Origin of the sequence: Janthinobacterium sp. SUN211 (assembly GCF_030587315.1) — a bacterium.
Taxonomy (GTDB): Bacteria; Pseudomonadota; Gammaproteobacteria; order Burkholderiales; family Burkholderiaceae_D; genus Janthinobacterium; species Janthinobacterium kumbetense.
Genome location: NZ_JAPWIC010000004.1, coordinates 1 through 461,373, shown reverse-complemented (window position 1 = coordinate 461,373; position 461,373 = coordinate 1). Strand labels below are relative to the sequence as shown.

400 protein-coding genes, 3 tRNA genes and 1 other RNA gene (1 of these 404 only partly in view) are annotated in these 461,373 nt (G+C 62.5%); 256 read left to right on the top strand and 148 right to left on the bottom strand.

Annotated features, from left to right (window positions below):
* Positions 1 to 645, bottom strand: partial view of a 16S rRNA (uracil(1498)-N(3))-methyltransferase gene (locus O3301_RS16840; protein WP_289918069.1) — the 5' portion only. The gene continues 81 nt to the left of window position 1, outside the view; only the first 645 of its 726 coding nucleotides appear in the window; its start codon is at positions 643 to 645; the stop codon falls past the left edge of the window.
* Positions 646 to 1,174: 529 nt separating this feature from the next.
* On the opposite strand from O3301_RS16840, the gene O3301_RS16835 reads away from it, so the two are divergent.
* From O3301_RS16835 to gap, 3 genes are all read left to right on the top strand, one after another.
* Positions 1,175 to 3,919 carry a TonB-dependent receptor gene (locus O3301_RS16835; RefSeq protein ID WP_289913313.1) on the top strand — a complete coding sequence of 915 codons (2,745 nt, stop codon included), beginning with the start codon at positions 1,175 to 1,177 and terminating at the stop codon, positions 3,917 to 3,919.
* A 242-nt stretch (positions 3,920 to 4,161) separates the two neighbouring features.
* Complete coding sequence (gene tkt, locus O3301_RS16830) at positions 4,162 to 6,159, top strand: transketolase (protein WP_289918071.1); 1,998 nt, start codon at positions 4,162 to 4,164, stop codon at positions 6,157 to 6,159.
* 79 nt (positions 6,160 to 6,238) lie between these two features.
* A complete protein-coding gene (gene gap / locus O3301_RS16825; protein WP_010395244.1) occupies positions 6,239 to 7,249 on the top strand; it encodes a type I glyceraldehyde-3-phosphate dehydrogenase in 1,011 nt (336 codons plus the stop codon).
* Positions 7,250 to 7,307: 58 nt separating this feature from the next.
* Here gap and O3301_RS16820 read toward each other — a convergent pair whose 3' ends face one another.
* From O3301_RS16820 to glnE, 3 genes are all read right to left on the bottom strand, one after another.
* Positions 7,308 to 7,496 (bottom strand): hypothetical protein, encoded by a 189-nt coding sequence (locus O3301_RS16820; protein ID WP_152281604.1) that lies wholly within the window; start codon positions 7,494 to 7,496, stop codon positions 7,308 to 7,310.
* A 135-nt stretch (positions 7,497 to 7,631) separates the two neighbouring features.
* Positions 7,632 to 8,411, bottom strand: coding sequence for a YoaK family protein (locus O3301_RS16815; protein ID WP_305056935.1), 780 nt, complete (start codon positions 8,409 to 8,411; stop codon positions 7,632 to 7,634).
* A gap of 13 nt (positions 8,412 to 8,424) precedes the next feature.
* Positions 8,425 to 11,178 carry a bifunctional [glutamate--ammonia ligase]-adenylyl-L-tyrosine phosphorylase/[glutamate--ammonia-ligase] adenylyltransferase gene (gene glnE / locus O3301_RS16810; RefSeq protein WP_369812203.1) on the bottom strand — a complete coding sequence of 918 codons (2,754 nt, stop codon included), beginning with the start codon at positions 11,176 to 11,178 and terminating at the stop codon, positions 8,425 to 8,427.
* A 259-nt stretch (positions 11,179 to 11,437) separates the two neighbouring features.
* Here glnE and O3301_RS16805 point away from each other — a divergent pair, with 259 nt between their 5' ends.
* From O3301_RS16805 to tldD, 3 genes are all read left to right on the top strand, one after another.
* Positions 11,438 to 15,598 (top strand): YhdP family protein, encoded by a 4,161-nt coding sequence (locus O3301_RS16805; protein ID WP_369812202.1) that lies wholly within the window; start codon positions 11,438 to 11,440, stop codon positions 15,596 to 15,598.
* Between the two features lie 30 nt (positions 15,599 to 15,628).
* Positions 15,629 to 16,429: a carbon-nitrogen hydrolase family protein gene (locus tag O3301_RS16800; protein ID WP_285817117.1), complete on the top strand. Its 801-nt coding sequence runs from the start codon at positions 15,629 to 15,631 to the stop codon at positions 16,427 to 16,429.
* Between the two features lie 157 nt (positions 16,430 to 16,586).
* The gene (gene tldD / locus O3301_RS16795; RefSeq protein WP_289899860.1) at positions 16,587 to 18,047 is read left to right on the top strand and encodes a metalloprotease TldD; all 1,461 of its coding nucleotides are present in this window, start codon (positions 16,587 to 16,589) and stop codon (positions 18,045 to 18,047) included.
* A gap of 147 nt (positions 18,048 to 18,194) precedes the next feature.
* Here the strand turns inward: tldD and O3301_RS16790 are convergent, their stop codons facing one another.
* Positions 18,195 to 21,077, bottom strand: coding sequence for a TonB-dependent receptor (locus O3301_RS16790; protein WP_305056933.1), 2,883 nt, complete (start codon positions 21,075 to 21,077; stop codon positions 18,195 to 18,197).
* 473 nt (positions 21,078 to 21,550) lie between these two features.
* Here O3301_RS16790 and aroG point away from each other — a divergent pair, with 473 nt between their 5' ends.
* A complete protein-coding gene (aroG, locus tag O3301_RS16785) occupies positions 21,551 to 22,615 on the top strand; it encodes a 3-deoxy-7-phosphoheptulonate synthase AroG (RefSeq protein WP_305057000.1) in 1,065 nt (354 codons plus the stop codon).
* A gap of 85 nt (positions 22,616 to 22,700) precedes the next feature.
* Here the strand turns inward: aroG and O3301_RS16780 are convergent, their stop codons facing one another.
* The 3 genes from O3301_RS16780 to O3301_RS16770 all read right to left on the bottom strand — a co-directional run bounded on the left by O3301_RS16780 (position 22,701) and on the right by O3301_RS16770 (position 31,535).
* On the bottom strand, positions 22,701 to 25,367 hold the full coding sequence (locus O3301_RS16780; protein WP_305056932.1) for a TonB-dependent receptor: 2,667 nt from the start codon (positions 25,365 to 25,367) through the stop codon (positions 22,701 to 22,703).
* A 357-nt stretch (positions 25,368 to 25,724) separates the two neighbouring features.
* Positions 25,725 to 28,394 (bottom strand): TonB-dependent receptor, encoded by a 2,670-nt coding sequence (locus O3301_RS16775; protein WP_305056931.1) that lies wholly within the window; start codon positions 28,392 to 28,394, stop codon positions 25,725 to 25,727.
* 360 nt (positions 28,395 to 28,754) lie between these two features.
* Positions 28,755 to 31,535 (bottom strand): TonB-dependent receptor, encoded by a 2,781-nt coding sequence (locus O3301_RS16770; protein WP_289918090.1) that lies wholly within the window; start codon positions 31,533 to 31,535, stop codon positions 28,755 to 28,757.
* Positions 31,536 to 32,157: 622 nt separating this feature from the next.
* Between O3301_RS16770 and O3301_RS16765 the strand changes: the two genes are divergently transcribed.
* The 20 genes from O3301_RS16765 (at position 32,158) to O3301_RS16670 (ending at position 57,903) form a co-directional block, all read left to right on the top strand.
* Positions 32,158 to 33,996 carry an ABC transporter substrate-binding protein gene (locus O3301_RS16765; protein ID WP_305056930.1) on the top strand — a complete coding sequence of 613 codons (1,839 nt, stop codon included), beginning with the start codon at positions 32,158 to 32,160 and terminating at the stop codon, positions 33,994 to 33,996.
* Positions 33,997 to 34,024: 28 nt separating this feature from the next.
* The gene (locus O3301_RS16760; protein ID WP_034782513.1) at positions 34,025 to 34,963 is read left to right on the top strand and encodes an ABC transporter permease; all 939 of its coding nucleotides are present in this window, start codon (positions 34,025 to 34,027) and stop codon (positions 34,961 to 34,963) included.
* 9 nt (positions 34,964 to 34,972) lie between these two features.
* Positions 34,973 to 36,082, top strand: a complete 1,110-nt coding sequence (locus O3301_RS16755; protein WP_305056929.1) for an ABC transporter permease — start codon at positions 34,973 to 34,975, stop codon at positions 36,080 to 36,082.
* Positions 36,083 to 36,091: 9 nt separating this feature from the next.
* Positions 36,092 to 37,783: an ABC transporter ATP-binding protein gene (locus tag O3301_RS16750; RefSeq protein ID WP_305056928.1), complete on the top strand. Its 1,692-nt coding sequence runs from the start codon at positions 36,092 to 36,094 to the stop codon at positions 37,781 to 37,783.
* Positions 37,784 to 37,933: 150 nt separating this feature from the next.
* The gene (locus tag O3301_RS16745; protein ID WP_251349817.1) at positions 37,934 to 38,896 is read left to right on the top strand and encodes a VTT domain-containing protein; all 963 of its coding nucleotides are present in this window, start codon (positions 37,934 to 37,936) and stop codon (positions 38,894 to 38,896) included.
* A gap of 389 nt (positions 38,897 to 39,285) precedes the next feature.
* Complete coding sequence (locus O3301_RS16740) at positions 39,286 to 40,305, top strand: glucokinase (RefSeq protein ID WP_305056927.1); 1,020 nt, start codon at positions 39,286 to 39,288, stop codon at positions 40,303 to 40,305.
* A 398-nt stretch (positions 40,306 to 40,703) separates the two neighbouring features.
* Positions 40,704 to 41,498, top strand: a complete 795-nt coding sequence (gene scpB, locus O3301_RS16735) for an SMC-Scp complex subunit ScpB (protein WP_077400306.1) — start codon at positions 40,704 to 40,706, stop codon at positions 41,496 to 41,498.
* Positions 41,491 to 43,560, top strand: a complete 2,070-nt coding sequence (rluB, locus tag O3301_RS16730; protein ID WP_305056926.1) for a 23S rRNA pseudouridine(2605) synthase RluB — start codon at positions 41,491 to 41,493, stop codon at positions 43,558 to 43,560. Before scpB ends, rluB begins: the two co-directional genes overlap by 8 nt.
* A 344-nt stretch (positions 43,561 to 43,904) precedes the next feature.
* Entirely contained in the window at positions 43,905 to 44,393 is a 489-nt protein-coding gene (gene rimP / locus O3301_RS16725; RefSeq protein WP_035828693.1) for a ribosome maturation factor RimP, read from the top strand.
* Complete coding sequence (gene nusA / locus O3301_RS16720; RefSeq protein ID WP_077400312.1) at positions 44,390 to 45,955, top strand: transcription termination factor NusA; 1,566 nt, start codon at positions 44,390 to 44,392, stop codon at positions 45,953 to 45,955. The genes rimP and nusA overlap by 4 nt, the downstream gene beginning before the upstream one ends.
* Positions 45,956 to 46,001: 46 nt before the next feature.
* Entirely contained in the window at positions 46,002 to 48,860 is a 2,859-nt protein-coding gene (gene infB / locus O3301_RS16715) for a translation initiation factor IF-2 (protein WP_099665291.1), read from the top strand.
* A gap of 114 nt (positions 48,861 to 48,974) precedes the next feature.
* Complete coding sequence (gene rbfA / locus O3301_RS16710) at positions 48,975 to 49,391, top strand: 30S ribosome-binding factor RbfA (RefSeq protein ID WP_099665290.1); 417 nt, start codon at positions 48,975 to 48,977, stop codon at positions 49,389 to 49,391.
* Positions 49,392 to 49,393: 2 nt separating this feature from the next.
* Positions 49,394 to 50,329 (top strand): tRNA pseudouridine(55) synthase TruB, encoded by a 936-nt coding sequence (gene truB / locus O3301_RS16705; RefSeq protein ID WP_305056925.1) that lies wholly within the window; start codon positions 49,394 to 49,396, stop codon positions 50,327 to 50,329.
* 207 nt (positions 50,330 to 50,536) lie between these two features.
* Positions 50,537 to 52,369, top strand: a complete 1,833-nt coding sequence (typA, locus tag O3301_RS16700) for a translational GTPase TypA (protein ID WP_076569139.1) — start codon at positions 50,537 to 50,539, stop codon at positions 52,367 to 52,369.
* A 117-nt stretch (positions 52,370 to 52,486) separates the two neighbouring features.
* Positions 52,487 to 53,482: a tRNA dihydrouridine(20/20a) synthase DusA gene (gene dusA, locus O3301_RS16695; protein ID WP_305056924.1), complete on the top strand. Its 996-nt coding sequence runs from the start codon at positions 52,487 to 52,489 to the stop codon at positions 53,480 to 53,482.
* Positions 53,482 to 53,946 (top strand): hypothetical protein, encoded by a 465-nt coding sequence (locus O3301_RS16690; protein WP_305056923.1) that lies wholly within the window; start codon positions 53,482 to 53,484, stop codon positions 53,944 to 53,946. Before dusA ends, O3301_RS16690 begins: the two co-directional genes overlap by 1 nt.
* Before the next feature lie 520 nt (positions 53,947 to 54,466).
* Entirely contained in the window at positions 54,467 to 56,227 is a 1,761-nt protein-coding gene (locus O3301_RS16685; RefSeq protein ID WP_289918106.1) for a methyl-accepting chemotaxis protein, read from the top strand.
* A 60-nt stretch (positions 56,228 to 56,287) separates the two neighbouring features.
* Positions 56,288 to 56,635 (top strand): energy transducer TonB, encoded by a 348-nt coding sequence (locus O3301_RS16680; protein ID WP_077408994.1) that lies wholly within the window; start codon positions 56,288 to 56,290, stop codon positions 56,633 to 56,635.
* A gap of 167 nt (positions 56,636 to 56,802) precedes the next feature.
* Positions 56,803 to 57,375, top strand: coding sequence for a hypothetical protein (locus tag O3301_RS16675; RefSeq protein WP_305056922.1), 573 nt, complete (start codon positions 56,803 to 56,805; stop codon positions 57,373 to 57,375).
* A 162-nt stretch (positions 57,376 to 57,537) separates the two neighbouring features.
* Positions 57,538 to 57,903: a hypothetical protein gene (locus tag O3301_RS16670; RefSeq protein ID WP_289906328.1), complete on the top strand. Its 366-nt coding sequence runs from the start codon at positions 57,538 to 57,540 to the stop codon at positions 57,901 to 57,903.
* 507 nt (positions 57,904 to 58,410) lie between these two features.
* Here the strand turns inward: O3301_RS16670 and O3301_RS16665 are convergent.
* The 3 genes from O3301_RS16665 to O3301_RS16655 all read right to left on the bottom strand — a co-directional run bounded on the left by O3301_RS16665 (position 58,411) and on the right by O3301_RS16655 (position 62,225).
* The gene (locus O3301_RS16665; RefSeq protein WP_035825219.1) at positions 58,411 to 58,860 is read right to left on the bottom strand and encodes a hypothetical protein; all 450 of its coding nucleotides are present in this window, start codon (positions 58,858 to 58,860) and stop codon (positions 58,411 to 58,413) included.
* A gap of 256 nt (positions 58,861 to 59,116) precedes the next feature.
* Positions 59,117 to 59,776 (bottom strand): PEP-CTERM sorting domain-containing protein, encoded by a 660-nt coding sequence (locus tag O3301_RS16660; RefSeq protein ID WP_099665284.1) that lies wholly within the window; start codon positions 59,774 to 59,776, stop codon positions 59,117 to 59,119.
* A gap of 328 nt (positions 59,777 to 60,104) precedes the next feature.
* Positions 60,105 to 62,225 carry a TonB-dependent siderophore receptor gene (locus O3301_RS16655; protein WP_305056921.1) on the bottom strand — a complete coding sequence of 707 codons (2,121 nt, stop codon included), beginning with the start codon at positions 62,223 to 62,225 and terminating at the stop codon, positions 60,105 to 60,107.
* Between the two features lie 289 nt (positions 62,226 to 62,514).
* Here O3301_RS16655 and O3301_RS16650 point away from each other — a divergent pair, with 289 nt between their 5' ends.
* Positions 62,515 to 62,961: a response regulator gene (locus O3301_RS16650; RefSeq protein ID WP_161789566.1), complete on the top strand. Its 447-nt coding sequence runs from the start codon at positions 62,515 to 62,517 to the stop codon at positions 62,959 to 62,961.
* A gap of 53 nt (positions 62,962 to 63,014) precedes the next feature.
* A complete protein-coding gene (locus O3301_RS16645; RefSeq protein WP_305056920.1) occupies positions 63,015 to 63,767 on the top strand; it encodes a hypothetical protein in 753 nt (250 codons plus the stop codon).
* A 45-nt stretch (positions 63,768 to 63,812) separates the two neighbouring features.
* Here the strand turns inward: O3301_RS16645 and O3301_RS16640 are convergent, their stop codons facing one another.
* The 3 genes from O3301_RS16640 to O3301_RS16630 form a co-directional block, all read right to left on the bottom strand.
* On the bottom strand, positions 63,813 to 65,171 hold the full coding sequence (locus O3301_RS16640; protein WP_305056919.1) for a family 43 glycosylhydrolase: 1,359 nt from the start codon (positions 65,169 to 65,171) through the stop codon (positions 63,813 to 63,815).
* Between the two features lie 19 nt (positions 65,172 to 65,190).
* Positions 65,191 to 65,469 carry a hypothetical protein gene (locus O3301_RS16635; protein WP_305056918.1) on the bottom strand — a complete coding sequence of 93 codons (279 nt, stop codon included), beginning with the start codon at positions 65,467 to 65,469 and terminating at the stop codon, positions 65,191 to 65,193.
* Between the two features lie 196 nt (positions 65,470 to 65,665).
* Complete coding sequence (locus O3301_RS16630) at positions 65,666 to 66,343, bottom strand: hypothetical protein (RefSeq protein WP_305056917.1); 678 nt, start codon at positions 66,341 to 66,343, stop codon at positions 65,666 to 65,668.
* A 234-nt stretch (positions 66,344 to 66,577) separates the two neighbouring features.
* Between O3301_RS16630 and O3301_RS16625 the strand changes: the two genes are divergently transcribed.
* Both O3301_RS16625 and O3301_RS16620 read left to right on the top strand, forming a co-directional pair.
* Positions 66,578 to 66,823 carry a hypothetical protein gene (locus O3301_RS16625; RefSeq protein ID WP_289918118.1) on the top strand — a complete coding sequence of 82 codons (246 nt, stop codon included), beginning with the start codon at positions 66,578 to 66,580 and terminating at the stop codon, positions 66,821 to 66,823.
* Positions 66,802 to 66,957: a DUF4113 domain-containing protein gene (locus tag O3301_RS16620; protein ID WP_289918121.1), complete on the top strand. Its 156-nt coding sequence runs from the start codon at positions 66,802 to 66,804 to the stop codon at positions 66,955 to 66,957. Before O3301_RS16625 ends, O3301_RS16620 begins: the two co-directional genes overlap by 22 nt.
* Before the next feature lie 155 nt (positions 66,958 to 67,112).
* Here the strand turns inward: O3301_RS16620 and O3301_RS16615 are convergent.
* The 4 genes from O3301_RS16615 to O3301_RS16600 all read right to left on the bottom strand — a co-directional run bounded on the left by O3301_RS16615 (position 67,113) and on the right by O3301_RS16600 (position 70,580).
* Positions 67,113 to 67,188, bottom strand: a tRNA-His gene (locus O3301_RS16615).
* A 142-nt stretch (positions 67,189 to 67,330) separates the two neighbouring features.
* Positions 67,331 to 68,176, bottom strand: a complete 846-nt coding sequence (gene murI, locus O3301_RS16610; protein ID WP_099665279.1) for a glutamate racemase — start codon at positions 68,174 to 68,176, stop codon at positions 67,331 to 67,333.
* Positions 68,177 to 68,242: 66 nt separating this feature from the next.
* Positions 68,243 to 69,784, bottom strand: a complete 1,542-nt coding sequence (locus O3301_RS16605) for a fumarate hydratase (RefSeq protein ID WP_166449574.1) — start codon at positions 69,782 to 69,784, stop codon at positions 68,243 to 68,245.
* A gap of 181 nt (positions 69,785 to 69,965) precedes the next feature.
* Complete coding sequence (locus O3301_RS16600; protein WP_077400355.1) at positions 69,966 to 70,580, bottom strand: YqhA family protein; 615 nt, start codon at positions 70,578 to 70,580, stop codon at positions 69,966 to 69,968.
* 308 nt (positions 70,581 to 70,888) lie between these two features.
* On the opposite strand from O3301_RS16600, the gene acs reads away from it, so the two are divergent.
* The 6 genes from acs to mcrC all read left to right on the top strand — a co-directional run bounded on the left by acs (position 70,889) and on the right by mcrC (position 78,946).
* Positions 70,889 to 72,895 (top strand): acetate--CoA ligase, encoded by a 2,007-nt coding sequence (gene acs / locus O3301_RS16595; protein ID WP_305056916.1) that lies wholly within the window; start codon positions 70,889 to 70,891, stop codon positions 72,893 to 72,895.
* Positions 72,896 to 73,079: 184 nt separating this feature from the next.
* Positions 73,080 to 73,170 (top strand) — tRNA-Ser (locus O3301_RS16590).
* Between the two features lie 221 nt (positions 73,171 to 73,391).
* The gene (locus O3301_RS16585; protein ID WP_305056915.1) at positions 73,392 to 74,681 is read left to right on the top strand and encodes an integrase arm-type DNA-binding domain-containing protein; all 1,290 of its coding nucleotides are present in this window, start codon (positions 73,392 to 73,394) and stop codon (positions 74,679 to 74,681) included.
* Positions 74,682 to 74,691: 10 nt separating this feature from the next.
* Positions 74,692 to 75,315, top strand: coding sequence for an Arm DNA-binding domain-containing protein (locus O3301_RS16580; RefSeq protein ID WP_305056914.1), 624 nt, complete (start codon positions 74,692 to 74,694; stop codon positions 75,313 to 75,315).
* 585 nt (positions 75,316 to 75,900) lie between these two features.
* Positions 75,901 to 77,880 carry an AAA family ATPase gene (locus O3301_RS16570; protein ID WP_305056913.1) on the top strand — a complete coding sequence of 660 codons (1,980 nt, stop codon included), beginning with the start codon at positions 75,901 to 75,903 and terminating at the stop codon, positions 77,878 to 77,880.
* A 1-nt stretch (position 77,881) separates the two neighbouring features.
* Complete coding sequence (mcrC, locus tag O3301_RS16565; protein ID WP_305056912.1) at positions 77,882 to 78,946, top strand: 5-methylcytosine-specific restriction endonuclease system specificity protein McrC; 1,065 nt, start codon at positions 77,882 to 77,884, stop codon at positions 78,944 to 78,946.
* A gap of 348 nt (positions 78,947 to 79,294) precedes the next feature.
* Here the strand turns inward: mcrC and O3301_RS16560 are convergent, their stop codons facing one another.
* A complete protein-coding gene (locus O3301_RS16560) occupies positions 79,295 to 79,492 on the bottom strand; it encodes a hypothetical protein (RefSeq protein WP_305056911.1) in 198 nt (65 codons plus the stop codon).
* Here O3301_RS16560 and O3301_RS16555 point away from each other — a divergent pair.
* Positions 79,482 to 79,649: a hypothetical protein gene (locus O3301_RS16555; RefSeq protein WP_305056910.1), complete on the top strand. Its 168-nt coding sequence runs from the start codon at positions 79,482 to 79,484 to the stop codon at positions 79,647 to 79,649. The genes O3301_RS16560 and O3301_RS16555 overlap by 11 nt on opposite strands.
* A gap of 38 nt (positions 79,650 to 79,687) precedes the next feature.
* Here the strand turns inward: O3301_RS16555 and O3301_RS16550 are convergent, their stop codons facing one another.
* Positions 79,688 to 80,005, bottom strand: a complete 318-nt coding sequence (locus tag O3301_RS16550; RefSeq protein WP_305056909.1) for an AlpA family transcriptional regulator — start codon at positions 80,003 to 80,005, stop codon at positions 79,688 to 79,690.
* Between the two features lie 1,152 nt (positions 80,006 to 81,157).
* On the opposite strand from O3301_RS16550, the gene O3301_RS16545 reads away from it, so the two are divergent.
* The 6 genes from O3301_RS16545 to O3301_RS16520 all read left to right on the top strand — a co-directional run bounded on the left by O3301_RS16545 (position 81,158) and on the right by O3301_RS16520 (position 90,124).
* Positions 81,158 to 82,195: an ABC-three component system protein gene (locus O3301_RS16545; RefSeq protein WP_305056908.1), complete on the top strand. Its 1,038-nt coding sequence runs from the start codon at positions 81,158 to 81,160 to the stop codon at positions 82,193 to 82,195.
* On the top strand, positions 82,195 to 82,680 hold the full coding sequence (locus O3301_RS16540; protein WP_305056907.1) for an ABC-three component system middle component 2: 486 nt from the start codon (positions 82,195 to 82,197) through the stop codon (positions 82,678 to 82,680). The genes O3301_RS16545 and O3301_RS16540 overlap by 1 nt, the downstream gene beginning before the upstream one ends.
* Positions 82,677 to 84,488, top strand: coding sequence for a hypothetical protein (locus O3301_RS16535; protein ID WP_305056906.1), 1,812 nt, complete (start codon positions 82,677 to 82,679; stop codon positions 84,486 to 84,488). Before O3301_RS16540 ends, O3301_RS16535 begins: the two co-directional genes overlap by 4 nt.
* Before the next feature lie 502 nt (positions 84,489 to 84,990).
* The gene (locus O3301_RS16530) at positions 84,991 to 87,621 is read left to right on the top strand and encodes an AAA family ATPase (RefSeq protein ID WP_305056905.1); all 2,631 of its coding nucleotides are present in this window, start codon (positions 84,991 to 84,993) and stop codon (positions 87,619 to 87,621) included.
* Positions 87,622 to 87,718: 97 nt separating this feature from the next.
* Complete coding sequence (locus tag O3301_RS16525) at positions 87,719 to 89,260, top strand: hypothetical protein (protein ID WP_305056904.1); 1,542 nt, start codon at positions 87,719 to 87,721, stop codon at positions 89,258 to 89,260.
* 117 nt (positions 89,261 to 89,377) lie between these two features.
* Complete coding sequence (locus O3301_RS16520) at positions 89,378 to 90,124, top strand: hypothetical protein (protein ID WP_305056903.1); 747 nt, start codon at positions 89,378 to 89,380, stop codon at positions 90,122 to 90,124.
* A 470-nt stretch (positions 90,125 to 90,594) separates the two neighbouring features.
* Here O3301_RS16520 and O3301_RS16515 read toward each other — a convergent pair whose 3' ends face one another.
* Positions 90,595 to 92,175, bottom strand: coding sequence for an isocitrate lyase (locus O3301_RS16515; protein WP_305056902.1), 1,581 nt, complete (start codon positions 92,173 to 92,175; stop codon positions 90,595 to 90,597).
* Positions 92,176 to 92,560: 385 nt separating this feature from the next.
* Between O3301_RS16515 and O3301_RS16510 the strand changes: the two genes are divergently transcribed.
* Complete coding sequence (locus tag O3301_RS16510; protein WP_305056901.1) at positions 92,561 to 92,974, top strand: SMI1/KNR4 family protein; 414 nt, start codon at positions 92,561 to 92,563, stop codon at positions 92,972 to 92,974.
* Between the two features lie 60 nt (positions 92,975 to 93,034).
* Here O3301_RS16510 and O3301_RS16505 read toward each other — a convergent pair whose 3' ends face one another.
* Positions 93,035 to 94,339: an MFS transporter gene (locus O3301_RS16505; protein WP_305056900.1), complete on the bottom strand. Its 1,305-nt coding sequence runs from the start codon at positions 94,337 to 94,339 to the stop codon at positions 93,035 to 93,037.
* Positions 94,340 to 94,492: 153 nt separating this feature from the next.
* On the opposite strand from O3301_RS16505, the gene O3301_RS16500 reads away from it, so the two are divergent.
* Positions 94,493 to 95,209 (top strand): SDR family oxidoreductase, encoded by a 717-nt coding sequence (locus tag O3301_RS16500; RefSeq protein ID WP_305056899.1) that lies wholly within the window; start codon positions 94,493 to 94,495, stop codon positions 95,207 to 95,209.
* A gap of 3 nt (positions 95,210 to 95,212) precedes the next feature.
* On the opposite strand, the gene O3301_RS16495 is transcribed toward O3301_RS16500, so the two are convergent.
* Both O3301_RS16495 and O3301_RS16490 read right to left on the bottom strand, forming a co-directional pair.
* Positions 95,213 to 95,731, bottom strand: a complete 519-nt coding sequence (locus O3301_RS16495; RefSeq protein WP_099665265.1) for a hypothetical protein — start codon at positions 95,729 to 95,731, stop codon at positions 95,213 to 95,215.
* 40 nt (positions 95,732 to 95,771) lie between these two features.
* On the bottom strand, positions 95,772 to 96,962 hold the full coding sequence (locus O3301_RS16490) for a hypothetical protein (RefSeq protein ID WP_305056898.1): 1,191 nt from the start codon (positions 96,960 to 96,962) through the stop codon (positions 95,772 to 95,774).
* Between the two features lie 331 nt (positions 96,963 to 97,293).
* On the opposite strand from O3301_RS16490, the gene O3301_RS16485 reads away from it, so the two are divergent.
* The 14 genes from O3301_RS16485 to O3301_RS16420 all read left to right on the top strand — a co-directional run bounded on the left by O3301_RS16485 (position 97,294) and on the right by O3301_RS16420 (position 115,429).
* Positions 97,294 to 99,249: a PKD domain-containing protein gene (locus tag O3301_RS16485; RefSeq protein WP_305056897.1), complete on the top strand. Its 1,956-nt coding sequence runs from the start codon at positions 97,294 to 97,296 to the stop codon at positions 99,247 to 99,249.
* Between the two features lie 118 nt (positions 99,250 to 99,367).
* Positions 99,368 to 99,796: a hypothetical protein gene (locus O3301_RS16480; protein ID WP_305056896.1), complete on the top strand. Its 429-nt coding sequence runs from the start codon at positions 99,368 to 99,370 to the stop codon at positions 99,794 to 99,796.
* A gap of 74 nt (positions 99,797 to 99,870) precedes the next feature.
* Complete coding sequence (locus O3301_RS16475; protein WP_305056895.1) at positions 99,871 to 100,827, top strand: bifunctional helix-turn-helix transcriptional regulator/GNAT family N-acetyltransferase; 957 nt, start codon at positions 99,871 to 99,873, stop codon at positions 100,825 to 100,827.
* 107 nt (positions 100,828 to 100,934) lie between these two features.
* A complete protein-coding gene (locus tag O3301_RS16470; protein ID WP_218965280.1) occupies positions 100,935 to 101,573 on the top strand; it encodes a TetR/AcrR family transcriptional regulator in 639 nt (212 codons plus the stop codon).
* Positions 101,574 to 101,689: 116 nt separating this feature from the next.
* Complete coding sequence (locus O3301_RS16465) at positions 101,690 to 102,496, top strand: alpha/beta fold hydrolase (RefSeq protein WP_305056894.1); 807 nt, start codon at positions 101,690 to 101,692, stop codon at positions 102,494 to 102,496.
* 148 nt (positions 102,497 to 102,644) lie between these two features.
* Entirely contained in the window at positions 102,645 to 104,849 is a 2,205-nt protein-coding gene (locus tag O3301_RS16460; protein WP_305056893.1) for a TonB-dependent receptor, read from the top strand.
* 84 nt (positions 104,850 to 104,933) lie between these two features.
* Positions 104,934 to 105,929, top strand: a complete 996-nt coding sequence (locus O3301_RS16455) for a PHB depolymerase family esterase (protein WP_305056892.1) — start codon at positions 104,934 to 104,936, stop codon at positions 105,927 to 105,929.
* A 73-nt stretch (positions 105,930 to 106,002) separates the two neighbouring features.
* Positions 106,003 to 106,866: a hypothetical protein gene (locus tag O3301_RS16450; protein WP_305056891.1), complete on the top strand. Its 864-nt coding sequence runs from the start codon at positions 106,003 to 106,005 to the stop codon at positions 106,864 to 106,866.
* A 242-nt stretch (positions 106,867 to 107,108) separates the two neighbouring features.
* The gene (locus O3301_RS16445) at positions 107,109 to 109,904 is read left to right on the top strand and encodes a type VI secretion system Vgr family protein (RefSeq protein WP_305056890.1); all 2,796 of its coding nucleotides are present in this window, start codon (positions 107,109 to 107,111) and stop codon (positions 109,902 to 109,904) included.
* A gap of 18 nt (positions 109,905 to 109,922) precedes the next feature.
* Entirely contained in the window at positions 109,923 to 112,199 is a 2,277-nt protein-coding gene (locus O3301_RS16440) for a DUF3274 domain-containing protein (RefSeq protein ID WP_305056889.1), read from the top strand.
* A gap of 85 nt (positions 112,200 to 112,284) precedes the next feature.
* Positions 112,285 to 113,916 carry a DUF2875 family protein gene (locus tag O3301_RS16435; protein WP_305056888.1) on the top strand — a complete coding sequence of 544 codons (1,632 nt, stop codon included), beginning with the start codon at positions 112,285 to 112,287 and terminating at the stop codon, positions 113,914 to 113,916.
* 13 nt (positions 113,917 to 113,929) lie between these two features.
* Positions 113,930 to 114,196: a PAAR domain-containing protein gene (locus O3301_RS16430; protein ID WP_099665253.1), complete on the top strand. Its 267-nt coding sequence runs from the start codon at positions 113,930 to 113,932 to the stop codon at positions 114,194 to 114,196.
* Between the two features lie 97 nt (positions 114,197 to 114,293).
* Positions 114,294 to 114,956: a hypothetical protein gene (locus O3301_RS16425; RefSeq protein WP_143451377.1), complete on the top strand. Its 663-nt coding sequence runs from the start codon at positions 114,294 to 114,296 to the stop codon at positions 114,954 to 114,956.
* Positions 114,957 to 114,994: 38 nt separating this feature from the next.
* Positions 114,995 to 115,429 (top strand): DUF695 domain-containing protein, encoded by a 435-nt coding sequence (locus O3301_RS16420; RefSeq protein WP_305056887.1) that lies wholly within the window; start codon positions 114,995 to 114,997, stop codon positions 115,427 to 115,429.
* On the opposite strand, the gene bla is transcribed toward O3301_RS16420, so the two are convergent.
* Positions 115,430 to 116,323, bottom strand: coding sequence for a class A beta-lactamase (gene bla / locus O3301_RS16415; protein WP_305056886.1), 894 nt, complete (start codon positions 116,321 to 116,323; stop codon positions 115,430 to 115,432).
* Entirely contained in the window at positions 116,316 to 118,991 is a 2,676-nt protein-coding gene (locus tag O3301_RS16410) for a PAS domain-containing protein (protein WP_305056885.1), read from the bottom strand. The genes bla and O3301_RS16410 overlap by 8 nt, the downstream gene beginning before the upstream one ends.
* Positions 118,992 to 119,499: 508 nt before the next feature.
* Between O3301_RS16410 and O3301_RS16405 the strand changes: the two genes are divergently transcribed.
* A complete protein-coding gene (locus O3301_RS16405) occupies positions 119,500 to 121,725 on the top strand; it encodes a TonB-dependent receptor (RefSeq protein ID WP_305056884.1) in 2,226 nt (741 codons plus the stop codon).
* A gap of 74 nt (positions 121,726 to 121,799) precedes the next feature.
* On the opposite strand, the gene gluQRS is transcribed toward O3301_RS16405, so the two are convergent.
* The 8 genes from gluQRS to O3301_RS16365 all read right to left on the bottom strand — a co-directional run bounded on the left by gluQRS (position 121,800) and on the right by O3301_RS16365 (position 135,535).
* Positions 121,800 to 122,720 (bottom strand): tRNA glutamyl-Q(34) synthetase GluQRS, encoded by a 921-nt coding sequence (gene gluQRS, locus O3301_RS16400; protein ID WP_305056883.1) that lies wholly within the window; start codon positions 122,718 to 122,720, stop codon positions 121,800 to 121,802.
* A 106-nt stretch (positions 122,721 to 122,826) separates the two neighbouring features.
* Positions 122,827 to 123,267, bottom strand: coding sequence for a hypothetical protein (locus tag O3301_RS16395; protein WP_305056882.1), 441 nt, complete (start codon positions 123,265 to 123,267; stop codon positions 122,827 to 122,829).
* Complete coding sequence (locus O3301_RS16390; RefSeq protein ID WP_305056881.1) at positions 123,267 to 128,258, bottom strand: RHS repeat-associated core domain-containing protein; 4,992 nt, start codon at positions 128,256 to 128,258, stop codon at positions 123,267 to 123,269. Before O3301_RS16390 ends, O3301_RS16395 begins: the two co-directional genes overlap by 1 nt.
* Positions 128,255 to 129,553, bottom strand: a complete 1,299-nt coding sequence (locus O3301_RS16385; protein ID WP_305056880.1) for a DUF2169 domain-containing protein — start codon at positions 129,551 to 129,553, stop codon at positions 128,255 to 128,257. The genes O3301_RS16390 and O3301_RS16385 overlap by 4 nt, the downstream gene beginning before the upstream one ends.
* 2 nt (positions 129,554 to 129,555) lie before the next feature.
* Entirely contained in the window at positions 129,556 to 131,712 is a 2,157-nt protein-coding gene (locus O3301_RS16380; protein ID WP_305056879.1) for a type VI secretion system Vgr family protein, read from the bottom strand.
* Positions 131,713 to 131,774: 62 nt separating this feature from the next.
* Positions 131,775 to 132,815 (bottom strand): type VI secretion system baseplate subunit TssG, encoded by a 1,041-nt coding sequence (gene tssG / locus O3301_RS16375; protein ID WP_305056878.1) that lies wholly within the window; start codon positions 132,813 to 132,815, stop codon positions 131,775 to 131,777.
* Positions 132,779 to 134,644 carry a type VI secretion system baseplate subunit TssF gene (gene tssF / locus O3301_RS16370; RefSeq protein ID WP_305056877.1) on the bottom strand — a complete coding sequence of 622 codons (1,866 nt, stop codon included), beginning with the start codon at positions 134,642 to 134,644 and terminating at the stop codon, positions 132,779 to 132,781. The genes tssG and tssF overlap by 37 nt, the downstream gene beginning before the upstream one ends.
* Positions 134,645 to 134,722: 78 nt before the next feature.
* The gene (locus O3301_RS16365; RefSeq protein ID WP_081922859.1) at positions 134,723 to 135,535 is read right to left on the bottom strand and encodes an outer envelope protein; all 813 of its coding nucleotides are present in this window, start codon (positions 135,533 to 135,535) and stop codon (positions 134,723 to 134,725) included.
* Between the two features lie 440 nt (positions 135,536 to 135,975).
* Between O3301_RS16365 and O3301_RS16360 the strand changes: the two genes are divergently transcribed.
* From O3301_RS16360 to O3301_RS16335, 6 genes are all read left to right on the top strand, one after another.
* Positions 135,976 to 137,490 carry an ABC transporter ATP-binding protein gene (locus O3301_RS16360; RefSeq protein WP_305056876.1) on the top strand — a complete coding sequence of 505 codons (1,515 nt, stop codon included), beginning with the start codon at positions 135,976 to 135,978 and terminating at the stop codon, positions 137,488 to 137,490.
* Positions 137,483 to 138,559, top strand: a complete 1,077-nt coding sequence (locus O3301_RS16355) for an ABC transporter permease (protein WP_305056875.1) — start codon at positions 137,483 to 137,485, stop codon at positions 138,557 to 138,559. The genes O3301_RS16360 and O3301_RS16355 overlap by 8 nt, the downstream gene beginning before the upstream one ends.
* Positions 138,552 to 139,481 (top strand): ABC transporter permease, encoded by a 930-nt coding sequence (locus tag O3301_RS16350; protein ID WP_099665241.1) that lies wholly within the window; start codon positions 138,552 to 138,554, stop codon positions 139,479 to 139,481. The genes O3301_RS16355 and O3301_RS16350 overlap by 8 nt, the downstream gene beginning before the upstream one ends.
* 21 nt (positions 139,482 to 139,502) lie before the next feature.
* Entirely contained in the window at positions 139,503 to 140,579 is a 1,077-nt protein-coding gene (locus O3301_RS16345; RefSeq protein WP_099665240.1) for a BMP family ABC transporter substrate-binding protein, read from the top strand.
* Positions 140,580 to 140,700: 121 nt separating this feature from the next.
* Complete coding sequence (locus tag O3301_RS16340; protein WP_077400451.1) at positions 140,701 to 141,537, top strand: HDOD domain-containing protein; 837 nt, start codon at positions 140,701 to 140,703, stop codon at positions 141,535 to 141,537.
* A 150-nt stretch (positions 141,538 to 141,687) separates the two neighbouring features.
* Positions 141,688 to 143,298 (top strand): M28 family peptidase, encoded by a 1,611-nt coding sequence (locus O3301_RS16335; protein ID WP_305056874.1) that lies wholly within the window; start codon positions 141,688 to 141,690, stop codon positions 143,296 to 143,298.
* A gap of 46 nt (positions 143,299 to 143,344) precedes the next feature.
* Here O3301_RS16335 and O3301_RS16330 read toward each other — a convergent pair whose 3' ends face one another.
* Positions 143,345 to 144,565: an MFS transporter gene (locus O3301_RS16330; RefSeq protein ID WP_305056873.1), complete on the bottom strand. Its 1,221-nt coding sequence runs from the start codon at positions 144,563 to 144,565 to the stop codon at positions 143,345 to 143,347.
* Between the two features lie 210 nt (positions 144,566 to 144,775).
* Positions 144,776 to 145,774 carry an LLM class flavin-dependent oxidoreductase gene (locus tag O3301_RS16325; protein ID WP_305056872.1) on the bottom strand — a complete coding sequence of 333 codons (999 nt, stop codon included), beginning with the start codon at positions 145,772 to 145,774 and terminating at the stop codon, positions 144,776 to 144,778.
* Positions 145,775 to 145,988: 214 nt separating this feature from the next.
* Between O3301_RS16325 and O3301_RS16320 the strand changes: the two genes are divergently transcribed.
* Both O3301_RS16320 and O3301_RS16315 read left to right on the top strand, forming a co-directional pair.
* Entirely contained in the window at positions 145,989 to 147,494 is a 1,506-nt protein-coding gene (locus O3301_RS16320) for a dipeptidase (protein ID WP_305056871.1), read from the top strand.
* Positions 147,495 to 147,688: 194 nt separating this feature from the next.
* A complete protein-coding gene (locus tag O3301_RS16315) occupies positions 147,689 to 148,816 on the top strand; it encodes a M24 family metallopeptidase (RefSeq protein WP_099665235.1) in 1,128 nt (375 codons plus the stop codon).
* A gap of 140 nt (positions 148,817 to 148,956) precedes the next feature.
* On the opposite strand, the gene O3301_RS16310 is transcribed toward O3301_RS16315, so the two are convergent.
* Complete coding sequence (locus O3301_RS16310) at positions 148,957 to 149,445, bottom strand: hypothetical protein (RefSeq protein WP_305056870.1); 489 nt, start codon at positions 149,443 to 149,445, stop codon at positions 148,957 to 148,959.
* Between the two features lie 220 nt (positions 149,446 to 149,665).
* On the opposite strand from O3301_RS16310, the gene O3301_RS16305 reads away from it, so the two are divergent.
* Positions 149,666 to 149,944, top strand: a complete 279-nt coding sequence (locus O3301_RS16305) for a hypothetical protein (protein ID WP_143451371.1) — start codon at positions 149,666 to 149,668, stop codon at positions 149,942 to 149,944.
* 21 nt (positions 149,945 to 149,965) lie between these two features.
* Here O3301_RS16305 and O3301_RS16300 read toward each other — a convergent pair whose 3' ends face one another.
* From O3301_RS16300 to O3301_RS16280, 5 genes are all read right to left on the bottom strand, one after another.
* Entirely contained in the window at positions 149,966 to 150,391 is a 426-nt protein-coding gene (locus O3301_RS16300; protein WP_305056869.1) for a VanZ family protein, read from the bottom strand.
* A gap of 550 nt (positions 150,392 to 150,941) precedes the next feature.
* The gene (locus tag O3301_RS16295) at positions 150,942 to 151,706 is read right to left on the bottom strand and encodes an SDR family NAD(P)-dependent oxidoreductase (RefSeq protein WP_099665232.1); all 765 of its coding nucleotides are present in this window, start codon (positions 151,704 to 151,706) and stop codon (positions 150,942 to 150,944) included.
* 87 nt (positions 151,707 to 151,793) lie between these two features.
* Positions 151,794 to 152,315 (bottom strand): TPM domain-containing protein, encoded by a 522-nt coding sequence (locus tag O3301_RS16290; protein WP_251349873.1) that lies wholly within the window; start codon positions 152,313 to 152,315, stop codon positions 151,794 to 151,796.
* On the bottom strand, positions 152,315 to 153,154 hold the full coding sequence (locus O3301_RS16285; protein ID WP_251349874.1) for a YgcG family protein: 840 nt from the start codon (positions 153,152 to 153,154) through the stop codon (positions 152,315 to 152,317). The genes O3301_RS16290 and O3301_RS16285 overlap by 1 nt, the downstream gene beginning before the upstream one ends.
* A 1-nt stretch (position 153,155) precedes the next feature.
* Positions 153,156 to 153,770, bottom strand: a complete 615-nt coding sequence (locus O3301_RS16280; protein ID WP_034759964.1) for a LemA family protein — start codon at positions 153,768 to 153,770, stop codon at positions 153,156 to 153,158.
* Positions 153,771 to 153,937: 167 nt separating this feature from the next.
* On the opposite strand from O3301_RS16280, the gene pyrF reads away from it, so the two are divergent.
* Positions 153,938 to 154,762 (top strand): orotidine-5'-phosphate decarboxylase, encoded by an 825-nt coding sequence (gene pyrF / locus O3301_RS16275; protein ID WP_077400487.1) that lies wholly within the window; start codon positions 153,938 to 153,940, stop codon positions 154,760 to 154,762.
* Between the two features lie 43 nt (positions 154,763 to 154,805).
* Here pyrF and sbcB read toward each other — a convergent pair whose 3' ends face one another.
* Entirely contained in the window at positions 154,806 to 156,254 is a 1,449-nt protein-coding gene (gene sbcB, locus O3301_RS16270; RefSeq protein ID WP_305056868.1) for an exodeoxyribonuclease I, read from the bottom strand.
* Positions 156,255 to 156,401: 147 nt separating this feature from the next.
* On the opposite strand from sbcB, the gene O3301_RS16265 reads away from it, so the two are divergent.
* Positions 156,402 to 157,016: a DUF5610 domain-containing protein gene (locus tag O3301_RS16265; protein WP_289899920.1), complete on the top strand. Its 615-nt coding sequence runs from the start codon at positions 156,402 to 156,404 to the stop codon at positions 157,014 to 157,016.
* A 106-nt stretch (positions 157,017 to 157,122) separates the two neighbouring features.
* On the opposite strand, the gene O3301_RS16260 is transcribed toward O3301_RS16265, so the two are convergent.
* From O3301_RS16260 to O3301_RS16240, 5 genes are all read right to left on the bottom strand, one after another.
* Positions 157,123 to 158,088 (bottom strand): GGDEF domain-containing protein, encoded by a 966-nt coding sequence (locus O3301_RS16260; RefSeq protein WP_092612043.1) that lies wholly within the window; start codon positions 158,086 to 158,088, stop codon positions 157,123 to 157,125.
* 258 nt (positions 158,089 to 158,346) lie between these two features.
* Positions 158,347 to 158,724: an HPF/RaiA family ribosome-associated protein gene (locus tag O3301_RS16255; RefSeq protein WP_034781728.1), complete on the bottom strand. Its 378-nt coding sequence runs from the start codon at positions 158,722 to 158,724 to the stop codon at positions 158,347 to 158,349.
* A 224-nt stretch (positions 158,725 to 158,948) separates the two neighbouring features.
* The gene (locus tag O3301_RS16250; RefSeq protein ID WP_099665226.1) at positions 158,949 to 159,614 is read right to left on the bottom strand and encodes a DUF1345 domain-containing protein; all 666 of its coding nucleotides are present in this window, start codon (positions 159,612 to 159,614) and stop codon (positions 158,949 to 158,951) included.
* Positions 159,615 to 159,652: 38 nt separating this feature from the next.
* Positions 159,653 to 160,924: an MFS transporter gene (locus tag O3301_RS16245; protein ID WP_289913378.1), complete on the bottom strand. Its 1,272-nt coding sequence runs from the start codon at positions 160,922 to 160,924 to the stop codon at positions 159,653 to 159,655.
* Positions 160,925 to 161,001: 77 nt separating this feature from the next.
* The gene (locus O3301_RS16240) at positions 161,002 to 162,027 is read right to left on the bottom strand and encodes a CDP-6-deoxy-delta-3,4-glucoseen reductase (RefSeq protein ID WP_251349880.1); all 1,026 of its coding nucleotides are present in this window, start codon (positions 162,025 to 162,027) and stop codon (positions 161,002 to 161,004) included.
* 12 nt (positions 162,028 to 162,039) lie between these two features.
* Here O3301_RS16240 and O3301_RS16235 point away from each other — a divergent pair, with 12 nt between their 5' ends.
* The 4 genes from O3301_RS16235 to O3301_RS16220 all read left to right on the top strand — a co-directional run bounded on the left by O3301_RS16235 (position 162,040) and on the right by O3301_RS16220 (position 164,243).
* Positions 162,040 to 162,957: an SDR family oxidoreductase gene (locus tag O3301_RS16235; protein ID WP_099665223.1), complete on the top strand. Its 918-nt coding sequence runs from the start codon at positions 162,040 to 162,042 to the stop codon at positions 162,955 to 162,957.
* Positions 162,958 to 163,040: 83 nt separating this feature from the next.
* Positions 163,041 to 163,301 carry a hypothetical protein gene (locus tag O3301_RS16230; RefSeq protein WP_034759943.1) on the top strand — a complete coding sequence of 87 codons (261 nt, stop codon included), beginning with the start codon at positions 163,041 to 163,043 and terminating at the stop codon, positions 163,299 to 163,301.
* Positions 163,302 to 163,491: 190 nt separating this feature from the next.
* The gene (locus tag O3301_RS16225; RefSeq protein ID WP_305056867.1) at positions 163,492 to 163,761 is read left to right on the top strand and encodes a hypothetical protein; all 270 of its coding nucleotides are present in this window, start codon (positions 163,492 to 163,494) and stop codon (positions 163,759 to 163,761) included.
* Positions 163,762 to 164,003: 242 nt separating this feature from the next.
* A complete protein-coding gene (locus O3301_RS16220; protein WP_029496207.1) occupies positions 164,004 to 164,243 on the top strand; it encodes a hypothetical protein in 240 nt (79 codons plus the stop codon).
* An 87-nt stretch (positions 164,244 to 164,330) separates the two neighbouring features.
* Here O3301_RS16220 and O3301_RS16215 read toward each other — a convergent pair whose 3' ends face one another.
* From O3301_RS16215 to O3301_RS16205, 3 genes are all read right to left on the bottom strand, one after another.
* Positions 164,331 to 165,047 (bottom strand): hypothetical protein, encoded by a 717-nt coding sequence (locus O3301_RS16215; protein WP_099665221.1) that lies wholly within the window; start codon positions 165,045 to 165,047, stop codon positions 164,331 to 164,333.
* Between the two features lie 189 nt (positions 165,048 to 165,236).
* On the bottom strand, positions 165,237 to 167,096 hold the full coding sequence (locus O3301_RS16210; RefSeq protein WP_305056866.1) for a CHASE domain-containing protein: 1,860 nt from the start codon (positions 167,094 to 167,096) through the stop codon (positions 165,237 to 165,239).
* A 201-nt stretch (positions 167,097 to 167,297) separates the two neighbouring features.
* Complete coding sequence (locus O3301_RS16205) at positions 167,298 to 169,064, bottom strand: glutamine--tRNA ligase/YqeY domain fusion protein (protein ID WP_305054377.1); 1,767 nt, start codon at positions 169,062 to 169,064, stop codon at positions 167,298 to 167,300.
* 161 nt (positions 169,065 to 169,225) lie between these two features.
* Between O3301_RS16205 and O3301_RS16200 the strand changes: the two genes are divergently transcribed.
* From O3301_RS16200 to O3301_RS16185, 4 genes are all read left to right on the top strand, one after another.
* Positions 169,226 to 169,519, top strand: coding sequence for a DnaJ domain-containing protein (locus O3301_RS16200; protein WP_010395442.1), 294 nt, complete (start codon positions 169,226 to 169,228; stop codon positions 169,517 to 169,519).
* A 96-nt stretch (positions 169,520 to 169,615) separates the two neighbouring features.
* Positions 169,616 to 170,128: a hypothetical protein gene (locus O3301_RS16195; RefSeq protein ID WP_034781751.1), complete on the top strand. Its 513-nt coding sequence runs from the start codon at positions 169,616 to 169,618 to the stop codon at positions 170,126 to 170,128.
* Positions 170,118 to 170,918, top strand: coding sequence for a hypothetical protein (locus O3301_RS16190; protein WP_034781755.1), 801 nt, complete (start codon positions 170,118 to 170,120; stop codon positions 170,916 to 170,918). Before O3301_RS16195 ends, O3301_RS16190 begins: the two co-directional genes overlap by 11 nt.
* Positions 170,919 to 170,937: 19 nt before the next feature.
* A complete protein-coding gene (locus O3301_RS16185; protein WP_077400518.1) occupies positions 170,938 to 171,810 on the top strand; it encodes a hypothetical protein in 873 nt (290 codons plus the stop codon).
* Between the two features lie 28 nt (positions 171,811 to 171,838).
* On the opposite strand, the gene O3301_RS16180 is transcribed toward O3301_RS16185, so the two are convergent.
* Positions 171,839 to 172,741 (bottom strand): LysR family transcriptional regulator, encoded by a 903-nt coding sequence (locus O3301_RS16180; protein ID WP_305056865.1) that lies wholly within the window; start codon positions 172,739 to 172,741, stop codon positions 171,839 to 171,841.
* A gap of 107 nt (positions 172,742 to 172,848) precedes the next feature.
* Here O3301_RS16180 and O3301_RS16175 point away from each other — a divergent pair, with 107 nt between their 5' ends.
* Entirely contained in the window at positions 172,849 to 174,123 is a 1,275-nt protein-coding gene (locus O3301_RS16175; RefSeq protein ID WP_289906275.1) for an MFS transporter, read from the top strand.
* A 5-nt stretch (positions 174,124 to 174,128) separates the two neighbouring features.
* On the opposite strand, the gene O3301_RS16170 is transcribed toward O3301_RS16175, so the two are convergent.
* Entirely contained in the window at positions 174,129 to 174,773 is a 645-nt protein-coding gene (locus tag O3301_RS16170) for a hypothetical protein (RefSeq protein ID WP_305056864.1), read from the bottom strand.
* 176 nt (positions 174,774 to 174,949) lie between these two features.
* Here O3301_RS16170 and O3301_RS16165 point away from each other — a divergent pair, with 176 nt between their 5' ends.
* A complete protein-coding gene (locus tag O3301_RS16165) occupies positions 174,950 to 175,276 on the top strand; it encodes a hypothetical protein (RefSeq protein WP_070257487.1) in 327 nt (108 codons plus the stop codon).
* Positions 175,277 to 175,281: 5 nt separating this feature from the next.
* Here the strand turns inward: O3301_RS16165 and O3301_RS16160 are convergent, their stop codons facing one another.
* Both O3301_RS16160 and O3301_RS16155 read right to left on the bottom strand, forming a co-directional pair.
* Positions 175,282 to 176,169, bottom strand: a complete 888-nt coding sequence (locus O3301_RS16160) for a LytTR family DNA-binding domain-containing protein (RefSeq protein WP_305056863.1) — start codon at positions 176,167 to 176,169, stop codon at positions 175,282 to 175,284.
* Positions 176,166 to 177,284, bottom strand: coding sequence for a sensor histidine kinase (locus O3301_RS16155; RefSeq protein WP_305056862.1), 1,119 nt, complete (start codon positions 177,282 to 177,284; stop codon positions 176,166 to 176,168). The genes O3301_RS16160 and O3301_RS16155 overlap by 4 nt, the downstream gene beginning before the upstream one ends.
* A 197-nt stretch (positions 177,285 to 177,481) precedes the next feature.
* On the opposite strand from O3301_RS16155, the gene ugpQ reads away from it, so the two are divergent.
* Entirely contained in the window at positions 177,482 to 178,222 is a 741-nt protein-coding gene (gene ugpQ, locus O3301_RS16150; protein ID WP_305056861.1) for a glycerophosphodiester phosphodiesterase, read from the top strand.
* 137 nt (positions 178,223 to 178,359) lie between these two features.
* Here ugpQ and O3301_RS16145 read toward each other — a convergent pair whose 3' ends face one another.
* Positions 178,360 to 180,417, bottom strand: a complete 2,058-nt coding sequence (locus O3301_RS16145) for a TonB-dependent receptor domain-containing protein (protein ID WP_305056860.1) — start codon at positions 180,415 to 180,417, stop codon at positions 178,360 to 178,362.
* 158 nt (positions 180,418 to 180,575) lie between these two features.
* On the opposite strand from O3301_RS16145, the gene O3301_RS16140 reads away from it, so the two are divergent.
* From O3301_RS16140 to O3301_RS16115, 6 genes are all read left to right on the top strand, one after another.
* A complete protein-coding gene (locus O3301_RS16140; protein WP_257218716.1) occupies positions 180,576 to 181,034 on the top strand; it encodes a Fur family transcriptional regulator in 459 nt (152 codons plus the stop codon).
* Positions 181,035 to 181,153: 119 nt separating this feature from the next.
* Positions 181,154 to 183,766: an alanine--tRNA ligase gene (alaS, locus tag O3301_RS16135; protein WP_305056859.1), complete on the top strand. Its 2,613-nt coding sequence runs from the start codon at positions 181,154 to 181,156 to the stop codon at positions 183,764 to 183,766.
* A gap of 235 nt (positions 183,767 to 184,001) precedes the next feature.
* On the top strand, positions 184,002 to 184,229 hold the full coding sequence (locus tag O3301_RS16130; RefSeq protein ID WP_010395510.1) for a sulfurtransferase TusA family protein: 228 nt from the start codon (positions 184,002 to 184,004) through the stop codon (positions 184,227 to 184,229).
* Between the two features lie 256 nt (positions 184,230 to 184,485).
* Positions 184,486 to 185,235 carry an electron transfer flavoprotein subunit beta/FixA family protein gene (locus tag O3301_RS16125; RefSeq protein WP_305056858.1) on the top strand — a complete coding sequence of 250 codons (750 nt, stop codon included), beginning with the start codon at positions 184,486 to 184,488 and terminating at the stop codon, positions 185,233 to 185,235.
* Positions 185,236 to 185,275: 40 nt separating this feature from the next.
* Complete coding sequence (locus O3301_RS16120; protein ID WP_077400542.1) at positions 185,276 to 186,208, top strand: electron transfer flavoprotein subunit alpha/FixB family protein; 933 nt, start codon at positions 185,276 to 185,278, stop codon at positions 186,206 to 186,208.
* A gap of 92 nt (positions 186,209 to 186,300) precedes the next feature.
* On the top strand, positions 186,301 to 188,091 hold the full coding sequence (locus tag O3301_RS16115; protein WP_305056857.1) for an acyl-CoA dehydrogenase: 1,791 nt from the start codon (positions 186,301 to 186,303) through the stop codon (positions 188,089 to 188,091).
* 85 nt (positions 188,092 to 188,176) lie between these two features.
* Here O3301_RS16115 and O3301_RS16110 read toward each other — a convergent pair whose 3' ends face one another.
* Positions 188,177 to 188,803, bottom strand: coding sequence for a glycine zipper 2TM domain-containing protein (locus O3301_RS16110; RefSeq protein ID WP_099665213.1), 627 nt, complete (start codon positions 188,801 to 188,803; stop codon positions 188,177 to 188,179).
* Positions 188,804 to 188,939: 136 nt separating this feature from the next.
* On the bottom strand, positions 188,940 to 189,374 hold the full coding sequence (locus O3301_RS16105) for an NINE protein (RefSeq protein ID WP_305056856.1): 435 nt from the start codon (positions 189,372 to 189,374) through the stop codon (positions 188,940 to 188,942).
* Positions 189,375 to 189,662: 288 nt separating this feature from the next.
* Here O3301_RS16105 and rpsP point away from each other — a divergent pair, with 288 nt between their 5' ends.
* The 10 genes from rpsP (at position 189,663) to O3301_RS16055 (ending at position 197,047) form a co-directional block, all read left to right on the top strand.
* Complete coding sequence (gene rpsP, locus O3301_RS16100; protein ID WP_010395524.1) at positions 189,663 to 189,914, top strand: 30S ribosomal protein S16; 252 nt, start codon at positions 189,663 to 189,665, stop codon at positions 189,912 to 189,914.
* Positions 189,915 to 189,927: 13 nt separating this feature from the next.
* Positions 189,928 to 190,485, top strand: coding sequence for a ribosome maturation factor RimM (gene rimM / locus O3301_RS16095; RefSeq protein WP_289899935.1), 558 nt, complete (start codon positions 189,928 to 189,930; stop codon positions 190,483 to 190,485).
* A 50-nt stretch (positions 190,486 to 190,535) separates the two neighbouring features.
* Positions 190,536 to 191,282: a tRNA (guanosine(37)-N1)-methyltransferase TrmD gene (gene trmD / locus O3301_RS16090; RefSeq protein WP_251349893.1), complete on the top strand. Its 747-nt coding sequence runs from the start codon at positions 190,536 to 190,538 to the stop codon at positions 191,280 to 191,282.
* Positions 191,283 to 191,416: 134 nt separating this feature from the next.
* The gene (gene rplS, locus O3301_RS16085) at positions 191,417 to 191,800 is read left to right on the top strand and encodes a 50S ribosomal protein L19 (protein WP_035825414.1); all 384 of its coding nucleotides are present in this window, start codon (positions 191,417 to 191,419) and stop codon (positions 191,798 to 191,800) included.
* Between the two features lie 78 nt (positions 191,801 to 191,878).
* Positions 191,879 to 192,538 carry a CoA pyrophosphatase gene (locus O3301_RS16080; RefSeq protein ID WP_305056855.1) on the top strand — a complete coding sequence of 220 codons (660 nt, stop codon included), beginning with the start codon at positions 191,879 to 191,881 and terminating at the stop codon, positions 192,536 to 192,538.
* A gap of 97 nt (positions 192,539 to 192,635) precedes the next feature.
* Complete coding sequence (locus O3301_RS16075) at positions 192,636 to 193,595, top strand: CobD/CbiB family protein (protein WP_099665209.1); 960 nt, start codon at positions 192,636 to 192,638, stop codon at positions 193,593 to 193,595.
* Between the two features lie 225 nt (positions 193,596 to 193,820).
* Positions 193,821 to 194,156 carry a DUF3579 domain-containing protein gene (locus O3301_RS16070; protein WP_029496213.1) on the top strand — a complete coding sequence of 112 codons (336 nt, stop codon included), beginning with the start codon at positions 193,821 to 193,823 and terminating at the stop codon, positions 194,154 to 194,156.
* 81 nt (positions 194,157 to 194,237) lie between these two features.
* On the top strand, positions 194,238 to 194,687 hold the full coding sequence (locus O3301_RS16065; protein ID WP_035825422.1) for a CBS domain-containing protein: 450 nt from the start codon (positions 194,238 to 194,240) through the stop codon (positions 194,685 to 194,687).
* A gap of 78 nt (positions 194,688 to 194,765) precedes the next feature.
* Positions 194,766 to 195,584, top strand: coding sequence for an AraC family transcriptional regulator (locus O3301_RS16060; RefSeq protein ID WP_305056854.1), 819 nt, complete (start codon positions 194,766 to 194,768; stop codon positions 195,582 to 195,584).
* 2 nt (positions 195,585 to 195,586) lie between these two features.
* The gene (locus O3301_RS16055; protein WP_305056853.1) at positions 195,587 to 197,047 is read left to right on the top strand and encodes a carbon-nitrogen hydrolase family protein; all 1,461 of its coding nucleotides are present in this window, start codon (positions 195,587 to 195,589) and stop codon (positions 197,045 to 197,047) included.
* Between the two features lie 192 nt (positions 197,048 to 197,239).
* Here the strand turns inward: O3301_RS16055 and O3301_RS16050 are convergent, their stop codons facing one another.
* On the bottom strand, positions 197,240 to 197,980 hold the full coding sequence (locus O3301_RS16050; RefSeq protein WP_034781815.1) for a GntR family transcriptional regulator: 741 nt from the start codon (positions 197,978 to 197,980) through the stop codon (positions 197,240 to 197,242).
* Between the two features lie 388 nt (positions 197,981 to 198,368).
* Here O3301_RS16050 and O3301_RS16045 point away from each other — a divergent pair, with 388 nt between their 5' ends.
* Positions 198,369 to 201,047, top strand: a complete 2,679-nt coding sequence (locus tag O3301_RS16045) for a TonB-dependent receptor (protein WP_251349897.1) — start codon at positions 198,369 to 198,371, stop codon at positions 201,045 to 201,047.
* A gap of 249 nt (positions 201,048 to 201,296) precedes the next feature.
* Positions 201,297 to 202,418 (top strand): acyltransferase family protein, encoded by a 1,122-nt coding sequence (locus O3301_RS16040; RefSeq protein ID WP_305056852.1) that lies wholly within the window; start codon positions 201,297 to 201,299, stop codon positions 202,416 to 202,418.
* Between the two features lie 110 nt (positions 202,419 to 202,528).
* Here the strand turns inward: O3301_RS16040 and O3301_RS16035 are convergent, their stop codons facing one another.
* The 10 genes from O3301_RS16035 to O3301_RS15990 form a co-directional block, all read right to left on the bottom strand.
* Positions 202,529 to 203,845, bottom strand: coding sequence for a M48 family metallopeptidase (locus O3301_RS16035; protein WP_289918238.1), 1,317 nt, complete (start codon positions 203,843 to 203,845; stop codon positions 202,529 to 202,531).
* A 160-nt stretch (positions 203,846 to 204,005) separates the two neighbouring features.
* A complete protein-coding gene (locus tag O3301_RS16030; protein ID WP_305056851.1) occupies positions 204,006 to 205,139 on the bottom strand; it encodes an ABC transporter ATP-binding protein in 1,134 nt (377 codons plus the stop codon).
* A gap of 14 nt (positions 205,140 to 205,153) precedes the next feature.
* Positions 205,154 to 206,476 (bottom strand): MFS transporter, encoded by a 1,323-nt coding sequence (locus tag O3301_RS16025; protein ID WP_077400590.1) that lies wholly within the window; start codon positions 206,474 to 206,476, stop codon positions 205,154 to 205,156.
* A 26-nt stretch (positions 206,477 to 206,502) separates the two neighbouring features.
* Entirely contained in the window at positions 206,503 to 207,339 is an 837-nt protein-coding gene (locus tag O3301_RS16020) for a carbohydrate ABC transporter permease (protein WP_289899941.1), read from the bottom strand.
* A 12-nt stretch (positions 207,340 to 207,351) separates the two neighbouring features.
* Complete coding sequence (locus O3301_RS16015; protein WP_289906254.1) at positions 207,352 to 208,221, bottom strand: carbohydrate ABC transporter permease; 870 nt, start codon at positions 208,219 to 208,221, stop codon at positions 207,352 to 207,354.
* A gap of 7 nt (positions 208,222 to 208,228) precedes the next feature.
* Positions 208,229 to 209,488 (bottom strand): ABC transporter substrate-binding protein, encoded by a 1,260-nt coding sequence (locus O3301_RS16010; RefSeq protein WP_099665201.1) that lies wholly within the window; start codon positions 209,486 to 209,488, stop codon positions 208,229 to 208,231.
* Positions 209,489 to 209,620: 132 nt separating this feature from the next.
* Positions 209,621 to 210,634: an SIS domain-containing protein gene (locus O3301_RS16005; protein WP_071079063.1), complete on the bottom strand. Its 1,014-nt coding sequence runs from the start codon at positions 210,632 to 210,634 to the stop codon at positions 209,621 to 209,623.
* On the bottom strand, positions 210,624 to 211,736 hold the full coding sequence (nagA, locus tag O3301_RS16000) for an N-acetylglucosamine-6-phosphate deacetylase (RefSeq protein ID WP_099665200.1): 1,113 nt from the start codon (positions 211,734 to 211,736) through the stop codon (positions 210,624 to 210,626). Before nagA ends, O3301_RS16005 begins: the two co-directional genes overlap by 11 nt.
* Entirely contained in the window at positions 211,733 to 212,467 is a 735-nt protein-coding gene (locus O3301_RS15995; RefSeq protein WP_070282815.1) for a GntR family transcriptional regulator, read from the bottom strand. The genes nagA and O3301_RS15995 overlap by 4 nt, the downstream gene beginning before the upstream one ends.
* A 2-nt stretch (positions 212,468 to 212,469) precedes the next feature.
* On the bottom strand, positions 212,470 to 213,342 hold the full coding sequence (locus O3301_RS15990) for a BadF/BadG/BcrA/BcrD ATPase family protein (RefSeq protein ID WP_289913405.1): 873 nt from the start codon (positions 213,340 to 213,342) through the stop codon (positions 212,470 to 212,472).
* A 348-nt stretch (positions 213,343 to 213,690) separates the two neighbouring features.
* Here O3301_RS15990 and O3301_RS15985 point away from each other — a divergent pair, with 348 nt between their 5' ends.
* The 9 genes from O3301_RS15985 (at position 213,691) to O3301_RS15945 (ending at position 221,775) form a co-directional block, all read left to right on the top strand.
* Positions 213,691 to 213,978, top strand: a complete 288-nt coding sequence (locus O3301_RS15985) for a hypothetical protein (RefSeq protein ID WP_029496217.1) — start codon at positions 213,691 to 213,693, stop codon at positions 213,976 to 213,978.
* 230 nt (positions 213,979 to 214,208) lie between these two features.
* Positions 214,209 to 214,733: a hypothetical protein gene (locus O3301_RS15980; protein WP_251349906.1), complete on the top strand. Its 525-nt coding sequence runs from the start codon at positions 214,209 to 214,211 to the stop codon at positions 214,731 to 214,733.
* A gap of 51 nt (positions 214,734 to 214,784) precedes the next feature.
* Positions 214,785 to 216,419 carry an AAA family ATPase gene (locus O3301_RS15975; RefSeq protein ID WP_305056850.1) on the top strand — a complete coding sequence of 545 codons (1,635 nt, stop codon included), beginning with the start codon at positions 214,785 to 214,787 and terminating at the stop codon, positions 216,417 to 216,419.
* Position 216,420: 1 nt separating this feature from the next.
* Complete coding sequence (locus O3301_RS15970; protein ID WP_305056849.1) at positions 216,421 to 217,122, top strand: general secretion pathway protein GspB; 702 nt, start codon at positions 216,421 to 216,423, stop codon at positions 217,120 to 217,122.
* 130 nt (positions 217,123 to 217,252) lie between these two features.
* The gene (locus tag O3301_RS15965) at positions 217,253 to 218,686 is read left to right on the top strand and encodes an alkaline phosphatase family protein (protein WP_305056848.1); all 1,434 of its coding nucleotides are present in this window, start codon (positions 217,253 to 217,255) and stop codon (positions 218,684 to 218,686) included.
* Between the two features lie 106 nt (positions 218,687 to 218,792).
* The gene (mobB, locus tag O3301_RS15960) at positions 218,793 to 219,329 is read left to right on the top strand and encodes a molybdopterin-guanine dinucleotide biosynthesis protein B (protein ID WP_077400616.1); all 537 of its coding nucleotides are present in this window, start codon (positions 218,793 to 218,795) and stop codon (positions 219,327 to 219,329) included.
* A gap of 57 nt (positions 219,330 to 219,386) precedes the next feature.
* Positions 219,387 to 219,587 (top strand): YjfB family protein, encoded by a 201-nt coding sequence (locus O3301_RS15955; protein WP_034781856.1) that lies wholly within the window; start codon positions 219,387 to 219,389, stop codon positions 219,585 to 219,587.
* A gap of 245 nt (positions 219,588 to 219,832) precedes the next feature.
* Complete coding sequence (locus tag O3301_RS15950) at positions 219,833 to 220,135, top strand: DUF2282 domain-containing protein (RefSeq protein ID WP_077400619.1); 303 nt, start codon at positions 219,833 to 219,835, stop codon at positions 220,133 to 220,135.
* 17 nt (positions 220,136 to 220,152) lie between these two features.
* Positions 220,153 to 221,775 carry a DUF692 family multinuclear iron-containing protein gene (locus O3301_RS15945; RefSeq protein ID WP_305056847.1) on the top strand — a complete coding sequence of 541 codons (1,623 nt, stop codon included), beginning with the start codon at positions 220,153 to 220,155 and terminating at the stop codon, positions 221,773 to 221,775.
* Positions 221,776 to 221,779: 4 nt separating this feature from the next.
* On the opposite strand, the gene O3301_RS15940 is transcribed toward O3301_RS15945, so the two are convergent.
* From O3301_RS15940 to fumC, 3 genes are all read right to left on the bottom strand, one after another.
* Entirely contained in the window at positions 221,780 to 222,064 is a 285-nt protein-coding gene (locus O3301_RS15940; protein WP_034759786.1) for a hypothetical protein, read from the bottom strand.
* Positions 222,065 to 222,189: 125 nt separating this feature from the next.
* Positions 222,190 to 222,411 carry an RNA-binding S4 domain-containing protein gene (locus tag O3301_RS15935; RefSeq protein ID WP_035825476.1) on the bottom strand — a complete coding sequence of 74 codons (222 nt, stop codon included), beginning with the start codon at positions 222,409 to 222,411 and terminating at the stop codon, positions 222,190 to 222,192.
* Positions 222,412 to 222,507: 96 nt separating this feature from the next.
* Entirely contained in the window at positions 222,508 to 223,902 is a 1,395-nt protein-coding gene (fumC, locus tag O3301_RS15930; protein ID WP_289906246.1) for a class II fumarate hydratase, read from the bottom strand.
* A 171-nt stretch (positions 223,903 to 224,073) separates the two neighbouring features.
* On the opposite strand from fumC, the gene O3301_RS15925 reads away from it, so the two are divergent.
* Positions 224,074 to 225,213, top strand: a complete 1,140-nt coding sequence (locus O3301_RS15925; protein WP_305056846.1) for a FimV family protein — start codon at positions 224,074 to 224,076, stop codon at positions 225,211 to 225,213.
* 431 nt (positions 225,214 to 225,644) lie between these two features.
* Here the strand turns inward: O3301_RS15925 and O3301_RS15920 are convergent, their stop codons facing one another.
* Positions 225,645 to 225,896 carry a flagellar protein FliT gene (locus O3301_RS15920; protein ID WP_257218715.1) on the bottom strand — a complete coding sequence of 84 codons (252 nt, stop codon included), beginning with the start codon at positions 225,894 to 225,896 and terminating at the stop codon, positions 225,645 to 225,647.
* A gap of 223 nt (positions 225,897 to 226,119) precedes the next feature.
* Positions 226,120 to 226,947 carry an HDOD domain-containing protein gene (locus tag O3301_RS15915; protein WP_305056845.1) on the bottom strand — a complete coding sequence of 276 codons (828 nt, stop codon included), beginning with the start codon at positions 226,945 to 226,947 and terminating at the stop codon, positions 226,120 to 226,122.
* Positions 226,948 to 227,085: 138 nt separating this feature from the next.
* Here O3301_RS15915 and O3301_RS15910 point away from each other — a divergent pair, with 138 nt between their 5' ends.
* The 3 genes from O3301_RS15910 to O3301_RS15900 all read left to right on the top strand — a co-directional run bounded on the left by O3301_RS15910 (position 227,086) and on the right by O3301_RS15900 (position 230,227).
* A complete protein-coding gene (locus tag O3301_RS15910; protein WP_305056844.1) occupies positions 227,086 to 229,161 on the top strand; it encodes a M13 family metallopeptidase in 2,076 nt (691 codons plus the stop codon).
* Between the two features lie 70 nt (positions 229,162 to 229,231).
* Positions 229,232 to 229,867 carry a bifunctional 2-polyprenyl-6-hydroxyphenol methylase/3-demethylubiquinol 3-O-methyltransferase UbiG gene (locus O3301_RS15905; protein WP_305056843.1) on the top strand — a complete coding sequence of 212 codons (636 nt, stop codon included), beginning with the start codon at positions 229,232 to 229,234 and terminating at the stop codon, positions 229,865 to 229,867.
* Between the two features lie 174 nt (positions 229,868 to 230,041).
* A complete protein-coding gene (locus O3301_RS15900; protein ID WP_077400637.1) occupies positions 230,042 to 230,227 on the top strand; it encodes a CsbD family protein in 186 nt (61 codons plus the stop codon).
* A 73-nt stretch (positions 230,228 to 230,300) separates the two neighbouring features.
* On the opposite strand, the gene O3301_RS15895 is transcribed toward O3301_RS15900, so the two are convergent.
* Positions 230,301 to 232,511 carry a S9 family peptidase gene (locus O3301_RS15895; protein ID WP_305056842.1) on the bottom strand — a complete coding sequence of 737 codons (2,211 nt, stop codon included), beginning with the start codon at positions 232,509 to 232,511 and terminating at the stop codon, positions 230,301 to 230,303.
* Between the two features lie 214 nt (positions 232,512 to 232,725).
* Positions 232,726 to 234,120 (bottom strand): MATE family efflux transporter, encoded by a 1,395-nt coding sequence (locus O3301_RS15890; protein ID WP_305056841.1) that lies wholly within the window; start codon positions 234,118 to 234,120, stop codon positions 232,726 to 232,728.
* Between the two features lie 189 nt (positions 234,121 to 234,309).
* On the opposite strand from O3301_RS15890, the gene O3301_RS15885 reads away from it, so the two are divergent.
* From O3301_RS15885 to O3301_RS15860, 6 genes are all read left to right on the top strand, one after another.
* Entirely contained in the window at positions 234,310 to 234,975 is a 666-nt protein-coding gene (locus tag O3301_RS15885) for a beta/gamma crystallin family protein (RefSeq protein WP_099665187.1), read from the top strand.
* A gap of 179 nt (positions 234,976 to 235,154) precedes the next feature.
* Positions 235,155 to 236,015: a beta/gamma crystallin-related protein gene (locus O3301_RS15880; protein ID WP_305056840.1), complete on the top strand. Its 861-nt coding sequence runs from the start codon at positions 235,155 to 235,157 to the stop codon at positions 236,013 to 236,015.
* Positions 236,016 to 236,117: 102 nt separating this feature from the next.
* Complete coding sequence (locus tag O3301_RS15875) at positions 236,118 to 237,098, top strand: beta/gamma crystallin-related protein (RefSeq protein WP_305056839.1); 981 nt, start codon at positions 236,118 to 236,120, stop codon at positions 237,096 to 237,098.
* A 159-nt stretch (positions 237,099 to 237,257) separates the two neighbouring features.
* Positions 237,258 to 237,941: a beta/gamma crystallin-related protein gene (locus O3301_RS15870; protein ID WP_289906239.1), complete on the top strand. Its 684-nt coding sequence runs from the start codon at positions 237,258 to 237,260 to the stop codon at positions 237,939 to 237,941.
* Positions 237,942 to 238,071: 130 nt separating this feature from the next.
* Positions 238,072 to 238,998, top strand: coding sequence for a DnaJ C-terminal domain-containing protein (locus O3301_RS15865; RefSeq protein WP_305056838.1), 927 nt, complete (start codon positions 238,072 to 238,074; stop codon positions 238,996 to 238,998).
* A gap of 3 nt (positions 238,999 to 239,001) precedes the next feature.
* Positions 239,002 to 239,313 (top strand): MerR family transcriptional regulator, encoded by a 312-nt coding sequence (locus O3301_RS15860; RefSeq protein WP_099665182.1) that lies wholly within the window; start codon positions 239,002 to 239,004, stop codon positions 239,311 to 239,313.
* A 3-nt stretch (positions 239,314 to 239,316) separates the two neighbouring features.
* Here the strand turns inward: O3301_RS15860 and O3301_RS15855 are convergent, their stop codons facing one another.
* Positions 239,317 to 239,544: a hypothetical protein gene (locus O3301_RS15855; protein ID WP_099665181.1), complete on the bottom strand. Its 228-nt coding sequence runs from the start codon at positions 239,542 to 239,544 to the stop codon at positions 239,317 to 239,319.
* A gap of 58 nt (positions 239,545 to 239,602) precedes the next feature.
* On the bottom strand, positions 239,603 to 240,517 hold the full coding sequence (locus O3301_RS15850; protein WP_305056837.1) for a LysR family transcriptional regulator: 915 nt from the start codon (positions 240,515 to 240,517) through the stop codon (positions 239,603 to 239,605).
* A 134-nt stretch (positions 240,518 to 240,651) separates the two neighbouring features.
* Here O3301_RS15850 and O3301_RS15845 point away from each other — a divergent pair, with 134 nt between their 5' ends.
* On the top strand, positions 240,652 to 241,257 hold the full coding sequence (locus O3301_RS15845; RefSeq protein WP_305056836.1) for an FMN-dependent NADH-azoreductase: 606 nt from the start codon (positions 240,652 to 240,654) through the stop codon (positions 241,255 to 241,257).
* A gap of 153 nt (positions 241,258 to 241,410) precedes the next feature.
* Positions 241,411 to 241,917, top strand: a complete 507-nt coding sequence (locus O3301_RS15840) for a nuclear transport factor 2 family protein (protein ID WP_289906236.1) — start codon at positions 241,411 to 241,413, stop codon at positions 241,915 to 241,917.
* Between the two features lie 18 nt (positions 241,918 to 241,935).
* On the opposite strand, the gene O3301_RS15835 is transcribed toward O3301_RS15840, so the two are convergent.
* The gene (locus O3301_RS15835; RefSeq protein WP_099665177.1) at positions 241,936 to 242,235 is read right to left on the bottom strand and encodes a hypothetical protein; all 300 of its coding nucleotides are present in this window, start codon (positions 242,233 to 242,235) and stop codon (positions 241,936 to 241,938) included.
* Between the two features lie 139 nt (positions 242,236 to 242,374).
* Here O3301_RS15835 and O3301_RS15830 point away from each other — a divergent pair, with 139 nt between their 5' ends.
* The 3 genes from O3301_RS15830 (at position 242,375) to pncB (ending at position 244,884) form a co-directional block, all read left to right on the top strand.
* Complete coding sequence (locus O3301_RS15830; protein ID WP_099665176.1) at positions 242,375 to 242,629, top strand: hypothetical protein; 255 nt, start codon at positions 242,375 to 242,377, stop codon at positions 242,627 to 242,629.
* Between the two features lie 123 nt (positions 242,630 to 242,752).
* The gene (locus O3301_RS15825) at positions 242,753 to 243,616 is read left to right on the top strand and encodes a cysteine hydrolase (RefSeq protein WP_305056835.1); all 864 of its coding nucleotides are present in this window, start codon (positions 242,753 to 242,755) and stop codon (positions 243,614 to 243,616) included.
* A 77-nt stretch (positions 243,617 to 243,693) separates the two neighbouring features.
* Positions 243,694 to 244,884: a nicotinate phosphoribosyltransferase gene (pncB, locus tag O3301_RS15820; protein ID WP_099665174.1), complete on the top strand. Its 1,191-nt coding sequence runs from the start codon at positions 243,694 to 243,696 to the stop codon at positions 244,882 to 244,884.
* 42 nt (positions 244,885 to 244,926) lie between these two features.
* Here the strand turns inward: pncB and O3301_RS15815 are convergent, their stop codons facing one another.
* Together O3301_RS15815 and O3301_RS15810 are read right to left on the bottom strand one after the other, a co-directional pair.
* Positions 244,927 to 245,226, bottom strand: a complete 300-nt coding sequence (locus O3301_RS15815) for an antibiotic biosynthesis monooxygenase (RefSeq protein ID WP_099665173.1) — start codon at positions 245,224 to 245,226, stop codon at positions 244,927 to 244,929.
* A gap of 68 nt (positions 245,227 to 245,294) precedes the next feature.
* On the bottom strand, positions 245,295 to 245,633 hold the full coding sequence (locus O3301_RS15810; RefSeq protein WP_305056834.1) for a hypothetical protein: 339 nt from the start codon (positions 245,631 to 245,633) through the stop codon (positions 245,295 to 245,297).
* A 195-nt stretch (positions 245,634 to 245,828) separates the two neighbouring features.
* Here O3301_RS15810 and O3301_RS15805 point away from each other — a divergent pair, with 195 nt between their 5' ends.
* The 4 genes from O3301_RS15805 (at position 245,829) to O3301_RS15790 (ending at position 249,239) form a co-directional block, all read left to right on the top strand.
* Complete coding sequence (locus O3301_RS15805) at positions 245,829 to 246,410, top strand: DJ-1/PfpI family protein (protein ID WP_230522406.1); 582 nt, start codon at positions 245,829 to 245,831, stop codon at positions 246,408 to 246,410.
* A gap of 64 nt (positions 246,411 to 246,474) precedes the next feature.
* The gene (locus O3301_RS15800; RefSeq protein ID WP_099665170.1) at positions 246,475 to 247,707 is read left to right on the top strand and encodes a GAF domain-containing protein; all 1,233 of its coding nucleotides are present in this window, start codon (positions 246,475 to 246,477) and stop codon (positions 247,705 to 247,707) included.
* 3 nt (positions 247,708 to 247,710) lie between these two features.
* The gene (locus tag O3301_RS15795; protein WP_170846465.1) at positions 247,711 to 248,388 is read left to right on the top strand and encodes a response regulator; all 678 of its coding nucleotides are present in this window, start codon (positions 247,711 to 247,713) and stop codon (positions 248,386 to 248,388) included.
* A gap of 155 nt (positions 248,389 to 248,543) precedes the next feature.
* Positions 248,544 to 249,239: a Crp/Fnr family transcriptional regulator gene (locus O3301_RS15790; protein WP_034781930.1), complete on the top strand. Its 696-nt coding sequence runs from the start codon at positions 248,544 to 248,546 to the stop codon at positions 249,237 to 249,239.
* Here the strand turns inward: O3301_RS15790 and O3301_RS15785 are convergent.
* Positions 249,236 to 250,426 (bottom strand): MFS transporter, encoded by a 1,191-nt coding sequence (locus O3301_RS15785; RefSeq protein WP_305056833.1) that lies wholly within the window; start codon positions 250,424 to 250,426, stop codon positions 249,236 to 249,238. The genes O3301_RS15790 and O3301_RS15785 overlap by 4 nt on opposite strands.
* A gap of 91 nt (positions 250,427 to 250,517) precedes the next feature.
* Between O3301_RS15785 and O3301_RS15780 the strand changes: the two genes are divergently transcribed.
* A complete protein-coding gene (locus tag O3301_RS15780; RefSeq protein WP_305056832.1) occupies positions 250,518 to 250,970 on the top strand; it encodes a helix-turn-helix domain-containing protein in 453 nt (150 codons plus the stop codon).
* Positions 250,967 to 252,184: a D-amino acid dehydrogenase gene (locus tag O3301_RS15775; protein WP_305056831.1), complete on the top strand. Its 1,218-nt coding sequence runs from the start codon at positions 250,967 to 250,969 to the stop codon at positions 252,182 to 252,184. Before O3301_RS15780 ends, O3301_RS15775 begins: the two co-directional genes overlap by 4 nt.
* On the opposite strand, the gene O3301_RS15770 is transcribed toward O3301_RS15775, so the two are convergent.
* The 3 genes from O3301_RS15770 to O3301_RS15760 all read right to left on the bottom strand — a co-directional run bounded on the left by O3301_RS15770 (position 252,159) and on the right by O3301_RS15760 (position 255,351).
* On the bottom strand, positions 252,159 to 253,238 hold the full coding sequence (locus tag O3301_RS15770) for a hypothetical protein (protein WP_305056830.1): 1,080 nt from the start codon (positions 253,236 to 253,238) through the stop codon (positions 252,159 to 252,161). The two genes, O3301_RS15775 and O3301_RS15770, sit on opposite strands and share 26 nt — an antisense overlap.
* Positions 253,239 to 253,305: 67 nt before the next feature.
* On the bottom strand, positions 253,306 to 254,340 hold the full coding sequence (locus tag O3301_RS15765) for a MerR family transcriptional regulator (RefSeq protein ID WP_305056829.1): 1,035 nt from the start codon (positions 254,338 to 254,340) through the stop codon (positions 253,306 to 253,308).
* 96 nt (positions 254,341 to 254,436) lie between these two features.
* The gene (locus tag O3301_RS15760; protein WP_305056828.1) at positions 254,437 to 255,351 is read right to left on the bottom strand and encodes a LysR family transcriptional regulator; all 915 of its coding nucleotides are present in this window, start codon (positions 255,349 to 255,351) and stop codon (positions 254,437 to 254,439) included.
* A gap of 97 nt (positions 255,352 to 255,448) precedes the next feature.
* Here O3301_RS15760 and O3301_RS15755 point away from each other — a divergent pair, with 97 nt between their 5' ends.
* Positions 255,449 to 256,516 (top strand): SDR family oxidoreductase, encoded by a 1,068-nt coding sequence (locus tag O3301_RS15755; RefSeq protein ID WP_305056827.1) that lies wholly within the window; start codon positions 255,449 to 255,451, stop codon positions 256,514 to 256,516.
* Here O3301_RS15755 and O3301_RS15750 read toward each other — a convergent pair.
* The 3 genes from O3301_RS15750 to O3301_RS15740 all read right to left on the bottom strand — a co-directional run bounded on the left by O3301_RS15750 (position 256,503) and on the right by O3301_RS15740 (position 258,584).
* Complete coding sequence (locus O3301_RS15750; RefSeq protein ID WP_305056826.1) at positions 256,503 to 257,510, bottom strand: SMP-30/gluconolactonase/LRE family protein; 1,008 nt, start codon at positions 257,508 to 257,510, stop codon at positions 256,503 to 256,505. The genes O3301_RS15755 and O3301_RS15750 overlap by 14 nt on opposite strands.
* Positions 257,511 to 257,586: 76 nt before the next feature.
* Positions 257,587 to 257,829: a hypothetical protein gene (locus O3301_RS15745; RefSeq protein WP_251349932.1), complete on the bottom strand. Its 243-nt coding sequence runs from the start codon at positions 257,827 to 257,829 to the stop codon at positions 257,587 to 257,589.
* A complete protein-coding gene (locus tag O3301_RS15740; protein WP_099665162.1) occupies positions 257,826 to 258,584 on the bottom strand; it encodes a hypothetical protein in 759 nt (252 codons plus the stop codon). The genes O3301_RS15745 and O3301_RS15740 overlap by 4 nt, the downstream gene beginning before the upstream one ends.
* Before the next feature lie 272 nt (positions 258,585 to 258,856).
* Between O3301_RS15740 and O3301_RS15735 the strand changes: the two genes are divergently transcribed.
* The 6 genes from O3301_RS15735 (at position 258,857) to O3301_RS15710 (ending at position 263,438) form a co-directional block, all read left to right on the top strand.
* Entirely contained in the window at positions 258,857 to 259,099 is a 243-nt protein-coding gene (locus O3301_RS15735; protein ID WP_099665161.1) for a hypothetical protein, read from the top strand.
* 197 nt (positions 259,100 to 259,296) lie between these two features.
* Entirely contained in the window at positions 259,297 to 260,898 is a 1,602-nt protein-coding gene (locus tag O3301_RS15730) for a sensor domain-containing diguanylate cyclase (protein ID WP_289906223.1), read from the top strand.
* A 109-nt stretch (positions 260,899 to 261,007) separates the two neighbouring features.
* Positions 261,008 to 261,844, top strand: a complete 837-nt coding sequence (locus tag O3301_RS15725; RefSeq protein WP_305056825.1) for a hypothetical protein — start codon at positions 261,008 to 261,010, stop codon at positions 261,842 to 261,844.
* A 13-nt stretch (positions 261,845 to 261,857) separates the two neighbouring features.
* Positions 261,858 to 262,310, top strand: a complete 453-nt coding sequence (locus O3301_RS15720; protein WP_289899976.1) for a GTP pyrophosphokinase — start codon at positions 261,858 to 261,860, stop codon at positions 262,308 to 262,310.
* Positions 262,311 to 262,689: 379 nt separating this feature from the next.
* Positions 262,690 to 263,058 (top strand): hypothetical protein, encoded by a 369-nt coding sequence (locus tag O3301_RS15715; protein ID WP_289913444.1) that lies wholly within the window; start codon positions 262,690 to 262,692, stop codon positions 263,056 to 263,058.
* Positions 263,052 to 263,438, top strand: coding sequence for a hypothetical protein (locus O3301_RS15710; protein ID WP_305056824.1), 387 nt, complete (start codon positions 263,052 to 263,054; stop codon positions 263,436 to 263,438). The genes O3301_RS15715 and O3301_RS15710 overlap by 7 nt, the downstream gene beginning before the upstream one ends.
* A gap of 13 nt (positions 263,439 to 263,451) precedes the next feature.
* Here the strand turns inward: O3301_RS15710 and O3301_RS15705 are convergent, their stop codons facing one another.
* The 5 genes from O3301_RS15705 to ompA form a co-directional block, all read right to left on the bottom strand.
* The gene (locus O3301_RS15705; protein ID WP_305056823.1) at positions 263,452 to 263,871 is read right to left on the bottom strand and encodes a hypothetical protein; all 420 of its coding nucleotides are present in this window, start codon (positions 263,869 to 263,871) and stop codon (positions 263,452 to 263,454) included.
* A gap of 443 nt (positions 263,872 to 264,314) precedes the next feature.
* Positions 264,315 to 264,675: a transfer-messenger RNA gene (gene ssrA, locus O3301_RS15700) on the bottom strand.
* 83 nt (positions 264,676 to 264,758) lie between these two features.
* Positions 264,759 to 265,463: an HAD family hydrolase gene (locus tag O3301_RS15695; RefSeq protein WP_305056822.1), complete on the bottom strand. Its 705-nt coding sequence runs from the start codon at positions 265,461 to 265,463 to the stop codon at positions 264,759 to 264,761.
* A gap of 68 nt (positions 265,464 to 265,531) precedes the next feature.
* Positions 265,532 to 266,227: a bifunctional 2-polyprenyl-6-hydroxyphenol methylase/3-demethylubiquinol 3-O-methyltransferase UbiG gene (ubiG, locus tag O3301_RS15690; RefSeq protein WP_077400739.1), complete on the bottom strand. Its 696-nt coding sequence runs from the start codon at positions 266,225 to 266,227 to the stop codon at positions 265,532 to 265,534.
* Between the two features lie 127 nt (positions 266,228 to 266,354).
* Positions 266,355 to 267,065 (bottom strand): outer membrane protein OmpA, encoded by a 711-nt coding sequence (gene ompA, locus O3301_RS15685; RefSeq protein WP_034782001.1) that lies wholly within the window; start codon positions 267,063 to 267,065, stop codon positions 266,355 to 266,357.
* A 656-nt stretch (positions 267,066 to 267,721) separates the two neighbouring features.
* Here ompA and gyrA point away from each other — a divergent pair.
* The 15 genes from gyrA to O3301_RS15610 all read left to right on the top strand — a co-directional run bounded on the left by gyrA (position 267,722) and on the right by O3301_RS15610 (position 284,644).
* Positions 267,722 to 270,406 carry a DNA gyrase subunit A gene (gyrA, locus tag O3301_RS15680; protein ID WP_251349945.1) on the top strand — a complete coding sequence of 895 codons (2,685 nt, stop codon included), beginning with the start codon at positions 267,722 to 267,724 and terminating at the stop codon, positions 270,404 to 270,406.
* 107 nt (positions 270,407 to 270,513) lie between these two features.
* The gene (locus O3301_RS15675; protein WP_289906215.1) at positions 270,514 to 271,098 is read left to right on the top strand and encodes a DUF2059 domain-containing protein; all 585 of its coding nucleotides are present in this window, start codon (positions 270,514 to 270,516) and stop codon (positions 271,096 to 271,098) included.
* A 27-nt stretch (positions 271,099 to 271,125) separates the two neighbouring features.
* Positions 271,126 to 272,217 carry a 3-phosphoserine/phosphohydroxythreonine transaminase gene (gene serC / locus O3301_RS15670; protein ID WP_099665148.1) on the top strand — a complete coding sequence of 364 codons (1,092 nt, stop codon included), beginning with the start codon at positions 271,126 to 271,128 and terminating at the stop codon, positions 272,215 to 272,217.
* An 83-nt stretch (positions 272,218 to 272,300) separates the two neighbouring features.
* A complete protein-coding gene (pheA, locus tag O3301_RS15665; protein ID WP_092612019.1) occupies positions 272,301 to 273,371 on the top strand; it encodes a prephenate dehydratase in 1,071 nt (356 codons plus the stop codon).
* Between the two features lie 44 nt (positions 273,372 to 273,415).
* Positions 273,416 to 274,522, top strand: a complete 1,107-nt coding sequence (gene hisC / locus O3301_RS15660) for a histidinol-phosphate transaminase (RefSeq protein WP_289906213.1) — start codon at positions 273,416 to 273,418, stop codon at positions 274,520 to 274,522.
* A 4-nt stretch (positions 274,523 to 274,526) separates the two neighbouring features.
* Complete coding sequence (locus O3301_RS15655) at positions 274,527 to 275,432, top strand: prephenate dehydrogenase/arogenate dehydrogenase family protein (RefSeq protein ID WP_305056821.1); 906 nt, start codon at positions 274,527 to 274,529, stop codon at positions 275,430 to 275,432.
* A gap of 17 nt (positions 275,433 to 275,449) precedes the next feature.
* Positions 275,450 to 276,805 carry a 3-phosphoshikimate 1-carboxyvinyltransferase gene (gene aroA, locus O3301_RS15650; RefSeq protein ID WP_305056820.1) on the top strand — a complete coding sequence of 452 codons (1,356 nt, stop codon included), beginning with the start codon at positions 275,450 to 275,452 and terminating at the stop codon, positions 276,803 to 276,805.
* Between the two features lie 15 nt (positions 276,806 to 276,820).
* On the top strand, positions 276,821 to 277,489 hold the full coding sequence (gene cmk, locus O3301_RS15645) for a (d)CMP kinase (protein ID WP_099665145.1): 669 nt from the start codon (positions 276,821 to 276,823) through the stop codon (positions 277,487 to 277,489).
* A gap of 141 nt (positions 277,490 to 277,630) precedes the next feature.
* Positions 277,631 to 279,343, top strand: a complete 1,713-nt coding sequence (gene rpsA / locus O3301_RS15640; RefSeq protein WP_071650172.1) for a 30S ribosomal protein S1 — start codon at positions 277,631 to 277,633, stop codon at positions 279,341 to 279,343.
* 17 nt (positions 279,344 to 279,360) lie between these two features.
* On the top strand, positions 279,361 to 279,666 hold the full coding sequence (locus O3301_RS15635; protein ID WP_008446215.1) for an integration host factor subunit beta: 306 nt from the start codon (positions 279,361 to 279,363) through the stop codon (positions 279,664 to 279,666).
* A 124-nt stretch (positions 279,667 to 279,790) separates the two neighbouring features.
* A complete protein-coding gene (locus O3301_RS15630; RefSeq protein ID WP_077400759.1) occupies positions 279,791 to 280,093 on the top strand; it encodes a lipopolysaccharide assembly LapA domain-containing protein in 303 nt (100 codons plus the stop codon).
* A gap of 46 nt (positions 280,094 to 280,139) precedes the next feature.
* A complete protein-coding gene (lapB, locus tag O3301_RS15625) occupies positions 280,140 to 281,315 on the top strand; it encodes a lipopolysaccharide assembly protein LapB (protein WP_077400762.1) in 1,176 nt (391 codons plus the stop codon).
* A gap of 139 nt (positions 281,316 to 281,454) precedes the next feature.
* A complete protein-coding gene (locus O3301_RS15620) occupies positions 281,455 to 282,822 on the top strand; it encodes a UDP-glucose/GDP-mannose dehydrogenase family protein (protein WP_099665144.1) in 1,368 nt (455 codons plus the stop codon).
* Complete coding sequence (gene rfaE1 / locus O3301_RS15615; RefSeq protein ID WP_077400769.1) at positions 282,819 to 283,772, top strand: D-glycero-beta-D-manno-heptose-7-phosphate kinase; 954 nt, start codon at positions 282,819 to 282,821, stop codon at positions 283,770 to 283,772. Before O3301_RS15620 ends, rfaE1 begins: the two co-directional genes overlap by 4 nt.
* A 164-nt stretch (positions 283,773 to 283,936) precedes the next feature.
* The gene (locus tag O3301_RS15610) at positions 283,937 to 284,644 is read left to right on the top strand and encodes a helix-hairpin-helix domain-containing protein (RefSeq protein WP_305056819.1); all 708 of its coding nucleotides are present in this window, start codon (positions 283,937 to 283,939) and stop codon (positions 284,642 to 284,644) included.
* An 86-nt stretch (positions 284,645 to 284,730) separates the two neighbouring features.
* On the opposite strand, the gene O3301_RS15605 is transcribed toward O3301_RS15610, so the two are convergent.
* The 4 genes from O3301_RS15605 to O3301_RS15590 all read right to left on the bottom strand — a co-directional run bounded on the left by O3301_RS15605 (position 284,731) and on the right by O3301_RS15590 (position 290,103).
* The gene (locus tag O3301_RS15605; protein ID WP_305056818.1) at positions 284,731 to 285,576 is read right to left on the bottom strand and encodes a sterol desaturase family protein; all 846 of its coding nucleotides are present in this window, start codon (positions 285,574 to 285,576) and stop codon (positions 284,731 to 284,733) included.
* 77 nt (positions 285,577 to 285,653) lie between these two features.
* Complete coding sequence (locus O3301_RS15600; protein WP_305056817.1) at positions 285,654 to 286,412, bottom strand: PEPxxWA-CTERM sorting domain-containing protein; 759 nt, start codon at positions 286,410 to 286,412, stop codon at positions 285,654 to 285,656.
* 230 nt (positions 286,413 to 286,642) lie between these two features.
* A complete protein-coding gene (locus O3301_RS15595) occupies positions 286,643 to 288,208 on the bottom strand; it encodes a phospholipase D family protein (protein WP_305056816.1) in 1,566 nt (521 codons plus the stop codon).
* Positions 288,209 to 288,333: 125 nt separating this feature from the next.
* Positions 288,334 to 290,103, bottom strand: a complete 1,770-nt coding sequence (locus O3301_RS15590) for an FAD-dependent oxidoreductase (protein ID WP_099665140.1) — start codon at positions 290,101 to 290,103, stop codon at positions 288,334 to 288,336.
* A gap of 252 nt (positions 290,104 to 290,355) precedes the next feature.
* Between O3301_RS15590 and cysM the strand changes: the two genes are divergently transcribed.
* Positions 290,356 to 291,258, top strand: a complete 903-nt coding sequence (gene cysM / locus O3301_RS15585; RefSeq protein WP_035825682.1) for a cysteine synthase CysM — start codon at positions 290,356 to 290,358, stop codon at positions 291,256 to 291,258.
* Between the two features lie 100 nt (positions 291,259 to 291,358).
* Here cysM and O3301_RS15580 read toward each other — a convergent pair whose 3' ends face one another.
* From O3301_RS15580 to O3301_RS15560, 5 genes are all read right to left on the bottom strand, one after another.
* Positions 291,359 to 291,691, bottom strand: a complete 333-nt coding sequence (locus O3301_RS15580; protein WP_034751784.1) for a hypothetical protein — start codon at positions 291,689 to 291,691, stop codon at positions 291,359 to 291,361.
* Positions 291,692 to 292,129: 438 nt separating this feature from the next.
* Positions 292,130 to 293,308, bottom strand: a complete 1,179-nt coding sequence (gene mltB / locus O3301_RS15575; protein WP_369812201.1) for a lytic murein transglycosylase B — start codon at positions 293,306 to 293,308, stop codon at positions 292,130 to 292,132.
* Positions 293,299 to 295,320 carry a DUF3488 and transglutaminase-like domain-containing protein gene (locus O3301_RS15570; RefSeq protein WP_305056815.1) on the bottom strand — a complete coding sequence of 674 codons (2,022 nt, stop codon included), beginning with the start codon at positions 295,318 to 295,320 and terminating at the stop codon, positions 293,299 to 293,301. The genes mltB and O3301_RS15570 overlap by 10 nt, the downstream gene beginning before the upstream one ends.
* Positions 295,317 to 296,315, bottom strand: coding sequence for a DUF58 domain-containing protein (locus tag O3301_RS15565; RefSeq protein WP_305056814.1), 999 nt, complete (start codon positions 296,313 to 296,315; stop codon positions 295,317 to 295,319). The genes O3301_RS15570 and O3301_RS15565 overlap by 4 nt, the downstream gene beginning before the upstream one ends.
* 5 nt (positions 296,316 to 296,320) lie before the next feature.
* Entirely contained in the window at positions 296,321 to 297,229 is a 909-nt protein-coding gene (locus O3301_RS15560) for a MoxR family ATPase (protein ID WP_251349961.1), read from the bottom strand.
* A gap of 244 nt (positions 297,230 to 297,473) precedes the next feature.
* Between O3301_RS15560 and O3301_RS15555 the strand changes: the two genes are divergently transcribed.
* A complete protein-coding gene (locus O3301_RS15555) occupies positions 297,474 to 298,400 on the top strand; it encodes a histone deacetylase family protein (protein WP_305056813.1) in 927 nt (308 codons plus the stop codon).
* A gap of 13 nt (positions 298,401 to 298,413) precedes the next feature.
* On the opposite strand, the gene O3301_RS15550 is transcribed toward O3301_RS15555, so the two are convergent.
* On the bottom strand, positions 298,414 to 298,800 hold the full coding sequence (locus O3301_RS15550; RefSeq protein ID WP_143451364.1) for a hypothetical protein: 387 nt from the start codon (positions 298,798 to 298,800) through the stop codon (positions 298,414 to 298,416).
* A 169-nt stretch (positions 298,801 to 298,969) separates the two neighbouring features.
* Positions 298,970 to 299,767: a hypothetical protein gene (locus tag O3301_RS15545; RefSeq protein WP_305056812.1), complete on the bottom strand. Its 798-nt coding sequence runs from the start codon at positions 299,765 to 299,767 to the stop codon at positions 298,970 to 298,972.
* 227 nt (positions 299,768 to 299,994) lie between these two features.
* Here O3301_RS15545 and ylqF point away from each other — a divergent pair, with 227 nt between their 5' ends.
* The gene (gene ylqF / locus O3301_RS15540) at positions 299,995 to 300,915 is read left to right on the top strand and encodes a ribosome biogenesis GTPase YlqF (protein ID WP_071324898.1); all 921 of its coding nucleotides are present in this window, start codon (positions 299,995 to 299,997) and stop codon (positions 300,913 to 300,915) included.
* 69 nt (positions 300,916 to 300,984) lie between these two features.
* On the opposite strand, the gene O3301_RS15535 is transcribed toward ylqF, so the two are convergent.
* Positions 300,985 to 301,788: a class III extradiol ring-cleavage dioxygenase gene (locus tag O3301_RS15535; RefSeq protein WP_289913465.1), complete on the bottom strand. Its 804-nt coding sequence runs from the start codon at positions 301,786 to 301,788 to the stop codon at positions 300,985 to 300,987.
* Between the two features lie 114 nt (positions 301,789 to 301,902).
* Between O3301_RS15535 and O3301_RS15530 the strand changes: the two genes are divergently transcribed.
* On the top strand, positions 301,903 to 302,793 hold the full coding sequence (locus tag O3301_RS15530) for a LysR family transcriptional regulator (RefSeq protein WP_305056811.1): 891 nt from the start codon (positions 301,903 to 301,905) through the stop codon (positions 302,791 to 302,793).
* Here the strand turns inward: O3301_RS15530 and O3301_RS15525 are convergent, their stop codons facing one another.
* Together O3301_RS15525 and O3301_RS15520 are read right to left on the bottom strand one after the other, a co-directional pair.
* Positions 302,794 to 303,678: a hypothetical protein gene (locus tag O3301_RS15525; protein WP_289899995.1), complete on the bottom strand. Its 885-nt coding sequence runs from the start codon at positions 303,676 to 303,678 to the stop codon at positions 302,794 to 302,796.
* A complete protein-coding gene (locus tag O3301_RS15520) occupies positions 303,675 to 305,963 on the bottom strand; it encodes a M1 family metallopeptidase (protein ID WP_305056810.1) in 2,289 nt (762 codons plus the stop codon). Before O3301_RS15520 ends, O3301_RS15525 begins: the two co-directional genes overlap by 4 nt.
* Before the next feature lie 245 nt (positions 305,964 to 306,208).
* Between O3301_RS15520 and O3301_RS15515 the strand changes: the two genes are divergently transcribed.
* The 5 genes from O3301_RS15515 (at position 306,209) to O3301_RS15495 (ending at position 310,473) form a co-directional block, all read left to right on the top strand.
* Complete coding sequence (locus O3301_RS15515) at positions 306,209 to 307,744, top strand: TonB-dependent receptor (RefSeq protein WP_305056809.1); 1,536 nt, start codon at positions 306,209 to 306,211, stop codon at positions 307,742 to 307,744.
* A gap of 147 nt (positions 307,745 to 307,891) precedes the next feature.
* Positions 307,892 to 308,563 carry a thiol:disulfide interchange protein DsbA/DsbL gene (locus O3301_RS15510; RefSeq protein ID WP_034782052.1) on the top strand — a complete coding sequence of 224 codons (672 nt, stop codon included), beginning with the start codon at positions 307,892 to 307,894 and terminating at the stop codon, positions 308,561 to 308,563.
* Positions 308,564 to 308,577: 14 nt separating this feature from the next.
* On the top strand, positions 308,578 to 308,802 hold the full coding sequence (locus O3301_RS15505; protein ID WP_305056808.1) for a hypothetical protein: 225 nt from the start codon (positions 308,578 to 308,580) through the stop codon (positions 308,800 to 308,802).
* A 241-nt stretch (positions 308,803 to 309,043) separates the two neighbouring features.
* The gene (locus O3301_RS15500; RefSeq protein WP_305056807.1) at positions 309,044 to 309,790 is read left to right on the top strand and encodes an SDR family oxidoreductase; all 747 of its coding nucleotides are present in this window, start codon (positions 309,044 to 309,046) and stop codon (positions 309,788 to 309,790) included.
* A gap of 143 nt (positions 309,791 to 309,933) precedes the next feature.
* Positions 309,934 to 310,473, top strand: a complete 540-nt coding sequence (locus O3301_RS15495) for an ester cyclase (RefSeq protein WP_305056806.1) — start codon at positions 309,934 to 309,936, stop codon at positions 310,471 to 310,473.
* Between the two features lie 10 nt (positions 310,474 to 310,483).
* Here O3301_RS15495 and O3301_RS15490 read toward each other — a convergent pair whose 3' ends face one another.
* From O3301_RS15490 to O3301_RS15460, 7 genes are all read right to left on the bottom strand, one after another.
* Complete coding sequence (locus O3301_RS15490) at positions 310,484 to 311,401, bottom strand: LysR substrate-binding domain-containing protein (protein ID WP_305056805.1); 918 nt, start codon at positions 311,399 to 311,401, stop codon at positions 310,484 to 310,486.
* A complete protein-coding gene (locus O3301_RS15485) occupies positions 311,398 to 312,303 on the bottom strand; it encodes an efflux RND transporter periplasmic adaptor subunit (RefSeq protein WP_289918329.1) in 906 nt (301 codons plus the stop codon). Before O3301_RS15485 ends, O3301_RS15490 begins: the two co-directional genes overlap by 4 nt.
* 38 nt (positions 312,304 to 312,341) lie before the next feature.
* Complete coding sequence (locus O3301_RS15480) at positions 312,342 to 312,542, bottom strand: DUF1656 domain-containing protein (RefSeq protein ID WP_070224633.1); 201 nt, start codon at positions 312,540 to 312,542, stop codon at positions 312,342 to 312,344.
* Complete coding sequence (locus O3301_RS15475; RefSeq protein WP_305056804.1) at positions 312,532 to 314,676, bottom strand: FUSC family protein; 2,145 nt, start codon at positions 314,674 to 314,676, stop codon at positions 312,532 to 312,534. Before O3301_RS15475 ends, O3301_RS15480 begins: the two co-directional genes overlap by 11 nt.
* A 10-nt stretch (positions 314,677 to 314,686) precedes the next feature.
* Positions 314,687 to 315,193, bottom strand: coding sequence for a MarR family winged helix-turn-helix transcriptional regulator (locus tag O3301_RS15470; protein ID WP_034782299.1), 507 nt, complete (start codon positions 315,191 to 315,193; stop codon positions 314,687 to 314,689).
* Between the two features lie 73 nt (positions 315,194 to 315,266).
* Entirely contained in the window at positions 315,267 to 316,679 is a 1,413-nt protein-coding gene (locus tag O3301_RS15465; RefSeq protein ID WP_305056803.1) for an efflux transporter outer membrane subunit, read from the bottom strand.
* Positions 316,680 to 316,806: 127 nt separating this feature from the next.
* The gene (locus O3301_RS15460; protein WP_305056802.1) at positions 316,807 to 317,124 is read right to left on the bottom strand and encodes a DUF4148 domain-containing protein; all 318 of its coding nucleotides are present in this window, start codon (positions 317,122 to 317,124) and stop codon (positions 316,807 to 316,809) included.
* Positions 317,125 to 317,408: 284 nt separating this feature from the next.
* Here O3301_RS15460 and O3301_RS15455 point away from each other — a divergent pair, with 284 nt between their 5' ends.
* From O3301_RS15455 to O3301_RS15445, 3 genes are all read left to right on the top strand, one after another.
* Positions 317,409 to 317,714 (top strand): hypothetical protein, encoded by a 306-nt coding sequence (locus tag O3301_RS15455; protein ID WP_251349976.1) that lies wholly within the window; start codon positions 317,409 to 317,411, stop codon positions 317,712 to 317,714.
* Between the two features lie 96 nt (positions 317,715 to 317,810).
* Entirely contained in the window at positions 317,811 to 318,128 is a 318-nt protein-coding gene (locus tag O3301_RS15450) for a hypothetical protein (protein WP_077400845.1), read from the top strand.
* Positions 318,129 to 318,202: 74 nt separating this feature from the next.
* Positions 318,203 to 318,664: a DUF2244 domain-containing protein gene (locus O3301_RS15445; protein ID WP_305056801.1), complete on the top strand. Its 462-nt coding sequence runs from the start codon at positions 318,203 to 318,205 to the stop codon at positions 318,662 to 318,664.
* A gap of 14 nt (positions 318,665 to 318,678) precedes the next feature.
* Here O3301_RS15445 and mgrA read toward each other — a convergent pair whose 3' ends face one another.
* The gene (mgrA, locus tag O3301_RS15440) at positions 318,679 to 319,719 is read right to left on the bottom strand and encodes an L-glyceraldehyde 3-phosphate reductase (protein WP_305054448.1); all 1,041 of its coding nucleotides are present in this window, start codon (positions 319,717 to 319,719) and stop codon (positions 318,679 to 318,681) included.
* Positions 319,720 to 319,840: 121 nt separating this feature from the next.
* Between mgrA and O3301_RS15435 the strand changes: the two genes are divergently transcribed.
* Positions 319,841 to 321,421 carry a CYTH and CHAD domain-containing protein gene (locus tag O3301_RS15435; RefSeq protein ID WP_305056800.1) on the top strand — a complete coding sequence of 527 codons (1,581 nt, stop codon included), beginning with the start codon at positions 319,841 to 319,843 and terminating at the stop codon, positions 321,419 to 321,421.
* Between the two features lie 48 nt (positions 321,422 to 321,469).
* Here the strand turns inward: O3301_RS15435 and O3301_RS15430 are convergent, their stop codons facing one another.
* The 4 genes from O3301_RS15430 to O3301_RS15415 all read right to left on the bottom strand — a co-directional run bounded on the left by O3301_RS15430 (position 321,470) and on the right by O3301_RS15415 (position 324,953).
* On the bottom strand, positions 321,470 to 322,345 hold the full coding sequence (locus tag O3301_RS15430; protein ID WP_305056799.1) for a Kdo hydroxylase family protein: 876 nt from the start codon (positions 322,343 to 322,345) through the stop codon (positions 321,470 to 321,472).
* Positions 322,346 to 322,423: 78 nt separating this feature from the next.
* Positions 322,424 to 322,795, bottom strand: a complete 372-nt coding sequence (locus O3301_RS15425; protein WP_289913479.1) for a lysozyme inhibitor LprI family protein — start codon at positions 322,793 to 322,795, stop codon at positions 322,424 to 322,426.
* A gap of 230 nt (positions 322,796 to 323,025) precedes the next feature.
* Entirely contained in the window at positions 323,026 to 323,604 is a 579-nt protein-coding gene (locus O3301_RS15420; RefSeq protein WP_099665109.1) for a superoxide dismutase, read from the bottom strand.
* A 329-nt stretch (positions 323,605 to 323,933) separates the two neighbouring features.
* Complete coding sequence (locus O3301_RS15415) at positions 323,934 to 324,953, bottom strand: LacI family DNA-binding transcriptional regulator (protein WP_305056798.1); 1,020 nt, start codon at positions 324,951 to 324,953, stop codon at positions 323,934 to 323,936.
* Between the two features lie 420 nt (positions 324,954 to 325,373).
* On the opposite strand from O3301_RS15415, the gene O3301_RS15410 reads away from it, so the two are divergent.
* The 6 genes from O3301_RS15410 to O3301_RS15385 all read left to right on the top strand — a co-directional run bounded on the left by O3301_RS15410 (position 325,374) and on the right by O3301_RS15385 (position 333,488).
* On the top strand, positions 325,374 to 326,663 hold the full coding sequence (locus O3301_RS15410) for an extracellular solute-binding protein (protein ID WP_305056797.1): 1,290 nt from the start codon (positions 325,374 to 325,376) through the stop codon (positions 326,661 to 326,663).
* A gap of 7 nt (positions 326,664 to 326,670) precedes the next feature.
* Positions 326,671 to 327,660 carry a carbohydrate ABC transporter permease gene (locus O3301_RS15405; protein WP_305056796.1) on the top strand — a complete coding sequence of 330 codons (990 nt, stop codon included), beginning with the start codon at positions 326,671 to 326,673 and terminating at the stop codon, positions 327,658 to 327,660.
* Entirely contained in the window at positions 327,657 to 328,475 is an 819-nt protein-coding gene (locus O3301_RS15400; protein WP_305056795.1) for a carbohydrate ABC transporter permease, read from the top strand. Before O3301_RS15405 ends, O3301_RS15400 begins: the two co-directional genes overlap by 4 nt.
* 27 nt (positions 328,476 to 328,502) lie before the next feature.
* On the top strand, positions 328,503 to 329,876 hold the full coding sequence (locus O3301_RS15395) for a GH1 family beta-glucosidase (RefSeq protein ID WP_305056794.1): 1,374 nt from the start codon (positions 328,503 to 328,505) through the stop codon (positions 329,874 to 329,876).
* A gap of 1 nt (position 329,877) precedes the next feature.
* Positions 329,878 to 330,918, top strand: coding sequence for an ABC transporter ATP-binding protein (locus tag O3301_RS15390; protein WP_305056793.1), 1,041 nt, complete (start codon positions 329,878 to 329,880; stop codon positions 330,916 to 330,918).
* Positions 330,919 to 331,025: 107 nt separating this feature from the next.
* Positions 331,026 to 333,488 (top strand): TonB-dependent receptor, encoded by a 2,463-nt coding sequence (locus tag O3301_RS15385; RefSeq protein ID WP_305056792.1) that lies wholly within the window; start codon positions 331,026 to 331,028, stop codon positions 333,486 to 333,488.
* A gap of 93 nt (positions 333,489 to 333,581) precedes the next feature.
* Here the strand turns inward: O3301_RS15385 and xseA are convergent, their stop codons facing one another.
* Complete coding sequence (gene xseA, locus O3301_RS15380; RefSeq protein WP_305056791.1) at positions 333,582 to 334,940, bottom strand: exodeoxyribonuclease VII large subunit; 1,359 nt, start codon at positions 334,938 to 334,940, stop codon at positions 333,582 to 333,584.
* A gap of 337 nt (positions 334,941 to 335,277) precedes the next feature.
* Between xseA and O3301_RS15375 the strand changes: the two genes are divergently transcribed.
* The 10 genes from O3301_RS15375 (at position 335,278) to O3301_RS15330 (ending at position 343,503) form a co-directional block, all read left to right on the top strand.
* A complete protein-coding gene (locus tag O3301_RS15375; RefSeq protein ID WP_305056790.1) occupies positions 335,278 to 335,751 on the top strand; it encodes a hypothetical protein in 474 nt (157 codons plus the stop codon).
* Positions 335,752 to 336,272: 521 nt separating this feature from the next.
* Entirely contained in the window at positions 336,273 to 336,875 is a 603-nt protein-coding gene (locus O3301_RS15370) for a MotA/TolQ/ExbB proton channel family protein (RefSeq protein ID WP_289906176.1), read from the top strand.
* Complete coding sequence (locus O3301_RS15365) at positions 336,872 to 337,312, top strand: biopolymer transporter ExbD (protein ID WP_035825768.1); 441 nt, start codon at positions 336,872 to 336,874, stop codon at positions 337,310 to 337,312. The genes O3301_RS15370 and O3301_RS15365 overlap by 4 nt, the downstream gene beginning before the upstream one ends.
* 74 nt (positions 337,313 to 337,386) lie before the next feature.
* Complete coding sequence (gene lpxK / locus O3301_RS15360) at positions 337,387 to 338,442, top strand: tetraacyldisaccharide 4'-kinase (protein ID WP_305056789.1); 1,056 nt, start codon at positions 337,387 to 337,389, stop codon at positions 338,440 to 338,442.
* Positions 338,423 to 338,599, top strand: coding sequence for a Trm112 family protein (locus O3301_RS15355; RefSeq protein ID WP_010395789.1), 177 nt, complete (start codon positions 338,423 to 338,425; stop codon positions 338,597 to 338,599). The genes lpxK and O3301_RS15355 overlap by 20 nt, the downstream gene beginning before the upstream one ends.
* Positions 338,600 to 338,601: 2 nt before the next feature.
* Positions 338,602 to 339,357 (top strand): 3-deoxy-manno-octulosonate cytidylyltransferase, encoded by a 756-nt coding sequence (gene kdsB, locus O3301_RS15350; protein ID WP_289918349.1) that lies wholly within the window; start codon positions 338,602 to 338,604, stop codon positions 339,355 to 339,357.
* Positions 339,358 to 339,601: 244 nt separating this feature from the next.
* Entirely contained in the window at positions 339,602 to 340,258 is a 657-nt protein-coding gene (adk, locus tag O3301_RS15345; RefSeq protein ID WP_077400901.1) for an adenylate kinase, read from the top strand.
* 180 nt (positions 340,259 to 340,438) lie between these two features.
* The gene (locus tag O3301_RS15340) at positions 340,439 to 342,562 is read left to right on the top strand and encodes a sodium-translocating pyrophosphatase (RefSeq protein WP_289918351.1); all 2,124 of its coding nucleotides are present in this window, start codon (positions 340,439 to 340,441) and stop codon (positions 342,560 to 342,562) included.
* A 190-nt stretch (positions 342,563 to 342,752) separates the two neighbouring features.
* Positions 342,753 to 343,139, top strand: coding sequence for a hypothetical protein (locus O3301_RS15335; RefSeq protein WP_289900019.1), 387 nt, complete (start codon positions 342,753 to 342,755; stop codon positions 343,137 to 343,139).
* A 13-nt stretch (positions 343,140 to 343,152) separates the two neighbouring features.
* Complete coding sequence (locus O3301_RS15330; RefSeq protein WP_305056788.1) at positions 343,153 to 343,503, top strand: glycine zipper family protein; 351 nt, start codon at positions 343,153 to 343,155, stop codon at positions 343,501 to 343,503.
* Between the two features lie 4 nt (positions 343,504 to 343,507).
* On the opposite strand, the gene O3301_RS15325 is transcribed toward O3301_RS15330, so the two are convergent.
* Positions 343,508 to 345,565: a TonB-dependent receptor domain-containing protein gene (locus O3301_RS15325; RefSeq protein ID WP_305056787.1), complete on the bottom strand. Its 2,058-nt coding sequence runs from the start codon at positions 345,563 to 345,565 to the stop codon at positions 343,508 to 343,510.
* A gap of 278 nt (positions 345,566 to 345,843) precedes the next feature.
* Between O3301_RS15325 and O3301_RS15320 the strand changes: the two genes are divergently transcribed.
* The 31 genes from O3301_RS15320 to O3301_RS15170 all read left to right on the top strand — a co-directional run bounded on the left by O3301_RS15320 (position 345,844) and on the right by O3301_RS15170 (position 385,218).
* Positions 345,844 to 346,281, top strand: coding sequence for a hypothetical protein (locus O3301_RS15320; protein WP_305056786.1), 438 nt, complete (start codon positions 345,844 to 345,846; stop codon positions 346,279 to 346,281).
* A 152-nt stretch (positions 346,282 to 346,433) separates the two neighbouring features.
* Positions 346,434 to 347,192, top strand: coding sequence for a 3-hydroxyacyl-CoA dehydrogenase (locus O3301_RS15315; RefSeq protein WP_099665094.1), 759 nt, complete (start codon positions 346,434 to 346,436; stop codon positions 347,190 to 347,192).
* A 94-nt stretch (positions 347,193 to 347,286) separates the two neighbouring features.
* Positions 347,287 to 349,062 carry a gamma-glutamyltransferase gene (gene ggt / locus O3301_RS15310; protein WP_289906167.1) on the top strand — a complete coding sequence of 592 codons (1,776 nt, stop codon included), beginning with the start codon at positions 347,287 to 347,289 and terminating at the stop codon, positions 349,060 to 349,062.
* Between the two features lie 41 nt (positions 349,063 to 349,103).
* On the top strand, positions 349,104 to 350,273 hold the full coding sequence (locus O3301_RS15305) for a patatin-like phospholipase family protein (protein ID WP_034751717.1): 1,170 nt from the start codon (positions 349,104 to 349,106) through the stop codon (positions 350,271 to 350,273).
* Between the two features lie 54 nt (positions 350,274 to 350,327).
* Positions 350,328 to 354,557, top strand: coding sequence for a two-component regulator propeller domain-containing protein (locus O3301_RS15300; protein WP_305056785.1), 4,230 nt, complete (start codon positions 350,328 to 350,330; stop codon positions 354,555 to 354,557).
* Between the two features lie 86 nt (positions 354,558 to 354,643).
* Positions 354,644 to 355,354 (top strand): response regulator, encoded by a 711-nt coding sequence (locus tag O3301_RS15295; RefSeq protein WP_305056784.1) that lies wholly within the window; start codon positions 354,644 to 354,646, stop codon positions 355,352 to 355,354.
* Between the two features lie 93 nt (positions 355,355 to 355,447).
* Complete coding sequence (locus tag O3301_RS15290) at positions 355,448 to 357,067, top strand: AMP-binding protein (RefSeq protein ID WP_305056783.1); 1,620 nt, start codon at positions 355,448 to 355,450, stop codon at positions 357,065 to 357,067.
* Positions 357,064 to 359,451: a bifunctional salicylyl-CoA 5-hydroxylase/oxidoreductase gene (locus O3301_RS15285; RefSeq protein ID WP_305056782.1), complete on the top strand. Its 2,388-nt coding sequence runs from the start codon at positions 357,064 to 357,066 to the stop codon at positions 359,449 to 359,451. Before O3301_RS15290 ends, O3301_RS15285 begins: the two co-directional genes overlap by 4 nt.
* Position 359,452: 1 nt before the next feature.
* Entirely contained in the window at positions 359,453 to 360,253 is an 801-nt protein-coding gene (locus O3301_RS15280) for an SDR family NAD(P)-dependent oxidoreductase (RefSeq protein WP_305056781.1), read from the top strand.
* Between the two features lie 13 nt (positions 360,254 to 360,266).
* Positions 360,267 to 360,779, top strand: a complete 513-nt coding sequence (locus O3301_RS15275) for a MarR family winged helix-turn-helix transcriptional regulator (protein ID WP_289913501.1) — start codon at positions 360,267 to 360,269, stop codon at positions 360,777 to 360,779.
* Between the two features lie 2 nt (positions 360,780 to 360,781).
* Entirely contained in the window at positions 360,782 to 361,636 is an 855-nt protein-coding gene (locus O3301_RS15270; RefSeq protein WP_305056780.1) for an enoyl-CoA hydratase family protein, read from the top strand.
* Between the two features lies 1 nt (position 361,637).
* A complete protein-coding gene (locus O3301_RS15265; protein ID WP_305056779.1) occupies positions 361,638 to 362,798 on the top strand; it encodes an acyl-CoA dehydrogenase family protein in 1,161 nt (386 codons plus the stop codon).
* A 17-nt stretch (positions 362,799 to 362,815) separates the two neighbouring features.
* Positions 362,816 to 363,208: a RidA family protein gene (locus O3301_RS15260; protein WP_099665086.1), complete on the top strand. Its 393-nt coding sequence runs from the start codon at positions 362,816 to 362,818 to the stop codon at positions 363,206 to 363,208.
* A gap of 119 nt (positions 363,209 to 363,327) precedes the next feature.
* A complete protein-coding gene (locus O3301_RS15255) occupies positions 363,328 to 364,101 on the top strand; it encodes a PEP_CTERM-anchored TLD domain-containing protein (RefSeq protein WP_305056778.1) in 774 nt (257 codons plus the stop codon).
* A gap of 340 nt (positions 364,102 to 364,441) precedes the next feature.
* Positions 364,442 to 365,809, top strand: coding sequence for an MBOAT family protein (locus O3301_RS15250; protein ID WP_369812200.1), 1,368 nt, complete (start codon positions 364,442 to 364,444; stop codon positions 365,807 to 365,809).
* Positions 365,810 to 365,817: 8 nt separating this feature from the next.
* The gene (locus O3301_RS15245) at positions 365,818 to 366,885 is read left to right on the top strand and encodes a hypothetical protein (RefSeq protein WP_305056776.1); all 1,068 of its coding nucleotides are present in this window, start codon (positions 365,818 to 365,820) and stop codon (positions 366,883 to 366,885) included.
* 71 nt (positions 366,886 to 366,956) lie between these two features.
* A tRNA-Arg gene (locus tag O3301_RS15240) sits at positions 366,957 to 367,031 on the top strand.
* Positions 367,032 to 367,203: 172 nt separating this feature from the next.
* Positions 367,204 to 369,096 (top strand): ATP-binding cassette domain-containing protein, encoded by a 1,893-nt coding sequence (locus tag O3301_RS15235; protein ID WP_077400945.1) that lies wholly within the window; start codon positions 367,204 to 367,206, stop codon positions 369,094 to 369,096.
* 176 nt (positions 369,097 to 369,272) lie between these two features.
* Positions 369,273 to 369,935, top strand: a complete 663-nt coding sequence (locus O3301_RS15230) for a CAAX prenyl protease-related protein (RefSeq protein ID WP_305056775.1) — start codon at positions 369,273 to 369,275, stop codon at positions 369,933 to 369,935.
* A gap of 40 nt (positions 369,936 to 369,975) precedes the next feature.
* On the top strand, positions 369,976 to 371,214 hold the full coding sequence (gene epsL / locus O3301_RS15225; RefSeq protein ID WP_305056774.1) for an XrtB/PEP-CTERM-associated polysaccharide biosynthesis outer membrane protein EpsL: 1,239 nt from the start codon (positions 369,976 to 369,978) through the stop codon (positions 371,212 to 371,214).
* Between the two features lie 8 nt (positions 371,215 to 371,222).
* Complete coding sequence (locus O3301_RS15220) at positions 371,223 to 372,605, top strand: undecaprenyl-phosphate glucose phosphotransferase (RefSeq protein WP_099665081.1); 1,383 nt, start codon at positions 371,223 to 371,225, stop codon at positions 372,603 to 372,605.
* A gap of 527 nt (positions 372,606 to 373,132) precedes the next feature.
* Positions 373,133 to 374,071, top strand: a complete 939-nt coding sequence (locus O3301_RS15215; protein ID WP_305056773.1) for an EpsD family peptidyl-prolyl cis-trans isomerase — start codon at positions 373,133 to 373,135, stop codon at positions 374,069 to 374,071.
* 56 nt (positions 374,072 to 374,127) lie between these two features.
* Positions 374,128 to 374,916, top strand: a complete 789-nt coding sequence (gene epsE / locus O3301_RS15210; RefSeq protein WP_077400957.1) for a polysaccharide export protein EpsE — start codon at positions 374,128 to 374,130, stop codon at positions 374,914 to 374,916.
* 41 nt (positions 374,917 to 374,957) lie between these two features.
* Positions 374,958 to 376,355, top strand: coding sequence for a chain length determinant protein EpsF (gene epsF / locus O3301_RS15205; protein WP_077400960.1), 1,398 nt, complete (start codon positions 374,958 to 374,960; stop codon positions 376,353 to 376,355).
* Positions 376,356 to 376,368: 13 nt separating this feature from the next.
* Positions 376,369 to 377,247, top strand: a complete 879-nt coding sequence (gene epsG / locus O3301_RS15200; protein WP_077409017.1) for a chain length determinant protein tyrosine kinase EpsG — start codon at positions 376,369 to 376,371, stop codon at positions 377,245 to 377,247.
* On the top strand, positions 377,247 to 378,155 hold the full coding sequence (gene xrtB, locus O3301_RS15195) for an exosortase B (protein WP_305056772.1): 909 nt from the start codon (positions 377,247 to 377,249) through the stop codon (positions 378,153 to 378,155). The genes epsG and xrtB overlap by 1 nt, the downstream gene beginning before the upstream one ends.
* Positions 378,152 to 378,823 carry an exosortase-associated protein EpsI, B-type gene (gene epsI / locus O3301_RS15190; protein WP_305056771.1) on the top strand — a complete coding sequence of 224 codons (672 nt, stop codon included), beginning with the start codon at positions 378,152 to 378,154 and terminating at the stop codon, positions 378,821 to 378,823. The genes xrtB and epsI overlap by 4 nt, the downstream gene beginning before the upstream one ends.
* Positions 378,824 to 378,887: 64 nt before the next feature.
* Positions 378,888 to 380,426: a lipopolysaccharide biosynthesis protein gene (locus O3301_RS15185; protein ID WP_305056770.1), complete on the top strand. Its 1,539-nt coding sequence runs from the start codon at positions 378,888 to 378,890 to the stop codon at positions 380,424 to 380,426.
* On the top strand, positions 380,419 to 381,837 hold the full coding sequence (locus tag O3301_RS15180) for an O-antigen ligase (protein WP_099665077.1): 1,419 nt from the start codon (positions 380,419 to 380,421) through the stop codon (positions 381,835 to 381,837). The genes O3301_RS15185 and O3301_RS15180 overlap by 8 nt, the downstream gene beginning before the upstream one ends.
* A complete protein-coding gene (locus tag O3301_RS15175; RefSeq protein WP_218965277.1) occupies positions 381,837 to 382,781 on the top strand; it encodes a glycosyltransferase family A protein in 945 nt (314 codons plus the stop codon). Before O3301_RS15180 ends, O3301_RS15175 begins: the two co-directional genes overlap by 1 nt.
* Positions 382,782 to 382,986: 205 nt before the next feature.
* Positions 382,987 to 385,218 carry a heparinase II/III family protein gene (locus O3301_RS15170; protein ID WP_099665076.1) on the top strand — a complete coding sequence of 744 codons (2,232 nt, stop codon included), beginning with the start codon at positions 382,987 to 382,989 and terminating at the stop codon, positions 385,216 to 385,218.
* Between the two features lie 48 nt (positions 385,219 to 385,266).
* Here O3301_RS15170 and O3301_RS15165 read toward each other — a convergent pair whose 3' ends face one another.
* The gene (locus tag O3301_RS15165; protein ID WP_305056769.1) at positions 385,267 to 386,253 is read right to left on the bottom strand and encodes a glycosyltransferase; all 987 of its coding nucleotides are present in this window, start codon (positions 386,251 to 386,253) and stop codon (positions 385,267 to 385,269) included.
* 305 nt (positions 386,254 to 386,558) lie between these two features.
* Between O3301_RS15165 and O3301_RS15160 the strand changes: the two genes are divergently transcribed.
* From O3301_RS15160 to O3301_RS15120, 9 genes are all read left to right on the top strand, one after another.
* The gene (locus O3301_RS15160; protein WP_305056768.1) at positions 386,559 to 387,770 is read left to right on the top strand and encodes a glycosyltransferase; all 1,212 of its coding nucleotides are present in this window, start codon (positions 386,559 to 386,561) and stop codon (positions 387,768 to 387,770) included.
* Between the two features lie 231 nt (positions 387,771 to 388,001).
* Positions 388,002 to 389,036, top strand: a complete 1,035-nt coding sequence (locus O3301_RS15155) for a glycosyltransferase family 4 protein (protein WP_305056767.1) — start codon at positions 388,002 to 388,004, stop codon at positions 389,034 to 389,036.
* Positions 389,037 to 389,062: 26 nt separating this feature from the next.
* The gene (gene asnB, locus O3301_RS15150; protein WP_305056766.1) at positions 389,063 to 390,931 is read left to right on the top strand and encodes an asparagine synthase (glutamine-hydrolyzing); all 1,869 of its coding nucleotides are present in this window, start codon (positions 389,063 to 389,065) and stop codon (positions 390,929 to 390,931) included.
* 7 nt (positions 390,932 to 390,938) lie between these two features.
* The gene (locus O3301_RS15145; RefSeq protein ID WP_305056765.1) at positions 390,939 to 392,954 is read left to right on the top strand and encodes an alginate lyase family protein; all 2,016 of its coding nucleotides are present in this window, start codon (positions 390,939 to 390,941) and stop codon (positions 392,952 to 392,954) included.
* Positions 392,951 to 394,261, top strand: coding sequence for a nucleotide sugar dehydrogenase (locus tag O3301_RS15140; protein WP_077400992.1), 1,311 nt, complete (start codon positions 392,951 to 392,953; stop codon positions 394,259 to 394,261). The genes O3301_RS15145 and O3301_RS15140 overlap by 4 nt, the downstream gene beginning before the upstream one ends.
* Entirely contained in the window at positions 394,242 to 395,504 is a 1,263-nt protein-coding gene (locus O3301_RS15135) for a glycosyltransferase family 4 protein (RefSeq protein WP_305056764.1), read from the top strand. The genes O3301_RS15140 and O3301_RS15135 overlap by 20 nt, the downstream gene beginning before the upstream one ends.
* A gap of 49 nt (positions 395,505 to 395,553) precedes the next feature.
* Positions 395,554 to 396,708: an NDP-sugar synthase gene (locus O3301_RS15130; RefSeq protein ID WP_289906141.1), complete on the top strand. Its 1,155-nt coding sequence runs from the start codon at positions 395,554 to 395,556 to the stop codon at positions 396,706 to 396,708.
* 20 nt (positions 396,709 to 396,728) lie between these two features.
* Complete coding sequence (locus O3301_RS15125; protein ID WP_305056763.1) at positions 396,729 to 398,183, top strand: mannose-1-phosphate guanylyltransferase/mannose-6-phosphate isomerase; 1,455 nt, start codon at positions 396,729 to 396,731, stop codon at positions 398,181 to 398,183.
* A 74-nt stretch (positions 398,184 to 398,257) separates the two neighbouring features.
* The gene (locus tag O3301_RS15120) at positions 398,258 to 399,298 is read left to right on the top strand and encodes a TIGR03790 family protein (protein WP_305056762.1); all 1,041 of its coding nucleotides are present in this window, start codon (positions 398,258 to 398,260) and stop codon (positions 399,296 to 399,298) included.
* A gap of 65 nt (positions 399,299 to 399,363) precedes the next feature.
* On the opposite strand, the gene O3301_RS15115 is transcribed toward O3301_RS15120, so the two are convergent.
* Complete coding sequence (locus O3301_RS15115; protein WP_251350025.1) at positions 399,364 to 400,086, bottom strand: PEP-CTERM sorting domain-containing protein; 723 nt, start codon at positions 400,084 to 400,086, stop codon at positions 399,364 to 399,366.
* Here O3301_RS15115 and O3301_RS15110 point away from each other — a divergent pair.
* The 5 genes from O3301_RS15110 to O3301_RS15090 all read left to right on the top strand — a co-directional run bounded on the left by O3301_RS15110 (position 400,085) and on the right by O3301_RS15090 (position 405,787).
* Complete coding sequence (locus tag O3301_RS15110; protein ID WP_305056761.1) at positions 400,085 to 400,411, top strand: hypothetical protein; 327 nt, start codon at positions 400,085 to 400,087, stop codon at positions 400,409 to 400,411. The two genes, O3301_RS15115 and O3301_RS15110, sit on opposite strands and share 2 nt — an antisense overlap.
* 124 nt (positions 400,412 to 400,535) lie before the next feature.
* Positions 400,536 to 403,550 (top strand): ExeM/NucH family extracellular endonuclease, encoded by a 3,015-nt coding sequence (locus O3301_RS15105; RefSeq protein WP_305056760.1) that lies wholly within the window; start codon positions 400,536 to 400,538, stop codon positions 403,548 to 403,550.
* Between the two features lie 10 nt (positions 403,551 to 403,560).
* Entirely contained in the window at positions 403,561 to 404,199 is a 639-nt protein-coding gene (locus O3301_RS15100; RefSeq protein ID WP_251350027.1) for an NF038129 family PEP-CTERM protein, read from the top strand.
* Positions 404,200 to 404,393: 194 nt separating this feature from the next.
* Positions 404,394 to 405,104: a winged helix-turn-helix domain-containing protein gene (locus tag O3301_RS15095; RefSeq protein WP_077401014.1), complete on the top strand. Its 711-nt coding sequence runs from the start codon at positions 404,394 to 404,396 to the stop codon at positions 405,102 to 405,104.
* Positions 405,104 to 405,787, top strand: a complete 684-nt coding sequence (locus O3301_RS15090) for a LuxR C-terminal-related transcriptional regulator (RefSeq protein WP_305056999.1) — start codon at positions 405,104 to 405,106, stop codon at positions 405,785 to 405,787. Before O3301_RS15095 ends, O3301_RS15090 begins: the two co-directional genes overlap by 1 nt.
* Before the next feature lie 6 nt (positions 405,788 to 405,793).
* On the opposite strand, the gene O3301_RS15085 is transcribed toward O3301_RS15090, so the two are convergent.
* Positions 405,794 to 406,159 (bottom strand): protease inhibitor I9 family protein, encoded by a 366-nt coding sequence (locus O3301_RS15085; protein ID WP_305056759.1) that lies wholly within the window; start codon positions 406,157 to 406,159, stop codon positions 405,794 to 405,796.
* Positions 406,160 to 406,421: 262 nt separating this feature from the next.
* Here O3301_RS15085 and gspG point away from each other — a divergent pair, with 262 nt between their 5' ends.
* The 12 genes from gspG to O3301_RS15025 all read left to right on the top strand — a co-directional run bounded on the left by gspG (position 406,422) and on the right by O3301_RS15025 (position 416,510).
* Positions 406,422 to 406,865: a type II secretion system major pseudopilin GspG gene (gspG, locus tag O3301_RS15080; RefSeq protein ID WP_034782166.1), complete on the top strand. Its 444-nt coding sequence runs from the start codon at positions 406,422 to 406,424 to the stop codon at positions 406,863 to 406,865.
* Positions 406,866 to 406,901: 36 nt separating this feature from the next.
* Positions 406,902 to 408,107, top strand: a complete 1,206-nt coding sequence (locus O3301_RS15075) for a type II secretion system F family protein (RefSeq protein WP_289913521.1) — start codon at positions 406,902 to 406,904, stop codon at positions 408,105 to 408,107.
* Positions 408,104 to 409,810 (top strand): GspE/PulE family protein, encoded by a 1,707-nt coding sequence (locus O3301_RS15070; protein WP_369812199.1) that lies wholly within the window; start codon positions 408,104 to 408,106, stop codon positions 409,808 to 409,810. Before O3301_RS15075 ends, O3301_RS15070 begins: the two co-directional genes overlap by 4 nt.
* Complete coding sequence (locus tag O3301_RS15065) at positions 409,803 to 410,621, top strand: hypothetical protein (protein WP_305056758.1); 819 nt, start codon at positions 409,803 to 409,805, stop codon at positions 410,619 to 410,621. The genes O3301_RS15070 and O3301_RS15065 overlap by 8 nt, the downstream gene beginning before the upstream one ends.
* Positions 410,618 to 411,166 (top strand): hypothetical protein, encoded by a 549-nt coding sequence (locus tag O3301_RS15060; protein WP_305056757.1) that lies wholly within the window; start codon positions 410,618 to 410,620, stop codon positions 411,164 to 411,166. The genes O3301_RS15065 and O3301_RS15060 overlap by 4 nt, the downstream gene beginning before the upstream one ends.
* The gene (locus tag O3301_RS15055) at positions 411,163 to 411,735 is read left to right on the top strand and encodes a hypothetical protein (protein WP_305056756.1); all 573 of its coding nucleotides are present in this window, start codon (positions 411,163 to 411,165) and stop codon (positions 411,733 to 411,735) included. The genes O3301_RS15060 and O3301_RS15055 overlap by 4 nt, the downstream gene beginning before the upstream one ends.
* Positions 411,732 to 412,253 (top strand): hypothetical protein, encoded by a 522-nt coding sequence (locus O3301_RS15050; RefSeq protein WP_305056755.1) that lies wholly within the window; start codon positions 411,732 to 411,734, stop codon positions 412,251 to 412,253. Before O3301_RS15055 ends, O3301_RS15050 begins: the two co-directional genes overlap by 4 nt.
* Positions 412,253 to 414,268 carry a secretin N-terminal domain-containing protein gene (locus O3301_RS15045; protein WP_305056997.1) on the top strand — a complete coding sequence of 672 codons (2,016 nt, stop codon included), beginning with the start codon at positions 412,253 to 412,255 and terminating at the stop codon, positions 414,266 to 414,268. Before O3301_RS15050 ends, O3301_RS15045 begins: the two co-directional genes overlap by 1 nt.
* Positions 414,265 to 414,756 (top strand): type II secretion system protein, encoded by a 492-nt coding sequence (locus O3301_RS15040; protein WP_099665057.1) that lies wholly within the window; start codon positions 414,265 to 414,267, stop codon positions 414,754 to 414,756. The genes O3301_RS15045 and O3301_RS15040 overlap by 4 nt, the downstream gene beginning before the upstream one ends.
* Positions 414,757 to 414,759: 3 nt before the next feature.
* Positions 414,760 to 415,143, top strand: coding sequence for a type II secretion system protein (locus O3301_RS15035; protein WP_077401047.1), 384 nt, complete (start codon positions 414,760 to 414,762; stop codon positions 415,141 to 415,143).
* Positions 415,144 to 415,148: 5 nt separating this feature from the next.
* On the top strand, positions 415,149 to 415,790 hold the full coding sequence (locus O3301_RS15030) for a type II secretion system protein (protein WP_305056754.1): 642 nt from the start codon (positions 415,149 to 415,151) through the stop codon (positions 415,788 to 415,790).
* Positions 415,791 to 416,012: 222 nt separating this feature from the next.
* Positions 416,013 to 416,510, top strand: a complete 498-nt coding sequence (locus O3301_RS15025; RefSeq protein ID WP_077401053.1) for an FxDxF family PEP-CTERM protein — start codon at positions 416,013 to 416,015, stop codon at positions 416,508 to 416,510.
* A gap of 160 nt (positions 416,511 to 416,670) precedes the next feature.
* Here the strand turns inward: O3301_RS15025 and murJ are convergent, their stop codons facing one another.
* A complete protein-coding gene (murJ, locus tag O3301_RS15020) occupies positions 416,671 to 418,218 on the bottom strand; it encodes a murein biosynthesis integral membrane protein MurJ (RefSeq protein WP_289913529.1) in 1,548 nt (515 codons plus the stop codon).
* Positions 418,219 to 418,515: 297 nt separating this feature from the next.
* Here murJ and rpsT point away from each other — a divergent pair, with 297 nt between their 5' ends.
* The gene (gene rpsT, locus O3301_RS15015; protein WP_010395935.1) at positions 418,516 to 418,782 is read left to right on the top strand and encodes a 30S ribosomal protein S20; all 267 of its coding nucleotides are present in this window, start codon (positions 418,516 to 418,518) and stop codon (positions 418,780 to 418,782) included.
* Positions 418,783 to 418,944: 162 nt separating this feature from the next.
* On the opposite strand, the gene O3301_RS15010 is transcribed toward rpsT, so the two are convergent.
* The 3 genes from O3301_RS15010 to O3301_RS15000 all read right to left on the bottom strand — a co-directional run bounded on the left by O3301_RS15010 (position 418,945) and on the right by O3301_RS15000 (position 420,569).
* Positions 418,945 to 419,388 carry a DUF192 domain-containing protein gene (locus tag O3301_RS15010; RefSeq protein ID WP_289900062.1) on the bottom strand — a complete coding sequence of 148 codons (444 nt, stop codon included), beginning with the start codon at positions 419,386 to 419,388 and terminating at the stop codon, positions 418,945 to 418,947.
* A gap of 183 nt (positions 419,389 to 419,571) precedes the next feature.
* A complete protein-coding gene (locus tag O3301_RS15005) occupies positions 419,572 to 419,895 on the bottom strand; it encodes a hypothetical protein (RefSeq protein ID WP_099665052.1) in 324 nt (107 codons plus the stop codon).
* A 110-nt stretch (positions 419,896 to 420,005) separates the two neighbouring features.
* Positions 420,006 to 420,569, bottom strand: coding sequence for a pseudouridine synthase (locus O3301_RS15000; RefSeq protein WP_099665051.1), 564 nt, complete (start codon positions 420,567 to 420,569; stop codon positions 420,006 to 420,008).
* A gap of 292 nt (positions 420,570 to 420,861) precedes the next feature.
* Here O3301_RS15000 and icd point away from each other — a divergent pair, with 292 nt between their 5' ends.
* Entirely contained in the window at positions 420,862 to 422,115 is a 1,254-nt protein-coding gene (gene icd, locus O3301_RS14995; protein ID WP_289906125.1) for an NADP-dependent isocitrate dehydrogenase, read from the top strand.
* 92 nt (positions 422,116 to 422,207) lie between these two features.
* On the opposite strand, the gene O3301_RS14990 is transcribed toward icd, so the two are convergent.
* Entirely contained in the window at positions 422,208 to 422,411 is a 204-nt protein-coding gene (locus O3301_RS14990) for a cold-shock protein (RefSeq protein ID WP_010395943.1), read from the bottom strand.
* Between the two features lie 321 nt (positions 422,412 to 422,732).
* On the opposite strand from O3301_RS14990, the gene clpS reads away from it, so the two are divergent.
* The 3 genes from clpS (at position 422,733) to O3301_RS14975 (ending at position 428,893) form a co-directional block, all read left to right on the top strand.
* Positions 422,733 to 423,035: an ATP-dependent Clp protease adapter ClpS gene (clpS, locus tag O3301_RS14985; protein WP_305056753.1), complete on the top strand. Its 303-nt coding sequence runs from the start codon at positions 422,733 to 422,735 to the stop codon at positions 423,033 to 423,035.
* Positions 423,032 to 425,332 (top strand): ATP-dependent Clp protease ATP-binding subunit ClpA, encoded by a 2,301-nt coding sequence (clpA, locus tag O3301_RS14980; protein ID WP_035825884.1) that lies wholly within the window; start codon positions 423,032 to 423,034, stop codon positions 425,330 to 425,332. Before clpS ends, clpA begins: the two co-directional genes overlap by 4 nt.
* Positions 425,333 to 425,539: 207 nt before the next feature.
* On the top strand, positions 425,540 to 428,893 hold the full coding sequence (locus O3301_RS14975) for a S41 family peptidase (protein WP_305056752.1): 3,354 nt from the start codon (positions 425,540 to 425,542) through the stop codon (positions 428,891 to 428,893).
* Between the two features lie 5 nt (positions 428,894 to 428,898).
* Here O3301_RS14975 and O3301_RS14970 read toward each other — a convergent pair whose 3' ends face one another.
* The 5 genes from O3301_RS14970 to prpR form a co-directional block, all read right to left on the bottom strand.
* On the bottom strand, positions 428,899 to 429,618 hold the full coding sequence (locus tag O3301_RS14970; protein ID WP_305056751.1) for a LytTR family DNA-binding domain-containing protein: 720 nt from the start codon (positions 429,616 to 429,618) through the stop codon (positions 428,899 to 428,901).
* A complete protein-coding gene (locus O3301_RS14965) occupies positions 429,615 to 430,679 on the bottom strand; it encodes a sensor histidine kinase (protein WP_305056750.1) in 1,065 nt (354 codons plus the stop codon). Before O3301_RS14965 ends, O3301_RS14970 begins: the two co-directional genes overlap by 4 nt.
* Positions 430,680 to 430,682: 3 nt before the next feature.
* Entirely contained in the window at positions 430,683 to 431,555 is an 873-nt protein-coding gene (locus tag O3301_RS14960; protein ID WP_305056749.1) for an alpha/beta fold hydrolase, read from the bottom strand.
* A 90-nt stretch (positions 431,556 to 431,645) separates the two neighbouring features.
* Positions 431,646 to 432,572 carry a phytanoyl-CoA dioxygenase family protein gene (locus tag O3301_RS14955; RefSeq protein ID WP_305056748.1) on the bottom strand — a complete coding sequence of 309 codons (927 nt, stop codon included), beginning with the start codon at positions 432,570 to 432,572 and terminating at the stop codon, positions 431,646 to 431,648.
* 25 nt (positions 432,573 to 432,597) lie between these two features.
* A complete protein-coding gene (gene prpR, locus O3301_RS14950) occupies positions 432,598 to 434,223 on the bottom strand; it encodes a propionate catabolism operon regulatory protein PrpR (RefSeq protein WP_305056747.1) in 1,626 nt (541 codons plus the stop codon).
* A 212-nt stretch (positions 434,224 to 434,435) separates the two neighbouring features.
* Between prpR and O3301_RS14945 the strand changes: the two genes are divergently transcribed.
* The gene (locus tag O3301_RS14945) at positions 434,436 to 438,098 is read left to right on the top strand and encodes an EAL domain-containing protein (protein WP_289918437.1); all 3,663 of its coding nucleotides are present in this window, start codon (positions 434,436 to 434,438) and stop codon (positions 438,096 to 438,098) included.
* An 86-nt stretch (positions 438,099 to 438,184) separates the two neighbouring features.
* Here O3301_RS14945 and xth read toward each other — a convergent pair whose 3' ends face one another.
* Complete coding sequence (gene xth / locus O3301_RS14940) at positions 438,185 to 438,949, bottom strand: exodeoxyribonuclease III (protein ID WP_305056746.1); 765 nt, start codon at positions 438,947 to 438,949, stop codon at positions 438,185 to 438,187.
* 569 nt (positions 438,950 to 439,518) lie between these two features.
* Here xth and O3301_RS14935 point away from each other — a divergent pair.
* The 4 genes from O3301_RS14935 to O3301_RS14920 are packed head-to-tail and all read left to right on the top strand — an operon-like array spanning position 439,519 to position 441,131.
* The gene (locus tag O3301_RS14935; protein ID WP_034751548.1) at positions 439,519 to 439,890 is read left to right on the top strand and encodes a hypothetical protein; all 372 of its coding nucleotides are present in this window, start codon (positions 439,519 to 439,521) and stop codon (positions 439,888 to 439,890) included.
* Between the two features lie 10 nt (positions 439,891 to 439,900).
* Positions 439,901 to 440,089 (top strand): DUF1653 domain-containing protein, encoded by a 189-nt coding sequence (locus tag O3301_RS14930; RefSeq protein ID WP_034782199.1) that lies wholly within the window; start codon positions 439,901 to 439,903, stop codon positions 440,087 to 440,089.
* 33 nt (positions 440,090 to 440,122) lie between these two features.
* Positions 440,123 to 440,593 carry a CreA family protein gene (locus tag O3301_RS14925; protein ID WP_289906116.1) on the top strand — a complete coding sequence of 157 codons (471 nt, stop codon included), beginning with the start codon at positions 440,123 to 440,125 and terminating at the stop codon, positions 440,591 to 440,593.
* Between the two features lie 10 nt (positions 440,594 to 440,603).
* Positions 440,604 to 441,131 (top strand): hypothetical protein, encoded by a 528-nt coding sequence (locus tag O3301_RS14920; RefSeq protein ID WP_289900073.1) that lies wholly within the window; start codon positions 440,604 to 440,606, stop codon positions 441,129 to 441,131.
* Positions 441,132 to 441,317: 186 nt separating this feature from the next.
* On the opposite strand, the gene O3301_RS14915 is transcribed toward O3301_RS14920, so the two are convergent.
* Positions 441,318 to 442,811 carry a leucyl aminopeptidase gene (locus O3301_RS14915; RefSeq protein ID WP_289906114.1) on the bottom strand — a complete coding sequence of 498 codons (1,494 nt, stop codon included), beginning with the start codon at positions 442,809 to 442,811 and terminating at the stop codon, positions 441,318 to 441,320.
* Positions 442,812 to 442,878: 67 nt separating this feature from the next.
* Here O3301_RS14915 and lptF point away from each other — a divergent pair, with 67 nt between their 5' ends.
* The 4 genes from lptF to O3301_RS14895 are packed head-to-tail and all read left to right on the top strand — an operon-like array spanning position 442,879 to position 446,562.
* On the top strand, positions 442,879 to 444,024 hold the full coding sequence (gene lptF / locus O3301_RS14910; protein ID WP_077401100.1) for an LPS export ABC transporter permease LptF: 1,146 nt from the start codon (positions 442,879 to 442,881) through the stop codon (positions 444,022 to 444,024).
* Entirely contained in the window at positions 444,021 to 445,190 is a 1,170-nt protein-coding gene (gene lptG / locus O3301_RS14905) for an LPS export ABC transporter permease LptG (protein WP_289900075.1), read from the top strand. The genes lptF and lptG overlap by 4 nt, the downstream gene beginning before the upstream one ends.
* Positions 445,190 to 445,597 carry a sirohydrochlorin chelatase gene (locus tag O3301_RS14900; RefSeq protein ID WP_289918441.1) on the top strand — a complete coding sequence of 136 codons (408 nt, stop codon included), beginning with the start codon at positions 445,190 to 445,192 and terminating at the stop codon, positions 445,595 to 445,597. The genes lptG and O3301_RS14900 overlap by 1 nt, the downstream gene beginning before the upstream one ends.
* On the top strand, positions 445,594 to 446,562 hold the full coding sequence (locus O3301_RS14895; protein WP_305056745.1) for a Stealth CR1 domain-containing protein: 969 nt from the start codon (positions 445,594 to 445,596) through the stop codon (positions 446,560 to 446,562). Before O3301_RS14900 ends, O3301_RS14895 begins: the two co-directional genes overlap by 4 nt.
* Here the strand turns inward: O3301_RS14895 and O3301_RS14890 are convergent.
* The 8 genes from O3301_RS14890 to O3301_RS14855 all read right to left on the bottom strand — a co-directional run bounded on the left by O3301_RS14890 (position 446,559) and on the right by O3301_RS14855 (position 454,342).
* The gene (locus O3301_RS14890; protein WP_305056744.1) at positions 446,559 to 447,209 is read right to left on the bottom strand and encodes a hypothetical protein; all 651 of its coding nucleotides are present in this window, start codon (positions 447,207 to 447,209) and stop codon (positions 446,559 to 446,561) included. The two genes, O3301_RS14895 and O3301_RS14890, sit on opposite strands and share 4 nt — an antisense overlap.
* 248 nt (positions 447,210 to 447,457) lie before the next feature.
* On the bottom strand, positions 447,458 to 448,222 hold the full coding sequence (cobA, locus tag O3301_RS14885; protein ID WP_305056743.1) for a uroporphyrinogen-III C-methyltransferase: 765 nt from the start codon (positions 448,220 to 448,222) through the stop codon (positions 447,458 to 447,460).
* A 28-nt stretch (positions 448,223 to 448,250) separates the two neighbouring features.
* Positions 448,251 to 449,567 carry a sulfate adenylyltransferase subunit 1 gene (locus O3301_RS14880; protein ID WP_305056742.1) on the bottom strand — a complete coding sequence of 439 codons (1,317 nt, stop codon included), beginning with the start codon at positions 449,565 to 449,567 and terminating at the stop codon, positions 448,251 to 448,253.
* Complete coding sequence (gene cysD / locus O3301_RS14875; protein ID WP_034782216.1) at positions 449,567 to 450,478, bottom strand: sulfate adenylyltransferase subunit CysD; 912 nt, start codon at positions 450,476 to 450,478, stop codon at positions 449,567 to 449,569. Before cysD ends, O3301_RS14880 begins: the two co-directional genes overlap by 1 nt.
* Positions 450,479 to 450,518: 40 nt before the next feature.
* Positions 450,519 to 451,235 carry a phosphoadenylyl-sulfate reductase gene (locus O3301_RS14870; protein WP_289918453.1) on the bottom strand — a complete coding sequence of 239 codons (717 nt, stop codon included), beginning with the start codon at positions 451,233 to 451,235 and terminating at the stop codon, positions 450,519 to 450,521.
* 9 nt (positions 451,236 to 451,244) lie between these two features.
* Positions 451,245 to 451,805 carry a DUF934 domain-containing protein gene (locus tag O3301_RS14865; protein ID WP_099665033.1) on the bottom strand — a complete coding sequence of 187 codons (561 nt, stop codon included), beginning with the start codon at positions 451,803 to 451,805 and terminating at the stop codon, positions 451,245 to 451,247.
* Positions 451,798 to 453,486: a nitrite/sulfite reductase gene (locus O3301_RS14860; RefSeq protein WP_305056741.1), complete on the bottom strand. Its 1,689-nt coding sequence runs from the start codon at positions 453,484 to 453,486 to the stop codon at positions 451,798 to 451,800. The genes O3301_RS14865 and O3301_RS14860 overlap by 8 nt, the downstream gene beginning before the upstream one ends.
* Positions 453,487 to 453,568: 82 nt before the next feature.
* Entirely contained in the window at positions 453,569 to 454,342 is a 774-nt protein-coding gene (locus O3301_RS14855; RefSeq protein WP_289906107.1) for a sulfite exporter TauE/SafE family protein, read from the bottom strand.
* A gap of 160 nt (positions 454,343 to 454,502) precedes the next feature.
* On the opposite strand from O3301_RS14855, the gene O3301_RS14850 reads away from it, so the two are divergent.
* From O3301_RS14850 to O3301_RS14840, 3 genes are all read left to right on the top strand, one after another.
* Positions 454,503 to 455,444 carry a CysB family HTH-type transcriptional regulator gene (locus O3301_RS14850; protein WP_034751505.1) on the top strand — a complete coding sequence of 314 codons (942 nt, stop codon included), beginning with the start codon at positions 454,503 to 454,505 and terminating at the stop codon, positions 455,442 to 455,444.
* Positions 455,445 to 455,505: 61 nt separating this feature from the next.
* Positions 455,506 to 456,156 (top strand): class I SAM-dependent methyltransferase, encoded by a 651-nt coding sequence (locus O3301_RS14845; protein ID WP_099665030.1) that lies wholly within the window; start codon positions 455,506 to 455,508, stop codon positions 456,154 to 456,156.
* A gap of 185 nt (positions 456,157 to 456,341) precedes the next feature.
* Positions 456,342 to 457,289 (top strand): porin, encoded by a 948-nt coding sequence (locus tag O3301_RS14840; protein WP_046682561.1) that lies wholly within the window; start codon positions 456,342 to 456,344, stop codon positions 457,287 to 457,289.
* A 47-nt stretch (positions 457,290 to 457,336) separates the two neighbouring features.
* On the opposite strand, the gene O3301_RS14835 is transcribed toward O3301_RS14840, so the two are convergent.
* The 4 genes from O3301_RS14835 to O3301_RS14820 form a co-directional block, all read right to left on the bottom strand.
* Complete coding sequence (locus O3301_RS14835) at positions 457,337 to 458,527, bottom strand: PAS domain-containing sensor histidine kinase (RefSeq protein ID WP_289913543.1); 1,191 nt, start codon at positions 458,525 to 458,527, stop codon at positions 457,337 to 457,339.
* A 161-nt stretch (positions 458,528 to 458,688) separates the two neighbouring features.
* Positions 458,689 to 459,447 (bottom strand): LytTR family DNA-binding domain-containing protein, encoded by a 759-nt coding sequence (locus O3301_RS14830; RefSeq protein ID WP_034751497.1) that lies wholly within the window; start codon positions 459,445 to 459,447, stop codon positions 458,689 to 458,691.
* A 68-nt stretch (positions 459,448 to 459,515) separates the two neighbouring features.
* On the bottom strand, positions 459,516 to 460,808 hold the full coding sequence (locus tag O3301_RS14825; protein ID WP_289906105.1) for a sensor histidine kinase: 1,293 nt from the start codon (positions 460,806 to 460,808) through the stop codon (positions 459,516 to 459,518).
* A 301-nt stretch (positions 460,809 to 461,109) separates the two neighbouring features.
* On the bottom strand, positions 461,110 to 461,373 hold a 264-nt coding region (locus O3301_RS14820), incomplete at its 5' end, for a hypothetical protein (protein WP_305056740.1).

Genomic DNA, 461,373 nt, shown 5'->3' with positions numbered 1-461,373 from the left:
GGCCAGGCCGATGGCGCCGGCGGCCAGCGCCGCCTTTTCTTCCGCGTCCGAAAAGCCCCCTTCCGGCCCCACCATCACGGTGATCGCCTGCGGCGGCTGATGACGCGCCCAGTCGGCCAGCGACTGCTCGGCGCGCGGCGTCAAAATGATGCGGTTATGTAAATCTTGCTGGCTGCTCCAGCTATTAAAATCCTGCAATGGCGCCAGCTGCGCCAGGCGGTTGCGCCCGCATTGTTCCGATGCGGACACGATGATCGCTTGCCAATGCGCGAGCTTTTTCTCGGCCCGCTCGCTGGACAAGCGCACGACGCAGCGCTGCGCCGCCAGCGGCACGATGCCGGCCGCGCCCAGTTCGATGGCTTTTTCGATGATCCAGTCCATTTTCGACGCTTCCGGCAGCGCTTGCGCCAGGGTCACGGCGTACGGCAGTTCCGCCTCGCGCGCCGTGTGGGACTTCAGTTCGGCGCTGGCGCGTTTTTTCTCGACGTTGCACAAGACAGCCGTGTACTCGCCGCCCTCGCCGTTGAAGACGGTGATGGCCTCGCCCGGCACAAGCCGCACCACATGGACGTGGTGGGCGACGGCGTCGGGCAGAGCGATGGTGGCGCCTATGGCGAGTGGCTGGGGACAGAAAAAACGCGGCATGCAACATCCTGCGGAGAGAAACAATGGGAGGTGCCGCGCCGCGCGCGGGTAGGGCGCGCGCGGCTGCGACTCGAGGGTGCAATTTTAGTACCGCTGCGCGCGGCCGGGTGAAATTCTTGCCGCCGGCCTGCGCACGGCGCATCCGGGGCGGGAAATTGCGTGGCTATAACAAGCTGATCAAAAACGAAATGTTGTTTTTTGATTTCATAAACCATTGCATTATTGACAGTGAAGCTTTTGGCGTGGTTTGATGACTATACAAGTTGTGTTGAACGACATCAATTGTTTCCAGCAATGTCGTCCGTGATGTGATTCGGTATGGTATGGGGAGACGCCGCACGTTTCAATGCTTGGGCCTATGGCCCTGGGCGCGTTGCGGCCAGCTTAAATTGGTTGGAAAGCATGACACTGTAACTGTAGCGGGAGGGCCTTGCCGTTTTTCGCAAGACCATGAGAGATTTAAGCGATTATAAAAATACAAACTAATCGCTTATCAAGTGATATCAGGGATCAAGAAAAGGAATCAGTTATGATGTTGATGTTTCGCGAAAAAAAGAGTGTGCAGGTGGTGAGATTGGCGTTGGCCGCGTTCGCCGGCGTCGCAACGATGAGCGTGCACGCGCAGGAAGCGATCGATGCGCCGGTGCCTAAGGTGCAGCGCGTCGAAATCACCGGTTCGAGTATCAAACGTATCGAAGCCGAAGGTATTTCCCCGATCACCGTGATGACGCGCGAATCGATCGCCCGCTCGGGCGCGACGTCGGTGCTGGACCTGATGCGCAACTTGACTGCTGCGGGCGGTAACGGCGGTGAGCTGGCGACGTCGAGTTCCTTCCGCAACGGCGCCACCAGCGTCTCGCTGCGCGGTCTGCCGACCCTCATCCTGTTGAACGGCTATCGCCTGCCGGCGTCCGGTTCGGACGATTACAGCGGCCAGACCTCGGTCGATCTGAACGCCATTCCGCTGGCGGCCATCGAGCGCATCGATGTCCTCAAGGACGGCGCCTCGGCCATCTACGGCACCGATGCCGTCGGCGGCGTCATTAACTTCATCCTGCGCAAGGATTACCAGGGCTTGACCCTGGACGCCAGCACCGGTTCGACCACCTATGGCGACGGACAAAACCATAAGGTGTCCGTGTCCGGCGGTTTCGGTGACCGTGACGCACAGAAATTTAACGTGACTTATTCGGCTTCGTACGAAAAAACCAAGGCCATCCATGGTGTCGACCGCGATTGGGCGAACAGTACCGATTTCACCGGTCACAAGGGCGGCCTGTATCAGGGTAGCACGTACGGCGCCAAGGGCCGCGATCCTGGCACCATTTCGCTGGGCGGTTCGCAGCGCATGGCCGATCCGGAGTGCGACGCGGCCCACCGCAAGCCCTATCCTGACGCGCCGGAATGGGTGGCTGCGCCGAACCGCAACGCCTGCTTGTATTCCACCGCCGAGTCGATAGACCTGGTGCGCCCGTCCACACGCTACGGCGGGGCGGTCACGGCGAACTGGGATTTGACGCCGGATGTGTCGCTGTTCGCCAATCTGTTCTACAACCACTTCGACACCCGCATCCAAGGCTCGCCGGCCTGGATCCAAAACGCCGACCGTTCCAACGTGCTGCGTGTGGCGGCGGACAACCCCTTCAACATCTACGGCGTGCCGGTCAACATCCGCCGCTACTTCCCCGCCGCCGAGGGTGGTACGGGCACCAATGTTGACACCACCTGGCTGGTCGGCGGCGCTACCGGCCGTGCAGCCAACTGGGACTGGACCGTGTCTGTGGGCCACAGCCAAGAGAAGGGCGAAACGCGCGTCTACGGCTCCTTCCTGCACGATAAATTGCAGAGTTACCTGGCGCAGGGCAAGTTTAACCCCTTCGGCGGCAACCACAATTCGGAGCAGGTCATCAACGAACTGACAGCCGACCAGTACACCAAGACCAAGTCCTCGACGGATTTTGCCAAGGTGACTGCTTCCAGCGAATTTGGCCAACTGCCCGGCGGCAAGATCGGTGTGGCCGTCGGTGCCGAGTACAAGCGCGAGAAGCTCAGCTACGATCCGTCGCAGGCTTGGCGCGATGGCGCGATCGGCATCTATTCGACCCTGCGCGGCATCGACGGCTCCGAGTCGCTCGGCGCCGTGTTCGGCGAGTTGGCCCTGCCGCTGCTGAAAAACCTGGAAGCGCAGGCGGCCGTCCGCTATGACCGCTACCAGTTGGCTGGCGGTACCACCAACCCGAAGCTTGGCCTGCGCTGGACCGCCTTGCCGACCTTGATGTTCCGCACCAGCTACAGCACCGGTTTCCGCGCGCCGACGCTGTCGCAGCGCTTTAACGAAGGCCGCGGCGGTTTCGTCGCAACCAAGGATCCGAAGCGTTGCATCGTGGGTGACGCGTATTTTGACACCGCTTGTAGCGGTTCGGCGCTGTCTCTGCTGTCTGGCACGAAGGATTTGAAGCCCGAAAAATCGAAGCAGTTCAACCTGGGCGTGGTTGCCGAGCCGATCAAGAACCTGACGCTGGGTTTAACCTACTGGAATATCAAGTGGAACGATCGGGTCGAGAATCTTGACAACGAAACCGTGTTGGCGGGCGAGGATGGTCAGTACAAGAATGCCGTTACGCGCTACGCCGTGACGGCGGAAGACCAGGAGAAGTATAATGCGCTGAGCGCCGCCCAGCGCGCGACGCTGGGTCCGTTGGTAGGTCGCCTGAAGCAGCTGCAGGTTGGTTTGATCAACCGCAGCAAGGTCACCACCGACGGTTTGGATGTCGAAGCGTCGTACACGCTGCGCACAGCCGAGATGGGGCGTTTCAAGGTGTTCGGCGAGGCGACCTACACACTGTCCTATGACCGCGCGCTGTTGCCTGACGATCCGGCGATCAATTGCGCCAACAACACGGCCTGCGAGGCCGGTGAATACGGCTATCCTAAGCTGCTGGCCAAGCTGGGTGTCAACTGGGATCGCGGTGCTTGGGCGGCGACGACAAGCGCCAACTTCACCTCGCATTACCACGTGGACCGGACACCGTCGGCGACGATCAACCTTTACTACGACGAGTACGCGAACGGTCTGATGATCCCGAGCGCGACCCTGGTTGACGCCTCGCTGTCCTATAGCGGCTTCAAGAACCTGGTGCTGCGCGGTGGCGTCAATAACGTGTTCGATCGTGCGCCAGCGTTCGATCCATCGTCGAACATCGGCTACGACACCGCCTACGGCAATCCGCGTGGCCGTTACATCTATATGTCGGCGTCATACTCCTTCAAATGACGTGAGGGTAGACTGACGGGCGGGGCGGGTCGATTTGCGGCGCGCTCCGCAGCGGCGTAAGTCGCGAAAAACCGGGCCTGGCCCGGTTTTTTTTCGCCCCTGCCGGGCGCAAGGGGCACAACCCGCGGCGGCGGCGTTGCGCGGTTTGATTTTTCCCCTTGTTGGTCTGGTAAAATACACAGCTCTGACTGCGCCCAGCTGCGCAGCAAACGAATTTAAACTCGCGACTGACCCATACCATCATGACAACTACGCTCCCGACTACCAAAATGGCCAATGCGATCCGCGCACTGGCAATGGACGCTGTACAAAAGGCCAATTCCGGCCATCCAGGCATGCCGATGGGCATGGCCGAGATCGCAGTTGCCCTGTGGAGCGGTCACTATCGCCACAATCCAGCGAATCCAAAATGGCAGAACCGCGACCGTTTCCTGTTGTCGAACGGCCACGGCTCGATGCTGCACTACGCGCTGCTGCACCTGACCGGTTACGAGCTGTCGATGGATGACATCAAGGCGTTCCGCCAGATGCATTCGAAAACCCCGGGCCACCCGGAAGTCGATGTCACGCCAGGCGTGGAAACGACCACCGGCCCGCTGGGCCAGGGCATCGCCAACGCCGTCGGCATGGCCCTGTCGGAGCAATTGCTGGCCGCTGAATTCAACAAGCCTGGCTACGATATCGTCAACCACTACACCTACGCGTTTGTGGGCGATGGTTGCCTGATGGAAGGTATTTCGCACGAAGTGTGCGCGCTGGCCGGCACCCTGGGCTTGAACAAACTGATCGCCCTGTACGATGACAACGGCATTTCCATCGACGGCAAAGTCGAAGGCTGGTTCACGGACGACACCCCGGCCCGCTTCGAAGCGTACGGCTGGAACGTCATCCGCGCCGTCGACGGCCACGATGTTGCCGCCGTGGCTGCCGCCATCGCCGCCGCCAAGAAGGCCAGCAAGCCAACCTTGATCTGCTGCAAGACCATCATCGGCAAGGGTTCGCCGAACCTGCAAGGCGGCGACAAGGTCCACGGCGCCGCGCTGGGCGACAAGGAAATCGCCGCCGTGCGCGAATACATCGGCTGGGATGCCGCCCCGTTCGAGATGCCGGCCGACGTGTACGCAGCCTGGGATGCCAAAAAGCAAGGCGCCCTGCTGGAAGCGGACTGGAACGAGCGTTTCGTCGCTTATGGCCGCGAATTCCCGCAGCAAGCCGCTGAACTGAGCCGCCGCATGCAGGGCGACTTGCCAGCCGCGTTTGAAACGGCGCTGTCGGCCGCCATCGCTTCCTGCGTCGAGAAGAAAGAAAACATCGCCACCCGCAAGGCCAGCCAGAACGCCATCCAGGCACTGGCATCGTCCCTGCCGGAATTCCTGGGCGGCTCGGCCGACCTGACCGGTTCGAACCTGACCAACTGGAAAGAGTGCGTGGCCGTGCGTTCGGGCCAGCCTGGCAACCACATCAACTACGGCGTGCGCGAATTCGGCATGAGCGCCATCATGAACGGCATCACCTTGCACGGCGGCTACATCCCGTTCGGCGCCACGTTCCTGACGTTCTCCGACTACAGCCGCAATGCGCTGCGCATGGCTGCCCTGATGAAACTGCGTTCGATCTTCGTGTTCACCCACGATTCGATCGGCCTGGGCGAAGACGGCCCGACGCACCAATCGGTCGAGCACGTCTCGTCGATGCGTTTGATCCCGAACCTGGACAACTGGCGTCCGTGCGACACCGTCGAGTCGGCTGCTGCCTGGGGCGCCGCCGTGCGCCGCAAGGACGGTCCGTCGACCCTGATCTTCTCGCGCCAGAACCTGCCATACCAGGAGCGTAGCGCCGAGCAGATCGAGAACATCTACCGCGGCGGCTATGTGCTGAACGACGTGGCCGACGCCAAGGCGATCCTGATCGCCACCGGTTCCGAAGTGGAACTGGCCGTCGCCGCCGCCAGCGCGCTGGCTGCCGAAGGCATCGCCGTGCGCGTGGTGTCGATGCCGTCGACCGACGTGTACGACCGCCAGGACGCCGCCTACAAGGCCAGCGTGCTGACGAAAGGCGTGCCGCGCGTGGCCATCGAAGCGGGCGTGACCAGCTTCTGGTACAAATACGTGGGCCTGGAAGGCGCCGTGGTCGGTATCGACACGTTTGGCGAATCGGCTCCGGCCGGCGTGCTGTTCAAGCACTTCGGCTTCACGGTCGAGAATGTCGTAGCCAAGGTTAAAGCCGTTATCGCTGGCTAATATTGATTTTGAGCAGACCCTGGCCATGTGCTGGCCGGGGTGCTGTGCTGATACCTTTTTTTTTAATCAGGAGCAGAGTATGACGATCAAAGTTGCAATCAACGGCTACGGCCGCATCGGCCGTAATGTATTGCGCGCTTTCTACGAAGGCGGCAAGAAACAGGATATCCAGATCGTTGCCATCAACGACCTGGGCGATGCCAAATCGAACGCCCACCTGACCCGCTACGACACCGCGCACGGCAAGTTCCCTGGCACGGTTACCGTCGAAGGCGACAACATGATCGTCAATGGCGATCCGATCCGCGTATTCGCACAGCGCAACCCGGCTGAAATCCCATGGGGCGAGCTGGGCGTGGACGTCGTGCTGGAATGCACGGGCTTCTTCACCACCAAAGAGAAAGCTTCGGCTCACTTGAAGGGCGGCGCGAAAAAAGTCATCATTTCGGCACCAGGCGGCAAGGACGTCGATGCGACCGTCGTGTTCGGCGTGAACCACTCCGTGCTGAAATCGACGGACACCGTCATCTCGAACGCTTCGTGCACCACCAACTGCCTGGCACCGCTGGTCAAGCCGCTGAACGACGCCATCGGCATCGAAACGGGCCTGATGACCACCGTGCACGCCTACACCAACGACCAGGTACTGTCCGACGTGATGCATGAAGACCTGCGTCGCGCCCGTTCGGCCACCATGAGCATGATCCCGACCAAGACGGGCGCTGCTGCCGCCGTGGGCCTGGTGCTGCCTGAGCTGAATGGCAAGCTGGACGGTTTCGCCATCCGCGTGCCGACCATCAACGTGTCGCTGGTCGACCTGTCCTTCATCGCCAAGCGCGACACCACCGTGGAAGAAGTCAACGCCCTGATGAAGGCCGCTTCGGAAGGCGCCCTGGAAGGCATCCTGACGTACCAGACCGAACCGCTGGTCTCGATCGACTTCAACCACAACCCGGCGTCGTCGAACTTCGATTCGACCCTGACCAAAGTGTCGGGCCGCCTGGTAAAAGTGTCGTCGTGGTATGACAACGAGTGGGGTTTCTCGAACCGCATGCTCGACACCACCGTTGCACTGATGTCGGCCAAGTAATCTTTTGACCGCATAAGCAAAAACGCCCTTCGGGGCGTTTTTTTCGTCTGTTGCCCGCTTATTCCTTCGGTTCGCACTGATTGCGCCACTGTTCGCACGATGCCTCGACACCCTGGTAGCACATATTGAGGATGTAGTCGCAGTTTTCCGACGGAATCCATGCGCGCACGGCGGCCGTGCTGGAGAACGAAGCGGCGGCGCCGGCGGCGATGGCAAAGACAAACAGGGCTTTTTTAATGGAAATCATTTTTCTCGCTTTCATCATTGGACAACGGTAGGGTGTCGAATCAAAAGACCAGCCAGCCAGGCTTGATCAGCCCGCCGGATGCGGAAAAATATTAGCATTAAAACCAGCTAATAATTGCCATAAAGAAAAATATTTCTACTGACGCAAGGCGCGCAGGCGGCGCCGGTAGAAGCGCCACAGCAGGCGCAAGTCGCGCAGTACGGGCACGCCGGACAGCAGGGTCAGCACGCCGGCGAGGATGATGGTGGCGGCAGGAAAGCCGATGTGCTTGAAGGCCAGTGCGCCGCTGACCCCGCCGATGAAGAAGCAGGCGATCAGCAGGCTGTGCGTCCTGAGCTTGCCCCGGTTCACCTTGACCACGCGGTCCGGCAAGGCGCGCCGGTTGTAATACGCCATCTTGCCCAGTTCGATGCCGATATCGGTCGACAGGCCCGTCACGTGCGTGGTGCGGATGACGGCGCCCGAAATCTTGGTGATGATGGCGTTTTGCAAACCCATGACAAAGCACAGCAGCAAAATGGTGACGGGGCCCAGCACGTCGGGCATGGTGGCCAGGTAATTGCCCGTCAAGCCGAACAGCAGCAATAATGCCGCTTCCAGCAGCAGGCTGGCGGCGAACTGGCTGTGCAGCCGGCGTCGCTTGCCCCAGTTCACCATGATGGCTGTCACGGCCGCGCCGCTGACAAAGGCCAGCCAGGCGCCCAGCGCCGCCAGGGCCAGCGTGATATTGCCCAGCGCCAAGTCGTCCGCCATGCCCGAGACGATGCCCGTCATGTGCGAGGTATAGCCGCCGATGGCGAGAAAACCGCCCGCATTCACGGCGCCGGCCACCAGCGCCAGCACGCAGCCCAGCTGCAGATTGGCTTGCGTATCGCGCGCCGATCCGCTCAGGCGGGACAGGTAATGAAGCGGCATGCCCGGGCCGGCCTCAGGCGGTGGCGCCGAAGATGGCTTGCCACAGAAGCATGACGTTGTCCGCATGCACGCGCACTCTTTCCGGTTCCACGCGGGCCAGGTCTTGCCCCTGCAGGCGCAGCTGGTGCTGCAGCTTGCGCAGTGCGCGGTAGGCGTCGGCCACCCGGGCGGCCAGCTGGGCGTCGACCAACCCCAGTTCGCCGCACAGGCGCAGCAGGGCGATATTGCCCGAGTTGGCCGTCAGCTGCGGGTACTGCGCCGCATGCTGGAGCACCAGGTATTGCACCATGAACTCGATGTCGATCATGCCGCCCGGATCTTGTTTCAAATCAAAGTTGCCGGGGCGGGGCGGGTGGGCGTCCAGCATCTTCTTGCGCATGGCCACCACTTCGCCCTTGAGCGGGCCGTTTTCCGGCCTTTCCTTGCGCAGGATCGTGTCGCGGATGCGCTCGAAGTGCTTGCCGATGCCGACATCACCGGCGCAGAAGCGCGCGCGCGTCAGCGCCTGGTGTTCCCACACCCAGGCCGCGCTGCCCTGGTAGCGCTCGAACGCTTGCACGCTGGAAACCAGCATGCCCGAGGCGCCGTCGGGACGCAGGGCGATGTCGATATCGAACAAAATGCCGGCCGAAGTGTGCGAGGTCATCCAGGTAATGAAGCGCTGCGCCAGCTTGGCGTACAGGCCGGGCGCTTCCTGGTCGTCGTCGTCGAACAGGAAGATGACGTCGAGGTCGGAGACATAGCCCAGCTCCTTGCCGCCCAGCTTGCCGTACGCGATGACGGCGAATTTCGGCACCTCGCGGTGGCGCGTAGGCAAGGTTTGCCAGACGGCTTGCACGGTGGCGGCGACGATGATGTCGGCCAGCTGGGACAGGTAATCGGCCAGCTTCTCCACGCTCAGGTCGCCCGCCAGGTCTTGCGCCAGGCACTGGAACAGCTGCGCGTGGTGCGTTTCGCGCAGGATATCCATCTGCCGCTCCGTGTCGCCGGGGGCGTCGTCGAGCTGGCGTTGCAAGTCCAGCGCCAGCGCGGCCGGGTCGGGCACCGTATTGCGGATGCGTTCATCGAGCAGCTCGTCGAGCAGTATCGGATGCTGCGTGAGGAAGGTGGCGGCCCAGCCGCTGGCGCACACCATGCGCACGACGCGCTCGAGCGTATGCGGGTATTCCGTCAGCAGCGACAGATAGGCCGAGCGGCGCGCGATGGCCTCCAGGAAATCGAGCAGGCGGCCCAGAGTGGCCAGCTGGCTGGCGTTGCCGTTGGACACGGAGCAATCGGTGATCAGGGGCAGGGCGGAATTGACGAGGGCCACCAAACGCGTGCGGCTCGCCTCTGGCAAGGATTGCAAACGGGGCGCCTGCCACGTGGCCAGCAGGCGGCGCGCGCAGGCGGCCGGTTCATGGAAACCCAGGGCGGCGAAGCGCGCTTCGATGGCTTCCTGCTGGTCCGAGGCGGCGCAGTCGTTCGACGTTTGCGGGTCGATGCCCGTGTCGACCGGCGGCGCGCCGCTGCTCTTGTCGCTGAACATTTCGTCAAATTGACCGGCGACAAACACGCGGTGCGCTTCCAGCTGGGCCAGCAGGGTGGGTGTGTCGGGTAAACCCATCATCTGCGCCACGGTGAGGCGGTCGGCCTCGTTCGCGGGCAAGGTATGGGTTTGCGCATCGTCAAGATACTGCAGCCGGTGTTCCAGGTTGCGCAGGAAAGTGTAAGAACCCAGCAATTGTTCCACGATGGCCGGTTCCAATAGCCCCTTGTCCGCCACCGTGCGCAGGGTGGCGCGCGTGGAACGTTCGCGCAGCTCGGCGTCGCGCCCGCCCCGTATCAATTGAAACACTTGCGCGAGGAATTCGATTTCGCGGATGCCGCCACGGCCCAGCTTGACGTTGTTGCTGCGGTCCGGGTGCAGCCGCTCCTGGCGGTTGACCTCGGCGCGGATCTGGCCGTGCATGGTGCGGATGGCATCGATGACGCCGAAATCGAGATAGCGGCGGAAGACGAAGGGGCGCACGATGGCGTCGAGCGAGGCGATGTCTTCCGGCTTGCCCGTCACGGCGCGCGCCTTGACCCAGGCGTAGCGCTCCCATTCGCGCCCTTGCACGATCAGGTACTGTTCCACCATGCCCAGGCTGGCGGCCAGCGGGCCGGAATTGCCGTTCGGACGCAGGGCCATATCCACACGGAAAGTAAAACCGTCTTGCGTGATCTCGGCCAGGGCGGCGATCAGTTTCTTGCCCATGCGAATGAAAAACTCGTGGTTGGACAGGCTGCGCTGGCCCGGCAAGGTCGCTTGCGTATCGCCATCTTCCGGGTAGACAAAGATCAGGTCGATATCCGACGACACATTGAGTTCGCCGCCGCCCTGCTTGCCCATCGCCAGCACCATCAAGGCTTGTTCCTCGCCCGATTCCTCGCCGACGGGCATGCCGTGCAGGGCCACCATCTCGGCCATGATGGCGTCCACATGCGTGCGGATGGCAAAATCGGCAAAACCCGTCATGGCGGTCACGACTTCGTTCAAGTCGGCCTGGCCGCCAAGATCGCGCGCGATCAGGCCGCAGACGAGCAGGTTGCGCAGGCGGCGCATGGCCCGTTCGGGCGGCAGCGGCGGCGTGGCGGCGTTCGCCTGGGCGGCCAGCTCGGCGGCAAAGTCGAGCCCGTCCAGCGGCGCGCGCACCAGTTGCGCCACCTGCGCGGCGCGCTCGGGGGCGGCGTCCAGCCAGCGCTGGTAGAAACGGGAGGCGGAAATCAAAGGCTGTGTGCTCATGGTATCGGTAAGGGTCTCGTGGATGCTGCGTGCATGTTCTAGTTTAACTTGGCTGCGAACGGCGGGGGATGCGGTAAAATTGTGCCGCTGGCCGTATACCGCCGGTAGTGCGTGCTCTTCCGGACGATGGTAAGGGAGGCTTTGCTCAGACGCAAGCGCAAGGATGCAGGCGCGCACCACGAATGCAGACGATTTTTGCCATTATTTGACGCCGGGCCAGTTTATTAGCTTATTGATGCAAAAACCGCCAGAAGCAAGCGTGACAGAACATGTGCCATTGGCCCTGCGCTGGCAGAGGCTGCGTGCCGCCTATCGCATGGCCAACCTGGCCACCCACCATGTATTGGGTTTTACCATCAAACTGGTGCTGCTGGCGTATTTCGCCTTCGCCGTGCTGTTTTTATTCCTGCGCTACGCTATCTTGCCGAATATCGACTATTACAAAGGCGATATCGAGCGGGCGGCCAGCCGCGCGCTGGGCAACCCTGTCAGCATCGCGCGCATTTATGCTTCCTGGCATGGCGTGCGGCCGAATCTCTTCCTCGGCGACGTGACCCTGCGCGACCAGGCGGGGCGCCAGGCGCTGAGCCTGCCGAGCATTTCGGCGACTGTGTCGTGGTGGAGTGTGCTCGGTTCCGTGCGCTTCACTACTCTGGAAATCACGCGGCCCGACCTGGACGTGCGGCGCAGCATGGATGGCAAGCTGTATGTGGCCGGCGTGCTCGTCGACAGCAGCCAGGGCAGCGACGGCAAGGGCGCCGACTGGCTGCTGTCGCAGCATGACATCATCATTCGCGACGGCAAGGTGCGCTGGACGGACGAAGCGCGCGGCACGCCGGAGCTGGCTTTAACCCAGGTCAACTTGCTGCTGCGCAACCGCTGGCGCACCCACCGGCTGGGCTTGCAGGCCACGCCGCCCGCCAGCCTGGCCGCGCCCATCGATGTGCGTGCTCACTTCACGCATCCGCCTTTCAGCACGCGCATCTCGGATGTATCGATGTGGAAGGGCGAGCTGTATGCGGACCTGAAAAACGCCGACTTGACCGCCTGGCGCCGCTACCTCGATTACCCGTTCGAGCTGAGCCAGGGCAAGGGCGCCTTGCGCGCCTGGTTGAGCCTGGATCACGCGCGCCTGGCCGGCTTCACGGCCGACGTGGGCTTGACGGATGTGCAGGCGCAGCTGGGCGAGCATATCGCCCCGCTCGACTTGCTGTCGGTCAGCGGGCGCATTTCGGCAAAAGAAGAGCTGTCGGCGCAGGTGCCGGACGGCAAGCCCACCTTTGGCGCGAATGGCCATCAGGTGGAGTTGACGAATTTCGCGGTGGAAACACGCGACGGCCTCAGCCTGCCGCCCACGACCCTGTCCGAACGTTTCATTGCCGCCACGAAGCGAAAGCCGGCGCGCACGGAAATCACGGCCAAGTCGCTCGATTTGCAAACCCTGGCCGCGCTGGCCGGCAAGCTGCCGCTGGGCGAACAGCAGCGCCAGCGCCTCGACGCCCTGGCGCCGCGCGGGCGTTTGCAGGATTTCTCGGCGCAATGGGAAGGCGAGATGGCGACACCGGCCAGCTACCGTTTGCGCGGCAAGCTCATCGACCTGGGCCTGAATGCGCAGCCGGCGCGCCTGGCCGTGGCGAAGACGGCGAGCAGCCCCGCGCAGGCGGCCGCACCGGCCATTCCCGGCTTCGACAAACTCAGCGGCACCATCGACGCCAGCGACAAGGGCGGCAGCATCGCTATCGATGCGCAGGACCTGGTGCTGCAGTTTCCATCGTACCTGAGCGAACCGGCCATGCCGTTCGAACAATTCGCCATGCAGGCGCGCTGGACGTTCGAAGCGGAGAATATGCTGCAAGTCGAGCTGGACAAGCTCGACTTCAATCAGCAAGGTTTGCGCGTCGCCTTGCAAGGCACGCACCGCATGCCGCTCGACGGCAAGAACCTGGGCCAGGTCGACTTGACGGGCACGATAGACAATTTCCAGATCAACACCATCGGCCGCTACCTGCCGCTGCAAACGCCCGAGCACCTGCGCCACTGGCTGACGGGGGCGCTGGAAGGCGGCGTGGCGCGCGATGTCAGCCTGCGCCTGCGCGGCGAACTCGAGCATTTCCCCTTCAAGGCCGACACGCCGGCCCAGCGCACCCGGGGCGAATTCCGCGTGGCGGGCAAGCTCGAGAATGGCACCCTGAACTACGCGCCCGGCGAATTTGCGGAAAGCGGCCCCCTGGCCGGTAAGGCGCCCCTGTGGCCGCAGGCGGACAAGATCAAGGGCAGTTTCGTGTTTGAACGGGCGCGCATGGAAATCCGCGGCGACACGGCCACCACGGGCGGCGTGGCCTTGACGAATGTCAAAGCCGTGATCCCCGACCTGACCGTGTTCGACACCTTGCTCGACATTGAAGGCAATGCGGCCGGCCCCATGCAGGAATTCCTCAAGTACGTGACGGCCAGCCCCGTGCTGGGCTGGATCGAGCATTTCACGGATGAAACGACGGCGACGGGCAACGCCAGGCTGGCCCTCAAATTGCACTTGCCGATCGAGCGCATGCTCGAATCGACCGTGCAGGGCAGCTTGCAGCTGGCGGGCAACGACGTGGTGCTGTTCCACGATATGCCGCCCGTACTGGGTACGCAGGGCAAGATCGAATTCAACGAAAAGGGCGTCAACCTGAACGGCTTGAACGGCAGCCTGCTGGGCGGGCCGCTGGCCATCTCGGGCGGCACGCAGGCGGACAGTTCCATCCAGGTCAAGATTGCCGGCAACATGACCATCGACGGCTTGCGCAAGACGTATCCGGCGCCCGTGCTGCAGCGCCTGGCGAAACATTTGAACGGCGGCGCGCGCTACAGCGGCTTGATCACGGCGCGCGATCACCAGGTGGTGGTCAATGTCGAATCGCCGTTGACGGGCCTGGGCCTGGATTTCCCCGCTCCCCTGAAGAAGCCGGCCGGCGACAGCCTGCCCGTGAAATTCACCTTGACGGGCAATGCGGCCAACGGCGCGGGCCTGCGCACGGACGATATCCGCATCGTGCTGGGATCCGGCATTGCCGCGCGTTACCAGCGCCAGAAGCAGGGCAAGGACGCCTGGCGCCTGGTGCGCGGCGGCATCGGCGTGAACGTGCCGGCGCCGGAACCGGACAGCGGCATGATGTTCAACGTCAACATGAAAACCCTGGACGTGGACAGCTGGATCGCCGCCGGCAGCGAGATCGCCGGCAGCGGCTCGGCATCCGCCGACAGCGGCGCCGCCGACGATGCCCCCGATATCGCGCAATACGTGGTGCCGGACATGATGGCCGCGCGCGCCAGCGAACTGATGCTGGGCGAGCGCAAGCTGGAAAACGTGGTCGTGGGCGCCACGCACCAGAAGGATGTGTGGCAAGCTAATATTGATGCAAAACAAGTGTCAGGCTATGTGACCTGGCTGGAAACGCCGTCCGGCCTGGGCAAGATGACGGCGCGCCTGTCGTCGCTGATCATTCCGGAGTCGGCCGCCAACGATGTGAAGAATTTGCTGGAGGGAAAGAACGGCGCCCAGTCGATTCCTTCGCTCGATATCGTCGCCGAGCAATTTGAACTGTTCAACAAGAAGATCGGCCGGCTGGAGTTGCAGGCCTATAACACCATGGCGGCGGGCGGGCGCGAGTGGCGCGTGGGCAAGCTGCAACTGTCGAATCCCGATGGCGCCCTGAGCGGCAATGGCAAATGGGTCATCAAGGATGGGCAAAGCACGACCAGCCTGCGTTTCGGCCTCGATATCGTCGATGCGGGCAAGTTGCTCGACCGCTTCGGCTTTGCCGACACGGTGCGCCGCGGCAAGGGGCGCCTGAGCGGCGACATCGCCTGGAACGGCTTGCCGTATTCGCTCGACATCCCCACCTTGTCGGGGCAGATCGAGATGAACGTGGAATCGGGCCAGTTCCTCAAGCAGGATCCGGGCGCGGCCAAGCTGTTGGGCGTGCTCAGCCTGCAAGCCTTGCCCCGCTTGCTGAAACTCGATTTCCACGACGTGTTTTCCGAAGGCCTGGCCTTCGACGGCATCACGGCCAACGCCAGCATCAAGCGCGGCGTGGTGAGCACCGATAACCTCAAGATGCATGGCGTGGCGGCAACCGTGCTGATGGATGGCACGGCCGATATCGCCAATGAAACGACGAATTTGCACGTGGTGGTGATTCCGGAATTCAACCTGGGTACGGGGCCGCTCGTGTACGCGCTGGCCGTCAACCCCGTCATCGGCCTGGGTAGTTTCCTGGCGCAATTGTTCCTGCGCGCGCCCGTGATGAAGGCGCTCACTTACCATATGCAGATCGCCGGGCCGTGGAAAGCGCCCGTCGTGACCAAGCTCGATGGTGGTAAATTGGACCCTGTCGCCGTGCCTGCCGCCGCAGCGGCGGAGGCCGTGGCGAAATAGGCGCGGCGTTCGAATGGAGAAGAGGTGGCAATGATGCATACAGTCGCAGCAGTACAAATGATTTCCTCACCTTCCGTGGAAGACAACCTGGCCACGGCGCGCCGCCTGGTGGCGCAGGCCGCCGCCGGTGGCGCGCAGCTGGTGGTATTGCCCGAGTACTGGGCCATCATGGGCAAGCAGGAAACGGACAAGCTGGCCCATGCGGAACAGCCCGGCAGCGGCCCCATCCAGGATGGCATGGCGCAGATGGCGCGCCAGCACGGCATCTGGCTGATCGGCGGCACCTTGCCCCTGATTTCCGGCGAGGAGGGCAAGGTCCTCAACACCACGCTGGTGTATGACCCGCAAGGCGAACCGGCCGGCCGCTACGACAAGATCCACCTGTTCGGTTTTACGCGCGGCGCCGAGTCGTACAATGAATCGCGCACCATCGTGCCGGGCGCGCAGGTGCGCTCGATCGAGACCCCGTTCGGCCGGGTCGGCCTGTCCATCTGCTATGACTTGCGCTTTCCCGAACTGTACCGCGCCATGGGCGATTGCGCGCTGATCGTCGTGCCGGCCGCGTTTACCCATACGACGGGCAGCGCCCACTGGGAAGTGCTGCTGCGCGCGCGCGCCATCGAAAACCAGTGCTATGTGCTGGCCTCGGCGCAGGGCGGCTTGCATCCGAACGGCCGCCGCACCTGGGGCCACAGCATGCTGATCGACCCGTGGGGCGAAGTGAAAGCCGTGTTGCCCGAAGGCGAGGGCGTGGTGAGCGGCGAGATCGACCTGGTGTTTTTGGCCGGCGTGCGCGAATCCTTACCAGCCCTGGCGCACCGCACTATGTGAGGGTACCTGACATAAGCTACTGCGCGTCGTGCTTTGCGGCCTGCGATGCTCACCGTGCTCAAGTACGGCTGCGCTTCTCGGCCACAAATCACTGCCGCTCGCTACGCTTCTGTCAGGTACTGAGAATGAGTTGAATATAATTAGCGAGTGCAAAGTTATGAAGCCATTTGAACCCAATCTGTCCAGCCTGGCCGTGGCGCGCGAGATTCTGCTCACGCCGTTCGGCCTGGATGAAGACAAGCTGTTGAAAGCCCTGGGCACGATGTTTACGCACAAGGTCGACTATGCCGACCTGTATTTCCAGTCGACCAAGAGCGAAGGCTGGAGCCTGGAAGAGGGCATCGTCAAGACGGGCAGTTTTTCCATCGACCAGGGCGTGGGCGTGCGCGCCGTGTCCGGCGACAAGACGGCGTTTGCGTATTCCGACGACATTTCCGAGCGTGCCCTGCTGGAAGCGGCGGCGGCCACGCGCACGATTGCCCGCGCCGGCGCCGGCAGGATCAAGATCGCGGGCCAGATGCAGCCGCAGGGCGGACGGTCCTTGTACCTGCCCAACGATCCGCTCGCCTCGCTGGATGCCACGGCCAAGGTGCAATTGCTCGAACGCGTGGAAAAGATGGCGCGGGCGAAAGATCCCAGGGTCGTGCAAGTGATGGCGGGCCTGGCCGGCGAATATGACGTGGTGCTGGTGCTGCGCAGCGACGGCGTGCTGGCGGCCGACATCCGCCCGCTGGTGCGCGTCTCGCTGACGGTGATCGCGGAACAGAATGGCCGCCGCGAAACGGGCTCGGCAGGTGGCGGCGGGCGTTACAGCTATGACTATTTCAGCGATGCCGTGCTGGAACAATACGCGGCGGACGCCGTCAATTCGGCCCTGGTGAACCTGGAAGCGCGTCCGGCGCCCGCCGGCCCCATGACCATCGTGCTGGGGCCGGGCTGGCCCGGTATACTGTTGCACGAAGCCATCGGCCATGGCCTGGAAGGCGATTTCAACCGCAAGGGTTCGTCTGCGTTTTCCGGGTGCATCGGCGAGCGCGTGGCCGCCAAGGGCGTCACCGTGGTCGACGACGGCACCCTGGCTGGCCGGCGCGGCTCCCTGAATATCGATGACGAGGGCAACCCCACGCAGTGCACGACCCTGATCGAGGATGGCATCCTGAAGGGTTACATCCAGGACACCATGAATGCGCGCCTGATGAAGATGCCCGTGACGGGCAATGCGCGCCGCGAATCGTTCGCCCACCTGCCCATGCCGCGCATGACGAATACGTACATGCTGGGCGGCGACAAGGACCCTGGCGAGATCCTCGCCTCCGTCAAAAACGGTCTGTATGCCGTCAACTTCGGCGGCGGCCAGGTCGACATCACGAATGGCAAGTTCGTTTTTTCGGCCAGCGAAGCGTACATGATTGAAAATGGCAAACTCAGCTACCCGGTGAAGGGCGCGACTCTGATCGGCAACGGCCCGGACGTGCTCAACCGCGTCTCCATGATCGGCAACGACATGCGCCTGGACTCGGGCGTGGGCGTGTGCGGCAAGGAAGGGCAGAGCGTGCCCGTGGGCGTGGGACAGCCGACCTTGCGCCTGGACGGCATTACCGTCGGCGGCACGGCTTAGATCGCCATTTCAGGAACCTACTGCGCAGCCCACTCTTGAGTTTGCGTTGCTCGCTGTACCTGAAGTACAGCTGCGCTACTCAACCCAATATTGGGCTTGCTCGCTACGGTTCCTGAAACGCCTGATACGTTGAAAATATGATGAAATTCAGAACTTGTACTTCACCCCCGCACTGATGAAGCGTCCCGCCGCGCCCGCGTAGTCGAGCGGGTTGTAGCCCGTGGCGCCATACGTGAGCGGATCGAGCGGGGCGATCTTGTCGAACAGGTTCTGTATTGTCGCAAACACTTCCAGCTTGGGCGTGGCCAGCCAGCGGGCCGTCAGGTCCACCGTGGTGAACGAGGCGATGCGGCAGCCGCGCGGCGCGTCCGTGCCGTCGGCGAAGTGCGTGGCGCAGCCGTCCGGGTCATTCTTGAACAGCAGGTTATCAAGCGGCGCGCGGTAGTTGACGTTGGCCGTGACGCGCCAGTTCTGGCGTTCCCAGGTGGCGCCCAGGTTGATGCGGTCGTCCGGCGTGCCCATGCAGTTGGACACGTCGCAATTGCCATGTGTGCCGGCAAAATCGCGCTGCGTGCCGTCCTGTTCCGTGCGCAGCCATTTATACAGATGCGTCCACTTCAAGTCGAAGGTCAGGTTGCCATAGTCGCTGCCCAGGCTGAAGCGCTGGCGCGCGTCGATATCGATGCCGCGCACCGTCGTTTGCGCCGAATTCACATAATTGGCCAGCACGGCCGTGATGGCGCCCGGATCGCCGGCGATGCCGGTGGCCGTCGACGGGTCGCGCGCCACATGGCCTTCGGCGATGGCCGTATCCGTTTGCTCCTGGTTGATTTCATTCTTGCGGCGGATTTGCCACAGGTCGACGGAAATGCTGGTGCGCGGCAACGGGTCCCACACGGCGCCCACGGAATAGCTGCGCGAACGCTCGGGCGACAGCTTGGGATTGGGCGAGGTGATAACGGCGATGGAAGCCGGATCGCAGGCCGCTTCCACGCCCAGTGCGCAGCGCAGCGGATCGCTGGCGGTGGAGAACGCGGCCAGGCCGCCGACGCCGTTTTCCGCCGCGCTGGGGGCGCGGAAACCCTTGGCGAAGGTGCCGCGCAGGGCCAGTTCGCGCACGGGCGTCCATTTCACGCCCACTTTCGGCGTATAGGAGTTGCCCACGTCGGTAAAATGGTCGGCGCGCAGGGCGCCCGACAGTTCCACGCTCTTCAGCACGGGCGCCAGCATCTCTGCATAGATGGCCGAGGCGTTGCGGCTGCCCTTATAGGCGGAATAGCCGAGACCAATGATATTGCCCCGTTCCGTGCCCGTGGTGGGCTTGAGTTCCGTCGATTCGTGGCGGAATTCCGCGCCCACGGCCACGCCCAGGGCGCCGCCGTCGAGCTTGGCCACCTCGCGGCTGGCCTTGAAGTCGATCTGCGCGATATGCGTCTTGGCGTCGTTCGAGATGCGCGGCGACAGGGCCGCGTACAGCTCGCGCGAATTGAGGCCCGCGTTTTCCGCGATGCGCCACAGGCTGCCAGCCGGCAGGGCCGCATACGCGGGGTTCAGGCTGGCCCGCTCCACATTGGCGGCGCTCGGGTTGAGCAGGGCGAAGGCGACGTCGCGCTGCAGGTAGCCGTCCAGGTCGTTCGACACCTTGTTCTGCGAGTACAGCAGGGCGCTGTCGATATCCCAGCCCGCCACGCTACCCTTGATGCCGGCGACAAAGCGCATGAAGGTGGATGTGACTTCCGACAGGCGCGGCCCCACGTCGGCCGCCAGGTAGCGCAGCCGCGCCGCCGTGCCGAAATACGGATTGTCCGGGTGGGCGGCGCCCAGCGATACGCCCGCATTGCTGACGGGGCCGCCCGGATAGCCGACCGAGCCGCTGACCGTCGAGGGCGTGGTGGCCGAGTGCGATTCGCTGTGATACAGATTCAGCTCGGCATACGTTTGCAGCTCCGGCGTCAATTGCCAGGCGCCGCGGCCGAAGAAATTGATGTTCTTTTGCTTGGGCTGGATCTGGCCATATTGCTGTGCGGCATCGGTCAGGCAGCCGCCGCCCGGATCGCCCTGCGGGTGAGTCGTGAAATTGCCACAGGCGGCGCCGGGGAAGGTGCGCGTAAAGCCCGCGCCAGCGAGGTTGCCGCGGTTGTAGTAGTCGAGCGTGTCGGGATTGCGCACATTGCCGTTGACGGCGCTGCCGGCCGCATTGTTGGTGGTGATGGCGCCCGCGCCGCTGAGGGTTTCCTGCGCGCTGAAGCCCAGGTCGCGCAAGTCGCTGCGGCCGACGGCGCCCCGCCCGGCCCGGTCGCGGTTCCAGATGGCGGCCTTTTCGCTGTATTCGAGGTTCAGCAGCACGTTGTAGCGGTCCGTGTCGATGTCGCCGAAGCCGTGCGTGATGGCGGCGCGCGCGTCGCGCCCGTCCCACTCCTTCGTCTTGCCGTAATTGCCCTTGATGGCCGTGCCCTGGTAGTCGCGCCGCAGGATCACGTTGACGACGCCGGCGATGGCGTCCGATCCATAGATGGCCGAGGCGCCATCCTTGAGGATTTCCACCCGTTCCACGGCTTCCAGGGGAATGATGTTCAGGTCGGCAAACACTTTCTGCCCGTCGTCGGCCAGGCCATATGGCGCGACGCGGCGGCCATTCAGCAGCACCAGGGTCGAGGCCGTGCCCAGGCCCCGCAGCGACACGCCGGAGGCGCCGGCGGCAAAGCCGTTGCCGAAGGTGGTGGGGACGGAGCCCTGGTTGTCGACGGCCAGGGTCTGCAGCAGTTCGGCCACGCTGGACTTGCCCGATTTTTCAATGTCGGCCGCGCTCAGGGTTTGCACGGCTGACGCCGTTTCCGCCTGCGCGCGGCGGATGTTCGAGCCGGTGATTTCCACGCGCGCAATCGGCGCGGCGTCCTGCGCCAGGACGGGTAGGCTCAGCAGTGCACTGGCCAGTGCCAGGCCCAGTCTGGGTGGTGAAAAGGCAGCGGAATGCAAGGATGGTGTAGGGATCATGCGGTTCTCCGGAAAGGTCAGGCAGTCAAAGGTCATCGATACGTCCTTGAGTTTTGTCCGTGCGGCGACGCCGGGACTAGACCTGGATCAAGGAGTGCCATGCTTGTCGTCGATAGAATGGCTGGCGTGGCGTGGTTGCCACGACGGGCACAACGGTGGCGCCGGGGATGCAGAGTCGCGGCGAGATTCACAGCGCGCAACTTTTTATGCTTTTTTGCGGGTTATGCAGTGTAAAACGGCAGCGGCATGCGGCTTTGCCGACAAATATGCTTGCCAACCCTTGCAATTTAGGTTTATAGTCGTTCATCACTTACGGATGACTCGCATGTTCGCTCGCCACTTTTTTACCGCTTATTTTTACTTTAGCAATTCCAACCCAAAGGCGGTGGAGTAGCGGTCGGTTCACGTAGCAGCAAAACGAGATCCCAGCAAATTCTAAAAAACCGCCACCGATGGCGGTTTTTTTTTTACCCAGATGTTTTACCCTTCCTTAAATTTTGGAGAAAATGATGCCCCGCACCGATGATTTGCGCATTCGCGAAATGAAGGAACTGACCCCGCCGTCCCACCTGATCCGCGAATTTGCCTGCTCGGAGCAAGCCGAACAGACTGCCGCCAGCGCCCGCATTGCCCTGCACCGTATCCTGCATGGCCAGGACGACCGCCTGATGGTGGTGATCGGGCCTTGCTCCATCCACGACACCAAGGCGGCGATGGAATATGCGCGCCTGCTGGTCAAGGAGCGCGCGCGTTTCGCGGGCGAACTGGAAATCGTCATGCGCGTCTATTTCGAGAAGCCGCGCACCACGGTGGGCTGGAAGGGCTTGATCAACGACCCGTACATGGACAACAGCTTCCGCATCAACGACGGCTTGCGCATGGCGCGCGAACTGTTGCGCGATATCAATGAGCTGGGCTTGCCGGCCGGCACGGAGTTCCTTGACGTCATCAGCCCGCAATACATCGCCGACCTGATCAGCTGGGGCGCCATCGGCGCGCGCACGACGGAATCGCAGGTGCACCGTGAGCTGGCGTCGGGATTGTCCTGTCCGGTCGGCTTCAAGAATGGCACGGACGGCAATGTGAAAATCGCCGTGGAAGCCATCAAGGCCGCCTCGCAGCCGCACCATTTCCTGTCCGTCACGAAGGGCGGCCACTCGGCCATCGTCTCGACCAACGGCAACGAGGATTGCCACATCATCTTGCGCGGCGGAAAAACCCCGAACTATGACGCGGTCAGCGTGGACGAGGCGTGCAAGGCGATCGCCGCGCAAGGCCTGGCGGCGCGCCTGATGATCGACGCCTCGCATGCGAACAGTTCGAAAAAACCAGAAAACCAGATTCCCGTGTGTGCCGATATCGCCAGCCAGGTGGCCGGCGGCGATGGCCGCATCGTCGGCGTGATGGTGGAATCGCACCTGGTGGCGGGCCGCCAGGATTTGATCCCAGGCAAGGAATTGATCTATGGCCAGTCCGTCACGGATGGCTGCATCGACTGGAGCGCCAGCGTGGCCGTGCTGGAAAACCTGGCGGCGGCCGTCAGGCAGCGCCGCCTGCAGGGCGACGCGGAATAAGGTGGCGCGCAGCATGAAAAAAAGCCCGGAAAGCTAAGCTTTCCGGGCTTTTTCAGTTCTTAGCTGATATCAGTTGCGTCTCAGCTTAGAACTTGTACGTGGCGCGCACGTAGAAAGTGCGGCCCAGCGGATCGGCGTAACGCGGATCGTAGCCGGACTGGAAGGTCTTGTACTGGTTGGTGAACGGTGGATCTTCGTTCAGCAGGTTTTTCACGCCCACGGTCAGTTCCGTGTTCTTGAAGCCCGAATACATGCCCGACAGCGACCAGATCGAGTACGCCTTGACCTTTTGCTTGAACTCGTCGTCGACGTCGTTCATGTCGTGGTAGCCGCTCATGTACTTGTTCGACAAGGTCGCGTTCCACTGACCGAGGTTCCAGTTCAGCGAAGCATTATGTCTCCAGCGGAATACCGGGCCATTTTCGCCATACACGCCGACGTTCTGCACGTATTCGCCGTTGCGCTCGTTCTGATACTCATATTTCTGCACCCAGGTGCCGTCGAAGGCAAAGGTGACGTTGCCATACTGGCTGCGTGGCATTCTCCAGTTCAAGCCCAGATCGATACCCGAGGTATGCATTTCGCCCAGGTTTTCCAGTGGGGACAGCACGTAATCGAGCGAAGTGCCGTTAGCCGAGTATACGAAGTTGTTCTGGTACTTATCGTATTTGTCGAACAGGGTTTGTTCAGCCACGGTGCCGATCTTGTCGCGCAACTTGATCTGGAAGTAGTCGAGCGAAACGGTCAGCGATTTCGTTGGTTCGAGCACGATACCGGCGCTGAACGTTTTCGATTTTTCCGGCTTGATCTCAGGATTGCCGCCCGAGCGGATGTATTGCTGCGTGCTGCAGGCCGAATTTTCATTCGCGCCAGGGATGGCTACGCCGCCTGGACACAGACGTGGATCGCTGTACTTGCCGGCCGTGAAGGTCTTGCTCATCGGGCCATGCAGGTCATACAGGGTCGGGGCGCGGAAGCCCGTGTTGTACGAGCTGCGGAACAGGATCTGGTTGGTCGGCTGCCAGCGCACGCCGACTTTTGGATTGAAGCTGCCACCGACGTCGTTGTAATGGTCGTAACGGGCTGCCAGCGACAGTTCCAGATTTTTCACGACAGGAATGCTCAGTTCAGTGAAGATGGCGGCAATATTGCGGCTGCCCGACTGGTCCTTGGCTTCGGCATAGCCCGAGCTCGACGCTTGCGAAGCGAGCGCCGTGTTGATGTCGTATTCCGCCTTCTCATTGCGGAATTCGGTACCGACGGCAAAGCCGACGGCACCCGCTGGCAGGTCGTAGATTTCACGGCTGATCTTGGCGTCCACCGCAGTGCTGGTCATCTTCGCGCTCAGGTATTCACCTTGCAGCAAGGAATTTTTCATGTAGTCCAGGCCGGCGGCGTTTTGCTGGCCGAACGGGTTGAGCACGCCACTGGCCACGCCGTCGATCATGCGCTTGTCGCCCAGGTAGCCGTTGACGAAGGCGCTGGTGGCCTTGCTCACGGAGTAGCTCAGCCCCACGTTGTAGTCCCAGCCGGCAACGACGCCTTCGGAAGCGGCAACCAGGCGGTCCGAGGTGCTGGTGTCGAAGCCGATGCGCTGGCCCATGTCCATCGGACGCCAGCTCAGGTCGAGGTTTTCACCTGCCAGGCCAGGCACGGCCGGTACGCCGGCGCTGCCGCCCGGGTAGTAGGGCGAATTCTTGTCTATGGTCAGGCCGATACGCGTCAAGGTCGGCGGCGTGATGCGCGACTCATTGGTGCTGCGGGCGTGCAAGTATTCGAGGGTGGCCAGGTGATCCTGATTGATCTTGAAGCTGGCCTTGCCCAGGAACGATTCCTGGTTGGTCTTCGGAATGTCCTGGATATACGGTGCGGCGTCAAACGCGCAGGTCGGACGGCCACTCGGATTCGGGCGCAGGTTTTCGCCCACGCAGCCGCCGGCAAAGGCTGGATTGCCGGAGAACACTTTTTCCGGATCGCTGTTGATGGTGGTGAAGTTGGCGATCGGCGTCGTGCTGCTCAGGTTATTCACGCCCTTGTTCGGCACATAGCCGTTGGCGGAGAAGGCGCGGTCGCTGGCGTTCAGTGCCGACTGGCGGTGCACGTCGACGACGCCGAAGACGTTGAAGCCATCTTTGTTCAGGTCGCCATAGCCGGCGGACAGGTTCAGGCGCGACTCGTCGCCGCCGCCCGATTTTTGTGGCTCGTAATGTTCCACGGTCACAGAACCGCCCTTGACCGAGCGCTTGGTGATGAAGTTGATCACGCCGCCGATGGCGTCGGTGCCGTAGATGGCGGAGGCGCCGTCACGCAGCACTTCCACTCTTTCCAGGGCCGAGACGGGAATGATGTTCAGGTCGACGGACGAGCCGTTGAACGGATGGCTGGCGATGCGGCGGCCATTCAGCAGGACCAGGGTTTTGTCGCCGCCGATGCCGCGCAGGTCGGCGACGGATTGGCCGCCCGTGCCCGCACCCACCGACTGGCTGCTGCCCTGGGTACTTTGATTCATGGAAATGGTGGACAGGACTTCCTGTGCCGTCGTCAAGCCTTGCTTGGCAAAGTCGCTGGCCTTGATCGACGTGATCGGCAAAGCTGTTTCCGACGACAAGCGCTTGATGCTCGAACCCGTGACTTCCACGCGTTGCATGGTGCCATCTGTTGTTTCTTGCGCATACGCGGCGTGCATGCTCAGGGCCATGCCGCCTGCAAACATCAGGCGCAGCGACCGCGATATTACATTTTCTATCATCATCTGAAATTCCTTGTTATTGTGATAAAGATGGCATTTATTTTGAAATAACATGTTGCTTGCTGACAATTTATTTGCTTATTTCAAAATTGACCAACGAAAATTCTGTAAATTTTCTTGGGCCTCATCAAAACATTCACGATTCAGATTGTCAATTTCGTGCGGACTTTTTGGACGAAATGCAACATTTTCCTGTTTTTTTTATAATCCTTCAGCAATAAAATATCGTGAACCCTTGTCAGCCATGCTCAGATGCGTAAAATAAAACGGCGCACATCATCGCTGATGGCGCCGTCTTTGCTTCCGCTGGCAAATGCTTGCCAGCGCTGTCTGTCTGATCGCGTTTCCCGCAATTTCCCCTTAAAACGTATAGCTGCCGCGCAAGTACCAGGCGCGCCCGACCGGGTCCGTGTAGCGCGGGTCATAGCCTTTCTGGAACAGGGTGCCCTGGTTCGAGAACGGCGGTTCCTTGTCCAGCAGGTTTTTCACGCCGGCAGTCAGCAGCAAGCCTTTCCACGCATAGCTGCCCGACAGTCCCAGCAGGCTGTAGGACGGCACATCGTGGCGGTACTGCGGATCCACCTGGTTCTGATCCGTGTAGCCGGACTTGAACGATTGCGACACGGTGGCGCCCCAGTTGCCCATGCGCCAGTTCAGCGCCGCCGTATGCTTCCAGCGGAAGACGGGATTGTTGTCCGCGTAGCGGCCCACGTTGGCGATGAATTCGCCGCCGCGCTCGTTCTGGTAGTCATACTTGTGGGTCCAGGTGCCGTCGACCGACACGCTGAAATCGCCATACGCGCCGCGTCCCAGGCGCGCATTCAGGCTGACGTCGATGCCGTCGGTCTTCACTTCACCGAGGTTGTCGTTCAGGTCGAGGATGGCGTAGGGCGAACCGTCGGGATTGCGCAGGAACAAGGCCTTGTATTTTTCATAGTTGCCGTAGATCGATTGTTCGGGCAGGGATGAAATCTTGTCCTTCAAATGGATGTTCCAGTAATCGACGGCGACGGTGACTTCCTTGATGGGTTCGAGCACCAGGCCAAAGGCGAAGGTGGTGGATTTTTCCGGTTTCAGCTTTTCATTGCCGCCTTGCAGCTTGAATTGCTGCAAGTCGCAATCGCGCAAGGGATTGGCGCCCGGCTGCGGCACGCCTCCGGGGCACAGGATCGGGTCGTCGTAGGAATCGTTGGTATCGTTCTTCGACGGTGGCGCATTCTTTTCAAACAGCGTGGGCGCGCGGAAACCCGTGCTGGCCGAGCCGCGCAGCACCAGCGCGCTGCTGGCCTGGTAGCGCAGGGCCAGCTTCGGATTGGTGGTGCTGCCCACGTCGCTGTAATGGTCGAAGCGGGCGGCCAGCTGCACTTCCAGGTCCTTGATCAGTGGCAAGTTAACTTCGCCGAAGACGGCCTGGATCGTGCGTGAACCGCTCTTCGACAGCGAGCCGGACAGGCCTGAACTGGTGGCTTGGCCGGCGATGTCGCGGTTCACGTTGAAGTCGGCCTTTTCGCGCCGTACTTCGCCGCCCAAAGCGATGGCCAGCGGGCCGCCGGCCAGTTGCATCAGGTCGCGGCTGCCCTTGAGGTCGAAGCCCGTGGTGGTGACCTTGGCGTTCTGCACTTCACCGCGCAGGGCAGTGCTGTCCAGATAAGCCTTGCCGGCCGCATCCTGCACGCCAAACGGGTTCAGGATGCCATTGAGCACGCCGGCGGCGAACGAAGCATCCTGCACATAGCCACCCGTAAATTTCTCCGACGACTTGCTGATCGCGTGGCTCAGCCCCGTCTTGTAATCCCAGCCGGCCAGTTCTCCCTCCAGCGCCAGCACCAGGCGGTCCGCCTTGCCGTCCGAATCGATCTGCCGCTGGCCCGCTTCCACGGGGCGCCAGTTGACGCTCAGGGGCTGGCCCGACAAGCCCGGCTGCGCCGGCACGCCGCCCGCCTTGCCCGGATAATATTTGCTGCTAATGGGCAAGATCAAGCCCGTTTGCGGCGGCGGCGCCGTGCGTGCTTTCACCTTGTTTTCCGAATGCAGATATTCCACCGTGGCCAGGTGGCCGCCACCGAGCTTGAAGGCGCCCTTGCCGAAGAAGGCCACTTGCTCCTGCGCGGGCAGATCGTCGATCTGACGCGTGTAATCCTGGCGGCAAGTGCCGTTGGCGGCCGCCACCGACAGCGGTGGCAGACAGCCGCTGGCCGCGTACGGATTGCCGGCCAGGCCCTTGCCGCCGTTGGCCGCCGCATCGAAGTAGTTGCCGGGGAAGGTGGTGCCGCTGGTGAGCGACAGGCCCCGCTCGGGAATGATGCCGGTCTTGGAAAAATCGCGATCCTGCGACGTGAGTACATTTTGCTTGTGGTAGTCGACCACGCCGAAAATATTGTAGCCGTCCGTGTCGAGCTTGCCGAAACCCGTCGACAGGTTGATGCGGTGCTCGCCTGCGCCCTTGTGTTCTGGCGCGACGACCTCGGCGGTGATATTCGTGACGTTGACGGAGCGCTTCGTGATGAAGTTGATGACGCCGCCGATGGCGTCCGTGCCGTAGATGGCCGAGGCGCCATCGCGCAGCACTTCGACCCGTTCCAGGGCGGCGATGGGAATGATGTTCAGGTCGACGCTGGCGCCGTCATATGGATGGTTGGCGATGCGCCGGCCGTTGAGCAGGACCAGGGTCTTGTCGCCGCCCAGGCCGCGCAAGTCGGCGCTGGCCTGGCCGCCCGTGGGCAAGCCGCTGGTATTGCCGCCGACGGCATTGCCGCTGCCCATGCTGGACGCATTCGAGGGGATCTTGCTGAGCACTTCCTGGGCCGTCGTCAAGCCCTGTTTGGCAAAATCCTCGGCCTTGAAGATGGACAAGGGCGTCGCCGTTTCCGAGACGAGGCGCTTGATGGAGGAACCGGTGACTTCGACGCGTTGCATGCTGCTGGTATCGCTGACTTCTTGCGCCAGCACCTGCTGGCTGAGCAGGCCTGCGGCAAGGCCGCTGGCGCAAATCAAACGGATGGAACGGGACAAGCGTGTTTCTCTGATCATGTTCAAGACTCCTGGAAAAGCGGTTGGCTAGAAGGGCAAGAACGGCCGCGCTGGTTGGCGCACCGAGAACATTGAAAAGTATTTATATCTTTTCAAGAGATTCACTGTAATGAGCTGCAAAAGTTTTTGTCAACGTGGCAAACAGGTTTGTGTGCCTAAACAACGCAGTGCATCAGAGGTACTGATTTAGAACAAAGAAGGTGCATTTTGTGCCGCATTTTTGATGAGGCTGCCATCCCCCTCGTGCGCAAAATAAAAAAACGCTCGCTGCAGTGCAGCGGGCGTTGGTGTGGATGGCATGGCGATAGTGACTTGTGCCTGCCGGATGTTCAGGCTGTGCGTGGCAGCCTGAGCGGACGCTTAGAAGAACTTGTAGCTGGCGCCCAGTTTGAAGTAACGGCCGATGGCGCCGCTGGCGTCCATCGGGTTGTAGCTCATGCCGCCATAGGTCAGCGGGTCGAGCGGCGCGATCTTGTCGGTCACGTTGTTGATCGAAGCAAACAATTGCAACTGTTTGTTGACGTTCCAGCGGGAGGACAGGTCGAGCGTGGTGAACGAGGCGAGCTTGCAACCGTTCGGCGCCGGCGTGCCGTTCGCCAGTTTGGAGGCGCAAGGGTCGCCTTCGAACTTGATATTTTTCATATCCGAACGGTAGTTCAGCACGCCGCTGACGTTCCAGTTGCCCAGGTCCCACGAGCCGGTGAGGTTGATCTTGTCCTTCGGCGTGCCGGCGCAGTTGGACGTATCGCAGTTGCCGTGCGTGCCGGCGAACTGGTAGCGCACGGTGGCCGACTCGGCCCGCACCCACGATGCGATGTGGGTCCAGGTCAGGCCGAACGTGGCGCGGCCGTAGTCGCCCAGGCGCACGCGCTGCTTGATGTCCAGGTCGATACCCTTGATCTCCGTGTAGCTGGAGTTGCGGTACGGCGCCTTGGTGATCAGCAAGGTGCCCGTGTTTGGCGTGACGACGCCGTTGATGGTCAGGTTGTTGTCGGAACGGATGGCCGTCGGCAGGGCGGCCGCTTCGTTGTACGGCAGGGGATTGATCTCGTTTTCACGCTTGATCTTCCAGCCGTCCAGCGACAGGCTGGTATCGTTGAACGGATCCCACACGATGCCCAGGGTGTAGCCCTTGGATTTTTCCGGTTTCAGGTTCGGGTCGCCGATCTTGACGGCCGCCACTTGCAGTTCGCAGTCGCTGGCATTGGCGCCCGGCAATTGCTTGCCTCCGGGGCAGCGCACGGGATCGCTGACGGTCGAGGTGCCCGTCGATTGCGAATTGGCATTGCTTTCGGCCGGGCCCGGTGCGCGGAAGCCTTCCGAATACGTGCCGCGCACGGCGAAGGTCTTGACGGGCGTCCACTTGGCGCCCAGTTTCGGCGTGGTCGACGAGAAACGGTCGTATTTGTCGTAGCGCAAGGCGCCGGACAATTCCACCGTCTTGATCACGGGTGCCAGCACTTCCAGGAAGACGGCCGAGACCTTGCTGTCGCCTTTGGCGGCCACATAGCTGGAGTTGATGGAACCGTTTTCCGTGCCCGACAACGATGGATTGTCGAGCTTGTCGCGACGGTGTTCCGCACCCACGGCCAGGCCCAGGGCGCCGCCCGGCAATTGCATCAGTTCGCGCGATGCCTTGAAGTCGATGATGTCGAGCTTGGTCGTGGAGTCGGACGTGGCGTTGGTCACCATGGCCGCGTACAGCGAGGCCGGATTCTTGTTTGCCTGTGCACCGATGTAGTACGGGAAATATTTGCTGTTCGGATTGCCCAGGGCATCCTTGACGACGGCCATGTTCAGCATGTTGCTGTAGTCGAGGTGCAGCTTCGATTCCGAATGCGTGTAGCCGGCATCGTAATCCCAGCCCATGGCATTGCCCTTGACGCCGAGCACGATGCGGTTGAACTCATTGTTGGCCTGGCGCGTGCTGGCGCCCACGTCGAAGGCCTGGTAGCGCACGCGCACAGGCACGCCATAGGGATTTTGCGGATGGTTGGCGGCCAGCACGATGGTGGTGCCAGCGCCAGAACCGTAGTTGATCACGCCAGTCGGGCTGGTGGCGTTGGGCGGGAACGCGATGGTGGGCGTGACCGATGGCGGTATCAGCGTAAACGCCGTGTCGCGCTTCGAGTAGCCCGCTTCCGCATACACCTGGGTGTCGGCATTGACTTGCCAGGTGCCGCGCGTGTACAGGTTGACCGATTCGATCTTCGGCTGCATCGAGCGGAACTGGTCATGGTGCCACAAACAGCCGCCTTTCGGATCTTGCGGCGAAGATACGGACAAGGAGGAGCAGCCTGGCAGCGACACATAGTTGTTGGTGACGGGATCGCGGATCAGGCCCGTGGGCGAGGCATTCGCATCGTTGGTGCCGTTGATGTAGCCGCCGGCGAACTGGGTGTTGATCGCGTAGCCATACGGACGCAGGTCGGCCTTGCCTATCCATTTGCGGCCGGAGCGCTCATTGTTCATCAGCATGTCCGATTTGGTGTATTCGGCATTGACGACAAAGTTGTATTTATCCGTGTCCAGGTTGCCCTTGCCGAAGGTCAGCGAGGCGCGGTGCTGTTTGGCGTCGCTGTCGCCGGAAATGCCCGTGTCGCCTTTCAGGGTCAGGCCTTCGAAGTCCTTGCGCAGGATGATGTTGACGACGCCGGCGATGGCGTCCGCGCCGTAGGTGGACGAGGCGCCGTCCTTGAGGATCTCGATGCGTTCGACGATCTGCATCGGCACCGTCGACAGGTCGGTGAAGCTTTTCTGGCCGTCATCGGCACGCGCGAACGGCGCCATGCGGCGGCCGTTCAGCAAGACCAGGGTCGAGGTGGCGCCCAGGCCGCGCAGCGAGATGGCCGTGGAACCGGCGGCAAAGCCGTTGCCGAAACCCGTCGGCAAGGAACCCGCGCCATCGGCGGTCAGGGTTTGCAGGTATTCGGCCACGGTGGCCTTGCCCGACTTCATCAGGTCGTCACGGCTGATGACCTGTACCGGTGACGCGGTCTCGGCAGTGGCCCGTTTGATGCTCGATCCGGTAATTTCCACACGTTGTACATTGGCATCTTGCGCCATTGCCGGCACAGCCATCATGCCAAGGCTGACCGCTGCTACGCTACCTGAAAAGATCAGGCGTACGGAGCGGGACATAACTGTTTCCATCATCATTCTCAAAACTCCGAAAGTAAGTTCGGCTGGTCGGTTTGCGACACAACCTCGCTAAGCTAAAAAAGATTGCTGCGTCGGCAATCGCTGTGGGTCAAACGGCAGACTGTGAGTTGCCGTGATTGATAAGACCACTTGCCGAGAAAGCTTGTCAACGTTGGGATGTGACCTTTCAGCATGGAAACAACAGTGTTTTTTCCAATATTGCGATGTTTTTAAAATGGCATTTTTTTTAATGCTGCGCTGCGATATATGCTTTCCGCCGGCGTATTGAAATGGCGCTCATTCGTGGACGTAAGGGTTTCTACCAATACGTTTTTTTGTGGCGCCGATCCGGCTATGTTGCGTTGCGGAAAATGTTCGCAACGCCGCGAGCGGACCTTGCCGCGCGTTGCACGCATGCTGCGGCTTTTTGCCCGGCGAACAGAATATGCGTTATCGTTACGCCTTTTTCCAGCGCGCCTGCATGCGGACGGGGCTGGCGATGAACAAGGCATAGATCTTGCGTGGATGGACTGGTTTTGGCGGTGGAATCCTGTATCCCAGGGGGAAGCCAGTACAAGCGCACCAATACGGTGCGACAGATAATCGAGATGAAGGGTATTACATGAAGTCACCATGGATGCGGCGCGTGGCGCTGCTCGCCTGCCTGGCCACCCTGCCGCTGGCGGCCGTTGCCGCCGATGCCCCCAGCGCCGCGGCCGCGCCGGTCAAAACCTTGCGCTATATCTTGCCGGCCGCCGAGACGGGCTTCGATCCGGCTACCGCGCGCGACCTGTATTCGAACCACATCACGCAGGCCGTCTTCGACACCCTGTACACCTATGATTACCTGGCGCGCCCCGTCAAGGTGGTGCCCGGCGCGGCCGCCGCCATGCCGGAAGTGTCCGCCGACGGCAAGACCTACACCATCCGCCTGAAAAAAGGCATCCTGTTCACGCCGGACGCCGCGTTCGGCGGCAAGCGCCGCGAACTGACGATGGCCGATTACGTGTATTCGTGGAAACGCCTGTTCGACCCGCGCCTCGCTTCGCCGCACAGCTGGCTGTTCGAAGGCAAGGTAGTGGGGCTGGACGACCTGGCCAAGGAAGCTGCCAAGGCGAACAAGCTGGACTTCAACAAGAAGGTGGCCGGCCTGGAAATTCTCGATCCGTACACCTTGCGCATCACGCTGACCAAGACGGATTTCAACTTCCCCATGATCCTCGCCTACGTGCCGACGGCCGCCGTGGCGCGCGAAGTGGTGGACAAGTACGGCGACGTGAAGGGCGAAGTGGGCTCGAATCCCGTCGGCACCGGCTACTACACGCTCGGTGAATGGACGCGCGGCAACCGCATCGTCCTGAACCGCAACCCGCAGCACTTGCCGGAAACGTGGAATTTCATGGCCGGCGATGATCCGGACGACCAGCGCATCGTGCGCCAGATGCAAGGTAAACGCATTCCCGCCATCGACCGCATCGAAATTTCCGTGATGATCGAAGACCAGTCGCGCTGGCTGTCCTTCCAGAGCGGCGGCACGGACGTGTTCTGGCTCGACGGCCCGCTGGCGCCGAAAGCATTGCTGAACGGCAAGCTGCGTCCCGAACTGGCGGAGAAGGGCGTGCAACTGTCGCGCTTGCTGGACCCGGAGATCAGCTATTACTACTGGAACATGGAAGACCCCACCCTCGGCGGCTTCAGCAAGGAAAAGATCGCGCTGCGCCGTGCCATTGCCATGGCGCACAATATCGATGAAGAAATCCGCATCATCTGGAATGGCCAGGCCAAGCGCCTCGACTATCCGATCCCGCCGGGCGTCGTCGGCTACGATCCGCACTACAAGAGCCTGCTGCAATACGATCCCGTGCTGGCCAATAAATTGCTGGATAAATTCGGCTACAAGAAGGGCGCCGACGGCTGGCGCACCTTACCGGACGGCAAGCCGCTCCTGATCCGCTACGCTTCGCGCAATGAAGCCAATGGCGTGCTGCAGGCGGAAATGTGGCGCAAGACCTACAACTCGCTGGGCATCCGCATGGAAAACGACCGCATGATCTTTTCCGACATTTTGAAGACGGAAAAGCAGTGCAAGATGCAGACGCGCACGGCGCCATGGCTGGCCGACTATCCGGACGGCGACAACTTCATGCAGCTGTTCTATGGCCCGAACACGCACCAGAACAACAATGGCTGCTACCAGGACCCCGAGTACGATAAATGGTACGCCGCCAGCCAGGCCATGCCGGCCAGCCCCGAGCGCGACGAGCTGTTCCACAAGATGGCGCGCCGCCTGGAAGTCAATGCGGGCGCCCTGATCGGCTATGCGCGCTACCGCAACATGCTGGCGCAAAAGTCGGTGCAAGGCTACAAGAAGCACCCGATCCTGTTCCAGGAATGGGCGTACATGGATATCGACAGCACGGGCACGCCAGTGGCGCCCGTTGCCGACGCGGTTAAAAAATAAGCGCAGCTTATAACAACAAGGAATCATTATGTTTGCTTATATCCTGCGCCGCTTGTGGCAGATGCTGCCCACCATGCTGGGCGTCGTCCTGCTGGTGTTTATCCTGTTCAACTGGGTGGGCGGCGACCCCGCCTACATCCTGGCCGGCAAGATGTCGAGTGCGGAAAGCATCGCCAACATCCGCCGCCAGCTGGGCGTCGACCAGCCGTATTACGTGCAACTGTGGATCTTCATCAAGCAGATCGTCACGTTCGACTTCGGCCAGAGCTGGGCGACGGGGGAATCCGTGTCGCACATCATCACCTCGCGCCTGGGGCCGTCGATGATGGTGCTGATCCCGCTGACCGTGCTGGAAACGTTTTTTGGCGTGGCGCTGGCGCTGGCCATCGCGTTTGTGCGCGGCTCGCTGACGGACCGCGCCGTTATGATCGCCTGCACGGTGGGCATGTCGATTTCCATCCTCGTCTACATCATCGTCTTCCAGTACGGCTTTGCCTACAAGCTGGGCCTGTTCCCCGTGCAGGGCTGGGGCGACAGCTTCTGGGAAAACCTGCTGCGCTATTCGACCTTGCCCATCCTGATCGGCCTGGCCGTGTCGATTGCGCCGACCCTGCGCCTGTTCCGCACTTTCGTGCTGGACGAGGCCAACCAGGATTACGTGCGCACGGCGCGCGCCAAGGGCTTGAAGGAAGGCCGCATCATGTGGGTGCACGTGCTGCGCAACGCCGGCATCCCCATCATTACCTATGTGATGTCGAACTTGCCGGCCCTGCTGATCGGCGCTTTCCTGCTCGAGCGCTTCTTTGGCATCCCCGGCATCGGGCGTGAAGTGATTCTGGCTGTCGAGCGCAGCGACTTTCCGGTGATCAAGGCGATCACCGTGTATGTCGCCGCCGCCACCATGCTCTTCAACCTGCTCACCGACCTGCTGTACCAGGCGGTCGATCCTCGCGTACAACTGAAGTAGAAAGAGACGATGTCGAAACCTCATACATCGCCCGGCCTGTGGGCCCTGGCGTGGCGCCGTTTGCGCGGCGACAAGATTGCAATGGTATCGCTGGCCGTGGTCGGCGCCTTTTTCCTGCTGGTGCTGGCTTCCGCCAGCGGCCTGGTTGCCTCGAACTGGGAAGACGAAGTGGCCGTCAGCTACGCGCCGCCCACCTTCGTCGGCGCCGACAAGGACGTCACCGCCGATGGCGCCATGCCCGTGACGGACGAGCGCAGCGCGCCGACACCAGTCAATGTGCTCGACCCGCTGGCCGACGATATCGCCGAACTGCGCGCCCAGATGGGCAGCAACCCATCGGCTGGCGTGGAAATGTACGGCGTCACGGACCCGCTGGCCGACGACTTGACGGCCTTGCGCGCTGGCATGGGCAAGGCCAAGAAACTCGTTACGCACAAGGCGGCAACCTTGCCGTTCGGCGCCGACAAGTGGGGCCACGATATCCTGCAGAAAACCGTCAAGGGCGGCGAGACGTCGATCGTCGTGGGCCTGGTGGCCGCCTTGCTGGCCGTCGTGCTGGGCACGCTCTTTGGCGCCGTGTCCGGCTATTTCGGCGGCATCGTCGATGACTTCTTCAACTGGTTCTACAGCATCTTCACGTCGATTCCTTCCATCCTGATGATTTTGACGGTGGCGGCGGTGCTGCAACAGAAGGGCGTGCTGACCATCGTGCTGATCCTGGGCTTGACGGGCTGGACGGGGCCGTACCGCTTGATCCGCGCCGAATACATCAAGCACAAGGCGCGCGAATACGTGATGGCGGCCGACGCCATCGGCGCCTCGCACTGGCGCAAGATGTTTTCCCACATCTTCCCGAACGTCAGCCACGTTGCCTTGGTGCAAATGTCCATCCTCGTGGTGGGCTTCATCAAGGCGGAAGTGATCCTGAGTTTCCTCGGCTTTGGCGTGCCGGTGGGCACCGTCTCGTGGGGCAGCATGCTCAACGAGGCACAAAATGAACTGATCCTGGGCAAATGGTGGCAGTTGACAGCCGCCGCCACGGCGATGGCCGTGCTGGTGACGGCGTTCTCGCTGTTTACCGATGCCTTGCGCGATGCGCTCGACCCCAAAGTGAAATAGGAGTTGCTCATGGACCAGAATAACCTGTTGGAAGTGCGCGACCTGCGCGTCACCTTCCGCCTGGACAAGAAGACCACGTTCGAAGCCGTCAAGGGCATCTCGTTCAACGTGCCGCGCAACAGCACCGTCGCCCTGGTGGGCGAATCGGGCAGCGGCAAGTCCGTCAGCTCCCTGGCCGTGATGGGCTTGTTGCCGCCAGATAACACCATCATCGATCCCGCTTCCAGCATCCATTTCGGCGGGCGCGACTTGCTGCAACTGTCGATCGCCGAGCGGCGCACCATGTGCGGCAAGGATATCTCGATGATCTTCCAGGAACCGATGTCGTCCCTGAACCCCGTCTTCACGGTCGGGTTCCAGATCGCCGAAGTGTTGCGCCAGCACATGGGCATGAACCGCAAGCAGGCGCGGGCGCGCACCCTGGCGCTGCTCGAGGAAGTGGGCATACCCGACCCCGCCACGAAAATCGACGCCTACCCGAGCCAGATGTCAGGCGGCCAGCAGCAGCGCGTGATGATCGCCATGGCCATCGCCTGCGAACCGAAGCTCTTGATCGCGGACGAGCCGACGACGGCGCTGGACGTGACGATCCAGAAGCAGATCATGGACCTCATCGCAGCGCTGCAAAAGAAACACCAGATGTCCGTGCTGTTCATTACCCATGACCTGGGCCTGGTGGGAGAGATCGCCGACCAGGTGATCGTCATGCGCCACGGCGAAGTGCGCGAGACAGGGGACGTGCGCCAGGTATTCGAGGCGCCGCAAGACAGTTATACCAAGGCGCTGCTGCATTGCCGCCCGTCCCTGGACGAGCGCCCTTGGCGCCTGCCCGTCATCGCCGATTATATGGATGGCAAGGCGGGTCCCGGCATTGAGGTGAAGCAGCGCACGCGCGGCTACACGCCGGGCGACGAGCCCGTGCTGGTGGTCAATAACTTGAGTAAAAGTTTTTACACGCGCGAGGGACTGTTCGGCAAGCGCGAATTTCAGGCCGTCAAGGATGTATCGTTCACCTTGCCACGCGGAAAAACGCTGGGCGTGGTGGGCGAGTCCGGTTCCGGCAAGACGACGGTGGGCTTGACCTTGCTGCGCCTGCACCAGGCGACGGGCGGCACGGCCATGTTCCACGGCAAGGACCTGATCGCCATGCCGAACAAGGAGTATTTGCCGTATAAACGCCGCATCCAGATCATCTTCCAGAATCCATATGCCTCGCTGAACCCGCGCTTCACGGTGGGACAGATCCTGCTGGAACCCATGCGCATCCACAAGATCGGCGCGACGGACCAGGAACGCATCGCCAAGGCCTACTGGCTGCTCGATAAAGTCGGCTTGCCGGAACAGGCTTTCCACCGCTATCCGCACGAGTTTTCCGGTGGACAACGTCAGCGCATCGCCATTGCCCGCTGCCTGACCATGCAGCCGGAAATTCTCGTGTGCGACGAATCCGTGTCGGCGCTGGACGTGTCGGTGCAAGCGCAGGTATTGAACTTGCTGCAGGATTTGCAGGATGAATTTGGATTGTCGTACATCTTCATCTCGCACGATTTGTCCGTCGTCAAATACATCGCCGACCAGGTGATGGTGATGCACAAGGGGCAAGTGGTGGAACTGGCTGATTCGGATAAGCTGTACCGCAATCCCGTGCATCCGTACACGCGCACGTTACTAAGCGCCATACCGAAGGGCGTGCAAATATAACGTCTGTCAAAACCTGCTGCGCGTCGCGCTTTGCGGCCTGCGATGCTCGCCGTGCTCAAGCACGGTTGCGCTTCTTAGCCACAAATCACTGCCGCTCGCTACGGTTATGTCCGACGTTTAGGTCGGGCTTTTTACGGTAAGATAGCGGCCATGCCCAACCTCATTTACCTGCTCGAACATTACGGTGTCCTGATTGTCTTTGGCATCGTGCTGGTGGAGCAGCTCGGCCTGCCGATTCCCGCCTTTCCCATCCTCGTGGTGGCGGGGGCGCTGGCCGTCGATGGCGACATGAATGGGGGACTGGTGCTGGCCGCCGCGCTCAGCGCTTGCCTGATCAGCGACTTCACGTGGTTCCGCGCGGGCCGCCATTTCGGCAAGCGCATCTTGCGGCTGCTGTGCCGCATCTCGCTGTCGCCCGATTACTGCGTCAGCCAGACGGAAGACAAATTCAAGCGCTGGGGCCCGAAAGCCCTGATCGTCTCCAAGTTCGTGCCGGGATTCAATACCGTGGCCGCGCCCATGTCGGGCGCGCTGGGCACGCCGCCGGGCCTGTTCTTCCTGTACGCGGGCCTGGGCGCCTTGCTGTGGACCGGCACGGGCATCGTCGTCGGCGTGATTTTCCATGCCAGCGTGCAGCAGGTGCTCGACTTGCTCAGCACCATGGGCAGCACGGCCTTGCTGATGCTGGCCACCTTGCTGGGCTTGTTCCTGCTGTACAAATTCCTCGAACGCCGGCGTTTCCGCCAGGCCTTGCAGATCGAGCGCATCGGCATCGATGAATTGCTCGAACTCATAGAGCAGGGCGAGGAGCCGCTGATGGTCGACGCGCGCAGCGCCACGGCGCAGGCGCTGGAACCGGCCGTGCCGGGCGCCTTGTTCTTCAATGGCAAGGAACCGGTGCCCGCCATGATCGCCATGGACAAGGACCGCCACATCATCGTGTATTGCAGCTGCCCCAACGACGTGACGGCCGCGCAAGTGGCCAAGCTGCTGCACCAGCACGGCTTCCACCGGGCCAAGCCCCTGCATGGCGGCCTCGATGCCTGGAATGCCGCCTACCGCTCGGACCAGCCGGCGCCCGCCAGCCTGCTGGGCGAAGGCTTGCCTTCCTGATCCGGGCTGCCGCCGGCACGCCAGGCTGGCAGTAAAACCCACAGTAAAAACCGGTAGTAATAATACGAAAACACCTTTGCGGCCCGGCCAGGACGGCAGCGCCGCAGCAGCGCCTCCACGTGTCAAGCGGCTTTGCGCAAACTCCGGCATACTCTGTTTTCAAGGTGATTCCTGCTGCTGTGCAGCATGCTTTTCGCGTGCCTGGCGAGTGCAAGTACTTACTATAAATCATTGTTTCTAAGCAATTTTGGCGCTGCCTGTTGCATTTGGAGTGGAACTACCAATAAAGGCTTGTTTTGATGTACTTAAACTACAAACTTTGCTTGCCTCCGGGCGCATTCATCCTTTAAGCTTGGCGTCCCATGCGTCCCACTTCATCATTTAAAATCATGAGCGCTTCGTCTTCTCCCGTACTGCCGACTTCCGCCTTCGCCGATGGACCGCGCCTGCTGGCCGACGTGGGCGGCACTAATGCCCGTTTCGCCCTGGAAGTGGCCGCCGGCCACATCACCCTGGTGGAAGTGTTGCCCTGTGCCGATTACCCGAGCCTGTCCGCCGCCCTGCAAGCCTACCTGGCCCTGCCGCACATTGCCGCGGCCGGCGGGCAAGCCGTGCGCCATGCCGTGATTGCCATCGCCAATCCCGTCGACGGCGATTTCCTCAGCATGACGAACCACCACTGGTCGTTTTCGATCCGCGCCATGCGCGAAGAGTGCGGTTTCACGACCCTGGACGTGGTCAACGATTTCACGGCCCTGGCGCGCGCCTTGCCGCAGTTGTCCAACGAGCAAAAGCACCAGGTGGGCGCGGGCACGGCCCGTCCGAACACGGCCATCGGCCTGATCGGCGCCGGCACGGGCCTGGGCGTATCGGGCCTGATTCCTTCGCACGGCGGCTGGATCGCCCTGCAAAGCGAAGGCGGCCACGTCAGCTTCGCGCCGTTCAATGAAACGGAAGTGAGCATTCTGCAATTCGCCTGGCGCGAATACGAGCATGTCTCGGCCGAGCGCCTGATTTCTGGCGATGGCCTGGAATTGATCTACCGCGCCTTGGCCGACCGCGCGGGCGTGCTGGCGGAAGACTTGCAGGCGGCGGAAATCACGCGCCGCGCGCTGGCTGGCGAATCCCAGTTGTGCGACGACGTCATCGAAGCGTTCTGCTGCATGCTGGGCACCGTGGCGGGCAACGTCGCCGTCACCCTGGGCGCGCTGGGCGGCATTTATATCGGCGGCGGCATCGTGCCGCGCCTGGGCGCGCGTTTCGACCGCTCCGGCTTCCGCGCCCGCTTCGAGCGCAAGGGCCGCTTCGCCAATTATGTCTCGCAAGTGCCGACCTTCGTCATCACGGCGCAGTACCCAGCTTTCCTGGGCGCATCGGCCATTCTCTCGGAGAAACTCGCCTCCCTGTGATGCGGGCAGCGGGCGGGATGTCGCGCCAGAGCCGGGTAAAACGCGTGTTTTACCCGGTTTTGCGCTTTTCCGCTTTTTATCAGGTACAATTGGCATCGTTGGATGAAACGACGACTGTCGCTTTCCCGTCTGGCTGCATCGTCGCCACGGGAAAAGCAGCTGCTCCGGAGTTCGTTTCATTGCTGGTTATTTAAGGCCAGCACCATGGATGGCAGGACTTTCACTGCATCCGCTTTAGTCCCGCTTTGCGCGCATCGGCCAAGGCGTCGGAAAAACAGCCTCAACTAGTAACCCAGCACGGCGTCATCATCGATGTCTGCCCTCTGTTACGTTGAAATGAACGTTTTTGATTTCTTTCTCTGCATACGAATTGCAACACACATCCGCACAGAATTGCTATGAATACAATTGAGGCTAAAAAAGTCCTCGAAACCGCGTTGCTGTGCGCTCGTGAATCGCTGACGATCCACAGCTTGAAGAAGCTGTTCGTCGATGCGGACGAGAATGGTCGCGTGCGTGGCGTCGGCGTCGGCGCCGACACGATCAAGCAATTGCTGGAAGAATTGCGCGATGAGTGGGAAGGGCGCGGCATCGAGATCGTCAGTCTCGCTTCGGGCTGGCGCTTTCAAAGCCGCCCGGAAATGAAGATGTATCTCGATCGCCTGACGCCCGAGCGGCCGCCCAAGTATTCGCGGGCGACCCTGGAAACCTTGGCCATCATCGCCTATCGCCAGCCGGTGACGCGCGGCGATATCGAGGAGATTCGCGGCGTTGCCGTCAATTCGCAGACGATCAAGATGCTGGAAGACCGTGGCTGGGTCGATGCCATCGGTTACCGCGACGTGGTGGGACGGCCGGCCTTGCTGGCCACCACCAAGCAGTTTTTGGATGACCTGGGTTTGCATTCGCTGTCCCAGCTGCCGCCGTTGCAGCAAATCAGTGAAATGCAGGGCAATGGGCTGGAAGCCCTGGAAGCGGCCCTGCAAGAGAATTTTGACAAGGCAAGCAATGAGCTTGTCCCCCAGCTTGGTGCAGGTAGCAATACGGCTGTGACAGATGTAGATGTGACAGCAAGCCTTGATGCCGGCCCCGATGCTTCGCCCACGGACGAAGCCTACACTCACGACCCTGCGCCAGAACTAACGGTTGACGCTGCGCCAGGTCAGCACAGCCAAGAAACGAAGAATGAATAATCCGAACACACCCGAGACAGTAACCGCCAGCGACGAAGCCATCGTTGCCAAGCCCAAGCGCCGCACCAAGGCCCAGATCGAAGCCGATACGGCCGCTGCCGCCGCTGCAGGCGACACCGCCGCTGCCAAGCCGAAGCGCCGCACGAAAGCCGACGTGGCTGCCGATGCGCCCTTCGTCGTCGCCGCTGCTGAAACTGAAGCGGCGCCGGCCGCCAAGAAAACCCGCGCCAAGCCGGCCTTGAAGGCCGTGGCCGACGCCGCCGAAGCGGCTGCCGAGGCGGTTGCCGCCCCGGCGCCGCGTCCGCCGCGCGCCCGCGCCGCCGCCAAGGCCGCTGCCGCCGTCGCTGAAACGGCGCCGGAAGCCGTCGCCGACAAGCCGGCCGAAGCGCGTCCGACGCGCGGTCCGCGCCAGATGCGTGGCGTGCAGGCGGAGCGCGCGCTGCGCCAGCCGCCGCGCGCCGAAGCGCCGCAGGCAGCCGAAGCCGCACCTGCCGCCGAGCAAGCTGCCGCGCCTGTCGCCGATGTGTTCGATGCCGAAGGCAACCTCGTCTCCGGCCCGCGCCTGCCGCGCGGTCCGCGCAACGACGTGCCGGGCGCCGGCAAGAATGCCGGCAAGAGCCGCAAGAAGGGAAAGGGCCGCCAGGCTGCGCCGGGCAAGCTCAGCGACGCTGATGCTGTCTTCTCGTTCGTCACCTCCGACGCGTTCGACAGCGAAGAAGGTGGCACGGGCCGCGTACAGAAAGCCGTCGTGCGCCGCGACCTGACGTCCGACGACGATGCGCCGAAGCTGCACAAGGTGCTGGCTGAAGCCGGTCTCGGTTCGCGCCGCGACATGGAGGACCTGATCATTTCGGGCCGCGTGTCCGTCAATGGCGAGCCAGCCCACATCGGCCAGCGCATCCTGCCGAGCGATCACGTGCGCATCAATGGCAAGTTGATCCAGCGCCGCGTCAGCAAGAAGCCGCCACGCGTATTGGTCTACCACAAGCCGGCCGGCGAAATCGTCAGCCATAATGACCCGGACGGCCGTCCATCCGTATTCGACCGCTTGCCGACCATGAAAGCCGGCAAGTGGCTGGCCGTTGGCCGCCTCGACTTCAATACGGAAGGCTTGCTGCTGTTTACCACCTCCGGTGACCTGGCCAACCGCCTGATGCACCCGCGCTACGGTATCGACCGCGAGTACGCCGTGCGTACCCTGGGCGAGCTGGAAGAGGGCATGCGCCAGAAGCTGCTGGCCGGCGTCGAGCTGGAAGACGGTCTGGCGCAGTTCTCGAAGATCGCCGATGGCGGCGGCGAAGGCATCAACAAGTGGTACCGCGTGGTGATCGGCGAAGGCCGTAACCGCGAAGTGCGCCGCATGTTCGAAGCCATCGGCCTGACCGTTTCGCGCCTGATCCGTACCCGCTACGGCGCCATGACCCTGCCGAGCGGCCTGAAGCGCGGCCGCTGGGAAGAGATGGATGAAAACACCGTGCGCGACCTGCTGACGGCCTACGGCATCGAAAAGAAAATGCCGGCATCGGGCGACCCCCGCGCCGCTGGCGCCGCCAAGGGCCGTGAAGCGCGCAAGGCCAGCCGCGATGACGAGCCGAATGGCAACCGCATCGATGTGAGCAACCGCAACGCCGATCCTTTCCCGGTCGCGCCGCGCCGTGGCCAGCCGCAAGGCCAGTTTGCCCGTCCGCAAGGCCAGGGTCGCCCAGGCGGCGCTGGCCGTCCAGGCGACGCGCGTGGTCCTGGCCGTGGCCAGCCGCAAGGTCCGTTCCAGGGTGGTCAGCCCCGCTCGTCGGCATCGTTCGAAGGCGCGCCGCAAGGCCAGGGTCGTCCGCCGCGTGCGGCAGGCCAGGGTCAAGGCCGTCCGGGTGGCGAAGGCCGCGCGCCGCAGCGCGGTCCGCGCCAGCCCGATCCGCTGCAAACGGCCTTCGGCTTCGCCAACACGGGTCCGCGCCGCAATACGGGTGGCGGTGGTGCTGGTGGGCAACGTTCCGGTGGTCAGCCGCGTGGCGGAATGGATCGTGGCGGCATGGATGGCATGCCGCGCCGCCGTAGCAAAGGTTAATCGGGAAGAGTTTCTTCTTGCGCGCCCGCCGATCTGCCGCGGGTGCGCGCTCTTGTAACTGTTGTAAGCCGGGCCGCTCCGCGTGTGCGGCATTGCGGCGAAGTTAATAAGAGGTTATAATCTGCAGCCTAATAAAAGTTCTCCGCAGGGTTGTTTGGTGGGGAGTGCTTTCATCTGGTTGGGGAAATACAAGAAGATGGGCAGATGCCCATTTTTTTTTTGTTGAACCGTTTGTAATGGCTCCGCAAGGGGCCATATATGACTTGAATGCGTGTTTTTGCATGTTGTAGGCGCCCGATGCGGCGCCGTCATGCCGAAAACGGGCCTTATTTCTGGAGAATTTCTTGCAGCAGTTGGGATTAATTGAAAAGACAGTTACAGGTCTGGGCTATGAGCTCGTTGATGTCGAACGTGCCGAGCGCGGACTGCTGCGCGTCTTTATTGATTTCAGCGCCGCCGATGCCGCTGAAAAAGGTCCGATCACGGTCGAAGACTGTGCCACGGTGAGTCACCAGTTATCGCATGTGTTGACGGTAGAGAACGTTCCTTACGAGCGCCTCGAGATTTCTTCCCCGGGTCTGGATCGTCCGGTGCGCAAGCTGGAAGACTTTGTCCGTTTCGCAGGTCAGGAAATCATCGTCAAGCTGATGGTGGCGATGCCGGGTACGAACAACCGGAAATCGTTCCAGGGGATCTTGCAAGAACCCGTGGGCGATAAATTGTCGTTGGAATTTGAAGGTAAGGATGGTCCGGCGATGTTGGAGTTTACGCTCGCGGATGTGGATAAGGCACGCTTGGTGCCGCAGGTGGTTTTTAAGGGACGCAAAGCATGAGCCGCGAAGTTTTATTATTGGTTGACGCGCTGGCGCGCGAAAAAAACGTCGATAAAGATGTCGTCTTCGGCGCCCTCGAATTCGCGTTGGCGCAAGCCACGAAGAAACGGTATGAGGGTGAGGTAGACATCCGCGTTTCGATCGACCGCGAAACGGGCGAATTCGAATCGTTCCGCCGCTGGCACGTGGTGCCCGATGAAGCGGGCCTGCAATTGCCGGATCAGGAGATCCTGCATTTCGAGGCAAAAGAACAGATTCCGGATATCGAAGTCGATGACCACATCGAAGAACCGATCGAATCCGTCGAATTCGGCCGCCGTTTCGCCCAGGATACCAAACAGGTTGTCCTGCAGCGCGTGCGTGACGCCGAGCGCGAACAGATCCTGGTCGACTTCCTGGAACGCGGCGACTCGCTCGTCACCGGGACCATCAAGCGCATGGAACGCGGCGACGCCATCGTCGAATCGGGCAAGATCGAAGCGCGTCTGCCACGCGACCAGATGATCCCGAAAGAGAATCTGCGTATCGGCGACCGCGTGCGTGCTTTCATCTTGCGCATCGACCGCAATATGCGCGGCCCGCAAGTGATTTTGTCGCGTACCGCGCCAGACTTCATCATGAAGCTGTTTGAACTGGAAGTGCCGGAAATCGAGCAAGGCATGCTGGAAATCAAATCCGCAGCCCGCGATGCCGGCGTCCGCGCCAAGATCGCCGTCTACACGGCCGACAAGCGCATCGACCCGATCGGTACTTGCGTCGGCATGCGCGGTTCGCGCGTGCAGGCTGTGACCGGCGAACTCGGCGGCGAACGTGTCGACATCGTGCTGTGGTCGGAAGATCCGGCGCAGTTCGTCATCGGCGCCCTGGCGCCGGCGAACGTGTCGTCGATCATGGTCGACGAAGAAAAACACGCGATGGATGTCGTCGTGGATGAAGAAAACCTGGCAATCGCGATCGGCCGTTCCGGCCAGAACGTGCGCCTGGCCTCGGACCTGACCGGCTGGAAGATCAACATCATGACGGCCGAAGAATCGGCTGACAAAGCTGCCCAGGAAACGGCTGCCGTGCGCATCCTGTTCATGGAAAAGCTCGATGTCGACCAGGAAGTGGCCGATATTCTGGTGGAAGAAGGTTTCGCCAGTCTGGAAGAAATCGCTTACGTGCCAATTTCCGAAATGCTGGAAATCGAATCGTTTGACGAAGATACCGTCAATGAACTCCGTACCCGTGCGCGTGATGCGCTCGTGACCGAAGCGATTGCTTCGGAAGAGGGTCTGGAAGGCATGGACGAGGCGTTGGTCGGTCTGGAAGGCATGGACCGCATTACCGCCGGCAAGCTGGGTCTGGCTGGTATCAAGACCGTTGAAGCATTTGCAGCACTGGCATACGACGAATTTGGCGCAATCCTGGCCTTGTCTGCGGACCGTGCGCGTGAACTGATTACAAGTGAATTTAAAGATGTGACCGACGATGAGATGAAGTTGGTTGACTCGAAATACGACGATCGTGCCAAGGCGTTGCAAGCCAAGGCATGGAGTCTGGCCGAATCCGCAAAGGCTTAATTTGAGTATCTTTATCATCTCCGCGACACATAGAAAAGAGGACTGAATGGCGAGTAACAACGTAGCCCAATTTGCCACCGAACTGAAGATGCCTGCAGATTTGCTGCTGACGCAGCTGCGTTCTGCCGGCGTCGAGAAAAGTTCGACGTCAGATCCATTGTCGAAAGATGATAAGGACAAGCTTTTGGATCATCTGCGCCGCACACACGGCGCAGCGGCTGACACAGAAAAGAAGAAAATCACCGTGACCCGCAAGGAAACGACTGAAATCAAGCAAGCTGACGCCACCGGCAAATCGCGCACCATCCAGGTGGAAGTGCGCAAGAAACGCACTTTCGTCCAGCGTGACGAAGCTGCGCCGGTCGCAGCAGAACCGGTCGCGCCTGCCGCACCGGTGATCGATCCCGCCGACGTGGCGCGCCGTGAAGAAGAAGCCCGTAAACAGGCTGAACTGATCGCCCGCCAGGAAGCCGATCTGCGCGAAAAGCAAGAACGTCTGGCCAAGCTCGACGCGGAAAAAGAAGCCCAGGCGAAAGCCACGCAACAGGCTGAATTGGCTGCGAAGAAAGAAGCTGAAGCGGAAGCGAAGAAAGCGGCCGCCAAGGCTGCCGCCGCGCCTGCCGCCAGCGCCGCCGCGCCTGTCGTTGACGACGCCGCCGCCGAAGCGAAAAAAGCTGCTGCCGCTGAAGAAGCGAAGAAGAAAGCCGCCGCCGCTGCTGTTGCCGCCAAGGAAGCCGCTGACAAAGCGGAAGCCACCGAGCGTGCACGCAAGGCCGTAGCCGACGAAGTCGCCCAGATCAAGGCCATGATGAACGCGCCACGCCGCGCCATCAAGGCTCCCGAGCCTGCACCGGTACCGGTCAAGCCGAAGGCGCCGGAAGGCACGCTGCACAAGCCTGCTGACAAGAAACCTGGCGACAAGCCGGGCGACAAGAAGCCTGCTGTTGCAGACAAGAAATCCATCAAGTCGGCGAATGTGTCGTCCACCTGGTCCGATGACGCGAAAAAACGCGGCACCACCGGTGGTCCTAAACCACGCGGCAACAGCGGCCCAGGCGGCCGTGACAGCTGGCGCGGTGGCGCGAAGGGCCGTCGCCCGACGCACCATGACGACCGTGAATCGAACTTCCAGGCGCCTACGGAAGCCGTCGTCAAGGACGTGCACGTACCGGAAACGATCACCGTGGCCGAACTGGCGCACAAAATGTCCGTCAAGGCATCCGAAGTCATCAAGCATTTGATGAAATTGGGCCAGATGTGCACGATCAACCAGGTGCTGGACCAGGAAACCGCCATGATTCTGGTGGAAGAAATGGGCCACAAGGCGTTTGCCGCCGAACTGGACGATCCGGAAGCGCTGCTGGCCGACGTGGGCGAACACGCGCACTTCGAAACCAAGCCGCGCGCACCGGTGGTCACCGTCATGGGTCACGTCGACCACGGCAAGACCTCGCTGCTGGACTATATTCGTCGCGCCAAGGTTGCTTCCGGCGAAGCGGGCGGCATTACGCAGCATATCGGCGCTTACCACGTCGATACGCCACGCGGCATGATCACCTTCCTCGACACCCCGGGTCACGAAGCGTTTACCGCAATGCGTGCCCGTGGCGCCAAGGCAACCGACATCGTCATTCTGGTGGTTGCCGCCGACGATGGCGTGATGCCGCAAACGAAAGAAGCGATTGCCCATGCGAAAGCAGCCGGCGTACCGCTGGTGGTGGCGATCAACAAGGTCGACAAACCAGGCGGCAACGTTGACCGCGTGACGCAGGAACTGGTCGCCGAACAAGTCGTGCCGGAAGAATACGGTGGCGAATCGCCATTCGTGCCGGTGTCGGCCAAAACGGGTCAGGGTATCGACGACCTGCTGGAACAAGTGCTGTTGCAAGCCGAAGTGCTGGAACTGACGGCACCGGTCGAAGCGCCTGCGCGCGGCCTGGTAGTCGAGGCGCGTCTGGACAAGGGCCGTGGTCCTGTCGCAACGATCCTGGTGCAGTCCGGTACCTTGCGCCGCGGCGACGTGATCCTGGCTGGCTCTTCGTATGGTCGTGTTCGCGCCATGCTGGACGAGAACGGCAAAGCCATCGCTGAAGCGGGTCCTTCGATTCCGGTCGAAATCCAGGGCCTGACGGAAGTGCCGGTTGCCGGTGAAGAAGTCGTCGTCATGGCTGACGAGCGCAAGGCGCGTGAAATCGGTCTGTTCCGTCAAGGTAAGTTCCGCGACGTGAAACTGGCGAAACAGCAAGCTGCGAAACTGGAAAACATGTTCGACCAGATGGCCGAAGGCGAAGTGAAAAACTTGCCACTGATCATCAAAACCGACGTGCAAGGTTCGCAAGAAGCGCTGGTCGGTTCGCTGCAGAAGCTGTCGACCTCCGAAGTGCGCGTACAAGTGGTCCATGCTGCCGTCGGCGGCATCACGGAATCGGACGTCAACCTGGCAGTCGCCTCGAAAGCGGTCATCATCGGCTTCAACGCCCGTGCTGATGCCCAGGCACGCAAGCTGGCCGAGTCGAATGGCGTGGACATTCGCTACTACAACATCATTTACGATGCGATCGACGAGATCAAATCGGCGTTGTCGGGCATGTTGGCACCAGAGAAACGCGAAACGGTTATCGGCCAGGTCGAGATCCGCCAGGTTATCCTGGTCTCGAAAGTGGGCGCGATTGCCGGTTGCCTGGTCACCGATGGCGTGGTCAAGCGTGCTTCTTCCGTCCGCCTGTTGCGCAACAACATCGTGGTGTGGAGCGGCGAGATCGACTCCCTGAAACGCTTCAAGGACGATGCGAAAGAAGTTCGCGCCGGTCTGGAGTGCGGCCTGTCGCTGAAGAACTACAACGACATTCAGGTTGGCGACACGCTGGAAGTGTTCGAAGTCCAGGAAATCGCTCGTACCCTGTAATCACAGCAGTAATGGCGCGGACATATCTTTGTCCGCGCAAACACGTGGGGCGCATTGGTCAACGGGCAACCGTTTGACCCATGCGCCCTGCGGCACTTAGGACAGCATAAAATCATGGCTAAACATAGCAAAACCATGCCAGCGCGCGGCTTGCGCGTGGCCGACCAGATCCAGCGCGATCTGGCAGAAATCGTCGCCTACGAATTGAAGGACCCACGCGTCGGCACGATGATCACCATCACCGAAGTGCAGATCACGCCCGATTACGCGCACGCCAAGGTGTTTTTCACGATGTTGAAAGACAGCAAGGAAGCCATCAAGAACACCACCGAAGGCTTGATGGCCGCGGCCGGCTTCATCCGTGGCTTGCTGGGCAAGCGCCTGCACATCCACACCTTGCCGATGTTGCATTTCGTGCACGACAGTTCGACCTCGCGCGGCATGGAAATGTCCTTGCTGATCGACAAGGCCAACGCCACGCGCGCGGCCGACGCCGAGCCGGACGCGAAACCCGAGACGGACGAGCAATAACAGTGGCGGGTCCGAAGAAACCACCGGGCATCAAGCGGGTGCGCGACCTGGTCGATGGCGTCTTGCTGCTGGATAAGCCTGTCGGCTGGTCCAGCAACGATGCCCTGATCAAGGCCAAGCGCGTGCTGAACGCGAAGAAGGCGGGCCATACGGGCACGCTGGATCCGTTCGCCACGGGCTTGCTGCCGCTGTGCTTTGGCGAGGCGACGAAGTTCTCGCAGGACTTGCTGGAAGCCGATAAAACCTACGAAACCCTGGTGCACCTGGGGCAGACGACGGATACGGGCGATACCGAGGGCGAAGTGCTGGAAACGCGCGACGTCAACGTCACCGAAGAGCAGATCGAAGCCGTGCTGGCGCAGTTCCGCGGGCCGATCCTGCAGACGCCGCCCATGTACTCGGCCTTGAAAAGGGACGGCAAGCCCTTATATGAGTATGCAAGGGCAGGCATCACCCTGGAGCGCGAAGCGCGCCCGGTGACCATCCACAAGCTCGAGTTCCTCGGCTACGAAGCCCCGTTCCTGAAATTGTCCGTGATGTGCAGCAAGGGCACGTATATCCGCGTGCTGGGCGAAGACATCGGCCATGCCTTGGGTTGCGGCGGCCATCTGAACGCCTTGCGCCGCACGCAGGTGGGCAACCTGACCCTTGACGGCGTCGTCACCTTGGACGAGCTGACGGCACACGCCGAACCGCTGAGCTTGCTGGCGCCCGTCGATGCCTTGTTGTCGAGTTTCCCCGCTGTCCAGCTGACGGAAGAATTGGCCAAGCGTTTCCTGCATGGCCAGCGCATCGCGCTGGGCAAGGAAGACGTCGCCGTGCCGGACGAGCCGGGCAGGGTGCGCGTGTATCACGACAGCAAGCTGCTGGGCACGGGCCAGTTGCAGGAATACAGCATCCTGGCGCCGGAGCGCTTGATTGCCACGGCGCATCAATAAGTCACAGCAACGTCATATTACCCAGCGACACTCGTTAAACAGTGTCGCTTTTTTAAACAAACCGTCCCCGACTGCGGGAGCCGCCAGCATTTTTAGATAGCGTTGCAACGCAACATGCTATACTACGCGGTTCCGGAAATAGATTAGCATTCGGGTATCTCGTACATCTTGTACGCACTCCGCAGTTTTTCAGTAACTACTACGACCATGTCAAATACAAAACGCGCAATTCGTAATATCGCCATTATCGCCCACGTTGACCACGGCAAAACCACGCTGGTGGATCAGCTGCTGCGCCAGTCCGGCACCTTCCGTGAAAACCAAGCGGTCGACACCCGAGTCATGGACTCGAACGACCTGGAAAAGGAGCGCGGCATTACGATTCTGTCGAAGAACTGCGCCGTTGAGTACGAAGGCACCCACATCAACATCGTCGACACCCCAGGCCACGCCGACTTCGGCGGCGAAGTGGAACGTGTTCTGTCGATGGTGGACTCGGTTCTGCTGCTGATCGATGCACAAGAAGGCCCGATGCCGCAAACCCGTTTCGTCACGCGCAAGGCGCTGGCACTGGGTCTGAAGCCTATCGTTATCGTCAACAAGATCGACCGTCCAGGCGCACGTCCGGACTGGGCCATTAACCAGACGTTCGAACTGTTCGACAAGCTGGGCGCTACCGACGAACAACTGGACTTCCCTATCGTTTACGCTTCGGGCTTGAACGGCTATGCCGGCCTGACCGAAGACGTGCGCGGCGGCGACATGAAGCCGATGTTCGACGCCATCCTGGAACACGTTCCAGTACGTGACGACAATCCGGAAGGCCCGCTGCAAATGCAGATCACCTCGCTGGACTACTCGTCGTACGTCGGCAAGATCGGCATTGGCCGCGTCAACCGCGGTACCGTCAAGGTCGGCCAGGACGTGCTGGTCATCAATGGCCCAGGCGCGACCCCGATCAAGGGCCGCATCAACCAGGTGCTGAACTTCAAGGGCCTGGAGCGCGTGCTGGTGGACGAAGCCGTCGCCGGCGACATCTGCCTGATCAACGGTATCGACGAAATCGGCATCGGTTCGACCCTGTGCGCAGTGGACACCCCAGAAGCGCTGCCTATGCTGACCGTCGACGAGCCGACCCTGACCATGAACTTCATGGTCAACAACTCGCCACTGGCTGGCCGTGAAGGCAAGTTCGTTACCTCGCGTCAACTGCGTGACCGTCTGGAAAAAGAATTGAAAGCCAACGTTGCTCTGCGCGTGGCACCAACCGACGACGACACGATCTTCGAAGTATCGGGCCGCGGCGAGCTGCACCTGACGATTCTGATCGAAAACATGCGTCGCGAAGGCTTCGAGCTGGCCGTTTCGCGTCCACGCGTGGTCTTCAAAATGGTCGATGGCGTGCGCCACGAGCCGTTTGAAAACCTGTCGGTCGACGTTGAAGAAGCCAACCAGGGCGGCGTCATGGAAGAGCTGGGCCGTCGTCGTGGCGACCTGCAAAACATGGAATCGGATGGCAAGGGCCGCGTGCGTCTCGAGTACCTGATCCCGGCGCGTGGCCTGATCGGCTTCCAGGGCGAATTCATGACCCTGACCCGCGGCACCGGCCTGATGAGCCACGTATTCCATGAATACGCACCAGTCGACAACACCCGTGGCGAAATGGCTGGCCGTCGTAACGGCGTGCTGATCTCGCAAGACGACGGCGCCGCTGTTGCTTACGCTATCTGGAAACTGCAGGACCGCGGCCGCATGTTCGTGTCGCACAATGACCCGGTCTACGAAGGCATGGTCATCGGTATCCACTCGCGCGACAACGACCTGGTCGTCAACCCGATCAAGGGCAAGCAGCTGACCAACGTGCGTTCGTCGGGTACCGACGAAGCGGTGCGCCTGGTACCACCTATTCAGATGTCGCTGGAATACGCAGTCGAATTCATCGAGGACGACGAACTGGTGGAAATCACGCCTAAATCGATCCGTCTGCGCAAGCGCTTCCTGAAAGAGCACGAGCGTAAAAAAGCGTCGCGTGATTCGTAATCTGTTGTAGAGCATGGCCTGCGGGCCATGCCGCTCCGGCCCGCTGCGCCGCGTCACCGTCACTGGTGAGGCGCGCAGCGGGTTTGTCATTTGCAGCTCCTGTTTTTTGTAGACACCATGACTTCCTCTTCTTTGCCTTCCCGCCGCCTGTCCGTTGCCCCGATGATGGACTGGACCGACCGCCATTGCCGCAAGTTCCACCGAGAAATCACGCGCCACACCTGGCTCTATACCGAGATGGTGACGACGGGCGCGCTCGTGTACGGCGACGTGGAGCGCCATCTGCGCTTCAACGAGGAAGAGCATCCGGTGGCGCTGCAGCTGGGCGGCAGCGATCCGACGGATCTGGCCACCAGCGCCAAGCTGGGCCAGCAGTGGGGCTATGACGAAGTCAACCTGAACTGCGGCTGCCCGTCCGAGCGCGTGCAAAAGGGCGCGTTCGGCGCCTGCCTGATGGCCGAGCCGCAACTGGTGGCCGACTGCGTGAAAGCCATGCGCGACGTGGTCGATATCGACGTCACGGTGAAGCACCGCATCGGCATCGACGACAGCGAATCGTACGACTTCGTGCGCGACTTCGTCGGCACCGTGGCCGACGCCGGCTGCAAGACGTTTATCGTGCATGCGCGTAACGCCATCTTGAAAGGGCTGAGTCCGAAGGAAAACCGTGAAGTGCCGCCCCTCAAGTATGACTATGCCTACCGTTTGAAGCGTGATTTTCCGCAATTCGAGTTCATTATCAACGGCGGCATCAAGACGCTCGAGGAAATCGACCTGCACCTGCAGCACCTCGACGGCGTGATGCTGGGCCGCGAGGCGTATCACAATCCGTACGTGATGGCGCAGTTCGACCAGCGCTATTATGGCGACGACGCCCCCGTCAAGACGCGCGAACAGGTGCTCGAAGCGATGATTCCTTATATTAGTGCGCAGCTGGAGAAAGAAGCGGGGCGCTTGAAACTGAGCAGCGTCACGCGCCACATGCTGGGCCTGATGCAAAACCTGCCCGGCGCGCGCGGCTTCCGCCAGACCTTGTCCGATTCGAAGAAGCTGGCCTCGGGCGACCCGCGTTTGCTGCTGGAAGCGGCGGCGCGCCTGTCGTTGCCTGCCTGATGAGCGGCGATTGCCAAGGCCTTGCGCGCCAGATTGACGGCTACCTGCAAGCCGTCAGCGCGCTGAAGGACGATGGCAGCCTTTTCGCATGCTCCTGTCTGGGTCCCATCGCACCGCAGGCGGCGTTCGACGCGCTGTGCCGCGCGCTGGAGATCGCGCCGGACGGCATGCGCCTGCAGCCGATCGAGAGCGTGGTGTGCAGCGGCGTCCTGTGCACGCCGCGCCAGTGGCTGCTCGAGCGCTTGCACCCGGCGAGCGAGGCCGACCGCCAGCCGCTCGACGCGCGCCTGTTCGATGGTTTCGAGAACGAACTGGCCGAACTGCTGGGCAGTGCGCCCCGCTGGTATCAACTGGTATCGTCTGGCCAGCGCAGCCTGGCCGCTCAATTGGGCGCCATCTGGAGCGTCTTTGTCTTTGGCACAGAGCGTCATGCCTATGTGATGCATTGCAGCTGGGACCGCTGAGCAAACTTGTCTATACCGGTACCCCGGTGCACTGGTATTGTCCGCACCACCCCCTCCTCTGAATACCACTTCCGAAACGATGTCATATGGCTATGCCATGTGTTGTAAATGCGCTGTTTCGGCGCACGGCCGCACTGTCGTGGGGCATTTCTATGGGGCAAGAAACGGCGTTGTTGCCATTTCCCCGAAGAAAGTTAATCAGCCATTTATTCAGGTACTTATTGCTTGCTTTGAGGCAAAATTTACACCTATAATTGATTATAGACAAATATTTCTCATATGAATGTTTGATGTTGATCTCACATCATCGGTGTCAAAAATTCAGTCCGTGGAACAAATTTGCATTCGCAGTCACTGGTGGTTTTCAGGGCTGTTGTAGACCAGGAAGTACCCCAGGCTGCGTGCGGCCGGATACCGCCAGCATACCAATGGGTAAGGGCGGATGCCGGTGTTGCGCAGCCTTCGTCTTGTCATGCCGGGCAAAAATCCTTATCAATAGTTTCATTTACGAAGAGCCGAAATGAATTTAGCAAAAATGAAGGTTGGTACCCGCCTGGGCCTGGGTTTCGCCCTGGTACTGGTTCTGCTGGTGGCCGTGACCGTTCTCGGCATCGCGCGCATGGCGCAAATCCAGGAACGTCTCGATCACGTGATCAATGTCAACAACGTCGTCACCCGCCTGGTGATCGACATGCGTGGCAACGTCAGCGACCGCATCACCTCGCTGCGCATCCTGACCCTGATGACCGACGCGGGCGATATGGAGCCGGAAATGGCGCGTATCAAGACGCAGACCAGCACCTATCAGGAAACGCAGAAGAAGCTCGAAGAGAAATTCGCCGTCGAGTCGACTTCTGAAGAAAAAGCCCTGCTGACCTCGATCAAGGAATACGAAGCCGCCGCCATGCCGGCCATCGCCAAGGCGTCCGCGCTGTGGATGGCCAACGATGCGGAAGGCGCCACGCGCGTGATGATCAAGGAAATCCGCCCGGTACAGAAAAAATGGATGGAAGCGCTGGAGCAACTGGCCGTGCTGGAAGACAAGCTCAATGAGCAGATGCAATCGGACGCCCGCAAGGCCTTCGACAGCGCGCGCCTGTTCATGATCATCCTCGGCGTACTGGCCGTGGCGATGGGCGTGGCGGCGGCACTGGTGATCACCCGCGGCTTGCTGAAACAGCTGGGCGGCGAGCCTGACTACACGGCATCGATCGCCGGCAGCATCGCCAATGGCGACCTGTCGATCGGCATCCACACGCAGCCATCGGACAATTCCAGCCTGCTGGCGGAAATGAAGGAAATGCGCAACAGCCTGGTGGGCATCGTCGGCCAGGTACGTGTCGGTACGGAAACTATCGGCACGGCGTCGCGTGAAATTGCCGACGGCAATATCGACCTGTCGTCGCGCACGGAAATGCAGGCCAGCGCGCTGGAAAAAACGGCGTCGGCCATGGAAGAGCTGACCTCGACCGTGAAACAGAATGCGGACAATGCGCGGGAAGCCAACAAGCTGGCTGCCACGGCGTCGGACGTGGCCCTGAAGGGCGGCTCCGTGGTGTCGCAAGTGGTTGACACCATGAGCTCGATCAATGAATCGGCGAAGAAAATTGTCGACATCATCGGCGTGATCGATGGTATCGCCTTCCAGACCAACATCCTGGCCCTGAACGCGGCCGTGGAAGCGGCACGCGCCGGCGAACAAGGCCGCGGCTTTGCCGTGGTGGCGTCGGAAGTGCGCAACCTGGCCCAGCGTTCCGCTGGCGCCGCGAAAGAAATCAAGATCCTCATCGACGATTCGGCCGAGAAGACGGAACGCGGTACGCGTCTGGTGGGCCAGGCCGGTGTGACGATGGGCGAAGTGGTCGACAGCGTGCGTCGCGTCACCGACATCATGAGCGAGATCGCCAGTGCCAGCCAGGAACAAAGCGCCGGCATCGAACAGGTCAACCTGTCGATCATCGAGATGGATGGCATGACGCAGCAAAATGCGGCCCTGGTGGAGCAGGCAGCCGCCGCGGCGCAAAGCTTGCAAGACCAGGCGGCCGAACTGGCCCACGTGGTCAGCATCTTCAAACTGGTCGAAGGCGAAGAGAAACCGGCAGCGTATGTACCGGCCCCCGTGGCGGCTGTGGCTGCGCCGGTTGCCGCGCGCAAGCCGGCGCCCGCATTACGCCCGGTGAAATCGCTGGCACGCAAGGCGGAAGCGGCAGCTCCCGTGGCTGCTCCGGCGCCGCGCAAGGCGGCAAGCGCTGGCAGCAATGACGAGTGGGAAGAGTTTTAAGCGCGGCCAACAGCGCACAGGAAGTTGTAATTACCGTATCTGATAATCATGGGGAAGCACATGTTTGAGAATAAGCGTTTGATGAGTGTTGCAGCAGCCTTACTGGTGTCCGTTTCTTCCGCAGCCTTCGCTGCCGAGGTACCGGCGTCGTTCGATGCCAAGAATTGCAAGGCCGACTATCCGAAAGCTTCGTTGATGAACGAAGAGCAGGGCACCGTGACGATGTCCTTCCTGGTCAATGCCGATGGTAGCGTTGCCGATTCGAAAGTTGAGAAGAGCAGCGGCTTCAAGAACCTGGACAAGGCCGCCATCAAGGCCCTGTCCGCGTGCAAGTTCAAGCCGGGCACCAAGGATGGCGCCGCAGCGCAGACCTGGACCAAGGTCGACTACGCCTGGAAGCTGGACTGATCCACCTATTGCCGGGAGCCTGGCTCCCGGCATGAGCTCTCCGCTACGGGCGGCGCCTGCAAGGGTGCCGCCCGTAGTGTTATGTGCGCCAGCCAACGGCACTGTCGCCGCCGATTCTGTTACCCTCGAAACATACCTTCGGGATCTCCCACCACAAGAGGCCTACCATGCAGCGCATCCTGACACTTTCCCTTCTCGCCGCCACCGGCATGCTGCTTTCCGCCTGCGCCTCGCTGGGCACGCCCGTGGGCTTGCAGGCGGGGCAGACCGTGGCCGTCGTCAATAGCCTGAGCTGGGACAATCCCCTGACGGGCAAGCGTGACGGCGTGCGCACCAGCTGGCCCATCAAGGATGGCAAGATTGCCCCTGAGTATTTTCCGCTGGCGCAGCTGAAGCAATGCGAGGCGGGCGGCAAGCCGTGCGCCTGGGGCGTGATGCGGGCGCAGCGCGGCGCGCCCGCTTTGCAGTATGCGGACGGCGGCGTCGACCTGGCCGTGAGCGTGGCTATCGACGTGGCGCGGCGCCAGGATGCGCGCCAGGGAGAGACGCAGACGGCGATGGCGATTCCGCAGGATGTGGCCGCGCTGGCTGGCCGGCAACAGGTGCAGCCCAGCTGGAAATTGAAGTATGGAAAGGTCGAGCAGGTTGAGCTCGATTACGGCGTGCGCTACCAGGTGTGCGTGCAGCGCTACGATGCGGCCGGCAAGGCCATCGATACCTGCGCGATACCGTTTATTTGAGGAAACATGCCGCGCGGGCCGTTTGTGGCGGCTTTGCGACACTTCATGTTGCGGCGTGCGTCGGGGTGTAACAATCGGTAAAAGCACAGCAAAGCGCGGCGTAATTTCTTATAGTACTTAATTAAGGTAGTACACCAGTATTGGTACCCGAGGAGAATTGCAATGAAAACCCTGTTGGCAGTAATTTCGCTGGCCGCCCTTGGGGGCTGCGTCGTGGCGCCACCCGGTCCCGCGTATTACGGTTCGCGCGCGCCACAGGGGGCTTACAATCCCTATGAATGGCATACGGTCTCGTCCGAACCGGTGCAGTCATCGCGCGTGGAATACACGAATGAACCCGTGTATGTGCAGCAGCAACCGGTGTACGTGCAGCAGCCCGTGTATGTGCCGGCGCCCGTGTACGCGCCGCAACCGTATTATTACAATCCGCCCGTATCGATCGGGCTGGACTTCATGTTTGGCTTTGGGCGCTACGGTGGACACCGCGGCGGCTGGGGCGGGCACGGACGCTACTACGGCCGCCGCTAGTCGCCGGCAGCATATGGCAGGCCAGTGCGCGCCGTGCTTCGTGACATGCGAAGCACGGCGCGCATTGCTATTGGCGGAACCTAGAACCTGAATCAGTGGAAATACACGGAACTCTGGTGCAGCACGTCCGCCGAGCACAGGATGTACATCGCCGCCGCTGCCAGACCTATTTGCAAGGCGCCAAAGCTGATCGGGATGAGGCGGGACATGTCGTACTCCTGAGTGGTGTGAGGTGTGGTCAGGCTTTCATCATAGGATGACTCGATGCCTTTGGGCATCGGATGAATGTCCGCCACGATGTAGGACAACACCTCGTGCCTGGCGCCCCGCCTCGCTCTCCGACTGCCTGAGTAACCCCCCAATAAATTATTCCGATTTCTGACTTCTATAACCGGCGCTCTGCGGTGTTGCCCACTGCTAGCAGTGCTCGCACTGCGTCGCAGCGGGCGCCTTGCATGGCATCCGGTTCTGTTCGTCATAACTTCACAATAATTCCCTGAGGATTACTTAGCGGTTTTTCCAGCGCACTACAGGCTCTTCCGGCGCCGTGTCCGGCACGTTCGAGATCGCCAGCCAGTGCGTCAGGCGTTCCGGATGCTTGAGATTGATGCCCATGCCATCGATGATGCCGACCTGTTCCAGCATGCGCGCATCGATTTTCGCCTTCGACACCGTGGGCGCGCCCATGACCATGCGGTCATACGCCTTGCGCGCCTTGTGTTCCCACTTGTGCAGATTGCTTTCGTCGAAGCGGTTCGCTTCGAAATACACGGTCAGGGTGCCATCGAGGTTGCCGAAGCCGACAATGCCCGCGCCCTTGCGGATGGTGGTGGTGTTGTCGATGTCAAATTCCGCCGTGGGCACGAAAATGCCGGCGCGGCCATCGATGTCGGGACGTCCCACGGGCGTTTCCTTGCCATAGGAACTCGTTTCGGTAATGGTTTTTTCTGCAGACATAGTGCGTGTGGTGGCCGTGCCGGGAGCGCGATCGGGCCCGGCAGCGCCAGTCATCCTGTTCAAAAAATGCGTGCTGATGATCAGGGCGGGGTAGTGGCCCTGGCGGAGCGATGCTTGGCATTGCTTGATACCCCGCTATTGTAGCGTCAATTTAATTCTTTTTGGCAACATTTCCTGGGAATTATGCTTCCGTTTGGGCCATAAAAAAAGCCGCCCGGCCTGGTGGCGGAGCGGCTGTTGCACGACGACTTCAGACTCAGGCGGCAGTCTTGCGGCGTGCCATGAAACCCAGCAAGCCCAGCCCCAGCAGCATCATGGCGTAGCTTTCCGGTTCCGGCACGGCCGTCGTCACCGACACGTTGTCCAGGTAGGAGCCATAGGTTGGCGCAGAGGCCGGGCCGATCGATTCGAAGCGCAGCAAGGTGGACGAACCGAGCGCGGTGACGTTCTGGCTGTAGGTTTGCCACACGCCGGTGGTGTTGCCGACCAGGGCCGTTGGCGTCAGCAGGGTCGAACCCCAGTAGACGTTCATCAGGCTGCTTGCGCCGCCTGGCGTATTCGGGCGGCCCGAGTAGGCAAACGACAGCGCATACGTGCCGCCGGCCGTGGTGGCGAGCGATTGCGACACGGACGTCAGGCGCTCGGCGTTGAGTTCCAGGTATTGCGTGCCGGCGGCAGCGACGGGGTTGAAGCCGCTTTGGCCGCCTTGCGTGGCGCCCTTCTGGATTTCAAAGGCCGTATTGCCGCTGACGGACGAGGTCCAGCCCGTCACGGCGCTCAATTGTGCGAACGGGGTGGTGATGGCGTTGCTTTCGAAGCTGCCGTTGACGACCAGTTCGGTCGCGGCGTTGGCGCCGCCGGCAGTGATCAGGGAGGCCAGCGCGGCGATCTTGAAGAGGGTAGCAGGCATTTTCATGTGGGTCCGTTCTATTATTTAAAAGTTAATTTCATTTCCTAAATGACATTTAAAGAATATCACTAAAACTCACGAAAAAAACTGCTGCGCGATAAAAATATTTGTAATTGTGAAATCATTCGTGTTTAAAATTGCATTAATTTCCATGATGAACCAATTGCAGTGCTGCCGCAGGGTGAGCGCGGCCCTGAGGCTGCTTGCCCCGGAGTATTTTTGTGACATCGGGGCGAAAAAAAACCTGCATCAAAACAACAACGATGCAGGTTTTTTTGCGTGCCGCCCGCGTGTGCGCCCGGCTATTGATGCCATAGCCGGGACGTGCGCGGGACTAGAACGCCAGCCGTCCTTGCAGGTAAACCATGCGCGGCGCGCCCACCAGCTTGCCCAGGTTACCGTCCGAGGTGCGCGTGAAATAGCGCTTGTCGGCGAGGTTGTTGACGCCGGCGACCAGTTCCAGGCCGTTCTGGCCCGGTACTTTCCATTTCACTTGCGTGTTCCACGTACGGAAGCCGGGAATGACGCCCACGCTGCCGGCCGGATTTTCCGCCACGGTGTTGGCCTCGTCGGCGAACTGGCGGCTCTGGTGGCTGCTCGACAGGTCGAAGCCCCAGGCGCCCAGCTGGTAGTGGGCGCCGACGGTGTCCGTAGTGCGCGAATAGAAGGGCACGTCATTGCCCGCGTTCGCGCCATCCTGCAAGGTGGCCTTGGTGTAGGTGTAGGTGGCGTAGGCGTTCAAGCCGGCCAGCGGGCCGGATTGGTCGAAGTGGTAGTCGACGGCCGATTCCAGGCCCCGGTGATGCGTGGCGCCCACGTTGTAGAAGACGACGTTCTCGCCGCTGCCGACGGACTGGATCTGGTTGTCGAACTTGATGTTGAACAAGGTCGCCTCGGCCGACAGCTGGCCGCTCTTCCAGCGCGCGCCCAGCTCGGCGGTTTTCGCCAGTTCCGGCTGCAGCGGGTTCTTGCTCGACTGTGTATTGAGCTGCGTATTTTGCACGGCGCCAAACGAGCTGTTGTAGTTGCCGAACAGGGTGACGTTGTTGTTGAGCAAGTAGGCCACGTTCAGTGACGGCAGGGCTTTGTTGTTGAGCAACTCGATCTTTTGGTCGGTCGGCAAGTGGTTGAAGCGCACCGTCTTGATGTGCTCGTAGCGTACGCCCGGCGTGATGCGCCAGGCGTCAATGGCGATCTTGTCGTCGATATACACGGCTTGCGCATCGGTGGAGTTGTCGGCGAAGCGCGTCGGCGCCTGCTGCACGCCGCTGGCGATGACGACGTTGTAGATGCTTTCATCGGCCCGTTCGACCAGGTAGCGGTAGCCGACGGTGACGTCCTGCGACACCTTGCCGGTCGTGAAGCGCTGCGTGTAGCGCGGTTCGATGGCCGTCGTTTCATAGTTGCGCGGCTGATGCCCCAGGCCTTTCAGATTGGCGCTGATCAGCGTGCTTTCGCGCGAGCTCTTGTTGTAATAGGCGCGCACCTCGAATTCTTGCGTGCCGGAAATGGCATTCAGGTAGCCGATGTCGAAGGCCTTGCGCTCGCCGCTCCAGAAGTCGGTGGGGCGCGTGTTCTGGAACGGGTCCTGCTTGTATTGCGCGGCAGTCAGGCCGCCCGGCGTGCGCGACGTCACGTCATAGTAGGACAGCTTGCCGTACACCTCGGCCGTCGGGCTCAGGTCGTAGCGGAATTTGAGGGCGAAGTCGTTGACCTTCTCATCGCTGCCCACGCGCCAGTCGCTGCCGCGGATGCCGGAATACAGCACCGCCAGGCCCAGGCCGCTGTCGAGCTGGGTGCCGGCAAACACGCTGGCCTGCGTGTTGTGGCCCACTTCGCTGTACGAGTTGTAGCGCACGGTGGCGTCGCCCGTGATGCCTGGCGTGGTGGGCACGCGGCGCGTCTTGAAGTTGATGATGCCGCCCACGTTTTGCGGGCCGAAGCGCACGGCGCCGCCGCCGCGCACCACGTCGACCGTCTCGACATTGGCCAGGCTGACGGGCGCGAACGACAGTTGCGGCTGGCCATACGGCGCGACCGACATGGGGATGCCATCGAGCAAGACCGTGCTGCGCGGCGAATAGCGTCCGGCCAGGCCACGCACGCCGATATTCAGGGAAATGGCGCTGCCGGCGCTGCCCGAGTTGTCGCTGATCTGCACGCCGGGAATGCGGCGCATCACGTCGCTGAGGCTGGTTGCGCCCGAGTTTTCGATGTCATCCTTTTGCACCACCGTGCGCGCGCCCGCGAAATTCTTCGTGCTGGCAGCCATGCTGGTGCCCAGCAGGTTGCTGCTGACCTGGATGGATTCCAGGATGGGACCGGCGTCATTGGCGGTACTGGCCGTATTGGCGTCCTGTGCCTGCGCGGCAAGCGACGTGCCCAGGCAGGCGAGGGAAATGGCCAGCGCGCACGGGCGCAGCGAAAAGGGCAGGGTGAAAGGTGTGGCAGCCATGCATGGATCTCCGTAATGACAATGTTTGCGCGTTCGGCAAGGCGGCGCGACAACATCGTGGCGTGGGGCATCCGGCGCAAGGGGATAAGAATGATAATGATTCTCATTTTATCCGTCAATTGCGAATATTGCGTAGTGGCGGTATGCCTGCCCGCAGGACGGGGAAGTGTTGCTGGCGCGGTACAGCGGGCGGTCTTGATTGCCGCTTGGCACCAGTGCTCGGGTGCGGCGGCATTGTGCGCGCTTCTTGTATACTCCCGTTTTTGCAGCCGTCAGACGTGAACGTACAATGAGCCAGACAACTGAAACGACACCAGGCAATCCCCCCGTGGAACGCCGCCAGGGCGACCAGCCGGCAAGTGCTGCGCGCAAATTGAATCTGCTGGTGGTCGACGACAACCAGGAAGTGGGCGAATCGCTGGCCATGCTGCTCGAAGCGCTGGGCCACCACGCGGTGGTGGTGCGCAACTGGCAGATGGCCGTCGAGCAAGTCAAGCTGTGCGTGCCCGACGCCGTCTATCTCGACATCGAAATGCCCGGCATCAGCGGCATCGAAATCGGCCGCCGCCTGCACCACAACCCCGAAACGGCCAACGCCGTGCTGATCGCCGTCACCGGCCACAGCCTGCCCATGTACATGGACGACGCGCTGGCGGTGGGCTTCCGCCACTTTCTCGTGAAACCCGTACGCCTGGACGACCTGGCGACGACGGTGCAGTCGGTGCTGGCGGGCTGAAATGTGTGCTATGGTTTGCGGCCCATCCCCGGGCATCCGGACACAGGCACGCAATGACCATGCATTCCCCGCAGCAAGCTGCAAGCACCGACCTGGCCAGCCGCTATCTGGGCGTACTGGCCGATTTTGATACGGCCTTGCTGGACCGCCATGCGCCGCATGCCGATGCGGAAAAGCTCTCGGGTCTCTTTCTCCCCAGCGTGCCGCCCAACTGGCTTGGCGCCCGGCAGCGCATCATGATCGTGGGCTGCGAAACGCGGCAATGGAATGTGTTGCCGGTAGGGGAGCGTTTTAGTTCGCTGGAGTACTATGTCGAGCGGTCGATGGCCGTGCATCAGGATTATTTTGCGCAGCAATTGTCACGCGCGGATATCAAGGGCCGTGCCTTTCATAATTTCACGCGCGCGGTGGCCCGGCGTTCCGGCAGCGATGGCTTGATCTATGCCAATCTGCTGTGCATGGCGTGGAATAAAGGTAGTCCCGTCAAATGTCGGCATTTTGAGGTCATCAAGAAGTACTCCAAACTGCTGCTGGATGTACAAATCGATTTCTTCCAGCCCGAGATCATCATCTTTGCCAATGGCAGCGCCACCGCCGGGCACCGGCGCGATTTCTTTCCGCTGGCCCGCGATGCGCAGGGCAGGGCGCTGGGTTGCGATTACGTCGAGGATGGCATACCGAATGCGCAATTGTGGCAGTTCCCGCTGGACCACAGGGATTGCTACCGCATCCAGCATCCTTCGTCGCGCTCGCCAAGTTCAGCGCGGGCGCGCGAGTTTTTGCTGGGCCTGCTCCCCGCCCGCTGAGAGGACGCCCCGGCAGTGGCATGCCGCCGGGATACCGTTCGTCTGTTAGGGCCGGCTCAGCGACCACTGCTGATTATTCGCATTGGTCAGGTTCCACTGGATGATTTGCGCGTTTTCCAACGTGCTCAGGTTCAGGACGTCCAGCGTCAGGTTGCTGTAGCGGTTGCTGATCGTCTGGTAGCCGGACGCGGGGCTGGCGAAGCGCCATTGCTGGCCCAGTCCGCCCCAGTAGCTCCATTGGGCGATATTCGTGCCGGCCGTGGTCGAGTTGTTGTAGTCGTCCAGGCCCAGCAGGCTGTTCGCATTGATCAGGCTATAGTACCCGTCGCCATGCCCCACCACATACCATTGCTGGTGTTTCCCTCCTGTATAGGTTTGCTGCTGCACCAGCGCGCCATTCGCCGTGCCGGCGCCGGCCACGGCCAGCGCTTTGCCGCTCAGGCGCGAGCGCAGCACCGTGGGGCCGTCCGAGATGCCGCCGCAGCTGGCGACCGTAAAATTGCGCGTCAGGCTGGGCCAGCCATCGCTGTATGTCATCTTTAATATGTCGAGCTTGGCCGCGCCATTGTTGTTGACGTCGTAATAGTGGACCGAGGTGTAGTTGCAGCCATCCTGCTTGAGCACGCCGATATGGCCCGGTCCCTTGTACTTGCCGTCGAGGTTGGGCAGCACCGTGCGCGTGCCGCTGTACGGCCCCGTCACGCTGCTGGCGCGTTGCACTTCCACATAGTATGTGCTGGCGGCGCCCTGGCAGCATTTGCCGCGGTTGACGAACAGATAGTAATACTCGCCGTCGCGCGTGATGTAGGGCGCTTCGATATCCTTGCCGCCGCCACCGAGGATGGTGGTGACGTTGCCGCTCGTCTTGCCTGTCGCCTGGTTGATTTCCGTCACGCCGATGCCGCCGAAAAACGAGCCGTAGGACATGTAGACCTTGCCGTCGTAGTCGCGGAACAGGGCCGGGTCAATGGCATTGATTTCTCCTTCGCCCCCATACGATTGCACGACGATGCCCAGGTCCGTCCAGCTGGGATTTTTCAGCGAAGCCGAGCGGGCCACGCCGATGGCCGACACGGAGGTACCGAAGGTGGACACCGAGTAATACAGATAATAGTAGCCATTCATGTGGATCATGTCCGGCGCCCAGTACGAGCCGCTGAAGTTGGGGATTTTATTGGCGATCCAGGCCGGCGGCGTGCTGAACACGGGCGCAGGGCCGGCCGACCATTTCAGCAGGTCCGTCGAGGTGGAATACCAGATGCCGTCGCCCGTGGTGAAATTGAAATACGTGTCGCCGTCTTTTGTCAGAGTACCGGGGTCGTGCGCATTGGGCACGCCCGTCAGGGTGATCGCCTGTGCATGGGCGCAGAACATCAGGCAGAGTGCTGCCAGGATTTGCTTCATCGTTGTCTCCGTACTGTTTTTATGGGGCGGTCCAGGCCGCACCCCAGAGTAGGGCGATGGTCAAATTTGCACTAATGAATTTTTTGCAGGAAGCGATACCGGGGCCGGTATCGGTGAAGATAGAAAAGCGGCGCCGGAATAGAAAAAGCCCGGTTCGAAAACCGGAATCTGCTTTGTATTTCTCGCTCCTGCTTCCCTTCTTGTCGGCCAAAATATATTCCAGCTCAGATGCCCGTTTACCCGCATCGTCCAACCTGGCCATCAACTGGGAAAGCCCTTGTAATTGAATCGTTGGCATCGAGGTCTCTTGAAATGGAGTCGTTGCATGCTGATACCCTGGAGGCGACGATATGCAGACGTCTGCACAAAACACCCACAAGTAGCGCGGCGCCTTGCGGTTGATGCGTGCGCCTTGAGAGCACCTATAAATAAAAAAGACCGCCCGAAGGCGGTTGGGTGCAGCTCAGTTACAGCACAATGTCAAATGTGCGTTTCTACTTAGTTCTCACGATTGAAGGCTTTGTTTCAGCATTATCCTGCTCTTTGTCCTTGTTACATTTATTAGCGAGCTTATCAAGATTCTCCGGATTAATAACATTTTCTGACATTCCATCGTTCAGAAGTTTCTGCCGCTGGTCCTTGAATTTTTTAGCTGACTCGCACATCTCTGGCAACTGTTCAAAGTAATCTATTGCGGCTTTAGTGGCAGCCTCATTCGCCCGCAGTGCCGACTTAACGGCATACTCGATCGCGTATCCAGATGCGGCACGTACTGCCTTCATCTCCTCATCCGAGCGTTTCTGCGTAGAATTCATAGTCAAACTCTTTTTACTCAATCCAGCTAAACTTCGGGTCAGGACTTGTCCGACCCGGAGATACTCAACAGCTGAAGTTTGCTTTCCTGGAGCGATGGAAGCGTCCAAGCTCTGCAACTCAATAATCTTTTTGTCTATCTCCGACGTGTTCTCGTCCAGCTTTTTAATCGCCTCGCCAAAAGTAATATTCCCGGGATCAACTTCGACCAATATCGAATCGTTGACTCTGATCGACCCATTCTTTACCAGCGGTGCTATAGCAGCCAAGAGCTGTGACTCTCGATATTTAATGGAACCCCAGTAGCCGCCAATAGCAAGACAAACCATTACAAAGCCAACGCCAAGCAACTTTTTCATGCTGAATCCTTAAGTGTTTTTTAAGCATGATACAACACAGCAACTAATGCGTGACCTCCCAAATTCTCAATAGCTTGATTCCGACAATTGCCCTTATACAATCACCAAGTCCAAATCGTCTTTCGTGGCTAAAATTTTGTGCAGGCAGATTAAGGTCTCGCGGCGCATCAACGGCGGCACGAACGGTCTGGCCGAGCGCTTGGATCTGTTCGCGGTGGCGCAGCGGATACTTACGTGAGTGCGCTGGTCAAGCTCGTGCGCAAGGTGCCTGGCTGGCTATATGGCGCCTTGCTGTTGTGCTTGCTGGCCGGCGCCGCACTGCACGGTCTGGCCATGATTTTCCGCGAGGGCTTCAAGGACAAGAAGGCCGGGATCATGCTGATGATCTGCAGCCGGATACCCAGCGCCAGGGCATCTTGTTTGATGCTGGCGGGGACAGGGCTCAATCAGTGCGGTCGATGGCTGCCCTTGATGCGTTAAATGAGCGGTTCGGACGCGATACCGTACACCTTGGATCTGCAGGCTGGGTCAGGTGCTGGGCAATGTTGTCGGAAAATCGGACGCCCCGATACACCCTCAATTGGGCCGAGCTGCCGACAGTGCTGGCGAAGTAGGCGGCTTCCTCTGCCTGAGTAATTTCGCAGTCAATATATCGGGCTCGATGTCCCGGAGGAGACGGTATTCGTTGGAAAGTTTGAAAAAACGTTGGAAAATGAAAAAAAGGGTTACAGCCGAAGCGTGTAACCCTTTTATTTTCCTACTCATTCTGTGGGGTGGCTGATGGGGCTCGAACCCACGACAACAGGAATCACAATCCTGGACTCTACCAACTGAGCTACAGCCACCACTGTCTTACTTACCTGTTTAGCTGTTTTGCTGAACAGGTGCCGAATTATACAAAGAACTCGGCAAAGTGGCAAATCTAAATGCAGTCTTTTTTAAAGAATCGAAAGATTGCATGAAAACGGTCGTTTTTGCTCACCCAGCTCACACGGACAGGTGTTCGACGGGCGGGTGCAAGTCCAGCAAACCGGCGAAGGCTTTCGCCAGGGACTCGACCTTGGCCGTCGTGTAGCCTTGCAGTCGTGGCGCGTCGTTGTTGATGCGGCGCAAGCTTGCCGCATCGAGCAGGCGGGCCAGCTGGCGCGCCACGGCGTCGCCCGTGTCCACCAGGGTGATCTGTTCCTGCGTGTGGGCGCGCACCGTGCGTTCGATGGCGTCCTGCACGAACAGGTAGTGCGTGCAGCCCAGCACCAAGGTGTCGACGCCTTGTTCCAGCATGGGGGCGATGTAGCGTTCCAGCATGGCGCTGGTGGCGTCCAGCGGATCGGTGCCCAGCTCGCATTGCTCGATGCGGTCGGCCAGGCCGATGCAGGGCTGCAAGATGAACGTGGCGCCCGTGGCGGCGCTCACCTGCTCGCGCAAGGCCAGCAGTTTGTCGCCGCGCAAGGCGCGTTCCGTGGCCAGCACGGCGATCTTGCCGTTGCGGCTGATGCCTGCCGCCGGTTTCAAGCCCGGTTCGACGCCCACGATGGGCAGGTCGGGGTAGCGTGCGCGCAGCGCCTTGATGGCGGCGATGGTGGCCGTGTTGCAGGCCACGACCAGCGCCTTCGCGCCTTGCTGCAATAAAAAGGCGGTGATCGCCAGCGAACGGTCGATCACTTGCTGTTCCGTCTTGTCGCCATACGGGGCATAGCCGGAATCGGCAAAGTAAATCAGGTCTTCCTGCGGCAGCTGCGCGCGGATATGGCGCAGTACCGACAGGCCGCCCACGCCGGAGTCAAAAATGCCGATGGGGGCGTCCGGGCGGGCATTGCTTGCAATAGAAGTCATATAAAGCCGAAGAAGATAAAAAAACGCCGCGCTGTGTTGCCGCGCGGCGTTAATGGTAGTGCTTGTTTAAGCGACCGTCACGGGAATCTTGCTGACGCTATTGAGTTGCTCGATCTTTGCCTGCCACTCTTTCGGGCCCGTGTTGTGCACGGAGGTGCCTTTCGAGTCCACGGCCACCGTCACCGGCATGTCGACGACGTCGAATTCGTAGATCGCTTCCATGCCCATGTCGGCAAAGCCCAGCACTTTCGCGCCCTTGATGGCTTTCGACACCAGGTAGGCGGAACCGCCCACGGCCATCAGGTAGGCCGACTGGTGTTTCTGGATCGATTCGATGGCGACCGGACCGCGTTCGGCCTTGCCGATCATGGCGATCAAGCCCGTCTTTTCCAGCATCATGTCGGTGAACTTGTCCATGCGCGTGGCGGTCGTCGGGCCGGCCGGGCCGACCACTTCGTCGCGCACCGGATCGACGGGGCCGACGTAGTAAATCACGCGGTTCTTGAAGTCGACCGGCAACTCTTCGCCCTTGGCCAGCATGTCCTGGATGCGCTTGTGCGCGGCGTCGCGGCCCGTCAGCATCTTGCCGTTCAACAGCAAGGTCTGGCCCGGCGTCCACGAAGCGACTTCTTCCTTCGTCAGGGTGTTCAGGTCGACGCGCTTGGATTTTTCCGTGTCCGGCGTCCAGTGCACTTCCGGCCACGACGACAGCGATGGCGGTTCCATGTAGGCAGGGCCCGAGCCGTCCAGCACGAAGTGGCCGTGGCGCGTGGCGGCGCAGTTCGGGATCATGGCGACAGGCTTCGACGCGGCGTGCGTCGGGTGCATCATGATCTTGACATCGAGCACGGTCGTCAGGCCGCCCAGGCCTTGCGCGCCGATGCCCAGCGAGTTGATTTTGTCGCACAGCTCGATACGCAATTCTTCCAGTTTATTTTGCGGGCCGCGTTGTTTCAGCTCAAACATGTCGATGTCTTCCATCAACACTTCTTTTGCCATCAGCATGGCTTTTTCGGCCGTGCCGCCGATGCCGATGCCCAGCATGCCAGGCGGGCACCAGCCGGCGCCCATGGTCGGCACGGTCTTCATGACCCAGTCCACCAGCGAGTCGGATGGATTCATCATGATCATCTTCGACTTGTTTTCCGAACCGCCGCCCTTGGCAGCCACTTTCACGTCGACGGTATTGCCTTCAACTAATTCCATGTGCACGACGGCTGGCGTGTTGTCCTTGGTGTTCTTGCGGTCGAAATGCGGGTCGGCCACGATGGAGGCGCGCAGCTTGTTGTCGTCGAAGTTGTACGCGCGGCGCACGCCTTCGTTGACGGCGTCGGTAACCGTGCCGCTGAAACCTTCGAAGCGCACACCCATGCCGATTTTCAGGAAGACGTTGACGATACCCGTGTCCTGGCAAATAGGACGCTTGCCTTCCGCGCACATGCGCGAATTGGTCAGGATTTGCGCGATCGCATCTTTTGCCGCCGGGCTTTGCTCGGCCGCATAGGCGCGCGCCAGGTGTTCGATGTAATCAGCAGGGTGGTAGTAGCTAATGTACTGCAACGCTGCGGCGACGGATTCGATCAGGTCTTCTTGCTTTATGACAGTCATGGTGTTCTCGCGGTAGATAAGAAGGGTAAGACTTTGATGCTAGTTACTTGATGCCTGGTGCTGCTTGCTAATTAGTACGGGAGCGCCAGAAAAATGTTCAGGGCTAGGCGCCTTGCCGAAGGCAGTACGAATGTACGGCGAGGCAAGGCAACAACGCCCTGGACTTTTTTATGGATGCTCCTTAATGCGGTCGTGCCTGGTTCTGTGTCACCGTCATGATGCGGTCGGTGTACGCGATCGCCATGGCGGAAATAATGAAGACCATGTGGATCACCGTCTGCGCGATGATCACTTCCATCTTGTAGGAGTTGGCATTGATGAAAGTCTTCAGCAGGTGGATGGACGAGATGCCGATGATGGCCATCGCCAATTTCGTCTTCAGCACGGAAGCATTTACATGCGACAACCATTCCGGCTGGTCTGGGTGGTCATCGAGGTGCATGCGCGAAACGAAGGTTTCGTAGCCGCCAATAATGACCATGATCAACAGGTTCGAAATCATGACCACGTCGATCAGGCCTAATACCACCAGCATGATGGTCGCTTCGTTCAGCTTGGTCGGCAGGGCGCTGCCGGGCACGGCGACGGCCGTCAGTACGTGCTGCAGGGCTGCATCATTGCCGAACACGGCGCCGATCAGGTCGGATAATTCCACCCAGAAATGGAAAACATACACGCATTGTGCGAGGATCAGGCCCAGGTACAGCGGCAACTGCAGCCAGCGCGACATGAAGATGAAGGCGGACAATGGATGCAGCTTGGTATGTTTGGCAGACGGTGGTAGGTGGTCGATCATGTAGGGGTTCCTGGGGGAGTAAATACCAATTTTTGGCATGCCCGACATTTTACACTTGCTGTCGATTACTGCGCATGGCCTTGCTCTGTATTATTGGGTTTGATGAAATACAAAGTGGTATTGAAGCTTCGGCGCGCCAGGCATTTTCCCAGTGAAAATACTGTACGGCGTCCCCTTGACGCCCATCGCCGAAGGCGCTTATGGTTAGCCTTGACGGAGGAAAACGCTGCAGAAAATGCGCAATGTAAGGCGTCCGTAAGACATGGCGCTTATCGTGTTAGCAAACAATTACTACACTGGAGACAAGCATGGCCGCTACAGAAAACCAAGGACAGGGCACGCAGCAGCAAGGACCAGAAGAGTCGCGCGTATTTGAACCATCGGCGGCCTTTGCCGCACAAGCCACCATTTCCGGCATGGCCGCGTACCAGGCCATGGTGAAAGAGGCGGAAACCGATTACGAAGGCTTCTGGGCCAGGCTGGCGCGCGAAAACCTGAGCTGGAAAAAGCCGTTCACCCGCACCCTGAACGAAGACAATGCCCCGTTCTACAAATGGTTCGAAGACGGCCAGCTGAACGTGTCGTACAACTGCCTGGACCGCAACATCGAAAACGGCCTGGGCGACAAGACGGCCATCATCTTCGAAGCGGACGACGGCACCGTTACCAAGGCTACCTATAAAGAACTGCACGAAAAAGTCTGCAAGTTCGCCAACGGCCTGAAATCCAAGGGTATCGTCAAGGGCGACCGCGTCATCATCTATATGTCGATGTCCGTCGAAGGCGTTGCCGCCATGCAAGCCTGCGCGCGCATCGGTGCCACCCACTCCGTCGTGTTCGGCGGCTTTTCCGCAAAATCCCTGCAGGAACGCATCATCGACGCGGGCGCCGTGGCCGTCATCACGGGCGACGAGCAATTGCGCGGCGGCAAGAAACTGCCATTGAAATCCATCGTCGACGAAGCGCTGGCGCTGGGTGGCTGCGATACCGTGAAAAACGTCATCGTGTATAAACGCACGGGCAGCGACTTGCCGATGGTGGCTGGCCGCGACACGTGGCTGCACGACCTGGTCGCAGGCCAGAGCGCGCAATGCGAGCCGGAATGGGTCGATGCCGAGCATCCATTGTTCATCTTGTATACGTCCGGTTCGACGGGCACGCCGAAGGGCGTGCAGCATTCGAGCGGCGGCTACCTGCTGTGGGCCGCGCTGACGATGAAGTGGAGTTTCGACATCAAGCCTGACGACGTCTTCTGGTGCACGGCCGACATCGGCTGGGTGACGGGCCACAGCTACATCGCGTATGGCCCGATGGCCGTGGGTGCCACGCAAGTGGTGTTCGAAGGCATCCCGACCTACCCGAACGCGGGCCGTTTCTGGGAAACCATCAAGAAACACAACGTCAGCATCTTCTACACGGCGCCAACGGCCATCCGTTCGCTGATCAAGGCGGCCGACGTGGACCCGAAAGTCCATCCAGGCAACTACGACCTGACCAGCCTGCGTTTGCTGGGCACGGTCGGCGAGCCGATCAATCCGGAAGCGTGGATGTGGTACTACAAGCATATCGGCGGCGAGAAATGCCCGATCGTCGATACCTTCTGGCAAACGGAAACGGGTGGCCACATGATCACCCCGTTGCCAGGCGCCACGCCGATGGTCCCCGGTTCCTGCACCCTGCCATTGCCGGGCATCATGGCCGCCATCGTCGACGAAGCGGGCCAGGACGTGCCGAACGGCCAGGGCGGCATCCTGGTGGTGAAGCGCCCATGGCCATCGATGATCCGCACGATCTGGAACAATCCCGAGCGTTTCAAGTCCAGCTATTTCCCGGAAGAGCTGGGCGGCAAGATGTACCTGGCAGGCGACGGCGCCATCCGCAACAAGGATACGGGCTACTTCACCATCACGGGCCGCATCGATGACGTGCTGAACGTGTCTGGCCACCGCATGGGCACGATGGAAATCGAATCGGCCCTGGTGGCCAACCCGCTGGTGGCCGAGGCGGCCGTGGTGGGCCGTCCGGACGACACGACCGGCGAATCGATCTGCGCCTTCGTCGTGCTCAAGCAAGCGCGTCCGACGGGCGAGGAAGCGAAGAAGCTGGCCCTGGAGCTGCGCAACTGGGTCGGCAAGGAAATCGGCCCGATCGCGAAGCCGAAGGAAATCCGTTTCGGCGACAACCTGCCGAAAACCCGCTCCGGCAAAATCATGCGCCGCCTGTTGCGCGTGCTGGCCAAGGGCGAGACGATCACGCAAGACGTCTCGACCCTGGAAAACCCGGCCATTCTGGAGCAGTTGAAGGAAGCGTCGTAATGAAAGGTCGGTCCCTGCGGGGGCCGACCACGGCTTCTGTTGGGCTGCTGCTTGTCGCTGTGCGCTTTAACTTTTACCCCACGGTAAATAACTTTGGCAGTCCGTAGAATCTTTGCTATAATCTGCGGCTTCGCGACAAGCGAGAAATAGTACGCAATGCGAGCAAGTAGACGCATTGCCTGCAGGAGAGGTGGATGAGTGGTTGAAGTCGCACGCCTGGAAAGCGTGTATAGGTTCATAGCCTATCGGGGGTTCGAATCCCCCTCTCTCCGCCACAGATACAAATTGGCCAGTTCAAGGAAGTCCAAGAACGTCCACAAAAAACCGTTTTAGCCCGTGCTAAAGCGGTTTTTTTGTATTCTGGCGTCCAGTACTGTCCAGCTGCAGCCAGTAAAAATCGGAGCTAGATACAGATCAGCTTACCCCAAGTCTGGCAACCAAGCCCTCATTCGTCGGTCTAAAGTGATTTCTGACGCATATGCTGAGGAGACCAGCCATGGCCAAGATCATTCCTCCCCTGACCGAGTTCCAGGTCAAAAATGCCAAGCCCAGGCAAAAGTCCTACAAGCTGTTCGATGGCGGCGGCCTGTACGTTGAAGTGATGCCCAGCGGTTCGCGGATCTGGCGTATGAAGTTCCGTCAATCGAACGGCAAGGAAAATACGCTGACCTTCGGACCTTATCCGGAAATTTCGATCATGGTGGCGCGTGAAAAGCGCACGGAGGCGCGCCGCTTGCAGTTGCAGGGGATCGACCCCGGTAAGCACCGCGACGACGCCAGGCGGCTCGCCGCCGAAAAAGCATCCAATACCTTCGAGAAAATCGCCAGAGAGTGGTACGCAAACAAGGTGCCGACCTGGAGCGAACGCACAGCCAAGAACATGCTGCAGCGTCTTGAAGCCGATATTTTTCCACGCATCGGCGACCGGCCGATCACGGAAATCCGGCACCGCGAACTGATTGCCACGCTGCGCAAGATCGAGGAGCGCGGCGCGACCGAGATTGCGCATCGCCTGAAAGCCGTCTGCTCGCAGATATTCAGCTACGCCATCCAGTGCGGCCTGGCCGACCGCAACCTGGTGGTGGACATGAAGGACGTCCTGAAGACCAAGCGCGCCTCGCACTATGCCGCCATCGACGCCGATGAATTGCCCGCCTTCCTGGATGCGCTGGCGCGCAACGAGGCGCGCATGTTCGAGCCGACGCGGATCGCGCTGCGCCTGATGCTGCTGGTCTTCGTGCGCACCAGCGAACTGATAGAGACGCCATGGAGCGAAGTCGATCTGGAGAAGGGCGAGTGGATCATTCCCTGGCCGCGCATGAAGCGCGGCAAGCTGACCGTCAACCCCGATACGACCAATCACCACGTCTGCCTTTCGCGCCAGGCGCTGGCCTTGCTGCGCCAGCTCCACACCATCACGGGCCGCGGCACGTACCTGTTTCCCAACCAGCGCGACCACGACAAGCCGCTGAGCAACAACACGCTGCTGGTGGCACTGGCCCGCATGGGCTACAAGGGCCGCATGACGGGCCACGGCTTCCGGGCGCTGGCCATGAGCACCATCAAGGAGCGCCTGGGCTACCGCCATGAGGTGGTGGACCGCCAGCTGGCGCACGCGCCCAAGGACAAGGTGGCCAGCGCCTACGACCGCGCCCAGTTCCTGGCGGAGCGCCGCAAGATGATGCAGGAGTGGGCCGACTACCTGGAAGCCGTGGAACGCGGTGATACGCCGCAGCCAGGCCATCATGGATCACTTGAACTGGTGTGGCCAGCGCCGCGTCGCTAAGGAGGCAGCCATGCCAAGACGAATTGAACCTCTGACAGAGCAGCAGCTGATACAGGCGGCGCCTGGGGACAAGCCATTCAGGTTATTCGACGGCTACGGGCTGTATGTTGAAGTCATGCCGACTGGAACAAAGGTCTGGCGCATGAAATTTCGCCAGAAGGACGGCAAGGAAAATGCCCTGACATTCGGCCACTACCCGGAGGTATCGCCAACGCTTGCTCGATGCCGCCGCGCAGTCGCACGCCAGATGCTGCATGATGGGCTGGACCCGCGTACAGAGTTCGACGCGGCCCACATGCGTCCACCGAAGCCCGTCAGGCGGCATTGCCTGCTTCCAGTTGCCATGGATGATAGAAAGGTAGAGCGCTGCGTAGGCCAGGTTGGCACGCAAGCGCTGGAGCGGTTGCACGGCCTTGTATTCCCGGCGCTGAGCCGCGTCGTGGCCGACGAAGGCGCGAGAAGCGACATGCAGGTCATGCTGGAGGAAATCCAGAAGGAGCGCAGCGCCGAAGTGATTGATTTGCTGTACGACTACTGCGCCGACATCATCTTTGGCTGCCTTGGATTGGGCATTGATGAAGATGATTTGATCGAGGCCATGAGGGATGCCAGGGTGGCGCAGCGGCGGAGGTGAACGTCTCTCTGCCGCAGGTATCCCGGTATCTCCCGGCTTCATTCGGCTCTGGCCCCTTTGTTGCCGATTGGCCTGGTGCTTGATGAATTGTCGATTATTGTGCATACCGTGTCTGCAGGTCTGCTGGCCTTGATACACGCTCGCATCCAGCGTAGCACCTCGCTCCTGAGCCATGCAGAGGAGCGTCCTTGCAGCTTGACAGGGGCAGGGAGGCCCGTGACTACACGCCGACGGCGGGCATGCGGGAAGGCCACAATGTTATACCTTGTTCCAACCCTTACCGACCTCGTACTGATCTTGCCGGCAACGGTCGTGCGCTGAAGTACATAGGCATTGGAATGAGAATCAAAAAACAGATAATGGCTGCAGGGCCAGCTTACTCACGCGCTGCGCCACACCTTCGCCAGCCACTTTATGTTGAATAGTGGGAACATCTTGGCGCTGCAAAAGGTGCTAGGCCATTCGCATGCAGCCCGGTTGTTGCGGCCATCTCATGTTGACGAACAAGTAACCGAACTCCATACTTGCAAATGTGCATATATTTCCGTTTTTCAACGGTCCATCATTGGTTTTTAAGGTTCAAACGTGACGCAAAACCTCTTCGCATTCACGGCCGCCGATTCTGCGGCGCAAGCCAACCTCGACGTCTCAATCACTCGCCCCATCCCTGCTTCATTGATAATGCAACATGTGGGGGAGAAAGATGCGGTCGCGTTGCAGGCACTTGAGGAAAATATAGGTGGACTGTATGCCTGGGGCGCCGTCCCTGGTTTCATGAACGACAGGTATTACAAGGTGCTCAAGGAAGGCGACCATGTAATCTGCGTCTTCGGTGGCCGCTGCCGATTTGTCGCGACCGTCACCTACAAACTCGACAACGCGGCGCTCGCACGTGCACTTTGGGGGGAGGCGCAGCCAGGCACGACATGGCGATGCATGTTTTTCATGACGAGACCCGCTCCTGTGGATGTCCGGCTGAGCGAACTCGACGGTTTCTTGCCTCCGCAGTTTTTTGGATTCGCCCGAGTGGGCGACAATAAAATTCAACATATCATCGATACCTATGGCACGTTGAGCGCATTCATCGAAGCGAAATTGTTGTTGTCTGCGTCCGCGCAGTCTAGCTCCCCGCCCTCCAACGCCAACACTGGCGCAACTGGCGCAGCCACGGCCTTGTGCCTGCTCGGCACCGAGAAAGACCCAACCGCGATCGATGACCTTGCCGCCCGCGTGCGGGAAAGAGGCGCAGTAGCGGTCTGGTGGAGCTTCAGGGTCCAATCCGACGCAATACAGCAGTTACGTACACCTTTTCATCTCTACCTTAACGCCGGCTCGGGCAGGATCACACATCGACTGCTCTGTGTGGATCTCGCGGTGGCTGATGCTGCTGCGGGTATGCAAACGCCCTGGCCGAAATACACTGCACCGTCGGAATTGGGGCGCACGAACGTCGGTCCCCGACAAAGCGAAATTTTCAAGACCTGGCTCCTCATCGAGGGCGTCGAACAACTCATGCCAGCAGCCAGTCTCAGCGACTTCGAACCGGCCGCCCCTTGGTCGAACCTGACCAATCTGCTGAATCAGAACGCCTTTGGCTACGCCTACCTGATACGCCCCTTCGTCGCCACGCCGTGTGCCGGTTCGATCGCACAAAATAAGGCGCCACTGTCCGTACAGGAGGAGCATGTGCCGTATGGCGTCGACGATGCGATGAGCGACCTGTTCATGGATCTAGGCGACTTTCAAAAGGCATTACGCCTGCTGACATACAAAAAGAACCTGATCCTGCAGGGCTCACCCGGCGTTGGCAAGACATTCGTCGCGAAACGGCTGGCGTATAGCCTCATCGGAATCAAGGCCGATGTAAACGTCGAGACGGTGCAATTTCACCAAGCCTACTCGTACGAAGACTTCATCCAGGGGTTTCGTCCAAAGCACGATGGTTCCGGTTTCGAGATCCGTAACGGCGTGTTCTACCGGTTCTGCGAACGTGCGCGTGCGTATCCGCAACAGAGACACGTGTTCATCATCGACGAGATTAACCGCGGCAATCTATCGAAGATCTTTGGCGAGTTGCTGCTTTTGATCGAGGCCGACAAGCGCAGTGCCGACTGGGGTGTGCGTCTGGCTTACGCCGACGAGAAAGCGGTGCCGTTTTATGTACCCGCCAACGTACACCTGCTTGGCATGATGAACACAGCAGACCGTTCGCTGACCTCGATCGATTACGCTCTGCGCCGCCGCTTCGCATTTATCCACGTCAAACCCGGCTTTATACATCCGAAATTTACGTCTTGGTTGGAACAGCAGGGCTGGACAAGCGCTTACACCACCCATATCCGCGACAAGTTCATCGGCTTGAACGGCATTATCGCGGAGGACGAAGAACTGCGTGAAGGCTTCTGTGTCGGCCACAGTTACTTTTGCGCTGCCAGACCCGCAGGGATGAGTGACTCGGAATACTATTCGGACATTATCGAAACTGAGATCCGTCCCTTGTTGGAAGACTACTGGTTCGATAAGAAGTCGGAACACATCGACGACATCATTGATGACCTGATGTGACATGATTCCGGTCGCAAATCTCTACATGATGCTGGCGTACGCGTGGAACCGTCTGGACCAAGCAAGCGTCGTCGATGTCGCCGCGCTGCATCAGCAGAACCTACCGAGTCTTTTGGCGCATGTTCTCGTCACCGGCGTCTCGCACCTGACGAAGCGCGGCCTGCACAAACAATACCGTGAGCTGGTTGAAGAATCGGGAACGTTACGCGGCAGGGTCGATACCGCCGCGTCCGTCAAGCGCGCCCTATTCCAGCGCGCACGCGCCGTGTGCCAACAGGACGACTACTCGGCCGACGTGATCCACAACCAGATCGTCAAGGCGACGCTGCACCGCCTGGTCAAATGCAGCGACGTCGCACCCCCATTATGCCGCGAAGCCGGCCGACTCGTTCAGCGCCTTCCGGGCGTATCCGACATCGATTTGACCGCGCGCGCTTTTCGTGGCGCGGTAGTGCATCGGCATACGGCCGTGTACGCGTTTCTGCTGGATGTGTGCCAGATGATCTATAACGAAACCCTGCCGAGCGAAGAATCAGGAGGATTCTGCTTCCGCGACTTCACGCGCGACGAAAAAAAGATGTGGAGGCTATTCCAGGATTTTGTCCTTAATTTCTATAGAAAGGAACTCTCGGGATTTTCGGTAAACGCCAGCCATGTCAACTGGAACATCGAGCCTAACGCTGCCGACGGGCACCTTTTGCCATCGATGCGAACTGACGTCTCGTTGAAGTCGACGTCGCGCCACATAATTCTCGACACAAAGTACACGGCGAAGATCTTCCAGCGCCACTACCAAAAAAAATCCTTTCGGTCGGAGCACTTATACCAGTTACTCACCTATGTTCAACAGCAGGCCGCATATAACGCCGCGCAGAGCATGCCAGCGCCAGAGGGTATTCTGCTCTACCCGCTGGCTGCCGAGGCAGCCGAGACCCGCTATGTCATTTCTGGGCACCCGCTCTCCATCGCGACCGTCGATTTAGGGCAGCCTTGGCCCCAAGTGCGGCAGCGGTTGATATCACTCATTCTGGGGGAGGAAACCGCGATGCCGGTGTATACCGCGTAGACGTTCGCGCCGGCGATTTGTGCAACAAAACCACCTGTATATAGTTGCTCACTGCGCAACTGCTCGGCCGCAGGTCTATCAGGCGGTGACGGGAGCACAAATGCCAGCCAATCACACAAGTGATCGAGGGCACCGGCAAGCAGTTGTTGCTCTGCCCGGTCCTTTTCGACCTGGCGTGCTAGTTTGGTGAACGACGTGCTAATCGCTGGTTGGACTTCGCCTAAGTAGTCCTTCTCTTCCTGCTGACGTAGATAGTTGCGTATTTCGGTCATCGTGACCGCGCATTCCGGTGCATCGTGACCGATGCGCATGTGGTGGTGTAACTCGGTTAAATTTTAAAGCCTGCGGTCACGATGGGTCCATGTTTTTCTCCTTTTTCATGGTTTTCGGCTTTTGCATGCGCAGGGAGTCACCGGTCAGCGTAAAGCGGTGATTGCGCTGCATGACACGGTCCAGGATGGCGTCGGCGATGGTGCGGGCGCACGCCTTCCCGGCGCTGAGCCGCGTTTCCGCCGATGAAAGAATCCGAAGCGACATGCTGGCCATGCTGGAGGAAATCCAGAAGGGGCACAGCTTAGAGGTGATTGATTTGCTGTACGACTACTGTGCCGACATCATCTTTGGCTGCCTTGGATTGGGCATTGATGAAGATGATTTGATCGAGGCCATGAGGGATGCCAGGGTGGCGCAGCGGCGGAGGTGAGCGTATCTATGCCGCAGGTATCCCGGTATCTCCCGGCTTCATTCGGCTCTGGCCCCTTTGTTGCCGATTGGCCTGGTGCTTGATGAATTGTCGATTATTGTGCATACCGTGTCTGCAGGTCTGCTGGCCTCGATACACGCTTGCATCCAGCGTAGCACCTCGCTCCTGAGCCATGCAGAGGAGCGTCCTTGCAGCTTGACAGGGGCAGGGAAGGTGCCTTCTCTGATGCCTGCATAAACGCTGCTGCGCGACTTGCCGCAGGTTGCCAGCACTTCGCCCAGGCGGATGAAGCGCTCTTCACCCATGCGAGGTTCCACGCGGCGCTCTTTCAGGAATTCGGCTGTCGCTGCTTTCATGGCGTCCCCCTTCGTGAACCAAAAATGCCAGCGGCAACACCGGGGCGAATGGCATATGCAGCAGGCCTTGCCCTGCGACCAATTCGCCCTTCGTGGAAACGCGCTCGCAATCATTATTCCGAAAACATGGGGCCAGTATCGAATGCCGTAATCGCTGGTGCAACAAGAATCGGCCTGCCATGCCACTTGGATCAAGCCTGCCGCGCACTTTGTGTGAGATAAAGGCTGGACACAGGAGCGGGTTCGTGGAAGCTTTAGCAGCTAAAAATTGGGCAATCGACAGCGCATTCTTCATGCGATAGATACATTGCCATCCACTGGATTTCATTGATCCTGTTGGTGTATCGCCGCCACATGCGCATGCGACTGCTTGTATTCTGCGTCATCAATACCTTCCAGCAATCGTATCGACCCGCCAACCAGGGGAGGTTTTTCTGTCCGTGCAGAAAGGCGCAGCCATCGGAGGGGAAGCGCGCTATTGTCGTGTAGAACTCGTAAAGCAGACGATGAAAATTTGTTGCTGACATTGATCAAGGTCGGCCCAGATGCATGTCAAATGTTCCCACTTGGACGCTGCCTATTGCCGCTAATCAAACGTGCTACTTTCGGCATACATTCCTGCTAAATCTGCTCTCGTACCTGCAAAAAAATGGTTCGACCGAGGTATTACCCGTTGATTTAAGGGTTCAGTCGCTGCACGGGGCGGAACTACCGTGCTAGTTTCGGCATACATTCCTGCTAAATTTGCTCTCGTACCTGCAAAAAAATGGTTTGGTCGAAGTTATGTCCGACGATTTTTGTGGTTTAGTCGCTGTGCGAAGCGGGGCAGGATAGGTGAAGTTAGCTAACCTTCGGTTAGCTAACTTCACACCTGCTTATTCGCACTTCGTGCTCAACGTAACGCTCCAAATTAGACCTTCAAATGAGCATGTATCTACTGCGCCCTTGCGTGAGTCCGTGTCCGAATGACGGATGTGATCCTGGCTCATGACCCTGGCACTACATGGCTTACTGATGAGATTTATGGGAAGTCGTCTTTAATTGTTATCACTATTTCCAAGGCGACATTTCGTGTATATTTGTGTAATTACATTAACTGAAGATGGACAGAATAAATCTTCGCCACAACTGTAGCAGTAAAAGGATTGAAAAATGCCAAAAATCGGGGCAAAAAAAGTGCGTCAGTCCGTTGGTAAGACATCTTTTCCGCCATCACTCTTGGTCCAACTTTTAGAGCCGGGACAGTGGGAAAATTTCATCGAAGATTGTTGCAGAACAGAGTTGAAGTATGTTTTGGTTCAGCGCTTGGGCGGAGCTGGAGATGCTGGTCGGGATGTGGAAGCGAGGTATACACAAACCTTGATGGCAGATCAATGGGATTTGTTTCAAGCGAAACGTTATCAAACGGCGGTTGGAGAAGGGGATCTTTATCCAGAGTTGGCAAAGGTCTTTCACCATTTGGCCCAGAAGACTTACCCAACGCCTAAGAATTATTATATTTGCGCACCGAAAAATACCACGCCAATGCTGCATGATTTGATCGCGAAGCCAATTGAAATGAAGCAGCGATTTCTTAAAGCTTGGACCGATGGAAAGATGGGGATATCTGTTTCGAAATTCCCACTTTCGCCTGCCACAGCGACAGTCGTTAATAATTTTGATTTTGGAAAAATTAAAGAATATCCGGTCAAGGATTTGCTGGAGTTGCATGAACGAGATAAGACGAAGCATGAAAAGTTGTTTGGCGTTGAAGCGACTCGCGATGCTAGCGTGATTCCCAACCTCCCGACCGCAGTAGAACAAAATTACCTTGAGCAAATTCTAAAAGTCTATGCTGAAGATGGTAGCGTTGCGCTCACGATGGCTGAGGCCCTTTTATCCGATTCGTACAGCGAGCATTTGCAAAGCTGCCGCGCTGAGTTTTACAGTGCGGACGGTTTGCAGCGGTTTAGTCGCGACATCTATCCTGGTGAGTTCGATAATTTCAAAGTCGCCGTATACAACGGTGTTCGCAGAGTTGCCTCGAGCCCAACCTACAAGACAGGAATGTCAAGGATGAATTCTGTTCTGGATTTTTCTATGGGCCTGAAAATTGAGGATAGCCCCCTAGCAAAACGACTTTTGCCCGCTGATCTCCCTGGCACCTGCCATCACCTAGTCAACGAGAAAAAAATAAAGTGGGTGAAATAATGAAAATTATGGTGAGTCCGTTTAATTCTCCTTTTGAACTTGGAATTCGGATGGTTTATCTGCTTTCGAGCTTATTCCCCAGGAAAGCTGATCTACAGAAGTTAGTTCTGCTTGACTATGCTGTGGTCTATTCAGCAGATTTTGGTGGGCCAGAAAGTCTTCATACTCCAGTTCCATTCAGAGGCGGTGAACTTTACAGCCGTCGAGAGCTTATCCAGCAGGGACTCTATTTGATGAGTACTAAAGGGCTTGTAAACGCGATTAATGACGAGACTGGTATATTTTTTAGCGCTGGTGAAAACTCAAGAACTATTGTGGATTCTATACACGCATCTTATGCAATAAGCTTGGGACATAGATGTTTGTGGGCGGCAGATAGGTTTGGAGATGTAGATTCGATGCTGTTGACGGATCAATTTAACGAAATGGGTCATCGGTGGGGAGCCGAGGTCGATCCTGGTAATATCGCTAAGGAACTAAAATGAGTATTACGCTGGGTAAGCTAGTGGCTAAAGGAATCACTCGCGACGATGCAATCATAAATTTCAGATCATTTGGAAATTTAATCAGAGGACCGAGTGATACAGGGAAATCACACATTCGAGATTGCCTTTGGTATCTACTAGGCGGTGAAAAGGCACCGAAAGGTATTCCAGAAAATGAAGGGTACGATACCCTACTGCTAGAGTTGCAAACCTCCGATGGTAGTGAATATACGATAAGAAGAGGTCTGGCAGGCGGAGCGGCCGCTGTCTATCCGACCTCAATTGCGGAGATGGAATCCCACGAAGCACTCGCTGAGGACGTAGGTTCACTCATCGTTTCATTAGCAGGCGCAGCTGGGGTATTGATCCTTCGTTCGATGTCAAAGCGCGGAGCCCTAACAGCAGGTGATTTAAGACATTGGTCACTGATTTCGCAGCCAGCAATGATTAGCGAGGCCTCGACTATCGGCGTACCCACGGAAGCTCCACAACGTCGGGCTTCATTTAGCGTCTTTTTGACTGGCAAGGATGATTCCGCAGTAATTTTGGCAGCAACGAAGGATGAGAAGCTCAGAATCAAATCACAAATCGAATCGGCTGAGGCCGATCTCAGGCGCATCTTTGCTGAAATCCCGGATGGAGCCACTAGTCCAGAGACGCGTGACGCATTAGATCGCGTGGACGAAACGCTAGGCGTATTGTCATCTCAGCAAACTCAACGGTCGAGGCAACTGCGGGGACTAAGGGAGGAGCTAGCGATACTGATGAGTACTATAACTGAAGCGGAGCGAAAATTTGTCTATTCCGCTTCCTTGGTGTCGCGATTTGAACTTCTTGACGAGAAATATAAAAGTGATTTCAGTCGCCTTGTTGCTGTCAGTGACGGTCTTGCTGTATTCGATGCGCTTGAGGCTCAGCCGTGCCCGTTATGTCATACCGCCCTTCAGGATCAACGAAGTGAGTTTGTACGTGATCCGGCTGCAGTCAAATTACAACGCGTCGCAATGGCGGCTGAGTCAGCCAAAATTACAGCACTAAGAACTGGGCTGGTCGCCGCGTTGGCGATAGAGAAGAGTGCCAAGCTAGCTTTGGAAGTTAAGATAAGTGAACTGAACGCTCGGTTAACCGTGGTTGAACGTGCCGAACAAGCGGCACTAGTTGCAAACAGCGAGGAGTTTAGCGTTGATCCGAAGGTTCTGGCAATTCGACGAAGCGAGCTTTATTCGCTTCAAAAAAGCTTCGACGAGCAAGCGCGATTAACTGCTGAGCTAGTACGATTAAAAGCAATCATACCAACGAAAAATGCACCTCTGGCACGTCAGACATTGTCTGATTCAATTGTTGTCGCTCGATATGCACTAGAGTTGCTCCATTTATGGGGACTTACTTCCGTTGAGACAATTGAAGTAGACGCATATGAGTGCGATTTGATAATTAATGGCAGAGCGCGCCTAAGCTACGGCGCCGGCATGCGATCCATTTTTCTTACAGCAATGATTATTGCATTGTTGAAGCACTCGATGAAAGCAGGACATCCACATCTAGGTTTGGTAGTCCTTGATTCCCCGATGAAATCGTACTCGGATCCAAAGAATAGAGCGGATGTGACGATTTCCCCTAAAGCTGTTAAGGATTTGTTTTATTTATGGCTAGCATCATGGCAGGGACCAGGCCAAGTAGTGGTGTTAGAAAATGAACTGATTTCGCCACAAACTGCTGCGCTACTAAAGCCAACGGAGTTTACAAAGTCACTTGATGAGGGACGGTACGGTTTCTACCCGCTTTCAGATGTCGATTCAAAGCCGTAGTTAAAATTTATTAATTTTAGATGAATGCAACTGCACAGTTCGGCAACGGGCTAAGTTTGATGTGAGAACTAAAATCGAATGATAAAAAAACATTTGAGTTTAAGATGGAGGCGGGACGCGGGTAACGGAAGAGTGAAGCGTGTTCATAGGAGAGTTCTTCTGCCACCCCTGCGTTCGAACGTTGGGCGTGCTATCGGTCCTCTCCGAATCTACATACTGCTGCAGCGCGCGTTTGTGGTTCTAATTAGATATCGGCTGAGAATGTTTTGATGGCGTCCAATACATCAGTCTGTGTCCGAATGGCGGACCTGACGCTGGCGCGCTGCTGGCGCGCTGCTGGCGCGTTTACGGCTTAGCGCCGAGTGTACGCGAAGTGTGCGTATCAATTGATCTCCCTGTAGGGAAAACCATCTCCAAATTTGAATTTGCACCACGGACTGCTCGGTTGGGGTAATCTGATGAAAATGCAAATAAGTTCCTTGAAATAATGTAAAGGAGGCACATGTCGATATTGCAGGAAATATTCAGGTGGACCCAAGGGTTGCCAGAATGGCAGGGCGACGCAGTCGCACGCTTATTATCCAAGGGTGCGCTGACGACTGGTGACCTAGAGGATCTTTTTGCATTGCTTAAGGTGGCTCATGGCATCCCTGACCCAAATGAACGCAAACCGAAGCCTCTTAGTGCCGAACAAATTCCTGCTCCTGTTAAGGCAACTACGCACGTCGAACTCCGCGCCATCAAGGACATGCGAAATGTCAACGCGATCGCCGAGAACCAGCGTCTGACGTTCGGTTCGACGGGAATCACAGTCATTTACGGTGACAATGGCTCGGGGAAATCTGGATATTCGCGTGTGCTCAAGCGTGCGTGCCGCGCTCGAGATCAATTGGAATCCATTCATCCCAATGCCAATCTGCCGACCGGCAATCTGGGAGATGTCGAAGCCACGTTCGAAATCTCCATCGACGGAATTGCAGCTAATACTCACTGGACTCAGGGTAAGGCTGCACCACCTGAGTTGTCGTCACTGGCTGTCTTTGATTCGCGTTGCGCACGCGCCTATTTGGATAGTGAAGACGATTTTTCCTATGTTCCCTATGGACTTGATGTTTTTGAAAGCTTGGCAAAGGTCTGTAAGCAATTAAAAACTTCGATTGAAACGGAACATGCGCAATATGCTGCTGACCTAACGGTGTTCGTATCACTGCAAGGTGATACGCCAGTGGGCAAACTGGTCGGTAGTCTTTCCGCAAAAACGACGATGGCGCAAATTGATGCGCTTGCCACCTTGACGCCAGAAGAATTGACGCAGCATGCGTCGCTAGACAAGAGCCTCAAAGAGACTAGTCCTAAAGAAAAAGCTGTGCAGTTGCGCCTTCGTGCTCGCCGTATCGCCACTATTGCGACGAATGCAGCCAGCAAAAGCGAATTGGTTTCCCCCGCTGTAGCGCTCAAGTTGCACGACTTAGCTGACAAATATCGCATTGCACAGGCCGCTGCCGCTCTAGCTGCAAAACAGTTTAAGGAAAGCGAAAACCTTCTGCCCGGCACCGGTGGCGAGGCATGGCGCGAGCTGTTCGATGCTGCCCGAAAGTTCTCTGTAGAGTCCCATCCGAACAAGGAATTTCCGAAACTGGACACAGATACGCCTTGCCCGTTGTGTCAGCAACCTCTGGCAGAAGGTGCTGCACGTCTCCAGCGTTTCGAAACATTTATTCAGCAGGAAGCAGAGAAGACTTCTCAATCCCGTCGCCTTGCGCTCTACGCCGAGTACAAGCCATTTGTTGCGCAGGCTTTAACGGTCGGTCTTGACGATGTTACTTTTGTCGAGATCGAGGCCTTAGACCCACAACTTGCAACCGATGCTAAAGCGTTTGAACCATTGTTGGCCGCTCGGCAGGAGTTGATCAAAGCGGCGGTAATTTCTCATAACTGGGATGGTACCGACCAAGCCTTGGTATGTCCGGAAATTCGGCTTAAAACACTAGCAGATAAGCTCAATGTAGAAGCCGAGGCTCTGGAAAAGGCATCGGATGAGACCGCTCGCGCAGTACTGCAAAAGCAGTTTAGTGAACTCGATGCACGTGTGCGGCTGAGTCAAGTAAAAGGTGCGGTGGTCACGACAGTGGCTCGGCTTACTCACCAAGCTCGGCTCGTTAAATGTCTGGCAGCGGTCAAGACAAATGCTATCTCAATAAAGGCATCGGAGCTAGCTGAGAAAGTGGTCTCAAAGGAGTTGGCAGAAGCCCTCAACCGTGAATTCAAAGCGCTTGGCGTTGGTGCTTTGAGTGTCTCTCTCCAAAGTCGATCCGACAAAGGAAAGGCTTTGCACAAGCTAAAACTGGAGCTGCCTCAAAGTCGAAATCCTGTCGACATTCTGAGCGAGGGCGAGCAAAGAGCTGTCGCCATTGCGTCGTTCCTGGCCGAAGTTGGACTGAGCGGGGCAAAAGGTGGTGTTGTGTTCGATGACCCTGTATCGTCGCTCGATCATCGACGCCGCGAGCGCGTGGCGAAACGACTCGCTGCCGAAGCAGCCCAGCGACAAGTCATCGTATTCACTCATGACATTTATTTCTTATGCCTCTTGGTGGAGGAGGCAAAGTTGGTTGGCGTGCAGATTGCCACTCAGAGTCTGACTCGCCGCGCTGAGGGCTTCGGCATTGCAGATCCAGATTTACCGTTTGAGGGCAAAACCGCCAGTAAGCGGATAAGTGCATTGAAGGCTCATCACCAATCGATCGCCAAGCTACACAAGGACGGTGAAGAACAGGCGCGTCGTAAAGAGACCGTCGATGCCTATTTCCGATTACGTATGACTTGGGAGCGTGCTGTGGAGGAGGTGTTGCTGCGCGAAGTCATTCTCCGATTCCGGAAAGGAGTGGAAACGCAGCGGCTAGCAGGCGTCACCGTGGAAGACGAAGATTATGCTCAAGTACATGCAGGCATGACGAAATGTTCGAACTATGCACACGATAAAGCGTTCTTCGGTGGCGTTGCTGTTCCTGAACCCGATGAGCTTCTCGCTGACATAATGGCATTGGAGAGCTGGCGCACGCAAATCGAGGAGCGCAGTGTGAAAACTTCCAAAAAGCGGAAGGCCGGACCTGCTGCTGGAATACCTACGGCATGATTCGTCGTAATCGGGATACATGAAGGCCCACGGACGTCTCTAAATGTAATTCAACTTTATAACTACCAAGAGGCTTTCTCAAGCCCATACACGAACCATGATAATTGCTAGGACTGAAGCTTCAGATGACCTTTACAAACTTCCGTTCGATGATCTCGGCGAGATTTTTTTCAGTGGGATGCTTCTGACAAAGTTGTCGGCCGTCGATCAGCCTGATCCTGTTACTCTTAGATTTGGTCTGTCAGACCTGTTCGTTAGGACGGCTCTAGAAAATCTCACGCGGGAGTCCTCGGTCAGTGTTTATCGCACCAGTCGTCCCGGAAGGGATATTGCTACTTTCATATCATTGATGCTTGGTGAAGAGATTGACGATGCTTTACCTGATGTCGAGGCACGAGAGACTCAGACGTTGGGAACATTTTTTGGGAACAAGTTGAGTAGAGTCCTTGGCTATCTACGTGATGGGGATAGTTGCGGTACACAACCGGCTATTGAATCGTTTGAGCAGGAGGGAGAAGACGATTTTGGTGTCCCGATCTTCCGCGTTACCGTCTATCGGCAAAAGTTCCTTGATGCGCTCAAGGCTAATGTTATTAGCATGGTCGGCTTCCAAGAGGAGGCACATAGTCGACTGAGCTCATTTGCTGAGCTGTCACAGCCTGCTGTAGCTATTGACAAGCAGCTCGATTTCCTTCGCAGTTATTTGGACAAGCGGAAAGGTGTCACTGGCGAGACAGCGTTTAGTTTCATGTTGAGAGATGTAAACTTCCGCCGCATCGTACAACAGATCCAGGGGGCAGGTGGACAAGGCATCATGCCTACGCCATTATCTAGCAACGCAGACATCAAAGCTCTCCTGCCTTTTGTGTTGGCCATGAAGGGGGAGCTCGATATCGATCAAGTTAAGATCACAAGCCCGGTTCAGCAGATAGACTCGATCGAAATTCAGTTCTCTATTCGGCGGCCCGCCGTTAGGAATGTGCTCGGAGCGACCTACTGTGCACTGACACCGGAGCAGCGACTGCGCATGTCCGAAGCTGAGATTAAAGTTTACGAGGACATGGTGCGTCAACTGCAAGCAAGTCTTTGCTTCGCCGGCAAGCCCACGCTGGAAAAGGAATTCGCCCTGTTCGCAAGTTGGGCCGTCAGGCAGGTCGCCTACTGTCTTGAAGAACCAAGCTTTTTGAAGACGCCCGCGCTCAACTGGCTCAAGTTGCAAGATGACGTCGGTTATAAGCGATTGGAAGACGATTTCTTTTTGCCATTTTTATACGATCGTCTCCGGGAAAAATTTGGTTCCATGGTGTCAAAGAAACCGGAACGTTTCGGTGGGAATGTCGATATCCTATTCGGACAGGTTCCGGTTGAGCTAAAAGCTCGCAGAGGCGTAAAGAAGGCACTTGTAGACACGCTAATCGATGAAAAATACAAGCCCACTGGTCAGGCGGCAGCCTATGCAGCGTTGACAGGTCTTGGATGTGTCCTCGTTCTGGATATCCCGACAGCCGCACCGTCTGTCACAAATTTAACTGCATGCGTCAAGGTCGTGGTCCGTCGTTTTTCAGAGGCGCAACAACCGACGTCGGTCGTCGTCTTTATTTTTCAATGTGACACGCCGCGTCCAAGCGATGCGGCTTGATAGGAAGAAAAGTCTGAGTGGTATTAGTCTAGTGGGCATTCAAAAAATTGGAGCCGGGTGTGAATGTGCCTTGATGCCTTCCGCAGTTCCTCATCTAAATCTTTGTTTGGAAGCAGAATGACACAATTATTGGGACGTATTCGTGCAGCCGTGGATAGCGATATCGCTGTCATCGAGGCTTGGCTTAAACGTCAGCGTCAATCCGGGGTCAAAACGCTTGAGATGAACTGGAATTTGACCTTAAAAGTCTACAGAAATGAGGGAATGCTTATCTACGAAGATGCGTCCTCCCAAGAGGCCATCGCGTATTTTTGGGGATCGCTCAGTAGTACCGACAGCATTCTAGAGGTTCGTGCCGATCAACGCGGCCATGGTGTGGGGACTGCATTTGTTGAGTATCTTCTTAAGCAGGCACATGTCGATGGCGAGGGATTGTTGTGCATCGATTGTGGGGCCACGGAATCAGAAGATTTTTGGCGTAAGATGAAATTTGACATAGAGGATGTCGGGCATCAAGTACTGGGAAAACGGATACTGTCGATTCCCCGCGCGCTTCCTGTTTCTGCGGAACCCGTCGAGGTCGTTATCCGCTTTTATCCAGAGTCTGCGTCTTACAAATCGGATGGCGTGCCGCCGCTTGCTGAGTTCCGGCCAAGCGCTGTCCAAGACCAACAGGGTATTGTTTGGCTAGCGGAAAAAATCTCTTGTTTCGATCTTGATCGCGGAGATCTGGTCGTAGAGGCGATTCTAGATGGGACGAGCCTCTGTCGCGGAAAGGCTAAGCATGAACAGGCCCGGACTTTGGGGTTTTTCAGTTGTTGCAATGGATACGCTATTGAAAAAATCACACCTCCGTTGCCATAGATCGCAGCGATGTTGCAAAGCAATGATACTGGCTCCCTGAGTCGGGAGACACTAAATTACAGTAGCGAGAGTGCGCTCCTACTTCACGCAGCGACAAGTAAAATAAAGGGGAGTTGTCAAGCTTTTGGTGCCGTACTTGGGTCGCATTGATGGATCGGAAACCGCGCCCCTAAATGAAATTTAAGGCTGAGTTTGAGCTGATGTAGGTTCGGCAATCAGCATGATGGCATTCAATCGGTGGTTTTTTTTAATGATAGCCACCGATAATTCGGGTCAACGAAGTATTTTAAAAATATTAATTAAGTGATAATTTTTTGGGGTATTAATGAGGGTAAATTGCAAATCGATTTTTTCAGAAAGTTAGTACCGGCGTGGCTTGCTGTCATGATAGGAATCCCCCTCTCGCAACGTTCAGACGCAAAAAAACCCGCCAAAGCGGGTTTTTTTCACTCTACAACCAAACCAAAACCTCAGAACTGGTTCATCGTATTGTCTTTACCTGCCGCCTTCAACGCCGCTTCGCCGCTGAAGTAATCTTTGTGGTCGTCGCCGATGTCCGAGCCGGACATGTTTTGATGTTTCACGCAGGCGATGCCCTGGCGGATTTCCTTGCGCTGCACGCCGGCCACGTAGCCCAGCATGCCCTGGTCGCCGAAGTATTCCTTGGCCAGGTTGTCGGTCGACAAGGCTGCCGTGTGGTAGGTTGGCAGGGTGATCAGGTGGTGGAAGATGCCGGCTTCGCGGGCCGAGTCGGCCTGGAAGGTGCGGATCTTCTCGTCGGCGGCGATCGCCAGTTCCGTCTGGTCGTATTCCACGCTCATCAGCTGGGCGCGGTCGTAGGCGGACACGTCCTTGCCTGCCGCTTTCATGCCGTCGAAGATTTGCTGGCGGAAGTTCAGGGTCCAGTTGAACGATGGGCTGTTGTTGTACACCAGCTTGGCGTTCGGGATGACCTTGCGGATTTCGCTGACCATGCCGCCGATTTGCGCGATATGCGGTTTTTCCGTTTCGATCCACAGCAGGTCGGCGCCGTTTTGCAAGGAGGTGATGCAGTCGAGCACGCAACGCTCTTCACCGGAGCCGGCGCGGAACTGGAACAGGTTGCTTGGCAGGCGTTTCGGACGCAGCAGCTTGCCTTCGCGCTTGATGATGACGTCGCCATTGCCCAGCGCGTCGGCCGACACTTCTTCGCAGTCGAGGAAGGAATTGTATTGGTCGCCCAGGTCGCCTGGTTCATTGGTGACGGCGATCTGCTTGGTCAGGCCGGCGCCCAGCGAGTCCGTGCGGGCGACGATGATGCCGTCGTCCACGCCCAGTTCCAGGAAGGCGTAACGGATGGCGCGGATCTTGGCCAGGAAGTCTTCGTGCGGCACCGTGACTTTACCGTCCTGGTGGCCGCATTGTTTCTCGTCGGATACCTGGTTTTCGATCTGGATGCAGCAGGCGCCCGCTTCGATGAACTGTTTCGCCAGCAAATAGGTGGCTTCGGCATTGCCGAAACCGGCGTCGATGTCGGCGATGATGGGCACGACGTGGGGCACGTGGCCGTCGATCTTCGCCTGGATGGCTTGCTTGGCATCGCCCTGGGCCGCGTCCAGCTGGCGGAACAGGCCGCCCAGTTCGCGGGCATCGGCCTGGCGCAGGAAGGTGTACAGTTCCTTGATCAGGGCGGAGACGGCGGTTTTTTCATGCATCGACTGGTCCGGCAGCGGGCCGAACTCGGAGCGCAGGGCGGCGACCATCCAGCCGGACAGGTAGAGGTAGCGGCGGTCGGTGCTGTTGAAGTGCTTCTTGATCGAGATCATCTTCTGTTGACCGATGAAACCGTGCCAGCAGCCAAGCGACTGGGTGTACTTGGATGGGTCCGCATCGTAGGCGGCCATGTCGTTGCGCATGATCTTCGCCGTGTACTTGGCGATGTCCAGGCCGGTCTTGAACTTGTTCTGGGCGCGCATGCGGGCGGCGGACTCGGGATTGATGGCGTTCCAGGCGCTACCTTGTTGGTCTTTCAAACCAGCAACAGCCTTGATGTCGTCTTGATATTGGGACATGTGAATCTCCTAAAAAGAAAAGCTATGTTTGAGAAAATCGCCGAGTGCGCCACAACGTCTTGTCGAAGCAAACTGCATGACTAAATAGTAGGCCGATTCGCGCCGATCTTCAAGTCTTATATAAGACATATAACTTAAATTTAATCGTTCTTTTTCAACGACTTAATTATGATTTTTCAGGATGTGAAATGAATTTTCAAAAAGTGAGAGCATTAATGGATGAGTCTGCCGTTTGAAATCCCGCGATGTGAAACGCCTTTTCAGATTTTGGTGCAGCGCGACAAATCGGGGCGAAAGGAGCCACCCGAAGGTGGCGTAGCGGTACATTTGTTTTAATATCATGCTCCGCTTGTGAAAGGTAACGTCAGCGATGCAGATTAACGGTATGGATTTACCCGTCGAGTATATTGCTTTTGCGGCAAGATATCGGGATGCGGCAGGATTCTGCAATTTGAGGCTGAAGGAGGAGCTCGATTCTTTCGGTCGCGTCCTGCAGACGGAATTGGCGCACATCTATACGGATGCCGTCGAATTGACTTCCGGGACAGCGCAGCTTGGGGCGTATTTCGTCGGCGATGGCTGCTATGGGGAGCCTGGAAGCGGCAGTGCTGGCCCGGGAGCCATGCCGGACATCGTCGATTTTACAGAAGTCATTTGTTTCGGCATGGCCGGTGACGGGAGTCCATTCTGTCTCGATTTCAGGGGCGCCCGGGGCGCACCATCCGTCATCTTGTGGGACGATGATTACTGGAGGAAGATTTCAAACTCCTTTGAAGACTTTCTATCGCTATTTTCTTGATCGCTTGCCGGGGCAACTGCTGCAGCGCACGAGGCAAGCCCGTGCGCTGCCCGAGGCTAGCTAGCGTCCCACCGTCTGCCGCTGGTCCTTGATGAACAGCGCCGTCAGCATGCCCACCACGCACACGCCGATCACGTAATAGGCGGGACCCAGCACGTTGTTCTTCAGCATCAGGGTCACCACCACGGGTGTCAGGCCGCCGAAAATGGCGTACGACAAGTTGTAGGAAAACGACAGTCCCGAGAAGCGTACCTGGGCCGGAAACGCTTGCACCAGCACGTAGGGCACGGCGCCGACGACGCCGACGAACAGGCCCGTCATGGCGTACAGGGGCAGCAGCAGGTCGGGGCGGGTGCCGACGGTGGTGTAGAAAATGTACGTGGAAATGGCCAGCAGCACGGAACCGACGAAGATCACACGCTTGCCGCCCAGGCGATCGGCCAGCATGCCGGCGATGATGCAGCCGAAGGCCAGGCACAGGGTCGCCACGGTATTGGCCACCAGGGTGGTGCGCGGCGCGATGTGGTGGATCTTTTGCAGCAGGGCAGGCGTCATCAGGATGACGACGACGATGCCGGCCGACAACATCCACGTCAGCAGCATCGACACGACGACGGCGCCGCGGTGGCTGCGCAGCACGGATTTCAAGGGCATTTCCGTCGCCAGCGCCTTGCGCTGCTGCATTTCCGCAAAGACGGGGGTTTCATGCAGCCAGCGGCGCAGATACATGGCGCCGAAGCCGAAGATGCCGCCCAGCAAGAACGGATAGCGCCAGGCGCCATCGGTGATTTCCACCGGCGTGTAGACGGTGTTCAAGCCCGTCGCCACGAGCGAGCCCAGCAGGATGCCCACCGTCAGGCCGGCCGTCAGCACGCCGCAGGCAAAGCCCGTGAAACGGCTGGGCACGTGTTCGGACACAAACACCCAGGCGCCCGGCACTTCGCCGCCCACGGCCGCGCCCTGGAAGATGCGCATCAACAGCAGCAGCAGCGGGGCGGCCAGGCCGATGGTGGCATACGTGGGCAGCAGGCCGATCAGCAGTGTCGGCACAGCCATCATCAGGATGGAGAGCGTGAACATGCGCTTGCGGCCGAGCAAGTCGCCGAAGTGGGCCATGACGATGCCGCCCAGCGGACGCACGACGTAGCCGGCGGCGAAGATGCCGAAGGTTTGCAGCAGGCGCAGCCATTCCGGCATTTCCGGCGGGAAGAACAATTGGCCGATGGCGTTGGCAAAGAAGACGAAGATGATGAAGTCGTAGAACTCCAGCGCGCCGCCCAGGGCGGCCAGCGACAGGGTCTTGTAGTCTTGCTGGGTGAGGGGACGGCTTGCGGCGTTGCTTGCGGCGGTGTCGGAGGTAGGCATGTGTCTCGTTCTTGTGTGTTATGGGAGATTGCCAGACCTAGCATACGCATTTCCGCCGCGTGAGTAAATGCGGGGGGGAGGGGGGAGCCGCCTCAGCTGTGCTTAATACAACGCCGCTATCATCGGCGTTGACTTCATTGCAAAGGACACAGTATGCACATCATGATCGTGGGCGCCAGCCGGGGCCTGGGACGCGCGCTGGTCGACGGTCTGCTCGCTGACGGGCATGCCGTCATCGGCGTATCGCGCCAGCAACCTGCCGACTTGCCCACCGGCCAGGGCACGCAGCTGCAATGGATCGCGGCGGATCTGGCCGCACCCGCCGAGGCCGTCGAACGCATCGCGCGTGCAGCGCCCGCCGCGCTGGACGCGGTGATCTACAACCTGGGCGTGTGGGAAGAAAAGGCCTTCAGCGATGACTACGCTTTTCTCGGCGATGCGGATGACGCCATCGTCGACATGGTCAATACGAATATCACGGCGACGATCTTGCTGCTCAAGCGCCTGGTGCCACGCTTGCTGGCCAGCAACAAGCCGCAGCTGATACTCACGGGGTCGACGTCCGGCCTGCGCCAGAGCGGCCGCCCGGAAGTGACGTTCAGCGCGTCGAAATTCGCCCTGAACGGCATCGCCGACGCCTTGCGCGAAGGTTTCCGCGAACAGGGACTGGCCGTGACGGCGCTGCAACTGGGCTACCTGAATACCTACGATGGCTTGTCCGTGCCGCTGGCGGACGCTAGCGCGCGCGGCGAAGGCGAGCTGATACCCGTGCATGACGTCGTTGCCGTCGTGCGCATGCTGCTGAACCTGTCGAATGCTTCGTTCGTGCGCGAACTGGTGATGCCCGCGCTGCGCGACGAGCGTTTCTGACTCTTATGCGTCCTTGCCGTAAACCTCGGACCAGCCGAGACGCTCTTCCAGCCACTCGTCCACTTCCGAGCTATCCATGTGCATCAGGGCGGCGCCCAGCCGCAGCTTGCCCTTGGCCAGAGCCAGCACGGCGAACACGGATTCCAGCATGACGGGGTCGAGCTGGCCCTGCAGGTCGCGCGCGGCGATGGCGGGCAGTTGCGCCCAGGCATCGCGGTAGCTGTCGGCCAGCCAGTCCGGCAGAGGCGGATTGTGCAGGCGGTGGCGCTCGATTTCAATCAGGGCGATGAGCGCATAGAAATCTTCCTCGCGCGCTTGCGCGCCGCCCAGCATGGCGACGAGCTGGGGCACGGCCGCATACGAGGCGACGCCCACATCGCCCTGGTGGTGCAGCTCTTCCCACAGCTCATGCCACACGTCTTCGCCCGCCTGCATGGCCTTGAGCGCCTCGGCCACGTCGTAAGGCATGCGGTAGCCGCCTTCCAGGGTGGGCCAGAGGGGATCGTCGAGTGATAACAGCATGGTTTTCCTTGATGGGACAGCTCGGCTGAGCAAACGCGCACTATACAAGCACCCGGCGCACGCAGAGCGCGTAGCCGTCGAACTCGCGCAAAGTCTGATAGGCGACGCCCGTGTCAAAGTCCTTGCACCAGGCTTCGTCCTCGATGTCGCCCGGCTCGCTCGACCAGTGCCAGTTTGGCCGGAATGCCTCTTTCAATGTCGCATACAGCAAGGTCTGCTCGCGTCGATCCGGCAAGCTGTGGCCGAGGCTGGCGGCCCAGTCTGACGTGGCTTGCCACGAGTCGTACTCCGGCTCGAGCTTGTCCGGCTGCAATAGCAGATGGTAGTCGGGCGCGCCATCCTTGCCGAGAATCAGGCCGGCATAGCGCTCGCCCTGCCGCAAGGGGACGGGGGCGGCCGCCGATGGCGCCAATTCGACCCGGCGCACGGCGCAGGCGCGGCCGCTGTAGGTCTTGCGAAAGTTGTATTGGGTGCCGTTATCGAAATCGTGGCTCCAGGCCAGGCGGGGCAGGATGGCGTCCGCTTCCGACGACCAGTACCAGGCATCCGGAAAGGCGTCGCGCAAGTTGGCGTGCAGCAAGGCCAGTTCGCTGCGCGTCGGCAGGCAGGCGCCGCGCGCCGCGGCCCAGTCGAGCGCGGCTTGCCAGGGCAGGGCGCCGCCTTCGCCGGGCAGCAGGAACAGCTGGTAGCCGGGGGCGCCAGCGTGGCCAGGCATGATGCCCGCGTAGCGCTCGCCGGCAATGGCGCCCAGCACGCCAGGGCAATGCTCGAACCAGCCATCGTCTTCTTCCTCGGCAATAAAGGCCGCGATCAGCGCCTGAGGCGCGGGCGGCGCGCCGGCCAGCAGGGAGTTGAAGCAGTTGATGGCCGAGGCGTGGGGCGTACCGGCGCCATTGGCGATACCGACGAGAAACTCGCCAGCCCAGTCGGGCAAGGTGGCGATCAGGCGCGGCAGTTCATGCAGCAGTGCCATGCAATACGCCGTCTCGCCGTAGCGCCAGGCGGCGCGGTTGGCTATCTGGTAGGCGCCGTAATCGTGTTCGGCTTGCACGGATTGAAAGATGGCCAGTGCGTATTGCGCGCCTTCCTTGCCCGTCAGCGCATCGAGCATGGCGCAATAGCGCTGGAAGCGCTGATGGGCTTCATCGGGCGGCGTGGCGGTGTCGTCGTCCTGGATGATGTTGCCCAAAATTAAAAGTTCGGCTTTCCAGTGTTCGAATGAGGATGGCATGGCATGAATGAAATGATCGCGATGAGCTGCCATTATGACCTGTGCCGCCCGTGATTTTATTGATGGTGGCAGATTTCTTTTCGATCAAAATGCATCGTCCTTGTTTTCGTGTTTATTAATTCGGCTTCCTGTGGTGACTCATCGTTACAAATGAATTTTATTAGATGGTTGTGGTGCGATATTTTTCTCTGCTTGAAATGGATAATAAGAAGGCGGCGCTGGAATTAATATATTTTTATGCCGTTCAATTCAGCAGTTGCCTATCATATTTTTTACTTATCGTGAATAATTCGGGTCGAGTGAAATATCATTAACCTGATCGGAATATCACGTGAATAGTAGAATTTTATTTTGTGCGTTGGCTTTTGCTGCCTTGTCGGCCTGTGGCGGCGGCAGTAATGACGCGGCGGACAATAGCGGCGTCGTGGCGCCACCCGTAACTCCCCCCGTCACCGTGGTCAATACGCAGCCAGTCGCGCAAGCCGGGCCCGCCCAAAGCGTGGTGGTCGGCAGCGTCGTGACCTTGGACGCGAGCACCAGCTCCGATGCGAATGGCGATGCCTTGACCTACAAATGGGTGATCAGCTCCAAACCTGCATCCAGCGCCGCTGTCCTGGATTCCTTATCTGCCGTGAAACCGACTTTTACCGCTGATGTGGAGGGCGTGTACGTGGCCACGCTGATGGTCAATGATGGCAAGATCAGCAGCGAGCTGTCGTCGGTGACGGTTGCCGCGTCGGTAGCCAATGCCCCGCCTGTCGCCAACGCGGGGCAGTCAATGACCATTGTTGCGGGTATGGGTATCATGTTGGATGGTAGCGCAAGCAGCGATGCGAATGGCGATATCCTCACCTATAAATGGAGCCTGGTATCGAAGCCTGCCGGCAGTACTGTACGGATCGTGGATGCAAACTCCGTGCGTCCGTATGTCGGCGTGGATTTGCCGGGTGCCTATGAACTGAGCCTGGTTGTCAACGATGGCAAGGTCGATAGTGCGCCGGCTTTCGTGACGACGACGGCGGTTGTCGGCAATGCCCGGCCATTGGCCAATGCGGGCGTGGCGCAGAACGTGCTCAAGGGGAACACCGTTATTCTTGATGGCAGCGCAAGTTCCGATGCGAATGGCGATGCCCTGACGTATTACTGGACCCTGACTTACCGTCCTGCGGGGAGTACTGCCACGTTGTCGTCCGCAACGCTGGTGAAACCCTCTTTTATCGCCGACAAGGCTGGCACGTATGTCGCCACGTTGCGTGTGTGGGACGCAACGACATCGAGCGATTCAATGAGCGTCACGATTACGGCGACGTCCACGAATGCCGCTCCGGTGGCGAATGCCGGGGTGGATCAGCGTGTGCTGGCAGGTGCGTATGGTGTGACCCTCGATGGCAGGGGCAGTTCGGATGCGGACGGCGACAATCTCAGCTATAAATGGACGTTCATCTCCGTGCCGCCAAATAGCATGCTGCAACCGTTTCCCGGCGAATTGTACCGCAGCCAGGCAGTCAGCAGATTTTGGGCGAATGTGCCGGGAACCTATGTCGTCAGCCTTGTCGTCAATGACGGTACGGTCGACAGTGCACCATCAACCGCCACCATTATTGCCACTGCAAGCTCGACCAATGCGGAGCCGATGGCCAATGCGGGCATAGATCAGGTTGTCGCACCAGGAACGACCGTGCGTTTGACGGGACTTGGCAGTACGGATGCGGACCGCGATGTCTTGACATACCGCTGGCAGTTGAAGAGCAAGCCTGCTGGCAGTGCGGCCGTGCTGTCGTCGCTGACTGACGCGCAGCCGACATTTGTCGCAGATATGGCCGGTGATTATGTCGCGACATTAATCGTCAACGATGGCTCGGTGAATAGTGGCGAAGATAATGTCACGGTAACGGCGACGCCGAATCTGCTCAATTTATACCAGGTGCAGGACAATGGGGCCGGTCCGGTCGAGACGAAGGCCGGCTTGCCTTACCTCGCCAATGCGACGGTACAGAGGGCGTGCTCGGGATCGTGCGCGGCCAACTTTACGGTCGATACCTTCAAGGTGGCCGCCGCCGGGACGAGCTTCATGATTACCAATGTGACGGCCGTCGACAGTACCGGCAAGGTCGTTCCAGCCATCGTCGGTCTGGTGTCGGGCCAGGTCATTCCTGCCGGCAGCAGCGCCACCTTCTCGCTGGTGTCGCCCAAGACGAATGGCGCAACGGCTAAACTGAGCTACAAGTTCTTTGTGGCGGAAACGGGCCAGTCTTTCGTTTATAACGCCGACTTCACGTCAAACTAAGTGATGTAACTAAGTGATGTAACTAAATGATGTAACTAAATGATGTAACTCAGTGATGTAATATGGCGAATGCTGGGCTTCGGTTCCGCGTTCGCCAGCCCACCTTGCCTCCTACCCCATGCCCACCTGGACTTCCCCGCCCCAACTCGTCGCCCTGGCCGCCTTTTATGCGCAGGCGCAAGCCCATCCGGATGCCATCGGCGACGCGGCCTTCCTCGGCGCCGTCAAAGCCGCCCACTGGCCCACCAACTGCTGGAGTTACGTGGAAGCATCGTTCGCCATCATCGCGCCCGCCTGCCTGCTGCGTCCGCATCTGACCGCCGAGCTGATCGCCTTGCCGATCGACGCCATGATCGCGGGCGGCCTGGACGATGCGGGGCAAGTCATCGCCATCGGCCTGGCCTGCGCCACGCGCGATGCGCCGTATGTGGCGGTGAGCGCAGAGGGCAAGCGCTGGCTGACGCAGGTGTGGCCGGGACTGGAAGAGCTGGTCGAGACCGTGTTTCAGGCCAGGCTGCAGGAGGCGCTGGCGGAAGATGAGGAGTAGGCAAGCCTGCCCTTGACCTGGAAAGCCCGTTTACGTTAGGGTATACGTAACTACTTACATATACCCCGCCCAACATGTCTTCCAACTTGCAAACCTACGGCTCCCTGATGCTGGCCAGCCGCCTGCGCCGTCTTTCCGATCAACTGTATGCGGGCGTCGATACCAGCTATCTGGCCGCCGGCGTCGAGCTGACGTCGCGTTGTTTCCCCTTGTTATTGCTGCTGCGCGACAACGGCCCGACGGCGATCACGGCCCTGGCCGCGCAGATCGGGCAGACGCACCCGGTGGTGGTGCAACTGGGGCGCAAGCTGCTCGATGCCGGCGTGGTGGCGGAGATGCCGGACGCCAAGGATGAGCGGCGGCGCTTGCTGGCGCTGTCCGACGCCGGGCAAGCGTTGCTGCGCAACATGGCGCCCCTGTGGGACGATGTGCGCGCGGCCGTCGATACGGTGTTCGAACACGGTACGCCGCAACTGATGGCCACCCTGGACCGGGCCGAAGCGCGCCTGCAGACGCAAGGTTTCGGCGAAACCATCGCTGCTTGCCGGCGTCAGCGCGAGCGGGCGGCCGTGGAAATCATCGATTACGAGCCGCAATACGCGGCAGACTTCAAGCGGCTGAACATCGCCTGGCTGGAGCGGTATTTCTATGTCGAGGCGCTGGACGACAAGGTGCTGTCCGATCCGCAACGCTCGATCCTGGATGCTGGCGGGCAGATCTTCCTCGCGCGCCTGGATGGCCGCATCGTCGGTACCTGTGCCCTGATCCGCGGCGGCGACGCCAGTATCGAGCTGTCGAAGATGGCCGTCACCCCCGAGTGCCAGGGCTTGGGCATCGCGCGCCGCCTGATCGAACGGGCCTTCGACGCCTTCGAGGCCAGCGGCGCGCAACTGCTGTTCCTGGAATCGAACAGCAAGCTGGCGCCCGCCATCCGCCTGTATGAAAGCAGCGGTTTTACGCACGTGGCGCGGCCGGCCGGCGACGCCCATTACCAGCGCGCCGACGTCTACATGGAGTGGCAGGGCCGCTAGTGCACGCGAGGGCGCCACGCGGCGCTCCCCATCGGCCGTCTCCCGCGTTACAATACGCGCATCCATAACGGAACTTAGGTTCCACTATTTCGAGACGCCGACGCCGCATGCCTTCCTTCCCGATGCCCTTCCCGCAGTTGATCGTTCCACCCGAGCCCACCCAGGCGCGCAGCAAGCTGGCCTTCGAGCGCTTGCTGCTGGTGGGTGAACAGTTGCTGGCGGAAAACCGTTTCGATGAAATCGGCGTGGCCGACCTGGCAAAACTGGCGGAAACCTCGGTGGGCACGTTTTACCGTTTGTTGGGCGACAAGGACACCTTGAGCCGCTTGCTGCTGCAGCGCTTTTTTTCCGACATGGTGGAAAAGGTCGAAACCCTGACGGAGCTGCGCCAGTGGGAAGGGCGCAGCCTGGAAGACTTCATCCGCGCCATGGTGGCCATGTTCGTGGCCGTCAACATGGGCCGGCGCGGCGTGCTGCGCGCCCTGATCACGCGCTGCTCGCAGGATGCGCAGTTCCGCGACAAGGTGCACCAGATCAACCATCTGATCTCGCAGCGCACGGTTGCCGTGCTGGCCAGCAAGTCGGCCAGCATCCGCCATCCGAATCCCACGCAGGCGATGATGGTGGTGCCGCCCGTGCTGCTGGGCATCCTGAACCAGCACGTGTTGTCGGGTTCGCTGTCCTTCCTGTCGGCGGCCGCGCTGGAAGATGAGCTGGTACGTGTTGCTTTAAATTACCTGACTTGAGATATTTACCGATTTAACTTGAAATCGGAATTCGGATTCCGTATTATGTTTTCCAACAGCAGGAAAATATATTCCTGCACCTGAACACAAAGCATGTTCAACAGCAAGGAGACAGAATGCGGCGTCACACGACATCCGATGTTCCATTGCATTATCTCGACCTCGGTCCCGGCACACAGGCAGGGCAGGGCGATCCCGTGTTTTTGTTGCACGGTCTCGGTTCCTGCGCCGAAGACTGGCGCCCGCAAATCGACGCCCTCGGCAGCAGCCATCGCTTGATCGTGCCCGACCTGCGCGGCCATGGCGCCAGTCCGGCGCCCAACGGCGACTGGCAGATCGGCGACTTCGCCAACGACCTCTTCAACCTGATGGACCAGCTCGACGTGGCGCGCGCGCACATCGTCGGCTTTTCGCTGGGCGGCATGGTGGGCCTGGAAATGGCCAACCGCGCCCCCGGCAGGGTCGCCAGTTTGTGCCTGATCAATTCCCAACCGTTCCAGGGCAGCAAACCGGCCGCGCTGCTGTTTGCCTACTGGCTGCGCCGCACGGTGATCGCCACCTTCGGCTTGAAAGCCATGGGCAAGATCATTGGCAAGAAACTGTTTCCCGATCCTGAACAGCAAGCCCTCGTCGAGCGCTTCGCCACGCAGATGGCGGGCATGGACAAGCGCGCCTACCTGGCCGCGCTGGACGCCATTTTCCACTGGGATATCGACATCCATTTCCAGGCCCTGGCCATGCCCATCCTGATCATGGCGGCGGACCAGGATTACACGCCCGTCGCCAGCAAGCGGGCCTTTGCCGCACAGTTTCAGCAGTGCGAGATCGAGATCATCGCGAACTCGCGCCACGCCACGCCCCTGGACCAGGCGCAGCGTGTGAATACCTTGTTGCAGTCCTTCCTTACCATAAATTCAAAATAAACAGGCCACTCGCCGCACGGGCCGAGGGCCGGAACACAGTCATTGCAGGGCAGGTGCACGCTTTTTGCGCGCGGGTACTGTTACGTCTTGCGATTCTGGAATCCGGCCGTTTTCCCTGGCGGTAAGCAAGCCTGACATTGGAGACGCTATGAAACTTGCTTTGAAATTGATGCCCGTCGCCCTCGCCGTTGCCGGCGCGTTTGCCACCCAGGCCCAGGCGCAGGAAGCCAACCCGGCAACTGCCGTCAGCGCCCAGGAAGCCAGCGATGCGAAAGAACGCATGGAAACCGTGACGGTCTCTGCCCGCCGCCGCGAAGAGCGTCTGCAGGACGTGCCGCTGGCCGTCACGGCGTTTTCCGCCAAGGCCCTGGAACGGGCGAATATCCAGAACCTGGCCGATTTGCAGGAGCGCGTGCCGAACCTGACCGTGTACGCTTCGCGCGGCACGAACACCACCCTGACGGCGTTTATCCGCGGCGTCGGCCAGGCCGACCCCGTCTGGGGCGTGGACCCGGGCGTGGGCATTTATTTCGACGACGTCTACATGGCCCGTCCGCAAGGCGCGCTGCTCGATGTGTTCGACGTGCAGCGCATCGAAGTGCTGCGCGGCCCGCAAGGCACCTTGTATGGCAAGAACACCATCGGCGGCGCCATCAAATACATCTCGCGTCCACTGGCGAAGGAAAACGGCGCCTCGGCGGAAGTGGGCCTCGGCAACTACAACCAGCGCAACTTCAAGGCCGCCTTCAACGTGGCCAACGAAAACGGCACGTGGCGCGCGCGCCTGGCGGCTGCCAAGCTGGACCGTGACGGTTTCGGCCGCAACACGTTTAACGGAGAACAGGTCAGCGACCAGGACAGCACGGCCGCGCGCCTGTCCGTTGGTTACTTCCCGCAGGACATCCCCTTGACCGTCGTGCTGAGCCTGGACGCCACGGACGACAAATCGGGCGTGCGCGGTTTCCAGCGCATGGGCGTGAGCGCTTTCGATCCGCTCAAGCGTCCGCCCAGCACGGATGCGTATGACATCCAGAGCGGCATGCCGGGCAACAACTTCACGCACAACCGGGGCGGTTCGCTGGTGGCCAACTACACCTTGTCGAACGACTGGTCCGTGAAAGTGATCGGCGCCAAGCGGCGCAGCACGTCCGAGCAAACCATCGACTTCGACGGCTTGCCGCAGCCCATCGCCGACGTGTTCGGCGACTCGCGCGACGAGCAGAAAAGCCTGGAATTGCAGGCCTCCTACAGCGGCGACTATGGCGCCGGTGTGATCGGCCTGTACCGTTTCGAAGGCACGGCCGGCGGCGGCATCTACAACAATTTCCTGGGACGCCAGTTCCAGGCCGCCGTCAGCACGGTGGAGACGGACAGCACGGCGCTGTACACTGACTGGACCTGGCCCGTGGGCAAGGCGTGGAGCATCAATGCGGGCTTGCGCCACACGCGCGAGGAAAAGCGCGCCATCGTGCTCAACCGTGCTTTTGCCGACGTGAGCTTTACGCGGCCGATCCAGACGGCGGCCGATTTCGACAAGTCTTTGTCGGTCAGCAATACCTCGCCGAAACTGTCCGTGCGCTATGAAGCGTCGAAGACGACGAATTTCTACAGCAACTTGTCGCGCGGCTTCAAGTCGGGCGGCTACAACGTGCGCGCCAACAACCTGGTGGTGCCCGATTCCGCGCGCCCGTACAAGGATGAAAAACTCGATGCGCTGGAAGTGGGCATGAAGTACGCGGCGCCGGATGATACCTTCGACGCCAACGTGGCCCTGTTCTACAACCGCTACAAGGATATTCAGTTGTCCGTCTTCACCAGCTACGTGCAGCCGGGCGGCTTGCCCGGTTTCTATGGCGACTTCACGAATGCGGGCAAGGCCACCGTGAAAGGCGCGGAGTTCGAATTCTCGTGGCGGCCGAACCGCCAGTGGGAAGTCAACGGCTTCCTCGCCTTGCTGAACGCCAGCTATGACGAGTTCATGAGCGGCGGCAAGAACATTGCGGATACGCAAAAGTTCAGCAATACGCCGCGCCGGCAAGTGGGCTTGAACCTGACGCGCACGGACCGCGACGTGTTCGGCGGCGCCCTGCGCAGCATGGTCGGCTACGGCTACCGCAGCAAGGTGTATCCGACCACGGACTTGAGCGAAGTGCTGGCGCAGGGCGGCTACAGCATGTGGACGGCTGGCGTCGTCTGGGAAGCGCCGAAGAACTGGACCTTTAGCTTGCATGGCAGCAATCTGGGCAATAAACGCTATCGCACGGATGGCTACAACATTCCTGCGCTGTTCATCCTCGACGGTTTCTATGGCCCGCCGCGCCAGATCATCGCCAAGGCAGGCTACAAATTTTAAGCGCTTGTAGAAGTGCCGGCTTGATATGCATCAAGCCGGTTTGTTGTCGCTGTTTTCGTCCTTAATAATAATCAGGAGACTGGCATGGCACATCTGAATCAGCAACTGCGTCACTTATTATCTGCACTCATCGCCGCCTGCGGCTTGCTGGCCGCGCTGCCGGCCGCAGCCGGCCAGTGGGACTTCGGCCTGTACGCGAGCCTGTGGGGCTCGCGCGAGTACCAGGTCTGGCTACCGAGCAACTACAATCCGAACACGCCGCTGCCCGTCGTGTTGATGCTGCACGGCTGCGGCTCCGAGCCCAACAGCATGGCCGCCGTCAGCCGCTACAACCAGCTGGCCGACAGCGAAAACTTCATCGTCGTCTATCCGCGCCAGAACGTCACGGCCAACCCGATGCGCTGCTGGAATTTCATGTTGCCGCTGAACCAGGAGCGGGGCACGGGCGAACCGGCCGTGCTGATGGGCATATTGAACAAGGTCAAGAGCAAGTATGCGGTGCAGGACAGCCGCGTGTATGTGACGGGCATCTCGGCCGGCGGCGCCATGGCGTCCATCATGGCCGCCTGCTATTCGGACGTGTTCGCCGCCGTGATGGTGCATTCGGGCGGCATGTACAAGGGCGCCACGGGCATGATCACGGCCGCCGATTCCCTGTTCAACGGCAGTTCCTTCGATCCGAAAGTGCGCGGCAAGGATGCCTGGCGCTGCTCGGGGTCGCCGCGCCGGCTGATGCCGACGATGGTGTTCCACGGCACTTCCGACATCGTCGTCAACCCGATCAATGGCGAGCAAACCATCGAGCAATTCCTGCAAACGAGCGATTACGGCGACGATGGCCTCGACAATGACAGCGTGCGCTACCGTGCCGACAGCATCGTGCGTCAGACGGTGCCGTATGGCCGCAGCTATTCCATCGACACCTACCTGCACAACGGCGCCGTCATCGCGCAAAAGTACACGGTCGAGGGCATGAACCACGCGTGGAGTGGCGGCCCTCCCGGCTGGCCATTCAGCGACGAGCTGGGCCCGGACGCCACCGTGATCAGCTGGAATTTCTTCAAGAATTACCAGCGCTGATGGCGTAGGGAACTGAAGCTTGTAGAATGGGGCGCCGCGATTGCGCCCCATTTTTATTCCTGTGAAGATTCCCATGCCCGCTTGCCGCCTGCTGTCCTGCCTTGCCTTCGCCTTGCTGTCCGCTTGCGCCAGTGGCGGTCCGCCCGCGCCATCGGCCGCCGACGCGCAAGCGTTCGAGCGTGCCGCCCAGCAAGACAGCATGCGCAGCGAATGCGACTGGAATGTGCGCTACGCCCCCGTCGCGCCCAGGGACGCCAGCGTGGCGCAGTTGCAGGCCATCGCCACGGCGCGCCTGGCGGCCTTGCAACTGGCGCCCGCCTGGACCTTGTCCATGCCCGGCAGCGCGGCGCACGCCTTTACGGAGTCGGAGCAGGACCGTGCCGGGCTGCAATTGCTGCTCAGCATCGTCTTGCCGGCCATGGAGCGCTACCCGGCCGGCGTCTTCGCGCGCACGGGCTTGCGCCACGTCGTCCTGGTCAAGGATTTGAGCGTGGACGGCCAGCGCCGCCTGGCCATGCCGGCGCCGGAAATCGACAGCGTCGTCTACGCCGACAACCTGCTGGCCGCGATGTGTCCGTCCGGCATGGAGCTGCGCGTGCACCACGAGTATTACCACTTCATCGAATACCGGCTGTTCAACGATTTCTATTACCGCGACCCAGCCTGGCTGGCCCTGAACCCGCCCGGCACAGCCTACGGCCAGGGCGGCGCCACGGCCTATGGCAAGGGCTTCCAGAACCTGGGCCACCCGCAGCCGGGCCTCGTCAGCCTGTACGCAGCCTACGGCCCCGAGGAAGACAAGGCGGAAGTGTTCGGCTGGATGATGACGCCCGCGTATGCGTTGCGGCTGGAGCAATGGAGCCTGGCGGATGCGGCGCTGGCGGCCAAGCGGCAAAGCTTGACGGAAGTAGTGGGAACCTTGGCGGATTCTTACTAAATATCAAGTATTTCCTTGCCATCTCATGGCATTGTCGGTTCTCCAGCTTGATTAAGAGCATATCCCAGTAGGGAGCGTCTTCTGCTGGCAGCACATCAGGAGCGCGGACAAGGCGTGAGGAGGACGCGTGGCGAGCCACGCAACGACGATCAACGCAGTCCCCGATTCTGAGGCGCGCCAGCGGGAGATGTATTCATCTACTGGGATAGGCTCTAAATGCAAGTGCGAATGAGGAGAACTCCATGGACGGTGACGAGTCGATATCGGGTGCCCAGCGTCCCTTGCGCCTGCGCCTGGGTGTCTCGCCCAAGGTGCCCGCCGGCGTGCTGATACCGCAGCGTATCGCCGGCAGCGAGGCGATCTGTGGCGGTATCGATTACCGTGTGCTGTGTGTCTCGACGCATGCCGACTTGCCGCTCAGTAGTTTGATTGCCTTGCCAGCCGCCATCGATATCGTGACGGATCAGGGCCGGCTGCGCAGTATCTGCGGCCTCGTCACGCAAGCCAGTGCCGGCGACAGCGATGGCGCGCTGGCCAGCTACCAGCTGGTGCTGACGGATGCCTTCGCCATCATGGAGAAGCGCTGCAATACGCGCGTCTTCCGGCGCCTGACGGATATCGAGATCGTCAAGACCCTGCTCGACGAGTGGATACGCAGCAATACCGTGCTGGCGCACGCCTTCCAGTATGCATTTGCCGATTTCTTCGAGGCGCAAACGTATCCGCAGCGTGAATTTGTCATGCAGCACAATGAATCCGATGCAGCCTTCGTGCGCCGCTTGCTCAAGCGTAGCGGCGTCGCCTGGTTTTTTCGTGCGGTGGGCAATACGGATACGCATGCCGAGCCGGCGCATACCCTGGTGCTATTCAACCATGCCGATGGCTTGCGGAAAAACATGGCGGATACCGTGCGCTATCACGCGGACCGCGCGACGGAGCAGCGCGACACCCTGACGTCGTGGAGCGAAGTGCGCAAGCTGCAGGCGGGCAAGGTGACGCGCCATAGCTGGAATGAAGAACACCCGCGCGCGCGGCCGTTCATGACTGCCGATGCCTTGGGGCGTGGACAGCAGGGCATGCATGGCAATGCCGTTGCCGCCACGCTTGATGATTACCGCGTGCTGTCGCCGCGCGCGGGCATCGATCATGAGGCCTTGTGCCAGCTGGGCATGCTGGCCATGCAGCAGCACGATTACGAGAGCCATTGCTTTCACGCCGAAGGCAGTGTGCGCGACCTGTGCCCGGGCGAATACTTCAGCCTGGCCGAGCACCCGGACATTGACGCCTTGCCGGCGGCCGAGCGTGATTTTGTCGTTACATCGCTGCAGGTGGCAGCGCAAAATAACTTACCCAGAGAGCTTGCCGCCAGGGTAGCACGCCTGTTTGCCCGCAACCGCTGGCTGGCCGATGATATAGCGCTGTCGCAGCGCGAACTGGCGGCGGCGGTGGATGATGGCCCCCTGCGCATGCATATTGCACTGACTGCCGTGCGGCGCGGCGTGCCCATCGTCCCATCCTATGACACGCGTATCGACCTGCCGTCAGTCGCCATGCAAAGCGCTGTGGTGGTGGGACCGGCGAATGAGGAAGTTCATTGCGACGCGATGGGCCGGGTCAAGGTTCGTTTTCCCGCCACGCGCAAGCTGGACCACGAGCATGCGGGCGGCACGGGCGCCTCCGACACGGATGCCGATTCGGCCTGGATACGCGTCGCGTCGAACTGGGCGGGGAACGGACCTGGCAGCATGCAGCAATGCGGCTACCTGGGCTTGCCCCGCGTGGGCAGCGAAGTCCTGCTGGCCTTTCTGGGGGGCGATCCGGACCGGCCTATCGTCGTCGGCCAGCTGTACAACCACAACGCGCAGCCGATCGCCCTGAGCAAGGCAGGCGACTTGCCCGGTAACCGTTACTTGTCCGGCATTAAGAGCCGCGAAATCAAGGGCACGCGTGGCAACCAGCTGCGTTTTGATGATGTCCATGGGCAAATCAATGCCCAGCTTGCCAGCGATCATGGTTCCACTCAGCTCAACCTGGGCTGGCTGACGCAGGAAAGGCGCAACGGCCAGGGCACGGCGCGCGGCGAGGGTGCCGAGTTGCGTACCGACGAGCAAATGGCCATGCGGGCGGGCAAGGGCATGCTGATTTCGGCCTGGAAGCGCCTGAATGGCGATGGCAGCCATATGGCGCGCAGCGAATATCTGGGCCTGATGGAAAACTGCCTGGAATTGTTTCGCTCGCTGGGCAGCTATGCGGTGGCGCATCAGGCACTGGAACAGGAAGACCAGGCGCAGCAGGCATTGCAGCAAAGTTTAAAAAATTGGGAAGGCGGCAGCAATACGGAGCCCCGCGCCGAACTGGGCGGTGCGGCGGCGATTGCCGTCACGGCGCCCGCCGGCATCAGCTTTGCCAGTTCGAAGGCCATCGTCAGCTACGCCGCCAGCAATATCGATACGGTGGCGCAGCAGCATCTGCAAACGGTCGCGGGCCAGCGCTATAGCGTGAATGCGGGCAAGGGCATATCGCTGTTTTCCCATGCGGACGGCATCCGCGCCATCGCGCACCATGGCAAGTTCCTGCTGCAAAGCCAGCATGACGACATGGAACTGAATGCGGGGAAAAACCTGAAATTGACGGCCAGCGACGGCAAGCTGACGGGCATGGCCGATGAAATCGTGTTGATCTCCAAGCACGGCGCCTTTATCCGCATCGCCGATGGCATCACCTTCGGCAGCAAGTCGCCGCTGAATTTCAATGCACCCAACTTCGTTTTCAATGATCCGCAGAGCATGGCGGTGCAATTGCCAAACTTTGCCGAGGGCAAGACCGACCAGCAATTCATTTTTCAATACGAGGGCGACGACAGTCCCGTCGATGGCGTGCCGCAAGAACCGCAGCTGGCGCCGCAGGCGCACTTTGCAGTGAAGCTGGGCGATGGTTCAGCGACGGATGGCTGCAGCGATGGGCGCGGCAAGACGGACGTGCTGGAGCGCACGGCGATGCATCTGGCCGCCATCGAAGTGTTCAACAACAAGGATTGATGACGCCAGGAGAGTGCGATGGGCAGTTATCCGACAGTGCCGTATGTCGTGGGCGACGATGTGGCGATCCTGCATTGCGAACGCAGCGTGTGCAAGAAGGTCAAGATACGCCGCAATCTGCCGGGCAATATCATCGTCATTCATGGCGTCAACGATGTGGGCGTCAGCTACAAGGCGGTGGAAGAGGGCTTGTGCGAAGGACTGACGCAAAGGCTGGGTCGCGGCTTTACGGCCGCGTCTTACCGCATGCCCGTGGCGGCGGACAAGGACAGGCTGGAAGACGATCCCGACGCCGTCTTCTTCAAGCGCACGATTGCCAAGGACACCAACAGTCCCGTGATTCCATTTTACTGGGGCTACCGCGAAGTGGGAGTGAAATGCAGCAATATCAACGGCCAGTTCGTCGACCGCTACGGCAACCGCCTCGACAAGGACCTGTCCAAGGAAGGAGGTCCTTTCGGCAACGCCACCAGCAGCTTACCCGACATGTGGCGTCCGGGGATCTATGCACCTGCGGATCCCATGGGCGATGCTTTGCGGCCCCTGAGGACGGCGCCCGGGCGCATGTACATGGTGCTGGCGGCGCAGCGCCTGGCCGCACTCATTTCCATGATCCGCGATTATGACGCGGAAGACACCGTCAGCATCGTTGCACATAGCCAGGGTTGCCTGCTGTCGCTGCTGGCGCAAGCCATGCTGATGGAAAAGGGACTGGCGCCGGCCGATAATCTGATACTCACGCATCCGCCGTACAGCCTGGTGGACAGCCTGCCCCTGTTGATGCGAGGTGCCGCCTGGTTCGACGGCGGCGAGGATGTGGCAATGAAGTCCTATTACCATTTGCTCAGTGGTGCGCAGACCATGGGCGCGCGCCTGAAGACCTTGGTGAATATAGTTGCCGGCGTGGCGAAGGGCAACGGCCAGGCATGCAAGCCGTCGTTTGCCGACCTGAAGAAGGACGAATATCGTGGCATGGTCGGCAGCCGCTGGCAGAGTGCAGACGACCGCGACAATCGCCGCAAAGTCTATCTGTATTTTTGCCCTGAAGATATGACAGTGGCGCTGGACAACATCCAGGGCATAGGGTGGGATGGCGTGCCGGATTATGCAATGGGAAGTGAACTCATAGAGGAAGATGAGACGTCCAGTATCGATGGAAATAGTGTTTTTACTGGACATACCCGCATCGTGGAGCGCGAGCAGGTACGTAATGCGCTGGCGGAACTGGGCAGCAGATTTTATCAACGAATATTCAGCAACAAGACTAGGCTGGATCCTGCCACTGGAAAGTTCACGGTGTCGTTGGTAGGCAAGCCACCGCCTTTTGATTTTCCACTGCGCCTCACGACAGAAAGCGAACAGGCACACGTCGATGTTTCATTACGAAAATACCGTGCACAACACAAGGCGGTGGCCTGGCCTATCAATACCAGGTTGAGCAAGACGGAACAGCGTAACGGCATACGCACCATCACTGGCGAAACATTGAAAAAGCCGGTGCCGGCCGATTTGCGCGGTACCTCGCCAATCGATACGCCCAATATTCCCAAAACTTCCATGATGCGAAACCGTAAAGCGGAAGATCAGGGACCTGTGGAGGAAGTCGATCCCTGCGATGCATCAGTGGCACTTACCAGCGGGAGCGGCCTGCACACAACCGCCGAGGATCGCCCGGATCCGGCCGGTTATCGCCGGTTTCCAGAGCGCGATGAAGCCATACGCGGGGCCGAATTGGGCTTGATGACGACTGCCTATAACAAGGAAAAGAAACTCGATGGCAAAGGGCCGCTCGATCAACGCAAGGTCATTGCCGCTACACGCTACACGGAAGGAAATGTCTTGGCAACCATCCAGGAAAGTCCGAATGAGGCACGGTTGCGCTGGCAGCGGGAGGTTAGCGCCAAGTCTTTTCATAGCTCCATTATCGGTAGCGCGAAGAATCATAGCCAAGTGACCGCATATGACGTGGCGATTGGCAGCGGCAAGGCCAGTTCTGATCCGCAGTTCTATGCATATCTATGTGCGGTGGCGGATTGGCGGGTGAAGATATCGTATGAAGGCGGAAAACGACGGCCAGGAATCCTTTTATGGTCCGAGTTTCTTGAGACTTTTCGTATGTATTTTGATACGGAAAATAGTTGGAGAAAAAATGTAATTAAAGGGAACATATCTTATTACAACTCAGGTGTTTTACCCGCTGATTTACCGTTGCTGACAGGGCCTTTGTGGAAAATCGTCATATCAGAGACTAAAAGCGGGAAAAAAACTTCTGACGTCAAGAAGTCGAAAATTTGAATGATTTTAGATTGCTATACTTTTTTGCTCGCTCTGCGATTAACTGAAGAGCGATACCACTCAATAGTTAGAACAGGAGGTCATCATGACCGTCGTTCGTTGGATTGGTATTCCATTGCTAGTACTGTTTCTTGTCCTATTTGTTAGGTGGGTCAGTGTGTCGGCACAAGCAAATGAGCGAGAGTCAGCATCAAAAAAGAAATCTGCGCAGGTTCAGAAAGAGAGTGTAGATGGTACGACATCACGGGATGAATACGTCTTGGAAGTGATAGGCCTTGGTGTGACCTTTGATAGGTATCGGCAAGCCAAGCTATGGGATGCCTTACAAGAAGGAAGCGCTTTTACTTCTATCAGAGAACAGGATAAGAGCAAGTACGCGTGGAGCGCCTTGGATAAAAACGGGGTGAGCGGAGGGCGTGCATACGATGCGATGGAGAATGGAATCAACTTTACACCGTTGTATTGGGGAGTGCCGTCATTTTATGCTGGCCCACCAATTCGTGATTCTAAGCAACAGCCTGAAGCTGGAGTACCGATGGCGGGATTGATTGCCGGCGCGGGGACTTCCGGCATGGCATGGCATCTGTTTTCGATAGCTCCCTGGAGTCTGGCTGAACATCCTGATCAATTGCTACTGAACATATTTGAGTTTTTTGATACCCATCCTGATGTGCCATACGTGGTTCTGATGGCAGATGATAGTGCAGGGACGAGAGATGGTATTCGCGCGAAAGGGGATGTAAAGATGTTGCAGGACGGATATTACATACCTGATATGCCCGATACCACCGTGGCATTTGTGCTGGCACGGCGCGAACGTGTTGAACTTTTGCGGCCAGCGATATGGGGCGACCCCGGAAATAAGTTTGTACAAGAGCAATTCAGAGCGATGTATTATCAATTGATGGAATCTCTGGCGAAACCAGATAAGGAATTAGGAGCGGATTTTCCTTCCATACCTCGTCAACCCACCGTCGCCGAATGGCTCGCCGCCGCCGCCGCCTTCGCTCAGCGGCCCGATATCCGTGGCGTGGGCTTGCATACCTTCGATAAACTCAACCCATGGGAAAATCGTCCGCCGCGCGACTGGAAACCGACGCCGTGGTTCCCCATTCCATGGAACCGGGAACAGATGGAAACCTTCGACCTCTTGCCCTCGTTCGGTTTCGTGCACCGGCCCGTATTCGTCAAATTTACGGATGAGGAAGGCAAGCCTGTCACGCGGCGTGATGCGCGCCAGAAGATACTCAATGCAGGCTGGAAGCAGGCACTGCAGACCTTGCCGGAAGCGGAGCGCGGCAAGGGGCCGGCGCGCATCGTGGCCGGTACGGGCAAGCAGCCGGAACAGTTGCTGATGCTGGAAGGCATGTTGCACGATTACGCGGCACAGGGCGGCCCGGAAATCGACAGCGGCAAGAGCGCGCAGTTCATCAATACCGATCATCGCCTGGGCAATACCGGTGCGGCCACCTGGTTCGTGCAGATGGCCATCGGCGTGCTGGGCAGCTATCGCGACGGTGGCGCCAGTGCGGCGATCAATCTGCGCGACAATAACGAGGCGAGCATTATCTTCATTACGCCGCCATCGGACGCAACCCGCAAGAAACAGGATGCCGGCGGCGATATCTTCCGCAGCCGTATCACGCCAGCCGTCGACCCCGCAAACTACGCGGCGCCATCGGTGGAAGCCATCCTGGAAAGCCAGGCGGGACAATGATTCTGGAGGCAGCATGCGCAAGGTCATCCGGTTGGGAGACGCCACTTCGCACGGCGGCAAGGTGCTCAGTTGTGCCGCCACGCATTTTACGGTCAATGGGATTCCTGTCGCCTGCGTCGGGGACTTGTGCAGCTGCCCCATCAAGGGACATCAGGGTTGCAAGATTGCCAGCGGCTCATCCCGGCACAGCATCAATGGCATCGCTATCGCCTTCGAAGGCGATAGCACCACCTGTGGCGCCAAGTTGCTCGCTGGCGGCGCCAGCTTCCGCACGTCCTGACGTCCGCTCCTCCTGGTATTTCCTGGTAACTATATAATCTGCGCTTGGGCGATACCCGCCCTTGAACGTCGATTGAAGGAATGCCATGCTTGGATCCATGCCTAGATATATCGTGCGCCCCTTGGCGCTGTGCGTAGTGTCGGCTGTGTGCCTCTCTGCCAGTGCCGCCGAGGCGGTGGCGGTGGATGCGCAGCAGCGCGCGTCCTTGCTGGAATTTTATGCGCAGCAATATCCGGGCGAGCCGGCTGCGCGCACTGTGTTCGAGAGCGTGCCCGTGGTGGGCGGACGCGGCAGCGAAGTGGTGGGCAGCGTGGAAACGGCGCCGTATCGCGGTCATGGCGCGCTGTGCCGCACGCAGCGCACCAAGTTCGTGCTGCACGGCGAGGGCAAGCAGGCGCGCTGGCAGGAGGCGGGCATGGAATATTTTGCCTGGCTCGACCGCGGCACTTGCCGCCCCGTGGCCGAACCCGTGCGCATGCTGCAGCGCGTCCCCGATGCGGAACTGGAAGGCGTGCTGCTGTACCAGAAGCCGCTGCTGGAGCGGGCGCGCTTATTGATGGCGGGCAATACGGCCTGCGCCCCGTTGCGGGCGCTGAAGTTTTCGCTGGCGGCCGTCGACGTGGGCGCCGCCGCACCGCGTGCCGAAGAGCGCTATGCGCTCGTGTTCAAGAGCGATCGCGACAGCTACGCCCGCGTCTGGCTGCGCAAGAGCGGCGCCCAGTATGACGCGTGGAATGTGACTTGCCCGCCAGTGCTGTAAGCTGCGCCCCCTCGATTGTTTTTTTGACTGTTGCAACCATGAACGAAAATTCCACTTCCGCCCGCAGCTGGGGCACCATCGTCACGCATAGCGACGAGATGGCCATCATCTACCGCTATGTCGACACTTTCCATGACGATTGGGACCTGTCGTCGCAGCCGGACCGCATCATCATCGCCTGGCGTTATGAGGACGAGACGGGCATGCCCGCGCCGAACGAGCGCGAGCACATGGAAGAGCTGGAAGCGGTGCTGGCGCCCGTGGTGGAAGAGCAAGGCTTCGCCACGCTGGCGCTGGTGTCGACGGGTGAAAATCTGCGCGAATGGATCTATTACACGCAGTCGGGCGAAGAATTCTTCAATCGCCTGAACACGGCGCTGGCGCCGCGTCCAAAGTTCCCGATTGAAATCCGCAGCGCGGCCGACCCCGCCTGGTCCACGTATGCAGGCTTCATGGCCGCGTTACCGAAGTAATTACGTCAATGCGGCGGCCACGATGCGCGTGGCGGCCGTGATGATGTCCTGGTTCGTGTCCGCTTTTTTCTGTTCGCGCGTGTAGTACACGGCGATGATCAGCGGCGCGCCGCTGGCCGGGTAGGCGACGCCGATGTCGTTGACGCTGCCATACGCGCCCGAACCCGTTTTATCCGCCACCTGCCAGCCGGCAGGCACGCCGGCGCGGATGCGCTTGTCGCCCGTCGTGTTGCCGCGCATCCAGGCATCCAGTTGCTGGCGCTGCGGCGCAGGCAAACTATTTCCCAATAACAATTGCTGTAAGCTGTGCGCCATGGATGCGGGGCTGGCCGTGTCGCGCACTTCGCCGGGGATGGCGCTATTCAATTCCGTTTCCCAGCGTTCCAGCTGGAACACCGTATTGCCGATGCTGCGCGCAAACGCCGTCACGGCTTGCGGTCCGCCCAATATTTTCATCAAGAAATTGGCCGCACTATTGTCGCTGTACTGCAAGGTGGCGGCGCACAGGTCGGCCACGTTCATGCCGTCGGCCAGATGCTTTTCCGTGATGGGCGAATACGTGACCAATTCCTTTTTCTCGTAACGCACGTGCTGGTCCAGCAAACCCGGCTGGCTGACGCTGCGGGCCAGCACGGCGCCCGCCAACATCGCCTTGAAGGTGCTGGCCAGGGGAAAGCGTTCGTCGGCGCGATACGCAACGCGCAGCTCGCTGCCGTGGCGCCAGGCGGCAACGCCGAGGCGTCCGCCTGCGGCCTGTTCCAGCGCGGCCAGCTGCGTCTGGGCAGCGGCGATACCGGTGGCGGGCGCGGCAAACAGCAGCGGTGTTGGGCACAGCAGGGCGGTGCCGCCGGCCAGCAGGAGGTGGCGGCGGACGTGGTTCAGGGATTCAGTCATGGTCGGTCAGTGTTGTTGGAGTGGAAAGGGTGGCCAGCAGTTCGCCGATGGCAAGCAGGTTGGCCGGTTTGGTCAGATGGTGGTCGAAGCCGGCCGCACTCGATTGGCTGCGGTCGTTTTCGGCGCCCCAGCCCGTCAAGGCAACGAGCACGACGTTGGCGCCGGCCGGTATCCGGCGCAACGCGCGCGCCACTTCGTAGCCGTTCATGCCGGGCAAGCCGATGTCGAGGAAGATGACGTCCGGTAAAAATTGCGGCGCCACGGCCAGGGCCTGTGCGCCGTCGTGGGCCACTTGCGTGACATGGCCCATCATGTCGAGCACGGCGGCAAGGGTATCGGCCGCATCGACATTGTCGTCGACCACCAGCACGCGGAAATGCGGACCGCCGGCGGTGCTGGCGGGCGTGGCCACTGTTGCGGGCGCTGCCGCTGCCTCCGCCAGCAGGGGCAGGCGCACGCTGAAGGTGCTGCCCAGGCCGGCGCCGGGACTGGCCGCCGTGGCGCTGCCGCCATGCAACTCGGCCAGGCGCCGCACCAGCGACAGGCCGATGCCCAGCCCGCCCTGCGCGCGGCCCATGTTCTGTCCCACCTGGGTGAACATGTCAAACACGGTCGTGATCGACTCGGCGGGGATGCCGACGCCGCTGTCCTTGACCTCGATCAATGCCTCATTGCCATCGCGCCGCGCGCGCAAGCTGATCTGGCCGCCGGCCGGCGTGTACTTGGCGGCATTGTTGAGCAGATTGCCCAGCACTTGCGCCAGGCGCGTGGGGTCGGCCTCGAGCGGCAGCGCTTGCTCATCGACTTGCACCTGCAATTGATGGCGGCTGGCCTCGATCAGCGGCATGCTCGTTTCCACGGCGCTGGCGATGATGGTTTTCAAGTCCGCGCGTTCCAGCTTGAGTTCGATCTGGCCCCGCGTGATGCGTGCCACGTCCAGCAAATCATTGACCAGATGCACCATCTGATTGACTTGCCGCTCCATCACGTCGCGCACTCTCGCCACGGTGGCGGGCTTGTCGGCGGCCAGGCGCATGATTTGCAAGCCGTTGCGGATGGGCGCCAGCGGGTTGCGCAGTTCATGCGCCAGCGTGGCCAGGAATTCCGTCTTGCGCCGGTCCATTTCGGACAGGTTGTCGGCCAGCTGGCGCAATTGCTGCTCAGAACGCTTGCGCTCGCTGATGTCGCTGAACAACACCGTCAGCAGGCGGCTGCCGGGGCCGCCCAGGCGCGCGGCGAAGACTTCGAACCAGCGCTCCATGGCCACGGCTTCGTTTTCGTAGCGCACGGGCTCGCCGGTCTTGACGACCTGGTCGTACATGTCGAACCAGTGCTGGTCATGGTCGGGCACGAAGCTGCGGATGGTCTTGCCGATGGCATTGTCCAGTCCTGATTGCTTGACGAAGGCGGGGTTGCCTTCCAGGTAGCGGAAATCGATGGGGCGGCCTTGCTCGTCGTACAGCATTTCGATGACGCAAAACGCCTGGTCCATCAGCTCGATCAGGGTGCGGTAGCGTTCCTCGCTGCGGCGCAGCGCATCTTCCACCTGTTTCTGGCGCGTGATGTCGAGCAGGACGCCGGGCAATTGCAGGGGCGTGCCATCGGGCGCGTATTCCGCGCGGCCCCGCGCGATGACCGAGCGGTACTGGCCATCGCCGGCGCCGACGCGGTAGCTGGCCTCGAACGGCGTGTGCGCCTTCAGCGCCTGGGCAATCTGCGCGCTGACTTGCTCGCGGTCATCGGGATGGATGATGTCCAGGTAGCGCGCCAGCGGCGGCGCCGTGGCCGCATCGGCATTGACGGGGAACAAGCGCGCCATATTGCTGTCGGCCGTGACCCGGTCGGCAACGATGTCCCAGTTCCAAGTGGCCACTTCGCCGGCCGCCAGGGTCAGGCGCAGGGTTTCCTCGTTCTGCTTGCTGGTCGTCAAGTCGAGCGAGATGCCGGACAGGGCGATCACGTTGCCGGCGCCATCGCTGGCGCAGGTGCCGCGCATGTGCGCCCAGTGCAGTGAACCGTCGGGCCAGCGCACGCGGATGTCGATTTCGAAATCGCTGGCGCTGGCGATGGCCGCGTGCACCACCGTTTGCCAGTGCTGCAGGTCGCCGTCGAGCATGGCGCCCGTCAGCTGCGCGTAATCGATGCGGCTGTCAGGCGGCAAGCCCAGATTCGCCTTGAAGGCGTCGGAGCCGGCCATGCTGCCGCTGCCCAGGTCGATCTCCCACGTACCCATGCGGCCGCCCTGCATGGCCAGGCGCAGCCGCTGTTCCGTCTGCCGTTGCCGCGTCACGTCGCTATGCGAGCCCAGCCATTCAACGATGCTGCCGTCGGGCGCCAGCACGGGCAGCATGCGCACGAGCATGTTGCGGTAGGCGCCGCTGACGTGGCGCAGCCGGTATTCCGCTTCGAACACGCTGGTCAGGTGCGATGGCATGACGTAAGGCAAGTTGCGGTCGTCCGGATGCAGGGCATTGACCCAGCCGCGGCCCAGCAGTTCGGCCTCGGTCTGGCCCGTGAAGGCGCGCCAGGATGGCTGGTCGGCATCGAACAGGCCGAAGGTTTTCGTGCTCCAGACGATGTCGCAATGGGCGCTCAGCAGTAGATGCGCCGCCTGGGCGGCGACGGTGGAAGACGGAACGGCGTTGCTGGGCTGGCTGGGTTCTGGCATGGAGGCTATCGATGATGGTGCAGGGGGCCGCCGCCGCACTGGAATGGGGCGGCCTGGCAACTTCATTCTGGCGATATTACAACTATTTTTACCCTCGGGGCTGTCTCGCAGGGCAGCAATTCCGCTTTCGGCTGGCCTGGCGAAAAGGTGCGTCACGCGGCATGGCATCGGAGGAAATAGCAAGGCGAGCACGCTAATGTGGCTGAATAACCACTAGTCTGGCCTTTATGTTGATGAATGAATATTTTACATAACAATATTCTTGCAGCGCATAAGGCGCTTGAATTAAATTGGCGCCTTACTTAAAAGTTGGTGTTCATCAGACATCCCGGAGATGCGGCCAGAACCGCTGTCAGCTTGGACGACAGCCAGGGCAGAGCCAGTGACGCCGAGAGCGGAGAAACATCCGCTCGCGCTGTTGCACCAAAATGGTGCAAACGATCATCCAGCGCCGTACATAACCCGGAGACAGGTTTCGCAATTCTTTTTTAAACTTCTGGGAAACAACATGATCAAGATGTCCAAGATGCACAAGCGTTTGTGCGCCAAAAGCGCTGCTATGCTGGCACTGTCCGCTGCCTTGCCTATCGGCTCGGCTTATGCTGATGAAGTCGCTGCTGATACGACCCCTGCCGCCAGCCAGCTGGAAACCGTGACCGTGACGGCGCAGCGCCGCAAGGAAAATATCCGCGACGTGCCCGTCTCCGTGTCGCTGCTGCGTGATGAAAAGCTCGACGTGCTGGTGTCCGGTGGACAAGACATTCGCGTGCTGGCCGGCAAAGTGCCGAGCCTGAACGTGGAATCGTCGAATGGCCGCACCTTCCCCCGCTTCTACATCCGCGGCTACGGCAATACCGACTTCAACATCTTTGCATCGCAACCTGTTTCCCTGATTTACGACGATGTCGTGCAAGAAAACCCTATCCTCAAGGGCTATCCGATTTTCGACGTGGCTGGCGTGGAAGTGCTGCGCGGCCCGCAAGGCACCTTGTTCGGCCGCAATACGCCTGCCGGCGTGGTCAAGTTCGAATCCGTCAAGCCGAACCTGGACAAGGTTGAAGGCTATTACAACGTTTCCGCCGCCACGCACAACACCACCAATTTCGACGGCGCCGTCAACGTGCCGCTGAGCAAAGAATGGGCGATGCGTGTTTCGACCTTGCGTCAGCACCGCGACGATTACGTCGATAACACGTTTACGGGCCAGAAAAATGCGCTGGACGGCTACAACGAACACGCGGAACGCGTGCAATTGATGTATGCGCCGAACGGCACGTTCAACGCCCTGTTCAACGTACATCAACGCAGCACCACGGGCAGCGCGCGCGTGTTCTTCGCCAACGCCATCAAGCTGGGCACGAATGACCTGGTCGACGGTTTCAATCCGACCAAATCCTACACCGATGCCTTGAATTTCCAGGAACTGCGCACCAATGGCGCCAGTGCTCGCCTGAGCTGGGAACTCGACGGCGTCAAGCTGTACTCGATCACCGGTTTCGAACGCGTGGGCAAGTATGTGTCGCATGGCGACATCGACGGTGGCGCAAAAGGCATGGTGCCAGCGATTCCATTCCCGGTGGAAACGGCTGGCGGCATCAGCAGCGTGAAACAGTACTCGCAAGAATTCCGCGCCGAATCGAAAAATGCCGGTCCGCTCAATTGGCAGGCTGGCGTGTACTACTTCAACGAAGATGCCAACGGCTACACGGATAATTTCGGCGGTAGCGACCATGCGCTCGTTTCGCACCTGGCCAGCCGCCAGAAAAACAGTGCCTGGGCCACCTTCGGTTCCGTCAACTATGCCGTCAACGATGACTTCATGCTGCGTGCCGGCTTGCGCTACACCAAGGACAAGAAGGATTTTGACACGGTATCGGTCTACAACATCGATCAAAAGAATCCGAGCAGCGCCGATGTCAGCAAAGCCAAGGTCAACTGGGACCTGAGCGGTACCTACAAGTACAACAAGGACGTGAACTTCTACGGCCGTATCGCTACCGGTTTCCGCGCGCCAAGTATCGCGCCAGCCAGCAAGGATGTGCCCGTGACCGTGGCCGATGCGGAAACCATTACCTCGGTCGAAGCGGGCATCAAGGCCGACCTGTTCGAGCGCCGCGCCCGTGTCGCGTTCAGCCTGTACAACTACCAGGTGAAAAATCAGCAATTGACGGTCGTTGGCGGCACCGCGAACGTGACGCGTTTGATCAACGCAGCCAAGACGAATGGCCGCGGCGCGGAACTGGAACTGGAAGGTTTTGTCACGCCTAGCCTGAAGATGTCCCTGGGCGGCAGCTATAACTTCACGGAAATCAAGGATCCGAGCCTGTCGGTAACCCCGTGCCGCAGCTGCACCGTGACCGATCCTAAAAACGCCGCCGGCAACGCCATCATCAATGGCAATCCGTTGCCGCAAGCGCCGAAGTGGACGGTTACCGCCACGGGCCGTTATTCGATTCCGATGGAAAACGGCGAATTCTTCGTCTTCACGGACTGGGCTTACCGCAGCAAGATCAACTTCTTCCTGTACGAGGCAACCGAGTTCACCGGCAAGCCGATGGTCGAAGGCGGCTTGCGCGTGGGCTACACCTGGGATGCCGGCAAGTATGAAATGGCCGTTTTTGGCCGCAACATCACCGACACCCAGCGTATCACGGGCGCCATCGACTTCAACAACCGCACGGGCTTCATCAATGAGCCACGTCAGTTTGGTGTGCAGTTCAAGGGCAACTTCTAATTGCCTGATACCAGGTGCCGGCCATGTGCTGGCGCCTGCATTGCTACCCGCCCGGTTCGCCGTGGCGGGTTTTTTTATGGGTGCTCGGGAAGCTGCGCCAGCCGCCGCGCCCACGCGGGAATGGCTTGCCGCCAGAAATCGTCGATGGACTCGGCGCGTACGTCGAGACCGAGGAAGCGGGCGGCCGGCAGCAAGGCCGACGCCAGCAGGTCGGCAGCATTGCTTGCCGTATCAAAGGCGAGGGCGCCCGTCTGTTTGGACAGCTTTTCGCCGCTGTCGTTCGTGACGACAGGCACGTGCAGGAAACCGGGGTGGGGCAAGCCCAGCACATCCTGCAGATACAGCTGGCGCGGCGTGGAATCGAGCAAATCCGCGCCGCGCACCACCTGCGTGATGCCCTGCGCGCCATCGTCGACCACGACGGCCAGCTGATACGCCCAGTAACCATCGCCGCGCAGCACGATGAAGTCGCCCACCTCGCTGGCCAGGTCCTGCCGCTGCGGACCCGCCCAGCGGTCGGCAAAGGCGTACACGGCTTCGGCTCCCTGCGGCACCCGCAGCCGCAAGGCCCGTGCCGCCTTGCCCGGCGCCAAGCCATGGCGGCAAGTGCCCGGATACACGGCGGCCCCACCCTTGGGGCCACCCGCCTGCAGTACCGAATCCTGGATTTCCTTGCGCGAACAGCCGCACGCATACACGAGGCCATCGTCCTGCAACTGCTTCAGCGCCGCCTCGTACAGCGGCAAGCGCTTGCTCTGCCACGTCGCCTCGCCATCCCACTGCATGCCGCAGCGTTGCAGGCTGGCCAGGATGCCCAGATCGGCACCCTCGACATTACGGTCATAGTCCAGATCCTCGATGCGCAGCAGCCACGTTCCTTGATGCACCTTCGCATCGAGATAACTGGCCATGGCGGCAACGAGCGAACCCATGTGCAGGGGGCCTGAGGGGGAGGGGGCGAAGCGGCCGATGTAGGGGGAGGTGGGAGAAGGCATGCAGATGAATATTTTTACTGGGATGTATGTGCTGGCACTGCATTGAGGCGTTAAGTATGGTTCAGTGTGATATTCAAGTCAAATCAGTTTTTGATTTTTCAAAAAATCAAGGGTTCTTATAGTGCAAGACTGCCGTTGAAGAGGATGTCTTTATGTCATATGATAAATTAATGGTTCCCCATTGAAATATGAATTTAATTTCTGACATCCCTATTTCAAGTGGTTTTGTTTTTGTTATTTTCTCTAGAGTTATTGCAGTTTTTGTCGATTTTGCAGAGCATGGTTGTTTTTTATTTTTCTCGATGAAATTTATAGTTATTTTTTTTATTTCGCTACAGTTATATTCGATTGAAATAGATTCAATGAAGCATTTTTTGTAGTGTTCCATTGTTTCAATTCTATATATTGTGCTTTTTTTTATTTTGTGCCTCGATAAGTTGAGGAATTTCTCTCCTTCTGTTTTTGGAAATAATGATTCTTTATTTGGGATAAGGTTCCCTTCTATTTCTATGGAACCATTGAGAAAGTTTGTCCTGATATCCATCATTATTTGAGCCCAATATTTGAACCTTGCATGAGATTTATTTTGTCTGCCTCAGCTATAAACATTTGGCGACCACCGCCAGATCCGAATTGTCCATTCCGAAGAGCTCTTCCACTTGCCACGCAGATAGTATTAATAACAGTATATTGTCGAACTAATGTTCTGGGTGGGCGTCCATTCGGATCTGTCAGTGTACTCTGAACTTGAACTAAATCATGAAGTTTTTTATGGTTCCATCCTGCGGCAGCCAGTGTTTTTCCGTCAACGAAGTAGCTGGGGATGTTATTTCCTTGTGCCGGATGGTAAAGTGCATATATTGTTGTTCCTTTCTGTATAGCCATATTTTTATAGCTATCGACACCTATGTATGGATGGGTACCTTGCCACTTCCTAGCGGTGGCTGATGGATTTTTTCCTGCACAAGGATCGCATGAGGAATTTTTTTGACATTTTTTACTTAATCCTTGTGGATCAATCCAGAGTATAGGGTTTGGTGCATATTGGTAACTATTAAGTCCACCTAATAGTCCTATTGGATCTTGCGTCACATACCGAGCTACATCCGAGTCATAGTAGCGATACCGGTTATAAAACAGTCCCGTCTCTTGATCCTCATACTGCCCCTGAAACCGCAGCGGCTGTTCGATTTCTCCCTCGACTTGCAGCAAGCGCCCCCAGGCTTTGTAGCGCCCGCTCCAGACTACCTTCCCTTGCGCATCCGTCAGCTCGCGTGGCGTGCCCAGGTGGTCGCAGTGGTAGTGGGTGATGCGGTCGTGTGCTGCCGCGTCGCCGGCTGCTGCCTGGATACCTTGCCATGCCGATACATGATGCGCTTCAATGTCCGCCTGTTCTTGCGCAATGGCTGCCTGCAGTTCGACGTCGTGCCGGGTGGCGGGTAAATCCCACTGTGCGATGCGCGGCAGGTAGACCGCACTTGCCTGGCGGCAGGTTGGCGAACTGATCCTGGCCAGCGGCACGAAGCTGTCCGGCTCGTATAAATATGTGACCGTTTCTTCGTGTCCAAGTTCCTGCGCCAGCGTGTCACCGTCCCAGACGAAGAAGGTGGTGGCGGCGCTAGTGCGTGCGGGCTGGTCTTTGGTGATGTCCTGCCGATTGCTCCAGTGTGCTTCTTCTACCCGCTTGGCGATGCGGCGGCTGAAGGCGTCATAAAAATAGCGGGCGCGGTGGCGCGACTGGCGTTCTGTCCTGGTGGTGTGGCTGAGGCGGTTTTCGGCGTCGTATTCAAGCGCCAGGTCGCTCCACGTCGATTCCCTGCCCGGTGGATGGAAGCGCTTGCCGGTGGCGTTGCCTTGCTCGTCGTAGTCGTATTCCGTATCGCCGCAGCGTTGCAGGACGTTGCCGGCGGCGGGAGCCGTGTCGAGCAGATTGCCGGCCGGGTCGAAGGTGAAGTGTTCGGCCAGGCCCGCTTGCACGGCAGACAGCAATTGCCCGACGGGGTCATAGGCGTAGCGCAGATTGCCAAGCGGGCCGGTGGCCGTAGTACCCGTCTGCGAGATGGTGCGCAGGTTGCCCTGCGCATCGTATTCGAAGCGGCGTTCGCGCAACGGGCTGGACGCCTCGGCGCCGCGTGCCAGGGTCAGCTGGGTGAGCCGCGATTGCGGATCGTACTGGCGCGTGGCCAGCAAGCCGCTGCTGCCCAGCTGCCGCTGCTTTTCCCGGTGCAGCTTGTCGCGCTCCACGTCGACCACGGCCTTGCCTTGCCACAGCACGCCATGCCAGCGGCCGGAGCCGTAGCGTAGGGTATCGATGCGGCGTCCGTTCGGCAAGACCGTCTGGATGCGGTTGCCCAGTTCGTCATAGGCATGCGTCATGACAAAGCTGGCGTCCGGTACGCGCGGGGCGTTCGGCAACCGTGCCGTCTCTGGCAAGTCTTGCAGGAAGCAGGCGCTGCGCTCCTCGATCAGCTGGCCCAGCGCATCATGCATAAAGCGCTGTTCGGCTTGCGGGGAGGACACTGCCGTCAGGCGGCCCAGCGCATCGTAGGCGTAGCGCACCATGCCGTCCGCCGTGGTCTTGACTTGCAACAAACCGAGCGCGTCGCGCAGCAACTGCGTGCGCTGGCTGCCGCACTCGGTGGCGGTCAGGTTGCCGGCCTGGTCGTAACTGTATTCGGTGCGCTTGCCGTCGAAGCCTGTTTCCGACGTCAGCCAGCCTTCCGTGTGATACGCGAGCCGGTAGCTTTCGCCCTTGGCATTGATCAATTCCGTCAGTTGCAGCGCGCCATCGTAGCGATACTGCAAGGTCTGGCCGATGGCGTCCGTGCGTTCGACGGGCAAGCCCTGGCCGTTGTAGCGGTAGCGCGTTTGCTGACCGGCCGCATCCAGGTGCAGGAGCAGATTGCCGTCCCCATCGTAGGCGTATTGCTCCCAAGTTTGATCGGGCGCCGTGAGACGGATCAGCCGGCCCAGCGCGTCATAGGCATAGCGGGTGGCATGGCCCAGTGCATCGCGGGCTGTTGCCAGCCGCCCCAGTGCATCGTAGCGGTATTCGCTGGTGTGGCCGGAGCAATCCGTGTAGCTGGTCAGCGAGCCCTGGCGGTTGTACTGAAAATGCTTGCTGCCGCCCCTGGCGTCGATCAGTTCCACCAGTTGGCCGCGCTGGTCGTAGCGGTAGCGCGTGACGTGGCCCAGTGCATCCGTGATGCTGAAGGGACGGCCTGCCGCGTCGTATTCGCGCAAGGTGGTGTTGCCCAGCGCATCCGTGAAGGCGATAGGTTGATTTCCGGCATCGTATGCGATGCTGCTGCTGTGTCCCTTGGCATCGGTGCTGCGGGTCAGGTTGCCGGCAGCATCGTAGGCATAGCGCATGGCGGCGCCGTTGGCGTCGATATCGGCCAGCAGCATGCCGTCGCGGTCCCATTCGCGCCGGCCCAGCGAGGCGGTTTTGCCATTGATGACGCGGCGCACTTCGGTGACCAGCCAGTTGGCGTCGAAGGTGTATTCGAGGACGTCGCCGTTTTCCGTGACGCGGCTGGTGTCGTTGTCCACGTAGTCGATGCGTGTGTGCTCGCTGCCATCTTGGGCGCGCGTGGCGACGGCGCGCGCCTGGTAGCTGTTGGCCAGGGTGACGGGGAAACGTTCGACCAGCTCCTGCTCGCTCAAGGGGGAACCGCTCCAGCGGGCGCGCAGCGCGTCCAGGCTGATCCATTCCAGCTCGTAACTAAAACCCGTGTAGCTGCTGCACGACGTGAGCAAATGGTGACGATAGCTGTAGCAACGCGTGTCACCGAGCGCATTCGACTGGCTGATCAGGTTGTGGCGCGGCGCGAAGGGCGCCAGGGTATCGTTCGTCTCGACGGCATAGGCGTAGCGGACGTGGCAGAGGCGGCTGCCGTCTGGCAACACCTCGTCGACTCTTCCGATGTGGATGGCCTTTTCCGACTCCCCGCGCATGGCTTCGAGCACGCCGCCATCGTCGCTGCGCAGGCGCAGCACTACTTCGCCCGGTTTTGCATCGATCAACCGTTCGATGCCGATGCCGCGTCCATCGCGCCCTTCGCTACGCACGAGTGCAAAGCGTTGCGTGGCGACGGGAGCGGTCGGGGCCAGCATGGCGTTGACGCCGTCGTAGCCGTGCGGCAGCCAGCCGCCTTCAGCGTGCGCGTAGCGGTCGACGCTGCCGTCGCGCCACAGCACGGTAAAAGTGTCGGCGCCGTCGCGCGTGAGCGTAAAACCTTCCTTGCGGCTGTCGTACTGCTGGCCCGGTTTCAGGCCAGGCAGGCGCAGGGCGCGGCCGCTGTCATCGTGCAACACGATGCCCGCATCGCACAGCGACAGGCTGGTGGTGTAGGGCGTAGACCAGCGCGCGCCCAGCAAGCCCCAGTCCTCGCATTCGGCGCCGGAACGGTAGCCGCGCGTCCAGGCGATGGGGATGCTGCGTTCGAGCGCGAAATCCGTCTGGTACAGGATTTCCTGTCCCGTGCCGAAATGCACGGGCTTGCGGCCCTTGACGGGTTTTTTTGCGGGCCCGCTATCCTTGGGGCAGCAGTCGGAAGGCGGCTCCGATTTCGGTTCTTTCTTGCCACGGCTCTTGCCGTCGTCGCCGCCGTTTTTCGGGGGAGGTTTGTCGAGTTTTGGCGGTGGCTTGTCCGGCTTTTTGCCGACCAGCTTGTCCTTCACCTTGTTGATGGTCGGCGCCGCTTTTTTACCGAGGAACTTGCTCAGTATTTTTCCGCCGGGAATCTTGCTGAAGAGCGCCGTTTGCAGTAATGTGCCTGCCGCATTCGTGACGATGTCCGAGGCCGTATTGAGTAAATCAGGGGTCTTGCCTGTCAATATGTAATCGGCCGCCTGGTCGAGCACTGTGGCCGATGCATCCATGGCCGTGCCTGTCGCAACGGTCGCCGTGCCGGCCACAGCGCCCGCTGCCGCGCCCGCTTCCATCGCGGCGGCAGCGGGGGCGCCGACTCCCGTTGCCGCAACGCCCAGTCCGGCGACACCCAGCACGGCGCTGCCTGTCAGGACGGTACCGCCCACGTCTACCAGATCTTCGGCGGCGCCATGCATTTTCTTCGAACCATGATCCTTGTAATCCTGTGCCGCTTCCCGTATCGCCGCTCCCAGTTCCTTGAGCACGGGCTTGGCCGCTTCCGCGCCCCGTTCATAAATCTTGCCCACCGTATTGCGCGAATTCATCCATACTTCGCGCCCCATCTGCACCAGGCCGGCGCCGTTGGCGCGGTGGATGGGGCTGGCCACCTTGGTGTCGACCTGCTTGCCGACGGTGCCGCTCTTGACGCCGCCCGCCTTGCCGGCCGCGTCGCCCTTGACGGTGGGAATGGTGCTGCGCTGGTGCAGGATGACGGGCTCGCTGTGTGACTTGACGTTGGGCGAGGCGTTCTGTGCTTCCGAGAATTCGCCGATGATGTTGTAGGGAATAGGTGGCGTGCTGGAGCCGACGGGTGTCTTGCAAATATCAGGGCTGAGGCTGACGCAATAGAAGCGCGAAGCCTTGGTGACGGTTTCATTCGTCATGGTTTCTTGCCTTGCCCGGCGGCTTCGCCAAGCGCTTCCTGCGCTTGCTCCAGCAGTTCGATGCGCGCGATTTGCGCCGGCTCCATCACGTGCAGCAAGCGCGACGCGATCTGGCCCGCGTCGGCCGGCACGATGGCGCGCCACACCAGTTCCACGGTGCCTGCCTCGGGATCGACCAGCACCGTATCGATGGCCAGGCGCCAGACGAGCAACTGGTCGTTCTTGTCCGCCAGCAGCAAACACAGCACCTGCCGTGGCAGGGAGAAGCGCAGCACCGTGTTGCCGCGCGGGTCGATGCGGGCCGAGCGATGGTCGTGACGGCACAGATTGGTCAAGGTGAATTGTTCCAGTCCCGCCAGATGCGGGCATTGCTGGTCGGGCGGCGTGCTGTTCCAGTAGGCGAAATCGAAGTCTTCCGGCAGGGCGGGGATGTCGTCGGCATCCCATTGATCCTTGACGACGATGTTGCCGGCCAGCGCGCGGCGCGGCAGCCAGCCACGGCCGATAACGGCCAGCCCCGCCGGTGGCGGCAGTTCCTTGCCGCCGGCGCCTTGCCAGAACTGGGCGGCCGTGCACGGCAGCGATGGCTGCGTGATACGGGGCGCGGCCACCTCATCGATATGTTTTCCATCCAGGTACCAGTGCCGCGCGAAACCGCGTCCCAGGGGATTGGCCTGGCAGGAGTCGTGCGCCGCCGCGTTGCAGTCATCGGCCTCGATGCGGCATTGCCCGCCGTACGCGTAGCTGTAGTGCAGCGGCAATTGCAGGAACGCTACCGGTGCAGATAGCTGCCACGGATTGGGCCGCAGCAAGCCCACGGTGGCGATGCGGGCGCAGCCTTGCACCAGGCGCGTGAGGACGGCTTTCTTGCGGAAGGCGCGTTCGCCGCACACTTGCAGGGTCTTGTCGATCAGGGTCCTCTTTTCCGACTGCACCTTCAGGTTGATGAGAAATTGCGGCATCGCCTGGCCGCGCGGCGCGTGCGCCACGCCATTGACGATCACGTCGCAGCGCGGTTTATAGGGCGCGAAGTCGCTTTCCTGCACGGTGCCCGCCTGCGTGTCGTCGTCCAGGTGCAGGTCTTGCGTGGCCAGCGGCGACTGGCGCGCCATGGGCAGCAGGCTGGCCAGGCCGTCCGCGCCGCAGGGGCCAAGCGTGTAGCCCATGCGCGCCACCACCACATGGAAGGCCTCGCCAAACTGGTCGAGCATGTCGAACTGGCTGGCCGCGTGCGGCGTGCGGTTGTCGAACAGCAGGTTGGGAATATCGAAATGGGCTGTGCCGGCGTCGTTCATCGTCAGCCCGGGTTGTTGTCGATGTCATCGCCATGGATCTGTACCTTCGATCTGCCGCGGATGATGATTTCATCGGCAACAAGTTCGATGCGACCCGGCGTGATGGTGATGCTGGACGTGCCCACCGTCATCGTGTGCGAGTCGGCGGCTGTGAGTGTGCTGTCGGCGCCGACGATGACACTTTTCGCCAGGCCGATCTGCTCGGCCTGCGCCAGCACCACGGTGGTGTTCATGGCGCCGATGACGGTGGTCTGGTAGGCGGCGCCGATGGTCAGCACCTTGGCCAGGCCGATGGTTTCGTCCTTGGCCAGGGTCACCCGTTCCGAGCGGTGGCCGTCGATCTGCACCTGCTCGTTGCCGCCCACGTGTTCGCGGCGGTTGTCGCCGATGTCGATGTGTTCGTCATGGTCGACGCGCTCACGGCGGTTGTTGTGCACGGTGATGTCTTCATCGTGGTCCACCGTTTCCGTGCGGTCGCGCTTGACGTGCACGGTTTCATCGCGGTCGACGGTTTTGCGCCGGTCATTGCCCACCCAGTGCGATTCGTCATGCTCGACTTCGATGCGCTGGTCTTTTTCCGCATGCAGCCACAGCTCTTCCGCATCCTTGCGGTCTTCGAAGCGCAAGGCGTTGGCGTGCGCGGTCGAACCTTTCTTTGAGGAACGGCTCAGCATGCCGCTCTGCGTCTTGTTCGCCGGTAGCTCCCACGGCGGCATGTTGCGCGCGTTGTAGACGCAGCCGATGATGAGGGGCATGGCGACGTTACCGTCGAGAAATTGCACGGCCACTTCCATGCCCACCCTGGGCAGGCTGATGTGGCCGAAATTCGGGCCGGCCCAGTTCGATATCACCCTTATCCACGGCGAACTCTTGTCGTCGAAGGTACCCAGGCGGTCCCAGTGGAATTGCACCTTCACGCGCCCGTAGCCGTCCGTGTGGATTTCCTCGCCGGGCGGCCCGACGACGGTGGCCGTCTGCACGCCGTAGATCTTCGGTTCGCGGCTATGGAAATTGCGGCCGGGGCGCCAGGGGATGGCGCGGGCGATGCAGGTAAAGGTGTTGCTGTAGTGCGAAGTGGCGCCATGTCCTTGCTGATAATTGTTGCTGGCGTAGTGGTGCACGGACAGGATCAGGTATTCGCTGGCTGCGCTGTCGAAATGCCCGCCCAGGGTGAACCAGCGCCCTGGTTGCGCTGTGCGATCGTTGCCTTGCGCCTCGAACAGCTGTCCCTGGGCGTCGCGCTCTTCCATGCGGCGCCGGGCCAGCTGTTCGCCATCGTCGATGTTTTTAAAACCGTAGCTGCCCGTGTTTTCATATACTTCCAGCGATGGCACGGCGCCCTGCCGGTTCAGCGAGTCGCGGCTGGCGCGGGCGCTGCGCGGGTTCTTGAAATTGAAGCTGGCCACCGTCATCTGGCTTGGCGCCATGCGCCGCACGGTGCTCCATTGATGCACGCCATCGTCTTCCAGGGAGCCGGCCTGATGCTGGAAGGGGATTTCACTCAGCTCTCCATCGATGGGCTTGCCGGTGGTGCTGTCGTCGGACAGCCACAAGGTGTGGCCGTCAAGGCGGTGTTCGTAGCGGTAGTGCCAGCCCAGCTGTTCCCAGTGGCGGTGCAACAGGTTGTGGTCGCTCTCGTTGTGCTGGCACGTGTAGGTGATGGCGGGATCCGGGCCGCCGGCGGCCAGCTTGTAGTCGCGCATCAGGTAATCATCGAAGACCTTGTCCGTCAGCGCCGCCACCGTCAAGCCGTGGAAGGCGACATTGTTTTGGCGCAAGTGCAGGTGCGACAGCCACGGTTCCAGCACCATCTCGTAAAACGCGAAACCGCCGTCCGTGCGCAGGAAGCGAAATTCAAATACGTAGCCATTGAAGTAGCGCAAGGTGCCGTCTTCGCGCACCAGGTCGACGGTCACCATCTTGCCCATCACTTTGTCGAGCGCGATGGCGGCGTCGTCGGACAGCACTTCCACCACATAGGAAAAGTCGCGCGACAGGCTTTCGCTCGCGGCCAGACTGTTGGCCAGAAACTGGATACCGGCGGGCCCATCGCCCTGCGGAAAGTGCAGGCGCAGCAGGCGCTGGCCCTGCATGTCGCCCGTTATTGCCGTCCATGCCGCCGTCGTATCGGGGAACTGGCTCATCGTGCATCGCTTCACGGTAGGGATCGTTGGCCGACTGTAGCAATAGCGAACACAAGCGTTTTGCGCGGCCGCAAGGTTCAATCGTTGAATGAGGGCATCAATTGCATTTCGTAGTGCATGTCATCGCGGTGGCGTGGCGCTGCCGTATCGCCGAGGAAACTGTTGCAACCGAGGCCGCCTTGTGGCGCGGCCGTCAGCGCCATGCCCCGCACCTCGCTGGCGCGCAGCACCAGCACGATGTCGTAGCGCACGAGCGGCTGGCCGAACAGCATCAGTATTTGGCGCAGCGCCTGGCTGGCCGGGGCACGGGGCAGGAAGCTGGCGTGCTGCTGCGCCGTGAGCGGACCGAGGCGCAGGCGCACGGCCAGGTCGGGACGGCGGCAGCGCGCGCCGACGAGAGCGCGCTGGCCCAGCACGGCGTTTTCCCTGCCCAGCGCCGTTTGTTCGCGCGGCGTCAGTACATCCATGGCGCCCGTCGCCTCGTCGATGTGGCAGGGCACGCCGAAATGGTCGCCGAGGATGCGCGCCATGACGATGGACGAGACGTCGTGCTGCTGGAGCAAGCCGCTGTACAGGCCGGCCGCCGCCTCGTCCTGGCCCGGGCGGCAAGCGGCCAGGGCCAGCAGGCGCGACAGGAAGTCCTTGGCATGGCCGGCTTGTTCGATGCGGTATTTTTGCCAGGCCTGGTAAAACAGGGCGATGGCGCGGCTGGAAAACAGGTCGAGAAAAGCGCGCGGGCCATTCTCGCGTTCGCTATGCTGGTGCGCGGCGATGCGCTCCGAATAGTGGCTGGGCAAGCTGCCCTGGCAACCCAGCAGGCCCATGAAGGCGGGCGTGAGGTGGATGGGCTGGCCGTGACCGGACAGCAGCGCTTGCAGCAGGGTATCGGCATCGGCTATGCCGCCGGTCGTGAGCGCCTCGACCTGGCTGGCGGGAAAGCGCAGCGAGACGCTATTGTCGAAGCGCACGAACTTTGTCAGCGCCGTGTGCTCGTCGACGCCGTGTGCGGCCAGCCACGCCAGCAGCAGGCGCAGTGCCTGGAAGCACTCGAAGCGCTGCGGCGCGTCGAGCAATTGCTGGATCACGCTGGCGTGGCGTCGGCGCTGCGTTCCGGGCATCGCAGGATTTCCTCGCCGCTGCGTTGGGACCGCAGCGTCAGTTGGCTAAAGCAGTTGAGCTGGCTGTTCAGGGCGAAATAGCGCTGCAGCACCTGGGCAAAAATATAGATGCTGCTGCCGACGAAAGCTTGCTCGTCGATGTCCAGGCGGATGGCGATGCCGGGCATCAGCGTGGGAAACGGTACGGTGGGCATCCACGCGCGCGTGCTGCCGTGCTCAAGCGTGACGATGCCCTGGATCAGGCGCTGCGTGGCGGGCGAGCGAGGCAGGTCGTACAGACTGAGCATTTTCTGGAATTCGCCCAGGCCCGCTTGCGTCAGGCTCGAGTAATTGAGCGACAGGTGTGCAATCAGGCGCCAGTGCGTGTCCGCCTGAAAGCGCATGCTCGGTGACGGTTTGCGCAGGAAGCGTGCGGGGATGCCGTCGGGCACGTCTTCGGCCAGCAGGTCGCCGCCGGGCAAGCCGTAATGCAACTGCACGGGCAAGTCGCGGTTGCTGCACAGCAGCTGCGTCGAGACGGTGGCGCTGGCCGGGCTGTCCGGGAAGAATTGCGGGTCGATCAGGCTCAGGCGCATTTCATGGCCGGGGCTGATGGCGGCCACGGCTTCGTCGCGGCGCGCCAGCCAGTATTGACCATACTCCTGGCCACGCTCCTGGTCATATTCGGCCTGGGCGCCTTGCAGCGAGGCATACAGCGGCAGGAAGGCGCTCAGGCGATCGCCGGCCTGATCCTTGCGCACCACGGTGACGGCTTCGATGCTGTGGATGTCGTAGGCAAACGCATGCGTGGCATCGGCCACCAGGGCGTAGTCGGGCTCGGTATGCGTGAGGCGGATCGGCACGCCGGACTTGGCAAACAGGTTGACGACGGGCGTGCAGCCGAGCAGCAGGTTGTCGCGGCTGGCGCCGGACAAGAGCCGCGCTTCGTGGCTGTCGCTGCGCACGCCCTTGAGCGGCAGGTGCAAGGTGAACTGGCGGCACTGTTTCGGCAACAGCGGTGCCAGCAGCGACCATCCGATATCGATGAAGTGAAATTTTTCCGGAAAGGCAAAGTATTCGGTCAGCAGGCGCAGGGCCGGGTGTGAACGGGCGGAAATGGGAATCAGCGCCTCGTCGTCCGCATAGCCGGCCGGCGCCAGCAAGGTACCGGCGACGGCTTGCCACGGCCCGTGTTCGTCCAGCGCCACGTAGGCGCCCGCGCCGTGCAGGAACAGGGCGTCGAGCAGGGCCGCGCGGACGGATGGTTCGCCATCGGCAAACAGGCGCAGGCTGGAAAAGCCGGCCTGATCCAGGTGGTACTGCTCGCTGCTGCTGGTGAACTGAATGCTCAGCAAGGCGCTGGCGCCGGCGGGCAGGCGCAGGCCGGGCGGCGCGTCGAGGAGCGGTGAAAAATGCAGGCGAGAAATGGTCAGCGGCGCCAGGGTCACGTCATACGCGCTGGTGAACTTGCAAGCCACGCCTTGCACCGGCTGCGAGCGCAGCACCGTGCCGCGCGCCACATGCGCAAGCTGGGCCAGTTGGCCGCGGCCCGGCGCTTCGTCGGCGGCGATGCGCACGATGGAGCACGAGGGAAACGGCCGCAGATAGTGCGGGTACAGGGTTTCGAGCAGGGAATGGGTAAATTGCGGATAGGCGTCGTCGAGGCGCTTGGCGACCCTGGCCGTGAGCAGGGCGACGGACTGGATCAGGCGCTCGATGTGCGGGTCTTCGCACGTCTCGCCGGCGATCAGCAGGCGCCCGGCCGCCTTTGGATAGCGGCTGGAAAACTCGCGCGTGTACTGGCGGAACAGGCCCAGTTCACGCTCGTAATACGGCAATAGTTGTTCCACGGTCGCGCTCTCCGCCAGCAGGAAAGCTCCATGCTGGCATCAGGCGCGACTGTGTGTGTTGATGCGTAACAATGAATTTTAGAAATGGTACTCCGCGCGTATCATCGGCGTCTTCGCCGTCTGGCCCACGTTGCCCGTGGTGGCGGGCGAGTTGCCGAACTTGTTCTTCCAGTACTGGTATTCCAGGCCCACGCGGAAGGTGTTCTTGGCGCTGCCCAGGGCTGCGCCCACGTCGAACATCACTTGCATGTCGATATTCGTTTCCACCGCCGTCTTGCGCCCCACTTCATCGTTGCCTTTTGAATCGATGAGATTGAAGAATCCCTCGAACGAGAACAGCGGCGACAGGGGGATGCCCCAGGCGCCCGTCAGCATGGCGTGCGTTTTGTACGTGTAGCGGCCCGTCACTTGCGAGATGGGCGGGAAGGCGCCGCTGGGGGCGTTGCTTTCGCGCAGCAACAGCAGGCTGGTGTTGAAGAAGCCGGGCACGTCCCACATCAGGGTGGGGCCGGCCACCAGCATGCGCTTGCGCGAGTTGTAGCCGACGTCATTTTTCGTGTTGACGTCGAAGCCCAGGGTGACGCCGACGCCGCGCACGGGGCCGAACTTGATGTCGCTGCCGCGCACCTTGCCGATGTCGATGGTGTTGCGGTAGACCAGGTACGCCTCTTGCGCGCCGGAGGTTTTACCGAGTGCGCCAGGGTCCTTGCTGTCGGACATGAGGAAATCGAGGTTGACGAAGTTGCTGCCGTATTTGTAGCCGCTGGCGTGTGTGATGGCAAAGATGTTTTTCTTGATGTCGTCCGGATTGAACGGCTCGCGGTAGTCATTGCCGGCGCGCCAGCTCAGCGCGGTATCGCTCCATTCGGCAGCCTGGGCGGTCGCGCCCATGCCCAGGGTGGTAGTGAGGCAGAGCAACAGACACGGTATGGTTTTTGGCACTTTCGGCTCCTGATGGCGGTGTTGGAAAACGGGAAATGAAATAGCAGGGGGCGTAGCCCGCATGAAGCGCTGCGATGGGGCATATTGCGCGCCGTTCAATCCATGATGCGAGAAGCGCCGCGTCGGGCGATATGTCTTGGCTGCATACTTACTATCAGTTCTTGCATATAATCATCGCACCTTCTTACCCTTGCGGGGCAAGGCGGCCGCTGTAAAGCTGATAATTTTTTTCAAAATTGTATACAGGTGTTGTTTTTTTGTGGAAATAGAAATGCGCGCCGCCGCGCCATCCCCCAAGCGCCGCGGATGCCGATACGATAGAGACAAGAGCTTGAATTTCTCCACCGGCGACGATGCCGGCGACCTTGCAGCGAGGCACGAAAAAAACAATGACGGCACGCCTGGAATTACTCGATATCAGCAAGCGCTATCCGGCCGTGGTGGCCAATGACGGCATCTGCCTCACCGTCGCGCCCGGACAAATCCACGCCGTGCTCGGCGAAAACGGCGCCGGCAAATCGACCTTGATGAAAATCATCTACGGCGCCGTGCAACCGGACGGCGGCCGCATCCTGTGGAATGGCCGTGAAGTGGAAATCGCCAACCCGTCAGCCGCGCGCGCGCTCGGTATCGCCATGGTGTTCCAGCACTTTTCCCTGTTCGACACTTTGACGGTGGCGGAAAACATCGCCCTCGGCTTGCCGGCCGGTACCAACATGGCGGAGCTGGCGCAGCGCATCGAAGCGACGGCGCGCCAGTACGGCCTGGACCTGGAACCGCAGCGCCACGTGCACACGCTTTCCGTCGGCGAATGCCAGCGCGTGGAAATCGTGCGCGCCCTGCTGGCCAAGCCGCAACTGCTGATCCTCGATGAACCGACGTCCGTGCTGACGCCGGGCGCCGTGGAAAAACTGTTTACCACCTTGCGCCAGCTGGCGGCCGAAGGCTGCAGCATCCTGTACATCAGCCACAAGCTCGACGAGATCCGCGCCCTGTGCCACACGTGTACGGTGGTGCGCGCCGGCAAGAACGCGGGCGTGTGCGACCCCTCGCAAGAGTCGGCGGCCAGCCTGTCGCGCATGATGATCGGCGCCGAGCCGCCCGCCGTCACGCGCGTGGCGCGCACGCCGGGTGCGGTCATGCTGAGCGTGCGGCAGCTGGACCTGCCGAAGAGCCACCCGTTCGCCACGCAATTGACGGATATCAATTTCGACGTGCGCGCGGGAGAAATTGTCGGCATCGCGGGCGTGTCCGGCAATGGCCAGCAGGAATTGCTGGCCGCGTTGTCGGGCGAGGACATGCGCGCGGCCGCCGGCAGCATCGTGCTGAACGGCACGCCGGCGGGACGCTTGCCGCCGGGACGCCGGCGCGCCCTGGGTTTCGGCTTCGTGCCGGAGGAAAGGCTGGGACGGGGCGCCGTACCCGACATGGGGCTGGCCGACAACGTGCTGCTGAGCTTGCAGACACCCGCCACCATCCGCCACGGCTTCGTGCGCCACAAGGTCATCGCGCAGCGGGCAGCCGCCATCATCGCCCGCTTCCAGGTGAAGGCGGGCGGGCCGCAGGCGCTGGCGCGCAGCTTGTCGGGCGGCAACTTGCAGAAATATATAGTCGGACGCGAAGTCATGCGCGAGCCCACCGTGCTGGTGGTGGCGCAGCCGACCTGGGGCGTGGACGTGGGCGCGGCCGCGCAAATCCGCGCGGAATTGCTGGCGCTGCGCGATGCGGGCTGCGCGCTGCTGGTCGTGTCGGAGGAACTCGATGAATTGTTCGACATCAGCGACCGCTTGCTGGTGATGGCAAAGGGAAAGATCTCACCGTCGCTCGACGTGGGCGAAGCCAGCGTGGCGCAGGTGGGGCAATGGATGAGCGGGCTGTGGCCGCAGGAGGCAGCCCATGGCTAAGTTTGCCTTGCGGCTGGAAGCCCGTCCCACACCGTCGCGGTTGATGTCGTGGCTGTCGCCCGTGCTGGCCGTGCTGCTCACGGTGCTATGCGGCGCGCTGTTGTTTCTTGCGCTGGGACACGATCCGCTGGCCGGTCTTGCCGTCTTCTTCGTGGAACCCTTGCGCGACGCGCACGGCTGGTCCGAGCTGGGCATCAAGGTGGCGCCCCTGCTCTTGATCGCCGTGGGCCTGGCCATCTGCTTTCGCGCCAACATCTATAACATCGGCGCGGAAGGGCAGCTGACCCTGGGCGCCATCTGCGGCGGCGCGGCCGCCCTGTACCTCGATGACGGCGTGGGCGGCGCGGCCATCATCGGCGTGTCCTTGCTGGCCGGCATGGCCGGCGGCATGGTGTGGGCTGGCCTGGTGGCCTGGCTGCGCGACCGCTACAACGCCAGCGAAATCCTCGTCTCGCTGATGCTGGTCTACATCGCCCAATTGCTGCTCAGTTATCTCGTGTATGGCGTGCTGCGTGACCCGGAAGGGTTTAATTTTCCCCAGTCGAAACTGCTGTCCGACGGCTTGCTGTTGCCGATGATCGTGACGGATACGCGCTTGCACATCGGCATCGTGTTCGCCTTGCTGGCCTCGCTGGGCGGCTGGCTGTATCTGTCGCGCAGCATTTCGGGTTTCCGCCTGCGCGTGGGCGGCATGGCGCCGGCCGCCGCCCGCTATGCGGGTTTTTCCTCGCGCAAGACCTTGTGGTCATCGCTGCTGATCTGCGGCGCCCTGTCCGGCCTGGCGGGCGCCTGCGAAGTGCTGGGGCCGATGGGGCAGTTGACGCCCACGGTGTCGCCCGGCTATGGCTTTGCCGCCATCATCGTCGCCTTCGTGGGGCGGCTGCATCCTGTGGGCGTGATTTTTTCCAGCTTCGTCATGGCCCTGTTTTATATCGGCGGCGAACTGGCGCAATCACGTCTCGGCTTGCCCAGCGCGATCACGGGCGTGTTCCAGGGCATCTTGCTGTTCGCCTTGCTTGCTTGCGACGTGCTGATCCAATACAAACTGCGCTGGAGGAAACATGGATAACCTGGCTTTCACCATCGCGCCCCTGATCGCCGCCAGCATCAATGCGGGCACGCCGCTGATGTTGGCCGCCCTCGGTTTATTGGTGAATGAAAAGGCGGGCGTGGTGAACCTGGGCGCGGAAGGCATGATGCTGGTCTCCGCCATCACGGGCTTTGCCGTGGCCGTCAACACAGGCAGTCCCACCCTGGGCTTTCTCGCGGGGGCGGGCGCCAGCATGCTGCTGTCCGGCTTCTTTGCCTGGCTGACCGTATGGCTGGGCACGAACCAGTACGCGACGGGCCTGGCCCTGTCTCTGTTCGGCGCGGGCGCATCCACGTATATCGGCTTGAAGTATGTGGGCAACAGCCTGCAGAATGGCCGCTTCGGCATCCCTTACCTGGAAGACATTCCTGTGCTGGGGCCGGCCCTGTTCCGCCAGCATGCGATGGTGTATCTGTCCTTGCTGCTGTGCGTGGCCATCGCCTGGTTCCTGTACCGCACGCGGGCGGGCCTCGTGCTGCGCGCCGTGGGCGAGTCGCCCGCTTCCGCGCATGCGCTCGGCTATCCCGTGCGGCGCATCCGCCTGGCGGCCGTGCTGTTCGGCGGCGCCTGCTGCGGCCTGGCCGGCGCCTTTTTGTCGCTCGTCTACACGCCCCTGTGGGTCGAGGGCATGGTGGCGGGGCGGGGCTGGATCGCGCTGGCGCTGACCACCTTTGCCACCTGGCGCCCGGCGCGCGTGGTCGGCGGCGCCTACCTGTTCGGCGGCATCACGATATTGACCTTTCACGCGCAGGCGCTGGGCGTGCCCATCGCGTCGCAACTGCTGTCGATGCTGCCTTACCTGGCGGCCATCGTCGTGCTGGTGCTTATTTCCAGCAATGCCAATTACATCAAGCTCAACATGCCCGCTTCGTTGGGGAAAAATTTCAATCCTGGAAATTAATCACTCACCACAAGGAAAACCATGTCCAAGAAACTAGTATGCGCCGCCGTTTGCAGTGCTGTTTTGATGCCCGTCATGGCCGCCGCTCCCGCGACGGCGCCGCTGAATGTCGGCTTCGTGTATATCAGCCCCATCGGCGACGCGGGCTGGACCACCCAGCATGACCTGGCCCGCAAGGAAATGGAAAAGGCGCTGGGCAGCAAGATCACCACCAAGTATGTGGAAAACGTGCCGGAGAGCGCCGATGCGGAACGGGTGATCCGCGACCTGGCGCAAACGGGCAGCAAGCTCGTCATCACGACTTCGTTCGGCTACATGAATCCCACCTTGAAAGTGGCGAAGCAATTTCCTAATGTGAAGTTCATCCACCTGACTGGCTACAAGACCGCCGTCAACGTGGCCAACACGAATGCGCGTTTTTATGAAGGCCGCTACCTGGCAGGCGTGTTGGCGGGCAAGATGAGCAAGACCCATGTGGCTGGTTATGTGGCGGCGTTCCCGATCCCCGAAGTGTTGCAGGGAGTGAACGCTTTCACGCGCGGCATGCGCAGCGTCGACCCCAAGGCGGAAGTGAAAGTGGTGTGGGTGAATAGCTGGTTCGACCCGGGCAAGGAGCGCGACGCGGCCATCACGCTAATCGGCCAGGGCGCCGACGTGGTCACCCACCACACGGACTCGACCGCCGTGGTGCAAGCGGCGGAAGAGAAGGGCAAGTATGCGATCGCCTACCATTCGGACATGAAAAAGTACGGTCCGAAGGCGCAGCTGGCCGCCGTCACCCACCATTGGGGCGACTACTATACGAAGCAGGCGCAAGCCGTGCTGGACGGCACGTGGAAGTCCAGCAGCACCTGGGGCGGCATCAAGGATGGCATGGTCAAGCTGGAAGGCATCAACGCCGCCGTGCCCGCCGATGTGAAACAGTTTGTATTGGCGCGCGAGAAAGACTTGGTAGCTGGCAAGCTCAATCCTTTCAGCGCGCCGATCAAGGATAACGATGGCAAAGTGCGCCTGGACAAAGGCGTGCTGGACGATGCAGCGCTGACGAAGATGGATTATTTTGTCGAAGGCGTGGCAGGGAAAGTTTCCGGAAAGTAATAGGTTTGAGTATAAACTTGCTGTAATATTGCCGGAAACGGGAGCAGGGCCGGGGATACATGCGCGTTCCCGGCCCACCCACAGAGCAGAGCTTGAACAAGCCCGTACCGGAGATTGACCCATGGATAGACTGGAAGTATTCAAGATTATCGCGCTGCAAGCGAGCAAGGGCGAGCTGACGTTCCCCGCCAACGTCAAGGCTACCTTGAAGCTGCAGGAAGCGCTGGACGACCCCGATTGCCATATCGAAGCGGCCGCCCGCATGGTCATGGCCGAGCCGCTGTTGTCGGCCAGGGTCGTGGCCTTGGCCAACTCGGCCGCCTACAACCGTTCCGGCAATGAAATCGCCAACGTGCGCGCGGCCGTCTCGCGCCTGGGCTTTGCCACGTTAAAGTCGATGGTGGCGTCCGTCATCGTGCGCCAGCTGGGCAGCCAGATCACGGACCCGCAATTGCGCGCCAAGGCGGCCAAGCTGTGGGAACACACGGCCCACGTGGCCGCGCTGAGCCAGGTGATCGCGCGGAAAGTCACGCATGTCGATGTGGAAACGGCCATGTTCGCCGCCATCGTGCATGAAGTGGGCGGCTTTTATCTGCTGTCGCGCGCCGAGGAATATCCGGGTTTGCTGGACGACAATACCGAAGACTGGATTGAATACGGCGAAAAGCTGATCGGCCGCGGCGTGCTGCGCCAGCTGCAAGTACCGGACATGGTCTTGCAGGCCGTGGAAGGCATGTGGCACGGCGGCAGCCCGTTCCCGCCCCGCACCTTGGGCGCGACCCTGGTGCTGGCCAACGATCTGTCGCCTGTCGGCTCGCCCCTGCATCCGCCGGAAAGCGCCGCGCGGCGCCAGGCGGCCGCGAAGATCGACTTCGGCATCGGCGGCAGCACCTTGCACACCATCCTCGACGAATCGGCGGAAGAGATCGAATCGCTGGCGGCGGCCTTGCTCGTGTAATTGCTGGTCTGACACAGCTTCCATCGCCCATCCCCGCCCTTGCCGCGGGGATTTTTTTCGTCCGCATTTTGATCCATCTTTCCCCATGGCATACAATCGCCGGCTCGGCCTTCCGCCGGACCGCTTTCCTCCTCTTACCCAAAGGATATTATGCAGAAGCTGTTTTCTTCCCTCGCCTTGACTGCGCTGGCGTTTTCCGCCCACGCCGCCAGCGGTTTGCCCATCGTGCAGGAAGCGCCCCTGCGCGCCCACCTGGCCTTCCTGTCCAACGATTTATTGGAAGGCCGGGGCACGGGCCAGCGCGGCGCCGACCTGACGGTGGCTTACCTGGAAACCCAGGCGCAGATGGCCGGGCTGCAACCCGTGCGCGGCAACAGCTACCGCCAGAGCGTGCAAATTGCCGGCGTGAAATCCTTGCCGCAAGAGAGCAGCCTGCAAGCCGTGGCGGGCGGCAAGGCCGTGCCGCTGGCGTTCGGCCCGGACTGGGTCTGGGCCACGGGCGACTCCGTTGCCGCGCATACCTTCGATGCGCCGCTCGTGTTCGTCGGCTACGGCATCACGGCGCCGGAAGAAGGCTGGAACGATTTCAAGGGTGTCGATGTCAAAAACAAGATCGTCGTCATGATGGTCAACGACCCGCAGCCGACCGCGCTTGATCCGAACCGCTTCGCCGGCAAGGCGCTGACCTATTACGGCCGCTGGACGTATAAATTCGAGGAAGCCAGGCGCCAGGGCGCCGCGGGCGTATTGCTGATCCACACGAAACCGTCGGCCTCGTATGACTGGAGCGTGGTGCAGAACAGCTGGAGCGGCAGCGAGCGCTTCCAATTGGCGGACCGCACTGCCGGCACGCCGCTGCAGGGCTGGATCGCGGAAGACGCGGCGCGCCGTCTGTTTGCGGCCGGTGGACAGGATCTGGACGCCTTGCGCGCGCAGGCGGAAAACAAGGACTTCAAGGCCGTCGCGCTGAACGCCAAACTGTCGGGCGAGATGAAATCGGCCGTGCGCAAGGTGGAGCAATTCAATATCGCCGGCATGGTGCCGGGCACCGACCCGAAACTGAAGGATGAAGCCGTCATCTACAGCGGCCACTGGGACCACCTCGGCAAGCAAGGTGAAACGGGCGACACAATCTACAACGGCGCCGTCGACAACGCTTCGGGCACGGCCGGCTTGCTGGCCATGGCGCAGGAAGCCGTCAAGCAACCCGCGAAGCGCACGCAGATTTTCCTGTGGGTGGCGGCCGAGGAGCAAGGGTTATTGGGCAGCGCCGCCTACGCGGCCGACCCGCTGTGGCCTTTGAGCAAGACGGCGGCCGCGCTGAACCTCGACAGCTTGAATTTCGTGGGCGCCACGCGCGACATCGGCGCGCAGGGCAGCGAGCGCACGGAATTGGGCGCGATCGCCGCCACGGTGGCCAAAGCCATGGGCATGCACATCGCGGCAGCCCGCCCCGACTTGGCCGGCGGTTATTTCCGCAGCGACCATTTCAGTTTTGCCAAGGCGGGCGTGCCCGCGTTTTCCATCAATGGCGGACGCGAGTACATCAAGGACGTGGAAGCGTCGAAAGCCAAGGCGGCCGCCTACGGCCCCCGCTACCATCAAGTCACGGATGAGTACGATGCCAGTTGGGATTTGTCCGGCATGACGCAGCAGGCGCAGTTCACCCTGAACCTGGGGCAAGCCGTGGCAAATGGCGCGAAGATGCCGGCCTGGAAGGCGGGCGATGCGTTCGGCAAGGCGCGCGCGCCAGCGAAATAGGGACGTAAAAAAACCGCTCGGCCGAGCGGTTTTTTTTCGCGCTGGTTCAGGTGGCGCTTGCCCGTTCCAGCCTGCGCTGCGTGTGGCGATACTTGCTCCACACCAGCAGCATCAGCAGCGGCATGGCGCCGCCCACCATGCACAGGGCGGGCCAGCCGCCGGCGGCAAAGCTGGCGCTGGCCAGGGCCGAACCGGCCGAGGCGCCGATGAAGCCGCCCGCGATGAAGACGGTGGTGACCCTTGCCCGCGCATGCGGCGCCAGTTTATAGATGATGGATTGGTGCGTTACTTGCAGGCCCATCACGCCCATGTCCAGCAGGACGATGCCGATCAACAACAGCACCAGCGAATGGGCGCCAAAGCCGATCAAGGCCCAGCCCGCGATCGAGGCGACAGCCAGCAGCCAGGTGGCCTGGCGCGCGTAGCCGCGGTCGGCCATGCGGCCCGCCGTGTTCGCGGCAAAGGCGCCCGTGGCGCCGGCCAGGCCGAACAGGCCGATCTGCATTTCCGAGTAGTGATATGGCGCGCCGCTGAGCAAGAAGGTCAGCCCTGTCCAGAACACGCTGAAGGTGCCCAGACCCAGGCCCGAGAACAGGGCGCGCTGGCGCAGCAGCGGTTCCTGGCGGATGATGTCGGCCAGCGAGGCCATCAATTTTCCGTATTGCAGCTTGCCGCGTGGCGCTTCATTGGGCAGGATGCGGCGCAGCATGACGAGCAGGGCGGCCACGACGAGGGCGGCCAGCACGTAGACGGTGCGCCAGCCGCCGCTGATCTGCGACACCGTGCCGGACACGGTACGCGCCAGCAAGATGCCCAGCAACAAGCCCGTCATGACGGTGCCCACCATGCGGCCCCGGCTGTGATCCGGCGCATACGACGCCACCATGGCCGTGACGACCATCAATGCGCTGGACGTGATCCCCATCAAGACGCTGGCGATGGCAAAGACGATAATATTCTGGCTGGTAGCGGCCAACAGCAGGGCGCCGATCTTGGCGATCAGCATCCACGTCAGCAACTGGCGGCGGTTCAGCACGTCGCTGAGGGGTACGAGGAACACGATGCCCAGCACGTAGCCGATCTGCGTGGCCGTGACCAGGTAACCGGCTTGTGGCACGCTGACGCCAAACGAAGCGGCCAGCATGGACGTGAGCGGCTGCACGTAATACAGGCTGGCGACGAGCACGCCGGCGGACAGGGCGAACAACAGGATGCGGGTGGAGCTCAGCAGGGTGCTGGCATCGACGGAAGAGCTTGCAGATTTCATGCGGTACAGCTTTCTTGGAATAATGCTTTTGGATGAGCATGATAGCGGGGCTGCACATTTCCTGCCGGACCGGGGCGATTTTGCGGCAGGGGTAGGCAAGACGGCAGACAAAACGGCAGCTAAACACGCCAGGCAAAAAAATCCCGGCGATCGTTGCTGACGGCCGGGAAAAGGGTATAGGGGGATATACCGAGGGAGGAAAACGTTCAGTTACTGTTGCCGGGCCAGCTCCGCATGCACCTGCGCCGTGATTTCATACGAGCGCAGCCGGTGCTGGTGGTCGAAGATCTGCGAAGTGATCATCAGCTCGTCGGCGCCCGTTTCGGCGATGAAGGCGGCCATCTTCACCTTGACGGTGTCCGGCGCGCCGATGGCCGTGCATGACAGGACGGAATCGAGCATGGCGCGTTCCTGCGGACCCAATTGCTCCAGGTAACCGGGCACAGGGGGCTGCAGGCGCGACGGGCGGCCCGTGCGCAGGTTGACGAACGCTTGCTGCATCGACGTGGCGCGCAGGTGCGCTTGCTCATCCGTGTCGGCGGCAAACACGTTAAAGCCCAGCATCACGTATGGTTTCGCCAATTGTTTTGACGGCTTGAAGTGTTCGCGGTAATACGCCACGGCTTGCATCATCATCTGCGGCGCGAAGTGCGAGGCGAATGCGTACGGCAAGCCAAGGTGGGCGGCCAGCTGGGCGCCGAACAGGCTGGACCCGAGTATCCACACGGGCACTTTCGCGCCCTTGCCGGGTACGGCCAGCACGCGCTGGCGCGGCTCGTCGGACATGTAGTCGATCAATTCCAGCACGTCTTGCGGAAACTGTTCCGCATCGGATTGCAGGTCGCGGCGCAGGGCGCGCGCCGTCGTCTGGTCGGAGCCGGGCGCGCGGCCCAGGCCCAGGTCGATGCGGCCTGGATGCAGCGCTTCCAGGGTGCCGAACTGTTCCGCGATGACCAGCGGCGAGTGGTTCGGCAGCATCACGCCGCCCGCACCCACGCGGATGCTGGTCGTGCCGGCCGCCACATGGGCGATCACGACGGCCGTGGCGGCGCTGGCGATGCCGGGCATGCCGTGGTGTTCGGCCAGCCAGTAGCGGTTGTAGCCCCAGCGTTCGCCGTGCTGCGCCAGGTCGAGCGTGTTCTTGAACGACTGGCTGGCGTCGCTGCCTTCGGCGATGGGGGCCAGGTCGAGTATGGAAAATGGAGTCATGGTAGCGATATCGGGACGTGGTGGAAAATCACAATGGACGATTTGTCTATCCCCTGACCACAGTAGGGTCGGCCTTGGAAGCGGCAGGGATGACAGGCTGTGCACATGATAATGCGAATCGGGAATTTGCGTACTGATCGGTAAAAAACTCGTATCGATTGGAAATCGGTGCGGGCGATGCTAGAGTTGGCCTCCCCACTTTATGCGCCCCGCCATGTTCAAGAAACCCATCCTGCTGACTTTGATGAGCCTGCTGCTGCAGCCCTCCGTTCACGCCGCGCCCGTCAGCCAGCAGGCGCAGGACACGGCCCGCTACGCGCTGGCCACCTATCCGGAACCGCTGATCGCCAGCCTGGCGAAGATGATCAGCTACAACACGGTGGCCGACCCGGCCGTGCCCTTTGCCGACAATCCACAGCACACGGGCTTCAAGCGCTACCTGGCGGCCGAGGCGCAGCGCCTGGGATTCGATTTCCAGGATCACGGCCACGTGCTCATCATCGGCATGGGCAGCGGCAGCGAACGGGTGGGCGTGATCACGCATGGCGACGTGCAGCCTGTGAACCCCGCGAAATGGGCCCGTTCGCCGTTCGAGCTGGACCGCAGCAGCGAACCGGGCAAGCTGCTGGGACGGGGCACGGAAGACGACAAGGGGCCCATCGCCACGGCCCTGTACGCGATGAAAGCCATCCAGGACAAGCAGGTGCCGCTGAGCAAGCGCATCGAGCTGTACGTGTACATGGCCGAGGAATCGGACTGGGAACCGCTGAAACAGTTCCTGAAAACCCATACGCCGCCGCAGGTCAACATCACCATCGATGCGGAATACCCGGTGGTGACGGCCGAGAAGGGCTACGGTTCCATCAAGCTGACCCTGCCGCCGCGCACGGCCTTGCCGGCCAAGGGCGGACCCGTGCTGGCGAAGCTGGCGGGCGGCTTTTTCGGCAGCCAGATCCCGGAAGACGCACAAGCCGTGATCGACCACGCGCCGGCCGCGCTGGAAGCGGCCATCCGCGCCCGCGCGCAGGGCCAGCAGGGCGTGCGCTACAGCTACGCGCGCACTGGCGATACCTTGACGGTAACGGCGCTGGGCGTGTCGGCCCACTCGTCGAAGCCGGAAGACGGCGTCAACGCCATCAGCATGCTGGCCGACGCGCTGGCCGTGCAGCCCTGGCAAGGCACGCAGGCGGCCGACATGCTGTCGTTCTTGAATGAACTGGTGGGCACCGGCATCTACGGCGAGCGCTTCGGCCAGATCGCTTACCGCGACGGCTTCATGGGTCCGATGACGGTAGCGCCCACCGTGCTCAAGCAAGATGGCGGCGCGCTGGAACTGAACATCAACCTGCGCCGTCCGCAAGGCAAGACGGCGGCCGTGCTGCAGCAACAGGTGACGGCCGCCTTCGATGGCTGGAAGGCGTGGCGCCAGGTACCCGCTACCCTGCAGGTGCAGATCGGCGAACCGTGGCTGCAGACGGACGCGCCGCAGATTCCCACCCTGCTGTCCGTGTTCGGGCACTACACGGGCATCGCGCATCCGCAACCGGTCGCCATCGGCGGCGGCACCAATTCGCGCCTGTTCCCGAACGCCGTCAGCTTCGGTCCGGCCATGCCGCACACCGTGTACACGGGGCATTCCGAACACGAGTTCATCACGGAAAAACAGCTGCTGCTGAATCTGCAGATGTACACGGCTGTCCTGATCGAGCTGGCGAAATAGCGGCTTGCAAAAACAGAGGGAAGTCATAGACTGCAAGCCTGAGACGCATCCGGGCACTGAACTTTTGATGGGGGCGCCGGTCTTACGTTTCCATGTAGGAAGGGAGCAGCTATGCATGCACAACAGGAGACCCGGCTGGTGCCAGGCAGGGCAGGTGGCGTGGCGCCGCGCCGGCGCCCGCACGAGGGGCGGTCATGAACTGGCCGCTGGAACTGGAAGTGGCGCACAAGCTGGCGCAGATGCGGGGCTGGCTGGAAGACCAGCGTGCTGGCGCCGTGCGCCTGCGCGGCGGGGACTGGTTTGCGTGGGCCACGGCGGGCGCGTCGAACAGCCACTACCATACGGCCGAGTGCGGCTGCGCGGAAGTGCTGGTGACGCGCGACGCCGCCTATATCTTGACGGACGAAGCCGAAGCCATGCGCATGCGCGAGGAAGAAGTGCGCGGGCCATGGACGTGGCAAGTGTCGCCCTGGATGCAGCCGCAGCTGTATGAATTGCGCGAGCATTTCGTGCAGCATGCGGCCGGGGGCGCGCCGGTCCTGTCCGACCGGCCGGGCTTGCACGAACGCAGCCTGCCCGTAGCTTTGCGCGAAGAGCGTCTGGTGCTGCTGGAATCGGAACAGCTGCGCTACCGGCAGGTGGGGCAGCTGGCTGCCCGCGCGGCCGCGGATGCGTTGCGCCAGGCCCGCCCCGACTGGAGCGAGCTGGAACTGGCTGCCGCCTGCGCGCGCGCGTTGTGGCTGCGGGGCTTGCAGGCCGTGCACGTGCTGGTCAGCGGGGCGGAGCGTCAACAGCGGTATCGTCGCGCACCGCCAGCCCAGGTGGAGCTGGGCCCGCAAGCCGTGCTGGCCCTGTGTGCGCGGCGTTTCGGCCTGTGCGCTAGCCTCAGCCGTCAACGGCGCTTCGGCCCGGCGCAGCATCGCGCCGATGGCGCGGCGGTGGTCATGGACGATGCCGATGCGGCCATGCTGGCGCTGGAAGCGGTGGCGCTCGATGCTTGCGAAACGGGCCATGCGCTGAGCATGGTGTATCACGCGCTCGACAGCGCCTACGCGTATGCAGGCCAGCCCGACACGGTACGCACCAGCCGGCAGGGCGGCATCCACGGCTACCTGGCCCCCGAAGTGGCGGCCGGCGCGCACACGGAAATCATCCTCAAGCGGGGCATGGCGCTGGCCTTCCACCCCAGCCTGCCCGGCAGTACGGTGGAAGACACGTTTTTGCTCGACGGCAGCCAATTGCACAACCTGACGCATGACCCGGCCTGGCCTTCGGCCCTGGTGCAGGGGCGCAGCCGGCCGCTGACCCTGGCCTTGGCTTGAAAATGATAAATGCGTGGCAATTGTGTGCCAAAGGCGTATCAAGTGCGTGCCAAGTACGTGCCAAATACGTGCCAAGTGGCGGCCAGGCGTGGAGGAAATCGGCCAGCGCCGGCCAGCGTTGATACCGATCAATATACCGATCAATAGCGCTGCATCACGCCTTTTTGCACGCTGACCTTGTCGCCGATCTGGAAGGCGGGCTGGGTGTTTTGCACAAAGGTGCGCGTCGTGCCATCGTCCAGGCGCAAGGTGACGCGGTACAGCATGTTGCCCGCCGCCCCCGAAGTGCTGCCGGCCGTGCCCGACGTACCCGCCTGCATGTCGCCACTGCCTTGGTCCATGCTGCGCGGCACGGTTTCTATCGACTGCACCGTGGCCGAGCTGATGTTCATCGTGGACTGGTTCGCGTCGTTGCGCATGTCGCTGCTGATGCTGCTCTGGGCGTTGCTCGTATCGGCGGCCGTGCTGCTGGCGGTGCTGGCCGTGCTGCTTTGCGGCGTCGTGCCGGCCGGCGCGGCATAGGTTTCGCCGCTATTGCTGCGCGCCAGACTGGTCTTGTCCGTGGAATGGCAGGCTGCCAGCAAGGCGCATGTCAGGCCGGTCAGCAGCAGGGTGGTTTTTGATCTCATCTTGGTCTCCTCATGGTCGCACACTCAGGATCGGCACCCGCGGTGATGCGGATGGCGGCGATTGCTGCATGTAAGAGCATGGCGGAACAGGGATGTTCGGCGGCCGTCATTGTCGATTGAGCTAGATCAAGTGTCTAATTGCCGTGCTTGGTATAAACGATGCTGGCAATTACCACTTCGTGCGGCTGCACGTTTCCTCACTGTTCAATCGGGAGAAAAAATGTCATCTGGCCCTACAGCAAAACTGATCGATGAATTGGTGCTGGCCATCGGCGGCACTGCGCACGATGTCCGTGCGCGCCATGTGCTGGCCCAGGCCTTGCATGGTCTGGTGCGGCTGGCGCGCTCGGAACAGTTGCTGGAGATGCAGCGCGATACGGCACGCGCCATGGGGGCCGGCAGCCGGCGCGAGACGCGCGCCCTGATGCGGCGCCTGGGCAAGCGGGGCCAGGGACAGTTGCGGCTGGCATTGCAGGATAGCGAAGCGGACCGCGCCTGACGGGCGCGAGCCATCCCCCGTTCAGGCTTCGGGCAGCGGCGCGTGCTTGCCAAGGGCGGCGGCGACCATTTTCGGCCACAGGAAATACAGCGGCAGGCAGACTGCTGCCGCAGCCGTGACATCGACCACCCAGTCGCTGACGGCGCCATGGCGGTAGGGCAGGAAACTCTGGATGAATTCGTCCAGCGCGCCCATGGTCGCCACCATCAGCACCGACAGCAGTGCCCGGCGCGCCATGCCGCCGCCCGTGCCGCTGAACAGGATCAGGGCCAGCACGCCATAACCGAAGGAATGCAGCACGCCGCCCGACGCATACTGGCCCACGTCCGCGCGCACGCCGGGAATATCGCCGATCAGGATCACCAGCACATATAGCACCAGCGCGGTGCGGTAGCGCAGGCGTTCGTAGCGGTCGGCAAAACACAGTTCGGGCAAAGGTGCAGGCATGAGGCGTCAGGACAGGTGGAAAGGACGCCACAATATCATGGGCAGGGCGGGCCACCGTGTTTTTGCGCAAGAGCTTGCTGGACAGGCAAAAAAAAAGGCCCGCGGGGGCGCGGGCCAAAAACCCAAATGAAATGGGTCAAGAGTTGAGAGTTGCTCGGTACTTACCATGTCGCGCGCCTTGCGGGCGCCCGCCACGGTCATGAAAGGGGAGTGGTGTGCCATCGCGGCACACCTGTCTGTAGTCAGGCATATCGGTTGCCTGTACAGCAGATGAAGCAAGTATAGGGGGCGAACATGACGGCCTGATGACACGCCGCAACATTTTTTTGCGGCAGCGCAAATTGTCGGAAAGAGTGTGGAGCATGGCAAGAATAGCCATGTTTCAAGACTGATAGCGAAAAAAAAGCCCGCTGGTGAAAGCGGGCTTAAAACTATTTTCTTGGAGGAGAATAGTGGAGACAGGTGCATTATGCTGCGTTGCACGATATGTGTCTAATGATCTTTTCGGATAACCATTATTCTTTTTTGATATAACTTGCCGCGCCTGCCTTCATTCCTTCACGGCCACCGTGTAATTGAGCGCCATGCGCCCGCCATCGACATAGATGGTCTGGCCCGTCATGTAGGTGGCGTCGTCGCTGGCCAGGAAGGCGGCGATGCCGGCCACTTCTTCCGGTTCGCCGCAGCGGCCCAGCGGCGTGCGCGACAAAATCGTGTGGCGCGCTTCCGGACTCGACAGCACCGCCTGCTTGGCCAGTTCCGTCAGGATGGTGCCCGGCCCGATGCCGTTGACGCGCACGCCGTGCGAGGCCAGGTTCAGGGCCATGACCTTGGTCAGCTGGTTGATGGCGCCCTTCGACACCACGTACGGCACCTGGTTCGGAATGGCCAGTTCCGCGTTCACGCTGGACATGTTGATGATGCAGCCGCTGTTGCGCTTGACCATTTCGCGCGCCACGGCCTGGCCGCACAGGAACATCGATTTCAGGTTGATGCGCATGACCCGGTCGAAATCGTCTTCGCAGACGTCGAGGAAATCGGCCGCGTGCGTGACGCCCGCATTGTTGACGAGGATATCGATGTGGCCGAACTGCGCCAGGGTTTCCTTCAGCATGGCGTCCACGTCCGCCTTCTGGCTGACGTCGGCGCAAAAGAAGCGCGCCTGCGGGCCGAGGGCGGCGGCCGCTTGCGCGCCTTCTTCCTTGATGTCGACCAGCATCACTTGCGCCCCTTCGGCGATCAGGCGGGTGGCGCAAGCCAGGCCGATGCCTTGCGTGGCGCCCGTGACGATGGCGGTTTTATTGACTAATTTCATGTGTGCTCCTCGGCGGGGTATGGGGGCCGCGCTGCCAGGAACACCAGCCCGCGCGGCAATGGGCAGATTTTAATCCCTGGGCAGGAATCAGAGGAGGATGGGCTCGTTCGGCAACTGGTTGCCGCGCGTGCCGTTGGCGGGGAAGTGGCTTTGCAGCAGGGTATTGAGCTGCGCCAGCGCTTCCAGGGTGCTGTCGTGGTAATTGCCATCCTTGAACCCTTTGGTCATGGTGCGGCACACGGCTTGCCACTGTTCCGGCGTGACGCGGCGGCCCACGTTGCGGTCGGCCACGATATCGACCTGGTGTTCGGCCAGGTTGATATAGATCAGCACGCCGACGTTGTCTTCCGTATCCCACACGCCATACTGGGCGAACAGTTCGCGCGCCCGCTCGCGGTTGCTCACGCCCTGGTACGCCATGCCCGGCGTCAGGGCCGCTTCGACGATCAGGCGCACTTCCGCCTGGTGCATCGCTTCACCGCCGGCGATGGCCGTCTCGATGGCTTTCAGGGTGCGTTCCGGAAAGGCGTGGCGCGCCGTCGCTGGCGTGCCCCGCAAATGTTTCAATGCCCGTCCGCAGCGTTGTCCGAATGTCAGTTGTTTCGTCATTACCAATCTCCCGAGGCGCCGCCGCCGTCAAAACCGCCGCCGCCGCCACCGAAACCACCGCCGCCACTGCTGCCACCGCCAAAACCACCACCGCCGCCGCCGAAGCCGCCGCCGCCGCGGTTGTTCAGCGCCTGGCTGAGGATGCTGCCCAGCACGACGCCCGTGGCGCCGCTGGACCAGTTGCTGCCGCGCTGCAGGCGCGTCGGTCCGCCGCGCGAGCGGAACAGGGTCAGCACGACGAGGAAGCCGAAGAACAGCAGCGGCAGCCAAAAGGTCATGCCGCCCGCTTCCACGGTGGCTGGCGCCTTCTGCTGCGCCGCAGCGGGGAATTGCTCCTGGTTCAGCAGGGTGGCAATCGACCCCACGCCGGCCACCAGGCCGCCGTAATAATCGTTTTGCTTGAAATGGGGGGCGATCACGTCTTGCAGGATGCGTTTCGATTGCGCATCCGTCAGCACGCCCTGCACGCCGCGGCCCGCCTCGATGCGCAGGCGGCGCAGGGACGAGGGGTTGTCCTTCGCCACCATCAGCAGCACGCCGTCATCGACGCCCTTGCGGCCCAGCTTCCAGGCATCCGTCACGCGGATGCTGTATTGCTCGATGGCTTCCGGTTCCGTGCTCTTGACCAGCAGCACGGCGATCTGGCTGCCCGTCTTGGCTTCGTAATCGGCCAGCACGCCTTCCAGCGCCGCCTTTTGCTTGGCGTCCAGCATGCCGGCGTTGTCCGTCACGCGTGCGGCCAGCGGCGGCACGGGCTGCAAGCCCTGTGCGCCGGCTGGCGGCATCGTCCACAGCAGCAGCGCCGTCGCCAGCGCCGCGAGATAGGACCAGGCTTTCATCTTATTTGCCAAAGTTGACGGTCGGTGCGGTCGAGATGGCTTTTTCATTTTCCACCGTGAACGATGGCTTGACCTTGTAGCCGAAGACCATGGCCGTCAGGTTGTTCGGGAAGCTGCGCGCATGCACGTTGTAATCCTGCACGGCGACGATGTAACGCTGGCGCGCCACGGTGATGCGGTTTTCCGTGCCTTCCAGCTGCGACTGCAAGTCGCGGAAGCTGGTGTCGGCTTTCAAGTCCGGGTATTTCTCGGACACCACCATCAGGCGCGACAGGGCCGACGACAGCTGGCCCTGCACTTGCTGGAATTTTTCGAACGCGGCCGGGTCGTTCAGCACTTCTGGCGTGATCTGGAAACTGGTGGCGGCGGCGCGCGCCTTGGTCACCGCTTCCAGCGTTTCGCGCTCGTGCGTGGCATAGCCCTTGACGGTATTGACCAGGTTGGGGATCAGGTCGGCGCGGCGCTGGTACTGGTTGACCACTTCGCCCCAGGCGGCCTTGGTGGCTTCATCCTTGCTCTGGAAGTCGTTGTAGCCGCAGCCCGTCAGGATGCCGGCCAGGACGGTGACGCTCAGCGCCAGGCGCAGCCATTTGGTGAATTGATTGGTGATTTGCATGATGGGTTCCGTGCAGAGTAAGGGAGGTGAGGCAAATATACCTGAAACGGCCCGTAATGTCGGTTTAATAAGCGCCGGCCGCCGGCCCCGACCGCCTTGTGACGCCGTGGCAAGCCTGCGCCGCGTTACAATACGGGGTTTGCAACTGAATATAGAGAAGGTGTGCCGTGAATTTCATCAATAAATTATCCGCCGCGTGGACGGCCAATAATTCCCTGCTGTGCGTGGGCCTGGACCCCGACCTGGCGAAACTGCCGGCCGAACTGCGCGACCTGCCTGATGGAATCACCACCTTTTGCACGCGCATCATCGATGCCACGGCCGACCTGGCTTGCGCCTTCAAGCCGCAGATCGCGTATTTTGCCGCGCTGGGCGCGGAAAAGCAGCTGGAAGACATTTGCCGCTACGTGCGCGAGAATTATCCGCACATCCCCCTGATCCTCGACGCGAAACGGGGCGACATCGGCGCGACAGCCACGCAGTACGCGCGCGAAGCGTTCGAGCGCTACGGCGCCGACGCCGTCACCGTGAACCCGTACATGGGCGAGGATTCGCTCGATCCCTACCTGGCGTGGAAAGACCGCGGCGTGATCATCCTGTGCCGCACGTCGAACCCGGGCGGCTCGGACCTGCAATTCCTGAATACGGACGGCGAACCGCTGTACCAGCGCGTGGCGCGCCTGGTGGCCGAAAAGTGGAATAAAAACGGCCAGTGCGCGCTCGTCGTCGGCGCCACCTTCCCTGAAGAACTGGCGCAGGTGCGCGCCATCGTCGGCGACATGCCGCTGCTGGTGCCGGGCATCGGCGCCCAGGGCGGCGACATCGCCGCCACCGTCGGTGCGGGCCAGACGGCGAACGGCATGGGCATGATGATCAGCTCGTCGCGCGCCATCATCTACGCCACGCCGCAGGCGGGCGAAGACTTCGCCGACGCGGCGCGCCGCGTGGCCATTGAAACGCGCGATGCCATCAACGCGCACCGTTCGGTTTAAGTCGCATGCATAAAAAATGCCGGGCTAGCCCGGCATTTTGCATTTAGTCACGCTGCGGGGCAACGATCTCCGCGTAATCGTAGAGTTCTCCCAGAATTTCCTCGCCCCGCTCATCGACGGATTCCGACAGCACGTCGATTTCCGTAAACAGCATTTCGATGGTGCGGGCGCCGGCGTCGCCGTCGAACAGGCGGGCGGCGCGGTGCTGTTCCCAGCGCAAGCTTTCCGCTTCGCTCAGGGTTTGCGGGAAATTGCGGGCGCGGTAGCGGAACAGCAGTTCCTGCAGGCGCTCATCGGCAAACGAGGGGCGGGCCGTGGCCAGCTTGGCCGGCGTGTCGCGGCGCAAGGATTCGAGCAGGCGGCGGTCATCGTTGCTGACGAAACCATTGTACAAATCCTCATCCACGTCCAGCGCGGCATTCGCGCCCGGGCGCTGGAACACTTCGGCCCAGACGGCATCCATGTTCGGCGCCGCGGCGGCGAATTGCGCGTTGACCTTCGCCGCGTCCAGATCGATGCCCCATTGCGCGGCCATGGCCGGCGACAGCGTTTTTAAATTGCCGACCAGCATGGGCGACTTGTTCAGGTGCACGCTTTTCACGGGCAGGCGCGTCATGCCTTCCGGCATGGCGTCCTTGCGCGTGAACAGGCGCGTGCGGATGGTGTCGGCGTCCAGGGTAAACAGTTCGCGCGGGTCATAGGCGCAATCCCAGACGAGGATTTCATTTTTATTGCTCGGGTGCGTGGCCAGCGGCCAGACGACGCCCAGGCAACCCCGTTCGGCGGGGAACATGCCCGACACGTGCAGGAAAGGCTGGCGCTCGCCGGCGGCCAGGTGCATGCCCATTTCGCTGGCGACCCGGTCCTTCTTGTGCAGCGCCAGGCAGAATTCGAACAGTTTCGGCTGTTTCTGCTTGATCAGGCGCGCCAGGGCGATGGTGGCGCGCACGTCGGACAGTGCATCATGCGCCGCTTCGTGGACCAGGCCATTGGCCTTGCTCAAGTGTTCCAGTTTAAAACTGGTCTGGCCATCGTCGCGCTTCGGCCATGCGATGCCTTCCGGGCGCAGCGCGTGCGTCATGCGCACCACGTCGAGGATGTCCCAGCGGCCGCAATGGTTCTTCCATTCGCGCGCATACGGGTCGATCAGGTTGCGCCAGAACAGGAAACGCGTGACTTCATCGTCGAAACGGATGGTGTTGTAGCCCACGCCGATGGTGCCCGGCTCCGAAAAGGCCGCTTCGATGGTGGCGGCGAACTGGTGTTCGGGCACGCCCAGCTGCAGACACTGCTGCGGCGTGATGCCCGTGATCAGGCACGATTGCGGGTCGGGCAGGAAATCATTGGCAGGCTGACAATACAGCATGATGGGTTCGCCGATCTCGTTGAGGTCGGCATCCGTGCGGATGGCGGCGAACTGGGCCGGGCGGTCGCGGCGCGGCTGGGCGCCAAAGGTTTCGTAGTCGTGCCAAAGAAAGGTCTGGTTAGTCATTGATGGTCGTTGCTTGATTGGTTATCCGGGCCGCCAAAAGCGGCCGCTGCTACAGTTTTCTGAAAACCTGCCGATACTACACGAGAGGATGGTCATCATCGCGTTTCCCGCATGGTGGCATACATTGCCCGTTCAAGGAGGTCTATCGTGTCAATTCCCATCGCCGCAAGCGGCAATTCCACCCCTTCCGTGACTTCCGTCAGTACGGGCGTTGCCGGCAAGGACGATAAAGTCCAGCAAAAGGACGGCGTCAACGCTGAAATGAGCGTGAATGACCGCACCAAGCTGCAATTGAACGCTTCCATCATGCAGGCGTCGCTGAACGTGTCGATCGGTTCCGAGAACGAGCCGCTGGCGCTGCTGTACAAGACGGCCATCACCAACATCAATGAAGCGCTGAAGGGCCAGTACGGCGAGGACGCGATCCAGAACGCGGCTTCGCAGGATAACAGCGCCGAAGCGACGGCGAACCGCATTGTATCGCTGTCGACAGGTTTTTTTGATGCCTTCAAGAAACAGAATCCCGGCCTGGACGACGATACGGCCCTGACCAAGTTCATGGACACCATCAGCGGCGGCATGGAAAAAGGCTTTAAGGAAGCGCGCGACATCCTGGGCGGCTTGAAAGTGCTGAATGGCGACATCGCCGGCAATATCGACAAGACGTACGAGCTGGTGCAAAAGGGCTATGCCGACTTCATCGCTGCGCACAGCAGCAAGAAGGATGATGCCGCCAAGCCGGCCGACAGCAAGGCCGCCTGATCATTATTACCCCGGAAGCGCCTGAGAAAATGTCCAGGGCTAGGCGCATTGCCGAAGGCAGTACGAATGTACGACGAGGCAATGCAACGACGCCATGGGCTTTTTATCAGGTGCTTACCCGGTTGCGGCCGCCGGCTTTCGCGCGATACAGCGCCGCGTCGGCCGCGGCGATCAGCGCATGGTCGTCCTGTTCGGCCGCCAGGCTGGCCACGCCGAAGGAACCCGTGATGTGCGGCAAGGCGCTGCGCATGTCAGCGAAGATGACGGCGAGCTGCATGCGCTCGCACAAGCGCTCGGCCACCCGCAAGGCCACGTGTTCGTTGGTGTCGGGCAAGATCACCATCATTTCCTCGCCACCGTAGCGCACGGCAAAATCCGTGGGCCGCAGGGCCGCGCCCAGCACTTGCGCGGCGATGCGCAGTGCCTGGTCGCCCGCTTGGTGGCCGTGCGTGTCGTTGAAGCGCTTGAAATGGTCGAGGTCTATCATCACCAGCGACAGGGGCGAGCCGCTGGCGTGGGCCGTGACGATCATGTTGGGCAGTAAATCCGTCAGCCAGGCGCGGTTGTACAAGCCCGTCAGGCTGTCGACCATCGACAGCTGGCGGTAGAATTCGCCCAGTTTCTGGCGCCGGCGCAGCAGGGCATTGGCGGCGCGGATGCGGAAGGACAGCAGCCGCAGCAGGTTGCGCGCCAGGCCGTTCGACTGCTCGATCAATTCCCATACGATGGCCGCGTCGATCACCAGCAAGTCGGTTTCTTCCAGGGCGGAAATGGCGGCCAGGTTGCTCGCTTCATCGAGCACCGATTGTTCGCCCACGCTTTCGCCGGGCAAGACCTTGCTGACGGTGCCATCGTCCATGCCCGTGTGGGTGTCGGCGGCCACGGCCAGCGAGCCGCGCAGGACGATGTACAGGCTGGCGCCTTGCGTGTCGGCAATGGCTTCGCCCGCTTCCAGGCGCATCACGGGGCAGGGCGCCAGCATGGCGGCCGTCTGGCTATCCGCCCCATCGCGAAATAGCTGTAAATCGCCGATGTTGCAGCCTGAAGCGCCGAAGTTGCCGATCTGTTCCACAATCACACTTTCAAAAAGCCGGCGCGCGAGCAGGGGGCCGGTAGCTTCATGATAGCGTAAAGCGGCCTTGGCTGTAACGCCAAAGGCTTGCTTGAGGTCACTTACTGTGAGAAATACGACAATTATTTCATTGCCGCGTCAATACGCAGGAATGCTTGCGGTTTTGTTATGGATGTTGCCGCGCGCGAAAGGCGGGCCGGATGTGCAAAGGCAGCCTTGAACGGCTGCCTCAGTCTCTGAAAATCCTGCGGGTGGGGATTACTCGGCGGTTTCTTCCGCTTCGGCCGTATCGATCACGGCATTCTTGCCGGTGGCGTGGCGCTTGCTGTCTTGCAGGCGGCCCAGGGCGCTATCGATGGCGCGTTTCAGTTTATCGGTGGCGCCGGCAACGGATTGATGCACGGTGGCGTTCTGTTCGGTCACGGCGATCGGTTGATAGCCGGCAACGCGTGCTTCCATGACGCAGCGGATATCGTCGGCGCCGCCTTTCGGGCCATTCGTGTCGCTGATGTGGACTTCGATGCGGGTCAGGTTGTCGCGGAAGCGGTTCAGTGCGCTTTCAAGTACGGATTGCACATGTTCGTTCAGTCCAGCGGTGTTGGCGATGGTGCTGTCGGTATGAATATTGATTTGCATATGCTTACTCCTGTCAATTCAAAAAAAACCCATCTCAGGCGCCTTGCTTGGCAGTGGTCAAATCCGCTGCCAGGGCGCGTCGGCGCCTGGTTCTTGCCTCATGCACTTGATCCCTGTGCATGACTTATCTTACTCCTCTTTCCAGTATTTCAAGAGGGTGCGCACGATTAAGATGAGCTTAACCCTTCAGCCAGGTCAAGTTTCCACTACGAAATTATTTACCCTCAGCCATTGATGAGACCGGCCGCGATATTGATCGACAGCCCCAGCACGACCAGGTTGAAGAAAAAGCTCAGCACGGATTGTCCCAGCACGATTTGCCGCATCATGCGTGTCTGCACGGAAACGTCCGACGTTTGCACGGCGACGGCGATGGTGAAGGCGAAATACAGGAAATCCCAGTAATCGGGGCTTTGCTCGTCGTCGGGAAACTTCAGGGGGCGCAGCGCGGGATCGGCCTGGTAGTACAGGTGGGCATAGTGGAAGCAGAACAGGGTGCCGACGAGGAACCAGGAACCGACCAGGGTGAGGATCGTCAGGCCGTAATGCAGCGCGCGCTCGTCCGGCGCCATGTCTTTCATCGAGGATAGCTGCGAGACAATGGCTACCAGGCTCATCACGGATGCGACGGACAGGGCCGACAGGACGGTTGCCGCCCGCTCATCCTGGCGCGCCGCCATGGCTTTGACCTTGTGGTGGTTGGCACGCATCATCATCCAGGCCATCGTTGCCAGGTAGAACCAGACGGCGACATTCCACGCCGTCAGCAGGCGCGTCATCTGTTGCCAGGATGCGGGCAGCAGCAGGCCGGCCGCCACGCCGATGGCCGTGGCCATGCTCAGGTGGGGGCGGCTGCGGATGAAGCCGTGGAATGGAAGCGTGATTTTCATGGTGCGGATTCGTCAGTGGCGATAGCGCATCTTAGACCTTATGCGCTTGCCGTGGTGGCCGTCCTGGCGGCCGCTTCCTTCTCGTGGTGGGGAAAGCGGTCCATGCGCGACAGCACGGGGAACAGCACGGCCCAGATACCCGTCACGGCCAGGGTGGCGGCGCCGCCGAAGAGCACGGCGCGCACGAGGCCGAACCAGCCGGCCGTCAAGCCCGATTCGAATTCGCCCAGCTCGTTCGAGGCGCCGATGAAGACGGCGTTCACGGCGCTGACCCGGCCGCGGATCTCGTCCGGCGTCTCGAACTGCACCAGCAAATGGCGGATGTAGACGCTGACCATGTCGCCGGCGCCCATCAGGAACAGCGCCGCCAGCGCCAGCGGGAAATAGCTGGTGCTGCCCAGCACCAGGGTGCCCAGGCCGAAGACGGCCACGCCGCCGAACATCCACGCGCCCACGCGGCGCGTGATGGGAAACATGGCCAGCGCGATCGAGCACAGGGCGGCGCCCGCGCCCGGCGCCGTGCGCAGCAGGCCCAGGCCGCTGGGTCCGGCATGCAGCACGTCATGCGCCAGCGCCGGCAGCAGGGCCGTGGCGCCGCCGAACAGCACGGCAAACAGGTCGAGCGAAATGGCGCCCAGCACGATGGGCTTCGACCAGACGAAGCGCAAGCCTTCGAGCAGGGTATGCCAGCTGACGGGTTCGCGTTTCACCACTTGCGGCGCCGGGGTGGTGGCGCGCATCAGCAGGACGGACACGACCAGCAGCGCGGACGAGATCAGATACACGACCTTGGGGCCGAAGTAGTACAGCAAGCCGCCCAAAGTCGGCCCCAGGATGATGGCCACGTGGGAACTGGATGAACTGAGCGCGACGGCGCGGCTGAAGTGTTGCGTGGGCACCATGTTGACCAGCACGGCTTGCGTGGCCGGCATCATGAAGGCGCGCGCGCTGCCGAACAGCACCAGCACGGCAAACACGGGCCAGACGATGGAAATATTGCTTAACGTAAACGCCAGCAGGGCCAGCGCGCACGCCAGTTGCGCCGCCAGGCACCACGCGATGATGTTGCGGCGGTTGTAGCGGTCGGCCACGTGGCCGGCCGGCAAGATGAGCACGAGGAAGGGCGCGAATTGCGCCAGGCCGATCAAGCCCAGGTCGAACAGGCTGCCCGTGATCTGGTACACCTGCCAGCCGATGGCCACGCTTTGCATCTGCACGGCCACCGTGCCCAGCACGCGGGCGGAAAGATAACAGGCGAAGTTGCGGTGACGCAGGATACTGAAGCCGTTGCCGGCAGAGGCGAGAGACATGAAATTTCCAGGAAACAGCGGGGTGGAGCGGTGGCGGCAGCGGATGCCGCGCCAGCAGCACCCCGCTGTCTGGATGCTTACTTGGCCAGGTCGGCTTCCGTGGTGAAGGCGTCCGCGTAGAATTCGTCGGCCGGCAATTGACACAATTGCACGAAATCGCGGTTGGCTGACTCGACGACGATCGGTGCGCCGCAGGCATACACTTGATACGCGGACATGTCCGGCAAGTCGGCGATGACGGCCTGGTGCACGAAGCCCGTGCGGCCTTGCCACGCGTCTTCCGGCAGCGCGTCCGACACGACGGGCACATAGGTGAACTGCGGCAAGTCGGCGGCCCACTGGCGGCACAGGGCATCCATGTACAGGTCGTGCGGACGGCGGCCGCCCCAGTACAGGGTGATCGGACGCGGCGACTGCTCGTTGATCATGTGCTCGACGATGGCTTTCAAGGGGGCGAAGCCCGTGCCCGAGGCCAGCAGCACGACGGGCTTGTCGGAATCTTCGCGCAGGAAGAAGGTGCCCATCGGGCCTTCGAAGCGCAGGATGTCGCGCTCCTTCATGCTGCCGAACACCTGGTCGGTGAACAGGCCGCCCGGCATGTGGCGGACGTGCAGGCTCACGGGGCCGCCTTCGACGGGCGCGCTGGCCATGCTGTAGCTGCGGCGTTTGTTGTCGCGCAGCATGATTTCGATATACTGTCCGGCGCGGTAGTGCAGGCGCTCGCTGGCTGGCAATTGCAGGGTCAGCACGACGACGTCGGGCGCGACTTTTTCGATGGTGGTCACGCGCGACGGCATTTTCTTGATCGGGTAGTCGCTACTGCCCGCCACTTCGCGCGCCTGCACCACCAGGTCGCCCTGGGGCACGGCGCAGCACAGCAGCGAGTAGCCGGCCGCCGCTTCATCTTCCGTCAGGGAGCGGGCCTGGTATGGCTTATGCTGTACGCTGCCGGACACGATCTTGCCCTTGCACGAGCTGCAGGCGCCGCTTTTGCAGCTGTACGGCAGGCCGACGCCGGCGCGTATCGCCGCCGACAGGACGGTTTCGTCCGCTTCGCAGCTGAATTGGTGGCCGCTGGGCTGAACAGTAATTTGAAAAGTCATACAATCCTTGAGATGAAAAATATGTTAATGCACTCTTTGCGCAAGCCGTCAGGCTTGCCGCGCTTGCTGATCCTGGGCTGCGGCGACGTCGGCATGCGGCTGCTGCCCCTGCTGCGCGCGCGCTTTCGCGTCTTTGCCGTCACCAGCCAGCCAGCGCGCTGCGCACAGTTGCGGGCGGCCGGCGCCGTGCCCATCGTGGCCAACCTCGACGAGCGCGCCAGCCTGAAACGGCTGGCGGGACTGGCGACGATGGTCGTGCACCTGGCGCCGCCCATGTCGTCGGGCTTGCTGGACCGGCGCACGCGCAATCTGGTCGCCATTTTACCCGAGCATGCACGCATGGTGTATGTGAGCACCAGCGGCGTGTATGGCGATTGCGGCGGCGCCTGGGTCGATGAGACGCGGCCGACGGCGCCGGCGAATGCGCGCGCGAAGCGGCGCGTGGACGCCGAACAGGTCTTGCGCGGCTGGGGCGCGCGCCGCGGCGCCAGCGTGGCCATCCTGCGCGTGCCGGGCATTTATGCGCAAGACCGCCTGCCGCTGAAGCGCTTGCGCGAAGGCACGCCAGCCCTGGAAGCCAGCGACGATGTGTACACCAACCATATCCATGCCGATGACCTGGCGCGCGTCATCGAACGGGCCCTGTGGCGGGGCAAGCCGGGACGCGTGTATCACGCTAGCGATGACAGCGAACTCAGGATGGCCGAGTATTTCGATGCCGTGGCCGATACGTTTGGCTTGCCGCGCCCGCCGCGCCTGCCGCGGGCCGAGCTGCGGCAAGTGGTCACGCCGATGCTGCTGTCGTTCATGTCCGAATCGCGCCGCCTGCACAATACCCGCCTCAAGCGCGAGCTGGGCGTGCGCCTGCGCTACGCGCGCGTGGCCGATGCCTTGCAGGCGATGGCAGCCGATGGCGCCGGCATCGGGTAAAATGGCCGGTTATCTGCGCACTTTGCTGGGCCGGCGCGCAGCGCGCCGTTCCCGCGCTGCGCCACTCACTTAAGGACTACAGCATGAGCACCCTCACTTACGAAGAATACCTGGACGAGGTCACCACCGTCCTGACGGAACTGTACGACCTCGACGACGAGGCCGCCATCAAGCTCGTCGTGGCCGCGCAGGACGCCGAATTTTTTGTCCCGCACGATGCGCATGAGGAAATGCGTACCGTCGAACAAGCCAAGAAAGATGCGGTCACCTTGTTCGAGCGCAAGCAGAATCGCCAGCAAACGCAGGAAAAGCAGCAGCAGCGCGTGCGCCAGCAAAAGAAATAAGAATATGGGCCTGGCCGCTGGGGCCATGGCGCAGTACGGGTCTCGGCGCAACACCGGGGCCGTGACCTTTGACGCAGCGCAAACGCGTTATGGCGCGCTGGCGATATGGTGAGCAATGTCGTCACGCGTCTGGGCTCTTGTGGCGGGCTCTGCATAGCGTGACGCTGTTTCCCGTCAGCAGGAGCGAGCCATGCGAGCTACGAGTCACCCCAGCAAGGAACAGGTACGCGCTTACATGCGCCGTCGCGAACGTGCGCTGCAGCCGCCGCCGCCGCCCGATGAAATCCGCCGGCAACTGGCCTGGTGCCGCGTGGATGCCGTTCCTGGCACGTGCCCGCTTGCCACCCCGGCCGGCGTGGCCGCGCAAGGCTGGCATTTATCTGCCGAAATGGCGCGCCTGAGCGCCCTCATGGCCATAGCTTGGCTCATGCATAGCGGTGTTGCTCATCGTAAAAATTGATGACTTGCAGCAAATTTTTCCAATTTGAGTTATCCTCTAGCACATTCCAAGTGCGTCAATTCTCTTCAATTATCACAATTTTGCGTTAAGTTACGCAAAAATCAACAATAGCGTGTATTATATTGTTTGCGGCGTAAAAGCCGCATAAGTGATGGCGCTTTTTAGTGTGTTTACCCTGAATTATTGCAGAAGAGACATTCGGTTTCTTTTTGCTCTAATACAACAAGTACGGATTTTCGATCATGTCTCTCAAACAAATTACCTCTTTGCCTACCTACAACCCGAATCGCGTCCTCGATGCGATCATCGACAAGCTGCAACTGAAAAACGATGCCGCCTTGTCGCGAGCCCTGGAAGTGGCGCCACCGGTCATCAGCAAGATTCGTCACAACACCTTGCCGATCGGCGCCACGATCCTCATCCGCATGCATGAAATCAGCGATTTCAGCATTCGTGAACTGCGCGAGTTGATGGCTGCCTAAGAGCGCCTGACAGACGGCAAACTGAGAGGTGCCGTCTGGGTACGTCAGGCTTGCCGCGTGCGGCAGCCACATCTGTTTTCCGCTTTTCTATTGCGGGTCGCGGTTCAGCACCGGACGATCGACATAGAAGCGCCCCATTTCCAGGCCAGTCGAGGACGACTTGACCACCGCTGCGGCCAGTGAGGCAGGGGCGCTGGAAAATGCGGTGTTGGCAGCCCCGGTCGCGCGGCCCGAATACGCCGTCGCCTGTACTGCCGCACTGGAAAACGCCGTTTGCACGGCCCGGCCCGAGTAAGCCGTCGCTTGCACCGCCGCACTGGAAAACGCCGTTTGCACGGCGCGGCCCGAGTAAGCCGTCTCCTGCACCGCACGTCCCGAATACGCCGCCTGTACGGCGCGCCCCGAATACGCGGTTTCAGCGCGGATATAATCTTCCCCGAACGTTTGTTCATACAACTGCTTCATGCGCTCGCCCACGCGATGGTGCGCCGCTTCGTCGTCTTCGCCACGCAAGCCGATGTAGGGGAAGTGATGGAGGAAGTAGCCGAACACCTGTTCGCAGTCGGCCGCATATTTCAGGGTGTCGAGGATGTGGTAGTGCCAGAAGGTATCGACGTCCATCAAGGGCGCCGTCTCTTCTTGCGGAAACTGTTTCATCAGGATCAGGAAGCGGCGGTATTCGAATTCCACCGCGTTGGCCTTCTCCAGACTCCATCCTTCGCCTGACTCCCGGTGCATCAGTTTGACCTTGATCGCGTCCAAATTCAAATCGGCAATAGCCTTGAAACTGTCGTTCGTATCCATGAATGTCCTTTGGTAAAGAGCGTTGTGGGAAATACGGTGAAACAAGGGAAAGCGGCGGGTGTGTACTCCTGGCAAGTAGTCGAGGAATGCCTTGCCCATGGCGGGCAGGCGCTAAGTTGTTCTACATCAATATTGCATCTAATTACGAAATATGCAAGCTGAGCTTGTTTCATGCGGGGCGCGTGCCGGTCAGCCGCTGGCCCGGCTTTCTTCCTCGTAGGGAAACGCGGTGGCGTCCGCGCCCAGCGGCACGCTGACGTGCACGCTCATGCCGGCGCCGGGGCTGCTTTCGATGTAAAAAGTTCCACCCAGCAACTTGATGCGTTCCTCTATCCCCACCAGGCCAAACGAACCGAGCTTGTTGCGCCCGTCGATGGCCGCACCCACGCCGTTGTCGCTGACGCTCATCGACACCGTATCGCGGCACTTTTCCAGCTTGACTTGCACGCGGCTGGCATTCGCATGCTGGGAAATATTGCTGAGCGACTCTTGCAGGATGCGGAACAGGGCCGTCGCGCATTGGTCGCTGAGGCAAATGTCGTCATGGCTTTCGCTCACTTCGCAGGCGATGCCCGTGCGCTGGCGAAATTGCGCCACCTGCCATTCGACGGCCGCATTCACGCCCAGGTCCAGCACGGTAGGGCGCAAGTCGTTGATGATCTGCCGCACGCTCTTGATGGTGGCGTCGATCTGCTCCAGGGTCGAACGGGCGCGGGCATTCAGGCGCGGGTGGCGGCGCTGCGTGCGCGAGGCCAGCATGTCGGCGTCGATGCGCAGGACGAGCAGATTCTGTCCCAGGTCGTCGTGAATTTCGCGCGCGATGCGCTTGCGCTCTTCTTCCTTGATCTGGTCGGCATGCGCGGCCAGGCGGCGCAGTTTCTGGTGCGACAGCTGCAATCGGATCTGGCTGGCGCGCAATTCCTCCGTCATGCCCGTCGCCATCTGGATGGCGCGCCGGCGCGACGACGCCAGGGTATGGAACAGTACATACAGCAGCATGGTGCTGGCAAAGCCGATCAGCAGGGCCAGCCACGGCAGGAAGGCGTCGAAGCGCGAATACAGGTCGCTCTTGCGCACGCTGAACAGCGCTTGCCAGGCGCGGCCATTGTGCTCGATCAGCAGCGTGCTGCTCAGGTAGCGGCCCGAACTGCCGGGCTGCCACCATGGCGCATGCATGCCCGCCGCCGTGCTGTCGAAGATGGGGCGCATGTCGTGCGGCAACTGCAGCGGCACGTCCCGCTGTTGCAGCGCCTGCGGGCCGATATCGAACAGGGTCAGGCGGACGTTGCGTACCGGCATGTCGGCCAGCGCGCTGCGCATCATCGTCACCAGGTCGTAGCCGATGCCGACGGAACCCTGGTAAGCGGCGCGCCTCTGCTCCACCGTCTCGACGGGCATGCCGAAACGGTACACGGGCAGGCGCATGGCCATGCCCGTCAACTGGGGACGGCCGTCCATCGGCACGGGCACGCCGGAATTGCTGATGTGGCCGGAATCGCGCGACTGCGCCAGCGCTTCGGCGATCTGCGGGCGCGAGGCGATGTCGTAGCCATACTTTTCCGGGGCGCTGGCGATCGGCTCGATGTATACGAGCACGGAATACTGGGCGCGCGGGCCGGGCGGATGGATGGCAAACGCCGGATAGCCGTCGCGCCCGGGCGGATAGTCGCGCCGCATGACCGTTTCATAAGCGGGGCGCTGCGTCTCGTCGAGTTCCTGGCTGTAATTGAGATTCATCACGCCCGGATAGTTCTGTTGCAGGGCGATGTTAGCCACGTAGCGGTGGAATTGCTCGCGGCTCACGTGTTCGTTGGCCTGGAACAGGCTGGCCGTGCCGCGCAGCAGGTTGGCATACGACTTGGTGCGCGATTCGATGTTTTTCTGGGTGTTGCGCGCCAGATTGTTGAATTGTTCGCTGGCATCGCTTTCGATCGACAGCGAAGCGGCCATGTAGAACAGCAGGCCCACCATTGTCGACACGACAAAGCCGAACAGCCACAGCGGTCTTTTTTCAGCAGCTAAGGGGTGTTCGCCGGCAGTAGAAGACATCGCCATCCGCATCAGGAAGAGGAATCGGGTGCCGCCTGTGTGGTGGTGGCTGTACTCAGTTGCACAAGGACTATTGAAATTGCAAATTGCTCAATAGCTGCCTAATATACAAAACTATCGTGAATATAGTCAACAGGCAATATTTCTCTTTGAAACGAAAAAAAACCGCCGCAGCGGTTTTTTTCGTGTGCCGTCCAGCCCTTATTTGGCGGGCTGCCAGCTGTCTTTCAGGGTGACGATGCGGTTGAAGACGGGCTTGCCCGGCTGGCTGTCGACCCGGTCGGCCGCAAAATAGCCGTGGCGTTCGAACTGGAAGCGCTGTTCCGGCTGGGCCAGTTCCGCGCCCGGTTCCAGCCACGCTTGCACGACTTCCTTGGCCAGCGGATTCAAGGCCAGCTTGAAGTCCTTGCCGCCCGCGTCCGGCTGCGGGTCGGTAAACAGGCGGTCGTACAGGCGCACTTCGGCGGGAATGGCCGTCGGCGCGCTGACCCAGTGCATATTGCCCTTGACCTTGTAATTGGCGCTGCCTTCCGTGCCCGACTTGCTGTCCGGGAAGTAGGTGCAATGCACGGCGATGACCTTGCCGTCCGCATCCTTGTCGTAGCCCGTGCACTCGATCACGTAGCCGTAGCGCAAACGCACCTTGCTGCCCGGCTTGTCGTCGATCGGCGGATACAGGCGGAAATAGCCCTTGTTCGGCACTTCCATGAAGTCGTCTTCCTCGATCCACAGCTCGCGCGAGATGGGGAAGGTGCGCAAGCCGCGCTCCGGGAAGTGCGGGTGCACGGGCGCCGTGCATTCCACGCTGTCGTTTTCAGGGAAATTGTCGATGATCAGTTTCAACGGACGCAGCACGGCTACCGAGCGGGGCGCCTTCGGGTCCAGGTCTTCGCGCAGGCAGCCTTCGAGCACGCTGTAGTCGATCCAGCCGTCGGATTTCGTCACGCCCGTGCGTTCGCACATCAATTGAATCGCTTCCGGCGTGTAGCCGCGGCGGCGCATGCCCACCAGGGTCGGCATGCGGGGGTCGTCCCAGCCGTCGACGATTTTTTCTTCCACCAGCTGGCGCAGCTTGCGCTTGCTGGTGACGATGTAGGTCAGGTTCAGGCGCGAGAATTCGAACTGGTGCGGCACCGGTTGCTGGAAGAAGCCGCCGGCCGACAGGGTTTCCAGCAGCCAGTCGTAGAACGGGCGGTGGTCCTGGAATTCCAGGGTGCAGATCGAATGCGTGATGTTTTCCAGCGCGTCCGAGATCGGGTGCGTGTAGTCGTACATCGGATAGATGCACCAGGCGTCGCCCGTGCGGTGATGATGCGCGTGGCGGATGCGGTAGATGGCCGGGTCGCGCAAGTTCATGTTCGGCGAACTCATGGCATCTTCGCTCATCTTCGCGCGCAGGATGTGCTCGCCATCCTTGAACTGGCCCGCCTTCATGGCGCGGAACAGGGCCAGCGATTCGTCGCGCGGACGGTCGCGGAACGGCGAATTCTTGCCGGCCTGGCCGAAATTGCCCCGGTTGGCGGCCATGTCTTCGGCGCTCTGGCTGTCGACATAGGCGAAGCCGGCCGTGATCAGGTATTCGGCCATCGCGTACAACTGGTCGAAATAGTCGCTCGCGTAGTGCAGGTGGCTCTGGCCATCGGCCTGCTTCGGTTCCCAGTCAAAGCCCAGCCATTTCACGCTGTCCATGATGGTGTCGACGTATTCCTGCTCTTCCTTCGCCGGATTGGTGTCGTCGAAACGCAGGTTGCACTGGCCGGCGTAATCGCGCGCCAGGCCGAAGTTGACGCAGATCGACTTGGCGTGGCCCACGTGCAGGTAGCCGTTCGGCTCCGGCGGGAAACGCGTGATCACCTGGGGCAGGCCGGGACGCACATGGGCGCCGGCAGCCAGGTCGGCTTCGATGATGTTACGCAAGAAATTGGGCGCCAGCGCCGGCGCGGCGTTATTCGGTTTATCGTTGCTCATTGATCAATGCGGAAGAGTGACAGTAAAAAGCATTTTACCGTACCGCAAGCGCTTTATAAGCACGTATTTGCCCCCATTTCCCGGCATGCAAGCGACGCGGACGCCGTTCTATAGGATAATTCGCCTTTAATTAGTAGAAAAACGTGACCCCGGAGCCTTTTATGGAAAATTTATATAACGTCCTCGGTGTCGCGCCCAATGCCAGCGACGATGAAATCAAGAAGGTTTACCGTTCGCTGGCCATGCGCTTCCACCCCGACCGCAACCAGGCCCCCGGCGCCGAGGCGCGCTTCAAGAGCGTCACCAAGGCGTATGAAATCCTGGCCGACCCGGCCAAGCGCGCCGAATACGACCAGAGCGTGAACCACCGCATCATCATCGATCCGGAAGCGGAAGCCTATGCCCTGTGGTGCGGCGTGTTCCGCCTCCACGGTACAGTATTACCTGCCGATTAAATCGATGCGGCCCGCATCAGCCGGCCAGAATTACTTGAAAAACAACAACAACGGCGCCGTTAATCCAGCGCCGCGCATCACATTGGAAAGCACAGCATGAGAAGAGTACACCCTGAATTCGCGTATCAGTCGCGCGAGCTGGAAGGCCAGATCGAAGGCATCCTCGGCGACCCGCCGAACCGCAAGAACTACAAGAGCATGGTCGACGCGCTGGTGGGCGAATACGCGAGCGGCGGCGGCATCGAAGACGTGAACATGCTGGCCTTCGCGCTGGTCGATCACATCACCTTCAGCGACCCGAAAGGCTTGCTGGCCGAAAGCGAAGACTACGAATTCGGCGATACGGCCCGCGTGTTTTCCATGGCCGCGTGCGCCGCGCCGGAAGCGGCCAAGATGTACGCCGCCATCGAGGAAAGCTTCCCCGACCTGGCGCGCCAGGCCATCATCACGGCCTTCCTGCACAAGAATCCCCGCCTGTGGGACGACGACGACCAGTCGCTGGACCAGCTGGCCGCCAATGACGACGGCGACGACGAGCACGATGAAGACGAAGCGACCGACGATTTCGCCCAGATGTTTGACCAGGATGGAGATGACCATGGCAGATAATGACAAGCAAAATGCGGATCAAAAGAGCAATCTTCCCGCGCTGACGAAACAGGTCACGGAGCTGGTGCTGTCCGGTTCGCTGGGCCACGCCGAGCAGGCGTTTGCCGACGCGGCCGACCAGTACGGCGATCTTGCCGTGGTGGAAGTGCTGAATGCCATCCCGCCGCAAGTGACGGCCCTGCACCTGGCCGGCTTCGACGGCGGCAAGATGTCGCTGGCGACCTTGTTGGTGCCGCCGAAAGCCTGGGCCGACAGCCTGGCCTTCATCGCTGCCACCTGGAGCGACGACCAGATCGAGGATGATCCGGAACGCATCGCCGAAGCCCTGTTCGCGCACATCCACGGCGTCGTGTTTTCCACCGACGACGCCGAGCGCCGCCGCGAGCTGCTGCTCGAAGCGTCCGCCACCGACTGGGGCGCCACGGCGTTCGCCATCCTGTTCTCGATGGCGCCGAAGGAAATCCTCGAAGTGGCGGGCGAGATCGTCATCAAGGGACCGTACGTGACGGGCGTGACGTCGTCCGACAACGACGTCGTGCCGCTGGCCATTGAGCTGGCGCAAGCGAATGAAGATGGCTGGGACCGTTCGCTGTTCGAACTGTTCCCCGACTTCCGCCACAGCGCCGACCTGGCCGACGCGGAATACTCGGACGACCCGGACGAAGAGCCGACCATGTTGCAGCGCAGTACCAAGGAATTGCTGTACCGCCTGCGCAAGCAAGTGCCGAGCACGCGCAGCGCGCCGCGTTCCAGCACGCGCCGCAGCCTGGGCACGGGCATTTTCTCGTAATGAAAGCAGGGAACGTCTAATGCTGCCAGCAATTGTTGTAGAGAATCTTCCGCGCCTGGTGCGCGCCATCAAACTGTTGCCGGGCGACCCGCGCGAAGACGCGGCCCTGAACCTGGCCGATGAATTGACGGGCATCACGGCCATGGTGGCCGAGAAGTTCACGAATGAACGCACGGCCGACGGCATCCAGAAAGCGCTGTATTTGACGGTGGGCGGCGTGTCCTTGGGCCTGGAGCAGGCCGTCACGCATGAAGGCGACCAGGCCGCGCTCGATTTCCTCGTCGAGCACGGCGCCGAGCACGCGTTCCAGGTGGGCTTTCGCCTGATCAAGGAATTGTCGCAGCTGCCGGAAGACGCCCTCGTCGGCGAATACGACCAGGATCCCGTCTACCTGCAGCGGCGCCTGCGCGAGCTGTTCATCGATATTTGCCAGGCCGACCCGAACCAGAACTGGGCCGGCTATGAAAAGTATGCGTTGCAGTTGCAACAGCGCAAGGAAGTGCAAGCCGTCGTGCGCCTGGCCGGCTGGCTGCGCCGCCACCACGACAATGGCCCCGTCAGCGACAGCGACTTGAATGCCGAGGGCGTCATCGCCCTGGCCATCATCTTCGCCATCGAAGGCGGCGGGCGCGTCATCGCGCGCACGGGGCAGAAGGAGTTCGAGCGCTTCGTGCGTTCCGTGCGCAAGAACAAGCCCGACTTCGAGGAAGGCTGGGCCGCCCTGGTGGCCAAGGTGCCCGTGCAGCATCACCCGGTGTTGCTCGACCGCATAGCTTCGTACCGCCGCAGCTGCACCGTCGTGCATAAAATCCTCACGCGGGCCAGCATGAAGAGCCTGTTCGAGGACCTGGAAAACTATGCGGGTTCGGAGCTGGACGCCGACTACTCGTAATGCAGTACGTGGGCCGGCGCCTGCCGGCCTACGCTCCCCCTTCCAGCGCCGCTTCCTCGGCCAGTTTCACGAACGCCGCCACCAGCGTCGACGTTTCTTCTTCCCTTTGCGCCAGTAACAGACTGGTCGTCGCCTGCGGGTCGTCGATGGGGCGGTAGCACACGCCATCCATGCGGATGCGGTCGAACGAGGCGGGCAGCACGGAAATACCGCAGCCGGCCGCCACCAGGCCGATGATGGTCGACGCCTCGCCCGCTTCCTGCGCCACCTGGGGCACGAAGCCGGCCGCCTTGCACAGGCGGAAGATCTGCGGATAAATCCCCGTGCCCGCATCCTTGGGATACATGACAAAACCTTCGCCCGCCATGTCGGCAATGGCAATCGCCTCCTTGGCCGCCAGCGCATGGGCGACGGGCAGCACGAGGAACAGCGGGTCCTGGCGCAGTTGCGTCAGCTTGATATCGGAGGGATACGTCGTTTCCGGCGGGCGCACGAAACCCAGGTCCATGGTCCTGCCACTGATCGCTTCCAGCTGATGCAATGTCGCCATTTCGTGCAGGGTCAATGTGACGTGCGGAAAGAGCTGGCGGTAGCGGTTGATGACGGTGGCGAAATACGGCGTAAACGGCGTGGAAAAGGTAAAACCGATGCGCAATTCGCCCGCTTCGCCCCGCTGGGCCCGGCGCGCCGTCACGGCCGCCTGCTCCGACAGGGCCAGGATGCGCCGCGCATCGTCGAGGAACAGCGTGCCCGCCTGCGTCAGCCGCACGGAGCGCTTGTTGCGCTCGAACAACTGGGCGCCCAATTCCGCCTCCAGCGCCTGGATTTGCTGGCTTAGCGGCGGCTGGCCGATGTGCAGGCGCTCGGCCGCGCGCGTGAAGTGCAACTCCTCGGCGACGGCGACAAAATAACGCAGGTGGCGCAGTTCCATATTCGTCCAGTAATCGTTTTAAAGTATGAGTTGGGCCTTAAATATATATTGGACGATATGAGTTGGCAATCCTAAGATGAAGACTCGCTTCTTTCACGAACACGGCCATGTCTGATTCATCGCTCGCTTATGCCTCCGCCGCCACGCCGGCGCTTTCGCCTGCCGCTCCCGCTCCCCGCACGGCCATCGCCAAGGGTTCCATCGAATTCAAGCGCAGCAACCGCGCGCTGTTCTTCGGCGGTTTTTCCACCTTCAGCTTGCTGTACTGCATCCAGCCCCTGTTCCCGCTGCTGTCGCACCAGTTCCATCTGACGCCGGCGCAAAGCAGCTGGTCCCTGTCCGTGTCGAGCGGCTTGCTGGCCATCTCGCTGGTGCTGCTGAGCGCCGTGTCGGACCGGGTGGGCCGCAAGCCGCTGATGGTGGCGTCGATGTTTTCCGCCGCAATATTGACCATTTTGTCCGCGTTCGCGCAGGATTATGCGCAGTTGCTGGCGATCCGCGCCGCGCTGGGCGTGGCCCTGGGCGGCATGCCGGCCGTGGCCATGGCGTATCTGGGCGAGGAAATCGAAGGGCCGTCGCTGGGCCTGTCGATGGGACTGTATATCGCCGGCAGCGCGTTTGGCGGCATGTCGGGGCGGCTGGTGGCATCCATGCTCAGCGATTTCCTGTCGTGGCGCTGGGCCCTGGGCGTGCTGGGCGTGGCCGGCGTGCTGGCGGCGGCGGAATTCTGGCGCAGCCTGCCCGCGTCGAAGAACTTCGTGCCCAGCACCAAGGGCTGGAATGCCTTGCCGCACGCGATCAGGCAGCATTTTTCGGATAAGGGCTTGCCGTGGCTGTTCTGCCTGGCGTTCGTGCTGATGGGCTGTTTCGTCAGCCTGTATAACTACATCGGCTACCGCCTGCTGGCCGCGCCCTTCGGCTTGCGCCAGAGCACGGTCGGCTTGCTGGCCTTTTTGTACCTGATCGGCATCTTCAGCTCCGTCTGGGCGGGGCGCCTGGTGGACCGCCTGGGGCGCCGGGGCGTGCTGTGGATCATGTTGTCGGTGATGCTGTCCGGCATTGTATTGACCCTGTTCGACTCGCTGCCGCTGATCGTCATCGGCATGGCGCTGGCCACCTTCGGCTTCTTCGCTTCGCACTCGATCGCCAGCAGCTGGGTCAGCCGCCGCGCCCGCGCGCCGCAGGCGCTGGCCTCGGCCTTTTATTTGCTGTTCTATTACCTGGGCTCCAGCCTGATCGGGTCCGCCTCGGGCATGATGTGGGGCTTCGACGGCTGGACGGGCGTGGTCGTCATGCTGGGCGTGTGCCTGGGCGGCGGCGTGCTGATCGCCTTGCGCCTGCGCCATCTGCAGCCGTTGGGGGCGCGCGAAGCGGTAGGCTGAGGCAGCTATTTGGGACACATGCCGATCATCGTTTCCCCCTGCTTGCCCGCGCGCGTGGTCACGCACAAGGTACCCAGCGCGCTAGTGATTTTATAGGTGCGGCTGCCCTTGGCCTCGTTCGCGCCGATCTCCTCGATCCTTGACGCTTCATACCATTTCGGCGGCACGGCCGCGTAGGCCTCGGCAAATCCCTGCTGCATGCGCTTGAAGCCCGTGTCGTCGAATTTCTCCCCACCCCGTTGCGGGAATTCCTTGAGTAGCTCCTTGTCGATCTTACCCACGTCGCGCTTGGCTTGCGCCAGGATGTCGGCCGCGCTGGGCGGCGCGGCGAGCGTGATCGCTTCCGGCATTGCTGGCGCCGGCGCCTGTTCGGCGGCGGGAACGGGCAAGGGGCGGCTGACGGGCGCCGGCATGGGCAGGCGCGGCGGGCGTGCGGCGGCCGGTTTTGCGTCGGGCAACGGTACGGGGACCGGCTTGGGCGGCGCCGGGAGCGTGTGGCGCAGCCAGGCGATGGCCGGACCCTGCGGCAAGTGTTCATCCATGACGGCGCGGGGCCGCGACTGCAAGACGATATACGCAAAGCCAAGGTGCAGCAGGACGATCAGCAGCAGGCTGGGAGCGCGGCGGGGCAGGGTAGTTGGCGAGGTCATGGAGGGCATGGTGGTTCAGGTACGCCAATGTATCTGAAGGATTTGATAATTATCTAAAATGTCACCAGTGCTTACAAAAAAGTGCCAGGTGGAAATTTCGATGCCATGGCGGCTGGCGGGGAACCCTGCGCCAGTCTGGTGATCCAACCCGGACACCACGCGAACAGGAGATCATCATGATGCAAGTAAAGGAAGTGGCACGGCGCTTTGGCGCCATTGAACATGCGATCGGCCAGGCGGCCCAGCTGTGCGGCAAGCAGCAGGGCATGCCGATGGACTTGAAGGATTGCATCAACCAGCTGGACCAGCAAAAGAATGCCGTGCGGCAAGCCATCGACACGCAGGACGATGCGCGCATCCGGCAAGCCGTCGACCAGATGGAATCGCTGGGCGACCGCGCCAAGCGGGCATGCGGCACGGCGGCCAGCGTGACGCCGGAAATGAAGAGCGCCGTGCTCAAGGTGCATGATGAATTATCGGACTTGAAGCACCAGCTGCATTAACGGTTTTACATCTGGCGGAACAAATGGGCATATAAAGGGCTGACGCGCAGTTGCGCCGGATGCTGGCGCAGGGTCAGCGACAGCTTGCCGGCCTCGTCGCGCACGGCCGTGGCGATGGCGCTGGCGTTGACGATGGTGCCCCGGTGGATTTGCCAGAATTGTTGCGGGTCCAGCTGGGGCAGCAACTCTTTCAGGCTCGTGCGTATCAGCGCTTCGCTGTCCTGGCACACGACGTTGATGTATTTGTCCAGCGCTTCGAAATACACGACATCGGCCAGGGCGATCATGCGCACGCTGTTGCCGACGGCGGCCCGTATCATTTGCAGGCGCGGCGCGGGCGGCAGCATGGCTTGCAACTGGCTCAGCAGGCGGGCCATGTTGCCGTCGCTGGCGGACTCGGCTGCCGTGGCGGCTGGCGCAGTCGCTGGCGTTGGGCGTGCCGTAGCCGTAGCTGTAGCTGTAGCGTTGTTGTTGCCGCTTCCGCTGCCGCTGTCGCGCAAGCGTTGCTGCAGGCGTTCCACCGTCTTGCCCAGGCGCGCATCGTTGACGGGTTTTAAGACGTAATCGGCGGCCGCGTGTTCGAAGGCGGCCAGCGCGTATTCGTCGTAGGCGGTGACAAACACGATGTGGGGGAAAGGCACGCCGTCCGGCCACTGTTCCGCCAGTTCTTCGGCCGCTTCCAGGCCCGTCTTGCCCGGCATCTTGATGTCGAGAAAGAGTATGTCGGGTTGCAGCGCCAGGCCTTGCCGCAAGGCTTCCACGCCGTTGGGGCAAGTGGCAACGATGTCGAGCTCCGGCCATAGGCGTTGCAAGGCGTGCGCGAGGGCGGCGGCGAGGATGGGTTCGTCTTCGGCGATCAGGGCGCGCGGCGCGCGTGGGGTATGTGGACTCATGCGAGGTGGCTCGTGATGGTGGGTGGAAGGGGAAGTGTCAGTCGGGCGGTCGCGCCTGCCGGATGGTTGGCGGTCAGCGACAGGCTGGCGGCATCGCCATGCATGCCGCGCAGGCGTTCGCGGATATTCGCCACGCCCAGGTGGGTGCCCTTGGTCTGGCCCGGATGGTCGAGGCCCAGGCCATCGTCGCTGACGGTGAGCAGCAGCACGCCAGCGTCCGTGGATGCCTGCACGTGGATGTGTCCGCCTTCGATCTTTGGTTCCAGGCCGTGCTGGATGGCGTTTTCCACCAGTGGTTGCAGCAGCATGGGGGGCACCTTGATCTGGCGCAAAGTGTCGGGCAAGTCCAGCGTAAAGCGCAGGCGCGCACCCATGCGTATCGACATCAGGCCCAGGTAGGCTTGCATCAGGGAAAATTCCTGCTCCAGGGTGGTGGACCCGGCACGCGAGGAAGAGAGGGTGGCGCGCAGATACTGGATCAGCTGGTCGAGCAGCAACTGGGCGCGCTCCGGGTCAAAGCTGATCAGGCCCTGCAGGTTGGCCAGGGTGTTGAACAGCATGTGCGGCTCGATCTGCGCCTGCAGCAGCTGCAGCTGCGCTTGCATAGCCTGGCGTGCCACGGATTCGGCGCGGGCTTTTTCCTGGGCGGCTTCCATTTGCAGGCGGGCAATTTTTTCGCGGCTGGAGAAAAACAGCACGGCGCCGCCCGTGGCCAGCAGGGTGAATACGAGCGTGCTGATTATCTGGGTAGGCAGCAGGCTTTCGAAGCCGCCCACGTCCACGCCCGTCAGCCAGCTGAACAGGGTCAGGCCCAGCATTTGCGCCACGGGCACGGAAATGAGGATGATGAGCATGAAGGGCAGGAATTTCGGCCGCTGGCCTTCGCCCCACAGGGTCAGGCGCATGCCGTCGATCAGCAAGAAGGCGATCGTGCCGATGCACATCGAGGCGATCAGGTTTTGCCCGAAATGGCTGCCCGGATTGAGGATGAAGGTAATGACCAGCGCGCAAATCACGTTCAGCGCCAGCGCATAGCGCGCGTCGGGCAGCATGCGGTAGTACGGAGACCTGGCCTTGGCTGCTGGCGCTGCGGCGGATGGAGCGTCGGTTTTCATGTCGTTGTCTGCTGGTAGCGATGGGGCATTGTGTGCCAGCGCAAGCCTGGGCGCAACCGGGCTGCGACGAAACGGGGCTGGCGCGCCGCCATTCGCGGCGGAGGATCGCCAAACGGGGCCGCTTTACTTTTCAGGGCAGGCACGCAATAGTATGGCAAGACAGTCCATATCCATGGAATTGCTATAAAGGAAGCATCATGTGGCCTTATCCACGCACCCTGGCGCACCGCGGCGGCGGCACCCTGGCGCCTGAAAACACCCTGGCCGCCCTGCGTTGCGGCCTGGCCTACGGCTACCGCGCCGTGGAATTCGACGTCATGCTGGCGTCAGACGGCGTGCCCGTCGTCGTGCACGACCCCGAACTGGGCCGCACCGTGGCCGGCAGCGGCCTTGTCAACGATTACACGGCCGCGCAGCTGGGGGCGATGGAGGCGGGCGCCTGGTTCGGCACCGCTTTCGCGGGCGAAGGCGTGCCCACCTTCGCTGCCGTGGTGGATTACTGCAAGGTGCAGCGCATCTGGATGAATATCGAAATCAAGCCGGCGCCCGGCTTCGACGTGCCCACGGGCAAGACCGTGGCGCTGGCCACGCGCGATCATTTTGCGCAGGAAATCGCTGCAGGTGAATTATTGCCGCTGTTGTCGTCGTTCAGCATTGCGGCGCTGGACGCGGCGCGCCAGGCGGCCCCGGAACTGGCGCGCGGCTGGCTGGTCGAACAGATACCGGATGGCTGGGCGCGGACGGCCCGCGAACTGGGCGTGGTGGCGCTGCATTGCGACCACCAACAGCTGACGCGCGCGCAGGCGCTGGAAGTCAAGGAAGAGGGATTGGGATTGTTTTGCTACACCGTCAACACCCCCGAGCGAGCCAGCGAGCTGCTGGCCTGGGGTGTGGACGGGTTTTGTACGGACAGGATCGATATCATCAAGGCAAGCTGACAACATTCAGCTCAACAGCGCCTGACAGAAGCGTAGCGAGCGGAAGTGAGATATGGCCGAGAAGCGCAGCTGTGCTATTGCACAGTGAGCATCGCAGGCCGTATATCACGACGCGTAGTAGCTTATGTCAGGTGCGACTAGAACGTGACGCGCATGCCTACCGTCAAGTTGCGCCCCGTCAAAGGCGCCGCGTTCTTGATGAACGAGGTGTGGCTGTACGCCAGTTCATTCGTCAGGTTGTTCGCCTTGATGTAGAACTGGGCCGGCGTCGTGCCGATGCGCGTGTCGTAGTTGGCGGACAGGTTCAGCATGTTGTAGCCCGGCGTGGCCGTTTCGAACGCTGCCACTTTATCCTGCTTGCCCACGCGGTAGAACTCGGCCACGCCGCTCCACGCCTGCCAGTTGGCGTCGACCTTCACGCCCACGCGCTGGGCCGGGATGCGCGGCAAGTTGCCGCCACCGTCGGCCAGCTTGGCCCGCACGTAGTCGCCGAACACGCTGGCGCCGAACATGGGGTTCAATTGCTGGCGGATCTGGCCTTCCACGCCCGTGAAGGTTGCGTCGCGCTGCGCGTACTGGATCAGCTGGAAGCCTTCGTGGCTGTCCAGGGTGGAGCCGAAGATGTAATTATCCACCTTGTTGCGGTAGGCGCTGGCCGAGAAGGTCGTGGCGCCCGCGTATTTGCGCAAGGTCAAGTCGATATTGTTCGATGTTTCCTTGCCCAGGTTTTGATTGCCCAGCTCATACGTGGCCGTGGCCATGTGCACGCCGTGCGCATACAGTTCCTCGGCGCTGGGCAAACGGTGCGTGCGGGAAATGGTCGAACCGAGCGAATACTGCGGCGCGAATTTCCACACGGCACCCAGGGAGATCGACGTGCCCTTGGCGCTGCGGTCCTGCAGGGTGGCGCTGTCGACCGTGATGTCTTGCCATTCGTGGCGCAAGCCCGCTTCGAAGCGCCATTGGTCCAGCTTGTATTCCTCGACCAGGAAGGCCGCGTGTTTCTTCGTTACCGTCGGCGCCACGTACGCTTCTTCGCCCAGGGCGGAGAAATCGCGCTTCGACGTTTGCAGGCCGACCACGCCGCGCCAGCCGAAGACGGGATGGTGTTCCATTTCCAGGCGTGCATCGTGGCCCTTGTTCTTGAAGGTGGTGGCGATTTCCGTGCCTTCGATTTCATCGTGCTTGTAATCGGTGAACGAAGCGCGCAGGCGCAGCTTGGCGAAGCCGGGCACGGGGTCGCGCAATTCGCCGCGCACGTCCCAGCGTTCGCTTTTCAGTTTCACGTACGGCACGCTTTCGTGTCCATGGTCGTGGTCATGTTCCTCTTCATCGCCATGGTCGTGGCCTTCGTGGCCGCCGCAGTGCAGATGCGTGCCGTGCGGGTGGCAGCTTTCAAATTCGTGGTTGTGGCCAGGCAAGCCGTATTCCGCATGCTGGCTCGTGAAGGCCAGACCCAGGAAGCCGCGCTGTCCCACCCACGATACGCCCACGCTGCCCGTGTCCGTCTTGTTGTAGCTGCCGGCCACCTTGGAACCGCCTTCCCAGCCGCTGCCGACCTTGTATTCCTTCGCATCGCGCTTGACGCCTTCCGCGTGGAAGGCGATGTTGCCGGAGCCGCCAGTCACTTCAAAGGCGCCCGCCTTTTCGCGCGCGGCCGAGTTGGCGCGCACTTCCGCGCTGCCTTCAAAACCTTTCGCCGGCACGCGCGTGGGGATTTTCTTGTCGATCACGTTGACCACGCCGCCGACGGCGCCGCCGCCGTAGGCCAGCGCGGACGGGCCGCGCAAGACTTCGATCTGTTCCGACAGCATCGGTTCGGCCGCGACGGCATGATCGGGGCTGATGGTCGACGCGTCCTGCACTTCCGCGCCGTCGGACAGCACTTTCACGCGGGGGCCATCCATGCCGCGGATGATGGGGCGGCTGGCGCCGGCGCCGAAATGGCTGGACGTGATGCCGGGCTGGCCGGCCAGGGTTTCACCCAGCGTCGCTTCGCGGGCGCGCACCAGTTCCTCGCCTTCGAGCACGGTGACGGGCGTGCTCATGTCGTCGCTGCCCAGGGCCAGGGCACTGGCCGAGACGGTCACGGCGGGCAATGTTGTCGCCTGTTGCGCCAGGGCGCCGGCAGGGGCGGCAAAGGCCAGCATGATGGCCAGCGCGAGGGGAGTGGGTTGGTGAGGACGGACGGACATGGGCAAGAATTCCTTTATCGGCGATCGGTTTGACGGGTCGGGGCAGGCCATTGCCGGATGGGGTGGCTGCCAGAAGATGATAATGATAACCCATTATCATTACTGTGTGACAGTTTTTCCGGGCAGGGGAGTCAGGCGGATGGTGTATTCTGTCGGCTATGGAACGCACAACACGTCAAAAAACCGCTATTCAAGCCGCCATCGAGTCGGCCCAGCGCCCCTTGTCGGCGCAGGAAATCCTCGAACAGGCCAGCTTGCAAGTGACGCAGCTGGGCATCGCCACCGTTTACCGCAACTTGAAATCGCTGGTGCTGGAAGAAAAGGTGCACGTGGTGACCTTGCCGGGTGAAAACCCGCGCTATGAGTCGAACACGGCCGCCAATCACCACCACCACCATTTCCAGTGCACCACGTGCCAGCGCGTGTTCGACGTGCATGATTGCCCGGGCGACTTGAAGCGCATGGCGCCGCAAGGCTTTGTCGTCGAGCGCCACGAACTGACCCTGTACGGCCGCTGCGCCGACTGCAATGCGGCCGCCGGCGGCACGGCCACAGCGGGGAGCGCCGTAGTTGCCACCACTGTGCACGCCTGCGCCAGCCACCACGACCCGGCCTGAGCGGGCAGGTTGTCGATGTTGGCACGGGCGCAACAATGCCCTGGCCCGCCGTCATTGCCGCACCCCATATCACGTATAATCTTCTCTTTAAAGCTGCCGCCACTCTTTGCCAAAAAAACATGAAATCAACTGAAATCCGCGACAAGTTCCTCAAATTTTTCGAGTCCAAGGGCCATTCCATCGTCCGTTCCAGCTCCCTGGTGCCAGGCAACGATCCGACCTTGCTGTTGACGAACAGCGGCATGGTGCAATTCAAGGATGTGTTTACGGGCACGGACAGCCGTCCGTACACGCGTGCCACTTCCGTGCAGCGCTGCGTGCGCGCCGGCGGCAAGCACAACGACCTGGAAAACGTCGGCTACACGGCGCGCCACCACACCTTCTTTGAAATGCTGGGCAACTTCAGCTTCGGCGACTATTTCAAGCGCGACGCGATTCAATACGCGTGGGAACTGCTGACCAAGGTATATGGCTTGCCGGCCGATAAGCTGACCGTCACCGTGTACATCGAAGATGACGAAGCGTACGATATCTGGGCGAAAGAAATTGGCGTGCCAACCGAGCGCATCATCCGCATCGGCGACAACAAGGGCTCGCGCTACGCGTCGGACAATTTCTGGCAGATGGCGGACACGGGCCCATGCGGTCCATGCACGGAAATCTTCTACGACCACGGCGCCGACATTCCTGGCGGCCCGCCGGGCTCGCCTGACGAAGACGGCGACCGCTTCATTGAAATCTGGAACCTGGTGTTCATGCAGTTCAACCGCGACGAAGCGGGCGTCATGCACAAGTTGCCGAAGCCATGCGTGGACACGGGCATGGGCATGGAGCGTCTGGCTGCCGTGCTGCAGCACGTGCATTCGAACTATGAAATCGACCTGTTCCAGCACCTGATCAAGGCCGCCGCGCGCGAAACGGGCGCCACCGACCTGGAAAACAAGTCGCTGCGCGTGATCGCCGACCACATCCGCGCCGCCGCCTTCATGATCGTCGACGGCATCATCCCGGGCAGCGAAGGCCGCGCGTATGTATTGCGCCGCATCATCCGCCGCGCCTTGCGCCATGGCCACAAGCTGGGCCAGACGAAACCGTTCTTCTACAAGCTGGTGGCCGACCTGTCCATCGAGATGGGCGGCGCCTATCCGGAGCTGGAAGAAGCGAAAGACAACGTCGCCAACATGCTGAAGGCCGAGGAAGAGCGTTTCGGCGAAACCCTGGAAACGGGCATGAAAGTGCTGGAAGCGCAGCTGGCCAAGGATGCCACGGGCATCGACGGCGCCACCGCCTTCACCCTGTACGAAACCTACGGCTTCCCGCCGGACTTGACGGCCGACATTTGCCGCGAACGCGACATCACGTTCGACCAGGCCGGCTACGACGCGGCCCTGAAGGAAAGCCAGGAACTGTCGCGCAAGGGCGGCAAGATGCACAAGGACAGCAAGGTCGAGTACACGGGCGAGAAAAACACCTTCGTCGGCTACGATCAATTGACGTTCAGCAGCAAGGTCGTCGCGCTGTACGCGGCCGGCACGCAGGTAGCTGAACTGAAAGCCGGTGAAGCGGGCATCGTCGTGCTTGACACGACGCCGTTCTACGCGGAATCGGGTGGCCAGGTGGGCGACCAGGGCGTGATTTCCTCGGGCGCCGGCAGCTTTGCCGTCAGCGACACCCTGAAAATCCAGGCCGACGTCTTCGGCCACCACGGCGTGCTGGAATCGGGCGTGCTGAAGGTGGGCGACGCCGTTTCGGCGCAAGTCGACACGGCCAAGCGCGCGCGCACCATCCGCAACCACTCGGCCACGCACTTGATGCACAAGGCCTTGCGCGAAGTGCTGGGCAGCCACGTGGCGCAAAAGGGTTCGCTGGTCGACCCCGATAAAACCCGTTTCGACTTCAGCCACAATGCGCCGATGACGGCAGAGCAAATCGCCGCCGTGGAAACCATTGTCAATAAAGAGATCCTGGAAAACCGTGCCACGCAAGCGCACCTGATGTCGTTTGACGATGCTGTCAAGCATGGCGCGATGGCCCTGTTCGGCGAGAAATACGGCGACGAAGTGCGCGTGCTCGACATCGGCAGCTCGAAAGAGCTGTGCGGCGGCGTCCACGTGCAGCGCACGGGCGATATCGGCTTGTTCAAGATCATAGCCGAAAGCGGCGTGGCCGCCGGCATCCGCCGCGTGGAAGCCGTGACTGGCGAGGGCGCGCTGGCGCTGGTGCAAACCATCAGCCGCCGCCTGGTCGAGGCAGCCAATGCCCTGAAGGCGCAGCCGGAAGAGCTGACTGCCCGTATCGGCCAGGTGCAGGACCACGTGAAGGCGCTGGAGAAGGAGTTGGCTGCCTTGAAATCGAAACTGGCGTCGGGCCAGGGCGATGAACTGGTCACGCAAGCCGTCGATGTCAACGGCATCAAGGTGCTCGCAGCCGTGCTGGACGGCGCCGACGTGGCCCGCTTGCGCGAAACCATGGACAAGCTGAAGGACAAGCTGAAAACGGCCGCCATCGTGCTGGCCAGCGTGGCCGACGGCAAGGTCAGCCTGATCGCCGGCGTCACGGCCGACGCGACTGGCAAGGTCAAAGCGGGCGAGCTGGTGAACTTCGTTGCACAGCAAGTGGGCGGAAAAGGCGGCGGACGCCCCGATATGGCGCAAGCGGGCGGCACCGATCCGAGCGGCCTGGCGAACGCCCTGGCCGGCGTGCCGGCCTGGGTCGGCGAACGCGCGAAATAAGGCGTAAGCTAGGCTCCATGCGGGGTTTTCGCCCCACAGCCCCTTGAAAACGGCCCGCAGACGGTGTTTGCGGGCCGTTTTGCCGTGTGGAATCTCGTTGTGACACCACAACAGCCGATGAACTATTTTGGTGCAGCGCGTCAATGCCCCTGATTTAGAGTAGTATGTCGAAAATCAGTACAACAAAAATGGCGGGATATTGATGATGAGCGACACACTACTTGATACCGAGATTATGGAATTTCATAAAGAACTCGACGCGCGGGGCTTGAATTGCCCCTTGCCGATTCTGAAGGCGAAAAAGGCTTTGTCAGAGCTGCAGAGCGGGGAAGTGCTGCGCATCATGGCAACCGATCCCGGTTCCGTGCGCGACTTCCAGGCTTTTGCCAAGCAAACGGGCAATGCCCTGCTGTCGCATGTGCAGACGGGTACCGAATTCGTCTTCCTGATGCAACGCAAATAATTCTGCCAGCCGGGGCCGCCGTGGCGCGGCCTGGTGAATACCCTGCCGTGTGCGTCACTTTCGTGCCCTTTTGCTGCCTTGCAGCGTAGCGGCGGACTCCCCTGAAATCCTCAAAGCTGGACAGTTTAGATGGATTGCTCTAACAAAAAATCGCACGATCGTGCTTAAATTCGGTTCAAGATTCAAATTTCTCTTATAATCGAACGCACAATCAGCACTTGATCCGTCATTTTTATAATTTCCCAAAGGCATAGCTATGAAAGTCTTGGTACCCGTCAAACGCGTGGTCGACTATAACGTCAAAGTCCGCGTCAAGAGTGACGGCACTGGCGTCGATACCGCCAACGTCAAAATGTCGATGAACCCTTTCGATGAGATCGCGCTGGAAGAAGCGATGCGCCTGAAAGAAGCCGGCAAGGTCACTGAAGTGGTCGCCATCTCCTGCGGCGTGACGCAGTGCCAGGAAACCCTGCGCACGGCCATGGCCATCGGCGCCGACCGCGGCATCCTGGTGGAAACGACGACTGAACTGGAACCGCTGGCCGTGGCCAAGCTGGTCAAGTCCCTGGCCGAGAAAGAGCAGCCGCAACTGATCATCCTGGGCAAGCAAGCCATCGATGACGACAGCAACCAGACCGGCCAGATGCTGGCAGCCCTGCTGGGTTGGCCGCAAGCCACGTTCGCCTCGAAAGTCGTGCTGGAAGACGGTAAAGTCACCGTCACGCGCGAAGTCGATGGCGGCCTGGAAACCCTGGCATTGATCTTGCCAGCGATCATCACCACCGACCTGCGCCTGAACGAGCCACGCTATGTGACCTTGCCGAACATCATGAAGGCCAAGAAAAAGCCGCTCGAGACCGTCAAGCCGGAAGACCTGGGCGTCGATGTTGCGCCACGCCTGAAGACCCTGAAAGTCGTCGAGCCAGCCAAGCGCTCGGCCGGCATCAAGGTCCCGGACGTCGCTACCCTGGTCGCCAAGCTGCGTACCGAAGCCAAAGTCATCTAAGCGGCTTTGCCGTCTACCCAGAACAATTACAGGACATATCATGGTCGCATTAGTTATTGCTGAACACGACAACGCTACCTTAAAGGGCAGCACCCACCACACCGTGACCGCGGCTGCCCAGTGCGGCGGCGACGTGCACGTGCTCGTCGCAGGCTCGAACGCATCGGCTGCTGCCGCTGCCGCCGCGCAAATCGCCGGCGTGACGAAAGTCATCGTCGCCGACGCGCCATACTTTGCCGACGGCCTGGCCGAAAACGTGGCCGAGCAAGTGCTGGCCATCGCCGGCAACTACAGCCACATCCTGGCGCCAGCCACCGCCTACGGCAAGAACATCCTGCCGCGCGTGGCCGCCAAGCTGGACGTGGCGCAAATCTCGGAAATCACCAAGGTCGATTCGCCGGACACCTTCGAGCGCCCGATCTACGCCGGTAACGCCATTGCTACCGTGCAATCTGGCGACAAGGTCAAGGTCATCACCGTGCGCACCACCGGTTTCGACGCCGCTGCCGCCACCGGCGGTTCGGCTGCCACGGAAACCGTCGCCGCCGTCGCCGACGCGGGCAAGTCCGCCTTCGTGGGCCGCGAACTGGCCAAGTCCGACCGTCCTGAACTGACCGCCGCGAAAATCATCGTGTCGGGCGGCCGTGGCATGGGTTCGGCGGAAAACTTCCACATCCTGGAACCGCTGGCCGACAAGCTGGGCGCCGCCATGGGTGCTTCGCGCGCCGCCGTCGACGCCGGCTTCGTGCCGAACGATTGGCAAGTGGGCCAGACGGGCAAGATCGTCGCGCCATCGCTGTACATCGCCGTCGGTATCTCGGGCGCGATCCAGCATCTGGCCGGCATGAAAGATTCGAAGACCATCGTCGCCATCAACAAGGATCCGGAAGCGCCGATCTTTGCCGTGGCCGACTACGGCATCGTGGGCGATCTGTTCGAGATCGTGCCGCAACTGGTCAAAGAACTGGGTTAAGTCACACCCCTTCCGGTTTTGTTACTGACAAAGCCACGCCGGCCCGCCCCACACGGCGAGCCGTGCGTGGCTTTTTTCTTGGAGAAAAGAAGATGAGCTATCAAGCCCCGCTGAAAGACATGTTGTTCGTGATGAACGAACTGGCCGGCCTGGCCGAAATCCACACTTTACCCGGCTGCGAAGACGCCACGCCCGACACGGCCGAAGCCGTGCTGGAAGAGAACGCCAAGTTCTGCGGCGGCGTGGTGGCCCCCTTGAACGGCCCCAGCGACAAGGAACCGAGCTTTTGGCACGACGGGCAGGTCACGACGTCGAAAGGCTTCAAGGACGCGTTCAAGGCGTATGGCGAAGCGGGCTGGCAGGGCGTGCAGCACCCGACGGAGTTCGGCGGCCAGGGCTTGCCCAAGCTGCTGGCCACGCCGTGCATCGAAATGCTCAACTCGGCCAGCATCTCGTTCGCCCTGGTGGCCCTGCTGTCGGACGGCGCCATCGAAGCGCTGCTGACGGCCGGCAGCGATGAACAGAAAGCGGTGTACCTGGAAAACCTGGTGTCGGGCAAGTGGACGGGCACGATGAACCTGACGGAGCCGCAAGCGGGGTCCGACCTGGCTGCCGTGCGCACGCGCGCCGTGCCGCAGGACGATGGCACGTATAAAGTCTTCGGCACGAAGATTTTCATCACGTACGGCGAGCACGACATGGCGGAAAACATCGTCCACCTGGTGCTGGCCCGCACGCCGGACGCGCCCGCCGGCGTGAAAGGCATTTCCCTGTTCATCGTGCCGAAATTCCTCGTCAATGCGGATGGTAGCCTGGGCGCGCGCAACGACGCCCATTGCGTGTCGATCGAGCACAAGCTGGGCATCAAGGCCAGCCCGACGGCGGTATTGCAGTTCGGCGACCACGGCGGCGCCATCGGCACCCTGGTGGGCGAGGAAAACCGCGGCCTCGAATACATGTTCATCATGATGAACGCGGCCCGCTTCGGCGTGGGCTTGCAAGGCATCGGCCTGGCCGAGCGCGCCTATCAGCAAGCCGTGGCGTTCGCCAAGGACCGCGTGCAGTCGCGCGACCTGGCCGGTTCGCCTGGTCCCGTCTCCATCATCCACCACCCGGACGTGCGCCGCATGCTGATGTCGATGCGCTCGCAAACGGAGGCGGCGCGCGCGCTGGCCTACGTGGGCGCGGCCATCAGCGACGTGGCGCACCACCATCCGGACGCGGAAGTGCGTGCGGAAAGCCTGGCGACGTATGAATACCTGGTGCCTGTCATCAAGGGTTGGGCCACGGAAATGTCGCAAGACGTCACGCGCGACGGCGTGCAAGTGCATGGCGGCATGGGTTTCATTGAAGAAACAGGCGCCGCCCAGCATTACCGCGACGCCAAGATTCTCACCATTTACGAAGGCACGACGGCCATCCAGGCGAACGACCTCGTGGGCCGCAAGACGGTGCGCGACGGCGGCGCCGTGGCGAAAGCCATCATCGCCCAGGTGCGCGCCACGGAAGCCCAGCTGGGCGAACTGTCCGGTGCCGACTTCCAGGCCATGCAGCGCCACCTGGCCGAAGGCAGCGCCGCGCTCGAAGCGGTAGTCGAGTATGTGGTGGCGAACATGAAGACGGACATCAAGGCCGTGTTCGCGGGCAGCGTGCCGTATTTGAAACTGGCCGGCATCGTGCTGGGCGGCTGGCAAATGGCCCGTGCGGCCGTGGTGGCGCAGCAAAAGCTGGGAGAGGGCAGCGGCGACGCTTCGTTCTACAAGGCGAAGATCGCCACGGCGCGCTTCTTTGCCGACCACATCCTGTCGCAAGCGCCAGGCTTGCGCGCCACCATCATCGACGGCAGCGCCGGCGTGATGGCCTTGTCGGAAGAGCAGTTTTAAGTTGAAACTTGGCCGGCACCCGCCGGCTGAATGCAAAAAAGCGCTGGAGATCACTCTCCAGCGCTTTTTTTACTCTTTCAAAAGCTTATCTTCTGGCAATGCCGTTGCCCGAGTTGCGTACGAGGTCGCCAGCGGCCAGCCCAGGATCCTGGTCAAACGCGAAGTCAGCCTTGGCGCCCGTTTCGTACTGCACGGTAACGGTCCACACCTTGCTGTTTTTCATGTGGCCTTCGACTTGCTTGCCCGCGAAAGCGCCGCCGGCGGCGCCGGCCAGGGTGGCCAGGTCCTTGCCGCGTCCGCCGCCAACCTGGCGGCCCAGCAGGGCGCCGGCCACGCCACCGCCGATCATGCCCAGCGCGCCGCCTTCGCCCGCTTTTTCAGCGACGTTGACTGCCAGCACCTTGCCGCACTCGGCGCAGATCTGTTGCTGGGCTGGTTTGCTGTTCTGGCCCGCATACGAGTTGCCCGCCTTTTGCGCGGCCTTGGCGTTGATGATGGCTTGGTCGTATTCGCCCTTGGCGTCGCGCAGGCATTGCATGCGGGCTTTCGAGCTGGTTTCTTCTGCGCACAGTTTCTTGTCGTCCGCATAGCGCGTGTTGGCTTGCTTGGTGTCGTACGCGTATTGCGCTTTCGGCGACAGGTTTTGCGCGAAGGCGGAGGTGCTGAACAGGGCCGTGACGGCGACTGCGAGGATGAGTGGGCGACGAATCATGATCTTCTCCTAGGGGGTGTTGAATGTGCCAGTAATGTCGGCATTGTGAATGCAGTATAGAGGAAAATCATGATTGCTTACCAACACTTACATGTGCGTGCGGCAGGCGCGATCCGATGCTATTTCCGGGTGGAAATTAACCGTAGGCGCCGCCTGTATACAGCAAGTCGAACAGGCGCGCCATGGTGGCGATCAGCACGCCCGCGCCTAGCATCAAGGTAGCGACCAGCACCACGGCCAGGGGCCAGCCCGTGTCCGACTGGCGGCTGGAGGCGGCGTTGTAGCGCGCATCCCACTTGTCGTCCGGCATCAGGCCCAGCACCAGCGCTTCCAGGAAGCCGCCCAGGGCGGACAGGGTCAGCGGCAATATCTGGTAAAACCAGTCCGCTTCGGGAAACAGCTGGCGCAGCAGCAGCGAGGCGGGCAGGGCGGCCAGGTGTAGCCAGCCCCAGCGGTCCTTGGCGCCGTGCAGGTAGAAGCGGTGGGCGCCCAGCATGCCCAGCAGGAAGGCCAGCAGTGTCGTGAAGGCCTTGTTCTTGTGCGACTGTTGCAAAATGGTAGCGGTGGTCATGGGACTCCAGAGTTGCTCATCGGTAAAGATTGCCAGTATCGGTCATTGCTTGCTGCAACGATAGCACTTTCAGGCGGCGTTCAGGCAATGCTGTCGTGCAATATCAACGCCTGGACGTGGCATGGCAGGCACGATAGACGCACGCGCCTATTGCGTCTTCGGCCATGACTGGTCATAATGTTTGATTAGCCCAAATTACACGCCCGTCATCATAACGCTTGCTGCCTGGCGGTAAAGCGCGCTATAATTTGCGGCTTTTTCCGCCTCAGCACACTTTTTGGAAATATTATGGTCGTTATTCGTTTAGCTCGTGGAGGCGCCAAGAAGCGCCCGTTCTTCAACATCGTCGCTACTGACTCGCGCAATCGCCGCGATGGTCGCTTCATTGAGCGTATCGGTTTTTACAACCCGATGGCGCAAGGTGGCGAAGTTCCACTGCGTATCACCGCAGACCGTCTGGCCTACTGGCAAGGCGTTGGCGCACAATTGTCGCCAACCGTTGCTCGCCTGGTAGCTAGCAACAACAAAGCAGCAGCTTAATTAGATCACTGGTTTGACGGTCAAGACTGCATCCGGGGTGAAAGTCCCCGATGACCTGGTACAGGTAGGCTATGTCTCCGGTGCTTATGGCATTGCTGGCGGGGTCAGGATCACTCCTTTCTCCGACGACGCGGATGCATTATTAAGCGTCAAAACCTGGTGGTTTGATAAACCGACCTTGCATGATGTTCAAGTCAGGCAAGCGAAGTTACACGGCGGCGACGTCGTGGCCCAGCTGGTGGGTGTGGTCGGGCGGGATGCCGCAGAAGCGCTGAAAGGCGTCTCTGTGCAAATTCCGCGTAGCCATTTCCCGACGCTGTCGGCCGATGAATTTTATTGGTCCGATCTGATCGGACTGACAGTCGAGAATTTGCAAGGCGAGTGCCTCGGCACAGTGCACGACATGATGAGCAATGGTCCGCAGTCGATCTTGCGCGTTACGCCCGTCGCCACTGCCGATGAGACCGTTGAAAAGGCGCCTGAGCGCCTGATCCCGTTTGTTGGCCAGTTTGTCATTAGCGTTGACAAGGCTGCCAGCAAGATCACGGTCGACTGGGGCCTCGATTATTAAACCGCCTGCGCTTAACTTTGCGCCGGGCAAACTTTGCAGGATGGTGAACGATGCAATTTGATGTCGTGACCCTGTTCCCGGAAATGTTTGCCGCGCTGACGCAGTCGGGTGTGACCCGGCGCGCCTTCGAGCAGGGGAAATGTGGCTTGTCGCTGTGGAATCCCCGCGATTTCACCACTGACAATCACCGTACCGTGGATGACCGCCCGTATGGCGGCGGCCCTGGCATGGTGATGATGGCCCGTCCCCTCGAAGCGACAATTAATGCCGCGAAGCAACGTCAGTCCGATCTCGGCCTGGCGGCGCCCCGCGTGGTGTTCATGTCGCCGCAAGGCCGTCCGCTGACGCACGAGCGCGTCACGCAGTTGAAAGCCGAACCCGGTTTGGTGATCCTGTGCGGCCGCTATGAAGCCGTGGACCAGCGTTTGCTGGACCGTTGCGTCGACGAAGAAATCAGCGTCGGCGACTTCGTCCTGTCGGGCGGCGAGCTGCCCGCCATGGCGCTGATGGATGCGGTGATCCGCCTGTTGCCGGGTGTCTTGAACACCGAGGCATCGGCCATCGAGGACAGCTTCGTCAATGGCTTGCTCGATTCGCCGCACTACACGCGGCCGGAAAGCTATGAAGGCATGGCCGTGCCGCCCGTCTTGATGGGTGGCAATCATGCCGAGATCGTCAAGTGGCGCCGCCAGCGCATGCTGGAAGCGACCGCGACAAAGCGGCCTGACCTGCTGGTCAGTGCGCGCGCCGCTGGCTTGCTCAGCAAGACCGACGAAAAATTCCTGGCTAGCCTGTAAACCGTCCTCGGACGGCCAGCAGGGTGGCTTTGCAGTGCCGGGCATGTTGCCCAAATTGGTAATACCCATCCTCTACCGGGCGGATAGCACGCTATCCACAGTGCGCCGGCATGATGGTTTTCGGAGTTATAAAAATGGACTTGATTCAACAATTAGAGCAAGAAGAGATCGCCCGTCTGGGTAAATCGATTCCTGACTTCGCACCAGGCGATACCGTTATCGTCAGCGTCAACGTAGTCGAAGGCACGCGCAAGCGCGCCCAGGCTTACGAAGGCGTCGTTATCTCCCGTCGTAACCGTGGCCTGAACTCGAACTTCATCGTTCGCAAGATCTCGTCCGGCGAAGGCGTTGAGCGTACGTTCCAACTGTACTCGCCGCTGATCGCTTCGATCGAAGTGAAACGCCGTGGTGATGTTCGCCGCGCCAAGCTGTACTATCTGCGTGAGCGTTCGGGTAAATCGGCGCGTATCAAAGAAAAATTGCCAAATCGCCGCGTTGTGGCGAAAGCAAGCGCGTAATATCAGCGTCTGCGTTGGGAAAAGGGGTGCCTCTCGGCGCCCCTTTTTTATTCTGAATTGCTATTGAGGCAAGCTGCCATGGCCACCATCGCATTTGATCCCAAACAACTCGCCATCGATTCGATCGCCGGCGAGGCGGCGCTGGACGCCGAACGCCTGACGCCGGACTGGCTGCGCCAGCGCCTGGCCGAACAGCCCGACTGGCAGCCCGAGATTACCCAGGATTTCCTGTCCGCCCGCGCCGTGCCCGTGCGCGCCGCCGTGCTCATTCCGCTGGTGCAACGGCCACAGGGCTTGACCATCTTGCTGACCATGCGCACGGACCACCTGAGCAGCCATGCGGGCCAGGTCAGCTTTCCGGGCGGGCGCAGCGAACCGTTCGACGGTTCGCCCATCGCCACGGCCCTGCGCGAAACGGAAGAAGAAGTGGGCCTGGCGCGCGAACATATTGAAGTGCTGGGCTGCCTGCCCGACTACCTGACGGGCACCGGTTACCAGGTCACGCCCGTGGTGGGCCTGGTGACGCCGCCGTTCGAGCTGCGCGCCGACCCGTCGGAAGTGGCGGAAATCTTCGAAGTGCCGCTGGCCTTCCTCATGGATGGCCTCAACCACCAGCGCCTGTCGGTGGAATTGCCCGGCGGACGGCGCTCGTTCTACGCCATGCCCTACGAGCGCTTCTACATTTGGGGCGCCACCGCCGGCATGCTGCGCAATCTGTTTCACCTCTTGCGCGCGTAAAATGGCACCCCGCACGTAATAAGTTTGATTCCAGCACTGCACTGCGCTATCGTAGCGGGCATTGCGGTATTGCTGAAAAAGACAAAAAGGACCATTGATGACATTTCTCTCCATACTTTGCGCATTGCTGATCGAGCAGCTCAAACCTTTGCGCGCGGACAATCCGATCTACGCCGAAATCAAGAGCCTGGCAATGCGCATGGAGACCTGGTTCAATGCCGGCCATGCCAACCACGGCCGCATGGGCTGGTTCCTCATGATCGGCGTGCTGATGGTGCCGACGGCCGGCGTATACTGGCTCTTGCGGCATTACCAGCTGACCCCCCTGGCCTTCGTCTGGAATGTCCTCATCGTCTACCTGACATTGGGTTTTCGCCATTACAGCCATTACTTCACGTCGATCCAGCTGGCCCTGAGCGCCGGCGACGAGGCGTCCGCGCGGACCTTGCTGGCCGAGTGGACCAAGCTCGACACGGTAGGCATGGAAGCGAGCGAAATCGCCCGCATCGCCGTGGAAAAAGCCCTGATCACCACGCATCGCAATGTGTTTGGCGTGTTCTTCTGGTTCCTCATGCCGCTGGGCCCTGCCTGCGCCGTGATGTACCGCGTGGCCGAATACCTGGCGCGCGCCTGGAACGAGCCCGAGCACATGCGCAATGAAGCGTTCGGCCAGTTCGCCGCGCGCGCCTTTTACCTGATCGACTGGATTCCCGTGCGCCTGACGGCCGTGGCGTTTGCCGTGGTCGGCAATTTCGAGGATGCCATCTACGCCTGGCGCAATTTCGCCCAGCGCTGGCAGGACGAGGCCATCGGCATCATCCTGACGGCCGGCGGCGGCGCCATGGGCGTGCGCCTGGGCACGCCGGCGGAAACGGCGGCCCGCGTGGTCGTCACGCCGGACATGGCCGTCGACGACAGCGACAGCGAAAGCGATATCCTGCCGGGCGAAGAGCCGGGCGCGCGTGCCTTGCAGAGCACGGTGGGCCTCGTCTGGCGCGCCTTGCTGCTGTGGATGCTGCTGCTGCTGTTGATGTCGGGCGCCGTTTTCCTCGGCTGACGCGGGCGCACACGCGCCATCCATGCGCCCGGCGCGTGGAACAAGGTTAAAATAGGGGCTGGCGCGTTACGCGTGCCGGCCCCTGTTTGCATCGTCAGGGCAGATCGAGGTAGAACCCAAGTCTTCTATAAGATATAATACTGGCTTACCGCAGCAAACGTAGTTGAATTACCAGCCCGGCTTACCCGCCGGGGCCATTCACGCAATCCAGTCCCGACAAGCCACATGGCCGAGTTATCTCAAAAAACAGGGGAACTCTCAGACGAGTTCTTCATCCTTGGTCTCACCAGCAATGGTAAGCAATTCCGACCCAGCGATTGGGCCGAGCGCCTTTGCGGAGTGATGTCCTGTTTCAATCCCGAAGGCGGCGGGCGCAATGCGCACCTCCAGTATTCGCCCTACGTGCGCCCGACCGTCGTCAATGGCGTCAAGTCGGTGGTCGTCAACACGAAGTTGCGCGAGATCGAGCCGATGGCGTTTCACTTCGTGCGCGAATTTGCCAAGGATAACGACCTGCAGATCGTCGAAGCCTGCTTCCTGCCGCCGCCCGAAGAAAAGTAAGTACCGCTCCCTTGATTTGCCTCAAGCCCGCCACGGTGGGCTGGCGTAGCGTGGACACTCTGCCTCAAACGGAGTGGCGACATGCGCATCGGCGACATCTGTACCCTGCACACCATCCATTGCCAGCGTGACACCAGCGTGCAAGACGCGGCGCTGCTGATGCGCCAGCACCACGTGGGCGACCTGATCGTGGCCGAACAGCCGAACGGCGAGCGCGTCCCCATCGGCATCCTCACCGACCGCGACATCGTCATTTCCGTCATCGCCCTGGGCCTCGACCCCGCCAGCCTGCTGGTGGGCGACATCATGAGCGCGCAACTGCTCACGGCCAGCGAAGACGAAGACGTCTACGACATCATCGAACGCATGCGCGTCAACGGCATCCGCCGCTTGCCCGTGGTCAACAGCCTGGGCGCGCTTTCCGGCGTCGTCAGCATCGACGACCTGCTCGCCTTCCTGGCCCAGGAGATGGCCGAACTGGCGCGCATCAGCAGCGGCCAGCTGGTTTACGAAAAGCGCACGCGCAAATAAGCCCGCATTGCGCAATTTCAGTCAAATCCTCGTGATCTGAAAATGCTACAGTCGCAGCTCGTTCAACGGGAAGCGTCCATGCACTATCTGGCCAAGGCACTCTGGTATATCGAATCGCATTATGCGGAGAATATCTCGCTCGGCGACATCGCCCACGTGGGCGGCGCCTCGCCGTGTCACCTGACGCGCGCGTTTGGCCTGGCCACGGGCCATTCCGTGATGCGCTATGTGCGGGCGCGCCGGCTCAGCGAGGCGGCCCGCGTACTGGCGCAGGGCGCGCAAGACATCCTCGCCGTCGCCCTGCAGGCTGGCTACAGTTCCCACGAGGCATTTACGCGGGCCTTCCGCGAGCAGTTCCAGCGCACGCCGGAAATGGTGCGGGCCCAGCGCCATGTCGCCAACCTCGCGCTGGTGGAGGCCATCAAACTGGATGTGGCGCCTGGCGTGGCGCTGGAAGCACCCCGTTTCGAACAGGGCCCCGCCTTGCTGGTGGCGGGTCTCGTCGAACGTTATCGCGCAGAAACGGTTGCCGGCATCCCCGCCCTGTGGCAGCGTTTCCTGCCCCATGCGGCGCCCGGCCAGCTCGTGTATGGCGTGTGCTGCAATAATGACGATGCGGGCAATTTCGATTACCTGTGCGCCATGCCCGTGAACGACTTTTCGCAGTCCCCCGACGGCTGGACGCGGCTGCGCATCGCCCCGCGGCGCTATGCCGTGTTTCATCACCGCGGCCACATTTCCACCATCCGCGCCACCTGGCACACGGTGTGGAACGAGTGGTTGCCCCGGTCCGGCCTGGAAGTGGCCGACGCGTCCGATTTTGAACGCTACGACCAGCATTTCGATCCCGTCAGCGGCAGCGGCGGCGTGGAAATCTGGCTCCCCTTGAAGGCATGACCATGCTCCATACCTTGTCTGCGCCGGCTGTCGGCGGCACCGCGCTGCGCCAGCGCCTGTTGCAAACCGCCGCCGCGCTGGCGGCGGGCCTGCCCCTGTACTGGGTGCTGGGGCCGCAGCCGCTGGGCTGGCTGGCCTGGTGCGCGCCGCTGCCCGTGCTGTGGCTGGCTCTGCGCTCGTCGCGCCGCGATGCGGCCTGGATGACGTTTTTGGCCGCCTTGCTGGGCCTGTCATCGAACGTTGCCTATTTTCGCCTGCTCATGCCCTTGCCGGCCGTGCTGGCCGTGATGTTCGTCAAGGCACTGCTGTGGCTTCTGGTGGTGCTGGCCACGCGGCGCCTCGTGCTGCGCTACCGCTCCGGCTGGACGGTGCTGGCGTATCCCGTGCTGTGGGTGGCCATCGATACGGTGATGGCGGCCTTGCTGCCGGACGGTAACTGGGGCAGCCTCGCGTATTCGCAAGCGGATAACCTTGCCGTGCTGCAGGTGGCGGCCCTGGCGGGCGTACCTGGCCTGCTGTTCTTGCTGTGCCTGGCGCCATCCGCGCTGGCCTTGCTGCTGGCCGGCGGCCGCGCATATGCGCCAGCGGCGGGCGCGGCCGCGCTGCTGCTGGCGGCCGCGTTCGCCGGCGGCGCCTGGCGTGTGCAGGGAACGTCTGGCGCGCCGGCGCCTGCCGGGCCGCTGGCGGGACTGGTGGCCATCGATGACTTTATCGGTCCGGCTACGCCGCCGGCGCGCGCGCAAGCCGTCTGGGACCAGTACGCGCGCCACTTGGTGCAGCTGGCCGGGCAGGGCGCCACGCTGGTGCTGTTGCCGGAAAAGATAGCCGTGCTGGCCCCTGTGCAGGCAGATGCCGTGCGGCAACGTTTCCAGGCGCTGGCGCGCAGCACGGGCGCGTGGATTATCCTCGGTATCGGCGTGCAGGACGCTGCCGGCAGGCGCAACCTGGCCTGGCTGTTCGCGCCCGATGGCGCCGCGCCTGTCAGCTATCAGAAGCATCATCTGGCGCCGCCCGAGCGCGAGTTTCTTGCTGGTAGCGCGTATGCCGTGCAGCCGGTGGCGGGGCAGGCCATGGGGCTGGCCATTTGCAAGGACATGCATTTTGCGCCCCTGGGGCGGGCATATGGCGTGGCCGGCGCGCAAACGATGCTGGTACCGGCCTGGGATTTCCAGCTGGACGCCTGGATGGGGGCGCGCATGACCGTGGTGCGCGGCGTCGAAAACGGTTATGCGGTGCTGCGCGCGGCGCGCGAGGGCGTGCTGACGGTCAGCGATGCGTATGGGAACGTGCTGGCGGAGCGGGCCAGCAGCGCCATGCCGGGCAGCACCTTGCTGGCGCCGCTGCCGGCAGCGAGGCCCGTGGCCACGTGGGCCGGTTGGCTGGGGCCGCTGTTCGGCTGGCTGTGCGTGGCGCTGGGCGTGATCCTGCTGGGCGTGGGCCGCCGCGCCGCGCCCGCCGTCTGACGCATAACGCCCCGTTTTGTTGCAACGCGCAAAACCGTATTGCACGGCCTTCTTTTATATTCTGCGCGGGCGGCTACATAATCGCCGTTGATAATTGCACCATTGCCGTGCATATATAGGCGCGATGCCGGCATATATATTGCACTGCAATAAGTGGTGTTATCTGGTATTGAGAAATTCGCGCATCCGGTATTAATTGGTACTTAATTCGGCCACGAAGTCATACATATCGCCGCGGAAGTAGGAGCGGCAAAATTCCACGGCGCGGCCATCGCGCAAAAAGCCCAGCCTTTCCACCGACAAGCCCGCGTCGCCTTCCTCCGCCTGCAGCAGGCTGGCCTGCTCCCCCGTCAACAACAAGGCGCTGAGGCGCTGCAAGGCGCGCACGGGCCGGTTGCCCGCCTGTTCCAGCGCGTCATACATGGAGATATCGACAGCGTCGAGGTTCGGCAGGCAGCTGGCGACGATGGTCGCGTATTCCAGGCACATCGGCACCTCGTCCGCATAGCGGATGCGGTGGAAGCGGTACACGGGCGCGCCCGGCGACAGCCGCAGGCGCAAGGCTTCTTCCGGCGTGACGGTGCCTTCTGCGCGCTTGAGCCACACGCTGCGGGGCGTGCGTCCGCGCGCCCGCATGTCCTCGGAAAACGAGGTCAGCTTGGCGAAGTTTTTCTCGATGCGTGTATTGATGAAATTGCCCGAGCCGGGGCGCCGCACCAGCAAGCCCTCGTTGACGAGGCCATCGATGGCCTTGCGCACGGTGATGCGCGAAACGGACAGGTCGCTGGCCAGCTGGCGCTCGGCCGGCAAGGCTTCCTCGGGGCCGAGGATGCGCTTGTCGATCGCTTCGCGCAGCGCGCGCTGCAGTTGCTGGTACAGGGGCAGGCTACTCGTCTGCCCCAGGCCTTGCATGATGTGAGCGAGGGTTGTCATACGCTGAGGGTCTCCGTTACGGCGCGTTGCAGACGCGCTCTGTATCTGTTTTGTGTCGCTGGATAATACCAAAAAAGGCCGTTATAAAACCAATTTGAATTATCAGGCCAACAATTTATGCCTGGCTTCCCCCGTATTTAAGCCGCTCATACGGGCTACGGATTGATTTAGATAAAGTGGTCTGTGTGATTCAAACAACGTTATAAAAAAAAAGTTGCAACTGGTAGTGTTCTGGTATTGGATAGTAGTATATTGGCGTTGAATTGGTTTTGTAAGTGGTTGTGCCGAAGGGTCTGCAGCATGCCGGCGAGAGTGGGCGGGCTGGAAAGAAGACCTACGTTAAAAATGAAAAGGTTCCAATCCTGGAGCCTAAATCAAGGGGGAGTACATGAAACGCAATTTGACACCTGCAGCTGCCGTCGTGAAATCCGGGTCGCGTAGCCGTACGCCGATCGCCGCGGCCGTTGCCGTGATGGTCGCTGGTCTGGCTTTTTCGGCGCAGGCGCAAGAAGCACCCGCCGACGACGTGACGACCGTCACCGTGACCGGCGTGCGTGCCTCGCTGGAAAAGTCGCTGAAGCAAAAACGCAATGCGGATTCCGTGGTGGAAGTGGTGACGGCCGAAGATATCGGCAAGATGCCTGACCGTAACGTGGCTGACGCGATCCAGCGCCTGCCAGGTGTGAATACCCAATCGTCGGCCGGTGGTGAAGGCGGCTTCGGCGAAAACGACCGCGTCAGCCTGCGCGGCACCAGCCCCAGCTTCCAGCAAACCCTGTTCAACGGTCATGCCATCAGCACGGGCGACTGGTTCGTCCTGAACCAATTCGGCGGCAACGTCGGCCGCAGCAGCAGCTTCTCCTTGCTGCCATCGGAACTGGTGAGCTCCGTTGTCGTGCACAAGAGCGCCACGGCAGACCTGCCTGAAGGCGGTGTTTCGGGCGTGATCGACGTGATCACCCGCCGTCCGCTGGAATTCAAGAACCAGATCACTGCTGAAGGTTCGATCCAGGCTTTCCACAATGACCTGGCCGGCAAGACCGACCCGCAGTTCTCCGGCCTGGTAAACTGGAAGAACGACACCAATACCCTGGGCATCATGGTGCAGGGCTTTTCGCAAAAATCGACCGTGCGCCGCGATGGCCAGGAAATCCTCGGCTACACGCCGATTGCCGCAGACAGCGTTGCGGCCAAGGCCCGTCCTGAACTGGCCGGCGTGAAAGTGCCGACCTTTATCGGCGCCACCCTGTTCGAGCAAAAGAAAACCCGCGAAGGCGGCGCATTCGATATCGAATTCAAGCCCAGCAAGGACCTGACCCTGGACGTGAACGGCTTCTATTCGCAACTGAAGGCGCCGCATCAAAACACGAACTGGCTGGCCGCGCCCGCCAACTCGATCAACAGTACGAAAGACGGCGTGCCGAACGGCCAGATACCGACCAACTACACGGTCAAGAACGGCACCATGACAGGCGCGACCTTCGCCAAGAACGCTGGCGAAGTCGACAATATCTACCGTCCTGATGCCGGCGGCGAATCGTACTACCTCGATTTCAACTTCAAGTACCGCGCCACCAAGGACCTGACCCTGACCGGCAAGCTGGGCAAGACCCATGGCCTGGGCTATGACCGCAACGATGTCTACTACCAGAACAACGTCGATGGCGGCATGGTCTATCAATTGAACGGCATGAGCCCGGCCAGCGTTTCCTATCCGGGCGGCACCACCACCAAGCCAGGTTCGACGGCATGGATCGGCGGTGGCGAATCGCGTTCCGTCGATCAGGAAAAATATGCCCAGATCGACGCGGAACTGCGCCTGTCGTCCGGCATCTGGGATTCGATCAAGTTCGGGGGCCGCCTGACCGATCACAAGCGTTCTGCCGAGCATCCGATTGATGCCAAACCGGGTCCTCTGGGTATCTCCAATCCGGGCCCTGTCTGGAATGGTACCCAGTATCCTGGCGATTTCGGCAAGGATCTGGGTGGCAACCTGTCGAGCAATTACTTCAAGTATGACGGTGCAGCACTGGCCGCCTGGGCCGCGATCCCTGGTAACCGCAATCTCGATCCAGTGCAACGCCATAACTGGACAGACGAATTCAAACTGCAGGAAAAAACTTCGGCCATCTATGCCATGGCCAATTTGACGGGCGATAACTGGAGCGGTAACTTCGGCCTGCGTGCCGTGCAGACCAAGCAGTCGACCCTGGTCAACAAGCTCGGCGGCCCGATCGTCGGTTCCGACTGGAAACCGTACTCGCAGAACTTGTTTGAGCGCACCTATAATGACTACTTGCCTAGCGCCAACATCAAATTCGATGTGCGCAACGATCTGGTCATCCGCGGTGCCGTTGCCCGTACCATCGCCCGTCCTGATTACAGCGCGCTCGGTGGTTCGGTATCGCTGAACGACGATGCATTGAGCGGTGTCGGCGGAAACGTCAAGCTTGACCCTGTCAAGTCGGACAACGCTGAGATTAGCGCAGAATGGTACTTTGCGCCAAAATCGGCATTCTCGGTGGGCCTGTTCTACATGGATTTGAAGTCCGTCGTATCCAATGGAACTGTTAGCGGGACTTATTACAATAGCAAGCGCGGTACCGACGCCGTGTACCAGATCACGTCGCCATTCAATACCAGCGGCAAGAACAAGGGCGCGGAGTTCAGCTACCAGCAACCGCTGTTCGGCGACTTCGGTATTTTGGCCAACTACACCTATGCCGATGGCAAGCTGGATAACGGTGATGAACTGGTCAACGCATCGCGCAGCACGTATAACCTGACGGCCTTCTACGAAGCCAATGCCCTCAGCGCTCGCCTGGCCTACAACTACCGTTCGTCCTACAAGGCGGGCGTGGATCGTGGCGCCAGCCAGCACGTCGAAGGCGCTGGCGGCCTGGCCGGTTCGCTCAACTACAAGATCAACGAACATTTCACGGTCACGTTCGATGCGCTTAACCTGACGAACACGACCATCAAGATGTACGCTGAAAACCGCGATCAGCCACGCGCGTTCTACAGCAATGGCCGCACCTTCTACCTGGGCCTGCGCGCCAAGCTGTAAGCAAGACGACCCGGCCTGGCGCACACGTGCTGGGCCTGGCCTTCCTCGGTCTTTTCAAGGCAAGTCCCTGCATCAGGGCCTTGCCTTTTTTGCTGAGTGGGTGAGTTGTTTCTGTTATTGCCACTCAGTAACAGTCACCGTGTGGCAGGCTACGCCATCGGTGGTTGCCAGTACGTCGTACCCAGCCTTCGGCGGTACAGCCCTTCTACCAGCAGCGGGCGAATATTTATCTTTTTATATGGCATCATTATGACTATTGCACCTCAACGCTACCTCGCCCTCGACGTCCTGCGCGGCCTGACCGTGGCCCTGATGATCGTCGTCAATACGCCTGGCGACTGGGGCAGCGTGTACGCCCCGTTCCTGCATGCCGAATGGCATGGTTTTACCTTGACGGATCTGGTCTTTCCCAGCTTTTTGTTTGTCGTCGGCAATGCCTTGGCCTTTGCGCTGGGCAAGTATGAAAACCTGGGCCATGGCGCCGTGCTGGCCAAGCTGTGCAAGCGCAGCGCGCTGATCTTTTTACTCGGTTTCCTGCTGTACTGGTTCCCTTTCTTCAAGATCGACGACGCGGGCCAGTTCGCCTGGTCGCCCCTGTCGCACACGCGCATCCCCGGCGTGCTGCAGCGCATCGCCGTATGCTACCTGGCCGCCGCGCTGATCCTGCATTACTGGAAGACGCGGGGGGCGCTGGCATTCAGCGCCTGCGCCTTGCTCGGCTACTGGGCCATCCTGGCATGCTTTGGCGACTACAACTTGCACGGCAACGCGCCGGCCAAGCTGGATCTGATCCTGCTGGGCGACAGCCATTTGTACCACGGCGAAGGCATCGCCTTCGATCCGGAAGGCATCCTCGGCACCTTGCCCTCGATTGTCAATGTGATCGCCGGCTACCTGGCGGGCAGTTTCCTGCGCCAGGCGGCGCCGGCGCGGCTGCGCTCCAGCTTGTATCAGCTGGCCGTGGCCGGCGCCATTTGCGTGGCGGTGGCTTTGTGTTGGAACGAGGTGTTTCCGATTAACAAGAAGCTGTGGACCAGCTCTTACGTGATGCTGGGCATCGGCCTGGACCTGCTGCTGCTGGCGCTGCTGATGTTCATCATTGACGTGCGTCAAATGACGGGCTGGACCTACTTCTTTGAAGTCTTCGGCAAGAACACCCTGTTCATCTACCTGGTGTCGGAAGTGCTGGTGATTATCGCGTTTACCGTGCGCATCGGCAGCGGCAACCTGTACCAGTGGCTGTACCAGCAGTGGTTTACGGGCTGGGCGCCGGCGCGCGTGGGGTCCATGCTGTTTGCCGTCAGCTTCATGTTGCTGTGCTGGCTGATCGCCTACGGCATGGACAAGCGCAAGATCTATATCAAGGTCTGAAACTTGACGTCAGCCCATGCCGCGATACCCATTCTTGGGTGGATGGTCGAAAAAAAAGCAGCCCCGGCCTGAGCCGGGAACTGCCTTGAGTCTGCTTGAGGGCGCAGGAATTACTGTGCCGCTGCTGCCGGTGCCGCCGCTGCCGTGGCAGGACGGTTCAGCCACAGGATCCAGTAGCGGGCCAGGTCGCCCACGCCGTCGCCGCCCTTGACCGTTTCCAGGACCTTGATGGCGTCGTCTTTCTTGCCGGCCATGGCATAGGAGTAGCCGAGGCGCAGCTTGGCGTCTTCAGCACGTTTCAGGCCGCCCTTGGCGATGCCTTTCTGGATCAGGTCGATACCTTTGTCGAACTGGTCCATCGTCACGAAAGCGTAGCCGAGGTTGATCAAGCCCGTGCCATCCTTGCTCTTCATGGCCGACGCTTCGCCGCTGGCGATGTTTTTCGCATCGTCGGCGGCAGCCTTGTTGGCCTGGTCGCGCAGTTTCTTGTGCTTGGCAGCATTCGCGCCCGTGCCCAGCACGCCTTTGGCAAAGCCCGCGTCCAGCACTTTTTTTGCTTCCGTCGGGAAAGCGTTCTGCAAGGCAATTTCAGCCATGTCGCTGTAATCTTGCGGTGGCATGGTGCCGACGGCCTTGAATTGCAGGCGCAGCACGTCCAGCGCGAAGCGGTCGGAATAGCCGGCCTTGCCTTGCGTGCGGCTCAGCAAATCGCTCCAGTAGTCATCCGACGGGTAGTAGCGCACCAGGTTTTCCATGGCGACCAGGTAGATGGCCGGGTCCTTGCTTTTCGAACCCGTGTTGGCCAGCAATTGCAGTTCTTCGATGGTCGGCGTCTTGCCCGCCTGCTGCTTGGCCGTCAGGTCGGACATCAGTTCCTGTTTCGCGCGCGCGAAATCATTGCTGAAGTAATACGCGCGGATGATGTAGGGACGCACGCCAGCCACATCGCCTGTTTCCGTCTGGTAACGGGTGAACCACTTGATGGCGTTCGGATAATCCTTGGCGTTGTAGTGGTAGTTGGCCAGTGCCTGGATGAAATCGCCCTGCACCTTTTTTTCCAGCTTGCCCGATTCGATCACCGCTTCCAGCGCCGTCATGGCCATAGTCGCATTGTTGGTGGTCGAGGCCAGCGCCACGCGCAGGCGGTTCAGTACGAACAATTCATAGGGCGTCAGGGCGGGAATGGCGGCAGCCTGGTCGATGCGGCTTTGCACGTCGGCATAGTTTTTCGCATCCATCGAAGCCTTTACGGCGTCCGGATCGAGCAGCTTGAACACTTCAGGACGTACCGTGTCGGCGGGCACGGCGGCGGGCGCACCCGCAGCGGCGGCTGGCTTGGCATCCTGCGCGTGCGACAGGGATGGCAGGACATTCAGGCCGATGGCGGCCAGGAGCAGGCTAAGACGGGCAAGACGGAATTGGGACATGGGTTATCCTTCAATCAATAACAAAAATACGCACCTGCACTGGCAGCCGCAACATCGTGCAGTGGCATTGCCAGAGGGGCAAGGAAGCTCGAAAAAACACATTTCTGCCGTTCTGCCTGCATAAGTCAAACAGAAGCGGCATGATACGAAGCGGCTATTGTCACATAAACGGCTGAGCGGGTGCGGCAAACGTGCGCGCTAGGGCTTGCCCTGCGGCATCGAACAGCAGGCAGCGCTGCGCCGGCAGGTGTAGGCGCATGGCGTCGCCCGCCTGACGCAAGCCTTCCTCGGCCGGCAGCTTGACGGCCAGCATCTCGGTCACGCCCGGCATGCTGGCGTAAACGATGGCTACGTCGCCCAGGTATTCGACATGGCTGACGGCAGCGTCGATGACGTTGTCGCCTGCAGCGTCCCCGTCCTGCAGGACGACGTGCTCGGCGCGCACGCCCAGGGTCAGCTGGTCGCCCGGCGCCACGCTCCCGCCCAGCGCTTCGACGTCGATGACGGCGCCGCCGGGCAGGCGCACGGCCACCGAACCGGGGCCGCTGGCGACGGCTGTGCAAGCGATGAAGTTCATCTTCGGCGCGCCGAGGAAGCCGGCCACGAACAGGTTGCCGGGATTGTTATACAGCGCGTGCGGACTGCCCACCTGTTCGATGCGCCCGCCGTTGAAGACGACGATGCGTTCGCCCAGGGTCATCGCCTCGACCTGGTCGTGCGTGACGTAGATCATGGTCGTCTTCAATTCCTGGTGCAGGCGCGAGATTTCCACGCGCATCTGCACGCGCAGCGAGGCGTCGAGGTTCGACAGCGGTTCGTCGAACAGGAATACCTGCGGCTTGCGCACGATGGCGCGGCCGATGGCCACGCGCTGGCGCTGGCCGCCCGACAGGTCCTTCGGCTTGCGTTTCAACAGTGGCGTGATCTGCAGGATCTCGGCCGCGCGCTCGACGGCGGCGCGCACCTCGGCCTTCTTGTGCCCCGCCAGCGAGAGGGCGAAGGCCATGTTTTCGAATACCGTCATGTGCGGGTACAGGGCGTAGCTCTGGAAAACCATGGCAAGGCCCCGCTCGGCCGGCGCGATATCGTTGGCCAGCTTGCCGCCGATATGCAGCTCGCCGTCCGTGATGTCTTCCAGTCCCGCGATCATGCGCAGCAGGGTTGATTTACCGCAACCGGACGGCCCCACGAAGACGACGAATTCGCCGTCGCGGATATCGAGGTCGATGCCGTGGATGACCGGGTGCTTGTCGTCGTACAGCTTGACGATGTTCTTTAACGCGATATGTGCCATGAAGTGGTTCTATCCTAGCTGGCGCTGGCCGGCGCGGACGTGGCGCCCGTGTCAGTCTGGCCGGAGGCATCCTTCGGTCCGATGCGCATGAAGCGCGACAGGATCAATACGGGCACGGCCGACACCAGCACCCACAGGAAAAAAGTCTTGTAGCCGAGGGCCGTCTGGATGTCGCCGCTGATCATCTTGAACAGCACGAAGCCCAGCTGCATCACGCCGGTGGCGAACGCGTAGTGGGCCGTCTGGTACTTGCCGACGGAGACCACCTGCATCATGAACAGGATCAGGCCGACGAAGCCGAAGCCATAGCCGAACATCTCCACGCTGAGCGCTGCCGTGATCAGGGTCAAATCGGTGGGCATGCTGTGGCTCAGGTAATAAAACACCAGGTTCGGCAAATTCATGGCCAGGATCAGGAAGAACATGGCGCGCTTGAGGCCCAGCCACGACGTGAAGTAGCCGCCGCCGATGCTGCCCAGCAGGAATGCGACGGTGCCGGCCGTGCCGTACACGGCGCCCACTTCCGTCGTCGACAGGCCCAGTCCCCCCAGTTCGCGCGCTTCGCGCAGGAACAGCGGACCGATGGTCTGCACTTGCGCCTCGCCCGCGCGGAACAGGATGATGAAGGCGATCATGCCCCAGATGCCAGGTTTTTTCAGGAAGTCCACCAGCACGTCCCACAGGGTGCGGCTGATGCCGGCCACGCTCTTGTCGGCGACGGCCGCGTTGCGCACCTGCGGCAGCGCCCACAGGTGGTACGCGGCCAGCGACAGCATCATGGCGCCGATGATCAGGAAGATCACCGACCATGCGGGCTTGATGCCGATTTTTTTCTCCAGGTAGCCGGCCAGGATCACCAGGCCGCCCAGCGAGATGAATTTGCCCGCGTTGAAGAAGGCGCCTTGCCAGCCCGCGTAAGCCGCCTGCTGCTTGTCCGACAGGCTGGCGATATACAGGCCGTCGCAGACGATGTCGTGCGTGGACGAGGCCAGCGCGGCGACGAACAGCACGGCGATGCAGGCGGCAAACCACAGCGGCGTTTGCAGGGCCAGCGCGATCAGGCCCAGGCTCAGGCCACCGGCGAACTGGAACAGCACCACCATGGTCTTCTTGCTCGATGCCAGTTCCAGGAAGGGGCTCCACAGCGACTTGAAGACCCAGGCAAAGCCGATCAGGCCCGTCCAGCGGGCGATCTGGTCGTTCGGCACGCCCATGCTCTTGAACATCAGGCCGGCCACCAGGGCCACGGCGTAGAACGGCAGGCCCTGGGCGAAGTACAAGGTCGGCACCCAGGAAATCGGGCTGCGTTTGCCAATGTTGGTGCGCTTGTCGTGCATGGAGGCTTCCTTATCGAGAGACGTTTTCATTTGACTGCGCCGTCCATGCCGCGCATGAAGAAGCGTTGGGTAAACAGGAAGGCGAGCAGGGTCGGCACGATGGTGATCAGGGTGCCGGCCGCAATCACGCGCGTGCTGCTGCCGAAGGTGCCGCGCAAGTACAGCACGCCCACCGACAGGGGGAATTCATCGGGCTTGCTCATGACGATGGACGGCCAGATGTATTCATTCCACGATTCGACGGCCGTCAGGATACCGACGGTGGCCAGCCATGGCGTAATCAGCGGCAGCATGATGCGGCTGAAGATCACCCATTCGGAGGCGCCATCGACCCTGGCCGCGTCGATCAGGTCTTGCGGCACTTCCTCGAACGCCTGCTTGAGCAGCAAGATGGCGACGGCCGTCACCACGTTGGGCAGGATCACGCCCGTGTAGGTGTCGACCAGGCTCATTTGCGTGATGGTGATGAAGTTGACGAGGAAGTTCACTTCCGACGGCAGCACCAGCGTGGCGAGAATCAGGCCGAATACCAGTTTGCGGCCGCGGAATTTCAGGCGCGCCAGCGGATACGCGGCCAGTGAGCACAGCAGCAGTTTCCAGAATACGGTGAACACGGCGATCAGTACGGAGTTCCTGAAGAACGACCAGATGGGAATCGCGTTGAACACTTCGATGAAGTTGTCGAAGGACGGCGCCTTCGGCCAGAAGGTGGGCGGGAAGGCGAAGATATTGCCTTCCGTGGAAATGGCCGTCACCAGGGTCCACCAGAAGGGGAAGACGCAGACGACGGCGATCGCGCACAGCACGGCATAGTGGCCCAGTATTTGCAGGCGGGTTTTCAGGGGGCGGGAACGTTTTTGCATGGTCATTCCCGATCAACGGTGCTTGGGTTTGAGGTAGCGCAGGCACAGCAGGGCGATGCCGATGCAAAATAGGGACACGACGAAGCTGGCGGCCAGCGCGCGCGGCAGTTTCAAGTGCTTGAGGCCCTGGTCGTACGCGTAGTACAGCGCCGTGAAGGTGGAATTCATGGGGCCGCCCTGGGTCAGCACGTCGACTTCCTGGTACGCCTTCAGGGCCGCCAGCACGGACAGGATGGAGCACAGCATGATGGTGGGGCGCAGCATGGGCACGGTGATCTTCCAGAAGCGCTGCCAGCGGTTGGCGCCATCGAGCATGGCCGCTTCCTGCATGTCCGACGGAATCGATTGCAGCGCCGCCAGGTACATCACCATGTACCAGCCCAGGCCGCGCCACAGGGTGACGAACATGACGGCAAACAGGGCCAGGCTGTCGTTCGACAGCCAGCCCACGGGCGCGTTCACCAGTTTTAACGTCATCATCACGTAGTTCAGCGCGCCCTGCTCGTGGAACATGAAGCCCCACATGATGCCGACCACGGACACGGTCGTCACCACGGGCACGTAGAAGGCGGCGCGGAACAAACGGATGCCGGGCAGGCGGTTGTTCACCAAGACCGCCAGGGTGATGGCGCCCACCTGCACGAAGGGCACCATCAGCAGGAACATCAGCGAATTCTTCAGGCCCGAGACAAACATCTCGTTATTGAAGATGTAGCGGAAGTTATCGAGGCCGACGAAGCGCGTTTCGCGTATCAGGCTGTAGTCGGTGAAGGCCAGCACGGAGCCGTAGCCGACGGGCCAGAAGGAAAAGGCGGCCAGCAGCAGCAGGGCGGGGGTCAGGAACAGCCAGGCTTGCAGAGTGTGGCGGTGGGAGAATGTCATGGTGTCCTCAGTGGCGCGGCAGGGTGGCCAGCTTGCGGTTCCAGATGGCGACGGCCTGGTCCAGCGCCTGCTTCACATCCTGCTTGCCCGTCACGCCCGCCTCGACGGCTTTCACCAGCGAGCGGCGCAGCTCGTCGTAGTCGTCGATGCCGGCCACGTACAGGGTGCGCGAGTGGCCCATCGACAGGGCGCCGGCGGCGACCGCCTTTTCGGCCGCGCCCGCGTTGGTTGGCGTGGCGAGGAAAAACGGATCGGCCGCCGCTTTCACCGTGGTGGGGAAGACGCTGGCCTGGCGCGCGAACGCCAGCTGGTTTTCGTCGTTCGTCAGGAAGCGCGCGAACTTGCCGACCGATGGCAACTGGCGCGCCGGCACGCCTTTCGGAATGGCGAAGTGCACCAGCCAGCCGCCGTCGGCGATGCCGGTGGGACCCAGCGGCGCGGGCGCCACGTCGGTGATGGCGTAGATGTCTTTCGCGTCGCCGCGGATGCGCTGCATGGCCGTCGGCGGCGCGAGCAGCATGCCCAGGCGGCCGCCCTTGTAGGCGTCGATCACGGCGGGGAAGTTATCTTCGGCGAACAGGCTTTCCTTCAGCAGGCCGCCCACCTTGTAGGTGTCGGCCAGCTTTTGCACCAGCGCCACGTGCTGCGGCGAATTGAAGACGGCGCGGTTGTCGGTAATCACGGCCAGGCCCTGCTGCATGAACAGGCCGTCGATTTTCGACAGGGCGGGGGCGATGCCGGCCTTGCCCGTGCGTTGCGCGATCTGGCGCGCGAACGCCAGCTGTTCATCGAGGCTGGCGGGGCCGCGCACGAGGCCCGCCTGCTTGAAAATGGCGGTATTGAAGGCGATCACCGCGACATTGCTGTACATGGGGAAACCGTAGGTGCCGCCCTTGAAGCGCAAGTCCGCCAGGGCGCTGGGAATGTAGCTGGCGCGCGCCTCTGCGATCAGGCCATCGACGGGCGTGAGCAAGCCGTCGCGCGCGAATTCGTCGGCCCAGGGCACGTTCAGGCTGACCAGCGCGGGCGGCGTGCCGGCCACGATGCGCGTGACCAGCTTGGTCTGGATGACGTCCCACGGGAAGTCGATCCATTCGATCTTGACGCCGGGATTCTGCGCCTCATAGCGCGCCACCACCGCATTGAAATACGGCGTGAACTTGGGCTTCATGCTGAAGGTCCAGAATTCGATTTTCTCGGCAGCCCATGCCTGCGGCGCGAGCAGGCCCGCGCAGGCAACAACCGCCAACAGTCTCTTGATCGTCATTTTTATCCTGGAGCGCGAGGCTCCAATGTCCATGAGTCCGCGGCGCGGGTACATGCCCTTGCCGTCGCTTATATTCGGGTGCTACGGACGGCAGCCGCGCCCCGTGCCGGGGGCGCAGCTGCCGCTTGCTGCTTAATTGGTTTTGGTGACCTTGCTCAGGTGACGCGGCGCATCCGGATCCATGCCGCGCGCGGCCGACAGTTTGGCCGCCATCACGTAGAAGGACTGGATGGCGACGATCGGATCGAGGTCCGGCGTGGCCGCCACGGGCAGGGTCAGGTCGCGCTCGGCCACGTCGGCGGGGGCCGCCAGCAAGACCTTGGCGCCGCGGCCGCGCATTTCGGTTGCCAGTTGCAGCAGGCCGGCCTGGGTCGGGCCGCGCGTGGCGAAAATCAGCAGCGGGTAGCCGTCTTCGATCAGGGCCATCGGGCCGTGCTTGATTTCGGCGCCGCTGAAGGCTTCCGCCTGCAGGGCCGAGGTTTCCTTGAATTTCAGCGCCGCTTCCAGCGCCACGGGGAAGCTGATGCCGCGGCCGACGACCATGATGTTGCGGGCCGGCGCCAGCACGTCGATGGCGGGCGACCAGTCGACGCGGGTCGCTTCGAGCAGCGCTTCGGGCAGCGCTTCCAGGCCCGCCTGCAGCTCGGGGTCGTTCTGCCACTGGGCCACCATGCGCGCGCCGGCAACGAGGCTGGTGATGAAGCTCTTGGTGGCGGCGACGCTTTGTTCCTTGCCCGCGCGCAGGGGCATTGCCCACTCGGCGGCGTGCGCCAAAGGCGAATCGATGTCGTTGACGAGGGCCACGGTGGTGGCGCCGCCGTCGCGGAAGTAGCGGATCGGCTCGACCACGTCAGGGCTCTGGCCCGATTGCGAGATCGAGATGGCCAGCGTGTCGCGCGTCACCAGCGGCGACTTGTTCAGGGTCACCAGCGACATCGGCAGGGACGCGACAACGCGGCCCAGGCGCGCCATGATCAGGTAGGCGACGTAGTTGCAGGCGTGGTCCGAGCTGCCGCGCGCGATGGTCAGCGCGGTCGAGAACGAGGTGCTCCTCAATTTGCGGCCCAGTTCCGCGTAGCGTTCCGTGTCGCTGGCCAGTTGCAGGGCGACGCATTCGGCGGCGGAAATGGCTTCTTTAAGCATCATTGAGGTCACAGATTTCTCCTTCTATATACACAGCTTTGAGTTTGAGATCGCGATCGAGTACCACCAGATCGGCGTAAGTACCGGGGGCCAGCCGGCCGCGTTCTTCCAGGCCCAGGTAATCGGCGGCGTTGGTCGACACGCGCTTGGACGCGTCGGCCAGGTCCAGTCCCAGTCCCACCAGGTTGCGCAGAGCCTGGTCCAGGGTCAGGGTGCTGCCCGCCAGGGTGCCGTCGGGCAGGCGCACGCCGCCCATGCATTTCTGCACGGCGTGGCGGCCCAGCATGTATTCGCCGTCCGGCATGCCGGTGGCGGCGGTGGAATCGGTGACGCAGTACAGGCGCGGGATGGCGCGCAGGGCCACCTTGATGGCGCCCGGATGCACGTGCAGCAGGTCGGGGATCAGTTCCGCGTATTCGGCGTGCGCCAGGGCGGCGCCGACCATGCCCGGCTCGCGGTGATGCAGGCCGCTCATGGCGTTGAACAAATGCGTGAAACCCATGGCGCCATGTTCCAGCGCGGCCACGCCGTCTTCGTACGAACCGAGCGTGTGGCCGATCTGCACGCGCACGCCGGCATCGGCCAGGGCGCGCACCAGGTCCAGGTGGCCGGCGATTTCCGGCGCCACCGTGATGACGCGCAGCTTGGCCAAGGTTTGCAGGCGCTCGATTTCAGCCAGGTTGGCGGCGCGCGCGTAGTTCGGCTGCGCCCCCAGCTTGCCGGAATTGATGTACGGGCCTTCCAGGTGGGCGCCCAGCACGCGCGCCGTGTTCGGGCGGCGGTGGTTGGCGGCGATGCCGATGGCCGTCAGGGCCATGTCGATGTCTTCCGGCGGCGCCGTCATGGTGGTGGCCAGCAGGCTGGTGGTGCCGTGGCGCGCATGGATGCCCGCGATGGTGTAGACGGCTTCGCCGCCTTCCATGATGTCCTTGCCGGCGCCGCCATGCACGTGCAGGTCGATAAAGCCGGGCAGGATGTAATCGTCGCTGTTGCCCGACGGGTGGAGCGAATCGCCCGTGATGCTGTCGACCCGCTCGCCGAAGGCGATGGCGCCGTGGATCCAGCCGCCGGGGGTAAGGATATTGCCTTTGATAGTGCTGCTCATCTGCGCGACTCCGCTACGAATTCATAATAATCACTGCGGCAATACGAGTGGGTCAGTTCCACCGCTGCGCCGTTGTCGAGATAACTGACACGGGTGATGTGCAGCATGGCTTCACCCGTCTTGATATTGGCCAGCTTGGCCTGTTCCGCCGTGGCGTTGACGGCGCGGATATGCTGCAGCGCGCGCATCGGGATGGTGCCGCGCGACTCCAGGTAGCCGTACAGCGAATCGGTGACCTGCTGCGGGTCCGGCATGTACAGGGCGGGGATGGTGGTCGTTTCGATCGCCATCACCACTTCGTCGGCCGTGCGCAGGCGGCGCAAACGCGCCACCGGCATGTGCGGCGACAGTCCCAGCGACAGCAGTTCCAGCGGCGCGGCCGCGCCGATGTCGCGCTGCAGCCAGCGCGAGCCGGCCGTGAAGCCCCGCTGGCGCAATTCTTCCGAAAAGCTCGTCAGGCGCGACAGCGGCTGTTCCAGCTTGGGCGTGATGTAGGTGCCCGAGCCGCGCTTGCGCGTCAGCATGCCCCGGTCGCACAGCATGTCGATGGCCTTGCGCGCCGTGACGCGCGAGATTTCCAGGATGTCCGACAGCACGCGCTCGGAAGGCAAGGCCTGGTTGGCGCGCCAGTCGCCGCTGGCGATGCCGTCCGACAGCATGTTCGCCAGCTGCATGTAGAGCGGCGTGTCGCTGGCCGGATTGGGTTTGAAGGCGGACAGTTTGGCCAGCATGGTCATTGCTCCTGCAAGTGCTTGCGTATCAGGCGCAGGCCGCCTGCGGCCGAGTCGCCCTGTGCCGGCACGACCAGTTGCAACAGTGCCGCCGGCAGATAGCTCGACAAGGGCGCCGCCAGGCCGCCGCACAGGGCCACGGGCAAGGCGCCGGCCGGGTCGAGGGCCCTGGCGATGAGGGCGATCTGCTGGCCCGCGTCCACCAGGATGGCGCGCGCCACCGCATTGGTGGCCGCGTGTTCGAGCACCAGGCGCGCCAGTTGCGCGAAATTGGTCTGGCTGGCGGCCGCCAGCCACACCTGCATGGCGTCGCGCTGGCCGCCGCAGGCATCGATGATGGCCGTGGCAAAGGCGCTGCCGGGCACGCGGCCGTCGGCCACCTGCTGCGCATGGTTGATGGCGCGCATGCCGATCCAGGCGCCGCCCGCTTCGTCGCCGGAGGGGAAGCCCCAGCCGCCCACTTCATGGCGGCTGCCGTCCGCGTGCAGCACTTCGCCCACGCTGCCCGTGCCGATGGCCACGATGGCGCCTGGCTGGCCCGCATGCGCGCCCAGCAGGGTGGTCAGGGCGTCCGATTCGAGCGCGACGGCGGCATAGCCGGGATTGTGTTCGATGAAGCTGGCGGCCCACTGCTTGTTGTGCACGCCGGCCAGGCCCAGGCCGATGGCCATGCGCTGCAGCGGCGGCTGTTCCAGTGCGGCGGCGCGGAAGGCCAGGGTGACGGCATGCGCGACGGACGTCCAGGCCCGTTCGATGCCCAGTCCCAGGCCGGATGGGCCGCTTTGTCCCTGCGCCAGTTCCTGGCCGTCGAGGCGCGCCAGGCGTACGCGGGTTCCGCTGCCCCCGCCGTCGACGCCGATTATGTATTCGATCATGTTGTGCAGTCCCGCGTTTGGTTGATTGCGCCTGTCTCGGTTCTTTTATTTGTCGGGCGGCGAAAAAGCTGAAGGCACTATATTGTCGCCCCGATGGCTTGTCAACAGGTATTTAAGTGGTATTAACAAATGCGTTGCGCGCTGTCGCGGCATGCCCGAGGGCATGATTGCAAGTGATTGTTAATAAAGGGATTTTTATACTTGCCGAATGGTATTGAAATTGGCCTTGTTTAATGCCAATTTTTTCAGACTGGTCTGCGCCGCGCGCGGTAGTGTTGCTTCCGCGCATGCTTGGCAAGGGACGCCATGAAGAGTAAAGTCCGCCTTTTACACCTGAGTTGGAAGAGCATGATGAACGACAAGGCAGCAAAGAGCGATTACTGGGACGACTGGCAGCAAGAGGCGCTGGCCGCTGGCGTGTCGGCGCCGCTGGCTGCGCTGGGCATGGAAATGATGCGCACGCACCGCAAGAACCGCTGGCCGAAGGATTTCCTGGGCCGCGAAAGCGATGGCCCGGTCATGATCGAAATGTGCCTGGAAGACGAAGCGGAAACGGAATTGTTCTTCATCGAGAACCTGTACCCCTACGATGCGGCGCTGATCGAAAAGACGCGCCGCCGCCTGTGCCTGCACTGATGGTGCGCTGACGCGCGACTGGAACGGCCGCCTTGTGCGGCCGTTTTGCTTTTCGGGTGGCATTTTCATGGGGGAGTGTCATAATGGCCCAGGCATTTCCGCCCAGGTATGGAGTAGATAATGAGCAAGGCACAGGACAGCAAGAAGGAAGCCAAGAAGGAACCGGCCAAGACCATGAAGGAAAAGAAGGAAGCCAAGAAGGTCAAGAAAGAAGAGCGCAAGCGCTGATCATGCGCCTGCGTCGCTTACTGTCGCGCCCGTGGCGTGCGCCGGCCCTGCTGGCGGCGTTCGCCCTGCTGGCCGTGGGCGCGCCCGTGTCCGGCGTGCTGGCGCAGCAAAAGCCGCCGCCATCCACGTTCGGGCAAGTGGTGGGCAACGCCGTGCTGTGCATCGACCAGATCGACAACAAGGCCTTCTATGCGTATTTGCTGACGGCCTTCGGCCCCGCCTACAAGCATGAAGGGGGCGCTTACTGGTTCCGCACGGACGCCACCTTGTGGGGCGCGCCGATTACCGACGTGATCGTCAGCGACGACACCAGTCCCCTCGTCTTCATGGGCGTGGTGGCGGACGCGACGCCGGAAAAGCTGGAACCGGCCATCCGCGGCGTCTCGGGCCTGCGCTTCAATAAGCTCGACAATTCCGCCTTTCCCGTCCGTGGTTCCGTGCCTGGCAGTAAAATCGTCTACTTCCGCAGCAAGGCGAAAGTGTATTGCGCCAAATACAAGCCGTTGCCGCCCGCCCGCACCCGATGAGGGGTTCGGCTTGCCGCCGCGCATTTTGATCGTTTCATCCGCAGGGTCTCCATGTACACGCATTATTTCCAGCTCAAGCAATCGCCGTTTTCGATCGCCCCCGATCCGCGCTACCTGTTCATGAGCGAACGCCACCGCGAAGCGCTGGCGCACCTGCTGTATGGCGTGGGCAGCGGCGGCGGCTTCGTGCTGCTGACGGGAGAAATCGGCGCCGGCAAGACCACCGTGTGCCGCTGCTTCATGGAACAGATTCCGGAAAATTGCCAGCTCGCCTACATCTTCAATCCGAAACTGTCCGTCGAGGAGTTGCTGCTGTCGATCTGCGAGGAATTCCGCATCGCCCTGGCGCCCGGCGTGGCCAGCGTGAAAGGCTATGTCGACGCCATCAATGCGCATTTGCTGGCCAGCCATGCGCAGGGCAAGAATAATGTGCTGATCATTGACGAAGCGCAAAACCTGTCCGCCGCCGTGCTGGAGCAGCTGCGCTTGCTGACCAACCTGGAGACGAGCGAGCGCAAGTTGCTGCAGATCATACTGATCGGCCAGCCGGAATTGCGCGCCATGCTGGCCCGTCCTGAACTCGAGCAACTGGCGCAGCGCGTGATCGCCCGCTATCACCTGGGTTCGCTGACGGCGGACGAGACGGCCAGCTATATCCGCCACCGCCTGGCCGTGGCGGGCAGCACGGCGCAGACGCCGTTCGCGCCGCGTTTGATGGCGCAGATCCATGCCTTGAGCAAGGGAGTGCCGCGCCGCATCAACCTGCTGTGCGACCGCGCGCTGCTGGGCGCCTACGTGGAAAACCAGCCGCAGGTGACGCGCCAGATCCTGCGCCGTGCCGCCGAGGAAGTGTTTGCGGAAGAGGGGAAGTCGGCTGCCGGACGGGGCCTGCGCTGGCCGCACGTGGCCGGTGGCGTGCTGGCCGGCGCCGTGGTCACGGCCGCGCTGGCCTGGCATTTCATGCCGCGCCCGTCCGTCGTGCCCCCTGCACCTGCCGTGGCCGCCTCTGTGCCGGCCGCCTCCGCCGTGGCGGCTGCCGCCGCATCCGCCCCCGCACCGGCCAGCGTGCCGGACCGCAACGCCGTGCTGCGCCAGCTGGCCAGCCTGTGGGGCGAGCAGTTGCCGGCCGGTGACGCTTGCCAGGCGGGCGCCCGCGCCGGCCTGCGCTGCCTGCATAGCCGGGGCGGCATCGCCGAGCTGCGCGTGCTGGACCGTCCCGCCCTGCTGGCCTTGCGCGACGGGGAGGGGGCGGAGCAGCTGGCGCTGCTGACGCGCGTGCAGGACGAGAACGCCACCGTGCTGCTCGATGGCAAGCCACAAAGCGTGCCGCTGGCCCAGCTGGCGCAGCGCAGCGATGGCAGTTTCACCACCTTCTGGCGCGCTCCGCGCAGCTGGCGCGACGAAGTGCCGCTGGGCGCCCGCGGCGCCGACGTGGACTGGCTGGCGCAGCGCCTGGCACAGCAGCAGGGTTTGCCTGCGCCGGCCGCCAATCTGCCGCTCGATGCCGAGATGCAAGGTCTGCTGCGCACTTTCCAGCAGCGCCAGAACTTGCGGGCCGATGGCCTGGCGGGCCCGAAAACATTCATACGCCTGATGCAGCTGGGTGACAATTCGGAGCCGCGCCTGAGCAGCGCGGCTCCTGCCGTCGCAGCGCCCGCTGCGACGGCGATGGTGGCGGGGAAATAAGATGTCCTACATACTTGAAGCACTGAAAAAATCGCAGGCCGAGCGCCAATTGGGCGAGTTGCCGTCGATCCACGCACCGCAAGTGCAGCTGCACGATGCCGCCGCATCCGGCGCCGCGCGGCGCGCGCCCGTCTGGCTGGCGCTGGGCGGCATGACGGTGGCCGTGGCAGCCGCGCTGCTGCTGTGGCAGCCGTGGCAGGCGGGCGCGGCAGCGCCTGCGGCCGTCGCCCCTGCCTTGCTGGCCCAGGCCGTGCCCGCGCCGCTGCCGGCAGCGCCGCCGCCTGCTGTCCCCGCGCCCGCGCCTGTGGCTGTGCCCGTACCCGTACCCGTGCCGCCAGCGGCCACCGCCGCGCCCGTGCACCATGCGAGGCCCGTGCCGGAACCGAAGCAGGAGACGCCAGGCCAGGCCGCTCCGCCTGTCCCCGCTCCGGCTCCCGCTCCGGCCATGCCCGCACCCGCGCCGTCGGCCGAAGAGACCGTGCCCGGCATGCGCGACTTGCCCGAGCCGATACAGCGGCAAATCCCCGCCATCGCCATCGGCGGCTATATCTATTCGAAGAATCCGGCCGACCGCCTGTTGCTGATCGACAAGGTTTTGCGCCACGAGGGCGAGGAGCTGGCGCCCGGCCTGGTGCTGGAAAAGTTGCAGCCGAAGGCGGCCATCTTCAGTTTCAAGGGCTACCGCTACCGCGTGCCATATTGAGTTGTTGTGCATCAAGGCCGGGCCGCCATAGCTGAACCATACTGGCCAGGCCTGGTCGAACCAGGGTCGCTGCGACCGTGAGCGCGGCCGGGGAGGTCCGATGATTGCTGCCGCAACTGCTGGCGAGGGTATGCTTGATGCACAGGGCCTGGGAAACCTGGCGCGCATCGACCATATCGTCGTGCTGATGATGGAAAACCGCTCGTTCGACCACATGCTTGGCTACCTGAGCCTGGAAGGCGGGCGCACCGATATCGATGGCTTGCAGGCAAGCCATGCCAACGTGCATGCGGGCGTGCGCTACCCCGTGCACCATTTGTTGCGCACGGCCTTTGGCCCGCAGCAAGACCCGTCGCATACGGGTATGTCGGTGGCGCAGCAATTGCAAAACAATAACGGTGGCTTTGTCGACGATTATGCGCAAACGCATCCGGGCGACCCCGACATCGACCTGGTCATGGGCTACTACAATGGGGCCGACTTGCCCATGTACGATTTCCTGGCGCAGCAATTCTGCGTCTGCGACCGCTGCTACAGTTCCGTGCCGGGCGCCACCTGGCCCAACCGCCTGTATGCGGTCAGCGGCAAGGCGGCCGGCAGCAAGGACAGCAAGCGCGTGCCCCTGTATGCGAACAAATCCTTCGTGCGCCACCTCGAGCGGGCCCAGGTCAGCTGGAAGTTCTATTCCGCCTGGAAGCCCTGGAGCCTGGCGTTGACGGACGACCATTACCGCTCGTCCGACATGTACGAACCGTTCGGCTCCAGCGCCCGCCGCTATGGCTTCATCGGCGATGCGCTGGCGGGCGCCTTGCCCTCGGTCAGCTGGATCGATCCCCATTTCTTCGACAATGACGACCACCCGCCGGCCGATATCCGCGCCGGCCAGGCGCTGGTGGCGCAGGTCTACCAGGCCCTGTCGCGCGGTCCCGCCTGGGCGCGCACCCTGCTCATCCTCAGTTATGACGAACACGGCGGCTTTTTCGACCATGTGCCGCCGCCCGTCGCCGTGGACGACGACCCCGCGTTTCGCCGCTACGGCGTGCGCGTGCCCATGCTGCTCGTGTCGCCGCTGATCGCGCCTGGCAGCGTCAGCCACGAGGTATACGATCACGCGTCGATCATCAAAACCATCCTGCAGCGCTTTTGCCGCGCCGCCGACGGCGCCTTGCCCCAGATGGGCGCGCGCGTGGCGGCCGCCAGCGGCCTGGGCGCCGTGCTGACCCTGGCGCAGCCGCGCGCGGCGCCTGCCGTGCCCGCAGCCGTGCAGGCGCAGCGGGCCGCATGGGAAGCGGATGTGCGGGCGCAGGATTTCGCCCCGCCGGCGCCTGCCTCCCCGCCGGATGGAGCGCAGGCCGCCGCTGCCGCCGTCCCCTTCCAGTCCGATGCGGAAGCGGGCGCGATCGCCGCCCACCGGCAATTGGCGCGCAGGGCGAGGAATGCGCAGGCGGTGGATGGTAAAACGGCGGGAACGGCAGCGCCGAAGCCGGTGGGCAGGCGCCGGCGGCAGGGCGGCAAGCCGGGGCCCGCCAGTGCCAGGAATGGGGGGAAATCCGGCGGCGCTTGATTTGCGCGACGAGTTGCGCGATGAGTCGGGCGATGCGCGGCGCCTGCGCCAGGCGGCAGCGCCGGTGGGCTGCGTATAATCATTCCTTCTCAATCAAGGAGTGACCATGCACGATGCGATGCCCGCACACCCGGTACTCGGTGTGATCGGTCGTTCCGGTAGCGGCAAGACGACCCTGCTGGAATTTGTGGTGAAGGAAATGGCGGCGCGCGGCTTGCGCGTCAACCTGGTCAAGCACAGCCACCATGACCTGGCGCTGGAACCGCCGCAAAAGGACAGCGCCCGCCTGCGCCTGGCCGGCGCGGCGGAAGTGCTGGTGGCGTCGCCGTACCGTTTTGCTATCGTGCATGAACTGCGCGGCGCGCCGGAACCCAGCCTGGCGCAGCAATTGGCCCGCATGGGGCCGGCAGACCTGACCCTGGTCGAAGGCTTCAAGACGGACCCGATTCCGAAGCTGGAAGTATTCCGTCCGGAAGTGGGGCAGGCACCCCTGTATCCGCATGACCCGCATGTGATCGCCGTCGCGTCGGACAGCCCGGCGCCGGCCGATTTGCGCGAGGGCGTGCAATGGCTGGACTTGAATGCGCGCGAACACGTGCTGGCCTGGCTGCTGCTGCAGTTGGAAAATAAGCTGGAAAAATAAGCTAAAGGTTTGCCGGCGGCATCCGTTAACAAGGGTAGAACCTCATTGGAGAAACGTATGGACGTCGGAAGCATTGCTCAACTGTCAACCACGATGGCGGAGACAGGCACGCGGCAAGCCGTCGGCTTGACTGTCCTGAAAAAAGCCCAGGATATCCAAAGCTCGACCGCCACGGCCTTGCTGGCAGCGTTGCCACCGGTACAGTCGGCGCCAAGTCTGCCGGCTCACCTCGGCAACCGCATCAACACGACCGCCTGAGCGCAGTCCCGCGGCGCCCGTCTGGCGCTCGCATTACTTACGCCCACACCACCGTCATCGACGGTGGCGCGTGGGCGTTTTTGTCTGTCTTCCTTCCGCTTTTCTCCTTACCTCTGTCAAGTTGATTAATTGACCATGGTTCGCCATGGCACGGCCGATTCAGTAGAATGGCGTCCATCACCTCGCGTTGCCCATCGCGCAGCCCGGGGCGTGCCATTACTTTGACCCATGCAAGAGGATTCCCCATGAACAAACGTCAAGCTCTTATCGCCGCCGCCCTCGCGGGCATCTGTGCCGGCACCACCCTCAACGCGGCCGCGCACGATGGTCCCGCCCCCGGCGACAAGGAAAAGTGTTATGGCGTGGCCAAGGCAGGGCAGAACGATTGCGCCTCGTCCGACGGCGCGCATTCCTGCGCGGGCCAGGCGGAAGCGGACAATCTGCCGACGGAATGGACGTATGTTGCCAAGGGCACGTGCGAACAGGCGGGCGGTTCCGTCAAGCCCATCAAGGCCGGCAAGGCGGCAAAACCAGCCACGCAGCCGTAAGCATCCGCCGCCTGCCCATGCCGCCGTCAGTTCAAGCGCTTGCCGGCGTCGGCTTGCGCGCCGCGCACTACCGCGACTTTCTGGCGCGCCGCCCCAGGGTGGGCTGGCTGGAAGTACACACCGAAAATTATCTGCAGCCGTCGGGCTGGGATAGCCATGTATTGGACACCCTGCGCCAGGATTACCCCGTCAGCCTGCATGGCGTGGGCCTGGGCCTGGGATCCGTGCGCGGTTTTTCCGAGAGTCACCTGCAGCGCGTGCGCGCCGTGGTCGAGCGCATCGAGCCGGTCCTCGTGTCGGAACACCTGAGCTGGGGCGCCGTGGCGCAGCAGCAACTCAATGATCTGTTGCCGCTGGCCTTGAATGGCGCCGCCCTCGATTTGCTGTGCGCCAGGGTGGGGAGGGTGCAGGATGTGTTGAAAAGGCCGATCTTGCTGGAGAATGTCTCCACTTACCTGCGTTTTTCCGACGATGCCATGAGCGAGGCGCAATTCCTGGCGGAGCTGGCGCGGCGCAGCGGTTGCGGGCTGCTGCTCGATATCAATAATCTGTATGTGAATCAGTGCAACCACGGCGAAGACGCTATGACGGCCATGCAGTCCATCGCGCCGGGCAGCGTGGGCGAGCTGCACCTGGGCGGCCATCTGGTAACGCCGCATGCCGTGATCGACCACCACGGCGCCGCCGTGGCCGATCCCGTCTGGGACTTGTATGCGGCCGCCTTGCAGCGCTTTGGCGCCGTGCCCACGCTGGTCGAATGGGATACGGACTTGCCCGCCCTCGATGTCTTGCTGGGCGAGGCGGACAAGGCGCAAGCCATGCTGGCGCGGCATGCGCCGCCAACGCCACGGCATGGAGCAGCGCTGCCGTCCCCGCCGGCGCCCGCGTCGCTTGATGCGCTGGCGGCCGGCCAGCAAGCGTTTGCCACGGCCTTGCTGGATGCGGAGGCAACATTGCCACCGTTCGCGGGCGAGGAGGTGCCGCAGCGTTTTGCACTGTACCGTGGCAATATGAGCGCCACCTGGCGCCGCACCCTGGCGCACGCCTATCCCGTCGTGCTGGCGCTGGTGGGCGAGGAATTCCTGGGCGGCCTGGCGCGCGCGTATGGGCGGCAGATGCCATCCGATAGCGCCGATTTGAACCAGTTTGGCGCCCGTTTCGCCGATTTTCTGGCCACTTTCCCGCATGTCGCCGGCTTGCCCTATCTGCCGGACATGGCGCGCCTGGAATGGGCCGTGCACCTGGCCCATTACGCGGACGATGCGCAGGGCCTGGCGCCCGAGTCGCTGGCCGCCTTGCATCCCGATCAGCTGGAAGCGCGGCGCTTCAGCTTGCATCCCGCCTGCGCCTTGCTGGAATCGGATTGGCAAGTGGCGGCCCTGTGGCAGGCGCATCAGGAGGGAGAAGGGCAGGGGATGTTTCCGCAGGATATGCAGGTGGCGAGCTGCGCGCTCGTATGCCGGCCGGGCTGGAAGGCGCAGGTGCTGCTACTGGATGCGGCTGCGCATGCCGCCTTGCTGGCGTTAAGGCAGGGGCAGACGTTTGGCGCCGCGCTCGATGCGGCGTTCGAGCTGGACCCCGCATTCGACCTGGCCGCGCACTTGCGCCAGTGGCTGGCGCATGCGGTGTTGACAACCTGACTGTTTATTCGAAGGCCCGCAGCAGACGCGCTTCGCCCGTCTGATCGCGGTACAGGGCATTTGCGGCCAGAGTGGCGTCCATCATGCGCGTGACTTGCTCTTCTTCAAAGCGGGCGAGCTCGGCCGTGGCCGCGACGAGGGCCAGTTCCAGCCTGGCGCGCGCGCTCTGGTACAGGCTGCTGGTGTATTTGTCTGTGTTACGCAGCAATTCTTCCGCGTTTTCTATTACCTGGCGCAAGTCGCCGATCAGGCGTTCCTGGCTGCGCGTACCTTGTTCGGGATGGTCCATGGCGCTTCCCTTCTGCAATCGATATTTATCTGACAATAACGACGTGTTTGCAGCTTGATCCAGGCAGCCGGCTGGCAGCGGCGCTGGCTGGACGCATGGGGCTGCTTTCGCGCCCCATGCCGGGGTCAGACGGGAGCGACGACCGTGATACGGATATCGCCCACGCTGACGACCTGGCCGGCGCGGATCTTGGCGGTCTTGCGCAATTCCTTCTTGCCATCGACCTTCACCACGCCGCTATCGACCATGACCTTGCCTGCGCCACCGCTGTCGCACAGGCCGACCAGCTTCAATAGCTGGTTCAGCTCGACGAACTCGGATGTTAAATCAAAGCTTACTTTTTGCATTGTATCCCTTATTGCAACGATGTGTTTTAAACACTTAATGACGGTGTCAACTAAGGTCATAGTTTACATGAAGCCAGGAGGAATGCAGGCTGAGCCTTAACTTTTGTTGGGCCGCGTCATGTCCAGGGGCACGATCCACGCACCGAATTGCTCTTCCGTCACAAAGCCCAGGGCCAGCGCCGCTTCCTTCAAGGTCGTGCCTTCATGCTGGGCCTGCTTGGCGATTTGCGCCGCCTTGTCGTAGCCGATGTGCGGCGCCAGCGCCGTGACCAGCATCAGGGAGCGCTCCATCAGTTCGGCGATGCGCTCACGGTTCGGCGCGATGCCGTGCGCGCAATGCTCGTCGAAGCTGCGCATGCCGTCGCCCAGCAGGCGCGCGCTTTGCAGGAAGTTGTGCGCAATCAAGGGCTTGAAGACGTTCAGCTCGAAATTGCCCGAGGCGCCGCCCACCGTGATGGCGACATCGTTGCCGAATACCTGGCAGCACAGCATGGTCAGCGCTTCGCACTGGGTGGGGTTGACCTTGCCCGGCATGATGGAGCTGCCCGGCTCGTTTTCGGGGATGGTGATTTCACCGAGGCCGGAGCGGGGGCCGGACGCCATCCAGCGCACGTCGTTGGCGATTTTCATCAGGGCCGTGGCCAGGGTTTTCAGCGCGCCATGGGCGGCCACCAAGGCGTCGTGGGCGGCCAGCGCGGCAAACTTGTTGCTGGCCGTCTCGAACGGCTGGCCCGTCAGGCGCGCCAGTTCCGTCGCGATGCGGCCGGCAAATTCCACGTGGGCATTCAATCCCGTGCCGACGGCCGTGCCGCCGGCGGCCAGCTGCAGCAGCGGCGGCAACGATGCCGTGATGATGTGCTCGGCAAAGTCCAGCTGCGCCACGTAGCCGGAAAATTCCTGGCCCAGGGTCAGCGGCGTCGCATCCTGCAAGTGGGTGCGGCCGATCTTGACGATGTCGGCAAATTCCGTGGCCTTCGCGTCCAGCGTGGCGCGCAGCTGGCGCAGCGGCGGCAAGACCGTGTTGGCGACGGCCAGGGCTGCGGCCACGTGGATGGCGGTGGGGAAGATGTCGTTCGAGGACTGGCCCAGGTTGACGTCGTCGTTCGGGTGCAGCAGGCGCCCCTCGCCCCGCAAGCCGCCGATCAGCTCGGAGCCGCGGTTGGCCAGCACTTCATTCATGTTCATATTGCTTTGCGTGCCAGAACCCGTCTGCCAGACGGCCAGCGGGAATTCCGCGGCATGCTTGCCGGCCAGTACTTCGTCGGCCGCTTGCGTGATGGCGATGGCTTTCTTGCCATCCAATAGACCCAGGTCCAGGTTGACGTGGGCGGCCGCGCGCTTGACGGTGGCCAGGGCGGCGATCAGTTCGGGCGGCATCTTTTCCGTGGAGATATGGAAGTGCTCGAGCGAGCGCTGCGTTTGCGCTCCCCATAGCCGGTCGGCGGGTACGTCGATCGGGCCGAAACTGTCGCGTTCGATTCTGCTACTCATGGCATCCCTTTCATCGATGGAGGTGGATCGAGTGTACTCCAGGCGTCAAAAAAGCACAGGATGATGCTGTATTGCATCATTTTTGCCCTGACCCATCTATATTTTTGCGATTTCCTGCCGTTAAAGACAGGCGAGTTCCCCTTCCTATCCTGTTATCAAAGCGATCAGTCCATGCAGAGCAGCATCTTTCCCCGTTGGTCCCTGATCGCGTGCGCCGCCGCCAGCCTGGCCTTGCCGCCTGTCATGGCGGCCGAGCTGGGTGACATGGCCGTGCTGTCGCACGTGGGCCAGCCCTTGCTGGCCGAGATCGAACTGACAGCCCTGGCGCCCGAGGAAGCCGGCGGCGTGGCCGTGCGCCTGGCTTCGTCCGATGTGTACCGCGGCGGCGGCATCGGCATGGATCCGGCCCTGCAAACCTTGACCATCAGCCCGCTGGAGCGCGGTGGACGCCACTATGTGCGTGTGACAACGCGGCAAGCGATCCAGGCAGGCCATGTGCACCTGTATTTATTGCTGGGCAGTGGCAATGGCGCCGTCGTGCGCCTGGGCACCTTGTGGCTGACGCCGGCCCCGCCCGCCGCCGCCGTCGCCCCTGTCAGCGCGCCAGCCAGGCCAGCCGTTCCGGCGCCCGCGCCCGCGCCCGTGCCGCAACCGTTGCCATTGCCGCGCGCCGTCTCCGCCGCGCCGTCGCCCGATGCCGCCGCCCTGGCGGCCCGCGCGCGCGCCGAGGGCTTGGTGCGCCCGGCGCGCGTGTTCGTGCCGCCGCCCGCCGCGCCCGCGCCGCCCGCTGCCGCACTGCGTCCGGCGCCGTTGCGCCGCGCCACGGCGCCCGTCGCCGCTTGCGCGCCGCAAGCCAATATGGAGCAGGCGCAAGCATGCGTGGCGCTGGACGAGAAAAACGCGGCTTTGAATGACAAGCTCGGCGAATTGGAAGGCAAGATCGGCGCCTTGCAACAGGCGCTGGCTCAGCCTGCCACCGCTGTCGTTGCGCCGGCTGCTGCGCCGGCCGAGGCGCAGGCGCCGCATGCCAAGCCCAAGCCCCTGCACGCGGCGCCCGCAGCCGAGAAGAAGGCGGGCGGCAACGGCTTGCTGTGGCTGGGTATCGGCACCCTGGCCTTCCTGTTGCTGACGGCCCTCATCGTGTATGTCGTGCGCAAGCGCAAGCAGGCGACGGGGCCGGGTGCGCCGTCGAAATACTGGGTCTTGCTGCGCAAGCCATTCGGCCGCAAGAAGAAGGACGTGCCCGTGCTGACGGAAGCGGTGGAAGAGGACGCGGCGGACGAGCCGGAACCGGAGCCGTTCTCGCGTTGATGATGTTGCAAGGGCTGCGACAAGGCGGCGCCGGAATTTGATATAAAAAAAGATATTGAAAAAAGACAGAAAAATGCTTGTGTCGCGTGTTGCCTGTTTCTTAAATATGGTGATATGATTAATTCAGTGGACTTGCTCTACGACAAAACAGCCCCAGCCTGGCGCAGTCACCAACGATAGTGTGGCGCGGCAAACAGGTGTAGCGTTGCATAAACGCCTGGGTCTGGAAGCGGTTCGCGATGCCGACGATGTGCTCGCGAACGCCGGATGCAACCGGCAGCGAGGCGACGCCAGGAGATACCTGGGGCTCGCCTTCCAAATTCCCCCTCCTTGTTTCCCGAGCGCCGCAGATGGCGCGCTCCCCGGCAAGGCGGCAGACGTAAAAAAAGCACCCGCGGGTGCTTTTGTCGTTTCTGGCGCTGCAATATGACTTACATGCGGGCGCGCGAACCTTGCATGGCGTTCGGCAGTTGCGTCATCCACGGTTCCGTGATGGTGCGGATTTCGCGGTCGTTGGCCAGGATTTGCTTGAGCAAGTCGATCTTGCGCAGGCGCGAGGCGCCGGCCTGGGCGGGCACCTTGCCCGTCATGACCGTGCTGGCGGCGCTGGCGCACTGGTTTTCCAGGGCATCCAAGTCATTCCAGTCGCTCGAACGTGCGGCCACGACCATTTTATTGGTCATTCCTGCAATATTTTCATACATCGAAAGAACGTCGTTGGAGGTCATGAGCACACCCGTAACTAGTGAATGGATTACCGCTTGTCTAGATTAACGGCGTGCTTGACGGGAACTTGAGGGTGTTTTTGAAAAAAAAGTGAAAATAATTTGGATAATTTTGGCGATCCGCAGGAATCGCCCGTAAACCCGCATGGATGCAGGGTCGGCGATGCCGGCGGTGGGGGATTTATTTGACGAGTTCTTCCAATCCCGCGCTCAGTTCGGCTGGCGGCGGCATCTTGTCGACCAGTACCGAGGGCGGCAAACCGAGTGCTTCGGCCACGTTGCCGGGGTAGCAGGCGATGATTTCTTCATTGCTCAGGGCGTTTTCATCGATGCGGGCGCGCCAGGCGGCCAGGTGGATGATGGCGGCCAGGCGGTTCAGCGGCGCCTTGGCCAGCGGGTCGGGAAAGGCGGCGATGGCGTCGGCAAAGGCGCTGGGGAACTTCCAGCGGCGCGCCAATTCGGCGCCCACCTGCGCATAGTCATAGCCCAGCGAGACCCGCTCCGCGTCAAGCCGGCGCGCATCGAGCGGTGGCGCGATCTTGTCGAGCTGCATGGCTTGCTCGGGCATGGCGGCATGGATCACCAGTTGTCCGATCGCATGCATCATGCCGATGGTGAACGCCAGGTCCTGGTTGTCGCCCGTCTGCCTGGCGATCCAGCGGGCCGACACGGCGCTGTGCAGGCTGTAGCGCCAGAATTGCGGCAGGTTCAGGCCGGGCACGGCCTTGAAGCCGCTGACCAGGCCCGAGCTGATGACGAGGGTGCGCACGGTAACAAAGCCGAGCATGAGCACGGCGTCTTCCACCGTGCCGATGCTGCGCGAGACGTGGTAATAGGCTGAATTGGCCAGCCGCAGCAGCTTGGCGCTCAAGGCCGGGTCCGCTCCCAGCTGGCGCGCGATGTCTTCGGTGGCGATGGCGGGGTTGTCGAAACTGCGCACCAGTTCATCGACGATCTTCGGGGCGGCAGGCAGGGCGTGGGGTTGCTGGAACAGCGCTTCCAGTTGCATGGCAATCTCCTTGGCGTACGCGCGGCACGGGGTCGTAAAACTATAGGCCGATTTTTTGTCCGCATGCAAAAAAGTTCCGGGATGCTTTTTGCATGGGAAACAGGCTATGATTTTGACTATTCCATCGAAAGGATCGCCATGCACGGTTTGCGTTTTTCCTGGTCCCGGACGCCAGTCCAGGCCGCCATCGTCCTCGCCCTGGCCGGCGTTTCGCTGACCGGCTTGCCCGCCCGGGCGCACGGCCAGCCGGCCGCCGCCGCCGCCGATGTCGCCGGCGCCGCCGTCCCCGCTGCCTTGCCCGGCGACGACTTCTATGACTACGTGAATGGCGACTGGCTGCGCGGCACGGAGATTCCCGCCGACCGCAGCAGCTGGGGTTCGTTCGCCATCCTCGCCAATGCGACCAACGAGCGCATCATCGCCCTCGTCGAAGGCCTGGCGGCGGCGCCGCAGGCCGATGCCTCCGCGCGCCAGGTCAGCGATTTTTACCGTTCCTGGATGGACGAATCGGCTATCGAAGCGAAAGGCTGGGCCCCGATCAAGCCCTTGTTGAGCAAGATCAATGGCATACGCGACCAGGCAGGGCTGGCCCGCGCGCTGGGCGAGAGCTTGCGCGCCGATGTCGACCCGCTCAATTCCACCAATTTTTATACAGAAAACCTGTTCGGCCTGTGGGTGGCGCAAGACTTGAACGACACCACGCGCAATGTCGCCTACCTGCTGCAGGGCGGACTGGGCTTGCCCGACCGCGCCTTTTACCAGGACGACAGCGCCCGCATGCAGGGCTTGCGCGCCGGCTACCAGGCGCATATCGCCGCCATGCTCAAGCAGGCCGGCTACGGCGATGCGCCGGCCCGCGCCGCGCGCGTGTTTGCGCTGGAACAGAAAATTGCCGCCAGCCACGCCAGCCGCGAGGATTCGGCCGATGTCGCCAAGGGCAACAACGCGTGGCGCGCCGCCGACTTCGCCAGCAAGGCGCCGGGCCTGGACTGGCAAGCCTTCTTCCAGGCGGCGGGCCTGGGCAAGCAGACGGATTTCATCGTCTGGCATCCGTCGGCCATGACGGGCAGCGCCGCGCTGGTGGCGAGCGTGCCGCTGGCCACGTGGAAGGATTTCCTGGCCTTCCACGTCATCAACCATTTCAGCACCACCTTGCCGAAGGCGGCCGCCGACCAGCGCTTCGCCTTCTATGGCAGCGCCCTGAGCGGCACGCCGCAGCAATCGCCGCGCAGCAAGCGCGCGCTGGCCGCGACGAATGCGGCCCTCAGCGACGCCGTCGGCAAGCTGTACGTGGAACGCTATTTCCCGCCGGAATCGAAAGCCCGCGTGCAGGAGATGGTGACGAATATCGTCGCCGCCTTCTCGCGCCGCATCGACAAGCTGGACTGGATGGCGCCGGCCACCAAGGCGCAGGCGCAGGAAAAACTGCAAACCCTGTACGTGGGCGTGGGCTATCCGGAACGCTGGGACAGTTATGCTGGCTTGCGCGTGGTGCGCGGCGACGCGCTGGGCAATGTGCAGCGGGCGGAACAGTTCCACTATCGCCAGGAGCTGGCCAAGCTGGGCCAGTCGCCCGACCGCAAGGCCTGGGCCATGCCGGCGCAGCTGGTCAATGCCGTCAACCTGCCGCTGCAAAATGCGCTGAACTTCCCGGCCGCCATCCTGCAGCCGCCATTCTTCGACCCGCAGGCATCCGATGCGGCCAACTACGGCGGCATCGGCGCCACCATCGGCCACGAGATCAGCCACAGCTTCGATGATCAGGGCGCGCAGTTCGACGCCCAGGGCAAGCTGCGCGACTGGTGGACGCCGGCCGACCTGGCGCATTTCCAGACGGCATCCAAGCAATTGGTAGCGCAGTTCGCGGCCTACAAACCATTCCCCGACCTGGCCGTGAATGGCCAGCTGACCCTGAGCGAAAACCTGGCCGATCTGGCCGGCGTGGCGGCCGCGCATGATGCGTTCACCCTGTCGCAGCAGGGCAAGCCGCTGCAGGCGGGCGCCGACCGCGATTTCTTCACGGGCTATGGCGTCAGTTGGCGCAGCAAGGCGCGCGAAGCGGCGGCGCGCCAGCAAATCCTCACGGATGGCCATGCGCCGGCGCAATACCGCGCCGCCACCGTGCGCAACCTCGACGCCTGGTACCCGGCCTTCGACGTCCAGCCGGGCCAGCAGCTGTACCTGGCGCCGGAGCAGCGCGTGCGCGTCTGGTAAGAGTGCTGACGCTGCCGGCCGGGGAGCTGGTCGGCAGCGTAAAATGGCGGAACATATCGACAGGACCGCCATGCAGCCAAGCTCACCGCAAGACCCCATCCACGCCATCACGGGGCGCACCCTGGCCCATTACGACGCCAGCGCCGAGCAGTTTTTCGAAGGCACGCGCGACCACGACGTCAGCCAGAACATCGCCGCGCTGCTGGACGCCATCGGCAAGCCGGCGCCGCTGGCCATCCTCGACCTCGGTTGCGGCCCGGGCCGCGACCTGAAGGCGTTCACGGCCATGGGGCATCAGGCCACGGGCGTCGATGGCTGCCCCCGCTTCGTCGAGATGGCGCGCGCCTACAGCGGCTGCACCGTGTGGCAGCAGGATTTCGTCGACCTCGATTTGCCGGCCGCGCACTTCGACGGCGTGTTCGCGAATGCCGTGCTGTTCCACGTGCCCAGCGCCGTCTTGCCCGGCGTGCTGCGCGCCTTGCACGCTTGCCTGAAGCCCGGTGGCGTGCTGTTCAGCTCGAATCCGCGCGGGCAGAACCAGGAAGGCTGGAATGGCGCCCGCTACGGCAGCTATCACGACGAGGAGACGTGGGCCGCCTACGTGCAGGCGGCCGGTTTCAGCCTGCTCGACCAGTACTACCGTCCGCCGGGCTTGCCGCGCGAGCAGCAACCGTGGCTGGCCACCGTGTGGCGCAAGCCCGCGTGATCGCCGATATTGGCGCAAATTGAGCATGTGTTAGGAACCGTACAGAGCATTGATTCCCCGCCCCGTAGTATGGACACATCGACACGCAGCAAGCAGTTTGCAACAGCGTGTGAGCCGCAGTACCGGCCCTTTGGGGGCGGACAACAGATGTACCAACTACAGTGAGGATCCATCATGAACAAAGATCAAGTCGAAGGTAAACTGAAGGAAGTCGGCGGTAAAATCCAGGAAGCCGCTGGCAAGATCGTCGGCAGCGAAGAACAGCAAGCCAAGGGCCTGGCAAACCAGGTCGAAGGCAAAGTGCAGAAGAAAGTCGGCGACGTCAAGGACGCGGTGGAAACCGTCACGCGCAAGCCGTAATCTGGCGCACGCATAAAAAAACCGCCGCCTGTCGCGAGACAGGCGGCGGTTTTTTATTTGATGCCGATCAAACTTATTTCACTGGATTGGCCAGGTTCTGCTTGAAGAACAGCTCGATTTTCTTGTACACGTGGCGCTGGCCCGCGCGCGACGAGATGCCGTGCTTGGCGCCAGGATATGTCATCAGGTCGAATTGCACGCCGCGGTTCACCAGCGCGTCGATCAGGCGCGTGCTGTTGCTGAACAGGACGTTATCGTCGGCCATGCCGTGCACCAGCAGCAGCGGCGACTTCAGGCCGTCCAGATGGGCGAACACGGTGCTGGCCTTGTAGCCATCGACGTTTTCCTTCGGCATGCCGAGGAATTGCTCCGTGTAGTGGGTGTCGTACAGCGACCAGTCGGTCACGGGCGCCACCGAAACGCCCATGGCGATCTTGTCGGACGCTGCCGACAGCAAGCGCAGGGTCATGAAGCCGCCGTAGCTCCAGCCGAACACGCCGATGCGTTTTGCATCGACGAAGCTTTGCTTGCCCAGCCAGTCGATGCCGACCAGCTGGTCGGCCACTTCCGCCGCGCCCAGGTTGTGATAGATGGCGTCCGTGAACGCGCGCTCGCGGCGCGACGAGCCGCGGTTATCGAGGCGGAAGACGACAAAGCCCTGCTGCGCCATGTACTGGTCGAAGTTGTTGCCCCAGCGGCGAGCCACGTGCTGCGAGTGCGGGCCGCCATACGTCGACAGGTAGACGGGATAGCGCTTGCCCGCGTCGAAGTTCGACGGTTTGACGATCGAATAGTGCAAGGTCTGGCCATCGTTGGCCTTCAGGGTGCCGTATTCCGTCGGCAGGTGGTCCGCCTTGTACTTGAAGTATGGATGGCTGGCGTTCAGCGCGTTTTCTTCCAGCCAGCCCACCATGGCGCCGTCCGGACGGCGGATGCTCACTTGCGGCGGCGTGGCCGGGTCCGAATACGTGTCGACGAACACTTCGCCATTGCGCGAGAACGTCGTGTCGTGCCAGCCATCGGCCTTGGTGACGCGCTGCGGCTTGTCGGCCGTGCTGCCGTCCAGCGCCAGGGCGTAGGTCTGCTTGTCGATCACGGCGTCGCGGTTCGACGATACGTAGACCTTGCCCGTCTTCTGGTTCACGGCCAGCACGCTGTCGATGCCCCACTCGCCGGAAGTGACCGGGTGCAGCAGCTTGCCGCCCATATCGTACAGGTACAGGTGGTTGCGGCCCGTGCGCTCGGACGACCACAGGAACTGGCCGTTCGGCAGGAAGCGCAGGTCGTCATGGATGCTGACCCAGGTCTTCGACGTTTCCGTCAGCAGGGTGCGCTGCGCCAGGGTGGCCGCATCGACGGCCACCAGGTCGAGGGTCTTCTGGTCGCGCGACTGGCGCTGGTACACGAGCGACTTGCCGTCCGCGCTCCAGTCGGCGCGCACCAGGTAGATGTCCGGGTTCGTGCCCAGGTCCACCTGGCGCTGCGCGCCCGTTTCCGGCGAGACGATCAGCAGCTGCACCAGCACGTTCGGGTCGCCCGCGGCCGGGTAGCGCTGCTCGACGACGTCGGTGCGGTCGGCGAAGATTTCGAAGCGGCGCACGACGGGCACGGGCGCTTCGTCATAGCGTTTATAGGCGATGGCGGAATCGTCGGGAGCCCAGTAGTAGCCGGTGCGCTGGCCCATTTCTTCCTGCGCCACGAATTCGGCTTCGCCGTTGCGGATGGTGCCCTTGCCATCGGTGGTCAGCTGGCGTTCCTTGTTCGTCTTGAGGTCGATCACATAGATGTTTTGATCGCGCACAAACGATACGTAGCGGCCTTTCGGCGAGATTTTCGGATCGAGTACATTGCCCTTGGCGACCAGGCGCGCCTTGTCCGGGTGGGCCGCGTCGACCAGGTACAGATTGCCGGCCAGCGGCACCAGCAGCTGCTTGCCGTCCGGCGACCAGCTGTAGCTGAGAATGCCGTTCAGGCTGGCCGTGCGCTCGCGTTCGCGGCGCGCCTGCTCTTCGGGCGAAATCGTTTCATTCGGCACCAGCGCCTTCGAGTCGACCAGGCGGTGCGTGCTCTTGTCCTTCAGCTTGAATTCCCACAGGTCGAGCTGGAACTGGTTGTCCGCGCGGCCGCGCAGGAACGTGACGCGCTCGCCGTCGGGCGAGACCTTCAGGTTGCGCACGCCGGGGCCGGCCAGCGCCGGATCGGCGTGGATGCGTTCCAGGGTCAGCTTTTCAGCCGATGCGGGAACGCTGGCCATCGCGGCCAGAAAACAAAGAATAAAACGCATGGATGTCTCGGTGATTGTAAAGGGATGTCAAGAAGATGCTTGACAGCAAACGATACCAGAGCACGGCGTTTAATGCGATAGGGCCAGCCACGGAATAATCCGGAAATTGCCTTCTTTACTTTGGCGGAAAGAGTGCGGCGCTGGGGCTTTGTATGGCGAAGCAGGGAGGGCGGCATGCATAAATTGCGTGCCGCCCTTTGTTCCATGCATTGTTTCAATGCGCCGCGCGCAGGCGCTGCAGCGACAGCCGGTTCAAGTACCAGGTCAGCAGCACGGCGGCGACCGTCAAACCCGTGACGAGGCCGATCCAGAAACCGGCGGCGCCCATCGGCTCGGCCGGCGACCAGGGGAAGCCGGCTGGCGCGAGGCCCAGCACGTAGCCGATCGGCAGCGAGAAGCCCCAGAAGGCCAGCAGCTGGATCAGCATCGGCTGGCGCGTCACCTTGTAGCCGCGGATGGCGCAGGACGTGGCCACCTGCGTCGCGTCGGACAGCTGGAACAGGGCGGCGAACAGCAGCAGCTGCGCGCACAGGGCCTGCACTTGCGGGTCGGACGTGTAGGCTTGCGCGATCTGGTGGCGGAACACGGTGATGACGGTGGCCGAGACGATGGCCGCCGTCAGCGACATGGCCACGCCCACCCACGAAATGAAGCGCGCGCGGCGCAGATTGGCTTCGCCCACGGCGTGGCCCACGCGCGTGACCAGCGCGATGCCGAACGTGAGCGGCACCATGAAGACGACGGACGAGAAATTCAGGGCGATCTGGTGCGCGGACACCTGGATCACGCCGAAGCGCGCCACCAGCAGGCTGATGACGCCAAACGCGCTCACTTCGGCAAAGTAGGTCACGCCGATGGGCAGGCCCAGGCGCAGCATGGGGCCGATGGACGACAGCTGCGGCCCTTCCCAGTGCGTGAACGGGTACGTGGCGCGGTAGGCGGGCGCGATCTTGATCCAGGCCAGCATGGCCAGCAACATCATCCACACGCAGCAGGTGGTGGCCACGGCGCAGCCCACGCCGCCCATCTTCGGCATGCCCCAGTGGCCGTAGATCAGCAGGTAGTTGACGAGGATATTGAGGCCCAGCGCGGCCAGCGCGATGACCATCACGGGCTTGGTCTGGTTGATGCTGGTGCTGTAGCCGTACAGCGCGCGGTAGGCGGCGAACGGCGGCAGCGCGCAGCTGATGATGTGCACGAACAGCTTGGCCTTGGCCGCGACATGGGGTTCGAGCATCAGGTGGTCGAATACCAGCGCCGCCATGTTCGTCAGCAGGCAAGCCACGAGGCCCACGAGCAGCGCCTTCCACAGCGACTGGCGCACGATGTGCGGCACCCGGTCGTGGCGCGCGGCGCCGATTTCATGCGCCACCAGCGTATTGATCGCCATCATGATGCCGCTCACGGTGACGAGTACGATGGACCAGATGGCCGCGCCCAGGGAGACGGCGGCCAGTTCCTCGGGATTCGTATGGCCCGTCATCGCCACGTCGGCCGCGCCCATGCCGACGGTGGCCAGCTGGCCGATCAGGATGGGCCACGCCAGCTTCCACAGCGAAGAAATTTCAGTACGGACGGCGGGCAGGGTGAACGAGGTAGTGTGCGGCATGGTCGGCAAGCTTGACTAAACACAAGATTCTACCGGCATTCACCGTGCTTGTCCGCCGTGGCATCCCTGGCGCCCGGGCACGGTAATCATTTGTTACAGCTAAGTGGGCCAGTCGCGGATAGACTGCGCGCTCTATTTGGCAAAATGACCAAATAGTCAACCGCAGTACCCTGACTATGGAGTAAGACCATGTTGAAGAAAGCTTTGAACTGCGCCCTGCTGCTGGGCGCCGCCATGACGGCCGAACTGGCCGGCGCCGGCGAACTGACGCTGTATTCGCGCGACGATTATCACGGCCGCTCGCACACCGTGCGCGACGCCGTCGCCGACCTGGAAGAGGTCCGTTTCAACGACACGACGCAAAGCATCCGCGTGCGCTCGGGCCGCTGGGAAGCGTGCGAGGAAGCCGATTTCCGCGGCGCCTGCTTCCTGCTCGAGGCGGGCGAGTATCCATCGCTGGACGGCCATGCCAACAAGATCACCTCGCTGCGCGAAGTGCGCGGCGGCTGGGATGGTTATCCGGGCCGCGACCGCGACCGGGGGCGCGACTGGGACGGCCGCCGTGACCGCGACCGCGAGCGCGGCCATTTGCCGGGGCGCTCGCTGGGCGGCGAACTGACCTTCTATACGCGCGATGATTTCGCCGGCCGCAGCTTGACCGTGCGCAATGCCTCGGCCGATTTGCGCGAGCGTGATTTCAACGACACGGTGCAAAGCGTGCGCGTGCGTTCCGGCTATTGGGAAGTGTGCGAGGACGTGGATTTCCGCGGCCGCTGCCGCACCCTGGAACCCGGTGAATACGCGAGCCTGGAGCGCCTGAGCAACCGCATCTCGTCGGTGCGCGAAGTGCGCTGACGCGGGGCAGCGCGTCAGCGAAATGGCAATAACCGGCTCCCGCAGGGCCGGTTATTGCTTTTGGTAACAATTTGTTGTCCTTTTCTCATACTTTGTTACACCGTTTTTTCTACGGATGGCTACACTGACATCAGTTGTCATGTCGATCACTTGCCTTTGCCGCCACCGGAGACCGCCCCATGAATCGCCCGTTCGCTTTTGCCCTGCTGTGCGCCAGTTCGCTGTTTGTCCACCTCGCGGCGCAGGCCGGCGAGATCCGCCTGTACACCGACGATAATTTCAAGGGCAGGGTGGTGGTCTTGCGCGATACGACCGATGACCTGTCGCGCGTCAATTTCAATGACGCCGCGTCGAGCATCCAGGTCGAGTCGGGCAGCTGGGAAGTGTGCACGAATTCCGATTTCAAGGGCGATTGCAAGACGCTGGAGCGCGGCGACTACCGCTCGATGCCGGGCATGAACGACAAGATTTCATCCGTGCGCGAAGTCGGCGGCAGCGGCAGCGGCGGCCGCCGCGCGGCGCTGGAACTGTATGCGGACGGCGGCCAGCGCGGCGCGTCTGCCGGCATCAACGCGGACCGCGACGACCTGGTCGACATCCGCTTCAACGACCGCGCCAGCAGCGCGCGCATCGAATATGGCTACTGGCAGCTGTGCAGCGATTCCAACTACCGCGGCAGCTGCCGCGTGTTCGGGCCTGGCAGCCACGATGACTTGGGTAGCCTGAGCGGGCGCGTGTCGTCGGCGCGCCTTGTCGATCCGCGCGAAGAGAACCGTCCGCAGAATAACGAGGGACTGGTGGTGCTGTACGGCCGCGCGTTCCTGAATGGACCCGGGCTGCAGGTGAACCGCGACGTCAGCGACCTGGTGCGCCTGAACTTCAACGACCAGGCCGCCTCCATGACCATCCACGAAGGCACCTGGGAAGTGTGCACGGACTCGCAGTTCGGCGGCACCTGCGAGCGCATGGGACCGGGCAAGTATGAAACCCTGGGCGCGACGCTGGAAAAGCGCATTTCCTCGCTGCGCCGCCTGTATTGAATGCGCGACCGGGCCTTCGCCGAGGCCTTGTATTTGTTACACTAACACCCTGGCGTTTTGGCCAGGCGAATCATCACCAAAGAATGAAGAATGGAGTTAATCATGACGGGCCCTTTCAAACACGCGCTGGCATGCGCGGCGACCTTGCTGCTCTCGCTGGGGGCGCATGCAACCGCCCATGCGGGCGATATCACCTTGTTCGAGGATGATAATTTCCGGGGCCGCGCCGTGAACCTGCGCGAGACGACGGACGATTTGTCGCGCTTTGGCTTCAACGACAAGACATCGAGCATCCTGGTGCGTTCAGGGACCTGGGACGTGTGTACCGATGCCGGCTTCCGCGGCAATTGCAAGACCCTGGGGCCGGGCGAGTACCGCTCGATGCCGGGCATGAACGACGCCATCAGTTCGGTGCGCGAATCGGGGCGCGGCGACGGCTACAATCCGGGACGCCCCGGGCGCGATCCGGACCGCGGCCATGGCGGCTATGGCCGTGGCGGCACCCTGGAAGTGTATTCGGGCGCGGGGCAGAATGGCGGCTCGGCGCGCCTGAACCGCGATACGGACGATTTCGTCAGTATCGGCTTCAACGACCGCACCACGAGCATCGTCATCTACAACGGCTATTGGCAGCTGTGCAGCGATTCGAACTACAACGGCGTGTGCCGCATCTTCGGCCCCGGCCGCCACGACGACCTGGGGCGCGGCCTCGATGGGCGCGTGTCGTCGGCGCGCATGGTGGACGAGCGCGAAGCGCGCCGCCAGCAGCAGTATGAACAGCAGTACCAGCGGCCGCAATACGAGCAGCAGTATCCGCAACAGCAGTACCAGCAGCGCGGCGCCGTCCTGCTGTTCCCCGAAGCGGGCATGCGCGGCGAACCGCTGGCGCTGGACCGCAATGCGGAAGACCTGGTGCGCTACAACTTCAACGACCGCGCCTCGTCCATCGTCGTCAATGAGGGCCAGTGGGAAGTGTGCAGCGATTCGAACTTCCGCGGCCGCTGCGAAGTGATCGGGCCGGGAGAATACGGCCGCCTGAACAGCATGGAAAACCAGATTTCCTCGCTGCGCCGCGTGCGCTGATCGCGTCTTGACGCGGTACTGACAGGCCGCCTGCCGGGTTGATCCCGCCAGGCGGTTTTTACATTCCCTGCCGTGTGCTGACATTTGCTTGCCCTTTGTTACACTCGCCGCCTGCCGCCTGGACTACACTGGCGAAAATGTCTCAGTATTGGAGTTGTCATGGTTCGATCTTTCCGGCCCGCGCTGCTGTGCGCCGCCACCTTCCTCGCCCCCCTTGCCGCATCGGCGGGCGAAATCACCCTGTTCGAGGATGCCGGTTTCCGCGGCCGCCCGGTCACCCTGCGTTCCGATACGGGCGACCTGTCGCGCATGGGCTTTAACGACAAGACCTCCAGCATCATCGTGCGCTCGGGCACCTGGGAAGTGTGCAAGGACGCCAATTACCGGGGCAACTGCCGCACTCTGGGGCCGGGCCGCTACGACACCATGCCGGGCATGAACGACGCCGTTTCCTCCGTGCGCGAAGTGGGCCGGCCGGGCCATGGCGGCGGCGATCACCGTCCCTACCCGCCGCGGCCGAACCGCCCGTATCCGGAGCCGGAACGCCCATACCCTGGCCACGGCCATGGCGGCGGCCACCGTCCCGACATGAATGGCGCCGTGCTGATGTTCCCCGATGCGGGCATGCGCGGCCGGCCCGTGCGCCTGGACCGCGAAGTGCGCGACTTGAGCCGCTATGGCTTCAACGACCGCGCCGAATCGATCGTCGTCAATTACGGCCGCTGGGAATTCTGCGTCGACGCCAACTTCCGCGGCCGCTGCGTGGTGATGGGGCCTGGCAGCTACGGCCGCCTGCACCATGGCCTGGATCGCCGCATTTCCTCGCTGCGCCGCGTGCGCTAGACCTTTTCCGCTGCCCTTGCACCGCCCGCGCGACCCGTGTCCCGCGGGCGGTTTGGTTTGTGCGTCCGCTGTCCTTCGGCCAATTCGTGTACTCTTCCCATAGGCACTTCAACCATGGGGAGCAGGCACGGTGGAATACAAGGATTATTACAAGGAACTTGGCGTCGAAAAGACGGCGACCGAGGCCGAGATCAAGAAGGCGTACCGCAAGCTGGTACGCAAATACCATCCCGACGTGAGCAAGGAGCCGGACGCCGACAAGCGCACCAAGGCCCTCAACGAAGCCTACGGCGTGCTGGGTGACGCGGAAAAGCGCGCCGCCTACGATGAACTGGGGCGCAGCGCGCAGGGTCATCCCAAGGGAGAACCTTTCCGACCGCCGCCGGACTGGGGTGCGGGCTACGAATCGTCGGGCGCCGACGACAGCGACTTCTTTGCCGACCTGTTCGCCCACGTGGGCGGGCGGCGCCGCGCCAACAGCACGTTCCAGATGCAGGGCGAGGACAGCCACGCCGCCATCACCATCGATTTGCAGGACAGCTACCAGGGCGCCAAGCGCCATATCGTCATGCGCGTGCCCGAGGCGGATGCGCAAGGCCACGTGGTGACGCGCGAACGCACGCTGGAGGTGACGATACCGAAAGGCGTCACGGAAGGCCAGCAGCTGCGCATGAAGGGGCAGGGCAATCCGGGCAGCGGCGGCGCGCCCGCCGGCGACCTGTACCTGGAAATCCGCTTCCGGCCCGATGCGCGCTACAAGGTGGAAGGGCGCGACGTCTTCGAGACGGTGCCCGTCACGCCGTGGGAAGCGGCGCTGGGCGGCGAGATCGACGTGCCCACGCCATCGGGCACGGTGTCCGTCAGCGTGCCGCCCAATTCGCAGACGGGGCGCAAGCTGCGCCTGAAGGGACGCGGCATCCCCGCCGCCCAGCCGGGCGACCTGTATCTGCTGCTGGAAGTGGTGCTGCCGGCGGCGAACGATGACAAGGCGCGCGAACTGTATGCAACCATGGCGCGCGAGATGGCTTTCAATCCGCGCCAGAAGCTGGGAGGGTAAATCATGACAAACAAGGTAATTGGCGAATTGCTCGAAGACCGTGCCCTGAGCCTGGAAGAACTGGCGCGCGCCTGCGCCGTGGAGCCGGACTGGGTGGTGCAGCACGTGCAGACGGGCGTGCTGCTGCAAAATGGGCCGCCGGCGGGGCAACTCACGGCCTGGCGCTTCACCAGCCTGGACCTGGTGCGCGCGCGCCGCCTGCACGAAATCGAATCCGTGTTCGACGCGAACGCCGAACTGGCCGCGCTGGTGGTCGACTTGTCGGAAGAAGTGGCGCGCCTGCGGCGCCGCCTGCACGTGCTGGGCGTCGATTAGGCCTTATGCCGGCTCGCCGTGCCGCTGCACGGTGAGCCGGGCAATATAGAACTGCCCGTCGACGACCACCCGGTGCGGGATGCCGGCCACGTCGAAGCCGGGGCCGCCGTCTTCCATCCATTCCTGCGCCAGCGAATCGAATTGCTGCGGCGTCATGCGCAGCATCTGCGCCGTGATGACGAAGCGCGCGCCAGGTTTTTGTTTGTTGACGAAGTCGTCGATGCCGGCCATGTGGTTCCTTCTGATGCTGATCAATGTATGCGTGCATGATACCCGCCCGCGCGCGCTTCTAGAAGACTTGGGCCAGCAACGGCAACTGCTCCGCAAACCGCTCCGTCAGCCACTTGCCCGCCTGGCCCGGCGGCGTGTCGGCGCGCTGGATCAGGTAAATCGGGTAATTCTCGCCATTGTCGACGGCCAGCGGCAGGTGCACCAGGCGGCCTTCCGCCAGGTCGTCGCGCACCATCGCTTCGGGCATGTTGCCCCAGCCCAGGCCCGCGCGCAGCAGCGCGTGCTTGGAACCGAGGTCGCCCAGGCGCCAGTTGCGCAATCCCAGCACGCCGAAATCCTGGCCTTCCGTCAGCACGCTGCGGTCGCTGAGTACCAGCTGCACGTGTTCTCGCGCCACGTTGGAGGGGATCGGGCCGGCCAGCTGCGCCAGCGCGTGGCTGGGCGCGGCCACGGGAATCAGGCGCACGTGGCCCACGGCCAGGCGCTCGAAGACGCTGGCCGTGGCCGTCATCCAGCCACCGAGGCCGATGTGGCAGCTGCCATCCATCACCAGTTGCGCCACGGCGCCCATCGCCTCGATGCGCAGGCGCAGGGCGACGGTGGGGAACTGCGCCTGGAACGCTTCGAGCACGCGCACCAGCACGCAGGTGGGAAACATCACGTCGACCACCACCGACACTTCCGCCTCCAGCCCGCCGGCCAAGGCCTTGGCACGCGCGCGCATGCCGTCGACCTTCAGGGCCACGGCGCGCGCGTCGGCCAGCAGGGCCTTGCCCGCGTCCGTCAGGGTGGGCTTGCGCTTGCCGCGGTCGAGCAGCACCACGTTCAGTTGTTCTTCCAGGTTGGCGATGGTGTAGCTGATCACCGACTGCGTGCGGTGCAACTGGCGCGCCGCGTGGGCGAAACCGCCCGCGTCGATGACGGCGACAAACACGCGCAACTGGTCGAGCGAAGGCTGGCCCGGTTCTCTCATGCTGACTCCATATCTAGAAATTCGATGCTAATCATTTATATTTACACGGTTTTCTCGATGGTAGACCCGAACTATGCTGTGTGCAAGGGCTGCGATGCGGCCATTCCCGTCACCCGTTTTCACAGGAGCACTTCATGAGCAAGGTCTTATACATTAATAGCAGTGTGCGCAACAGCGGTTCCCTTTCTCGTCAATTGTCCGGCGAATTCGTCGCAAAACTGGCCGCGCAAGGGGCCAGCGTCGTCGAACGCGACTTGGCGGCGCAGCCCGTGCCGCATCTGACGGAAGAGGTGATGGGCGCCTTCTTCACGCCGGCCGACCAGCGCGGCGCGCAGGCGGCAGCGGCCGTGCAATTGTCCGATACCCTGGTCGACGAATTGCTGGCGGCCGACGTGCTGGTGCTGGCCGCGCCCATGTACAATTTTTCCGTGCCCTCGACCCTGAAGGCGTGGATCGACCACGTGGCGCGCGCGGGCCGCACGTTCCAGTACACGGCGACAGGCCCCGTTGGCCTGGCCACGGGCAAGAAAGCGGTCATTTTCACGGCCAGCGGCGGCGTCTACAGCGAAGGCCCCGGCGCCGCGTATGACTACCTGAGCACTTATCTGCGCACGGCGCTGGGCTTCATCGGCATCACCGAGATCGAGTTCGTGCAGGCCGAAGGCGTGGCCATGGGCGAGGAAGCTGTCAGCAGCGCGATCGCCAAGGGCCGCGCCTCGATCGAGGCCCTGGCTGCCTGAATCAGGCTCGCCTCTAGTTCCAAAGGGGGATTGCCAATCTGCCATGGTTGACATAAGCTTGCCGGCGGCACGCCCCGTGCCGGCCCGGCGAGCGGTTCGCCATGAAAGTCCCTCATGCACAAGTTGGCAAGCGCAATATTGTTCGGATGTTCTTTGTTTTCAGCAGGCATTGCGCTGGCGCAAACTGCGCCCGTGGCGCCGCCCCACGTGGGGCGCCACGCTTCCACGCCCGAAGATATCCGCGCCATCGAAAAAGTCGTCGCCGACTTCCAGGCGGCCCTGATCGCCAAGGATGTCAAGCTGCTGTCGTCGCTGCTGCTGCATACGAACATCCTGTTCGCCTCGCCTGCCGACGACGATTTCATCAAGAAAATGCGCGACACGACGGACGTCCACTTCGACGGCGTCGGGGCGGCCGGCTATGTCGGTTTCGCCAACTTCATCAAGCGCGAACCCCAGCGCACGGAAGAAAAATTCTACAACGTCAAGATCACCCAGGACCGCCATGTCGCGTGGGTCAACTTCGACTACGAATTCCTCGTCGGCAATAAATTGTCCAACTATGGCGTGGAAGCGTGGCAAATGGTCAAGCGCGATGGCGAATGGAAAATCCTCAGCGTCGTGTGGTCCATGCATTCCGCGGCCGAGGCCGGAAAGTAGGGGGCCGGCGACGCCGTGTCAGTCGCGCGGCAGCTCGCGAATTTCCACCGTCCCCCCTGCGTTCAGTACGGGGTTTCCGATTAACAATTTTTTTGCATCGTCTATACTTTCAGCTTGTACACGTATATAACCTGACAAGTGTGGCGTCACCGGTTTGGCCTGGCCGGACCGGTGCACGCAGATACCGGGACCGATGGAACTGCCGCCGCAGAAGCGGCCGCTGGCCCTGAGCATGGCGAAGTAATCTTCCCAGGCCGGCGTGGCGACGTCCACCGGTGTTTCCGTGTCGTCGTGCATGAAGATGAGGTAGTCATTCATCCATTTTCTCCTGTGCCGCGTTATAAAAACAAAGCCGCATCGGGTATCCCGAGCAGGCGTGAACGCATGGTTTTACCTTTTTACCGCGTCAGTCCGTAGAGACAAGCTGTCCGGCCATGTCATTTTTGGAGCGAACATCGTGCCGATAAAGTATGTTGATTTTTATGAGGTGAATTACACGGCGGAACCCTTGCGGGGCTGCAAGCTATGGGGCGCCTACGTCGCCATCTATGCCCCGTCGCGCAACCCCATGCACCGGGTCAACCTGGTGAAAAAGCGCCGGGTGTCGGCCGACCACCAGTTTACAACGGAAGCGGACGCCGTGGCGGAAGCGGGCGAGGTGGCCGTCAAGCTGGTCGAGCGGCGCCAGCGCCGCTATGTCTTCCACCCCTGAAGCGTCGCGTGGCTTGTTTCGGCGCAAGTTATTGCGAATGAGCACAGTCCGGGCGTAGCCGGTGCAGGCGCGCCGGCGCAGTTGCCCGTATCATGCGAAATATTGCCACGCCAGAGGACCGCCATGAAACGCCAGTTGCACCTGCTCGTCATCGATCCGCAAAACGATTTTTGCGACTTGCCTGCCGCCTGGCTGCCGCCAGACGCCGCACCGGCGCTGGCCGTGCCCGGCGCCCACCAGGATATGCTGCGCGTGGCGCAACTGATCCGCGAAGGGGGCGGCGGCTTGACGCAGATCAGTATCACGCTCGACGCGCACCACCGTTACGACATCGCCCACCCCGCCTTCTGGCGCACGGGCGATGGCGGCGCCGTGCCGCCATTTACGCAGATCAGCGCGCAGCAGGTGCGCGACCGCCTGTTCCTGCCCGCCGCCAGCGGTGCCTTGCCGCGCGCGCTGGCTTATCTGGATGCCTTGCAGCAAGCGGGGCGCTATCAATTGATGGTGTGGCCCGTGCATTGCGAGATCGGCAGCTGGGGGCAGAATGTCCACGCGGCCGTGCGCGCCGCCTACAACGCGTGGGAAGTGGAGCGGCTGCAAGTGGTGGCCAAGCTGAGCAAGGGTTCGAATCCATGGACCGAGCATTACTCGGCCGTCATGGCGGAAGTGCCCGATCCGCAGGATGCGGCCACCCAGCTCAACCGCGCCTTCCTCGATACCTTGCTGCCGGCGCAGCAGATTTATGTCACCGGCGAAGCGGGCAGCCATTGCGTGAAAGCCAGCACGGAGCACATCGCCGACTACCTGCAAGCGCAGCAGGGACCGCAGGCGCTGGCGCGCCTGGTCTTGCTGACGGACTGCATGAGCCCCGTCACGGGCTTTGAAGCACAGCAGCGCGACTTCCTGGCCGCCATGCAAGCGCGCGGCGCGCGGCTGGCCACCTCCGCCGACGTCTTGCCCGAACTGCAGGCGAACGCGATTGCCTGAGCCATTGTCGATTGTGTCCTGCTGAAATGCTTGCAGTGGCGTACTATTCTGGCTTCAGGAAGTTGGAGAAAACACACATGACCCCGATAGTGCGCAGTTTGCTGGAAACCGATCTGTATAAATTTACAATGTGGCAAGCATTGCTGCACGGTCATCCGAATACCCATACCGAATACGAATTTGTCTGCCGCAACGCCACGGCCTTTCCCCTGGCCGAACTGAAGGGTGAGTTGGAAGAGCAGCTCGACCATTTATGCTCGATGTCGTTTGCCGACGACGAGCTGGCCTATTTGCGCACCCTGCGCTTCATGAAGAGCGATTTCGTCGACTTTTTGACGGTGTTCCGCTTCCAGCGCAAGTTCATCGAAGTGAGCACGGATGGCGACACCTTGCTCGTGCACGCGGCCGGGCCGCAAGTGCACGTGATGGGCTTCGAGATTTTCGTGTTGTACATCATCAACGAACTGTATTTCCGCCGTTTCGACCTGGACGCGGCCATGCGCGAAGGGCGCCACCGCCTGGGCTTGAAAGTGGCGGCCGTGAAGGAATTCGGCAAGCTGCCAAGGCGCAAGCATCCATTCGAATTTTCCGATTTCGGCGTGCGCCGGCGCTTTTCCGGCGCCTGGCATGACGAGGTGGTGCAGCGCCTGGCGCGCGAGGTGCCCGAGTATTTCAAGGGCACGTCGAATGTATACCTGGCGAAAAAGCTCGGCATCGTGCCGATCGGTACCATGGCGCATGAATACATGCAATCGTTCCAGTCGTTTGGCGTGCGCCTGCGCGACTTTCAAAAGGCGGCACTGGAAGACTGGGTGCAGGAATACCGGGGCGACCTGGGTATCGCCCTGACGGACGTGGTGGGAATGGACGCCTTCCTGGCCGACTTCGACCTGTATTTCGCCAAGCTGTTCGACGGCTTGCGCCACGATTCGGGCGACCCCGTCGAGTGGGGCGAGAAGGCGCTGGCCCACTACGCGGCCCTGCGCATCGACGCCAATACCAAGCGCCTCGTGTTTTCCGACGGCCTGGACCTGGACAAGGCGTTTGCCCTGTACCAGCACTTCGCCGACCGCATCATGACGGGTTTCGGCATCGGCACCAATCTCACCAACGATGTCGGTTTGACGCCGCTCAACATCGTCATGAAACTGGTGCGCTGCAATGGCCAGTCCGTGGCGAAACTGTCGGATTCGCCGGGCAAGACCCTGTGCAAGGATGAAACTTTCCTTGCCTACTTGCGGCAAGTGTTTCACCATCCTGCCGTTTAAGGCGCCGGCCCGGACATTTACAGCCCGTGCCGCCTGCCGATATTAAAACCCGGTCACCACCGTGTTCATGTGCTCGACCTGGGGCGGGGCGGCGAAGAATTCGCCCACCAGGCCGCGCCAGGCCTGGAAGTCCTCGCTGCCACGGAAATGCACGGTGTGGTCTTCCAGCGTCGTCCAGCCCACGACGAGGCGGTAGGCGTCGCCGTTTTCGATCGAGCGCTCCAGGCGCATCGACTCGCAGCCGCGCGCGCGCTGGAACAGGGGGATGGCTTTCGTCACGGCCGCTTCGAAGGCAGCGTGCGTGGCCGATTTGATCTGGATGTGGGCAATTTCAAAAATCATGGCAAGTTCCACTGAGGAATGAAGGAAGCTTGATCTTGCCATAATTTGACCGCGCGGGGGAGAGCGCCTCAGCCAGCGAGCGTAGCGACGCCTGCGCGCCAGCCGCCCGCGTGGCTGGCCGTGCGCTGGTCGATATCGCAGCCGTGATGCGCCTGCACGATGGCGTGCGCCCGTTCCCGTTCCTGCGCATTGCCGATGGCCACGACGAGGCGGAACATGCCGCGCCACGCGGCCTTGCCCTGTATGGGGACGGTGGGGACGGCCTCGTCGTCGACCGTGTCGAGCTGCACGGCGTGCGCGGGGAAACCATCGTCGAGCAGGGCGCTGCGGGCCTGCTGCGCATCGGCAAAATGGTCGAAGATGCGGATCAGGGCAGGCGCAGCAAGGGGGCTGGTGGCGGTGTGCATGGCCAGGCTTTCGAGTGGGGGCGTCCGAGTTTGACCTGCCAGCCTGTAAAAAATTCTGCCTCAGCCTGTAAAATCCTCGATCAAGGCGCAAAAGTTTGATAAATATCCAGTATGGTTGCCAAGTCGCGCTAAGATACGCCTTGCGGTGTGTCCTGCAGGCAAGGATATGGGATCAATCTTTCATAGGAGAACTAAATGGCAGCGAAGAAAATTCTGTTTTTGACCGGCGATTTTGCAGAAGATTATGAGACGATGGTGCCGTTCCAGGCCCTGCTGATGCTCGGCCATACCGTGCATGCCGTGTGCCCCGGCAAGAAGAGCGGCGAGACGATCAAGACGGCCATCCACGATTTCGAGGGCGACCAGACCTACACGGAAAAGCCGGGCCATTTGTTCACCCTGAACGCCAGCTTCGACGACATCGACCCGGCCCACTATGACGCCGTGATGATCGCCGGCGGCCGCGCTCCCGAATACCTGCGCCTGAACGAGAAAGTCATCGCCGCCGTGCGCCATTTCGCCGAAGCGGGCAAGCCTGTCGCGGCCGTCTGCCACGGTGCGCAGTTGCTGGCCGCCGCCGACGTCATCCGCGGCAAGCGCATTTCCGCCTATCCCGCCTGCGCGCCGGAAGTGAAGCTGGCGGGCGGCACGTATGCCGACATCGCCGTCACGGACGCCGTCACGGATGGCCAGTTCGTCACGGCGCCCGCGTGGCCCGCGCATCCGGCCTGGCTGGCGCAGTTCGTCAAGCTGCTCGGTACCGAGATCCGTTTGTAACCTTTACCAGCCCGGCAGGCCGCAGCGCTTGCCGGGCGCACTACTTTTCAGATTCGAGTTCTTCATGCATGCGCCGCGCAGTCAATCTTCCCGCAAACAACTTCCAGCGTCGCGCTGGCGCCAGCGCCGCCTGGCGCAAGCCGAGTCGGGCCTGAGCGCCGCGCAGGAACGCCAGCTGGCCACCCTGCATGAGATTTCCACCTTGCTGGCGGGACAGCACGCCATCGATGCGCTGTGCCGCGGCTTCCTGCGCCACGTGATGCAATTCGCGCAGGCGGAAGGGGGCACCGTGCGCATCCTCGATCCGCAGCACGATACCGTGCACATCATCGTGCACGAGGGCATTTCCGACGCCATGGTGGAAGAGGAACACTGCATCCGCAACAACGATTGCCTGTGCGGCGCGGCCGTGGCGCAGGGCGTGATCCAGATCCGCGATTTCCGCCAGGTCGATGCCTTGCAGCGTTACCGTTGCCAGGATGAAGGATTTATCGCCATCGCCGTCTTCCCCATCCTCGCGCGCGACCAGGTGGTGGGCAGTTTTTCGCTGCACTTTGCGCGCCCGCAAGCCGTGCATGCGCAGCAGCAGGGCTGGCTGGAAACGCTGGGCCAGAGCCTGGGCATCGCCATCGAAAACCAGCGCCTGATCGCGCGCGAAAAGGAATTCGCCGTGGCGCGCGAACGCAGCCTGCTGGCCGAAGGCTTGCACGACAGCATCGCGCAAAGCCTCAACTTCATCAGCCTGCAAGTGCAGATGCTCGACGATTCCGTGCGCCGGGGCCAGCTCGACGAAGCGGCCGAAGTGTTGCCGCTGATGCGCATGGGCGTCGAGCAAAGCTACCAGGACGTGCGCGAATTGCTGGTCAATTTCCGCACGCGCTGGCATGGCAGCGACCTGGAAAGCAAGCTGTCGGAAGTGCTGGCCAAGTTCGAGCTGCAGACGGGCGTCGTCGGCACCCTGGACATGAGCGGCAATGGCGCGCCGCTGGCGCCCGAGCAACAGCTGCAGATCCTGTTCATCGTGCAGGAAGCGTTGTCGAATATCCGCAAGCACGCGCAGGCGAGCAACGTGGCGCTGCGCGTGGTCAACGGGCGCGATTTCGCGCTGCAGGTGCGCGACGATGGCGAAGGCTTCGCCGCCAACCTGCGCGACAAGAAAACGGAATTGCAGATCGGCTTGCGTATCATGCAGGAAAGAGCCGAGCGGCTCGGTGCGCAATTTGCCATCGACAGCACGCCCGGCGGCGGCACGACGATCTCGCTGGCCTTGCCGGCAGCCCGGCGCCAGGCCGCGTAACAGATGACTTATCCCTATCAGGCCACAAACATAGTGAACGCACCAATCAAAATCCTGCTGGTCGACGACCACACCTTGCTGCGCAGCGGCGTCAAGCTGCTGCTGCAGCGCAATCCTCAATTCCAGGTGGTGGGCGAGGCATCGAACGGGCTGGACGGCGTGCGCCTGACGGCCGAACTGCGGCCCGACGTGGTGCTGATGGACTTGAACATGCCCGGCGTGTCCGGCGTCGAGGCGCTGCAGCTGATCTTGCAGGACTTGCCGCAGATGGTCGTGCTGATGCTGACCGTGTCGGAAAATGCGGCCGACCTGGGCGCGGCCCTGCGCGCGGGCGCGCGCGGCTACCTGCTGAAAAATATCGAAGCCGAGCAGCTGGGCCAGGCCATTTGCCGCGCCGCCGCCGGCGAGTCCGTGATTGCCGACGCCATGACGGCCAAGCTGGTGTCGCAGTTCCGCGCGGGGCAGAACGCGCCCCAGGCCGACTATGACAAGCTGACGCCGCGCGAACGCGAAGCCATGGCTTGCCTGGCGCAAGGATTGAGCAACAAGGAAATCGCGCGCCAGCTCGATGTGGCCGAAAGCACGGTGAAAATCCACGTGCAAAACATCCTCAAAAAGCTTAAGCTCAGCAGCCGCGTGCAGATCGCCGTGTATGCCGTCGAGCGTGAGTTGAGCAAATAAAGATCAAACAAAGTGCAAATAGTGCGCAAGGAATGCGCGATTGTTTGATCTGCATGGCGTTCCGGCCTAGACAACCCTAGTTCCTTTGACGTATGGCCTTGACCGTGCCTGCACATTACACTCTTAGTCATTCGCTAATCTAATAAGAGAGTGTCATGCATAAGGTCAACGTCGATGGCTTGCTATCGAGCCAGGCTCTGTTTCGCCATATTTCCCCTTCGCAATTAGAGCAATTGCGCCAGGATGTCGTGCGCGTCGAAGTGGAAAAAGGCAAAGTGCTGTTCCGCAAGGGCGAAGTGGCGGAAGGCGCCTATGTGGTGGTCTTCGGCCTCGTCAAGCTGAGCGTGTTTTCCATGGAAGGTACCGACAAGGTACTGGAACTGATCCGCCCGGGCCAGAGTTTCGGCGAAGCCATGATTTTCCTCGATGAACCGTATCCGTTCTGCGCCGAAGCGCTTGAGCACTGCCTGCTGCTGCGCATTCCGCCGCATGCGCTGCTGCGCCTGCTGGACCAGTCGCCCCGTATCGCGCGCCAGATGATGAACAGCCTGTCGCATCACCTGATGGGTTTTATCCGCAACGTGGAGCGCTGCTCCGTGCAGAACGCCACCCAGCGCGTGGTCGAGTACCTGCTGCAAGCTTCGGACCAGCAGCGTTCGAACGAGGTCAAGCTGGACTTGAAGAAAAGTCTGTTGGCATCGTTCCTGAACCTGGCGCCCGCCACCCTGTCGCGCGTGCTGCACCAGTTGACGGACTTGCATTTGATTAAAGTCAGCGGTTCGCTGATCCAGATCCAGCCGGACGCCTTGAAAACCTACCGCCATGGTTCTACCGCGGCCATGCTGAACTAAGCTTTTTCAGCAGGCAAGGTCAGCCGCCAGAACAGCAGGGCGAGCAAGCTGACCGCCGCGCCCAGCGCGCATACCCCATGCCAGCCCGCCAGCGCATACACGCTGGTGGCGGCAATCGCACCGAGTCCGCTTCCCACCGCATAAAACAGCATGTAGCACGCCACCAGGCGGCTGTGCGCGTCGCTGTCCTGCTTGAAAATCAGACTCTGGTTCGTCACGTGGATGGCTTGGCCCGCCAGATCCAGCGCAATGATGCCGACGAGCAAGGGCCACAGGGCCGCGCCCGCAAAGCCGAGCGGCAGCCACGCGGCCAGCAGCAGCAACAGAGCTGCGCCCGTCGTCCACTGCGCGCGGCCATTATCGGCCAGCGTCCCGGCGCGCGCCGCGCCCAGCGCCCCCGCCACGCCCACCAGGCCAAACGCGCCGATGGCCGCATGGCTGTAGCCTTGCGCCGTCAGGGGCAGCACCAGGGCGCTCCAGAAAATATTGAACACGGCAAACATCAGCAGGGCCAGCGTGCCCCGCACGCGCAAGACCTTGTTGTGCATCAACATCTCCGCCATCGAGGCAAGCAGGGCGCCGTAGGCCAGCCGTTCGCTGGCAGGCTGCGCCGGCGGCAGCTTGCGCCACAGCAGCAACAGCAGGGCGCAGGCGATGGCTGCCGACACAAAGTACACGGCGCGCCAGTCGGCCACATCGGCCACCACGCCGGACAGGGTGCGCGCCAGCAGCAAGCCGATCACCACGCCGCCCTGCGCCGTGCCGACCACGCGGCCCCGCTCGTGGCTGGCCGCCGCGCTGGCCGCATAGGCGATCAAGCCCTGCGTCATGGCCGTCCCCAGCAAGCCGACCAGGAGCATGCCGCCCAGCAAGGCGGCCGTGGAGCGGGCGCAGCCCAGCGCCGCCAGGGAGATGGCCAGCAAGCCCAGCTGGAACAGGGTCAGCCGGCGCCGGTTCAGCATGTCGCCCAGGGGCACCAGCAGCAGCAGGGCCAGCGCGCAGCCGAGCTGCGTGGCCGTGATGACCATGCCGCTGGCCGCTTCCGTCATGCCGAATTCCTGCGCCAGGGTGGCGAGCAAGGGCTGGGCGTAATACACATTGGCCACGCTGAGGCCGGCCGCCGTGGCAAACAGCCAGACGAGGGCGGGGGGAAGTGTGGTGGTGAGGGGAGTCGTCGTATCGCGCATGGGTCTGTATGTAAGTAGTTTCAAATTAAAACCAGTTGGAGTCTACGCCGGGAAGTTTTAAAATGCAACCACTCAATCCTGGAGAATGCCCGTGGCCAAGCGCAAGAGCCTGAAAACCGACCCCTGTCCCGTGGCGCGCGCGCTCGATGCGATCGGCGGGCGCTGGTCGCTCCTGATCGTGCGCGACGCCTTCGACGGCATGCGCCGGTTCGGCGAGTTCCAGAAAAGCCTGGGCGTGGCGAAGAACATCCTGGCCGACCGCCTGCACACCTTGGTGGAAGAGGGCATCTTTACGGTCGCGCCCGCTTCGGACGGCACGGCCTACCAGGAATACGTGCTGACGCCCAAGGGGCTGGCCCTGTTTCCCGTCGTCGTCGGTTTGCGCCAGTGGAGCGAGACGCAATTGTTCGCGGCGGGCGAGGCCCATTCGACCTTGCTGCAGCGGGGTTCAGGCTTGCCCGTGCGCAGGATGGACGTGCTGGCCGAGGATGGCCGCGTACTGCAGGCGGGCGACACAGTCGTGCACAAGGTGTCGCCACCATGACGCGGGTGGCCGTGCTGGGCGCCGGCATCACGGGCGTCACCACCGCTTACGCGCTGGCGAAGCGGGGCGTCAATGTCACCCTGATCGAGCGCCACCGCTACGCGGCCATGGAAACGTCGTATGCGAACGGCGGGCAATTGTCGGCCTCGCACGCGGAAGTGTGGAACCACAAGGCAACGATCTTGAACGCCCTGAAATGGATGGCGCGGCGCGATGCGCCCCTGCTGCTGCATCCATGGCCCAGCTGGCACAAGCTGAGCTGGTTTGCGCAATTCCTTGCCGCCATGCCCGCCTACGAGCGCAACACCATCGCCACGGCGCGCCTGGCGATCGCCGCGCGCGCACACTTGTTTGCCTGGGCGCAGGAAGAGCATATTGATTTCGATCATCGCCGCGCCGGCATCCTGCACGTCTACCGGGACCAGCGCGGCTTCGAGCGGGCGGCGGGCGTGTCGCGTTTGCTGGCACAGGGCGGACTGGAGCGGCGCGCCGTCACGCGGCAGGAAATGCGCGCCATCGAGCCGACCTTGCAGGGCGACTTTTACGGCGGCTACTACACGGACAGCGATTCCACGGGCGACATCCACAAGTTCACCAGCGGCCTGGCCGACGCCTGCCTGCGCCTGGGCGTGGCGTGCCGCTACGGTGCACAGGTCACCGCGCTGGCGCGCGAACACGGCAAGGTGCGCATCAGCGTGGGCGAGGACAGCACCCTGTTCGACGCCGTCGTCATCTGCGCAGGCACGGCCAGCCGCGCCATGGCGGCAATGCTGGGCGACCACGTGAATGTGTATCCCGTGAAAGGCTATTCGATTACCGTGCAGCTCGACGACGCAGCCAGCCGCGCGGCGGCGCCGAAGGTCAGCCTGCTCGACGACGCGACCAAGCTGGTCAGCAGCCGCCTGGGCGAAGACCGGCTCAGAGTGGCGGGCACGGCGGAATTCAATGGTTTCAATGACGACATCCGCGCCGACCGCATCCGCCCGCTGGTGCGCTGGGTGGAGCAGTGTTTTCCGGGCGTCAATACGCGCAAGGTGATCCCGTGGGCGGGTTTGCGCCCCATGCTCCCGGACATGCTGCCGAAAGTGGGGCCGGGCAAGGCGCCTGGCGTGTACTACAACACGGGCCACGGCCACCTGGGCTGGACCCTGGCGGCCGCCACGGCGGAGATGGTGGCAGAGGTGCTGCTTAGTTCTTCGGCAGCAAATCGCTGAGCGCGGCGCGGCCCTTGACGGTGAGGAAGGGGCCGACCTTGCTGTAGGGCAGTAAAAAGTCGTTTTCGCAGCCGCTGCCGTTCGAGTCTTCCCAGAACGACACGCCTTCCGGCTTCAGGGACAGGTGGAAGCGGCCGCGGCCGTCGTAATCCGTGCCCTTGCATTCGGCATCGATTTTCACGTCCTTGAACAGGGCCTGGCGCAGGCGGTCCGGCAATTCGGCCTTGTCGTCGCCATCGCTGGCGCTGGCGCCAAACCAGTTCCACACGTCCGTTTCCTGGCCCGTTTTGACGTCCCAGGTACGGAATTTGATGGAGATGCCGCTGGCGCCATAGCCTGCCGCCCAGCGGTAGAACTTGACCGTTACCCAGCGCGGCGACCAGTAGGTCGGCTCCGCATACACTTCGTCTTCCGTCGTGAAACCGTTGCGGCCCAGGTATTCGCGGCGCGTGGCATAGAAGTCGGCCAGGTCTTTTTTATTTTTTGCCAGCACGGCGCGCAGCTGCGCATTGATTTTTGTCACGCCATCGCCGGGCGCGATCAATTCCACGGTGATGGTGTCGCCCACTTGCAGGTTGCGGTATTGCTTGCCTTCGAAGGTGATCGGCTTGCTCGTCTTGGTATTGGGAAAATCTTCCAGCGCCAGGTTGTAGGCATCGCTGGCGCAGGATGGGTGCTCGCGGTCGCCCGCCGCTTCCAGCAGGGTCAGGGCCAGGGGAAGGGTCTTGCCGCTTTTCGGGTCCGCCCAGGTGCCGGTGACTTTGCCGTCTTGCGGCGCATTCAGGGACCAGGTGCCCGTCGTGTCGCCCTTGGCGTCGAGTTCCTGCCACAGCGTCTTGCCGTTCGGCTTGGACAGCATGATCGGCGTCTTGTAGCGCGTGTAGTAATAGTTGCCGCTGCGGTCCGCGCCTTGCGTGGGGCTGGGCTGGTTGAAGCAAGCCACGATATTGGCCTTGCCCACGGTGCCCTGCCACACCCCTTGCACGGGCGGCTCGGCCGCCATGGCGGCGTGCAGGGCGGGCAGGGTCAGGCAAGCAAACAGAAAGCGGCGCATCGGTTGTTCCTCTCGTGGGCGAAGGCCGATTCTACATGGCCCCGCCCACGAGATGCCACACGTCAACTTATTTGCCGGGACGCTCCTGCGCCACCACGGCCATCGCCGCGCCCAGGTATTGCAGCATGGCCCCGTCGACGAAGCTGCCTTCCATCAGACGCGGTTCCTGCAGGTGCGCCTGGCGGAATTTCAGCTGCGTGGCCGGGTTCGTGCCCGCATATGAGCAGAACAGGTCCAGCCACTGCCGCGCCAGCTGCAGCACGGCCGGGTCGGTGGGCGGCGTGCGCGCATCCATGGCGGCGCGCACGGCGGCGATCAGGGCCGGCCACTCGCCCGAGCGCTTGCCGTAGTTGGCCACCAGGTACGCATATTCCTGCTCGTCGAGGAAAGGTCGATACAGCGCAATGCGCGAGGCATTGAAGGCGGCGATGATGAATTGCATCACGTCCGCATCGACGCTGGTCGTCGCTTGCATCGATGGTTCCTGTTCGTGCATGCTGTTCAGGCGTGCGAACAGGCCCGGGTGGGCACCCGTGTCGCGCACCAGCTTGACCATCCATTCCGTGGCCAGCGCTTGTGCTTGCGCATCGCCGGGGCCGGCGCCCGCCTCCTTGACGGCGCGCACCCTCGCTACCAGTGCCTTCCATTCCTGTTCCACGGCGCTATCTGTCAGCAGCGGCAGCTGTTGCAGTTCTTCGGGACTAAAGTATTTGTCGTACATGGTCATTAACTCCATAGTGGTGAGCCACTCGGCCAGTTCCGGCGCCTGCCCCTGCGCCAGTTGCGCCTGCAGGGTGCGCAGGCGTTCGCGCAAGGTGGAAGCTTGCGCGATCTGGCGTTCCAGCATGGCGATCTGCTGCGCCACGATGGAATGCAAAGGCAGGTCCGGGCCGGCGAGGGCGTTGGCGATATCGGCCAGCGACAGCCCGAACTTGCGCAGCGCCATGATCCGGTGCAGCCGGTCCATGTCGCTGTGCTGGTACAGGCGGTAGCCAGCTTGCGTGCGCGCCGAGGGCGAGAGCAGACCGATGCTGTCGTAGTGGTGCAGGGTGCGGATGCTCAAGCCTGTCATCTTGGCCAGTTCACCGATTTTCAACAGCATGGGGTACTCCTTTCCGGGTGCGTGCAAGCAGAATCGCACCTGACGTAACGTCAGGGTCAAGCGGAATTTTCAACTGAATCAACTGAATCAACTGAATCAACTGATCGTCAGCCGCTGCCGCAGTTCCTGCAGCAGGGTGCCTGTTTTCGGCGTCAGCTGGCGCGCCAGCGGCCACGCCAGGTACAGGGGCAAGCCTTGCGTGGCCAGTGCCGGCAGCACCGCCACGATGGCGCCCGTGGCCAGGTGTTCGTGCACCAGCCACGTGGCCAGCTGCGCCACGCCCAGGCCGGCCAGTACGGCGGCCGTGCGCGCTTCCGCGTCGCCCACCGTCATGCGGGGAGATGCCAGGCGGTGCTCGACCTGCCCGCCCGTGGCGCCGTCAGGGAAGACCCACGGCATGGGCGAACCGTCGCCGCGCCCGTAGGCGATGCAGTCGTGGCCATCCAGATCCGCGATGGACGCGGGCGTGCCGCGCCGCGCCAGGTAGCTGGGCGCCGCGCACAGGATCAGCTGTTCGTCGCCCAGGTGCATCTGGCCCAGCGCGGCCGGCCAGTGCGAGGGCGCGCCGATGCGCACGGCGATGTCGATGCGCTCCTCGAACAGGTCGACGAAGCGGTCGCTGAAGGCGATCGACGGCTGCAAGCGCGGATACTGCGCGCACAGCTCCAGCAGCGCAGGCATCACGCGCAGGCGGCCATACGAGGCGGGTACGCCGATGCGCACCTTGCCCGCCAGCTCCGTCGCATGCTCGCCCAGCACGTCTTCCGCATCCATCAGTTCCTGCAGCACGCGCTTGCAAGTGGCGTAGTAGGCGCGGCCCGCGTCGCTCAGTTTCAGCCGGCGCGTGCTGCGCTCGAACAGCAGCACGCCCAGCCGCTCTTCCAGCCGCGCCACGCTCTTGCTGACGGCCGAGCTGCTCAGGTGCAGGCGCTCGGCCGCCCTGGTAAAACTGCCCGCGTCGGCCGTGGCGAGAAACGGTGTGAGGCCCTTGAGATGTTCCGATGAAAACATGATTCGCGAATTTTATTCATGAATAAGGGGAAATAGTATCGCGGATAAGAATTGATGGCGCGGATATGATGTTTTTTTCTTTCGGAGGCTTTCTCTCATGCAAAAACACGCTCTCATCATCGGCGCCAGCGGCATCATCGGCAACAATCTGGCCACGCACTTGCTGGCGCAGGGCTGGCAAGTGACGGGCGTCTCGCGCGGCCGCACGCCCGTGCCGGCAGGCTGCACTTCCCTGCAATTTGATGCCACGGATGGCGCGGCAGTAAACGCCGCCCTGGCGGGCCTGGACGCCAGCCACGTCTTTTTCACGGCCTGGGCACGCCAGGCAAACGAGCAGGAAAACATCCGCGTCAATGGAGCCATGGTGGCCAATGTGCTGGCCGCGCTGGGACCGGCCGGCCACTTGCGCCATGCGGCGCTGGTCACTGGCCTCAAGCATTACCTGGGGCCGTTCGATGCGTATGGCAAGGGCAGCGTGCCCGTCACGCCGTTCCGCGAAGAGCAGGGCCGCCAGGACGTGGACAATTTCTACTATGAACAGGAAGACCGGCTGTTTGAAGCGGCCGCGCAGTACGGTTTTACGTGGAGCGTGCACCGCCCGCACACCATCATCGGCTACGCGCTGGGCAATGCCATGAACATGGGCCTGACCCTGGCCGTGTATGCGAATTTGTGCAAGGCCGGCGGCCAGCCCTTCGTGTTTCCCGGTTCGCCCGCGCAATGGCATGGCTTGTCCGACATGACGGACGCGGGCCAGATCGCGCGCCACCTGGCGTGGGCGGCCGACAGCCCGGCCGCGCGCAACGAAGATTTCAATATCGTCAATGGCGACGTCTTCCGCTGGAAGTGGCTGTGGCCGCGCCTGGCCGCCTACTTCGGCGTCGCGGCGGCCGGTCTGCCCGAGGTGATGGCGCCGCTGGCCGAGCGCATGCAGGATGCCCCCGCCCAGTGGCGCGCCATCGCGCAGCAGCATGATCTGGCCGAGCTGGATGTCGGCCGCCTCGCTTCCTGGTGGCATACGGATGCCGACCTGGGCCGGCCGATGGAAGTGATGACGGACATGGGCAAGAGCCGCAAGGCCGGCTTCCCCGATTACCAGGATACGCAAGACGCCTTCTTCAAGCTGTTCGAGAAGTTGAAGGCGGAGCGCGTCATTCCGCGCTGACGGACTCCGCGGCAGCCGGTGGCGGGGCTGCCGCCGCTGCCGCCGCATTGGCCGCATTTACTTTATGCTGCTGCGCCCGCTGCCATTCCAGGCCCGGGCGGTCGACGCGAAATTGCAGCAGCCGTCCCTGCACCACTTCCGTCACGTACGCCGTGCGGCCATCGGGGCCGCCGAAGGTGATGTTACTCGGCTTGGCGCCGGGCACGCTGATCTCGCGCAAGATGCGGCCCTGCGGCGACAATTTGACCACGCTGCCCTTGCCGTAGCGCGTCACGTACAGGTTGCCGTCGACATCCACGCGCATGCCGTCCATGCCGAAATCGTCGAACTTGATCAGCAATCGCTTGCCGCTCAGGCTGCCGTCCGCGGCAATGTCATACATCCAGATATTGCGCTGCACGCTTTCATTCACATACAAGATCTTGCCGTCGGGACTGACCTCGATGCCATTGGCCGTGCCCATGGTGTCGAGCGCCAGGGTCACCGTACCGTCTTGCGCGATGCGCCACACGCGGCCCGTGTTTTCCTTCCAGTTCGGGTCGCTCGCATACAGTACGTCGTCGGCCGTGATGGCGATGTCGTTCGGCTGCGTCATGCGCGGTTCGCGTGCGTGGATGGCGAGCGCGCGCGTGGCCGGGTCGACCAGGTAAATCGTGTGTTCCATGTAGTCGGCCAAATACATCTGCCCACGGCTGCCGAAGCGGATGCCGTTGGCGATGCTGGTGCCAGGCAGGGTCAGGTACACCTCGCCCATGCCGCCGGGGCTGACCTTGCCGATGGTTTGCTGGCGCGCAAAGTTGACGGCGTAGATATTGCCATCCGCATCCACGGCCGGGCCTTCGATGCCCTTGGTAAAGGAGTGCGCGGGCGTGAGGGTGGTGGCGAGGAACAGCGTTTCGTGCGCGGGCGGGCTGGCGCAGGCGGACAGGTTGGCCAGCGCGGCGGCCAGCACGGCCGTGCGCAGCGACGGCAGGGCGTATCGGGAATGGGGCATCGAGTGTTCTCTGTATGGCAAAGGTGGCGTATGTTACCCGACGCGCGCCGACGCAGGCGCCGGGCTAGGTTGCCACCTAGGCCGCCACCACGACGAGGTCGGGGAAGTCGTCCTGCCAGCCGTCCCATTCGTCTTGCAGATGGGCGTGCATGCCGGCCCGGTCTTGCGCCTGATCAAAGGTGTCGGCGCTGGCCAGCAGAAAATGGGCGATGGCGCGCAGGGTGGCCGGGTCGGCGTGGATGGTCACGTCGGAGCAGGGCAGGGGGCGCTCGGCGGCGGCGTCCTGCAGATAGCAGTGCAGCGATAAATGTTTGCTCATGGGTGTCGGTGGCTGATATAGGCGCCCAGCATGGCGTGTGCGTTCAGCGCGGTGCGGGCGGCGTCCAGTTCCTCGGGCGGCAGGTACCAGAAAGTCAAGCCGGCATGCTCCTCGCAGCGGCCATACGCCTGCATCGCGTCGCGCAGCGCTTGCCGGCGCTCGGGCGGCAGCGCATCCAGTCTGGCTTGCGTGAAACCGTTGATCGGATATACATCGCGCAGGTGCGAATCTTGCAGCCCGCGCCGCTTGATGGCGGCCCAGTTATTTGCGGGGCAAGGAGTGCCAAAGGTCATCGGATGGGCTTCATCGATCTGCCGGTAGCCGAGTGCGTAGCCGGTGCCATAGCCCTGCGTTTCAGCGTAGCAGTACACATATTCGCAATGCTCAAACAGGCCGGGTATGGCCCGGGCACCGTCGAACAACGGCATCAGCGCAAGCTTGCTGGCGCGTATGGACAGAACCAGCTCCGAGCCCGATGAGTACATGGCTTGCGCGTCGCAGTTGACGGCCTCGTCAGCTTCGTCGGGCGGCACGAGACGCGGCGAAAGCAGTCCGATGCCGTCGGTCTCTGGCGCGAACAGCATCTTCTCGTAATTTCGCTGTGAGAACTTGACGATCTTGCCGCGCTTGTTGCCGTAGCGCTCGACGGGTTCGCCGATGTGCGCGAACCAGGCGAACAGCTGTGCGCTGGCCGCGGCGGCAATGAAGGGGGTATTTTTCTTGAATTCGCCTACCAGGAAGTGATATTGGTCCATGTGTCGCCAGAGTAAATGGGTAAGGCGCATGATGCCATGTGCGGGAGCGTGCGGCTAGCGCGCACGCGAGGAATGGCGCAGGTCTGGATGCACGGTGACGTAGCAGGACGGGTGGAATGGAAAAAGATGCGCGACAGGACGGCGCAATGGCCGGGTTGAGGCGTATGATGGAAATACGGATGTGGTTGCCGCAAGGCAGTGCGACCGGCATGGGCCGCACGTCTTGCAGGTTTTTTTCGTGGTTTTGGCAGTACTGACAACGAGGAGACATCATGGACAAACCCGAATTCATCCTGGCCGCCAAGGCCATGGAAACCCTTGAGATGTATCAAACGTTTTACGGGCACTCCAGCGAATACCAGGCGCACCAGCAGGAAGTGTTGAAACTGCTGCGCCACAAGGGCGCCTCCTTGCTGGTGTCGGACCATGGCCCGGCGAAGTTCTTGCTGGCGTTTGCCGATGCGCTGGAGGTGGCCAGCTTGCCGGGGGAATACGTGCCGTTGAGCCGGCGGTAGGGCGGGCGCTGCCTGTCAGCCGCGTGTGTCGTCGAGAAAAGAGCGAGCACCATGGCGCAGCAGGCAAAATAATTATTCATCCATGCTCCCTGGCAAGTGCAGTGGTAATTTTTTTGTATCTTGTTTGTGACGATGTGTGAGTATGTTGCTGCCTATTTGGTGCACACTTTGCGGCATGTCAATCCGGGAGTGTCGCCATGATCAGGTCACGCAGCTTGCCGCCACGCTTGTTGGGAGCAGGTTTCCGTGGATTTTCCTTGCTGCCGCTGGCCATCTCATTTGTCGTGCTGGTGTGCCTGTCGCTCCTGGCGATCCAGTTCTGGATGACCTTGCGCGCACGGGAAGTACAGCTGAGTGAGGCGGCCCGCGAAAGCGCCAATCTGGCGCAATCTGTTGCGCAGCATGCCTATGACACCATCAAGGAAGCCGATACGGTGCTGGTCGGACTGGTGGAGCGGGTGGAAACAGACGGTGTTTCCGATAGCGAATTGGCCCGTGTGCACAAATTGCTGGTCGCCCGTGTCGCCGAGCTGCGCCAGTTGCACGGCATCTTCATCTATGCGAGGGATGGCAGCTGGCTCGTGAATTCGCAGAAAACGCTGTTGAGCAATCTGAATAATTCTGATCGGGATTATTTCAACTACCATCGAACGCATGAGGACCGGGGGCCCTATGTCGGACCTCCCGTGCGCAGCAAATCAACGGGGCAATGGATAGTCACGGTATCACGGCGAATCAATATGCCCGACGGAAGTTTCGGCGGCGTGGCGCTGGCGACCATCGACATGAATTATTTCAGGCTGTTTTATGAACGTTTTTCGATAGGGGAAAAAGGCGCCATTTTCATTGCGAATGGAAAAGGCATTCTTTTATTGCGGAGGCCTTTCGATGAAAGCCTGTTGGGACGCGATATTTCGCAATTCCCCGTATTCCACGATTATTTGCCCAAAAGTCCCGTTGGCACGGCCGTGATCAAGTCGGGCGTCGATGGCGTGACGCGTATCAATAGCTATCGAAGGGTCGAGGAATACCCGCTGGTTGTCTCTGCCGCACTGTCACAGGATGAAGTCCTCGCTTCGTGGCGTCTCGACACGATTTTGCAGAACGCGGTGGGTGGCGTGCTGGTGCTGCTGATTGCCTTCATCGGATACCGCGTGGTGCGGCAAATCGATTTGCGGGTCAAGAGCGAGGCTGGATTGCTCGAGGCGCGCAATGAACTGGAATTGATCAATGAAACCCTGGCCCGCCTTGCCAACCAGGATGGATTGACGGGGCTGGCGAACCGGCGCCACTTCGACCAGTCGCTGCTTGCCGAGTTCAGCCGTGCACAGCGTGAAGACGGCTCGCTTGCGCTGGTGTTGATCGATGTCGACTTCTTCAAGCAATACAACGATATCTATGGCCATGTGGCCGGCGACGAGTGCCTGAGAAAAATCGGCAAAGTGGTCGGCTACAGCATGCGCAGGCCGGGCGACCTGGCGGCACGCTATGGTGGCGAGGAAATGGTCATTTTATTGCCTGGAACGGATTTGCCGGGCGCCCTGGCGGTGGCGGAAGGTGTTCGCCAGGCAGCGCAATCGCTGGGCGTCGAACATCGGGGCAATCCCCTGGGCGTGGTGACGGTCAGCGTCGGCGTGGCGGCTTTCATGCCGACGCACCTGGAAAACCAGGCGGTCGAACTGGTTGAACTCGCTGATACGGCACTGTACAAGGCCAAGGCATCCGGCAGAAATCAAGTCTGTTATGCCTCGCCTTGCGAGCCGGCCGAGCAGGCCGCGACTGCTTTTGCGTTTCGATAGCGATTGCTGACGGCTGAGGAAGGGGCGCGCGTGCGCCAGCCTTGTCCATGTACAATCGGCAACATCCGGATCGACGTATCCGCCCCTTCATTGCGGAGTACGCCTGAGCGTGACACAAACATTGCAAACCTGGCTGCAGGCCTGGCGGGAAGCCTTCACGTGCATCGGCCTGGGAGTGCGCGATGCGCGTCATGCGGGCCTGTGGTGGCGCTCTGCGCTGTGGTGCATGGCGGTCGTGGCCCTGTGGCTGGGGCTGTATGGCTGTTTCGGCCGTTTTTTTGTCGAGCTGAGCGCCATGCTGGCGCTGGTGTCGGTTACCGGCTTGCTGGGCCTGGGCGTGATGGATGGCGTCGGGACACTGGCCAACGGGCCTGCCACGCTCTCGCAGATGGGCAATATCGCCGGCGGCCTGGGCAGCGCCGCCAAGGCCCTGCTGTCGATCGGCCAGATCGCCCTGGCCTTGCTGGCGCTGGCCACCTTGTTCTATGTCATGGTCTTTATCGTCGGCGCCATCGGCACGGCGCGCTTGCCGCTGCGCTGGCTGTTGCTGGAACGGGCCAAGGCTGTGGCGGCACGCCGCTATGCCCCGTGGCAAGCGCCGGCCGGCCTGGAGCTGTCCGCCCCGCGCCCCGTCTGGCGGCGCCTGTTGCTGCTGCTTTCCCTGCTGATCCCCGTGTGGGCCATGTGCGTGCTGGTGTCGTACTTGCTGGCCTGGAATGTCCGGATGATCTACGGCGCGGCGGCCGAAGACGTGCTCGGCGCAGAACAGCAAGCGGCGTTGCGCCGCGCGCAGCGCCCGGCGATTGCTGCCCTGGGTCTGCTGCTGTGCTTGCTGATGCTGATACCGGTGCTCAATTTACTGGTGCCAGCCTTGCTGTGCAGCAGCGTTTGCCATTTGCAGCGCCGCGGCTGGCGCATAACGGGGTCAGCAAGCAACGTGGAGTGAACAAGGAGTAAACATGAGTGAACACGCAAGACGCGGCACCCTGGAACGCGCGATTGAAATCGCCGCCGCCACCCATGCCGGCCAGACGGACAAGGGCGGCGCGCCATACATACTCCACCCCTTGCGCGTCATGCTGCGCGTCGCCCCTGGCGCCCAGCAAATTGTCGCCGTACTGCATGATGTGGTGGAAGACAGCGACGGGAAAATCACCTTCGACGACCTGGCGCGCGAAGGATTTTCCCGGGAAGTCATCGACGGCGTGCGCGCCGTGACCAAGATCGAGGGCGAATCGTACGACGATTTCATCGCCCGCGCGGCCCTGAATCCGGTCGGCAAGGCCGTCAAGCTGGCGGATCTGGCCGAGAATAGCGATTTGTCGAGGATAGGGGAGCCAACGCGGAAGGATTTGGAGCGGGTGGAGAAGTATCGGAGGGCGATGGGATATTTGCTGGGGGAGGTTCTTTAGTCTCAACGTGGCACTGCGCGATCTTGCGCTGGTTCAATGTCGTGGCTGTAATTAGCGATAACGCCATTAACGTACAGAGATTTGATCCTTCGCAATGCTCAGAAGATGTATAACGGCAAAAATTGTCGAGCGTGCATCTCTTGGCGATCATGCGAGGATTCTCGCCAATTACTGCGGCGCGAGACATCGTCAATAAAATGCGTTACAAGGTTTGACAGGCAGTATGCATCGCGATGCAATGCAAAGCTAATCCGCATATTTTTTGAATTCAGTTTTGTCCAAGTTATTTATTTTAATGACCCTGCTATCCCCCGGATAAGACCACTCATACATCACGACGACCATTTTCACATCACGAGTAAATAGCGGGACGGATGACATGAAACGCCTTCTCGCTGTTTTTCCGCTCCTTGTTGTTGCTATGGTCATGGCTCAGTCCGCTCCCAAATGGTTATTTTCTTACCAGTCATTCAAAGGCCGCTATGCCATCTATAGCGGAGGCCTGAGCGATCCGCAGCCGTCGACCAGTAAAGACAAGCGCATCGCGTTCTGGATCGATGGCAAGGCGGCAAAGCAGCTATTCGATGCGATGGGGCCGGACTTGCGCAACGTGTGCGGCGCGGACGGCGAATATCGCCTGCGCCAGCGGGCGGAAGTGCGTTGCTCCTATCATCCCCGTGATGGGCACCATTGCGACTTCGGTTTTGACCTTCTGAGCGGACGCAGTATCGGCGGCTCCGTATGCTGAGGCGCGCTAGCCAGCTATTCGTCGCGCTGCTGTGCTTGCTGTTGGCGCACCAGGCCGGGGCCATATGGGAATTCGTGCAAAAGGATGTTTCAGGGGCGTACGCGATCTATGGCGCATATCTCGACGATGCCGTGGCACCGGTTGCGGGGGATACCAAAGTCGCGTTTCGTTTGACGGGAGCCGCTGCAAAGGACATGTTCGACGCCATCGGGCCGGATATGCGCGATGGCTGCCCTGACCCGCAAATACGCATTCGCAATCGTGACATGCTGCTGTGTCGGCACCGTCCGAAAGATGGCTATCGCTGTGATTTTGGTTTCGATTTGTCGACGGGCTTGAGTATCGGGGGAGCGGTGGGTGGGGCGGTGTGTGGGGAGTAATGGGGGCGGCCGGTCACCGGGTGCGAGCAAGAGCTTTGCGGATGGCTTGTTCGACGGGGCGGTCTATCAGCGCCAAAACGATGACTACGACAGCGGTAACAATCAGTCCCTCCAGTAAAGCTGGATCGGGGAAAAGTTGCTGATTGGCGATGGCATCGGGCACGGTTGCTCGTTTCCAGAGAAGGAGCATCAGGGTGGTGCCAGCGGCGAGCAGCATGGCCGGTCGACGATGGTGCAAGCGGGCGATTTGTCCCATCAGCAGCAGCGCGATACCCCACGCAAAGGGATAGAAGCCGTGGTCGAACAAGATCATGCGCTCATCGTAGTATGCGCCCGTGTACCAGGTAAAACGGGAGAAGCCGAAAAGACCATAGGCGACGAGGGCTACGGCTAGCACGAGGAAACTGGAGGAAAGCAGGCGAGCAATTTTCATGGTTTGGGTTTCTCTGCCAAGGCCTTGATATTACGCCCGATTAGGTGGAGCTTCTGTTTTGTTACTTGGATAGTCCTGTTTTTGCTGAATATGGCTCGCTGGCCGTGTTTGTAGTTTTGCTCGTTATTTTTCTCGCCGCCGGCGTGGCTTGCCAGACCACCTTTGCGTATGATTTTACCGGCTAAAGGGCGAGGGGCAGGTTCGCCATTCGTACACGGCCTGAGCAGTTGATGTTGTCGTTAGGAAAAACCGCCTGCGGCGCAAAAACTAGTCAGACGAATCGGAGAGGGTTGCGCTTGCAAGCGCAACCCCCCCCCCCCCCCCCCCCCCCCCCCCCCCCCGCGCCCGTACCGGACGCGGATTCGACGCCCGCGTTCTGCATGCATGGAATAAATAAAAAGGGCCTCCCCGCCAAAACGGGGAAGCCCTTTTTATTTATTCAGTGGTGGAGACGGCGGGAATCGAACCCGCGTCCGCAAGCACTCCACAGACAGTTCTACATACTTAGCACTATCATTTAATTTAACTCAGCCAGCACGGATGTGCACGTTATGGGCAAGCGAGTTACCTATTATTTAGTCGGACGCTAAGTAACCCAGCATACGACGAGTCCCTGTAAATGACTCTAGAGCTTTTGACGGCCCACCCCAGGGACGAGGTGTTCTAGAGCTAACAGCGATTAAGCTGCCAGTGCGTACGAGTTATCGTTTGCAGTTAAGTTTTTTCAGGTTGTATTTACGAGGTAGCCCGCCCTCGGTATGCCCTGCGCTGCTTTGCAACCCACGTCGAAACCAGGTCGTCCCCACAGAACCTTCATTGTAGCGCAATCCGCCCACTCTTGCATGGTGCATTCGCTTGCTGGTGTGCCAGATCAAGCGCGGGCCGATTTATGCCGCCAATTGCCGCGCCTGCGCCGCCTTCACTACCGCGCTGACCAACTCGAGCAGCGCATGCGGGGTATCCAGCAGGTGGTCGGCGTTCCAGTGCTGCGGTTCGACGGGGCCGCAGTAGCCCCAGGCGCAGGCCACCGTGCGCATGCCGGCGGCGCGGCCGGCCTGGATGTCGCGCAGGTCGTCGCCCACGTACCAGCAGTCTGCCGGCGCCAGGTCCAGGCGGCGCGCCGCTTCCAGCAGGGGGGCGGGGTGCGGTTTCGGGTGCGCCATGGTGTCGCCCGAAATCACGCAGCCGGCGGCGCCCAGGCCGATCTGGCCGACCAGCGGGTCGGTGAAGCGGGCGGCCTTGTTGGTGACCACGCCCCAGGCCAGGCCCAGGGCTTGCAGGCCTTCCAGCAGGGCGGGGATGCCGTCGAACAGGCGGCTTTCCACGGCCAGGGCAGCTTCGTAATTGTTCAGGAATCCGTCTTTCAGGGCTTCGTAGCCGCTTTCGCCGGGGCCGATGCCGTAGGATGCACCGATCATGCCGCGCGCGCCGGCCGAGGCCGTGGGGCGCAGGACGTCATACGGGGTCGGCGCCAGGCCGGCGCGCGCGCGCAGCAGGTTGATGGCCGCCGCCAGGTCGGGCGCGGTGTCGGCCAGGGTGCCGTCGAGGTCGAACAGGATGGCGCGCGGGGCTGGCAGATGGTCAGTGATCATGGCGGACAAAGTGTGTCAAGTAGGAATGAAAAATGGCGGCCGCAGCCGCCTTGTATTGTGCGTGATGGTTACAGCGGCCGGGTGCAGGCCACCAGATAATTGACGCTGGTATCGCTATTAAGTGAGTAAATCTTGGTCAGCGGATTGTAGCCCATGCCGCGCATGCTGTTGACGTCCAGGCCGGCGCTGCGCACGTATTGCGACAGTTCGGACGGGGTGATGAATTTGTCATAGTCATGCGTGCCTTTCGGCAGCAGGCGCAGCAGGTATTCGGCGCCCAGGATGGCAAACAGGTACGCTTTCGGGTTGCGGTTCAGGGTCGACAGGAAGACGTGGCCGCCCGGCTTCACCAGCGCGGCGCAAGCCTTGACGATGGCGGCGGGGTCCGGCACGTGCTCGAGCATTTCCATGCAGGTCACGACGTCGTACTGGCCTGCCTCTTCCTCGGCCATGGCTTCGGCGGCGATCAGCTTGTAGCGCACCTTGGCGCCCGATTCCAGGCTGTGCAGGTCAGCCACTTTCAGGGCCTTGTCGGACAGGTCGATGCCCGTCACGTCGGCACCCTTGCGGGCCATCGATTCGGCCAGGATACCGCCGCCGCAGCCGATGTCGATCACGCGCTTGCCGGCCAGCGGCACTTTCGCGTTGATCCATTCCAGGCGCAGGGGGTTAATTTCGTGCAGGGGACGAAACTCGGAAGTGGGGTCCCACCAGCGGTGGGCCAGCTCACTGAATTTTTGGATTTCGAGAGGGTCGGCGTTCATAGGTCGAATAATAGCGGCAATTTTACAATTGGGCAGCCACGGACGAAAAAAAACCCCGCCGTGGCGGGGTTTTTCATGCTGTTCTTGACTTGCGCGATGACTTGCAGCAAGTCCAGGGGTTCAGCTATTACTTGTTGCGGGTACCAACAACTTCGATTTCCACGCGACGGTTTTTCGCACGGCCTTCGGCAGTTTTGTTATCAGCAACAGGTTGTTTCTCGCCTTTGCCTTCGGTGTACACGCGGTTGCTTTCAACGCCTTTGGTGACCAGGTAGGCTTTGACAGCATCAGCACGACGTACCGACAGTTTTTGGTTGTAAGCATCGGTGCCGACGGAGTCGGTGTGACCCACAGCGATGATGACTTCCAGGTTGATGCCGCCCAGTTGTGCGGACAGCTCGTCCAGCTTGGCTTTGCCTTCTGGCTTCAGCGTAGCTTTGTCGAAATCGAAGAATGCATCAGCAGCGAAGCTGACTTTTTCCGAGGTAGGAGCAACTACGACTGGTACTGGTACGACAACGACTGGTGCCGGTGCTGGTACGACTGGTGCTGGAGGAGCCACGCATTTGCCGTCTTGCAGGGTTTCTGGCTCTACGCACAGTGGCACGTCGCAACCTGGCACTGCGTCAGCAGGTGTCCAGTAGCCGGTACGCCAGCACAGGCCGAATGGGTCACGCACGATCACGCCGCGGGCATCTTGCACGTAAGCGCTTTTTGGGCTTGGTGCTTTGATGTCAGTGGTAACTGGCGCGAATGGTGGGGAGGTTGGGGTTTGGGCCGAAGCCGAGCCAGCAATCACTGCGGATGCAGCGAAAAACAGCGTTACAAATTTATTCATTCTTTTTTCCTTTCGGGGGGTGATATCCGCAGAACAACACTGCGCTACTGGTGCTACGTGCCAAGATTTTATCATGTAGACCATATGCGCTCGTTTCAGATTGCGAAACTAGCAATTAACTTCCCAGTCATTTTGCCACACGCATCAGGGGCGCACGACCGTGGTTAAATCAAAGCTTGCCCGATTTTAGACCGCGCGTTGTTTTTGCGCAACGAAAATGCCCATTTGTAACGCGTCTGTAACAATTGATCGCTTTTTTTGCCTCTTTTAAGGGCAGGTATCTTGAACTGGTATTGCCATTGTGCATTATCGAGAGGTCAGGCTGCACGGCTCCGGTGCAAACTGCCAATCTTGTTGGTATGGCCAATTTGTACAGGTAGCTGGGCGCGCATGCTAAAATCGTGCGCTTGACTGTTAAGAGTGTCGGGCAAATGCCCACGGCGGCACTGCATGGCCAGCTCGTACCACTGCGGTGCACGTACTGGCCGTGCCGCCAGCCCGCCGATTTGTTCCGGCACTCTGCGACATGGAAGCCGGGCCGCGCCAGCAGCGCGCGGCGCGGCGTCCACGACGACAGCCACCCAGGATATGCAGTATTGCGTCATACATTGCGTAACAGATAAGTTAACCACAGCCTGAGATCAGTCGAACCGCCAATGGATCAATTCGCAAAAGAAACAATTCCTATTTCCCTCGAAGAAGAGATGCGCAAGAGCTACCTCGATTACGCCATGAGCGTGATCGTCGGTCGCGCCTTGCCCGATGCGCGCGATGGCTTGAAGCCAGTGCACCGTCGCGTCTTGTTCGCGATGCATGAAATGAACAACGTGTGGAACCGCCCTTACGTCAAGTGCGCCCGCGTGGTCGGCGAAACCATGGGTAAATACCATCCCCACGGCGATGCCTCGATCTACGACACGCTGGTGCGCATGGCGCAGGATTTCTCGCTGCGCTACATGCTCGTCGATGGCCAGGGCAACTTCGGTTCCGTCGACGGCGACGGCGCCGCGGCGATGCGTTACACCGAGTGCCGCCTGGACAAGATCGCCAGCGAGCTGCTGGCCGATATCGACAAGGACACCGTCGACTTCCAGCCCAACTACGATGGCAAGGAAAAGGAACCGACGGTCTTGCCGACGCGTATCCCCAACCTGCTGATCAATGGCTCGTCCGGTATCGCGGTCGGCATGGCGACGAACATTCCGCCACACAACATCACCGAAGTCATCGACGGCGCGCTGCACGTGCTGCGCAACCCCGAGTGCACGATCGATGAATTGATCGAGCTGATCCCGGCGCCGGACTTCCCGACGGCCGGCATCATCTATGGCGTGTCCGGCGTGCGCGACGGCTACCGCACTGGCCGCGGCCGCGTCGTCATGCGCGCCAAGACCCACTTCGAAGAATACGGCAAGGATGGCGGCCGCATCGCCATCATCGTCGACGAGCTGCCATTCCAGGTCAACAAGAAATCCTTGCTGGAACGCATCGCTGAAAACGTGCGCGACAAGAAGCTCGACGGCATTTCCGACATCCGCGACGAATCCGACAAGTCGGGCATGCGCGTGGTGATCGAGCTGAAACGGGGCGAAGTGCCGGAAGTGGTGCTGAACAACCTGTACAAGCAAACCCAGTTGCAAGACACCTTCGGCATGAACATGGTGGCCCTGGTCGATGGCCAGCCGAAGCTGCTCAACCTCAAGCAGATGCTGCAATGCTTCCTGTCGCACCGCCGCGAAGTGGTGACGCGCCGCACCGTGTTCGAACTGCGCAAGGCGCGCGAACGCGGTCACGTATTGGAAGGCCTGGCTGTCGCGCTGGCCAACATCGATGACTTCATCGCCATCATCAAGGCCGCGCCGACGCCACCGATCGCCAAGGTCGAGCTGATGGCCAAGGCCTGGGACTCGTCCGTCGTGCGCGAAATGCTGGCCCGCACGGGCGACGGCTCGACGCCAGGCGGCATCGACGCCTACCGTCCGGAAAACCTGCCGAAGCACTATGGCATGCAGGGCGATGGCCTGTACAAGCTGTCGGACGACCAGGCGCAGGAAATTCTGCAAATGCGCCTGCAGCGCCTGACCGGCCTGGAACAGGACAAGATCGTCAACGAGTACAAGGACGTGATGGAACATATCGCCGACTTGCTCGACATCCTGGCCAAGCCGGAACGCGTCACCGTCATCATCACCGACGAAATGACGGCGGCGAAGAACGAATACGGCGCCGGCAACAAGGATGTGCGCCGCTCGCAGATCGAATTGAACGCGACCGACCTGGAAACGGAAGATCTGATCACGCCGCAGGACATGGTCGTGACCCTGTCGCACACGGGCTACATGAAGGCCCAGCCGATCACCGAATATCGCGCGCAGAAGCGCGGCGGCCGCGGCAAGCAGGCCATGGCGACGAAAGAGGAAGACTGGATCGACCAGCTGTTCATCGCCAACACGCACGACTACATCCTGTGCTTCTCGGATCGTGGCCGCATGTACTGGCTGAAGGTGTGGGAAGTGCCGCAAGGCTCGCGCAATTCGCGCGGCAAGCCGATCGTCAACATGTTCCCGCTGCAGGACAACGAAAAGATCACCGTGATCCTGCCGCTGTCGGGCGAGAACCGCACGTTCCCGGAAGACCATTACGTGTTCATGTCGACCAGCCTCGGTACCGTCAAGAAGACGCCGCTGAAGGACTTCAGCAATCCACGCAAGGCCGGCATCATCGCGGTCGACCTGGACGACGGCGACTTCCTGATCGGCGCGGCGCTGACCGACGGCCAGCACGACGTGATGCTGTTCTCCGATTCGGGCAAGGCTGTGCGCTTCGACGAAAACGACGTGCGTCCGATGGGCCGTACGGCGCGCGGCGTGCGCGGCATGAACCTGGAAGAAGGCCAGCACGTGATCGCCTTGCTGGTGGCCGAGAACGAGCAGCAGTCGGTGCTGACAGCCACGGAAAACGGCTACGGCAAGCGTACGCCGATCACCGAGTACACGCGCCATGGCCGTGGCACGAAAGGCATGATCGCCATCCAGACCAGTGAGCGCAACGGTAAAGTGGTTGCCGCGACCCTGGTCGATACCAGCGATGAAATCATGCTGATCACCACCGGTGGCGTATTGATCCGCACCCGCGTGTCGGAAATCCGCGAGATGGGCCGCGCGACGCAGGGCGTGACCCTGATCGCCGTGGAAGACGGCACCAAGCTGTCCGGCCTGCAGCGCGTGGTGGAGACGGATATCGACGAAGTCGAGCTGACGACGGAGGCGGGCCAGGAGGCTGCGGCCGCGCCGGCAGCGGCTGAACCGGCCGATCCTGTCGACCCGGCGCAGCCGGAGTAAGATGATTGGGGCTCTTTCGGGAGCCCCAATTGCTGTTGGCGTGCCAGTTGCGGCGCCAGCCTGCGTACCCCCAGATAGTTCCCCGCTTTTGTAAAGTCCCGCATGCCATGAGAAAAATCGTCGCCACCTTCTTCGCCGCGTTTTCGCTGGCCTTCCTTGCGACCCTGCCGGCCCTGGCCCAGAGCACGCAAGCCACGCCCGCCCGCCAGGCGGCGCCCAGCCCCGCCATGAAGGTGGCCGTGCGGCGCATGCTCGACGCGATGCAGTTTCCGCAACTGACGCGCAACATCTTCGACCAGATGCTGCAATCGGTGCCGGCCATGATCCGCCAGTCGGCGCAGCAGCAAATCAGCAGCAACCCGAACCTGGACGAGCAGCGCAAGGCGCGCGCGCTGGCCAGCGCCGAGGAAGAAATCCCCCTGGCCATCGCCACCCTGACACAGGTGCTGGCCGACCCGACCCTGATCGACGAACTGGCCGCCGAAATGGTGCCCCTGTACGCGCGCTTTTACACGGTGCCCGAAGTCGAGCAGCTGACGACCTTCTACAAGACGCCGCTGGGCCGCAAGATGCTGGCCACCATGCCGCAGCTGTCTGCCGAATCGATGGCCATCAGCCAGCGCGTGCTGATCCCGCGCGTGAATGCGGTGCTGGACCAGGTCATGCGGGCGGCCACGCAGGCGCCCCAATAAGATTTCCATTTTGCCAAGGACCGTATCGTGACCCATATCTACAATTTTTCCGCCGGCCCCGCCGTCCTGCCCAAGGAAGTGCTGGCGCAAGCGGCTGCCGAGATGCAGGACTGGCATGGCAGTGGCATGTCGGTGATGGAAATGAGCCACCGTGGTCCCGAATTCATTTCCATCTACCAGCAGGCAGTGGCCGACCTGCGCGAGCTGCTGGCCGTGCCCGACAACTACAAGATTCTGTTCCTGCAGGGCGGTGGCCTGGGCGAGAACGCCATCATCCCGATGAACCTGGTGGGCCTGGCCGCGCAGCAGCCGGCCACCGTGGACTTCGTGCACACGGGCTCGTGGTCCGGCAAGTCGATCCAGGAAGCGGCCAAGTACGCCAACGTCAACGTGGCCGCGTCGTCCAAGGCCGCCCGTTTCACGGGCGTGCCGCCGGTCGCCGAATGGCAGCTGACGCCAGGCGCCGCCTACCTGCACATCTGCACCAATGAAACCATCGACGGCGTGGAATTCCAGCAGGCGCCGAACGTGCCGGCAGGGACCACCATCGTGGCCGACATGTCGTCGCACATTTTGTCGCGTGTTATTGATGTATCGCAATATGGCGTCATCTTCGGCGGCGCGCAGAAAAATATCGGCCCGGCCGGCCTGACCCTGGTCATCGTGCGCGAAGACTTGCTGGGTAAGGCGCTGCCGATCTGCCCGTCGGCCTTCGACTGGAGCATCGTGGCCGAACATGAGTCGATGTACAACACGCCGCCCACCTACGGCATCTATATCGCCGGCCTGGTTTTCCAGTGGCTCAAACGCCAGGGTGGCGTTGCAGCCATGGAACAGCGTAATATTGAGAAAGCGGCGCTGCTGTACGCGGCGCTCGATGCGGACGACTTTTACCAGAACCGGGTCGCCCCAGAATACCGCTCGCGCATGACCATCCCGTTCTATCTGCGCGATGAAAGTCTGAACGACGCATTCCTGGCCGGCGCGAAACAGCGCGGCCTGCTGCAACTGAAGGGCCACAAGTCCGTCGGCGGCATGCGTGCATCGATTTATAACGCGATGCCGATCGAGGGCGTGCAAGCCCTGGTCAACTATTTGAACGAGTTTGCCGGACGCTGAGTCGCCTAGACGACCGCGCCGGCCCGCCGCCGGCGCAGGCCGCGCGGCCATGATTGAAGTACAGCTGACGAAACAAACCAACCATGACCGATAAATTGAAACCGCTGCGCGAACAGATCGATGCGATCGACGCGCAAATCCTCGAACTGCTGAACCGCCGCGCGCAAATCGCCCAGCAAGTGGGCCACGTGAAGGCTGAAACGCAGGCGCCCGTGTTCCGCCCCGAGCGCGAGGCGCAGGTGCTGCGCGGCGTGGCCGAACGCAATCCCGGCCCCATGGGCGACCGCGAAGTGCAGACCATCTTCCGCGAAATCATGTCGTCCTGCCGCTCGCTGGAAAAACGGGTCACTGTGGCGTACCTTGGCCCGGCCGGCACTTTCAGCGAACAGGCCGTGTACCAGCAGTTCGGCAGTGCCGTGGAAGGCTTGCCATGCGCGTCCATCGACGAAGTATTCCGTTCCGCCGAGGCGGGAACGGCGGATTTCGGCGTGGTGCCGATCGAAAATTCCTCGGAAGGCGCCGTCAACCGTACCCTGGACATGATGCTGCAGACGAGTCTCATCATCAGCGGCGAGGTGGCGATTGCCGTGCACCACAGCCTGATGACGAAGAGCGGCAACATGGATGGCGTCACCTCCATCTGCGCCCATTCGCAGGCGCTGGCGCAGTGCCAGGTGTGGCTGAACCAGAACTACCCGCACATCGCGCGCCATGCCGTGGCCTCGAACGCCGAGGCGGCCCGCATGGCCGGCGAAGACGGCACGGTGGCGGCCATCGCCAGCGAACTGGCGGGCGCGCAGTACAAGCTGGGCGTGGTCAAGGGCCATATCCAGGACGACCCGCACAACCGCACGCGCTTTGCCGTCGTCGGCACCTTGCAGACGGCGCCGTCGGGCAAGGACCAGACGTCGCTGGTGCTGGCCGTGCCGAACAAGGCGGGCGCCGTGTACCAGTTGCTCGCGCCCCTGGCGAAACACGGCGTGTCGATGACGCGCTTCGAGTCGCGCCCGGCGCGCATGGGCAGCTGGGAGTATTATTTCTATGTCGACGTGGAGGGCCACGTGCACGACGCAGCCGTCGCCCAGGCGCTGGCCGAGCTGCAAAGCAATGCGGCGTTTTTCAAGGTGCTGGGGTCATATCCTGTCAGCCTGTGAAGCTGTAGCTATTCTTACAATCACCCACTTTTTTAAAGAACACCATGTCTAAAAATATCGGTCCAGAATACGTCCGCGCCATCGCCCCTTACCAGAGCGGCAAACCGATCGCGGAAGTCGCGCGCGAATTCGGCCTCGACGAGGCAGCCATCGTCAAGCTGGCGTCGAATGAAAACCCGTACGGCATGCCGGAATCGGCCAAGCAGGCGATGATCGCCGCCATCGATGACCTGGGCCGCTACCCGGACGCCAACGGCTTTGACTTGAAAGCCGTGCTGTCGAAGCGCTATGACGTGCCGGCCGACTGGATCACCTTGGGCAACGGCAGCAACGACATCCTGGAAATCGCCGCGCACGCCTTCGTGCAGCATGGCGAATCCGTCGTGTACTCGCAGTATTCGTTCGCCGTGTACGCGCTGGCCACGCAAGGCCTGGGCGCGCGCCACATCGTCGTCCCGGCGCAAGCCTATGGCCATGACCTGGACGCCATGGCGGCGGCGATTGCCGACGACACGCGTCTGATTTTCATCGCCAACCCGAACAACCCGACGGGCACCTTCCTGACGGCGGCGCAGCTCGAAGCCTTCCTGCAGAAAGTGCCGGCGCATGTCGTCGTCGTGCTGGACGAGGCCTACAACGAATTCCTGTCGGCCGACGAGCAGTACGAGTCGACGGCGTGGGTGCGCCAGTATCCGAACCTGGTGGTCTCGCGCACCCTGTCGAAGGCGTATGGCCTGGCCGGCCTGCGCATCGGCTTCGCCATCGCCCAGCCGGTGCTGACGGATTTGATGAACCGCATCCGTCAGCCATTCAACGTCAACTCGCTGGCGCAGGCGGCCGCGATTGCCGCCCTGAACGACAAGGCCTTCCTCGAGCAAAGCGCGCGCAACAACGCGGCCGGCTACCAGCAGTTTACGGAAGCGTTTGCGCAACTGGGCCTGGAATACGTGCCGTCGCACGGCAATTTTGTGCTGGTGAAGGTGGGCGACGATGACGAAGCGGGTGCGCGCGTGAACCTGGCGCTGCTGAAACAGGGCGTGATCGTGCGCCCCGTCGGCAGCTATGGCTTGCCGCAATGGCTGCGCATTTCCATCGGCCTGCCGCAGGAAAACGCCATCTTCATCGCCGCGCTGACGAAAGCGCTGGCTTGACGCCATGACGACGCCTGCACTGAAGAAGGTCGTCATTTTTGGCGTAGGCCTGATCGGCGGATCGTTCGCGCGCGCCTTGAAACATGCGGGCGTGGTTCAAACCGTAGTCGGCATGGGCCGCTCACGCGCCTCGATGGTGCGCGCGCTCGAACTGGGTATCATCGATGAAATCGGCGGCGACATGGCGCAAGCCTTGCATGGCGCCGACCTGGTGCTGCTGGCCGCGCCCGTGGCGCAGACGGGCCCCATCCTGGCATCCATCGCGCCGCACCTGCAGCCCGGCACCATCGTCACCGATGGGGGTAGCACGAAGAGCGACGTGGTGGCGGCCGCGCGCGCGGCGCTCGGCGGCAAGGTGGGCCAGTTCGTGCCCGGCCACCCGATCGCGGGGCGCGAGACGAATGGTCCCGACGCCGCCATCATTGATCTGTATCAAGGCAAGAAAGTGGTGCTCACGCCGCTGGCGGAAAACGCCGCGGACGACGTCGAGCGCGTGGCGGCCGCCTGGCGTGCCTGCGGCGCCATCCTGCACACGTTGACGCCCGAAGAACATGACAAGGTGTTTGCCGCCGTCAGCCATCTGCCGCATTTGCTGGCCTTTGCGCTGGTCGACGACATCGCCAACAAACCGCACGCGGGCCTGCTGTTTCAATACGCTGCCAGCGGCTTTCGCGACTTTACACGCATCGCCGGCTCATCGCCGGAAATGTGGCGCGACATCAGCCTGGCCAACCAGCCGGCGCTGCTGCACGAACTGGACGCCTACCTGGCGCAGTTGACGACCTTGCGCGCCCACCTGGCCGCGCACGACGGCGCCGCCATCGAGGGCGTGTACGCGAACGCCCAGCACGCGCGGCAGCAATGGATCGAGGCGATCGAGACGGCGGAAGCTCCCGCGCCCGCACAATAAATATCAAGGATTCCAGCATGACCCAGACCAAGCACTACCCCCACCATATCGACTTGAAACCGGTGATGCACGCCGAGGGCACGGTGCGCTTGCCCGGCTCGAAAAGCATTTCCAACCGCGTGCTGCTGCTGGCCGCGCTGGCCAAGGGCACGACGAAGATCGTCGACCTGCTCGCCTCCGACGACACCTTCGTCATGCTGACGGCCCTGACGTCGCTGGGCGTCAAATGGACGCAGGACGAGTTGCAGGGCGACCCGGCCACCGCGCACCAGATCCACCACGTGGAAGGTTGCGGCGGCGTGTTCCCGCACCACGAGGCTGACCTCTTCATGGGCAATGCCGGCACGGCGATCCGCCCGCTGACGGCGGCGCTGGCCGTCATCGGCGGCGACTACACCTTGCACGGCGTGTCGCGCATGCACGAGCGCCCGATCGGCGACCTGGTCGACGCGCTGAACGCCGTCGGCACGCAGATCGAATACACGGGCGAGCAGGGCTTCCCGCCGCTGCGCATCCGCCGCGGCCACATCCATGCGCAGCGCATCGCCGTGCGCGGCAACGTGTCGAGCCAGTTCCTGACGGCCCTCTTGATGGTGGCGCCGCTGATGGCGCGCGACCATGCCGTCACCATTGATGTCACGGGCGAACTCATTTCCAAGCCGTACATCGAGATCACGCTGAACCTGATGCGCCGTTTCGGCGTGACGGTCGAACATGACGGCTGGCAGTCGTTCACCGTGCAGCCGGGCCAGCAATACCAAAGCCCGGGCACCATCCACGTGGAAGGCGACGCTTCGTCGGCCTCGTATTTCCTGGCGGCCGGCGCCATCGGCGGCGGCCCCGTGCGCGTGGAAGGCGTGGGACGCGACAGCATCCAGGGCGACGTGCGCTTCGTCGAAGCCTTGCAGCAGATGGGCGCGACCATCACCATGGGCGAGAACTGGATCGAAGCCCGTTCCAACGGCGCGCTGAAAGCCGTCGACATGGACTTCAACCACATCCCCGACGCGGCCATGACGATCGCCGTGGCCGCCCTGTACGCGGATGGTACCAGCACCTTGCGCAATATCGCCAGCTGGCGCGTAAAAGAGACGGACCGCCTGGCCGCCATGGCCACGGAGTTGCGCAAGCTGGGCGCGGAAGTGGAAGAGGGCGCCGATTACCTGCGCGTGACGCCGCCGGCGCAGATTCTTGCCGCCACCATCGACACGTATGACGACCACCGCATGGCCATGTGCTTTTCGCTGGCTTCGCTGGACGGCGCCGCGCGCCGCGGCAACGAGATGCGCATCAACGACCCGAAATGCGTGGCCAAGACCTTCCCCGAGTATTTCGCCGCCTTCGCGGGGATTGCCAAAGACTCTTTGATTTAATTGATTGCTAACACTATGCCGACCTCCAACATCCCAGTCATCGCCATCGACGGCCCCACCGCTTCCGGCAAGGGCACGGTGGCGCACCGCGTGGCAGACAAGCTGGGCTTTCATTACCTGGACTCGGGCGCGCTGTACCGCCTGACGGCCTTGAGCGCGCTGCGCCGCGGCACGGACTTGCGCGACGAGCACGCGCTGGCCAAGCTGGCCGAACACTTGCCCTGTCATTTTGCGGGCGGCGAGATCCTGCTGGCGCATGAAAATGTCACGGAGCAGATCCGTGCCGAAGAAGTGGGGAATACGGCGTCGAAAATTGCTGTTTTACCAACTGTTCGCCATGCCTTGGTCGGTTTGCAGCTGGGCTTTCGCAAGACGCCGGGCCTGGTGGCCGATGGGCGCGATATGGGCACGGTGATCTTCCCGCATGCCCCATTGAAGGTGTTCCTGACCGCCAGCGTCGAGGCGCGCGCGCAACGGCGCTACAAGCAATTGATAGACAAGGGTTTTTCTGCTAATATGGAAGACCTTCTGATGGATTTGCAGGCGCGGGACGAACGTGATACTCACCGTGCGATTGCGCCGCTGGTTCCCGCGGAAGGGGCGCATGTCCTCGATACCTCGGCCATGACGGCAGATGATGCTGTCGAAACCGTGTTGAAATGGTATGCCGCAGTTGCAAAATAAGCAGCAAAATAGCGTGTATTGATGTGTAGTGCGTGCTATGTGGTGCCCGTTGACGGCTCCTGGCCTGTCCGGGTGTGTCAAAAACCTAACCCAGTTTAAGTCGCATCGTGCGATCTCTGCTGGATAACCTGTGTGAACCCTATGTCTACTGTTACAACTAACGAATCTACCGGTATGGAAAGTTTTGCTGCGCTCTTCGAGGAATCGTTGTCGCGTCAAGATATGCGCTCCGGCGAAGTTATTTCCGCTGAAGTCGTGCGCCTCGACCACAATTTCGTGATCGTGAACGCTGGCCTCAAATCCGAAGCATTCATCCCTGTCGAAGAATTCAAGAACGACCACGGCGAACTGGAAGTCAAAGTTGGTGACTTCGTTTCCGTGGCGATCGAATCGCTGGAAAACGGTTTCGGCGATACCATCCTGTCGCGCGACAAAGCCAAGCGTCTGGCTTCGTGGCTGGCTCTGGAAAAAGCGATGGAATCGGGCGAAATCGTCGTCGGTACCGTCAATGGTAAAGTCAAAGGCGGTCTGACCGTGTTGACCAACGGCATCCGCGCATTCCTGCCGGGCTCGCTGGTTGATACCCGTCCTGTCAAAGACACCACCCCATTCGAAGGCAAAACCCTCGAATTCAAAGTGATCAAGCTGGATCGCAAGCGTAACAACGTGGTTCTGTCCCGCCGCGCCGTCATCGAAGCTTCGATGGGCGAAGAGCGTCAGAAACTGATGGAAACGCTGAAAGAAGGCACGGTCGTGACCGGCGTCGTCAAAAATATCACCGACTACGGCGCGTTCGTGGATCTGGGCGGTATCGATGGCCTGCTGCACATCACCGACCTGGCATGGCGCCGTGTACGTCACCCGTCGGAAGTTCTGACGGTTGGCCAGGAAATCACCGCCAAAGTCCTGAAATACGATCAAGAGAAAAACCGTGTTTCGCTGGGCGTGAAACAACTGGGCGACGATCCTTGGACCGGTCTGTCCCGTCGTTACCCACAAAGCACCCGTCTGTTCGGTAAAGTAACGAACCTGACCGACTACGGCGCGTTCGTTGAAGTGGAACAGGGTATCGAAGGTCTGGTACACGTTTCCGAAATGGACTGGACGAACAAAAACGTTGCTCCTAACAAAGTTGTCCAACTGGGCGACGAAGTAGAAGTGATGGTTCTGGAAATCGACGAAGAGCGTCGTCGTATTTCGCTGGGCATGAAACAGTGCAAAGCCAATCCATGGGACGACTTCGGTGTTACCCATAAGAAAGGTGACAAAGTCCGCGGCGCGATCAAATCGATCACCGACTTCGGCGTGTTCATCGGCCTGGCCGGCAACATCGACGGTCTGGTGCACCTGTCCGACCTGTCCTGGACCGAAACCGGCGAAGAAGCCGTGCGTCGCTTCAAGAAAGGTGACGAACTGGAAGCCATCGTTCTGGCCATCGACGTTGAGCGCGAGCGCGTTTCCCTGGGCGTCAAGCAACTGGAAGGTGACCCATTCAACAACTTCGCAGCCATGAACGACAAAGGCTCGCTGGTAACCGGTACCGTTAAATCGGTTGAGCCTAAAGGCGCCGTGATCCAACTGTCCGAAGAAGTTGAAGGCTACCTGCGCGCTTCCGAAATCTCGCGCGACCGCGTTGAAGATGCTGGTACGCACCTGAAAGTCGGCGACACCGTCGAAGCAATGGTGTTGAACATCGACCGCAAAGCCCGTGGTATCCAACTGTCGATCAAAGCGAAAGACAACGTTGAAACCCAGGAAGCCATGCAGAAGATGGCAGCTACCGACAACAACGCAGCTTCGGGCACCACCAGCCTGGGCGCCTTGTTGAAAGCTAAGTTCGATAACAAGAACTAAGACTGCGGATACGGCAGATGACAAAGTCCGAGCTGATCAACCGCCTCGCTGAGCGTTATTCTCAGCTGGTGGCGAAAGATGCGGAGTATGCCGTCAAGACCATTCTCGATGCGATGACCAACGCCCTGGCGACCGGTCAGCGTATCGAGATCCGAGGTTTTGGCAGTTTTGCCCTGAACAGCAGGCCCCCGCGCATCGGCCGCAACCCGAAATCCGGCGACAAGGTGATGGTTCCCGAAAAACGGGTACCCCACTTCAAGCCGGGCAAACAGTTGCGCGAGCGGGTGGACGCGATGGTCGGACAACCGATCATCGAGGATTAATCGTCTGCTGGAAGGCGACATAGAAAGCGGCGTCCTTGGATGCCGCTTTTTTTTGTTAATATGTTCTAAGTTTATGCCCTGTCGGCATTCACACCACCTTGTGTAGCTTTCTCTGGACCTATCGATGAAAATCATCTCCACCATCGTTGGCTGTGTTCTCTTCGTCCTGTTCTTCAGTTTTGCGCTGAAGAACGCGCAGGTTGTCGACCTGCATGTTTTCCTCAATTATGAAATTCGCGGCCCCCTGGTCCTGATGCTGCTGGGCTTTTTTGTCGCCGGCGCCAGCCTGGGCGTACTGGCCTTGACGCCGACCGTGTTCCGTCACCGCCGCGAAGCGAGCAAGCAAAAAACCACCATTGCCGCGCTGCAGACCGTTGGCGTGGCCAGCAATGTCCAGCCGCAACCGGACAGCGTGAGCGCGCAGTAAGCGGCGCCATCGCTCCTATCTCTCTTACTCGAATAAAAACAATCGCATGGATTTTGAACTCTGGTGGCTCTTGGGTATCCCCGTGTTTTTCGCGCTGGGCTGGATTGCCGCGCGTGTTGACATTCATCAACTGGTGTCCGAATCGCGCAGCCTGCCGCGCAATTACTTCAAGGGCTTGAATTTCCTGCTCAATGAGCAGCATGACAAGGCCATCGACGCCTTCATCGAAGTCGTCAAGCTGGACCCGGAATCGGCCGATATGCACTTTGCGCTGGGCAATTTATTCCGCCGCCGCGGCGAGACGGAGCGCGCCATCCGCGTGCACCAGAATTTGCTGGCGCGCCCGGACTTGCCGCTGGAGCAGCAGGGCCATGCCGCCTATGAACTGGGCATGGATTACCTGAAGGCGGGTCTGCTGGACCGCGCCGAAGAAACCTTCAACAGCCTGGTCGACACGCAATATGCGGCCCAGGCGCGCCGCGCGCTGCTGGAAATCTACCAGCGCGAAAAGGAATGGCCACGCGCCATCGAAGCGGCCGTGGGCTTGCAGGAATCGGGCGCCGGCGCGCGCCAGAAGGAAATCGCCCAGTTCTATTGCGAACTGGCGCATGACGCGCTGGTGCACATGAAGCCGGACGAAGCCATGCCGCTGCTGGAAAAAGCCTTGCAGACGGACCGCAAGAGCGTGCGCGCCACCATCCTGACGGGCGACGTGCTGCTGGCGCGCGGCGACGTGGAAGGCGCGCTGACCACCTGGCGCCGCGTGGAGCAGCAAAGCGTGCCGCACGTGGCCCTGGTGGCGCAGCGCCTGATGGACGGTTATACCAAGCTGGGCCGTCCACAGGAAGGCGTCAACCTGCTGCGCTCCTACCTGGAAGAGGCGTCGTCGATCGACCTGATCGAAGTCGTCTTCAAGGCCGTCATCGAGCTCGACGGCGTGGAAGCGGCGAAACAGCTGGTCAGCGCCGAGCTGCGCCGCACGCCGACCCTGCTGGGCCTGGATAAACTGCTGGAAGCGCGCATGATGGATGCGCCGGCCGCCATCTGGTCGGAGCTGTCGATGGTGAAAAACCTCGTGCACGGCTATACGCAGAAGCTGGCCCGCTACCAATGCAGCCACTGCGGCTTCAAGGCGCGCCAGTTCTATTGGCATTGCCCGGGCTGCAACAAGTGGGAAACCTACCCGCCGCGTCGCACGGAAGAACTCAACGTCATGAATTAGTCGTGCCCAGCACAGGGCTCATGGCTGCGTTGCAGCGCCTCGCCGTACTATTCGTACTGTCTTCGGCGCCGCGCCTCGCCCTGAACCCTGTGCTGTGCACTTGCAGGTCAGATATATATATTACAAATACGGCACAACCATGAAAATCACCATTATCGGCACGGGCTATGTGGGCCTCGTGACGGGCGCCTGCCTGGCGGAGCTGGGCAATGACGTCTTTTGCCTCGACCTCGACGTACAGAAGGTCGCCTTGCTCAACAGCGGCGGCATCCCCATCCATGAGCCGGGCCTGGAAGAAGTCGTGGCGCGCAACCGCGCCGCCGGCCGCATGACCTTTTCCACCGACGTCGAGGCTGCCGCCGCGCACGGCGTGATGCAATTCATCGCCGTCGGCACGCCGCCCGATGAAGACGGTTCGGCCGACCTGCAATACGTGCTGGCCGCCGCGCGCGGCATCGGCAAGTACATGACGGACTTCAAGGTCATCGTCGACAAGTCCACCGTGCCCGTCGGCACGGCCGAAAAAGTGCGCGCCGCCATCCAGGGCGAACTCGATGCGCGCGGCGTGGCCGCCACGTTCTCGGTGGCGTCGAATCCGGAATTCCTCAAGGAAGGCGCGGCTGTCGAAGACTTCATGCGCCCGGACCGCATCGTCATCGGCGTCGACGCCACGCCGGACGGCGAACGCGCGCGCGAATTGCTGAAAAGCCTGTACGCGCCGTTCAACCGCAACCACGAGCGCACCTACTGGATGGACGTGCGCTCGGCCGAATTCACGAAATATGCGGCCAACGCCATGCTGGCCACGCGCATCTCGTTCATGAATGAGCTGGCGAACCTGGCCGACAAGGTGGGCGTCGATATCGAAGCCGTGCGCCACGGCATCGGTTCCGACCCGCGCATCGGCCACAGCTTCCTGTATGCCGGTTGCGGCTACGGTGGTTCCTGCTTCCCGAAAGACGTGCAGGCGCTCGAGCGCACGGCGCGCGGCCACGGCCAGGAATTGCTGATCCTGCGCGCCGTCGAAGCCGTCAACGACCAGCAAAAGCAGGTGCTGGGCCGCAAAGTGGTCGCTCGCTTCGGCGAAGACTTGACGGGCCGGCATTTTGCCGTCTGGGGCCTGGCCTTCAAACCGAATACGGACGACATGCGCGAAGCGTCGGCCCGCGTGCTGCTGGCCGACTTGCTGGGGCGCGGCGCCACCGTGGCCGTGTACGACCCCGTCGCCATGGCCGAGGCGCGCCGCGTGCTGCAACTGGACTTGACGCCGGAGCAACTGGCCAAGGTGCGCTTTGCCGACAGTCCGAAGGATGCGCTGCAGGACGCCGATGCGCTGGTCATCGTGACCGAATGGAAAGCCTTCCGCAGCCCCGACTTCGAGCAGGTCAAGGCGCGCCTGAAGCAGGCCGTCGTCTTTGACGGGCGCAACCTGTTCGAGCCGGCCGTCATGGCCGAGAATGGCATCGAATACCACGGGATCGGCCGCTCGATCCTGACGCGCGCATGAGCGCCCAAGAGGTGGTCGCCTTGACGGCGCCGGCCGCGTTGGCCCAGGTACGCCTGCTGGTGGTGGGCGATGTGATGCTGGACCGCTACTGGTTCGGCGACGTCAGCCGCATCTCGCCGGAAGCGCCCGTGCCCATCGTGCGCATCGAAAAGCGCGAGGAACGCCTGGGCGGCGCGGCCAACGTGGCGCGCAACGCGGCCGCGCTGGGCGCGAAGACGAGCTTGCTCGGCGTGGTGGGCGATGACGAGGCCGGCAGCCAGGTCGAGCGCCTGCTCGAAGGCGGCGGCATCCACAGCTATCTGCAGCGCGATGCGGCCATTTCCACCATCATCAAGCTGCGTGTGATCGGCCGCCAGCAGCAGATGCTGCGCATCGATTTCGAGGATGCGCCCAGCGATACGGTGCTGCGCGACAAGCTGGCGCAGTTCAACGCGCTGCTGCCCCATTATGACGTGGTGATCCTGTCCGACTACGCCAAGGGCAGCCTGGTGAACGTGGCCGAGATGATCAAGGCGGCCCGGGCCGCCGGCAAGATCGTCATGGTCGACCCGAAAGGCGATGATTTCAGCCGCTATTCAGGTGCGTCAGTGCTCACTCCGAACAAGTCTGAACTGCGCCGCGTGATCGGCAGCTGGAATACGGAGGAGCAACTCACGGAGCGCGCGCAGCAGATGCGCGCGCAACTGGGCCTGGACGCCTTGCTGCTGACCCGTTCCGAAGAAGGCATGAGCTTGTACACGGCCGATGAGGTGCTGCACATGCCGACCGATGCGCGCGAAGTGTTCGACGTCTCGGGCGCCGGCGACACGGTGATCGCCACCATGGCAGCCATGCTGGGGGCCGGCATGGCCCTGGGCGACGCCGTGCGCACGGCCAACCGCGCCGGCGGCATCGTCGTCGGCAAGCTGGGCACTGCCACCGTCACCCGCGACGAGCTGTTTTCGCAGTAATATGTTGTATCGCCTGCGCCGGACCGTTTGATCTGGTGCAGGTTTTCCCGCAGTTCTGCAGTCCCATCTTGTCAACCGTATCACGCTACAGCCGTTAAGCCGTTAAGGCGCTGTTCCTCCCTTGCGTTCGAGTCATCTTGAAACCACATCACGGAGAGATACCCATGTTCAAAAAAATACTGCTGGCCATCGCCACCCTGATCGCGACGATGGGCTTTGCCTTTGCCCAGGTCGATGTCAACAAGGCGGACCAGGCGGCACTCGACAGCGTCAAGGGCATCGGCCCCGTCACGTCGAAAGCCATCGTCGATGAACGCACCAAGGGCGGCGCCTTCAAGGATTGGGCCGATTTCGAAAGCCGCGTAAAAGGTATCGGCCCGAAAAGCTCCGTGAAACTGTCGGAAGCGGGCTTGCAAGTGAATGGCCAGGCCAAGTCCGGCGCGCCAGCGGCACCCGCTCCGGCGGCGAAAGCTGTCCCGGCAAAAAAGGATGCTGCAGTGAAGGAAGTTGCAGCGAAAGAAGCCGCACCGAAGCCAGCTGCTGCGACCGACACCGCTGCGGCACCAGCCAAGTCGGCCGCTGAAGCGAAGAAGGAAGCTGCTGCCGCCAAGAAAGAAGCCAAGGCCGCTGCCGCTGCCGCCAAGAAGGAAGCCGCCGCCAAGGCAGTGCCTGCTGCTGCGCCGGCTCCCGCTGCTGCCGCGGCCGATGCCGCCCCTGTGAAAACGGCTGCCGAAACGAAGAAGGAAGCTGCTGCTGCGAAGAAAGCAGCAACGGCGGCCAAGAAAGAAGCCAAGGCTGCGGAAGCGGCTGCGAAGAAGGAAGCCAAACTGGCTGCTGCCGACGCGAAGAAGGCAGAAGCCGAGAAAAAGTAAGCGTGTTGCTGTAAAGCGTGTTGCGTGGTGGTGCCGCGCAGCACGAGAAGAAAACCCCGCGTGGTACCGGCTGCGCGGGGTTTTTTTTATTCCGCGGCCGGAACTTCCCGCTTGCCGGTGGGCCGGAATGGCGCCGCCAGTTGCCCGGCCAGCGACTTCGGCATGTGCGCCTCGATGCCGCAGGCATCGGGCCATGTGCGCGGCAAGTGATGGGTGCCGAACACCCGGTCCAGCACGGGCAGGGTCGACGCATAGTTGCGGTTGATGTGTTCGAATTTGCTGTGGTGCCAGTGGTGGAAGGCGGGCGTGGCCACCAGCCATTCCAGCGGGCCGAAGCGCCAACGCAGGTTGGCGTGGATGAAGAAACCCCAGACGGTGCCGATCAGCAGCAAGAGCACGGGTGCCGCGCTGCCTGCCGCGCCGGGGCCGGCCAGCCCCAGCAAATACAGCGGTGTCAGGCCGAACAGGCGCGTGACGACCATGTCGACGGGATGGGTGCGCGTATTGGCGAGGAAATACAGCTGTTCCGTGCTGTGGTGCACGGCATGGTAGCGCCACAGCCATGGAATTTCATGGCTGAGCCTATGCCCCCAGTAAGTGCCGACTTCGCCGATCAGCAAGCCCAGCAAAAGCTTGCCCCACAGGGGCAGGGTAGACAAGGTGGCGGGGATGGCGTCCGGCAGCAGGTGCTGGCCGGCGACGGCGAGCAGGGCCAGCGGCGCGGCCAGCAAGGCGGCCGGCAGCAGGCTGCTGATGAAATAAAAGCCCAGGTCGCTGAGCAGTTCCGTGCGGGAGCGCTCCGCGTGGCGTTCGCCAAACAAGCGCTCGAGCGGCACGAAGATCACGGCCAGCAGCACCAGCCACAGGCTCAGGCGCAGCACATCGACGGCGATGCCGGGCAGGTGGGTTTGCAGGGTGTGCAGCAGGCTCATTTCATTCCATCAGGTAAGAAACAAAAAAATCCGGACAAGGCTGGGCTGGTCCGGATTCTGTCACGCGCGCTGGCGGCTCAGGCTGCTACAGCAGCCTTGCGGCGGCGTGCCATGAACCCCAGAAGGCCCAGGCCGCCGATCAGCATGCCCCAGGTCGACGGTTCCGGCACGGCCGACACCAGCGACACGCCGTCGAGCAGCATGAATGGCGGCGCGCCGGACGGGCTGCCCTTGGCCATGAACGACAGCAATTCGCTGCTGTTGGCGGCCGTGAAGGTCATGCTGGCCTGGTGCCAGCCCGTGAAACCCTGGCTGACGTTGGCCAGGGACGCCGTCTGCTGTTTGCTGTTGCCCAGCGACACATCCCAGTAATTGACCAGGTTATCGCCACGGAAGCCCACTTGCTGGGCCGCGCCGTAGGAAAAGCTCAGGGTATACGCCTGGCCGGGGATCAGGCCGCTGACTTGCTGCGTGACGGGGCCGGGAAAGTAATCCCAGTCGGCCGCCAGCACATTGCCGCCCGTCGGACTGGCGCCCAGACCGTTTTGCGGGCCGTGGCCGCTGTACGAATTCGGACCCCACAAGGCCAGCGCCGTCGCGGCGTTGGTGTCGTCGATGTTGTTACCGTTCAAGACGAAGTTATAGCCTTTGCTGGACCAGTCGCTCAGGTAGGTGCGGTCCGTGCGCGCGTACGTGCCTTCGTTCAGCTGTTTCGAGGTGCCGTTGCTGGTCAGTTCGAAATCGCCATTCTTGACCAGATTGGTCGTGGCAGCCTGGGCGGTGGTGACGCACAGGGAAGCGGCGGCCAGCGCCAGCAAGGTAGATGTTTTACGCATGATAAAGCTCCAAAAGTGACAGGGTAGTGTTGCAGTCTGTCGGCGAGCTTTTGGCCAACGTTTATTCAATCGCGGAAGGGGCGAGAAAGGTACTTCAGGGACAGCGGTGGTGTCCCGTTGCAACGATTATAGCAGCGTTTGGCAAAACGGCATCTAACATGTCTCGAAAACAACAAATATTTTTAGATGGCAATCTTGCCAGGATTAAAGTTTTTACATGCCGCGCACGCCTACAGCTGCGATTCGATCGGCAGCCAGCGCATCACGGACACCAGCGTGCGGCGCCAGAAGCCTGCTTCGGGATCGTGCGTCCACACCTTGGCGGGCTCTTCGGTAGCGTCGGACCAGCGCAGGGCGCCGTTGTCGAGGAACACGCGGTAGCTGGTGTCGCTGGCCGTCGAATGCTGGAACAGCGCGCGCATGTCGGCCGCCAGCGCGGCATCGTCGAACAGCACGCCCATTTCCGTATTCAGCTGGGCCGAGCGGGGATCGAGGTTGAAGGAGCCGACGAAACCCCGCTGGCTATCCACCACGACGGCCTTGGTATGCAGGCTGGCGCGGCTCGACCCCATCAGGCTGATGCGCTTGCGGTGCAGGGTCTTCAATTCATACAGCTCGATGCCGCCGCCCAGCAGCGCCTGGCGGTAGCGCGCATAGCCCGCATGCACGAGGGCCACGTCGGTGGCGGCCAGCGAGTTGGTCAGCACCTGGACCTGGACGCCAGCGGCAACCTTTTTACCCAGGGTCTGCGTCAGTTCCGCGCCGGGCACGAAGTATGGCGAGGTCAGCAGTGCTTCCTGGCGCGCGTCCGTCAGCAGCGGCAGCAAGCTGTGCATGAGCCAGTGCTCGCTGCGCTGCAAACTGGCCACGGGCGCAGCTTTTTCCGGCGGGTCCGACAATACTTGCACGTGCGTGCTCCAGTGCAGGCGCAGGCGGCCATCGAGGTGGGCTTGCAGCTGGCCCGCATCGGTCAGCTGGCGCAGGTAGGGCGAGGCGCCCAGTTCACCGGTCAGCGCGTCGAGGCGGGCGCGCACGGCCTGCAATTCGGGAGCGCCCGCGTTCTTGCCGGCGTGCAAGGCGCTGATGGGAATGACGGCGCGGCTGTTCCAGAAGCGGTCGAAGATGTCGCTCGTCTGCTGCACGGCGGGGCCCACCAGCAGCAAGTCGGCATCCTGGAAATTGACTTGTTCTGCGGCATCGAAGTATTCGTCGCCGATATTGCGCCCGCCGACGAGGGCGACCCTGCCGTCGACGATCCAGGCCTTGTTGTGCATGCGCCGGTTCAGGCTGACGGCGCGCAAGGCCATTTCCATGGCGCGCAACCAGATGCCGTCGCGGTTGCGGCCCGGATTGAAGATGCGCACGTCGATCAGCGGGTGGCTGTCGAGCGCCAGGATGGCGGCGTCCTGGCCCCGCGCGTTGATATCGTCGAGCAACACGCGCACGCGCACGCCACGGTCGGCCGCGCGCAGCAGTTCGCGCACGAGCAGGCGTCCCGTGACGTCGTTATGCCAGATGTAGTATTGCAGGTCGATGCTGCGGCCCGCTTCGCGCGCGCTCAGGGCGCGCAGGGCGAACGCTTCCAGGTTGTCGTCGATCAGCGCCGTGCCGCTGTGGCCCGGGCGTTGCGCCAGCTGCGGCGCCAGCACGCGGTCGAGCAGGGTGGCATCCACCGCCACGGGCAAGGCCATTCCTGGCGCACCCAGCGACCGCTCGGCGAAACGCCCGTAGCTGTACAGCGCGGCGATGCTGAGCACGGTAAACAAGGTGGCCAGCAGCAACAGTTTGACGAGCATGCGGCGCACCGTCAGCGGACCGCGGGCATGTTGCGGCGCGAGGAAAGCTTGGCGGTGTGGGGCATGCGGACTCTTTCAGCTGGATGGCAACAGCCGATTGTAGCAGTTTCTACAATGCACGATTTTCAGGCGGAGCCCGCCGGCAGCCGCGCCAGGAAGCCGTGAATCTGCGATACCACGGCTGCCCCTTCACCGACGGCGGCGGCCACGCGCTTGGTGGAGCCGGCCCGCACGTCGCCGATGGCGAACACACCCGGCACGCTCGTTTCCAGCGCGGCCCGCTCCGGCAAGTCCGGCGGCGGGTAAGCTAAATGCGCCGCATGGCCGTGCGCGCGGCATTCGGCGCGCGTGACGTCGAAGCCCGTGCGGATGAAGCCCTGTTCATCGACGGCCACGGCGCAGTCGTGCAGCCAGTCCGTGTTCGGATCGGCGCCGACGAAGAGAAACACGCGGCGCACGGCGCAAGCGGCTTCCTCGCCCGTGCGGTTGTTGCGCCAGCGCACCTCCGTCAAGCCATCGTCGTCGCCTTCGAGGGCGATGATTTCCGTGTGCGTGTGCAAGGTGATGTTGGGCGTGGCGGCGATGCGCTCGATCAAATAGCTCGACATGCTGGCCGCCAGCCCTTCGCCGCGGATCACCATGTGGACCTTGGCGGCATGGCCGGAGAGAAACACGGCCGCCTGGCCGGCCGAATTGCCGCCGCCGACGAGGATGATCTCTTCCTGCCGGCACAGCTTGGCTTCGATGGGCGAAGCCCAGTAATACACGCCCCGTCCCTCATACGTTTTCAGGTTGGCCAGCGAGGGGCGGCGATAGCGCGCGCCGCACGACAGCACCACCGTGCGGGCCCGCACCTGCGTGCCGTCGCACAGGTTGACGCGCAGGGGCCAGGTGTCGCACAGCAAGTTGGCGGCGCTGGCCGGCGTGGCGATTTCGACGCCGAATTTTTGCGCCTGCACATAGGCGCGCCCCGCCAGGGCGCGGCCAGAGATGCCGGTGGGAAATCCCAAATAATTTTCGATGCGCGCGCTGGCGCCCGCCTGGCCGCCATACGCGCGCTGTTCCAGCGCCAGCACGGTGAGACCTTCGGAAGCCGCATACACGGCCGTGGCCAGGCCGGCCGGGCCGGCGCCCACCACCAGCACGTCAAAAATCTTGTCGCCGGACAAGTCGGGCAGCATGCCCAGGCAGCGCCCCAGCTCCGCATTGCCGGGATTCTTCATGATCTTGCCGTCCGGACAGACCACCAGCGGCCACTCCTGCGGCGTGGGCTGGTAGCGCCCGGCCAGCGCGGCGGCGGCCGCATCCGTGGCCGGATCGAGCACCGTGTGCGGATGGCCATTGCTAGACAGAAAACTTTGCAGGTGGAACAGATTGCCGTTGCCGCGCGGCCCCACCAGCACGGGGCCGCCCGAATTCGATTCGATCAGCGCCACGCGGCGCAGGATCAGGGCGCGCACGATGCGTTCGCCCATCTCCGCCTCGGCCACGATCAGCGCGCGCAAGGATTCCGAGCTGATGTCGAGCAATTCCACGGCGCCCACGGCGCTGCCGTTGACGAGGGTGGGGCGGCCGGACAATTGCGCCACTTCGGCAATGAAGTGGCCGACGCCCACTTCGCGCAGCTGCGACGCCTGCCCCAGCACTTCGTGACGCTTGATGCTGACCCGCCCGGACAATATCACCAGCATGCCGAAGCTGCTGCTGCCCGCCTCGAACAGCGTATCGCCATCGGCAAAGCGCCGCCGCGTGCCATAGCGCTGCAAGCGCTGCAGTTCGAGCGCGGTGAAGACGGGCGAGATCTGGTGGCTGCGGCCCTGCAAGTCGAGCGTGGCAAACTGGACGGGGTCGTCCTGCGTCGTTTCGGGAATGAATTCGGGTGTGTTGCTGGCCATGGCGAGTCCGTTCGGAGGCTGAATAAGCAAATAACAAAAATAACTAACAGTGGCGAGTCTAGCGCATGCGGCGCGCGCCTGCCGCAATCGCCCTTGTACACGCCCGGAAACGGCAGCGCGGCAGGCGCCGTGGGGCATGCGGCGGCGCAGCCGGACGCGCGCGCAGGCCCGGATGCAGGCGCCGATGAGCGATACGCCACCCAGCATCTCATATTAGAATGGGTCTTTGTTGAATCTACTCAAACAGACACGATGGCTTACAAGACACTTGAAGATACGATAGGCAATACCCCGCTGGTGCAGCTGACGCGCTTGCCGGGTGCCGATGCGCTTGCGCGCAACAACGTCATCCTTGGCAAGCTGGAGGGCAATAATCCGGCCGGCTCCGTGAAGGATCGCGCCGCCATGTCCATGCTCAAGCGCGCTGAAGAGCGCGGCGTCATCAAGCCGGGCGATACCCTGATCGAGGCGACCAGCGGCAATACGGGCATCGCGCTGGCCATGGCCGCCGCCTTGCGCGGCTACAAGATGCTGCTCCTGATGCCGGACAATCTCAGCGTGGAGCGCCGCCAGAGCATGGCCGCCTACGGCGCCGACATCCTGTTGACGCCGAAGACGGGCGGCATGGAATATGCGCGCGACCTGGCCGAGCAGATGCAGAAGGATGGCCGCGGCGTGATCCTCGACCAGTTCGCCAACGAAGACAATTCGCGCGCCCACTATGAAAGCACGGGGCCGGAAATCTGGCGCGATACCAATGGCCAGGTCACGCATTTCGTCAGCGCCATGGGCACGACGGGCACCATCATGGGCGTGTCGCGCTATTTGAAGGAGCAGAATCCCGCCATCCAGATCATCGGCGCCCAGCCCGAGGAAGGTTCGCAGATTCCCGGCATCCGCAAGTGGCCGGAAGCGTACTTGCCGAAAATCTATGACAAGTCGCGCGTGGACCAAGTGGAATACGTGAGCCAGGGCGTGGCCGAACGCATGGCGCGCAGCCTGGCGGCGGAAGAGGGCTTGTTCTGCGGCATCTCGGCCGCCGGCGCGTGCGAAATCGCGCTGCGCATCTCGCAAACGGTGGAAAACGCGACGATCGTGTTCGTCGTCTGCGACCGTGGCGACCGCTATCTGTCGACCGGCGTGTTTCCTGCTTGATAGTTGATACGGGAAAATAATATCGGCCAGAACGGCCTGAGAACTGCTGGAAATACCCCCTCCCCATGGCGGGGAGGGAAAACCTGCGCAACTGGCAGGATCAGCCTTGTGGCGTTTCGCCTTCTTTTGGCTTGAATTGCTTGTCGCTGATGCGGAATTTGTTGCGACGGTCACCCATCAGGTAACGCAGGTCGCGGATGCTCAGGTCGCTAACTTCGTGCATGCGGATCAGCAGCGATGCGCCGACCGGCAGGCGGTGGTGGCGGATTTTGCTGATGACTGGCGGCGCTACTTCCAGCGCGCGGGACAGGGCTGCGTCGTTTTTCAGGCGCAGGTTTTCGATCAGGGTATCGAGCAATCTGTTTGGGTTGTATTGAAGCAGATCGTCGGAGTCCGAATCGCTGTTCATATCAATGCCGACTTGGTTTGTCATGATGTTATTGTTCCTTCTGTAGTTGCACTGCAAAGTAAAAAACACTCGGAGCTCGCTCTTGCTGCGTTCATGTTCATTCTTTACTAAAAGGAACGAATTCACACACGGTACGATCCGGGATACAGTTTTTCGTAATATATACACAATTGTACAACAGGATTCAATTTCAGGCCGGAAAGCCCAGTAATCTTGCTTTGTACAAAATAGGTGTTGTCTTGTTGCAACACCTATTTATTCTTTATTATGCTCTATGATAGAACAAAAATTGTACTTTGACAAAAGTTAAGTATAAAACCATTTCCGTATTCCGTGCCGCACAAAGGCTGGCGAGCAAGGCTGGCACATGTTATCGGCCCTACCATAGACTTGTTTTCTGGTCGCTTCAACATCCCTTACGCTTTCTTACAAGTAATATTATAACTTTACACCGACTTTCAGTTAGCGTGCGCGCACTTGACTGATGGCCTTGCCCAAGTCGATCACTGACATGGCATAAAAATAACTTCTGTTGTACTGAGTTATAGCAAAGAAGTTATTGGTTGCCAAGTGATACTCAGTTGCTTCTGAACCATTTTGCAGATCGATCAGGCCGAACAACATGTTCTGCGGCGTGGACGGGCCAGCGCTCACGCCGGCCTCCTGCAATTCCGCCAGCCGGTACTTGGCTTGCAAGCCCTGGCCGATGAATTTTTCCCAGGCGCGGCTGGCAGAGACGGTGACGGGATAGGTGCTGATGACGGGATCGTCGCGCCGCCAGCCGTGCTCGACGAGGAAATGCGCGACGCTGCCGATGGCGTCGGCCGTGGAATTGCGCAGGTCGATGTGACTATCGCCATCGAAGTCCACCGCATATTTCATGATGCTGCTAGGCATGAACTGGGGCAAGCCGATGGCGCCCGCATACGAGCCGAGCAGGGTCAAGGGATCGATGCCATCCTTGCGCGCGTACAGCAGCGCGTTTTCCAGTTCTCCCTTGAAAAACTCCATGCGCGCGGCGCGGGTCGGGCTTTCCGGATAGGAAAACGCCAGGGTGGTCAGCGCGTCGAGCACGCGGAAGCGGCCCGTGTTGCGTCCATACACCGTTTCCACGCCGATGATGCCGACGATGATTTCGGCCGGCACTCCATACTCGCGTTCGGCGCGCGCCAGCGCTTCCGCATTTTCTTCCCAGAATTTCACGCCCGCATTGATGCGCACCGGCTCGATGAAGCGGGCGCTGTACGCTTGCCAGTTCTTCGGTTTGCCCGGCGGGGCCGGCTTCATCAGTTGCACGGTCGATTCGACATAGCGCACCTTGCCGATCAGGGTATCGAGTTCGGCGCGGTTAAAGCCATGCTTGGCGGACATGTCGTCGAGGAAAGCGCGTACTTCTTTCCAGTTGGCATAGTCGACAAATTCGCCTTCGAAGTCGAATTTCGCCGGCGCTTTCTTCGCCGCTGGCTTGCCGGCAACCTTCTTGACGGGCTGGGCCTTGGCCGCGCGCACGGCGCGGGCGCGGTCGGCGTCGGAAATATTGCTGTTTTCGCCAGCGTGCGCGGTGGACAGGCACAGGGGAAGGGAGAGGAGCAGGGACAGGGCGGAGGTTTTGATCGGTAACAAGGAGCGTCTCATCGGCATTGGGTTAACAGGCGGCGCAAGCTGCGCCGCGCGCGGAGTTGTTCGTCTGGGTTGGCATTACCATACTTCATCGCGGCATAGATTGCCAGAAACTGTGCGATGGCGGCGTGCGCTTCTTGTGTGGCCTTGCCTGCGGCCAAACGGGCAGCATAACCGTGCGGGCCTTCATGCGGCGCACGGCTGTAGCCGCGCCGCGCCTGCCGGTGGCAAAACTGCGCGTACAGGGCGTCGAGCGGATCGCCTTGCCGCGTCTGCCGCCACCAGACCAGTGCGCCGGCCAGGGCGGACAGCAGGGCCAGCACGGCGCAAGCGGCTGCCAGTTTCTTTGCCGGCAGGTTTTTCAAGCCATCGAGCATGGCGCGCCGGCGTTGCGGCGTGGTGTCGAGCACCCAGCTGCTCCAGGCTTGCTCGGCTTGCTGCCATTGCTGGCGCCACGCGGCCAGCGCTCCGTGCGCGCCGCCGTCGAGGCCGGCCAGGGCGCGCCATGCCGTCAGCGGCGATGGGGCCGGCGGCAGGGCGGCATCGAGGTTGCGCTCCGTGCGCAGGGGCGCGACGGCGCTGGTGGGATCGACGCGCACCCAGCCCCGGCCCGCGAGCCACACTTCGCTCCACGCATGGGCGTCGGACTGGCGCACGCTCAGGCTGTTGTCTGCCGCGCCATGCAGGCCGCCCTGGTAACCGGTGACGACGCGCGCGGGAATGCCCATGGCGCGCATCAGCACGACAAAGCTGCCCGCGTAATGTTCGCAAAAGCCCGCTTGCGTGGCAAACAGGAAGTCGTCGACGCCATGCTTGCCCAGCAGCGGCGGCTTCAGGGTGTAGCGGAAGGGTGCGCGGCGGAAGTGCTCGAGCACGGCGGCGATGGCGTCGGCGGGCGCCAGCGCCTGCGCGCCATGGCCGCGCAATGCGCGGGCCCAGGCCACGCTGCGCGGATTGCTGCCGGCAGGCAAGGCCAGCCAGGGCTGCTGCTGGGCAAAAGTCAGGCTGGCCTGCAAGCGGTAGCGGGGCTGGGAACTGACGCGGTAACGGACGGTCGAAGTAATGGGCTGTATGGTCAGCACTTCCAGCGCGGACGACACGACGTACGGATTGCCGGGCAAGCGTTCGATGCTGCGCGGCACGTCGAGCGCGAAGATGCGCCGCTGGCCGCTCGCTTGCAACGTCACTTCGTACTGGCTGGGCTGGCCTTCCAGGGCGATGTCTATCCGGCTGTCGCTGGCAGGCGTGCGCTGGCCAGCGCCCCTGCGCGTCCAGGTGGCGCCGTCGAAGTCGCCCAGCACCACGCCGCGCCAATACAGCTGGTCTTGCGGCGGGAGCGGTGTGCTGAAACGGGCTGTGAAGACGGGTTCGCTTGACAGGGCCAGCGAGGCGATGGCGCCCGGCTGCATGCTGTCGGACAAGCCCGTGCGCGCCTGCGTGCCTTCTGGTGCCGCGCCCCACAGGGGGCCGTCGACGCGTGGCACGGCAAGAAACATCACGGCCGACAGGGGAAGGGCCAGCGCCAGCATGCGTCCCAGCAAGCCCAGCCTGTGCGCCAGGCGTGGTTGCACGGCGCCATACTGGGACGACAGCAGGCCGGCCAGCAGGACGATGACGGTGGCCAGCATCCAGGCGGCGCTGACGATGCCTTGCGCATGAAAGAAGTTCGCCAACAGGAGGAAAAAACTGAGGAAGACAAAGACGAAGATGTCGCGCCGGCCATGCATTTCCAGCGATTTCAAGGCCAGCAGCAAGGCCAGCATGGCCACGCCCGCATCGCGTCCCAGTACGGTGCCGTAGCTGACATAGACGGCGGCGATGCCGAGCAAGGCCAGCGGCGCGAGCACGGCCAGCCGCGGCTGGCGCCGGCCCCGCACGGTGATGAAGGCGCGCCACAGCAGGGGCGCGGCGGCCGCGGCCGACAGCCATGGGGGCAGGTGCAGCGCGTGCGGCGCCAGCACCATGGCGGCGGCCAGCAACAGCAGCAGGATGTCGGCCTTGTCGCGCGACAAGTTAGCTAGCCATTGCCTCATGCCATGGCCTCATCCTGTGGCAAATCGTGCAGGGCCAGCGCGCGCAGGCAGGCGTCGCGCTGGTGGGCGCCCAGGGCCGGCGCCACGGTCAGCGTGCCCAGGCGCAAGCCGTATGGCAGGCCCGTGCGTTCCGCCTGCAACACCCAGGCGGCCAGGCGCGACAATCGCGCTTCCGGCGCCAGCGCGTGCAGGGCGGCGTGCTCGAGCACGATGCTGTCAGGGACGGCTCCCGTTGGCGCGTCGGCGGCTGGCTGGAATTGCTTGCTGAATAAATGCTCGCCGTCATGGCGGGCGATCTGGCGCCAGGCCAGGCGCCGCAGCGGGTCGCCCGCTTGGTAGGCGCGCACGCCCGCCAGTTCCACTGCCAGTTCCAGGGCGCCATCGGACGTACGTGGCCGTGTTTGCTGCCGTGTCTGCTGTACTGTGCCTGCCGGCAAGGGCAGCGGCGGCGCGTTGTGCTCGGGCTGCGGATACACGAGCACGCGCGCTTCGGGCTGCCAATGGCACCAGGCGATAAACAGGCCCAGCGGGAAACTGCCGGACAGGCGTACCGGCGGGGCAATCACCCATCCACGTTGCCGCGCCGCCACGACGATGGTGACGGCCGTTTCCCCGTGGGCGGCGATGTCGACCGGGCCGGGCGCCGCCGCCGAATCGCGCATGGCCAGGTGGATCGCATGGCGCGGGCGGGCGCTGCGGTTGATCAGGCGCAAGGTGAATGTGGCCTGGCTGCCCGCGAACACGGGATTGCCCGGCGTGGCGGCCAACGCCAGGCCCGCCAGGTTACGGCTGGCAAACAGCATGTCGGCGATGGCACAGGCGGCCGCGAAACAGGTCAGCGCGTAGCCCAGGCCCAGGCGGTAGTTGACGGCGGCGATCCACAGCGCCAGCAGCAGTGCGGCAAAGGCCAGGCCCGCGCGCGAGGGACGGATGTGCACGCGCTGCGCGCCCAGCCAGGGGCGCGCCGGCAGCCAGCGGATGGTACGCAGGCGCACGGCTGTCAGACGGGTGTCGCCAGCAGCAATTGCTGCAGCAGCATGCGGCTGTCCGTGACCCCTTGCGCGGCGTGCAGGCGGTGGGCGCAGACGGGAATGAGTACGGCTTGCACATCGTCGGGCGTGACGTGGTCGCGTCCGGCCAGGGCAGCCCAGGCGCGCGCCGCCTGCAGCAAGGCCAGCGCGGCGCGCGGGCTCAGGCCATCGGCAAACACGCCCGGCACGCGGGTGGCATGCACGAGGGACAGCACGTAGTCGACGACGGCAGGTGAGGCGTGGATGGCGCGCAGGCCCGCTTGCGCCTGCAGCAACTCTTCCGCGTTCATGACGGCCGGCAAGGTTTGCAGCATGGCGCGGCGGTCGGCGCCCAGCAGCAGCTCCCGTTCGGCGGCCGCATCGGGGTAGCCCAGGGTGACGCACATGAGAAAACGGTCCAGCTGCGATTCGGGCAGGGGGAAGGTGCCCAGCTGGTGCGCGCAGTTTTGCGTGGCGATGACGAAAAACGGCTGCGGCAGCGCGCGCGTGACGCCATCGAGCGTCACTTGCCGCTCTTCCATCGCTTCCAGCAAGCCCGATTGCGTCTTCGGCGTGGCGCGGTTGATTTCGTCGGCCAGCAGCACCTGGGTAAACAGGGGGCCAGGATGAAAGATGAAACTGCCACTGCCACGGTCATACACGCTCATGCCGGCCACGTCGGCGGGCAGCAGGTCGCTGGTAAACTGCTGGCGCTTCCATTGCAGGCCCAGCGAGATGGCCAGCGCATGCGCCAGGGTCGTCTTGCCCACGCCGGGCACGTCCTCGATCAGCAGGTGGCCGCCGGCCAGCACGCAGGCGAGGGTCTGGCGGATCTGTAACTGTTTGCCGACGAGAACTTCGCCGATCTGCTGTGCGGCCTGGTGTATTTTCGAAAACATGCTATTTCTATCACAGTAAGACGGATTATTTAATTTACAATCGCTTTGGCCAGGTCAAACCGCGCCGCCCGCCGCCTGCGCGCTCGTGGTAGATTAGCGTGACAGCAAAGGCGGCAAGGGCGGCACAGACCAGCCAGTGATTTTATGCGAGAACGGGCCAGGCAGGCAGGAATGCTCGGCAGTGATTCCGGCATGCGTTCCCGGTATGGATAGAGAGCAGAGACAGAGGTAACCAGTACAGCGCATGAGCACAGCCATTTATACCCATCCCGATTGCCAGCGCCACGAAATGGGCGACTGGCATCCCGAATCGCCGGCCCGCTTGCAGGCCATCAACGATCAATTGATCCTGGCGCACATCAGCGACCTGGTCGAGCACCGCGACGGCGTGCGCGCGCAATTGTCCGATATCGAGCGCAACCACAGCGCCACGGCCATCGGCCTCGTGCGCGACAACGTGCCGCCCGCGGGCGACTATTACCCGCTCGACGGCGACACCCTGCTCAACGCGCACAGCTACGACGCGGCGCTGGCCGCCGCTGGCTCGGCCGTGGCCGCCACGGACGCCGTCATCGACGGCGAAATCAGCAACGCCTTTTGCGCGATCCGCCCGCCCGGCCACCATGCGCGGCCCAGCGAGCCCATGGGCTTTTGCCTGTTCAATAATATCGCCATCGCCGCCAAGCATGCGCTCGACGTGCGCGGACTCGAACGGGTCGCCATCGTCGATTTTGACGTACATCATGGCAATGGCACGGCCGAATCCGTGGCGCATGATCCGCGCATCCTGATGGTCAGCTTTTTCCAGCACCCGTTCTATCCGTACAGCGACGTGGAATCGTACACGGACACGCGCGTCAACGTGCCCGTGCCGGCCCGCTCGAAAGGCGACGCCGTGCGCCAGCTGGTGCTCGACCACTGGCTGCCCGCGCTGCACCGGCAGCAGCCGCAGATGATTTTCATTTCCGCCGGTTTCGACGCCCACCGCGAAGACGACGTGGGCGGCATGGGCCTGGTGGAAGCCGACTACACGTGGATGACGCAGCAAATGATGGCCGTGGCCAATCAGTATGGCAAGGGCCGCATCGTCAGTTGCCTCGAAGGGGGCTACAACCTGTCGTCGCTGGGCCGCAGCGTGGCCGCGCACGTGAAGGCGCTGGCGGAGCTGTAAGGGGGAGCTTGAACTACAGCAGGCTGGGGCGGCTGCGGGAATTCGTGTGGCGATGCGTCTGGTAGTCGAGCGCGTCGCCAGCCATGAAGCGGCGCCAGGCTTGCGTGTAGACGAGCGATGATTTATCCGCGTCAAAACTGTCGAGCTGTAACATGTCGCGGTGGTGCTTGATTTCATTGACCAATTGGTCATACAGCACTTGCAAGCCATAGCTGTCGGCGCTCTGGCGCTTCAGGCGCTCTTCCAGCTGCGCCACTTGCCCCTGCAATTGCCGGCATTCCTTCTTCCACTGCAACAGGCTGCCATTGCGCGGCACGCGCTTGGCCGCCGCCTTGGCCGGGCGTGCGCTGCCACGTTCGCATTCCACGTGTGCCGCTGGCGCCTTGCCAGTGTGTTCCATCACCATATCGAGCCATCCCTATCGCCTATCTCCCTGCATCCGGCGCTAGCCAGCCTGGAAAATAATTGCTTTTCATTTAAGAGGCGATATTAGAACATACTTCTTTATTTCTTTCAGTAAATATAAGAATCCATATGGAAATATTTGACCTGGCTGCGCGGGCGGCGCCTTACTGGCGCTGCGCTGCCTGCGAGGGCGCTGCCGGGGCGGCTCCCGCCATTTTTCCGTCGTCGGCGTAGGTCAGGGTCAGCAGGGTATTGTCGTCCCAGTTCAGGTCATGCAGGGGCGGCACGAAGCGTTGCCGGTCTTGCGTGACGCGGATGTCCAGCGTGCGCTCGCCCGAGCGCGCCTGCACGGCAAGCAGCTTGCGCACCACGGGAAACGGCACGTGGATCAGCGACGAGTGGCATGGCCCCCCTGCCAGGCGGAACAGGTTGCGCCGGACAAAGGACAACTCATCCTGCTCGACGGCCCAGCGGATTTCGCATTCCAGGCGCAGGTCGCCCAGGCGGCGCACGTTCTGGGGCAGGCCCGGCGTATGGATGTCAGCGCGCCAGCGCAAGGTGTCGCGCTTCTTGTTGCTGACCAGGTCGGCATTCGCATCGTAGGCGGTCTTGTCGCGCGACAAGGTGAAGCCGCCGTCCGCCGCCAGCGGCACGGGGATCGACAGGTTGTCGGCCGACAGGTGCAAGGTCACGCCGTCGAGCCTGGCCTGCGGCGTGGCGGGAATCAGCATGAAGCGCAGCGGCGCGCCCGGCGCCAGGCGCTGATGGTCGGCATACGCATCGAGTCCCTTGAGCATGGTGCGGTAGGGGCGCAGGTCGGGATCGCGCGTGCTTTGCACGTCGACAATCTGCTGCATTTCCTGGCTTGCCGCATCGCCCCGCGCCGCCGCTTGTTCCTGGGCCATGGCGGGCAGCAGGCTGGCATAAAGGGAGGCGAGGAGGCAAAAGCGGGGAAAGTGCATGGATTGCGTGCCAGGTTAAGCTTGCGATGGGAAACCGTCCAGGCTGGACGGACTGCGAATCTTATCATTCATGTAACTGCCAAATTATCACCAATTGTCTCGTTCGTGTCGCACGGCTGGCGTTGGCGGCGGAAAATGGGACGTCGTGGCGGCAACCACGTAAAATAGCGGATTGACCGAACGATTTTGAAAGCAAGAGCATGGCGATACAATGGTACCCAGGACACATGAACGCGGCCCGCAAGAAAGCGGCCGAGACCATGGAAAACACCGATCTGGTGATTGAAGTGGTGGACGCGCGCCTGCCGGCAGCCAGCTGCAATCCCATGGTGGACGAGTTGCGCCTGTTCCGCCAGCGCCCTTGCCTGAAAATCCTCAACAAGACCGACCTGGCCGATCCTGCCGCCACCGCCGCCTGGGTGGCGTATTTCAACGCCCAGGAAGGCGTGACCGCGTATGCGATGACGACCAAGAAGCCGGGCGACGTGGCGCGCATCCCGGAACTGGCGAAATCGCTGGCGCCGCACCGCGGCGTGCCGACGAAGCCGCTGCGCATCATGATCATGGGCATCCCCAACGTGGGCAAGTCGACCCTGATGAATGCGCTGCTGAAAAAGCGCGTGGCCAAGGTGGGCGACGAGCCGGCCGTCACCAAGATGCAGCAAAAGTTGTACCTGGACAAGAACACGATTTTGGTCGACACGCCCGGCATGCTGTGGCCGAAGATCGCCATCCCCAGCGACGGTCTGATGCTGGCGGCCAGCCACGCCATCGGCTCGAACGCGCTGATCGAAGAGGAAGTGGCCGTGTTCCTGGCCGAGGAATTGCTCAAGCGCTACCCGGACTTGCTGGCGGCCCGCTACGGCACCAAGGTCGATGAAGTCGACGCCATCGGCGTGGTCGAGGGCATCGCCGCCAAGCGCGGCTTCCGCATCAAGGGCGGCGACTACGATTTCGAGAAAGCCTCGCATACCCTGCTGCTCGACTACCGCAGCGGCATTCTGGGACGCATTTCGCTGGAAACGCCGGACACGCGCGCGGCCCTGCTGGCCCAGCACGCGGCCGAGATGGCGGAAAAAGCGGCCAAGGCGGCGGAAATCGCCGCCGAGAAGGCCAGGAATGCGGCGCGCGGCAAGCGCGGCACGTAAGTTACCGCTTCACCATGCAAAAAGCGCCGCGACAGCAATGTCGCGGCGCTTTTTTCATGCGCTGGCCGATTAGCCGAATTTGAAGCTGGTCACCGCCAGCGCGCCAAAGAAATCCTCCTCGTGGTACACCACGTGCGCCGCTTCCTGCTCGGCCGCGCCCAGCGCCACCATCAGCGGCAGCAGATGGTCTTCCTGCGGATGAGCCTGGCGCGCGCCCGGCGCCTGGTCCCAGGCCAGCAATTGCTCCAGCCTTTGTTCTGGCGGCAGGGCCATGGCCTGGCGCAGCCAGGCGTCGAACTGGTGCGAGGCGACGGCGCCCGCCTGGCCGAACTGGCGCAGGTTGTGATAACTGAGGCCGCTGCCGAGTATCAGCACGCCCTGGCGGCGCAGGCTGGCCAGCGCGCGGCCCACCTCGACGTGCGTGAGCGGGTCGTAGCCGTGTTTCAGCGACAGTTGCACCAGCGGCATGTCCGCCTGCGGGTAGATGGGGAACAGGGCGCTGAAGGTGCCATGGTCGAAACCCCGCTCGTGGTCCAGGCGCGCCGGATGGCCGGCTGCGTCGAGCAGCTGTTTGACTTGCGACGCCAGTTCCGGCGCGCCCGGCGCCGGGTACTGGATCTGGTACGTATGCGGCGGAAAGCCAGAATAGTCGTAGATCATGCCCGGACGGGGGCTGGCCGAAACGAGGAATTGCGGCCCTTCCCAGTGCGCCGTGACGACCAGCACGGCCTTGGGACGCGCGCCGACCTGGCGCGGGATATCCTGCAGCGACGCTTCCAGCACGTCGTAGCGGCCGCCGAACTGGTCTTTCATGAACGGCCACGGGCCGCCGCCGTGCGACAGGAAGTAGGTGGGGAAGGTGTGCTCTTGCATGGCGGCTCCTGAGGGGAATGGCTAACGATGGAACCATGATAGTCATGCGCAGTCAGTTGATCAAGATCGCTATTATTGATATATCATTTCCATTTTGTTGATGATTGGGTCGTCATGGATACCTTGCGCAGCATGCGCGTGTTTCGCGCCGTGGTGGAGCTGGACAGTTTTGTGCGCGCCAGCGAGCGCCTGGACCTGTCGCCGGCCATGGTCAGCAAGCACGTGATGCACCTGGAGCGCCACCTGGGCGCGCGCCTGCTGAACCGCAGCAGCCGCCACCTGAGCCTGACGGAAATCGGCAAGGTGTATTTCGAACAGTGCCGCGATATGCTCGACAATCTCGACGAGGTGGAAGCGACCGTCGGCCGCACGACGGTGGTGCCGCGCGGCATGCTGCGCCTGAGCGCGCCCGTCTGGTTCGCCAACGCCATCTTTACGCGCACCCTGGCCGCCTACCGCGAGCGCTTTCCGGAAGTGACCTTCGACATCGACCTCAGCGGCCGCGTGGTGAACCTGGTGGAAGAGGGTTTCGACCTGGCCCTGCGCGTGAGCCAGGCGCCATCGCCGACCCTGATCGCGCGGCCCATCGGCAGCATCGAATTCCACCTGGTGGCCGCGCCCTCTTATCTGGCGCGCGCGGGCCACCCGCACCTGCCGCAAGACCTGGCGCAGCACGCCATGATCAGCTATTCCTTGTTGGCGAACGGCAATGAACTGGCCTTCGACGGGGCACAGGGGCGCGAGACGGTGAAGTTTTCGCCCGTCCTGCAATGCAATAACGAAAGCTTGCTGCACGCGGCCGCGCTCGACGGCATGGGCATCGCGCTGCTGCCGTCGTGGCAGACGGATGCGGACCTGGCGGCGGGGCGCCTGGTGCGCCTCTTCGACGATTTCAAGCTGGCGGGCGGCAAGGTGTACGCCGTGTACACGAGCCGCCGCTACCTGTCGTCGAAAGTGCGCACCTTCATCGACTTCCTGGCCGATGAAGGGCGCCTGGGGGCGTGATTACGCGAGCGAGCGCTTGACGTCGATCAAGGCGAACAGGCGCGCGCTGCGCATCCACGCCAGCACCAGCGCGGCCAGCTGCGTCACCAGCAGGCCGGCCACGATGGCCAGCGGGCCGGGCGCTGCCAGGTTCAGGCGCGCCACGCCCAGCAGCGCATACAGCGCCAGTCCCAGCACGGTGATGACGAGGTAGATGGCCAGGCTGGCCAGCGGACGCCGGCGCAGCATGCCCAGTCCCCGCCACCAGGCCTTGACGGCCGATGTGCGGCGGCGGTCGACGGCCAGCGCCGCGCGGCCGGCGTCGAGCGTGGCGCAGGCCAGCAGGAACAGCAAGCCCGTGAGCAGCAAGGCCAGGTGGCGGGCCAGGTCGGCATCGGCTTCCAGGATGGCTTTCGCCGCGTGCTTGTCGGCCAGTTTCAGCGCGCCGGCACCGATCGCCAGCGCCACGCCCAGCGGCACGATGCTCCACAGCAACATGCGCAGCATGCGGCCGTATTCGCTGAAGGCACCCGTCAGCAGGGGGCCGAAGCCGGGTGGCGCAGGCGCGCGCGCGGCCGTCACCACCAGGCCGCTCAGCAGCGGCGACAGCAGCAGGGCCAGCACGACGCCGGTGATGGCCGCCTGGCTGATGGCGGCGCCGTTGCGTCCCGTATTGGCCACCAGGTCGGCCAGGGTCATCAGGTCGAGCTTGTGCGCCAGGGCCGCTGCATGCACGGCATTATCGAGGCTGGCGCTCAAGGTGCGCCAGAGGGGAATGACGGCAAGGATGGCGGGGATCAGCAGCAGGCCTGCCCACAGCAGCAGCAAGCGCCATTGCAGGGCGGCGCGGCTGGCGCGCGTGGTCAGGGTCAGGCCGCTGGCCCGTGTCGTGGAAGTGGCGCTCATACGGTGGCAATCAGGGAAAGGAGGTATTGGAAGACGGCGGCAAGGTCGAAGCTCCAGCGCCGCGCGGCCGAAGTGTCGGCTTTCAGGGTGCGGCTGTCATCGAGCTTGTTGACGTCGAGGTAGTGCACGCGGTCGGGATCGAGTTCGGCCGAGACGGCCTTCACGGGCTTGCTCCAGGTGTAGCGCTGCCACAGCTGCTCGTTATCCCACACCACGCGTTCGGAGCTGCCGTCGGCGAACTTCACCAGCAGCACCTGCGGCACGGGCGCGCCGCGGCGGCGCAAGACCACGCTGGTGAGATAAGGATACGGTCCCGTGCCAGGCTTGGCGTCCGGATGCGCCTTGTCCCACGCCTCGCGCACCTTTTTCTCCTCTTTTTCCAGCGCTTCGGCCGTATGTTCCACGCGCTTGCCGTTCACCAGCGCCATGCCGGCCAGCGGCGTCTGTTCTTCGCTGGTGAAGGTGCCGATGCGGTCGTCGATATTCGCGCTGGCATAGACTTGCTGCGCGAAGACCTGTTCCACGATGCGGCGCTGGCCCGTCGCCTCGGCCAGCGTTTCGCGCAGGTCGGCCACGCTCGGGTGGCGGAATTTCCACTGTTCGTAATAGGCCTTGAAGCCCCGTTCCATGGCTTCGCTGCCGATGCGCGCTTCCAGGTCGCGCATGGTGATGGCCGTGCGGCTGTAGACGGGGCCCACGCCCTGCAGGCGGTTCCACGCGTTCTGGCCCAGCGGGTCGGCCGCATCCTGGCGCGGCGCGGCCATGCGCTCGAATTCGAAGACCTTGAAGACGGGATCGAAGCCCAGGCGTTTGAGCAGGGGCGTGGTGGCGTGGATGTCCTGGCCGCGCGCGCGTAGCATGCGCTGGTCCCAGTACTCGTTCAAGCCTTCGTCGAGGAGGGGTTCCTCGAACTCGTTCGACGCCAGGATGCCATAGAAATAGCCATGACCGAATTCATGGATGGTGACGAAATCGAGGCCGAATTCGGGGATGGTCTTCGGCTGCAGGTTGGCGTAGCTCGAGGCCGTGATGAAGGTCGGGTATTCCATGCCGCCCGCTTCGGCCGCGTTAAACGGCGGAATCACCACCGTCAGGGTCTTGTACGGATACGGGCCCAGGGTGCGCGAGAAATACGTGAGCGAATCCTTCGCCGCCTGCAGCGCGGGCGCCGCGTTCGACGCGTATTCGGGCGGGTACAGCACCTTGATGGCCACCGGCGGGCTGCCCGGGCCGCTCCAGCTGCCCGTCAACGGCTGCGCGCTGCGCTTGTCGGCCGTCCAGGCGAAATCGTGCACGTCGCCCTGCACATAGTGATGCGTGAGCATGCCGTTCTTTTCCTGCGGCGCGCCCTGCAGTTCGCCCGTGGCGCCCACCGTGTACTCCTTGGGCACGGTCAGCTTCACGTCGTAGTTGCCGAAATCGGCATAGAACTCCGAATTGAGGTGGAATTCATGCGCGTTCCAGCGCGGCGCGGTGGCGCCCCGTTCGCCGGGCAGTTCCAGCACGGCGATCTTGGGGAACCACTGGCCCACCAGGTGGAAGCTGCCGAAATAGCCGGTGCGCGCGATGACGCGCGGCAGCTGGTCGAAGAAGCGGATGTCGAGCGTCGTCTCGGCGCCCGGCGCGACGGCCTGCGGCAAATCGACGCGCACGACCGTGCGGTCGGTGGCCGGGCCGTTGTCCGGCTGGACGAAATGCCAGGGCGCCTTGGCGCCGTTCTGCGTCATGCTGCGCAGTTCGATGTAGCCCCACTCGCCGTCGCGCGTGTCGACGCCCGAGCGGAAACCCGTGTCGAGCTTGCGCTTTTCGGTGAAGAAGGTCGAATGTTCGCCTTCAAAGGCATTCAGGTACAGGTGCAGGTAGACGCTGCTGACGGCCTGCGCGCTGCGGTTGCGCCAGCGCAGTTTCTGCTGGCCGTCGATCGTGTGCTTGACGGGATCGAGCGTCGCTTCGATCTGGTAATCGACGACGCGGTCCGACAGGGTCGCTTGCGCGCCTGTGCGCGCACCGCCCCAGGCATTGCTGGCGCTGGGCGTGCTGACGGCCGCCGCGTGCGGCGACGCCAGGGCGATGCCGTCGGCGGACGGCGCCAGCGGCGCGGGCGCGCCGGCCGGCTTGCCTTGACCCGGCTGGGCGAACAGGTCGGCCTGCAAAGCAAGGCCGGCCAGCAGCATGGCGGCGATGGAAAGGGCTTTGAGCTTGCCCGAGATGGGGAAAAAACCAATGCTGCGGCGCGTGCCGCGGGGACTTGGCGGCCCCCGGCGCGTTGTGCTACGACTTTCCATGCGTGACTCCCACAGTGACTTCTTATTGTTGATTTTTAAATGCAGTCGGCTGCGCCCGGGATCGCCGGGCGCACCTTAATATACCTACAAAAATGCCAAATAACCAATAAAATATTGGCATAAGGAAAGTACCGCCGGGCTGGCGCTTGCGGCGCCGTGCGCCGTGCGTATAATGATTCGCTTTTGCCATCCCTCCGTTCCACCAGCGCGCGTCCGCGCCGCGGTGACGCCTCAAGCCTGCCGCCATGATGCCTGCCCCTCCCATCCTGACCATCGCCACGCGCGCCTTGCTGCTGTGCGCCCTGGCCATGCCGGCGTGCGCGCAGGAAGGCGTGGATGCCGGCGCGGCCGGCGTCACGCATGGCGACGTGTCCGCCGAGCTGGCGCAGGGCGGCCAGCACAGCGTGCGCGGCGCCCTGTCGCGCGAACAGGACGGCATGACGCTCGATGTGGCCATGGATGGGCTGCGCAATGGCAATTACCGCGATGGCAGCGTGTTTCACCAGCGCGGCTTCAACGGCGGCGCGGAATGGAAGGCGCGCCAGGGCCGCTTCGGCTTCAGCGCCGACCAGCTGAAGCAGGACACCCGCTATCCCGCGCCCGAGGCGCCGTTCCTGGCCTTGCTGTCGGCCCGCCCGGAAGACCTGTACCGCTATGAGGTGCGGCGCGCCAGCGCCTTCGTGCAGCGTTATGTGGGCAGTTTCGAGCTGGGCGTGGAATTGTCGCAGCGGGAAAAGCGCGCCACGGCCCACTATGCGGGCGAGGACGGCAGCAGCGAATCGAGGTACAGCAGCCGCCGCCGACAACTGGCGCCCCGCCTGCGCCATTACGGCAAGGTGGGCGGCGTGGGCACGGATACGGAAGTGGGCCTGGACCTGATGCAGTGGCAGCGGCGCTCGGACCGCGATGGCGACGGGCAGCGCCGCCAGTATTCGCGCGCGCTGCTGCTGCGCGAAGAGCTGGCCTTCGGCGGCCCGTATGCGCCGCGCCTGCTGCTGGGGCTGCGGCATGAGCAGTTCCAGCTCGATCCGGCCGACCTGCCCGCCGGCGGCAGCGACTGGGAAAACCAGAATGCCTGGGATTTGCAGGGCAGCCTGCAATTGCGCCCGCAACTGAGCGTGTACGCCAAGGCCGCGCGCAGCTACCGCATCGACGACGATGGCTATACCCGCGCCGGCTACCGCCCCCTGGCGGGCCAGTTGCGGCGCGAAATGGAAGTGGGAGCCACCTTTGGCGACGCGGCGCGCAGCGCTTCCGTGCGCGTATTCAGCGAGCGCCTGAGCAACCAGATCGTCTTCGACCAGAGCCTGGGCCAGCTGGGCTTTGCGGGCAACCTCGACCCCTCGCGCCGCGACGGCATCGCCATCGAGGCCAGCATGGCGCTGGCGCGCGACTGGCGCCTCGACGGCCAACTGCGGCAAGTGCATGCACGCTACGACGATTATGCCTATGACGGCCCGGATATCGCCCTCGTGCCGAAAACCCTGGCCAGCCTGCGCCTGTACTGGACGGGGCAGGGCGGCGCCAGTGCCGACGTGGGCGTGCAATGGCTGCGCGCGCTGCGCTATGGTCCCGACTTCGCCGGCAGCTGCCTGGCGCAAGTGCCCGCGTTTGCCACCGTGGACGGGCGCTATGTGCACAAGCTGGGCGCCTGGGAGCTGGAACTGGCCGGCAGCAACCTGGCCAACCGCCGCCATTTCGGCGATGCGCCCGGCTGCCGCTCCAGCATTTACCTCAAGGATGCGCGTCAGCTGCGCGTGTCGGCGCGCTACCATTTTTGAGGCGCGGGCGCAGCGGGGCTTAAATACGGCTTAAGCTGGCGCAAACCGGGGCGATAAACATGGCTTTTTTCCGCCCGGGCCTCATCGCCCGGCGCAAAAAGTGGTAATCTCGCCCCGTTCACGACCACTTTATGATGAAGGATTATTATGCGTTTTCTGCGTTTCTTGCGTCCCCTGCTTGCCGCCGTCACCCTGGTGGCGGCCACCGGCGGCGCCATGGCGGCCGATACCGGCTTTACCACGCTCCCGACGCCAGTGCGCACGGACACGGGCAAGAAGGTGGAAGTGGTGGAGTACTTCATGTATTCCTGCCCGCATTGCTACGCGCTCGATCCGCTGATGCACGACTGGGTCAAGAAGCAGGGCGACAAGATCGCCTTCCGCCGCATCCACCTGGCCTTCAATGGCCCGAAAGATCCGCAGGCGCACGCCTACGCCACCCTGGAAGCGATGGGCCAGCTGGACCAGTTCCACGACAAGATCTTCCGCGCCATCCACGTCGAGCGCAACCGCCTGAACCGCGATGACGCCATCCTCGACCTGCTGGTGAAGAACGGCATTGACAAGGCGAAATACCTGGACATGTTCAATTCCTTCGGCGTGCAGACCAAGCTGAAACGCAATGAGCAGCTGATCACCGCCAGCAAGATCGACAGCGCGCCGACCATCGTCATCGATGGCCGCTTCGTGACGTCGCCGGCGCAGCTGTCGCGTCCGGGCCAGTCCGAGCCGCAAACCCAGACAGCGACCCTGCGCGTGATGGATGAACTGGTGGCGCGCGTGCTGAAAGAGCGCGCCCCGGCGCCAGCGAAGAAGTAATACAGGGGAACGTCATGAAACAGCTGCCCTGGACCCTGTGCGCGCTGGCTCTTGCCCTCGTGGCCTGGCTGGCGATTGCCGTCGTCAATGTGGAAAACCAGCGCAATGCGCTGGTCACCAAGGCGTGCGTGGACCCCGCGTTCAAGAACGAGGTCGACGCGAAATGCTTGGCGTCCGTGCAGTCGCGCGAACACTGGTGGCAGCATCTGACGTACGCCATGACGCATTTCAGGTCATAGAACGCCGGATAAAATCTATTGCGCGTCGCGCGTCGCGCTTTGCGGCCGGCGATGCTCACCGGCTCGGCGCCCCCGTACAGAGTACGGTTGCGCTTCTCGGCCACAAATCACTGCCGCTCGCTACGATTTTCTCCGGCGTTGTGACAATAAGGAATAGACAGACAAACTGCCCGCCTTGCGCGGGCTTTTTTACGCCTGCAGCTTACGGGTATCATGAAGCCACAACCATTCAGGAGGGGCGATGAAGGAAGTGATCTTGATTACCGGTAGCAGCCGCGGCATCGGCGCGGCGACGGCGCAGCTGGCGGCGCGCCAGGGCTATGCCGTTTGCGTCAACTATGTGCGCGATGCGCAGGCGGCCGAGGCGCTGTGCGCGCGCATCGTCGCCGGCGGGGGCGAAGCCATCGCCGTGCAGGCCGACGTCAGCGATGAAGCCGACGTGAAACGCTTGTTTGGCGAAGTCGACGCGCGCCTGGGCACGCTCACGGCGCTGGTCAACAATGTGGGCGTGCTGGAGCAGAAATGCCGGCTGGCCGACATTTCCGTGCAGCGCCTCGAACGCGTGCTGCGCACCAATGTGATCAGTTATTTCCTGTGCTGCCAGCAAGCCGTGCGGCGCATGTCGACGGCCAATGGCGGGCAGGGCGGGCGCATCGTGAACGTCTCGTCGGCAGCCGCGCGCCTCGGCTCCCCGGGCGAATACATCGATTACGCGGCCTCGAAAGGCGCCGTCGATACGCTCACCATCGGGCTGGCGAAGGAAGTGGCGGCCGAGGGCATCCGCGTCAACGGCGTGCGCCCCGGCATCATCTACACGGACATCCACGCGTCGGGCGGCGAACCGGGACGGGTGGCGCGCCTGGCATCCGGCGTGCCCATGCAGCGGGGCGGCCAGCCGGAAGAAATCGCCGACGCCATCCTGTACCTGCTGGGACCGGGCGCCACGTATGTGACGGGCAGCATCCTCGACGTGGCGGGCGGCCGCTGATTTTCAGCGCATTTTCAACTCATTTTCAACCACTGCAAGCAAGTGATTCAAGCGCTGGGCCAATTATCAAATAGGGCAAGCAAGTCCAGAATGGCGGGGTGCCCTATGCAGCAGGCACGCCGATCAACCCACCTGGATTCATTATGCCCGCACCTGTTCTTGCCCCCGCCATCCTGGCCCTTTCTCTGCTGGCCGCTGCCGCGCCAGTCCATGCCACCGTAAATCTGCCCATGCCGGCCCACCTGTCCGGCGCCGCCGCCACCGACAAGGTGGCGCTGGCGGCGCGCCGCTACGCCGCGTTCTGGCAGAGCGGCGACCCTGTCCTGGCGCGCCAGGCGCTGGCCGACGATTTCACCGACCGCAGCTTGCCCGCCGGGCGTCCGCAGGGATTGGCCGGTCCGCTGCAGGCCTCGCAAGTCTTTCATGCGGCCGTGCCGGATTTGCAGGTGGCCATCGAAGACATGCTGGTGGCGGGCGACCGTGTCACCTTGCGCCTGCATTTCACGGGCCGCTTCACGGGCGTCTTCCCCACGCCGCAGGGCTCCTTGCAGGGGCAGGGCCAGGCCATCGATTTTTACGCGTTCGATCTGTACCGGGTGAATGCGCAGGGGCGCATCAGCGACAACTGGCACCTGGAAGACAACCTGACCCTGCTGCGCCAGCTGGGCGTGCTGGCGCCCTGATCGTGGCCCGCTAGCGCTGCGCCGGCAGGGCGGCGAATTGCTGCAGCAGGAAGTCGGCCAGCAGGGCCACGCGCGGCGGCTGGAAGCGGCTGCGCCGGTACAGCAGGTTCAGGGGGACGCTGTCGGCAAAGTAATCGTTGAGCACCGTGTGCAAGCGCCCCGCGCGCAGGTCGTCGCCGATGTCGAGCAGGGATTTGTAGGCATAGCCATGGCCGGCCACGGCCCAGCGGCGGATGATTTCGCCATCGTTGCTGTGCCAGGCGCCTTGCGGGCGCAGGCTGTGGCGCTTGCCGTCTTCGCGGTAGCGCCACTCCTGCGGCGCGCCGTCGCCCGCCGTGAGCACGAGCGTCGGCAGCAGCACCAGGTCGCGCGGCGTGGCCGGCACGCCCACCTTGGCGGCCAGCGCGGGCGCCACGCACACGACGCGCCGGCCCGGGTGCAGCAGGCGCGCCACCATGTCGCTGTCGGGCAGCTCGCCGTAGCGGATGGCCAGGTCGATATCGTCCTGCACCAGCCTGGCCGTGGCATCCGTCAGGGTCAGCGCATGGCGCACCTGCGGGTGCAGCGCGGCAAAGCGGTCGAGCATGGGCAGCAGCAACTGGCGGCCGATGTCGGACGGCGCCGAGATGCGCACCACGCCGCGCACGGCGGCTGCGCCCGCAGGCAAGCCGTCTTCCGCCTGCGCCAGCAAGTCCAGCGCCTGCTCGCTGTAGTGGCGGTAGTGCACACCTTCTTCCGTCAGGCGCAGCTGGCGCGTGGTGCGCTCGAACAGGGTGACGCCCAGCGCCGTTTCCAGGCGCGCGATGGCGGCGCTGGCGGCGGCCGGCGACAGGCCGTGCTTGCGGCCGGCCGCGGAAAAGCTGCCCAGCGCCGCGGCGTCGAGGAACAGGGCGATTTCCGCCAGGCGTCCGGCGCCGCCGCGGCTCATGCCGGGTGCGCGGCCGCTGGCTTCGGCGCCGGTGCGGAATGCGCCGAGTGGGGCGTGATCACCACGGTGCAAGTGGTGCCGGCCACCAGCAATTGCCCCTTCGGCTGCTCGTCGATGTGGATGCGCACGGGCACGCGCTGCGCCAGGCGCACCCAGTTGAAGGTGGGATTGACGTCGGCCAGCAATTCGCGGCCCGTGGCGGCGTCGCGGTCGGTGATGCCGCGCGCGATGCTCTCGATATGGCCATGCAGGGTACCGCCGCTCATCAGATTCATTTCCGCCTTGTCGTCCTGCGCCAGCATGCCCAGCTTGGTCTCTTCGAAGTAGCCGACGACGTAGTACGAGGCGCTGTCGATGACGGCCAGCTTGGCCGCGCCGACGGCGGCGAAATCGCCCTTGTGCACGTTCAGGTTCGTCACGTAGCCGCTGACGGGGGCGCGCACGGTGGTGCGCTCCAGGTTCAATTGCGCCAGCGCGCGGGCGGCCACGGCGGCCTGCACTTGCGACGAGGCCGAGCTGGCGGCGAACGCCGCGCTTTCGCGGCTTTCGGTCGAGATGATGCTGGCGTCGAGGCCTGCGCGGCGCTGCGCTTCCTTGCCGCGGCGGCCTTGCTCCGTCCTCTGCGCGGCCAGCACGGCGTCGGCCTGCGCCAGCGCGCTCGCATAGCGTTCCTTGTCGACGACGAACAGCACGTCGCCCTTTTGCACCACCTGGTTGTCGCGCACCAGCACGTCCGTGACGGTGCCGGCCACGTCGGCGCTGATGTTGACGATGTCGGCCTTGATGCGGCCGTCGCGCGTCCACGGCGACTCCATGTAGCGGTCCCAGACGGTCTTGCCTATCCACAGGGCTGCGGCCAATAGCAGCAGGGTGATTGCATAGCGGGTCAGTTTGCTTACCATGTCGGCAGCCTTTCCTTGATTGGATTGAACAGTTTTTTTTATTTGTAAAGCGATAAGGCCAGCGCGCCGAAGATGGCGATGAAGATGCACAGCCGCGCCAGCGACGGGTGCCACACCATGCGGTACACGCCCAGCCAGCCCAGCACGCGGTCGAGCAGGGTTTGCAGGCCGATGCTGAGGATGAACAGGGGCAGCAGGGTAGGAATCAGAATTCCGAACAGGGCGAATTCACGCGGCATGGTGGTCTCCGGCGCCAGGCGCCATGTGGTCGAGTAAAGAGGTGTAGATCGAATGCAGGTCGGCCAGCGCCGTCTGCAGGCGCGCGCTGCGCTCGGGTGTGACGCCGGCTTCGTTCTGCGCCGCGCGCACCACGGCGCCCGCCTGCAGGGTCGCCGCCAGGGCCGCCTGCAGTGCCGCGTCGCCGCGCGTGCGCAGCCAGCCGGCGATGTGGTCCACGCACTGCTGCAGAGCGTGGCGCGTGGCGCCCGGCCGGGCGGTCGCGATCAGTTCGCGCAATTCGATCACCGAGTGGCCGATTTCCAGCAGGGTCAATGCCTGGCGCACGACGGCGCGCGTGGCCTCGCCAGGCGCCGGTCCGGCCGCAGCATTGAGCTGGCTGAGCAGGTCGCGCACGCGGTTGTCGAAACGGTGTTTCACGCGCCGCGCCGGCGCCGTGCACGCATGCAGCGCTTCGCGCCACAGGGCGCGGCCGATGTGGTCCTTGTGGCCCATCGTGTGCTCGGGCAGCAGTACGGCAAACACGAGGGCGGCCAGCATCAGGCCGACGATCAGCGCCATGCCCGTGTTGAGGAAGGCGGCGCCGTCGACATGCATCAGATTCGTCGGCGCCATTTGCGTGATGAAGGTCGACACGCCCAGGCCCACGCCCAGCTTGGCCGGATTCGTCATCAGATACAGGCCCACGGCCAGGAAGGGCGCAAAACTCAGTACCAGCATGGGGAAGCCGTCGCCGTGCACCAGCACGAAGTACACGCACACGAGCGACAGCGGCATGGCGATCAAGAAGCCCGCCAGCACTTGCCGGATCATCAGGATGGGGCGCGGCGAGGACGAGGCCAGCGCGCAGAACACGGCCGCCATCAGCATCGCCGTGCTGGCATAGGGCCAGGCGAGGAAGTAGGCGCCCAGCGCCAGCAGGGCCAGGCTGATGGCCGCGCGCGCGCCGCTGGCGATCACCAGCGCGGGCGGCGTCTTCGGCGCGTAGGCCTGCGGCGTGCTGATTTCCAGTGGCGTATCGTGCGCCAGGCTGAAATACACTTCATGAAAGCGGCTCATGTCGCGCGCGAAGCGCTCGAGCAGCTCGCACACGGTGTCGAAATCGATGCGCTGCGCATGCGCGATGGGGGCGCCGTCGATGTCCGCGCGGGCCTGCCCCAGCGCCGTTTGCAGGTGCTGCTGCATGGTGTCGAGCGAGTCTTGCGACGGCGTCGTTTGCAGCGCTTCGGCGACGATGGCGTACAGGGGCGCGCAAGCCTGCATGACTTGCGTCTCGTCGTCGCGCTGCAGGCGGTCGAACAGGCGGTGGAAGGTATAGAAGGTGGTCAGCGCCGTCATGAAGGTGGCGTTGAAGGCGTGCAGCTTGCGGTTTTGTGCGCGCACGTGGCTCACTTTGCTGGTGACTTCGAACAGGGCGGCCGAGCGGCCCAGTTCCAGCGCCGCCACGTCGGCGGCGAATTGCAGGTGCATCAGCTCCACCTGCGCCGGCGTGAGTTTTTGCTGCAGCACGTCCTGGCAAAAGGTGAGGAATTTGCCGTAGCGCGCTTGCACCGTGCGCATCACCTGCGTGCCCTGGTGGCGCGGCAGCAGCACGCTGGACACGGCCGCCGAGCAGATGATGCCCAGGCTTACTTCAGCCACGCGCGTGACGGCCAGCGCGAACACCTGCATCGGCTGCTCGATGGCGGGCAGCACGATCATGCAAGCCGTGTAGCCGGCCAGCACGTACACATACGATTGCGCGTTGCGGTGCAGGGCCGAGCCGCTCGTGCACAGTCCCACCCACAGGGCCAGGCCGGCGAACAGCAGCACGGGTTGCTGCGGGAACAGGCCGATCAGGGTCAGCGCGGCCGTGCATCCGAGCAGGGTGCCGCACAGGCGGTAAAAGCTTTTTTCCAGCACCATGCCGCTGCTGGGCAGGGCCAGGATGATGGTCGTGGTCATCGCCGTGCTGGGCGAATCGAGGCCCAGGCGGTAGGCCAGCCACAGCGCGCAGAATGAGGCGATGAGGGTCTTGCCGACGTAGATCCAGCGTTCGCCTTCCGTCGAGCGCCAGTCCTGCAGCGCCAGCGCCAGCCAGTGGGCCGCCCGGGTCAGGGGACCGTATGTGGGTTTTGTTGCTGTGGCTGGCGTCATCGATAGGCTATCAGTTCTGGTTGTTGAGATTGTTGAGGTTGCGCAACTGGCGCATGTACAGCTTGTCCAGCACTTGCAGCTCTTCGTCCGTGAAGCCTTCGTACAGGGCCGAGGTTTCCTGGTACACGTCGGGCAGCGCCGTTTCGATCAGGGCGCGGCCCTTGTCGGTCAGCGAGATCATCACGGAGCGGCGGTCGCCGGGGCGCGTGCCGCGGTGGATCAGGCCGCGCGTTTCCAGGTCGTTGCACACGCGCGTCAGGTTGGCCGGCTTTTCATGGCACGCCATGCCCAAGGTGCAGGCGTTCGAGGTTTCGTCGTCCGTGCCGTACAGCACGGCCAGCACCATGTAGCTGGCATCGACCAGGTCGTGCTTTTTCAGCGCGGCATTGGTCAGGTCCTTCATGCCTTTTTGAATGTGGTACGTCATGCGCAACAGGCGCATCAGTTCCATGGGGAAGCCTGGCATGCGCGTGCGGATGTTTTGCAGCCGCTTGGAGGTGGCGTCAAAAGCGGTCATGTCATATTCCTTCATGTGTGAATAAAGTTCCGATTGTATCTTGTTGGGCTAGGGCAATGCCAGGATTGCAAGCTCAGATGCCGCCTCCCAGTGCATTCATCAAGGAAACGTACAGATCGAGCTCGCGCGCCCCATTTTGCGCCTGCTGCTGTTCTTCCGCCAGCAGCGCCACTTGCGTGTTGAGCATGTTGATCGCGTCGCTCATGCCCGCCTTGTAGGCCTTCTCCGCCAGGTCGCGCGCGCGCTGCGCCGTGGCCAGCGCCTGCACGGTCAGCTGGTGCTGCTTTTCCAGCGACTGGGCCTTCGTGACGGCGTTGGCCACGTCCGACATGGCGTTGATGACGGTGGCGTTGTATTGCTCCACGGCGCCGTCGTACACGGCCGTCTGGCTGCCCAGCTGGGCGCGCAGGCGGGCGCCGGCGAAGATGGGCAGGCTCAGCGCGGGCGAGGCGCCGCGGATGTCCGAGTTGGCATCGAGAAAGTGGCTGAAGCCGAAGGCCTGGAAGCCGGCAAAGGCCACCAGGTTGACGTTCGGGTAGAACTCGGCCTTGGCGGCGTCGATGCGCTGCGCCGCCGCTTCCACTCTCCAGCGCTGGGCGGCGATGTCGGGGCGGCGACCGATCAGGTCGGCCGGCAGGGCGGCGGGAATGGCCAGCGGCTGGTCCAGGCGCAGCACGGGCCGCGTGAGCGCCGCACCGGCCGCCGGACCCTTGCCCGAGAGGGCCGCCAGCTGGTTGCGCAGCAGGGCCAGCGACTCGGCCGACTGTTCCAGCTGGCGTCGGCCGGCGGGCAAGGTGGTTTCTATTTGCGCTACATCAATATCGGTGCCGATGCCGGCTTGCTTGCGCTGGCGCGTGATGTCGAGGATGCGGGCGCGCTGCGCCAGGCTGCGTTCGATCACGTCCTGCAGCTGGAATTCATACGACAGCTGGATATAGGTGCGCACCAGCGCCGTTTCCAGCGCCAGGCGGGCCATCTGCGATTCGGCCGACGCCATCTGCACGTCGCCCAGGGCGGCGGACAGGGCGGCGCGGTTGCGGCCCCACAGGTCCAGGTCGTACGAAGCCGTGACGGTGGCCTGGTTGCGCCAGGCGTAATTGCCGGCCAGGGGCGCCGGCGTGCTGCCGTGCTGCGAATACAGTTCGCGGTTGATGGAGACATTCGCGTCGGCTTGCGGGCGGGTCTTGTCTTCCGCCGCGCCGGCCAGCGCCTCGGCCTGGCGCACGCGCGCCTGGGCCCCGCGCAGGGTGGGGCTGTCGGCCAGCGCCTGCTCCATCAGGCGGTTCAATTGGGGGTCGTGCAAGTCTTGCCACCATTGCGTGCGCGGCCATTGTATGGCGGCGCTGGCGGCGGCATCCATGGCCTGGCTCGCCTGCAGCTTGTTGGCGTCGAGCATGGCCGATTGCGGCGCGATATGGCCCATGTCGGCGCAAGCGCTCAAGGCAAGGATCAGGCTGGCGGCAAGCAAACGGCGGTGCAGGGACATGCAGGGACTCCGGGAAAGATCGTGTTGGGGGTGCTGCTGACAGCTCGCCGCGGTGAGCTTCGGGAGTGGCCCGAGTGCTGCGCCGCAACTGAGGTGTGTTACTGACTGAAACCGGCTGACTGGTTTCTTATTTCACGACGTGCTTGGTCGTTTGCGCGACGTCAAAGTCTGCTTCCGTTTGCGGGATCAGGCCAGCCTTGCGGGCGGCGTAGAACTCGGCCATGACTTCTTCGCGCGTCACTTTGCTGGCGGCGGTGGCCGGCGTTTTCGGGTAGTCGACTTCGCTGGTGGCGATTTCGCTGGCGTTGCGGGCACGGATGTATTCGGCCGTGACGTCAGCGCGCGTGAGTTGCTGGCTGGCAGCGGCAGGCGCGGCGCTTTGGGCGAAAGCCGACGTGGCGGCGGTGATGGCAAACAATGCTGCGATGAGTGATTTGGCTTGCATGATAAAACTCCAATATGTGCATGATGGCTGGGTGGATGGGCCGGCTCGCCACGTACCGGTCGGTTCGGCGGCATGGCGCTGGTGGGCGCCGTGCCGCCGATGAAGCAGTTTCTGGATGAGAAGATGCTTACTTGAATTAACTATAGCAATGAATAGTACATTTGTGAAGTAATTTCTGAAAATAGTTGTGCGCCGCCGCATTTTTCCCACGGAAATGCCGTGCAGGCGTGCGCCGCAGGTCAGGCCAGCGGAGTAAGCTGGTTTTTTATGAACGGGAGGCCGCCATGAGCAGCAGCACACTCGATCCGGACAATTTGCCCGTCACGCCTGACCGCGTCCTGGGCAGCGGCCATGGCAAGGGGGCGCTCGGTCCCAGCGACAGTTCCGACAGCGGCAGCGACATGCAGGGCGTGCCGGGCCAGGATGCGGAAGCGCTGGAGAACGACAGCGACGCGGCCGGCACGGGCGAGCGGGCCGGCGTGGAGCCGCGCAATACGGCGCCTGCTGGCGGCGACATCGACGTCGATCATGTGGAAAGCGTGGCGCCCGTGCAGCCGGCGCAGGGTGATGGTGGCGAATTGCCTCCATGAATTACCGCCTCTCCTGCGCCATCGGCGTAAAATGCAGGCAAGGCGGCGTGCGCGCCGCCATGGCCAGCCGGCCGGCACAGGATAGGATGTCAGAGGATGCAAACGCAGATGTCGGAAGAGAAAGAAAAAGACTTGATGTCGATGTACCGCGAGACGCGGCCGCGCGAGTTTTTTGGCGAAAAAAGTAACACCAATCACCTGGCCTGGAGTTCGCTGGTGGTCTTGCTGGCGCTGGCGTTCTGGCTCGTCGTGGCCCTGGCGGCGGCGGAGAATCAGCGTTACGCGCTGGAAACGAAGGTGTGCCAGGATCGTGTCTTCCCCGCGGAAATCGACACGTCTTGCCTGAAACAGGTCAAGTCGCGCGATCACTGGTGGCAGCACGTGGGCCATGCGCTGGTGCGGATGGGCGCCTGAGCGGCGCAAGCATATCGTGAAGGACGCGCCGCTGCAGCGATGACGCCGGCGCCCTTCCTGTTGCGGGAGGCGAGATGCCACGCGATACTGCACGGGAACAGCCGCAATGGCTGTTTACGCGCCACAGTGCCTTGACGGTGCGCCAGTTGCTGCGCGCCTATGGTGTGCTGTGCCTGTTTTCCACCGCCATCGCCGCCGCCTTTGCGCTGCGCGGCTACTGGTACATCCCCGTCTTTTCATTTGCCGAACTGGTCTTGGTGGCTATTTCCCTGCTGTATTACCTGCGCCATGCCCGCGACTACGAGCATCTGGCCCTGCGCGACGGCGTGCTGGTCGTCGAGCAGGTGAGTGCTGGCCGGCGCCAGCGCAGCAGCTTTCGTCCCTGGTGCACGCATATCGTCGTGCCGGAGGGGCCGCGCCAGCTGATATGCATCAGCTGCGGCAGCACGCATGTGGCGGTGGGCGCCTTTGCCACGCCGGAACGGCGGCGGCAGGTGGCGCAGGAGTTGCTGGCCTGGCTGCCGCCGCCCTTGTAGCCGTCGTGATTGCGTTACACGGCCCGCGACGGACCTTCCCACAGATTGATATGGCCTTCGCGCGCCTGCACGTCGATGGCGGCCAGCTCGTCGGCCGTGAAAGACAATTGCTGCAGTGCAGCCACGTTTTCGCGGATTTGCGCGCTGCTGCTGGCGCCGATCAGGGTCGAGGTGACGCGCGGATCGCGCAGCACCCAGGCCAGCGCCATCTGCGCCAGGGTTTGCCCCCGCTGCGCGGCGATCTGGTTCAGCGCGCGCACGCGGGCCAGGTTTTCCGCGCTCAGGTGTTTTTGCAGCAGCGAGCCGCCGCCGGGGCGGTTGACGCGGGCATCCTGCGGCACGCCGTCCAGGTATTTGTCGCTGAGCAAGCCCTGCGCCAGCGCCGTGAACGTGATGCAACCCATGCCTTCTTGCTGCAGGGTATCGAGCAAGCCGTCTTCCTCGATCCAGCGGTTGAGCATGTTGTAGGCAGGCTGGTGGATCAGACACGGCACTTTCCACTCTTTCAGCAGTTTGGCCGCCTCAGCCGTCTTTTGCGGCGAATACGACGACAGGCCCACGTACAGCGCCTTGCCCTGCTGCACGGCGGTGGCCAGCGCGCCCATGGTTTCTTCCAGCGGCGTGTCGGCGTCGTAGCGGTGCGAGTAAAAGATGTCGACGTAGTCGAGGCCCAGGCGCTGCAAGCTCTGGTCCAGGCTGGCCAGCACGTATTTGCGCGAGCCGCCGCCCTGGCCGTACGGACCCGGCCACATGTCCCAGCCTGCCTTGGTGGAAATGATCAGTTCATCGCGGTACGGTAAGAAATCGTCGCGCAGCAGCTTGCCGAAATTGCTTTCCGCGCTGCCATACGGCGGGCCGTAGTTGTTTGCCAGGTCGAAATGCGTGATGCCCAGGTCGAAGGCCGTGCGCAGCATGTCGCGCTGCGAGGCCAGGCTGTTGCTGTCGCCAAAGTTGTGCCACAGTCCCAGGGACAACAGCGGCAGTTTCAGCCCGCTGCGCCCGCACGTGCGGTATTGCATGGTGTCGTAGCGGTTCTCGGCGGCGTGGTAGGTCATGGCATCTCCTGGTTGAATGAAGCGCCTATTTTCGCGCAAAATCAAGGTCGGTGCGCGTGCTCCTTGTATGTGGCTGGACGCGCCTTACAATGGGCGTTCAGGAGTCTCGCAAGGAGCGGTCATGGAAATCGAATTGAAATTGTTGCTGGCGCAGCAAGATGTAGCGCGCCTGCGCGCGCACCCGTTGCTGGCACGGCAGGCACAAGGAGAGGTGCAGCTGCTGCAGATGCACGATATCTATGTCGATACGCCCGATTTGCAGCTGTGCCGCCACCAGGCGGGCTTGCGCGTGCGCCAGGTGGACGGGCGCTGGGTGCAAACCCTGAAGGCCGGTGGCACCGTCAACAGCGGCTTGCACAGCCGCCACGAGTGGGAGGGCGAAGTTTCCGGGCCGCAACCGGACCTCGCCGCGCTGGATTCGGCCATCGGCCGCAAGCAGCCCATCCGCGCGCTGTTGCGCCAGGACGCCGTCCGCGACGCCTTGCAGCCCGTGTTTACCACGCGCATGGAGCGCACCGTATGGCAACTGCGCACGCCGCAGGGCGACGAGATCGAATGCGTGCTGGACCAGGGTGTCATCGAAAGCGGCACGGATGGGGCGAATGGCGCCGTCCGCAGCGTGCCCGTCAGCGAGATCGAACTGGAATTGAAGCAGGGGCAAGCGGCCAGCCTGTTCGACGTGGCGCTGGCCCTGCTGCAGGATGTGCCGCTGCAGCTGGGCCACATGAGCAAGGCGGAACGCGGTTACCGCCTCGCGGCATCGCAGCCTCTGCAGGCGGTCAAGGCGCAACCCCTGGCGCTGGACGCGGCGATGTCGGTGGAGCAAGTGTTCCTGGCCATCGCCGGCAATTGCCTGGAGCAAGTCAGCGGCAACCAGGATGGCGTGGCGGCGGGCGAGGATGTGGAAAGCGTGCACCAGATGCGCGTGGGCCTGCGCCGTCTGCGCTCGGCGCTGGGCATGTTCAAGTCCCTGCTGGCGCTGCCCGAGGCCTTGAAGGCCGAACTCGACTGGCTGGGCGGCGCGCTGGGCGAGGCGCGCGACTGGGATGTGTTGGCTGGCAATACCCTGGCGCAGCTCGATGGCGAGGCGCAGGCGGATGCGGCGGCGCTGGCGGAGGCGGCGCACGCGCAGGCGCGCCTCAAGCATGCGCAAGCGGCCCAGGCCGTCACATCGGCGCGCTACACGGCTTGCATGCTGGGCTTGCAGCGCTGGCTGCAGGCGCGCGCCTGGCGCGACAGTTGTTCCGCGCGCCAGGTGCGGCGCCTGGATGCGCACGTCTCGCCGTTTGCCCGCGCCACCCTGCGCAAGGACCAGCGCCGCCTGGTGAAGCGCGGCAAGCGCCTGCTGCATGCCACGCCGCTGCAGCGCCACCGGGTGCGCATCGCGGCCAAGAAGACGCGCTATGCGACGGAATTTTTTGCCTCGCTGTTTGCCGCGCGCGCCGTGCAACCGTATGTGGGGCGGCTGTCGGTGCTGCAGGATGAACTGGGCTGGCTCAACGATGTGCAGGTGGCGGACCGGCTGCTGCAGCAATTGCCCGATGTTCAGACTGGCCAGGCTGACCAGTCCGCCCAGGACGGGTTGCGGCAGCACGCGGCCTTCGTGCGCGGCTACCTGGCGGCGCGCGCGCAGGCGCAGGGCAGCGATGGCCGCATGCACAAGGCCTGGCGGCGCTTCAAGGCGGCCCGTTTGCCTTCCTGAGCCGGTTTGCCTGAGCCTGGCTTTGCCGGGGCCTAGTGCCTGGTCAGGCTAGGCCAGCGGGCGTTGCAACTGGCGCTCGAGGATGGCCAGCGGCGACTTGTCGGGGGCGGCCATGGCGCGCACGGGCAGCAGCCAGGTTTGCTCCAGCGCATGTTGTCCCCGCAGGGCCGCGTGCGATACGGCGTCGCTGAAGATGATCCACGTCTGGCCCGGCGCGAAGGCATGCGTGTGCTGTTCCACCTGCGCCTGGTAGGCCAGGTCGGCCTTCATGCCGTCGTGCAGCTGCAGCATGTAGTGATCGTAGGCCGTGCGCCGCGACTTGGTGATGCGCAGCCATTGCAGCAGGGCCGCCAGCACGGGTTGCGGACGCTGCGCGACGGGTAAAAAATGCTGCGCCACCTGCTCGAAGGGCGGGCCCAGTTTCCACACGCGGGGCGCGTCACGCGGATGGATGTTGGTGAAGACGCGCAGGATGCGCCGGCCCTGCGTGGGCGAGGAGGGGAAACTGTCGATATGCAGGCGCGTATCGTCCTTGCGCCAGGACGTTACCCTGCCGGCGATTTCCACGGGGCGAAAGCTGCCCTTGCCTTGCTGCAGATGCGCCTGGTAGCTGGGCAGCAAGCCGGCCAGCAAGCTGCGCGTCTGGCGTGCGTAGCGCTGCATCAGCGCCGCCAGCAGGGCCGCATCGCAGGCGTCGCCCTGGCCGCGTACGCCGCGCGCGGGATCCCAGCTGATGTTCTTGGCGCCGCTGGCGCTACCCGCCGCGCCGTTCAGCAGCCCATGTTCTTCCGGGTGCAGGGCGAAACCCAGGCGGGGCAGCAGCAGTACTTGCCCATCTTCGAGGGCTTGCAGCGCCGCCGCCTGCTGCGCGGGGCTGCCGCTGGCGTCCCATTGATCCAGGGAAATATCGATGAGTTTGCTCATGGCATAAACGGAAAGACCTCCGAGTGGCCAGTATGGGTGATTACCGCCCGCTCGCGTTTGCGCTGGCGCAGCTTCAGCTCACAGTTTGCTGTTCTGGCAGCCGGCGCTCACGCATTCGCGCACGCGGTCCTGCAAAAATTGCGCGCGTTCGATGGTGGTCTGGGTGGCGCAATCGAGGTTCACATAGAAGCCCGAGGATTCGCGTTTCGAACAGTTCTGGTTGCGTGCGCTGATCCACGCCAGCTGGCCCGTTTTCAGTTTTTGCTTGCCGCCGGCGTCGAGCTGGGAGCTCAGTTTCTTGTAGTTGGCGTTGAGTTCCTTGTCCGCTTCCTGGTACACCTTGTTGAGGCAATACAGGCCGTCGAAGTCGTTGCGCGGCGTGTCGCAGGCCGAGTTGGCGAAGGCGGAACCGGAGGCGCAGAGCAGCAGGGCGAGCATGAATCTTTTCATTTTTTTCTTTCAGCAAGGAAACGGGGACAGGGCACATGGAGGAGTGCAGCTCTTGCGCATCTTATAACATTCCGATTGCCATACCGGTTCGCTTGACAGCGCGTGGCGGGCACGCGTGTTCTGCAGGGGCAAAAAAAAGAAGCCCGGCTCGCAAGCACAGGCTTCTTTTCAAGACGGGTCACTGCGGCACATGCCGCAAGCGCGTCCGTTTTACGTTGTCAGGAACGCGCTTACGCGAAGTTCTTGGCAACGAAGTCCCAGTTGACCAGGCCCCAGAACGTTTCCACGTACTTGGCGCGCAGGTTGCGGTAGTCGATGTAGTAGGCGTGTTCCCACACGTCGCAGGTCAGCAGCGGCTTGTCGCCGGTGGTCAGCGGGCAGCCTGCGTTCGAGGTGTTGACGATGTCGACGGAGCCGTCGGCTTTTTGCACCAGCCAGGTCCAGCCCGAACCGAAGTTGCCCACGCACGACTTGGTGAATTCTTCCTTGAACTTGTCGAACGACGACCACTTGGCGTTGATCGCGTCAGCCACGGCACCCGCAGGCGCGCCGCCGCCGGCCGGCTTCATGCCGTTCCAGTAGAAGGTGTGGTTCCATACTTGCGCTGCATTGTTGAAGATGCCGCCCGACGATTTCTTGATGATGTCTTCCAGCGACAGATTCTCGAACTCGGTACCCTTGATCAGGTTGTTCAAGTTGGTGACATACGCCTGGTGATGCTTGGCATAGTGGTATTCCAGGGTTTCTTTCGAAATATGCGGCGCCAGAGCGTCCATTTCATACGGCAGTGGTGGCAGAGTATGTTCCATGTGATGTCCCTTTGTGGTGAATGTTCGGAGTCTTCCAGCCTGCGGCCGGAGGGTTGAGCCAAGCTTGCTTGAAGCAGGCATTCTTGCTGAACGAGCCACTATTGTAAAGCGGATGCGCCATTGCTGCAGATTCCGGCACGCGTTGCGGATACTGGTAGCGTATTGATTCTCGTTCAGGAAAATAGTGGTATATGGTGAAGCGTCAGCACCTTGAGAAACCGTAGCGAGCAAGCCCGATATCGGGTTGAGTAGCGCAGCTGTACAAAAAGTACAGCGAGCAACGCCGACCCGAGAGTGGGCTGCGCAGTAGGTTTATCATGGTGCAATCCTTAGCGGATGCGGCGCGTAGTCTCGCGCACGATCAGCGCCAAAGGCGGAATGGCCGCCTGCACGGCTTCGCCATTGATCAGCCCCAGCAGCGCTTCGGTGGCGATGCGGCCGATGTCGTACAGGGGCTGGTGGATGGTGGTCAGCGGCGGCGTCGTGTAGGACGAGCCGGGCAAGTCATCGAAGCCGACGAGCGAGATATCGTCGGGCACGCGGATGCCCTTGCGGTACAGGCACAGGCGCACGCCATAGGCGGACAGGTCGTTGGCGGCGAAGACGGCGCTGAACTGCTGCTGCGTATCGAACAAATGGTTCATGGCCAGCATCCCGCTTGCCTCGTGGAAATCACCTTCCGCCATCAGCTTCGGGTCGATGGGTATGTCCGCTTCGCGCAGCGCGCGCTGGTAGCCCGTCAGGCGTTCGGCCGCATCCGTGTTGTTGGCGGGGCCGGCCACGAAGGCGATGCGCCGGTGGCCCAGTTCCACCAGGTGGCGCACGGCCAGGTAGGCGCCGTACTCGTTGTCGAGCTTGAAGCCGATGGCGCTCTTCGTCGCCAGGGCGCGGCCGGTCGAGACGATGGGCCGCTGCTGCGAGAAATCGAGCACGCTCTCGTCCGAGATGCGCCCGGACAGCAGGATGATGCCGTCGACCTTGCGCGCCAGCAGCAAACGGATGCGGTCGGCCTCCTCCTGCGCATTCCAGTGGCCGCTGACGATGACGGACGCATAGCCCGTGTCTTTCAAGCCGTCGTCCACGCCGCGCAGGCTTTCATCGAAGAAGGGGCTGGAGATATCCTGCACCACGATGCCGATGGTCATCGAGCGGCCCTTTTTCAGCCCCTGCGCCATCTGGTTCGGCGCGAATTTCATGTGCGCGATGGCCGCCAGCACGGCATCGCGCTTGTCGTCGGACACCTTGGCCGTGCCATTGAGGATGCGCGAAACGGTGCTGGGCGACACGCCGGCCTGGCGGGCGACGTCGAGCAGGGTGGAAGGCGGGGCGGCGTGGGCGCTATCGGTCAAGGCGGTTCCTGGGTATCTAGAGGACAGGCCTTCAGTGCTCTGAAAACCTTTTCATCGAAAGATTACCATAAATGGCCATAGCTGATAGCGCAGCAGCTCGGGCGCGGGGCGGCTTGGCCCGCAGGGTGAAAGCCGACAGATTGTGGGCCGTGCACGTGGGATGATGCCACCGCACTTGGGCGGCCCTGCTTATCGACCCTTCCTTGAAAACGTTTTCACAAAAAACAACAGCGCTAACGGCAGCCCGTATTTTCGCCTCTGTCATAGGGGAACACGCGCCGCGGCATGTCGCTTGACAGGCTCCCCTCAATAAAAATGACAACTTTTTCGGTTGACTTGATTTTCTTTGCGGTGTTAAATGGACACATGTTGTGAAAACGTTTTCAAGATAGAAGACGCTCAATAATCGGAGATGAAATAATGAAGTCAAGCATCCTTGGCGCCGCCCCGCTGGCAGCGCTGACCCTGGCCTGTGGCGTGGCCGCCGCGCCCGTAGCCGTCCCGCCGGCGGCGCCGTTGCCGACGCTGGCCCCCGCCACGATTACCGTCGCCTCGTTCCCCGACCTGGACCGCGCAGTGAAAACCGCCTTGCCCCTGTGGGAAAAACTGTACCCGCAAGTGAAGGTCAAGCTGGTCAGCCTGCAGATCGACGACCACCATAACTCGATGACGACGGCGCTGGCGGCCGGCGCGCGCCTGCCCGACGTGATGGCCATCGACTTCCGCTATGTCGGCAGCTTCGCCGAATCGAAGGGCATGGAAGACCTCTTGCAGCAGCCGTACGGAGCAGGGCAGTACCGCGCCCAGTTCGTGCCGTTCACCTTCGTGCAGGCCACCAGTTCGCGCGGCACCCTGGGCGCCATGCCGGCCGACCTGGGACCGGGCACCTTGTTCTACCGCAAGGACCTGATGGACAAGGCGGGCATCAAGGAGGCCGACCTGACGCAATCGTGGGAATCGTATATCGCCGCCGGCAAGAAGCTCAAGGCCGCCACCGGCACCTATCTGCTGGCCGGTGCCAGCGACCTGGCCGACATCGTCATCCGCGCCAATTTGAAAGATGGCGAAGGCATTTACTTTGGCGACAAGGGCCAGGTGCTGGTCGATTCGCCCCGCTTCGTGAAGGCCTTCGAACTGGCCAAGGCGGCGCGGGTGGCCGGCATCGATGCGCGCACCGTGGCCTGGACGGGCGAGTGGGCCGAAGGCTTCAAACGCGACAAGGTGGCCAGCCAGATGATGGGTTCCTGGCTCAGCGGCCACCTGGCCAAGTGGCTGGCGCCCGATTCGAAAGGCCAGTGGCGCGCGGCGAACCTGCCGGCCGGCGCGCTGGCGTCGTACGGCGGCTCCTTCTACGGCATCCCGAAAAAGGCGGCGAATAAAGCCCAGGCCTGGGAATTCATCAAGTTCATGACCGTCAACAAGGATATCCAGCTGCACTCGCTGAAGGAAATCGGCGCGTTTCCCGCCCTGAGGGCTGCCTATGCGGATCCCATGATGGACGAGCCGCAGCCGTACTTCGGCGGCCAGAAGACGCGCTTGCTGGCGCGCGACACGGCGGCGAAGATTCCCGTCATCCGTGTCGACAAGTTCGACGCCGTGGCGCGCGATATCGTCAACATGGAACTGGAAAGCGTGCTGGCGCAAAACAAGGATATCAAGACGGCGCTGGCCGACGCCAAGGCCCTGATCACCCACCGCGCGCGGCGCTAGGAGCAGCATGACTACCTCCATGCCTTGTACCGAGGGCGCGCCCGCTGCCGCTGCAGCGCGGCCCGCCAGGAAACGCTTCAACATGAAGAAATGGGCGCCGTACATCTTCATCAGCCCTTTCTTCATCCTGTTCGCCGTCTTCAGCCTGTTCCCGCTGCTGTTTTCCATCTATTTGTCGTTCAACCAGTGGGAAGCGGCCAGCGGCGTGGAAGCCATGCAGTGGGTGGGGCTGGATAACTACAAGTACGCCTTGAGCGACCCGTGGTTCTTGCGCTCGCTGGGCAATACGGTCTGGCTGGCGCTGGCTTCGGGCGTGCCGCAGCACCTGGTGGCCATTCCGCTGGCGGCCTTCATCCACAACAGCATCAAGCGCTCGCGTAACCTGGTGATCGGCATTTACTTTTTACCGTTCATCACCTCCAGCGTGGCCATCGCCATGGTCTTCAATACCCTGTTCTCGCGCGACTATGGGCAGATCAATGTATTGATCGAATGGTGCGCCAGCCTGCCGCTGGTCGGCGGCCTGTTCCCGGCCGAATCGATCGACTGGCTGGGCAGCTCGCTGTTCATCAAGCCGGCCGTCGCCTTCGTCATTTTCTGGCGCTACCTGGGCTGGAACCTGGTGCTGTACCTGTCCGCGCTGCAAGTGATTCCGAAGGATTTGTATGAAGCGGCCACCATCGACGGCGCCTCGAAACGCCAGCAATTCTGGTACATCACCCTGCCGCAGCTGCGCCCCATGATCTACCTGGCTGTCACCTTGACCATCATGGGCAATCTGCAGCTGTTCGAGGAACCTTTCGTGCTGGTGGCCGAATCGAGCGGCGTGAGCCAGTCCGTGATGACGACTGCCATCTTTGTCTACAAGACGGCGTTTTCCTCGGGCGACTTCGGCACGGCGTCGGCCATTTCCTGGCTGCTGTTCCTCATCATCGCCAGCACCACCTGGGTCAACAACCGCATCTTCAGCCGCAATGAACGCAAGGAGGTCCGATGAAACCCACCCGCTGGACGGCCTACGCCATGGTGGCCATCGGCGCCCTGATCATGGTCGCGCCGTTCTACTTCATGTTCGTCTTCGCCACGCACACGAGCGCCGAGATCTACAGCCTGCCGCCGCCACGCTGGTTCGGCACGGCCCTGCTCAACAACCTGGAACTGCTGCAGGAGCGCCTGCCGTTCTGGCGCAATATCGGCATCAGCCTGTACGTGGCCCTGATGACCACAGCGCTGACCCTGTTCTTTTGCTCGCTGGGCGGCTATGCCTTCGCCATGTACGAATTCCGCTTCAAGCGGCCCCTGTTTACGCTGGTGATGGCGTCGATGATCATCCCGTCCTTCATGAACATGATTCCCACCTTCATGCTGATGGATTTCCTCGGATGGCTGGACCAGCCGCGCGCCCTGTACGTGCCGGGAGCGGCCGGCGCGCTGGGAATCTTCCTGATGCGCCAGTACATCGGCACGGCGATTCCGAAGGATTTGATCGAGGCGGCGCGCATCGACGGCTGCGGTGAATTCGCCATTTACTGGCGGGTCGTGCTGCCGCTGATCGGTCCCGCCATGGGCACCCTGGGCCTGATCACCTTCATCAACTCGTGGAACAATTTCATCACGCCGCTGGTCGTCATGCGCTCGGTTGAGAACTATACGATCCCGCTGGCCCTGCGCAGCATGCAGGCGCCGAACAACACGGAGTGGGGTGCGCTGATGACGGGCGCCGCCATTGCCGTGCTGCCGCTGCTGCTGATGTTTTTTGTTGCCTCCAAGCGTCTGATCGAGGGCTTGACCCAGGGCGCCGTCAAAGGCTAGCACTCCCTTTAATCCACTCACACTGACATGACCACCATGCATAACGACGACATCGACAGCAATTTTCCCGCCACCTTCACCTGGGGCGTGGCCACCAGCGCCTACCAGATCGAGGGCGCCGCCGCCATCGATGGCCGCGGTCCATCCATCTGGGATACCTTCAGCCACACGGATGGCAAGATCATCGACGGCAGCAATGGCGACGTGGCCTGCGACCACTATCATCGCTATGCCGAGGACGTGGAGCTGATCGCCAATTTGGGCGTGAACGCCTACCGCTTTTCCATGTCCTGGTCGCGCGTGCAGCCCACGGGTTCCGGCGCCTGGAACGAGGCCGGTTTCGCTTTTTACGCGCGTCTGCTCGACGCCCTGGCCGCCAAAGGCCTCGACGCCCACCTGACCCTGTATCACTGGGACTTGCCGCAAGCCTTGCAGGACGAGGGCGGCTGGCTCAATCGCGCCACCTGCTACCACTTCGCTGCCTATGCGGCCGAGGTGGCGCGCCGCTTCGGCCACAAGGTCGCCAGCATCGCCACCCACAACGAACCGTGGTGCACGGCCGTGCTGGGCCACGGCACGGGCCAGTTCGCGCCCGGCATGGCCGACCCGGCCGCCGCCGTGCAAGTGTCGCACCATCTGCTGCTGTCGCACGGCCTGGCCATGCAAGCCATGCGCGCCGTCAATCCGCCCGCGAAACTGGGCATCGTGCTCAATCAGTGGACGGCCACGCCGGCCACCGACAGCGCCCAGGACCGCGAGCTGGCCGAACTGGAATATGCGCGCTCGGTGCAGTGGTATATGGACGCCATCTTCAAGGGCCGCTACCCGGCCCTGGCCCTGAAACACGCCGACGCTTCCGCTTTATCCATCTTTGAAAACGATTTCATAGATATCAAGCAGCCTATCGATTTCCTTGGCGTGAACTACTACACGCGCGCCTTCATGAGCGCCGAGACGCCGCCGCGCAAGCCCGAATGCAAGCTTGGCGTCAACGACATGGGTTGGGAAACCTATCCGCAAGGCTTGACGGAGCTGCTCGTGGGCCTGCACCGCGAATACCGTCTGCCGCCCGTCTACATCACGGAAAACGGCATGGCCGTCGCCGACAAGCCCGTCGGCGGCAAGATCCACGACGAGGCGCGCATCGAGTACGTGCAACTGCACCTGGATGCCTTGCGCGCCGTGATCGCGCAGGGCATCGACGTGCGCGGCTATTTCTACTGGAGCCTGATGGACAACTTCGAGTGGAATTCGGGCTACGCCAAGCGCTTCGGCATGCTGTACGTCGATTACGCCACGCAGCAGCGCAGCTTCAAGGACAGCGCCCTGTGGTACCGCGATTTCATCGCCGCCCAGCGCGCCGCGCATGCCGACGCACCGGCCCTGGCAGGGGAGCACTGACATGGCCGCCATCTCCCTGCGCGGCATCCGCAAGACCTACGGCGACGGCCCGGAAATCGTCAAGGGCCTGGACCTCGATATCCACGACGGCGAATTCATGGTCTTCGTCGGACCATCCGGTTGCGGCAAGTCGACCCTGCTGCGCATGATCGCGGGCCTGGAAGATATCAGCGCGGGCCAGCTGCGCATCGGCGACTTGCTGGCCAACGACGTGGCGCCGGCCGAGCGGGGCATCGCCATGGTCTTCCAGAGCTACGCCCTGTATCCGCACATGACGGCGCGCGACAACATGGGTTTTGCCCTGAAACTGGCGGGCAGGCAGGAAGCGGAGGTGCGCGCGGCAGTCGGCAAGGTGGCCGAGATTTTGCAGATCACGCACTTGCTCGACCGCAAACCCAAGGCCTTGTCGGGCGGCGAGCGCCAGCGCGTGGCCATCGGCCGCTCCATCGTGCGCCAGCCGAAGGTGTTCCTGTTCGACGAGCCGCTGTCGAACCTCGATGCCTCGCTGCGCGTGCAGACGCGCATCGAGCTGGCCAAGCTGCACCAGGAACTGGGCACCACCATGATCTATGTCACGCATGACCAGGTTGAAGCCATGACCCTCGGCGACAGGGTCGCCGTCTTCCACGGCGGCCACCTGGAGCAGGTGGGCGCGCCCCTGGAGCTGTACCGCCACCCGGCCAGCCAGTTCGTGGCCGGCTTCATCGGCGCGCTGCGCATGAATTTTTTGCCGTGCGCCGCCGTTCCCGCGCTGGCCAGCCAGCTCGGTGGCGAGGCGGGCATGCTGGTCGGCATACGCCCCGAACACCTGCGGCTGGTGCCGCGCAATGAAGGCTACGGCGCCACGGTCACCTTGATCGAGCAGCTGGGCGATGCGCAAATCATCCACGCCACGCTGGACGCCAGCCCCCATACGGTGGCCATCAAGCTGCATGGCGAGGCGCGCCACGCGCTGGCGCAGGGCAGCGCCATCGGCTTTGCGCCGGAAGAAGGCCATGCCTTTCTATTCGACACGGCCGGGCGCGCCGTGGCTACCCATTGACCCCGCACGGAGGCGACATGACTTCAGATTGACACCCAAAAAATGTGCAGCAGTAGCCAAAGAGCTATGTGATCATCATTCAACCAGCGGTACAGGAGACAACAACAATGCAACAGCTCAAACGCAATACCATCGCCCTCAGCCTGGCGCATGCGACCTTCGCCCAGTTCATCTTGCTGGGCAGCGGCGCCGCCATGGCCCAGGAAGCGGCCAGCACCGCGGCAGCCACCGACGCGGCAAAACCGGCCGCCGAGCAGATGGACCGCATCGTCGTCACGGCCACGCGCCGCAATACCTTCGTGCAGGAGACGCCGCTGGCCGTCACCGCCTTCAACCAGGACACCCTGCAAAACAATCAAGTGAAGGACCTGGCGTCGCTGGCCACCATGGTGCCGAGCCTCGTCGTCGAGCAGCATGGCGACTCGGGCGGCGTGCACGTCTACATGCGCGGCGTCGGTTCGGCCAACCACACGGAGCTGGGCGACCCGGCCGTCGCCTTCTATGTCGACGGCGTGTATTCGCCGCGTCCGCAGGGCGCCACGGCGCTGATGTATGACCTGTCGCACGTCGAGGTGGCGCGCGGACCGCAGGGCACCCTGAACGGCCGCAATTCGACGGCAGGTGCCGTCAACCTCGTGTCGGCCGCGCCGAGCACGGCCAAGTTCATGGGCTCGGCCGGCATCACGGTGGGCGACAAGCGCCATCTGCAGACGCAGGGCATGATCAATATCCCGTTTTCCGACGACGTGGCGCTGCGCATCGCCGCCATCAAGGATAGCCACGACGGCACGGTGGACTTCCGTCGCGGCTCGAACGTCATGCCGGGCACGGCCAAGTATGGCGCCGGCGACCAGATGGGCGTGCGCGCCTCCCTGCTGTGGAAGTTCACGCCGCAGTTGCGCGGCACGTTCATCGCCGACTACTTCCTCGACCAGGGCGCGGGCAACGTCTACCTGGCGGCCGAACCGAAAGCGGGAGAGAAGCTGCGTTCGGCCCTGATCGACACGCCGGGCACCCTGGATCAGTCGATCCTGACCTACAAGGGCAAGCTCAATTACAAGCCGACCGATGCGCTCGACTTCACTTACCTGGGCAGCTGGAGCCGCTACAAGCGCCAGAACAGCAACGATTCCGATGCGGGCCTGTTCCCCGGCTTCAAGTCGGAAAACCGTACCGACTGGGCGCAGTTCGACAGCTATTCGCACGAGCTGCAGGCGCGCTCGGACGACGATGCGCCGTTCCAGTGGGTGGCGGGCCTGTTCCTGTTCAATGAAAAGAACAAGGTGCGCTTCGACATCGACCGCAGCCAGATTTCGCAGGCGGCCGTGCAGCAGGATATCGCCAACGGCGCCGTGATTTTCGTGCAGCCCACCGTGGGCCAGTATGCCTCGGCCATGTCCTTCATCCAGGGCGACCGCCAGCTCAAATCGAAAGCCGTGTTCGGCCAGGTCAGCCAGCAAGTGACGGACCAGATCAAGCTGACGGCCGGCGCGCGCTATACGAAAGACCATAAATTCGATATCGGCGGCAAGAACTGGGCTTGCCCGAACTGGCCCGCCAACACGCCGCTGGGCACCACCGTCCTTACTGCCGACCAGCTGCGCCAACTGGTCACGCCCGGCACGGGCCTGGCCAACACGCACAATATCGGCCCCGGCGGCGCCATCACGGCCGCCAGCTGCGGCAATACGCCGGGCGACAACACGGCCGACCTGAAATACGGCCAGGCCACCTGGCTGGGCCGCATCGAGTACAAGCTGCGCCCGGACATCCTGCTGTTCGGTTCTGTGACGACGGGTTTCCACTCGCCGGCCATCGGCGATGGCGGCGCCACCACCAAGCCGGAAAAGCTGACCAGCTATGAAATCGGCTTCAAGTCGGACCTGCTGAACCGCGAACTGACCCTGAACCTCGATGCCTTCCTGATGAAGTACAAGGACAAGCTCGAGTCGCAGGTGGTCAACAGCGTGCTGGCCAACTTCAATGCGGCTGGCGCCACCGTCAAGGGCCTGGAAGCGGAATGGGTCTGGCGGCCAACAAAGGTCGACCGTCTGACGGGCAACGCCACCTGGCTCAAAGCTGTATATGACGATTTTATGTCGTGCGACGTCGATGCTGCGCGCGCGAATGGCCAGGCCTGCGGGTCGACGGCGCCATTGGTGAACGTGGGCGGCAGCACCATGAAGCATGCGCCGAAGTTTTCCACGACCGTCCAGTACGAGCATGATTTCAATGTCGCCGGCGGCCAGCTCACGCCGCGCGCCTCGGTGCACTACGAAACCATGTCGTATGTCGGTGCGGGCGCGTTCAACGGCGACGTGCCGGGCCATGCCGGCGTCAAGCGCCAGGAAGCGTATACGACGCTGGACCTGAGCCTGCGCTTCCAGCCGGCGAACAAGGCCTATACGGTGGAAGCGTTCGTGCAGAATGCCACCGACAAGGCCGTCAAGCTGGACGTCAATGAAATCTGCACGGACGTGGGCATGCCATGCCAGCCCACGCAGCAGATTTACGGCGCCTTCTACAATGCGCCGCGCACCTTTGGCGCGCGCGTGTCGATGAAGTTCTGATGGCGTAGGGGGGAAGAGCAGTCGCAGTAGCAGTCCACTCAGTAGGGAAGGTGTTGGGCCGGGGTTCTTCCCCGGCCTTTTTTGTTCCAGCGTTTATTCCAAACTCGCTTGCACGCTGGCGATGCCGATCTGCGCGCTGCCTTCGGCCAGGTGCACGTTGACGTTCTGGCGCGCCTGCAGCTGCGCCGGCGAGCGCACGATCGCGCCTTTTTCATCGCGCAGGATGGCGTAGCCCCGTTCCAGGGTGCGCTGGGGATTCAACAGTTCCAGCTGCGCCGCCAGGCCGTCGAGGCGGTGGCGCCGCTGCGTCAGTTGCTGCGCCATGGCCGCGCCGCCGCGCCGCTGCATTTCCACCAGGCGCGCGCGCGGCGCCGTGACGTCGGGCCGCAAGGCCGCCCAGCGCGCACGCAGGCGTTCCAGTGCGTACTGCGACTGGTTCACGGGCGCGCGCGCCGCATGCGTCATGGCCGTCGACAGGGCCAGCAGCTGCAGGCGCTGCTGCTGCAGCTGCGCCTTCGGGTTGAGCAGGCGGCGGCTGTGGCGGTCCAGGGTCTGTGCCGCATCGTCGAGGCTGCGGCGCATGGCGCGGCGCAGGTCCGCCGCATCGGCGCGCAGGGACGCCATCCAGTCGGCGCGCGGCGTGGCCGCCAGTTCGGCCGCCGCCGTCGGCGTGGCCGCGCGCAGGTCGGCCGCGAAGTCGGCGATGGTGAAATCCGTCTCGTGGCCCACGCCGCTGATCACGGGCATGGAGCAATCGGCGATCGCGTATGCCACGGCTTCATCGTTGAACGACCACAGATCCTCGATGCTGCCGCCGCCGCGGCACACCAGCAGCACGTCGCACTCGGCCCTTGTTGATGCCGTGCGGATGGCGTGCGCGATCTTTTCCGGCGCCTGCTGGCCCTGCACTGGCGTGGGGTAGAGGATGATGTTGACGTGCGGCGCGCGGCGCTTGAGCGCGATCAAGACGTCGCGCAGGGCGGCCGCCTGCGGGCTGGTGACGATGCCGATGCTGCGCGCGAACATGGGGATGGCGCGCTTGCGTTCCTGGTCGAACAGGCCCTGCGCGGCCAGCTTTTCCTTCAGGCGCTGGAACGCTTCATACAGGGCGCCCACGCCGGCGCGGCGGATGGCTTCCACGTTGATCTGGTAATCGCCGCGCGCGCCGTACAGGGTGACGAGGGCGCGCGCTTCGACCTTGTCGCCTTCGCGCGGCGTGAAGCCGGCAAACTGGGCGCGGCCGCGGAACATCACGGCGCGCACCTGGGCGCCATCGTCCTTCAGGGTGAAATACCAGTGGCCGGAAGCGGCGCGCGTGAAGTTGGAAATCTCGCCGGCGATCCAGGTCAGGGGAAACGAGCGCTCGAGCAGGCGCGCGACGGCCTGGTTCAGGGCGCTGACGGTCAGCACGGGCGGGGCGGCAAAGCCGCTGTCAGTCGGGGTGTCGGTCATGATCAAGCTGGGGGAGGTGAGGGAACTGTCCACATATTATCGGCGAGGTCATGCTTATGTCATATATCGTGCAAAACAACAAGTTCTATTTCTAAGTATTTGATTTCATGATGAATTCCCGTATGCCTGATTTGCGTGCACAGGAAAAAAAACCTTTAATATCAAGCACATCAGTACAGCCCCTGCCACTTACGCACAAAGTTATCCACAGAAAGTGTGCGGAACTTTTTGCCTTGGACAAACATGGCCCGGCAAGCCGGCATTGACCGATAAAAATGCCTTGCTACATTTTTGCGCACGGAAATAAAGAGCATAGGAATCAAGCGCTTAGTATGCCATGCATGGCCTTGCGCACAATCTTATCCACAAAAAATGTGCAGAACTCTGGCGCGGCGCCGGATTTATCCACTGGAATGCCCATGGCATGGCTTGCCTGAATTTTGCGCAGCATAAAAATAGCCATATAAATCAATGGTATAGCATCACATCGTGGGCCTTGCTCACAATCTTATCCACAGAATATGTGCAAAACTGCATAAATCGTTTCGTTTTTTCGCCTGGTTTTCCACTACTCGGCCAGGTCGTTGCACTGCCTCATTTTTCAGCATTGAAAAAAACTCCTTTAAAATCAATGATCTTGCATGGAGTCAATCCGCTTGCTCACAATCTTATCCACACTTTATGTGCGAAACTGCCTTTGCGGTGGAAAACTGCCGTTTCGAAGCGCAATCGGACCGATAAAAGCCCGCTTTTCAGCGCTTGCCACATTTTTATGCATGGCAATAAAAACGATATAAATCAAAGTACTTAGCGCGTATCCTTGCGCTTGCACACAATCTTGTCCACAGATTGTGTGCAGAACTTTGACGGTCACTCTGGCGTCGATTTCGTGCTCGCTGCCACTTTTTTACTCATTGATTTAATTTCCTTTAAAATCAATGGTTTAATTGAATTCCTCGGCTTTGCGCACAATCTTGTCCACAGTAAATGTGCAGAACTCTTGAATTCTTGATTTTATGACATTGACTCCTGTCGATAAGCTGCTATGCCTGTATTTTGCGCAGTACAATAATTCACTTGTAAATCAATGGCTTGCATGCTGGACTTCATGCTTGCTCACAATCTTATCCACACAAAGTGTGCAAAACTGGGGGCGCTTGGCGCGCGCCCGCCGGGCCGTGTGGACAAGTGCCATGCGGGCGCCACTTGCCGCCGGCGCGGCAACGCGCTACATTGCGCCATTCCCGCGCGGACGTACAATCGGTCTTCGGCGCTCGGTACAATACAGGCTGTTCGGGCGGTTCATCGCCTTTCCTCTATCAGGAGTTTCTTTTGCTCGCTATATTTCAAGCCGCTGGCTGGCCCATCTGGCTGTTGTTGATCGCTTCCATCGTCGCCCTGGCCCTGATCATCGAGCGCCTGCTGTATTTGCGCCGCGTCAAGATACTGCCCCGCAAGCTGTTTGATGAAGTGGTGCAGGTGTATCGCAGCGGCAAGATCACGCCGGACACGGTGGCCAAGCTGGAAGGCAACTCGCCGCTGGGCGTGGTGCTGGCCGCCGCCCTGCGCAACGTCGACGCGCCGCGCGAAGTGATGAAGGAATCGATCGAAGAGGCGGGCAGCGGCGTGGCCCACACGCTGGAACGTTTCTTGACGACCCTGGGCACCATCGCCACCCTGGCGCCGCTGATGGGGCTGTTCGGCACGGTGATCGGCATGATCGAGATTTTTGCCTCGCCCGGCGCCACCGCGTCGAACGCGGCGCTGTCGCACGGTATTTCCGTCGCCTTGTATAACACGGCGTTTGGCCTGGCCATCGCCATGCCGGCCCTGATTTTCTACCGCCACTTCCGCGCCCTCGTCGACAGCTTTGTCATTGACATGGAGCAACAAGCGGTCAAGTTCGTCGACATCGTCCACAGTGGCCGCAAATGAACTTCCGCAAAGGCAAGGGGCGTGAAGACCCCGAAATCAACCTGATCCCGTTCATCGACGTGTTGCTGGTGATCCTGATCTTCCTCATGGTCAGCACCACCTACAGCAAGTTCACGGAGCTGCAGATCACCTTGCCGACGGCCGATGCCGAGCAAGCGAAGGACAAGCCGCAGCAGCTCGACGTCACCATCGATGCCAAGGGCAACTACACGGTCAACCGCGAACCCGTCTCGTTCCGCGACGTGGCCGGCCTGGCTGACGCCTTGCAGGATGCGGCCAAGGCGGCCAATGGCGGCAAGGCGCCCGCGCAGACGCCCGTCGTGGTGGTCAACGCCGACCAGTTCGCCATGCACCAGATGGTCATCCACGTCATGGAAGCGGCGCGACTGGCCGGTTATGAAAAGCTGACGTTTGCGGCGCAGGCGGGCGGCAAGTAAGTTCCGACCGTTACCGGCAACAAAATTGGGGACTGACCCGCCGGGTCAGACCCCAGCCCTTTACCCTTCACCGCATGCCCACTTCCTCACCCCTCAAGCTTGAATCCACTCTCACCCGCGCCTGGCTGACGCGCGGCCCGCTGGCGTGCGCGCTGTGGCCCGTGTCGCTGTTGTTCGGCGCCTTGAGCAGCGTCAGGCGTGGCCTGTACCGGGCCAACCTCCTGAAATCGGCGCGCCTGCCCGTGCCCGTCGTTGTCGTCGGCAACATTTTCATCGGCGGCACGGGCAAGACGCCGTTGACGATCTGGCTGGTGCAAGCCTTGCGCGACGCGGGCATGCGCCCGGGCGTCATTTCGCGCGGCCATGGCAGCGCCGACCGCTTGCCGCGCGCCGTCAGCACCGCCTCCACGCCGCAGCAGGTGGGCGACGAGCCGCTGCTGATCTTCCAGCGCGGCGGCTGCCCCGTGGTGGTGGGGCGCGACCGCGCGCAAGCGGGCAGGGCGCTGCTGGCCGCGCACCCGGATGTCGACGTGCTGGTGACGGACGACGGCTTGCAGCATTACGCCCTGCAGCGCGACGTGGAAATCGTGCTGTTCGACGGCCGCGGCGCCGGCAATGGCTGGCTGCTGCCGGCAGGACCGCTGCGCGAATCGCCGCGCCGCCGGCGCGACGTGACGGTGATCAATGCGCCCGAGCTGGCGCCGGCACTGGTGGACCAGGTCGCGCCGCAAGGCGGGCTGGTGGTACAGATGCGGCTGGCCGGCGGCGTGGCCGAGCGCATGCTGAACCGCGGCGAAAGCATGGCCCTTGCCGACCTGGCGGCCAGCGGCCAGCGCATCGTGGCGGCGGCCGGCATCGGCAATCCCGGGCGCTTCTTTGCCATGCTGCGCGGGGCCGGACTGGACTTCACGGAACTGCCCCTGCCCGACCATCACGACTTCCTCGACCAGCCATTTGCCGCCCTCGACACGGATGTGATCTTGATCACCGAGAAGGATGCAGTAAAATGTGCGCAAATTGAACATCTCAAAGATGACCCGAGACTGTGGGTCGTCCCCGTCAGTGCGCGCATCGATAGCGCGCTGGCCCAACAAATTGTGGAGAAATGTCGTGGACGCTCGACTGCTTGATATCCTGGTCTGCCCTGTTTGCAAGGGTCCGCTTGAACACGATAAGAAGGCGCAGGAACTGATTTGCCGCGCCGACCGTCTGGCCTATCCTATCCGCGATGGCATCCCCATCATGTGGGCGGACGAAGCGCGCACCCTGCAAGACGCAGTGGAATAACGATGGCGTTCATCGTCATCATCCCGGCCCGCCTGGCCTCGACGCGCCTGCCGGGCAAGCCGCTGGCCGACCTGGGCGGCAAACCCATGGTGGTGCGCGTAGCCGAGCAGGCGCTGCTCTCGGGCGCCGCGCGCGTCATCGTCGCCACCGACCATGACAGCATCCGCGCAGCCTGCGCCGTGCATGGCGTGGAAGTGTGCATGACGCGCAGCGACCATCCGTCGGGCACTGACCGCATCGCCGAAGTGGCGCGCACGCTCGGGCTGCCGCCGGACGCCGTCGTCGTCAACCTGCAGGGCGACGAACCGTTGATCGATCCGGCCCTGCTGGCCGCCTGCGCGGCGCAGATCAGCGCCGCCGTCCCCATGGCTACCTGCGCCCATCCGCTGCATGATGTGGCCGACGCGTTCAATCCGAACGTGGTGAAGGTTGTGCTGGACAAGAACGGCCGCGCCTTGTATTTCTCGCGCGCCACCATCCCTTGGCACCGCGACGGCTTCGCGCAGTCGAAAGACAGCTTGCCGGCAGGCTACGTGCCCCTGCGGCATATCGGCCTGTATGCGTACAGCAATGCGTTTTTGCAAGAATATCCGCAATTGTCCGCCTCGCCGCTGGAAGCCATCGAAGCGCTGGAGCAGTTGCGCGTGCTGTGGCACGGTGTTGCCATCGCCGTCCACGTGACCGATAGCGCCCCGGCCGCCGGTGTCGACACGCCGGAAGATCTTGCCAGGGTGCAAGCCCACTACGGCGCCCTGTAAGCGCTACCCGCAAAACGGCAGGCGTGCAAATATAATTTTGTGCGCCTGCAGTAAAAACCACATTTTGAAACGTGCGCCGCGCGAATTGCTGGCTTTGATCAATCAGGGCATAGCAATTCGATAGCAAACTGGCGTTCCGGGGATTTTTTGTGGTAAGTTTCGTAGGGAAAGATAGCCTTAGCAACACCATCTAAAAAAAATTACACATACCACCATCCAAAATCTGTTTTTTAGGAACTTTTCAATGCGTCTGATACTTTTAGGAGCACCCGGTGCCGGCAAGGGCACCCAAGCTAATTTCATCAAAGAAAAATACAACATTCCACAAATCTCCACGGGCGACATGCTGCGCGCGGCGATCAAGGAAGGCTCCGAACTGGGCCTGGCCGCGAAAAAAGTCATGGATGCGGGCGGCCTCGTGTCGGACGACATCATGATCGGCCTGGTCAAGAATCGCCTGCAGGAAGCCGATTGCGCCAATGGCTACCTGTTCGACGGTTTCCCGCGCACCATCGCGCAAGCGGACGCCATGAAAGACGCCGGCATCAATGTCGACTACGTGCTGGAAATCGACGTGCCTGACGCTTCGATCATCGAGCGCATGGACGGCCGCCGCAGCCACCCGGGTTCGGGCCGCGTGTATCACGTCAAATTCAACCCGCCCAAGGTCGACGGCGTCGATGACATCACCGGCGAACCGCTGATTCAGCGCGACGACGACAAGGCGGAAACGGTCAAGAAGCGCCTGGACGTGTACCACAACCAGACCAAGGTCTTGTTGGGCTACTACAATGACTGGGCCAAGTCCGGCCTGCCAGGCGCACCGAAATACCGCCGCATCGCCGGCGTCGGTCCGGTCGAGCAAATCCGCGACAGCGCATTTGCCGCCCTGGCGGAATAAGCAGTTTATGAAAAGCGGACCTGAGTGTCCGCTTTTTTTGTGCCCGCTTTTCAACAGCGGTGCAGTATCGTTTTCGTAGTTCAGGTTTTTTGCAGGTCGTGTTTTCCTGGCTGCGCGTGCCTACCCGGTGCGGTCTGCAGCTGTTGGCAATGACGTCGGATAAAAACAGAAGGGGACGATATGGCAGCCAGCTTGTGGTTTGCGGTAGCCTGCGGCGTGGTCGCAGTCATTTACGGTTTGGTGTCGCGCAGCTGGATCCTGAGGCAGGATCCCGGCAACGCGCGCATGCAGGAAATTGCCCTGGCCATCCAGCAGGGCGCGGCCGCCTACCTGGCGCGCCAGTACCGCACCATCGCCATTGTCGGCGTGGTGTTGTTGATCGCCATCTATGCGCTGCTTGGCCTGCACACGGCGCTGGGCTTCTTGATCGGCGCCGTGCTGTCGGGCGCCTGCGGCTTCATCGGCATGAATGTCTCCGTGCGGGCCAATGTGCGCACGGCGCAGGCGGCCACCCTGGGCATCAACCAGGCGCTGAACGTGGCCTTCAAGGGCGGGGCGATCACGGGCATGCTGGTGGTGGGACTGGGCCTGCTGGGCGTGACCCTGTTCTACTGGCTGCTGGCGACGACGGGCGCGCCCGGCCTCACGCAGCATGACCTGATCAAGCCCCTGATCGGCCTGGCCTTCGGCGCCTCGCTCATTTCCATCTTCGCGCGGCTCGGCGGCGGCATCTTTACCAAGGGCGCCGACGTGGGCGCGGACCTGGTGGGCAAGGTCGAAGCGGGCATCCCCGAGGACGATCCGCGCAACCCGGCCGTCATCGCCGACAACGTGGGCGACAACGTGGGCGACTGCGCCGGCATGGCGGCCGACCTGTTCGAAACCTATGTCGTGACCCTGATCGCCACCATGCTGCTGGGCGCACTGCTGATGGCAGAGGCCAGCAGCACGGCCATCATCTACCCGCTGCTGCTGGGCGCCGTCTCCATCCTCGCTTCCATCGTCGGCTGCTCGATGGTGAAGACGGCCCCCGGCAAGAAGATCATGTCGGCCCTGTACACGGGATTGTGGTGGGCGGCCGGCCTGTCGCTGGTCGGTTTTGCCGTGGTGACGTGGCTGCTGTGGCCCGACGACGCCATGCGCTACAAGATGCTGGGCGCCACCGTCGTCGGCATCGTCCTCACGGGCCTGATGGTGTACATCACCGAGTACTACACGGGCACGGATTTCAAGCCCGTGCGCCACATCGCCGAAGCGTCGACGACGGGCCATGGCACGAACATCATCGCCGGCCTGGGCGTGTCGATGAAGTCCACGGCGTACCCGGTGCTGGCCGTCTGCGTCGCCATCCTCGTTTCGTATCAATTGGCGGGCCTGTACGGCATCGCCATCGCGGCCACTTCCATGCTGTCGATGGCGGGCATCATCGTCGCCCTCGACGCGTATGGCCCCATCACGGATAACGCGGGCGGCATCGCGGAAATGTCGGGCTTGCCCGACTCCGTGCGCGCCATCACCGATCCTTTGGATGCCGTCGGCAACACGACCAAAGCCGTCACCAAGGGCTACGCCATCGGCTCGGCCGGGCTGGCTGCGCTGGTGCTGTTCGCCGACTACACGCATGCGCTCGAATCCGTGGGCCAGCACATCACCTTCGATTTGTCGAACCCCATGGTCATCGTCGGCCTGTTCATCGGCGGCTTGATACCGTATCTGTTCGGCGCCATGGCGATGGAAGCCGTGGGCCGCGCGGCAGGCGCCGTGGTGGTGGAAGTGCGGCGCCAGTTCCGCGACATCAAGGGCATCATGGAAGGCACGGCACGGCCAGAATACGACAAGGCCGTGGACATGCTGACGGCGTCGGCCATCCGTGAAATGATCGTGCCGTCGCTGCTGCCCGTGGTGGTGCCCATCGTTGTGGGCATGTTGCTGGGGCCTGCGGCGCTCGGTGGCTTGCTGATGGGGACGATCGTCACGGGCCTGTTCGTGGCCATTTCCATGACCACGGGCGGCGGCGCCTGGGACAATGCGAAGAAATACATCGAGGATGGCCATTTCGGCGGCAAGGGTTCGGACGCGCACAAGGCGGCCGTCACGGGCGACACGGTGGGCGACCCGTACAAGGATACGGCTGGGCCGGCAGTGAACCCCTTGATCAAGATCATCAATATCGTGGCCCTGCTGCTGGTGCCGCTGCTGCCGGCCACGGGCTGGCTGGCCGTCAAGGCGCCGGCGCCCATCCACGCGCCCGCGCCGCCCATCCTGGCGCCGGCCACACCCGTGCAAAGCTTGCCCGCGCAATAAACTGCGCCACCCCTGCAGCCCCGTGGCCAGCGCCGCGGGGCTGTTTGTATTTTGCGCAAATGAAACTTTCCTGCCGTCCATATCCTCGGCGTATCAAAGGTGAGCAATTGTTACGGCGCCTTTGCTTGTGCTGGCTCTCTGTCAATAATGGAATGAGCGTCACAGTTGGGCATGAAGGCGGGAGGATGTCATGGACAGCATCAGCAGGAAGGGCGGCGCGCTGGCGGCGCTCTTGGTATTGGCGGTCACGGCGGGAGTGGCCCAGGCGGCCCCGGGCCGGCATGGCGGCTTTCACGGCGGCCACGGCCACTTCCATGGTCGTTCGCACGTGGGCGTCTGGGTGGGATCGCCCTGGTGGTATGGCTACGGGCCGGGCTGGTATGGCGACCCGTGGTATGGCTATCCCTATCCATATGGGCGCACCCTGATCGTGCAGCCGCCGCCCGTGTACATCGAGCAGGGCGGCGAGCCGACGGTGCAGATGTGGTATTACTGCGCGAGGCCGCAGGGCTATTATCCCTATGTGAAAAATTGCAGTACGGCATGGCGTGCCGTGCTGCCGACCAGCGTGCGCTGACGGGGAGGCGAAGATGAACACGAAAGCGTTGATGGGGCGTGCCGGCCTGCTGGCGCCCCTGCTGCTGGCCGCCTGCACGGTGATGCCGGAAGGGCCGTCGGCCACGGCCTTGCCCGGCACGGGCAAGAGCCCCGAGCAATTCCGCGTCGATGACGGCAGTTGCCGTGGCTACGCGCAGGCGCAGCTGGCCGGCCCGGGCGCGGCCGACAGTTCCTCGCATGGCATGCAGCGCAGCTACGACGATTCTTATCAAAAATGCATGTATGCGAGCGGCCACAAGGTGCCCGCGGCCGGGCGGATGCTGGGCGGCGTGCCGGCGAATGCCGCCACGCCGCCGCCCGATACGCCGCCGCCCCGGTACTAGCCGCTTAGAAGCGCGACGTCAGGCCGACAAACATGCGCCGTCCCGGCACGTAATAGTCGACCAGTCCATCGGCCATCGGACCCTTCTTGAACAGGTTTTGCACGCCGCCACGCACGGTCCATTGCGGCGTGACCTTGTACGACACGACGGTGTCGACGATGGTGTAGGCCTTGTCGGCCAGCTTGCCGGCGTCGAGTTCCTTGCCCGTGTACTGGGCCGAGACTTCGCCGAACAGCTGGTCGTTGACTTGCCAGCCCAGCGCCGAGTACCACGACAGCTTCGGCGTCGACAGCAGGTTGGCGCCCGTGGTCAGGTTTTTCGCTTCCGCCATGTAGGTGACGTTGTTACGCCAGTTCAGGTTTTTCGTCAGCGGGATGGTGGCCGTCGCTTCCAGGCCGCTGGTGCGCGCTTTCTGGATATTCGTCATCTTGGTCCACCAGCGCTGCTGGTAAAAGCCCAGCGGCGCATAGTCGATCTTGTTCTTGAAATCCGTGTGGAAGTAGGTCAAGCCCACATCCCAGCCATTCTGTTCCCACGCCACGCCGATCTCGCCGGCCGTGCTCGTTTCCGGCTTCAAGTCCGCATTGCCGGCCATGTAGCAGTCGCCCTTGATGTAGCCCAGCGGCTTGAGGCTGCCGCAACCGCGTCCGGCCGAGTTGGTCGCCGCCGCCGGCGAGTTTTCCTTCAGGCTCGGGGCGCGGAAGCCTTGCGAGATGCCGCCCTTGATGGTCCAGGCGGGGGCAGGGTGGTACACCAGGTACAGGCGCGGGCTGTAGTGGTTGCCGAACTTGCCGTGGTGGTCCAGGCGCAGGCCGGCCGTGGCCGTCAAGTCCTCGCGCAGGAACAATTGATCTTCCGCAAACAGGGCCGAGGTGGTGCCGGACAGGGTCGCGCCGCTCACGGTATTGCCCAGGTAATCGGTGGGCACGGTGCCGATGGTGTTCGTGTTCGTCAGTTCCTGGTGCTTCCACTGGCCGCCCATCACCAGCATTTGCTCGATGCCGCCCCAGCCGACCCGTTTTTCCAGGCTGGCATCGAGCGTGCTGTCCTTGGATTTGGCCACCGTGCCGACGAATTGGTTGTCGAAATCGTTGTGATACAGGTTGACCGTGGTCTTGCCGAAGTCCCAGCGGCCTTCGTAGCCGAGGCTGACGCTCTTGCGTATCAGCTTGTTGGCGCCCCAGCTGGGGACCAGCGACTCGCCGTCCGCATCGCGTGTGCTCGAACCGCTGGCTTCCTGCCTGCCATAGCTGGCGTCCAGCGACAGGTTCTGTTTCTTGCCCAGCGCCCAGGTCAGCTGGCCCGAGACAGTCTGGTTGCGTTCGCCGCCGATGCCGCCCGCTTTGTCGAATTTTTCATCGGGATTCTGGCGCGTCTGGCTCACGCCCAGGCGCATGCCCACCGTGTCCGACAGGGGGCCGGCCAGGTTGACGCCCAGCTGGTGCGCCGTGCCGCGGTCGCTTTCCTGCGGTTGCGTGTAGTTGGCCGTGGCCGAACCGTTCCACTTGCCCGGCACCTTGCGCGTGATGATGTTGATCACTCCGCCCATGGCGTCCGAACCGTACAGCGACGACATGGGTCCGCGCACCACTTCGATGCGCTCAATCATGTCGGGCGAGATCCAGTTCAAGTCCTGGCGGCCCAGGTCGGGACGGTAAGCCGTGTCGCTCGAGCTGCCCACGCGCTTGCCGTCGACCAGGATCAGGGTGTATTTGTCGGGCAAACCGCGCAGCTTGATCTTCGACGCTTCGCCTTCGGGGCCGGTGCCGCCCGTCACGCCGGGGATACGGCGCAGCAAGGTATTCAAGTCATACACGGGCTGGCGCTCGATTTCCTCGCGCGTGATGACGCTGATGCTGGCCGGCGCATCCTTGATGTCGATGGCCGTGCCGGACGCCGTGACGACCACCGTGTTCATGGTGGGATCGGCGGCCACATTGCCTTCGGCCCAGGCGTTGCTGACGGCCAGCGAGAGCAGGCAGGGCAGGAGCAGGGCGGCGGAATGCATGGAGCGGGCGGGAGTGGAAACGGGGGCTGCGAAGGCGGGACTACGCTTGGTCATGGTGAACTTTCCGGATGTTGTTATTTCCTGGCTGCCTTCCGGGTGGCTCGGGTATGAATGAATGAAAAGAGTAAAAAATGCGCTCCCATCCTGCGAATGAGAATAAGAATCGTTCTTATTGTAATGCCATGCTGGCAAGAAGGAAAGTGCTGAAAGGAAATAAAACACCGTTACGCTGTGCACATGGCAGGTGCAAGCGTGACAAATTGTTACCCGCGCTGGCATCTGGCGCGGCGTGTGCCAATAATGAAAGTCGCGATGGATGCTTTGGAGGCGGCATGAAGAGGCTGGCAAAAATGATATCGGCACTGGCTTGCGTCATGCAGCTCGCTGGCGGCCATGCCCAGGCGCAGGAGCAGGCGGCGCCTGCCGAGTCCTTGACTGAGCCTTTGCCCGTGTGCCAGCTCGACCCGCGCGACAGTGGCAAGCTGGCGGTGGAGCCGTGCCGCCCGGCGCCGCCCGTGCAGCCGCGCCGTTCCGTGGCGCAGGTGATCGGCCGCATGCCGGCGCAGCCTGCGTCACCGGTCGTGCCCATCGCGCCCCTGCCGCCCAGCCCGGCCGTGCCGATGCCGCGCGCGCCGCAGCCCATCGGCTCATGCGATTCAGGCGGTTGCCGCGATGCGGCAGGCGCGCGCTACAACGGCGCGGGCAATGCCACGCTCGATGCCAACGGGCGCATCTGCCACCGCAATGGCGCTTTCATGCAGTGTTTTTAACTTTCTCATTCGCCAGCGCTGCAAGTTTTCGCTCGGTGACCATAAAAATGGCTACAATTGTCGCCGACATTACGTTTACGTAAACGTAATGATGGCATCATGTATCAACCATCAGGCGCCGGGAACACGGCCCTTATCACTCAGGAGATTTCATGCAGATTCAGGACAATGTATTCATCATCACGGGCGGCGCATCGGGTTTGGGCGCCGCCACGGCGCGCATGCTGACGGCGGCCGGCGGCAAGGTCGTGCTGGCCGACGTGCAGACGGAAGCGGGCCAGGCGCTGGCCGCTGAACTCGGTGGCGTGTTCGTCCAGTGCGACGTGACGTCGGAAGAGGACGGCCTGGCCGTGGTGGCGGCAGCCACGAAGCTTGGCACCTTGCGCGGCCTGGTCAACTGCGCCGGCGTGGCGCCTGCCGTGAAAACCGTGGGCAAGGATGGCCCGCATCCGCTGGCCCTGTTCCAGAAGGTCGTCAACATCAACCTGGTGGGCACCTTCAATATGTGCCGCCTGGCGGCCGACGCCATGGCGAAACAGGATGCGACGGCCGAAGGCGAGCGCGGCATCATCATCAACACGGCTTCCGTGGCGGCCTACGATGGCCAGATCGGCCAGGCCGCGTACGCGTCGTCGAAGGCGGCCGTGGTGGGTCTGACCCTGCCGATGGCGCGCGACCTGTCGCGCAACGGCATCCGCGTGATGACGGTGGCGCCCGGCATTTTCGAAACGCCGATGTTGCTGGGCATGCCGGCCGAAGTGCAGGATGCGCTGGGCAAGATGGTGCCGTTCCCTTCGCGCCTGGGCAAGCCCGGCGAATACGCGCAGCTGGTGAAAGCCATCGTGGAAAACGTCATGCTCAATGGCGAGACCATCCGCCTGGACGGCGCCATCCGCATGCAGCCCAAGTAAGGGGCAGTGCCCTGACGGGCATTTGATGTAGGATACCCCCGTATGGGGCGTACAGCCTTGCCTGGCTGTGCGCCCTTTTTTTATCGGAGAATCCATGATCATATTGAAGCCGCTGGCGCTGAGCCTGACCTTGCTGGGAGCCCTCGCTGCCAGTCCCGCATTTGCCGAAGTGCCGCAAAAGGCACCGGAAATCGCCACCGCGTATGCGGAGAAATCGGGTTGGGCGGCACAGAAATTCATGGTCGCCGCCGCCAATCCGCTGGCCGCCGATGCCGGCTATCAGATGCTGAAAAAGGGCGGCAGCGCCATCGACGCGGCCATCGCCACGCAGCTGGTGCTCACGCTGGTCGAGCCGCAATCGTCGGGCATCGGCGGCGGCGCCTTTTTGCTGTACTCCACAGCCAAGGGCGTGCAAGCGTTCGACGGACGCGAAACGGCGCCTGCCAGCGCCGATGAACACCTGTTCCAGAATGCCGACGGCAGTCCCGTCTCGCGCGCCACGGGCGTGGTGGGCGGGCGTTCCGTGGGCGCGCCGGGCGTGCTGCGCATGCTGGAACTGGCGCACAAGGAACACGGCAAGCTGCCGTGGGCGACCCTGTTCGGCCCCGCCATCAAGCTGGCGCACGGCGGCTTTCCCGTCAGCCAGCGCCTCAACGGCCTGCTGAACTGGGACCAGGCCCTGAAGCGCGACCCTGTCGCCGCCGCGTATTTCTATGACCCGGACGGCAAGGCATGGCCCGTCGGCCACGTGCTGAAAAACCCGCAGCTGGCGCGCACCCTGCGCGAGATCGCCCGTGGCGGCGCCGACGCGTTTTACAACGGCCGCATCGCGCGCGACATCGCCGCCAAGGTGGCGGCGCATCCGACCAATCCGGGCAAGCTGACGGCGCAGGACATCGCCGGCTACCGCGCCAAGGTGCGTGAACCCGTCTGCAGCGATTACAAGGCCTGGACCGTGTGCGGCATGCCGCCGCCATCGTCGGGCGGCATCGCCATCGCGCAGATGCTGGGCATGCTGGAAGTGAAGGATATCCGGCCGTATGCGCCCGTCGACGGCGTGCTCGACGCGCGGGCGATCCACCTGTTCTCGGAAGCGGGGCGCCTGGCTTACGCGGACCGCAACCGCTACGTGGCGGACACGGACTTCGTGCCGCTGCCGGGCAATGGCGTCGCCTCGATGCTGGATAAAACCTATCTGGCGCAGCGCGCCTCGCTGATCGGCGAGAAATCCATGGGCCGCGCCTTGCCTGGCACGCCGCCGGGCATGCAGGTGGCGTGGGGCATGGACAACGCCTTGCAGCGCCCGTCGACCTCGCACCTGGTGGCGGTGGATGCTTTTGGGGGCGGCCTGTCGATGACCACCAGCGTGGAAGACGCGTTCGGTTCGCGCCAGATGGTCGACGGCTTTTTGCTGAATAACCAGCTGACGGATTTCTCGTTCGATTCGCGCGATGCGGACGGCCCCATCGCCAACCGGGTCGAAGCGGGCAAGCGTCCGCGCAGCGCCATGTCGCCCACCCTCGTGTTCGAGAAGGGCACGCACAAGCTGGTGCTGGCGACGGGTTCGCCTGGCGGCTCGTCCATCATCAACTATGTCGCCAAGGTGCTGGTCGGCACCATGGACTGGGGCTTGAACGTGCAGCAAGCCATCAGCCTGCCGAACTTCGGCAGCCGCAATGGCCCGACGGAGCTGGAAAAGGGCCGCGCGCCTGTCGCGCAAGTCGAGGCGCTGCAGGCGATGGGCCACGAGGTGCGCGTGATCGAACAGAATTCCGGCTTGCAGGGCATCATGCGGCTGAATGCGCATGGCAAGGACTTCTGGTTTGGCGGCGCCGATCCGCGCCGTGAAGGCATGGTCAAGGGAGATTGAAACTTTTCCACAAAGTATCAAGACCCTGCTAATCTGCCGGCATGGGAATGCAAAATAAAACAGGCTTGATACTCACGGGAGGAGGCGCCCGTGCCGCCTACCAGGTGGGCGTGCTGCAGGCGATTTCGGCGATTTTGTGGGAAGCGGGCTGGGCGCCGGCGCGCAACCCGTTCGACATCATCTGCGGCACCTCGGCCGGCGCCATCAACGCCACGGCGCTGGCCTGCCGTGCCGATAACTTCGGCGAAGGCGTGCAAAAGCTGCTCGACGTGTGGCAGCACATCGAAGTCGAGCAAGTCTACCGGGCCGATTCGCTGGGCGTGATCCGCTCGGGCGCGCGCTGGCTGTCGTTGCTGTCGTTCGGCTGGCTGCTGCGCCAGTGGCACGCGTCGCCGCCCAGCTCCCTGCTCGACAATACGCCGCTGGTCAGCCTGCTGCACCGCATGCTCGACCTGCCGCGCCTGGACGCGGCCCTGGCCGACGGCCTGCTGCATGCGCTGGCCGTGACGGCGTCGTCGTACTCGGGCAGCCGCCACATGACGTTTTACCAGACGGCCGAGGATATCGCGCCCTGGGTGCGCACGCAGCGCCTGGCCCTGCCGGACCAGATCGGCGTGGAGCACTTGCTCGCCTCGGCCGCCATCCCCTTCATCTTTCCCGCCGTGCCCCTGTACGTGGGCGGCCAGCGCGAATATTGCGGCGACGGTTCCATGCGCCAGCTGGCGCCGATCTCGCCGGCGATCCACCTGGGCGCGAACAAGGTGCTGGTGGTGGGGGCGGGGCGCATGACGGAACCGGCGCCCGCCGCGTCCGAAGCGGCACGCTACCCGAGCCTGGCGCAGATTGCCGGCCACGCGCTGTCGTCGATCTTCCTCGATGGCCTGGCCGTCGACATCGAGCGCCTGAACCGCATCAACCTGACCCTGTCGATGCTGCCGCCCGAATTGCTGGGCAAGACGGCCTTGCGGCCCGTGGAATTGCTGGTCATCGCGCCGTCCGAGCGGCTCGACGCCATCGCCAGCCGGCATATCGGCAGTTTGCCCCGCCCCATCCGCACCATGTTGTCGGGTATCGGCGCGGCCGAAGCGCGCGGCGCGGCGCTGGCATCGTATTTATTGTTCGAATCGACGTATACTAACGAGCTGATCCGTCTTGGACAGCGCGATACGCAAGCCCGCAAGGATGATGTCCTGGCGTTCTTTGGTTCCTGAGACGGCCCCTGGAGCGGTGTGCGGGTTTTTCGCGTTTTTTTTGACAGGACGATTGTGCTGGTATTTCGACGTGTTTGCGATGTTGCTTTACTGTTAATTCTGCTGCTGGGCGTCCCGGCCGCGGCGGCGCCTGCGCCCACCCTGCGTTTCGACCAGCTCAGCGTCGACCAGGGCCTGGCGCAGGAGTCGGTGCTGGCCATCGCCCAGGACCGGCAGGGCTATATGTGGTTCGGCAGCCAGTCTGGCCTGAGCCGCTACGATGGCTACCGCATGGTCGTCTACAAGAATATCGAGGGCGACAAGACCAGCCTGGCCGACAATTGGGTGGGCGAGCTGCACGTCGATAGCCAGGGCCAGCTGTGGATCGGCACCGACAATGGCCTGGACCGCTTCGACGCCGCCAGCCAGACCTTCATCCATTATGTCCCGGCTGAAAAGAGCAAGCGCGGCAACGGCAACCGGCATATCCACGCCATCCTCGACGATGGCGCGCGCGGCTTCTGGATCGCCACCTCGGACGGCTTGCAGCATTTCGACCCGGCCACGGGCACCTTCCGCACCTGGCACCATGAAGAGGGCAACCCGCACAGCCTGGGCGACAATGAAATCAAGGCGCTGGCGCTGGACGCGCAACAGCGCCTGTGGATCGGCACGGTAACGGGCCTGGACATGCTGGCGCCTGGCAGCGAGCGCTTCGAGCATTTTGCCGTCGATACGGAGCCCGGCTCGAAATACAACGTGATCCAGTCGCTGCTGATCGACCGCCAGCAGAACCTGTGGATCGGCACCATGGCGGGCGCCGAGCGCTGGCGCCTGGGCGGCGCCGGCCAGCCGCCGCAGGCGCGCGTGCGCTTCGGCGAGAAGCATGGCTTTTCCGCCATCCGCGTCGCCAGCCTGTACCAGGATGTCGACGCCACCGTCTGGCTGGGCAGCAATGCCGATGGCCTGTTCCGCTGGCTGCCCGCGAGCGACACCTTCCTGCAATACCGGCACCAGACGGGCGACAAATTCAGCGTCGCCGACAACCAGCTGTCGTCCTTGTACCGCGACCGCGCCGGTACCTTCTGGGTCGGCTCCTGGTACAGCGGCGTGAGCCGGGTCGACCTGGGCAGTGGCGGCTTTTCGCGCATGGCGCGCGCGCCCGGCGACGTGGGCGCGCTGGCGGACAAGAAAGTGCGCGCCGTGGCCGATGCCGGCGATGGCAAGCTGTGGCTGGCCACCAAGGGCGGCCTGAAACTGTACGACACGCGCGACGGCAGCTCGCGGCTGTTCGATCTGCGCAGCTCGCCCGGCATGTCGCGCGACGAGCAGGTCACCACCCTGTACAAGGCGCCGGACGGCGTGCTGTGGGTGGGCGGCTCGACGGGCTTGCACCGCTTCGATCCGGCCCTCGGGCGCTTCTTCACCATGCGCTTTGCCGCCGGCGACCCGAACAGCGACACGATCCGCAATATCGTGAGCGACCGCAGCGGCATGCTGTGGGTCTCCACGCGGGGCGGCGTGCACCGTTTCGACCCCGTCAGCCGCCGCTTTACCACCTACCGCCACGACCCGGCCAACCCGAACAGCCTGTCCGACAACATGGTGCGGCCCGTGCTGGAAGACGGCAAGGGGCGCTTGTGGATAGGTTCCTTCCACGGCCTGGACTTGCTGGACCGCGCCAGCGGCCACTTCCGCCATTTCCGCCACGATCCGCAAAACCCGCATAGCCTGAGCCACGATGAAGTGCATTTCCTGCACGAAGACAAGCGCGGCGTGCTGTGGGTGGGCACGGCCAATGGCTTGAACCGCATGGACGTCGACGCCAAGGGCGAGATCCGCTTCCGCCGCTTCGTGCGCAAGGATGGCATGGCCGACGACGCCGTCGCCAGCATCCTCGGCGACGACAACGAGCAGCTGTGGCTGAGCACGAACAGCGGCATCACGCGGCTCGACATGCGCAGCGGCCTGTTCCGCAATTACGACAGCGCCGATGGTACGGTGGAAGGCTCGTACTTCGATGGCGCGGCCCTGCGCGCGGCCGATGGCACCATGTATTTCGGCGGCTTCAACGGCATGACGGCGTTTGTGCCGGAGGATATCCACGACAACCGCGTGCCGCCGCTGGTGGCCATCACGGAACTGCAGATATTCAACAAGCCGGTGGCCATCGGCCGCGGCGAGTTCACGCACGTGCTCAAGGCGGCGATCGACCATACGCGCAACCTGGTGCTGACCAGCCGCGAAAGCGTCTTTTCGCTGGAATTCGCGGCCCTGCATTTCGCCGCGCCCCAGCGCAACATGTTCGCCTACCGGCTCGAAGGCTTCGATCAGGACTGGGTCATGACGGATGCGGGGCGGCGCTTTGCCACCTATACCAACCTCGATGCCGGCAACTACGTGTTTCGCGTCAAGGCGGCCAACAAGGACGGCGTGTGGAACGAGAGCGGCGCCACCCTGGCCATCACGATCCTGCCGCCGTTCTGGAAAACCTGGTGGTTCCGCACCCTGATGGCGGCGCTGCTGCTGGGCGCCATCTATGGCGCGTACCGCCAGCGCGTGCGCGCGCTGCGGCATCAGCAGAATGAACTGGAAAAGCAGGTCAGCGAACGCACGGCCGAGTTGCAGAGCAAGGAAATCGAAGTGCTGGCGCAGTCGGAAAAGCTGGCGCAAGTCAACAGCAGCCTGACGAAAAACGAGGAAAGCCTGCGCCAGGCCAAGCGCAAGGCCGAGGACGCGACGCGCCAGAAGTCGGAATTCCTGGCCAACATGAGCCACGAGATGCGCACGCCCCTGGCCGGCGTGATCGGCATGCTAGGCTTTGCCCTGCGCGACGAGCAGCTGCACGACGCCACGCGGGAGCAGATCCTGCGCGGCCAGGCCAACGCCCAGTCGCTGCTGGTGATCATCAATGACTTGCTCGATTTTTCCAAGATCGAGGCGGGCAAGCTGAGTATCGAAAACATCGACTTCGCGCTCGGCGCGGCGATCGAGACGGTCGTCACCCTGTTCGAGGAGCAGGCGGCCGCGCGCAGCATCGGTTTCGCCATCGATTTCGCGCCCGACCTGCCGCCCTTCGTGGTGGGCGACCCGACCCGCTTGCGCCAGGTGCTGGTCAACCTGGTCGGCAATGCGTTCAAGTTCACCCAGCGCGGCGGCGTCAGCGTGAGCGTCGAGCGGGCCGGCGTGGCCAGCGGCAGCGGCGGACGCAAGGTCAACCTGATCCGCTTTACCGTCAGCGACAGCGGCATCGGCATCGATGCCGATGCCATGGCGCGCCTGTTCCAGAAATTCGAGCAGGCCGACGCCAGCACCACGCGGCGCTACGGCGGCACGGGACTGGGCCTGGCGATCTGCCGCCAGCTGGTCGAACTGATGGATGGCCAGATCGAGGTGGCCAGCACGCCGGGGCAGGGCAGTACCTTTGCCTTCACCTTGCCGCTGGCCGATGGCGTGGCGCCGCCGCTGGTGCCGCAGGTGGCGCTGGCGCCGCACAGCCACCAGTTGCGCGTGCTGTGCGCGGAAGACTTCCCCACCAACCAGATCATCATCCGCGTCATGCTCGAAGAGCTGGGGCACCGGGTCGACGTGGTCGCCAACGGCGTGCTGGCGGTGGCGGCCTGCGTGCATACGCGCTATGACCTGATCCTGATGGACGGGCGCATGCCGGAGATGGACGGCGCCACGGCGACGCGCCTGATCCGCGTGGGCGGCTGGCCGGACCAGCCCGTGCGCGACCAGGAATTGATGATCGTGGCCCTGACGGCGAATGCCAGCGAAGAAGACCGCAGCCGCTATCTTGGCGTCGGCATGGATGATTTCCTCAGCAAGCCCGTCGACGAGGCGGTGCTGCATGGCTTGCTGGCGCGCGCCATCGAGCGCCAGCTGCAGCGCGGTTTCATGTTGCCGCGCATGCCGTCGAACGCGCCGCGCGCCACGGCGCGGGGACAGGCCGAACTCGACGCCCTGTTCGGCATCGCGCCGGCAGTTCCCGTCGCGGCGCCTTCCCAGTCCATTCGCAGCGGCGAACTGCAACGGCGCATCCGCGTCGCCTTCGTCGCCGACCTGGAAGGGCGTTTGCGTGAACTCGACGACGCCCTGGCGGCGCAGGACAAGGACAACGCCGGGCGCCTGCTGCACGGTTTGAAGGGCAGCGCCGCCTATCTCGATGAAACACAGCTGCACATGCTGTGCACGGAAATGGAGGAAGCGGCGGACGGCGGGCGCTGGACGCAGGTGGCCCTGCATTTGCCGCAATTGCGCGCACTGTTGGCGCAAATAGCTGTTTTGGACAAGGAAATGTAAAATAGGCAATGCCGGCCATGGAGCGCGCGGCGAAACTGGGTAGAATACGGCCAGGCACCGAGACGCTGCCGCCAATGGAGAAAGCAATGAAAGTACTGGTGGTTGACGATGATGTCGTGTCGCGCATGGTATTGATGCATTTGATCGACAGCTGTGGCGTGCACGATATCGTGGAAGCCGAAGATGGCGCGGCGGCGTGGGAACAGCTCGAAGGCGGCTTGCGCCCGTCGCTGTGCTTCTGCGACTTGCGCATGCCGCGCCTATCCGGCATGGAGCTGCTGCAGAAAATTCGCTCCGACAGCGCGCTCGATGCCATGCCGCTGGTGCTCGTGTCGTCGGCCAATGACCAGGACACGGTGCGCGACGCCGTGCAGGCCGGCGCCGCCGGCTACATCGTCAAGCCTTTCCAGCCGGAGCAGGTGCGCCAGCATATCGACGCCTGCTTCGACGTCTCGGCCTTGCCGGCCGAGGCGCCGCGCGACACCTTGCAGCGGCTGGGCATCGACAGCGAACGCCTGCTGGCGTATCTGACGGGCTTCCAGGGACAGATAGTTGCCGCCGGCGAACAGGTCGACGCCTTGCTGGCGCGCGGCGAACCGGCCCAGGCGCGCCAGCAGCTCGAACGGCTGCACCTCGGTTGCCGCACCCTGGGGTTGCATGGCGCGGAAGCCGGGATGATGGCCCTGCTGCAGGCCTCGGTGCTCGATGGCGACCAGATGCAGACGGCCTTGGCCGCGCTGGCGCGCAGCGTGGCGCAGCAGGCGCGCCTGCTGCGGCGACAGGACGGGATCGACTGAATCTGCTGTTTTTCGCTTGCCGGCGAAATACTTTAGGTTTAAAGTATCTGCTTCCGGGCCTTGTGCACGCGCCCGCTACCAGCCAGGATGAGCATGAGCAGCGACCCTTCGCCTACCACCGCATCTCCCCAGGACGACTTTGCGCGCGCGCATTTGCCGCCGCGCGCACTCTGGCCGCAACTGTGCCTTGACTTGCCCGAGCTGCAGTATCCGGCGCGCCTCAATTGCGTCGCCGCGCTGCTCGATGCCGCCGTGGCCAATGGCGGCGGCGGGCGCACCGCCATCCTTGCCGACGGCCAGCGCTGGACGTACGCGCAGCTGGCGCGGCAGGTCGACAGCATCGCCCACGTGCTGCGCAACGACCTGCGCCTGATCCCCGGCAACCGCGTGCTGCTGCGCGGCGCGAATACTCCCATGATGGCCGCCTGCCTGCTGGCCGTGCTGAAATCCGGCTGCATCGCCGTGCCCACCATGCCGCTGCTGCGCGCGCGTGAACTGTCCACCATCCTGGCCAAGGCGGAAGTGAATGCCGTGCTGTGCGCGCAAGGCTTGCGCGGGGAACTCGATGGCGTGCCCGGCTTGCCCGCCATGCTGTGCTTTGGTGCCGAGGGCGCCGAACTGGAACAGCGCATGGCGGCCCACGATGCACCCTTTGCCGCATGCGACATGGCGGCCGACGACGTCTGCCTGATCAGCTTTACCTCGGGCACGACGGGCGTCCCCAAAGGCACCATGCACATGCACCGCGACCTGCTGGCCATCTGCGACTGCTTTCCCCGCTCCATGCTGCAGGTGCGCGCCGACGATATCTTCATCGGCACGCCGCCGCTGGCGTTCACCTTCGGCCTCGGTGGCTTGCTGCTGTTCCCCTTGCGCTTTGGCGCTTGCGCCGTGCTGCTGGAAAAACTCACGCCCGAGGGCTTGCTGCGCGCCATCGAGGCCTATCACGCCACCATCTGCTTCACGGCGCCCACCTTTTACCGCCAGATGGCGCCCCTGGCGGCCAGCCACGACTTGCGCAGCTTGCGTTTGTGCGTATCGGCCGGCGAGGCGCTGCCGCTGGCCACGCGCGACGCCTGGCAGGCGGCGACGGGCCTGGCCATGACGGACGGCATCGGCGCCACCGAGATGTTGCACATCTTCATTTCCGCCACGGGCGAGGGCATCCGCCGCGGCGCCATCGGCAAGGCCATTCCCGGCTACCAGGCATGCATCGTCGATGACGCCGGGGTGCCGCAGCCGCCCGGCGTGACGGGCCGCCTGGCCGTGAAAGGCCCTACCGGTTGCCGCTACCTGTCCGACCCGCGCCAGCGCGAGTATGTGCAGAATGGCTGGAACCTGACGGGCGACACCTTCGAGATGGATGCCGACGGCTATTTCTATTACCGCTCGCGCAGCGACGACATGATCGTCTCGGCCGGGTACAACATCGCCGGCCCGGAAGTGGAGGAGGCGCTGCTGCGCCACCCGGCCGTGGCCGAATGCGGCGTGGTCGGGCGCGCCGATGCCGAGCGTGGCCAGATCGTCGAGGCGCACGTGGTGCTCAAGGAGGGCTGCCAGGCCAGCGACCTGCTTGCGGCCGAACTGCAGGACTTCGTGCGCCAGCAGATCGCCCCGTATAAATACCCGCGCGCCATCCATTTCCTGCCTTCCCTGCCGCGCACGGAAACGGGCAAGCTGCAGCGCTTCAAACTTCGCACGGATACCCCATGAATATTGTCTGCATCGGCGGCGGCCCCGCCGGCCTGTATTTCAGCCTGCTCATGAAAAAGCAGAACCCCGCGCACCGCATCACCGTCATCGAACGCAACCGCCCCTACGATACCTTTGGCTGGGGCGTCGTGTTTTCCGACCAGACCCTGGGCAACCTGGCCAACGCGGACGAGCCGACGGCGCGCGCCATCCTGCAGGCGTTCAACCACTGGGACGATATTGAGATCCACTTCAAGGGCGAGACTGTGCGCTCTGGCGGTCATGGCTTTTGCGGCATCGGCCGCAAGCGCCTGCTCAACATCCTGCAGGCGCGCTGCGAGGAACTCGGCGTGCAGCTGGTGTTCGAGACGGAAGTGCAGGACGACCAGGCCATCGCGCGCCAGTACGGCGCCGATCTGGTGATCGCCAGCGACGGCTTGAACAGCCGCATCCGCACGCGCTATGCGGCCAGCTACCAGCCCGAGATCGACCAGCGCCATTGCCGCTTCGTCTGGCTCGGCACGCGCAAGAAATTCGAGGCGTTCACGTTTGCCTTCTGCCAGACGCCGCACGGCTGGTTCCAGGCGCATATCTACCAGTATGACGGCGACACCTCGACCTTCATCGTTGAAACGCCGGAGCACGTGTGGCGCGCGGCGGGGCTCGATGCCATGAGCCAGGAAGAGGGCATCGCCTTTTGCGAAGCCCTGTTCGCCGATGAACTCGACGGCCATGGCCTGCTGAGCAATTCGCCGCACCTGCGTGGCTCGGCGCAGTGGATCACCTTCCCGCGCATCGTCTGCCGCCAATGGGTGCACCGCCAGGATGGCGTACCCGTCGTGCTGATGGGCGACGCAGCCCACACGGCGCATTACTCCATCGGCTCGGGGACCAAGCTGGCGCTGGAAGACGCGATCGAACTGGCGCGCTGTTTCGGCCAGCATGCCGGCGCCGCTGCCGGTACGGATGCTGCGCTGGCCGCCTACCAGCAGCTGCGCGCCATCGAGGTGCTCAAGATCCAGAGCGCGGCGCGCAATTCCATGGAATGGTTTGAAAACGTCGAGCGCTACAGCGCCATGGAAGCGCCGCAGTTCGCCTATTCCATGCTCACGCGCAGCCAGCGCATCTCGCATGAAAACCTGCGCCTGCGCGACCCTGCCTACGTGGCCGATTACGAGCGATGGCTGGCGCGGCGCGCGGGCGAGCAGGCCGGCGTGGCGATGCGGGACGAGGCCTTGCCGCCCATGCTCACGCCCTTCCGCTTGCGCAGCGTGCTGCTGAAAAACCGCATAGCCGTCTCGCCGATGGCGCAATACAGCGCCGTCGATGGCGTGGCAGGTGACTACCATCTGATGCATCTGGGCGCGCGCGCCATGGGTGGCGCGGGGCTCGTGTTTGCCGAGATGACGTGCGTCTCGGCCGATGCGCGCATCACGCCCGCCTGCCCGGGCATGTACAGCGAAGCGCACACGCAGGCCTGGCGCCGCATCGTCGATGTCGTGCATGCCAACAGCGATGCGAAGATTGCCCTGCAGCTGGGCCACGCGGGGGCGAAAGGCTCGACGCGGCCCATGTGGGATGGCATCGACCTGCCCTTGAAAGAGGGCAACTGGCCGCTGATCTCGGCCTCGGAGCAGCAATACCTGGCTGGCGTGTCGCAGGTGGCGCGTGCGGCCACGGAAAGCGACCTGGCGCGCATCGAGCAGGATTTCGTGCGCGCCACCCTGGCGGCGGCCGTCGCCGGTTTCGACTGGCTGGAGCTGCATTGCGCGCACGGCTATCTGCTGTCGAGTTTTATCTCGCCGCTGACCAACCGCCGCACGGATGAATATGGCGGCGGCCTGGAAAACCGCTGCCGCTATCCGCTGCGCGTATTTCGCGCCATGCGGGCCGCCTGGCCGCAAGATAAACCCATGAGCGTGCGCATCTCGGCCCACGACTGGGTCGAAGGCGGCATCATGCCCGACGACGCCGTCGTCATCGCGCGCCTGTTCAAGCAGGCGGGCGCTGACCTGATCGACTGCTCCTCGGGTCAGGTCAGCAAGCTCGAACAGCCCGTGTACGGGCGCATGTTCCAGGCGCCGTTCGCCGACCGCGTGCGCAACGAGGCGGGCATCGCCAGCATGGCCGTCGGCTCGATTTTTGAAGCCGACCACGCCAACAGCATCATCGCCGCCGGGCGCGCCGACCTGTGCGCCGTGGGCCGGCCGCACCTGGCCAACCCCGCCTGGACCCTGATGGAGACGGCGCGCATCGGCTACAGCGGTGCCGGTGCCGTCTGGCCGAAACAGTACCGGCCGGGCCAGCAGCAGCTGGAACGCAATCTGCAGCGCGAGCGCCAGCTGGCGGCCGCCAATACGGGTCTCACCCCGCAACAGGTAGCCGCACGGCTGTTGGAAGGATGACATGAGCAAGGAACGACTGGATGGCGCATTGGCCGGCAAACACGCGTTGGTGACGGGCGCCGGCAGCGGCATCGGCCTGGCCTGCGCGGGCGCCTTGCTGGACGCGGGCGCCCGCGTCACCCTGGCCGGGCGCGACGGCGCGCGGCTGGCGCGCGCGCGCATGCAGCTGGAAGAAGAGGGCCATGCGGGTAGGGTGGCCATCTGTGTGCTCGATGTGGCCGTGGAAGCGTCCGTGCAAGCGGGTTTCGCGCAGGCCGCCGCGCATTTCGGCCGCATCGATATCTTGATCAATAACGCGGGCCAGGCGCATGCGGCGCCTTTCGGCAAGACGGATACCGCCATCTGGCAGCAGATGCTGGCCGTGAACCTGACGGGCGTGTTCCACTGCTGCCAGGCGGCCATGCCGGGCATGCTGGAAGCGGGCTGGGGACGCATTGTCAACGTGGCGTCGACGGCGGGCTTGAAAGGCTACCGCTACGTCAGCGCCTATGTCGCCGCCAAGCATGGCGTGATCGGCTTGACGCGCGCGCTGGCGCTGGAAGTGGCGCCGCGCGGCGTCACCGTCAACGCCGTTTGCCCCGGCTACACGGAAACGGACATGGTGGCCCAGGCCGTGCAGAACATCGTGCGCAAGACGGGGCGCGGCGAGGATGCGGCGCGCGCGGAACTGGCGGCCAGCAATCCGCAGCAGCGGCTGGTGCAGCCGCGCGAAGTGGCCGATGCGGTGGCGTGGCTATGCCTGCCCGCGTCGGGCGCCATGAATGGACAATCGATCGCCGTCGCCGGCGGCGAAGTCATGTAACGGAATGAAGACCATGGATAAAGAACCCGACAATGTGCAGGACGAACCCGTGCTGGATCTGGCCAGCCGGTTGACGCAGGACCACCACCAGTCGCTCAAGCTGTGGCTGCGCATGCTCTCGTGCACGGTCAAGATCGAAAACGAGGTGCGCACGCGCCTGCGCGCCACCTTCGGCATCACCTTGCCCCGCTTCGACTTGATGGCGCAGCTGGAACGCTTTCCCGAAGGTTTACGCATGGGCGAACTGTCCAAGCGCATGATGGTCACGGGCGGCAATATCACGGGCATCACCGACCAGCTGGAGCAGGAAAAACTGGTGGCGCGCGTGGTCGATCCGAAGGACCGCCGCTCGTACAGCGTCAAGCTGACGCCGGCAGGCCGGCGCGCGTTCGACGAAATGGCGCGCGTGCACGAAGGCTGGATCGCCGAACTGCTGCACGGCGTGACACCGGACGACAAAACCCGATTGATCGACCTGCTGTCGCACATGAAGCAGCAGTTGAATAACACCCCCCTAAAGGACTGAGCATGCGCCATCTACCCGGCCAGCCGCAAGACCTGCCAGGCAACCGCGCCAGCCTGGCCGGCTACGCTGCGCGGCATTTCCTGTTTTCCGTCGACGCAGGCGTCGCCACCCTGACCTTGCACCGGCCCGAGCGCAAGAATCCGCTCACCTTCGATTCGTATGCGGAGCTGCGCGAGCTGTTCCGCGCGCTGGCGCATGCGGACGATGTGAAGGCCGTGGTCATCACGGGCAGTGGCGACAATTTCTGTTCGGGCGGCGACGTGCACGACATCATCGGTCCCCTGACGCAGCTCGACATGCCCGGCCTGCTGGCGTTTACCCGCATGACGGGCGACGTGGTGAAAGCCATGCGCGCCTGCCCGCAACCCATCGTCGCCGCCATCGACGGCATTTGCGCGGGCGCCGGTGCCATGCTGGCGCTGGCTTCCGATATCCGTATCGGCACGGCGCGCAGCAAGACGGCCTTTTTGTTCACCCGCGTGGGCCTGGCCGGCTGCGACATGGGCGCCTGCGCCTTGCTGCCGCGTGTGATCGGCCAGGGCCGCGCCGCCGAATTGCTGTACACGGGGCGCTCCCTGCCTGGAAGCGAGGCCGAGCGCTGGGGCTGGTTCAACCGCCTGGTCGAGCCGGAAGAATTGGCCGAGGCGGCGCAGCTGTTCGCCGCCGGTCTGGCCGGCGGCCCCACCTTCGCGCACGGCATGACGAAAAAAATGCTGCAGCAGGAGTGGAACATGGGCGTCGATGAAGCCATCGAGGCGGAAGCGCAGGCGCAGGCCATTTGCATGGCCACCAACGATTTCCACCGCGCCTATCACGCCTTCGTGGCGAAAGAAAAACCGCAATTCGAGGGCGACTGACATGAGCAGCACGCGTGATACGACTTACCTGGACTGGCCGTTTTTCGAAGCGCGCCATGCCGAACTTGAACGCGAACTCGATGCCTGGGCTTCGCAGCACCTGCAGGAAGCCCATGGCGCCGATGTCGATGCCGCCTGCCGCGCGCTGGTGGCGCAACTGGGGCAGGGCGGCTGGCTGGCATACGCCACGGGCACCGATGGCAAGATCGACACGCGCGCCATTTGCCTGATGCGCGAAACCCTGGCGCGCCACGACGGCCTGGCCGATTTCGCCTTCGCCATGCAGGGACTCGGTTCCGGCGCCATCGGCCTGTTCGGCAGCGCCGACAACAAGGCGCGCTATCTGCCGGACGTGGCCAGCGGCAAGCGCATCGCCGCCTTTGCCCTGTCCGAGCCGCAGGCCGGCTCCGACGTGGCGGCGATGGCGTGCGCGGCGCGCCGCGATGGCGACGATTACGTGCTCGATGGCGAAAAGACGTGGATCTCGAACGGCGGCATCGCCGATTTTTACGTGGTGTTCGCCCGCACGGGCGAGGCGCCGGGCGCGCGCGGCATCAGCGCCTTCATCGTCGACGCGGACAATCCCGGCCTGGAGATCGCCGAGCGCATCGCGGTGATCGCGCCGCACCCGCTGGCGCGCCTGCGTTTCAATGCCTGCCGCGTGCCCGCCACGCAGCGCCTGGGCGAGGCGGGACAGGGTTTCAAGGTGGCGATGGCCACCCTGGACGTGTTCCGCACGTCGGTAGCCGCCGCCGCGCTGGGCTTTGCGCGGCGCGCGTTTGACGAGGCGCTGCGCCACGCCATGGCGCGCCAGATGTTCGGCCAGACCCTGGCGGACTTCCAGCTGACGCAGGCAAAATTAGCGCAGATGGCCACCGGCATCGAGGCGGCTGCCTTGCTGACCTACCGCGCCGCCTGGCAGCGCGACCAGGGCCGCAAGGTGACGAAGGAAGCGGCCATGGCCAAGCTGACGGCCACGGAAACGGCGCAGCAGGTGATCGACGCGGCCGTGCAGCTGTTCGGCGGCATGGGCGTGGTCAGCGACCACCCGGTCGAGCGCCTGTACCGTGAAATCCGCGCCTTGCGCATCTACGAGGGCGCCAGCGAAGTACAGCAATTGATCATCGCGCGCGAATTGCTGCGCGAGGCGGGACATGTATGAATAACCAGGAGAACGCAATGCAAGTGCTGCAACCACCGGGATGGGCCAGGCCGCGCGGCTATGCGAACGGCGTGGCCGCCAGCGGACGCACGGTGTACGTCAGCGGCATGATAGGCTGGGATGCGCAGGGCCGGTTCCATACGGACGATTTTGCGGGGCAGGTGCGCCAGGCCTTGCAGAATATCGTCGCCGTGCTGGCGGAGGCGGGCGCCTTGCCCGAGCATATCGTGCGCATGAACTGGTATGTGCTCGACAAGAAGGAGTATGTGGCGGCGTATCCGCAAATCGGCGTGGCGTACCGCGAGCTGATCGGCAAGCATTTTCCAGCCATGACGGCCGTGCAGGTGGCTGGCCTGATCGAGGATCGCGCCAGGGTGGAAATCGAGGTGACGGCGGTGCTGCCGCCATGATGGCTACAATAAACTATTGCCTTAACTGCATTTCAATTGAAATAAATTAATGCAATTAATATATCACCCTGTGCTATATTGATATGCCGAAAATTCGCGGCATATATACAGGGGGAGCGATGCAACAACAAATCATGCTGAAAATCAAGGCGGTGCGGCCCGTCACCTTGCTCGCCGGTGCCTTGCTGTGCATCGGCAGCGTTCCTGTCGCCTCGGCGCAATCCTTGCTCAACGGCGCGCAGGAAGCACAGCTGTCCGCCTGGCTGGGCGAAGGGCCGCTGGCGCTGACGGCCATCTATACGAAGTCGGCGGGCGACACTTCGCGCGACTTCCACCTGGCCGCCGACGGCAAGGGACGCACGTTTTCCGTGATGCAGGCGAGCAACGCCGCCGGCCAGACCTGGCTGGTGGGCGGCTACAACCCGCAAAGCTGGAATTCGTCGGGTACCTACAACATGACGCCGGAAGACCGCGACCGCACGGCCTTCATCTTCAACCTGACGTCGGGCCAGTATTTCCGGCAGACGCCGAAAACCTATGCGCTGGACTCGGTGGGGGCGTATCAAACCTTCAATGATATCGATGCCGGCCCCACGTTCGGCATCGGCGCCGACCTGGGCATGTCGGCGGACCTGAGCACCAATGGCATTTCTTCGCGCTATTCGTACATCGACCCGGTCAATGGCATCTTTGGCGCAAGCTTGCTCGATGGCGCGCCGTATGGCTCCTATCCGAACGTCACGTTTGGCGCCATGCAAGTATTTAGCGTCAGCGCCGTGCCCGAGCCCGCGATGTTGCAACTCATGCTGGCCGGCTTGTTGCTGGTTGGTGCAGGCGTCGCGCGGCGCAGAAAATTCAGCGTGGCGCCGTTTGTCACCATGGGTGTCAAATAAGGCAGGACGCTGGTACGGGGTCGGCAGCGTGGCGGGAAATGGTACACAGGAATGGCTGACGGCGACGGCGCGCCTGGTCGTGACTGTCCGGCGCATGCCCGCACGTTGTGCGGGCATGAGTTCGTCTCGTCACCATGTGTAGAATAATAATAAACAAAACTCAGCGTTAAAAGCATAAACTTGCCATTGCTGGCTGCCAACGCGTTACGTATAAGCAACTTTATGGAATTGCACCGTGTTATTTAATTCATTTCCGTTCTTTCTGGTGTTCTTGCCGTTGGCGTTGCTGGGATACTTTCTCCTGTCAAAATACTCGCTGCGGCTATCCATAATTTTCCTGTTGCTGGCCTCGCTTGCATTCTATAGTTACTGGGATGTCGCCTACCTGCCGCTGCTGCTGCTGTCAATCTGCTGCAACTTCAGCATTGGCCGAGTCGTCTCGAAACGTCAAGAGACGGGCCGCAAGCGCGAGGCAAAGCACTGGCTGTGGCTCGGACTCGCCTTCAATTTGTCGCTGCTGGTGTTTTTCAAGTATTTTGATTTTTTTATCAGCAATATTGCCACCCTGACGGGGGCGACATTCCAGCCGCTGGGGATTACCCTGCCGATCGGCATCTCGTTTTTCACCTTCACGCAAATCGCCTACCTGGTCGATTGCCACGCCGGCAAGGTCAAGGATTACCAGCCAGAAAGCTATGGTCTGTTCGTCACCTACTTTCCGCACCTGATCGCCGGTCCGATTTTGCATCACAAGGAGATGATGCCGCAGTTCGTGCAGGCCGAATCGCATGTCTTCAGCCGCGGGCGCCTGATCGTCGGCCTTGCATTCTTCACGATTGGCCTGTTCAAGAAAGTCATTTTGGCTGATGGCATCGCGCGCTACGTCGCACCCGTCTTCGACCTCCATCACGCCCATTTGAGCATGCTGGAGGCATGGGCCGGTGCGCTGGCCTATACGTTCCAGCTGTATTTCGACTTTTCGGCCTACTGCGACATGGCGTATGGCTTGTCCTATATGTTCGGCATTATCTTGCCGATTAACTTTCTCTCGCCATACAAGGCGACCTCCATCATCGATTTCTGGCGCCGCTGGCACATCACGCTGTCCAATTTCCTGCGCGATTATCTGTATATCCCCCTGGGCGGGAACCGCAAGGGCGGATTCTTGCGTTACCGCAACCTCCTGATCACGATGCTGCTGGGCGGACTGTGGCACGGCGCCAACTGGACCTTTGTGGTCTGGGGCTGCTTGCACGGCGCTTATCTGATCGTCAACCATGCCTTGCGTCATCTGCTGGGCCAGCGCAGCAACCTGGCGATACGGGCCGGCGGCGCACTGGCGACTTTTTTTGCCGTGGTGCTGGCCTGGGTGTTTTTTCGCGCCAGTTCCCTCGAGGTGGCGCTGGATGTGCTGCAAGCCATGGGCGGCGGCACGCTGACGCCCGCCATGCAGGAAAGCATGCTGGGCGTGAACCGCATCATGCAGCTCAGTTCCTGCCTGTGGTGGCTGGGCGTCTGCGCCGCCATCGTTTTCTTCCTGCCGAACGTGTATGAGCTGCTGGGGCGAGGCTTGCGCCTGTCGACGGAGCAGCGCCTGGAGAGTGGCCGGGGCAGCGTCTTGCTGGGGGCCATGTTGATGCTTTGCCTGGTCTTGCTGGCAATTAGCGAGACGCGTGGCGTTTCTGAATTCTTGTACTTTAATTTCTGACAAATCATATGCGCTCCATATTTGCGATAGGCCTGGGTGTGCTGGTCACGGCACTGGCGTTGGAAGCGTTCCTGCAATGCATGCCGGTGGTGTCCGGATTGCGCATGGAGCAGAGCAGCGAGCAGCGCCCGTATGCCCGTTATCTGCCGCAGCAGGACTACGTGTATTCGCACGGCTGGGCCATGGCGAATGCCCGGCATGGCCGCACGAATCGGCAGGGCTTTACCAACTCCCCCGATTTCAAGGATGGCGCGGCCGTGCTTGTCATCGGCGACAGCTTTATCGAAAGCCTGATGCTGGAATACCCGGAAACCCTGCAAGGCCGGCTGAGTCAAGCCCTGGGCGGCGGCGTGTATGCCGCCTCTGCCTCGGGCAACGGCTTTGCCGACGCGCTGGAAGTGTTCCGTCATACGCGTGCGCAATTGCATCCGCGCACGGTGGTGATGTTCGTCGAGCCGATGGACATGCTCGACATCCTGGCGCCGGCGCAGCGGGGCCATAGCATGTTTGTCAGCGAAGGGAACGATATCAGGATGGTGCATGTTCCCTATGTCGAGTCCAAGGCCAAGCGGCTGGTCGCCTATTCGGCCCTGGCCCGTTATATCTATTACAACTTGAAATTTCCTGACTGGTTGATGAGCCAGTTGCGCCGCAGTCCTCCTGCCGCGGCGCAGGCGCCGGCCGCCAGCGCACCTGATGCACGCCGCGCCGCCGCGCTCGAGTACTACATGACGCAATTGCGCGCGCTGGGCGGCGCTGACGATACGCGCTTTATCTTCCTGGTCGACGCGGACCGGAACATGCTGTATGCGCCGCAGAAGGCGGTACCCAACTGGAAAGCGGGCGATCGCGCATTTTTCATCCAGACGGCCCTGCGACACGGCCATCAGGTGGTGGACATGCAGCCGGTATTCGCGCGTCATTGGGCGCAACAGCGCGAGCGCATGGATTTTCTGCCGACGGACGGCCACTGGAACCCGGTGGCGCACGATCTGGCGGCGCAGCAAATCCTGCCCTTGTTGCCTTCGGCATCGCCTGCGTTGCCGGCGCCATTGCGCCAAGTGGCAGGACACTGAGGCGCCTGTCCCACGCACGTGCTGCCGGACTGTCAATGGCAGGAACTAGCCTGTATAATGCCGCTGCGCGTGTCGCCATCGTACAATGGATAGTACAAGGTCCTCCTAAGACTTAAATGCAGGTTCGATTCCTGCTGGCGACACCACGTTTCCACGCAACGCGCGTCGGCAGCCTGTGATCATCCAGGCGGTAATTACTGGTCGATGGCGATTGAAGTCCGAGTTATCGGTACAATGCGTGCTTCATTCATCCAATCGGCGGCTGTTTTGCACACCACGCGGTGTGCGCGAGACGGCGCCCGAGCACTCTTACTCATTATGGCTGTCATTTCTCTTTCATCGGCGCAACTTGCGTTCGGTCACGTCGCGCTGCTCGATCACGCGGAATTTTCACTGGAAACCTCGGAGCGGGTCGGCTTGATCGGCCGCAACGGCACGGGTAAATCGTCGCTGTTGAAGGTTATTTCGGGCAAGTTCAAGCTCGATGACGGCTTGTTGGTGATGCAACAAGGCATCAAGATCGCGTATGTGGAGCAGGAACCGCAATTCGACCCGGAAATGTCCGTGTTCGACGCCGTCGCGTCCGGCATGGGCGAATCGCAGGCGTGGCTGAAGGAATACGATGCGTTGACGGGCCAGTTTGGCCAGGGCAATGACGACGAACTGATGGAACGCATGCACGACATCCAGGTCAAACTCGATGCGGCCGATGCGTGGAGCTTGCCGAACAAGGTGGAAACCGTACTCGACCGTCTGAACCTGACGGGCGACATGGCCATGAAAACCCTGTCCGGCGGGATGCAGAAGCGCGTGGCCCTGGCGCGCGCGCTGGTGTCGGCGCCCGACGTGCTGCTGCTCGATGAGCCCACCAACCATCTGGACTTCAGTTCCATCCTGTGGCTGGAAGGCTTGTTGCGCGACTTCAAGGGCAGCGTGCTGTTCATTACCCATGACCGCTCCTTCCTCGACAACGTTGCCACGCGCATCATCGAGCTCGACCGCGGCCGTTTGCTGTCGTATCCGGGCAACTTCACGGCGTATCAAGTGCGCAAGGCGGAGCAGCTGGAAATCGAAGAAGTGGAAAACGCCAAGTTCGACAAGTTCCTGGCGCAGGAAGAAGTGTGGATACGCAAGGGCGTCAAGGCCCGCCGCGTGCGCGACGAAGGCCGCGTGCGCCGCCTGGAAGCGCTGCGCCTGACGCGCAATGCGCGCCGCGAACAGCAGGGACAAGTCAAGCTGGACGTCTCGGCCGGCGAACGCTCGGGCAAGATCGTGGCGGACCTGGAAAACGTCTCGAAGATTTACGGCGACAAGGTCATTGTCAAGGATTTCAGCGCCACCATCTTGCGCGGCGACAAGGTCGGCCTGATCGGCGCCAACGGCGCCGGCAAGACCACCCTGCTGAAGATGATCCTCGGCGAAGAGCAGTCGGACACGGGCACCATCCGCCTGGGTACCAAGCTGCAAGTGGCGTATTTCGACCAGATGCGCACGCAGCTGAACGAAGAGGCGAACCTGATGGAAACCATCGCGCCGGGCAGCGACTGGGTCGAGATCAACGGCCAGCGCCGTCACGTGATGACGTACCTGAACGACTTCCTGTTCGCGCCGGAACGTGCCCGTTCGCCCGTCAAGTCGCTGTCCGGTGGCGAGCGCAACCGTTTGCTGCTGGCGCGTCTGTTCGCCAAGCCGGCCAACGTGCTGGTGCTCGATGAACCGACCAATGACCTGGATATCGATACCCTGGAATTGCTGGAAGAGTTGCTGGAAGAATACACAGGCACCGTCTTCCTCGTCAGCCATGACCGCACCTTCCTCGACAATGTGGTCACGCAGGTGATCGTCGCCGAAGGCGAGGGCAAGTGGCGCGAATTCGTCGGCGGCTACACGGACTGGGAGCGCGTGCGCACCTTGCCGATCGCCACGGCGCCTGCCAGCAAGCCGGCCGTGAAGGTCGAGGCTGCCGCGCCGGCCGCCAAGCAGAAAAAGCTCAGCTACAAGGAACAGCGCGAGCTGGAAGAGTTGCCGAAACTGATCGCCAAGCTGGAAGACGAGCAATCGGTGCTGGCCGCCGAACTGTCGCATCCGGACTTCTACAAGAAGACGCCAGCCGAAGGCAAGCGCCTGAATGCGCGCGTGGCCGAGATCGAAGGCGAACTGCTGGAAGCGCTGGAAAAGTGGGAGCAGATCGAGGCGCGCGCGAATAGCTGATGCTTTTTTGCATACCCTGTTGTAATTAAGTCAGGATTATTTGCCACGGCAACGGTTCTGCTTGATATAATTATATAATTATATTTATTACATCGGGGGATGCATGTTTGTCATGAAAAACATGCGCTCCGGACCACCGCGTCCGGCGCGCAGCTCCTCCTCCGATGCGTGGCAGCATGTTTGACCGCGCCGCCTTGCCCCGGGTAGCGCCATTCCTGGCCTATCTCTCCTTCATTGCCATTGCCGACATGCTCGGCCGCCTGGGCGTTGCCGCGCAGGACTTGCGCTGGCTGTATGTCGTCAAGATCGGCGTCGTGCTGGGCTTGTTGTTGTACTGGCGCCGCAGTTACACGGAATTGCGGTGGACGCCGTTGGGCGCGCGTGCCATTCTCGGGGCGCTGGCAGGCGGTGTTGTTGTTTTTTTGCTGTGGATCAATCTCGACGCCAGCTGGATGAGCATCGGCAAGCCGGACGGTTTCGACCCCCGCACCGATGGCCGCATCGAGTGGAGCCTGGTGGTGCTGCGCATCGCCGGCGCGGCGCTGGTGGTGCCCGTGATGGAAGAGCTGTTCTGGCGCTCCTTCCTGCTGCGCTGGATCGACAAGCCGGACTTTTTGCGGGCCGATCCGCGCCTGGCCAGCGTCAAGGCCTTCGCCATCAGCGTGTTGCTGTTTGGCTTTGAACATAATTTATGGCTGGCCGGCATGGTGGCCGGTGCGGTCTATAGTTTGTTGTACATGCGTAGCCAGTCCCTGTGGTCGCCCATCCTCGCGCACGGCGTGACGAACGGCGTGCTGGGCCTCTGGATTATTTCTGGTGGGCACTGGATTTACTGGTAGTATTGCCTATCAACTGTGTGATCTTTCAAAGACAAAATCCATGTTGAATTCCTTGCGTAAAAAAGCCGTTGCCGCCGCCTTCACGGCCAGCCCACGTTTGCCGGTTGCGCTGTTACTCTTGGGCACCCTGGCCAGCGGCGCCGCCGTGGCCGATATCAGCGACACCATCAAGCCCTTCGTTGCCACGTCCTATTCGTACGACGACAACCTGATGCGCCTGCCGGACGATGTGCGGGGTTTTTCCGGCCCCCGTTCGGATACGTCGAGGATGCTGCAGGCGGGCTTCCTGTTCAACCGTCCCATCGGCCGCCAGATACTGACGGGCCAGGCCAAGTGGTCGAAGGTGAGCTTCAACCGCTTCAGCCAGTTCGACTACGATGGCAAGGATTACCTGGCCGACCTGGAATGGCACATCGCCAACCACCTGGAAGGCCATGTGGGCGCCAGTTATTCGCAGACCCTGACGCCGTTCAGCGACTTCCAGAGCTCGGTGCGCAATCTGCGCACGCAGCGCCGCGAGTACGTGAATGGCGCGTGGCGCTTCCACCCCAGCTGGCGCGTGCGCGGCGGCCTGTCGCGCGACCGTTACTCGTATGACCTGCCGTCGCAGGCGTTTTCCAACTGGGTGGAAGACGCGACGGAATTTGGCGTCGACTACCTGGCGCGCAGCAATAGCCGCGTCGGCGTGCAGCTGCGCCACCTGAATGGCAAGTATCCGAACCGCGGCGCGTTCGACGCCAGTGTGTACGGCAACGGCTATAGCCAGGACGAGGTCAAGGCCAATGTCCTCTGGGATTTCAGCGATATCACGCAGATGGAATTTCTCGGTGGCTGGGTGCGCCACCGCAACAACTTGCTGTCCGGGCGCGATACCAGCGGCACGAATGGCCGGCTGAGCGTGTACTGGAAGCCGTTGGGCAAGGTCAATTTCACGGGCATCGTCTGGCGCGAATTCGGTTCCGTCGACAATTCGCTGGTGACGAGCAGCCTGAACACGGGCGCCAGCCTGGGCGCGACCTGGACGGCCACGTCGAAGGTGCGCGTGGATGCGCAGCTGCGCCAGGAACGGCGCGATTTCGAGGCCGTCAGCGGCCTGGTGCTGCCCGGCGACGGGCGCGACACCACGCGCACGGCCTCGCTGGGCGCGACGTATGCGCCGCACCGGAAAATCCAGCTTGGCGTGCGCGTGTTCCACGAGCGGCGCGAAGGCGTCGCCATCATCGATAGCGGCAGCTACCGGGCCAAGGGCATTTCCTTCAATGGCAGCGTACAGTTTTAAAGATCAACATGACTGTCAATGATATACCCCTGATTTCGTTTTTCCAGCGCGTCCTCGACCCGATCATCATCATGGGCTTGCTGTACCTGATGACGGTGTTGTCGGGTTCGACCTTCACCGGCTATACGCTGGTGCTGATGATACTGGCTGTCTTCATTTCATCGACGGTCTACCAGCATGTCGACCCCTACCGTACCTGGCGCAGCGGCCGCATGCTGGCGTATGCGCGCGATATCCTCGTCGGCTGGACGATCGTCGCGCTGATCCTCACCTTCCTGGGCTCGGCCACGGGCCTGGCCTATCATTTCGATACCGAAGTGGTGCTGGCCTGGTTTGTCCTCACGCCCTTCGTGCTGCTGGCCGGGCACCTGGCCGGGCGCAGGTTCAGCCTGCGCCCCGACGGCGACAGCGAAGTGCGCTCGGTGGTCATCATCGGCGCCAACGACGCCAGCCTGAAGTTTGCCGCCACCGTCGAGCGCAATGCCAACCTGTTCATGCACGTGCACGGCTTTTTCGATGACCGCACGGACGACCGCTGGCCGGAAAAGATGCGCGAACCCATGCTGGGACGCATGGATGATATCGCCTCCTACGTGCGCGAACACAACATCAAGATGATCTTCATCAGCCAGCCGATTTCGGCCCAGCCGCGCATCCGCAAGATGCTCGACGAGCTCGAAGATACGACGGCTTCCGTGTATTTCCTGCCGGATATTTATATCTTCGACCTGATGCAGGCGCGTTTCGACAACGTGGGCGGCATGCCCGTCATCGCCATCCGCGAATCGCCGTTCACGGGCTTTAACAGCATGGTCAAGCGGGGCAGCGATATCGTGCTGGGGCTGATGATCCAGATCCTGCTGCTGCCGGTGATGCTGGTCATCGCCATCGCCGTCAAGACCACCTCGAAAGGCCCCGTGATTTTCCGCCAGCGCCGCTATGGCCTGTATGGCGAGGAAATCGTCGTCTACAAGTTCCGCTCCATGACGGTGGGCGAAGATGGCGACACGGTGGTGCAGGCCACCAAGAACGACCAGCGCGTGACGCGCGTCGGCGCCTTCCTGCGCCGCAGCTCGCTCGACGAGCTGCCGCAATTCCTCAACGTCCTGCAGGGCCGCATGAGCATCGTCGGGCCGCGCCCCCATGCCGTCGTGCACAACGAGCAGTACCGCAAGCTGATCAAGGGCTACATGCTACGCCACAAGGTCAAGCCCGGCATTACGGGCTGGGCCCAGGTCAACGGTTTGCGGGGCGAGACGGAAACGCTCGACAAGATGGAGGCGCGCATCCATTTCGACCTCGATTACCTGCGCAACTGGTCGCTGTGGCTGGATCTGTGGATTATCGCGCGCACGGTCAAAGTGGTGCTGGCGCGCGAGAACGCCCATTGAGCGTCAGTATGCTGCCCGCAGGAAAAAATAGCGTTTGAATATACTTTGCACGGAGTCAATACGCGTTAAAATGGAGCATCTATAGAGCACCAGCGCATTACGCGACCACTCCGCGCTCACCTTGCCACGAGTCGTGCCGGCCATGCGCCATTACTTTCCTCTTGGAAAGGGTTCACGATGTGAGCAGTATCCGGCCTTGCCCCTGCCGGACGTGCGTCACCCTGACGGGAAGCCATCCGGGACGGCACGCGCCAACTATCGATTTTAAAGTCGGTCTGAACCACGCAATACATAATTTTTTGCAATCAAGTAGACTGTGGAAATAGTTGTTTTTATATCTCATTAGTAGATTTTTAAGCAAATATTTTGCTTGTCGTCATGCATTATGTGTATTATGTTTACAATATTGTTAATTATTTGACGAATAACTATTTTTCGGGGCATCCGTGCAGTGCAGCCTGGCCATGGCCCGTTATACTGCGCCGGATTTTCCACCCCCGTCATACCTGTCATCCGAAGGAGCACGCTTGAATCATTTTATTCACTCCCGCCCCGCGCCACGTTTGTTGTGCGCCGCCCTGGTCCTGCTGGCCGCTGCTGGCCTGTCCGCTTGCGGCAACAAGGAAAAAAAGGCTGGCCAGGCGCTGGCCAGCGTGAACGGCGAAGAAATCACCGTCTTGCAGTTGAATGAAGAGTTGCAGCGCGCCGGCGTGCAGGCGCCGCAGCAGGCCGCGGCCAGCAAGCAGTTGCTCGAGTCGCTGATCGACCGCCAGTTGCTGCAGAACGAAGCGGCCAAGGAAAAGGTCGACCGCGATCCGAAAGTCATGCAGGCCATCGAGCGTGCGAAGGCGCTGATCGTTGCCCAGGCATACATGCAAAAGCGCATCGGCGCGGCCACCCGCCCGAGCAAGGCCGAAGTGGACGAGTATTTCGCGAAAAATCCGCTGTTCTTCAGCCAGCGCAAGCAATTCGATCTGCGCGAGCTGGTCATCCCGACGGCGGCGCTGAACGATGAACTCAAAGCCGTCATGGACCGCGCCAAGTCGCTGGAAGATGTGGCGCAATGGCTCGAGGAGCACAAGATCGCGTTCGGCCGCACCCAGGTGTCGCGCACCAGCGCCGACCTGGCGCCCGAACTGAGCAGCAAACTGCAATCGATGCCGAAGGGCCAGCTGTTCATCGTGCGCGAAGGCGAGCGCAGCCTGCTCATCGCCCTGGCCGATATCAAGGACAGCCCGGTGGGCCTGGACGCGGCGGCGCCGCAAATCGAGCAGTTCCTGGCCAACAAGAAGAACAAGGATGCGGCCGAAGCGGAACTGAAGCGTCTGCGCGCCAGCGCCAAGATCGAGTATTTCAACAAGGATGCAGCGGCTACGGCCTCGGCTACGGCCAGCGCACCTGCGGCAGCGGCGCCGGCGAACAGCGCGCATGAAGCCAACGAGCGCGGCGTGGCGGGCTTGAAATAAGTGACTTATCGACAAGTAGTTAAACATCAGCAATCTACCAACGGGAATCTGTAATCATGAAACGACTCGCAAACTGGATGATGGCGGCCTTTCTGGCCCTCGCCGCAGGCATGGCCGGTGCAGCCGATGTCCCCCTTGGGGCTGGTGACGTGCTGAAAATCTCCGTCTACGGCAACCCGGACCTGGGCCTGGAGACGCGCGTGAGCGAAGCGGGTGAAATCACCTTCCCGCTGGTGGGCGCGGTGGCCGTCGGCGGCCTGTCGACGTCGGCAGCGGAAAAGAAACTGGGCGGCCTGCTCGAGAGCGGCGGCTTCCTGCGCAAGGCGCAAGTCAACATCATCGTCACCAGCCTGCAAAGCCAGCAGGCGTCCGTGCTGGGCCAGGTCAACCGTCCGGGCCGCTACCCGGTGGAAGGCAAGCGCAGCGTGATGGACATGCTGGCCATGGCCGGCGGCGTCAGTCCTGACGGCGCCGACCAGATCACCGTGATCCGCAAGCGCGGCGGCACTGCCACGCGCGACGTGGCCGACATTCTCGACATTGTGCGCAACGGCGACCTGAAGGGCGACATGGAAGTGGGCGGCAACGACATCATCTACGTGGAACGCGCGCCGCGCTTCTACATCTACGGCGAAGTCCAGCGTCCGGGCGCTTTCCGCCTGGAACGCAACATGACCGTGCTGCAAGCCCTGTCCGTGGGCGGTGGCCTGACCTTGCGCGGCACCGAACGGGGCGTGCGGGTCAAGCGCCGTAATGCGGAAGGCCAGATGGAAGTATTGTCGGTCAAGCATGACGACCTGCTGCGCGTCGACGATGTCGTGTATGTCCAGGAAAGCCTGTTCTAAGAGCAACTGGCTCCCTACCTTTTTGTATTGAAAGTTTCCAAATGAACCTCACCCAACTATTGCTGATCCTTCGGGCACGCAAGAAGATTGTGCTGCTGACCTTGATGATCACCGTGGCGCTGGCGCTGGGCGTCAGCCTGGTGCTGCCGAAGACCTACAAGGCCACCAGCACCCTGCTGCTGAACTACAAGGGCGTCGATCCCCTGACGGGCATGACCATGCCGGGGCAGTTGCTGCCTGGCTACATGGCGACCCAAGTTGATATTATCGGCAGCAAGAACGTGGCCTTGCGCGTCGTCGACCAGCTGGAACTGGCGCGCAGCCCCGCCGTGATCGCCCAGTTCAATGACGCGGCACAAGGCAAGGGCACGGTGCGCGACTGGCTGGCCGACCTGCTGCTGAAGAAACTCGAAGTGATGCCGTCGCGCGAAAGCAGCGTGGTCGATGTCAGCTTCAAGGGCGCCGACCCGCAATTCGTCGCGGCCGTGTCGAACGCCTTTGCGGAACAGTATCAAAAGGTCAGCATCCAGCTGAAGGTCGACCCGATGCGCAAGGCGACGACGTACTTCGATGACCAGACCAAATTGCTGCGTGACAACGTTGAGCGCGCGCAAAGCCGCCTGTCGAAATACCAGCAGGATAACGGCATCGTCAGCGTCGACAACCGCCTCGATGTGGAATCGAACCGCTTGAACGACCTGTCGGCGCAACTGGTGCTGGCGCAGGGCCAGGCCATGGAAGCCAATTCGCGCCAGCGCATGGCGCAGGGCGGCAACCTGTCCGAATCGCCGGACGTCGCGTCGAATCCGCTGATCCAGAGCCTGAAGCTGGGCCTGGGCAATGCCGAGGGTAAACTGGCCGAACTGGGCCAGCGCCTGGACCGCAATCACCCGCAATACCAGAGCGCCAAGGCGGAAGTGGACAAGCTGCGCCGCGACCTGGCCGAGCAGACGCGCGCCACCTCGCAAAGCGTGGGCAACAATGCACAGATCCTGCAGCAGCGCGAAGGCGCGATCCGCGCCGCACTGGCGGCGCAAAAAGCCAAGGTGCTGGAACTGAACCGGACGCGCGATGAAATGGGCGTGCTGAGCAAGGATGTGGAAAGCGCCCAGCGCGCCTTCGACGTGACCTCGCAGCGCCTGTCGCAGACGCGCATCGAAGGCCAGGCGGAGCAGTCCGATATCGCCATGCTCAATCCGGCCACGGCGCCGATCGAGCCGGACAGCCCGAAGATTCTCCGCAACGTGCTGCTGTCGATCTTCCTCGGCCTCATGCTGGGCTGCGGCATCGCGCTGCTGGCCGAATTGCTGGACCGCCGTATCCGTTCCGACCAGGACCTGAGCGAAGTGCTGCAGATTCCCGTGTTCGGCGTGGTCGACTGGAAACCTAAACAGCGTCGCATGCGCGGCATGCTGCCGCGCCGTTTGCGCCTGAACTGAGATGGAACCTATCATGACTTCAAGTCCACACCTCCTCAATACCACTGCGCCGCTGGCGCGCGGCACCGATTCCAGCATTGGCGGCCTGTTGCTCGAATCGGGCAAGATCACGCCGGAAAACGCCGAACGCGTGCTGCGCATGCAAAAGGAACTGGGCATCCGCTTCGGCGAAGCGGCCCTGCGCCTGGGCCTGATCACGGAAGCCGATATCGAGCAAGTGCTGGCGCGCCAGTTCGACTATCCCTACCTGCAGCCGGGCGCCGGCAAGTATCCGCAGGAACTGGTGGCCGCCTACCAGCCTTTCAGCCACCAGGTGGAAACCCTGCGCGCCGTGCGCAGCCAGCTGATGCTGCGCTGGTTCGCCCGCGGCAGCAAGTCGCTGGTGGTGCTGGGCATGGAGCCGGGCGACGGCGCCAGCCTGTTCGCGGCCAACCTGGCCGTGGTGTTTTCCCAGCTGGGCGAGCACACCTTGCTGGTCGACGCCAACCTGCGCGCGCCGCGCCAGCAGGAAATCTTCGACCTGAAGACACGCCAGGGCCTGTCCGACGTGCTGGCCGGCCGCGCCGAACTCGATATCATCGCCAAGGTGGAATCGTTTGTCGCGCTGTCGGTGCTGTCCGCCGGCACCTTGCCGCCGAATCCGCAGGAACTGCTCAGCCGTACCTCCTTCGTCACGCTCAACAAGCAGCTGGAAAGCCGCTACGACGTGGTGCTGTACGACGTGCCGGCGTATGCTACCGGTTCCGATGCGCTGGCCGTGGCGGCGCGTGCGGGCGGCGTGCTGCTGGTGGCGCGCAAGAACAAGACGCCGATGGCGGAAGTGGCGGCCATGGCCGAGCAAATGACGCATAGCGGCGCCCAAGTGGTCGGTTCCGTGATGGTCGACTTTTGATGGCTGCGCCAGGCCACGCCATGCCGCCGGCGCAGGCCGGCCGCTCCGCCGTGCCGGACTGGCTGCCGCTGGCGCTGGGTTTCCTGGCCATGCTCGCGCCCAGCCTGGTCGGGCTGTTCCGCGGCATCTGGTCCACCGAAGAGCAGGCGCACGGTCCCATCATCCTGGCCCTGTCGCTGTGGTTGATCTACCGCAAATGGCCCGAGATGCTGGCGCAGAGCGCCGGCGCCCGTCCGGCCCGCTCCGGCTGGCCGCTGCTGGCCGTTTCGCTGCTGCTGTATGTGCTGGGCCGTTCGCAGCATATCCTGTCGCTGGAAATCCTCGCCCTGATCGGCACCGGCCTGTCGCTGCTGCTGCTCAAGCGCGGCTGGATTGCCGCGCGCATTCTGTGGTTTCCCTTCTTTTTCATGCTGTTCATGGTGCCGCTGCCGCTGCCGCTGGTGACGACCCTGACCATGCCGATGAAAATGGCGGTTTCGTATGTGACCGAACACCTGCTTTTCCTGGCCGGCTATCCGATCGCCCGCAATGGCGTGATCCTGCAGATCGGCCAGTACCAGCTGCTGGTGGCCGACGCCTGCGCCGGCTTGCAGACCCTGCTGACGCTTGAAGCGCTGGGCCTGTTCTACCTGAACCTGGTGCGGCATACTTCGCCGTTCCGCAACATCGTGCTGGCCCTGTTGATCGTGCCGATTTCCTTTACCGCCAATGTCATCCGCGTGATGGTGCTGACCCTGATCACGTATTACTTCGGCGACGCGGCCGGGCAGGGCTTCCTGCACGGCTTCGCCGGCATGGTGCTGTTCATTTCCGCGCTGCTGCTGATCCTCAGTGTCGACAGCTTGCTGCAGTGGATCGTGCGCAAGCGCCAGGCGGGCCGCGCGCCAACCGTGGGAGCGTCGACATGAACGCTGCACTGCGCATGAATATGCTGCTGGGCGCGGCCGTCCTCAGCCACGGCGTGGCGCCGGGCGTGAAGATGGCCGACCAGCGCCCGAGTTTTTCGCTGGAAGCGGCGATACCGCAAGCGTTCGGCGACTGGCGCGTCGACAGTTCCATCGTGCCGTTGCAGGTGGATCCGGAAACCCAGGAACGCCTGAACAAGATATACAACCAGACCTTGTCGCGCACCTACATCAATGGGCACGGCGAACGGGTGATGCTGTCGATCGCGTACGGCGGCGACCAGAGCGACAACATGGGCGTGCACAAGCCGGAAGTGTGCTACGCGGCGCAGGGTTTCCAGGTCGAGCGCGACGAATACGGCGAGCTGGCCTCGGCCTACGGCAGCCTGCCCGTGAAGCGCTTGCTGGCCGTGAATGGCAACCGCAGCGAGCCCATCACGTACTGGATCACCATCGGCGACAAGATCAGCAAGGTGGGCATGCAGCAGCGCCTGGAGCAATTGCGCTATGGCCTGACGGGCACCGTGGCCGACGCCATGCTGTTCCGCGTGTCGAGCATCGATACGGATTTGCCGCGCGCCTACCGCTTGCAGGCCGATTTCGTCAACGGCTTGCTGGCCAGCATGCCGGCAGCGCAGCGCAGCCGCCTGATCGGCGCGCCGCCCGGATGAGGCATGGCTTGAACGATGACAAAGCGCCGGCGGGCGCGGCACGGCGTGGCGGACAGCGAGAATCATGAGCAGCGACATCAACAAGAAAAGCGTCAGCGCCGTCAAGTGGGCGGCGATGGGCACGGTCCTCATGTTTGGCCTGCAGCTGGTCACGCAAGTGGTGCTGGCGCGCCTGCTGGGGCCGGAAAACTACGGCTTGTTTGCGATGGGACTGATTGTGCTGACATTTAGCAACTTTCTGGCCGATTTCGGTTTTTCCTGGGGGCTGGTGCAAAACCGCACGCTCAGCGAGGAAGACGTGCGCTTCACGGTGACGTGGCAGGCGCTGACGGGCCTGGCGGCCATGAGCTTGCTGTTTTTCATGGCGCCGTGGATCGCCGCGTACTTCAAGGAACCGCGCATCGCGCCCGTGATCGCCTGGATGAGCCTGACTTGCCTGCTGAATGCGCTGACGGCGCCGGGCAGCAGCCTGCTGCGGCGCGCCCTCGATTTCCGCTGGCTCAACATCATCCAGGTGATCAGCTACATCGTCGGCTACCTGCTGGTGGGCTTGCCGCTCGCGTATGCGGGCGCCGGCGTGTGGACCCTCGTGTGCGCCTGGCTGGGACAGGCTTCCACGGCGCTGGTGCTGACGTATGCGCGTACGCGTTTCTCGCTCAAGCCGCTGCTGTGGTACGAGGGCGCGCGGCGCTCGACGAATGTGGGCGTGACGGTGTTCGTGACGAATCTGTGCAACTGGTGCCTGAACAATATGGACCGCGTGTTCCTGGGCCGCTTCCTGAATGCCCACGCGGTGGGCGTGTATGCGGTCGGCTACAACCTGGCCAATACGCCCAACTCGCTGTTCCTGAGCGCCTTGCAGCCGGCCTTCCTGGCCACGGGCGCCAAGCTGCAGGACGATCTGCCGCGCCTGCGCGACACGTATCTGTCGGTGCTGGCGACCATCTGGATCATCATCCTGCCCCTGTTCGTGCTGCTGGCGATGACTGCGCCGGACTTGATCGGCGTGTTGTACGGCAAGGTGTGGCAAGAGTCGGGCATCGTGCTGAGCATCCTGGCGCTGGCCATGCCCGCGTACATCACGTGGGGCATGTCGACGCCGATCTTGTGGAATACGGGTGGCAAACACCTGGAAAGCCTGCTGCAGCTGCCGCTGATCGTGCTGGCCGGCGCGGCGCTGGTGCTGTGGGCGGGGCAGGGCGGGGCGGTGGTCGCCATGATCGCCGCCGGCACCTTGCTGGCGCGGGCGCTGGTGGTGGGCACGGTGGCGTGCCTGCGCCTGCAGGTGGGGCCGGGCGATCTGGCGCCGCTGGCCGCGCGCGGCCTGGCCATGGGCTTGCTGGCCGCCGCCGGCAGCTGGGGCGGCGCCATGCTGGGCAGCCTGGGCGGCAGCCATCCGCTGCCGGCATTCCTGGGTGGCGCGCTGTTCGGCGGCCTGACCCTGCTGCTGGCCGTGCTGGCCTGGCCTGAACTGCTGGGCACGCGAGCGGTGGGCATGCTTGCCCGCTTCAGCCCGCCGCTGCCGGCCAGGGTAGTCTCCTATTTGCGCGCCCGCTGTGGCGCGCGCGACAACTTACTGGATACGCGAGAACTACATGAGTGAAATACTGTTTGGCCTGTTTGCCGTGGTCGCCGCGCTGGTGGTGGTGTTCGTGATCGCCTTGAGCATCCATTGGGGCAGCAAGCGCGAGACGGGACTGGTGCCGTACGTGTTCTATCCGGTCTTCTTGTCGATCGCCGTGGCGGCCATCCTGTCGAACCGCGATGTCTCGGGCGATGAACTCCAGATGGGCATGCAGGCGCTGGCGCGGCATCCGGCCAGCTCCTGGTTTGGCCGGCTCACGTCCCTGTTCGTGATCTTTGCCTGCGGCGAGCGCATTCTGCACCGCCTGACTACGCGCGACAAGCTGCAGCCGATACCGATGCTGCTGTTCTGGGCGCTGTTCGTGTATTTCCTCAGCAATATCGTCAGTCCGGCCGTGCTGGGGCGCCATACCAATGTGTCGCATGAATACCTGTACATGTTCCTGGCCGGCTATGCGGCCTTGCTGATGACGCACAAGGAGGTCGACCTGAGCGTCATCTCGATGCGCAACGCCACCCTGCTGTTCCTGGTGCTCAGCGCAGCCGTGTTTGCCTGGAAGCCGAACATGGTCGTCAACCGGAATTACCACGGCCTGATTCCCTTCCTCAGCATCCGCTATACGGGCCTGGCCAATCACGCCAACAGCCTGGGACCGATGGTGGTGGTGTTCCTGCTGTGCCTGTGGCGCAAGCCCTATGGCTGGCGCCCGCTGAACCTGTTCGCCTGGGGCCTGGGTCTGGGCAGCCTGCTGCTGGCGCAATCGAAAACCAGCTGGATCGCCTGCTTCCTGTGCTTTGCCTGCGTCGCCTATTTCGGTTTCCGCGAACAGATCAAGGAGCGGCTGTTCGATTACCGCCGCCCGCAATTGTCGATCGTCGGCATCTTTTGCTTCATCCTGCTGTGTACGCTGGGCATGTTGTATGTGATGTTTGGCAATATCGATGCCAAGCTGGCGCACTTTGCCACCAGCAGCGAAGGCTCCGACTTGATCAGTTTGACGGGCCGCGACGTGATCTGGCAGGTGGCGTTGCAGGAGTGGCACAAGAATCCCGTGTTCGGCTACGGCTTGCCGCTGTGGGATGACGCATTCCGCATCAGCATCGGCATGCCATACGCCACCCATGCGCACAGCCAGTTTTACCAGAGCCTGGCCAGCGCCGGCACCATCGGCGCCATCGGCCTGGTGCTGTATGCCATGGCGCTGCTGTATGCGTGCGCGCGCACGGCGCGGGCCAGTCAGGGCCTGTCGATGGCCTTGTTCGTCCTCATCGCCATCCGTTCGATCAGCGAAGTGCCGCTGTCGCTGACGGGCTTTGCCGCCGAGGCGATGACGCATTTGTTGCTGCTCATTATCGTGACGGCGTATTTTCCGGTGGCCGACAAGCAGGCCGTGAGGGCGCGCAAGGTGCGCGTGCCGGGGATGGCTTGATGCTGTGCTCGGTCATCGTGCCCCTGTATAACAAGGGGCCGTATATCGAAGCGGCGCTGGCCTCGGTGCTGGCGCAAACCCATGCCGACTGGGAAGTGGTGGTGGTCGATGACGGCTCCAGCGACGATGGCGCGCAGCGCGTGCGGGCTTGCGCCGATGCGCGCGTGCGGCTGGTCAGCCAGGCCAATGGCGGCGTCTCGCGCGCGCGTAACCGCGGCATCCTCGAAGCGCGCGGCGACTTGATCTGTTTTCTCGATGCGGACGACTGGTATGGTCCCGTGTATCTGGAAACCATGGTGGGCATGGCGCGGGCCCATCCGTCCGGCTCGTTTTTCGCCTGCGGCTTCGAACGCATACCCGACAGCCGCGCCGCGGCGCTCAGCTACCAGGGCGGGGCCGTGCGCGAGACGCGCCTGCTCGACGACTTTTTCGAGCGCCGCCGCCGTGGCGGACCGTTTTTCTGCACGAATTCGGTGGCCATCCGGCGCAGCGATTTGTTGCCCTTGCAACCATGCTTCCCGGAAGGCGAGTCGGCTGGCGAGGACCAGGATCTGTGGTTCCGCCTGGCCGAGCGCCTGACCCTGGTGTTTACGCCGGCACAGCTGGTGGCCTACCGTGTCGAGGTGGCCGGCAGCCTGTGCGCGATCGAGTCGGCCGATGTGCTCGCGCCCACGTTCGAACGGCTGGAACGGCGCGCCCTGGCCTGGCCGGCGGCCAATCCGGCGCGCCGTTCCGCCTTGCGGCTGGTGTCCGATGCGCGCGTTAGCGTGGCGCGCGCGGCGCTGGCGCGGGGCCGCCGGGGCGAAGCGCTGGCCGGGCTGCGCCGCGCCGCCGGCGGCGGCATGTCGCGCCACTGGTGGGTAGCCCTGGCCTTGTCTTGTTTGCTGCCGACCCGGCTCGCCGTCAAATGGCAAATGTGGCGCGAAACGCACATTAATAGCTGAGCTGCAACTAATATTAATGTTCGGAAGAATACTTTAGGTATATGCTTACAGGTATTCGCAGTGCCTTCAGCAGTGTCTTCGCCTTTTGCCCGATTTTGTACGGCGGGCCGTCCTGTGTCTCGCAAGCAGCCTCGACAGGAGGCGTATGATATGCCCCACGCAGCGGCGGTATCTTGCTCGATAGTTGATGTTAAGAAGGTAATCTATGAAATTCGCTAAATATACGCTGGTCAAAGTGGCGCTGCTGCTCGTCTGTTCAGCCTGCGGCCAGGCCCAGGCCGACTGGGCCCTGGCGACCGACCCATTGGCCGTCCGGACCTTGCCGGACAACCGCCAGATCCAGCCGCAAAATCCCCCCAGTTTTACCTGGTCGCGCCATCCGCTGTCGCCGGCGTCGTATGTCATTGAAGTCAAATTGGCGGGCACCGTGGTCAGCACCTTCACGTCGGCGCGCAACTGGTATCTGCCATCCAAGAAATTTGCGGCAGGCACCTATAGCTGGCGCGTGCGTCCCAGCACGAGCAATGAATGGTCGAGCCCGCGAACTTTTGTGATCGACGCCACATCGAAAGTGTTCGAAGTGCCGGAAAGCAGCACCTTGCGCGCTGCCATCGTCTTGCGCCCGCGTCCGCGCGGCCTGGAGGATAATGCGACCTTTTTTGCGAGCTGGAGCGCGGCCAAGCGCGCCGACCGCAGCCAGGTGCTGACCTGGCTGAGCACCGAGGTGATACGTAATATGACGGCGATCGCGCCCGTCTCCGACGCCGAGTGGCCATTGTCTCCAGGCAAGGTACGCACTGCCGCCAACGAGGCGCAGAATGCGCGCGTCATTTCGCGCACGAATCAGAGCGCACGCCAGCTCGAAGCGGCCTCGCTGCTGTACCGCGTGACGGGCGAGAACCAGTATCTGGTGGAGGCGATCGCGCGCGGCGACCAGGAAGCCGCGCTCAGCCCGAACGGCGGTACCAGTTTTGTCAACCATGACCAGGGCAACCGCGCCATTGCGCAAAGCCTGATCAAGGCGGTCGACAACCTGGGCAGCGCCCTCGATGCGCCGCGCCGCGCCGCGTGGCTGGAAATGGTACGCGTTCGCACCAATGCGATGTACCTCGACCTGGCTGCGCAGACGGGGCGCCTGGACCAGTATCCCTACGATTCCCACGCCGCCAGCAATATCGGTTTCCTGACGCTGATTTCAACGCTGTCCCTGGGCGATATCCCGGAGGCGAAGGACTGGTTCGATTTCTCGTTCCGCGCATTTGTCAGTTCCTACAGCGTGTGGAGCGGTCCGGAGGGCGGTTTTGCCAACGGCACGGCGTATGCCGAGTATGAAGCCGACTATGCGCTGCAGATCTGGCCGGCGCTTGCCTACGCGACCAAGGTCGACCTGTTCACCAAGCCCTGGGCCAGCGGCTTCCTCGATTACCTGATGCATTTCGTGCCGCCCGGTTCGCAGACCCACGTGTTTGGCGACGGGCACGAGACGCTGCCTGAAATCCGCATGATGAAGGGTTTCGCCGCGCATTTCGCCACGCCTGCCGCGGCGTGGTATTACAAGAACCTGATCCGCACCGACGATTCGCTGGCCACCTTGCAGGCGCCGTACCCGTTGCCGGTGGCGACGGTGGCCACGCCCGCGCCGCCAGGCAACTCGGCGTATTACCCCAGCATCGGCTGGGCCGCCATGCACAGCGACATCGGCAATCTGCAGCGCACCTCGGTGTATTTCAAATCGAGTCCCTACGGTTCGTTCAATCACAGCCACGGTGACCAGAACGGCTTTGTGCTGGCCAGCGCGGGCGTGCCCCTGCTGACGGAAAGCGGCTGGTACGACTGGTACGATTCGCCGCTGTGGAGTTCCTGGTACCGCCAGACCAAGGCCCACAATGCCTTGACGTTCGACAATGGCCAGGGCCAGCTGGTCGACGGCTATGAAACGACCATGGCGCGCAACGGCCGCATCACCGCCTTTGCTCCCAAGGCCACCGTCGACTATGTGGCGGGCGACGCCACGCTGGCCTACGGCGGCCAGCTGACATCGGCGCTGCGCAAGCTGTGGTTCCTGCGCACCACGGACGCCGTGGTGGTGCAGGACCAGGTGACCTCGGCCACGCCGCGCGTGTTCGAGTGGAACTTCCATACGTATGCGCCTATCGTGGTCGACGCCGGCGGCGCCATCTCGGTGACGAATCAGGGCCGCAAGGTGTGCGTGGTGCCGGTCAGCACCGGTGCGCGTTTCGAAAAGCGCACGGGACCTCCGCCGCAGCCCGGTACCTATGAAGAGCATGGGGTGTTCATCAAGTCGGCCGCGGCGCTGAGCGGCGAATTCCTCACGGTGCTCGATGTCGGCTGCAAGAAGCCGCTGATCAAGCTGGGCAAGAGCGGCACGGCCCGTACGCTGACGGTCGGCAAGCAAGTGGTGACATTGCCGAACTGACCGCTGCTTCAAGGAAAATCCACTGCCGTTGTTGCGGCAGTGGATTTTTTAATTGGCGAGCAGAAATTGTTCGATTTCCTGGCCCGGTCCGCCGCGCTGCTCCATTTGGGCACAGGCGCGCGACACCTGCGCGGCCAAGCCTGCGCGGAAGGCGTCGTCGGACAGGGCGCGGCGCAAGCCTTCGCGCATGGCGCCGCTGTCGCCGGCGGCAACGAAGCCGGCGTAATCGCGTCCCAGGTACGCTTCGATGGCTTCGTGGCGCGTGGCGATCAGCGGTTTTCCATTGCGCAATACCCGCAGCAGCACGCTCTGGCCACAGGCTTCGCCCTGGCTTTTCAGCGGCATGGCGACCACCCGGCTGCTTGCCAGCAGCTTTTCAAACTGCGCTTCCGGCAAGTCGAGATGGACCGTGGTCTGCGCCGGGTCTTGCGCGGGGATCTGGTTTTGCGCCGACGCCACGATCACCAGGTGCGCTTCCAGCCCGTGCGCCGCATCCAGCAGCAGGTCGTAATCGCGGTTGGAAAAGCCGCCGGAGAAGATGCTGCCGTCATCTTGCCGCTGGGACGCCGTGGTGGCGCCGTCGAGATGCTGGCGCCACAGGTGGAAATGCACGGCGGAGGGTGCGATGCCGACGTTGTCGGTCAGGTTGCGCGTTTCTCCGCTGGAAAAAGTAATGAATTCCAGTCCGGGGAAATTGAGCAGGCGCCAGGCCCGGTTGATCACGTTGCGGGCCCGCGTGCCATGGATGAAACAAGCCATCACCAGCAGGCGCTGCGGGCGCGGTAGCAGACCCAGGCGTATCAGCGCCAGCACGGGCAGCACCTGCCAGCCGACGACCAGCAGGCGGTCTTGCTGGCGCCATAATTTGCGCGTGCGCAACAGCGACGGCGACAGCATGGCGGCCAGAATGGACAGTTTGCTGCGCATGTGCGCCTGCGCGTCCGGCCCGATATGCGTCACGCGCGCGCCGCCCGCCGCCAGATGCTCGACGATGTCGTGGTAGGTTCCCGCTTCCGACAGCAGCACGTGGATCATTGTTGCGCCTTATTAAAAATGAACATTATCACATTAAAACAACAGCCAGGGCCGTTCCGGCGGTCGTTGTCACACAATTAATGATTGGCAATCGACTGCATTATTACAATAGCATTAAAATGGACGTTTACACATTGTTTCAGCGTGAGGCCTGTCATGCTGCGGCCAGCTTGCCGCTCATCAATGGTGCAAGCTTGGTTTGATGCTACTAATGCAATATAATTAATTATTTCGTAAGGGCATGATATGCTTCGGCGCATGGCGTATTGTATCTCCCTCAACCTTTTTTTGCCGTCGAACCGCCTATGTCCTTGAAGATTTTGCAACTGGTGCCGGAAAGCCTGCCCACGTTTCGCCCCGATGTCGCGGTACTGTTCGGCAAGTACCTGCCGCGCCACGGCGTCGAATGCGATATCGTCGGCATGCCGTCGCAACAGCCGCCGCAGGCGCAGGGTTTCCGTTCGGTACGCCACGGGCGTTTCCTGGGCAGCCGCCTGTTGCGCGAACTGGCTTTCCAGTGGCTCTGCCTGCGCGCCCTGGCGGGTGCCCGCCGCGCCGGTTGCGATGCGATCCAGGTGCGCGACATGGTGCCCACGGGCTTGCTCGCCTTGCTGGTGGCGCGCCTGAAGGGCATACCGTTCTATTACTGGGTGTCATACCTGATCAGCGAGGGGCGCATCGAACGGGCGCGCAGCAGCCTGGCGCAGCGCCCCACCTTGCGCGCGCGCCTGGTGCTGTGCAAGGGCTTGCTCGAACAATGGTTGTTGTACCGCATTGTGTTGCCGCGCGCCAATCATGTGTTCGTGCAAAGCGACGCGATGCTGCGCATGATGCAGGCGCGCGGCATCGCGGCGCAGCGCCTCACTGCCGTGCCCATGGGGGTCGACATGGAAGTGTTGCAGGCGCAAGCCATCGCGCCCGTCCGGCCGGAGGGCTGGGAGGCGGTGCCCTTGCTGGCCTACCTGGGCACGCTCGACCAGTCGCGCCAGCTGGAACGCTTGCTGGATGCTTTGCTGATCGTGCGCCAGCGCATCCCCGCAGCCTGTCTGTTGCTGATCGGCGCTTCCGATACGCCATCCGACGTCGATGACTTGCTTGCCTATGCGCAGCGCGCCGGCCTGGCCGGGGCCGTGCGCGTGACGGGCTGGCTGCCCTCGAACCAGGCCTGGCCCCTGCTGGCCGGGGCCGACGCCGCGCTGTCGTATATTCCCCGTGGCGCACTGTTCGACGTCAGCTCGCCCACCAAGCTGCTCGAATACATGGCCTTGCGCATGCCGGCCGTGGGCAATGACAGTCCGGACCAGGCCGAAGTGCTGACGGCCAGCGGCGCAGGTTGGCTGACGGCCAGCGAACCGGCCGCCATGGCCGCGGCGATGGCGACCATCTTGTCCGATGTGCCCGCAGCGCGCGCCCGCGCCCAGGCCGGCGTCGCCTATATCGAGGCGCGGCGCAGCTACCGCGTGCTGGCGCAGGCACTGGCGCAGCGCTACCTGGATCTGGCCGGCGCGCGCCGTTGATGCCCGTGGCTGGAAGCACAGGCAATAAGTTGTTGCCGAACACGTAAACGGCGCTCAGAATGCACCATGGGTGGTGTTCCCTGGAAGAAAATTGTTGTAGATGTTAGCGCAATGCAGCAAATATATTTGTCTTCGCGTCTAAATTACAAAAGTACAACATATAATACCAATATGACTACGATAATGCTGCTAGGACCTGCACTTAATGCGGTGAGCGGGGTAACCACCCATTTGAATCAACTATTTCACAGTTCTTTGTCGCAAGACTACAAGCTGGTGCACTTCCAGGTCGGCAGCGAGGGCCGCAACGAGTCGCGCCTGCACAAGCTGCTGCGTTTCGCCTGGAGCCCTGTGCAGTTCGTGCAGGCCATGCGCAAGCAGCGCCCGCAGATCGTGCATATCAACACGTCCATGGAGTGGCGCAGCTATTGGCGCGACATCGTGTATCTGCTGCTGGCCAAGGCCATGGGCAAGCGCGTCGTGTACCAGGTGCATGGCGGCGCCTTGCCGCAGGTGTTTTTCAACGGCAAGCCATTGCTGACGGGTTTGCTGCGGCGCGTGCTGCGCGCGGCCGATGTGGTGGTGTTGCTGGCGCAATGCGAGCTGCAGGGCTATCGCGATTTCGATCCCGCGCTGGCGCTCGACGTGATACCCAACGCCATCGATGCGGGCAGCGACCCCGGCGACAGGCCGCTCGTGCCGCAGCGTCCTCTGTCACTCGTGTACGTGGGGCGCCTGGCGGAAAGCAAGGGCCTGTTCGACTTGCTCGAAGGGCTGCGCCTGGCGCGCGCCGCAGGCGTGCAAGCCACGCTGGCGCTGGCCGGCAGCGGCCCCCAGGAAGCGGCGCTGCGCGAGCGCGTCGCCGGGCTCGGCTTGCAAGAGGCGGTGCGCTTTCTCGGTCCCGTCTTTGGCGCGGAAAAGGAAGCCGTGTGGCGCCAGGCCGACCTGTTCGGTTTTCCCACTTTGCACCAGGAAGGCTTGCCGTATGCGTTGCTGGAAAGCATGGCCGCGCGCACGCCCGTCCTGGTGTGCCCCGTGGGCGCGATAGCCGACGTGATGCAGGATGGCGTGCATGGCGTGTTCTTGCCGCGGCGCAATCCCCAGGCGCTGGCGGACGCCATCGCGCGCCTCGACGGCGACCGCGCCCTGTTGCAGCGCATGGGGCAAGCTTGCCGCGAGCGCATCGAAAGCGCCTATACGGTCGAGCGCCTGGCGCAGGATTTTCGCCGCGTCTACCGCGCCTTGCTGGCGCCGCCGACAGTCTAGCCGAACCCTTTTTTAAGCGAGCCCATATGTGCGGTATTGCCGGTTTGATCTTCCCCTCGTCCGTCGCCGGCTTGCCCGCGGCGCTCGACGCCATGGGGCGCGCCATCGCGCACCGCGGTCCCGATGACACGGGCGTGCTCAACGCGGCCACGGCCGACGGCGCCTGGCAGCTGGGCTTGCTGCACCGCCGCCTGTCCATCATCGACATCGCCACGGGCCACCAGCCGCTGGGCAATGAAACGGGCGATGTGCAGATCATCTTCAATGGCGAAATCTATAATTTCCAGCCCCTGCGCGACGAATTGATCGCGCTGGGCCACCATTTCCGCACGGCATCCGACACGGAAACCATCGTGCATGCCTACGTGCAATGGGGAGAGGAATGCGTGCAGCATTTCCGCGGCATGTTTGCGTTTGCGATCTGGGATGCGCGCAACGACCGCCTGTTCATGGCGCGCGACCCGTTCGGCAAGAAACCCCTGTTCCTGTGGCAGCACGAGGGAAAACTAGCTTTCGGCTCGGAAATCAAGGCGCTGCTGGCCTTGCCGGACGTGGCGTCGCAAGCGGACGAGGCCGCCATCTGGGATTATTTCGCCTACCGCTACGTGCCGGGCCCGGCCACCTTGTTCCAGGGCATCCGCAAGCTGGCGCCCGGTTCCACGGCCACGTGGGAAAACGGCGTGCTGCGCGAGCGCGTGTATTACACGCCGCCCGACAGCCGGCCCCGCCTGGCGGCCCCGTTGCCGGCCGACCCCGTCGCCACCTTCCTCGACAAGCTCGATGAATCGGTGCGCATCCGCATGATTTCCGACGTGCCCTTCGGCGCCTTCCTGTCCGGCGGCATCGATTCGTCGGCCGTGGTGGCGCTGATGTCGCGCCATGCGGGCGTGCCCGTGAAGACCTTTTCCGTCGGTTTCAAGGAGGGCGGCTTCAGCGAGCTGGCGTACGCGGCCGATATCGCGCGGCAATTTTCCACGGAACACCATGAGCTGGAAGTGTCCGTCGACCAGGTCATCGCCTTGCTGCCCGACCTCGTGCGCTTCCGCGACGCCCCCGTGGCCGAGCCATCCGACATTCCCATCTACCTGCTGGCGAAGGAATCGCGCAAGACGGTCAAGATGGTCTTGACGGGCGAAGGTTCCGATGAAATCCTCGGCGGCTACCCCAAGCACGTGTACGAGCGCTATGCGGGCAACTACCAGATGCTGCCGGGCCTGCTGCGCCGGGGCTTGATCGAGCCGGCCATCGGCGCCTTGCCGTATCGTTTCCGCCGCGCCAAGACGGCCATCGTCAACCTGGGCCTGGAAGCGTTCCACGAACGCATGCCGCGCTGGTTCGGCATGATGTCCGACCAGGAACGCGCGCGCCTGGTGGCCATGCCGGCGCCGGCGCGCCAGCGCGATCCTTCGCTGGGCTGCGGCAGCGCCGGCAACAGCGCCTTGCGCCGCATCCTGTGCTTCGACCAGCTGAGCTGGCTGCCCGACAACCTGCTGGAGCGGGGCGACCGCATGACCATGGCCGCGTCGCTGGAAGCGCGCATGCCCTTCATGGACCACGAACTGGCGGCCTATGTGTCGAGCCTGCCGGACGAGTACCGCGTGCGCGGCCGCACCACCAAGTGGATCTTGCGCGAAGCCATGAAGCAACTGCTGCCGCAAGCCATACTGGAACGGCCGAAAGTGGGCTTCCGCGTGCCCGTCAACGAGTGGTTCCGCGGCCCCATGAAGGATTACCTGTACGAACACTTGACGGGCGCCGAGTCGCGCACGCGCCACTATTACCATACACAAGCCCTGCAGCAGGTGCTGGCCGAGCACGTGGCCGGACGGCAAAACCACGAGAAACTGCTGTGGAGCTTGCTCACCCTGGAAATCTGGCACCGCCAGTATCTGTGAGACGTCCATGCTGAGCAACCTGTCCTGGAAACTGAACCGCTTGCGCGCCATGGGGGCGCCCGAGGTGGCGCATCGCGTGCGTGATGCCTTGCAGCAACGGCTGCAGGCGCGCGGCTACGGCCTGGCGCATGTGCCGCCGCCCGCCGTGCGCCAGCGTTTCGGCGCGCCCTGGCTGGGCATGCCCATCGACACGGCGCCGCACCTGGCGGCGGCCGAACGCATCCTCGCGGGCCGCTTCGATGTGTTCGCCCTGCGCGATGCGGAGCTGGGTTTCCCGCCGCAATGGAACCGCGATCCGAAGACGGGCACCGTCGTGCCCTTGGATTTTGGCAAGACGCTCAATTACCGCGACGAAACCGTGGTGGGCGATATCAAATGCCTGTGGGAACCGAACCGCCACCTGGCCGTGGCCGACCTGGCGATGGCCTACCGTCTCGGCGGCGACTTGCGCTATGCGCAAGGTGTACAAGTCTTGCTTGAATCGTGGTGGCAGCAATGTCCGTATCCGCTGGGGCCGAACTGGAGCAGCGCGCTGGAGCTGGCCTTGCGCCTGGTCAGCTGGTCGCATGCGTGGCACTTGCTCGGAGGCATTAACAGCCCCCTGTTCCAGGGCGCGCAGGGGCAAGCCTTCCTGCAGCGCTGGCTCGACAGCATCTACCAGCATTGCCACTTCATCGCCGGACACTTTTCGCGCCACTCGTCGGCCAACAACCACCTGTTTGGCGAATTGACGGGCTTGCATATCGCCGCACTCACGTGGCCTTGCTGGCCGGAAAGTGCCGGCTGGCTGGCGCAGACGGAACGCGAGCTGGAAGCGCAGGCGCTGCAGCAGAATGGCCCCGATGGCGTGAACCGCGAGCAAGCCATTTATTACCAGCACACGGTGGCCGATGAAATGCTGCTGTGCGTACTGGCGGGCCGCGCCAATGGCCGCCCCCGCTCGGCCGCCTTTTTGCGGCGCCTGGAAGCCATGCTGGAATTTATCGCCGCCATGACGAACGTGGCGGGCGAGGTGCCGATGCTCGGCGACGCCGACGACGCGCTGCTGGCGCACTGGGACAAGGCACCGGGCGCCAATCCCTATGCGTCGCTGCTGGCCAGCGGCGCGGCCCTGTTCGGCCGCGCGGACTTCAAGGCCAAGGCGCGCACGTTCGACGAGAAAAGCGCCTGGCTGCTGGGCGAGGCGGGAAGCCAGGCGTTTGACGCCTTGCCGGACGCTGCGCCCGATACCTTGCCGCGCGCCTTCCCCGATGGCGGCTATTACGTGATGGGCGCCGGCTTTGGCACGCCCGATGAAGTGCGCCTGATTGCCGATGCCGGCCCGCTGGGCTACCTGGGCATCGCCGCGCACGGCCACGCCGATGCGCTGGCGCTGACCTTGTCCGTGGCGGGCCAGATGGTGCTGGTCGATCCGGGCACCTATGCCTACCATACGCAAAAGCAGTGGCGCGATTATTTCCGTGGCACCAGCGCGCACAACACCGTGCGCATCGATGGCCGCGACCAGTCCGAGTCGGGCGGCAACTTCCTTTGGCTGCGCAAGGCCAGGGCCGAGTGCCTGGCGTGGCGTGACGATGCCGATGGGCAATTCTGGAGCGCCAGCCATGACGGCTACCTGGGCTTGAAAGATGGCGTGCTGCACCGGCGCGACGTGCGCGTGGCGCCCGGCGCCGCGCTGATCGTGGTCGATGACGTGCTCGAATGCCAGGACGCGCATGAGGTGGAATTGTTCTGGCACGTCGATCCCCGCTGCCGCGTGCAGCTGGACGGCCAGGTGCTGCGCGTGGCGGGCGACGCCTTCGCGCTGGAGATGCATTTACCGCCGTTGCCGGATGCTTCCGTGCAACTGGTATGCGGCAGCGATCATCCGCCGCTGGGCTGGATTTCGCACCGCTTCGATGAAAAACAGGCTGCGCCTGTGTTGGTCTGGCGCGGGCGGCTGCAAGGCGCAGCCACCTTGCGCACAGAGTTTCACCTGAGTTTGGCTACCCCTGATCTGTCAGAAAATACGAGGAAAACATGAAAATTAGCATATTTGGTTTGGGTTATGTGGGTGCCGTCTCGGCTGGTTGCCTGGCAACGGATGGACACGAAGTGATCGGCGTCGATCCAAACAGGACCAAGGTGGAACTGATCAACCAGGGCACCACGCCCATCATTGAAAAAGACATCGGCGAAATGATCGCCGCCACCGTGAAGAGCGGCCATTTGCGCGCCACGTTCGACGTGCGCGACGCCGTCTTCGGTTCGGACATGTCGCTCATCTGCGTGGGCACGCCGTCGCAGCTCAATGGCAACCTGGACCTGAGCCACGTGCGCAAGGTGTGCCAGGAAATCGGCGCCGCCATCCGTGAAAAGGATACCTTCCACGTCGTCGTGGCGCGCTCGACCATGCTGCCCGGCTCCATGCGTTCGCTCGTCATCCCGACTCTGGAAGCGGCGTCGGGCAAGGTGGCCGGCGTTGATTTCGGCGTGTGCAACAACCCGGAATTCTTGCGCGAAGGCACGGCCGTCTACGATTACTACAATCCGCCGAAGACGGTGATCGGCGAATCCGACGAAAAGGCCGGCGCGCTGCTGGTGCAGCTGTATGAAAAGATGGATGCGCCGCTGGTGCGCACGGACGTGGAAACGGCCGAGATGGTCAAGTACACGGACAACACCTGGCACGCCGTGAAAGTGGCGTTCGCGAATGAAATCGGCAACATCTGCAAGGCCGTCGGCATCGATGGCCACAAGGTGATGGAAATTTTCTGCCAGGACACCAAGCTGAACCTGTCGCCGTACTACATGAAGCCGGGCTTTGCCTTCGGCGGCTCGTGCCTGCCGAAAGACGTGCGCGCGCTGACCTACAAGGCCCGCAGCCTGGACCTCGATTTGCCCTTGCTGAACTCTATCCTGCCGTCGAACCAGCGGCAAGTGGAAAAGGGCATCAAGATGATCGTCGACAAAGGTGCGCGCAAGGTGGGCATCCTGGGCTTCTCGTTCAAGGCCGGTACGGATGACTTGCGCGAGTCGCCGCTGGTCGATGTCATCGAGTATCTGCTGGGCAAGGGCTACGAGCTGAAGCTGTACGACAAGAACGTCAACCTGGCCGCCTTGACGGGCGCCAACCAGGATTACATCCTCAATCACATCCCGCACATTTCCAAGCTGATGGTGACGAACATGCAGGACGTGCTCGATTTTGCCGACACCATCGTCATCGGCAATGGCGCGGCCGAATTCAAGACCGTGCCGGCCAGCCTGCAGCCGCACCAGCATATCGTCGACCTGGTGCGCATCAGCAAAGAACAAAGTGGAGAGCAATATGACGGCATCTGCTGGTAACACCGTGGCAGGACAGCCGCGCCGGGTGCTGATCCTGGTGGAAAACCTGCCGTCGCCGTTCGACCGGCGCGTGTGGCAGGAAGCGACCACCCTGCATGCGAACGGCTATGAAGTGTCGATCATCTGTCCGACGGGCAAGGGCTACGAGTCGCGCTATGAAGCCATCGACGGCATCCATATCTACCGCTACCACTTGCCGCTGGAAGCGGAAGGGGCGAAGGGTTACCTGGTCGAGTATTCGCTGGCCCTGTTCCACACTTTCCGCCTGGCATGGAAAGTGCATTTCGTGCGCGGTTTCGACGTCATCCACGCCTGCAATCCGCCCGATCTGCTGTTCCTCATCGGCGGCTTCTTCAAGTTGACGATGGGCAAGCGTTTCCTGTTCGACCACCATGACATCAATCCGGAGCTGTACGAAGCCAAGTTCGGCCGACGCGATTTCTTTTACAAACTGATGGTGTTGTTCGAACGCTGGTCGTTCCAGAGCGCCGACGTGTCGATCGCCACCAACGAGTCGTACAAGAAGATCGCCATCGAGCGGGGCGGCATGAAGCCCGAGGATGTCTACGTGGTGCGCAGCGGACCCAAGCTGGACCGCCTGCGCGTGCTGCCGCCCGTGGCGGAACTCAAGAAGGGCCGCGCCTACCTGGTCGGCTACGTGGGGGTGATGGGTGCGCAGGAAGGCATTGACCTGCTGCTGCAGGCGGCGCAATACATCGTGCAAACCCTGAAGCGCGAAGATGTGCAGTTCGGCCTGGTGGGCGGCGGCACTTCGCTGGAACAGATGAAGCAGATGGCGCAGGACCTGGGCATTGCCGACTACGTGACGTTTACGGGGCGCGTGCCGGACCAGCAATTGCTGGAAATGCTCAATACGTCCGATGTGTGCGTGAATCCGGACGTGGCCAACGACATGAACGACAAGTCGACCATGAACAAGATCATGGAATACATGGCGCTGGGCAAACCGATCGTGCAGTTTGATCTGGTCGAGGGCAAGGTTTCCGCGCAGCAGGCATCCTTGTATGCATTGAAGAACGATCCCATCGACATGGCGCGCAAGATCGTCGAATTGCTGGACGACCCGGCCCGCCGCGAGCAGATGGGGGCGTTTGGCCGCCATCGCGTGATCAACGAACTGGAGTGGGAATATGAAGCGCCGAAGCTGCTGGCTGCCTATGCGCGCCTGTTTCCCGCCGCCGCGCCCGCCGCTCCCGTGACCTTGAGCAAGGATGGCCGCTGAAGTGCGCCGCCTGGCCAGCCATCCCCAACCCTGATGGAGCAGTTTGACGATGAAAGCGATGATATTGGCAGCAGGCAAGGGCACGCGCGTGCAGCCCCTGACCTATGATTTGCCCAAGCCGATGATCCCCATCCTGGGCAAACCCGTGATGGCTTACCTGGTGGAACACCTGGCGCAGCATGGCGTGACCGACATCATGGTCAACGTCAGTTACCTGCATGAAAAGATCGAGGAGTATTTCGGCGAAGGCCACCAGTTCGGCGTGCGCATCGGCTATTCCTTCGAAGGCTATACGAACGATGCGGGCGAGGTCGTGCCGCAACCGCTCGGCTCGGCTGGGGGCATGAAGAAGATCCAGGAGTTCGGCGGCTTTTTCGACGATACGACGATCGTGCTGTGCGGCGACGCCTTGATCGACCTCGACCTGGAAGCGGCCCTGCGCGAGCACCGCAGCAAGGGCGCGCTGGCGTCCGTCATCACCCTGGAAGTGCCATGGGACAAGGTGTCGAGCTATGGCGTGGTGGTTAGCGATGCCGACGGGCGCGTGCGCGCCTTCCAGGAAAAGCCGGCGCAGGCCGATGCGCTGTCCAATTGCGTCAGCACCGGCATCTACCTGTTCGAGCCGGCCGTGCTGGACCTGATTCCCGCCGGCCAGCCCTTCGATATCGGCTCGGAACTGTTTCCCCTGCTGGTCGCGCAAGGCTTGCCCTTCCATGCGCAAAAACGCCAGTACAACTGGATCGACATCGGCAGCATCAAGGATTACTGGGAAGTGCTGCAAAGCGTGCTGATGGGAAAAGTAGCCCATTTGCACGTGCCTGGCACCCAGATCGCCGATGGCGTGTGGGCCGGCCTGAACACGAGCATCGACTGGAGCGGCGGCACGCGCATCGAAGGCCCCGTCTACATCGGCTCGGGTTGCCGCATCGAAGCGGGCACGACCATCATCGGGCCGGCCTGGATCGGCCATGGCAGCCACGTCTGCGGCGGCGCCGAAGTGGTGCGCAGCGTGCTGTTCGAGTACACGCGCGTGCTGCCTGGCGTGGTGCTTGATGAAATGATCGTCTTCAAGGATTATAGTGTCGACCGTGCCGGCCAGATGCGCCATGTCTCCGACTATGAAAAAGATGCCTGGGGCAATGCGCGCGACCGGCGCAGCCTGCGCCGCGACGAAACGCCGCCGGCCCTGTATGCTGCCCAATAAACTGTTTGCGAAGTGAAACCATGAAAATTTATCCAGTCATCCTGTCCGGCGGTTCGGGCACCCGTTTATGGCCGCTGTCGCGCGCCGTGTTGCCCAAGCAACTGTTACCGCTGGTAACGGACAAGACCATGTTGCAGGAAACGGCGTTGCGCGTGACCAGCCTGCCCAACCGCCGTGCCGGCGATAGCGGACTGGCCGGTTTCGACGTCATGCCGCCGCTGGTGGTGTGCGGCAACGAGCACCGCTTCATGGTGGCCGAGCAATTGCGCGAGATCGGCTTGCCGCCGCTGGGCATCTTGCTTGAGCCCGTGGGGCGCAATACGGCGCCGGCCGTGGCCGTGGCCGCGCAATTCCTGCTGGCCATCGACCCGCAGGCGCTGATGCTGGTCTTGCCGGCCGACCATGTCATCACCGACGTGGCCGCGTTTCACCAGGCGATCGCCGAGGCGGCGCTGCTGGCGGCCGATGGCGCGCTGGCCACCTTCGGCATCGTGCCGACGGCGCCGGAAACGGGCTATGGCTACATCCGCAGCGGCGCACCCGTCAATCCGGGCGCCGCGGGCTGCAAGGTCGAGCGTTTCGTGGAAAAGCCGGACCTGGCCACGGCGCAGTCGTTCCTTGCTGCCGGTAATTATTTCTGGAACAGCGGCATGTTCATGTTCCGCGCCGAACGCTATCTGGGCGAACTGGGGCAATTCCAGCCCGCCATGCTGGCCGCCAGCGAAACGGCCGTGCGCGACGGCTACCGCGACCTCGATTTCTGCCGCCTGCAAGAGCAGGCCTTTGCCGCCTGCCCGTCCGATTCGATCGACTATGCCGTCATGGAGCATACGGCGCATGCGGTGGTGTTGCCGGCCGCCATAGGCTGGAGCGATGTCGGTTCCTGGTCGGCCCTGTGGGAAGTGCAGCAGGGCGATACCAACGGCAACGTGGTGCGCGGCGACGTGTACCTCGATGGCGTGAGCAATTGCCTGGTGCGCGCCGAGCGCCGCATGGTGGCCGTGCTGGGCGTACAGGACCTGGTCGTGGTGGAAACGGACGATGCGGTATTGATCGCGCACAAGGACCAAGTACAGCGCGTGAAGCAGGTGGTCGACCACTTGAAGCAGGCGGGACGCAGCGAACACGTGCAGCACCGCAAGGTGTACCGCCCGTGGGGCAGTTATGAAGGCATCGATATCGGCGAGCGCTTCCAGGTCAAGCGCATCACCGTCAATCCGGGCGGCAAGCTGTCCCTGCAGATGCACCATCACCGCGCCGAACACTGGGTGGTGGTCAGCGGCACGGCGCAAGTCACGTGCGGCGAGAAGGTGACCTTGCTGACGGAAAACGAATCGACGTATATCCCCATCGGCATGACGCACCGCCTGGAAAACCCGGGCAAGCTGCCCTTGCACCTGATCGAAGTGCAGTCGGGCAGCTACCTGGGCGAAGACGACATCGTGCGCCTGGAGGATGTCTACCAGCGCGCCTGATGGCGTTCTCATCACAGGGCAGCCGCGCCCCTGGCCGGCTGCCTCCGATCCCTCACTTACCGGTGTACCGACCCTTGCGCAACTTCCTTTGTCTTTCGCTGGCGCTGGCCGCCGGCGCCGCCCATGCCGACGCGCCAGCCGCCGCTGCCGCAGCCGCAGCGCCGCCCGGCTTGCAGGCGTCGCAGCTGGCCATCGTCATCAACGACGCCGAACCCAACAGTGTCGAGGTGGGCGAGTATTACCTCAAGGCGCACGGCATTCCTGCCGCGAATGTGGCGCACGTGAATATTCCCAACCGCCCCCGCAAGCTCAGCATCGACCAGTTCGCGCAGTTGAAGGAGCGCATCAATGCGCAGCTGAAACCCGAGATCCAGGCCGTGCTGATGGTGTGGAGCGCGCCGTATGCCGTCGAATGCAATGCCATCACCGCCGCCTTCACCCTCGGTTATGACGGGGATCAATGCGCGAAGACCTGCGATCCCGGCAAGCCCAGCAAGTATTTCAACAGTGAGGCGGCGCAACCCTACACGCAGCTGGGCTTGCGCCTGTCGATGCTGCTGCCTGTCGATTTCGTGGAAGAGGCCAAGGCCGTGGTGGACCGTGGCGCCGTCAGCGGCTTTTCCGTGCCGGCCGCCAGCGCCTATTATTTGACCACCAGCGACGCGGTGCGCAACAGCCGGGCCGGTTTCTTTCCACCCGCCGGCGTCGTGCGCCAGCGCAAGCTGACCGTCAAGAACCTCAAGGCGGACAGCCTGGAAGGGGCGCAAGACATCATGGTGTACCAGACGGGGCAGGCCAAGGTGGCCAAGCTGGAAACCCTGCATTTCCTGCCCGGCGCCCTGGCCGACCACCTGACCTCGTTTGGCGGCGACTTGCAGGGCAGTAGCCAGATGAGCAGCCAGCGCTGGCTGGAGGCGGGCGCGACGGCCAGCTATGGCACCGTCAGCGAACCGTGCAGTTATTGGCAAAAGTTTCCCAATCCGACCGTGCTGCTGCGCCGCTACCTGTCCGGCAGCACGGCGCTGGAAGCGTACTGGGGCAGCGTGCTGTGGCCGGCTCAGGGCCTGTTCATCGGCGATCCGCTGGCGGCGCCGTATGCGGGTTTCCGGCGCTGAAACCGGATTTTTCCAGACAGTAAAAAAGGCCCTCGCGGGCCTTTTTTCATGGTGCTGCGTGACGGTTACTTGCTTTTGCGGCGGCGCGCCAGGGCGACGAGGCCCAGTCCGGCCAGCAGCATGGCATAGGTTTCCGGTTCCGGCACGGCCGGGATTTCCGGCGTCACGGGGAGGATGCTGCCGCCCGTGAAGCCGCCACCCGAACCGCCGCCGCCGACACCGTTGCTGCCTGTGGGCAAGTTTTCGCCCAGCGACGACGAAACGATCAAGGGCGCCTGGGTGTCGCCGCTGCGGGCCTGATACGAACGGCCCGGGCCACGGTAGCCGGCCGCGTCATCGAAAGGACGGTTTTCTTCGGCGGCCACGAAGTCGCGCGTGATAAAGCTGAAGTCGCGGTCGTCGCTGGCACGCACCTTGCGCGGTTCGCCGGCACCGGCACCGTCAGGCAACTGGCGCGCGGTCAGGCGGTGATTATTCTCGGCCGATGACGAATTGCGGAATTCCTGGTCGGACACGATGCCGTCAAATTCCGGCGTCTTGTTCGAGCCGTCGTTGGTGCGCGTGCCGGAGCCGATGAAGCCATTGGCCAGGCTGCAAGCGCTGTAGGTGCCGTCCAGGTTGGCGTCTTTCGTATTGCCATTCGCCGATTGCGTGCTGGCCTGGCAATTCTTTTCATTCTTTTGCGCAGGCGCGGCCGTTTGTGCCTGGGCGCTGGCGCCGAAGAACATCAAGGCCGCGGCCAGCAGCAAGGGACGGGAAGAGGCTGGCGTGAAAATTGGTGTTGGCATGATCGATCTCTCAAAAGGCATGGAAGGGTGCGCCGCCGGGCGCGTGTGTCCGCATGCGATTGTTGCCGCTCCCGTCCAGGCTACTGTTGCGAGCAAGGCAGGGAGTGCGTTTCAAGGTCAGGCATGGATGGGGCCTGCACTACTGGGTCTGGTGTTGCCATTCAATTTCTTATCAGGAACTAAACTTATTTGTTTGAATTATATCATATTGTGCAGCGGCATAACGACCTGGCTTGCTTTGTACAGCCTGGCGTTGTTGAAAGGATACTTTCGGCAGGCGGCCGCCAGCCTGGATCCGCGTTGCGCATTACTCCGTTCAGCTTAATGAAATGTCATCAACTCGTCATGCACACTGTTTAGTATGCAAATCATAAGTTCGTCATCATTTTGTCAAGAACAGCCTGCCAGCGCCTGTCCGGGTTGGCGTCATCTTACCGACCAGGAAAACCATGAATGTCCACCTTGCCGTCCCGTCCGTCCCGCGCTCGTCCCTGCGTAAACCGTTGCGCCTGACGGTCATGGCCGCCGTGCTGGCCAGCCTGTCCTTGCCAGCCCTGGCCGTGTCCGATGTCGTCATCAGCCAGGTATATGGGGGCGGCGGCAATACGGGCGCCGTGTACCGCAACGATTTCATCGAGCTGTTCAACCGTGGCGCCAGTCCCGTCAACTTGAGCAACTGGAGCGTGCAGTACGGCGCCGCCGCCAACACGAGCTGGTCCGTGACGGCCTTGCCGGCTATCGATTTGCAACCTGGCCAGTATTTGCTGGTCCAGCAAGCCAAGGGCACGGGCGGCACGCAAGACTTGCCGACGCCGGACGCGACGGGCACCCTGGCCATGTCCGGCACGACGGGCAAGGTACTGTTGAGTAATAGCAAGACGGCCCAGGTGGGCGCCAGCCCCACGGGCGCGGCCGTCATCGACCTGGTCGGCTTCGGCACGGCCAACGGCTTTGAAGGCGCCGTGGCGCCCGCGCCCTCGAATACCCTGGCGATTCTGCGCGCGAATGGCGGCTGCGGCGACACGGACGATAACAGCGTGGATTTTGCCACGGGCAGCGTGACGCCGCGCAATACGGCCTCGCCGCTGAATGTGTGCGGCGGCCCCGTCGTGCACAAGATCATCACCAGTTGCCCCGCCAGCCTGGCCTTGGCCGTGGGCAATGGCGGCAGCGCCGTGCTGCGCGCGTCCGACGCGGATGGCGTCGTGAACGCCGCTATCTTGAGTTCGCCGGCCGTGGCCGGCATCAGCCTGGCCAACTTCAGCGCGGCCGGCGTGGCGGGCGAGAGCGCCATGGTCAGCCTGCTGGTGGCCGCTGGCGTGCCGGTGGGCAATTATCCCGTCATCGTCAGCTTCAGCAATGACCAGCAGCAGACGGCCACCTGCAAGGTGGATGTCGCCGTGCAAGGCCTGGCCGCCGTCAGCCACACGATTCCGCAAATCCAGGGCAGCGGCGCGGCCAGCCCCTACGCCAATTCCGTGCAGACGACGGAAGGCGTGGTGACCCTGAAAGTGGGCACGGGCTTCTTCATCCAGGACGCGGTCGGCGACGGCGACCCATCGACGTCGGACGGCATCTTCGTGTACACGGGCGCGACGGCCACCACCGTGCAGCCGGGCGAGCTGGTGCGCGTGACGGGCACGGTGTTCGAATACACGCCCACGGGCGCCAAGAATTCCTACACGGAATTGAAGGACGTGACGGCCATCCTCACGCAAAGCGCGGGCCACGGCATCGTGCCGACGAATGTGACCTTGCCGAACGACAAGCTGGCCGCCGTGGAAGGCATGCTGGTGCGTTTCACGCAGCCCCTGACCGTGTCGCAAAACGCTTACCTGGGCGCGCGCGGCGAGTTGACCCTGTCGGCGGGCCGGCGCGAAGTGCCGACCAACCGTTATCCGGCCGGCTCCGCCGAGGCGCAAGCCTTGATCGCCGCCAATGCGAACAACCTGATTGTGCTCGATGATGGCATTTTCGTCACGCCGCCCACGATTCCCTACATCGGCCAGGACAACACCGTGCGCAGCGGCGACACGGTGGCCGACCTGACGGGCGTGGTCGATTTCGGTGCCATCGGCGGTGGCGGCGCCGCGTATAAATTGCAGCCGACGCAGACGCCGCAGTTTTCGCGCGATAACCCGCGTACGGGCAGCCCGGAACTGCCATCGGGCAACGTCAAGGTGGCCAGCGCGAATGTGCTGAATTTCTTCACGACCTTTACGAATGGCAACAATATCTTTGGGCAGACGGGGCAGGGCTGTACCTTGGGCGCCTCGACCACCAAGTCGAACTGCCGCGGCGCCGACAACCTGGCTGAATTCGAGCGCCAGCGGGACAAGATCGTGGCCGAACTGAAAGCCATCGATGCGGACGTGGTGGGTTTGATGGAAATCCAGAATAATGGCGAAATCGCCGTCACCTATCTGGTCGAGCAGCTGAACGCTGCCATCGGCGGTGTCACGTACGCCGTGGTGCCGAAACCGGCCGCCACGGGCACGGACGCCATCCGCGTGGCCATGATCTACAAGCCGGGCAAGCTGGGCCTGGTGGGCGGCGCCTTGTCGGACGCCAACGCCATCAACAACCGGCCACCGATGGCGCAAACTTTTCTTGCGAGCAATGGCGAGAAATTCTCGCTGATCGTCAACCACCTGAAATCGAAGGGCAGCTGCCCGTCGAGCGGGCTGGACGCGGACCAGAACGATAGCCAGAGCTGCTGGAACGCCACCCGCGTGCAGCAAGCCCAGCGCCTGGTGGGCAGCTTCGTGCCGCAGGTGGCGGCCGCTGCCGGCGACGCTGACGTGCTGGTCATCGGCGACTTGAATTCCTATGGCGCGGAAGACCCGATCCAGGTCATCACGGGCGCCGGCTTCGTCAACGAACTCGAGCGTTTCGTGCGGCCTTCCGGCATGCCGTATTCGTATGTATTCGGCGGCCAGAGCGGCTACCTCGACCACGCGCTGGCCAGCGCGTCGCTGAGCCCGCAAGTGGCCGGCGTGGCCGAATGGCATGTGAATGCGGATGAGCCGGAAGTGATCGACTACAACATCGATTCGGCCAAGCCGCAAGACTTGTACAACGCCTTGCCTTACCGCGCCTCGGATCACGACCCGGTCGTCATCAGCCTGGATTTGCAGCCCGCCTACCGCGACATCACGGCCGCCGTCTCGACGGCTAGCTCGGGCCTCGCGTACAACCGCGCGACGCAAAAATACACGGGCACGTTCTCGTTGACCAACACGGGCACGAGCGCCTTGAGCGGCCCGTTCCAGGTGGCGTTCGGCAGCTTGCCGGCCGGCGTCAGCCTGGCCAATGCCACGGGCACCCATGCGGGCGCCGCATATGTCACCGTCAACGCCGCCAGCCTGGCGCCGGGCGCGACGGCATCGTTTGCCGTCAGTTTCACCAATCCGTCGAAAGTGACGATCACCTACTCGGCCAGCATCTACGCCGGCAACTTCTAAGGACACCATCATGTTGACAACAAAACTCCATCCGGCCCTGCGCCGCGCCGTGCTGGCCGCCGTGCTGGCCGCCAGCTCCAGCGTGGCGCTGGCGGACCCGCTGGCCTATCGCGTGGAAATCGACACGAGCGCCTTTTCCGGCGCCGGCTTCCTCGACTTCGCCTTTATCGCCGGCAACAGCCCCGCGCCGGGCGCCAGCGCCGTGCTCAGCAATTTTTCGGGCGCGTTCGGCGCGCTGGAATCGCTGGAAGGCAATGTCAGCGGCAGCGTGCCCGGTACCTTGACCTTCGGCAATAGCGGCGCCTACAACGACTGGTTCCACAACGTGACCCTGGGCGGCAAGTTCGGTTTCAATGTCGTCTTCGGCGGCGACTTCCTGAACACGGCCGGCAACGCGGGCACGACGTTTGGCGTGGGCTTGCTCGACTACACGGGTATGGCTTACCTGGGCAATGCGAATGGCAACCTGCTGCAATTCGAACTGACCCCGCTGAACGGCGGCTTGCCCGCCAGCATAGCTGGCAGCACCTACGCCAGCATCGCGACGATCTCGGCCGTGCCGGAAGCGTCGGAATGGATGATGCTCACGGGCGGCCTGGCGCTGATCGGTTTTGCCCTGCGCCGCCGCCAGTTCGTCACGCCAGCATAAATAGTCGTTGTCCCGTCTGAACACAGCGCGCCCTCGGTGCGCTGTGTTTTTTTTTGCCTATTTATTCGGAATAGCTATAAATCAGGAAACTAAATTGTATTAGTCACCGTTTTACGCTTGATGCATAGTCAAAAACTTGTCGTGCCGTCTAGTTTTTCAGGGAGGGCCGCCCACTTTTTCGGGAGGATGCATCGATGCGCCGTCATATTCTGCTGCTGGATCCTGCGCCAGCCTCGCAAGCCTTGCTGGTGCATAACCTGCAAGGCGCCGGCTACCGGGTCAGCTGCGCCGTGGATGCGCGCGGCGCGCTGGCCTTGCTGGCCGCCGATCCGCCCGACGTGCTGCTGCTGGAATGGGAGCTGCCGGATGCCTCCGGCATCGCGCTGCTGCGCCAGGTGCGCCAGGATGGCGTGCTGTGCGACTTGCCCATCATCATGGTCAGCGCGCGCGACAGCGAACAGGACAAGGTGCTGGCCCTGGAAAGCGGCGCCGACGATTATCTGTGCAAGCCCGTCGGTCCCCGTGAAATGCTGGCCCGCGTGCATGCGCTGCTGCGCCGGCGCGCGCCAGCGGCCTTGCGCGCAGGCTCAAGCGCGGACGGCGCCGCCTTGCGGCTCGATCCGCACACCCGGCGCGTGACGGCCGGCAGCGTGCCCGTCAGCCTGGGCCGCGTGGAATTCAAGCTGCTGCATTTTTTGATGGACCATCCGGGCCGGGTGCATAGCCGCGCGCAATTGCTGGACCAGGTGTGGGGCCATGCCGCGTATCTGGACGAACGCACGGTCGACGCCCACGTGGGACGCTTGCGGCAGGCTTTGCTGCCGGGCGGCTGCGGCCACCGCATCGAAACCGTGCGCGGCAGCGGCTACCGCTACCTGGCGTGTGACACCGCCGTGTGCGCCTGATGCTGCTGACGGGGCGGGAACAGGAATACTTGCTGCACGCCATACTCGGCGCGCATGGCATCGCCGCACCCGGCGATTTCTTTTTGTGGAGCCAGGGGCCGCTGCAGGCGCTGCTGCCGCATGCCGTCCTCGTCTGCGCGCAACTGGGCGCCGATGGCGGCGTGGTGCGCAGCGCGGCCTGGCATAGCGCGGTGCTGGCCGAGGCCGAGGTGCGGGACTTCAGCGACCCGCGCCACGGACAGGTGGCCCGGCTGGCGCATGCCTGGCGCGCAGACGGGCGGCGCGTCGCCTTCATCGACGGAGTCCTCGTGCATGGCAGCACGGGCGCTGGCGGCGGCAGTTTCTTTGCCCTGTTCCGCGCCCCCTGCGCTGCCTGGCCCGACCCGGCGCGCCAGGCGTACGTGCTGGAATTGCTGCTGCCCTGCCTGCATCTGCATTGGCTGGCGCTGCCGGACGGCGCGCAGGCAGCTCCCGCCGGCGCGGCGCGCGCGGCCAGTGCGCGCGAGCTGGAAGTGTTGCACTGGGTCAGCATCGGCAAGAGCAATGAAGAGGTGGGGCAAATCCTCGGCATCAGCGGAGGGACCGTGAAAAGCCACTTGCAGCGCATCTATAAATTATTGGGGGTGAGCAATCGCACGCAAGCCGTCTCGCGCGGCATCGCGCTGCGCCTGCTGGCCGCCTGATGCCGCTTAGCGCTGCGGCCGGGGTGCGGCGTTCCGGTGCGTGCCGCCATCGTTGAACTGATCCTCGGTGCCGGGCGCCACCCGCGCGACGAGGGGGCTGGCGCGCAGGCGCTGGACTTCGGCCGGCGTCAGCAGGGCGGCAAAGCCGTTCAGCGCGGCCGTGTAGTCATATTGCACGGTGGCATCGGGCACCAGCGCCAGCACGGCGCGCCGTCCCGCTTCCCGCTGGGTTTCCCGTTGCGCTGTGTCAGGCGGCGTCAGCTGAAGGCGCAGTTCAACAACATAGGGCTGCCGCTGCTGCGGCGCCGATGCGCCGGCAGGCAGCACGCTGGCGGCGGCCAGGATGGCAAGGCTGAAACGGATTGCAGACATGCAAGCTCCCAAGGCAGGCGGCGTGGCCGCACATGCGCCGATTGTACGCCGGCCGCAGGGCAGGTGGCGCGCGACTTGCGTTAGTGCAAACGCGATGGTTTCCCCTGGTATTTTGTTGTTTTCAGTACAAACAAAAGATTGTATTAACCATAAGCGGCATGGTAGCCTGCTAGGCATCAGGCAGGCGCGCGCCGCCTGTGCGCGGCCACCAGCGGTGCACATGGCGGCAATGTATTGAAGGTAGGCAATAAGGAGTTACCGGATGCATGCAGCACACAGGCAGAACCTTGCAGCAACGCGCCATGCGCGCGGCTTTACCTTGCTCGAATTGCTGGTCGTCATCGTCATCATCGGCTTGCTGGCGGCGTATGTCGGCCCCAAATATTTCGCCCAATTGGGCAAATCCGAAGTGACGGTGGCCAAGGCGCAGATCGAGGCGTTTGAAAAATCGCTCGATACCTACCGCCTCGACGTGGGGCGCTACCCGACCACGGAAGAAGGCCTGGCCGCGCTGCTGGCCGCGCCGCCCGCCGCCGGCACGCGCTGGAATGGTCCCTACCTGAAAAAGGCCGTGCCGCTCGACCCGTGGGGCCATGCCTATCAATACCGCGCCCCGGGCAGCAAGGGCGAATATGACATCGTCTCGATGGGCAAGGATGGCCAGCCGGGCGGCAGCGGCGAGAACGCCGACATCAGCTCGCAATAACGCCAGCACCATTCTTTTTCCTACGGACAAGCCATCATGCAGTTCGAAGTACGCGCGCTTTCCACGGACCAGGCCGTAGCAACCTTGCATACGTGCGTGATCGACGGCCGCGACGAAGCCGACGCGCGCCGCCAGGCCGAGGCGCGCGGCCTGTTCGTCAGCGCCATCCGCCCGCTGCGCGCCACGCCGTTCAGCGCGGCCGGACGCCAGCGCGCGCGGGCCTTGCCCCTGCTGCTGTTCAGCCAGGAATTGCTGGCGCTGCTGAACGCGGGCCTGGGCATCGTCGAAGGGCTGGAAGCCTTGCTGGAAAAGGAAGCGTCGCCGGCCACGCGCAGCGTGCTCACGCGCCTGCTGGAAGGCTTGCGCGAAGGCAAGCGCTTTTCCGCCGCCCTGGCGGAGCAGGCGGAACTGTTTCCTCCCTTGTATATCGGCATCGTCAAGGCGGCCGAAGGCACGAGCGACTTGCCGCGCGCCTTGTCGCGCTACATCGATTACCAGCAGCGCATCGATACGGTGCGCAGCAAGATCGTCAGCGCCGCCATCTATCCCGCCATTTTGCTGGCCGTGGGCGGCGGCGTCAGCGCCTTCCTGATCAGCTATGTCGTGCCCCGCTTCGCCGAGGTGTACCAGGGCGCGGGACGCAACTTGCCGTGGATGTCGCAAGTCATGCTCAGCTGGGGCCAGTTCGTCACGCAGCATGGCGTGCTGCTGTTGCTCGGCCTGCTGATCACGGGCGGCGTCGCATGGTCGGCCGTGCGGCGCGTGCTGCGCCATGGCGGCGTGGCGCGCCTGCTGGCGAAGTTGCCCGGCATCGGCGAGCGCGTGCGCATCTATGAATTGTCGCGCCTGTACCTGACGCTGGGCATGCTGGCCGAAGGCGGCATCACCATCGTGCAGGCGATCGCCACCGTGCAGGCGATGGTGTCGCCGGGCATGCAGGCGTCGTTGCAGCAGGCGCGCGGCGCCATCGAGGCGGGCCAGCCCCTGTCGTCCGCGTTTGAGCAATATCAACTGACGACGCCCATTTCCCTGCGCATGCTGCGCGTGGGCGAGCGCACGGGCGACATGGGGCCCATGCTGACGCAGTCGGCCGCCTTTTATGACGGCGAAATCAGCCGCTGGATCGACCGTTTCACGCGCACCTTCGAACCCTTGCTGATGGCCGCCATCGGCCTCGTCGTGGGCGCCATCGTGATCCTGCTGTACATGCCCATCTTTGACCTTGCCGGCGATATTTCATGATGCAGAGCGCAGCCGAATCCCCCGTGGCCAGCGTGGCCATCGATCCCGCGCTGCTGCAGCGCGCGCGCCTCCTGTGCCGCCAATCGAAGCGCAGCCTGGTCGAGGAATTGCAGCAGTTGAGCGGCATCGAGGCGCGCGCCGTGGTGCGCGCGCTGGCGCGCCCGTTCGGCCTGGACGTGCTGGAAACGGCCGACATGCTGGCGTTGTCTCCCGCCTTCGACGTGCTGCCCCTGTCGCAGGCGCTGGCGCGCCACAGCGTGCTGCTGCGCGCCGCCGACGGCCAGCTGGTGGGCGTGATCGCCGACCCCTTCGACCTGGACCTGCAAACCTGGCTCGGCGCGCGCGCGGGGCAGGGCGCCTTGAGCATCCGCCTGGCGCTGCAGGCCGATATCGGCGCCTACCTGTCGAAGCAGGAAGAGTCGGCGCGCGCCGTCGACAGCCTGCTGCCCGGCGCCGCCACCGATGCGCGGCGCGACGGCAAGACGGCCGCCGTGCTGTCGTTCGCCAGCGTGTCGGAAGCGGCCAGCCCCGCCGTCAAGCTGGTCAACTCGACCTTGTATGACGCGCTGAAGGCGGGCGCCTCCGACATCCACCTGGAAAGCACGGCCGGCGGCCTGGCCGTCAAGTACCGCGTCGACGGCGTGCTCGATCACGCCACGTCCGTCAACGGCATCGAAGTGGCGGAGCACATCATCTCGCGCCTGAAAGTGCTGGCCGAACTCGATATCGCCGAGCGCCGCGTGCCGCAGGACGGCAGCTTCCGCGTCGAATCGGGCGGGCGCGAAATCGATTTGCGCGTCTCCATCATGCCCAGCATCCATGGCGAGGACGCCGTCATCCGCATCCTCGACAAGCGCGCCATGATCGAGGCGTACGGCGCCCTGACCCTAGAAGCGCTGGGCTTTGACGCGCCGTCGCTGGAAGCCTTGCGCGCGCTGGCGCAGGAAGCCTACGGCATGCTGCTCGTCACGGGCCCCACGGGCTCGGGCAAGACGACGACCCTGTATGCGGCGCTGACGGAAATCCATAACGGGCGCGAAAAGATCATCACCATCGAAGACCCCGTCGAATACCAGCTGCCCGGCATTCTGCAGATTCCCGTGAATGAGAAGAAGGGGCTGACCTTTGCCAAGGGCTTGCGCTCGATCCTGCGCCACGACCCCGATAAAATCATGGTGGGCGAGATCCGCGACCGCGAGACGGCGGAAATCGCCGTGCAGTCGGCTCTCACGGGCCACCTGGTGCTCACCACCGTGCATGCGAATAACGTCTTCGACGTGTTCGGCCGCTTCACGCACATGGGCATCGATCCGTATGCGTTCGTCTCGGCCCTGAACGGCATCTGGGCGCAGCGGCTGATCCGCACCAACTGCCCCCATTGCGCTACCGAATATACGCCGGACGATTCTGAACTGGCCAGCGTGGGCCTGGCGCGCGCCGACGTTGATGCATATCAATTCAAGCAGGGCAAGGGGTGCGGCGACTGCCGCGGCACGGGTTACAAAGGGCGCCGCTCGATCGCCGAAATCCTCGTGCTGACCGATGAAATCCGCGAACTCATCGTCGACAAGAAGCCGATCCGCCAGATCAAGGCGGCCGCGCATGCGAACGGCACGCGCAGCCTGCGCCTGGCGGCGCTGGAACTGGTCAAGCGGGGCGCCACCACCATCACGGAAATCAAGAGGGTCACCCTGCATGCGTAGAAGTTATGGACTGGGACTGCGCCTGGGCGTGGCGGCGGGCAAGGTAAGCCTGTGGCGCAGCAGCCGCTGGCGCGCGCCCGCCTGGACACCACTGGGCGAAGCCGCGTATGTGCCGGGCGACACGCTGCATGGCGACTTTGCCGCCCTGGGGCAGGCGTTGGAGCAGATTCTGCCGGCTGGCGAGTACGCGGGCTGGCCCCTGTCCGTGGTGCTCGACGATGGCTTGGCGCGCCTGTGGCAAGTGGACATGCCGCACGGCGCCGCGCGCCTGGCCGATATCGAGGCGGCCGCCGCGCTGCGCTTCCAGTCGCTGTATGGCGATCCTCCCGGCCTGTGGCACAGCAGCAGCGCCTGGGATACGCGCGCGCCTTTCTTTTGCGCCGTGCCCCGTGCCCTGCTGGCGCAGCTGACGCGCGTGGCGGCCGCGCGCAAGCTGGCCCTGATTTTCATTACACCGCAATTCGCGCGCCACTGGAACCGCTGGCACGGCGCGTTGAAACCGGGCGCCTGGTTCGGCCAGTTGCAGGAGAATGCCTTGACCCTGGGCGTGCGGCACGATGGCCGCCTGCGCGCCGTGCGCGCGCTGCCCGTGCCGCCCGGCGCGGGCCAGGATTGGCTGGAACACACGCTGGCGCGCGAGGCGCTGCTGCAGGGCGTGCCCGCACCGGCGCTGCTGCAGCTGTGCGGCGCGCCGCCAGCGCTCTGGCTGGCGCCGGCGGCAGCGTTCCGCTGCCAGATTTTTTCCGCGTCGGACGGGGAAGGCGCCTTGTCGCCGGCCGCCCGGCTGGCCCGCAGCGGAGGCGTGGCATGACGCGCCTCGATTTCGATTTCGCGCCGCCCGGCTGGCGCCGCAGCCTGCATCGCGTGCCAGCATGGGCGTGGATGACGGGGGCGCTGGGCGTGGTGCTGGCCGTCACGGCGGCCTGCAGCGGCAGCGCCGCGCTGCAGCGCCAGCAACTGCGCGAGGGGCAGTTACAGCGCGCGCAGCAGCGCGTAATGGCCGCCATGCAGGGCCCCGCGCCTGCGCCGCAAATTGCCATCGCGCCCGCGCAGGCGGCGGCCGTGAATGCGGCCATCCTGCAATTGAACCTGCCGTGGCGCGACTTGCAGGATGCGCTGGCCAGCGCCACGCCGCCCGCCATCGCGCTGCTGGCGCTGGAACCGGATGCGCGCAAGCGCGTGCTGAAGATCACGGCCGAGACGACCGGCAGCGACGCCATGGTGGCCTACATCGCGCAACTGAAGCAGCAGGAGCTGTTTGGCGCCAGGGTGCAGCTGCTGCGCCATGAAATCAATGCGCTCGACCCGAATAAACCCTTGCGCTTCCAGCTCGAAGCGCGCTGGGGCACGCCATGATGGCCATCGACATCAATATCCTGCGCCTGCGTGCGCAACTGCTGCTGCGCCGCCTGGGCGCGCCCGCCTGCATCGCCGTGGCCTTGCTCGCGCTGGGCGTGGCCGCCTGGGCGTGGGCCTGGCAGCAGCGGGCCGTGGCGGCGCAGCTGGAAGCGCGTCCGTTACCAGCGCCATCGCTGGACGTGGCCATCGCGGCGCCGCCGGCGACGTCCAGCGAAAACCTGGCGCGCTTTTATGCGGCCCTGGGACAGCAGCGCCACGCGGAGCAGCAGGTCAAGCAGCTGTTCGACCTGGCCGCGAAGAACGGCTTGCTGCTGGCGCAGGGCGAATACAAGAGCGGCTACGACAAGGCCAGCAAGGTCGCCACATACCAGGTGACCTTGCCGCTGAAGGGCAGTTACGGGGCCGTGTGGCAGTTCGCGCTGCAGGCGCTGCGCGCCGCTCCCTTCGCCTCGCTCGACGAACTGAGTTTCCGCCGCGAGCAGATCGCCGATACGCAACTGGAAGCGCGCTTGCGCCTGACGTTTTATCTGGCCGATACGCAGGCCGATGCGGGAGGCGCGCCATGACGCCGCGCCATTGGCTCATGCTGGCCGGCGTGCTGGGCGCGGGCGCCTTGCTGCTGTTCGGCGAGCGCCAGCCCGTGGCCGACGTGGCCGAAGCGGTGGAGCGGGCCGTCGCACCCGCGCGCCATGCGGCCGCCAGGCCGCATGCCGCACAGCCGGCCATCCTGGCCCTGCTGCCGCGCAGCGAAGTGGCGGGCGAGGAGGGCGAGACCTTTGGCGGCGCCGACGGCGTCTTCCAGAGCCAGAACTGGAATCCGCCGCCGCCGAAAATGGCAGTGACGGCAGCGCCGCCGCCACCGCCGCCGATGGCGCCGCCGCTGCCCTTCGTCTACCTGGGCAAGGCGGCCGCCGACGGCGCCTGGGAAGTGTTTTTGTCGCGCGCCGACAAGACGTATATCGTGCGCGCCAATACCGTCGTCGATGGCGCCTACAAGGTCGTGACGATCGCGCCGCCCGTCATGACGCTCACTTATCTGCCGTTGAACCAGCTTCAGCAGCTCAACATTGGAGTTTCCGAGTGATGTCTCGTTCCTTTTCATCGGCGCTGCTGCTCTTGCTGCTGTCCGGCTGCGCAGGGCAGCAAGCCTACCGCGACGGGCGCGAGCTGATTGCGCAAGATCAAATCCCGGCCGGCCTGCAAAAACTGCAGGAAGCGCTGCAGCAAGACCCCGGCAATGCGCAATACCGCAGCGCCTATCTGCAGGCGCGCGAGCGGGCCACCAGCAGCCGCTTGCAGCAGGCCGAGCGCCAGGCGCAGGCGGGGCAGGGCGAGCTGGCGCGCGCCTCGTTCATGAGCGTGCTGGAAATCGATGCGCAGAACGAGCGGGCCAACAGCGGCTTGCGCGCGCTCGAACGCGAGCAGCGCCAGGGGAAATTGCTGGCCGATGCGCGCACGGCCCTTGAGGCAAAACAATACGACCCCGCGCGCCAGCGCCTGAACGCCATCCTGACGGAGCAGCCGAATCACGCGCACGCGCGCGCGCTGCTGCGCGAGGTCGATGAAAAGACGGCGCCGCCCATCGTCGAATCGGGCCTGGCCAGGTCGTACAAGCAGCCGATCACGATCGAGTTTCGCGACGCGCCGTTAAAACAGGTGTTCGAGCTGATCGCGCGCCGTTCCGGCCTCAATTTCGTCTTCGACAAGGACGTCAAGGCGGATGCGAAAACGTCGATCTTCCTGAAAAACAGCACGGTGGAATCGGCCGTCTACTTCCTGCTGGTGACGAACCAGCTGGAGCAGCAGGTGATGGATGCGAACACCATTTTGATCTATCCCAATGTGGCGGCGAAATTGAAGGAATACCAGGAAGTGCTGGTGAAAACCTTCTTCCTGGCGAACGCGGACGCCAAGCAGGTGGCCAACACGCTCAAGACCATCCTCAAGACGCGCGACGTGGTGGCCGATGAAAAACTCAACCTCGTCATCGTGCGCGACACGCCCGAGGCGATCCGGCTGGCCGAGCGCCTGATCGCGCTGCAGGACGTGCCGGAGGCGGAAGTGGTGCTGGAACTGGAAATCCTCGAGGTCAAGCGCAGCCGCCTGATGGAGCTGGGCGTGGCCTGGCCATCGAGCCTGACCTTGACGCCGCTCAGTACCTCGGGCGGGATCGGGTTGACCATCAACGACTTGAATAATCTGAATCAGCGTACTATCGGCGTGAGCAACCTGGCCGTGACGGCGAACGCCAACAAGACGGACGGCGACGCGAACATCCTGGCCAATCCGCGCATCCGCGTGCGCAACCGGGAAAAGGCGAAATTCGTCATCGGCGACAGGGTGCCCGTGGTGACCACCACGATTTCGCCGGGCACGGGCGGCTTCGCTTCCGAATCGATCAGCTACCTGGACGTGGGCTTGACGGTGAACGCCGAGCCGACCATCTATTTGAACAACGAGGTGGGCATCCGCATCTCGCTCGAGGTGAGCAACCTGGGCGCGGCCACAACCACCCGGAGCGGCTCTACCCTGTACCAGATCGGCACGCGCCAGGCGTCGACCATGCTGCAGCTGAAGGATGGCGAAAACCAGGTGCTGGCGGGCTTGATCAACAATGAAGAGCGCAGCTCGGGCAACAAGGTGCCGGGCCTGGGCGACATTCCCGTGCTGGGCCGCCTGTTCGGCAGCAGCAAGGACGATAGCCAGAAGACGGAAATCGTGCTGTCGATCACGCCGCACCTGGTGCGCACGGTGCAGCGTCCGGAAGCGAAGGAGTCGGAATTTTCCGCAGGCACGGAAGGCAGCTTCCGCCGCCGGCCCGACATGGCGGCCAAGGCGCCCACACAGATGCCGGGCACGGTGATCGTGCGTTCCGGCCCGTCGGCCGTCGGCATGCAGCCGGCGCCGGCGCAGCAGCTGATGGCGCCGGGCCAGGTGCCGCCGGCCTTGCCGCAGGGCGTCCCCGCGCCGGAAGTGGCGCCATCGCCCGAGCCGGCCGCCTCGCCCTTGCCGATCTCGTCCGGCCAGCCCGTGCCGCTGCAGGCGTCGCCCTTGCCGCTGTCATCGAGCCAGCCGGTGCCGGTGGCGCCCGCCAAATGAGACTGGCGCATGCGCAGGGCGGGCCAGGCGGCTTCACCCTGATCGAGCTGCTGGTGACCCTGGCCATCCTGGGCGTGCTGGCCACCCTGGTGATCCCCGTCACGCAGGTGACGGTGCAGCGGCGCCAGGAGCAGGAATTGCGGCGCGCGCTGCGCGAGATTCGCCAGGGGCTCGACGCCTATAAACGGGCCGGCGACGAAGGCCGCGTCATGCGCACGCCCGACGCCAGCGGCTATCCGAAAAGCCTGGACCTGCTGGTCGAGGGCGTGCCGGACCAGCGCAACCCGAAGCGCAGCAAGCTGTTTTTCCTGCGCCGCGTGCCGCGCGACCCGTTCAATGCGGATGCGGGCCTGAGCGATGCGCAAACGTGGGGCAAGCGCAGCTACGCCAGCGAAGCGGCCGAGCCGCGCGAGGGCGACGATGTGTACGATGTGTACTCGACTTCCAACAAGACCGGCCTGAACAACGTGCCTTACCGTCTATGGTGAACCATGCCTGTCCCTGACCGCGCGCGCGGCTTTACGCTGATCGAGCTGCTGGTGGTGCTCGGCATCGTGGCGCTGTTGCTGACCCTGGCCGTGCCCCGCTACTTTCCCAGCCTCGACAAGGCGAAGGAAACCGTGTTGGCGGACAACTTGCGCAACCTGCGCACGACCATCGACCAGTTCCACGGCGATACGGGCCGTTATCCCGACACTCTTGAGCAACTGGTCGAAAAGAAATACCTGCGCGCCATGCCCATCGACCCCATCACGGACAGCGACAGCAGCTGGCTGATCGTGCCGCCGCCCGACGATACGCCGGGCCAGGTGTATGACGTGAAAAGCGGCGCGCCCGGCAAGGACCGCAGCGGCACGCCGTTCGCCGACTGGTAGCGGCCATGCACCGTCCTGCGCGCCGCCAGCGCGGTGTTACGTATCTGGGCCTGATCATCCTGGTCGCCATCCTGGGCCTCGTGGGGGCGGCCGGGCTGAAGATGGGCTCCTTGCTGCAGCGCCAGGCGGCCGAGCAGGAGCTGCTCGACATCGGTGCGGAGTTTGTCGATGCGCTGCAGAGTTACACGGGCGCCACGCCCGCCGGCCAGCCGCAGCATCCGCCGACCCTGGCCGCCTTGCTGCGCGACCCCCGCTTTCCGCAGGTGCGCCGCCATTTGCGCAAGCTGTATGTGGACCCCGTCACGGGACGCGCCGAATGGGGCTTGCTGTACCAGCCCGGCGGCCAGGGCATCATCGGCGTGCATAGCCTGTCATCGTCCGCGCCCTTAAAAGTGGGCAATTTCGACGCCCGCTTCACCGGTTTCGAAGGCAAGTCGCACCTGTCCGAGTGGCAGTTCGTCGCCGGCGGGCCCGTGCCGCCGGCGGGACTGGTCCTGGCGCCGCCAGACGCCGCCGCGCCGCCCTCCGCCGCGCCGCCCGCCTTGTTCCCGCCGCCGCATCCGGCTGCGCCAGCGCCCGAACCGTCGGCGCCCGAGGCGGAGGAGCCGGAGGAAGAGACCGGCGCGCAAGCGCGCAATCTGCCGTAACCATAAGTCAACGATGAAGAATACAGGGATAACTATTTTCACCTGGAAATTCATCTTGACCTGGAACCATTTCATAGAGGAAATACTTTCAATAAATGAAATTTCAATAAAATAATTACAAGTAATTTGATGTCTTTATGCTACCATCCTTCCTGGTACTTTCAGTACTAAAGCGATGGCTGGCCCACCTGGCGGCCATAAATTACTTTTAAGGGATAATTTATGAAATTGAAATTTATCGCGGCAGGCATTCTGGCTGCAGCATCGTTCAGCGCATCGGCGGCCACCTACAATCTGGGCATCCTGGATCCAAGCGGCTTCGATACGCGGGCATCGATCACCACCAATTTCGCCGCCAATTCGGTGGTCGATGATTTGTGGACCTTCAAACTGCTGACCCCGTCGTCGACTTCGTTTGGCGCATTGCAAACGTTTTCCGTTGCCGAAGGCGCGATCAGCAACTTCGCCGCCACCCTGGTGGGCTATGGCGACCTGACCCTGACGTCGGTGGCCGGCATCCAGAGCCTGAGCTGGGCCGGTTCCCTGGCGGCAGGTACCTATGAGGTGCGTGTTTCGGGCTTGACCGGTTTGCAGAATGGCCAGTACGTGGGCACGGTCTCGGCCTTGCCTGTGCCGGAACCGGAAACCTACGGCATGCTGTTGGGTGGCCTGGCGCTGGTCGGTTTCGCCGCCCGCCGCCGCGCCCGCAAAGCTGTTTGATTTTTGCTGGCTAGAATGACAAAACCCGCCGAGGCGGGTTTTTTTGTTTCTACTGCATGATTACATGTGCGATTGCGACAACATGTGCAGGACTAGGCGCCCAGTCGAAGGCAGTACGCTAGTACGGCGAGACGCAGGCAACAACGTCTTGCCCATGCTGTCAAGCGTGGCGCTTGAAATCGCGGAAGCGGAAGCCAACCGCAAATAACGTCGCAAAATACGCCACGCCGCACAGGGCCACCACCAGGGCCAGCGCGCCGGCCCGCAACAGCGGATGGGCTTGCATAGCGATCCAGTCGATGCGCATGGCGCCTGCATACGCCACGCCGCCCATCACGACGAGTGCCGGCAGCAGGCGCAGGAAGAACTTGGCCCAGCCTGGTTTCGGCTGGTAGATGCCGCGCTTGCGCAAGCCCCAGTACAGGAAGCTGGCGTTCAGGCAGGCGCCCAGGCCGATCGACAGGGCCAGGCCGGCCACGGCGATGTAGGGCACGAACAGCAGATTCATCAGTTGCGTGGCGATCAGCACGCCGATGGCGATTTTCACGGGCGTGCGGATATCCTGGCGCGCATAGAAGGCGGGCGCCAGGGTTTTCACGAGGATGATGCCGATCAGGCCCAGGCTGTAGGCCACCAGCGGCTGCGTCGACATGGTCACGGATTCGGCCGTGAACTTGCCGTAGTGAAATAATGTCGCGATCAGCGGCGTGGCCAGGGTCGCCATGCCGACGGCGGCGGGCAGGGCCAGCAGGAAGGTCAAACGCAAACCCCAGTCCAGCAGGGCCGAGTATTCCGTCTTGTCGCCATCCACGTTCGCCTTCGACAGGCTGGGCAGCAAGATGGTGCCCAGGGCCACGCCCAGCATGGCGGTGGGGAACTCCATCAGGCGGTCCGCATACGACAGCCAGGAAATGCTGCCCTCGGCCAGGCGCGACGCGATGCTCGTGTTGATCATCAGGCTGATCTGCGCTGCCGACACGGCGAACACGGCCGGTCCCATCTTTTTCAGCACGCGGCGCACGCCGCCGTCGGACAGGCCGATGGCGGGATTGATCGACAGGCGCGGCAGCATGCCGATCTTGATCAGCGCGGGAATCTGGATTGCCACTTGCAGCAAGCCGCCGGCGAACACGGCAATGGCCATGGCGTAGATCGGCTGTTTCAAGTGCGGCGCGAGGAACAGCGAGGCGGCGATGAACGACAGGTTCAGCAGCACTGGCGTGAACGCGGGTATCTTGAATTCGCGCCAGGTATTCAGGATGCCGCCGGCCAGGGCCACGAAAGACATGCAAGTAATATAAGGAAACATCAGGCGCGTCATCCATACGGCCGCGTCGAAGGCGCCCGGATCCTTGGACAGGCCCGTGGCGATCGCGTACACGAACCAGGGCGCGCCGACGATGCCGATGGCGGACACGAGCAAGGTGGCCCAGACGAGGGTGGTGGCCACATGGTCGGCCAGTTGCTTGCTCGCTTCCTGGCCATGCTGGTTCTTGTATTCAGACAAGATCGGCACGAAGGCTTGCGAGAAGGCCCCCTCGGCAAACAGGCGGCGCAACAGGTTGGGAATGCGGAAGGCAACGATGAAGGCGTCCGTGTAGGCGCCGGCGCCAAAGGCGCGCGCGAACAGGCTTTCGCGCAATAATCCGGTTACACGGGACAGCATGGTCATGCTGGAAATGGCGGCGAGGGTTTTAAGCAAGTTCATGGGGGCAGATTATAGCCGGGCGCGGTACCGGCAAACGGTTAAAATATGGTAACAATCGTCGCCGATTCGCCCTTGCCAGGCCCATTTTCAGGTGATTTTGGCATCACACACGGTTTTTTGATTTGCCCCCGCTTGAAAATATCGCTATAATCGAAGGCTGTACAGAATTCTGTTACGCAGACACTAATGTTTGACAGGCACTGGTTTGGCACACATGGTTCGGCAGACGCACAGAACGCACCGGTTGGCAAACACTAATGTTTGCAAACGCACTTTGACCCTGTTTTAGGAAATTCCATGGCAAATACCGCACAAGCGCGCAAACGCGCTCGTCAAGCAGTTAAGCAAAACGCACACAATTCGTCCCAACGTTCGACCTTGCGCACGGCTATCAAAGCTGCTCGCAAAGCGATCCAGGGCGGCGACAAGGCAGCTGCTGCTGCAATCTTCCAAGCATCCGTGTCGACCATCGACCGTATCGCTGACAAGAAGATCATCCACAAAAACAAGGCAGCTCGCCATAAGAGCCGTCTGGCAGCTGCTTTGAAAGCACTGTCCGCTTAATATTCGCCAGCAGGCAAGCCGCCACGGCGGCCTTGCCTGTGCCGGTACGCTGGCACTGGTTGAAAAGCAAAAACCCGCAGATTCATTCTGGCGGGTTTTTTCGCGTTTTTTCAGGATTTTTTGCGGCCGCACCCGCCAGCGGCAGGCTGCGGCCGCGCTGGCCTAGCGTGCCCCTGGCAAGTTGCCGATGCTCATGCCCGGCTTGATATTCTTTTGCTTGAACCAGCCCAGGTTCATTTCCAGCGCATAGCGCACGGGCACGGTCTTCGTGGAGCAATGGCTGTCGAGCGTGTGCGGCTGCATGTCTTCGATGTTGACGATCTTGCCGCCGGCATCGATAAAGGCCACCGACAGGGGCAGCGGCGTGTTTTTCATCCACATGCATTGCGTCGATGGATTGCCAAAGACGAACAGCATGCCCGCATTGGCCGGCATCTTTTCACGGTACATCAAGCCCTGTTCGCGCTGCTCTTCCGTGGCGGCCACTTCCGCCTGGATCAAATGCATGCCAGCCGACAGTTGCACGCTCTTTGTTTGAGCTTGAGCAATGTTGGCGCCGGCCAGCAGGGCGATGGACAGGCTGAGATGACGTAGGGAATTTTTCATGGGGCGGGACGGTGGCTGCGAAGCGGCGATTAAGCCATGCTGGCGGCTGCCTGGTCAAGCATGCTGCCTGTCCGCGCCGAAAGCGTGGGGTTACAGCAACATGGCTGCTGCAGTAACCCCGGGAATTACCCTTGCTTCTTCCTACTTCCTACTTCCTACTTCCTACTTCCTACTTCTTGCTGCTTACTTCACGGGCTTGCCTGCCTCGGCGGCCGGCTGCTTCGCCTTGCGGGCCTGGGGAACCAGGCGTGGGGCATCCGTTGCGGCCGAAGCCTTGGTCGATGCGCCCGAACGCGCCGCATCCGTCGCGGCCGAAGCGTTGACGGTGGCCGACGCCGGCGGCACCGGCTTGACGGCGTCAGTCGCGGCCGACGCATGGCTGGCTGCCGAAGCGGGCGGCGGCTTGACGGCATCGGTCGCGGCGGAAGCGTGCACCTTGGCGCCCGATTGCGCCAGTGCGGCGCCGGCAAGCAGGGAAGCGGCCAGGGCCAGGATTACTTTTGTCATCATCTTTCCTTTTCTATCATGTTAAGGTGGGATGATTTTAATGCATTATCTAAAAATAAATAGTGCATCTTGGCAAAATTCGGCGCCGGGGGCGTTTTTTCTTGTCCGGTTCACGCTTTTCCGATGTTTTCGGCCGGCACTTCGCACCATTCGCCGGGCAGCAAGGGGTGGCTGGCCAGGGAAAACGGGCCGATGGCGCTGCGCACCAGGCGCAGCGTGGGCAGGCCGACGGCGGCCGTCATGCGCCGCACTTGCCGGTTTTTCCCTTCTTTCAGGGTGATCGCCAGCCATGAGGTGGGCTTGTCGGCGCGCGCGCGGATCGGCGGATTGCGCGGCCACAGCCAGTCCGGCTCGGCGATGCGCACGGCCTTGCACGGCTTGGTGATGAAGTCGCCCAGGTCCAGCGGCGCCTGCAGGCGCGCCAGGCTGGCCGCATCGGGCACGCCGTCGACCTGCACCAGGTAGGTTTTCGCTTCCTTGCGGTCCGGGTGGCTGATCTCGTGCTGCAGGCGGCCGTCGTCCGTCAGCAGCAGCAAGCCTTCGCTGTCCGCGTCGAGCCGGCCGGCCGGGTAGATGCCGGGGATGGTGATGTGGTCGGCCAGGGTGGCGCGGCCCTCCTGCGGCGAAAACTGGCACAGGACCTGGAATGGTTTATTGAAGAGGATGAGTGGCATGCTGGTAAGGGAATTGATGTAAGCGATGGTGGCTGCTGATCGGCGCCGCAAAAGCGTGGCGCCCTGTAAGATACTGGTGCATAATGTGAAATGTTAGTCTTATGTCTTATAGAAGACTTGAGACGGTATGGCAATGCGGTTCTTTGGCGCCGCGGGTGGCCCGGGTGTTCTTTCCCTGCTAAAGTGCGTTGTTGCCGCCCTGTTCGGACTTGTTTTTGTAAACTCTGCAACCGCAGAGCGCGTCGCCGGCCTGTGTTGCCCGCCAGCGGTGTGTCCCACTTCGGAGATCACGATGTATCAACATATCACTGTACCTGCTGACGGCCAAAAAATCACCGTCAACGCCGATTTTTCGCTGAATGTACCAGATAATCCCATCGTTCCCTTCATTGAAGGCGATGGCACGGGCATCGATATCAGCCCCGTCATGATCAAGGTGATCGACGCGGCCGTGGCCAAGGCCTACGGCGGCGCGCGCAAGATCAGCTGGATGGAAATCTATGCGGGCGAAAAAGCGACGAATGTGTACGGCCCCGATGTGTGGCTGCCGGAAGAAACCTTGGCCGTGCTGAAAGATTACGTGGTCTCCATCAAGGGCCCGCTGACCACGCCCGTCGGCGGCGGCATCCGCTCGCTGAACGTGGCCTTGCGCCAGCAGCTCGATCTGTACGTCTGCCTGCGCCCCGTGCGCTACTTCACGGGCGTGCCATCGCCCGTGAAAGAGCCGGAAAAGACGGACATGGTGATTTTCCGCGAAAACTCGGAAGATATCTACGCCGGCATCGAATACCAGCAAGGCTCGCCCGAAGCAAAGAAATTGATGGATTTCCTCGTCAATGAAATGGGCGTGACCAAGATCCGCTTCCCGGCCACGTCGGGCCTGGGCATCAAGCCCGTTTCCATCGAAGGCACCGAGCGCCTGGTGCGCAAGGCCATCCAGTATGCGATCGACAATGACAAGCCATCCGTGACGATCGTGCACAAAGGCAACATCATGAAGTACACGGAAGGCGGCTTCCGCGACTGGGCGTATGCGCTGGCGCAAAAGGAATTCGGCGCCGAGCTGATCGATGGCGGCCCGTGGTGCAAGTTCAAGAACCCACGGACGGGCCGCGACATCATCGTCAAGGATTCCATCGCTGACGCGTTCCTGCAACAGATTTTGCTGCGTCCGGCCGAATACAGCGTCATCGCCACCCTGAATTTGAACGGCGATTACATTTCCGACGCGCTGGCGGCGCAAGTGGGCGGCATCGGCATCGCGCCGGGCGCCAACCTGTCCGACTCCGTCGCCATGTTCGAAGCGACGCACGGCACGGCGCCTAAGTACGCGGGCAAGGATTACGTGAACCCCGGTTCGCTGATTTTGTCTGCGGAAATGATGCTGCGCCACATGGGCTGGCTGGAAGCGGCCGACCTGGTGATTTCTTCGATGCAAAAATCGATCGCCTCGAAGCGCGTCACCTATGATTTCGCCCGCCTGATGGAAGGCGCCACGCAAGTGTCGTGTTCTGGTTTCGGCCAGGTGATGGTCGAGCACATGTAAAGGAAACGGGGCAGGGTGCTGCGCGCCCTGCGGACGAAAAAAAACCCCGCTTCAAGGAAACGGGGTTTTTCACATCTGAGGGCCGGCGATGCTTAGGCTGCTTGGATGTTGGAAGCTTGCTTGCCTTTAGGGCCTTGCGTGACTTCGAATTGAACTTTTTGACCTTCTTTGAGGGTCTTGAAACCGTTCATGTTGATTGCGGAGAAATGAGCAAACAAATCTTCGCCGCCATCATCTGGAGTGATGAAGCCAAAACCTTTGGAATCATTGAACCACTTAACTGTACCTGTTGCCATAAAAAGAACTTTCAAAATTAAAACAAATCACACGAGCCATAAAAGCAAGAAGCTTCTTGCCCCCTCCTCGACGTCTCACTTCTTATCAAGCTGTACATTACTGCAACAGTCGATACAGCATTGTTGGCGGAATAAATAATGAAGTCAAGCGCTTTTCCATCGATATTGCCAAATTCTTCACGGCAACCAAAAAAGCAACTCTTGATTTTGACGGCAAGGTCGCCATCTGCGCACTATTAAGAAAACGCGTAAGATTGAAAACAATTGGAAAGGCGTAGATATTGCGCATGACAACCACTGTGAAAGCATTAGAATAAGCGTATGGCAACCAAGCACGACACAGAAGCCCTGCTGGAGCGGCAAGTGCTGAAGCCGCCACCGCTCTACCAGGTAGCCTTGCTCAATGACGACTACACCCCCATGGAATTTGTGGTGGCCATCATTCAGGAGTATTTCAACAAGGACCGTGAAACGGCGACGCAAATCATGCTCAGTGTTCATCGCTACGGCAAAGGAGTGTGCGGCGTGTTCTCTAAAGATATAGCGTGTACCAAAGTGGAGTTCGTTTTAACGCATGCGCGCAAGGCGGGGCACCCCCTGCAGTGCGTGATGGAGGAAGTATGATTGCGCAGGAATTAGAAGTAAGTTTGCACATGGCGTTTGTCGAAGCTCGGCAGGCACGGCACGAATTCATCACGGTTGAGCATTTACTGCTGGCACTGCTGGACAATCCCTCCGCTGCCGAGGTGTTGCGTGCCTGCGCGGTCAATATTGAAGACCTGCGCAAGACCCTCACCAATTTCATCGGCGATAACACGCCGACCGTGCCTGGCACGGGCGAAGTCGACACCCAGCCGACGCTTGGTTTCCAGCGCGTGATCCAGCGTGCCATCATGCACGTCCAGTCCGCCTCGAATGGCAAGAAGGAAGTCACGGGCGCCAATGTGCTGGTGGCCATCTTCGGCGAAAAGGATTCGCATGCTGTCTACTACCTGCACCAGCAGGGCGTGACGCGCCTGGACGTGGTCAATTTCATCTCGCACGGCGTGCGCAAGGACCAGTCGACGGAAAGCGCGAAAGCCTCCGAAGGCGTGGAAGAGGCACCCGTCGATGGCCAGCCGAAGGAAAGCCCGCTCGACCAGTTCACGCAAAACCTGAACAAGGCCGCTGCCGAAGGCAAGATCGACCCGCTGATCGGCCGCGAGGAAGAAGTCGACCGCGTGATCCAGATCCTGTGCCGCCGCCGCAAGAACAATCCGCTGCTGGTCGGCGAGGCGGGCGTGGGCAAGACGGCCATCGCCGAAGGCCTCGCCTACCGCATCACGCAAAGCGACGTGCCGGAAATCCTGCAGAATGCCGTCGTGTATTCGCTGGACATGGGCGCCTTGCTGGCCGGTACCAAATACCGCGGCGACTTCGAACAGCGCCTGAAAGCCGTGCTGAAACAACTGAAGGACAATCCGAACGGCATCCTGTTCATCGACGAGATCCACACCATCATCGGTGCGGGCTCGGCGTCGGGCGGCACCCTGGATGCGTCGAACCTGCTGAAACCGGCACTGGCCAACGGTCAATTGAAGTGCATCGGCGCGACCACGTACACGGAATTCCGCGGCGTGTTTGAGAAAGATCATGCCTTGAGCCGCCGCTTCCAGAAAGTGGACGTCAACGAGCCAACCGTCGAGCAAACCGTGCAAATCTTGCGCGGCCTCAAATCGCGCTTCGAAGAGCACCATGGCGTGAAATACTCGGCCTCGGCCCTGTCGACGGCGGCCGAACTGGCGGCGCGCTTCATCAACGACCGCCATTTGCCCGACAAGGCGATCGACGTCATCGATGAAGCGGGCGCGGCGCAGCGCATCCTGCCGAAGTCGAAGCAAAAGAAAACCATCGGCAAGGCCGAGATCGAGGACATCATCGCCAAGATCGCCCGCATTCCGCCGCAAACGGTCAACCAGGACGACCGCAGCAAGCTGCAGACGATCGACCGCGACTTGCGCAATGTTGTGTTCGGGCAAGATCCGGCCATCGATGCGCTGGCGTCGGCCATCAAGATGGCACGTGCCGGCCTGGGCAAGACGGACAAGCCGATCGGCTCCTTCCTGTTCTCCGGTCCGACCGGCGTGGGCAAGACCGAAGTGGCGAAACAGCTGGCCTTCATCCTCGGTATCGAGCTGATCCGTTTTGACATGTCGGAATACATGGAACGCCACGCCGTCAGCCGTCTGATCGGCGCGCCACCGGGCTACGTCGGTTTCGACCAGGGCGGCTTGCTGACGGAAGCGATCACCAAGAAGCCGCATGCGGTCTTGCTGCTCGATGAAATTGAAAAAGCCCATCCGGACATTTTCAATATCCTGCTGCAAGTGATGGATCACGGTACCTTGACGGACAACAATGGCCGCAAAGCCGATTTCCGCAACGTGATCATCATCATGACGACGAATGCGGGAGCGGAAAGCTTGCAAAAGACGTCGATCGGCTTCACCAACTCGAAGCAGGCTGGCGACGAGATGGCCGACATCAAGCGCATGTTTACGCCGGAGTTCCGCAACCGCATCGACGCGACCATCAGCTTCCGTTCGCTGGACCAGGAAATCATCCTGCGCGTGGTCGACAAGTTCCTGATGCAGCTGGAAGAACAGTTGCACGAGAAAAAGGTCGAAGCCGTATTTACCGAGAAGCTGCGCGCTTTCCTCGGCAAGAAAGGCTTCGATCCGCTGATGGGCGCGCGGCCGATGGCGCGCCTGATCCAGGACATGATCCGCAAGGCCCTGGCCGACGAACTGCTGTTCGGCCGCCTGGTGACGGGCGGACGGGTCACGGTCGACCTCGACGACAAGGACCAGGTCTTGCTGGAATTCCCGGAACCGCCAGACGCGGCGCCGACGGCTGCGCCGGAAACGGTGGAAGTGGAATAAGCTTCCTGCCGTCAATAAAAACCCGCCCACGCAAGTGGCGCGGGTTTTTTTACGCCCATAAGCGATTCATGGAAACTATTATGCAAATTGCCTTGTTTAAAAAAAGGTATTGCTTTTGCATTAGCTATGCAAGAATCGGGATCCCGGTGTCGGCCTTGCCCCGCATCGTTTCCATGACCGCTGACTGCTCGTTGAAAGACTGCCTACATGAAAATTTCCCGTACTCTCGCCTTCCTCCTGTTGTCCGCCGGCTTGCTGGGGAGCGCTGCCGCCGCTGCCGCGCCTGCCGGCAGCTACTTCCGCTTTCCCGCCGTGCGCGGCGATACCGTCGTCTTCACGGCCGAAGGTGACTTGTGGAAAAGCAATCTGCGCGGTGGCGCGGCGCAGCGCCTGACCACGCATCCGGGCTATGAAACGAATGCGGCGATTTCGCGCGATGGCCAGTGGATCGCCTTTTCCGCCGCCTATGAAGGGGCGCAGGAAGCGTATGTGATGCCGCTGGCCGGCGGCTTGCCGCGCCGTATTTCGTACGACAATGGCGGCGTGCTGGTGCTGGGCTGGACGGCGCAGGGCGAAGTGCTGGTCAGCACGCAAAATACGGATGGTCCCGCGTCGCGTCGCATCGTCGCCGCCATCGATCCCGTGAAACAGACGCGCCGCGTGTTTCCCGTGGCCGACGCCAACGATGCCGTGCTCGACGACGCCGGCAAGACGCTGTTCTTCACGCGTTTCGGCCTGGCCATGACCAACGACAATGTGCGCAACTACCGGGGCGGCGCGCATGCCGTCCTGTGGCGCTATGACATCGATGGCAAGGGCGAGGCCGTGCGCATGCACGCGGAACCCGCTGTGTTGGCTGGCAACAACAAGCGCCCCATGTGGTGGCAGGGCCGTGTCTACTATATCAGCGACGCGGGCGGCAGCGATAATCTGTGGAGCATGCTGCCCGACGGCTCCGACCGCCGCGCCTTGACCAGCCACACGCAGTGGGACGTGCGCAATGCGTCCCTGGGCGACGGCAAGATCGTCTACCAGCTGGGCGCCGATTTGCACGTGCTCGACCTGAACGTCGCGGCAACGGGCGCCTCGCAGCCGCTGGCCATCAGCCTCGTGTCCGATTTCGACCAGCAGCGCGCGCGCCAGATCCGTTCGCCGCTCGATACCTTGAGCAATGTCCAAGTGTCGGGCAAGGATGAGCGCATCATTCTTACTGCAAGGGGCCGTGTCAGCATCGCCGGCACGGGCAGCTTGCGCCGCGTCGACATCGCCATTCCGGAAGGGGCGCGGGCGCGCGACGCCGTCTTTTCCAGCGACGAGAAATCCGTCTTCGCCATCGTCGACACGAGCGGCGAGAATGAAATCTGGAAGTACGCCGCCGACGGCTCGGGCAAGGGCGAGCAGCTGACGACGCAGGGCGATAATCACCGCTGGAAATTGTATCCGTCGCCGGACGGGCGCTGGCTGGCCCACACGGATAAAAAGGGCCGTTTCTGGCTGCTGGACCTGGCGACCAGGGGCAACGCGCTGATCGACGACGCGGGCAAGGCGGGCGTGGACAAGCACGACGAAGTGCAATGGTCGCCCGACAGCCGCAACCTGGCCATCGTGCGCGTGGCCAGCAACGAGCAGCGCGAGCAGATCGGCTTGTACAACCTCGCGTCGAAGCAGCTGCAATTCGTCACCAGTGACCGCTACACGTCCGCTTCGCCCGTCTTTTCGCCGGACGGCAAGTGGTTGTATTTCTTGTCGGCGCGCAATTTTCAGCTGGCCAACGGTTCGCCATGGGGCGACCGCAACATGGGCCCCGTGTTCGACAAGCGCACCGGCGTGTATGCGCTGGCGCTGCAGCCGGGTAACCGTTTCCCGTTCCAGCCCGACGATGAGCTGAGCCGTCCAGGAGTGAAACCGCCCGAGACGGACGATGAAAAGGCGGCCGAATCGGCGGCGGAAAAAGCGCTGGAAAAGGCGGGCGGAAAGACGACCGTGAAAAAGGCGCCGGCGGCATTGCCGGCCATCGTCAGCCAGGGCCTGGCCGAACGCCTGTATGAAGTGCCGCTGGCGGCGGGCAATTACAGCGCGCTGGCCGCCGATGACAAGCGCCTGTATTTCCTCGAGCGGGACAGCGGCGAAAACAAGTCCAGCCTGAAGACCTTGGCAATTGGCAACACCGGCTCCAAGCCGGAATTGCTGGTGGCCAATGTGCGCGAATTCGACCTGGCGCAGGACAAGAAGCATTTGTACTACCGCACGGCGGCAGCCACGGGACCGGGCGAGATGCTGGTGATCGAGGCGGGCGCCAAGCTGCCGGCCGACCTGTCGAAGGCCAAGGTCAAGGTCGACGACTGGACTTTCGTGTCGAATCCGCGCCTGGAATGGAAGCAGATGTTCAACGACGCCTGGCGTTTGCACCGCGATTTTCTCTACGACGCGAAGATGCGCGGCGTGGACTGGAGGGCGGCGCGCGACAAATATGCGCCGCTGGTCGAGCGGGTCACGGACCGCGCCGAACTCAATGACGTGCTCGGCATGATGGTGGCCGAGGTGGGCGCCCTGCATTCGCAGATCCGCCCCGGCGAATTGCGCCGCACGGAACAGGAAGGCACGCCGGCGGGCCTGGGCGCCGTGCTGGCGCGCACCAGCGACGGCTACCGGGTCGAGCATGTCTACCGCAGCGAAGCGGAACTGCCCTCGGCGCGAGCGCCCCTGTCGCGGCCCGACGTGGAGGTGCAGGCGGGCGACGTGATCACGGCCGTCAACGGCAAGGACGTCTTGGGCGCGCGCGACATCAGCGACCTGCTGCTGAACCAGGCTGACAAGCAGGTGTTGTTGCAGGTCAAACGGGGCAAGGGGGCGCCGCGCGCCGTCATCGTCACGCCCGTCAACATGGCGAAACAGACGGCGCTGCGCTATGGCGACTGGGAATTGAGCCGCGCCGAGCAGGTGGCGGCCGCCTCGCAGGGGCGCATCGGCTACCTGCATTTGCGCGCCATGGGGCCCAACGACATCGCCTCGTTCGCGCGCGATTTTTATGCGAACGTCAACCGCGAAGGTTTGATCATCGACGTGCGGCGCAATAACGGCGGCAATATCGACAGCTGGATCATCGAAAAACTGCTGCGCAAGGCCTGGGCCTACTGGGCGCCGCCGGGCGTGCAGCCGTCGTCGAACATGCAGAATACCTTCCGCGGCCACCTGGTCGTGCTGGTCGACGAACTCACGTATTCGGATGGCGAGACCTTCGCCGCCGGCATCAAGGCCCTGGGGCTGGCGCCGCTGGTGGGCAAGCGCACGGCCGGCGCGGGCGTCTGGCTCAGCGACAATACGCGCCTGGCCGACAATGGCATGGCGCGCGTGGCGGAAAACGGCCAGTTCGGCATCGACGGCCAGTGGCTGATCGAAGGCGTGGGCGTGGTGCCGGACGTGGAGGTGGAAAATCCGCCGCACGCCACCTTCAATGGCGCCGATCGCCAGCTGGAAGTGGCGCTCGACATGCTGGCGAAAAAGCTCAGGGAGCAGCCGCGCCCCGCTTTCCAGGCGCAGCCGATCCCCGCGCTGAAGTAGTCCCGCTACAGGCCGCAGGCGGCCTTGAACTGCTGCGCGCGGCGGCGCGACACCTCGACCACGCTGCCATCCAGCAGGCGCAGGTCGAGGCCATCGGCCGCATTCGGCGCCACTTGTGCCACCTGCGCCAGGTTGACGATCTGGCGCCGGTTGGCGCGCAGGAACAGGGCCGGATCGAGCTTTTCTTCCAGCTGGTTCAGGGTGCGCAGCATCAGCGGACGCTGCGCGCCGAAATGCACGCGTGTGTAGTTGCCTTCCGATTCCAGCAGGCGGATATCGTCAAACGCCACGAACCAGCAGCGTTCCCCATCCTTGATGAAGACTTTGCGCGGCGCGGGAGGCGGCACGGCTTGCGCCCGCGCGCCGGCGCGTTCCAGCGCCGTCGCCAGGCGTGCCGCCTGCACGGGTTTTTGCAGGTAGTCGAGGGCGCTGACCTCGAACGCCTGCAGCGCGTACTGGTCGAAGGCCGTGCAAAAGATGACGTCGGGCGCATCGTCGAGCGCGGCCAGCAGGTCGAAGCCGGAGCCCCCCGGCATCTGCACGTCGAGCAGCAGCAGGTCGGGCCGCAGCTTGCCGATCTGCGCGACGGCGTCGGCCGCGCTGGCCGCCTCGCCCACGATCTCCACGGCGCCGCGCTGCACATGCGGCGCCAGCAGCCGTCGCAGCTCGGCGCGCGCCAGGCGCTCGTCATCGACCAGCAGTACCTTGAGCGGCTGGCCGTTCATGCCGGCTCCGGCAGGTGGATGGTGGCATGCACCCAGCCGGCCTGTTCGCGCAATTCCAGGCTGGCGCGCTCGCCGCAAGCCAGTTGCAGCCGTTGGCGCGCATTGCGCAGGCCGACGCAGGTGGAGTTGCCGGGTTCGCGCAAGGCACCCGTGTTGGCCACGTCGATCTGCAGCATGGCCGTGCCGTCGGCGGGGCTGGCGCGGCGCACCGCGATGCGGATGTCGGCGCCCTCGGCGCTTGCTTCGACGCCGTATTTGACGGCGTTTTCCACCAGCGTTTGCAGAGCCATGGGCGGCACGCGCACGTGTTCCACGTCGGGCGCGCCGATCTCGATCGCGAAGCTGACGCGCAAGCGTTCCTCGAAGCGTATCTGTTCGATGGCCAGGTAGGCGCGCACGGCGTCCAGTTCGGCCGCCAGCGGCACCGTGGCGTGCTGGCCCGATTGCAGCGCGTGGCGCATCAGGCCTGCCAGCTGGTCGATCATGTGCGCGGCCGCTTCGCGGTCTTCGAAGATCAGGGCGCGCACGCTATTGAGGCTGTTGAAGAAAAAATGCGGATTGACTTGCGCCTGCAGGGCGCGCAGTTCGGCCTCCCGTCCGTGCAGCTGCAGGCGCAGGGTTTCCGCTTCCAGGCGAGCGGCGCGGCGCAGCGACAGCGCGGTGAAGTAGAACACCGTCCAGGTCAGGAAGACCCCGAACCAGAACAGCAGCGCGCCGGGCAGCCAGGCGATGCCGCGCAGGATGTCGGGCGGATACATGACGTGGAAGGCGGCCGTCACACTGGCCGTCTGGATGGCGGCCAGCAGGATCAGCGACGGCACGATGCGTTTCCAGCGCAAGCCGTTTGCCGCCCAGCCGCGCCGGCGCAGCACGCCATGCCACAGGTGCGACAGCAGCAAGCCGCCCAGCGATCCCCAGCAGGCGATGGTCGCGACGATGCGCAGTTGCGAGGAGCCGCCATACACGCTGTTGAACAGGGCCAGCGCGCCCCAGCCGGCCAGCTGGAAGGTCCAGTACCAGTCGATCCGAGCCAGCAGCGGGGGGCGGTGGGGGTGCGTCATGGCTCAACGCAGGAATTGCTCGATCTGGCCGAACATCCAGTCCGGCTGGTCGTACATGATGAAGTGGCGCGCCGTGTCGGCCAGCGCGATCTGCACGCCGGGCAGCTGGCGGTACTGCTGCTGGAACGTGGCCTCGATGGCGGCGCGCGGCGCGTAGTCCTTGTAGGCGATCCAGGTGCCCAGCACCAGCGTGGGCGACTGCACTTTCGCCACGTCCTGGCGCAAATCGCTGGCCATCAGGGTGCCCATGGCCTTGATCACCGTTTCGCGGTCCGAGCGCTGGCCCCAGCCGATGATGCGTTCCACGTCGGCCGGCGCGCTGGCCATGGCCGCGACGGTGCGGCGCTGACTGGCGCTGGCGGCAGCCGCATCCTGGGCCCGCATGGCCGCCTGCATCTGCTGCGACATGGCTTGCAGCTGCTCCGGCGTGATGGAGGGCAGCTGCGTCGCGCCCAGCGCCGGCAGCGAATCGACGATCACCAGCTTGCCCGTTTGCGCCGGATGGTCGATGGCCATTTTCAGAGCCAGGAAGCCGCCCAGGCTATGCCCGATGATGGTTGGCTGGCCCAGTTTGCGGGTGCCGATGTAGTCGGCCAGCTGCTGTTCCGCCTGCGCCAGCAGGTCGCCTTCGATGGGCGCCACGCCGGCAAAGCCGGCCAATGTCAGCACGTGGCATTGGCGCGCGGCCTGCGGGCCGCACAGGCGCGCCACGGTGGCTTGCCACACTTCGCCCGAGGATGCGAGGCCGGGAATCAGGATCAGGGGACGGCCTTGTCCGGTGACCTCGACCGTGAAGGCCTTGAGCGCGGCGGCCTGGCTGGCGCCCGCTAGCAGCGCCGTACTGAGCAAGATCAATGTTTGCAGTGTTCGTTTCATGGGGTACTCCTCCTTGACGACCATGCTAGCGGCGCCGGGAACGCGCGGCCAGCGCCGCGGGATGAGCGGCGCCAGGGCAGGATGAGCGGCTCAGATCCATCCATCGTGGTCCTGGCAGTGGTCCGGATGGTAGGTCAGGTATTGCACCATGCGCGGCACCGGGCCGCGGTTGGGCGTGGCGCAATGGGGCAGGGCCTGGTGCCAGATGATGAAATCGCCGGCCATGCCTTCGACGGGTACGGGCCGCAAGTCGTCGACGGCCCATTCGCGCGGCTGGCGCCCTGGCGGCACTTGCCCCAGCCAGCCAGCCATGCGGTGCTGGAAGCCGGGCACGCAGTGGAAGGCGCCGTGCTGCGCCGGACAGTCGCTCAGGTACAGCATGCCTTGCAGCTTGAACGGAATCGGCTGCTGCAGGCTGACGTCCCAGTGCAGGGCGCTGCCGAGGAAACGGTGCTGCGGCGTTTCCGGAGCATTGAAGCTCACCTTGTCGATGCTGGCGTAGATGCCGGCGCCAGTGCCGTACAGCTGCTGGTAGGCGTGGCGGATGTGCGCGACGTGGCGGTTTTCCTCGAGGGCCGGGTGGTCGGAAAACTGCAGCATCAGGCCCCGCTTGCCCGGGTGCGGCTGGTACCACGATGCCGCATCGTCCGGGCTGGCGCCCAGGTAGTCCCAGATGGCCGCCCGGGCAGCGGTGCACTGCACGCGCGGCACGGCGCCGCGCAGCACCAGGTAGCCGTGCTCCTCGAAATGGCGCAGCTCGGCGGCGGACAGCACGTCCTCGTGCGGGCTGCCGGCATGGGCCGGGCGTGGGCGCGTGCGCGCGGCGATCCAGGCCGTGTAGGCTTGCAGGGTCGGCCGTTGCTGATACAGGAAGTGCAGCGCGTCTTCCATCGAAATGCCGCGTGCGTACAGCGCCTTGATGTCGCTGTGGTCGCGCGCCAGTCCCGGGTTGCCGCTCGCGGCGCCTTGTCCCGTGCAGCGCTGCCATAAATCGTGCAAGTGAGCCCAGTCGTCCATGGTGTTTTTTGTCTGGTTGGAAAAATCAGCCGGCGCGCAGGCGGCGCCACAAGGTGGTACGGCTGATGCCGAGGTACTGGGCGGCGGCGTCACGGCGCCCGCCGAAGCGCGCCAGCACGGCGCTGGCGCTTTCGTCTTCCAGGCGCGGCGCGACGACGGCGGCCGGCGCCGGCGGCAGCGCCGCCGTGCCGGCAGCGTTGGCCAGTTCCGGCGCCACGCCCAGCACGAAGGCGGGCGTCAGCGCCTGCAGCGGTTCGGCGGCCAGGAACAGCGCCAGGCGTTCGGCCAGGTTGCGCAGTTCGCGCACGTTGCCGGGCCAGTCGTAGCGGCGCAGCAGCGGCGCGCAAGCCTGGATTTCCGCGTGCAGGTTGGGGTGCGGACGGGCACCCAGCGCCGCCAGCGCGTTTTTCAGCGACCATTCGGTCAGGCCGGGAATGTCGCTGGCGCGTTCGCGCAAGGCGGGCAGATGCAGGCGCAGCACGGCCAGGCGGTAGAACAGGTCGGCGCGGAAGCGTCCTTCGCGGATGCGCTGGTCCAGGTCGCAATGGGTGGCGCTGATGATGCGCACATTGATGGCGATGGGCCGCGTGCCGCCCACGCGCACCACTTCGCGCTCTTCCAGCACGCGCAGCAATCGCGTTTGCAGGGCCAGCGGCATTTCGCCGATTTCGTCGAGGAACAGGGTGCCGTGGTTGGCCGCCTCGAACAGGCCAGCATGGCCGCCCCGGCGCGCACCCGTGAAGGCGCCATCCTCGTGGCCGAACAGTTCCGATTCCAGCAGGGATTCGGCGATGGCGCCGCAATTGATGGCGATGAAGGGCCGGTTCGCGCCCAGGCTGCGCGGGCTTTCGCGGTGGATCGCCTGCGCCACCAGTTCCTTGCCGCTGCCCGTCTCGCCCTGGATCAGCACCGTCGCCGGCGAGCGGGCATACAGCACCACCGACTGGCGCAGCGCTTCCATCGCTTCCGATTCGCCGCGCAAATCGTGCAGGCCGTGGCGCGCGCGCAGGGTGTCGGCCACCACCGCGCGCCGTCCGCGGTTCGATTCGATCTGGGTCAGGCGCGCCAGTTCCAGCGCGTCGTCGAAGGCGCGCCGGATGGCCGTGGCCGAATACACGAAGACGGCGGCCAGTCCCGCTTCCTCGGCCAGGTCGGTGACGAGCCCCGCGCCGACGACGGCCTTGACGCCGGCCGCCTTCAGTTCATTGATCTGCGCGCGCGCGTCTTCCTCGGTGGCGTAGGTGCGCTGCGCGATCTGGAAGCCGAAGGTGGCGGCAAATTCGGCCAGTTCCGGCATCGGATCCTGGTAGGTGACGACGCCGATGTGCGGCGAGATGCGCCGCGCGCGCGCCAGCGCCTGCATCACGTCGTAGCCGCTGGCCTTGGCGATGATGACGGGTACCGACAGCCGGCCTTTCAGGTAGGCGCCGTTCGAACCGGCCGCGATGACGGCGTCGCAGCGCTCCGTGGCCATGCGTTCGCGGATGTGGCGCACGGCGTCGTCGAAACCCAGGTTGATCGGTTCGATCGTCGCCAGGTCGTCGTATTCGAGCGTGATGTCGCGGAACAGGTCGAACAGGCGCGAGACGGAGACGGTCCAGATGACGGGTTTGTCGCGGTGGTCGAGCGGAGGTTGGGGAGGGCGGCGCATGCTTTATTCTAAACGATTTGTTTCATTTTCCAGCCATGCAACGGCCTTGCAACGGGCGTGTTGCAGGTGGTCTGTGGTGTTTCAGATATTGCCAATAAGGAATATGAAAAAACCGTGGGAAACTGGTTTATGATCTAGCAGCACCATGATGCTTGTAGGAATCCTTTTCCCAGGCGCATGTTTATCTTGTCCTTAACCGTCCCATGGTGTCCATGAACCGCGTACCGACCAGTCCCGATTTCATCGCCGATGCCTTGCAACTGATCGCCTTGCCGGCGTGCGCCTGCGATGCCTGCGGCATGGTGGTGGCGGCGAATGGCGCCTTGCAGGCCCTGCTGGGCCGGGATATCGCGGGCCGGCTGCTGGCCGACTGCTTTACGGACGCCTACCGCGCGTCGAGCACCAGCATGCTGCGCGGCGCGCTCGGTGCGGCGGGGCGCGAGCGGCACTGGGACAGCAGTCTGGAAGGGGCGGCGGGCGCCATCGCCGTGCAGGTCTGGTCCCGGCCCCTGCTGGTGGACGATGGCTTGCCCGGCGCGACCCTCGTGTTTGCCGACATCCGCGTGCAGCAGCGCGACCAGCAAGCCTTGCGCAAGACCTTGCTCGAGCAGCAGGCCATCCTGGAAAGCGCGGCCGTCGGCATCGTCTTTTCCAAGGGCGGCTTCATCGAGGAGTGCAATATCCGCGCCGCCGAGATGCTCGGCTATGCGCGCCACCAGTTGACGGGCATGCCGGGCGCGGTGCTGTACCGCTCCGCCGAGCATTGCCGCGCCCTGGGGCTGGAAGCGGCGCCGCTGCTGTCGAAGGGCAAGCCGTACCGCACCGAACTGGAATTGCGGCGTCAGGACGGCAGCTTGTTCTGGAGCCGCCTGCACGGGCGCGCCGTCGACCCCCTCAATACGCATGACGGCACGGTCTGGATCATCGAGGATATCAGCGACCACCGGCGCGATGAAGACCAGCTGCGCCGCGCCATGCTGGAAATGCAGGCCGTGATGGATAACGCGCCGCTGGCCATCGGTTTTCAGCGCGACAAGGGCGTGCTGCGCTACAACCGGCGTTTCGCCGAATGCTTCGGCTTCGATGGAGACAGCGGCGTGGGCATGGCCGTCGCCGACCTGTATCCGTCGCGCGCGGCGTACGAAAATGTCGTCAGGCAGGCGTCGCCCCTGCTGCGGCGCGGCCAGCCGTTCCAGGGCGAGATGGAGATGCGCCGCCGCGACGGTTCCACTTTCTGGGCGCTGGCGTATGGCTATGTCCTGAATCCGGAGAGCCAGACGGACCGCGGCTTGCGCGACACGATTTGGCTGTTCGACGACCGCAGCGCGCAGAAGGCGGCCGAGGAGGCGACGCGCCAGCTGATGCTGGAGCAGCAGGCTATCCTCGACAATGCCTCCGTCGGCATCCTGTTTTCCCGTTCGCGCCTGGTCCTGCGCTGCAATCCCCGCTTCGCCGAAATGTTCGGCTACGCGCAGGAGGAGATGACGGGCTTGCCCGCCGCCGAGCTGTTTCCTTCCCCCGCCGCCTACGAGGCGTTTGGCGTGCAAGCCACGCCGCTGCTGGGGCAGGGCTTGCCGTACGAGCAGGATGAATCGCTGTTCCGCCGCCGCGACGGCAGCCTGTTCTGGTGCCGCATCCGCGCCAAGGCCGTCGACCAGGCGCACAGCGAGCAGGGCGCCATCTGGATACTGGAAGACGTCACGGCCAGCCGCCAGACGCAGATGGAAGTGGCGGCCATCATGACGAATGCCTCGGTGAGCATCCTGTATACCAAGAACCGCCAGATCACGCGCTATAACCTGGGCTTTGCCGCGATGTTCGGCTACAGCGGCGACGAGGCGCTGGGCTTGCCCGGGCGCGCGCTGTACGTGTCGCAGCAATCCTATGAATTGCTGGGCGCGGCGGCCTTTCCCTTCCTGTCCGTGGCCAAGCCCTTCCAGACGGAAGTGGAAATGATGCGCCGCGACGGCAGCACTTTGTGGGCGCAGCTGATCGCCTATGTCGTCAATCCCGACGATCCCGCCGCCGGCACCATCTGGATCATCGAGGACCGCACGGAAGCCAAGCGCGCCGAAGAATCTCTGCGCAACGCGCTGCTGGAAAACCAGGCCATCCTCGACAGCGCCGTGCTGGGCATCTCGGTGGTGGAGGGCGGCCACAATTTGCGCGCCAACAGCAAGATGGAAGAGCTGTTCGGCTATGGGCCCGGCGAGATCAACGGCCTGTCGGTGCAGGCCCTGTATCCCGACGTGGCCGCGTGGAAGGCGGCGCGCGGCGAGACGGCGCGCGATTTCGATGCGGGCAGGGTGCACATGTCCGAATACCAGCTGGTGCGCAAGGATGGCAGCCGCTTCTGGGCGCGCCTGTCCGGCCGGCCGTTCGACCTGGCGCATGCGCATGGCCGTTCCGTGTGGCTGGTTGACGACGTGACGGCGCGCCGCGAGGCGGCCGAGGCGGTGCGCCGCGCGCGCGACGAGCTGGAATTGCGCGTGCAGGAGCGCACGGCCGAACTGGCCGGCGCCAACCTGCTGCTGCAGGGCGAAATCGTCGAGCGGCGCCAGGCCGAGGCGCGGGTGCATCACATGGCGTACCACGACAACCTGACGGGCTTGCCGAACCGCGCGCTGCTGTCGGACCGGCTGGAGCGGGCCATGCTGGCCGCGCAGCGTTCCGGGCGCAAGCTGGCCGTGATGTTCATCGACCTGGACCGCTTCAAGACCATCAACGATTCGCTGGGCCACATGACGGGCGACCTGCTGCTCAAGGAAGTGGCCGCCCGGCTGTGCGGCGCCGTGCGCGCCAGCGACACGGTGGCACGCCTGGGCGGCGATGAATTCGTCGTGCTGGTGCCGGGCATCCGCGGCAGCGACGAAGCGGCGCACGTGGCCGAGAAGGTCATCGAGGCGCTGACGCCCGCCTTTCCGCTCGACGGCCACGTGCTGCACGTGACGCCGTCGATCGGCATCTGCCTGTATCCGGACGATGGCGGCGATGTCGACGCGCTGATGCGCCATGCGGATGCGGCCATGTACCACGCGAAGGGCAATGGCCGCAACAACTACCAGTTCTTCACGCAGACGATGAACCAGGCGGCGGCCCTGCACTTCGACCTGGAAAGCAGCTTGCGCACGGCGCTGGCGCTGCAGCAGTTCGAGCTGTTTTACCAGCCGGTCATCGATATCGCCACGCGCCGGCTGCACGGCATGGAAGTGCTGCTGCGCTGGCGCCGTCCCGGCCACGGCCTGGTGCTGCCGGACCGCTTCATCCCCATCATGGAGGAAAACGGCTTGATCGTGCCGGTGGGCGAGTGGGTGATGCGCCAGGCGTGCGAGCAAAGCATGGCCTGGCAGCGCCAGGGCTTGCAGCCCGTGCCCTTGGCAGTGAATCTGTCGCCGCGCCAGTTCATGCACAAGGGCCTGGTGGCGGCCATCGGGACCGTGGTGCGGGAAACGGGCATCGATCCGGCGCTGCTGGAATTCGAGATCACCGAGACGGCGCTGATGCAGCACGGCGAGCATACGCTGGAGATTTTGCGGCAGATCAATGGCATGGGCTTGCGCCTGTCGATCGACGATTTCGGCACCGGCTATTCCAGCCTGGCCTACCTGAAGCGCTTCCCCGTGAAGAAGGTCAAGATCGACCGCGCCTTCATCAAGGACCTCGAACACAGCGGAGAGGACCGCGCCATCGTGGCGGCCATCATCGCGCTGGCCGACAGCCTGCAATTGTCGGCCGTGGCCGAGGGCGTGGAGACGGAAGAGCAGTTCGCCCTGCTGCAGGCGAACGGCTGCCGCTATGCGCAGGGCTATCTGTTTTCCGCGCCCGTGCCTGCCGTGAACGCGCAGGCCTTGCTGGAGCGGATAGCCGCTAGTTAATCAATCGTTGCCACGACGGGCGCGTGGTCGGACGGCTGTTCCCATTTGCGGGGCGAGTGCTCCACTGTCGATGATGCGCGCCTTGTCTACTCGATGGTGGCCACGACCGGCGCGTGGTCGGACGGCTGCTCCCACTTGCGGGGCACGCGGTCGATGACGCACGCCGTGCAGCGGGCGCTCAGGGCGGGCGAGAGCAGGATGTGGTCGATGCGCAGGCCCTTGTTCAGGCGGAAGCCCAGCTGGCGGTAATCCCACCAGCTGAACGATTTGTCCGCCTGCTCGAACAGGCGGAAGGCGTCCGTCAGGCCGATGTCGAACAGGCGCTGCAGGGCGGCGCGTTCCTTGTCCGACACCAGTACCTGGCCGGCCCAGGCGACTGGGTCGTGCACGTCGCGGTCGTCGGGCGCGATATTGTAGTCGCCGACGACGGCCAGCTGCGGGTGCTGCTGTGCTTCTTCCGCCAGCCAGTCGTGCAGGGCGGCCAGCCAGCCCAGCTTGTATTCGTACTTGTCCGAATCGATGCTCTGGCCGTTCGGCACGTAGGCGCAGACGACGCGCACGCCTTTGACGGTGGCGGCCAGGATGCGCTGCTGCGCATCTTCATAGCGCGGGTTGTTCTTCACCACGTCGGTGATCGGCAGCTTCGACAGGATGGCCACGCCGTTGTAGGTTTTCTGGCCGCTGAAGACCACCTGGTAGCCGGCCGCCTCGATTTCGGCGACGGGGAACTTGTCGTCCGTGAGCTTGGTTTCCTGCAGGCAGAGTATGTCGACCGGGTTGTCCGTCAGCCATTGCAGCACTTGCGGCAGGCGCACTTTGAGCGAATTGACGTTCCAGGTGGCGAGTTTCATGGGAAAAATCCTTGCTTGAATAGGTATCGATAGGCGCGAATCTTACCGCATGCGTGTCGCCGGCGTCCTGCGCTGCCTGGCCGGTGCGGGCTTTATTTACTGGCCGGGAAAAAGAGTGCAGATAAAATATTTATACTTAACCAATCGTGACGCATGAATATTATGTTTTTGTGTATCATTGATCAACCCCTATGTTTGATTTGGCATAAGTGGCTGGCGCGGCAGGATGCGTCTGGCCGTTTAACGCGACAAAGGTGTAAAGTTTCTCGCTAAAACGCGATAAAAACTACTAAAATGGCACCGTGTAACAACTGTGTCATACGGCTTTGTTACAGCCAAGTTAAGAACCGAACAGGAAGCAGTTGTAATTAGTTGTAATTGCTATTCCGATTACATGACCACTGTGCCGGGGACGGAGTGTCAATTCCGTCCTTGGCGCCGCCAGACTTGTTATATAAATTGCAGTACTATATCTATGAGACTGTTTTGCGACATCAATAGATGGTACTATTTTGAAATGTTGCAGTTTTAATAGTGAGACTTGCGCGTAGCATTTGCAAAGGAAGAAAATGCGAACTGCATTTGAAGCGTGGGCGCAGCGTGACGGCCACATTGTGCGGCGAAGAGAAGACAAACCGGATGAGTACCTGATTTTCGAGACCCAGCGCCGCTGGGTTATCTGGCAGGCTGCTCTGACGCATGGCAAGACGGCTGCCAAGCCGCGCGTGAGCGCGGCCGAAAAGGCGGCGAAAGCCCAGCGCGCGCTGGAAATGTCTTCCGATGAAGCGACCGTGCGCAACAAGGTGCTCAATGAGGTGCTCGACGCCTTCAGCGGCGCCGATGGCGCGGCCGGCATGGAAGGCATACTGAAAGTGATCCAGGGCCTGAAGCAGAAGCAGAAGGCACTGGCCGACGACAAGAGCGAAGATTCCACGGCTTGAGGGGACGGCGATGCGTTATCGGCACTACAAGGGCGGCATTTATGAACTGGTGTGCGAAGCCACGCTGGAAGCGGATCTGACGCCGATGATCGTGTATCGCGCCGCCGACGGTTCCATCTGGACCCGGCCGAAAGACGTGTTCTTTCAACTGATCGAAGTCGAAGGCGTTATGGTCCAGCGTTTCGCTCCCATCAACTGATGGCCGCCTGCGTGCGTGCCCGGGATACTCTTCATGCGTAAATTGCTGCCTGCCGCTCTGGTGCTGGGCCTTGCCTGCGCCGCGGCGCATGCCGAAACCATCGGTTCGGTCGACACGGTGTTCAAACTGATCGGCCCTGACCACAAGATCGTCGTCGAAGCGTATGACGATCCGCGCGTCGCCGGCGTCAGCTGCTATCTGTCGCGCGCCAAGACGGGCGGCATCAAGGGCGCCGTCGGCCTGGCCGAAGACAAGGCCGATGCGGCCGTGGCGTGCCGCCAGGTGGGGCCGCTGCAATTCAAGGGCAAGCTGCCGCGCCAGGAAGAAGTGTTTACCGAGCGTGCCTCGATCTTCTTCAAGCACGTGCGCGTCGTGCGCATGGTCGACAGCAAGCGCAATGCGCTGGTCTACCTCGTGTATTCCGACCGCCTGATCGAAGGCAGTCCGAAAAACAGCGTCACCGCCGTCGCCGTGCCTGGCGACCAGCCGATTCCCGTCCGTTAAGCGAGCTCCCATGCGCGTGCCGCTGTCTGCTCCCTTTGCCGCCAGGACGCTGCTGCTGTTGGGCCTGGGCGGCTGCGCCACGCTGACGGGCAACACCGAGCAAATGGTGCTGGTGCAAACCATCCAGGACAACCGCGAGTTGACGGGCGCCGGCTGCATCCTCAGCAACGACGTGGGCAAATGGTTCGTTACCACGCCCGGGCGCATCACCATCCGCAAGAGCCAGGAACCGCTGAAGGTCGATTGCCGCAAGCACGGTTCGCCCGCCATCGCGACGGACGACCATATCGATCCCAAGCTCAATGGCAGCGTCTGGGGCAATGTCATCCTGACCCTGGGCGTCGGCTATTTCGTCGACCGCAACACGGGCGCCGGCTTCGACTACCCGTCCATTTTGACCATCGTCATGCAGGACCCCGCGCGCCTGGCGCCGCCGCCCGCGCCGATTTCAGTGCCGCCGCCAGCGGCCGCCGTGCCGGAAACGGTGGTGCAGCCCAAAGTGGCGCCATCGCCTCTGCCCAATCCCGTCGTCTACTGATTCAAACGTACATAAAAAAACCGCCATGGTCAGTGACCATGGCGGCTGTCTTCTTGCGTAACGACGCCTGACAAAACCGTAGCGAGCGGGAGCTAGTGGTGGCCGAGAAGCGCAGCTGTACTTTATGTACAGCGAGCATCGCCGGCCGCCAATAGCCCCGCGCAGTAGGTTTGGTCTGGCGCCCTCTTACACGCGGTTGATCAGGAACGTCGTCAAGAGTGGCACGGGACGACCGGTCGCGCCCTTCGAGCCGCCCGACTTCCACGCCGTGCCGGCGATGTCCAGATGCGCCCAGGTGTACTTCTTGGTGAAATTTTCCAGGAAGGCCGCTGCCGTCACCGAGCCGCCGCCTGGCGTGCCGATGTTGGCCAGGTCGGCGAAGTTCGACTTCAGCTGCTCGTTGTACGCCTCTTCGATCGGCATGCGCCATGCCGTGTCGCTCGACTGCTTGCCTGCTGCCAGCAATTCATTGGCCAGCTGGTCATGCGCCGCATCGCTGCGCGTAAACAGGCCGCTGTTGTGGTGGCCCAGGGCCACGACGCAAGCGCCCGTCAGGGTGGCGATATCGACCACGGCCGCCGGCTTGAAGCGTTCGGCGTAGGTCAGCGCGTCGCACAGCACCAGACGGCCTTCGGCGTCCGTGTTCAGCACTTCGATGGTCAGGCCGTTCATGGAGGTGACGATGTCGCCCGGCTTGGTGGCGCGGCCCGACGGCATGTTTTCGCACGCGGCGATGACGCCGATGACGTTCAGCTTCAGGTTCATTTCGCCGATGGCGCGGAAGGTGCCCAGGACCGAGGCGGCGCCGCACATGTCGTACTTCATTTCATCCATGCCAGGACCGGCCTTGATCGAAATGCCGCCCGTGTCGAAGGTGATGCCCTTGCCGACCAGGACCACTGGCGCATCCTTGGCCTTGCCGCCCATGTGTTTCAGGACGATGAACTTCGGCGGCTGCTCGCTGCCGTTGGTGACGGACAGGAAGCTGCCCATTTTCAGCGCTTCGAGCTGTTTGCGGTCCAGCACTTCGACTTCGAACTTGTAATCCTTGGCCAGCTGCTTGGCCGTGTTGGCCAGGTAGGTCGGATTGGCGATGTTCGCCGGCAGGTCGCCCAGGTTGCGCGTCAGGTCGGAACCGTTGGCGATGGCGATGGCTTGCGCCAGCGCGCCGCGCGTGGCTGCCGTTGCAGGCGCCGCCAGGACGATCTTGCGCACGCCTGCCGGTGCCGGATCTTTTTTGCTTTTTTGCGAGTCGCAGCGGTATTCGCTGTCATGTGCGGCTTGCACCACGCAACGGATTGCCCAATTTACGTCGCGCTCTTTCACTTCAGTCAGCGGTAATGCGATAATGGCGTCCGCAGCGCCCAGCGAGCCGAAGGCCTTCAGTGCGGCTTGTACGCCGGTCGTGAAGCTTTTTTCGCTGACAGCGTCATCGCTGCCCATGCCTACCAGCAGAACACGTTCGGCGGCGACGCCATCGACTGCGCGCAGCAGCAAAGTGCTGCCAGGCTTGCCGCTGATGTCGCCGGACTTCAGCGCAGCCGAAATCGCACCCTTGCTGTCCAGCGATTTTGCCGCTGGCGACAGTTTTTTGTTTTCGAATACCGCAACCGCGATGCATCCGCTTTTGGCCGTGCCGAGGGTGCTCTTGGTATCGAATGCTTTTATGCTAAAGTCCATTTGGTTCTCCGTTTTCATTTACTAGTAACGTGTTACTCAACTAACTGACCCGAATTATAAACTCCGAATGATCTTTCAACGCGCCCTTCGACGTGAATTGGCTAGTGCCGCCGGGGCCACCTTCACAGTTTTGTTCAGCATCCTGCTCACCTGGATGCTGATCGGTATTCTCGGCAAGGCGGCGGGCGGCAAGATCGCGTCGTCCGACGTCATGTCGCTGATGGTTTTTTCCGCCCTGATGCAGCTGCCCACCATCCTCATCCTCACCGGTTTCATCTCGGTACTGATGGTCGTCACCCGCAGCTACAAGGAGTCGGAGATGGTGGTGTGGTTCGCCTCCGGCCTGAGCCTGTCGCGCTGGATCTGGCCCGTGCTCAGCTTCGGCCTGCCGCTGGTGCTGGCCACCGGCATCCTGAGCCTGTACGCCACGCCGTGGGCGCAAAAGAAGAGCGATGAATACGTGGCGCGCTTCGAGAAGCGCGAAGACCTGCAGAAAGTCACGCCTGGCCAGTTCCGCGAATCGGCCGGCAGCAACCGCATCTTCTTCGTCGAGGGCGTCAGCGGCGAAAAGACCGTGGTGCAGAACGTCTTTGTCAATACCGTCGATGAAAAAGGCAGCGCCGTCGTCGTCGTCGCCAAGGAAGGCGTGATCAATACCGACGCCAAGGGCGAACGCTTCCTGGTGCTCAAGAGCGGCCGCCGCTACCAGGGCGTGCCGACGCAGGCGGACTTCCAGACCATGGAATTCGAGCAGTACATCATGCGCATCGAGAGCAAGCAGCAGGAACTGGGCGCGGAACTGGGCGTGCGCGCCATGAGCACCATGGCGCTCATCGCCGAGCCGAATCCCTATACCATGGCCGAACTGCTGTGGCGGGTGAGTGCGCCCCTGATCGGCCTGATGCTGATCCTGCTGGCCATTCCGCTGGGCTTTGTCAATCCGCGTGCCGGCAGTTCGACCAATTTGATCATCGCCCTGCTGATTTTCTTTACGTACAGCAACCTGATCAAGGTCATCGAAGCGAGCGTGAAGCAGGGCCGGCTGACCTTCGGCCTGGCCTGGTGGCCGCTGCACCTGCTGGCGGCGCTGGCCGTGGTGGGGCTGTTCGCGTGGCGCCTGAATGTGAACCACCGCTATCATCCGCTGGTCCTGCTGGCGGCTTTCAAGCGCGCGCGCCGCGCCGGCAACACAAGTAAAGCGGCATCGAAATGAAGATTTTACAGCGCTATTTTGCGGTCTCGATATTCCAGGCGGTGCTGTTCGTGCTGCTGGCCTTCCTGGCACTGCAAGCCTTCATCGACCTGACGGGCGAGCTGCCCAAGGTGGGGCGCAACGGTTACACCATCCAGTATGCCTTCCTGTACGTGCTGGTGCTGGTGCCGGGACACGTGTACGAGGTGATGCCGATCGCGGCGCTGATCGGCACCATCTACACGATGGCGCAGTTTGCCGCCAGCTCCGAATTTACCATCATGCGCGCATCGAGCATGTCGACGGCGATGGCGGCCGGTTTCCTGTTCCGCATCGGTATCGTCTTCGTCGTCATCACCTTCATCTTCGGCGAATTGATCACGCCGCGCACGGAACCGCTGGCCGAACGCCTCAAGCTGACCTCGCGCGGTGCGGCCGTGTCGAGCGAATTCCGCTCCGGCCTGTGGACCAAGGACATGGTCAAGAGCGAGGGCTTGACGGGCACCGTCACCGGTTCGCGCTTTTTCAATGTCGGCGAAGCGCGTCCGGACGGCCAGCTGAAAAACGTCAAGCTGTATGAATTTGACACCGATATGCGTTTGCGCACCTTGACCGTGGCCAAGGGTGCTACGTATCAGGGCAATAATATCTGGCGCCTGACCGAGGTGACGGAAACGTCGTTCTCGAACAGCGCGGCCGCCTCGCCCGGCTTCGAGCCGAAGCTGGCGAACTACTATGGGCAGGAAACGAGCCTGGTGCGCACGGTGCAAAGCGCCAGCAAGGACATGACGTCGGAAGTGACGCCGAAGATCCTGACGGTGTCGGCGTCCGATCCCGAGCGCATGTCGGCCAGCGAACTGGCCGTGTACACGCGCCACCTGGCCGAGAACAAGCAGGAAACCGAGCGTTTCCGCATCGCCTTCTGGAAAAAGCTGATCGATCCGCTGGCCATTTTCGTGCTGATGGCGCTGGCGCTGCCGTTCGCCTACATGCACACGCGCAGCGGCGGCATCAGCCTGAAGATCTTCATCGGCATCATGATCGGCGTGAGCTTCATGCTGGTCAACACCCTGTTCTCGCATCTCGGGCTGCTCAGCACCTGGCCGGCCTTCCTGACGGCTGTGGCGCCGAGCGCCCTGTACCTGCTGCTGGCGCTGGGCGCCCTGTGGTGGGTGGAGCGGCACTGATGGAGACGAACGTGCAGCAGGCGCTGATCCTGTTTGCCCATGGCGCGCGCGCCGCATCGTGGGCCGCGCCCTTCGAGCGCCTGCGCGACCTGACCCAGGCGCGCATGCCGGGCACCGGCGTGCACCTGGCCTTCCTGGAACTGATGACGCCGCGCCTGCCCGAACTGGTGGCGACCCTGCTGGCCCAGCTGCCCGCCGGCGCCATCCTGGACGCCACCGTGGTGCCCGTGTTCCTGGGGCAGGGCGGGCATGTGCTGCGCGACTTGCCGCTGTTGCTGGAAGAATTGCGCCAGCAGCATCCGGCGCTGCGCCTGAAGGTGGTCGAGGCGGTGGGCGAGAACGCCAGCGTGCTTGCCGCCATCGCCGATTACTGCGTGGCGGCGCCAGGCTCCAGCCCTCTGCCTTGAGCGGCATCGACATCGTCTACCTGTGGGTGGACGGCGCCGATCCCGCCTGGCGCGCGCGCCGGCAGCAGGCATATGCCGCCTGGGCGCAGGCGCATCCCGGCCAGCTGGCCCTGCACGGCAACGTGGCGGGGCGCTACCGCGACAATGGCGAACTGCGCTACAACCTGCGCGCGCTCGAGCGCTTCTTCCCCGGCCACGGCCATGTCTACCTGCTGACGGACCGGCAAGTGCCCCGCTGGCTGCGTGCCTCATCGCGCCTGACGGTGATCGACCATGCCAGCCTGATGCCCGATGCATCCCTGCCGGTGTTCGATTCCGGCCATATCGAATCGTATCTGCACCATATTCCGGGTCTGTCCGAACGTTTCCTGTATCTGAACGACGACGTGTTTTTCGGCGCGCCGTTCGAGCCCGCATTCTGGTTTGGCGGGGAAGGCGACGGGCGGTTGAGTGTTTTCACGGAGAGCGCGCTGCAGGATGAGCTGCAGGGCTTGCGCGCCGACGTGGCGGCGCCCGTCAATTGCGCCACCTTGTCGCGGCAATGGCTGTCGGCGCAGTACGCAGATTACCGGCATGAACCGCGCCTGTATGCGCATGCGCCGCGGCCCATGCTGAAAAGCGCGCTGCATGTACTGGAAGGGCTGGCGCCGGCCATGTTTGCCGGCGTGCGCGCGACGGTGTTCCGCTCGTGGCGGGTGCCGGCCTTGCTGCCCGACCTGGTGCCGCGCTGGATGGTGCATCAGGGGCTGGCGCGCTCGCGCATGCTCGACCCGCTGCATATCGCCAGCGGCGATGCGCAGGCGCCGCAGCAGCTCGAGGAGCTGGCGGCGCGTTTCGGCAGCTTGCCGTTTTTCTGTATCAACGATACCTGCGACGAGGCCGAGGACGACGACCCGCGCCTGTTGCGCGTGGCCGCTACCTTGCAGCGGCTGCTGCCGCTGCCATCCTCGTTTGAACTGGGCTAGGCCAGCTTTGCCTTCGGCGCCAGGCTGATGCGGGCGGCGGCCGAGCTGTCGGACAGCGATGCGAGGAACAGCAGCAGATAGGCGCCCAGTTCGAAGACTTCCTCGCCCAGCAGCGCATAGGCGTCCGGCATGCCATGGAAGACCTTCTTGTCGAAGGGCCAGCCGGCGACCATCAGCAAGCCGCCGATGGCCGTCAGGATGGTGATGCGCATGCTGAAAATCTGCGGCGCATGGGCAAATACCTTGCGCGCGCGCGGTGCGAAAAAGATCAGCACGCGTATCAATATCAGCAATTCCACCACGCGCAGGGCTTTTTCCAGCTGCGCCCAGGCGGGCGCCGTGCCGAACTGGTCGATATCGAGTTCGCGCAACAGGAAGCCGAACAGCAGGGCGGACAAGCCGGCATGCATGAGGAAACGCAAGGATTGGCGGTCAGTCTCTTGCCAGGCGCGCGTGCCGTGCACGCTGCAGGCCAGGGCCAGGAACAGCGCCTGCAGCCATTCCAGTAAGTGGTTTTCATCGTCGATATTCGGGAATACCGTCCACAGGGCGATGGAGGCGAGCATGCTGAGCAGCACAGCGCCGGCGACGCCGGCATTGCTGCGGCTGAGCGAAGTCAGGGCTTCGCGCACGGAAGAGAAATTCATTGTTGATTGTGACGGCTCAAGTTGCGCGGCGCGGTATTGCAGCCTGCGGGCGCAGCTTTTTTCGGGGAGATTGCCGGGCGGCTCCCGTCAGCCGGGAGGCCGCGCAGCAAGCGCTATGGCGGGGCGAAGCGTGATTTTCTTGCTATCACGCAACAACTTCTCGAGAAAAGATGCGTGAGCATCGTATCATGTTTCCTCGGAAGACGTCAGTTACTGACTCTAAAGTCGGTAAAATACGGTGTGTTTATTCAAGCATGGCGCGCCAGAATAGCGACCGTTTCCTCCGTGACCTGGTGCGCGCGCGCGGCCATGGCGTCGCCCAGCATCACCAGCACGGGGCCGTGGGTGTCGCCCAGGCCATGCGCCAGGGTGCTCAGCGGCAGGCGCACGATGCGCTGGTCCGGGCGGCTGCAGTTTTCAATCACCACCACCGGGGTGTCGGCACGGCGGCCCTGGGCCAGCAGGCGCTGGGCCGTGGCGATGGCTTCGCGGCCACCCATGTATTGCACCAGGGTATCGCAGTCGGGAATGCGCGTCTGGTCCGGCTCGCCCGGCGCCGTGCTGGACGTGAAAAATGCCACGCTGCGCGACACGCCCCGCTTGGTCAGCGGCTGCTGCGTGGCGGCCGCGGCCGCCAGGGCCGTGGTGATGCCGGGCACCACTTCGACGGCGATCCCCGCCTCTTCCAGCGCGCGCAATTCCTCGTCGGCGCGGCCGAACAGCATTGGGTCACCCCCTTTCAGGCGCACGACGACGGCGTGCTTGCGCGCGTTGTCGACCAGTTGCTTGTTGATGAACGCCTGCGCCGTCGACAACTGGCCGCAGCGCTTGCCGACCAGGATTTTTTGCGCCTGCGGGCACAGCTCCAGCATCTCTTCGGTGACCAGCGCGTCGTGCAGCACGACGTCCGCTTGCGCCAGCAGGCGCGCGCCGCGCAAGGTCATCAGGTCTTGCGCGCCGGGGCCGGCACCGACCAGGTAGACCTTGCCGGGGAGAGATGGGGAGCTGTTCATATGGCTGCCTTTCCTGGACGATACGGGGTTAGAGCCGAACCATGCCGGCCGCGACCGTCTGGTGGGTCACTTCATCGATCAGGATAAACGCGCCCGTGGCACGGATATCGGCATACGCGTCGGCCGCCAGCGCCTGCTGCACGTTCAGGCTGATGCGGGCGATGTCGTTCAGCTTCAAGCCTTCGGCCGGATGGCGCTGCTGCGTGTTGATGTCGAGGATAGATTCGATCGCCGTCACCTTGGCCGCCGTCTGTTTCGTGCCATGCTTGATCCAGTACTTGCTGCGCAGGTCCAGCGCGTCTTCCGACAGCCAGCACACGTCGGCCACCACCTGTTTCAGCAGGGTGGCAGGGCGATCGTTGCTTGCCAGCAAGTCACCGCGCGAGATATCCAGGTATTCATTGAGCAGCAAGGTCACGGACTGGCCCACCACGGCCGTCGGCAGCGAGCCATCCAGGGTGACGATATCCTTGACGGTGGCCGTCTGGCCCGATGGCTGCACCACGAGGGTGTCGCCGATGCTGACCTTGCCCGCCTCGATGCGGCCCATGTAGCCGCGGAAGTCGTTCGCTTCGTGGCCATTGTGGCGCGCCACCAGTTGCACGGGGAAGCGGAACGGCGTGTCGTGCGATTCGTCGTAGACGGACAGCGATTCGAGCAGCTCGATCAGGGTCGGGCCCGTGTACCAGCCCAGCTTGTCGCCGCGTTCGACGACATTGTCGCCCGTCAAGGCGGACAGGGGGATCGGTGTGATATCTTTCAAACCCAGCGACTGGGCGAATTCGCGGTAGGCGGCGACGATGCGGTTGTACACCGTTTCATCGTAGTCGACCAGGTCCATCTTGTTGACGGCAACGACCACGTGCTCGATCTGCAGCAAATGGGCGATCGTCGAATGGCGTTTGGTCTGGATCAACAGTTCCACGCTGCCATCGTCACCCAGTTTGACTTTCGACACGTCGATCAGGATGATGACGGCATCGGCCGTGGATGCGCCGGTGACCATGTTGCGCGTGTATTGCTCGTGGCCGGGCGTGTCGGCGATGATGAATTTGCGTTTCGGCGTGGCAAAGTAGCGGTAAGCCACGTCGATGGTGATGCCTTGCTCGCGTTCCGCTTCCAGGCCGTCCGTCAGCAGCGACAGGTCGACCGTGTCGCCCACCGTGCGCTTGTGCTTGGAGCGCGACATGGCGTCGAGCTGGTCGGCGAAGATGCCCTTGCTGTCGAACAGCAAACGGCCGATCAGGGTGCTCTTGCCGTCATCGACGGAACCGGCCGTGATGAAGCGCAACATGCCGCGTTCGACGCTGTCGGTGAGATTGGTGTTCTGGATTGCTGCGTTCATTAGAAATACCCTGCTTTCTTGCGTTTTTCCATCGAGGCTTCGGACGTCTGGTCATCCATGCGGGTGGCGCCCCGTTCCGTGATTTGCGTGATTGCCGTTTCGGCGATGATGGCGTCGACCGTTGCCGCATCCGACGACACGGGGCAGGTGCACGAGATATCGCCCACCGTGCGGAAGCGCACGACCTGCGTTTCCACCGTTTCGCCTTCGCGCGGCGGCGTCAGATCCGTCAGCGGCACCAATAAACCGTTGCGCGGGATCACCTGGCGCTCGTGCGCGAAATAGATCGGCGGCAATTCCAGTTGCTCGCGGGCGATGTATTGCCACACGTCAAGTTCGGTCCAGTTCGAGATGGGGAAGACGCGCATGTTTTCACCGGGATGCACGCGGGTGTTATACAGGTCCCACAGTTCCGGACGCTGGGCTTTCGGGTCCCATGCACCGAATTCGTCGCGGAAGGAAAAGATGCGCTCCTTGGCGCGGGCCTTTTCCTCGTCGCGGCGCGCGCCGCCGATGCAGGCGTCAAAACCGTGTTCGGCGATGGTTTCCAGCAAGGTTACGGCTTGCGCCGCATTGCGCGAATCCGTGGCCGGGTTGCGCAGGCGCACGGTGCCGCGCTTGATCGAGTCTTCCACGGAGCCGACGATCAGGCGCTCGCCCAGTTCCGCCACCTTCTTGTCGCGGAAAGTGATGACTTCCGGGAAGTTGTGGCCTGTGTCGATATGCACGAGGGGAAACGGGAACTTGCCTGGGCGGAAGGCTTTCTCGGCCAAACGCAGCAGGACGACGGAATCCTTGCCGCCGGAAAACAGCAGCGCAGGGTTGGCCGATTCGGCCGCCACTTCGCGCATGATGTGGATGGCTTCCGATTCAAGGCTATCGAGGTGACGCTGGTTCAAAATATTGCTCATATAGGGTGCTTTCTTGTTCTGCTGTATCTGTTGTGTCTGATCAAGCTGCCACGGATTTGATGCGTATCAATTTGCCGTCCACCATGTGCAGGCCGCATTCCTTCGAATCCGGGTTTTCCCACCACCAGCGTCCGGCGCGCACGTCTTCGCCAGGCTGGACGGCCCGCGTGCACGGTTCGCAGCCGATCGACGGGTAGCCCTGGTCGTGCAGCGCGTTGTACGGCACGTCGTTGGCGCGGATATAGGCCCACACGTCTTCTTCCGACCAGTCGGCCAGCGGATTGAATTTCGTCATGCCATGCGCGGCGTCCTCTTCCTGCACGTGCAATTCGGCGCGCGTGGTGGACTGGGCGCGGCGTTGTCCCGTCACCCAGGCCTTGTTGCCGGCCAGGGCGCGGCCCAGCGGTTCGACCTTGCGGATGCGGCAGCATTCGCGGCGCATTTCGACACTATTGTAGAACGCGTTCAAGCCGTTCTGTTCCACGTAGGCGGCCACGGCGTCCGGCTGCGGGCGGTACAGGGTGATGTCGTGGTCGTAGCGGGCCTTGACCTTGTCGAGCACGGCCAGGGTTTCCTGGTGCAGCCGGCCTGTTTCCAGGGAAAAGATGCCGATGGGCAGCTTCGCCTTGAGAATCATGTCGGTCAGCACCATGTCTTCGGCTGCCAGGCTGGACGCGAACACGGCCGGCGAAAAATCCGCGGCGATGCGTGTCAGCGTTTGCTCGGTGGCGTGTATCAAAGAAGTCAGATCGCTCATGATGGGCCCTCAGATGCCGGCCGCGTTGTCGAGGTCAGGATTCTGGCCTTCGCGCTGGTGGCGGCGGAACAGCGGCGATTTTTGATCCCACGACGCCTGGTAGGTTTCCGAAAACACGGACAAACCTTTCAGCGCGTCATGGATACTGCGGTCCGGACGCGTCGCATACGCATCGAAACCGACGCGGTGCATGGAAAACAGCTGGTCGCGCAACACGTCGCCGATGGCGCGCAATTCCCCTTGGAAACCCAGGCGGGCGCGCAGGTTGAAGGCGATGGAGTAGCCGCGGCCATCCGTGAATTTCGGGAAATCCACGCCGATGACGGGCAGTTGCGCCACGTCGGCCGCCAGTTCTTCCGGGCGCTCGTCGCTGGCCAGCCACACGCCGATGTCGGGCAGGCGCGCGGCCAGGGTTGCGCGCTGGGCTTGCCAAACGAGCAGGGGCACGATGACCTTGCCGGCGGGAACGACCACCGTTTCCGGCGTGTCGTTTTCATCGAGGCGCAGCAAGCCCCAGGTATTCGGCACCACGGCGGCATTCTTGATGATTTCTTCGCGTACTTCAAACATATTCGTCTTCTCCCACCAGGTTGCCGACGGTGATCGGCGTTGCATATACGTGTTCCTTGAACGGCGCCAGGCCCAGGCGCTGGGCCGTATCGACGAAGCGCTCGCCTTCATGGCGGTCGCGCACGTAGACGTGCAGCAGGCGGCCGATGACTTCAGGCATCTGCAGGGAAGAGAACGATGGTCCGATGATCTTGCCGATGGCCGCGTTGTTGCCTTGCGCGCCGCCAATCGACACTTGATACCATTCGCTGCCATCCTTGTCGACGCCGAGGATGCCGATGCTGCCCACGTGGTGGTGGCCGCAGGCATTGATGCAGCCGGAAATATTCAGTTCGATCTCGCCGATGTCGTGCTGGAAGTCGATGCTGTCGAAGCGTTCCGCGATGGCGGCCGCGATCGGCAAGGACTTGGCGTTGGCCAGCGAGCAAAAGTCGCCGCCGGGGCAGCAGATCATGTCCGTCAGCAAACCGATGTTCGGCGTGGCCAGGCCGTGCGCCTTGGCTTCTTGCCACAGTGCAAAGAGTTTCGATTGCTCCACGTCGGCCAGCACCAGGTTTTGCTCGTGCGTCACGCGCAGTTCGCCAAAGCTGTAGCGGTCGGCCAGGTCGGCCACGAAGTCGATCTGCTCGGCCGTCGCGTCGCCCGGCGGCACGCCGGTTTTCTTCAAGGACAGTACCACGGCCACGTAGCCGGGGCGCTGGTGCGGCTTGACGTTGCGCGCCAGCCAGTTCACATACGCCTTGTTGTCCGCGTGCTCGGCCTTGTAGTCGAGTTCCGGCAGGGCCAGGTAGGCAGGCGGATTGAAGAAGTCCGCCACGCGCTGCATTTCCTCGGCGCTCAAGGTTTCCGGGCCATCTTTCAGATCGACCCACTCTGCTTCCACCTGGCGCGTGAATTCCTCCACGCCGATGGCTTTCAACAGGATCTTGATGCGCGCCTTGTATTTGTTGTCGCGGCGGCCGTGCAAGTTGTACACGCGCATGATGGCCTGGATATACGTCAACAAGTGTTGCCACGGCAGGAACTCGCGCACGACACTGCCCAGGATCGGGGTGCGGCCCATGCCGCCACCGGCCATGACCTTGAAGCCCACTTCGCCGGCCTCGTTGCGCACGGCCGTCAAGCCGATATCGTGCACGGCGATGGCGGCGCGGTCTTCTTCGGCGCCATTGATGGCGACCTTGAACTTGCGCGGCAGGGCGATGAACTCGGGGTGGAAGGTGCTCCACTGGCGCAAGACTTCCGCGTACGGGCGCGGATCGATGATCTCATCGGCCGCGACGCCGGCGAACGGGTCCGATGTTGTATTACGGATACAGTTGCCCGAGGTCTGGATCGCGTGCATTTCCACGGATGCCAGGTCGGTCAGGATATCGGGCGTTTGCTCCAGCTCAATCCAGTTGAACTGGATGTTCTGGCGCGTGGTGAAGTGGCCATAGCCGCGGTCGTACTTGCGCGCGATGTGCGCGAACATGCGCATCTGCTTCGACGACAGCAAGCCGTACGGCACGGCGATGCGCAGCATGTAGGCGTGGCGCTGCATGTACAGGCCGTTTTGCAGGCGCAGCGGAATGAATTCCTCTTCCGTCAGTTCATTGGCGATACGGCGCGCAACCTGGTCTCGGTACTGGGCGATGCGTTCTTTGATGATGAGGTGGTCGTACTGATCGTAATGGTACATATCAATTCCTAAAAAAGCCGGGGTGCTGGAAGATTGCCTGGGATTATGTTCTTGATACTGTTCGTGTCACATGGTCGGTCAATTAATAGATTAGCTTCACTGCCACGCCGGTCAAGGTCATCGCCAGCAGCACTCTTAAAAACTTTTCCGGCACGGAGCGGGCGACCCAGGAACCGAGCGTGATGCCGGGCAGGGAGCCGACCAGCAAGGAGGCCAGCAATTCCCAGTGGATGGAGCCGAGCCACCAGTGACCGAGGGCGGCGATGGCCGTCAGGGGCACGGCGTAGGCGATATCGGTGCCGGCCACTTCGGCCGAGCTCATGCGTGGATACAGCATCACCAGCAAGGTGGCGCCGATGGCGCCGGCGCCGATCGACGACACCGTCACCAGCACGCCCAGGACGGCGCCGGAAATAATGGTCGCGGCGGCAAGCTTGTTGCCTTGTAATTGTTTCTCGGGGTGTGCATTGATCCAAGCCAGCATGCGGCCCTTGAAGATCAGCGCCACGACGGTCAGCAGTACGGAGCCGGCGATCGAGTAACGGATGATCTGGCCGATTTCCGGCGACAGGGTGCCGAACGATTTCAGCGCCAGGGTCGAGACGACGGCGGCGGGCAGGGCGCCGATGCACAGGCGCTTGACGATATCCCAGCGGATGGTGCCGCGCAGGCGGTGCGTCAGCGTGCCGGCGCTCTTGGTGATCGAGGCGAAGGCCAGGTCGGTGCCCACGGCCACGGAAGGCGGCACGCCAAACAGCAAGGTTAGCAGCGGCGTCATCAGCGAACCGCCGCCCACGCCGGTCATTCCTACGAGTAATCCTACGGCAAATCCTGAGACTATATAAGACAAAGTCATGCTTTCACCCCCAAAGTACCCGCAATAGTAATAAACTTGGTGTTTAATCCAAACTACTAAGTACGCATTTGCTTATATGCGATATGCGTATATGCATGAACGCAAAATCATGGGTGGGGCGGAAACTCGGCAAATCACGGCAATCTAGGGCAAACCAGCAATGAATCTCCATCAACTGCGCTTCGTGCGCGAAGCGGTCCGGCAGAATTACAACCTGACGGACGCCGCCAAGGCCTTGTTTACGTCGCAACCGGGCGTATCGAAAGCCATCATCGAGCTGGAGGAAGAACTGGGCGTGGATATTTTTACGCGCCACGGCAAGCGCATCCGCGGCTTGACGGAGCCGGGCCGCCTGGTGCTGGAATCGGTCGAGCTGATCATGCAGGAAATCGACAGCATGAAGCGCATCGGCAAGGAGTTCGCGGCGCAGGACAGCGGCAGCTTTACCATTGCCACCACGCATACGCAGGCGCGCTACACCTTGCCGAAGGTGGTGCAAGCCTTCATGCTGAAGTTCCCGAAGGTAAGATTGTCGTTACTGCAAGGCAATCCGCGCCAGATCGCCGAAATGGTGCAGCGCGATCAGGCCGACCTGGCCATCGCCACGGAATCGATCGCCGCCATCGATGGCTTGATCACCTTGCCATGCTATCAATGGGAACATGTGGTGGTGGTGCCGGTCGACCATCCGCTGCTCAAGTCGAAGTCCGTGACCCTGGAAGAAATCGCCGCTTTCCCCCTGATTACCTATGACAGCGCGTTCGCCGGACGCAACAAGATCGACCATGCTTTCGTGCTGCGCGGCCTGAAGCCGGACATCTTGCTGGAGGCCATCGACGCGGACGTGATCAAGACTTATGTCGAGTTGGGCATGGGGATTGGTATCATAGCGGGTATGGCCTTCGATGCCGAGCGCGACAAAGGCTTGCGCGCCATCCCTGTCGGCCACCTGTTCGGCATGAATGTGTCGCGCGTTGCCGTCAAGCAAGGCGCGTATTTGCGCAGCTATATCTATACCTTTATCGAGTTGCTGACGCCGACCCTGAACCGCAAGCTCATCGAGCAGGCGATGAGCGGTGATAAAGAGCACTACGAACTATAACAATGCATGAAATCGGCCGGGCGAGGTGCCTGGCCAAGATTATTTAAGAAGAGAAGAAACAATGATTACCGATCAGCTTGCCAAATATTACGCCACCATCGCGCAGCAGTACGAGCGCGTCTATGACAAGCCAGAACGCCAGGAAGACCTGGAAGTGTTGCGCGACAAGGTCGCCGACGTGCTGGAAGGCCACACCGTGCTGGAACTGGCTTGCGGCACCGGCTACTGGACGGAAGTGGTCGCCGAGTCGGCCGAGTCCGTGCTGGCCACCGATATCAACGATGAAATGCTGGCGCTGGCCCAGGCACGCGGCTTGCCCGACAATGTGACCTTCGCCAAGCTCGACGCATTCAATCTGCCGGACGATCTGCTGGGCAAGTTCACGGCCGTGTTCGCCGGTTTCTGGTGGTCGCACGTGAAGCGCGAAGACCAGGACAAATACCTGAAGCAATTGCGCAGCAAGCTGGGCAAGGACATTCTGCTGGTGCTGATCGACAATTCCTATGTCGACGGCAGCAGCACCGTGATCGCGCGCACCGACCTGGAAGGCAATACCCACCAGTTCCGCACGACGGAGGGGGGCGAGCGCTATGAAGTGCTGAAGAATTTCCCGTCGGATAGCCACCTGCGCAAGAAGTTTGCCCACTCGGCCCGCGAAATCCGCATGAAGCGCCTGGAATACTACTGGCTGCTGAGCTGCCGCCTGAAGTAAGGCAGTCACGGCAACACAAGCCGCCCTCGGGCGGTTTTTTTTCGCCTGTTGTTTTTATCTGACAAGATGTTGTGCTAAAAAACAACATCTTGTCGATGTCATATTGTTGAAGTATTTGGTGGGCATGATTCGGTTCAGCAGCTAAGCAGCACCACTCTTGTCCAACCTAATGTAGAGAATCTCAAGTGAAAAAAATTACTCTGGCAGCATTGATCATCGGCACCTTCGCAGCAGCTACGGCACAAGCACAATCGAACGTCACCGTGTACGGCCTGGTTGACCTCGGTATTGCCAAGACCACTGGCCAGCCGACGGTACAACGCGAAAACAACGCGTCGCGCCTCGGTTTCAAGGGTACGGAAGATCTGGGTGGCGGCCTGTCCGCAATTTTCAACCTGGAAAGTGAATTCCTGGCTGACACCGGCGCGCAAAAAGGCGTGTTGTTCGACCGTCAAGCGTATGTGGGCTTGAAAGGCGCGTTTGGTACCGCCATCCTGGGCCGCACCAAGAATCTGGTCGATGGCACCATCGCCCGCGTCGATCCGTTCAACACCTACGGCGTGGTCGGCAAGAACAATGAAACCTTGCTGCGTTCGGGCGTCGGTTCGTCGCGCGTCAACAATGCCGTGACCTACAACAGCCCAAGCTTTGAAGGTTTCGTGGGCAGCCTGCAATACGTGTTGAGCGAAGTCAATAGCGCTGACGCAGGCGTGATTGGCCTGGCAACCTACGACAACGGCCCGATCAGCTTGCACGCCGGCTACGAAAAAGCCGTGCAAGCAACGGCAACGGCCGCCAAGCCTGACCTGTGGTCCATCGGTGGCGGCTATAAATTCGGCCCGGCCAAGATCACGGCCGCCTACTCGAAAGGCGACACCAAGGTAGCCACGACTGGCGAATTCAAGTCCTACCTGATCGGCCTGAACTACACGGTTGGCGGCGGCGATGCCAAAGTGTCGTATGGCAAGCAAGAGCAAAGTAACAACAAGTTCAAGGATCAGGACACCATCAAGGAATTCGGCGTCGGCTACGACTACCACCTGTCGAAGCGCACCGACGTGTACGCTTACGCTGGCCGCGAGCGCGTGAAGTCGCTGACCTCGTACCAGATCGGCCTGGCACACAAATTCTAAGCATCGTTCGATGTGACGAAGTGAAAGGCGCCTGCGGGCGCCTTTTTTTATTGCATCGCCGCCGCTGCCGCTTCCGCGTGCATGGGCAGCGAGATTTCGATGCGCGTGCCGCCCAGCTCGCTGTCGGCGCCGATATGGATGCTGCCGTTCAATCCCCACACCCTTTCGCGCATGCCCAGCAAGCCCAGGGCCGTGGCTTTTTCCAGGTCGTGTTCGGCAATCCCGCGGCCGTCATCCTGGATGGTGATGGCCAGCGAGGAATCGATGCGGTGCAGGGCGATGGTGATGTGGCTGGCCTCGGCATGGCGTGCGATATTCGTCAGCGCTTCCTGCACGATGCGGTAGATGGCCGTGCTGCGCGCATCGTCGAGCACGAGATCGGCCTCGTCGGCCAGCAAGTCGAAATGGATGGCGCGGCGCAGCAGAAAGTCGTGGCGCAGTTTTTGCAGCGCAAAATACAATCCCCCTTCATCGAGCGCGCGCGGACGCAGGTTGCTGGCGATGCGCCGCAACGAGGTGATGGCCGTCACCAGCAAGCCATCCATGCTGTGCAGCAAGGCTTGCAGAGACTCCGTGGTGTCCGTGTGCTGGCGCACCAGGGTCAGGTCGACGCGTAAGGTGGCCAGCAATTGCCCCAGGTCATCATGCAATTCACGCGCGATATGCTTGCGCTCCTCTTCGCGGATGGATTGCAGCGCACTCGACAATTCGCGCAGTTGCGAAAAGGAGCGGGCCAGCTGTTCATGCATCTGCTGGCGCGCGCTGATGTCGCGCACGATGATGGTAAACACGCTATGGCCGTCTTCCTGCATGGCCGAGAGCGAGCCTTCGAGGGGAAACATGAGGCCATCGCTGCGCCGTCCCGTCAGCGTGTAATCGGTGGCGCGCCGGCCCGTCAGGCGCAGCTCCTGGCTGATGTCGCCAAACGGCGGATCGCCATCGTGCTTGCCCAGGCCGCCCAGGGTACGCAAGTCGCGCAGGATGTAGTGGCCCAGGCGCATGCCGCGCATGCCGGCCGGCGTGTCGTCGAACAATCTGGCTGCCGCCGCGTTCGCATGCAGGATGATTTGCCCGCTGTCGATGCTGATGAAGGCGTCGCTGGCGCTGTCTATGATGGCCTGGCCACGCGCCTGCTGCTGCCGGCGGGCTTTCAGTGGAGGAAACAAGCACAGCAAAAGCATCGCCGCCATGCCTAGCGGCAGGATGCGCAGCAGTGTCGAACTGCCTCGGTCAGGCATGGGATTCTCCTTGCGAACGTGAACGAAGGCAGGCAAGACAGGAGCGACGGACAGGACTTGATATAGCCTATGCCTGTTGGCGCGGCGTGGCTTGATGTGGCGCAGGAAGGGGAAAGAAGAGGGGTGCGCGCCGTGCCGGCCTGGGCCGGGCGGCGGGAGACTTACATTTGTTTGAACAGGTGCAAGAAGCTGCGGCTCACTTCGAGCTTGTCGGACTTGCCTTTGATGAGTACCAGGTGGCGGCCGCGGATGTCGCGCGTCACGCCTTCGATGGCATTCACGTTGACCAGGGTGGCGCGGTGGATTTGCCAGAACAGCGAAGGATCGAGCTCTTCGGCCAGGTCGCGCACGGGCTTGCGGATCAGCGCCTCGTACTTGGCGGTCTGCACGCAGGTGTATTTCTCGTCAGAACGGAAGAACAGGATCTCTTCCACGGGGATCATGCGCAAGTCCTGGCCGATGCTGGCCTGTATCCATTGCAGGTAGGTGGGCTTGGCCGTGATTTTTTCCGCCAGTTGCGACAGCATGGCCGTGACGCTGCTGTTGACGTCCAGGGCCGGCTTGTTCAAGTGCGTTTTCAGGCGCTCGACAGTGACCAGCAAGCGCTCATGCTCGGGCGGCTTGAGCACGTAGTCGACGGCGCCCCGCTCGAAGGCTTCGACGGCGTGGCTATCGTAGGCCGTGACGAAGACGATATGCGTCTTGCTGCCGATCACTTGCGCCGCTTCCATGCCCGTCTTTCCCGGCATGCGGATATCGAGGAAGGCAAAATCCGGTTTGAGTTGTTCCACCAGTTCGATCGCTTCGTCGCCATTCTTGGCTTCGCCGATGATTTCCAGTTCAGGCCAGGCTTGGCCCAGGCGCAGGCGCAGCTGGTCGCGCATCAGTCTTTCGTCGTCGGCAATAATAGCGGTAGGCATAGGTCTCAAGTGTGAACAGGCGAAGATTGATTATTCAATGATTTAGCGTTTTTATCAACTACTCTGTCTTATTTGGACAATTGATATGGCACTTCGATCACGGCACACACGCCGGACGGTTGATTTGGCGTAATGGTCAGGCTGCCCTGGTCGCCATGCAACAGCTTCAGGCGCTCGCGGATGGTGGGCAAACCCAGTCCCGTGCCATCGCTGGGCACCACGCCAAAGCCCAGGCCGTCATCGGTCACCGTCACGCGCAGCTTGCTGTGCGCCACTTCGGCCACGATGCGCAGGGTGCCGCCCTCCGGTTTGACTTCCAGGCCGTGCTTGATGGCATTTTCCACCATCGATTGCAGCATCATGGGCGGGAAGGCGGCGCTGCGCAGGCCGTCGGGAATCTGGAAGTCGACGGTCAGGCGTTCTTCCATGCGCATTTTCAGCAGGTTCAAGTACGCTTGCACCATGTCCGCTTCACGGCCCAGGTTGGTAATCAGGGCGTTGTCGCGCATTTGCGGCAGCACGGCGCGCAGATACTGGATCAGGCTGCGCTGCATCTTGGCCGCGCGCGGCGGGTCGACCTGGATCAGGTGTTCGACGGAGGCAAGCGTGTTGAACAGGAAATGCGGCTCGACCTGGGCTTGCATCATCTGCATCTTCGCTTCGCTGAGCTGGCGCTGCATGGATTCGCGCTCGGCTGCCTCGTTTGCCGTGACGGTTTCCGCTTCCGCGCGTTTCTTGCCGCCGACCAGGGCCTTCATGGCGAACAGGGCCAATACCAGCAAGGACACAAAGCTCTTGAACCAGGTCGAGGCTTGCTGGTGATAGCGCGACACTTTTTGTTCTGCCGCATCATCGACGGCTTCTTCGATGGCATTCGACAATTCTTCACCGATTTGCGGCGGCAGTTCAATATGGACTTCTTCGCCCGAGGCATTCGTCGTTACGGGGTAGCTGGGCTTGGCGGGGGCGGCCGGCGGTTCCGGCGGCGCCGGCGGCACGGCGTTTGCGTGCTCGTCCGCCTCGGCGGCATCGGCCGGCTCGCTGGCCGCATCCGTCGTGCTGCTGCGCCGGTTCTTGCTGTTGCGGGGATTGAAATGGATGCCCGTATCGTCGATCAGGATATTGGTTTCACCCGAGCCCTTGCTGCTGCGCTTGTGCGACTTGATGACCACTTCTTCGTTCTGACTGGACGAGAACAGTTCATCTTGCAAAATGGAACCGGCGATCAGGGCCAGCGCGGCGAACAGGAAGAATTTCCACCAGGACAGTTGGGTGACCCAGGTCGTCGTCGCGTCGAATGCCCGTTGCAACCAAGCGAGGATGGTTTTCAACAATTGGGGCAGGCTGGAAATCGGAAGCATGGGGGCACTTTCAAGTACAAGAGTTAATCGACGCAGCGGGCAAGTTTAACCTCTTGTTGAGCCGCGTCAGAGTCTGATGTTGCCACTGTGCCTAAAGACCACGAACTACACCAGCCGATTGCGACAGGCTGCACAAAAAGGCGCTTGAAGTGAAGACAAGGCTTGCTGGGCCGTGAGGGCGGGGAAATAGCCCTTGCGGAGAGTGCAGGGCACGGCTATAATTCGCCCCCTCGCTGAACGACGCATGCAAATGCTGAGTGAGACGAGAAAAAGAAGGAGTTGACGGACGTAGCAAATTGCTTCATACTCTTCCTTCTTCGCAGCTGACAAACACAACGCTTTGTCGATAGCGCGAAAGCAGTACCGAATACAGTTCTTTAACAATTAACAGTCGATAAGTGTGGACATTTGATGTCAGTGCAGCGTCAATCTTCGGATTGGCGTAATACTTAAAATATATCAAATGTTCACAAGAAATAATGAAATAGGCGCTACGAAAGTAGTGGCCTGTCAGTTTTTTGAGTGAGCGACCCATCAGCAATGATGGTGCCGGTAAAACGGCAAA

Bases quoted from the DNA above. Each gene is read 5' to 3' on its own strand.
- O3301_RS16835 (WP_289913313.1), top strand. From the start codon at position 1,175: ATGATGTTGATGTTTCGCGAAAAAAAGAGTGTGCAGGTGGTGAGATTG.
- tkt (WP_289918071.1), top strand. From the start codon at position 4,162: ATGACAACTACGCTCCCGACTACCAAAATGGCCAATGCGATCCGCGCA.
- gap (WP_010395244.1), top strand. From the start codon at position 6,239: ATGACGATCAAAGTTGCAATCAACGGCTACGGCCGCATCGGCCGTAAT.
- O3301_RS16820 (WP_152281604.1), bottom strand. From the start codon at position 7,496: ATGATTTCCATTAAAAAAGCCCTGTTTGTCTTTGCCATCGCCGCCGGC.
- O3301_RS16815 (WP_305056935.1), bottom strand. From the start codon at position 8,411: ATGCCGCTTCATTACCTGTCCCGCCTGAGCGGATCGGCGCGCGATACG.
- glnE (WP_369812203.1), bottom strand. From the start codon at position 11,178: ATGAGCACACAGCCTTTGATTTCCGCCTCCCGTTTCTACCAGCGCTGG.
- O3301_RS16800 (WP_285817117.1), top strand. From the start codon at position 15,629: ATGATGCATACAGTCGCAGCAGTACAAATGATTTCCTCACCTTCCGTG.
- tldD (WP_289899860.1), top strand. From the start codon at position 16,587: ATGAAGCCATTTGAACCCAATCTGTCCAGCCTGGCCGTGGCGCGCGAG.
- O3301_RS16790 (WP_305056933.1), bottom strand. From the start codon at position 21,077: ATGACCTTTGACTGCCTGACCTTTCCGGAGAACCGCATGATCCCTACA.
- aroG (WP_305057000.1), top strand. From the start codon at position 21,551: ATGCCCCGCACCGATGATTTGCGCATTCGCGAAATGAAGGAACTGACC.
- O3301_RS16780 (WP_305056932.1), bottom strand. From the start codon at position 25,367: ATGATGATAGAAAATGTAATATCGCGGTCGCTGCGCCTGATGTTTGCA.
- O3301_RS16775 (WP_305056931.1), bottom strand. From the start codon at position 28,394: ATGATCAGAGAAACACGCTTGTCCCGTTCCATCCGTTTGATTTGCGCC.
- O3301_RS16770 (WP_289918090.1), bottom strand. From the start codon at position 31,535: ATGTCCCGCTCCGTACGCCTGATCTTTTCAGGTAGCGTAGCAGCGGTC.
- O3301_RS16765 (WP_305056930.1), top strand. From the start codon at position 32,158: ATGAAGTCACCATGGATGCGGCGCGTGGCGCTGCTCGCCTGCCTGGCC.
- O3301_RS16760 (WP_034782513.1), top strand. From the start codon at position 34,025: ATGTTTGCTTATATCCTGCGCCGCTTGTGGCAGATGCTGCCCACCATG.
- O3301_RS16755 (WP_305056929.1), top strand. From the start codon at position 34,973: ATGTCGAAACCTCATACATCGCCCGGCCTGTGGGCCCTGGCGTGGCGC.
- O3301_RS16750 (WP_305056928.1), top strand. From the start codon at position 36,092: ATGGACCAGAATAACCTGTTGGAAGTGCGCGACCTGCGCGTCACCTTC.
- O3301_RS16745 (WP_251349817.1), top strand. From the start codon at position 37,934: ATGCCCAACCTCATTTACCTGCTCGAACATTACGGTGTCCTGATTGTC.
- O3301_RS16740 (WP_305056927.1), top strand. From the start codon at position 39,286: ATGAGCGCTTCGTCTTCTCCCGTACTGCCGACTTCCGCCTTCGCCGAT.
- scpB (WP_077400306.1), top strand. From the start codon at position 40,704: ATGAATACAATTGAGGCTAAAAAAGTCCTCGAAACCGCGTTGCTGTGC.
- rluB (WP_305056926.1), top strand. From the start codon at position 41,491: ATGAATAATCCGAACACACCCGAGACAGTAACCGCCAGCGACGAAGCC.
- nusA (WP_077400312.1), top strand. From the start codon at position 44,390: ATGAGCCGCGAAGTTTTATTATTGGTTGACGCGCTGGCGCGCGAAAAA.
- infB (WP_099665291.1), top strand. From the start codon at position 46,002: ATGGCGAGTAACAACGTAGCCCAATTTGCCACCGAACTGAAGATGCCT.
- rbfA (WP_099665290.1), top strand. From the start codon at position 48,975: ATGGCTAAACATAGCAAAACCATGCCAGCGCGCGGCTTGCGCGTGGCC.
- typA (WP_076569139.1), top strand. From the start codon at position 50,537: ATGTCAAATACAAAACGCGCAATTCGTAATATCGCCATTATCGCCCAC.
- dusA (WP_305056924.1), top strand. From the start codon at position 52,487: ATGACTTCCTCTTCTTTGCCTTCCCGCCGCCTGTCCGTTGCCCCGATG.
- O3301_RS16690 (WP_305056923.1), top strand. From the start codon at position 53,482: ATGAGCGGCGATTGCCAAGGCCTTGCGCGCCAGATTGACGGCTACCTG.
- O3301_RS16685 (WP_289918106.1), top strand. From the start codon at position 54,467: ATGAATTTAGCAAAAATGAAGGTTGGTACCCGCCTGGGCCTGGGTTTC.
- O3301_RS16680 (WP_077408994.1), top strand. From the start codon at position 56,288: ATGTTTGAGAATAAGCGTTTGATGAGTGTTGCAGCAGCCTTACTGGTG.
- O3301_RS16675 (WP_305056922.1), top strand. From the start codon at position 56,803: ATGCAGCGCATCCTGACACTTTCCCTTCTCGCCGCCACCGGCATGCTG.
- O3301_RS16670 (WP_289906328.1), top strand. From the start codon at position 57,538: ATGAAAACCCTGTTGGCAGTAATTTCGCTGGCCGCCCTTGGGGGCTGC.
- O3301_RS16665 (WP_035825219.1), bottom strand. From the start codon at position 58,860: ATGTCTGCAGAAAAAACCATTACCGAAACGAGTTCCTATGGCAAGGAA.
- O3301_RS16660 (WP_099665284.1), bottom strand. From the start codon at position 59,776: ATGAAAATGCCTGCTACCCTCTTCAAGATCGCCGCGCTGGCCTCCCTG.
- O3301_RS16655 (WP_305056921.1), bottom strand. From the start codon at position 62,225: ATGGCTGCCACACCTTTCACCCTGCCCTTTTCGCTGCGCCCGTGCGCG.
- O3301_RS16650 (WP_161789566.1), top strand. From the start codon at position 62,515: ATGAGCCAGACAACTGAAACGACACCAGGCAATCCCCCCGTGGAACGC.
- O3301_RS16645 (WP_305056920.1), top strand. From the start codon at position 63,015: ATGACCATGCATTCCCCGCAGCAAGCTGCAAGCACCGACCTGGCCAGC.
- O3301_RS16640 (WP_305056919.1), bottom strand. From the start codon at position 65,171: ATGAAGCAAATCCTGGCAGCACTCTGCCTGATGTTCTGCGCCCATGCA.
- O3301_RS16635 (WP_305056918.1), bottom strand. From the start codon at position 65,469: ATGCCAACGATTCAATTACAAGGGCTTTCCCAGTTGATGGCCAGGTTG.
- O3301_RS16630 (WP_305056917.1), bottom strand. From the start codon at position 66,343: ATGAAAAAGTTGCTTGGCGTTGGCTTTGTAATGGTTTGTCTTGCTATT.
- O3301_RS16620 (WP_289918121.1), top strand. From the start codon at position 66,802: ATGGCTGCCCTTGATGCGTTAAATGAGCGGTTCGGACGCGATACCGTA.
- murI (WP_099665279.1), bottom strand. From the start codon at position 68,176: ATGACTTCTATTGCAAGCAATGCCCGCCCGGACGCCCCCATCGGCATT.
- O3301_RS16605 (WP_166449574.1), bottom strand. From the start codon at position 69,784: ATGACTGTCATAAAGCAAGAAGACCTGATCGAATCCGTCGCCGCAGCG.
- O3301_RS16600 (WP_077400355.1), bottom strand. From the start codon at position 70,580: ATGATCGACCACCTACCACCGTCTGCCAAACATACCAAGCTGCATCCA.
- acs (WP_305056916.1), top strand. From the start codon at position 70,889: ATGGCCGCTACAGAAAACCAAGGACAGGGCACGCAGCAGCAAGGACCA.
- O3301_RS16585 (WP_305056915.1), top strand. From the start codon at position 73,392: ATGGCCAAGATCATTCCTCCCCTGACCGAGTTCCAGGTCAAAAATGCC.
- O3301_RS16580 (WP_305056914.1), top strand. From the start codon at position 74,692: ATGCCAAGACGAATTGAACCTCTGACAGAGCAGCAGCTGATACAGGCG.
- mcrC (WP_305056912.1), top strand. From the start codon at position 77,882: ATGATTCCGGTCGCAAATCTCTACATGATGCTGGCGTACGCGTGGAAC.
- O3301_RS16555 (WP_305056910.1), top strand. From the start codon at position 79,482: ATGCTGGCCATGCTGGAGGAAATCCAGAAGGGGCACAGCTTAGAGGTG.
- O3301_RS16560 (WP_305056911.1), bottom strand. From the start codon at position 79,492: ATGGCCAGCATGTCGCTTCGGATTCTTTCATCGGCGGAAACGCGGCTC.
- O3301_RS16550 (WP_305056909.1), bottom strand. From the start codon at position 80,005: ATGAAAGCAGCGACAGCCGAATTCCTGAAAGAGCGCCGCGTGGAACCT.
- O3301_RS16545 (WP_305056908.1), top strand. From the start codon at position 81,158: ATGCCAAAAATCGGGGCAAAAAAAGTGCGTCAGTCCGTTGGTAAGACA.
- O3301_RS16540 (WP_305056907.1), top strand. From the start codon at position 82,195: ATGAAAATTATGGTGAGTCCGTTTAATTCTCCTTTTGAACTTGGAATT.
- O3301_RS16535 (WP_305056906.1), top strand. From the start codon at position 82,677: ATGAGTATTACGCTGGGTAAGCTAGTGGCTAAAGGAATCACTCGCGAC.
- O3301_RS16530 (WP_305056905.1), top strand. From the start codon at position 84,991: ATGTCGATATTGCAGGAAATATTCAGGTGGACCCAAGGGTTGCCAGAA.
- O3301_RS16525 (WP_305056904.1), top strand. From the start codon at position 87,719: ATGATAATTGCTAGGACTGAAGCTTCAGATGACCTTTACAAACTTCCG.
- O3301_RS16520 (WP_305056903.1), top strand. From the start codon at position 89,378: ATGACACAATTATTGGGACGTATTCGTGCAGCCGTGGATAGCGATATC.
- O3301_RS16515 (WP_305056902.1), bottom strand. From the start codon at position 92,175: ATGTCCCAATATCAAGACGACATCAAGGCTGTTGCTGGTTTGAAAGAC.
- O3301_RS16510 (WP_305056901.1), top strand. From the start codon at position 92,561: ATGGATTTACCCGTCGAGTATATTGCTTTTGCGGCAAGATATCGGGAT.
- O3301_RS16505 (WP_305056900.1), bottom strand. From the start codon at position 94,339: ATGCCTACCTCCGACACCGCCGCAAGCAACGCCGCAAGCCGTCCCCTC.
- O3301_RS16500 (WP_305056899.1), top strand. From the start codon at position 94,493: ATGCACATCATGATCGTGGGCGCCAGCCGGGGCCTGGGACGCGCGCTG.
- O3301_RS16495 (WP_099665265.1), bottom strand. From the start codon at position 95,731: ATGCTGTTATCACTCGACGATCCCCTCTGGCCCACCCTGGAAGGCGGC.
- O3301_RS16490 (WP_305056898.1), bottom strand. From the start codon at position 96,962: ATGCCATCCTCATTCGAACACTGGAAAGCCGAACTTTTAATTTTGGGC.
- O3301_RS16480 (WP_305056896.1), top strand. From the start codon at position 99,368: ATGCCCACCTGGACTTCCCCGCCCCAACTCGTCGCCCTGGCCGCCTTT.
- O3301_RS16475 (WP_305056895.1), top strand. From the start codon at position 99,871: ATGTCTTCCAACTTGCAAACCTACGGCTCCCTGATGCTGGCCAGCCGC.
- O3301_RS16470 (WP_218965280.1), top strand. From the start codon at position 100,935: ATGCCTTCCTTCCCGATGCCCTTCCCGCAGTTGATCGTTCCACCCGAG.
- O3301_RS16465 (WP_305056894.1), top strand. From the start codon at position 101,690: ATGCGGCGTCACACGACATCCGATGTTCCATTGCATTATCTCGACCTC.
- O3301_RS16460 (WP_305056893.1), top strand. From the start codon at position 102,645: ATGAAACTTGCTTTGAAATTGATGCCCGTCGCCCTCGCCGTTGCCGGC.
- O3301_RS16455 (WP_305056892.1), top strand. From the start codon at position 104,934: ATGGCACATCTGAATCAGCAACTGCGTCACTTATTATCTGCACTCATC.
- O3301_RS16450 (WP_305056891.1), top strand. From the start codon at position 106,003: ATGCCCGCTTGCCGCCTGCTGTCCTGCCTTGCCTTCGCCTTGCTGTCC.
- O3301_RS16445 (WP_305056890.1), top strand. From the start codon at position 107,109: ATGGACGGTGACGAGTCGATATCGGGTGCCCAGCGTCCCTTGCGCCTG.
- O3301_RS16440 (WP_305056889.1), top strand. From the start codon at position 109,923: ATGGGCAGTTATCCGACAGTGCCGTATGTCGTGGGCGACGATGTGGCG.
- O3301_RS16435 (WP_305056888.1), top strand. From the start codon at position 112,285: ATGACCGTCGTTCGTTGGATTGGTATTCCATTGCTAGTACTGTTTCTT.
- O3301_RS16430 (WP_099665253.1), top strand. From the start codon at position 113,930: ATGCGCAAGGTCATCCGGTTGGGAGACGCCACTTCGCACGGCGGCAAG.
- O3301_RS16425 (WP_143451377.1), top strand. From the start codon at position 114,294: ATGCCTAGATATATCGTGCGCCCCTTGGCGCTGTGCGTAGTGTCGGCT.
- O3301_RS16420 (WP_305056887.1), top strand. From the start codon at position 114,995: ATGAACGAAAATTCCACTTCCGCCCGCAGCTGGGGCACCATCGTCACG.
- bla (WP_305056886.1), bottom strand. From the start codon at position 116,323: ATGACTGAATCCCTGAACCACGTCCGCCGCCACCTCCTGCTGGCCGGC.
- O3301_RS16410 (WP_305056885.1), bottom strand. From the start codon at position 118,991: ATGCCAGAACCCAGCCAGCCCAGCAACGCCGTTCCGTCTTCCACCGTC.
- O3301_RS16405 (WP_305056884.1), top strand. From the start codon at position 119,500: ATGATCAAGATGTCCAAGATGCACAAGCGTTTGTGCGCCAAAAGCGCT.
- gluQRS (WP_305056883.1), bottom strand. From the start codon at position 122,720: ATGCCTTCTCCCACCTCCCCCTACATCGGCCGCTTCGCCCCCTCCCCC.
- O3301_RS16395 (WP_305056882.1), bottom strand. From the start codon at position 123,267: ATGATGGATATCAGGACAAACTTTCTCAATGGTTCCATAGAAATAGAA.
- O3301_RS16390 (WP_305056881.1), bottom strand. From the start codon at position 128,258: ATGACGAATGAAACCGTCACCAAGGCTTCGCGCTTCTATTGCGTCAGC.
- O3301_RS16385 (WP_305056880.1), bottom strand. From the start codon at position 129,553: ATGAACGACGCCGGCACAGCCCATTTCGATATTCCCAACCTGCTGTTC.
- tssG (WP_305056878.1), bottom strand. From the start codon at position 132,815: ATGCCCGGAACGCAGCGCCGACGCCACGCCAGCGTGATCCAGCAATTG.
- O3301_RS16365 (WP_081922859.1), bottom strand. From the start codon at position 135,535: ATGGGCGCGACCGCCCAGGCTGCCGAATGGAGCGATACCGCGCTGAGC.
- O3301_RS16360 (WP_305056876.1), top strand. From the start codon at position 135,976: ATGACGGCACGCCTGGAATTACTCGATATCAGCAAGCGCTATCCGGCC.
- O3301_RS16355 (WP_305056875.1), top strand. From the start codon at position 137,483: ATGGCTAAGTTTGCCTTGCGGCTGGAAGCCCGTCCCACACCGTCGCGG.
- O3301_RS16350 (WP_099665241.1), top strand. From the start codon at position 138,552: ATGGATAACCTGGCTTTCACCATCGCGCCCCTGATCGCCGCCAGCATC.
- O3301_RS16345 (WP_099665240.1), top strand. From the start codon at position 139,503: ATGTCCAAGAAACTAGTATGCGCCGCCGTTTGCAGTGCTGTTTTGATG.
- O3301_RS16340 (WP_077400451.1), top strand. From the start codon at position 140,701: ATGGATAGACTGGAAGTATTCAAGATTATCGCGCTGCAAGCGAGCAAG.
- O3301_RS16335 (WP_305056874.1), top strand. From the start codon at position 141,688: ATGCAGAAGCTGTTTTCTTCCCTCGCCTTGACTGCGCTGGCGTTTTCC.
- O3301_RS16330 (WP_305056873.1), bottom strand. From the start codon at position 144,565: ATGAAATCTGCAAGCTCTTCCGTCGATGCCAGCACCCTGCTGAGCTCC.
- O3301_RS16325 (WP_305056872.1), bottom strand. From the start codon at position 145,774: ATGACTCCATTTTCCATACTCGACCTGGCCCCCATCGCCGAAGGCAGC.
- O3301_RS16320 (WP_305056871.1), top strand. From the start codon at position 145,989: ATGTTCAAGAAACCCATCCTGCTGACTTTGATGAGCCTGCTGCTGCAG.
- O3301_RS16315 (WP_099665235.1), top strand. From the start codon at position 147,689: ATGAACTGGCCGCTGGAACTGGAAGTGGCGCACAAGCTGGCGCAGATG.
- O3301_RS16310 (WP_305056870.1), bottom strand. From the start codon at position 149,445: ATGAGATCAAAAACCACCCTGCTGCTGACCGGCCTGACATGCGCCTTG.
- O3301_RS16305 (WP_143451371.1), top strand. From the start codon at position 149,666: ATGTCATCTGGCCCTACAGCAAAACTGATCGATGAATTGGTGCTGGCC.
- O3301_RS16300 (WP_305056869.1), bottom strand. From the start codon at position 150,391: ATGCCTGCACCTTTGCCCGAACTGTGTTTTGCCGACCGCTACGAACGC.
- O3301_RS16295 (WP_099665232.1), bottom strand. From the start codon at position 151,706: ATGAAATTAGTCAATAAAACCGCCATCGTCACGGGCGCCACGCAAGGC.
- O3301_RS16290 (WP_251349873.1), bottom strand. From the start codon at position 152,315: ATGACGAAACAACTGACATTCGGACAACGCTGCGGACGGGCATTGAAA.
- O3301_RS16285 (WP_251349874.1), bottom strand. From the start codon at position 153,154: ATGAAAGCCTGGTCCTATCTCGCGGCGCTGGCGACGGCGCTGCTGCTG.
- O3301_RS16280 (WP_034759964.1), bottom strand. From the start codon at position 153,770: ATGCAAATCACCAATCAATTCACCAAATGGCTGCGCCTGGCGCTGAGC.
- sbcB (WP_305056868.1), bottom strand. From the start codon at position 156,254: ATGACTAACCAGACCTTTCTTTGGCACGACTACGAAACCTTTGGCGCC.
- O3301_RS16255 (WP_034781728.1), bottom strand. From the start codon at position 158,724: ATGCAAATCAATATTCATACCGACAGCACCATCGCCAACACCGCTGGA.
- O3301_RS16250 (WP_099665226.1), bottom strand. From the start codon at position 159,614: ATGAAAATCACGCTTCCATTCCACGGCTTCATCCGCAGCCGCCCCCAC.
- O3301_RS16245 (WP_289913378.1), bottom strand. From the start codon at position 160,924: ATGTCTCTCGCCTCTGCCGGCAACGGCTTCAGTATCCTGCGTCACCGC.
- O3301_RS16240 (WP_251349880.1), bottom strand. From the start codon at position 162,027: ATGACTTTTCAAATTACTGTTCAGCCCAGCGGCCACCAATTCAGCTGC.
- O3301_RS16235 (WP_099665223.1), top strand. From the start codon at position 162,040: ATGAAAAATATGTTAATGCACTCTTTGCGCAAGCCGTCAGGCTTGCCG.
- O3301_RS16230 (WP_034759943.1), top strand. From the start codon at position 163,041: ATGAGCACCCTCACTTACGAAGAATACCTGGACGAGGTCACCACCGTC.
- O3301_RS16225 (WP_305056867.1), top strand. From the start codon at position 163,492: ATGCGAGCTACGAGTCACCCCAGCAAGGAACAGGTACGCGCTTACATG.
- O3301_RS16220 (WP_029496207.1), top strand. From the start codon at position 164,004: ATGTCTCTCAAACAAATTACCTCTTTGCCTACCTACAACCCGAATCGC.
- O3301_RS16215 (WP_099665221.1), bottom strand. From the start codon at position 165,047: ATGGATACGAACGACAGTTTCAAGGCTATTGCCGATTTGAATTTGGAC.
- O3301_RS16210 (WP_305056866.1), bottom strand. From the start codon at position 167,096: ATGTCTTCTACTGCCGGCGAACACCCCTTAGCTGCTGAAAAAAGACCG.
- O3301_RS16205 (WP_305054377.1), bottom strand. From the start codon at position 169,064: ATGAGCAACGATAAACCGAATAACGCCGCGCCGGCGCTGGCGCCCAAT.
- O3301_RS16200 (WP_010395442.1), top strand. From the start codon at position 169,226: ATGGAAAATTTATATAACGTCCTCGGTGTCGCGCCCAATGCCAGCGAC.
- O3301_RS16195 (WP_034781751.1), top strand. From the start codon at position 169,616: ATGAGAAGAGTACACCCTGAATTCGCGTATCAGTCGCGCGAGCTGGAA.
- O3301_RS16190 (WP_034781755.1), top strand. From the start codon at position 170,118: ATGGCAGATAATGACAAGCAAAATGCGGATCAAAAGAGCAATCTTCCC.
- O3301_RS16185 (WP_077400518.1), top strand. From the start codon at position 170,938: ATGCTGCCAGCAATTGTTGTAGAGAATCTTCCGCGCCTGGTGCGCGCC.
- O3301_RS16180 (WP_305056865.1), bottom strand. From the start codon at position 172,741: ATGGAACTGCGCCACCTGCGTTATTTTGTCGCCGTCGCCGAGGAGTTG.
- O3301_RS16175 (WP_289906275.1), top strand. From the start codon at position 172,849: ATGTCTGATTCATCGCTCGCTTATGCCTCCGCCGCCACGCCGGCGCTT.
- O3301_RS16170 (WP_305056864.1), bottom strand. From the start codon at position 174,773: ATGACCTCGCCAACTACCCTGCCCCGCCGCGCTCCCAGCCTGCTGCTG.
- O3301_RS16165 (WP_070257487.1), top strand. From the start codon at position 174,950: ATGATGCAAGTAAAGGAAGTGGCACGGCGCTTTGGCGCCATTGAACAT.
- O3301_RS16160 (WP_305056863.1), bottom strand. From the start codon at position 176,169: ATGAGTCCACATACCCCACGCGCGCCGCGCGCCCTGATCGCCGAAGAC.
- O3301_RS16155 (WP_305056862.1), bottom strand. From the start codon at position 177,284: ATGAAAACCGACGCTCCATCCGCCGCAGCGCCAGCAGCCAAGGCCAGG.
- ugpQ (WP_305056861.1), top strand. From the start codon at position 177,482: ATGTGGCCTTATCCACGCACCCTGGCGCACCGCGGCGGCGGCACCCTG.
- O3301_RS16145 (WP_305056860.1), bottom strand. From the start codon at position 180,417: ATGTCCGTCCGTCCTCACCAACCCACTCCCCTCGCGCTGGCCATCATG.
- O3301_RS16140 (WP_257218716.1), top strand. From the start codon at position 180,576: ATGGAACGCACAACACGTCAAAAAACCGCTATTCAAGCCGCCATCGAG.
- alaS (WP_305056859.1), top strand. From the start codon at position 181,154: ATGAAATCAACTGAAATCCGCGACAAGTTCCTCAAATTTTTCGAGTCC.
- O3301_RS16130 (WP_010395510.1), top strand. From the start codon at position 184,002: ATGGAATTTCATAAAGAACTCGACGCGCGGGGCTTGAATTGCCCCTTG.
- O3301_RS16125 (WP_305056858.1), top strand. From the start codon at position 184,486: ATGAAAGTCTTGGTACCCGTCAAACGCGTGGTCGACTATAACGTCAAA.
- O3301_RS16120 (WP_077400542.1), top strand. From the start codon at position 185,276: ATGGTCGCATTAGTTATTGCTGAACACGACAACGCTACCTTAAAGGGC.
- O3301_RS16115 (WP_305056857.1), top strand. From the start codon at position 186,301: ATGAGCTATCAAGCCCCGCTGAAAGACATGTTGTTCGTGATGAACGAA.
- O3301_RS16110 (WP_099665213.1), bottom strand. From the start codon at position 188,803: ATGATTCGTCGCCCACTCATCCTCGCAGTCGCCGTCACGGCCCTGTTC.
- O3301_RS16105 (WP_305056856.1), bottom strand. From the start codon at position 189,374: ATGACCACCGCTACCATTTTGCAACAGTCGCACAAGAACAAGGCCTTC.
- rpsP (WP_010395524.1), top strand. From the start codon at position 189,663: ATGGTCGTTATTCGTTTAGCTCGTGGAGGCGCCAAGAAGCGCCCGTTC.
- trmD (WP_251349893.1), top strand. From the start codon at position 190,536: ATGCAATTTGATGTCGTGACCCTGTTCCCGGAAATGTTTGCCGCGCTG.
- rplS (WP_035825414.1), top strand. From the start codon at position 191,417: ATGGACTTGATTCAACAATTAGAGCAAGAAGAGATCGCCCGTCTGGGT.
- O3301_RS16080 (WP_305056855.1), top strand. From the start codon at position 191,879: ATGGCCACCATCGCATTTGATCCCAAACAACTCGCCATCGATTCGATC.
- O3301_RS16075 (WP_099665209.1), top strand. From the start codon at position 192,636: ATGACATTTCTCTCCATACTTTGCGCATTGCTGATCGAGCAGCTCAAA.
- O3301_RS16070 (WP_029496213.1), top strand. From the start codon at position 193,821: ATGGCCGAGTTATCTCAAAAAACAGGGGAACTCTCAGACGAGTTCTTC.
- O3301_RS16065 (WP_035825422.1), top strand. From the start codon at position 194,238: ATGCGCATCGGCGACATCTGTACCCTGCACACCATCCATTGCCAGCGT.
- O3301_RS16060 (WP_305056854.1), top strand. From the start codon at position 194,766: ATGCACTATCTGGCCAAGGCACTCTGGTATATCGAATCGCATTATGCG.
- O3301_RS16055 (WP_305056853.1), top strand. From the start codon at position 195,587: ATGCTCCATACCTTGTCTGCGCCGGCTGTCGGCGGCACCGCGCTGCGC.
- O3301_RS16050 (WP_034781815.1), bottom strand. From the start codon at position 197,980: ATGACAACCCTCGCTCACATCATGCAAGGCCTGGGGCAGACGAGTAGC.
- O3301_RS16045 (WP_251349897.1), top strand. From the start codon at position 198,369: ATGAAACGCAATTTGACACCTGCAGCTGCCGTCGTGAAATCCGGGTCG.
- O3301_RS16040 (WP_305056852.1), top strand. From the start codon at position 201,297: ATGACTATTGCACCTCAACGCTACCTCGCCCTCGACGTCCTGCGCGGC.
- O3301_RS16035 (WP_289918238.1), bottom strand. From the start codon at position 203,845: ATGTCCCAATTCCGTCTTGCCCGTCTTAGCCTGCTCCTGGCCGCCATC.
- O3301_RS16030 (WP_305056851.1), bottom strand. From the start codon at position 205,139: ATGGCACATATCGCGTTAAAGAACATCGTCAAGCTGTACGACGACAAG.
- O3301_RS16025 (WP_077400590.1), bottom strand. From the start codon at position 206,476: ATGCACGACAAGCGCACCAACATTGGCAAACGCAGCCCGATTTCCTGG.
- O3301_RS16020 (WP_289899941.1), bottom strand. From the start codon at position 207,339: ATGCAAAAACGTTCCCGCCCCCTGAAAACCCGCCTGCAAATACTGGGC.
- O3301_RS16015 (WP_289906254.1), bottom strand. From the start codon at position 208,221: ATGACATTCTCCCACCGCCACACTCTGCAAGCCTGGCTGTTCCTGACC.
- O3301_RS16010 (WP_099665201.1), bottom strand. From the start codon at position 209,488: ATGACGATCAAGAGACTGTTGGCGGTTGTTGCCTGCGCGGGCCTGCTC.
- O3301_RS16005 (WP_071079063.1), bottom strand. From the start codon at position 210,634: ATGATGCTTAAAGAAGCCATTTCCGCCGCCGAATGCGTCGCCCTGCAA.
- nagA (WP_099665200.1), bottom strand. From the start codon at position 211,736: ATGAGCAGCACTATCAAAGGCAATATCCTTACCCCCGGCGGCTGGATC.
- O3301_RS15995 (WP_070282815.1), bottom strand. From the start codon at position 212,467: ATGCTGGCCAAACTGTCCGCCTTCAAACCCAATCCGGCCAGCGACACG.
- O3301_RS15990 (WP_289913405.1), bottom strand. From the start codon at position 213,342: ATGATCGAATACATAATCGGCGTCGACGGCGGGGGCAGCGGAACCCGC.
- O3301_RS15985 (WP_029496217.1), top strand. From the start codon at position 213,691: ATGATGAACGACAAGGCAGCAAAGAGCGATTACTGGGACGACTGGCAG.
- O3301_RS15980 (WP_251349906.1), top strand. From the start codon at position 214,209: ATGCGCCTGCGTCGCTTACTGTCGCGCCCGTGGCGTGCGCCGGCCCTG.
- O3301_RS15975 (WP_305056850.1), top strand. From the start codon at position 214,785: ATGTACACGCATTATTTCCAGCTCAAGCAATCGCCGTTTTCGATCGCC.
- O3301_RS15970 (WP_305056849.1), top strand. From the start codon at position 216,421: ATGTCCTACATACTTGAAGCACTGAAAAAATCGCAGGCCGAGCGCCAA.
- O3301_RS15965 (WP_305056848.1), top strand. From the start codon at position 217,253: ATGCTTGATGCACAGGGCCTGGGAAACCTGGCGCGCATCGACCATATC.
- mobB (WP_077400616.1), top strand. From the start codon at position 218,793: ATGCACGATGCGATGCCCGCACACCCGGTACTCGGTGTGATCGGTCGT.
- O3301_RS15955 (WP_034781856.1), top strand. From the start codon at position 219,387: ATGGACGTCGGAAGCATTGCTCAACTGTCAACCACGATGGCGGAGACA.
- O3301_RS15950 (WP_077400619.1), top strand. From the start codon at position 219,833: ATGAACAAACGTCAAGCTCTTATCGCCGCCGCCCTCGCGGGCATCTGT.
- O3301_RS15945 (WP_305056847.1), top strand. From the start codon at position 220,153: ATGCCGCCGTCAGTTCAAGCGCTTGCCGGCGTCGGCTTGCGCGCCGCG.
- O3301_RS15940 (WP_034759786.1), bottom strand. From the start codon at position 222,064: ATGGACCATCCCGAACAAGGTACGCGCAGCCAGGAACGCCTGATCGGC.
- O3301_RS15935 (WP_035825476.1), bottom strand. From the start codon at position 222,411: ATGCAAAAAGTAAGCTTTGATTTAACATCCGAGTTCGTCGAGCTGAAC.
- fumC (WP_289906246.1), bottom strand. From the start codon at position 223,902: ATGAGTAGCAGAATCGAACGCGACAGTTTCGGCCCGATCGACGTACCC.
- O3301_RS15925 (WP_305056846.1), top strand. From the start codon at position 224,074: ATGCAGAGCAGCATCTTTCCCCGTTGGTCCCTGATCGCGTGCGCCGCC.
- O3301_RS15920 (WP_257218715.1), bottom strand. From the start codon at position 225,896: ATGACCAATAAAATGGTCGTGGCCGCACGTTCGAGCGACTGGAATGAC.
- O3301_RS15915 (WP_305056845.1), bottom strand. From the start codon at position 226,947: ATGCAACTGGAAGCGCTGTTCCAGCAACCCCACGCCCTGCCTGCCGCC.
- O3301_RS15910 (WP_305056844.1), top strand. From the start codon at position 227,086: ATGCACGGTTTGCGTTTTTCCTGGTCCCGGACGCCAGTCCAGGCCGCC.
- O3301_RS15905 (WP_305056843.1), top strand. From the start codon at position 229,232: ATGCAGCCAAGCTCACCGCAAGACCCCATCCACGCCATCACGGGGCGC.
- O3301_RS15900 (WP_077400637.1), top strand. From the start codon at position 230,042: ATGAACAAAGATCAAGTCGAAGGTAAACTGAAGGAAGTCGGCGGTAAA.
- O3301_RS15895 (WP_305056842.1), bottom strand. From the start codon at position 232,511: ATGCGTTTTATTCTTTGTTTTCTGGCCGCGATGGCCAGCGTTCCCGCA.
- O3301_RS15890 (WP_305056841.1), bottom strand. From the start codon at position 234,120: ATGCCGCACACTACCTCGTTCACCCTGCCCGCCGTCCGTACTGAAATT.
- O3301_RS15885 (WP_099665187.1), top strand. From the start codon at position 234,310: ATGTTGAAGAAAGCTTTGAACTGCGCCCTGCTGCTGGGCGCCGCCATG.
- O3301_RS15880 (WP_305056840.1), top strand. From the start codon at position 235,155: ATGAATCGCCCGTTCGCTTTTGCCCTGCTGTGCGCCAGTTCGCTGTTT.
- O3301_RS15875 (WP_305056839.1), top strand. From the start codon at position 236,118: ATGACGGGCCCTTTCAAACACGCGCTGGCATGCGCGGCGACCTTGCTG.
- O3301_RS15870 (WP_289906239.1), top strand. From the start codon at position 237,258: ATGGTTCGATCTTTCCGGCCCGCGCTGCTGTGCGCCGCCACCTTCCTC.
- O3301_RS15860 (WP_099665182.1), top strand. From the start codon at position 239,002: ATGACAAACAAGGTAATTGGCGAATTGCTCGAAGACCGTGCCCTGAGC.
- O3301_RS15855 (WP_099665181.1), bottom strand. From the start codon at position 239,544: ATGGCCGGCATCGACGACTTCGTCAACAAACAAAAACCTGGCGCGCGC.
- O3301_RS15850 (WP_305056837.1), bottom strand. From the start codon at position 240,517: ATGAGAGAACCGGGCCAGCCTTCGCTCGACCAGTTGCGCGTGTTTGTC.
- O3301_RS15845 (WP_305056836.1), top strand. From the start codon at position 240,652: ATGAGCAAGGTCTTATACATTAATAGCAGTGTGCGCAACAGCGGTTCC.
- O3301_RS15835 (WP_099665177.1), bottom strand. From the start codon at position 242,235: ATGAATGACTACCTCATCTTCATGCACGACGACACGGAAACACCGGTG.
- O3301_RS15825 (WP_305056835.1), top strand. From the start codon at position 242,753: ATGAAACGCCAGTTGCACCTGCTCGTCATCGATCCGCAAAACGATTTT.
- pncB (WP_099665174.1), top strand. From the start codon at position 243,694: ATGACCCCGATAGTGCGCAGTTTGCTGGAAACCGATCTGTATAAATTT.
- O3301_RS15815 (WP_099665173.1), bottom strand. From the start codon at position 245,226: ATGATTTTTGAAATTGCCCACATCCAGATCAAATCGGCCACGCACGCT.
- O3301_RS15810 (WP_305056834.1), bottom strand. From the start codon at position 245,633: ATGCACACCGCCACCAGCCCCCTTGCTGCGCCTGCCCTGATCCGCATC.
- O3301_RS15805 (WP_230522406.1), top strand. From the start codon at position 245,829: ATGGCAGCGAAGAAAATTCTGTTTTTGACCGGCGATTTTGCAGAAGAT.
- O3301_RS15800 (WP_099665170.1), top strand. From the start codon at position 246,475: ATGCATGCGCCGCGCAGTCAATCTTCCCGCAAACAACTTCCAGCGTCG.
- O3301_RS15795 (WP_170846465.1), top strand. From the start codon at position 247,711: ATGACTTATCCCTATCAGGCCACAAACATAGTGAACGCACCAATCAAA.
- O3301_RS15790 (WP_034781930.1), top strand. From the start codon at position 248,544: ATGCATAAGGTCAACGTCGATGGCTTGCTATCGAGCCAGGCTCTGTTT.
- O3301_RS15785 (WP_305056833.1), bottom strand. From the start codon at position 250,426: ATGCGCGATACGACGACTCCCCTCACCACCACACTTCCCCCCGCCCTC.
- O3301_RS15775 (WP_305056831.1), top strand. From the start codon at position 250,967: ATGACGCGGGTGGCCGTGCTGGGCGCCGGCATCACGGGCGTCACCACC.
- O3301_RS15770 (WP_305056830.1), bottom strand. From the start codon at position 253,238: ATGCGCCGCTTTCTGTTTGCTTGCCTGACCCTGCCCGCCCTGCACGCC.
- O3301_RS15765 (WP_305056829.1), bottom strand. From the start codon at position 254,340: ATGCTGTTGAAAATCGGTGAACTGGCCAAGATGACAGGCTTGAGCATC.
- O3301_RS15760 (WP_305056828.1), bottom strand. From the start codon at position 255,351: ATGTTTTCATCGGAACATCTCAAGGGCCTCACACCGTTTCTCGCCACG.
- O3301_RS15755 (WP_305056827.1), top strand. From the start codon at position 255,449: ATGCAAAAACACGCTCTCATCATCGGCGCCAGCGGCATCATCGGCAAC.
- O3301_RS15750 (WP_305056826.1), bottom strand. From the start codon at position 257,510: ATGCCCCATTCCCGATACGCCCTGCCGTCGCTGCGCACGGCCGTGCTG.
- O3301_RS15745 (WP_251349932.1), bottom strand. From the start codon at position 257,829: ATGAGCAAACATTTATCGCTGCACTGCTATCTGCAGGACGCCGCCGCC.
- O3301_RS15740 (WP_099665162.1), bottom strand. From the start codon at position 258,584: ATGGACCAATATCACTTCCTGGTAGGCGAATTCAAGAAAAATACCCCC.
- O3301_RS15735 (WP_099665161.1), top strand. From the start codon at position 258,857: ATGGACAAACCCGAATTCATCCTGGCCGCCAAGGCCATGGAAACCCTT.
- O3301_RS15730 (WP_289906223.1), top strand. From the start codon at position 259,297: ATGATCAGGTCACGCAGCTTGCCGCCACGCTTGTTGGGAGCAGGTTTC.
- O3301_RS15720 (WP_289899976.1), top strand. From the start codon at position 261,858: ATGAGTGAACACGCAAGACGCGGCACCCTGGAACGCGCGATTGAAATC.
- O3301_RS15715 (WP_289913444.1), top strand. From the start codon at position 262,690: ATGAAACGCCTTCTCGCTGTTTTTCCGCTCCTTGTTGTTGCTATGGTC.
- O3301_RS15710 (WP_305056824.1), top strand. From the start codon at position 263,052: ATGCTGAGGCGCGCTAGCCAGCTATTCGTCGCGCTGCTGTGCTTGCTG.
- O3301_RS15705 (WP_305056823.1), bottom strand. From the start codon at position 263,871: ATGAAAATTGCTCGCCTGCTTTCCTCCAGTTTCCTCGTGCTAGCCGTA.
- O3301_RS15695 (WP_305056822.1), bottom strand. From the start codon at position 265,463: ATGATCACTGACCATCTGCCAGCCCCGCGCGCCATCCTGTTCGACCTC.
- ubiG (WP_077400739.1), bottom strand. From the start codon at position 266,227: ATGAACGCCGACCCTCTCGAAATCCAAAAATTCAGTGAGCTGGCCCAC.
- ompA (WP_034782001.1), bottom strand. From the start codon at position 267,065: ATGAATAAATTTGTAACGCTGTTTTTCGCTGCATCCGCAGTGATTGCT.
- gyrA (WP_251349945.1), top strand. From the start codon at position 267,722: ATGGATCAATTCGCAAAAGAAACAATTCCTATTTCCCTCGAAGAAGAG.
- O3301_RS15675 (WP_289906215.1), top strand. From the start codon at position 270,514: ATGAGAAAAATCGTCGCCACCTTCTTCGCCGCGTTTTCGCTGGCCTTC.
- pheA (WP_092612019.1), top strand. From the start codon at position 272,301: ATGACCGATAAATTGAAACCGCTGCGCGAACAGATCGATGCGATCGAC.
- hisC (WP_289906213.1), top strand. From the start codon at position 273,416: ATGTCTAAAAATATCGGTCCAGAATACGTCCGCGCCATCGCCCCTTAC.
- O3301_RS15655 (WP_305056821.1), top strand. From the start codon at position 274,527: ATGACGACGCCTGCACTGAAGAAGGTCGTCATTTTTGGCGTAGGCCTG.
- aroA (WP_305056820.1), top strand. From the start codon at position 275,450: ATGACCCAGACCAAGCACTACCCCCACCATATCGACTTGAAACCGGTG.
- cmk (WP_099665145.1), top strand. From the start codon at position 276,821: ATGCCGACCTCCAACATCCCAGTCATCGCCATCGACGGCCCCACCGCT.
- rpsA (WP_071650172.1), top strand. From the start codon at position 277,631: ATGTCTACTGTTACAACTAACGAATCTACCGGTATGGAAAGTTTTGCT.
- O3301_RS15635 (WP_008446215.1), top strand. From the start codon at position 279,361: ATGACAAAGTCCGAGCTGATCAACCGCCTCGCTGAGCGTTATTCTCAG.
- O3301_RS15630 (WP_077400759.1), top strand. From the start codon at position 279,791: ATGAAAATCATCTCCACCATCGTTGGCTGTGTTCTCTTCGTCCTGTTC.
- lapB (WP_077400762.1), top strand. From the start codon at position 280,140: ATGGATTTTGAACTCTGGTGGCTCTTGGGTATCCCCGTGTTTTTCGCG.
- O3301_RS15620 (WP_099665144.1), top strand. From the start codon at position 281,455: ATGAAAATCACCATTATCGGCACGGGCTATGTGGGCCTCGTGACGGGC.
- rfaE1 (WP_077400769.1), top strand. From the start codon at position 282,819: ATGAGCGCCCAAGAGGTGGTCGCCTTGACGGCGCCGGCCGCGTTGGCC.
- O3301_RS15610 (WP_305056819.1), top strand. From the start codon at position 283,937: ATGTTCAAAAAAATACTGCTGGCCATCGCCACCCTGATCGCGACGATG.
- O3301_RS15605 (WP_305056818.1), bottom strand. From the start codon at position 285,576: ATGAGCCTGCTGCACACCCTGCAAACCCACCTGCCCGGCATCGCCGTC.
- O3301_RS15600 (WP_305056817.1), bottom strand. From the start codon at position 286,412: ATGCGTAAAACATCTACCTTGCTGGCGCTGGCCGCCGCTTCCCTGTGC.
- O3301_RS15595 (WP_305056816.1), bottom strand. From the start codon at position 288,208: ATGCTCGTCAAACTGTTGCTGCTGGCCACCTTGTTTACCGTGCTCAGC.
- O3301_RS15590 (WP_099665140.1), bottom strand. From the start codon at position 290,103: ATGGCCAGCAACACACCCGAATTCATTCCCGAAACGACGCAGGACGAC.
- cysM (WP_035825682.1), top strand. From the start codon at position 290,356: ATGGCTTACAAGACACTTGAAGATACGATAGGCAATACCCCGCTGGTG.
- O3301_RS15580 (WP_034751784.1), bottom strand. From the start codon at position 291,691: ATGACAAACCAAGTCGGCATTGATATGAACAGCGATTCGGACTCCGAC.
- mltB (WP_369812201.1), bottom strand. From the start codon at position 293,308: ATGCCGATGAGACGCTCCTTGTTACCGATCAAAACCTCCGCCCTGTCC.
- O3301_RS15570 (WP_305056815.1), bottom strand. From the start codon at position 295,320: ATGAGGCAATGGCTAGCTAACTTGTCGCGCGACAAGGCCGACATCCTG.
- O3301_RS15560 (WP_251349961.1), bottom strand. From the start codon at position 297,229: ATGTTTTCGAAAATACACCAGGCCGCACAGCAGATCGGCGAAGTTCTC.
- O3301_RS15555 (WP_305056813.1), top strand. From the start codon at position 297,474: ATGAGCACAGCCATTTATACCCATCCCGATTGCCAGCGCCACGAAATG.
- O3301_RS15550 (WP_143451364.1), bottom strand. From the start codon at position 298,800: ATGGAACACACTGGCAAGGCGCCAGCGGCACACGTGGAATGCGAACGT.
- O3301_RS15545 (WP_305056812.1), bottom strand. From the start codon at position 299,767: ATGCACTTTCCCCGCTTTTGCCTCCTCGCCTCCCTTTATGCCAGCCTG.
- ylqF (WP_071324898.1), top strand. From the start codon at position 299,995: ATGAACGCGGCCCGCAAGAAAGCGGCCGAGACCATGGAAAACACCGAT.
- O3301_RS15535 (WP_289913465.1), bottom strand. From the start codon at position 301,788: ATGCAAGAGCACACCTTCCCCACCTACTTCCTGTCGCACGGCGGCGGC.
- O3301_RS15530 (WP_305056811.1), top strand. From the start codon at position 301,903: ATGGATACCTTGCGCAGCATGCGCGTGTTTCGCGCCGTGGTGGAGCTG.
- O3301_RS15525 (WP_289899995.1), bottom strand. From the start codon at position 303,678: ATGAGCGCCACTTCCACGACACGGGCCAGCGGCCTGACCCTGACCACG.
- O3301_RS15520 (WP_305056810.1), bottom strand. From the start codon at position 305,963: ATGGAAAGTCGTAGCACAACGCGCCGGGGGCCGCCAAGTCCCCGCGGC.
- O3301_RS15515 (WP_305056809.1), top strand. From the start codon at position 306,209: ATGATGCCTGCCCCTCCCATCCTGACCATCGCCACGCGCGCCTTGCTG.
- O3301_RS15510 (WP_034782052.1), top strand. From the start codon at position 307,892: ATGCGTTTTCTGCGTTTCTTGCGTCCCCTGCTTGCCGCCGTCACCCTG.
- O3301_RS15505 (WP_305056808.1), top strand. From the start codon at position 308,578: ATGAAACAGCTGCCCTGGACCCTGTGCGCGCTGGCTCTTGCCCTCGTG.
- O3301_RS15500 (WP_305056807.1), top strand. From the start codon at position 309,044: ATGAAGGAAGTGATCTTGATTACCGGTAGCAGCCGCGGCATCGGCGCG.
- O3301_RS15495 (WP_305056806.1), top strand. From the start codon at position 309,934: ATGCCCGCACCTGTTCTTGCCCCCGCCATCCTGGCCCTTTCTCTGCTG.
- O3301_RS15490 (WP_305056805.1), bottom strand. From the start codon at position 311,401: ATGAGCCGCGGCGGCGCCGGACGCCTGGCGGAAATCGCCCTGTTCCTC.
- O3301_RS15485 (WP_289918329.1), bottom strand. From the start codon at position 312,303: ATGGTAAGCAAACTGACCCGCTATGCAATCACCCTGCTGCTATTGGCC.
- O3301_RS15480 (WP_070224633.1), bottom strand. From the start codon at position 312,542: ATGCCGCGTGAATTCGCCCTGTTCGGAATTCTGATTCCTACCCTGCTG.
- O3301_RS15475 (WP_305056804.1), bottom strand. From the start codon at position 314,676: ATGACGCCAGCCACAGCAACAAAACCCACATACGGTCCCCTGACCCGG.
- O3301_RS15470 (WP_034782299.1), bottom strand. From the start codon at position 315,193: ATGACCGCTTTTGACGCCACCTCCAAGCGGCTGCAAAACATCCGCACG.
- O3301_RS15465 (WP_305056803.1), bottom strand. From the start codon at position 316,679: ATGTCCCTGCACCGCCGTTTGCTTGCCGCCAGCCTGATCCTTGCCTTG.
- O3301_RS15460 (WP_305056802.1), bottom strand. From the start codon at position 317,124: ATGCAAGCCAAATCACTCATCGCAGCATTGTTTGCCATCACCGCCGCC.
- O3301_RS15455 (WP_251349976.1), top strand. From the start codon at position 317,409: ATGAGCAGCAGCACACTCGATCCGGACAATTTGCCCGTCACGCCTGAC.
- O3301_RS15450 (WP_077400845.1), top strand. From the start codon at position 317,811: ATGCAAACGCAGATGTCGGAAGAGAAAGAAAAAGACTTGATGTCGATG.
- O3301_RS15445 (WP_305056801.1), top strand. From the start codon at position 318,203: ATGCCACGCGATACTGCACGGGAACAGCCGCAATGGCTGTTTACGCGC.
- mgrA (WP_305054448.1), bottom strand. From the start codon at position 319,719: ATGACCTACCACGCCGCCGAGAACCGCTACGACACCATGCAATACCGC.
- O3301_RS15435 (WP_305056800.1), top strand. From the start codon at position 319,841: ATGGAAATCGAATTGAAATTGTTGCTGGCGCAGCAAGATGTAGCGCGC.
- O3301_RS15430 (WP_305056799.1), bottom strand. From the start codon at position 322,345: ATGAGCAAACTCATCGATATTTCCCTGGATCAATGGGACGCCAGCGGC.
- O3301_RS15425 (WP_289913479.1), bottom strand. From the start codon at position 322,795: ATGAAAAGATTCATGCTCGCCCTGCTGCTCTGCGCCTCCGGTTCCGCC.
- O3301_RS15420 (WP_099665109.1), bottom strand. From the start codon at position 323,604: ATGGAACATACTCTGCCACCACTGCCGTATGAAATGGACGCTCTGGCG.
- O3301_RS15410 (WP_305056797.1), top strand. From the start codon at position 325,374: ATGAAGTCAAGCATCCTTGGCGCCGCCCCGCTGGCAGCGCTGACCCTG.
- O3301_RS15405 (WP_305056796.1), top strand. From the start codon at position 326,671: ATGACTACCTCCATGCCTTGTACCGAGGGCGCGCCCGCTGCCGCTGCA.
- O3301_RS15400 (WP_305056795.1), top strand. From the start codon at position 327,657: ATGAAACCCACCCGCTGGACGGCCTACGCCATGGTGGCCATCGGCGCC.
- O3301_RS15395 (WP_305056794.1), top strand. From the start codon at position 328,503: ATGACCACCATGCATAACGACGACATCGACAGCAATTTTCCCGCCACC.
- O3301_RS15390 (WP_305056793.1), top strand. From the start codon at position 329,878: ATGGCCGCCATCTCCCTGCGCGGCATCCGCAAGACCTACGGCGACGGC.
- O3301_RS15385 (WP_305056792.1), top strand. From the start codon at position 331,026: ATGCAACAGCTCAAACGCAATACCATCGCCCTCAGCCTGGCGCATGCG.
- xseA (WP_305056791.1), bottom strand. From the start codon at position 334,940: ATGACCGACACCCCGACTGACAGCGGCTTTGCCGCCCCGCCCGTGCTG.
- O3301_RS15375 (WP_305056790.1), top strand. From the start codon at position 335,278: ATGCATGGCCTTGCGCACAATCTTATCCACAAAAAATGTGCAGAACTC.
- O3301_RS15365 (WP_035825768.1), top strand. From the start codon at position 336,872: ATGAACTTCCGCAAAGGCAAGGGGCGTGAAGACCCCGAAATCAACCTG.
- lpxK (WP_305056789.1), top strand. From the start codon at position 337,387: ATGCCCACTTCCTCACCCCTCAAGCTTGAATCCACTCTCACCCGCGCC.
- kdsB (WP_289918349.1), top strand. From the start codon at position 338,602: ATGGCGTTCATCGTCATCATCCCGGCCCGCCTGGCCTCGACGCGCCTG.
- adk (WP_077400901.1), top strand. From the start codon at position 339,602: ATGCGTCTGATACTTTTAGGAGCACCCGGTGCCGGCAAGGGCACCCAA.
- O3301_RS15340 (WP_289918351.1), top strand. From the start codon at position 340,439: ATGGCAGCCAGCTTGTGGTTTGCGGTAGCCTGCGGCGTGGTCGCAGTC.
- O3301_RS15335 (WP_289900019.1), top strand. From the start codon at position 342,753: ATGGACAGCATCAGCAGGAAGGGCGGCGCGCTGGCGGCGCTCTTGGTA.
- O3301_RS15330 (WP_305056788.1), top strand. From the start codon at position 343,153: ATGAACACGAAAGCGTTGATGGGGCGTGCCGGCCTGCTGGCGCCCCTG.
- O3301_RS15325 (WP_305056787.1), bottom strand. From the start codon at position 345,565: ATGACCAAGCGTAGTCCCGCCTTCGCAGCCCCCGTTTCCACTCCCGCC.
- O3301_RS15320 (WP_305056786.1), top strand. From the start codon at position 345,844: ATGAAGAGGCTGGCAAAAATGATATCGGCACTGGCTTGCGTCATGCAG.
- O3301_RS15315 (WP_099665094.1), top strand. From the start codon at position 346,434: ATGCAGATTCAGGACAATGTATTCATCATCACGGGCGGCGCATCGGGT.
- ggt (WP_289906167.1), top strand. From the start codon at position 347,287: ATGATCATATTGAAGCCGCTGGCGCTGAGCCTGACCTTGCTGGGAGCC.
- O3301_RS15305 (WP_034751717.1), top strand. From the start codon at position 349,104: ATGGGAATGCAAAATAAAACAGGCTTGATACTCACGGGAGGAGGCGCC.
- O3301_RS15295 (WP_305056784.1), top strand. From the start codon at position 354,644: ATGAAAGTACTGGTGGTTGACGATGATGTCGTGTCGCGCATGGTATTG.
- O3301_RS15290 (WP_305056783.1), top strand. From the start codon at position 355,448: ATGAGCAGCGACCCTTCGCCTACCACCGCATCTCCCCAGGACGACTTT.
- O3301_RS15285 (WP_305056782.1), top strand. From the start codon at position 357,064: ATGAATATTGTCTGCATCGGCGGCGGCCCCGCCGGCCTGTATTTCAGC.
- O3301_RS15280 (WP_305056781.1), top strand. From the start codon at position 359,453: ATGAGCAAGGAACGACTGGATGGCGCATTGGCCGGCAAACACGCGTTG.
- O3301_RS15275 (WP_289913501.1), top strand. From the start codon at position 360,267: ATGGATAAAGAACCCGACAATGTGCAGGACGAACCCGTGCTGGATCTG.
- O3301_RS15270 (WP_305056780.1), top strand. From the start codon at position 360,782: ATGCGCCATCTACCCGGCCAGCCGCAAGACCTGCCAGGCAACCGCGCC.
- O3301_RS15265 (WP_305056779.1), top strand. From the start codon at position 361,638: ATGAGCAGCACGCGTGATACGACTTACCTGGACTGGCCGTTTTTCGAA.
- O3301_RS15260 (WP_099665086.1), top strand. From the start codon at position 362,816: ATGCAAGTGCTGCAACCACCGGGATGGGCCAGGCCGCGCGGCTATGCG.
- O3301_RS15255 (WP_305056778.1), top strand. From the start codon at position 363,328: ATGCAACAACAAATCATGCTGAAAATCAAGGCGGTGCGGCCCGTCACC.
- O3301_RS15245 (WP_305056776.1), top strand. From the start codon at position 365,818: ATGCGCTCCATATTTGCGATAGGCCTGGGTGTGCTGGTCACGGCACTG.
- O3301_RS15235 (WP_077400945.1), top strand. From the start codon at position 367,204: ATGGCTGTCATTTCTCTTTCATCGGCGCAACTTGCGTTCGGTCACGTC.
- O3301_RS15230 (WP_305056775.1), top strand. From the start codon at position 369,273: ATGTTTGACCGCGCCGCCTTGCCCCGGGTAGCGCCATTCCTGGCCTAT.
- epsL (WP_305056774.1), top strand. From the start codon at position 369,976: ATGTTGAATTCCTTGCGTAAAAAAGCCGTTGCCGCCGCCTTCACGGCC.
- O3301_RS15220 (WP_099665081.1), top strand. From the start codon at position 371,223: ATGACTGTCAATGATATACCCCTGATTTCGTTTTTCCAGCGCGTCCTC.
- epsE (WP_077400957.1), top strand. From the start codon at position 374,128: ATGAAACGACTCGCAAACTGGATGATGGCGGCCTTTCTGGCCCTCGCC.
- epsF (WP_077400960.1), top strand. From the start codon at position 374,958: ATGAACCTCACCCAACTATTGCTGATCCTTCGGGCACGCAAGAAGATT.
- epsG (WP_077409017.1), top strand. From the start codon at position 376,369: ATGACTTCAAGTCCACACCTCCTCAATACCACTGCGCCGCTGGCGCGC.
- xrtB (WP_305056772.1), top strand. From the start codon at position 377,247: ATGGCTGCGCCAGGCCACGCCATGCCGCCGGCGCAGGCCGGCCGCTCC.
- epsI (WP_305056771.1), top strand. From the start codon at position 378,152: ATGAACGCTGCACTGCGCATGAATATGCTGCTGGGCGCGGCCGTCCTC.
- O3301_RS15185 (WP_305056770.1), top strand. From the start codon at position 378,888: ATGAGCAGCGACATCAACAAGAAAAGCGTCAGCGCCGTCAAGTGGGCG.
- O3301_RS15180 (WP_099665077.1), top strand. From the start codon at position 380,419: ATGAGTGAAATACTGTTTGGCCTGTTTGCCGTGGTCGCCGCGCTGGTG.
- O3301_RS15175 (WP_218965277.1), top strand. From the start codon at position 381,837: ATGCTGTGCTCGGTCATCGTGCCCCTGTATAACAAGGGGCCGTATATC.
- O3301_RS15170 (WP_099665076.1), top strand. From the start codon at position 382,987: ATGAAATTCGCTAAATATACGCTGGTCAAAGTGGCGCTGCTGCTCGTC.
- O3301_RS15165 (WP_305056769.1), bottom strand. From the start codon at position 386,253: ATGATCCACGTGCTGCTGTCGGAAGCGGGAACCTACCACGACATCGTC.
- O3301_RS15160 (WP_305056768.1), top strand. From the start codon at position 386,559: ATGTCCTTGAAGATTTTGCAACTGGTGCCGGAAAGCCTGCCCACGTTT.
- asnB (WP_305056766.1), top strand. From the start codon at position 389,063: ATGTGCGGTATTGCCGGTTTGATCTTCCCCTCGTCCGTCGCCGGCTTG.
- O3301_RS15145 (WP_305056765.1), top strand. From the start codon at position 390,939: ATGCTGAGCAACCTGTCCTGGAAACTGAACCGCTTGCGCGCCATGGGG.
- O3301_RS15140 (WP_077400992.1), top strand. From the start codon at position 392,951: ATGAAAATTAGCATATTTGGTTTGGGTTATGTGGGTGCCGTCTCGGCT.
- O3301_RS15135 (WP_305056764.1), top strand. From the start codon at position 394,242: ATGACGGCATCTGCTGGTAACACCGTGGCAGGACAGCCGCGCCGGGTG.
- O3301_RS15130 (WP_289906141.1), top strand. From the start codon at position 395,554: ATGAAAGCGATGATATTGGCAGCAGGCAAGGGCACGCGCGTGCAGCCC.
- O3301_RS15125 (WP_305056763.1), top strand. From the start codon at position 396,729: ATGAAAATTTATCCAGTCATCCTGTCCGGCGGTTCGGGCACCCGTTTA.
- O3301_RS15110 (WP_305056761.1), top strand. From the start codon at position 400,085: ATGATCGATCTCTCAAAAGGCATGGAAGGGTGCGCCGCCGGGCGCGTG.
- O3301_RS15115 (WP_251350025.1), bottom strand. From the start codon at position 400,086: ATGCCAACACCAATTTTCACGCCAGCCTCTTCCCGTCCCTTGCTGCTG.
- O3301_RS15105 (WP_305056760.1), top strand. From the start codon at position 400,536: ATGAATGTCCACCTTGCCGTCCCGTCCGTCCCGCGCTCGTCCCTGCGT.
- O3301_RS15100 (WP_251350027.1), top strand. From the start codon at position 403,561: ATGTTGACAACAAAACTCCATCCGGCCCTGCGCCGCGCCGTGCTGGCC.
- O3301_RS15095 (WP_077401014.1), top strand. From the start codon at position 404,394: ATGCGCCGTCATATTCTGCTGCTGGATCCTGCGCCAGCCTCGCAAGCC.
- O3301_RS15090 (WP_305056999.1), top strand. From the start codon at position 405,104: ATGCTGCTGACGGGGCGGGAACAGGAATACTTGCTGCACGCCATACTC.
- O3301_RS15085 (WP_305056759.1), bottom strand. From the start codon at position 406,159: ATGTCTGCAATCCGTTTCAGCCTTGCCATCCTGGCCGCCGCCAGCGTG.
- gspG (WP_034782166.1), top strand. From the start codon at position 406,422: ATGCATGCAGCACACAGGCAGAACCTTGCAGCAACGCGCCATGCGCGC.
- O3301_RS15075 (WP_289913521.1), top strand. From the start codon at position 406,902: ATGCAGTTCGAAGTACGCGCGCTTTCCACGGACCAGGCCGTAGCAACC.
- O3301_RS15070 (WP_369812199.1), top strand. From the start codon at position 408,104: ATGATGCAGAGCGCAGCCGAATCCCCCGTGGCCAGCGTGGCCATCGAT.
- O3301_RS15065 (WP_305056758.1), top strand. From the start codon at position 409,803: ATGCGTAGAAGTTATGGACTGGGACTGCGCCTGGGCGTGGCGGCGGGC.
- O3301_RS15060 (WP_305056757.1), top strand. From the start codon at position 410,618: ATGACGCGCCTCGATTTCGATTTCGCGCCGCCCGGCTGGCGCCGCAGC.
- O3301_RS15055 (WP_305056756.1), top strand. From the start codon at position 411,163: ATGATGGCCATCGACATCAATATCCTGCGCCTGCGTGCGCAACTGCTG.
- O3301_RS15050 (WP_305056755.1), top strand. From the start codon at position 411,732: ATGACGCCGCGCCATTGGCTCATGCTGGCCGGCGTGCTGGGCGCGGGC.
- O3301_RS15045 (WP_305056997.1), top strand. From the start codon at position 412,253: ATGTCTCGTTCCTTTTCATCGGCGCTGCTGCTCTTGCTGCTGTCCGGC.
- O3301_RS15040 (WP_099665057.1), top strand. From the start codon at position 414,265: ATGAGACTGGCGCATGCGCAGGGCGGGCCAGGCGGCTTCACCCTGATC.
- O3301_RS15035 (WP_077401047.1), top strand. From the start codon at position 414,760: ATGCCTGTCCCTGACCGCGCGCGCGGCTTTACGCTGATCGAGCTGCTG.
- O3301_RS15030 (WP_305056754.1), top strand. From the start codon at position 415,149: ATGCACCGTCCTGCGCGCCGCCAGCGCGGTGTTACGTATCTGGGCCTG.
- O3301_RS15025 (WP_077401053.1), top strand. From the start codon at position 416,013: ATGAAATTGAAATTTATCGCGGCAGGCATTCTGGCTGCAGCATCGTTC.
- murJ (WP_289913529.1), bottom strand. From the start codon at position 418,218: ATGAACTTGCTTAAAACCCTCGCCGCCATTTCCAGCATGACCATGCTG.
- rpsT (WP_010395935.1), top strand. From the start codon at position 418,516: ATGGCAAATACCGCACAAGCGCGCAAACGCGCTCGTCAAGCAGTTAAG.
- O3301_RS15010 (WP_289900062.1), bottom strand. From the start codon at position 419,388: ATGAAAAATTCCCTACGTCATCTCAGCCTGTCCATCGCCCTGCTGGCC.
- O3301_RS15005 (WP_099665052.1), bottom strand. From the start codon at position 419,895: ATGACAAAAGTAATCCTGGCCCTGGCCGCTTCCCTGCTTGCCGGCGCC.
- O3301_RS15000 (WP_099665051.1), bottom strand. From the start codon at position 420,569: ATGCCACTCATCCTCTTCAATAAACCATTCCAGGTCCTGTGCCAGTTT.
- icd (WP_289906125.1), top strand. From the start codon at position 420,862: ATGTATCAACATATCACTGTACCTGCTGACGGCCAAAAAATCACCGTC.
- O3301_RS14990 (WP_010395943.1), bottom strand. From the start codon at position 422,411: ATGGCAACAGGTACAGTTAAGTGGTTCAATGATTCCAAAGGTTTTGGC.
- clpS (WP_305056753.1), top strand. From the start codon at position 422,733: ATGGCAACCAAGCACGACACAGAAGCCCTGCTGGAGCGGCAAGTGCTG.
- clpA (WP_035825884.1), top strand. From the start codon at position 423,032: ATGATTGCGCAGGAATTAGAAGTAAGTTTGCACATGGCGTTTGTCGAA.
- O3301_RS14975 (WP_305056752.1), top strand. From the start codon at position 425,540: ATGAAAATTTCCCGTACTCTCGCCTTCCTCCTGTTGTCCGCCGGCTTG.
- O3301_RS14970 (WP_305056751.1), bottom strand. From the start codon at position 429,618: ATGAACGGCCAGCCGCTCAAGGTACTGCTGGTCGATGACGAGCGCCTG.
- O3301_RS14965 (WP_305056750.1), bottom strand. From the start codon at position 430,679: ATGACGCACCCCCACCGCCCCCCGCTGCTGGCTCGGATCGACTGGTAC.
- O3301_RS14960 (WP_305056749.1), bottom strand. From the start codon at position 431,555: ATGAAACGAACACTGCAAACATTGATCTTGCTCAGTACGGCGCTGCTA.
- O3301_RS14955 (WP_305056748.1), bottom strand. From the start codon at position 432,572: ATGGACGACTGGGCTCACTTGCACGATTTATGGCAGCGCTGCACGGGA.
- prpR (WP_305056747.1), bottom strand. From the start codon at position 434,223: ATGCGCCGCCCTCCCCAACCTCCGCTCGACCACCGCGACAAACCCGTC.
- O3301_RS14945 (WP_289918437.1), top strand. From the start codon at position 434,436: ATGAACCGCGTACCGACCAGTCCCGATTTCATCGCCGATGCCTTGCAA.
- xth (WP_305056746.1), bottom strand. From the start codon at position 438,949: ATGAAACTCGCCACCTGGAACGTCAATTCGCTCAAAGTGCGCCTGCCG.
- O3301_RS14935 (WP_034751548.1), top strand. From the start codon at position 439,519: ATGCGAACTGCATTTGAAGCGTGGGCGCAGCGTGACGGCCACATTGTG.
- O3301_RS14930 (WP_034782199.1), top strand. From the start codon at position 439,901: ATGCGTTATCGGCACTACAAGGGCGGCATTTATGAACTGGTGTGCGAA.
- O3301_RS14925 (WP_289906116.1), top strand. From the start codon at position 440,123: ATGCGTAAATTGCTGCCTGCCGCTCTGGTGCTGGGCCTTGCCTGCGCC.
- O3301_RS14920 (WP_289900073.1), top strand. From the start codon at position 440,604: ATGCGCGTGCCGCTGTCTGCTCCCTTTGCCGCCAGGACGCTGCTGCTG.
- O3301_RS14915 (WP_289906114.1), bottom strand. From the start codon at position 442,811: ATGGACTTTAGCATAAAAGCATTCGATACCAAGAGCACCCTCGGCACG.
- lptF (WP_077401100.1), top strand. From the start codon at position 442,879: ATGATCTTTCAACGCGCCCTTCGACGTGAATTGGCTAGTGCCGCCGGG.
- lptG (WP_289900075.1), top strand. From the start codon at position 444,021: ATGAAGATTTTACAGCGCTATTTTGCGGTCTCGATATTCCAGGCGGTG.
- O3301_RS14900 (WP_289918441.1), top strand. From the start codon at position 445,190: ATGGAGACGAACGTGCAGCAGGCGCTGATCCTGTTTGCCCATGGCGCG.
- O3301_RS14890 (WP_305056744.1), bottom strand. From the start codon at position 447,209: ATGAATTTCTCTTCCGTGCGCGAAGCCCTGACTTCGCTCAGCCGCAGC.
- cobA (WP_305056743.1), bottom strand. From the start codon at position 448,222: ATGAACAGCTCCCCATCTCTCCCCGGCAAGGTCTACCTGGTCGGTGCC.
- O3301_RS14880 (WP_305056742.1), bottom strand. From the start codon at position 449,567: ATGAACGCAGCAATCCAGAACACCAATCTCACCGACAGCGTCGAACGC.
- cysD (WP_034782216.1), bottom strand. From the start codon at position 450,478: ATGAGCAATATTTTGAACCAGCGTCACCTCGATAGCCTTGAATCGGAA.
- O3301_RS14870 (WP_289918453.1), bottom strand. From the start codon at position 451,235: ATGAGCGATCTGACTTCTTTGATACACGCCACCGAGCAAACGCTGACA.
- O3301_RS14865 (WP_099665033.1), bottom strand. From the start codon at position 451,805: ATGTTTGAAGTACGCGAAGAAATCATCAAGAATGCCGCCGTGGTGCCG.
- O3301_RS14860 (WP_305056741.1), bottom strand. From the start codon at position 453,486: ATGTACCATTACGATCAGTACGACCACCTCATCATCAAAGAACGCATC.
- O3301_RS14855 (WP_289906107.1), bottom strand. From the start codon at position 454,342: ATGACTTTGTCTTATATAGTCTCAGGATTTGCCGTAGGATTACTCGTA.
- O3301_RS14850 (WP_034751505.1), top strand. From the start codon at position 454,503: ATGAATCTCCATCAACTGCGCTTCGTGCGCGAAGCGGTCCGGCAGAAT.
- O3301_RS14845 (WP_099665030.1), top strand. From the start codon at position 455,506: ATGATTACCGATCAGCTTGCCAAATATTACGCCACCATCGCGCAGCAG.
- O3301_RS14835 (WP_289913543.1), bottom strand. From the start codon at position 458,527: ATGCCTGACCGAGGCAGTTCGACACTGCTGCGCATCCTGCCGCTAGGC.
- O3301_RS14830 (WP_034751497.1), bottom strand. From the start codon at position 459,447: ATGCCTACCGCTATTATTGCCGACGACGAAAGACTGATGCGCGACCAG.
- O3301_RS14825 (WP_289906105.1), bottom strand. From the start codon at position 460,808: ATGCTTCCGATTTCCAGCCTGCCCCAATTGTTGAAAACCATCCTCGCT.